The organism is Mycobacterium intracellulare ATCC 13950 (genome assembly GCF_000277125.1).
Lineage (GTDB): Bacteria > Actinomycetota > Actinomycetes > Mycobacteriales > Mycobacteriaceae > Mycobacterium > Mycobacterium intracellulare.
This window is the reverse complement of the sequence record NC_016946.1, coordinates 1,878,945-2,340,317: the sequence shown is the minus strand read 5'-3', so window position 1 is coordinate 2,340,317 and position 461,373 is coordinate 1,878,945. Positions and strand designations below refer to the sequence as shown.

At 67.3% G+C, this 461,373-nt stretch carries 415 protein-coding genes, 3 tRNA genes, 1 other RNA gene and 3 pseudogenes (2 of these 422 running past the window's edge); 209 read left to right on the top strand and 213 right to left on the bottom strand.

Going from position 1 to position 461,373, the window contains the following annotated elements; translation table 11 throughout:
- Positions 1–341, bottom strand: the 5' portion of a protein-coding gene (gcvT, locus tag OCU_RS35955; protein ID WP_014379950.1) for a glycine cleavage system aminomethyltransferase GcvT. It extends 763 nt beyond the left edge of the window; the window shows 341 of its 1,104 coding nt (coding positions 1–341); it begins with the start codon at positions 339–341; the stop codon falls past the left edge of the window.
- Between the two features lie 50 nt (positions 342–391).
- Between gcvT and OCU_RS35950 the strand changes: the two genes are divergently transcribed.
- Entirely contained in the window at positions 392–1,939 is a 1,548-nt protein-coding gene (locus tag OCU_RS35950) for a leucyl aminopeptidase (protein ID WP_036455196.1), read from the top strand.
- Positions 1,940–1,947: 8 nt separating this feature from the next.
- Here the strand turns inward: OCU_RS35950 and OCU_RS35945 are convergent, their stop codons facing one another.
- Together OCU_RS35945 and OCU_RS35940 are read right to left on the bottom strand one after the other, a co-directional pair.
- A complete protein-coding gene (locus OCU_RS35945; protein WP_014379948.1) occupies positions 1,948–3,543 on the bottom strand; it encodes a phytoene desaturase family protein in 1,596 nt (531 codons plus the stop codon).
- Positions 3,540–3,989 (bottom strand): SRPBCC family protein, encoded by a 450-nt coding sequence (locus tag OCU_RS35940; protein WP_008256037.1) that lies wholly within the window; start codon positions 3,987–3,989, stop codon positions 3,540–3,542. The genes OCU_RS35945 and OCU_RS35940 overlap by 4 nt, the downstream gene beginning before the upstream one ends.
- A 141-nt stretch (positions 3,990–4,130) precedes the next feature.
- Between OCU_RS35940 and OCU_RS35935 the strand changes: the two genes are divergently transcribed.
- Positions 4,131–4,472 (top strand): hypothetical protein, encoded by a 342-nt coding sequence (locus OCU_RS35935; RefSeq protein WP_008256029.1) that lies wholly within the window; start codon positions 4,131–4,133, stop codon positions 4,470–4,472.
- A gap of 5 nt (positions 4,473–4,477) precedes the next feature.
- Here the strand turns inward: OCU_RS35935 and OCU_RS35930 are convergent, their stop codons facing one another.
- Positions 4,478–6,256 (bottom strand): SDR family oxidoreductase, encoded by a 1,779-nt coding sequence (locus OCU_RS35930; protein WP_014379946.1) that lies wholly within the window; start codon positions 6,254–6,256, stop codon positions 4,478–4,480.
- Positions 6,257–6,451: 195 nt separating this feature from the next.
- Here OCU_RS35930 and sucB point away from each other — a divergent pair, with 195 nt between their 5' ends.
- Genes sucB through OCU_RS35905 form a run of 5 tightly spaced genes read left to right on the top strand, consistent with a single transcriptional unit; the run spans position 6,452 to position 11,640 of the window.
- Entirely contained in the window at positions 6,452–8,245 is a 1,794-nt protein-coding gene (gene sucB, locus OCU_RS35925) for a 2-oxoglutarate dehydrogenase, E2 component, dihydrolipoamide succinyltransferase (protein ID WP_008256027.1), read from the top strand.
- A gap of 8 nt (positions 8,246–8,253) precedes the next feature.
- Complete coding sequence (locus tag OCU_RS35920) at positions 8,254–9,171, top strand: TIGR01777 family oxidoreductase (RefSeq protein ID WP_008256026.1); 918 nt, start codon at positions 8,254–8,256, stop codon at positions 9,169–9,171.
- A gap of 48 nt (positions 9,172–9,219) precedes the next feature.
- A complete protein-coding gene (gene lipB, locus OCU_RS35915) occupies positions 9,220–9,921 on the top strand; it encodes a lipoyl(octanoyl) transferase LipB (protein ID WP_008256025.1) in 702 nt (233 codons plus the stop codon).
- A complete protein-coding gene (gene lipA / locus OCU_RS35910) occupies positions 9,918–10,859 on the top strand; it encodes a lipoyl synthase (RefSeq protein WP_008256024.1) in 942 nt (313 codons plus the stop codon). Before lipB ends, lipA begins: the two co-directional genes overlap by 4 nt.
- Positions 10,860–10,887: 28 nt before the next feature.
- Positions 10,888–11,640, top strand: a complete 753-nt coding sequence (locus tag OCU_RS35905; RefSeq protein WP_008256022.1) for a DUF4191 domain-containing protein — start codon at positions 10,888–10,890, stop codon at positions 11,638–11,640.
- Between the two features lie 23 nt (positions 11,641–11,663).
- On the opposite strand, the gene OCU_RS35900 is transcribed toward OCU_RS35905, so the two are convergent.
- A complete protein-coding gene (locus OCU_RS35900) occupies positions 11,664–12,086 on the bottom strand; it encodes an RDD family protein (RefSeq protein WP_008256021.1) in 423 nt (140 codons plus the stop codon).
- Positions 12,087–12,330: 244 nt separating this feature from the next.
- On the opposite strand from OCU_RS35900, the gene glnA (OCU_RS35895) reads away from it, so the two are divergent.
- Entirely contained in the window at positions 12,331–13,767 is a 1,437-nt protein-coding gene (gene glnA / locus OCU_RS35895; protein WP_008256020.1) for a type I glutamate--ammonia ligase, read from the top strand.
- A gap of 130 nt (positions 13,768–13,897) precedes the next feature.
- On the opposite strand, the gene OCU_RS51775 is transcribed toward glnA (OCU_RS35895), so the two are convergent.
- Together OCU_RS51775 and OCU_RS50015 are read right to left on the bottom strand one after the other, a co-directional pair.
- The gene (locus tag OCU_RS51775) at positions 13,898–14,116 is read right to left on the bottom strand and encodes an NAD(P)-dependent oxidoreductase (protein WP_236590656.1); all 219 of its coding nucleotides are present in this window, start codon (positions 14,114–14,116) and stop codon (positions 13,898–13,900) included.
- Positions 14,100–14,531: an NAD(P)-dependent oxidoreductase gene (locus OCU_RS50015; RefSeq protein ID WP_014379944.1), complete on the bottom strand. Its 432-nt coding sequence runs from the start codon at positions 14,529–14,531 to the stop codon at positions 14,100–14,102. Before OCU_RS50015 ends, OCU_RS51775 begins: the two co-directional genes overlap by 17 nt.
- A gap of 340 nt (positions 14,532–14,871) precedes the next feature.
- Between OCU_RS50015 and OCU_RS35885 the strand changes: the two genes are divergently transcribed.
- Positions 14,872–15,315, top strand: coding sequence for a MarR family winged helix-turn-helix transcriptional regulator (locus OCU_RS35885; RefSeq protein ID WP_008255975.1), 444 nt, complete (start codon positions 14,872–14,874; stop codon positions 15,313–15,315).
- A 23-nt stretch (positions 15,316–15,338) separates the two neighbouring features.
- On the opposite strand, the gene OCU_RS35880 is transcribed toward OCU_RS35885, so the two are convergent.
- The 6 genes from OCU_RS35880 to OCU_RS35855 all read right to left on the bottom strand — a co-directional run bounded on the left by OCU_RS35880 (position 15,339) and on the right by OCU_RS35855 (position 24,561).
- Entirely contained in the window at positions 15,339–16,199 is an 861-nt protein-coding gene (locus tag OCU_RS35880; RefSeq protein ID WP_014379943.1) for a TIGR03619 family F420-dependent LLM class oxidoreductase, read from the bottom strand.
- Complete coding sequence (locus OCU_RS35875; protein ID WP_008255971.1) at positions 16,196–16,840, bottom strand: PaaI family thioesterase; 645 nt, start codon at positions 16,838–16,840, stop codon at positions 16,196–16,198. The genes OCU_RS35880 and OCU_RS35875 overlap by 4 nt, the downstream gene beginning before the upstream one ends.
- Positions 16,837–19,821 (bottom strand): bifunctional [glutamine synthetase] adenylyltransferase/[glutamine synthetase]-adenylyl-L-tyrosine phosphorylase, encoded by a 2,985-nt coding sequence (locus OCU_RS35870; protein WP_014379942.1) that lies wholly within the window; start codon positions 19,819–19,821, stop codon positions 16,837–16,839. Before OCU_RS35870 ends, OCU_RS35875 begins: the two co-directional genes overlap by 4 nt.
- Positions 19,822–19,871: 50 nt before the next feature.
- Complete coding sequence (gene glnA, locus OCU_RS35865; protein ID WP_009954926.1) at positions 19,872–21,212, bottom strand: type I glutamate--ammonia ligase; 1,341 nt, start codon at positions 21,210–21,212, stop codon at positions 19,872–19,874.
- Positions 21,213–21,304: 92 nt separating this feature from the next.
- Complete coding sequence (locus tag OCU_RS35860; protein ID WP_085981086.1) at positions 21,305–22,867, bottom strand: alpha/beta hydrolase; 1,563 nt, start codon at positions 22,865–22,867, stop codon at positions 21,305–21,307.
- Positions 22,868–23,004: 137 nt separating this feature from the next.
- Positions 23,005–24,561 (bottom strand): alpha/beta hydrolase, encoded by a 1,557-nt coding sequence (locus OCU_RS35855; protein ID WP_008255962.1) that lies wholly within the window; start codon positions 24,559–24,561, stop codon positions 23,005–23,007.
- 189 nt (positions 24,562–24,750) lie between these two features.
- Between OCU_RS35855 and panB the strand changes: the two genes are divergently transcribed.
- Both panB and OCU_RS35845 read left to right on the top strand, forming a co-directional pair.
- Complete coding sequence (panB, locus tag OCU_RS35850) at positions 24,751–25,596, top strand: 3-methyl-2-oxobutanoate hydroxymethyltransferase (RefSeq protein ID WP_026071570.1); 846 nt, start codon at positions 24,751–24,753, stop codon at positions 25,594–25,596.
- Between the two features lie 187 nt (positions 25,597–25,783).
- Positions 25,784–26,992 carry a glycoside hydrolase 5 family protein gene (locus OCU_RS35845; RefSeq protein WP_197538614.1) on the top strand — a complete coding sequence of 403 codons (1,209 nt, stop codon included), beginning with the start codon at positions 25,784–25,786 and terminating at the stop codon, positions 26,990–26,992.
- Between the two features lie 10 nt (positions 26,993–27,002).
- Here OCU_RS35845 and OCU_RS35840 read toward each other — a convergent pair whose 3' ends face one another.
- Positions 27,003–27,383 carry a heme-binding protein gene (locus OCU_RS35840; protein WP_026071569.1) on the bottom strand — a complete coding sequence of 127 codons (381 nt, stop codon included), beginning with the start codon at positions 27,381–27,383 and terminating at the stop codon, positions 27,003–27,005.
- A 128-nt stretch (positions 27,384–27,511) separates the two neighbouring features.
- Between OCU_RS35840 and OCU_RS35835 the strand changes: the two genes are divergently transcribed.
- The 3 genes from OCU_RS35835 (at position 27,512) to OCU_RS35825 (ending at position 30,737) form a co-directional block, all read left to right on the top strand.
- Positions 27,512–28,723 (top strand): FAD-dependent oxidoreductase, encoded by a 1,212-nt coding sequence (locus tag OCU_RS35835; RefSeq protein ID WP_026071568.1) that lies wholly within the window; start codon positions 27,512–27,514, stop codon positions 28,721–28,723.
- Positions 28,724–28,828: 105 nt separating this feature from the next.
- Positions 28,829–29,083 carry a hypothetical protein gene (locus tag OCU_RS35830; protein ID WP_026071567.1) on the top strand — a complete coding sequence of 85 codons (255 nt, stop codon included), beginning with the start codon at positions 28,829–28,831 and terminating at the stop codon, positions 29,081–29,083.
- Positions 29,084–29,174: 91 nt separating this feature from the next.
- Complete coding sequence (locus OCU_RS35825) at positions 29,175–30,737, top strand: CYTH and CHAD domain-containing protein (RefSeq protein ID WP_014379936.1); 1,563 nt, start codon at positions 29,175–29,177, stop codon at positions 30,735–30,737.
- A 19-nt stretch (positions 30,738–30,756) separates the two neighbouring features.
- Here the strand turns inward: OCU_RS35825 and rnpB are convergent.
- An RNA gene (gene rnpB / locus OCU_RS50025) (RNase P RNA component class A) lies at positions 30,757–31,158 on the bottom strand.
- Positions 31,159–31,245: 87 nt separating this feature from the next.
- On the opposite strand from rnpB, the gene OCU_RS35820 reads away from it, so the two are divergent.
- Positions 31,246–31,956 (top strand): 2OG-Fe(II) oxygenase, encoded by a 711-nt coding sequence (locus OCU_RS35820; RefSeq protein WP_014379935.1) that lies wholly within the window; start codon positions 31,246–31,248, stop codon positions 31,954–31,956.
- A 3-nt stretch (positions 31,957–31,959) separates the two neighbouring features.
- Here the strand turns inward: OCU_RS35820 and OCU_RS35815 are convergent, their stop codons facing one another.
- The gene (locus OCU_RS35815) at positions 31,960–32,589 is read right to left on the bottom strand and encodes a class I SAM-dependent methyltransferase (protein ID WP_009953561.1); all 630 of its coding nucleotides are present in this window, start codon (positions 32,587–32,589) and stop codon (positions 31,960–31,962) included.
- 46 nt (positions 32,590–32,635) lie between these two features.
- On the opposite strand from OCU_RS35815, the gene OCU_RS35810 reads away from it, so the two are divergent.
- The 3 genes from OCU_RS35810 to OCU_RS35800 all read left to right on the top strand — a co-directional run bounded on the left by OCU_RS35810 (position 32,636) and on the right by OCU_RS35800 (position 34,493).
- Entirely contained in the window at positions 32,636–33,208 is a 573-nt protein-coding gene (locus OCU_RS35810) for a helix-turn-helix domain-containing protein (protein ID WP_014379934.1), read from the top strand.
- Between the two features lie 84 nt (positions 33,209–33,292).
- Positions 33,293–34,135 carry a helix-turn-helix domain-containing protein gene (locus tag OCU_RS35805; RefSeq protein WP_014379933.1) on the top strand — a complete coding sequence of 281 codons (843 nt, stop codon included), beginning with the start codon at positions 33,293–33,295 and terminating at the stop codon, positions 34,133–34,135.
- On the top strand, positions 34,089–34,493 hold the full coding sequence (locus OCU_RS35800) for a VOC family protein (RefSeq protein ID WP_014379932.1): 405 nt from the start codon (positions 34,089–34,091) through the stop codon (positions 34,491–34,493). Before OCU_RS35805 ends, OCU_RS35800 begins: the two co-directional genes overlap by 47 nt.
- Here the strand turns inward: OCU_RS35800 and OCU_RS35795 are convergent.
- From OCU_RS35795 to cobC, 4 genes are read right to left on the bottom strand one after another with little or no spacing between them, the layout of a single operon-like run.
- On the bottom strand, positions 34,482–35,621 hold the full coding sequence (locus tag OCU_RS35795; protein WP_014379931.1) for a bifunctional RNase H/acid phosphatase: 1,140 nt from the start codon (positions 35,619–35,621) through the stop codon (positions 34,482–34,484). The genes OCU_RS35800 and OCU_RS35795 overlap by 12 nt on opposite strands.
- On the bottom strand, positions 35,618–36,355 hold the full coding sequence (locus tag OCU_RS35790) for a zinc ribbon domain-containing protein (protein WP_009957046.1): 738 nt from the start codon (positions 36,353–36,355) through the stop codon (positions 35,618–35,620). The genes OCU_RS35795 and OCU_RS35790 overlap by 4 nt, the downstream gene beginning before the upstream one ends.
- Positions 36,352–37,500 carry a Nif3-like dinuclear metal center hexameric protein gene (locus OCU_RS35785; protein ID WP_041787049.1) on the bottom strand — a complete coding sequence of 383 codons (1,149 nt, stop codon included), beginning with the start codon at positions 37,498–37,500 and terminating at the stop codon, positions 36,352–36,354. Before OCU_RS35785 ends, OCU_RS35790 begins: the two co-directional genes overlap by 4 nt.
- On the bottom strand, positions 37,497–38,525 hold the full coding sequence (gene cobC, locus OCU_RS35780; protein WP_014379929.1) for an Rv2231c family pyridoxal phosphate-dependent protein CobC: 1,029 nt from the start codon (positions 38,523–38,525) through the stop codon (positions 37,497–37,499). The genes OCU_RS35785 and cobC overlap by 4 nt, the downstream gene beginning before the upstream one ends.
- 90 nt (positions 38,526–38,615) lie before the next feature.
- Here cobC and OCU_RS35775 point away from each other — a divergent pair, with 90 nt between their 5' ends.
- From OCU_RS35775 to OCU_RS35765, 3 genes are read left to right on the top strand one after another with little or no spacing between them, the layout of a single operon-like run.
- Positions 38,616–39,281, top strand: a complete 666-nt coding sequence (locus OCU_RS35775) for an HAD-IA family hydrolase (protein WP_026071565.1) — start codon at positions 38,616–38,618, stop codon at positions 39,279–39,281.
- 55 nt (positions 39,282–39,336) lie between these two features.
- Positions 39,337–39,771 (top strand): low molecular weight protein-tyrosine-phosphatase, encoded by a 435-nt coding sequence (locus tag OCU_RS35770; protein WP_232525343.1) that lies wholly within the window; start codon positions 39,337–39,339, stop codon positions 39,769–39,771.
- Positions 39,771–40,601 (top strand): SURF1 family cytochrome oxidase biogenesis protein, encoded by an 831-nt coding sequence (locus tag OCU_RS35765; protein ID WP_026071564.1) that lies wholly within the window; start codon positions 39,771–39,773, stop codon positions 40,599–40,601. Before OCU_RS35770 ends, OCU_RS35765 begins: the two co-directional genes overlap by 1 nt.
- Here the strand turns inward: OCU_RS35765 and OCU_RS35760 are convergent.
- Positions 40,583–41,527, bottom strand: a complete 945-nt coding sequence (locus OCU_RS35760) for a cobalamin biosynthesis protein (protein WP_014379926.1) — start codon at positions 41,525–41,527, stop codon at positions 40,583–40,585. The genes OCU_RS35765 and OCU_RS35760 overlap by 19 nt on opposite strands.
- Positions 41,528–41,666: 139 nt before the next feature.
- Here OCU_RS35760 and OCU_RS35755 point away from each other — a divergent pair, with 139 nt between their 5' ends.
- A complete protein-coding gene (locus OCU_RS35755) occupies positions 41,667–42,062 on the top strand; it encodes a VOC family protein (protein ID WP_014379925.1) in 396 nt (131 codons plus the stop codon).
- A gap of 5 nt (positions 42,063–42,067) precedes the next feature.
- Here the strand turns inward: OCU_RS35755 and OCU_RS35750 are convergent, their stop codons facing one another.
- The gene (locus OCU_RS35750; RefSeq protein ID WP_014379924.1) at positions 42,068–43,195 is read right to left on the bottom strand and encodes an epoxide hydrolase family protein; all 1,128 of its coding nucleotides are present in this window, start codon (positions 43,193–43,195) and stop codon (positions 42,068–42,070) included.
- An 84-nt stretch (positions 43,196–43,279) separates the two neighbouring features.
- On the opposite strand from OCU_RS35750, the gene OCU_RS35745 reads away from it, so the two are divergent.
- Complete coding sequence (locus OCU_RS35745; protein WP_008255917.1) at positions 43,280–43,993, top strand: adenosylcobinamide amidohydrolase; 714 nt, start codon at positions 43,280–43,282, stop codon at positions 43,991–43,993.
- 65 nt (positions 43,994–44,058) lie between these two features.
- Here OCU_RS35745 and OCU_RS35740 read toward each other — a convergent pair.
- From OCU_RS35740 to OCU_RS35725, 4 genes are all read right to left on the bottom strand, one after another.
- A tRNA-Val gene (locus tag OCU_RS35740) sits at positions 44,059–44,130 on the bottom strand.
- Between the two features lie 44 nt (positions 44,131–44,174).
- Positions 44,175–44,636 carry a peroxiredoxin gene (locus OCU_RS35735; RefSeq protein WP_008255915.1) on the bottom strand — a complete coding sequence of 154 codons (462 nt, stop codon included), beginning with the start codon at positions 44,634–44,636 and terminating at the stop codon, positions 44,175–44,177.
- The gene (locus tag OCU_RS35730; RefSeq protein ID WP_008255913.1) at positions 44,636–45,058 is read right to left on the bottom strand and encodes a DUF3052 domain-containing protein; all 423 of its coding nucleotides are present in this window, start codon (positions 45,056–45,058) and stop codon (positions 44,636–44,638) included. Before OCU_RS35730 ends, OCU_RS35735 begins: the two co-directional genes overlap by 1 nt.
- A gap of 84 nt (positions 45,059–45,142) precedes the next feature.
- A complete protein-coding gene (locus OCU_RS35725; protein ID WP_036390648.1) occupies positions 45,143–45,730 on the bottom strand; it encodes a hypothetical protein in 588 nt (195 codons plus the stop codon).
- Positions 45,731–45,913: 183 nt separating this feature from the next.
- On the opposite strand from OCU_RS35725, the gene aceE reads away from it, so the two are divergent.
- From aceE to OCU_RS35690, 7 genes are all read left to right on the top strand, one after another.
- Positions 45,914–48,703, top strand: coding sequence for a pyruvate dehydrogenase (acetyl-transferring), homodimeric type (gene aceE / locus OCU_RS35720; RefSeq protein ID WP_008255911.1), 2,790 nt, complete (start codon positions 45,914–45,916; stop codon positions 48,701–48,703).
- Positions 48,704–48,920: 217 nt separating this feature from the next.
- Positions 48,921–50,243, top strand: a complete 1,323-nt coding sequence (locus OCU_RS35715; protein WP_014379921.1) for a PucR family transcriptional regulator — start codon at positions 48,921–48,923, stop codon at positions 50,241–50,243.
- Between the two features lie 143 nt (positions 50,244–50,386).
- Positions 50,387–51,295, top strand: coding sequence for an ACP S-malonyltransferase (locus OCU_RS35710; protein ID WP_009952717.1), 909 nt, complete (start codon positions 50,387–50,389; stop codon positions 51,293–51,295).
- Between the two features lie 75 nt (positions 51,296–51,370).
- Positions 51,371–51,718 carry a meromycolate extension acyl carrier protein AcpM gene (gene acpM / locus OCU_RS35705; RefSeq protein ID WP_008255908.1) on the top strand — a complete coding sequence of 116 codons (348 nt, stop codon included), beginning with the start codon at positions 51,371–51,373 and terminating at the stop codon, positions 51,716–51,718.
- Positions 51,715–52,965 carry a 3-oxoacyl-ACP synthase KasA gene (gene kasA / locus OCU_RS35700; protein WP_008255907.1) on the top strand — a complete coding sequence of 417 codons (1,251 nt, stop codon included), beginning with the start codon at positions 51,715–51,717 and terminating at the stop codon, positions 52,963–52,965. Before acpM ends, kasA begins: the two co-directional genes overlap by 4 nt.
- Positions 52,966–53,100: 135 nt before the next feature.
- On the top strand, positions 53,101–54,360 hold the full coding sequence (gene kasB, locus OCU_RS35695; RefSeq protein WP_020188878.1) for a 3-oxoacyl-ACP synthase KasB: 1,260 nt from the start codon (positions 53,101–53,103) through the stop codon (positions 54,358–54,360).
- A 32-nt stretch (positions 54,361–54,392) separates the two neighbouring features.
- Positions 54,393–55,814, top strand: coding sequence for an acyl-CoA carboxylase subunit beta (locus OCU_RS35690; protein WP_008255905.1), 1,422 nt, complete (start codon positions 54,393–54,395; stop codon positions 55,812–55,814).
- 73 nt (positions 55,815–55,887) lie between these two features.
- Here the strand turns inward: OCU_RS35690 and OCU_RS35685 are convergent.
- A pseudogene (locus OCU_RS35685) lies at positions 55,888–56,295 on the bottom strand (FAD-dependent monooxygenase); the annotation flags it as partial.
- Positions 56,296–56,395: 100 nt separating this feature from the next.
- On the opposite strand from OCU_RS35685, the gene OCU_RS35680 reads away from it, so the two are divergent.
- On the top strand, positions 56,396–56,827 hold the full coding sequence (locus OCU_RS35680; protein WP_014379918.1) for a nucleoside deaminase: 432 nt from the start codon (positions 56,396–56,398) through the stop codon (positions 56,825–56,827).
- Here OCU_RS35680 and OCU_RS35675 read toward each other — a convergent pair.
- Together OCU_RS35675 and OCU_RS35670 are read right to left on the bottom strand one after the other, a co-directional pair.
- Entirely contained in the window at positions 56,824–58,365 is a 1,542-nt protein-coding gene (locus OCU_RS35675; RefSeq protein WP_014379917.1) for a glycerol-3-phosphate dehydrogenase/oxidase, read from the bottom strand. The genes OCU_RS35680 and OCU_RS35675 overlap by 4 nt on opposite strands.
- A complete protein-coding gene (locus OCU_RS35670) occupies positions 58,362–58,928 on the bottom strand; it encodes a TetR/AcrR family transcriptional regulator (protein ID WP_009957851.1) in 567 nt (188 codons plus the stop codon). Before OCU_RS35670 ends, OCU_RS35675 begins: the two co-directional genes overlap by 4 nt.
- 47 nt (positions 58,929–58,975) lie before the next feature.
- On the opposite strand from OCU_RS35670, the gene OCU_RS35665 reads away from it, so the two are divergent.
- Both OCU_RS35665 and OCU_RS35660 read left to right on the top strand, forming a co-directional pair.
- Positions 58,976–60,556, top strand: coding sequence for an FAD-binding oxidoreductase (locus OCU_RS35665; protein WP_085981103.1), 1,581 nt, complete (start codon positions 58,976–58,978; stop codon positions 60,554–60,556).
- Positions 60,553–61,473: a diacylglycerol kinase gene (locus OCU_RS35660; protein ID WP_014379915.1), complete on the top strand. Its 921-nt coding sequence runs from the start codon at positions 60,553–60,555 to the stop codon at positions 61,471–61,473. Before OCU_RS35665 ends, OCU_RS35660 begins: the two co-directional genes overlap by 4 nt.
- 13 nt (positions 61,474–61,486) lie before the next feature.
- On the opposite strand, the gene OCU_RS35655 is transcribed toward OCU_RS35660, so the two are convergent.
- Complete coding sequence (locus OCU_RS35655) at positions 61,487–61,780, bottom strand: hypothetical protein (RefSeq protein WP_009957848.1); 294 nt, start codon at positions 61,778–61,780, stop codon at positions 61,487–61,489.
- Between the two features lie 167 nt (positions 61,781–61,947).
- Here OCU_RS35655 and OCU_RS35650 point away from each other — a divergent pair, with 167 nt between their 5' ends.
- Positions 61,948–62,433: a nitroreductase family deazaflavin-dependent oxidoreductase gene (locus tag OCU_RS35650; RefSeq protein WP_009957846.1), complete on the top strand. Its 486-nt coding sequence runs from the start codon at positions 61,948–61,950 to the stop codon at positions 62,431–62,433.
- Positions 62,434–62,529: 96 nt separating this feature from the next.
- On the opposite strand, the gene OCU_RS35645 is transcribed toward OCU_RS35650, so the two are convergent.
- The 3 genes from OCU_RS35645 to OCU_RS35635 form a co-directional block, all read right to left on the bottom strand.
- Entirely contained in the window at positions 62,530–63,042 is a 513-nt protein-coding gene (locus tag OCU_RS35645) for a DUF3145 domain-containing protein (protein WP_008255895.1), read from the bottom strand.
- Positions 63,043–63,194: 152 nt separating this feature from the next.
- Positions 63,195–64,013: a serine hydrolase domain-containing protein gene (locus OCU_RS35640; RefSeq protein ID WP_014379914.1), complete on the bottom strand. Its 819-nt coding sequence runs from the start codon at positions 64,011–64,013 to the stop codon at positions 63,195–63,197.
- Positions 64,013–65,071: a class I SAM-dependent methyltransferase gene (locus tag OCU_RS35635; RefSeq protein WP_008255885.1), complete on the bottom strand. Its 1,059-nt coding sequence runs from the start codon at positions 65,069–65,071 to the stop codon at positions 64,013–64,015. The genes OCU_RS35640 and OCU_RS35635 overlap by 1 nt, the downstream gene beginning before the upstream one ends.
- 78 nt (positions 65,072–65,149) lie before the next feature.
- Here OCU_RS35635 and OCU_RS35630 point away from each other — a divergent pair, with 78 nt between their 5' ends.
- The 4 genes from OCU_RS35630 to OCU_RS35615 all read left to right on the top strand — a co-directional run bounded on the left by OCU_RS35630 (position 65,150) and on the right by OCU_RS35615 (position 68,456).
- Positions 65,150–66,235, top strand: a complete 1,086-nt coding sequence (locus OCU_RS35630; RefSeq protein ID WP_041787048.1) for an S-(hydroxymethyl)mycothiol dehydrogenase — start codon at positions 65,150–65,152, stop codon at positions 66,233–66,235.
- Positions 66,235–66,858 (top strand): MBL fold metallo-hydrolase, encoded by a 624-nt coding sequence (locus OCU_RS35625; protein WP_014379912.1) that lies wholly within the window; start codon positions 66,235–66,237, stop codon positions 66,856–66,858. The genes OCU_RS35630 and OCU_RS35625 overlap by 1 nt, the downstream gene beginning before the upstream one ends.
- Positions 66,859–66,918: 60 nt before the next feature.
- Positions 66,919–68,013: a class I SAM-dependent methyltransferase gene (locus tag OCU_RS35620; protein ID WP_008255876.1), complete on the top strand. Its 1,095-nt coding sequence runs from the start codon at positions 66,919–66,921 to the stop codon at positions 68,011–68,013.
- 74 nt (positions 68,014–68,087) lie between these two features.
- Positions 68,088–68,456, top strand: a complete 369-nt coding sequence (locus OCU_RS35615; protein ID WP_008255874.1) for a hypothetical protein — start codon at positions 68,088–68,090, stop codon at positions 68,454–68,456.
- A gap of 36 nt (positions 68,457–68,492) precedes the next feature.
- On the opposite strand, the gene OCU_RS35610 is transcribed toward OCU_RS35615, so the two are convergent.
- Complete coding sequence (locus tag OCU_RS35610; RefSeq protein WP_014379911.1) at positions 68,493–70,205, bottom strand: Hsp70 family protein; 1,713 nt, start codon at positions 70,203–70,205, stop codon at positions 68,493–68,495.
- Between the two features lie 109 nt (positions 70,206–70,314).
- Positions 70,315–71,400 carry an NAD(P)H-dependent amine dehydrogenase family protein gene (locus tag OCU_RS35605; RefSeq protein ID WP_041787047.1) on the bottom strand — a complete coding sequence of 362 codons (1,086 nt, stop codon included), beginning with the start codon at positions 71,398–71,400 and terminating at the stop codon, positions 70,315–70,317.
- Positions 71,401–71,490: 90 nt separating this feature from the next.
- Here OCU_RS35605 and OCU_RS35600 point away from each other — a divergent pair, with 90 nt between their 5' ends.
- The 4 genes from OCU_RS35600 to OCU_RS35585 all read left to right on the top strand — a co-directional run bounded on the left by OCU_RS35600 (position 71,491) and on the right by OCU_RS35585 (position 74,246).
- Positions 71,491–71,838, top strand: a complete 348-nt coding sequence (locus tag OCU_RS35600; protein WP_026071561.1) for an MmpS family transport accessory protein — start codon at positions 71,491–71,493, stop codon at positions 71,836–71,838.
- Between the two features lie 34 nt (positions 71,839–71,872).
- Positions 71,873–73,180: a cytochrome P450 gene (locus OCU_RS35595; protein WP_014379909.1), complete on the top strand. Its 1,308-nt coding sequence runs from the start codon at positions 71,873–71,875 to the stop codon at positions 73,178–73,180.
- Positions 73,181–73,220: 40 nt separating this feature from the next.
- Positions 73,221–73,763 carry an ester cyclase gene (locus OCU_RS35590; protein ID WP_014379908.1) on the top strand — a complete coding sequence of 181 codons (543 nt, stop codon included), beginning with the start codon at positions 73,221–73,223 and terminating at the stop codon, positions 73,761–73,763.
- Between the two features lie 78 nt (positions 73,764–73,841).
- Entirely contained in the window at positions 73,842–74,246 is a 405-nt protein-coding gene (locus OCU_RS35585; RefSeq protein ID WP_225337581.1) for a septum formation family protein, read from the top strand.
- A gap of 4 nt (positions 74,247–74,250) precedes the next feature.
- On the opposite strand, the gene OCU_RS35580 is transcribed toward OCU_RS35585, so the two are convergent.
- Complete coding sequence (locus OCU_RS35580; RefSeq protein ID WP_014379906.1) at positions 74,251–75,738, bottom strand: flavin-containing monooxygenase; 1,488 nt, start codon at positions 75,736–75,738, stop codon at positions 74,251–74,253.
- A 66-nt stretch (positions 75,739–75,804) separates the two neighbouring features.
- Entirely contained in the window at positions 75,805–76,071 is a 267-nt protein-coding gene (locus OCU_RS50405) for a hypothetical protein (protein WP_014379905.1), read from the bottom strand.
- A 220-nt stretch (positions 76,072–76,291) separates the two neighbouring features.
- Here OCU_RS50405 and OCU_RS35575 point away from each other — a divergent pair, with 220 nt between their 5' ends.
- Positions 76,292–77,050, top strand: coding sequence for a cutinase family protein (locus OCU_RS35575; protein ID WP_014379904.1), 759 nt, complete (start codon positions 76,292–76,294; stop codon positions 77,048–77,050).
- A 1-nt stretch (position 77,051) separates the two neighbouring features.
- Here OCU_RS35575 and OCU_RS35570 read toward each other — a convergent pair whose 3' ends face one another.
- On the bottom strand, positions 77,052–77,798 hold the full coding sequence (locus OCU_RS35570; RefSeq protein ID WP_014379903.1) for an Rv3717 family N-acetylmuramoyl-L-alanine amidase: 747 nt from the start codon (positions 77,796–77,798) through the stop codon (positions 77,052–77,054).
- 79 nt (positions 77,799–77,877) lie between these two features.
- Between OCU_RS35570 and OCU_RS35565 the strand changes: the two genes are divergently transcribed.
- On the top strand, positions 77,878–79,047 hold the full coding sequence (locus OCU_RS35565) for an acyl-CoA dehydrogenase family protein (protein WP_014379902.1): 1,170 nt from the start codon (positions 77,878–77,880) through the stop codon (positions 79,045–79,047).
- Here the strand turns inward: OCU_RS35565 and OCU_RS35560 are convergent.
- From OCU_RS35560 to OCU_RS35550, 3 genes are all read right to left on the bottom strand, one after another.
- Positions 79,027–79,569 carry a TetR/AcrR family transcriptional regulator gene (locus OCU_RS35560; RefSeq protein WP_172417570.1) on the bottom strand — a complete coding sequence of 181 codons (543 nt, stop codon included), beginning with the start codon at positions 79,567–79,569 and terminating at the stop codon, positions 79,027–79,029. The two genes, OCU_RS35565 and OCU_RS35560, sit on opposite strands and share 21 nt — an antisense overlap.
- Positions 79,570–79,682: 113 nt before the next feature.
- Positions 79,683–80,228 carry a carboxymuconolactone decarboxylase family protein gene (locus OCU_RS35555; RefSeq protein WP_014379901.1) on the bottom strand — a complete coding sequence of 182 codons (546 nt, stop codon included), beginning with the start codon at positions 80,226–80,228 and terminating at the stop codon, positions 79,683–79,685.
- The gene (locus tag OCU_RS35550; protein WP_225337596.1) at positions 80,225–80,746 is read right to left on the bottom strand and encodes a carboxymuconolactone decarboxylase family protein; all 522 of its coding nucleotides are present in this window, start codon (positions 80,744–80,746) and stop codon (positions 80,225–80,227) included. The genes OCU_RS35555 and OCU_RS35550 overlap by 4 nt, the downstream gene beginning before the upstream one ends.
- A 492-nt stretch (positions 80,747–81,238) precedes the next feature.
- Here OCU_RS35550 and OCU_RS35545 point away from each other — a divergent pair, with 492 nt between their 5' ends.
- Positions 81,239–82,804, top strand: coding sequence for a serine/threonine-protein kinase (locus OCU_RS35545; protein ID WP_014379899.1), 1,566 nt, complete (start codon positions 81,239–81,241; stop codon positions 82,802–82,804).
- Positions 82,805–82,864: 60 nt separating this feature from the next.
- Here OCU_RS35545 and OCU_RS35540 read toward each other — a convergent pair whose 3' ends face one another.
- The 4 genes from OCU_RS35540 to OCU_RS35530 all read right to left on the bottom strand — a co-directional run bounded on the left by OCU_RS35540 (position 82,865) and on the right by OCU_RS35530 (position 87,703).
- Positions 82,865–85,966, bottom strand: coding sequence for a DUF3427 domain-containing protein (locus OCU_RS35540; RefSeq protein WP_014379898.1), 3,102 nt, complete (start codon positions 85,964–85,966; stop codon positions 82,865–82,867).
- A gap of 177 nt (positions 85,967–86,143) precedes the next feature.
- Positions 86,144–86,551, bottom strand: coding sequence for a type II toxin-antitoxin system VapC family toxin (locus OCU_RS35535; RefSeq protein ID WP_014379897.1), 408 nt, complete (start codon positions 86,549–86,551; stop codon positions 86,144–86,146).
- Positions 86,548–86,808, bottom strand: a complete 261-nt coding sequence (locus tag OCU_RS50400) for a type II toxin-antitoxin system Phd/YefM family antitoxin (RefSeq protein ID WP_009954496.1) — start codon at positions 86,806–86,808, stop codon at positions 86,548–86,550. Before OCU_RS50400 ends, OCU_RS35535 begins: the two co-directional genes overlap by 4 nt.
- 442 nt (positions 86,809–87,250) lie before the next feature.
- A complete protein-coding gene (locus OCU_RS35530; RefSeq protein ID WP_014379896.1) occupies positions 87,251–87,703 on the bottom strand; it encodes a VOC family protein in 453 nt (150 codons plus the stop codon).
- Between the two features lie 157 nt (positions 87,704–87,860).
- On the opposite strand from OCU_RS35530, the gene OCU_RS35525 reads away from it, so the two are divergent.
- Complete coding sequence (locus OCU_RS35525; RefSeq protein ID WP_014379895.1) at positions 87,861–89,129, top strand: cytochrome P450; 1,269 nt, start codon at positions 87,861–87,863, stop codon at positions 89,127–89,129.
- Between the two features lie 4 nt (positions 89,130–89,133).
- Here the strand turns inward: OCU_RS35525 and OCU_RS35520 are convergent, their stop codons facing one another.
- Entirely contained in the window at positions 89,134–89,730 is a 597-nt protein-coding gene (locus OCU_RS35520) for a TetR/AcrR family transcriptional regulator (protein ID WP_009954492.1), read from the bottom strand.
- A gap of 69 nt (positions 89,731–89,799) precedes the next feature.
- Between OCU_RS35520 and OCU_RS35515 the strand changes: the two genes are divergently transcribed.
- Positions 89,800–90,291, top strand: coding sequence for a DUF1707 domain-containing protein (locus tag OCU_RS35515; RefSeq protein WP_014379893.1), 492 nt, complete (start codon positions 89,800–89,802; stop codon positions 90,289–90,291).
- A 73-nt stretch (positions 90,292–90,364) separates the two neighbouring features.
- Here OCU_RS35515 and OCU_RS35510 read toward each other — a convergent pair whose 3' ends face one another.
- Positions 90,365–91,846, bottom strand: a complete 1,482-nt coding sequence (locus OCU_RS35510) for a serine/threonine-protein kinase (RefSeq protein WP_009952243.1) — start codon at positions 91,844–91,846, stop codon at positions 90,365–90,367.
- A 187-nt stretch (positions 91,847–92,033) separates the two neighbouring features.
- On the opposite strand from OCU_RS35510, the gene OCU_RS35505 reads away from it, so the two are divergent.
- Positions 92,034–93,419, top strand: a complete 1,386-nt coding sequence (locus OCU_RS35505) for an FAD-binding oxidoreductase (protein WP_009952242.1) — start codon at positions 92,034–92,036, stop codon at positions 93,417–93,419.
- 13 nt (positions 93,420–93,432) lie between these two features.
- On the opposite strand, the gene OCU_RS35500 is transcribed toward OCU_RS35505, so the two are convergent.
- Both OCU_RS35500 and OCU_RS35495 read right to left on the bottom strand, forming a co-directional pair.
- Complete coding sequence (locus OCU_RS35500) at positions 93,433–94,086, bottom strand: carboxymuconolactone decarboxylase family protein (protein ID WP_014379892.1); 654 nt, start codon at positions 94,084–94,086, stop codon at positions 93,433–93,435.
- 2 nt (positions 94,087–94,088) lie between these two features.
- Positions 94,089–94,490 carry a nitroreductase family deazaflavin-dependent oxidoreductase gene (locus OCU_RS35495; protein WP_009952240.1) on the bottom strand — a complete coding sequence of 134 codons (402 nt, stop codon included), beginning with the start codon at positions 94,488–94,490 and terminating at the stop codon, positions 94,089–94,091.
- 85 nt (positions 94,491–94,575) lie between these two features.
- Between OCU_RS35495 and OCU_RS35490 the strand changes: the two genes are divergently transcribed.
- On the top strand, positions 94,576–95,160 hold the full coding sequence (locus OCU_RS35490; RefSeq protein WP_041787046.1) for a TetR/AcrR family transcriptional regulator: 585 nt from the start codon (positions 94,576–94,578) through the stop codon (positions 95,158–95,160).
- Between the two features lie 259 nt (positions 95,161–95,419).
- Here OCU_RS35490 and OCU_RS35485 read toward each other — a convergent pair whose 3' ends face one another.
- Positions 95,420–96,085, bottom strand: a complete 666-nt coding sequence (locus OCU_RS35485; RefSeq protein WP_014379890.1) for a TetR/AcrR family transcriptional regulator — start codon at positions 96,083–96,085, stop codon at positions 95,420–95,422.
- Between the two features lie 120 nt (positions 96,086–96,205).
- Between OCU_RS35485 and OCU_RS35480 the strand changes: the two genes are divergently transcribed.
- Entirely contained in the window at positions 96,206–97,516 is a 1,311-nt protein-coding gene (locus OCU_RS35480; RefSeq protein WP_041787045.1) for a cytochrome P450, read from the top strand.
- Positions 97,517–97,519: 3 nt separating this feature from the next.
- Here OCU_RS35480 and trxB read toward each other — a convergent pair whose 3' ends face one another.
- The gene (gene trxB, locus OCU_RS35475; protein WP_014379888.1) at positions 97,520–98,512 is read right to left on the bottom strand and encodes a thioredoxin-disulfide reductase; all 993 of its coding nucleotides are present in this window, start codon (positions 98,510–98,512) and stop codon (positions 97,520–97,522) included.
- A 291-nt stretch (positions 98,513–98,803) separates the two neighbouring features.
- Here trxB and OCU_RS35470 point away from each other — a divergent pair, with 291 nt between their 5' ends.
- On the top strand, positions 98,804–100,471 hold the full coding sequence (locus tag OCU_RS35470; protein ID WP_014379887.1) for a nitrite/sulfite reductase: 1,668 nt from the start codon (positions 98,804–98,806) through the stop codon (positions 100,469–100,471).
- The gene (locus tag OCU_RS35465; RefSeq protein ID WP_014379886.1) at positions 100,468–101,184 is read left to right on the top strand and encodes a sirohydrochlorin chelatase; all 717 of its coding nucleotides are present in this window, start codon (positions 100,468–100,470) and stop codon (positions 101,182–101,184) included. Before OCU_RS35470 ends, OCU_RS35465 begins: the two co-directional genes overlap by 4 nt.
- A gap of 102 nt (positions 101,185–101,286) precedes the next feature.
- Here the strand turns inward: OCU_RS35465 and OCU_RS35460 are convergent, their stop codons facing one another.
- A complete protein-coding gene (locus tag OCU_RS35460) occupies positions 101,287–102,228 on the bottom strand; it encodes a LysR family transcriptional regulator (RefSeq protein ID WP_014379885.1) in 942 nt (313 codons plus the stop codon).
- Between the two features lie 224 nt (positions 102,229–102,452).
- Between OCU_RS35460 and fdxA (OCU_RS35455) the strand changes: the two genes are divergently transcribed.
- Positions 102,453–102,779 (top strand): ferredoxin, encoded by a 327-nt coding sequence (gene fdxA, locus OCU_RS35455; RefSeq protein WP_008255784.1) that lies wholly within the window; start codon positions 102,453–102,455, stop codon positions 102,777–102,779.
- A 44-nt stretch (positions 102,780–102,823) separates the two neighbouring features.
- Entirely contained in the window at positions 102,824–104,098 is a 1,275-nt protein-coding gene (locus tag OCU_RS35450) for an alpha/beta hydrolase (protein WP_014379884.1), read from the top strand.
- A 19-nt stretch (positions 104,099–104,117) separates the two neighbouring features.
- Here OCU_RS35450 and OCU_RS35445 read toward each other — a convergent pair whose 3' ends face one another.
- A complete protein-coding gene (locus tag OCU_RS35445; protein ID WP_020415603.1) occupies positions 104,118–104,552 on the bottom strand; it encodes a protease inhibitor I42 family protein in 435 nt (144 codons plus the stop codon).
- Positions 104,553–104,699: 147 nt separating this feature from the next.
- Here OCU_RS35445 and OCU_RS35440 point away from each other — a divergent pair, with 147 nt between their 5' ends.
- The 6 genes from OCU_RS35440 (at position 104,700) to OCU_RS35415 (ending at position 112,013) form a co-directional block, all read left to right on the top strand.
- The gene (locus tag OCU_RS35440; protein WP_014379881.1) at positions 104,700–106,304 is read left to right on the top strand and encodes a Na+/H+ antiporter; all 1,605 of its coding nucleotides are present in this window, start codon (positions 104,700–104,702) and stop codon (positions 106,302–106,304) included.
- Positions 106,305–106,337: 33 nt separating this feature from the next.
- Positions 106,338–107,516, top strand: coding sequence for an AAA family ATPase (locus tag OCU_RS35435; protein ID WP_009952259.1), 1,179 nt, complete (start codon positions 106,338–106,340; stop codon positions 107,514–107,516).
- 209 nt (positions 107,517–107,725) lie between these two features.
- Positions 107,726–108,358, top strand: coding sequence for a TetR/AcrR family transcriptional regulator (locus tag OCU_RS35430; protein WP_009952261.1), 633 nt, complete (start codon positions 107,726–107,728; stop codon positions 108,356–108,358).
- Positions 108,351–109,877: an FAD-dependent monooxygenase gene (locus OCU_RS35425; protein ID WP_009952262.1), complete on the top strand. Its 1,527-nt coding sequence runs from the start codon at positions 108,351–108,353 to the stop codon at positions 109,875–109,877. The genes OCU_RS35430 and OCU_RS35425 overlap by 8 nt, the downstream gene beginning before the upstream one ends.
- Before the next feature lie 89 nt (positions 109,878–109,966).
- A complete protein-coding gene (locus tag OCU_RS35420) occupies positions 109,967–111,106 on the top strand; it encodes a glycosyltransferase (RefSeq protein WP_009952263.1) in 1,140 nt (379 codons plus the stop codon).
- Between the two features lie 58 nt (positions 111,107–111,164).
- Positions 111,165–112,013 (top strand): sulfurtransferase, encoded by an 849-nt coding sequence (locus OCU_RS35415; RefSeq protein ID WP_009952265.1) that lies wholly within the window; start codon positions 111,165–111,167, stop codon positions 112,011–112,013.
- A 1-nt stretch (position 112,014) separates the two neighbouring features.
- Here the strand turns inward: OCU_RS35415 and OCU_RS35410 are convergent, their stop codons facing one another.
- Both OCU_RS35410 and OCU_RS35405 read right to left on the bottom strand, forming a co-directional pair.
- The gene (locus OCU_RS35410) at positions 112,015–113,271 is read right to left on the bottom strand and encodes a cytochrome P450 (protein ID WP_014379880.1); all 1,257 of its coding nucleotides are present in this window, start codon (positions 113,269–113,271) and stop codon (positions 112,015–112,017) included.
- Entirely contained in the window at positions 113,268–113,840 is a 573-nt protein-coding gene (locus tag OCU_RS35405) for a TetR/AcrR family transcriptional regulator C-terminal domain-containing protein (protein ID WP_008255757.1), read from the bottom strand. Before OCU_RS35405 ends, OCU_RS35410 begins: the two co-directional genes overlap by 4 nt.
- 134 nt (positions 113,841–113,974) lie before the next feature.
- On the opposite strand from OCU_RS35405, the gene OCU_RS35400 reads away from it, so the two are divergent.
- Both OCU_RS35400 and OCU_RS35395 read left to right on the top strand, forming a co-directional pair.
- On the top strand, positions 113,975–114,853 hold the full coding sequence (locus OCU_RS35400; RefSeq protein WP_009952267.1) for an LLM class F420-dependent oxidoreductase: 879 nt from the start codon (positions 113,975–113,977) through the stop codon (positions 114,851–114,853).
- Entirely contained in the window at positions 114,853–115,581 is a 729-nt protein-coding gene (locus OCU_RS35395) for a hypothetical protein (protein WP_009952268.1), read from the top strand. The genes OCU_RS35400 and OCU_RS35395 overlap by 1 nt, the downstream gene beginning before the upstream one ends.
- Here the strand turns inward: OCU_RS35395 and OCU_RS35390 are convergent, their stop codons facing one another.
- Genes OCU_RS35390 through OCU_RS35380 form a run of 3 tightly spaced genes read right to left on the bottom strand, consistent with a single transcriptional unit; the run spans position 115,582 to position 117,849 of the window.
- Positions 115,582–115,995 (bottom strand): ArsI/CadI family heavy metal resistance metalloenzyme, encoded by a 414-nt coding sequence (locus OCU_RS35390; RefSeq protein WP_009952269.1) that lies wholly within the window; start codon positions 115,993–115,995, stop codon positions 115,582–115,584. It abuts the gene before it with no gap.
- A 1-nt stretch (position 115,996) separates the two neighbouring features.
- Positions 115,997–117,505, bottom strand: a complete 1,509-nt coding sequence (arsB, locus tag OCU_RS35385; protein ID WP_009952270.1) for an ACR3 family arsenite efflux transporter — start codon at positions 117,503–117,505, stop codon at positions 115,997–115,999.
- Positions 117,493–117,849, bottom strand: a complete 357-nt coding sequence (locus OCU_RS35380) for an ArsR/SmtB family transcription factor (RefSeq protein WP_009952272.1) — start codon at positions 117,847–117,849, stop codon at positions 117,493–117,495. The genes arsB and OCU_RS35380 overlap by 13 nt, the downstream gene beginning before the upstream one ends.
- Positions 117,850–117,923: 74 nt before the next feature.
- On the opposite strand from OCU_RS35380, the gene OCU_RS35375 reads away from it, so the two are divergent.
- Positions 117,924–118,436, top strand: a complete 513-nt coding sequence (locus tag OCU_RS35375; protein WP_014379878.1) for a lipoprotein LpqH — start codon at positions 117,924–117,926, stop codon at positions 118,434–118,436.
- A gap of 44 nt (positions 118,437–118,480) precedes the next feature.
- Positions 118,481–119,470, top strand: a complete 990-nt coding sequence (locus OCU_RS35370; RefSeq protein WP_014379877.1) for an alpha/beta fold hydrolase — start codon at positions 118,481–118,483, stop codon at positions 119,468–119,470.
- Positions 119,471–119,482: 12 nt separating this feature from the next.
- On the opposite strand, the gene OCU_RS35365 is transcribed toward OCU_RS35370, so the two are convergent.
- A complete protein-coding gene (locus tag OCU_RS35365; protein WP_009952278.1) occupies positions 119,483–120,688 on the bottom strand; it encodes a cytochrome P450 in 1,206 nt (401 codons plus the stop codon).
- Between the two features lie 37 nt (positions 120,689–120,725).
- Positions 120,726–121,388: a TetR/AcrR family transcriptional regulator gene (locus OCU_RS35360; RefSeq protein ID WP_009952280.1), complete on the bottom strand. Its 663-nt coding sequence runs from the start codon at positions 121,386–121,388 to the stop codon at positions 120,726–120,728.
- Positions 121,389–121,584: 196 nt separating this feature from the next.
- On the opposite strand from OCU_RS35360, the gene OCU_RS35355 reads away from it, so the two are divergent.
- The gene (locus OCU_RS35355; protein WP_009952281.1) at positions 121,585–122,373 is read left to right on the top strand and encodes a spirocyclase AveC family protein; all 789 of its coding nucleotides are present in this window, start codon (positions 121,585–121,587) and stop codon (positions 122,371–122,373) included.
- A gap of 76 nt (positions 122,374–122,449) precedes the next feature.
- The gene (locus OCU_RS35350) at positions 122,450–123,562 is read left to right on the top strand and encodes an ABC transporter substrate-binding protein (protein ID WP_036458671.1); all 1,113 of its coding nucleotides are present in this window, start codon (positions 122,450–122,452) and stop codon (positions 123,560–123,562) included.
- Between the two features lie 72 nt (positions 123,563–123,634).
- On the opposite strand, the gene OCU_RS35345 is transcribed toward OCU_RS35350, so the two are convergent.
- Genes OCU_RS35345 through OCU_RS35335 form a run of 3 tightly spaced genes read right to left on the bottom strand, consistent with a single transcriptional unit; the run spans position 123,635 to position 126,080 of the window.
- Positions 123,635–124,609, bottom strand: a complete 975-nt coding sequence (locus tag OCU_RS35345) for an LLM class flavin-dependent oxidoreductase (protein ID WP_014379874.1) — start codon at positions 124,607–124,609, stop codon at positions 123,635–123,637.
- Positions 124,610–124,654: 45 nt separating this feature from the next.
- Positions 124,655–125,734 (bottom strand): NAD(P)H-dependent amine dehydrogenase family protein, encoded by a 1,080-nt coding sequence (locus tag OCU_RS35340; RefSeq protein ID WP_014379873.1) that lies wholly within the window; start codon positions 125,732–125,734, stop codon positions 124,655–124,657.
- A gap of 13 nt (positions 125,735–125,747) precedes the next feature.
- Positions 125,748–126,080, bottom strand: coding sequence for a hypothetical protein (locus OCU_RS35335; RefSeq protein WP_014379872.1), 333 nt, complete (start codon positions 126,078–126,080; stop codon positions 125,748–125,750).
- A gap of 153 nt (positions 126,081–126,233) precedes the next feature.
- Between OCU_RS35335 and OCU_RS35330 the strand changes: the two genes are divergently transcribed.
- Entirely contained in the window at positions 126,234–127,328 is a 1,095-nt protein-coding gene (locus OCU_RS35330) for an NAD(P)H-dependent amine dehydrogenase family protein (protein WP_009952288.1), read from the top strand.
- Positions 127,329–127,394: 66 nt separating this feature from the next.
- Complete coding sequence (locus tag OCU_RS35325; RefSeq protein WP_373368552.1) at positions 127,395–128,534, top strand: MalY/PatB family protein; 1,140 nt, start codon at positions 127,395–127,397, stop codon at positions 128,532–128,534.
- A gap of 11 nt (positions 128,535–128,545) precedes the next feature.
- Here the strand turns inward: OCU_RS35325 and OCU_RS35320 are convergent, their stop codons facing one another.
- Positions 128,546–129,274 carry a DUF2652 domain-containing protein gene (locus OCU_RS35320; RefSeq protein ID WP_008255737.1) on the bottom strand — a complete coding sequence of 243 codons (729 nt, stop codon included), beginning with the start codon at positions 129,272–129,274 and terminating at the stop codon, positions 128,546–128,548.
- Positions 129,275–129,385: 111 nt separating this feature from the next.
- On the opposite strand from OCU_RS35320, the gene OCU_RS35315 reads away from it, so the two are divergent.
- The 6 genes from OCU_RS35315 to OCU_RS35285 all read left to right on the top strand — a co-directional run bounded on the left by OCU_RS35315 (position 129,386) and on the right by OCU_RS35285 (position 134,186).
- A complete protein-coding gene (locus OCU_RS35315) occupies positions 129,386–130,291 on the top strand; it encodes a haloalkane dehalogenase (protein WP_008255736.1) in 906 nt (301 codons plus the stop codon).
- A gap of 139 nt (positions 130,292–130,430) precedes the next feature.
- Entirely contained in the window at positions 130,431–130,916 is a 486-nt protein-coding gene (locus tag OCU_RS50380) for a MarR family winged helix-turn-helix transcriptional regulator (RefSeq protein ID WP_080587927.1), read from the top strand.
- 202 nt (positions 130,917–131,118) lie between these two features.
- Entirely contained in the window at positions 131,119–131,835 is a 717-nt protein-coding gene (locus tag OCU_RS35300; protein ID WP_014379867.1) for an NAD(P)-dependent oxidoreductase, read from the top strand.
- Positions 131,836–131,854: 19 nt separating this feature from the next.
- Positions 131,855–132,223 carry a DoxX family protein gene (locus OCU_RS35295; protein ID WP_014379866.1) on the top strand — a complete coding sequence of 123 codons (369 nt, stop codon included), beginning with the start codon at positions 131,855–131,857 and terminating at the stop codon, positions 132,221–132,223.
- Positions 132,220–132,645 carry a hypothetical protein gene (locus OCU_RS35290; RefSeq protein ID WP_014379865.1) on the top strand — a complete coding sequence of 142 codons (426 nt, stop codon included), beginning with the start codon at positions 132,220–132,222 and terminating at the stop codon, positions 132,643–132,645. Before OCU_RS35295 ends, OCU_RS35290 begins: the two co-directional genes overlap by 4 nt.
- Entirely contained in the window at positions 132,642–134,186 is a 1,545-nt protein-coding gene (locus OCU_RS35285) for a multicopper oxidase family protein (protein WP_014379864.1), read from the top strand. Before OCU_RS35290 ends, OCU_RS35285 begins: the two co-directional genes overlap by 4 nt.
- Positions 134,187–134,226: 40 nt before the next feature.
- On the opposite strand, the gene OCU_RS35280 is transcribed toward OCU_RS35285, so the two are convergent.
- A complete protein-coding gene (locus OCU_RS35280; RefSeq protein ID WP_041787044.1) occupies positions 134,227–134,955 on the bottom strand; it encodes a 3'(2'),5'-bisphosphate nucleotidase CysQ in 729 nt (242 codons plus the stop codon).
- A gap of 146 nt (positions 134,956–135,101) precedes the next feature.
- Between OCU_RS35280 and OCU_RS35275 the strand changes: the two genes are divergently transcribed.
- Complete coding sequence (locus OCU_RS35275) at positions 135,102–135,689, top strand: hypothetical protein (RefSeq protein ID WP_041787043.1); 588 nt, start codon at positions 135,102–135,104, stop codon at positions 135,687–135,689.
- A 51-nt stretch (positions 135,690–135,740) separates the two neighbouring features.
- On the opposite strand, the gene OCU_RS35270 is transcribed toward OCU_RS35275, so the two are convergent.
- Positions 135,741–136,916, bottom strand: coding sequence for a thiolase family protein (locus OCU_RS35270; protein WP_009952300.1), 1,176 nt, complete (start codon positions 136,914–136,916; stop codon positions 135,741–135,743).
- Between the two features lie 151 nt (positions 136,917–137,067).
- Between OCU_RS35270 and OCU_RS35265 the strand changes: the two genes are divergently transcribed.
- The gene (locus tag OCU_RS35265) at positions 137,068–138,198 is read left to right on the top strand and encodes an NDMA-dependent alcohol dehydrogenase (protein WP_014379861.1); all 1,131 of its coding nucleotides are present in this window, start codon (positions 137,068–137,070) and stop codon (positions 138,196–138,198) included.
- 29 nt (positions 138,199–138,227) lie between these two features.
- The gene (locus tag OCU_RS35260) at positions 138,228–138,620 is read left to right on the top strand and encodes a DoxX family protein (protein WP_014379860.1); all 393 of its coding nucleotides are present in this window, start codon (positions 138,228–138,230) and stop codon (positions 138,618–138,620) included.
- 252 nt (positions 138,621–138,872) lie between these two features.
- Here the strand turns inward: OCU_RS35260 and OCU_RS35255 are convergent, their stop codons facing one another.
- Complete coding sequence (locus OCU_RS35255) at positions 138,873–139,232, bottom strand: bleomycin resistance protein (protein ID WP_014711398.1); 360 nt, start codon at positions 139,230–139,232, stop codon at positions 138,873–138,875.
- A gap of 119 nt (positions 139,233–139,351) precedes the next feature.
- Between OCU_RS35255 and OCU_RS35250 the strand changes: the two genes are divergently transcribed.
- A complete protein-coding gene (locus OCU_RS35250; protein WP_014379859.1) occupies positions 139,352–140,095 on the top strand; it encodes a sensor domain-containing protein in 744 nt (247 codons plus the stop codon).
- Between the two features lie 44 nt (positions 140,096–140,139).
- Here OCU_RS35250 and OCU_RS35245 read toward each other — a convergent pair whose 3' ends face one another.
- From OCU_RS35245 to htpG, 3 genes are all read right to left on the bottom strand, one after another.
- Positions 140,140–141,159: a TIGR03617 family F420-dependent LLM class oxidoreductase gene (locus OCU_RS35245; protein WP_014379858.1), complete on the bottom strand. Its 1,020-nt coding sequence runs from the start codon at positions 141,157–141,159 to the stop codon at positions 140,140–140,142.
- A gap of 42 nt (positions 141,160–141,201) precedes the next feature.
- Complete coding sequence (locus tag OCU_RS35240) at positions 141,202–141,417, bottom strand: hypothetical protein (RefSeq protein ID WP_008255723.1); 216 nt, start codon at positions 141,415–141,417, stop codon at positions 141,202–141,204.
- Positions 141,418–141,486: 69 nt separating this feature from the next.
- Positions 141,487–143,421 (bottom strand): molecular chaperone HtpG, encoded by a 1,935-nt coding sequence (gene htpG, locus OCU_RS35235; protein ID WP_008255722.1) that lies wholly within the window; start codon positions 143,419–143,421, stop codon positions 141,487–141,489.
- Between the two features lie 115 nt (positions 143,422–143,536).
- On the opposite strand from htpG, the gene OCU_RS35230 reads away from it, so the two are divergent.
- A complete protein-coding gene (locus tag OCU_RS35230) occupies positions 143,537–144,157 on the top strand; it encodes a TIGR03085 family metal-binding protein (protein WP_009952304.1) in 621 nt (206 codons plus the stop codon).
- Between the two features lie 81 nt (positions 144,158–144,238).
- On the opposite strand, the gene OCU_RS35225 is transcribed toward OCU_RS35230, so the two are convergent.
- From OCU_RS35225 to OCU_RS35215, 3 genes are all read right to left on the bottom strand, one after another.
- Positions 144,239–145,780: a class I adenylate-forming enzyme family protein gene (locus OCU_RS35225; protein ID WP_014379857.1), complete on the bottom strand. Its 1,542-nt coding sequence runs from the start codon at positions 145,778–145,780 to the stop codon at positions 144,239–144,241.
- Positions 145,781–145,782: 2 nt separating this feature from the next.
- On the bottom strand, positions 145,783–146,625 hold the full coding sequence (locus OCU_RS35220) for a thioesterase family protein (RefSeq protein ID WP_014379856.1): 843 nt from the start codon (positions 146,623–146,625) through the stop codon (positions 145,783–145,785).
- Positions 146,626–146,725: 100 nt separating this feature from the next.
- Positions 146,726–147,439 carry a VIT1/CCC1 transporter family protein gene (locus OCU_RS35215; protein ID WP_014379855.1) on the bottom strand — a complete coding sequence of 238 codons (714 nt, stop codon included), beginning with the start codon at positions 147,437–147,439 and terminating at the stop codon, positions 146,726–146,728.
- Positions 147,440–147,641: 202 nt separating this feature from the next.
- On the opposite strand from OCU_RS35215, the gene OCU_RS51655 reads away from it, so the two are divergent.
- On the top strand, positions 147,642–148,274 hold the full coding sequence (locus OCU_RS51655; RefSeq protein WP_014379854.1) for a hypothetical protein: 633 nt from the start codon (positions 147,642–147,644) through the stop codon (positions 148,272–148,274).
- A gap of 96 nt (positions 148,275–148,370) precedes the next feature.
- Here the strand turns inward: OCU_RS51655 and OCU_RS35205 are convergent, their stop codons facing one another.
- The 5 genes from OCU_RS35205 to OCU_RS35185 all read right to left on the bottom strand — a co-directional run bounded on the left by OCU_RS35205 (position 148,371) and on the right by OCU_RS35185 (position 153,906).
- Positions 148,371–149,006 (bottom strand): class I SAM-dependent methyltransferase, encoded by a 636-nt coding sequence (locus tag OCU_RS35205; RefSeq protein WP_009957746.1) that lies wholly within the window; start codon positions 149,004–149,006, stop codon positions 148,371–148,373.
- Positions 149,003–149,935: an SAM-dependent methyltransferase gene (locus OCU_RS35200; RefSeq protein WP_014379853.1), complete on the bottom strand. Its 933-nt coding sequence runs from the start codon at positions 149,933–149,935 to the stop codon at positions 149,003–149,005. The genes OCU_RS35205 and OCU_RS35200 overlap by 4 nt, the downstream gene beginning before the upstream one ends.
- A 564-nt stretch (positions 149,936–150,499) precedes the next feature.
- On the bottom strand, positions 150,500–150,931 hold the full coding sequence (locus tag OCU_RS35195) for a nitroreductase family deazaflavin-dependent oxidoreductase (protein ID WP_009957744.1): 432 nt from the start codon (positions 150,929–150,931) through the stop codon (positions 150,500–150,502).
- Positions 150,932–151,018: 87 nt separating this feature from the next.
- Positions 151,019–151,336 carry an STAS domain-containing protein gene (locus OCU_RS35190; RefSeq protein WP_008255707.1) on the bottom strand — a complete coding sequence of 106 codons (318 nt, stop codon included), beginning with the start codon at positions 151,334–151,336 and terminating at the stop codon, positions 151,019–151,021.
- Complete coding sequence (locus tag OCU_RS35185; RefSeq protein ID WP_008255701.1) at positions 151,336–153,906, bottom strand: SpoIIE family protein phosphatase; 2,571 nt, start codon at positions 153,904–153,906, stop codon at positions 151,336–151,338. The genes OCU_RS35190 and OCU_RS35185 overlap by 1 nt, the downstream gene beginning before the upstream one ends.
- Positions 153,907–154,022: 116 nt before the next feature.
- Here OCU_RS35185 and OCU_RS35180 point away from each other — a divergent pair, with 116 nt between their 5' ends.
- From OCU_RS35180 to OCU_RS35170, 3 genes are read left to right on the top strand one after another with little or no spacing between them, the layout of a single operon-like run.
- A complete protein-coding gene (locus tag OCU_RS35180; RefSeq protein WP_225337386.1) occupies positions 154,023–161,528 on the top strand; it encodes a BTAD domain-containing putative transcriptional regulator in 7,506 nt (2,501 codons plus the stop codon).
- Complete coding sequence (locus OCU_RS35175) at positions 161,525–162,214, top strand: Type 1 glutamine amidotransferase-like domain-containing protein (protein WP_014379851.1); 690 nt, start codon at positions 161,525–161,527, stop codon at positions 162,212–162,214. The genes OCU_RS35180 and OCU_RS35175 overlap by 4 nt, the downstream gene beginning before the upstream one ends.
- 46 nt (positions 162,215–162,260) lie before the next feature.
- Positions 162,261–163,862, top strand: a complete 1,602-nt coding sequence (locus OCU_RS35170; protein ID WP_014379850.1) for a bifunctional aminoglycoside phosphotransferase/ATP-binding protein — start codon at positions 162,261–162,263, stop codon at positions 163,860–163,862.
- Here the strand turns inward: OCU_RS35170 and OCU_RS35165 are convergent.
- The gene (locus OCU_RS35165) at positions 163,859–164,743 is read right to left on the bottom strand and encodes a TPM domain-containing protein (RefSeq protein ID WP_014379849.1); all 885 of its coding nucleotides are present in this window, start codon (positions 164,741–164,743) and stop codon (positions 163,859–163,861) included. The genes OCU_RS35170 and OCU_RS35165 overlap by 4 nt on opposite strands.
- A 216-nt stretch (positions 164,744–164,959) precedes the next feature.
- Between OCU_RS35165 and OCU_RS35160 the strand changes: the two genes are divergently transcribed.
- Positions 164,960–166,366: an aldehyde dehydrogenase family protein gene (locus OCU_RS35160; protein ID WP_014379848.1), complete on the top strand. Its 1,407-nt coding sequence runs from the start codon at positions 164,960–164,962 to the stop codon at positions 166,364–166,366.
- A gap of 109 nt (positions 166,367–166,475) precedes the next feature.
- On the opposite strand, the gene OCU_RS35155 is transcribed toward OCU_RS35160, so the two are convergent.
- From OCU_RS35155 to OCU_RS35145, 3 genes are all read right to left on the bottom strand, one after another.
- Positions 166,476–166,763 (bottom strand): hypothetical protein, encoded by a 288-nt coding sequence (locus OCU_RS35155; protein WP_014941705.1) that lies wholly within the window; start codon positions 166,761–166,763, stop codon positions 166,476–166,478.
- A 74-nt stretch (positions 166,764–166,837) separates the two neighbouring features.
- Positions 166,838–167,377: a hypothetical protein gene (locus OCU_RS35150; RefSeq protein ID WP_020188863.1), complete on the bottom strand. Its 540-nt coding sequence runs from the start codon at positions 167,375–167,377 to the stop codon at positions 166,838–166,840.
- A gap of 15 nt (positions 167,378–167,392) precedes the next feature.
- Complete coding sequence (locus OCU_RS35145) at positions 167,393–168,865, bottom strand: putative alpha/beta hydrolase (RefSeq protein WP_014379845.1); 1,473 nt, start codon at positions 168,863–168,865, stop codon at positions 167,393–167,395.
- A 173-nt stretch (positions 168,866–169,038) separates the two neighbouring features.
- Here OCU_RS35145 and OCU_RS35140 point away from each other — a divergent pair, with 173 nt between their 5' ends.
- Positions 169,039–169,212, top strand: coding sequence for a 5'-phosphate oxidase (locus OCU_RS35140; RefSeq protein ID WP_225331400.1), 174 nt, complete (start codon positions 169,039–169,041; stop codon positions 169,210–169,212).
- Between the two features lie 160 nt (positions 169,213–169,372).
- On the opposite strand, the gene OCU_RS35135 is transcribed toward OCU_RS35140, so the two are convergent.
- A complete protein-coding gene (locus OCU_RS35135; RefSeq protein ID WP_014379843.1) occupies positions 169,373–171,919 on the bottom strand; it encodes an excinuclease ABC subunit UvrA in 2,547 nt (848 codons plus the stop codon).
- 120 nt (positions 171,920–172,039) lie between these two features.
- Here OCU_RS35135 and OCU_RS35130 point away from each other — a divergent pair, with 120 nt between their 5' ends.
- From OCU_RS35130 to OCU_RS51050, 3 genes are all read left to right on the top strand, one after another.
- Positions 172,040–173,191 (top strand): alpha/beta fold hydrolase, encoded by a 1,152-nt coding sequence (locus OCU_RS35130; protein WP_020188862.1) that lies wholly within the window; start codon positions 172,040–172,042, stop codon positions 173,189–173,191.
- A gap of 327 nt (positions 173,192–173,518) precedes the next feature.
- Positions 173,519–174,085, top strand: coding sequence for a DUF4365 domain-containing protein (locus OCU_RS50005; RefSeq protein WP_052315300.1), 567 nt, complete (start codon positions 173,519–173,521; stop codon positions 174,083–174,085).
- On the top strand, positions 174,082–175,290 hold the full coding sequence (locus tag OCU_RS51050; RefSeq protein ID WP_148278272.1) for a hypothetical protein: 1,209 nt from the start codon (positions 174,082–174,084) through the stop codon (positions 175,288–175,290). The genes OCU_RS50005 and OCU_RS51050 overlap by 4 nt, the downstream gene beginning before the upstream one ends.
- On the opposite strand, the gene OCU_RS35120 is transcribed toward OCU_RS51050, so the two are convergent.
- The 8 genes from OCU_RS35120 to OCU_RS35095 all read right to left on the bottom strand — a co-directional run bounded on the left by OCU_RS35120 (position 175,287) and on the right by OCU_RS35095 (position 181,943).
- Positions 175,287–176,696: a tyrosine-type recombinase/integrase gene (locus tag OCU_RS35120; RefSeq protein ID WP_014379840.1), complete on the bottom strand. Its 1,410-nt coding sequence runs from the start codon at positions 176,694–176,696 to the stop codon at positions 175,287–175,289. The genes OCU_RS51050 and OCU_RS35120 overlap by 4 nt on opposite strands.
- Positions 176,696–177,379, bottom strand: a complete 684-nt coding sequence (locus OCU_RS35115) for a recombinase family protein (protein WP_231119586.1) — start codon at positions 177,377–177,379, stop codon at positions 176,696–176,698. The genes OCU_RS35120 and OCU_RS35115 overlap by 1 nt, the downstream gene beginning before the upstream one ends.
- Positions 177,380–177,509: 130 nt before the next feature.
- Positions 177,510–178,349 (bottom strand): hypothetical protein, encoded by an 840-nt coding sequence (locus tag OCU_RS50365; RefSeq protein WP_014379838.1) that lies wholly within the window; start codon positions 178,347–178,349, stop codon positions 177,510–177,512.
- A gap of 232 nt (positions 178,350–178,581) precedes the next feature.
- A complete protein-coding gene (locus tag OCU_RS35110; RefSeq protein WP_052315299.1) occupies positions 178,582–179,727 on the bottom strand; it encodes an AAA family ATPase in 1,146 nt (381 codons plus the stop codon).
- Positions 179,728–179,829: 102 nt separating this feature from the next.
- The gene (locus OCU_RS35105) at positions 179,830–180,717 is read right to left on the bottom strand and encodes a bifunctional DNA primase/polymerase (RefSeq protein ID WP_231119587.1); all 888 of its coding nucleotides are present in this window, start codon (positions 180,715–180,717) and stop codon (positions 179,830–179,832) included.
- 32 nt (positions 180,718–180,749) lie between these two features.
- Positions 180,750–181,466: a hypothetical protein gene (locus tag OCU_RS35100; RefSeq protein WP_014379835.1), complete on the bottom strand. Its 717-nt coding sequence runs from the start codon at positions 181,464–181,466 to the stop codon at positions 180,750–180,752.
- 10 nt (positions 181,467–181,476) lie between these two features.
- On the bottom strand, positions 181,477–181,740 hold the full coding sequence (locus OCU_RS51045; protein WP_148278270.1) for a hypothetical protein: 264 nt from the start codon (positions 181,738–181,740) through the stop codon (positions 181,477–181,479).
- Positions 181,740–181,943 carry a hypothetical protein gene (locus tag OCU_RS35095; RefSeq protein ID WP_014379833.1) on the bottom strand — a complete coding sequence of 68 codons (204 nt, stop codon included), beginning with the start codon at positions 181,941–181,943 and terminating at the stop codon, positions 181,740–181,742. Before OCU_RS35095 ends, OCU_RS51045 begins: the two co-directional genes overlap by 1 nt.
- A gap of 282 nt (positions 181,944–182,225) precedes the next feature.
- Between OCU_RS35095 and OCU_RS35090 the strand changes: the two genes are divergently transcribed.
- Together OCU_RS35090 and OCU_RS51650 are read left to right on the top strand one after the other, a co-directional pair.
- Positions 182,226–183,401 (top strand): hypothetical protein, encoded by a 1,176-nt coding sequence (locus OCU_RS35090; protein ID WP_041787042.1) that lies wholly within the window; start codon positions 182,226–182,228, stop codon positions 183,399–183,401.
- Positions 183,402–183,730: 329 nt separating this feature from the next.
- Positions 183,731–184,189 (top strand): hypothetical protein, encoded by a 459-nt coding sequence (locus tag OCU_RS51650; protein WP_231119588.1) that lies wholly within the window; start codon positions 183,731–183,733, stop codon positions 184,187–184,189.
- Between the two features lie 163 nt (positions 184,190–184,352).
- Here the strand turns inward: OCU_RS51650 and OCU_RS51270 are convergent, their stop codons facing one another.
- Both OCU_RS51270 and OCU_RS35080 read right to left on the bottom strand, forming a co-directional pair.
- Entirely contained in the window at positions 184,353–184,502 is a 150-nt protein-coding gene (locus tag OCU_RS51270) for a hypothetical protein (RefSeq protein WP_014379830.1), read from the bottom strand.
- Positions 184,502–184,891, bottom strand: a complete 390-nt coding sequence (locus OCU_RS35080; RefSeq protein WP_041787041.1) for a hypothetical protein — start codon at positions 184,889–184,891, stop codon at positions 184,502–184,504. Before OCU_RS35080 ends, OCU_RS51270 begins: the two co-directional genes overlap by 1 nt.
- 377 nt (positions 184,892–185,268) lie before the next feature.
- Between OCU_RS35080 and OCU_RS35075 the strand changes: the two genes are divergently transcribed.
- Positions 185,269–186,636 carry a hypothetical protein gene (locus OCU_RS35075; protein WP_014379828.1) on the top strand — a complete coding sequence of 456 codons (1,368 nt, stop codon included), beginning with the start codon at positions 185,269–185,271 and terminating at the stop codon, positions 186,634–186,636.
- A gap of 121 nt (positions 186,637–186,757) precedes the next feature.
- On the opposite strand, the gene OCU_RS35070 is transcribed toward OCU_RS35075, so the two are convergent.
- The 6 genes from OCU_RS35070 to OCU_RS35045 form a co-directional block, all read right to left on the bottom strand.
- A tRNA-Ile gene (locus tag OCU_RS35070) sits at positions 186,758–186,834 on the bottom strand.
- Positions 186,835–186,964: 130 nt separating this feature from the next.
- Positions 186,965–187,384 carry a DUF732 domain-containing protein gene (locus tag OCU_RS35065; protein WP_014382319.1) on the bottom strand — a complete coding sequence of 140 codons (420 nt, stop codon included), beginning with the start codon at positions 187,382–187,384 and terminating at the stop codon, positions 186,965–186,967.
- 325 nt (positions 187,385–187,709) lie between these two features.
- Positions 187,710–188,108: a hypothetical protein gene (locus tag OCU_RS35060; protein WP_009953104.1), complete on the bottom strand. Its 399-nt coding sequence runs from the start codon at positions 188,106–188,108 to the stop codon at positions 187,710–187,712.
- 438 nt (positions 188,109–188,546) lie between these two features.
- On the bottom strand, positions 188,547–189,413 hold the full coding sequence (locus OCU_RS35055; RefSeq protein ID WP_014379826.1) for a carboxymuconolactone decarboxylase family protein: 867 nt from the start codon (positions 189,411–189,413) through the stop codon (positions 188,547–188,549).
- A 41-nt stretch (positions 189,414–189,454) separates the two neighbouring features.
- Entirely contained in the window at positions 189,455–190,828 is a 1,374-nt protein-coding gene (locus OCU_RS35050) for a TldD/PmbA family protein (RefSeq protein WP_014379825.1), read from the bottom strand.
- Complete coding sequence (locus OCU_RS35045; protein WP_014379824.1) at positions 190,825–192,342, bottom strand: TldD/PmbA family protein; 1,518 nt, start codon at positions 192,340–192,342, stop codon at positions 190,825–190,827. The genes OCU_RS35050 and OCU_RS35045 overlap by 4 nt, the downstream gene beginning before the upstream one ends.
- A 58-nt stretch (positions 192,343–192,400) precedes the next feature.
- Here OCU_RS35045 and OCU_RS35040 point away from each other — a divergent pair, with 58 nt between their 5' ends.
- From OCU_RS35040 to OCU_RS35030, 3 genes are read left to right on the top strand one after another with little or no spacing between them, the layout of a single operon-like run.
- A complete protein-coding gene (locus OCU_RS35040; RefSeq protein WP_008255663.1) occupies positions 192,401–193,285 on the top strand; it encodes a carbohydrate ABC transporter permease in 885 nt (294 codons plus the stop codon).
- Complete coding sequence (locus OCU_RS35035) at positions 193,272–194,096, top strand: carbohydrate ABC transporter permease (protein ID WP_014379823.1); 825 nt, start codon at positions 193,272–193,274, stop codon at positions 194,094–194,096. Before OCU_RS35040 ends, OCU_RS35035 begins: the two co-directional genes overlap by 14 nt.
- A complete protein-coding gene (locus OCU_RS35030) occupies positions 194,093–195,433 on the top strand; it encodes an extracellular solute-binding protein (RefSeq protein WP_014379822.1) in 1,341 nt (446 codons plus the stop codon). Before OCU_RS35035 ends, OCU_RS35030 begins: the two co-directional genes overlap by 4 nt.
- An 8-nt stretch (positions 195,434–195,441) precedes the next feature.
- Here the strand turns inward: OCU_RS35030 and OCU_RS35025 are convergent, their stop codons facing one another.
- From OCU_RS35025 to OCU_RS35015, 4 genes and pseudogenes are all read right to left on the bottom strand, one after another.
- Complete coding sequence (locus OCU_RS35025; protein ID WP_014379821.1) at positions 195,442–196,896, bottom strand: amino acid permease; 1,455 nt, start codon at positions 196,894–196,896, stop codon at positions 195,442–195,444.
- Between the two features lie 42 nt (positions 196,897–196,938).
- A pseudogene (locus tag OCU_RS51895) lies at positions 196,939–197,013 on the bottom strand (hypothetical protein); the annotation flags it as partial.
- Positions 197,014–197,023: 10 nt separating this feature from the next.
- Complete coding sequence (locus tag OCU_RS35020) at positions 197,024–197,878, bottom strand: CbiQ family ECF transporter T component (RefSeq protein ID WP_008255659.1); 855 nt, start codon at positions 197,876–197,878, stop codon at positions 197,024–197,026.
- Positions 197,875–199,911 (bottom strand): ATP-binding cassette domain-containing protein, encoded by a 2,037-nt coding sequence (locus tag OCU_RS35015; RefSeq protein ID WP_225331931.1) that lies wholly within the window; start codon positions 199,909–199,911, stop codon positions 197,875–197,877. Before OCU_RS35015 ends, OCU_RS35020 begins: the two co-directional genes overlap by 4 nt.
- A 109-nt stretch (positions 199,912–200,020) precedes the next feature.
- Between OCU_RS35015 and OCU_RS35010 the strand changes: the two genes are divergently transcribed.
- The 3 genes from OCU_RS35010 (at position 200,021) to OCU_RS35000 (ending at position 204,959) form a co-directional block, all read left to right on the top strand.
- Positions 200,021–200,509, top strand: coding sequence for a MarR family winged helix-turn-helix transcriptional regulator (locus OCU_RS35010; RefSeq protein ID WP_009954612.1), 489 nt, complete (start codon positions 200,021–200,023; stop codon positions 200,507–200,509).
- Positions 200,510–200,623: 114 nt separating this feature from the next.
- On the top strand, positions 200,624–202,957 hold the full coding sequence (locus tag OCU_RS35005; RefSeq protein WP_041787185.1) for an ATP-binding cassette domain-containing protein: 2,334 nt from the start codon (positions 200,624–200,626) through the stop codon (positions 202,955–202,957).
- A gap of 49 nt (positions 202,958–203,006) precedes the next feature.
- Positions 203,007–204,959 carry an acyl-CoA dehydrogenase family protein gene (locus tag OCU_RS35000; RefSeq protein ID WP_014379818.1) on the top strand — a complete coding sequence of 651 codons (1,953 nt, stop codon included), beginning with the start codon at positions 203,007–203,009 and terminating at the stop codon, positions 204,957–204,959.
- A 44-nt stretch (positions 204,960–205,003) separates the two neighbouring features.
- Here the strand turns inward: OCU_RS35000 and OCU_RS34995 are convergent, their stop codons facing one another.
- Positions 205,004–205,471 carry an LppP/LprE family lipoprotein gene (locus OCU_RS34995; RefSeq protein WP_008255654.1) on the bottom strand — a complete coding sequence of 156 codons (468 nt, stop codon included), beginning with the start codon at positions 205,469–205,471 and terminating at the stop codon, positions 205,004–205,006.
- A gap of 329 nt (positions 205,472–205,800) precedes the next feature.
- Between OCU_RS34995 and OCU_RS34990 the strand changes: the two genes are divergently transcribed.
- From OCU_RS34990 to OCU_RS34950, 10 genes are all read left to right on the top strand, one after another.
- Positions 205,801–210,042: a bifunctional nitrate reductase/sulfite reductase flavoprotein subunit alpha gene (locus OCU_RS34990; protein ID WP_014379817.1), complete on the top strand. Its 4,242-nt coding sequence runs from the start codon at positions 205,801–205,803 to the stop codon at positions 210,040–210,042.
- A gap of 117 nt (positions 210,043–210,159) precedes the next feature.
- Positions 210,160–210,417, top strand: a complete 258-nt coding sequence (locus OCU_RS34985) for a hypothetical protein (RefSeq protein ID WP_369798898.1) — start codon at positions 210,160–210,162, stop codon at positions 210,415–210,417.
- Positions 210,418–210,565: 148 nt separating this feature from the next.
- Entirely contained in the window at positions 210,566–211,369 is an 804-nt protein-coding gene (stf0, locus tag OCU_RS34980; RefSeq protein WP_008255650.1) for a trehalose 2-sulfotransferase, read from the top strand.
- A gap of 140 nt (positions 211,370–211,509) precedes the next feature.
- The gene (locus tag OCU_RS51320) at positions 211,510–211,662 is read left to right on the top strand and encodes a hypothetical protein (protein ID WP_162130882.1); all 153 of its coding nucleotides are present in this window, start codon (positions 211,510–211,512) and stop codon (positions 211,660–211,662) included.
- Complete coding sequence (locus tag OCU_RS34975) at positions 211,656–212,786, top strand: YeiH family protein (protein WP_008255648.1); 1,131 nt, start codon at positions 211,656–211,658, stop codon at positions 212,784–212,786. The genes OCU_RS51320 and OCU_RS34975 overlap by 7 nt, the downstream gene beginning before the upstream one ends.
- 485 nt (positions 212,787–213,271) lie before the next feature.
- A complete protein-coding gene (gene cysK / locus OCU_RS34970; protein WP_008255646.1) occupies positions 213,272–214,204 on the top strand; it encodes a cysteine synthase A in 933 nt (310 codons plus the stop codon).
- 2 nt (positions 214,205–214,206) lie between these two features.
- Positions 214,207–214,890, top strand: coding sequence for a serine O-acetyltransferase (gene cysE, locus OCU_RS34965; RefSeq protein WP_008255645.1), 684 nt, complete (start codon positions 214,207–214,209; stop codon positions 214,888–214,890).
- 142 nt (positions 214,891–215,032) lie between these two features.
- Positions 215,033–216,154, top strand: a complete 1,122-nt coding sequence (locus OCU_RS34960) for an LLM class flavin-dependent oxidoreductase (protein ID WP_009953067.1) — start codon at positions 215,033–215,035, stop codon at positions 216,152–216,154.
- Complete coding sequence (locus OCU_RS34955) at positions 216,151–217,272, top strand: LLM class flavin-dependent oxidoreductase (RefSeq protein WP_008255641.1); 1,122 nt, start codon at positions 216,151–216,153, stop codon at positions 217,270–217,272. Before OCU_RS34960 ends, OCU_RS34955 begins: the two co-directional genes overlap by 4 nt.
- Complete coding sequence (locus tag OCU_RS34950; RefSeq protein ID WP_008255635.1) at positions 217,269–218,654, top strand: NtaA/DmoA family FMN-dependent monooxygenase; 1,386 nt, start codon at positions 217,269–217,271, stop codon at positions 218,652–218,654. The genes OCU_RS34955 and OCU_RS34950 overlap by 4 nt, the downstream gene beginning before the upstream one ends.
- A 28-nt stretch (positions 218,655–218,682) precedes the next feature.
- Here the strand turns inward: OCU_RS34950 and OCU_RS34945 are convergent.
- Positions 218,683–218,755 (bottom strand) — tRNA-Asn (locus tag OCU_RS34945).
- 142 nt (positions 218,756–218,897) lie between these two features.
- On the opposite strand from OCU_RS34945, the gene OCU_RS34940 reads away from it, so the two are divergent.
- Complete coding sequence (locus OCU_RS34940) at positions 218,898–219,176, top strand: hypothetical protein (protein ID WP_009953068.1); 279 nt, start codon at positions 218,898–218,900, stop codon at positions 219,174–219,176.
- Here OCU_RS34940 and dnaG read toward each other — a convergent pair.
- From dnaG to OCU_RS34925, 3 genes are all read right to left on the bottom strand, one after another.
- Positions 219,160–221,112 carry a DNA primase gene (dnaG, locus tag OCU_RS34935; protein WP_014379813.1) on the bottom strand — a complete coding sequence of 651 codons (1,953 nt, stop codon included), beginning with the start codon at positions 221,110–221,112 and terminating at the stop codon, positions 219,160–219,162. The two genes, OCU_RS34940 and dnaG, sit on opposite strands and share 17 nt — an antisense overlap.
- A 30-nt stretch (positions 221,113–221,142) precedes the next feature.
- A complete protein-coding gene (sodC, locus tag OCU_RS34930) occupies positions 221,143–221,760 on the bottom strand; it encodes a superoxide dismutase[Cu-Zn] (protein ID WP_008255630.1) in 618 nt (205 codons plus the stop codon).
- Positions 221,761–221,827: 67 nt separating this feature from the next.
- Positions 221,828–223,105, bottom strand: coding sequence for a deoxyguanosinetriphosphate triphosphohydrolase (locus tag OCU_RS34925; RefSeq protein WP_014379811.1), 1,278 nt, complete (start codon positions 223,103–223,105; stop codon positions 221,828–221,830).
- 87 nt (positions 223,106–223,192) lie between these two features.
- Here OCU_RS34925 and OCU_RS34920 point away from each other — a divergent pair, with 87 nt between their 5' ends.
- A complete protein-coding gene (locus OCU_RS34920; protein ID WP_014379810.1) occupies positions 223,193–225,169 on the top strand; it encodes a TPM domain-containing protein in 1,977 nt (658 codons plus the stop codon).
- Between the two features lie 52 nt (positions 225,170–225,221).
- Here OCU_RS34920 and OCU_RS51890 read toward each other — a convergent pair whose 3' ends face one another.
- The 3 genes from OCU_RS51890 to OCU_RS34905 form a co-directional block, all read right to left on the bottom strand.
- Positions 225,222–225,509 carry a hypothetical protein gene (locus tag OCU_RS51890; RefSeq protein WP_029384279.1) on the bottom strand — a complete coding sequence of 96 codons (288 nt, stop codon included), beginning with the start codon at positions 225,507–225,509 and terminating at the stop codon, positions 225,222–225,224.
- A 503-nt stretch (positions 225,510–226,012) separates the two neighbouring features.
- Positions 226,013–227,236 carry a PPE family protein gene (locus OCU_RS34910; RefSeq protein ID WP_014379809.1) on the bottom strand — a complete coding sequence of 408 codons (1,224 nt, stop codon included), beginning with the start codon at positions 227,234–227,236 and terminating at the stop codon, positions 226,013–226,015.
- Positions 227,237–227,487: 251 nt separating this feature from the next.
- The gene (locus tag OCU_RS34905) at positions 227,488–228,879 is read right to left on the bottom strand and encodes a glycine--tRNA ligase (protein WP_008255621.1); all 1,392 of its coding nucleotides are present in this window, start codon (positions 228,877–228,879) and stop codon (positions 227,488–227,490) included.
- A 183-nt stretch (positions 228,880–229,062) separates the two neighbouring features.
- On the opposite strand from OCU_RS34905, the gene OCU_RS34900 reads away from it, so the two are divergent.
- Positions 229,063–229,488, top strand: a complete 426-nt coding sequence (locus OCU_RS34900) for an ArsR/SmtB family transcription factor (protein WP_192579485.1) — start codon at positions 229,063–229,065, stop codon at positions 229,486–229,488.
- Entirely contained in the window at positions 229,485–229,880 is a 396-nt protein-coding gene (locus OCU_RS34895; RefSeq protein WP_008255605.1) for a Fur family transcriptional regulator, read from the top strand. Before OCU_RS34900 ends, OCU_RS34895 begins: the two co-directional genes overlap by 4 nt.
- Before the next feature lie 3 nt (positions 229,881–229,883).
- On the opposite strand, the gene OCU_RS34890 is transcribed toward OCU_RS34895, so the two are convergent.
- The 3 genes from OCU_RS34890 to recO all read right to left on the bottom strand — a co-directional run bounded on the left by OCU_RS34890 (position 229,884) and on the right by recO (position 232,144).
- A complete protein-coding gene (locus tag OCU_RS34890; RefSeq protein WP_008255604.1) occupies positions 229,884–230,312 on the bottom strand; it encodes a hypothetical protein in 429 nt (142 codons plus the stop codon).
- A complete protein-coding gene (locus OCU_RS34885; protein WP_009953080.1) occupies positions 230,312–231,181 on the bottom strand; it encodes a decaprenyl diphosphate synthase in 870 nt (289 codons plus the stop codon). The genes OCU_RS34890 and OCU_RS34885 overlap by 1 nt, the downstream gene beginning before the upstream one ends.
- Positions 231,182–231,346: 165 nt before the next feature.
- Positions 231,347–232,144 carry a DNA repair protein RecO gene (gene recO, locus OCU_RS34880; protein WP_008255600.1) on the bottom strand — a complete coding sequence of 266 codons (798 nt, stop codon included), beginning with the start codon at positions 232,142–232,144 and terminating at the stop codon, positions 231,347–231,349.
- 62 nt (positions 232,145–232,206) lie between these two features.
- On the opposite strand from recO, the gene OCU_RS34875 reads away from it, so the two are divergent.
- Positions 232,207–233,697 (top strand): amidase, encoded by a 1,491-nt coding sequence (locus OCU_RS34875; RefSeq protein ID WP_014379806.1) that lies wholly within the window; start codon positions 232,207–232,209, stop codon positions 233,695–233,697.
- 33 nt (positions 233,698–233,730) lie between these two features.
- Entirely contained in the window at positions 233,731–235,203 is a 1,473-nt protein-coding gene (locus OCU_RS34870; RefSeq protein ID WP_014379805.1) for an aminotransferase class I/II-fold pyridoxal phosphate-dependent enzyme, read from the top strand.
- Here the strand turns inward: OCU_RS34870 and era are convergent.
- The 8 genes from era to hrcA form a co-directional block, all read right to left on the bottom strand.
- Positions 235,200–236,099, bottom strand: coding sequence for a GTPase Era (era, locus tag OCU_RS34865; RefSeq protein WP_014382301.1), 900 nt, complete (start codon positions 236,097–236,099; stop codon positions 235,200–235,202). The genes OCU_RS34870 and era overlap by 4 nt on opposite strands.
- Positions 236,092–237,402, bottom strand: coding sequence for a hemolysin family protein (locus OCU_RS34860; RefSeq protein WP_014379803.1), 1,311 nt, complete (start codon positions 237,400–237,402; stop codon positions 236,092–236,094). The genes era and OCU_RS34860 overlap by 8 nt, the downstream gene beginning before the upstream one ends.
- A 38-nt stretch (positions 237,403–237,440) precedes the next feature.
- Positions 237,441–238,661 carry a hypothetical protein gene (locus OCU_RS34855; RefSeq protein ID WP_371286270.1) on the bottom strand — a complete coding sequence of 407 codons (1,221 nt, stop codon included), beginning with the start codon at positions 238,659–238,661 and terminating at the stop codon, positions 237,441–237,443.
- 50 nt (positions 238,662–238,711) lie between these two features.
- Positions 238,712–239,245 carry an rRNA maturation RNase YbeY gene (gene ybeY / locus OCU_RS34850; protein WP_009953085.1) on the bottom strand — a complete coding sequence of 178 codons (534 nt, stop codon included), beginning with the start codon at positions 239,243–239,245 and terminating at the stop codon, positions 238,712–238,714.
- 20 nt (positions 239,246–239,265) lie between these two features.
- Positions 239,266–240,324 carry a PhoH family protein gene (locus tag OCU_RS34845; protein ID WP_029384281.1) on the bottom strand — a complete coding sequence of 353 codons (1,059 nt, stop codon included), beginning with the start codon at positions 240,322–240,324 and terminating at the stop codon, positions 239,266–239,268.
- A 113-nt stretch (positions 240,325–240,437) separates the two neighbouring features.
- On the bottom strand, positions 240,438–241,199 hold the full coding sequence (locus tag OCU_RS34840; protein ID WP_014379801.1) for a 16S rRNA (uracil(1498)-N(3))-methyltransferase: 762 nt from the start codon (positions 241,197–241,199) through the stop codon (positions 240,438–240,440).
- Positions 241,200–241,212: 13 nt separating this feature from the next.
- Positions 241,213–242,361, bottom strand: coding sequence for a molecular chaperone DnaJ (gene dnaJ / locus OCU_RS34835; RefSeq protein WP_008255583.1), 1,149 nt, complete (start codon positions 242,359–242,361; stop codon positions 241,213–241,215).
- A 56-nt stretch (positions 242,362–242,417) separates the two neighbouring features.
- Positions 242,418–243,449, bottom strand: coding sequence for a heat-inducible transcriptional repressor HrcA (gene hrcA, locus OCU_RS34830; protein WP_009953090.1), 1,032 nt, complete (start codon positions 243,447–243,449; stop codon positions 242,418–242,420).
- 171 nt (positions 243,450–243,620) lie between these two features.
- On the opposite strand from hrcA, the gene OCU_RS34825 reads away from it, so the two are divergent.
- From OCU_RS34825 to OCU_RS34815, 3 genes are all read left to right on the top strand, one after another.
- Positions 243,621–243,935 carry a type II toxin-antitoxin system VapB family antitoxin gene (locus OCU_RS34825; RefSeq protein ID WP_008255581.1) on the top strand — a complete coding sequence of 105 codons (315 nt, stop codon included), beginning with the start codon at positions 243,621–243,623 and terminating at the stop codon, positions 243,933–243,935.
- Between the two features lie 83 nt (positions 243,936–244,018).
- Entirely contained in the window at positions 244,019–244,615 is a 597-nt protein-coding gene (locus tag OCU_RS34820; RefSeq protein WP_014379800.1) for a carboxymuconolactone decarboxylase family protein, read from the top strand.
- Complete coding sequence (locus OCU_RS34815) at positions 244,612–245,523, top strand: sigma-70 family RNA polymerase sigma factor (protein ID WP_014379799.1); 912 nt, start codon at positions 244,612–244,614, stop codon at positions 245,521–245,523. Before OCU_RS34820 ends, OCU_RS34815 begins: the two co-directional genes overlap by 4 nt.
- Here the strand turns inward: OCU_RS34815 and OCU_RS34810 are convergent.
- From OCU_RS34810 to OCU_RS34765, 10 genes are all read right to left on the bottom strand, one after another.
- Positions 245,517–246,035 (bottom strand): hypothetical protein, encoded by a 519-nt coding sequence (locus OCU_RS34810; protein ID WP_014379798.1) that lies wholly within the window; start codon positions 246,033–246,035, stop codon positions 245,517–245,519. The two genes, OCU_RS34815 and OCU_RS34810, sit on opposite strands and share 7 nt — an antisense overlap.
- Positions 246,036–246,316: 281 nt before the next feature.
- Positions 246,317–246,853, bottom strand: a complete 537-nt coding sequence (locus OCU_RS34805; RefSeq protein WP_009976241.1) for a hypothetical protein — start codon at positions 246,851–246,853, stop codon at positions 246,317–246,319.
- 249 nt (positions 246,854–247,102) lie between these two features.
- Complete coding sequence (locus OCU_RS34800; protein ID WP_008255573.1) at positions 247,103–247,318, bottom strand: MbtH family protein; 216 nt, start codon at positions 247,316–247,318, stop codon at positions 247,103–247,105.
- Positions 247,299–248,585, bottom strand: a complete 1,287-nt coding sequence (gene mbtG / locus OCU_RS34795) for an NADPH-dependent L-lysine N(6)-monooxygenase MbtG (protein ID WP_008255571.1) — start codon at positions 248,583–248,585, stop codon at positions 247,299–247,301. Before mbtG ends, OCU_RS34800 begins: the two co-directional genes overlap by 20 nt.
- Positions 248,582–253,021: a non-ribosomal peptide synthetase gene (locus OCU_RS34790; RefSeq protein ID WP_014379796.1), complete on the bottom strand. Its 4,440-nt coding sequence runs from the start codon at positions 253,019–253,021 to the stop codon at positions 248,582–248,584. Before OCU_RS34790 ends, mbtG begins: the two co-directional genes overlap by 4 nt.
- Positions 253,018–259,593, bottom strand: coding sequence for a non-ribosomal peptide synthetase (locus tag OCU_RS34785; RefSeq protein WP_014379795.1), 6,576 nt, complete (start codon positions 259,591–259,593; stop codon positions 253,018–253,020). Before OCU_RS34785 ends, OCU_RS34790 begins: the two co-directional genes overlap by 4 nt.
- 1 nt (position 259,594) lies before the next feature.
- Positions 259,595–262,642 carry a mycobactin polyketide synthase MbtD gene (mbtD, locus tag OCU_RS34780; protein ID WP_014379794.1) on the bottom strand — a complete coding sequence of 1,016 codons (3,048 nt, stop codon included), beginning with the start codon at positions 262,640–262,642 and terminating at the stop codon, positions 259,595–259,597.
- Entirely contained in the window at positions 262,642–263,961 is a 1,320-nt protein-coding gene (locus OCU_RS34775; RefSeq protein ID WP_050782800.1) for a beta-ketoacyl [acyl carrier protein] synthase domain-containing protein, read from the bottom strand. Before OCU_RS34775 ends, mbtD begins: the two co-directional genes overlap by 1 nt.
- A gap of 5 nt (positions 263,962–263,966) precedes the next feature.
- Entirely contained in the window at positions 263,967–264,737 is a 771-nt protein-coding gene (locus OCU_RS34770; RefSeq protein WP_009955701.1) for a thioesterase II family protein, read from the bottom strand.
- A gap of 8 nt (positions 264,738–264,745) precedes the next feature.
- Positions 264,746–268,249 carry a non-ribosomal peptide synthetase gene (locus tag OCU_RS34765; RefSeq protein ID WP_014379793.1) on the bottom strand — a complete coding sequence of 1,168 codons (3,504 nt, stop codon included), beginning with the start codon at positions 268,247–268,249 and terminating at the stop codon, positions 264,746–264,748.
- A gap of 95 nt (positions 268,250–268,344) precedes the next feature.
- Between OCU_RS34765 and OCU_RS34760 the strand changes: the two genes are divergently transcribed.
- The gene (locus OCU_RS34760) at positions 268,345–269,982 is read left to right on the top strand and encodes a (2,3-dihydroxybenzoyl)adenylate synthase (protein WP_014379792.1); all 1,638 of its coding nucleotides are present in this window, start codon (positions 268,345–268,347) and stop codon (positions 269,980–269,982) included.
- A 139-nt stretch (positions 269,983–270,121) separates the two neighbouring features.
- Here OCU_RS34760 and OCU_RS34755 read toward each other — a convergent pair whose 3' ends face one another.
- Positions 270,122–271,189 (bottom strand): 3-deoxy-7-phosphoheptulonate synthase, encoded by a 1,068-nt coding sequence (locus tag OCU_RS34755; protein ID WP_014379791.1) that lies wholly within the window; start codon positions 271,187–271,189, stop codon positions 270,122–270,124.
- Between the two features lie 307 nt (positions 271,190–271,496).
- Positions 271,497–272,357, bottom strand: coding sequence for a LysR family transcriptional regulator (locus OCU_RS34750; protein ID WP_014379790.1), 861 nt, complete (start codon positions 272,355–272,357; stop codon positions 271,497–271,499).
- Positions 272,358–272,462: 105 nt separating this feature from the next.
- Between OCU_RS34750 and OCU_RS34745 the strand changes: the two genes are divergently transcribed.
- Together OCU_RS34745 and OCU_RS34740 are read left to right on the top strand one after the other, a co-directional pair.
- Positions 272,463–273,173: an SDR family oxidoreductase gene (locus OCU_RS34745; protein WP_009976223.1), complete on the top strand. Its 711-nt coding sequence runs from the start codon at positions 272,463–272,465 to the stop codon at positions 273,171–273,173.
- A 41-nt stretch (positions 273,174–273,214) separates the two neighbouring features.
- Positions 273,215–273,580 carry a cupin domain-containing protein gene (locus OCU_RS34740; protein WP_014379789.1) on the top strand — a complete coding sequence of 122 codons (366 nt, stop codon included), beginning with the start codon at positions 273,215–273,217 and terminating at the stop codon, positions 273,578–273,580.
- On the opposite strand, the gene OCU_RS34735 is transcribed toward OCU_RS34740, so the two are convergent.
- The 3 genes from OCU_RS34735 to OCU_RS34725 form a co-directional block, all read right to left on the bottom strand.
- Positions 273,577–274,194 carry a TetR/AcrR family transcriptional regulator gene (locus OCU_RS34735; RefSeq protein WP_009955693.1) on the bottom strand — a complete coding sequence of 206 codons (618 nt, stop codon included), beginning with the start codon at positions 274,192–274,194 and terminating at the stop codon, positions 273,577–273,579. The genes OCU_RS34740 and OCU_RS34735 overlap by 4 nt on opposite strands.
- A 95-nt stretch (positions 274,195–274,289) precedes the next feature.
- Positions 274,290–274,973: a maleylpyruvate isomerase family mycothiol-dependent enzyme gene (locus OCU_RS34730; RefSeq protein ID WP_014379788.1), complete on the bottom strand. Its 684-nt coding sequence runs from the start codon at positions 274,971–274,973 to the stop codon at positions 274,290–274,292.
- A gap of 195 nt (positions 274,974–275,168) precedes the next feature.
- Entirely contained in the window at positions 275,169–275,960 is a 792-nt protein-coding gene (locus OCU_RS34725; protein WP_009955689.1) for a hypothetical protein, read from the bottom strand.
- Positions 275,961–276,069: 109 nt separating this feature from the next.
- On the opposite strand from OCU_RS34725, the gene OCU_RS34720 reads away from it, so the two are divergent.
- Positions 276,070–277,698, top strand: a complete 1,629-nt coding sequence (locus OCU_RS34720; protein ID WP_009955688.1) for a diflavin oxidoreductase — start codon at positions 276,070–276,072, stop codon at positions 277,696–277,698.
- 10 nt (positions 277,699–277,708) lie between these two features.
- Here OCU_RS34720 and OCU_RS34715 read toward each other — a convergent pair whose 3' ends face one another.
- Positions 277,709–279,367, bottom strand: a complete 1,659-nt coding sequence (locus OCU_RS34715; RefSeq protein ID WP_014379786.1) for an NAD-dependent malic enzyme — start codon at positions 279,365–279,367, stop codon at positions 277,709–277,711.
- A 906-nt stretch (positions 279,368–280,273) separates the two neighbouring features.
- Here OCU_RS34715 and OCU_RS34710 point away from each other — a divergent pair.
- The 10 genes from OCU_RS34710 to OCU_RS34670 all read left to right on the top strand — a co-directional run bounded on the left by OCU_RS34710 (position 280,274) and on the right by OCU_RS34670 (position 292,990).
- Entirely contained in the window at positions 280,274–281,665 is a 1,392-nt protein-coding gene (locus tag OCU_RS34710) for a condensation domain-containing protein (RefSeq protein ID WP_014379785.1), read from the top strand.
- A 33-nt stretch (positions 281,666–281,698) separates the two neighbouring features.
- A complete protein-coding gene (locus OCU_RS34705; RefSeq protein ID WP_014379784.1) occupies positions 281,699–283,345 on the top strand; it encodes an ABC transporter permease in 1,647 nt (548 codons plus the stop codon).
- The gene (locus OCU_RS34700; protein WP_041787040.1) at positions 283,345–284,691 is read left to right on the top strand and encodes a condensation domain-containing protein; all 1,347 of its coding nucleotides are present in this window, start codon (positions 283,345–283,347) and stop codon (positions 284,689–284,691) included. The genes OCU_RS34705 and OCU_RS34700 overlap by 1 nt, the downstream gene beginning before the upstream one ends.
- Positions 284,688–285,941, top strand: a complete 1,254-nt coding sequence (locus OCU_RS34695; RefSeq protein ID WP_014379782.1) for a hypothetical protein — start codon at positions 284,688–284,690, stop codon at positions 285,939–285,941. The genes OCU_RS34700 and OCU_RS34695 overlap by 4 nt, the downstream gene beginning before the upstream one ends.
- Before the next feature lie 195 nt (positions 285,942–286,136).
- Complete coding sequence (locus tag OCU_RS50355) at positions 286,137–286,466, top strand: hypothetical protein (RefSeq protein WP_014379781.1); 330 nt, start codon at positions 286,137–286,139, stop codon at positions 286,464–286,466.
- A gap of 354 nt (positions 286,467–286,820) precedes the next feature.
- Positions 286,821–288,212, top strand: coding sequence for a PPE family protein (locus tag OCU_RS34690; protein ID WP_014379780.1), 1,392 nt, complete (start codon positions 286,821–286,823; stop codon positions 288,210–288,212).
- Between the two features lie 443 nt (positions 288,213–288,655).
- On the top strand, positions 288,656–289,141 hold the full coding sequence (locus tag OCU_RS34685) for a hemerythrin domain-containing protein (RefSeq protein WP_014379778.1): 486 nt from the start codon (positions 288,656–288,658) through the stop codon (positions 289,139–289,141).
- A 128-nt stretch (positions 289,142–289,269) separates the two neighbouring features.
- A complete protein-coding gene (locus tag OCU_RS34680; protein ID WP_014379777.1) occupies positions 289,270–291,594 on the top strand; it encodes a nitric-oxide reductase large subunit in 2,325 nt (774 codons plus the stop codon).
- A gap of 2 nt (positions 291,595–291,596) precedes the next feature.
- Positions 291,597–292,223: a hypothetical protein gene (locus OCU_RS34675; protein ID WP_008255516.1), complete on the top strand. Its 627-nt coding sequence runs from the start codon at positions 291,597–291,599 to the stop codon at positions 292,221–292,223.
- The gene (locus OCU_RS34670; RefSeq protein ID WP_009976204.1) at positions 292,220–292,990 is read left to right on the top strand and encodes a slipin family protein; all 771 of its coding nucleotides are present in this window, start codon (positions 292,220–292,222) and stop codon (positions 292,988–292,990) included. The genes OCU_RS34675 and OCU_RS34670 overlap by 4 nt, the downstream gene beginning before the upstream one ends.
- Positions 292,991–293,024: 34 nt before the next feature.
- Here the strand turns inward: OCU_RS34670 and OCU_RS34665 are convergent, their stop codons facing one another.
- Positions 293,025–294,122: a 3-keto-5-aminohexanoate cleavage protein gene (locus OCU_RS34665; RefSeq protein WP_009976203.1), complete on the bottom strand. Its 1,098-nt coding sequence runs from the start codon at positions 294,120–294,122 to the stop codon at positions 293,025–293,027.
- Positions 294,123–294,452: 330 nt separating this feature from the next.
- On the opposite strand from OCU_RS34665, the gene OCU_RS34660 reads away from it, so the two are divergent.
- The 4 genes from OCU_RS34660 (at position 294,453) to OCU_RS34645 (ending at position 298,744) form a co-directional block, all read left to right on the top strand.
- On the top strand, positions 294,453–295,976 hold the full coding sequence (locus tag OCU_RS34660) for a PucR family transcriptional regulator (protein WP_014379774.1): 1,524 nt from the start codon (positions 294,453–294,455) through the stop codon (positions 295,974–295,976).
- A gap of 180 nt (positions 295,977–296,156) precedes the next feature.
- Positions 296,157–296,777 carry an Rv1733c family protein gene (locus tag OCU_RS34655; protein WP_052315298.1) on the top strand — a complete coding sequence of 207 codons (621 nt, stop codon included), beginning with the start codon at positions 296,157–296,159 and terminating at the stop codon, positions 296,775–296,777.
- Positions 296,778–296,912: 135 nt separating this feature from the next.
- Positions 296,913–298,190, top strand: a complete 1,278-nt coding sequence (locus tag OCU_RS34650) for an NAD(P)/FAD-dependent oxidoreductase (RefSeq protein ID WP_036458620.1) — start codon at positions 296,913–296,915, stop codon at positions 298,188–298,190.
- 86 nt (positions 298,191–298,276) lie between these two features.
- A complete protein-coding gene (locus OCU_RS34645; protein ID WP_009976198.1) occupies positions 298,277–298,744 on the top strand; it encodes a GreA/GreB family elongation factor in 468 nt (155 codons plus the stop codon).
- Positions 298,745–298,919: 175 nt separating this feature from the next.
- Here the strand turns inward: OCU_RS34645 and OCU_RS34640 are convergent, their stop codons facing one another.
- From OCU_RS34640 to OCU_RS34625, 4 genes are all read right to left on the bottom strand, one after another.
- Positions 298,920–299,348, bottom strand: a complete 429-nt coding sequence (locus tag OCU_RS34640) for a hypothetical protein (RefSeq protein ID WP_014379770.1) — start codon at positions 299,346–299,348, stop codon at positions 298,920–298,922.
- Positions 299,349–299,403: 55 nt separating this feature from the next.
- Positions 299,404–299,757: a ferredoxin gene (fdxA, locus tag OCU_RS34635; protein WP_036458618.1), complete on the bottom strand. Its 354-nt coding sequence runs from the start codon at positions 299,755–299,757 to the stop codon at positions 299,404–299,406.
- 132 nt (positions 299,758–299,889) lie between these two features.
- Positions 299,890–300,327, bottom strand: a complete 438-nt coding sequence (locus OCU_RS34630) for a group III truncated hemoglobin (protein ID WP_036458617.1) — start codon at positions 300,325–300,327, stop codon at positions 299,890–299,892.
- Positions 300,320–301,054: a helix-turn-helix transcriptional regulator gene (locus tag OCU_RS34625; RefSeq protein ID WP_014379767.1), complete on the bottom strand. Its 735-nt coding sequence runs from the start codon at positions 301,052–301,054 to the stop codon at positions 300,320–300,322. The genes OCU_RS34630 and OCU_RS34625 overlap by 8 nt, the downstream gene beginning before the upstream one ends.
- Positions 301,055–301,184: 130 nt before the next feature.
- Here OCU_RS34625 and OCU_RS34620 point away from each other — a divergent pair, with 130 nt between their 5' ends.
- The 4 genes from OCU_RS34620 to OCU_RS34605 all read left to right on the top strand — a co-directional run bounded on the left by OCU_RS34620 (position 301,185) and on the right by OCU_RS34605 (position 303,539).
- Positions 301,185–302,165: an Acg family FMN-binding oxidoreductase gene (locus OCU_RS34620; protein ID WP_014379766.1), complete on the top strand. Its 981-nt coding sequence runs from the start codon at positions 301,185–301,187 to the stop codon at positions 302,163–302,165.
- A 198-nt stretch (positions 302,166–302,363) separates the two neighbouring features.
- Positions 302,364–302,804, top strand: a complete 441-nt coding sequence (locus OCU_RS34615; RefSeq protein ID WP_009976189.1) for an OsmC family peroxiredoxin — start codon at positions 302,364–302,366, stop codon at positions 302,802–302,804.
- A gap of 32 nt (positions 302,805–302,836) precedes the next feature.
- The gene (locus OCU_RS34610; RefSeq protein WP_014379765.1) at positions 302,837–303,310 is read left to right on the top strand and encodes a hemerythrin domain-containing protein; all 474 of its coding nucleotides are present in this window, start codon (positions 302,837–302,839) and stop codon (positions 303,308–303,310) included.
- 37 nt (positions 303,311–303,347) lie between these two features.
- The gene (locus OCU_RS34605) at positions 303,348–303,539 is read left to right on the top strand and encodes a ferredoxin (protein ID WP_009976187.1); all 192 of its coding nucleotides are present in this window, start codon (positions 303,348–303,350) and stop codon (positions 303,537–303,539) included.
- A gap of 29 nt (positions 303,540–303,568) precedes the next feature.
- Here the strand turns inward: OCU_RS34605 and OCU_RS34600 are convergent, their stop codons facing one another.
- Complete coding sequence (locus OCU_RS34600) at positions 303,569–304,336, bottom strand: DUF2249 domain-containing protein (RefSeq protein ID WP_009976185.1); 768 nt, start codon at positions 304,334–304,336, stop codon at positions 303,569–303,571.
- A 92-nt stretch (positions 304,337–304,428) separates the two neighbouring features.
- Here OCU_RS34600 and OCU_RS34595 point away from each other — a divergent pair, with 92 nt between their 5' ends.
- On the top strand, positions 304,429–305,154 hold the full coding sequence (locus OCU_RS34595; protein WP_014379763.1) for a helix-turn-helix transcriptional regulator: 726 nt from the start codon (positions 304,429–304,431) through the stop codon (positions 305,152–305,154).
- A gap of 353 nt (positions 305,155–305,507) precedes the next feature.
- Here the strand turns inward: OCU_RS34595 and OCU_RS34590 are convergent, their stop codons facing one another.
- The 3 genes from OCU_RS34590 to OCU_RS34580 form a co-directional block, all read right to left on the bottom strand.
- On the bottom strand, positions 305,508–306,704 hold the full coding sequence (locus OCU_RS34590) for a cytochrome P450 (protein ID WP_009976182.1): 1,197 nt from the start codon (positions 306,702–306,704) through the stop codon (positions 305,508–305,510).
- Between the two features lie 385 nt (positions 306,705–307,089).
- Complete coding sequence (locus tag OCU_RS34585) at positions 307,090–307,701, bottom strand: nitroreductase family protein (RefSeq protein ID WP_033715450.1); 612 nt, start codon at positions 307,699–307,701, stop codon at positions 307,090–307,092.
- A gap of 44 nt (positions 307,702–307,745) precedes the next feature.
- Positions 307,746–308,831 carry an NAD(P)H-dependent amine dehydrogenase family protein gene (locus OCU_RS34580; RefSeq protein ID WP_014379760.1) on the bottom strand — a complete coding sequence of 362 codons (1,086 nt, stop codon included), beginning with the start codon at positions 308,829–308,831 and terminating at the stop codon, positions 307,746–307,748.
- Between the two features lie 123 nt (positions 308,832–308,954).
- On the opposite strand from OCU_RS34580, the gene OCU_RS34575 reads away from it, so the two are divergent.
- On the top strand, positions 308,955–309,863 hold the full coding sequence (locus tag OCU_RS34575; protein ID WP_009956460.1) for an enoyl-CoA hydratase: 909 nt from the start codon (positions 308,955–308,957) through the stop codon (positions 309,861–309,863).
- A 43-nt stretch (positions 309,864–309,906) separates the two neighbouring features.
- On the top strand, positions 309,907–310,323 hold the full coding sequence (locus OCU_RS34570; protein ID WP_009956461.1) for a PaaI family thioesterase: 417 nt from the start codon (positions 309,907–309,909) through the stop codon (positions 310,321–310,323).
- Here the strand turns inward: OCU_RS34570 and OCU_RS34565 are convergent.
- Complete coding sequence (locus OCU_RS34565) at positions 310,302–311,321, bottom strand: acyl-CoA dehydrogenase (RefSeq protein WP_009956462.1); 1,020 nt, start codon at positions 311,319–311,321, stop codon at positions 310,302–310,304. The genes OCU_RS34570 and OCU_RS34565 overlap by 22 nt on opposite strands.
- A gap of 104 nt (positions 311,322–311,425) precedes the next feature.
- Between OCU_RS34565 and OCU_RS34560 the strand changes: the two genes are divergently transcribed.
- Positions 311,426–312,586, top strand: coding sequence for an acyl-CoA dehydrogenase family protein (locus tag OCU_RS34560; protein ID WP_009956463.1), 1,161 nt, complete (start codon positions 311,426–311,428; stop codon positions 312,584–312,586).
- Here OCU_RS34560 and OCU_RS34555 read toward each other — a convergent pair.
- Positions 312,575–313,369, bottom strand: coding sequence for a TetR/AcrR family transcriptional regulator (locus OCU_RS34555; protein WP_009956465.1), 795 nt, complete (start codon positions 313,367–313,369; stop codon positions 312,575–312,577). The genes OCU_RS34560 and OCU_RS34555 overlap by 12 nt on opposite strands.
- A 299-nt stretch (positions 313,370–313,668) precedes the next feature.
- On the opposite strand from OCU_RS34555, the gene OCU_RS34550 reads away from it, so the two are divergent.
- Complete coding sequence (locus OCU_RS34550) at positions 313,669–314,856, top strand: amidohydrolase family protein (RefSeq protein WP_009956467.1); 1,188 nt, start codon at positions 313,669–313,671, stop codon at positions 314,854–314,856.
- A gap of 16 nt (positions 314,857–314,872) precedes the next feature.
- Here OCU_RS34550 and OCU_RS34545 read toward each other — a convergent pair whose 3' ends face one another.
- The 4 genes from OCU_RS34545 to OCU_RS34530 are packed head-to-tail and all read right to left on the bottom strand — an operon-like array spanning position 314,873 to position 318,838.
- Positions 314,873–315,700 (bottom strand): enoyl-CoA hydratase/isomerase family protein, encoded by an 828-nt coding sequence (locus OCU_RS34545; RefSeq protein WP_009956468.1) that lies wholly within the window; start codon positions 315,698–315,700, stop codon positions 314,873–314,875.
- Positions 315,701–315,741: 41 nt separating this feature from the next.
- On the bottom strand, positions 315,742–316,821 hold the full coding sequence (locus tag OCU_RS34540) for a hydroxyacid dehydrogenase (RefSeq protein WP_008255445.1): 1,080 nt from the start codon (positions 316,819–316,821) through the stop codon (positions 315,742–315,744).
- Positions 316,822–316,837: 16 nt separating this feature from the next.
- Entirely contained in the window at positions 316,838–317,953 is a 1,116-nt protein-coding gene (locus OCU_RS34535) for a TauD/TfdA family dioxygenase (RefSeq protein WP_009956469.1), read from the bottom strand.
- 42 nt (positions 317,954–317,995) lie between these two features.
- Entirely contained in the window at positions 317,996–318,838 is an 843-nt protein-coding gene (locus tag OCU_RS34530) for an HpcH/HpaI aldolase family protein (RefSeq protein WP_009956470.1), read from the bottom strand.
- Positions 318,839–318,873: 35 nt separating this feature from the next.
- Between OCU_RS34530 and OCU_RS34525 the strand changes: the two genes are divergently transcribed.
- Together OCU_RS34525 and OCU_RS34520 are read left to right on the top strand one after the other, a co-directional pair.
- A complete protein-coding gene (locus OCU_RS34525; RefSeq protein WP_009956472.1) occupies positions 318,874–320,016 on the top strand; it encodes an acetyl-CoA acetyltransferase in 1,143 nt (380 codons plus the stop codon).
- A 2-nt stretch (positions 320,017–320,018) separates the two neighbouring features.
- Complete coding sequence (locus tag OCU_RS34520) at positions 320,019–320,423, top strand: Zn-ribbon domain-containing OB-fold protein (RefSeq protein ID WP_009956474.1); 405 nt, start codon at positions 320,019–320,021, stop codon at positions 320,421–320,423.
- Between the two features lie 18 nt (positions 320,424–320,441).
- Here OCU_RS34520 and OCU_RS34515 read toward each other — a convergent pair whose 3' ends face one another.
- Positions 320,442–321,965, bottom strand: coding sequence for a class I adenylate-forming enzyme family protein (locus OCU_RS34515; RefSeq protein WP_009956475.1), 1,524 nt, complete (start codon positions 321,963–321,965; stop codon positions 320,442–320,444).
- A 116-nt stretch (positions 321,966–322,081) separates the two neighbouring features.
- Between OCU_RS34515 and OCU_RS34510 the strand changes: the two genes are divergently transcribed.
- The gene (locus OCU_RS34510) at positions 322,082–322,948 is read left to right on the top strand and encodes an SDR family NAD(P)-dependent oxidoreductase (RefSeq protein ID WP_009956476.1); all 867 of its coding nucleotides are present in this window, start codon (positions 322,082–322,084) and stop codon (positions 322,946–322,948) included.
- A gap of 9 nt (positions 322,949–322,957) precedes the next feature.
- Here the strand turns inward: OCU_RS34510 and OCU_RS34505 are convergent, their stop codons facing one another.
- Entirely contained in the window at positions 322,958–323,791 is an 834-nt protein-coding gene (locus OCU_RS34505; RefSeq protein ID WP_014379757.1) for an enoyl-CoA hydratase/isomerase family protein, read from the bottom strand.
- A 92-nt stretch (positions 323,792–323,883) separates the two neighbouring features.
- Between OCU_RS34505 and OCU_RS34500 the strand changes: the two genes are divergently transcribed.
- The 11 genes from OCU_RS34500 (at position 323,884) to OCU_RS34445 (ending at position 334,351) form a co-directional block, all read left to right on the top strand.
- Positions 323,884–325,134 carry a hotdog family protein gene (locus OCU_RS34500; protein WP_014379756.1) on the top strand — a complete coding sequence of 417 codons (1,251 nt, stop codon included), beginning with the start codon at positions 323,884–323,886 and terminating at the stop codon, positions 325,132–325,134.
- 4 nt (positions 325,135–325,138) lie between these two features.
- Complete coding sequence (locus OCU_RS34495) at positions 325,139–325,945, top strand: enoyl-CoA hydratase/isomerase family protein (protein WP_014379755.1); 807 nt, start codon at positions 325,139–325,141, stop codon at positions 325,943–325,945.
- 13 nt (positions 325,946–325,958) lie between these two features.
- On the top strand, positions 325,959–327,206 hold the full coding sequence (locus OCU_RS34490; RefSeq protein ID WP_014379754.1) for an acyl-CoA dehydrogenase family protein: 1,248 nt from the start codon (positions 325,959–325,961) through the stop codon (positions 327,204–327,206).
- Positions 327,203–328,018 carry an enoyl-CoA hydratase/isomerase family protein gene (locus tag OCU_RS34485; RefSeq protein ID WP_008255430.1) on the top strand — a complete coding sequence of 272 codons (816 nt, stop codon included), beginning with the start codon at positions 327,203–327,205 and terminating at the stop codon, positions 328,016–328,018. Before OCU_RS34490 ends, OCU_RS34485 begins: the two co-directional genes overlap by 4 nt.
- Positions 328,015–328,815, top strand: a complete 801-nt coding sequence (locus OCU_RS34480) for an enoyl-CoA hydratase/isomerase family protein (protein WP_009956482.1) — start codon at positions 328,015–328,017, stop codon at positions 328,813–328,815. The genes OCU_RS34485 and OCU_RS34480 overlap by 4 nt, the downstream gene beginning before the upstream one ends.
- Positions 328,812–330,275, top strand: a complete 1,464-nt coding sequence (locus tag OCU_RS34475; RefSeq protein WP_009956483.1) for a class I adenylate-forming enzyme family protein — start codon at positions 328,812–328,814, stop codon at positions 330,273–330,275. Before OCU_RS34480 ends, OCU_RS34475 begins: the two co-directional genes overlap by 4 nt.
- A gap of 365 nt (positions 330,276–330,640) precedes the next feature.
- A complete protein-coding gene (locus OCU_RS34465; protein WP_009956485.1) occupies positions 330,641–331,300 on the top strand; it encodes a hypothetical protein in 660 nt (219 codons plus the stop codon).
- 34 nt (positions 331,301–331,334) lie between these two features.
- Positions 331,335–331,739: a hypothetical protein gene (locus tag OCU_RS34460; RefSeq protein WP_009956486.1), complete on the top strand. Its 405-nt coding sequence runs from the start codon at positions 331,335–331,337 to the stop codon at positions 331,737–331,739.
- Position 331,740: 1 nt separating this feature from the next.
- A complete protein-coding gene (locus OCU_RS34455; RefSeq protein ID WP_009956488.1) occupies positions 331,741–332,346 on the top strand; it encodes an SDR family oxidoreductase in 606 nt (201 codons plus the stop codon).
- Complete coding sequence (locus OCU_RS34450; RefSeq protein ID WP_014379751.1) at positions 332,343–333,101, top strand: SDR family NAD(P)-dependent oxidoreductase; 759 nt, start codon at positions 332,343–332,345, stop codon at positions 333,099–333,101. Before OCU_RS34455 ends, OCU_RS34450 begins: the two co-directional genes overlap by 4 nt.
- Positions 333,102–333,166: 65 nt before the next feature.
- The gene (locus OCU_RS34445; RefSeq protein ID WP_014379750.1) at positions 333,167–334,351 is read left to right on the top strand and encodes an amidohydrolase family protein; all 1,185 of its coding nucleotides are present in this window, start codon (positions 333,167–333,169) and stop codon (positions 334,349–334,351) included.
- A gap of 19 nt (positions 334,352–334,370) precedes the next feature.
- On the opposite strand, the gene OCU_RS34440 is transcribed toward OCU_RS34445, so the two are convergent.
- Genes OCU_RS34440 through OCU_RS34425 form a run of 4 tightly spaced genes read right to left on the bottom strand, consistent with a single transcriptional unit; the run spans position 334,371 to position 339,292 of the window.
- The gene (locus OCU_RS34440) at positions 334,371–335,933 is read right to left on the bottom strand and encodes a class I adenylate-forming enzyme family protein (protein ID WP_009956493.1); all 1,563 of its coding nucleotides are present in this window, start codon (positions 335,931–335,933) and stop codon (positions 334,371–334,373) included.
- Positions 335,930–337,132 carry an acyl-CoA dehydrogenase family protein gene (locus tag OCU_RS34435; RefSeq protein WP_014379749.1) on the bottom strand — a complete coding sequence of 401 codons (1,203 nt, stop codon included), beginning with the start codon at positions 337,130–337,132 and terminating at the stop codon, positions 335,930–335,932. The genes OCU_RS34440 and OCU_RS34435 overlap by 4 nt, the downstream gene beginning before the upstream one ends.
- On the bottom strand, positions 337,129–338,088 hold the full coding sequence (locus OCU_RS34430; RefSeq protein ID WP_008255411.1) for an acyl-CoA dehydrogenase family protein: 960 nt from the start codon (positions 338,086–338,088) through the stop codon (positions 337,129–337,131). Before OCU_RS34430 ends, OCU_RS34435 begins: the two co-directional genes overlap by 4 nt.
- Before the next feature lie 7 nt (positions 338,089–338,095).
- Positions 338,096–339,292 (bottom strand): amidohydrolase family protein, encoded by a 1,197-nt coding sequence (locus tag OCU_RS34425; RefSeq protein WP_014379748.1) that lies wholly within the window; start codon positions 339,290–339,292, stop codon positions 338,096–338,098.
- Between the two features lie 268 nt (positions 339,293–339,560).
- On the opposite strand from OCU_RS34425, the gene OCU_RS34420 reads away from it, so the two are divergent.
- Together OCU_RS34420 and OCU_RS34415 are read left to right on the top strand one after the other, a co-directional pair.
- Entirely contained in the window at positions 339,561–340,661 is a 1,101-nt protein-coding gene (locus tag OCU_RS34420; protein WP_014379746.1) for an acyl-CoA dehydrogenase family protein, read from the top strand.
- 10 nt (positions 340,662–340,671) lie between these two features.
- On the top strand, positions 340,672–341,574 hold the full coding sequence (locus tag OCU_RS34415; RefSeq protein ID WP_014379745.1) for a TIGR03619 family F420-dependent LLM class oxidoreductase: 903 nt from the start codon (positions 340,672–340,674) through the stop codon (positions 341,572–341,574).
- Between the two features lie 3 nt (positions 341,575–341,577).
- Here OCU_RS34415 and OCU_RS34410 read toward each other — a convergent pair whose 3' ends face one another.
- On the bottom strand, positions 341,578–342,024 hold the full coding sequence (locus OCU_RS34410) for a nuclear transport factor 2 family protein (RefSeq protein WP_008255405.1): 447 nt from the start codon (positions 342,022–342,024) through the stop codon (positions 341,578–341,580).
- Between the two features lie 74 nt (positions 342,025–342,098).
- Here OCU_RS34410 and OCU_RS34405 point away from each other — a divergent pair, with 74 nt between their 5' ends.
- The 3 genes from OCU_RS34405 to OCU_RS34395 all read left to right on the top strand — a co-directional run bounded on the left by OCU_RS34405 (position 342,099) and on the right by OCU_RS34395 (position 344,467).
- On the top strand, positions 342,099–342,710 hold the full coding sequence (locus OCU_RS34405) for an isochorismatase family protein (RefSeq protein ID WP_009956502.1): 612 nt from the start codon (positions 342,099–342,101) through the stop codon (positions 342,708–342,710).
- Positions 342,711–342,800: 90 nt separating this feature from the next.
- A complete protein-coding gene (locus OCU_RS34400; RefSeq protein WP_008255403.1) occupies positions 342,801–343,994 on the top strand; it encodes an amidohydrolase family protein in 1,194 nt (397 codons plus the stop codon).
- Positions 343,991–344,467, top strand: a complete 477-nt coding sequence (locus tag OCU_RS34395; protein WP_008255402.1) for a MaoC family dehydratase — start codon at positions 343,991–343,993, stop codon at positions 344,465–344,467. The genes OCU_RS34400 and OCU_RS34395 overlap by 4 nt, the downstream gene beginning before the upstream one ends.
- 22 nt (positions 344,468–344,489) lie before the next feature.
- Here the strand turns inward: OCU_RS34395 and OCU_RS34390 are convergent, their stop codons facing one another.
- Complete coding sequence (locus OCU_RS34390; protein ID WP_014941651.1) at positions 344,490–346,889, bottom strand: CaiB/BaiF CoA transferase family protein; 2,400 nt, start codon at positions 346,887–346,889, stop codon at positions 344,490–344,492.
- Positions 346,886–348,346 (bottom strand): aldehyde dehydrogenase family protein, encoded by a 1,461-nt coding sequence (locus tag OCU_RS34385; RefSeq protein WP_008255400.1) that lies wholly within the window; start codon positions 348,344–348,346, stop codon positions 346,886–346,888. Before OCU_RS34385 ends, OCU_RS34390 begins: the two co-directional genes overlap by 4 nt.
- Before the next feature lie 257 nt (positions 348,347–348,603).
- Between OCU_RS34385 and OCU_RS34380 the strand changes: the two genes are divergently transcribed.
- The 8 genes from OCU_RS34380 to OCU_RS34345 are packed head-to-tail and all read left to right on the top strand — an operon-like array spanning position 348,604 to position 355,314.
- Positions 348,604–349,776, top strand: coding sequence for a cytochrome P450 (locus tag OCU_RS34380; protein WP_008255399.1), 1,173 nt, complete (start codon positions 348,604–348,606; stop codon positions 349,774–349,776).
- Entirely contained in the window at positions 349,776–350,975 is a 1,200-nt protein-coding gene (locus tag OCU_RS34375; protein ID WP_008255398.1) for an acyl-CoA dehydrogenase family protein, read from the top strand. The genes OCU_RS34380 and OCU_RS34375 overlap by 1 nt, the downstream gene beginning before the upstream one ends.
- Entirely contained in the window at positions 350,972–351,523 is a 552-nt protein-coding gene (locus OCU_RS34370) for an FAS1-like dehydratase domain-containing protein (RefSeq protein ID WP_009956508.1), read from the top strand. Before OCU_RS34375 ends, OCU_RS34370 begins: the two co-directional genes overlap by 4 nt.
- Positions 351,523–351,936 carry a Zn-ribbon domain-containing OB-fold protein gene (locus tag OCU_RS34365; protein ID WP_014379741.1) on the top strand — a complete coding sequence of 138 codons (414 nt, stop codon included), beginning with the start codon at positions 351,523–351,525 and terminating at the stop codon, positions 351,934–351,936. The genes OCU_RS34370 and OCU_RS34365 overlap by 1 nt, the downstream gene beginning before the upstream one ends.
- 20 nt (positions 351,937–351,956) lie before the next feature.
- A complete protein-coding gene (locus OCU_RS34360; protein WP_014379740.1) occupies positions 351,957–353,066 on the top strand; it encodes an acyl-CoA dehydrogenase family protein in 1,110 nt (369 codons plus the stop codon).
- Positions 353,063–353,515: a MaoC family dehydratase gene (locus OCU_RS34355; RefSeq protein WP_009956512.1), complete on the top strand. Its 453-nt coding sequence runs from the start codon at positions 353,063–353,065 to the stop codon at positions 353,513–353,515. The genes OCU_RS34360 and OCU_RS34355 overlap by 4 nt, the downstream gene beginning before the upstream one ends.
- Complete coding sequence (locus tag OCU_RS34350) at positions 353,512–354,690, top strand: lipid-transfer protein (RefSeq protein WP_009956513.1); 1,179 nt, start codon at positions 353,512–353,514, stop codon at positions 354,688–354,690. The genes OCU_RS34355 and OCU_RS34350 overlap by 4 nt, the downstream gene beginning before the upstream one ends.
- Before the next feature lie 21 nt (positions 354,691–354,711).
- The gene (locus OCU_RS34345) at positions 354,712–355,314 is read left to right on the top strand and encodes a TetR/AcrR family transcriptional regulator (protein WP_009956515.1); all 603 of its coding nucleotides are present in this window, start codon (positions 354,712–354,714) and stop codon (positions 355,312–355,314) included.
- Here OCU_RS34345 and OCU_RS34340 read toward each other — a convergent pair.
- The 3 genes from OCU_RS34340 to OCU_RS34330 all read right to left on the bottom strand — a co-directional run bounded on the left by OCU_RS34340 (position 355,311) and on the right by OCU_RS34330 (position 358,386).
- Positions 355,311–356,546 carry a cytochrome P450 gene (locus OCU_RS34340; protein ID WP_009956517.1) on the bottom strand — a complete coding sequence of 412 codons (1,236 nt, stop codon included), beginning with the start codon at positions 356,544–356,546 and terminating at the stop codon, positions 355,311–355,313. The two genes, OCU_RS34345 and OCU_RS34340, sit on opposite strands and share 4 nt — an antisense overlap.
- Positions 356,543–357,775: a CaiB/BaiF CoA transferase family protein gene (locus tag OCU_RS34335; RefSeq protein ID WP_014379739.1), complete on the bottom strand. Its 1,233-nt coding sequence runs from the start codon at positions 357,773–357,775 to the stop codon at positions 356,543–356,545. Before OCU_RS34335 ends, OCU_RS34340 begins: the two co-directional genes overlap by 4 nt.
- A 134-nt stretch (positions 357,776–357,909) precedes the next feature.
- A complete protein-coding gene (locus tag OCU_RS34330; RefSeq protein WP_322786259.1) occupies positions 357,910–358,386 on the bottom strand; it encodes a nuclear transport factor 2 family protein in 477 nt (158 codons plus the stop codon).
- Between the two features lie 168 nt (positions 358,387–358,554).
- On the opposite strand from OCU_RS34330, the gene OCU_RS34325 reads away from it, so the two are divergent.
- Positions 358,555–360,174, top strand: a complete 1,620-nt coding sequence (locus tag OCU_RS34325) for a class I adenylate-forming enzyme family protein (protein ID WP_014379737.1) — start codon at positions 358,555–358,557, stop codon at positions 360,172–360,174.
- Here the strand turns inward: OCU_RS34325 and OCU_RS34320 are convergent.
- Complete coding sequence (locus tag OCU_RS34320; RefSeq protein WP_009956522.1) at positions 360,164–360,598, bottom strand: hypothetical protein; 435 nt, start codon at positions 360,596–360,598, stop codon at positions 360,164–360,166. The two genes, OCU_RS34325 and OCU_RS34320, sit on opposite strands and share 11 nt — an antisense overlap.
- A gap of 110 nt (positions 360,599–360,708) precedes the next feature.
- Between OCU_RS34320 and OCU_RS34315 the strand changes: the two genes are divergently transcribed.
- On the top strand, positions 360,709–361,497 hold the full coding sequence (locus tag OCU_RS34315) for an SDR family NAD(P)-dependent oxidoreductase (RefSeq protein ID WP_014379736.1): 789 nt from the start codon (positions 360,709–360,711) through the stop codon (positions 361,495–361,497).
- Positions 361,498–361,573: 76 nt separating this feature from the next.
- Positions 361,574–362,614 (top strand): NAD(P)H-dependent amine dehydrogenase family protein, encoded by a 1,041-nt coding sequence (locus OCU_RS34310; protein WP_014379735.1) that lies wholly within the window; start codon positions 361,574–361,576, stop codon positions 362,612–362,614.
- A gap of 128 nt (positions 362,615–362,742) precedes the next feature.
- On the opposite strand, the gene OCU_RS34305 is transcribed toward OCU_RS34310, so the two are convergent.
- The 4 genes from OCU_RS34305 to OCU_RS34290 all read right to left on the bottom strand — a co-directional run bounded on the left by OCU_RS34305 (position 362,743) and on the right by OCU_RS34290 (position 365,955).
- Positions 362,743–363,468 (bottom strand): alpha/beta fold hydrolase, encoded by a 726-nt coding sequence (locus OCU_RS34305; RefSeq protein ID WP_014379734.1) that lies wholly within the window; start codon positions 363,466–363,468, stop codon positions 362,743–362,745.
- Entirely contained in the window at positions 363,465–364,388 is a 924-nt protein-coding gene (locus OCU_RS34300; RefSeq protein WP_014379733.1) for a dihydrodipicolinate reductase, read from the bottom strand. Before OCU_RS34300 ends, OCU_RS34305 begins: the two co-directional genes overlap by 4 nt.
- A gap of 252 nt (positions 364,389–364,640) precedes the next feature.
- Positions 364,641–365,705 carry a spirocyclase AveC family protein gene (locus OCU_RS34295; RefSeq protein ID WP_014379732.1) on the bottom strand — a complete coding sequence of 355 codons (1,065 nt, stop codon included), beginning with the start codon at positions 365,703–365,705 and terminating at the stop codon, positions 364,641–364,643.
- A gap of 1 nt (position 365,706) precedes the next feature.
- Positions 365,707–365,955 carry a hypothetical protein gene (locus tag OCU_RS34290; protein WP_014379731.1) on the bottom strand — a complete coding sequence of 83 codons (249 nt, stop codon included), beginning with the start codon at positions 365,953–365,955 and terminating at the stop codon, positions 365,707–365,709.
- 339 nt (positions 365,956–366,294) lie between these two features.
- Here OCU_RS34290 and OCU_RS34285 point away from each other — a divergent pair, with 339 nt between their 5' ends.
- Positions 366,295–367,053 carry an SDR family oxidoreductase gene (locus OCU_RS34285; RefSeq protein ID WP_009976099.1) on the top strand — a complete coding sequence of 253 codons (759 nt, stop codon included), beginning with the start codon at positions 366,295–366,297 and terminating at the stop codon, positions 367,051–367,053.
- A 29-nt stretch (positions 367,054–367,082) separates the two neighbouring features.
- On the top strand, positions 367,083–367,886 hold the full coding sequence (locus tag OCU_RS34280) for an SDR family NAD(P)-dependent oxidoreductase (protein WP_014379730.1): 804 nt from the start codon (positions 367,083–367,085) through the stop codon (positions 367,884–367,886).
- 7 nt (positions 367,887–367,893) lie between these two features.
- On the opposite strand, the gene OCU_RS34275 is transcribed toward OCU_RS34280, so the two are convergent.
- The 3 genes from OCU_RS34275 to OCU_RS34265 are packed head-to-tail and all read right to left on the bottom strand — an operon-like array spanning position 367,894 to position 371,242.
- A complete protein-coding gene (locus OCU_RS34275) occupies positions 367,894–368,889 on the bottom strand; it encodes a hypothetical protein (RefSeq protein ID WP_014379729.1) in 996 nt (331 codons plus the stop codon).
- Between the two features lie 34 nt (positions 368,890–368,923).
- Entirely contained in the window at positions 368,924–369,988 is a 1,065-nt protein-coding gene (locus OCU_RS34270) for an NAD(P)H-dependent amine dehydrogenase family protein (protein ID WP_031351582.1), read from the bottom strand.
- Between the two features lie 15 nt (positions 369,989–370,003).
- Positions 370,004–371,242: a cytochrome P450 gene (locus tag OCU_RS34265; RefSeq protein WP_014379727.1), complete on the bottom strand. Its 1,239-nt coding sequence runs from the start codon at positions 371,240–371,242 to the stop codon at positions 370,004–370,006.
- A 131-nt stretch (positions 371,243–371,373) separates the two neighbouring features.
- On the opposite strand from OCU_RS34265, the gene OCU_RS34260 reads away from it, so the two are divergent.
- Positions 371,374–372,432: an NAD(P)H-dependent amine dehydrogenase family protein gene (locus OCU_RS34260; protein WP_014379726.1), complete on the top strand. Its 1,059-nt coding sequence runs from the start codon at positions 371,374–371,376 to the stop codon at positions 372,430–372,432.
- Here the strand turns inward: OCU_RS34260 and OCU_RS34255 are convergent.
- The gene (locus tag OCU_RS34255; RefSeq protein ID WP_009976088.1) at positions 372,424–373,566 is read right to left on the bottom strand and encodes an ABC transporter substrate-binding protein; all 1,143 of its coding nucleotides are present in this window, start codon (positions 373,564–373,566) and stop codon (positions 372,424–372,426) included. The genes OCU_RS34260 and OCU_RS34255 overlap by 9 nt on opposite strands.
- A 145-nt stretch (positions 373,567–373,711) precedes the next feature.
- Here OCU_RS34255 and OCU_RS34250 point away from each other — a divergent pair, with 145 nt between their 5' ends.
- The 5 genes from OCU_RS34250 to OCU_RS34230 all read left to right on the top strand — a co-directional run bounded on the left by OCU_RS34250 (position 373,712) and on the right by OCU_RS34230 (position 378,896).
- Positions 373,712–374,836, top strand: coding sequence for an NAD(P)H-dependent amine dehydrogenase family protein (locus tag OCU_RS34250; RefSeq protein WP_009956540.1), 1,125 nt, complete (start codon positions 373,712–373,714; stop codon positions 374,834–374,836).
- 55 nt (positions 374,837–374,891) lie between these two features.
- The gene (locus OCU_RS34245) at positions 374,892–375,524 is read left to right on the top strand and encodes a TetR/AcrR family transcriptional regulator (protein ID WP_009956541.1); all 633 of its coding nucleotides are present in this window, start codon (positions 374,892–374,894) and stop codon (positions 375,522–375,524) included.
- Between the two features lie 118 nt (positions 375,525–375,642).
- Positions 375,643–376,923 (top strand): amidohydrolase family protein, encoded by a 1,281-nt coding sequence (locus tag OCU_RS34240; protein WP_009956542.1) that lies wholly within the window; start codon positions 375,643–375,645, stop codon positions 376,921–376,923.
- Positions 376,924–376,939: 16 nt separating this feature from the next.
- A complete protein-coding gene (locus OCU_RS34235) occupies positions 376,940–377,710 on the top strand; it encodes an SDR family oxidoreductase (protein ID WP_009956543.1) in 771 nt (256 codons plus the stop codon).
- 22 nt (positions 377,711–377,732) lie between these two features.
- The gene (locus OCU_RS34230) at positions 377,733–378,896 is read left to right on the top strand and encodes an NDMA-dependent alcohol dehydrogenase (RefSeq protein WP_009956544.1); all 1,164 of its coding nucleotides are present in this window, start codon (positions 377,733–377,735) and stop codon (positions 378,894–378,896) included.
- A gap of 10 nt (positions 378,897–378,906) precedes the next feature.
- Here OCU_RS34230 and OCU_RS34225 read toward each other — a convergent pair whose 3' ends face one another.
- Positions 378,907–380,526 carry a thiolase C-terminal domain-containing protein gene (locus OCU_RS34225; protein ID WP_036458584.1) on the bottom strand — a complete coding sequence of 540 codons (1,620 nt, stop codon included), beginning with the start codon at positions 380,524–380,526 and terminating at the stop codon, positions 378,907–378,909.
- A 205-nt stretch (positions 380,527–380,731) separates the two neighbouring features.
- Here OCU_RS34225 and OCU_RS51550 point away from each other — a divergent pair, with 205 nt between their 5' ends.
- A complete protein-coding gene (locus OCU_RS51550) occupies positions 380,732–380,938 on the top strand; it encodes a helix-turn-helix domain-containing protein (RefSeq protein ID WP_009956547.1) in 207 nt (68 codons plus the stop codon).
- Between the two features lie 106 nt (positions 380,939–381,044).
- Positions 381,045–381,296: a hypothetical protein gene (locus OCU_RS51545; RefSeq protein WP_014379720.1), complete on the top strand. Its 252-nt coding sequence runs from the start codon at positions 381,045–381,047 to the stop codon at positions 381,294–381,296.
- Here the strand turns inward: OCU_RS51545 and OCU_RS34215 are convergent.
- From OCU_RS34215 to OCU_RS34190, 6 genes are all read right to left on the bottom strand, one after another.
- Positions 381,274–382,827, bottom strand: a complete 1,554-nt coding sequence (locus OCU_RS34215; RefSeq protein ID WP_014379719.1) for a GMC family oxidoreductase — start codon at positions 382,825–382,827, stop codon at positions 381,274–381,276. The two genes, OCU_RS51545 and OCU_RS34215, sit on opposite strands and share 23 nt — an antisense overlap.
- Before the next feature lie 34 nt (positions 382,828–382,861).
- Positions 382,862–383,344 carry a cupin domain-containing protein gene (locus OCU_RS34210; RefSeq protein WP_009956550.1) on the bottom strand — a complete coding sequence of 161 codons (483 nt, stop codon included), beginning with the start codon at positions 383,342–383,344 and terminating at the stop codon, positions 382,862–382,864.
- A gap of 10 nt (positions 383,345–383,354) precedes the next feature.
- Complete coding sequence (locus OCU_RS34205) at positions 383,355–384,779, bottom strand: FAD-dependent oxidoreductase (protein WP_179300631.1); 1,425 nt, start codon at positions 384,777–384,779, stop codon at positions 383,355–383,357.
- Between the two features lie 75 nt (positions 384,780–384,854).
- Positions 384,855–385,562, bottom strand: a complete 708-nt coding sequence (locus OCU_RS34200; RefSeq protein WP_225331937.1) for an alpha/beta fold hydrolase — start codon at positions 385,560–385,562, stop codon at positions 384,855–384,857.
- A gap of 178 nt (positions 385,563–385,740) precedes the next feature.
- Positions 385,741–386,403: a class I SAM-dependent methyltransferase gene (locus OCU_RS34195; RefSeq protein ID WP_014379716.1), complete on the bottom strand. Its 663-nt coding sequence runs from the start codon at positions 386,401–386,403 to the stop codon at positions 385,741–385,743.
- A gap of 247 nt (positions 386,404–386,650) precedes the next feature.
- Positions 386,651–387,478, bottom strand: coding sequence for a helix-turn-helix transcriptional regulator (locus OCU_RS34190; RefSeq protein WP_014379715.1), 828 nt, complete (start codon positions 387,476–387,478; stop codon positions 386,651–386,653).
- A gap of 58 nt (positions 387,479–387,536) precedes the next feature.
- On the opposite strand from OCU_RS34190, the pseudogene OCU_RS51635 reads away from it, so the two are divergent.
- Positions 387,537–387,824: pseudogene (locus OCU_RS51635) on the top strand (oxidoreductase); the annotation flags it as partial.
- A 64-nt stretch (positions 387,825–387,888) separates the two neighbouring features.
- Here OCU_RS51635 and OCU_RS34185 read toward each other — a convergent pair.
- Positions 387,889–388,785: a cyclopropane mycolic acid synthase family methyltransferase gene (locus tag OCU_RS34185; protein ID WP_014379714.1), complete on the bottom strand. Its 897-nt coding sequence runs from the start codon at positions 388,783–388,785 to the stop codon at positions 387,889–387,891.
- A gap of 251 nt (positions 388,786–389,036) precedes the next feature.
- The gene (gene mmaA2, locus OCU_RS34180; protein WP_009956558.1) at positions 389,037–389,900 is read right to left on the bottom strand and encodes a cyclopropane mycolic acid synthase MmaA2; all 864 of its coding nucleotides are present in this window, start codon (positions 389,898–389,900) and stop codon (positions 389,037–389,039) included.
- A gap of 345 nt (positions 389,901–390,245) precedes the next feature.
- On the opposite strand from mmaA2, the gene OCU_RS34175 reads away from it, so the two are divergent.
- The 5 genes from OCU_RS34175 to OCU_RS34155 are packed head-to-tail and all read left to right on the top strand — an operon-like array spanning position 390,246 to position 395,469.
- Positions 390,246–391,250 carry an alpha/beta hydrolase gene (locus OCU_RS34175; RefSeq protein WP_014379713.1) on the top strand — a complete coding sequence of 335 codons (1,005 nt, stop codon included), beginning with the start codon at positions 390,246–390,248 and terminating at the stop codon, positions 391,248–391,250.
- A 2-nt stretch (positions 391,251–391,252) separates the two neighbouring features.
- On the top strand, positions 391,253–392,092 hold the full coding sequence (locus OCU_RS34170) for an SDR family NAD(P)-dependent oxidoreductase (protein ID WP_009956562.1): 840 nt from the start codon (positions 391,253–391,255) through the stop codon (positions 392,090–392,092).
- Between the two features lie 25 nt (positions 392,093–392,117).
- Positions 392,118–393,038, top strand: a complete 921-nt coding sequence (locus OCU_RS34165) for a hypothetical protein (RefSeq protein ID WP_009956563.1) — start codon at positions 392,118–392,120, stop codon at positions 393,036–393,038.
- Positions 393,035–394,537, top strand: a complete 1,503-nt coding sequence (locus OCU_RS34160) for a flavin-containing monooxygenase (protein WP_009956564.1) — start codon at positions 393,035–393,037, stop codon at positions 394,535–394,537. Before OCU_RS34165 ends, OCU_RS34160 begins: the two co-directional genes overlap by 4 nt.
- 14 nt (positions 394,538–394,551) lie before the next feature.
- Positions 394,552–395,469, top strand: coding sequence for a MerR family transcriptional regulator (locus OCU_RS34155; protein ID WP_014379712.1), 918 nt, complete (start codon positions 394,552–394,554; stop codon positions 395,467–395,469).
- A 443-nt stretch (positions 395,470–395,912) separates the two neighbouring features.
- On the opposite strand, the gene OCU_RS34150 is transcribed toward OCU_RS34155, so the two are convergent.
- Positions 395,913–397,265, bottom strand: a complete 1,353-nt coding sequence (locus OCU_RS34150; protein WP_014379711.1) for a salicylate synthase — start codon at positions 397,263–397,265, stop codon at positions 395,913–395,915.
- A 346-nt stretch (positions 397,266–397,611) separates the two neighbouring features.
- Between OCU_RS34150 and OCU_RS34145 the strand changes: the two genes are divergently transcribed.
- Both OCU_RS34145 and OCU_RS34140 read left to right on the top strand, forming a co-directional pair.
- Positions 397,612–397,812: a hypothetical protein gene (locus tag OCU_RS34145; protein WP_014379709.1), complete on the top strand. Its 201-nt coding sequence runs from the start codon at positions 397,612–397,614 to the stop codon at positions 397,810–397,812.
- Positions 397,813–398,094: 282 nt separating this feature from the next.
- The gene (locus OCU_RS34140; protein WP_014379708.1) at positions 398,095–399,306 is read left to right on the top strand and encodes a sodium-dependent bicarbonate transport family permease; all 1,212 of its coding nucleotides are present in this window, start codon (positions 398,095–398,097) and stop codon (positions 399,304–399,306) included.
- A gap of 8 nt (positions 399,307–399,314) precedes the next feature.
- On the opposite strand, the gene hemW is transcribed toward OCU_RS34140, so the two are convergent.
- Positions 399,315–400,487 (bottom strand): radical SAM family heme chaperone HemW, encoded by a 1,173-nt coding sequence (gene hemW, locus OCU_RS34135; RefSeq protein WP_009956572.1) that lies wholly within the window; start codon positions 400,485–400,487, stop codon positions 399,315–399,317.
- Between the two features lie 252 nt (positions 400,488–400,739).
- Here hemW and OCU_RS51885 point away from each other — a divergent pair, with 252 nt between their 5' ends.
- From OCU_RS51885 to OCU_RS34125, 3 genes are all read left to right on the top strand, one after another.
- Positions 400,740–400,832: an Ms4527A family Cys-rich leader peptide gene (locus tag OCU_RS51885; RefSeq protein ID WP_350494745.1), complete on the top strand. Its 93-nt coding sequence runs from the start codon at positions 400,740–400,742 to the stop codon at positions 400,830–400,832.
- A gap of 112 nt (positions 400,833–400,944) precedes the next feature.
- Positions 400,945–402,612 carry a nitrite/sulfite reductase gene (locus tag OCU_RS34130; protein WP_008255305.1) on the top strand — a complete coding sequence of 556 codons (1,668 nt, stop codon included), beginning with the start codon at positions 400,945–400,947 and terminating at the stop codon, positions 402,610–402,612.
- Complete coding sequence (locus tag OCU_RS34125; protein WP_009952314.1) at positions 402,609–403,352, top strand: phosphoadenylyl-sulfate reductase; 744 nt, start codon at positions 402,609–402,611, stop codon at positions 403,350–403,352. The genes OCU_RS34130 and OCU_RS34125 overlap by 4 nt, the downstream gene beginning before the upstream one ends.
- A 4-nt stretch (positions 403,353–403,356) precedes the next feature.
- Here the strand turns inward: OCU_RS34125 and OCU_RS34120 are convergent, their stop codons facing one another.
- From OCU_RS34120 to OCU_RS34100, 5 genes are all read right to left on the bottom strand, one after another.
- A complete protein-coding gene (locus tag OCU_RS34120) occupies positions 403,357–404,439 on the bottom strand; it encodes a sulfate/molybdate ABC transporter ATP-binding protein (RefSeq protein ID WP_009952315.1) in 1,083 nt (360 codons plus the stop codon).
- 13 nt (positions 404,440–404,452) lie between these two features.
- Positions 404,453–405,271 (bottom strand): sulfate ABC transporter permease subunit CysW, encoded by an 819-nt coding sequence (cysW, locus tag OCU_RS34115; RefSeq protein WP_008255299.1) that lies wholly within the window; start codon positions 405,269–405,271, stop codon positions 404,453–404,455.
- Positions 405,268–406,140: a sulfate ABC transporter permease subunit CysT gene (cysT, locus tag OCU_RS34110; RefSeq protein ID WP_009952316.1), complete on the bottom strand. Its 873-nt coding sequence runs from the start codon at positions 406,138–406,140 to the stop codon at positions 405,268–405,270. Before cysT ends, cysW begins: the two co-directional genes overlap by 4 nt.
- On the bottom strand, positions 406,137–407,177 hold the full coding sequence (locus tag OCU_RS34105; protein WP_026071545.1) for a sulfate ABC transporter substrate-binding protein: 1,041 nt from the start codon (positions 407,175–407,177) through the stop codon (positions 406,137–406,139). Before OCU_RS34105 ends, cysT begins: the two co-directional genes overlap by 4 nt.
- Positions 407,178–407,512: 335 nt before the next feature.
- Entirely contained in the window at positions 407,513–407,707 is a 195-nt protein-coding gene (locus OCU_RS34100; protein ID WP_009952319.1) for a hypothetical protein, read from the bottom strand.
- A gap of 217 nt (positions 407,708–407,924) precedes the next feature.
- Here OCU_RS34100 and OCU_RS34095 point away from each other — a divergent pair, with 217 nt between their 5' ends.
- A complete protein-coding gene (locus OCU_RS34095; RefSeq protein ID WP_172417567.1) occupies positions 407,925–409,883 on the top strand; it encodes a glycoside hydrolase family 15 protein in 1,959 nt (652 codons plus the stop codon).
- A gap of 17 nt (positions 409,884–409,900) precedes the next feature.
- Here the strand turns inward: OCU_RS34095 and OCU_RS34090 are convergent, their stop codons facing one another.
- The 3 genes from OCU_RS34090 to lepA are packed head-to-tail and all read right to left on the bottom strand — an operon-like array spanning position 409,901 to position 413,293.
- Complete coding sequence (locus tag OCU_RS34090; protein WP_009952322.1) at positions 409,901–410,614, bottom strand: sensor domain-containing protein; 714 nt, start codon at positions 410,612–410,614, stop codon at positions 409,901–409,903.
- 46 nt (positions 410,615–410,660) lie between these two features.
- Positions 410,661–411,419, bottom strand: coding sequence for a sensor domain-containing protein (locus OCU_RS34085; RefSeq protein ID WP_009952323.1), 759 nt, complete (start codon positions 411,417–411,419; stop codon positions 410,661–410,663).
- Positions 411,420–411,421: 2 nt separating this feature from the next.
- Positions 411,422–413,293, bottom strand: coding sequence for a translation elongation factor 4 (gene lepA / locus OCU_RS34080; RefSeq protein ID WP_080587926.1), 1,872 nt, complete (start codon positions 413,291–413,293; stop codon positions 411,422–411,424).
- Positions 413,294–413,410: 117 nt separating this feature from the next.
- Between lepA and OCU_RS34075 the strand changes: the two genes are divergently transcribed.
- Entirely contained in the window at positions 413,411–414,013 is a 603-nt protein-coding gene (locus tag OCU_RS34075) for a type II toxin-antitoxin system PemK/MazF family toxin (RefSeq protein WP_008255287.1), read from the top strand.
- Positions 414,014–414,139: 126 nt separating this feature from the next.
- Here the strand turns inward: OCU_RS34075 and OCU_RS34070 are convergent, their stop codons facing one another.
- Complete coding sequence (locus tag OCU_RS34070) at positions 414,140–414,568, bottom strand: CBS domain-containing protein (RefSeq protein WP_008255284.1); 429 nt, start codon at positions 414,566–414,568, stop codon at positions 414,140–414,142.
- A 168-nt stretch (positions 414,569–414,736) separates the two neighbouring features.
- On the opposite strand from OCU_RS34070, the gene OCU_RS34065 reads away from it, so the two are divergent.
- On the top strand, positions 414,737–415,579 hold the full coding sequence (locus tag OCU_RS34065) for a ribonuclease Z (RefSeq protein WP_009952327.1): 843 nt from the start codon (positions 414,737–414,739) through the stop codon (positions 415,577–415,579).
- A 4-nt stretch (positions 415,580–415,583) separates the two neighbouring features.
- On the opposite strand, the gene OCU_RS34060 is transcribed toward OCU_RS34065, so the two are convergent.
- Positions 415,584–416,282 (bottom strand): hypothetical protein, encoded by a 699-nt coding sequence (locus tag OCU_RS34060; RefSeq protein ID WP_014379701.1) that lies wholly within the window; start codon positions 416,280–416,282, stop codon positions 415,584–415,586.
- A gap of 96 nt (positions 416,283–416,378) precedes the next feature.
- Positions 416,379–416,759 carry a DoxX family protein gene (locus OCU_RS34055; RefSeq protein ID WP_009953609.1) on the bottom strand — a complete coding sequence of 127 codons (381 nt, stop codon included), beginning with the start codon at positions 416,757–416,759 and terminating at the stop codon, positions 416,379–416,381.
- Between the two features lie 93 nt (positions 416,760–416,852).
- Between OCU_RS34055 and OCU_RS34050 the strand changes: the two genes are divergently transcribed.
- Positions 416,853–417,212, top strand: coding sequence for a winged helix-turn-helix transcriptional regulator (locus OCU_RS34050; protein WP_009953607.1), 360 nt, complete (start codon positions 416,853–416,855; stop codon positions 417,210–417,212).
- A gap of 16 nt (positions 417,213–417,228) precedes the next feature.
- On the opposite strand, the gene OCU_RS34045 is transcribed toward OCU_RS34050, so the two are convergent.
- From OCU_RS34045 to OCU_RS34035, 3 genes are read right to left on the bottom strand one after another with little or no spacing between them, the layout of a single operon-like run.
- Entirely contained in the window at positions 417,229–418,068 is an 840-nt protein-coding gene (locus OCU_RS34045) for a transglutaminase family protein (protein WP_009953606.1), read from the bottom strand.
- Complete coding sequence (locus OCU_RS34040) at positions 418,068–419,045, bottom strand: alpha-E domain-containing protein (RefSeq protein WP_009953605.1); 978 nt, start codon at positions 419,043–419,045, stop codon at positions 418,068–418,070. The genes OCU_RS34045 and OCU_RS34040 overlap by 1 nt, the downstream gene beginning before the upstream one ends.
- Positions 419,032–420,720, bottom strand: a complete 1,689-nt coding sequence (locus tag OCU_RS34035; protein ID WP_014379700.1) for a circularly permuted type 2 ATP-grasp protein — start codon at positions 420,718–420,720, stop codon at positions 419,032–419,034. Before OCU_RS34035 ends, OCU_RS34040 begins: the two co-directional genes overlap by 14 nt.
- A gap of 144 nt (positions 420,721–420,864) precedes the next feature.
- On the opposite strand from OCU_RS34035, the gene rpsT reads away from it, so the two are divergent.
- On the top strand, positions 420,865–421,125 hold the full coding sequence (gene rpsT, locus OCU_RS34030) for a 30S ribosomal protein S20 (RefSeq protein WP_008255272.1): 261 nt from the start codon (positions 420,865–420,867) through the stop codon (positions 421,123–421,125).
- A gap of 9 nt (positions 421,126–421,134) precedes the next feature.
- Here the strand turns inward: rpsT and holA are convergent, their stop codons facing one another.
- From holA to OCU_RS34015, 3 genes are read right to left on the bottom strand one after another with little or no spacing between them, the layout of a single operon-like run.
- Positions 421,135–422,088, bottom strand: coding sequence for a DNA polymerase III subunit delta (gene holA, locus OCU_RS34025; protein ID WP_085977676.1), 954 nt, complete (start codon positions 422,086–422,088; stop codon positions 421,135–421,137).
- A 30-nt stretch (positions 422,089–422,118) separates the two neighbouring features.
- Positions 422,119–423,624, bottom strand: a complete 1,506-nt coding sequence (locus OCU_RS34020) for a ComEC/Rec2 family competence protein (protein ID WP_014379699.1) — start codon at positions 423,622–423,624, stop codon at positions 422,119–422,121.
- Positions 423,625–423,671: 47 nt separating this feature from the next.
- Positions 423,672–424,535, bottom strand: coding sequence for a ComEA family DNA-binding protein (locus OCU_RS34015; protein WP_014379698.1), 864 nt, complete (start codon positions 424,533–424,535; stop codon positions 423,672–423,674).
- Between the two features lie 200 nt (positions 424,536–424,735).
- On the opposite strand from OCU_RS34015, the gene OCU_RS34010 reads away from it, so the two are divergent.
- From OCU_RS34010 to OCU_RS34000, 3 genes are read left to right on the top strand one after another with little or no spacing between them, the layout of a single operon-like run.
- Positions 424,736–425,896, top strand: a complete 1,161-nt coding sequence (locus OCU_RS34010) for an acyl-CoA dehydrogenase family protein (RefSeq protein ID WP_008255257.1) — start codon at positions 424,736–424,738, stop codon at positions 425,894–425,896.
- A 7-nt stretch (positions 425,897–425,903) separates the two neighbouring features.
- A complete protein-coding gene (locus OCU_RS34005; RefSeq protein ID WP_014379697.1) occupies positions 425,904–427,019 on the top strand; it encodes an acyl-CoA dehydrogenase family protein in 1,116 nt (371 codons plus the stop codon).
- A 3-nt stretch (positions 427,020–427,022) separates the two neighbouring features.
- A complete protein-coding gene (locus OCU_RS34000; protein ID WP_008255252.1) occupies positions 427,023–427,445 on the top strand; it encodes a PPOX class F420-dependent oxidoreductase in 423 nt (140 codons plus the stop codon).
- A gap of 93 nt (positions 427,446–427,538) precedes the next feature.
- Here OCU_RS34000 and OCU_RS33995 read toward each other — a convergent pair whose 3' ends face one another.
- Positions 427,539–438,563: a type I polyketide synthase gene (locus OCU_RS33995; protein WP_014379696.1), complete on the bottom strand. Its 11,025-nt coding sequence runs from the start codon at positions 438,561–438,563 to the stop codon at positions 427,539–427,541.
- 320 nt (positions 438,564–438,883) lie between these two features.
- Here OCU_RS33995 and OCU_RS33990 point away from each other — a divergent pair, with 320 nt between their 5' ends.
- The 7 genes from OCU_RS33990 (at position 438,884) to OCU_RS33960 (ending at position 451,050) form a co-directional block, all read left to right on the top strand.
- Positions 438,884–440,305 carry a condensation domain-containing protein gene (locus OCU_RS33990; protein WP_014379694.1) on the top strand — a complete coding sequence of 474 codons (1,422 nt, stop codon included), beginning with the start codon at positions 438,884–438,886 and terminating at the stop codon, positions 440,303–440,305.
- Positions 440,306–440,402: 97 nt separating this feature from the next.
- Entirely contained in the window at positions 440,403–443,411 is a 3,009-nt protein-coding gene (locus tag OCU_RS33985) for an MMPL/RND family transporter (RefSeq protein ID WP_044059208.1), read from the top strand.
- A 57-nt stretch (positions 443,412–443,468) separates the two neighbouring features.
- The gene (gene pe / locus OCU_RS33980; RefSeq protein ID WP_009953593.1) at positions 443,469–444,596 is read left to right on the top strand and encodes an acyltransferase PE; all 1,128 of its coding nucleotides are present in this window, start codon (positions 443,469–443,471) and stop codon (positions 444,594–444,596) included.
- An 8-nt stretch (positions 444,597–444,604) separates the two neighbouring features.
- Complete coding sequence (locus tag OCU_RS33975; protein ID WP_009953592.1) at positions 444,605–446,371, top strand: AMP-binding protein; 1,767 nt, start codon at positions 444,605–444,607, stop codon at positions 446,369–446,371.
- 82 nt (positions 446,372–446,453) lie between these two features.
- A complete protein-coding gene (locus OCU_RS33970; protein ID WP_009953591.1) occupies positions 446,454–447,512 on the top strand; it encodes an NAD(P)H-dependent amine dehydrogenase family protein in 1,059 nt (352 codons plus the stop codon).
- A gap of 164 nt (positions 447,513–447,676) precedes the next feature.
- Entirely contained in the window at positions 447,677–448,141 is a 465-nt protein-coding gene (locus OCU_RS33965; RefSeq protein WP_172417500.1) for an MmpS family transport accessory protein, read from the top strand.
- Complete coding sequence (locus OCU_RS33960) at positions 448,138–451,050, top strand: MMPL/RND family transporter (protein WP_009953589.1); 2,913 nt, start codon at positions 448,138–448,140, stop codon at positions 451,048–451,050. The genes OCU_RS33965 and OCU_RS33960 overlap by 4 nt, the downstream gene beginning before the upstream one ends.
- A gap of 51 nt (positions 451,051–451,101) precedes the next feature.
- Here OCU_RS33960 and OCU_RS33955 read toward each other — a convergent pair whose 3' ends face one another.
- The 10 genes from OCU_RS33955 to OCU_RS33910 all read right to left on the bottom strand — a co-directional run.
- Complete coding sequence (locus OCU_RS33955; protein WP_036458559.1) at positions 451,102–451,935, bottom strand: DegV family protein; 834 nt, start codon at positions 451,933–451,935, stop codon at positions 451,102–451,104.
- A gap of 5 nt (positions 451,936–451,940) precedes the next feature.
- Entirely contained in the window at positions 451,941–452,678 is a 738-nt protein-coding gene (octT, locus tag OCU_RS33950) for a diglucosylglycerate octanoyltransferase (protein ID WP_014379689.1), read from the bottom strand.
- Positions 452,668–453,342, bottom strand: a complete 675-nt coding sequence (gene gpgP, locus OCU_RS33945; protein ID WP_008255240.1) for a glucosyl-3-phosphoglycerate phosphatase — start codon at positions 453,340–453,342, stop codon at positions 452,668–452,670. Before gpgP ends, octT begins: the two co-directional genes overlap by 11 nt.
- Positions 453,339–453,734 (bottom strand): ribosome silencing factor, encoded by a 396-nt coding sequence (gene rsfS / locus OCU_RS33940; RefSeq protein WP_008255239.1) that lies wholly within the window; start codon positions 453,732–453,734, stop codon positions 453,339–453,341. The genes gpgP and rsfS overlap by 4 nt, the downstream gene beginning before the upstream one ends.
- On the bottom strand, positions 453,731–454,333 hold the full coding sequence (gene nadD, locus OCU_RS33935; RefSeq protein WP_008255237.1) for a nicotinate-nucleotide adenylyltransferase: 603 nt from the start codon (positions 454,331–454,333) through the stop codon (positions 453,731–453,733). The genes rsfS and nadD overlap by 4 nt, the downstream gene beginning before the upstream one ends.
- A gap of 282 nt (positions 454,334–454,615) precedes the next feature.
- Complete coding sequence (locus OCU_RS33930; RefSeq protein ID WP_009953585.1) at positions 454,616–456,064, bottom strand: vWA domain-containing protein; 1,449 nt, start codon at positions 456,062–456,064, stop codon at positions 454,616–454,618.
- 10 nt (positions 456,065–456,074) lie between these two features.
- Positions 456,075–456,950, bottom strand: coding sequence for an AAA family ATPase (locus OCU_RS33925; RefSeq protein WP_008255233.1), 876 nt, complete (start codon positions 456,948–456,950; stop codon positions 456,075–456,077).
- Positions 456,951–456,986: 36 nt separating this feature from the next.
- On the bottom strand, positions 456,987–458,270 hold the full coding sequence (locus tag OCU_RS33920) for a glutamate-5-semialdehyde dehydrogenase (protein ID WP_026071540.1): 1,284 nt from the start codon (positions 458,268–458,270) through the stop codon (positions 456,987–456,989).
- A 46-nt stretch (positions 458,271–458,316) separates the two neighbouring features.
- Positions 458,317–459,720: a mechanosensitive ion channel domain-containing protein gene (locus OCU_RS33915; protein ID WP_009953582.1), complete on the bottom strand. Its 1,404-nt coding sequence runs from the start codon at positions 459,718–459,720 to the stop codon at positions 458,317–458,319.
- On the bottom strand, positions 459,720–461,373 hold the 3' portion of the coding sequence (locus OCU_RS33910; protein ID WP_008255227.1) for an adenylate/guanylate cyclase domain-containing protein. The gene runs 536 nt beyond the window's last position; 1,654 of the gene's 2,190 nt are visible here — the last part of the coding sequence; its start codon lies off the right edge, out of view; it ends in the stop codon at positions 459,720–459,722. The genes OCU_RS33915 and OCU_RS33910 overlap by 1 nt, the downstream gene beginning before the upstream one ends.

The following is a 461,373-nucleotide window of genomic DNA, read 5'->3' as shown; positions in this document are numbered from 1 at the left end:
AAGATCTCGTCGTCGTCGACGTAGTAGGCGATCAAATCGTCGACGACCCCGCCGGATTCGGTGCAGCACAGGGTGTATTGCGCCTTGCCGGGCCCGATCCGGTTCAGGTCGTTGGTGAGCGCGGCGTTGACGAACCGCGCGGCGCCCGGCCCGCGCACCAACGCCTTGCCCAGGTGGCTGACGTCGAACAGGCCGACCGCGTTGCGCGTCGCGTTGTGCTCGCTGACCGTGCCCGCATACGACACCGGCATCAACCAGCCGCCGAACTCGGCGAAGCTGGCACCCAGGTCGCGGTGACGGTCTTCTAACGGTCCGTGCAGAAGGTCGGCTTCGTTGCTCACGACTCTTCACCCTAAGGGGCCGCGACGGGCGGCCCGTTAGGGTGATGCGGATGAGCACAGAACCCGGTTACGCCTCCCCCGCTGTCACTGTCGCCTCCTCGCTGCCCCGGCGCGCCGCCGCGTCCACCGTGCTGATCGTGCCCGTCGTCTCGACCGGCGACGACGACAAGCCGGGCGCGGCCGTCACCGAGGCCGGGCCGTTCCTGTCCTCGGATGCGGTCGCCGAGATCGAGTCCGGGCTGCGCGCGCTGGAGGCCACCGGCGGCGCCGACCAGGTGCACCGGCTGGTGGTGGGTTCGCTGCCGGTGTCCAGCGTGCTGACGATCGGCCTGGGCAAGCCGCGGCCGGAGTGGCCGGCCGACACGGTCCGCCGCGCCGCCGGGGTGGCCGCGCGGTCGCTGGGCAGCACCGCGGCCGTGATCACCACGCTGGGCGAGCTGCCCGGTGACGGCGTCGTCTCGGCCGCCGTCGAGGGCCTGATCCTGGGCAGCTACCGGTTCACCGACTTCCGCAGCCCCAAGTCCGCACCCAAAGACAAAGGGCTGGGCAAGATCACGGTGCTCGCCACCGCCAAGGACGCCAAGAAGGACGCCGCGCACGGTGCGGCCGTCGCGACCGCGGTCGCCACCGCCCGCGACTTCGTCAACACCCCGCCGAGCCACCTGTTCCCTGACGAATTCGCCAAGCGCGCAAGGGCTTTGGGCGAGTCGGTGGGGCTCGAGGTCGAGGTGCTCGACGACAAGGCGCTGCGCAAGGGCGGTTACGGCGGGATCATCGGCGTCGGCCAGGGGTCGTCGCGGCCGCCGCGGCTGGTGCGGCTGACCCACCGGGGCGCGAAGCTGGCCAAGCGGTCCAAGCAGGCGAAGCGAGTCGCCCTGGTGGGCAAGGGCGTCACGTTCGACACCGGCGGCATCTCGATCAAGCCGGCAGCCGGGATGCACCACATGACCTCGGATATGGGCGGGGCCGCGGCGGTCATCGCGACGGTCACGCTGGCCGCGCAGCTGCAGCTGCCCATCGACGTGATCGCCACCGTGCCGATGGCCGAGAACATGCCGTCGGCGACGGCGCAGCGCCCGGGTGACGTGCTGACGCAGTACGGCGGCATCACCGTCGAGGTGCAGAACACCGACGCCGAGGGCCGGCTGATCCTGGCCGACGCCATCGTGCGCGCCTGCGAGGACAACCCGGACTACCTGATCGAGACGTCCACGCTGACCGGCGCGCAGACGGTGGCGCTGGGCAGCCGGATCCCCGGGGTGATGGGCAGCGACGAGTTCCGCGACCGGGTGGCCGCGATCTCGCAGCGGGTCGGCGAAAACGGTTGGCCGATGCCGCTGCCCGACGAACTCAAGGAGGACCTGAAGTCCACGGTGGCCGACCTGTCGAACATCAGCGGGCAGCGCTTCGCCGGCATGCTGGTGGCGGGCGTGTTCCTGCGCGAGTTCGTCGCCGACGGCGTGGGCTGGGCGCACATCGACGTGGCCGGCCCGGCCTACAACACCGGCGGGCCGTGGGGGTATTCGCCCAAGGGCGCCACCGGCGTTCCGGTCCGCACCATGTTCGCGGTCCTCGAGGACATCGCCGAAAACGGCTGACGCACAGACTATTTCGTCAGCAGCGACATCGCGGCGCGGGTCAGCCTGCGCCGCGGCCAGCCGCTGACCCCGCCCGCGGCCAGCGCCGCGTTGGCCGCGTTGCGCCCGCAGGCGCCGTGCACCGAACCGCCCGGGGTGGCCGACGCGCTGCCCAGATACAGCCCGTCGACCGGGGTTTCGGCCCGGCCCATCCCGGCCGCCGGTCGAAAGATCAGCATCTGCTGAAGCTGCGCGGTGCCGCCGTTGAGCGCGCCCAGGTGCAGGTTGGCGTCGCTGGCCTCCAGGTCCGACGGCCGCTGCACGAACCGGTCGATCACCGCCGCGCCGAAGCCGGGCGCATGCTCCTCGATGACCCGGTCAACCGAGCCGGCGAGGCGCTCGGCAGAGGAGTCGTCGGCGACATTGCGGGGCAAATGCGTGTACGCCCACACACTTTCGGTGCCCGGCGGCGACCGGGTGGGGTCGGCGGTGGTGGTCTGCCCCAGCAACATGAACGGATGATCGGGCACCGTCTTGGTGTTCAGGTCGGCCATCCAGCGCACCAGCCCGTCGCCGTCGGCCCCGAGGTGCACGGTGCCCACCCCGCGCAGCCGTTGCGCCCGCCACGGAACCGGCTCGCGCAGCGCATAATTCACCTTGACCACCGGCGGATCCCACGCGAAGTGCTCGAGGTCGCGCCGCACCTTGGGCGGCACCGCGTCGGCGGGCAGCATGTCGCAGAACAGTCGCGGCGCCGTCACGTCGGCCACCACCGCCCGACGCGCCCGCACCGTGCGCCCTCCGGCCGTCGTCACCGCGACCGCCCGGCCGCCCCGCACCTCGATGCGAGAAACGTTCTCGTTGCACTCGATTCGCGCGCCGGCGGAGCGGGCACGGCTGACCAGCGCGGCCGTTAGCTGACCCGACCCGCCGACCGGCACCGGCCAGCCGCAGTCCTGGGCCAGCATCGTCATCACAAAGCCCATGGCGCCACTGATCGGCGCATCGGGCGGGGCGTCGGCGTGCATGGCGTTGCCCAACAACAAGACTCGCGGTGCCTCCCCGGCGAACAGCTCGCTCGCCATGGTGTTGGCCGGCTGCACCAGCAGGCGCGCGACCCGGATCGCTTCCGACGTACCGAGTTCGGCCAGCAGCCGCAGCAGCGGGCGCACAGGTGGGAACGGCGCCAGCATGGCGTCGAGCAGGGGCGCCTTGATGCGCTCCCACAACTTCACGACGCGCCACCAGTTTTCGCCGTCGGCGGGCTCGCGGCGCGCGAATTCCGCGGCGGTGCGAGCCGGGTCGCGGTAGATGATGGGCGGGTCGTCGTCGGCGGCGCCGCGGGGGTGGCCCACCACCGCGGGCGCGTGTGACCATCGCAGGCCGTGGTCCTCGAGCCGCAGCGCGGCGATCGCGGGCGAGGCCACCGTCATCGGGTAGTACGAGCTGAACAGGTCGGTGATGTAGCCCGGGGTCAACTCGGCGCTGCGCACCGCGCCGCCGGGCTCCGGCTGGGCCTCCAGCACCAGCACGTCCCACCCCGCGTCGGCCAGCATCGCGGCGGCAACCAGCCCGTGGTGCCCGGCACCGATGACGACCGCGTCGGCAGCGTCGTGCACGGTCACTTCACCTGGCTCGGCTCCAGACGTTCCGCTAGTGCCGCCAGCCGCAACAGGCACTCCTTGTTACGCGGGTAGGCCGCGGCCAACGCGACCGAATCGGGAACGAGGCTCATCGGTCCCTCGACCGGCACCTCGATCATTTCGATCCGGCACCCCTGCGGAATCTCGTGCAGCAGCATCGTGATCCGCGCGGCGCCCATCGGCCCCAGGCGGGCGCACAACACCAGCCTGTGCGGCGGTTCGCTTTCCTCCACGATGGTGGCGTCGTCGATCACCAGCGGCCAGATCCCGATGGAATGCCTGATCGAGGAGCCGGCCTCCGGCCAGTTCGGATCCACGGCGCGCATGCGGCTGTTGCCGACCACCCACTGGGTGTAGGTCCAGCCCTGCGCAAGCACCTCCCACACCCGCTCGCACGGGACGGGCACCTCTCGCGTCGCAGTGATCACCGCACATCCTTTCCGCTCGTGACTACTGCGGCGGGATACCCACCCACGGGCGCTGTATCCGTCCGGGTTTATCGGCGCTTCGCTCCGGTTAATCTGCAAGCGGTCGTAATCCCCGGCAGGAAATGGCGAGAAAGGCGGACCATGACGGCGCGGCGGTTGATCATCGGTGTGGGCGCGGTGCTGTTGCTGGCCGGGGTCATCGGTTTGTTGGCGCCGGTGTCGGTCACCGACAGCAATGGCCACTCGGTGGGGTGCGGCAACGCCGTCGCGACGGATCTCTCCGAGGCCAGAAGCGCGAACAACAGCAATGGCGCGAATATCCCGATCCTCAACCAGATCGTCCCGCACACCGACTTTGTCGCGCAGTGCCAGTCGTCGGTGGGTGGCCGCCGGGCGTGGGCCATCCCGCTGGCCGTGCTCGGCGTCATCGCGATCGGCGCCACCCTGCTGACCGGGCGCCGCGGCGCGGCCACGGGCCCGTAATCGCCTCAGATCACCCGCATCCGCGCGGCGTTGCGCAGACCCTGCGGCGCCACCCGCGAAAGTCCGTACAGCGCATAGGCTTCCGGCGCGACCGGGCGGATCGGTTTCTTCTTCCTGACCGACGACAGGATCGCGTTGGCGACCTTGTCGGGGCCGTAGCGCCGCAGCGCGAACATCGTGCCCAGCTGCCCGCGGCGCCCGTCGACGGCCTCGGCCAGCTTTCCCGCGGGCGCGTCGAAGCGGGTGGTCTTGATGATGTTCGTGTCGATGACGCCGGGACAGATCGTGGTCAGGCCGACGCCGGCGGTGTCGAGTTCGGCGCGCAGGCAGTCCGAGAACATGTAGGTGGCCGCCTTCGACGTGCAGTACGCGCTCAGCGACTGCAGCGGGGCGTAGGCGGCCATCGACGACACGTTGACGATGTGGCCGCCGGTGCCGCGCTCCACCATCCGCCGCCCGAACGAGCGGCAGCCATTGACCACCCCGCCGAGGTTGACGTCGAGCACCCGGTCGAACTGCTCGGCCGGGGTGTCCAGGAACCCGCCCGCCTGCCCGATGCCGGCGTTGTTGACCACGATGTCGGGTACGCCGTGCTCGGCGCTGACCCGCTCGGCGAACGCCTCCACCGCCTGCGCGTCGGACACGTCGAGCACGTAGGCGTGCGCGACGCCGCCGCGGGTGGCGATCTCGGCGGCGGTGGCCTTGACGGCCGCCTCGTCGATGTCGCTGATCACCACCTCGGCGCCCTCGCGCGCGAACGCGAACGCGGTCTCGCGCCCGATGCCGCTGCCGGCGCCGGTGACCGACACCAGGGTGTCGCCGAACGATCCGCGCGGGCGCCCGATTTGCGCGCGCAACAGGGCGCGGCTGGGCTGCTTGCCCTCGGTCAGGTCGGCGAAGTCGTGCACCGCCGCCGCCATCACCTGCGGGTGCGACATCGGGGAGAAGTGACCGGCCCGGATGTCGCGGCGCCACAGCCGCGGCACGAAGCGCGGGGTGTGGTCGTACCCGTACGGCCGCACGTACTTGTCCCTGGTGTTGACGATCAGCTGCACCGGCACGTCGATGACCGCGACGCCGCCCTTGCGACCGGAGAACGAGCGAAAGTAGTTGGCGGGATAGGTTTTCACGGACTGGGCGGCGTCGCGCGCGAGCTTGTCGGAATGATGGATCTGCTCGACGGGAATGTTGTCGACCGCGTTGCGGCGCAGCGCCGGCACCGACAGCGTCAGCCGCAGGAACAACGGCGCCAGCACCGGGATCGAGAACAGCAGCATGTACGTGAACCGCAGCGCCTGGCTGAGCGCCCGGAGGAAAGTACGCGGACGCCACGGCGCGCGCAGGCCCGTGAAGATGTAGTCGACCAGTTGGTCCTGAGCGGGTCCGGACACCGACGTGAACGTGGCCACCCGGTCACCCGCGCCGGGGCGCTTGAGGTAGTGCCACACCCCCACCGAGCCCCAGTCGTGGGCCAGCACATGCACGGGCGCGCCCGGGCTCAGCTCGCCGGTCACCGCCGCGAAGTCGTCGGCGAAGCGATCCATGCTGTAGGCGGATACCGGCTTGGGCACCGAGGACAGGCCGACGCCGCGGTTGTCGTAGCGGATGATCCGGAACCGCTCGGCCAGCAGCGGCACGACCCCGTCCCACAGCACGTGCGAGTCGGGAAAGCCGTGCACCAGCACCGCGGTGGGGCCCTCGCGGTTGCCCTCTTCGTAGACGGCGATGCGCGCGCCGTCCGCGCTGTCGACGAAATGCCGGGGTAGTTGTTGTGATGGCGGCATCGGACCTCCCGCTCTGGCTGCCGTGGCCACACGGTAGCAAGCGTGATCGGGGTCACCCGGCCAGCGCGCGGTATCTGCCCTGGCTGCGTGCCGGCGCGGCCGCAGTGACAGGATAGTTTTGGATTGCTACTTCGCCTTCCACAAGCGAGCTGCACGACCCGCCCCGACCCACGAGCGATCGAGGAGTCAGAAAAGATGGCCTTCTCCGTCCAGATGCCGGCACTCGGTGAGAGCGTCACCGAGGGGACGGTCACCCGCTGGCTCAAGCAGGAAGGCGACACGGTCGAACTCGACGAGCCGCTCGTCGAGGTGTCGACCGACAAGGTCGACACCGAAATCCCGTCGCCGGCCGCGGGTGTGCTGACCAAGATCGTCGCCCAGGAAGACGACACCGTCGAGGTCGGCGGCGAGCTGGCCGTGATCGGCGACGAGGACGGCGGATCCCAGGCGCCGAGCCAGCAAGAGCCGCAGGCGCAGTCGGCGCCCCCCGCCCAGCCCGAGGCGCAACCCGAGCCCGAGCCGCAGCCCCAGGCCCAGCCCGAGCCGCAGCCGGCCCAGCAGAGCTCCGGCGGCGGCGACGCCACCCCGGTGCTGATGCCCGAACTGGGTGAGTCGGTGACCGAGGGCACCGTGACCCGCTGGCTCAAGAAGGTCGGCGATTCGGTCCAGGTCGACGACGCGCTTGTCGAGGTGTCCACCGACAAGGTGGACACCGAGATCCCGTCGCCGGTGGCCGGTGTGCTGATCAGCATCACCGCCGAGGAAGACGCCACCGTGCCCGTCGGCGGCGAGCTGGCCCGCATCGGCAGCGGTTCCGAGGCCGCCGCCCCCGCCGCGCCGCAGCCGCCGCCCGCGCCCAAGGCCGAACCCAAGCCGGAACCCGCGCCACAACCGCAACCACAACCACAGCCCCAGCCCCAGGCGCAGCCGAAGCCCGAACCGACGCCGGCCCCCGCACCGCAACCGAAGGCGGCACCCGAGCCGAAAGCCCAACCCGCACAGGCCCAGCCGGCGGACGCGAGCGGCGACGGCACCCCCTACGTGACGCCGCTGGTGCGAAAACTGGCCGCCGAGAACAACATCGACCTCAGTTCGGTCACCGGCACCGGAGTGGGCGGCCGCATCCGCAAGCAAGACGTGCTGGCGGCCGCCGAGCGCAAGCAGCAGGCCGACAAGGCGCCCGCCGCCGCTGCTGCTCCCACCCCCGCTGCCGGCGAGGCCCGCAAGGCCGCTCCCGCGCCCACCCCGGCGCCGGCGCTGGCGCACCTGCGCGGCACCACCCAGAAGGCCAGCCGGATCCGTCAGATCACCGCCAACAAGACGCGCGAATCCCTGCAGGCCACAGCCCAACTCACCCAGACCCACGAGGTCGACATGACCAGGCTGGTCGGGTTGCGGGCCAGGGCCAAGGCGGCGTTCGCCGAACGCGAAGGCGTCAACCTGACCTTCCTGCCGTTCATCGCCCGCGCGGTGATCGACGCCCTCAAGATCCACCCGAACGTGAACGCGAGCTACAACGAGGAAACCAAGGAGATCACCTACTTCGACGCCGAGCACCTCGGCTTCGCGGTCGACACCGAACAGGGTCTGCTCTCCCCCGTCGTGCACAACGCCGGCGACCTGTCGCTGGCCGGGCTGGCCAGGGCGATCGCCGACATCGCCGCGCGCGCCCGCTCGGGCAACCTGAAACCCGACGAGCTCTCGGGCGGCACGTTCACGATCACCAACATCGGCAGCCAGGGGGCGCTGTTCGACACCCCGATCCTGGTCCCGCCGCAGGCCGCGATGCTGGGCACCGGCGCCATCGTCAAACGCCCCCGGGTGATCGTCGACGAATTCGGCAACGAATCGATCGGTGTCCGATCGATCTGCTACCTGCCGCTGACCTATGACCACCGGCTGATCGACGGCGCGGATGCCGGGCGGTTCCTGACCACCATCAAGCACCGGCTCGAAGAGGGAGCGTTCGAGGCCGACCTCGGGCTCTGAGCGCGAACGTGGCTGGTCAAAAGTTCGTCGTCGCGGTCGCAGGGTCGTCCGGCCTGATCGGCTCCGCCCTCACCGCGGCCCTGCGGGCCGCCGACCACCGCGTGCTGCGCATCGTACGTCGCGCGCCGAGCAACGCCGACGAGGTGCACTGGAACCCCGAGAGCGGCGACCTCGACCCCGACACGCTGGGCGACGTCGACGCCGTCGTCAACCTGTGCGGCGTCAACATCGGCAAGCGCCGCTGGTCGGGCGCCTTCAAGCAGAGCCTGCGCGACAGCCGCATCGCCCCCACCGAAGTCCTGGCGCACGCGGTCGCCGACGCCGGGGTGGCGACCCTGGTCAACGCCAGCGCGGTGGGTTTCTACGGAAACACCAAGGACCGCGTGGTCGACGAAAACGACCGTGCCGGAAGCGGTTTCCTGGCCCGGCTGTGCGAGGACTGGGAGGCCGCCACGCTGCCGGCCCAATACGGCGGCGCCCGCGTGGTGCTGGCCCGCACCGGGCTGGTGTTCTCCCCCGCCGGTGGCGCGCTGGGGCGGTTGCGGCCGCTGTTCCGCACGGGCCTCGGGGCCCGGCTGGGCAGTGGTCGGCAGTACATGTCGTGGATCACGCTGGAGGACGAAGTGCGCGCGCTGCTGTTCGCGATATCGAACACCGCGCTGTCGGGGCCGGTGAACATGACCGGGCCCGCGCCGGTCACCAACGCCGAGTTCACCACCGCGTTCGGGCGGGCGGTCAACCGTCCGACGCCGTTGATGCTGCCCGGGTTCGCGGTGCGGGCCGCGCTCGGGGAGTTCGCCGACGAAGGCCTGCTGACGGGCCAGCGGGCCATCCCGTCGGCGCTCGAGCGCGCCGGTTTTCTGTTCCACCACAACACGATTGGTGAGGCGCTCGGCTACGCCACCGCCCGGCGAGACCACGACTAGCGGCACGTGCGTCGCCCTCGCGCGGGCGGGCCGAGTACCGTCGCGAAGGTGATCGATTCCATCCGGTCCAGCCGGTCCCTGATCGACGTCCGCCAGCTCGGAACCGTCGACTACCGCGTGGCCTGGCAGCAGCAGCGCGACCTGGCCGACGCCCGCGCCGCGGGCGGCGCCGACACCCTGCTGTTGCTCGAGCACCCGGCGGTCTACACCGCGGGACGGCGCACCGAGCCGCACGAACGACCGGCCGACGGCACCCCCGTCGTCGACACCGATCGCGGCGGCAAGATCACCTGGCACGGTCCCGGTCAGCTGGTCGGGTATCCGATCATCGGCCTGATCGAACCGCTCGACGTGGTCAACTACGTGCGGCGGCTGGAGGAAGCGCTGATCAAGGTGTGCGCCGACCTGGGCCTGGACACGGTCCGCGTCCCGGGCCGGTCCGGGGTGTGGGTGCCGGGCACCGACGGCCGGCCCGACCGCAAGGTCGCGGCGATCGGCGTGCGGGTGTCGCGCGCCACCACCCTGCACGGGTTCGCGCTCAACTGCGACTGCGACCTGGGCGCCTTCAACGCCATCGTGCCGTGCGGCATCAGCGACGCCGGGGTGACGTCGTTGTCGGCCGAACTGCGCCGCCCGGTGACCGTCGACGACATCCGCACGAGCGTCGCCGACGCCGTCTGCGACGCCCTGGACGGGGTGCTGCCGGTGCGCGAGCACGACAGCGCCGCGCGCGTAGCATCAGCGATGTGACTGTCGCACCCGAGGGACGCAAACTGCTGCGCCTGGAGGTGCGCAACGCCGAAACCCCGATCGAGCGCAAACCGCCGTGGATCAGGGTGCGGGCCAAGATGGGCCCGGAATACACCGAGCTCAAGAGCCTGGTCCGGCGCGAGGGCCTGCACACGGTCTGCGAAGAGGCCGGGTGTCCCAACATCTTCGAATGCTGGGAGGACCGCGAGGCGACCTTCCTGATCGGCGGTGACCAGTGCACCCGTCGCTGCGACTTCTGCCAGATCGACACCGGCAAGCCAGCCGAGCTGGACCGCGACGAGCCCCGGCGGGTGGCCGACAGCGTGCGCACGATGGGGCTGCGCTACGCCACGGTCACCGGCGTGGCCCGCGACGACCTGCCCGACGGCGGCGCGTGGCTCTACGCCGAGACGGTGCGCGCCATCAAGGAACTCAACCCGTCGACCGGCGTCGAGCTGTTGATCCCCGACTTCAACGGCGAGCCCGCCCGCCTGGCCGAGGTGTTCGAGTCGCGCCCGGAAGTGTTGGCGCACAACGTCGAAACCGTGCCGCGGATCTTCAAGCGCATCCGGCCGGCCTTCACCTACCAGCGCAGCCTGGACGTGCTCACCGCGGCGCGTGACGCCGGGCTGGTCACCAAGAGCAACCTCATCCTCGGCCTCGGCGAGACCCCCGACGAGGTGCGCACCGCCCTGGCCGACCTGCGTCACGCCGGCTGCGACATCATCACCATCACCCAGTACCTGCGGCCCTCGGCGCGGCATCACCCCGTCGAGCGGTGGGTGAAGCCGGAGGAATTCGTCGAGTTCGCGCAGCACGCCGAGCAGCTGGGGTTCTCCGGGGTGCTGTCGGGGCCGCTGGTGCGCTCGTCGTATCGCGCGGGGCGGCTGTATCAGCAAGCGGCCGCCGCCCGCGCCTCGGACGCCGCGGCACGGTGACCGTCGGGGCGCTACGTATTCTTTGACTATGGCTAAATCCCGCACTGCCGCTGAGAACAAGGCCGCCCGAGCGCAGGCGCAGGCCGCCCGCAAGGCCGCCGCGCGGGAGCGCCGCACCCAGTTGTGGCAGGCGTTCAACCTGCAACGCCAGGAGGACAAGCGCCTGCTGCCGTACATGATCGGCGCCTTCGTGCTGATCGTGGGCGTCTCGGTGGGCGTCGGGCTCTGGGCCGGCGGGCTGACGATGATCACCTTGATCCCGCTCGGCGTGGTGCTGGGCGCGCTGGTCGCGTTCATCGTCTTCGGGCGCCGCGCCCAGAAGTCCGTCTACCGCAAGGCCGAAGGCCAAACCGGGGCGGCCGCATGGGCATTGGACAACCTGCGCGGCAAGTGGCGGGTGACCCCCGGCGTGGCCGCGACCGGCCACTTGGACGCCGTGCACCGCGTCATCGGCCGTCCCGGCGTGATCCTGGTCGGCGAGGGCTCGGCGACCCGGGTGCGCCCACTGCTGGCGCAGGAGAAGAAGCGCACCGCCCGCCTGATCGGGGACGTGCCGATCTACGACATCATCGTCGGCAACGGCGAGGACGAGGTGCCCCTGGCCAAGCTGGAGCGCCATCTCACCCGGTTGCCGGCCAACATCACCGTCAAGCAGATGGACACGCTGGAGTCCCGGTTGGCCGCGCTGGGGACGCGGGCCGGGGCCGCCGTCATGCCCAAGGGTCCGCTGCCCAACGCCGGCAAGATGCGCGGCGTGCAGCGCACGGTGCGCCGCAAGTAATCGCAGCGGGTCGAACTCGGCGCTCAGCGCCTCACCACGGCCGTCGCGGTCAGCCGATCCTGCAGCCCGCGGCCGTCCCAGTCGGTGAACAGCGCCGGGACCACGGTGCCGACGAGGAGGCCGCGCACCACCGCGCGGCCCGTGCCGACCAGCCCGCGCCCGTCCACCGTCACCACCTGCAGACCCAGCGCCAGCTGGCCGGGCGTGAAGCCGAACAGTCGCACCGAGACCACGCCCAGCACGAACCAGACGACCAGCTCGGCGGTCGCCAGCGCCCCTTCGGGTAACCACCCGAGTCGCATGGCCAGCGCCGCCAGGCCCAACGCGATGAGCCAGTCGATGGTCAGCGCGCCCAGCCGTCGTCCCATCCGCGCCAGCGAGCCCGGCCCGCTCTCGGGCAATCCCAGCTTTTCACCGGGGTAGGCGGATCGCGATTCCGGCATCATCGCCGCGGACCGGGGTCCGAATAATCCGACGGCCGGGTCCGGAACGGTGGGCGGACGGTGCGCTCTGCCACCAGAAAAGATACGATCTTGCGATCCATGGCCCCACAATAGAACCCGCCGCCAAAGCGGCCACTTTTTGCGTGTGGCATGGTCACGTAACGTGCGCGCAACATCGGGTTGACTGACGGGCAACATCTGCTCCCTAGCGTCAGGCCGCGGATCTCACCAAGTAAAGGAGCACTCTGTGACGGAAAAGACGCCCGACGACGTCTTCAAACTCGCGAAGGACGAAAACGTCGAGTTTGTCGACGTGCGGTTCTGTGATTTGCCCGGCATCATGCAGCACTTCACCATTCCGATTTCGTTTTTCGACGAGAGCGTTTTTGAGGACGGCTTGGCATTCGACGGCTCGTCCATTCGCGGATTCCAGTCCATTCACGAATCGGACATGTTGCTCCTGCCCGACCCCGCGACGGCGCAGATCGACCTGTTCCGCGAAGCCAAGACCCTGAACCTGAACTTCTTCGTGCACGACCCCTTCACCCTCGAGCCGTACTCGCGCGACCCCCGCAACATCGCCCGTAAGGCCGAGAACTACCTGATCAGCACCGGCGTTGCCGACACCGCGTACTTCGGCGCCGAGGCCGAGTTCTACATCTTCGACTCGGTGAGCTTCGATTCGCGCACCAACGGCTCGTTCTACGAGATCGACGCGATCTCGGGCTGGTGGAACACCGGCTCGCCCAACGAGCTCGACGGCAGCCCCAACCGCGGCTACAAGGTCCGCCCCAAGGGTGGCTACTTCCCCGTCGCCCCCGTCGACCACTACGTCGACCTGCGCGACAAGATGCTGTCCAACCTGATCACCGCCGGCTTCAGCCTGGAAAAGGGTCACCACGAGGTGGGCACCGGCGGCCAGGCCGAGATCAACTACAAGTTCAACACGCTGCTGCACGCGGCCGACGACATGATGCTCTACAAGTACATCGTCAAGAACACGGCCTGGCAGCACGGCAAGACCGTCACGTTCATGCCCAAGCCGCTGTTCGGTGACAACGGCTCCGGCATGCACACCCACCAGTCGCTGTGGAAGGACGGCAGCCCGCTGATGTACGACGAGACCGGTTACGCCGGCCTGTCGGACACCGCCCGCCACTACATCGGAGGCCTGCTGCACCACGCCCCGTCGCTGCTGGCGTTCACCAACCCCACGGTGAACTCCTACAAGCGGCTGGTGCCCGGCTACGAGGCCCCGATCAACCTGGTCTACAGCCAGCGCAACCGCTCGGCCTGTGTCCGAATCCCGATCACCGGCACCAACCCGAAGGCCAAGCGCCTCGAGTTCCGTTGCCCCGACTCCTCGGGCAACCCGTACCTGGCGTTCTCGGCCATGCTGATGGCCGGCCTGGACGGCATCAAGAACAAGATCGAGCCGCAGGCCCCGGTCGACAAGGACCTCTACGAGCTGCCGCCCGAAGAGGCCGCCAACATCCCGCAGGCGCCCACGCAGCTGTCCGCGGTGATCGACCGGCTGGAAGAAGACCACGAATACCTCACCGAGGGCGGCGTTTTCACGCCCGACCTCATCGAGACGTGGATCAACTTCAAGCGCGAGAACGAGATCCTGCCGGTCCAGATCCGGCCGCACCCCTACGAATTCGCGCTGTACTACGACGTTTAAGGACGCTTGACGAAACCACCCGCGCGGTTCGGTTGCCGCGCGGGTGGTTTCGTTTTCGGCCGCCGCGACTGCATCCGCGGCGAGTTCCGCCGCCGAAACCTGCCCCTTGGGCAGCTCCCGCTGCGGCGACCTATTTGGCGTCGGTGACGACGACGACCTGACGGATGAACGTGTCCTCTAAGGCGGAGTGGAGGAGAAAGTCGGCGACGTTTCCGCGAGAGGTTGAGGGGAGCATCGGCAACGTCGTGACGTCATCGAGCGCCCTCGCGGTGTAACGGCCGCCGACCCCGTCGTTCAATGCCCCGGGGTATTCGAGGGTCCATTTCAGCCCGCTAGCTTTCAAGAGCACTTCGGACGCAGCTTTTGTCTTCGTACTTCTTGCGCAGCGCCGTGCGAAATATCAGGCCGGCGAGAAACGATGCCTTGGCCAGGGAGTCGCCGACTCCGAATGCGGACACGATCACAAACCGGTCAACACCCGATGTTTTGGCGGACGCGATGACGGCGCGGACAGTGTCCGTGATCAGCGTCGGGGTTTGGCGGACGTTTTTGACTCCGAGTGCGCTGATGACCGCGTCGTGCCCTCGGGCTGCTGTTGCCATGACGGCGGCGTCGGTGACGTCGCCGCCGACGACGTGGGCGCGCGGGTCAACGGTGGCGTCGGCCCGCCGAACGAGGGCGGTGACCTGGTGACCCTGGTCGAGCGCCTTCGTGACGAAGAGACGGCCGGTGCGGCCGGTTGCTCCAAGGACAAGAAACTTCACAATATTTCGCTTTCTCTAGAACGGATGAAACGGATGAGAGGGCGTGATGGTGAGCGGGGCCCGCATCGCGGTAGCCACCCCTCCATCGCCGGGTAAATCGTCAGGAACATTGACTACTATCGTCCATGCTTTCGGCTAATGTCAAGATTCCATAACAGATTAGGACCAAGCCGACGTCTATGGTGGTCAATGATATTTACTAATCTGATGGTCGGAGGCCATGCCCGCAACAGCGGCATGTAGCAAGTCACCCAGGTGATGCAGGGCCGCCGAGCGCAGTAGCGGTGGACGTAGGGTGTGAATTTCGTTGGACCACGTGGGCGATGGAGCCGAGGGCAGCATGAACGACGAGCAGCGGATTGATCTAGGGGTGTCGTTGTTCATCCCGTACCGGTACACCGAAGACCGGATTTTCCGGGCGCTCCAGGATGCCGGATTCGACGACTGGACCCTTGCCCAGTGCCGCGTGTTCCAGCGCATCGCCCCGGACGGTTCGCGCCTCACAGACCTCGCTGAACAGGCGCAAATGAGCAAGCAGAGCGCGGGCGTCCTGGTCGATCAACTCGAACGCTTGGGCTATGTCCGCCGGGTCCCCGACCCCGCGGATGGCCGCGCCCGATTGATCGTCATCGAGCAACGTGGCCGGCGCGCGGTCGCGGTAGCCACGGCAACTCTCGACGAGATCCACTCGGAGTGGAAGGCCTACCTGGGTACCCGCAACTTCACACTGCTGCAGCAGATCTTGGATCAGCTCCGCGAGATCACCGACCCCTACGCACGGTAAACCCGCCGCAAAGCAGGTGTCTCCTACCCGTCGAGTGACAGGTCCTTCCGGAAGCGCTGCATGCCGTCGATCTTGTCGTCGAGGCTGGCATCGGGCCCGGCGTAGAACATCCACGGCATCGTGATGATCCCGGTGATGCCGCCGGCCTCCGCGCGCCGATAGTCGGCGGTGGTGAACGCGTCGGTCAGCGGGGTCAACACAGTGAAATCGTCCATGGACAAACCCTTTTCGGCCCGCATCTCCCGCAGCCGGCCGATGGCATCGAGCGCCCGCTCGGTGTTGATCAGATCCCCGATCCAGCCGTCGTTGCGGGCGGCACGGCGCAGCGCGATCTCGCTGAGTCCCCCGACGTACACCGGGATCGGCGGCGGGGTGGGCTGCATCTCGAGGCGCGGCGCGGTATAGAACTCACCCTCGAACTCCGTCCAGCCCGGCGACCACAGCGCCCGCATCAGCTCGATCATTTCGTCGGTGCGTTTGCCACGGGCCTCGAATCGCTCACCCATCAACGCGAATTCCTCGCGGCACCAGCCCACGCCGATGCCCAGCTCCACCCGGCCCGACGCCAAAACCGCCGCGGTGCCAATGGCTTTCGCCGCCGAATACGGGTTGCGCATCGCGGGAATGTAGACGGTGTTGACGAAGCGCAACCGCGTGGTGACCTGGGCGAGCGCGCCGACGAGCACCCACGGGTCGGGCCAGTCGGTGAACGGCTGCCAGCGCCGTTCCCCATCCTTGGTGTACGGGTACGGCGTGTCCAGCGTCTCGAGGTTGACGACGTGGTCGGGAATGCCGATCCCGTCGTAGCCGAGTTCGTCGGCGGCCTTGGCCAGCTCGATGATTTCGCGGGTGTTCAAAAAGGCGCTGCTGATGTAGAACTTCACTGCTCCTCCGCCGCCCACGCCGGCTCGATGAAGACGCCGTCGGCCTCGACGGTGACGCCATTGGAATCCGAAATGGTGCCGCGCGCAAAGACTTTGCGGCCCTCCTTGCCGTCGACCCACGCCTCACAACGAAGCGGGCCCAGCGGCGTGCCGCGCAGATACTTCACGGTGATGGTCCCGGTGAACCGCGCCTTGGACAGGCCCTCGCTGGCCGCCTCGCCGAGCATGTGGTCGAGCACCAGGGCGCTGACGCCCCCGTGCACCAGCTTGGGCGGGCCCTCGTAGGCCGAGCCGAGAACGAACTCGCTCCAGCAGCGCCCGTCGCCCTCGTGGTGCACGACGATCGGCGGGGCGATGGGGTTGCACACGCCAATCGCGGCGTTGCCCAACGGCAGCGGGCGGCCGTCGACGCGGTAGCTCACCCCGATCGGGCGGGTGCGTTCCCGCAGCGATGCGGTGACGGCCTCGATCGCGCGCCGGGCCTCGGCGACGACGTCGTCGTCGGCCTCGGTGCGGATGGTCGCGTCGACGAGCTCGCGGACCGCATCGGCCAACGGTGCATACAGCGCGGTCACGCGATCGGCTTCCGTCGCGCTGAGCACCTCGAATATGGCGTCCAACGCGCCGGCCTCCTGACTCAACTTCCAAACACCTTGCGCACGACGGCCTTTGCGCGTCGCGTCACCCGTAAATAGTTGTCCAAGAATTCGCCGCCCTCGTCGGTCGGCCAGCCCGCGGCCACGGCGACCGCGTTCAGCTGGCGTCCGTGGCCCGGCAGCTGGTCGGTGGGCTTACCCCGGACCAGCACCAGCGCGTTGCGGGCCCGGGTGGCCGTCAGCCAGGCCTGCCGCAGCAGCTCCACCTCGTCGGCGGGCACCAGGTCGGCCTCGGCGATCGCGTCCAGGCACGCCAGCGTCGACGTGGTGTGCAGCGCGGGGATCTCGTGGGCGTGCCGCAGCTGCAGCAGCTGCACGGTCCATTCGATGTCGGCCAGTCCCCCGCGGCCCAGCTTGGTATGCGTGTTCGGGTCGGCGCCGCGCGGCAGCCGCTCGGCGTCGACGCGGGCCTTGATGCGGCGGATCTCGCGCATCGCCTCCGACGACATCCCGTCGGGTGGATAGCGCGTCTTGTCGGCCATCAGCAGGAACCGCTGCCCCAGCTCCGCGTCGCCGGCGACTGCGTGCGCGCGCAGCAGCGCCTGAACCTCCCACGGCTGCGCCCACTGCCCGTAGTAGGCGGCGTAGGAGGCCAGGGTGCGCACCAGCGGACCGTTGCGGCCCTCGGGCCGCAGGTTGGCGTCGACCTCCAGCGGTGGGTCGACGCTGGGCGTTCCCAGCAGCGTCCGGACCTGCTCGGCGACCGTCGTCGCCCAGCGCACGGCGACGGAATCCTCGACGCCAGAAGCCGGTTCGCACACGAACATCACGTCGGCGTCCGAGCCGTAGCCCAGTTCGGCGCCGCCCAGCCGGCCCATGCCGATGACGGCGATGGCCGCCGGCGCCTTACCGTCCGCGGGAAGGTTCGTCCGGATCATCGCGTCCAGCGCGGCCTGCAGCACGGCCACCCACACCGAGGTCAGCGCCTTGCACACGTCGACGACCTCGAGCATGCCGAGCAGGTCGGCCGACGCCACCCGGGCCAGCTCGCGGCGCCGCAGGGTGCGCGCCCCGGCGATCGCCCGCACCGGGTCGGAATAGCGGGCGGCCGAGGCCACCAGCGCGCGGGCCACCGCGGCGGGCTCGGTTTCCAGCAGGTGCGGGCCGCTCGGCCCGTCGCCGTAGTCCTGGATGACCCGGGGCGCGCGCATCAACAGGTCCGGCACGTACGCCGAGGTCCCCAGCACGTGCATGAGCCGGCGGGCCACGGCGGGCTTGTCGCGCAGGGTGGCCAGATACCAGCTTTCCCCGGACAGCGCCTCGGACAGCCGCCGGTAGGCCAGCAGGCCGCCGTCGGGGTCGGGCGTGTACGACATCCAGTTCAGCAGCCTGGGCAGCAGCACCGACTGCACCCGGCCGCGCCGCCCGCTCATGTTGACCAGCGCCGACATGTGCTTCAAAGCGGACTGCGGGCCCTCGTAGCCCAGGGCGGCCAGCTGACGCTCGGCGGCCTCGGAGGTCATGCCGTGCGCGATCTCCAGCCCGGCCGGGCCGATCGATTCCAGCAGCGGTTGGTAGAAGAGCTTCGCGTGCAGCTGCGACACCCGCAGGTTCTGGTGCCGCAGCTCCTCGCGCAGCACCCCGGCCGCGTCGTGGCGGCCGTCGGGCCGGACATGGGCGGCCCGCGCCAGCCAGCGCACCGCCTCCTCGTCGTCGGGCTCGGGCAGCAGGTGGGTGCGCTTGAGCCGCTGCAGCTGCAGCCGGTGCTCGAGCAGGCGGAGGAACTCGTAGGAGGCGGTGAGGTTCGCGGCGTCCTCGCGCCCGATGTAGCCGCCCTGGCCGAGCGCGGTCAGCGCGTCCACCGTCGACGCCACGTGCAGCGACTCGTCGCTGCGCCCGTGCACCAGCTGCAGGAGCTGCACGGCGAATTCGACGTCGCGCAGCCCGCCGCTGCCGAGCTTGATCTCGCGGCCGCGGACCTCGGCGGGCACCAGCTGCTCGACCCGCCGCCGCATCGCCTGCACCTCGACCACGAAGTCCTCGCGCTCGCAGGCGACCCAGACCATCGGCATCAGCGCGTCCAGGTAGCGCTGTCCGAGCTCTGCGTCGCCCACCGCCGCGCGCGCCTTCAGCAGCGCCTGGAACTCCCAGGTTTTCGCCCACCGCTGGTAGTAGGCGATGTGCGACTCGACGGTGCGGACCAGCTCGCCGCTGCGGCCCTCCGGCCGCAGCCCGGCGTCGACCTGGAAGAACGCCTCGGAGGCCAGCCGCATCATCTCGCTGGCCACCCGCGTGGTGAGGGTGTCGGCGTGCTCGGCGACGAAGATGACGTCGACGTCGCTGACGTAGTTCAGTTCGCGGGCACCGCATTTGCCCATCGCGATGACGGCCAGCCGGGGCGGCGTCTTGTCGCCGCACACGGTGCTCTCGGCCACCCGCAACGCGGCGGCCAGCGCGGCGTCGGCCAGGTCCGACAGGTGGGCGGCCACCACGGTGAACGGCACCACCGGCTCGTCCTCGACGGTGGCGGCCAGGTCCAGCCCGGCCAGCACCAGCAGCTGATCGCGATACAGGGTGCGCAGGCGCACCATCGCCGAACCGGGGTCGGCCAGCGCCTCCTCGACGCACTCGGTGAACTTCGTGCACAGCTGGTCGCGGGTGGGCAGGGTGACGTTGCCGCGCAAGAGTTTCCAGGACTGCGGCTGGGCGATCAGGTGATCCCCGAGGGCCAGCGACGCGCCGAGCACACCGAACAGCCGCCCGCGCAGGGGGCGCTCGGTGAGCAGGGCGGCGTTGAGCTCGTCCCACCCGGCGTCCGGGTTCTCGGCCAGCCGCACCAGGGCGAGCAGGGCGGCGTCGGGGTCCGCGGCGCGCGACAGCGACCACAGCAGGTCGACGTGGGCCTGGTCGTCGTGGTCGTGCCAGCCCAGTTGCGCTATGCGTTCGGCCGCTTGCGGATCGACCAACCCGAGCCGGCCCACGCTGGGCAGCCGGGGGCGCTGCGTCGCGGGTTTGGTCACGACCACGACGGTATCGCAACCCGGCGATCTTCAGGCGCGGGCGGCGCATGAAACCGCTACAGCGACAGGTAGGTGCTCAGTTCGTACGGGGTGACGTGGCTGCGGTAGTTCGCCCACTCGGTGCGCTTGTTGCGCAGGAAGAAGTCAAAGACGTGCTCCCCCAAGGTTTCCGCGACCAGCTCGGAGGACTCCATGGCACGCAGCGCGCTGTCCAGGCTGGTGGGCAGCTCGCGGTATCCCATCGCCTGGCGCTCGGCGGGGGTCAGGTCCCACACGTTGTCCTCGGCCTGCGGCCCCAGCACGTAGCCCTTCTCGACCCCGCGCAGCCCGGCGGCCAGCAGCACGGCGAACGTCAGGTACGGGTTGCAGGCCGAATCGGGGCTGCGGACCTCGACGCGCCGCGACGACGTCTTGTGCGGGGTGTACATGGGCACCCGCACCAGCGCGGAGCGGTTGGCCGCGCCCCAGGACGCGGCGGTCGGCGCCTCGCCGCCACCCACCAGTCGCTTGTAGGAGTTGACCCATTGGTTGGTGACGGCGCTGATCTCCGAGGCGTGCTCGAGGACCCCGGCGATGAAGGACTTGCCCACATCGGAGAGCTGCAGCGGGTCGTCGGGGCTGTGGAACGCGTTGACGTCGCCCTCGAACAGGCTCATGTGGGTGTGCATCGCGGAGCCGGGGTGCTGCCCGAACGGCTTGGGCATGAAGGACGCGCGGGCGCCGTTCTCGATCGCCACTTCCTTGATGACGTAGCGGAACGTCATCACGTTGTCGGCCATCGACAGCGCGTCGGCGAAGCGCAGGTCGATCTCCTGCTGTCCGGGCGCGCCCTCGTGGTGGCTGAATTCCACCGAGATGCCCATGAACTCCAGCGCCTCGATCGCGTGGCGGCGGAAGTTCGAGGCGGAGTCGTGGATCGCCTGGTCGAAGTAGCCGGCGTTGTCGACCGGGATCGGCGGCGTCCCGTCGTCGGCGCCGGCCTTGAGCAGGAAGAATTCGATCTCGGGATGCACGTAGCAGGAAAATCCCAGGTCGTTGGCCTTCTGCAGCTGGCGGCGCAGCACGTGCCGCGGGTCCGCCCAGGACGGCGAGCCGTCCGGCATCGTGATGTCGCAGAACATCCGCGCCGAGTGGTGGTGACCGTTGGGCGACGCCCACGGCAGCACCTGGAAGGTGGACGGGTCGGGGTTGGCCACGGTGTCGGACTCCGAGACCCGCGAGAAGCCCTCGATCGAGGATCCGTCGAAGCCGATGCCCTCCTCGAAGGCGCCCTCGAGTTCGGCCGGGGCGATGGCGACCGACTTGAGGAAGCCGAGCACATCGGTGAACCACAGCCGAACGAAGCGGATGTCTCGTTCCTCGAGCGTGCGCAGCACGAATTCCTTCTGACGATCCATAACTCGAACAGTATGCAACGGCTGTTAATTCTGTGTTACCGATGCCCGCTCAGAACCGTTGCGATGGCCGCGGTGGGGCCGTCGGTCGCTGGTCAGGACCGGCAGGTGTAGGCGGCCGGCGGCGGCGTGCCCGCGACCAGGTAGCGCACCACGGCGTTGTCCACGCATTGGTCGCCGTTGAACACCGCGGTGTGCTGCGTGCCGTCGTAGGTGATCAGCGGGCCACCCAGCTGGCGCGCCAGGTTCACCCCGGCCTGATACGGGGTCGCCGGGTCGTGCGTGGTGGAGACGACGACGACCTTGCCCGGCGCCATGGCCGGCGCGGCGTGCGGCGCCGACGTCGGCGGCACCGGCCAGAGCGCGCACAAATCGCGGGGAGCGTTTCCGGTGAACGGCCCGTAGCTGAGGAAGGGCGCGGCCTGGCGGATCCGCTGATCCGCGGTCACCCAGCTGGCCTGGTCCGTCGGGTTCGGGGCATCGACGCAGCGGATCGCGTTGAACGCGTCCTGGTCGTTGGAGTAGTGCCCGTCGCGGCCGCGTCCCTGATAGTCGTCGGCGAGCAGCAGCAGGTCGCCGGCGTCGGTGCCGTGCGCCAGGCCGAGCAGGCCGCTGGTCAGGTATTTCCAGTGCGTCGGCGTGTAGAGCGCGTTGATGGTGCCGGTGGTCGCGTCGGCGTAGCTCAGCCCGCGGGGGTCCGCGGTGCGGGCGGGCTTGGTGGCCAGCGGGTCGACCAGGGCGTGGTAGCGGGCGACGAATTGGGACGGGTCGGTGCCCAGCGGGCAGCCAGGCGAGCGGGCACAGTCGGTGGCGTAGTCGTTGAAAGCCGTTTGGAATCCGGCCATTTGGTTGACGTTCTCGTCGATGGGGCCGACGGTCGGGTCGATGGCGCCGTCGAGCACCATCGCCCGCACGTGGTTGCCGAACTTCTCCAGGTAGGCGGTGCCCAGCTCGGTGCCGTAGCTGTATCCCAGGTAGTTGATCTGTTCGTCGCCCAGCGCCTGGCGCACCGCGTCCATGTCACGCGCGACGGACGCGGTGCCGGCGTTGGCCAGAAACGCGCTGCCCATCCGGTTGACGCATTGCTGGGCCAGCTGCCGGTAAAGCTGCTCGATGTGCGCGACACCGGCCGGGCTGTAGTCGACCATCGGTTCGCGCCGGTACGCGTCGAACTCGGCGTCGGTGCGGCAGCGCAGCGACGGAGTGGAGTGGCCCACCCCGCGCGGGTCGAAGCCGACCAGGTCGAAGTTGCGCCGGACGGGCGAGTTCTCCAGGTCCGGCGCCATCGCGGCCACCATGTCGACCGCCGAGCCGCCGGGACCGCCGGGATTGACCAGCAACGACCCCATCCGTTGTCCGGTCGCGGGCACGCGGATGACCGCCAGTTTGGCCTGGGCGCCCCCGGGGCTGTTGTAGTCGATCGGGACCGACACCGTGGTGCATCGCGCGGCGGGGATATCGCTTGTGTCCGAGACGAATTGGCCGCAGCTCCCCCAGCCCTGCGGCACCGCGGCCGCCGGCGGGTTCGGCGCCGGGGTCTGCCCGGCGCCGGGCTCGGGCGTGGCGCCGGCCACCGGCAGCGCGGCGGAACCACCGAGCACCAGACCGAACGAAAGCAGCGCCGAGCTCAAGGGTCTCAGGCGCGACATGGCAGTCATCGTTGCAGCCGCGGGTACCCGTGGCAGCGCGAAACGATTACGCCTTGGTCTCGGCTCTCAACCGGATCGCGTCGCCACCGAGCGTGCACGCACGGCGACGAATCGACGAAAATCCCGCCGGGAGTGCACCTTCGGCGTCAGCACTTGGCGCCGCTGGGCGGCGTGGTGCCGCCGACCAGATAGGCCGTCACGTAGTTGTCGATGCAGCTGTCGCCCTGGAAGACGACGGTGTGCTGGGTTCCGTCGTAGGTCAGCAGCGAGCTGCGCAGCTGGTCGGCCAGGTCCACGCCAGCCTTGTAGGGGGTCGCCGGGTCGTGCGTGGTCGACACCACCACCGTGGGCGCCAGGCCGGGCGCGGAAATGGTGTGCGGCTTGCTCGTCGGCGGTACCGGCCAGAACGCGCAGGTGCCCAGCGGCGCGTTGCCGGTGAACTGCCCGTAACTCATGAACGGTGCGATCTCCCGGGAGCGGCGGTCTTCGTCAATCACCTTGGCGCGGTCGGTGATCGGCGGCTGGTCGACGCAGTTGACCGCCACCCGCGCGTCGGTGGCGTTGGTGTAGTGGCCGTGGGCGTCGCGGCGCATGTACATGTCGGCCAGGGCGAGCAGGGTGTCGCCGTGGTGGTCGACGAGTTCGGACAGGCCGTCGGTCAGGTGGTGCCACAGGTTCGGTGAGTACAGCGCCATGATGGTGCCGACGATGGCGTCGCTGTAGCTCAGCCCGCGCGGGTCGTTGGTCGGGACCGGCCGGCCGATCATGGGGTTGTTGGGGTCGACCATCGGGTCGACCAGGCTGTGGTAGACGTCGACGGCCTTGGCCGGGTCGGTGCCCAGCGGGCAGCTCGGTTGCTTCGCGCAGTCGGCGGCGTAGTTGTTGAACGCGTCCTGGAATCCCTTGGCCTGCCGCAGGTCGGCCTCGATGGGATCGGCGTTGGGGTCGACGGCCCCGTCGAGGATCATCGCCCGCACCTTATTCGGGAACGCCTCGGCGTACGCCGAGCCGATCCGGGTGCCATAGGAGTAGCCGAGGTAGGTCAGCTTGTCGTCGCCAAGCGCGGCCCGGATGGCGTCGAGGTCCCTGGCGACGTTGACCGTCCCGATGTTGGCCAGAAAGCCCTTGCCCATCTTGTCGACGCAACGGCCGACGAACTGCTTGGTCTCGTCCTCGATGTGGGCCACGCCGGCCGGGCTGTAGTCGACGTTGGGCTCGGTGCGCAGCCGGTCGTTGTCGGCGTCGGAGTTGCACCAGACCGCGGGGCGCGACGCGCCCACCCCGCGGGGATCGAAGCCGACCAAATCGAACCGTTCGCGGACCCGCTTCGGCAGCGACTGGACGACGCCCAACGCCGCTTCAATGCCGGACTCCCCCGGCCCGCCGGGGTTGATCACCAACGAACCGATCTTGTCGCCGGTCGCGGGAAAACGGATCATCGCCAGCGTGGCGTCGTCGCCGTCGAGGTTGTCGTAGTCGACCGGAACCGCGAGCTTGCCGCACAACGCGCCGGCCGGCAGCTTGACCTTCGGGTTCGCGGCCCGGCACGGCGTCCACTCCACCGCCTGGCCCAGCTTGGGTTCGGACATGACGGCGCGCCCCACCACCACGCGCGCGCAGCCCGCCACCAGCAGCGCGACGGCAGCGACCGACGTCCAGATCAGCAGCGTGCGCGCGCGCGTGCCTCGGCGAGTCAAACCCATGCCAACATATGCTGCCAGAGGAAACCTGAGATCCTGATCAGCGGCACCGCCGCGCGCGGAGCATGGCCTGTCTCACACTGTCGCGCCGTTTCAACCGCGCCGAAGAAATGGCAGAATGACACCGTCAGACGAACCCGGGGACCCGCTTTGGGCCACGAGGATCGACCCGACCACCCACTAGGGACAATGATGTCTGAGCACAACGTTTACGGTGCCAACTCGCCTGCGCCCGCGCAGCCGCTCACCAAGATCCGCACCCACCACCTGCAGAAGTGGAAGGCCGAGGGGCACAAGTGGGCGATGCTCACGGCCTACGACTATTCGACCGCCCGCATTTTCGACGAGGCGGGCATCCCGGTCCTGCTGGTCGGCGACTCGGCGGCCAACGTCGTCTACGGCTACGACACCACCGTGCCGGTGTCGGTCGACGAACTGATCCCGTTGGTCCGCGGCGTGGCGCGCGGCGCCCAGCACGCCATGGTCGTCGCGGACCTGCCGTTCGGCAGCTACGAGTCCGGGCCCGCCGCCGCGCTGGCCGCCGCCACGCGGTTCATGAAGGAGGGCGGCGCGCACGCGGTGAAGCTCGAGGGCGGCGAGCGGGTCGCCGAGCAGATCGCCTGCCTGACCGCCGCCGGCATCCCCGTGATGGCGCACATCGGGTTCACCCCGCAGAGCGTGAACAGCCTCGGCGGCTTCCGGGTCCAGGGCCGCGGCGACGCGGCCGAACAGACCGTCGCCGACGCGATCGCCGTCGCCGAGGCCGGGGCGTTCTCCGTGGTGATGGAGATGGTGCCGGCCGAGCTGGCCACCCAGATCACCGGCAAGCTGACCATTCCGACTGTCGGGATCGGGGCCGGACCGAACTGCGACGGCCAGGTCCTGGTCTGGCAGGACATGGCCGGCATGAGCAGCGGCAAGGCCGCCCGCTTCGTCAAGCGCTTCGCCGACATCGGCGGGGAATTGCGCCGCGCCGCAACGCAATATGCGCAAGAGGTGGCCGGTGGGGTTTTCCCCGCCGACGAACACTGCTTCTGATCCGGCGCGCCACCGCACGATTCACGGCACGTCCTGCTGCGCGCCGGGACCACCGCGCTGAGGGTCCCGCCTCGTTGACCACCACGTTACCCCGGTCACAACGAAAGTGCCGAAAAACGTTGTGTGGCAGGCATGTACGATCGTTGTTAAGAGACGATCCGGACTCAAAAGAGCAGAGGTGGACCACATCGACCGGGGGGACCGTGGTGGCTTCGTACACCGTCGAACGGTGCTGAAGTTCCCGCTGCTAGTGGCAGGAGGCATCGTTTTGGCCCGCACACCGCACGCGTCCGCGCAGCCGCCGCGCACCTCGCCGCAGGCAAGCCGATGGTCACCCGAGCGAGCCAACCGCTGGTATCAAGCGCAGGGCTGGCCGGTGGGCGCCAACTACATCACGTCCAATGCCATCAACCAGCTGGAGATGTTCCAGGCCGATACCTTCGATCCCGGGCGCATCGACACCGAACTGGGCTGGGCCCAGTCCAACGGGTTCAACGCGGTGCGGGTCTTTTTGCACGATCTGCTCTGGGCGCAGGACCACCGCGGGTTCCAGGGCCGGCTCGCGCGGTTTGTCGACATCGCGGCCCGCCACGGCATCAAACCCCTGTTCGTGCTGTTCGATTCGTGTTGGGATCCGTTCCCGCGCCCGGGTCCGCAGCCCGCGCCGCGGCCCGGCATCCACAACTCCGGCTGGGTGCAGAGCCCGGGCGCCGAGCGCCTCGGCGACCGCGGCTACGTCCGCACCCTGCGCGGTTATGTCACCGGGGTCCTGACCCAATTCCGCAATGACGACCGCATTTTGGGCTGGGACCTGTGGAACGAGCCGGACAACCCCGCGGACACCTACGCCTCAGTGGAGCGCAAGGACAAGCTCGACCTGGTCGCCAACCTGCTCCCCCAGGTGTTCGAGTGGGCGCGGTTGGTCGATCCCCGCCAGCCCTTGACGAGCGGCGTGTGGCACGGCGAGTGGGCCGACCCGGCGCGCCGCAGCGTCATCGCCGGGATCCAGCTCGACAACTCCGACGTCATCACCTTCCACTGCTACGGCGAGCCGGCGGCGTTCGAGAGGCGCATCGCCGAGCTCGTCCCGCTGGGCCGTCCGATCCTGTGCACCGAGTACATGGCCCGGCCGCTGGGCAGCACGGTGCAAAACATCCTGCCGATCGCGAAGCGCACCGGCGTCGGCGCGTTCAACTGGGGATTCGTCGCCGGCAAAACCCAGACGTACTTTCCCTGGGACTCCTGGGACCACCCGAACCCGGATCCGGCGATGCCGCAGGAATGGTTTCACGACTTGCTCGGTCCCGACGGACGGCCGTTCCGCGACACCGAGATTGAGACGATCCTCGAGTTGAGCGACCTGGCGATGCATCTGCGGCCGCCGCCGGCCGGCTGACCCGCAGGCGTCAGCGGCACCGATTCTGGAAGTCGGTCAGCGGCTGGCGAATGCCCTCGAGGTCGGCGTGGGTCTGCGGGTTGGCGTCCATGTACTGCTTCAACTGATCACGCATGTCGCTGCGCGGCTGGCCCTTCAAGCTGGTGAAGTAGTCGTTGACGTCGGGGTGGGTGAACAGGTACGCCGACGTGGCCGCGGCGACGCCCGAGGACACCTGGGCCAGGTCGGCCGCCGTGCAATTGGGTTGCGACGCGGGCGCCGGCTCCGGCTCGTCGGCCGGCACGTCCGCGGCGGCCCAACCCGCCGTCGCGAAAAGCATTGCCACAGTGGCCGCGCAGGCCGCCATCCCGCCGGCAACGGCCCGGGCCGCCGGGCGAACAAAAGACCCCATGCAAACGCTCCTTCGTCGACCATCGCCCAAGGCGAGCGGTATTCGTACCGCAAACCATAAGGGGTTTGCCCGCCGCGCACGCGCGAATCAGGCGGCAAACAAGTGCGCGACCGCGGTAGGGTCGGGCCGTGGCGGAAGTGCTTCAGACCCAGGTTTGCGTAGCCGGTGGGGGCCCCGCCGGTCTCGTTCACGCGCTCTTGCTCGCCCGCGCGGGGATCCGGGTTGTCGTCTTGGAGAAGCACAATGACTTCCTGCGCGACTTCCGCGGCGACACGGTGCACCCGAGCACCCTGCGGATCATGGACGAGCTCGGCCTGGTCGATGAGCTTCTGCGCCTGCCGCACACCAAAGTCGACCGTGTCGCGTTCGACACCGACGGGACGATCCGCACCTTCGGCAACTTCGGCGTGCTCAAACGGTTGGGTTTCAAACAGCCGTACATCGCGTTGATGCCGCAGTGGGACTTCCTCGACTTCCTCGCCGAAAAGGCCTCTGCCTACCCGGAATTCACGCTGATCCGCAACGCCGAAGTCAAGGACCTGATCTTTGACGGCGATCGGGTGATCGGCGCGCGCACGCCCGAAGTGGAGGTGCGCGCCGACCTGGTAGTCGGCGCGGACGGGCGCAAGTCCGCGGTGCGGGCGGCGGCCGGCCTAAGGACCGCCGCCGCGCACTCCCCGATGGACGTGTTGTGGTTTCGGCTCAACTGGCGACCCGGCGATCCGCAGGAGCTGTACGGGGTGGCCCGTCGGGGCCTCACCATGGCGCTGATCTACCGGGGCGACTATTGGCAGATCGCGTATCTGATGCCCAAGGGGTCCGACCCCCGCGACGGGTCGCTGGAGGCGTTCAAAGAGCGCATCGTGGCGGCGCGGCCGCAGCTGCGCGAACACGTCGACGACCTTCGTTCCTGGGACCAGACCAGTCAGCTCGACGTGCGGGTGGACCGGCTCGAGACGTGGTGGCGCACCGGCCTGCTGTGCATCGGGGACGCGGCCCACGCCATGTCGCCGATCGGTGGCGTCGGCATCAATCTGGCCGTCGCCGATGCGGTGGCGGCGGCCAACATCCTGTGCGCCCCACTGCGCGACGGACGTCTGCGCGACGCGGACCTCGCCAAGGTGCAGCGCCGCCGAGAGCTGCCCGCCCGGGTCATCCAGGCGATCCAGGTGTTCGCACAGGACCGGGTGATCGCGCCCAATCTGAACGGCGGTGACCTGTCACCCATCCCGATCCCCGCGATCGTGGGACGGGGCCCGCTGCGCTCCATCCCGCCGATCGCCTTCGGGCGCGGCCTTCGTCCCGAACACGTCCGCACCCCGAACGTGCACACCGCTTAACTCTTTTCGGCGGCGGCGTCGGCGGCGGCGTCGATATTCAGATTCCGGACCCGCCCGCCGCGCTGTGACGGCACAATGCACTGAGGGGTCGGAAGGAGAGTGCAGATGAATCGCCGCCGCGGGCTTGCCGCATTGCTGGTGTTCTCGGGCGTGGGGTCCGTCCCCGCGATTCTCACCGCGGCGCCATCCGCCGATCGGGTCGAAGCGACCGTGTGCGTGGGCGCGGGCCGACGCATCTCGGTAAGCGGCTGCACCAACATCGCCGACAACATCGCCCGCTATGCCCCTCCACCCGCGGTCTATGCGCCGCTGCCGGAGGACGAGACGACGGCTCCGCCCCCTCCTCCGCCGCCGCCATAACGTCGTCACCTCCGTATGGCAGGCTATGGGTCTCATCCCCACCGTCCACCACGTTCAAGGCCGCGGCGACGCGCCCTCAACGGAGCCGAAGATGCCTGCAAAAGCGCCGCAGACCTCGCGTCACCTGGAGGTAGAGCGCAAATTCGACGTCGGCGAGTCCACCGTGTCGCCGTCGTTCGAAGGGATCGCCGCGGTCGCCCACGTCGAGAAGGCGCCGACGCAAACCCTGGATGCGACGTACTTCGACACGCCCGCACATGACCTCGCACGCAACAAGATCACCCTGCGCCGCCGCACCGGTGGCTCCGACGCCGGGTGGCACCTGAAGCTGCCGGCCGGGCCCGACGCGCGCACCGAGGTCCGCGCGCCGCTGGACGCGTCCGGACCCGACGGCAACAACACCGTGCCCGCCGAGTTGGCCGACGTCGTGCTGGCGATCGTCCGTGACCGTCCGCTGCAGCCGGTCGCGCGCATCACCACCGAGCGCGAGAGCCAGGTGTTGTACGACGCCGCGGGCGTCGCGCTGGCCGAGTTCAGCAACGACTCCGTCACCGCATGGTCGACGCGGGGGCCCGATGACAGCTCCGATGAATCCGGTGCGCCGCCCACCGAGCTCGAATGGCGGGAGTGGGAATTGGAGCTCCTCGAAGCGGGCGGCCACTTTAACGGCGCGGCCGGCACCGAACTGCTGAACCGGTTGAGCAACCGGCTGCTGGACGCCGGCGCCGCGCCCGCCGGACACGGCTCCAAGCTGGCGCGGGTGCTCGGCACCCCGCCACCGCCCAACGGCGCGCAGCCGAGCGAGGATCCGTTGCAGCGCGCCATCGCCGAGCAAGTCCGCGAGCTGCTGGTGTGGGATCGCGCCGTGCGCGCCGACGCATACGACTCCATCCACCAGATGCGGGTGACCACCCGCAAGCTGCGCAGCCTGCTGCGCGACTACCAGGATTCGTTCGGCTTGCCCGACGAGGGATGGGTCCTGGACGAGCTGCGTGAGCTCGCCGGGATTTTGGGGATGGCGCGCGACGCGGAGGTGCTCGCCGAGCGCTACGAGCGTGACTTGGACGGCCTCGCACCGGAATTGGTGCGCGGTCCGGTGCGCGAACGGCTGGTCGGGGGCGCGCAGCGCCGCTACCAGACCGGCCTGCGCCGCTCGTTGATCGCGATGCGCTCGCAACGCTACTTCCGGTTGCTCGACTCCCTGGAGGCGATCGCGGCCGCGTCCCCGGGCGCCGCCGCGGCCGAGGAGCAGGCCCCGGTCACCATCGAGGCCGCCTACAAGAAGGTCCGCAAGGCCGCCAAGGTCGCCGCCCAGGTCGATCGGGAGAACCCCGGCGACCACCACCGCGACGAAGCGATACATCGAATCCGCAAGCGCGCCAAGCGACTTCGATACACCGCGGCCGCCACCGGGGAAGCCAAGGTGTCCGAGCGGGCCAAGGCCGTGCAGTCGCTGCTCGGTGATCATCAAGACAGCGTGGTCAGCCGGGAACACCTGCGCCAGGAGGCGGACGTCGCGCACGCCGCCGGCGAGGACACCTTCACCTACGGCCTGCTGTATCAGCGGGAGGCCGACCTGGCGCAGCGGTGCCGCCGCGAACTCGACGGCACGCTGCGCAAGCTCGCCAAGGCGGTGCGCAAGGCCGGGCACTAGTCGCCGAAGGGGCTGAAGGCGGACGAGTTGGCCTGTAAGCCGGATTCTGTTCCCCACCGCCGCGCGTGAGCAACGGCGGTGCGGCGGCGACCATCCATCTGGACACACCGTCACCGGGTGCCTCGAGCGGCCTACCCGCAGGCTCGGGCGAGCAGCCCTCGAACGCCTGCGCGGCCGCACCAGCGGTGCGGCCTTCTTGGCCTTGCTTCGGGTGGGGTTTGCCGAGCCACCCCGGTCACCCGGGATGCTGGTGCGCTCTTACCGCACCGTTTCACCCTTACCACCGCGAGGGTGGCGGTCTGTTTTCTGTGGCACTTTCCCGCGAGTCACCTCGGATTGCCGTTAGCAATCACCCTGCTCTGTGAAGTCCGGACTTTCCTCGAACCGCCTTGCGACGGCCCGCGGCCGCCCGGCCAACTCGTCCGCGACGATAAACGGTACCCGCTGCACCGGGCCGGGGCCAGCAACCGTTTACCGTGGACTCGGATCACGAATGGGAAGGCCCGCGATGTCCCGGTGGAAAAGGCGTGTCGATTCAGGCGATTGGGACGCGATCGCCGCCGCGGTCGACGAGTACGGCGGGGCGCTGCTGCCGCGACTGATCACGCCCAGCGAGGCGGCGCGGCTGCGCGCGCTCTACGCCGACGACGCCCTGTTCCGCTCCACGATCGACATGGCGCCCAAGCGGTACGGGTCCGGGCAGTACCGCTATTTCCACGCGCCCTACCCCGCGCCGATCGAGGAACTCAAACAGGCGCTGTACCCCCGGCTTCTGCCGATCGCCCGCGACTGGTGGGCCAAGCTCGGCCGGGACGCGCCCTGGCCGGACCGCCTCGACGATTGGCTGGCGGCCTGCCACGCCGCCGGCCAGACCCGATCCACCGCCCTGATGCTGAAATACGGTGCGGGCGACTGGAATGCGCTGCACCGGGACCTCTACGGGGACCTGGTGTTCCCCCTGCAGGTGGTGATCAACCTCAGCGATCCGGCCACCGATTACACCGGCGGGGAGTTCCTGCTGGTCGAGCAGCGACTGCGGGCGCAATCCCGGGGCACGGCAACACAATTGCCGCAGGGACACGGCTACGTCTTCACCACGCGGGAGCGGCCGGTGCCCTCGGCCCGCGGTTGGTCCGCGGCGCCGGTGCGCCACGGCGTGTCCGTGGTTCGCACCGGGCAGCGCTACGCCATGGGACTGATTTTTCACGACGCGGCATGAGGGTTATCGGTCTCGCCGCAACGCGATCACGTGGTCGGGCACCCTGGCCGTTTCCCCGTTGACGGTCATTTCGCGCTCGACGGCCTCGGCCCGCAGCCGCGTCCAGGCGGTCGAATCCAGCCGCAACGAGGCGATCACCTCCTCGATGCCGAGGAAGGAGTGATCGTGGTGCTGCGCCCACGGCGGCACCGCCCCGTGGTCCACGATCAGCAGCACGCCACCGGGATTCACCCGTTCGGCGGCGTGCCGCAGCACGTCTTCGCGGTCCAGGCGGGCCGGCGAATGAAAATACTGGGCGGAGATCAGGTCGAACATCCCTTGCGGGAACGTCTCGTTGAGGTTGTGCCTCTCAAAGTCGATGCGGGAGGCCATATTCCGCGCCGATGCGGCCGCGCGGGCGCGTTGCAGCGCGGTGTCCGAGACGTCGACGGCCACCACCTGCCAGCCGCGGTCGGCCAGCCACAGGGCGTCGGCTCCCTCCCCGCAGCCCAGGTCCAGGGCGCGGCCCGGCGGCAGGTCGGCGACCACCTCGGCGAGCCGGGGGTTGACCCGGCCGCTCCACACCCGCTCGGTCGAACGGTAGCGGTCTTCCCAGAATTGCTGGGCATCATCGGGTTTGCACGAACTGTCCATACCGCGAGCTTGCCGATTCCGCCCCGACTTGCCAAGCTGAATTGCCATGCAGGCAAAAACCCCCGATATCGACCTGGTGGTGCGGCGCAGACTGCGGGAGCTGCGCGCGCAGCGCGGCATGACGCTGCAGGAGGTCGGCGAGCGGGCGGGCATCGACGTCTCGACGCTGAGCCGCCTGGAGTCCGGCAAACGGCGCCTGGCGCTGGATCATCTGCCGCGGCTGGCCCGGGCCCTGTCGGTGAGCACCGACGAGCTGCTGCAGACCTCGTCGGCGCCGGACCCGCGGGTGCGCGGCGCCGCGCACACCCACCACGGCGTCACCTACTGGCCGCTGACCCGTCAGGGTCCCGCCGGTGGCCTGCACGCGTTCAAGGTTCGGGTCAGCGCCCGGCGGCGCAATCCGCCCGCCGAGCTGCCCGTGCATGAGGGCCAGGACTGGATGTACGTGCTCTCCGGCCGGATGCGCCTCATCCTCGGCGACCGCGACTTCACCATCGACCCGGGCCAGGCCGTCGAATTCTCGACGTGGACGCCGCACTGGTTCGGCGTGGTGGACGGGCCGGTGGAGGCGATCGTGATCTTCGGCCCGCACGGCGAGCGGCTGCACCTGCACAGCTGACCGGTGCGGCGTTAGCGTGGAGCGATGGACCGGGGCTCGGAATACCACTTGGCGCCGCCGCACAGTGCGCCGGGCGTGACGTCCATGGTCGGATACCGCACGCTCGACGTTCCCGAGACCGTGCACCGCGGCATGCCATCCGCGATGTTGACGTTCATCGTCAGCCTCGACGACGGGGTGGAAGCCGGCGACAGCGCCGACGCGCTGGCCGTCGCGCGCCCCAACCCGCTGCTGCTGAGCGGGCTGCACGTGCAGGCCAGCCACGTGCGTCAGCGCCGGGGCCAGGCCGGCGTGCAGCTGGCGGTGCATCCGCTCGCATCGCGCGCGCTGTTCGGCGTGCCGACCGCCGAGCTTCCCGTCGCCGAGTACGACGCGACCGCCGTGCTGGATCGCGGCGGCCGCGAATTGCACGATCGGGTGACCGAGGCGCACGGCTGGCCGGACGTGTTCGCCCTGGTGGCCCGCTACCTCGTCGAGGCGCGGCGGCGCCGCGAGAGCGCGAGCGTGCGTCCCGAGGTCGCGCATGCCTGGCACCTGCTGGAGCGCAGCCGGGGCCGGATACCGGTGGCCGTGGTGGCGGAGACGGTCGGCGTGACCACCCGGCACCTGACGACGCTGTTCGGCCAGGAGGTCGGCCGCTCGCCCAAGACGGTGGCGATGCTGATGCGCTTCCAGCACGCGACGGCGCGCATCGCCGCGTCGGCGCGCCGGCACGGACGCGTCGACCTCGCGGGGGTCGCGGCCGCCACGGGGTACAGCGACCAGGCCCACCTGACCCGCGAATTCGTCCGGTTCGTCGGAGTGCCGCCGCGAAGGTGGCTGGCCGACGAGTTCCGAAACATTCAAGACGGCGGCCACTCGTTCGGCGCACAGTGGGACCATGACCGCTTCGAATCCGACCGTCTGGTTGACATTGCAGGCCCATGACGCCCCCACGCTGATCGATTACTACGTCGAGACATTCGGCTTCGTCCTCACGGCGCGCTACGGCCAGGGCGAGACCGTCGATCACGCGCAACTGAACTGGCCGTACGGCTGCGGAGGGATCATGCTGGGCAGCCACAAGCCCGACGCGCAGTGGTGCCGCGAACCGGGCACCGCCGGCGGCTACGTCGTCACCGCCGATCCCGACGCGCTCTACGAACGGGTGCTGCGGCACAAGGCCGAGGTGGTGCGGCCGCTGGCCGAAACCGACTACGGCGCACGCGAATTCACCGTCCGCGATCCCGAAGGCAACCTGTGGTCCTTCGGCGACTACGGCGGCGCGTCGCCCTCAGCCGGCTAGGTACGCCGTCTGGTTCACCAATCGCACCGAAGAGGCTCCGTCGGAATAGAACTCGGCGATGCTCAGCGACGCCAGATCGAGGTGCAGCCGGTACAAGATGCCCGGCCCGGCGTCCAGCGCCTCCCGCAGCAGCATCTTGATCGGCGTCACGTGGGACACCACCAGCACCGTCGTGCCTTGCTGGGTGGCGAGGACGCGGTCACGGATCCGTGACACCCGGTCGTGCACCGCGTCGAAGCTCTCGCCGCCCGGCGGGGCGGTGCTGGTGTCGCGCAGCCAACGACGGTGCAGTTCCGGGTCGCGCTCGGCGGCCTCGGCGAACGTCAGCCCCTCCCAGGCCCCGAAATCGGTCTCGATCAGGTCGTCGTCGACGGTCACATCGAGGCCCAGGGCCTTGGCCGCCGCCGCCGCGGTGTCGTAGGCCCGCTGCAGCGGGGAGGAGAAGACCGCCGAAACCCCGCCGCGCTGAGCCAGATACCGCGCCGCCGCGTCGGCCTGCCGCCGCCCCACCTCGGTGAGCGCCGGGTTGCCGCGCCCCGAATAGCGGCGCTGCACCGACAGCTCCGTCTGCCCGTGGCGCAGCAGCAGCAGCCGGGTGGGGGTGCCGCGCGCGCCGGTCCAGCCCGGCGCCGTCGGCGACGGTGCCGCAACGGTTTTCGCCGCCTCGGCGCCGGGGGGCTCGGGCTTTTCGGCCGGCTCGGGCGTCTCCGCCGCACCGTTGGCCCGGGCCGCGGCGTCCATCGCCTCGTTGGCCAACCGATCGGCGTGCGAATTGCGCTCCCGCGGAATCCACGAGTAGCTGATCCTGTCGAACCGCGCCGCCAGCGCTCGGGCCTGGGCATGCAGCTCGATCAGGTCGGGGTGCTTGACCTTCCACCGCCCGGACATCTGCTCCACCAGCAGCTTGGAATCCAGATACACCGCGGCCTCGCTGGCGCCCAGCTTCAGGGCGTCGTCCAAACCGGCTATCAGGCCGCGGTATTCGGCGACGTTGTTGGTGGCCCGGCCGATGGCCTGCTTGTTCTCGACGAGGACGGTCGCGCGGTCCTCGGTCCACACCACCGCGCCGTAGCCGGCCGGCCCGGGGTTGCCGCGTGATCCGCCGTCGGCTTCGATGACGACCTTCACTGATCGAATCCCTTGACCCGCAGCAGGATCGCGCCGCATTCCGGGCATCGCACCACGTCGTCTTCGGCGGCGGCCGAGATGCGGGCCAGCTCCCCGCGGTCGATCTCGAGCCGGCAGGCCCCGCACCGCTTTCCCAGCAGCTGCGCGGCGCCCGGCCCTCCCCCGGCGCGCTGCCGTTCGTAGAGCGCGGACAGGGCCGGGTCCAGCGCGGCGCTCAGCGAGTCGCGTTGTGACGAATGCAACTCGCGGGCTTCGGTGAGCTCGGCCAGCGCGGCGTCGAGCGCCTGCCGGGCACCGGCCATTTCGGCCTCCAGGGTTTCGAGGGCCTTCTGCTCGGTGTCCAGCTGGGACTGCAGCTCCTCCCGACGTTCCATCACCTCGAGGAGGGAATCCTCCAGGCTGGTCTGGCGACGTTGCAGGGTCTCCAGCTCGTGCTGCAGGTCCGCCAGTTGTTTGGCGTCGGTCGCTCCCGACTGCAGCAGCGCCCGGTCACGGTCTTCGCGCTGGCGCACCGCGTCGATCTCCGATTCGAGCCGCTTGACGTGGGCGTCGATGTCTTCCAGGGCGATCCGCACCGCACCGATGCGGTCGCCGGCGGCGTCGTATTCCTCCTGCATGCGCCGGCAGGCCTCTTGCTCCGGCAGATGGGCCGCCCGGTGCGTGAGGCGGGACAGCTCGGCATCCAGTTTCGACAACTCGAGCAGCGAACGTTGCTGTGCCACTTCGGCTTTCATGACCCTTCTCCCCCGGACTCGTTGTCACCGCGCTCGACATTCCAGGGGTCGGTGCGAATCGCGCTCACCCGCACCGCAAGCTCCGCACCGAAACGCGACCGCAGCAGGTCGGCGGCCTGTTCGCACCACGGGAATTCACTTGCCCAATGTGCCACATCGATCAGGGCAACGTCCGAGGCGCGGCGGTGCTCGTCGGCGGGGTGGTGCCGCAGATCGGCCGTGACGTAGGCCTGCACCCCCGCGCCGGCCGCGGCGGCCAGCAGCGAATCTCCTGCGCCGCCGCAGACGGCGACCCGCGAAACCGGCATGTCGGGGTCACCCGCGGCCCGCACCCCCCAGGACGTCCGCGGCAACGCGGCGTGCACGCGGGAGACGAAGTCGCGCAACGGTTCCGGTCGGGCCAGCGTGCCGACGCGGCCCAGCCCGGCGTCGCCGGGTGGGGGGACCATCGCGAAGATGTCGAACGCGGGCTCCTCGTAGGGGTGGGCGGCGCGCAGGGCCGCCAGCACCGCGGCCCGGACCCGCGCGGGCGCGACGACCTCGAACCGGTCCTCGGGGACCCGCTCGACGTTGCCGACGCTGCCCACCGCGGGCGAGGCCCCCTCGTGCGGCAGGAACTGCCCGATGCCGGTGACGGTCCAGCTGCAATGCGAGTAGTCGCCGATGTGGCCGGCCCCGGCGTCAAACACTGCCGCCTGCACCGCTTCCGCGTTCTCGTTGGGCACGTAGATGACCCACTTGTCGAGGCCGGGCGCACCCGTCGCCGGCTCCAGCGCGGCCTCGACATCGAGCCCGAGGGCGGCCGCTAGAGCGTCGGACACCCCCGGGTTGGCCGAGTCGGCGTTGGTGTGCGCGGTGAACAGCGAACGCCCGGTCCGGATCATCCGGTGCACGAGCGCGCCCTTGGGCGTGCTGGCCGCCACGGTGTCCACCCCCCGCAACAGCAGCGGGTGATGGGCCAGCAGCAGGCCGGCATCGGGAACCTCGTCGACGACCGCGGGCGTCGCGTCGACCGCGACGGTCACCGACTCCAGCTTGTCGTCGGGGTCACCGCATACCAGGCCCACCGAATCCCATGCCTCAGCAAGCCGAGGCGGGTACGCCTCATCGAGCACCGCGATGACGTCGGCCAGCTTCACGCTCACCGGCGCACCTCCGAAATCGCCTGCACCAGCAGCGGCCACTCCCGGCGCACCGCGGCCCGCAGGTACTGCTCGTCCAAGCCGACGAACGTATCACAGCGACGGATGGCAATTCCCCTGTCATGCAGTCGTTTTCGCAATGCAACGGCCTCCGGCATGCGGAACAGCACGAACGGCGCCCGGCCGTCGACCACGTCGGCGCCCACCGACGCCAGCCCGGCCACCATCTCGGCGCGCAGCCGCCCCAGTCGCGCCGCCCCGGCCGCCGCGTCGGCAACCGCCTGCGGGGCGCAACACGCCGCGATGGCCGCCAGCTGCAGCGTGCCCACCGGCCAGTGCGCCCGCGTGGCGGTCAACCGCGCCAATACGTCCGGCGACCCCAGCGCGTAGCCCACCCGCAGCCCGGCCAGCGCCCACGTCTTCGTCAAGCTGCGCAGCACCAGTACGTCGGGCAGCGCGTCACCGGCCAGCGATTCGGGCTCCCCGGGTATCGAGTCTGCGAAGGCCTCGTCGACCACCAGGATCCGGCCGGGCCGGCGCAACGCGAGCAGCTCCTCGCGGCGGTGCAGCACCGAGGTGGGATTGGTGGGATTGCCCACGACGACAAGGTCGGCGTCCTCGGGGACCACCGCGCCCGCGAGGTCGAACGGCGGCCGCAGCACCACGTGGTGCACCGGCACTCCGGCGGCACGCAGCGCCGCCTCCGGCTCGGTGAATGCCGGCGCGATGATCGCCGCCCGCGCCGGGCGCAGGTTGCCCAGCAGCGCGAAGGCCTCCGCCGCCCCGGCCAGCGGCAGCACCTCGTCGCGGGCCCGGCCGTGCCGCTGGGCGGCCGCGTCCTGCGCCGCGCGGACGTCGTCGACGCTCGGGTAGCGCGCCAGGTCGGGCAGCCGCGCGGCCAGCCGCCCCAGCAGCCAGTCGGGCGGTTGGCCGTGACGGACGTTGACGGCGAAGTCCAGCATCCCGGGCGCGACGGCCTGATCGCCGTGATAGCGCGCCGCAGGCGGGCTCAGGTTCAGACTCGCCATCCGTGAAACACTAGTGCGCCGCGCGGGCCGGCCGGACGAACACCGGCAACACCGTCGTACCCGTCCGCGCCCATCGAGGACAATGGTGAGGTGACAGGCGCAACGTCCACCGATCGCCAAGCCCCAGGGGCGCAGCTGGTGATCTTCGATCTCGACGGCACGCTGACCGACTCCGCGGAGGGCATCGTGGCCAGCTTCCTGCATGCGCTCGATCACATCGGCGCACCGGTGCCCCCGGGCGACCTCGTCGCCCAGATCGTGGGGCCGCCGATGGACGACACGTTCCGGTCCATGGAGCTCGGCGACGCCGCTGAGGAGGCGATCGCGGCCTTCCGCGCGGAGTACGGCGCCCGGGGGTGGGCGATGAACGCGCTCTTCGACGGCATCGAGGCGCTGCTGGTCGATCTGCGCGCCGCCGGCGTCCGGCTGGCCGTGGCCACCTCCAAGCTGGAACCCACCGCGCGGCGCATCCTCGCCCATTTCGGGCTCGACCACCATTTCGAGGTCATCGCCGGGGCGAGCCCCGACGGCTCCCGCAAAGCCAAGGTCGAGGTGCTCGCCCATGCGCTTTCGCAGCTGGAGCCGCTGCCCGAGCGGGTGCTGATGGTCGGCGACCGCAGCCACGACGTGCACGGCGCCGCCGCGCACGGCATCGACACGGTGGTGGTCGGCTGGGGGTACGGCCGCGCCGACACGTTCAGCGGGGTGACGCACGCCGCGACCGTCGACGAGCTACGGAGGGCCCTGGGTGTCTGAGCGCGAGCCGCTGCACATCACGTTCGTGTGCACCGGCAACATCTGCCGGTCGGTGATGGCCGAGAAGATGTTCGCCGACCAATTGCGCCGCCGGGGTCTGGGCGACGCGGTGCGGGTGAGCAGCGCCGGCACCGGCAACTGGCACGTCGGCGAGTGCGCCGACGAGCGGGCCGCCGGCGTGCTGCGCGCCCACGGCTACCCGACCGAGCACCGCGCCGCGCAGGTCGACGCCGAGCACCTGGCGGCCGATCTGGTGGTGGCCCTGGACCGCAACCACGCCCGGATGCTGCGGCACCTGGGCGCCGACGAGGACCGCGTCAAGATGCTGCGGTCTTTCGATCCGCGCACCGGCGCGCACACCCCCGACGTCGACGACCCCTACTACGGCGACACCAGCGACTTCGAACGCGTCTACACCGTCATCAAGGCCGCGCTGCCCGGCCTGCACGACTGGGTCGATGAACGCCTCGCGCAGAACGGGTCGGGGTGATGCGCAGGTTGGCGTTCGTGCTGCGCCCGGGCTGGATCGTGCTGGCGCTGGTGGTCATCGCGTTCGCCTATCTGTGCTTCACGGTGCTCGCGCCGTGGCAGCTGGGCAAGCACAACAGGACCTCGCGTGAGAACCACCAAATCGAGCACTCCCTGAACACCGCGCCCGTCCCGGTGAAAACCCTGCTGCCGCAGCAGAACTCGGCCGCCCCCGGCGATCAGTGGCGTCAGGTCACCGCGACCGGGCATTACCTGCCCGACGTCCAGGTGCTGGCCCGGCTGCGGGTGATCGACTCCAAACCGGCCTTCGAGGTGCTGGCGCCCTTCGTCGTCGACGGCGGCCCCACCGTGCTGGTCGACCGCGGTTACGTGCGTCCGTTGGAGGGATCTCGCGTTCCGCCGATCCCCCGCCCGCCCGCCGACACGGTGACCGTCACGGCGCGGCTGCGCAACTCGGAGCCCCCCGTGGCGGGCAAGGATCCATTCGTGGGAGACGGTGTGCAGCAGGTGTATTCGATCGACACCGGGCAGATCGCCGTGCTGACCAAGGTCCCGCTGGCCGGGTCCTATCTGCAATTGGTCGACGGTCAGCCCGGCGGCCTCGGGGTGGTCGGCGTGCCGCAGCTGGACGCCGGCCCGTTCCTGTCCTATGGCATCCAGTGGATCGCGTTCGGCATTCTCGTCCCGATCGGGTTGGGCTACTTCGCCTATTCCGAGATCCGGGCCCGTCGCCAGGAAAAGCAGTCACCCGCCGCCGCGTCGGCGCCCGCCCCCGAGGCGCCGCAGACGGTGGAGGACAAACTCGCCGACCGTTACGGCCGACGCCGGTAACCGGCCAGCAGCCCGGCCAGCAGCGCGGCGCCCGCTTGCACCAGCGACGACAGCGCGACCGCCCGCCGCAGGTCGGCCACGGTGGGTTCCCGGCCGTCACCGAGCGTCGGCCGGATCTGTAGCTCGTGACGGTATTGGGTGGGCCCGCCCAGGCGCACACCCAGCGCCCCGGCGAACGCCGCCTCGACGGCGCCGGCGTTGGGGCTGGGATGGCGGCCGGCGTCGCGCCGCCACGCCCGCGCCGCCCCCGACGCTGAGCCGCCGACCAGGGGCGCGGACAGCACCGCCAGCGACGCCGTCACCCGCGCGGCAATGTAGTTGGCGACGTCGTCCAATCTCGCTGCGGCCCAACCGAATCGGAGGTAGCGCGGCGACCGGTAGCCGACCATGGCGTCCAGGGTGTTGATGCCGCGGTAGGCCAGCACCGCGGGCGCCCCGCCGGCCGCCGCGTAGAGGAGCGGCGCCACCTGGGCGTCGGAGGTGTTCTCGGCGACCGATTCCAGTGACGCCCGGGTCAGGCCTACGCCGTCCAGGGACGCGGGGTCGCGCCCGCACAGCGACGGCAGCAGCCCGCGCGCGCCCTCGACGTCGCCGCGCTCCAGCAGCTCCGCCATGGCCAGCCCGGTGCGCGCCAACGACGTTCCGCCCAGGCAGACCCAGGTGGCCGCGGCGGTCACCGCGATCGAGCACGGCCAGCCGCCGCGCCCGGCGCCCCGTTGCGACGCCGCCCCCAGCAGTCCCAACGACCCGATCAGCAGGCCGACGTGGACGGCGCCGGCGGCCCTGCTCTCGCGGTAGGTCAGGCTCTCCAGCGCGGCGGCGGCGGTGCCGAACGCGGCGACGGGGTGGCAGCGTCGCGGGTCGCCCAGCGCGCGATCGGCCAGGTAACCGACCAGCACGCCGGCCGTGCGGGGCGTCGCAAACACCCCGGCAGCGTCTCACACCGGAGGTGACCGTCCCCACGAGGCGCCCGGCGCGGTACCCGGGTCGTATCACTTTGCCTGTGGGGCAGTAGATCTCGGGCACGCCGGGCCTACCGGGGCGTCCGGGGCTAGAGTCGACACCATGGCTTTCCCAGCGCTCAACCACGTGGCGGTCACCGTGCGCGACATCGAGGTCAGCGGCCCCTGGTATCGCAACCTGCTCGGCACCGACCCGATGCTCGACGAGCACACCGACGCCGGCTTCCGGCACCAGGTGTGGATGCTCGACGGCGGCACCGTCTTCGGAATTCACCAGCACGACCGCGCGGCCCCCGACGAACGATTCAGCGAACACCGCGTGGGCCTGGACCACGTCGGCTTCGGCTGCGCCGGGCGCGCCGAGCTGGAGAACTGGGTCACCCGGCTGGGCGAACTGGGCATCGAGCACGGCGGCATCGTGGACGCCCCCTACGGCTCGGGCCTCAGTTTCCGCGACCCCGACGGCATCGCGCTCGAGTTCTTCGCCCCGCCGGGCTGATTCGTTCAGCGCACCGTCGCGAAAAACGCGCGCAGATCCTCGACGAACAGCTCCGGTTCCTCGAACGCCGCGAAGTGCCCGCCGCGCGGCATGTCGGTCCAGTGGGTGATGTTGTAGACCGGCTCGCACCAGCTGCGCGGCGCCTTGAGCAGTTCGCCGGGGAAAGCCGCGACGCCCGTGGGCAATTCGACGCGGTCTCCCCTACCCCAGACCGCGAAGCTCTCCCAGTACAGGCGGGCCGAGGACGCGGCGGTGTTGGTCACCCAGTAGACCATCACGTTGTCGAGCAGCTCGTCGCGGCTGACCGCTTTCTCGGGATGCCCGTCGCAATCCGCCCAGTCCCAGAACTTTTCGACGATCCACGCCAGCTGGCCCACCGGCGAATCGGCCAACCCGTAGCCCAGCGTTTGCGGCCGGGTGGACTGTTGCTTGGAGTAGCCGGTGCCCCATTTGCGGTGATTGGCCAACCCGGCCATGGCTTGCCGCTCCTCCTCGGTGGGATTCGACAGCGCTTCCTTGGTGGGCCTGCCGACCGGCATGTTGAGGTGGATGGCCGCGCAGTGGCCCCGGTTGCGGCCGATCTGGGTGGTGACCGCGGCGCCCCAGTCGCCGCCCTGGGCGCCGTAGCGCTCGTAGCCCAGGCGCACCATCAGCGTTTCCCACGCCTCGGCGATCTTTTCCACGCCCCAGCCCGCGCCGTTGGGCTTGCCGGAGAACCCGTAGCCCGGCAGCGACGGGCACACGACGTGGAAGGCGTCCTCGGCGCGACCCGACGCGGGGTTGGTCAGCGGCTCGATCACCTTGTGAAACTCCACGATCGAGCCCGGCCAGCCGTGGGTGATCACCAACGGGAAGGCGCCCTCGTGCGGCGAGCGCTGGTGGATGAAATGGATGTCGAGCCCGTCGATCTCGGTGATGAAGTGGTCGAAGCGATTGAGCGCGGCCTCCCGCGCCCGCCAGTCGTAGTCGTTGGCCCAATAGTCGGCCAGCTCGCGGGTGTAGGCCAGCGGCATGCCCTGGCTCCAGTCGTCGACGCATTCGGCCTCGGGCCAACGGGTTCGGGCCAGCCGCGCGCGCAGATCGTCGAGAACCTCGTCGGAAACGTCGATGCGGAACGGTTTCACGCGCTTCATAGTGCCGCCGTCGGTGACACCGGCGACGCGCGGGGTGGGTCGGCACGCGAGGATGTGACCATGGATCCCAGGTTGACCACGCGAGTGGAACACAGTCGGTCGATCCCGTTGCTCGTCTGGCAATTCCGCGAGCCCCGGCTGTGCATCGCGTCGGGCCCGCTCGGCGGCGGCGTCGGCGCCCGCGACTGGTTGGTCAACGCGACGGTCCCCCTGGATTACCACCGGACCGACCCGGACCGCCACCTGACCGAGATCGGCGCCGCGCTGGGTCTCGCCGGCACCGGCTGCGGGCTGCTCACCGCGGTCGACGTGACCCGTTACCACCTCGCCGCCGACGGCGGTGTGCACGCCACCGCGACGGTCGGGCTGTCCAGCCCCGCCTGGGCGGCTGCGCCCGACCGGCACTTCCGCCGGGAGGTGCCGGCCGGCCTGCGCACGACCGCGTTCACCGACTACGAGATCGTCGAGTACCGGCCGCTCACCGATGGCGACGGGTACCGGGTGGGGACCATCAACATCGTGGTCGCGGTGCCGGTGCGGCTGTCCGGGGCGGCGCTGGTCAACGCCGTGGCCACCGCCACGGAGGCCAAGGCGCAGGCGTTGCACGAGGTCGGGGTGCGCGCCACCGGAACCGCGTCGGACGCGGTCGTCGTGCACTGCCCGACGGACGGGGCCGAGGAGACCTATGGCGGGCCGCGCTCGGTGTTCGGCGCCCGGATCGCCCGGGCGGTGCACGCCGCGGTGCTCGCCGGCGCCCGGGCCTGGATTTCGGGGCCCGAGTACCGGCCCTCCGGATAGGGCCGCGCACGTAACATCGGCGCCCAAAGTCGCCGCACGTTACGGCCGCGAACCGCCAAAAGGAGTGGGCGCGGACGGTATCGAACCGCCGACCGCTGGTGTGTAAAACCAGAGCTCTACCACTGAGCTACGCGCCCGTTGCTGCGGGCAGGCTACCCGCCCGCCGGCCAAGTCCCCAAAATCAGGCCCTCAAGGCCGCCAGGGCGTCGGTCCACAACCGTTGATCGCGCGACTCCCCGGGCTGTTTCATCTCGGCGAATCGAATGAGCCCGGCCCGGTCAACGACGAACGTCCCGCGGTTGGAGTAGCCGGCGTCCTCGTTGAACACGCCGTAGCTCTGGCTGACCGCGCCGTGCGGCCAGAAATCCGACAGCACCGGGAAGGTGAAGCCGCTGTCCAACGCCCAGACCCGGTGCGTGGGCGGCGGGCCCACCGAGATGGCCAGCACCGCGCTGTCGTCGTTCTCGAAGTCGGGCAGATGATCCCGCAGCTGGTCCAGCTCGCCCTGGCAGATCCCGGTGAACGCCAGCGGGAAGAACACCAGCAGAACGTTCTTGGCGCCGCGGTAGGAGCTCAACGTGACGCGTTGTTGATTCTGGTCGCGCAGAGTGAAGTCCGGGGCGGCGGTGCCGACCGACAGCATCAACGCTTCCCGGCCCGGGACTTGGGCTGCACCAGACGGCTGGCGGCCCAATCCCCCAGGTTGACCGACGAGGTCGGCATCAGACCGGCGGTGGGGGCCGCCTCGGCGATCTCGGCCGGCAGCACGTGTCCCGGTTTTCCGGTCTTGGGGGTCAGCACCCAGATCACGCCGTCCTCGGCGAGCGGGCCGATCGCGTCCATCAGCGTGTCCACCAGGTCGCCGTCGCCGTCGCGCCACCAGAGCAGCACGACGTCGACTACCTCGTCGGTGTCCTCGTCGAGCAGCTCGCTGCCGCAGGCTTCCTCGACCGCCGCGCGGATCTCATCGTCGGTGTCTTCGTCCCAGCCCCACTCCTGGACAACATGGTCGGGTTGGATGCCCAGTTTGCGAGCGTAGCTCGGGGCGTGATCCGCCGCGACCACCGTGGAGCCTCCTTCAATTCCCTCGCGATGTGCGCTTCGGGATTATCGTCGCACAGCGCGGATCCCGTTCACACTTCCGCCTCATTACGTTGCCAAGCAGAGTTTGATCGCCTTCTTTTTCGTGTCGTTGAGCTGATCGACGCGTTTGTTGAATTCCGACGTCCCCGCGTGTGTGCCAATGGCGTTGGCCACCGAGTGCGCGGCGTCGATGTACGCGTTGAACGCGTCCTTGATCTGCTGCGACATCGCGTCATTGAAGCTGTTGGCCACCGTGGTGGCGCTGTCGTTGAGGGCGTCGATCGCCGGGCCCTCGGTGGGGCCGGTGCCGCGGCCCGAATTGAACGCCTGGACGAATTCGTTGGTCTTGTCGATCGCGTTCTTGCTGGTGGTGATCAGCGAGGCGCAGGCGGTGCGCACCGCCTTGGTGGTCAGCGACTGCTGGCGCTGGGACTCCCGGACGCTCGACGTCGCCGACGAGGCCGACACCGACGCGGACACCGACTGGCGGTAGGCGGGGGCGACTTTGGTGTCCGGGGTCGCCGTTCCGTTGGTGACGGAGGTACATCCCACGATGCCCATCAGCGCGGCCGCGACACAGCCCAGGGCCAGCGCGCCACGCCGGGGGAAAGCCCCCACCTGCCTCGGGGGGACGGCACGCCACCGGATGAGCACAGGCCTGACGTTACCGGGTGGCTTGTGCACCCGCCCCATACACGCCGAGTTGACGCGCACCGGGTGAGCCTTTGACGGCTACCAGATGGCGGCTGCCCGCCTGAAACACCCGTGCGGCACGATGGTGGAGAGGGCGCGACCCGCCCTCACGTCACACATCCCGCCAATTACAGGAGTAGTGGGTTGACAACCGAATTCGTGCGCCACGATCTGGCCACAAGTCCCAACAGCGCAACCGAACCCGACCGCGTCCGGGTGATCCGCGAGGGGGTGGCTTCCTACCTCCCCGACATCGATCCCGAAGAGACCTCGGAGTGGTTGGAGTCCTTCGATGAACTGCTGGCGCGCTCCGGCCCGTCGCGGGCGCGCTATCTGATGTTGCGGCTGCTGGAGCGGGCGGGCGAGCAGCGCGTCGCCATTCCGTCGCTGACGTCCACCGACTACGTCAACACCATTCCCACCGAATTGGAGCCGTGGTTTCCCGGCGACGAGGACGTCGAACGGCGCTACCGGGCGTGGATCCGCTGGAACGCCGCGATCATGGTGCACCGCGCCCAGCGCCCGGGAGTTGGTGTGGGCGGCCACATTTCGACCTACGCGTCGTCCGCGGCGCTCTACGAGGTCGGCTTCAACCACTTCTTCCGGGGCAAGTCGCATCCCGGCGGCGGGGACCAGGTGTTCATCCAGGGCCACGCCTCCCCCGGCATCTACGCGCGGGCGTTCCTGGAGGGCCGGCTGACGACCGACCAACTCGACGGCTTCCGCCAGGAGCACAGCCATCCCGGCGGCGGCCTGCCGTCCTACCCCCACCCGCGGCTGATGCCCGACTTCTGGGAATTCCCCACGGTGTCGATGGGTCTGGGCCCGATGAACGCGATCTATCAGGCCCGGTTCAACCACTACCTGCACGACCGCGGCATCAAGGACACCTCCGACCAGCACGTGTGGTGCTTCCTGGGCGACGGCGAGATGGACGAGCCGGAAAGCCGCGGCCTGCTGCACGTCGGCGCGCTCGAGGGCCTGGACAACCTGACGTTCGTGATCAACTGCAACCTGCAGCGCCTCGACGGCCCGGTGCGCGGCAACGGCAAGATCATTCAGGAACTCGAGTCGTTCTTCCGCGGCGCCGGCTGGAACGTCATCAAGGTGGTCTGGGGCCGCGAGTGGGACGCCCTGCTGCACGCCGACCGCGACGGCGCGCTGGTGAACCTGATGAACACCACGCCCGACGGGGACTACCAGACCTACAAGGCCAACGACGGCGCCTACGTGCGCGACCACTTCTTCGGGCGCGACCCGCGCACCAAGGCACTCGTCGCGAACATGAGCGATTCCGAGATCTGGAATCTCAAGCGCGGCGGCCACGACTACCGCAAGGTCTACGCCGCCTACCGGGCCGCCGTCGACCACAAGGGGCAGCCCACGGTGATCCTGGCGAAGACCATCAAGGGCTACTCGCTGGGCGCGCACTTCCAGGGCCGCAACGCCACGCACCAGATGAAAAAGCTTGCGCTGCAAGACCTCAAGGACTTTCGCGACGCCATGCGGATACCGATCAACGACGCTCAGCTGGAAGAGGATCCGTACCTGCCGCCCTACTTCCACCCCGGCTCCGACGCCCCGGAGATCCGTTACATGATCGACCGCCGGCGCACCCTCGGGGGCTACCTTCCCGAGCGTCGGACGAAGGCCAAGGCGTTGCGGCTGCCCAGCCGCGACATCTACGCCGCGCTGAAGAAGGGCTCGGGCACCCAGGAGGTCGCCACCACCATGGCGACGGTGCGCACCTTCAAGGAAGTGTTGCGGGACAAGGAAGTTGGCCCGCGCATCGTGCCGATCATTCCCGACGAGGCGCGCACGTTCGGCATGGACTCGTGGTTCCCGTCGCTGAAGATCTACAACCGCAACGGCCAGCTGTACACCGCCGTGGACGCCGATCTGATGTTGGCCTACAAGGAAAGCGAAGTCGGCCACATCCTGCACGAGGGCATCAACGAGGCCGGGTCGGTGGGGTCGTTCATCGCGGCCGGCACCTCGTATGCGACGCACAACGAGCCGATGATCCCGATCTACATCTTCTATTCGATGTTCGGGTTCCAGCGCACCGGCGACGGCCTGTGGGCGGCCGCCGACCAGATGACGCGCGGCTTCTTGCTGGGGGCCACCGCGGGACGCACCACGCTCACCGGCGAGGGCCTGCAGCACGCCGACGGGCATTCGCTGCTGCTGGCGAGCACCAACCCGGCGGTGGTCGCCTACGACCCGGCGTTCGCCTACGAGATCGCCTACATCGTGGAAAGCGGGCTGGCCCGGATGTTCGGGCAGGACCCCGAGAACGTGTTCTTCTACATCACCGTCTACAACGAGCCGTACGTGCAGCCGCCCGAGCCGGACAACTTCGATCCCGAGGGCGTGTTGCGGGGCCTGTACCGCTACCACGTCGCCACCGAACAGCGCGCGAACAAGGCACAGATCCTGGCGTCGGGGGTGGCGATGCCGGCGGCGCTGGACGCCGCGAAGATGCTGGCCGCCGAATGGGACGTCGCCGCCGACGTGTGGTCGGTGACCAGCTGGGGCGAATTGAACCGCGACGGCGTCGCGGTGGACAGGGCGAGGCTGCGCTACCCGGACCGGCAGGCGGGCGTCCCGTACGTCACCCAGGCGCTGTCGGACGCCGTCGGCCCGGTGGTCGCCGTCTCGGACTGGATGCGCGCCGTTCCCGAGCAGATCCGGCCGTGGGTGCCCGGCACCTACGTCACCCTGGGGACCGACGGGTTCGGCTTCTCCGACACCCGGCCCGCGGCGCGGCGGTACTTCAACACCGACGCTGAGTCGCAGGTGGTGGCCGTGCTCGAGGCGCTGGCCCGCGACGGCGAGATCGACCCCTCGGTGCCGGTGGCCGCCGCCCGCCAGTACCGGATCGACGACGTGCAGGCCGCGCCGGAGCAGACGTCGGACCCCGGCGTGGCCTAAGGGCTGGCATAACGGCTGGCATAAGGGCTGGCGCGTGACTCCCCGGCTCGCCGAGCGCCCGGCCAGCCGGGGGCTGGGCATGGAGCGCCCGGCGAGCCGGGCGCTCCAGCCCTCCACCGGCCGCCGCTCGCCGAGCGTGCGCCCAGCCGCACGTTCGAGCACGGCGCCACGCGCCTCTTTGGCGGAAACTTCTAGAAAAGTCGCGTACGTTTTAGGCGTGAGTGACAATCCCTTCGCCGGCCCGTTCGCCAAGCATCCCCGGTCGCCGCTGGAAACGCTGGATTCGGTCCCCGAATCCGTGCTGCGCCGGCTCAAGCAGCACTCCGGGCGGCTGGCCACCGAGGCGGTCAACGCCATGCAGGACCGGTTGCCGTTCTTCGCCGAGCTGGAGGCGTCCCAACGGGCCAGCGTCGCGCTGGTGGTGCAGACGGCCGTCGTGAACTTCGTCGAATGGATGCAAGACCCACACAGCAACGTCAGCTACACCGCGCAGGCCTTCGAGCTGGTGCCCCAGGAGCTGCAGCGCCGGATCGCGTTGCGTCACAGCGTCGACATGGTCCGCGTCACCATGGACATCTTCGAGGAGGTCGTCCCGCTGCTGGCCCGCTCCGAGGAGCAGCTGACCGCGCTGACCGTGGGCATCCTGAAGTACACCCGCGACCTGGCGTTCACCGCGGCGGGGGCGTACGCCGACGCGGCCGAGGCGCGCGGCACCTGGGACAGCCGGATGGAGGCCAGCGTGGTCGACGCGGTGGTCCGCGGCGACACCGGCCCGGAACTGCTGTCCCGCGCGGCCGCCCTGAACTGGGACACCACCGAGCCCGCGACGGTGGTGGTCGGAACCCCGGCGCCCGGGCGCGACGGGTCGACCGGCCCCGGCGACAGTGAGCGCGCGAGTCAGCACGTCCGCGACATCGCCGCGCAGCACGGCCGTGCGGCCCTCACCGACGTGCACGGCACCTGGCTGGTCGCCATCGTGTCCGGGCAGTTGTCGCCGACCGACAAGTTCCTCGGGGAGCTGCTGGCCGCGTTCGCCGACGGCCCCGTGGTCGTCGGGCCGACGGCGCCCATGCTGACCGCGGCCTACCACAGCGCCAGCGAGGCGATATCCGGGATGAACGCCGTCGGTGGCTGGCGCGGGGCGCCGCGCCCCGTGCTGGCGCGCGAGCTCCTGCCGGAACGGGCCCTGATGGGCGACGCGTCGGCGATCGTGGCGCTGCACACCGACGTGATGGGGCCGTTGGCAGACGCCGGCCCGACGCTCATCGAAACTCTTGACGCTTACTTAGATTGTGGCGGCGCGATTGAAGCCTGTGCCAGAAAGTTGTTCGTTCATCCAAACACGGTGCGCTACCGACTCAAGCGGATCACCGACTTCACCGGGCGCGATCCCATGCAGCCGCGTGACGCATATGTCCTGCGAGTGGCGGCGACGGTGGGCCAGCTCAACTATCCGACGCATCCCGGCAGCGCCGCCAAGAACGCCATGCCCGTCGTTCCGCTGCCGGTCAAAGGGGCTGCGGTGGGCCAGATCGGGTGATAGTGACCCAGACGACAGGTCGCGGGACGATATCAAACCCGTAGCTTACGGAGCCGTTTTGTAGGGTGTACACAAAAACCTAAGACGAGGTTCATAATCTGTTACACCCGCCAAAACCGTTTCCACAGTGTTCTCTTAAACACGTGATTGCATTGCTTGCGCCCGGACAGGGTTCGCAGACCGAGGGGATGCTCTCGCCGTGGCTGGAGCTCGCCGGCGCCGCCGACCAGTTGGCGCTGTGGTCCAAGGCCAGCGGCCTCGACCTCGTGCGCCTGGGCACCACCGCATCGACCGACGAGATCACCGACACCGCGGTCACCCAGCCGCTGGTCGTCGCGGCCACGCTGCTCGCACACCAGGAGCTGACCAAGCGCGGCCTGCTCGCCGGTGAAGACCTGGTCGTGGCCGGTCACTCCGTCGGTGAGATCGCCGCCTACGCGATCGCCGGCGTGATGGCCGCGGACGACGCCGTCGCCCTGGCCGCCACCCGGGGCGCCGAGATGGCCAAGGCGTGCGCCGTCGAGCCCACCGGCATGTCCGCGGTGCTCGGCGGTGACGAGGCCGAGGTCCTCGCCCGCCTCGAGCAGCTCGACCTGTTCCCCGCCAACCGCAACGCCGCCGGGCAGATCGTCGCCGCCGGCTCGCTGGACGCGTTGGAGAAGCTCGCCGAAGACCCGCCGGCCAAGGCCCGCGTGCGCGCGCTGGGGGTGGCCGGTGCGTTCCACACCAAGTACATGGCGTCGGCGCTCGACGGTTATGCCGCCGCGGCCGCCGCCGTCCAGACGTCCGAGCCCACCGCGACGCTGCTGTCGAACCGTGACGGCAAGCCCGTCGCCTCGGCCCCCGCGGCGATGGAGGCGTTGGTCGCCCAGCTGACCCGGCCGGTGCGCTGGGACCTGTGCACCGCGACGCTGCGCGAGCTGGAAGTCGGTGCGGCCGTGGAGTTCCCGCCCGCGGGCACGCTCACCGGTATCGCCAAACGAGAACTTCGGGGAGTTACGGCTCGCGCCGTCAAGTCGCCCGCAGACCTGGACGCTTTGGCCGAGCTCTAAGTCGGCCGCATCCAGTACAACCACATAGCACGTCAGTTCGACTATCTCACAACACATTACGAAGGGAAGCACGCTGTGGCTGTCAGCCAGGAAGAAATCATCGCCGGTATCGCCGAGATCATCGAAGAGGTCACCGGTATCGAGCCCTCCGAGGTCACCCCGGAGAAGTCCTTCGTCGACGACCTGGACATCGACTCGCTGTCGATGGTCGAGATCGCCGTGCAGACCGAGGACAAGTACGGCGTCAAGATCCCGGACGAGGACCTCGCCGGTCTGCGTACCGTCGGTGACGTCGTCTCCTACATCCAGAAGCTCGAGGAAGAGAACCCCGAGGCTGCCGAGGCGCTGCGCGCCAAGCTGGAGACCGAGAACCCCGACGCGGTCGCCAACGTCAAGGCAAGGCTGGAAGCGGACACCAAGTGAGTAAGCCTTCCACTGCTAACGGCGGTTACCCCAGCGTTGTGGTAACCGCCGTCACGGCGACGACGTCGATCGCGCCGGACGTCGAGAGCACGTGGAAGGGTTTGTTGGCCGGCGAAAGCGGCATCCACGTCCTCGAAGACGACTACATCACCAAGTGGGACCTGCCCGTCCGGATCGGTGGACACCTCAAGGAGCCCATCGACGAGCAGATGAGCAGGCTCGACATGCGACGTATGTCGTACGTCCAACGGCTGGCCAAGCTGCTCAGCACCCAGCTGTGGGAGAGCGCCGGCAACCCGGAGCTCGATCCCGACCGGTTCTCGGTCGTGGTCGGCACCGGCCTCGGTGGCGCCGAAAGGATCGTGGAGAGCTACGACCTGATGAACGAGGGCGGCCCCCGCAAGGTGTCGCCGCTGGCCGTCCAGATGATCATGCCCAACGGCGCCGCCGCCGTGGTGGGCCTGCAGCTCGGCGCCCGCGCCGGGGTGATCACCCCGGTGTCGGCGTGTTCGTCGGGCTCCGAAGCGATCGCCCACGCCTGGCGTCAGATCGTCATGGGTGACGCGGACGTCGCCGTGTGCGGTGGCGTCGAGGGCCCCATCGAGGCGCTGCCGATCGCGGCGTTTTCGATGATGCGGGCCATGTCGACTCGCAACGATGAGCCCGAGCGCGCATCGCGGCCGTTCGACAAGGACCGCGACGGCTTCGTGTTCGGCGAGGCCGGTGCGCTGATGCTCATCGAGACCGAGGAGCACGCCAAGGCCCGCGGCGCCAAGCCGCTGGCCCGGTTGATGGGTGCCGGCATCACCTCGGACGCGTTCCACATGGTGGCCCCGGCGGCCGACGGTGTGCGTGCGGGTCGGGCGATGACGCGGTCGCTCGAGCTGGCGGGGTTGTCCCCCAAGGACGTTGACCACGTCAACGCGCACGGGACCGCCACGCCGATCGGTGACACCGCGGAGGCCAACGCCATCCGCGTCGCCGGTTGCCAGCAGGCCGCGGTCTACGCGCCGAAGTCGGCGCTGGGCCACTCGATCGGTGCGGTCGGGGCGCTGGAGTCGGTGCTCACGGTGCTGAGCCTGCGCGACGGCGTCATTCCACCCACCCTCAATTACGAAACCCCCGACCCCGAGATCGACCTGGATGTTGTTGCGGGCGAACCTCGCTACGGCGATTTCCGTTACGCGATCAACAACTCGTTCGGCTTCGGTGGCCACAACGTGGCACTCGCCTTCGGGCGTTACTAGAGCTGGCGTCCGGCGACGACGCGGGCCGCAAACGGCCCGAGGAGGAGCCGGACACCACGGAAGGTGGCGACCCGCGTCCCAGCCCCGCCGGGTTCGCGGTCACCACTTAGCAGGAAAGGAACGTTCGCAAGACCCATGACAGAGCTGGTTACCGGGAAGACCCTCCCGAACGTGGTCGTCACTGGCGTTGCCATGACGACCGCACTGGCGACTGACGCCGAGACCACCTGGAAGCTGTTGCTGGACAGCCAAAGTGGTATCCGCAAACTCGAGGACCCGTTCGTCGAGGAGTTTGACCTGCCGGTACGCATCGGCGGTCATCTGTTAGAGGAATTCGACAGCCAGCTGACCCGCGTCGAGCTGCGCCGGTCGGGCTACCTGCAACGGATGTCGACGATCTTGGGCCGGCGGGTCTGGGAGAACGCCGGCTCGCCCGAGGTCGACAGCGACCGCTTGCTGGTGTCGATCGGTACCGGTTTGGGCTCGTCGGAAGAGATGGTCTTCAGCTACGACGACATGCGCGCCCGTGGCATGAAGGCGGTCTCCCCCCTCGGTGTGCAGAAGTACATGCCCAACGGCGCGTCGGCGGCGGTGGGTCTGGAACGGCACGCCAAGGCCGGGGTCCTCACGCCCATATCGGCGTGCGCGTCGGGCTCCGAGGGCATCGCCCAGGCGTGGCGCAACATCGTCTTCGGCGAAGCCGACATCGCGATCTGCGGTGGCGTCGAAACGAAGATCGAAGCGGTGCCGATTGCGGCGTTCGCCCAGATGCGGATCGTGATGTCGACCAAGAACGACGACCCCGTCGGCGCGTGCCGCCCGTTCGACCGCGACCGGACCGGCTTCGTGTTCGGCGAGGCCGGCGCGCTCATGGTGATCGAGACCGAGGAGCACGCCAAGGCCCGCGGGGCCAACATCTTGGCCCGCATCATGGGGGCGAGCATCACCTCCGACGGCTACCACATGGTGGCCCCCGACCCCAACGGCGAACGCGCCGGGCACGCCATGAGCCGCGCCATCCAGCTCGCCGGGCTCTCCCCCAGCGACATCCACCACGTCAACGCCCACGCCACCGGCACCTCGGTCGGCGACGTCGCCGAGGGCAGGGCCATCAACAACGCCCTGGGCCCCCACGGCGGCAACGCCGCCGTCTACGCCCCCAAGGCCGCCCTGGGCCACTCCGTGGGCGCCGTGGGCGCCGTCGAATCGATCCTGACCGTGCTCGCGCTGCGCGACCAAGTCGTGCCGCCCACGCTGAACCTGGAAAACCTCGACCCCGAGATCGACCTGGACGTGGTGGCCGGCAAACCCCGCCCCGGCAACTACGAGTACGCGATCAACAACTCGTTCGGCTTCGGCGGACACAACGTGGCCATCGCCTTCGGGCGGTACTAAACCGAGCAACACCGGAATATCAGGAGACTGCGATGACTATCACGGCCCCCGAGGCGGTCGGCGAGTCGCTCGACCCCCGCGACCCGCTGTTGCGCTTGAGCAATTTCTTCGACGACGACAGCGTCGAACTCCTGCACGAGCGTGACCGCTCCGGCGTGCTTGCGGCCGCCGGGACCGTGAACGGTGTGCGCACCATCGCGTTCTGCACCGACGGCACCGTGATGGGCGGCGCCATGGGCATCGAGGGCTGCACGCACATCGTCGACGCCTACGACACCGCCATCGAGGAGCAGAGCCCGATCGTGGGCATCTGGCACTCCGGTGGCGCCCGGCTGGCCGAGGGTGTGAAGGCGCTGCACGCGGTGGGCCTGGTGTTCGAGGCGATGATCCGCGCCTCGGGCTATGTCCCGCAGATCTCGGTGGTCGTCGGCTTCGCGGCCGGCGGCGCCGCCTACGGGCCGGCGCTGACCGACGTCGTCGTGATGGCGCCGGAGAGCCGGGTGTTCGTCACGGGCCCGGACGTGGTGCGCAGCGTCACCGGCGAGGACGTCGACATGGCCTCGCTCGGTGGCCCCGAGACCCACCACAAGAAGTCCGGGGTGTGCCACATCGTCGCCGACGACGAGCTCGACGCCTACGAGCGCGGCCGCCGGCTGGTCGGATTGTTCTGCCAGCAGGGCCATTTCGACCGCACCAAGGCCGAGGCCGGCGACACCGACATCCACGCGCTGCTGCCCGAGTCGGCGCGGCGGGCCTACGACGTGCGCCCGATCGTGACCGCGATCCTCGACGACGAGACGCCGTTCGACGAGTTCCAGGCCAACTGGGCGCCGTCGATGGTGATCGGGCTGGGCCGGCTGTCGGGCCGCACGGTCGGCGTGCTGGCCAACAACCCACTGCGCCTCGGCGGCTGCCTGAACTCCGAAAGCGCCGAGAAGGCAGCGCGTTTCGTGCGTCTGTGTGACGCGTTCGGCATTCCGCTGGTGGTGGTCGTCGACGTGCCGGGTTATCTGCCCGGTGTCGACCAGGAGTGGGGCGGCGTGGTGCGCCGCGGCGCCAAGCTGCTGCACGCGTTCGGCGAGTGCACGGTTCCGCGCGTCACGCTGGTCACCCGAAAGACCTACGGCGGGGCCTACATTGCGATGAACTCCCGCTCGCTCAACGCGACCAAGGTGTACGCCTGGCCGGACGCCGAGGTCGCGGTGATGGGCGCCAAGGCCGCCGTGGGCATTCTGCACAAGAAGAAGCTGGCCGCCGCGCCCGAGCACGAGCGCGAGGCGCTGCACGACGAGCTGGCCGCCGAGCACGAGCGGATCGCGGGCGGCGTGGACAGCGCCATCGAGATCGGCGTGGTCGACGAGAAGATCGACCCGTCGCACACCCGCAGCAAGCTCACCGAGGCGCTGGCGCAGGCGCCCGCGCGCCGCGGCCGCCACAAGAACATCCCGCTGTAAGTCACCTACTTACCGCGGACGTAACGCCACGGCGAAAATCGCGACAGAAGTCGCCGCCACGTTACGCCCGCGGCTCCGTTCCGTAGCGGACCTCGCTTCCTCGCCGGCGGGTGTCGGCCAGCAGCATCGGCTCCAGCTTGCTCTGCGGACAATACTGCGCGGGAGGTTCCGGGCTGAGTCCCACGAACGGCGCGAAGATGGCGTCGATGTCCATGGCGGGCGCTTGGTCCACGCTGTTCAGCGTCGGCTTGACCACCATGCCGGAAACCCCATCGGCGACCGCGTGCACCTGATCGCTCAACCCCAGACCGCGCAGAATCTCCAGGCTGCGAAAGCTCAGGTTGCGGGCTTTCGGATAGATGAAGACTTCGCGACGCTTCTCGATCAGCATCGACCGGACCCCATACTTGGCCAGCAGCGCGGAGGTGGCGAGCCCGGCCGCGCCGGCACCGACGATGAGCACGGGAACCCGCGACGCCATCTCGCCCCCTTCCGATGCGACGGATCCCATGTATCGAGATCGCCTATCCCTGCGCTGCAGCGTAGTGGAGGATGAACGCGTGAGCCTCTCAGCACCGGCAATGCTGGACGTCGCGTTCGAGGAAGCGCGGTCCGGGCTGGCCGAGGGCGGCATCCCCATCGGCGCCGCCCTGTTCACCGCCGACGGCGTCCTGCTCGGGCGCGGCCGCAATCGCCGTGTGCAACAAGGTGATCCGTCGTTGCACGCCGAGGTCGACGCGTTTCGCGCCGCCGGCAGACAGCGCGACTACCGCTCCACGGTGATGGTGACGACGCTGTCGCCGTGCTGGTATTGCAGCGGCCTGGTGCGCCAGTTCAACATCGGCGCGCTGGTGGTGGGCGAATCCCGCACGTTCACCGGCGGGCACGAATGGCTGGCGCAGCACGGCGTGACGGTCACCGTGGTCGATGACCCGCGCTGCACACAAATGATGTCCGCCTTCGTCGCCGAGCACCCCGAGCTGTGGCACGAGGACATCGGGCGGGCGCCCTAACCGAACCGCGCCAGAAACTCCTCGGCCACCGCGACGGCCCGCTCCCGATCGCGCGACACCAGGCCGATCCTCGTCCGCCGGTCGAGCAGGTCGGAGACGTCCAGCGCGCCCTCGTGGGTGATCGCGTACTCGAATTCGGCTCGGGTCACGTCGATTCCCTCGACGGCTGGCTCGCTCGGCCGCTCGCAGGCGGCGCCGGCGACGACCTTGGCAGCCTCGGCGCCGTAGCGCGACACCAGCGACTCGGGCAGCCCGGCGTCCGGCGCCGCGATGATCCCCGGGTTGGCCGGCGCCCCGATCAGCGGCAAGTTGCGGGTCTGGCATTTCGCGGCGCGCAGTCGCCGCGCCCGGACGGCGCGATCCAGCACGTCTTCTGCCATGTAACGGTATTCGGTCAGCTTGCCGCCGATCACGCTGATCACCCCGGACGCCGACTCGACGACGGCGTGCTCGCGGGAGACGTCGGCGGTGCGGCCCTCGCCGGTGTCGATCAGCGGCCGCAGCCCGGCGTAGGCACCGATCACGTCGGTGGCGGTGAGGCCCGTCCCCAACGCGGTGTTCACCGTGTCGAGCAGGAACGTGATCTCGTCGACCGATGGCTCGGGCACATCCGGGATCGGGCCGGGCGCCGCCTCGTCGGTCAGGCCCAGGTAGACCCGGCCCAGCTGCTCGGGCATGGCGAAGACGAAGCGGTTGAGCTCGCCCGGAATCGGAATCGTCAGCGCCGCAGTCGGATTGCCGAACATGGCGGCGTCGAACACCAGGTGCGTCCCGCGGCTGGGTCGCAACTTCAACGAGCCGTCGATCTCGCCCGCCCACACCCCGGCCGCGTTGACGACGGCGCGAGCCGAGACGTCGAAGGACTCGCCCGTGCGCGCATCGGTCAACCGCACCGAGGTGCCGGTGGCCCGTGACGCCGACACATGGGTGAGGATCCGGGCGCCGTGCTGCGCCGCGGTGCGCGCGACGGCGGTGACCAGCCGGGCGTCGTCGATCAATTGCCCGTCGTAGGCCAACAACCCACCGTCGAGGCCGTCGCGCCGCACGGTGGGAGCCATTTCCACGACGCGGCGCGCCGAAATCCGGCGCGACCGAGGCAAAGTCGAGGCCGGCGTGCCCGCCAGCGCCCGCAAAAGGTCACCGGCCAGGAACCCACCCCGCACCAGCGCCCGCTTGCCCGGGCTCATCGACGGCAACAGCGGCACCAGCTGCGGCATCGCCCGAACGAGGTGGGGCGCGTTGCGGGTTATCAAGATTCCGCGCTCGATGGCGCTGCGGCGGGCGATGCCCACGTTGCCGGTCGCCAGGTAGCGCAGGCCGCCGTGGACGAGTTTGGAACTCCAGCGGCTGGTGCCGAACGCCAGGTCGTGCTTTTCCACCAGCGCGACGCGCAGCCCGCGCGCCGCGGCGTCCAGCGCGATCCCTGCGCCGGTGATGCCGCCGCCGATCACCACGACGTCCAGCGGCTCGCCCTCGGCGAGCGCGGTCAGGTCGGCGGCGCGCCGCGCGGCGTTCAAGGCGGTGGGGTCAGGAATCACGACAGGTATCCGTTCAGCGAGTGGGCCAGCTCGGCGGCCAGCGCGTCGGCGTCGAGCATCGGTGCGACGATGCGCGCCGACTGGATGGTCGACTGCGCGATCAGCAACACCATGGTGGCCATCTGGACCGGGTCGCCGCTGCGGACGCTGCCGTGGCGCTGGGCGACTCGCAGGCGGGCGGCCAGGGCGTCGATCAACATGCGCTGGCTGGTCCCGAGGCGCTCGGTGATGTAGGTGGTCGCGAGCTCCGAGTGCAGGACCGACATCACCAGCGGGTCCTGGCGCAGCAGGTCGGCCACTGTAACGATCTGTCGCACAAGCGATTCCCGGTCGTCGCCGAGCAGCGGCGCGTCGCTCATCACCTCGGTGACGTGCCGGGTCAAGAGCGCCGCGACGACCGAGTGGGTGTCCGGCCAGCGCCGGTAGACCGTCGGCCTGCTGACTCCCGCGCGTCGGGCAATCTCGGCGAGGGTCACCCGGTCCACGCCGAAGTCGACCACACAACTGGCGGCCGCCGCGAGGATCCGCTCCCCGACATCCAGCTCGTTACGGATTGACAACATATGTAATACTGTAACGCATGACGCATCCCGAGGGGCTCCTGCCGCCCATGAAATGGAACGCGTGGGGAGATCCCGCCGCGGCCAAGCCCCTCTCGGAAGGGATCCGGTCGTTGCTGCAGCAGGCCGTGGGGGTCGAGGGGTCCCCCGCGGCCGAACTGCAACCCGACCAGGTGGAGCTGCGGCCGTCGGCGTTGTCGCCGACCGATCGGGAGGCGCTGGCCGCCATCGTCGGCGCCGACTACTGCCGCACGGCGGACTCCGACCGGTTGCTGCACGCGGGCGGCAAGTCCACCGTCGACCTGCTCAACCGCAAACAACGCGGGCCGCAGGACGCGCCCGACGCCGTCTTGCTGCCGGCCGACGAGGACGCCGTCGCCGCGATCCTGCGCCACTGCAGCGAGCACCGCATCGCCGTCGTGCCCTTCGGCGGGGGCACCAGCGTGGTCGGCGGGCTGGACCCGCAACGCGCCCAGTTCGGCGCCGTCGTCTCGCTCGACCTCCGTCGCCTCGATCGGCTGATCTCGCTCGACGAGGTGTCCGGCCAGGCCGTCTTGGAGGCGGGCGTCACCGGGCCCGGCGCCGAAAGACTCCTTGGCGCACACGGCTTTTCGCTCGGCCATTTCCCGCAGAGCTTCGAGTACGCCACCATCGGCGGCTTCGCCGCGACCCGCTCGTCCGGGCAGGACTCGGCGGGCTACGGCCGGTTCAACGACATGGTCCGCGGGCTGCGGGTGATCACCCCGGTGGGCACCCTGGACCTGGGCCGCGCACCGGAATCGGCCGCGGGCCCCGATCTGCGTCAGCTGCTGATCGGCTCGGAAGGAACCCTGGGCGTCATCACCCGGGTGCGGCTGCGGGTCCACCGTGCCCCGGCGGCCGTGCGCTACGAGGCCTGGTCGTTCCCCGATTTCGAGACCGGCGCCGCTGCCCTGCGGGCCGTCACCCAAAATGCCACCGGCCCCACCGTCGTTCGGCTTTCCGACGAGGCCGAGACGGGGGTCAACCTGGCCACCACCGAGGCGATCGGCGAATCCCAGATCACCGGCGGATGCCTGGCCATCACCATGTTCGAGGGCACCGAGGAGCACGTCGAGAGCCGGCACGCGGAAACCAGCGCGCTGCTCGCGGCCCGCGGCGGCACCTCGCTGGGCGAGGGGCCCGCGCGGGCGTGGGAGCGTGGCCGGTTCGGCGCGCCCTACCTGCGCGACTCGCTGCTCGCGGCCGGTGCGCTGTGCGAGACGCTGGAGACCGCCACCGACTGGTCGAACATCACCGCGCTGAAAACCGCTGTCACCCAGGCACTCACCGACTCCCTCGCCGAAACCGGCACCCCGGCGCTGGTGATGTGTCACATTTCGCACGTCTACGCATGCGGCGCCTCGTTGTACTTCACCGTCGTCGCGGGCCAGCGCGGCAACCCGATCGAACAATGGAAGACCGCGAAAAGGGCGGCGTCGGATGCGATCATGGCCACCGGCGGGACCATCACCCACCACCACGCGGTCGGCGCCGATCACCGGCCGTGGATGCGCGACGAGATCGGCGAGTTGGGAGTGCAGGTGTTGCGCGCGGTCAAGGCGACCCTGGATCCGGCCGGAATCCTCAATCCCGGCAAGCTGATTCCGTGACTCCGCTGCGCCGGCGCGAGGTCGGCAAGGTGATCGCGCTGACCAACCCGATCTCGGGGCACGGCACCGCCGTGCGCGCCGCGCAGGTCGCGATCGCCAGGCTGCACAAGCGGGGGGTGGAGGTCGTCGAGATCATCGGCGACGACGCCGACGACGCGCGGCACCTGGTCGGCGCGGCGCTGGACAAGGGCGCCGACGCGGTCATGGTGACCGGCGGCGACGGCGTCGTCTCCAACGCGCTGCAGGTGTTGGCGGGCACCGACATTCCCGTCGGCATCGTTCCCGCGGGAACCGGCAACGACCATGCCCGCGCATTCGGCATCCCCACCCAGGACCCCGAGGCGGCCGCGGACCTCGTCGTCGACGGCTGGACCGAAACCATTGACCTGGGCCGGATTACGGACAGCGAAGGGGTGAGCAAGTGGTTCGGCACCGTGGCGGCCACGGGCTTCGATTCGCTGGTCACCGATCGCGCCAACCGGATGCGCTGGCCGCACGGTCGGCTGCGCTACTACCTCGCGATGCTCGCCGAGCTGTCGCAGTTGCGGCTCTTACCCTTTCGCTTGGTGCTCGACGGCACCACGGAGATCGACGCCGACATCACGCTGGCCGCCTTCGGCAACACCCGCAGCTACGGCGGCGGCATGCGGATCTGTCCCGCCGCCGATTACACCGACGGCCTGCTCGACATCACCATGGTGCACTCGGCATCCCGCACCAAGCTGGTCCGCCTGTTCCCCACCGTGATGAAGGGCACGCACGTCGACCTCGACGAGGTGAGCACCGCGCGCGCCCGATCGATCCACGTCGAGTGCCCCGGCATCAACGTCTACGCCGACGGCGACTTCGCGTGCGCGTTGCCGGCCGAGATCTCCGTGGTGCCAGGCGCTCTGCAGATTTTGCGCCCGGCCCGGTAGCCATGCGCACCGTTCACCGCAGGTTGCCGATTTCGTTACGGACGTCATCGAGGTAATCGTCGTAAGCGGCGATGACGTCGTCGAGGTCCAGTTGCGGTGGTAGATCGTCGGGGCGCTGACGCACCGTCAGATAGGCCATGGTCGCGGCGATGACGCGCGCTTCGTCGGCCTCGGGTCCGGCAATGCGCGCGACGACCTCGGGCGTAGCCCGCACCCGGATGGTCACACGTTCCTCGTCCTGGCCGACACGCACGAGGTAATCGTGATCACCGAGCGCTTCGATTACGGGGGTTTCGATATCTTTCATGGCCGCTTCTTACTTCCCGGATGGCTCGTCGCCTGTTTTCCGCCATGGCTGACTGACCCGTAGCGTTGCCGTCCCGATGTGTGCACCTGCACAAAGTCTATTTTAACGATTATAATCCTTTAAAAGAAGACCTGCCGAGCGCGCGACCCGAACAAGGAACAGAAACAATGTGGCGTTGGCCGGCTAACACCCGCAGGGTCGACGCCAAGCGGCCCCCCGTCCTCATTTCGGTTCTGGCTCCGCGACTCCTGAAATGGGTTTCCAAGGCGAACGTGGCTATTTATCGCGCCACCGACGGCCGCCTTGCCGGCCACGAGTTGGGACTCGCACTGTGCCTGTTGACCACGACCGGCCGCAAGAGCGGGTTATCCCGCACCACTCCACTGATATTCATGGCCGACGACGCGCGACTGGTCCTGGTGGCGTCACAGGGCGGTCTGCCCACACACCCAATGTGGTTTCTGAACCTCCGCGCCAACCCCGATGTGCGCGTCCAGATCCGAGCGCAGACTCGCAGCATGCGTGCCCGCGTCGCCGACGAGACGGAACGCACACAACTGTGGCCGCGACTCACCGCGCACAACCCGCGGTGGGCCAGATACCAATCCTGGACCGACCGGGTGATTCCGGTGGTGATCTGCGAACCGACCTAGCCGTCCGCGGGTTCCGTAGTCGGCCCGGCCTTTTCGCTAGACCGGTCAGCGCCGTTCACTCGGCGCGAAGGCTCTTGCGTCCCACCGCCGGGAAAACTAACCGACCCCCCGGCTCAGCCAGCTCACCTCGCCGCCGTCGCCGCCGTCGCGATACGCCTCGAGCGCCTCGTCCCAGGCCGTTCCCAGCACGGAATCCAGTTCGGCGGCCAGGGTGTCGGCGCCCTGGGCCATCATCGCCCGCAGCCGCATCTCCCCGACCATGACGTCGCCGTTGGCGCTCATCGCCCCGCTCCACAGGCCGAGTTGCGGGGTGTGGCTGAACCGATGGCCGTCGACTCCGGGGCTGGGGTCCTCGGTGACCTCGAACCGCAGCACGGACCAGGAGCGCAGCGCGTTGGCCAACTTGGCGCCGGTGCCGACGGGACCGACCCAGTTGGTGACCGCGCGCAGTTGACCGGGCATCGCCGGCTGGGGCGTCCAGTTCAGGTTCGCCTTGGCGCCCAGGGTCGACGACAACGCCCACTCGACATGCGGGCACACCGCCGCCGGCGAAGCGTGCACGTACACCACGCCAGTCGTCACGTCGGCGAATTGATTCGACGCTCGCATTTCCTGCTCCTTCGGTTCCACCAGGGACGTCTTCCCCAACGACCTGTGGACCCGGCAAGCAGGGCAGCTTGCGCGAAATCTTCGATTATTTGTGTGTCGTGCGTGTCTATTGTGCCTTGTGATACCCGTGTTGCGCTAGTGTGCAGTCCGAATTAGCTGTACTCGGCTATCACCGCGTCGGAAATCTCCGGCCACGGCCGCAGCGCCCACTCCCCGAATTCGCGGTCGGTCAGCACCACCAGCGCGAGCTCGATTTCCGGATCTGCCCAGATAAACCCGCCCGCCTGGCCGAAATGGCCGTACGTTCGCGCCGAGTTCCGCGCGCCGGTCCAGTGCGGCGATTTCGCGTCCCGAAGCTCGAATCCGAGCCCCCAGTCATTGGGCCGCTGCACCCCATATCCGGGCAGCACGCCGTCCAGGCCGGGGAACTGCACGGTCGTGGCCTCGGCGTGCAGGCCTGCCGAGACCGTCACCGGGCGCAGCAGGTCCCCGGCGAACGCGGCCAGGTCCGCCACGGTCGACGTCGCGCCGAACCCGGCGGCCACCGCGCCCGCCTCGAGGCGGGTCGCCGCCATGCCCAGCGGCTCGCACACCGCCTCGGCCAGGTAGCGGGCGAAGTCGATGCCGGTCTCGCGTTCGACGGTCTGGCCCAGCACGGTGAAGCCCTGGTTGGAGTAAATGCGGCGGGCGCCGGGCGCGGCCAGCACCTTCTCGGAGTGCATCGACAGGCCCGAGGTGTGCGCCAGCAGGTGGCGGACGGTGGAACCGGGCGGCCCGGCGGGCGTGTCGAGGTCGACGGCGCCCTCCTCGAGGGCGACGTGCACGGCCCGGGCCGCCAGCGGCTTGGTCACCGAGGCCAGCTCGAACACCCGCCCGGGGTCGCCGTGGCCGGCCAGCACGCCGCCCGGCCCGACGACGGCGGCGGCCGCGGCCCCGACCGGCCAGTCGGCCAGCACATCGAGGGGCGCCATCACTTTCGGGCGATGTAGTAGTTGTTGATCGGGTCCGCCTCGATCCCGGCGACCCGCACATCGTCGAACCCGGCGTCGCCGAGCATCGCGACGGCCAGCTGCGTTCCCCACGCGGTGCCCAGCCCGGCGCCGTCGAGCGCGAGCGACACCGTCATGCAGTGCATCAGCGACGTCGTGTACAGGTAGGTGCTCATCGGCACGCCGACGTTCTCCTCCAGCCGGCTCGACGCCTTGATGTCGGCCATCAGCAGGACGCCCCCGGGCCGCAGCGCCCGGTAGATGTTCTCGAGCACCCGCGCCGGCCGGGCCTGATCGTGAATGGCGTCGAACACGGTGATGACGTCGTAGGCTTCGGGCTTGTCCAACTCGGACAGATCGTGGCTTTCGAACGTGGCATTCGTCAGGCCACGGTCGGCGGCCTCGCGGATGCCGGTGGCGATGGCCTGCTCGGAGAAGTCGATCCCGGTGAAGCGGCTCGCCGGAAACGCCTGTGCCATCACGTTGACGGCGTGGCCGCTGCCGCAGCCGAAGTCGGCCACGTCGGCGCCGGCGCGCAGCCGCTCGACGAGGCCGTCCACCAACGGCAGCACGACGTCGACGAGCGAGGCGTCGTACATCGCGCCGCTCTCCTCGGCCATCAGCTGGTGGAAGCGCGGGAATTCGCTGTAGGGCAGGCCGCCGCCCGCGCGGAAGCAGCCGATGATCTTCTGCTCGACCTCGCCGAGCAGCGGCAGGAATTGGGCCACCACGGCGAGGTTTTGGGGCCCGGCGGCGCGGGTCAGCACGCCGGCGCGGTGCGCGGGCAGCGAGTAGGTGGCGGTGTCGGCGTCGTACTCCACCACGCGCCCGGTGGTCATGCCGCCCAGCCACTCGCGGACGTAGCGCTCGTCGAGCCCGGCGGCGTCGGCGATCTGCGCGCTGGTCGACGGCGGCAGGCCGGCCATGGTGTCGAGCAGGCCGGTCTGGTGCCCGATGCTCAACAGGATTGTGAGGCTGGCACCGTCGAGGGTCGCGGCGATGCGTTCGGTGAATTCTTCGGTGGTCTCCCTGGCCGTCACGCCCTGCGACGCTACACCGGCCCGATGGGCGGACGGCCCGCCGCGAGATGTATGGCGGCGATCAGTAGGTTGGAGCCCATGAGTCAGACAGTGCGCGGCGTGATTTCACGCGAGAAGGGCGAGCCCGTCGAGTTGGTCGACATCGTCGTCCCGGACCCCGGGCCGGGTGAGGCTCTCGTCGACGTGATCGCCTGCGGGGTGTGCCACACCGACCTGACCTACCGCGAGGGCGGCATCAACGACGAGTACCCGTTTTTGCTCGGCCACGAGGCCGCCGGCCGGGTCGAGGCCGTCGGGCCGGACGTGACCGCCGTGGCGCCGGGCGACTTCGTGATCCTGAATTGGCGCGCGGTGTGCGGGCAGTGCCGGGCCTGCAAGCGCGGGCGACCGCACCTGTGCTTCGACACCTTCAACGCCACCCAGAAGATGACGCTGACCGACGGCACCGAGCTGACGCCCGCGCTGGGCATCGGGGCGTTCGCCGACAAGACGCTGGTGGCCGCCGGCCAGTGCACCAAGGTCAATCCCGAGGCCGACCCCGCGGTCGCGGGTCTGCTGGGCTGCGGCGTGATGGCCGGACTGGGCGCGGCGATCAACACCGGCGCCGTCACCCGGGACGACACCGTCGCGGTGATCGGCTGCGGCGGGGTGGGCGATGCCGCGATCGCCGGGGCGGCGCTGGTGGGCGCGCGGCGCATCATCGCCGTGGACACCGACAACACCAAGCTGGACTGGGCCCGCAAGTTCGGCGCCACGCACACCGTCAACGCCCGCGAACTCGATGTGGTCACCACCATCGCCGACCTCACCGACGGGTTCGGCGCGAACGTGGTGATCGACGCGGTGGGCCGCCCCGAAACCTACAAGCAGGCCTTCTACGCGCGCGATCTCGCCGGAACCGTTGTGCTGGTGGGTGTTCCGACCCCCGACATGACGCTGGAAATGCCCTTGGTGGACTTCTTCAGCCACGGCGGCTCGCTGAAGTCGTCGTGGTACGGCGACTGCCTGCCCGAACGCGACTTCCCCACGCTGATCGACCTGTACCTGCAGGGCCGGCTCCCGCTCGAGCAGTTCGTCTCCGAACGCATCGGGCTCGGCGACATCGAGGAGGCGTTCCACAAGATGCACCGCGGCGAAGTGCTGCGCTCGGTGGTGGTGCTCTGATGGCGGCGATCGAACGCCTGGTCACCCACGGAACGTTCGAACTCGACGGCGGCAGTTGGGAAGTCGACAACAACATCTGGATCGTCGGCGACGACTCCGACGTCGTGGTGTTCGACGCCGCGCACGCCGCCGAGCCCATCCTGGCCGCGGTCGGTCAGCGCAACGTCGTCGCGGTGGTCTGCACCCACGGGCACAACGACCACGTCACGGTGGCCCCCGAACTCGGCGCGGCCCTGGACGCGCCGGTCCTGCTGCACCCCGGCGACGACGTGTTGTGGCGAATGACCCACCCGGACAAGGACTTCCGCACGATCGCCGACGGCGACACGATCGACATCGCCGGCACCGAGCTGCTGGCTCTGCACACGCCGGGGCACTCCCCCGGCTCGGTGTGCTGGTTCGCCCCCGAGCTCGGTGTGGTGTTCAGCGGGGACACCCTGTTCTCCGGCGGGCCGGGCGCCACGGGGCGTTCCTATTCGGATTTCCCGACCATCCTGCAGTCGATCTCCGGGCGGCTGGGCACCCTGCCCGGCGATACCGTGGTGCACACCGGCCACGGCGACAGCACCACCATCGGTGACGAGATCGTGCACTACGAGGAATGGGTGGCGCGCGGCCACTGACATCGCCCGGCCCGCTCGCCACGCCGAACTGACCACCAGCCCAACCACTATCGTTGCCCTATGCAGCCTGAACCGCCGATGCCCGAATCGAGCATTGTGGTCCGCCCCGAGCCGACCTTCAGCGAGGCGTCGCGGCTGCGGGCGGCCGGGTTGGCGAAGGCGATCGCGGTGTTCGAGCGGGCCGCCGAACAGGTTGCGCTGCCCCGGTCTCCACAGCCGATGGTCCTCGCCGACTACGGCGCCGCCAACGGCCACAATTCGCTGCGGCCGCTGTCGGCGGCCATCGCGGTGTTGCGCCGGCGCACCAGCCACGACCACGCAATCCTGGTGGCGCACACCGACGTACCGCGCAACGACTTCACGGCGCTGTTCGGCACGGTGGCCGACGACCCCGAAAGCTACCTGCACCTCGACGGGGCCACGTTCACCTCGGCGATCGGCCGGTCCTTCTACAACCAGATCGTCCCGTCCAAGACCGTCAACCTGGGCTGGACGTCCTGGGCGACGCAGTGGCTGAGCCGAACGCCCTGCGAGGTGCCCGATCACGTGCACGTCTCGTGCACCGCCGACGACGCGGTGCGATCCGCCTATTCCGACCAGGCCGCCCTGGACTGGCACAACTTCGTGGCGTTCCGCGGGCGCGAATTGGCGCCCGAGGGCCGGCTGGTGGCGCTGACGCTGGCGGCCGACGAGGACGAGACGGCGGGCTTCGCGCCGCTGCTCGACGCGATCGTCGGCGCGCTGGACGAGCAGCGACGCGACGGCCTGCTGAGCCCAGATGAGCTGCGGCGCATGACAATTCCCACCTTTGCCCGCACCGAGAAGGATTTTCGCGCGCCGTTCGCGCCCAAGGGGCGGTTCGAAGGGCTGATGATCGAGCACCTCGAGATCTTCAACGCCGAGGATCGATTCTGGGCCCGCTTCCAGTCCGACCACGACGCCCACGCCTTCGGCGCCCAGTGGGCCGCCTTCGCGCGGTCCGCGCTGTTCCCCGCCCTGGTGCGCGCGCTCGACGGCGGCATCCACGACCCACGGGCCGGGCAGTTCGTCGAGCAGCTGCAGGCCGCGGTCGCCGAGCGGCTGTCCAGCGCACCCGAGCCGATGCGGATCCCGCAGGCCCTGGTTGTGCTGGTCAAGGGCGACGGGGCGCGCTGAGGAGAGTTTCGGCACAGCCGCGCAACGGGTAATCCCCCGCCATCGTCGAATCTGCGATGCAAGGGGGTAGATGCATGAGCGTGCAGGACGACAAATCGTCCGGTCAGGACGACGAGCAACGACTGACCGAGAAGCCGGAGCCGGACGAGGACGACAAAGAAGAGGCCGCCAAGATGATGGAGGCCTACAAGGACAAGCCCACGATCGTGCTGCCCGGCACCGGCGGGAGCGTGTCCGGCACCGCCGTCAACGAATGGTTGGACGAGGACGGTAACCCGAAGCATGAAGTCGCCGAGGGCACGGACTCCCAGGCCAAGGACGACGACGGCCGCGAGCAGAAGGATCTGCAGGACCAGATCGAGAAGGACAAGGCCCTCAACGAGGTGCTGAGGGAAGCCGCCACCGCGGAGAACAAAGGCGAAAAACGTATCACCGAAAGGTAATTCGTGTACCGGCCCCCGGTGGCGGGTAAGGGTCGTTCAGCGGGCGGGTAACGGCCCGAGTGCGTTGACGCCCAGGCCGCCCTGGATCTCCTGAAGGATCTGGTTGACCCGGTCGAGCCCGGGGATGGGCTCGTTGAGCCCGGGAATCGGTGGAATGGGCGGGACGGCCACGCGGCGCGGAGCTGCCGGGCGCGGGGGCGGGGCCGCCTGGGGAGTCGCCCGCGGCGTCGTGGTCATCGGCGTCTCGGTCTCGGCCGGCGGGTTGGTGTCGGAGGTCGACGGCACCGGGACGTCCACGGGCCCGGGTTGCGCGGTCGCGCTCGCGGGCGCCGGCGGCGTGCTTGTCACCGCCGGGGCGGGTGTCGTCGCCGATTTGTCCGGCGGGTTCAGCCCGACCGCCAGCGCGGCCCCCACCAGCAGCACCGCCGCGGCGGTGACCAGGACGGCGGCCGCCGGCAGCAGGCGCCACCGGGCGAACAGCCCCTTGCGCCGCGCGGCCGGGGCGGCGATCCGGGTGGTCGGTGCCTCCGCGTCACCGGCCGGCATGACGCGCGACTGGTGGGCCGTGGCCGACCAGGCCCGGATCGGCATCGGCGTTGGGCCCGCGGGCGGCAGTTGGGTTGTCGCGGTGCGGTCGGGCCTCGCCGCCCGAGCCGTCGCGGTCGCGGGGGCGGCGGGCACGGCGGGCGCCGCGGACGTCGCATCGCCGGCGCCGCGCGCCACCCGCAGCGCGGCGCCGACCGCCGCGGTGAGTTGGGGCCGCGGCGTGGTGGCGACCGGGACACGGAGATGCCGCGCCAGCGTGGTCGTGATGGCCGGGAGGTTCGCCCCGCCCCCCGACGACACCACCGCGACGAGGTCGCGGATTCCGTTGCGCGCCAACGTTTCATCCAGCCGCGCGAGGAAGCCGGTCAGCGCCGGTCGGATCGCGTCGTCGAGTTCGTGTCGGGCGAGCCGGATTTCACCTTGCGCCCCGGTCAGCCCATTGGTCAGCGTCGTCGCGGCGCTCGAGGACAGCTGTTCCTTGGCGATCCGGCACCCGGTGCGCAGCCGGCTCAGCGAGCCGATCGCCGCCGTGCCCGTCGGGAACGCGCCGGTGGTCGGCATGTTGGCCACCACGACGCCCAGCAGCGCCTGGTCGATCAGGTCGCCGGAGAAGTCGCGGTGCCGCACGGTCGGCGCCACCGCCCGGTAGTCACCGTCGGCGTCCATCAACGTGATGCTGGTGCCGCTGCCGCCGAAATCGCACACCGCGACGGTCCCGCGCGCCGGTATGCCCGGGTTGGTCCGCACGGCGAGCAGCGTCGCGGCCGCGTCGGGAATCAACAGGATCGGGCGCGCGCGCCCCGACCATTCGGGGATTTCGCCCAGGGCGGCGCCCAGGGCCTCCACCGCCGGCGACTCCCAATGGGCCGGGTAGGTGACCGCGACGTCGTCGGGCAGCGGGCGTCCGCCGGTCGCGGCGTAGGCCAGCGCCCGCAACCCGTCGGCGAGCAACACCTCGCCGCGGTGCACCGAGCCGTCGGGGGCCACGACGCCGCGCGGGTCGCCGACGCGGTTCACGAAGCCGGTGAGCACCACGCCCGGCCCCTGCAGGCGGGGGTTTTCGGCGGGGATGCCGATCTCGGCGGGCCGGTCCGGATACAGGGTCAGGACGGGTTTGCGGGTGATGGCGTTATCGGAGGTCGCGGCCGCCAGGTTGGTGACACCGATCGATAGGCCCAGTGCGGTCCCAGCTCCATTGGCCATAGTTCCATCCCCGTTGTTCGCAGCACCAATTCGCATCCGGCTAGCCGCTATTGTGCCGCCAAATCCTGTATCGCGTGTCGGTGGCGGCTATGTGACGGCTGTGCGCCGGTCAGCGAATGTTGCCGGCCCCGGCGATGAGTGGCAGGTCGAGCGGGGTGACCCAGCCCGGCCGCAGGTCGTTGACCGCCGGCACGGCGTTGAGGGCCCGCAACCCGGTGGCCAGGCAGCCGGCCGCGGCGGCGTCGCGGCCGGAGCCGTCGGTGAACCGGAACGCGGTCTCCTGGAAGATGCTCGGGGTCCCCTCGATGTCCACGCGGTAGACGTCGTTGTCGTGGCCCCGCGGCCAGTCCGGGGCGGCGTCGAGTCCGATGCGGTTGACGTGTTCGAGCTGGATGCGGGTCTCGCCCTGGTAGACGCCGTTGATGGTGAACCGGACGGCGGCGACGTGGCCGGGCTTGATGACGCCGCGGGCCGAGTTGCGCTCCGTCGGTGTCACCCACTTGTCCCAGGTGGTGGTGATCTCGTCGAGCATGATGCCGGCGGCGTGGGCGATCATCGGGACGGTGGCGCCCCACGCGAAGATCAGCATGTCGCGGTCCTGCAGCATCGGCGTGAATTCGGGCTCGCGACCGATGCCCATCTCGAATTCGTAGTCACCCTCGTAGTTGGTGTAGTCCAGCAGTTCGGACGCGCGCACCCGCCGCACCTCCGACGTCAGGCCCATCAACGTCATCGGGAAGAGGTCGTTGGCGAATCCGGGGTCGATGCCGGTGGTGAAGCAGGACGACTCACCCAGTTCGCAGGCCTCGGTGATCGGCTCGATCCAGTTCGGCGGGTTCAGGTGCATCGTCGGCCACACCCACGGGGTCATCGCCGTCGAGCACACGTCGATGCCGGCCCGCAGGAACCGGGTGATCAGCCCGATGTTCTCTTTGGCGTGCATGGCCGTCGGGCCGTAATGCACCAGCGCATCGGGCTTCAGGGCGATCAGGGCGTCGATGTCGTCGGTCGCGAGAATGCCCACCTTCTCGCCCATTCCGCAGATCTCGCCGACGTCGCGGCCGACCTTGTTCGGGTTGCTGACGCCGACGCCCACCAACTCGAACGAGGCGTGTTTGACGATCTCGGGGATCACCATCTTGCCGACGAAGCCGGTGCCGAACACCACCACGCGCTTTGAGCCGTGTCCCGCCATGCCTTTACGCCACCTTTCCACTCACCAGCCCCCGCTTGGAACTTCACATTAAGCTTCCCTACCGTCGCCCGTGGTGACACGATGCAATTCATGACGAAGCACCTCACCGGACCTGCGATCGTGTTGGCCGTCGGTTTAGGGTTCGCGAATGCCGGCGGCGTGGCCCACGCGCTGCCCCAGATGCCGCAGATCCGCTACGAGGTCAACGGGCCCGCGGTCGCCGAATTCATCTACTACCAAACCGACACCGGGCAGCTGCATCAGGTGAATGCGCCGCTGCCGTGGTCGACGGAGTTCACCGGGTTCGGTGGCGAGGTGTTCACGATCAGCGCGCAGGGGCCCGGCCCCATCTCCTGCAAGATCTTGGTCGACGGCAACGTGGTCAGCGCGGCGACGGCCACGGTCGGCACGCCCGCCCGAACGGTCTGCACCCACTGACCGTGCCGCCCCCGCACGACACGAGGAGGTCTAGGTGAGCCTCAAGACGGGTCCCAAAAAGGGCCTGGCGGCGCAGACGAACGGGGCGCCGCCGCCCGAGATCCCGCTGGCCGACATCCACCTCGAGTCGCTGGACTTCTGGGCGCTCGACGACGACGTCCGCGACGGCACCTTCGCCACCCTGCGCCGCGAGGCGCCGATCTCGTTCTGGCCCGCGGTCGAGTACGAGGGGTTCGAGCCGGGCAACGGGCACTGGGCGCTGACCAAGCATGACGATGTGTATTTCGCGAGCCGTCATCCGGACATCTTCAGCTCCAGCCCCAACATCACGATCAACGACAACACCCCGGAGATCAGCGAGTACTTCGGCTCGATGATCGTGCTCGACGATCCGCGGCACCAGCGGCTGCGCTCGATCGTCAGTCGCGCGTTCACCCCGAAAGTGGTGGCGCGCATCGAGGCGTCGGTCCGCGAGCGGGCCCGGCGGCTGGTCGCCTCGCTGATCGCGAACCATCCCGACGGGGAGGCCGAGCTGGTCGGCGAGCTCGCCGGTCCGCTGCCGCTGCAGGTCATCTGCGACATGATGGGCATCCCGGAGGAGGACCATCAGCGAATCTTCCACTGGACCAACGTGATTCTCGGGTTCGGCGACCCCGACCTGGCCACGGACTTCGGGGAGTTCCTTCAGGTGTCGATGGACATCGGCGCCTACGCCAGCGCGCTCGCCGAGGACCGGCGTTCGAATCACCACGACGACCTGACCACCAGCCTGGTGGAGGCCGAGGTCGACGGGGAACGGCTCACGTCGGCCGAGATCGCGTCGTTCTTCATCCTGTTGGTGGTGGCCGGCAACGAGACGACGCGCAATGCGATCAGCCACGGCGTGCTGGCGCTGTCGCGCTACCCCGCCGAGCGGGACAAGTGGTGGTCCAACTTCGACCGCCTGACGCCCACCGCCGTCGAGGAGATCGTGCGCTGGGCGTCCCCGGTGATCTACATGCGCCGCACGCTGACCCGGGACTTCAAGCTGTCCGGCACCAAGATGAAGGCCGGCGACAAGGTCACGCTGTGGTACAACTCGGCCAATCGCGACGAGTCGACGTTCGACAATCCCTGGCTTTTCGACGTCGCGCGCACCCCCAATCCCCATTTCGGCTTCGGCGGCGGGGGCGCGCATTTCTGCCTGGGCGCCAACCTGGCTCGTCGCGAAATCCGGGTGGTCTTCGACGAATTGCGCCGCGAGATCCCCGACATCGTCGCGACGGACGAGCCCGCGCGGCTGCTGTCGCAGTTCATTCACGGCATCAAGACCCTGCCGGTCGCCTGGACTCCCCCGCGGTAGGTCGCCTCTAATCGCGAGGTCGTGGGCTTACGCTGACCACGTGACCATCCCCGCGTTCCCGCCGCCCGAGGTGCTGGCCGCGCGCCAGAAGCTCGTGCTCGACCACTTTCATGACGAGGTCCGCCAGGCGTGGGACGACGTCTTGGCGACGTTCCCGCATCCGCGCTACGAGTTGATCCCCCAGATGCTCGTGCACGACGGCGATGCGGCGGTGCGCGGCTACTACGCCGAGACCCGCACGGCGTTTCCCGACCAGGATCACGAAATCATCGCGCTGCGGCACAGCGCCGACGCGGTGATCGTCGAATTCTGGCTGATGGGCACCCACCGCGGCTACCTGGGCAAGGTCCCGCCGACCGGCAGCCGATTCCGTGTCCGCATGACCGCCTACTTCGTCTTCGACGACACCGAAACCCTTGTCTGCGAACGCATTTACTTCGACAGCCTGACCATGGTCAAACAGCTCCTGGGCGGGCTGGACATGAGGAAACCGGTGAACTGGTGGCTGGCCGCGCGCTGCGTGCGCGGGTTCCTATCGATGTCGTCGGCAAAACCGGACCCGGCGCTGACCAACACCTCCTAAACTCCACCGCTAAGAGCAACGGAGGCTGCGATGCGCACTTCACCCCTTCACCCGGTGGGCGTCCTCGTCGTCGCGGCCATGTTGGGCCCCTGCGCCGCCGCCATCGCCGCTCCGCTGCCGCCCGGCTCGCACACCGAGAAATGGATCGACCTGCGGGCCGGTGAGTGCGTGGCCGACCTGCCGCCGGCCGACGGCAGCCGCGTCGACGTCACCGTCGTCGACTGCGCGACAGCGCATTTGGCCGAGGTGTATCTGCGTGCCCCGATGGCAGTCGACACCGCCATCGCCGCCGTCGCCACCAAGGACTGCGCCGCCGGACTCGCCCCCTACACCGGGCAATCCGTTGACGCCGGCCGGTTTTCGATCACCTATCTGATCGACTCGAACCAGGACCGCACCGGCGCCAACCCCACCCCGAGCACCGTCATCTGCTTGCTGCAGTCCGCCAACGGGCAACCGTTGACCGGATCCGCGCGCCGCTGAGGCGCTAGGCGATCACGTAGTCGCTGAGCGGGAAGGTCTGCGCTTCGCGCACCGAATTGAGCGTCGACGTGGGCCGCAGCAGCGACGCCTCACCGCTGGGGCTGAAGTAGTACGACCGCGACGTGGCGCAGTCGCCGCTGTAGAACACCGAACTGTCCAGCAGTTTGGTCATGCGCTCCATGAACCGGTCGTTGGCTTCCTCGGTCACCTCGAACGTCGTCGCGCCCCGGCGCTTGACCTCGCCGAGCAGCCGGTCCATGTGCCGCATCTGGTATTCGATGGTGTGGAAGAAGGACAGTCCGGAGAAGGCGAACGGGCTCGCCAGGCCCAGATAGTTCGGGAAGTACGGCACGGAGACGCCCTGGTAGGCCTGGAACCTGGTCTCGCGCCACCACTTACCGAGATTGCGGCCCTTGCGGCCGATCACCTCGATGGCCGGGAAGTTGGCCTCCCACAGGTCGAAACCGGTCGCCAGGACCAGGGTGTCGATGACGGTCTTGCGCCCGTCGGTGGTGACGATGCCGTCCGGCTCGATCCGCTCGATCGAGTTGGTCTCCAGGCGCACGTGCGGCTTGGCGAACGCGGGATAAAAGCTGTTGGACAGGGTGGGCCGTTTGCAGCCGCAGTCGTAGTCCGGGGTGAACTTGGCCCGCAGATCCTTGTCCCGGATCCACCGGAATCGGTTGATCTTGGCCAGGTCGGCGGCCGAGATGTTGCCGCGCCCCCGCGATTCCCGATAGTGCAGCGCCCCGACGACCATGATGATTTCCAGGATGATGTCGGTGACCCACCGCAGCGCGCGCTGCGAGGCCGGCAGCCGGGCGAACAGGCGTCGCACCGCCTGCGGGAACTCGAAGTCGGGCTTGGGCATGATGTGGGTCGCGGTGCGCTGGTAGACGGTCAGCTCGCCGGCCTGCTTGGCAAGCTCGGGAATGAGCTGAACCGCCGAGGCGCCGGTCCCGATGACCGCGATGCGGCGGCCCGTGTAGTCGTAGTCGTGGTCCCAGGCCGTGGTGTGGACGATCTTGCCCTCGAAGCCGGTGATGCCGGGGATGTCCGGCAGGCGCGGCTGGGACAGGAAGCCGGTCGCGGTGATCAGGAAGCGGGTGGTCAGGTTTTCGCCGCCGGCCAGCGTCACCCGCCAGACCGCGGCGTCCTCGTCCCACTCGGCGCCTTCGACGGTGGTGTTGAACCGCATGTGGCGGCGCACGTCGTACTTGTCGGCGACGTCGGCCGCATAGGCCTTGACCTCGGCGCCCGGCGCAAACAACCGTGACCACCCGGGATTGGGCTCGAACCAGTACGAGTACGTGGTGGAGGGGATGTCGACGGCGATGCCCGGGTAGTGATTGACATGCCAGGTGCCACCCAGGTCATCCTCTCGGTCGAGGATGACGAAGTTCTCAAAACCGAGGCGCTTGAGCTGAATTGCGGCGCCGATGCCGCCGAAACCTGCGCCTATGATGATCGCGTCGAAACGGTCCGTTTTCACAGCCTTGCTCCGTGCTACCTGTTTCCATACTTAACGAATCATAAGCTTTCCCTAAGATACGTCACTCTAATAGGGCGCCACGCCGAGCGCACCTGAGCGTTGCCCGTATGTGACCATGCCGACACCTGTGCGCCCGCTCAGCATTTTCGGCTCACGCGGAAACCAATTCGCCGCACCGGCGTCCTCATCGCGGGGCCGGAGGCAATCCCATTCGGTCCCGCGCGGGTTGCGTCGCGCGCGCGGGTCGTCGTCGCGGCCCGATATCACCGAGTGGTGTTGAACGGAAAAGAGATCGAAGGTTACACCGCCGAAACCCGTTTCGCCCGTTGCCATGTCGCCGCCCCTCTGATTGGCAGAGTCCCGCGATCTGCGGCTACCCTCGACAGACGAAATCAAACGACGGCTTAAAGTGTTTTTTGGTAACCAGATGCGCACTGGCCGCGTCGGTCCGATGGAGGCGACGGAGCCGCTATCCACCGCAAGCCGGCGCGCGCCGGTATACAGGAAAACATCACGAAATGGTCGGCAAGTTGACAGTTTGGGAGGGGCTCGCATGGGCACGTTGGACGGCATGATCGTGCGTCGCATTGTTCGTTCTTTTGGTCCAGCAGTAGTTATCGCCGCATCGGGCATGGCCGCCTCGGCCGTCTCCGGTTCCCTCATCCCCACCGCCGCCGCCCAATGTCCCGACGTGCAAGTGGTCTTCGCCCGCGGCACCGGCGAAGAACCCGGCGTCGGCCCCACCGGCCAAGCCTTCGTCGACGCCCTGCACCAACGCGTCGGCGACCGCTCCTTCGACGTCTACCCCGTCAACTACCCCGCCACCGACCAATGGGACACCGGCATCGACGGCATCCGCGACGCCGGCGCCCACGTCGTATCCATGGCCCATGACTGCCCCAACACCAAAATGGTCCTCGGCGGCTACTCCCAAGGCGCCGCCGTCATGGGCTTTGTCACCTCCGCCGCCGTCCCCGAAGGCATCGACCCCGCCACCGTCCCCAAACCCCTGTCCCCCGACGTCGCCAACCACGTCTCCTCAGTCGTGCTCTTCGGCATGCCCAACGTGCGCGCCATGAACTTCCTCGGCGAACCCCCCGTCGTCATCGGACCCGCCTACCAAGACAAAACCCTCAAAGTCTGCGCCACCGAAGACCCCGTCTGCTCCGACGGCATGAACTTCGCCGCCCACAACACCTACGCCGACGACGGCTCCATCATCGACAAAGGCGTCGCCTTCGCCTCCAGCCACCTCGGCCTCGGTGGCCCCGCCCCGGCGCCGCCACCCGCGAGCGGAGGCTTCGGCAGCTGAGTCAGCCGGCCTTGGCGCTGAGGAAGGCGACGATCCCCCGGGTGACCGCGGCGGCGTAGGCCGCCCGGCCGTCCGCGCTTTCCATCCGCGCGGCGTCGCCCGCGTTTTTCATGTTGCCGAGTTCGACCAGCACCGCCGGGTATTGGGCCAGGTTCAGCCCGGCGAGGTCGTCGCGGCCGTACAGGCCGTCGGAGCCGATGTAGTTCGCCGGCTGTAACCCCGACTGGGCCAAGGCATCCCGCATCGCGTGGGCCAGCTGCACGGCGGGCCCGGCCTGAACATCGCCCAGTGGCGGGCTGGAGTAGTTGACGTGGAATCCGCTGCCCGACGGCGGTCCCCCGTCGGCGTGGATGCTCACGATCGCGTCCGGGCGCATGGCGTTGGCCGCGGCCGCGCGTTGGTCGATGCACGGGCCGACGCCGGCGTCTCCGTCGCGCGAGAGCTGGGTGCGAACGCCCATCTGGTTCAACTGGTCGGCGATCAGCCCCACCACCGCCCAGGTGAACGCGTGCTCGGGATAGCCGTCGCCGGCCGCGGCGCCCGAGGTCTGGCACGGCTTGGTGCCGCCGCGACCGTTGGGCACCTGCTGGTTGATCGAGGCGTCGTTGACGGCGTTGTGGCCGGGATCGAGGAAGACCGACATCCCGGCGACGCCGGCGGCCGCGCGCGGGGCGGGCAGGACGGCGGCGGCGCCGAGGATCGCCGGCAGGACACCGGCGATCTTCAGGACGTCGCGGCGTGATCGCATCCCTCCCGGGCGATCGCTCACCGGGCGATGGTAACAACCGGCGCCGCTACATACTAAAAAGTATGTTACGGTCGTCGGCATGTCCGTGGTCGACAGCCGTCCCCTGCACGGCATCACCGACGAATTCGTGGCGCGGCTGGCCGATCGCGCCGAGGAGGCCGAGCGGTTGCGGCGCCTCCCCGCGGCGACGGTGAGCGATTTCCGGCAGACCGAGCTGTTCCGCCTGTTGCTGCCGGCGCGGTTCGGCGGCCGGCAGGCCTCGTTTCCTGAACTGCTGCAACCGATTCGGCGGATGGCGCACGGCTGCGCCTCGAGCGCCTGGACGCTGGGTTTCTACGCGCTGCACAACTGGATGCTGTCGTTGTTCGATCCGCGGGCGCAGGAGGAGGTGTTCGCGTCCGGACCGGTGCTGGCGCCGGCGCCCCTGGCCCCGACCGGCCGCGGCGTCCCGGCCGACGGCGGGGTGCGGGTGACCGGCAGGTGGGCGTGGGCGACGGGGGCGATGGACGCCGATTGGATGATCGTCGGCGCGCTGATCGAGCGCGCGGACGGGATCGACCCGGTGCTCGTCGTGCTGCCCGCCGACCGGGTCGAGGTCGTCGACACCTGGCACACGGCCGGCATGCGCGGCACCGGTTCGCATGATCTGGTCGTCGACGACGTGTTCGTCCCCGAGCATCGGTTGGTCGCGGTGGCCGACATCTACGGCGGCACCGCACCCGGCGCGCTGGCGCACGGGGTGCCGACGTACCGGTGGCCGATGGTGCCCGCGCTGGCGCTGACGGCGTCGATGCCCGTGCTCGGGGCGGCCGAACGGGTGACCGAGCTGTTCGCCGAGCGCCTCGGCGGGCGGGTGCTGGCATACAGCGGGGTGGCGCAAAAGGATCAGCCCGCCGCGCAGATCCGGCTCGGCGAGGCGCGGGTGCGGCTGAGCGCGCTGCGGGCGTTGATCGCGGCGACCGCCGACGAGATCGAGGCGGTCGTGGTGAGCGGCGGGCGGGTGAGCCGGTCGGTGCGCGCCGATGCCCGGCTGGCGGCCGCGCGCACGGTGCACGAGTGCCGGGCGATCATCGCCGATCTGTTGGAGGCGGCCGGCGCCAGCGCTCATTTCCTGTCGAGCCCGTTGCAGCGCGCCAAGCGTGATGTGGACATCGCCGCGGGGCATGTGGTGTTCGACTACGACACGAGCCGAGAGTTTGCCGGGGCGTTGGCGATTGGCGCAATGATCTCACCCATCGCCATGATCTGAGCCGGCGGTTCCCGCCTCGCCCAGCATCACGGCCAGGAATCGTTCTCGCTGGGACAGCGATTGGGCCTGCTCGGCCGAGCTGGTGAGGTGCAGCAGTCCGATTCCCGCGGCGAAGGTCAACTCCGCGCGCAGTTTGGCGTCCTCGAAGCTGAACCCGTAGTCGCAGTAGGCCTTCACCACGGTGCGCAGCAGGAGCCGGTCGGCCGCGCGGATGTTTTCGGCCGCGACCGGGTCCAGGCGGGCCCATTCGCGCATCGCCCGCTCGAGCATCCAGTACTGGGGGCTGACCAGCGTGCGCGTCAGGGCCAACAGGCGCTCCCGGGGTGGCAGCTCGTCGAGCTTGGACAGCGCCTGGCGGTCGCGTTCGAGGAATTTGTTCCAGGATTCGACGAGCGCGGCCCGGTAGTGGTCGATGTCCTCGAAGTGCCAGTAGAAGCTGCCGCGGGTGACGCCGGCCTGCTGGCAGAGGCGTTCGACTTTGAGTGCGCGCACACCCTCTTCGGCGAGCACGGTGTAGCCCACCTCGAGCCAGTCCTCGGCCGACAGGCGGGTCGACGGCTGCTTGCGCACCACCACATCGTGGAGATTACGGGAAGGCCGATTGGCCGGTGGGGGAACCGCGGGTTACCGTCGCCTCATCGCGTCGGCGGCACGGGAAGCCGGGCGGTCTCGTCGAGATCCACCTCGAGCGCGTTGAGCATCAGGGCCAGGCCCGCGTATCGGTTGATGACCATCAACGCCTCCATGGTGGCCTCCGAGCCGAGGGCTTGGTGGACCTGGGCGAAAAGCTCGGGCGCGACGCGGCGGGTGGTGACCAGGTCGGTGGTCAGGTGCAGCACGGCCAGCTCGGTGGGGTCGAAATCGCCTTTTTGCCAATCGGATTCGGAGGTCAGCGCGGCGATGGTATCGCTGTCGATCCCGACCGTTTGTGCGACGTCTTTGTGTTGGCCGAGTTCGTAGGTGCAGTCCATGAGATAGGCGGTGCGCAGGACGATGAGTTCGCGCAGCCTTCTCGGCAGCACCGGGCTGGTCAGGGCGGCGTCGCCGGCCACCATCCAGCTGGTGAACACCCTCTCGGCGTTGGCCAGCGCGCGGTAGACGTTGAGATTGCCGCGCTGCGCGGTCAATTCGCGGGCAAGCTCGGGCATGTCCTCGGGTTCGCGGTACGGGATGCGGGTCATGCGGGGGCGTCGATGTCGAGGTCGACGGCGTTGAGCACCAGCGCCAGGCCGTAGTAGCAGCTGACGATCATCAGCAGTTCGGTGAGCGCCTCGTCGCCGAGCAGGGCGTGGGCCTTGGTGAAAGAGCCGTCGGACAGGCGGCGGGTGGTAGACAGCTCGGTGACGGTGTCGATGACGAGGCGTTCGTCGGCGCTGAATCCGGCGTCGTCGAGGTCCGCTTGGTTCTGGAGGGCGTCGATCTGTTGGTCGGTGAGGCCTGCCTTTCGGGCGAAGACTACGTGCTGGGCGAGCTCGTAGGGCGACTCCTGCAGGTGGCCCACCCGCAGGATGATCACTTCGCGCATCCGCGGGGTGAACGTCGGGCTGTCGAAGAGCTGCCCGGCCATCTGCGCCCATTCTTCGAATACGTTGGGGGCGTTGGCGATCAGGCGTAGGACGTCGAGGGTGCCGGGGCGTTCGAGGAGCTGGCGGATGTGTTCGGGTTGCTCGTCTGCGTTGGCGAGCGGCATTCGGGTCACGCGTTCTCCTTTGGCGGGCGTATCTCGAGCTTAGTTACCAGTCCGGCCAGTCAGCTGGACACCGCATTCTCGGGACGCATCACCGGCTTCCGCGGCGGATCGCGTGTTATCCGGCATCGATGGAGACCGTGACTCACCCATCGAGCGTGAGCTTTGTTGCCGCGCAGCGGCCTTGCTGTCCCGTCAGGCGCTACGGTCGGTTCGCGAAATCTGTAGCTCAAGTTCTATCGCATCCGGAATATGCCTGCGGCACGGCTCTAACGAACTCGCTGCCTTTCAATTGAACGGCGAACCACCAAGCGTTAGGCCGCAGGTTCGACCCACCCACGCGGGCGCAAATTGTGTGTGGTCGATTGAATTCAGTCGCGAAAGCGGCGGGTCGCCACAAGGACCATCCCGGCGCGCATCCCATAAATTCAAACGTTCCTGGGAATACTCCTGCGCGAGCTATCCGCTCGCCGGATACTGGCCGGAGAACAAAGGAGGGGCGCGATGAAGTCGCTGGTCGGTACGGCGTTCGGCCATTATGAGATCAGGCGGCTGATCGGCACGGGTGGCATGGGTGAGGTGTACGAGGCGTACGACACCAACAAAGGCAGAATCGTTGCCCTGAAGGTGCTCACCGATAGGTATTCCGATGATGAAACGTTCCGTACACGGTTTCTGCGAGAGTCTCGCGCCGCTGCAATTTTGCAGGAGCCGCATGTTATCCCCATCCACGACTGGGGCGAGATCAACGACGTTCTGTACATCGATATGCGGCTGGTCCAGGGCCAGACATTGCACGAAATCCTCAAGGGGGGTGCCCTCGAGGCGCAACGCGCAAGTGACATCATCCGACAGATCGCATCCGCGTTAGACGCTGCCCATGCTGCAGGACTGATTCACCGTGACGTAAAGCCGCAGAACATCATTGTCACGCCAGACGATTTCGCATATCTGGTCGACTTTGGCATCGCCGAAGCCAGAGGTGACACCCACCTGACTATGGCGGGATATACGGTGGGCAGCTTCGACTATATGGCTCCCGAACGATTCGGAGACGACGAAGCAACGTCAGCTGTGGATGTCTACTCGCTAGCATGCGTCCTTTACGAGGCGCTCACGGGCGCCAAGCCGTTTCCGGTTCACAGCGCAGAGCAGGCCATCCGCGCTCACGTGTCGTCGCCGCCTCCGCGGCCAAGCGCCGTGAATGCGCGCGTTCCGCGGTCCTTTGACGACGTCATTGCCCGCGGCATGGCAAAACATCCTGATGACCGCTACGGCAGCGCCGGAGCACTGGGGCGCGCGGCAATCCGTGCACTCGCACCCGATCAGGCTGACTCGCTCAGCACAGACACTCTGCTTGCGCCGCAATACATCAGTGCGCCCCCCAGCTATCCGCCGTTCAATGCCCAATATCCTTATCCCGCAACAGGTTCGGCAGGACCCGTCGGCGCCGAACGAGGCACTTCGAAAAAGTTGTTGATCCTGACCGTTGTAGGCATCATTGTGGCGCTGTTTGTGGGCGGTGCAGCGCTTGCCGTCGGCCTTCTCGGCCACGACAATTCAAACGACTCGGAGCCCTCCGCGGCACCCCCTGTCACTTACACCAATCCTGTTACGACGCCTCAGACGGAGTTACCGTCCTCCGCTACCCAGTCGGTTCGAGCGCCCAACGCATCGCCATCTGCACCGCTAGACCCCGTGCAACGGCTACGCCAAATTGCAAACGACGATCGGGCGTACGTGAGCACGCAACTCGCCGACCACTGGGTCCCGCAGCTCAGCTCCAAGCGTCCCGGCGTCTTCGACAACGGCGCTGTGTGGGACAACGCAATGACGCTACGAGAACATCTGCAGCTGAGACAGAGCTATCCCAACGTGAGATTGCTTTGGTCAGGTGATTGGTCCACGTTCTCCGGACCGGACTTTTGGGTTACCGTCGCGGGCATAACCTTCGCCGACCCCGCCGGCCCGCTCGCCTGGTGCCGGTCCCAAGGGTTTGACCGAGACCACTGCGCAGCCAAGCTCATCAGCACGACGCATCCCGAACCGGGAAGTACGGCATACAACTGAATAGTTGAATCGCCGAAGGAATCCCGGAACGTCCGACCGAACCAGGCGATCCAGAGGTGATTATGCCACCGCTGCCCGGGATGCCATGAATACTTCAGTGGGCATCGCCTGTCGCAACCGCCAAGTGATCGCCATGGGCCGGTCACCCTCATGCGAGACATAATCGGCTGGACCGAGAAACACATAGGGCGACGTCCCTAACGCGTTGGTCTTTGACTCGCGAACGAATAACAGGATGTGCGAACCGCGTTGGCGATGGTGGATATAACGCTGACCGGTTGGCGATGTCGAGGATGTCGTCGATTGCGATTCCCAGTGGAACAGCGTTGGGCTCAGTGCAAAGTCGCGGTACATCGTAGTCGGCGAATAGTCCGTCTCAGTCTTCTTCAGAGTGATCAGAAAGGCATCGGAATTGGCTGATTCGCACCAAGCAACGCCTTCTCGCATGGTGCTCGGGGTGCGTTGGAGCGACGCGAATCCGAGAGCAGTCAGGATCTCCTCGCGCGAGTAACTGGCATGTACCGCCAGCGGCACATCGCTCAGCTCGAGGATGCGCTCGCCCAAGGGGTAGGTACTGCGCCGCGCGCTGTCGAAGGCGATGTCGATGACCTGACGCATCTCGTCGGCCACCGGTTCGCCTTTTATTGCCGCGAGTCCTGCTGCGGTGCTATCGAATCCACCTCCATCGGGAAACAGCGAGAAGAAAAGCATTTGGGCCAGCCGCTCGTCGCTAGCAGTTGCAGGACGAGCCGTCCCGTTCAGGATGCCGAGGTAAGCAGCACGGCGTCGTTGGTCATCAACATGCGCGAGAGTGCGAACGCGTTTGACAAGAGCGTCCTCTCGTGGACCAGGAGATCCAGCAGCCTTCCCGGCGTCACGGCACAACGTTGTCCACGACCGGCCGGTGCGTAGAACGTCTTCCAGGCCGCGGCCATAATCATCGAGGTAGGAGCTGAGACTGTCGTTGGGGTGCGCGCGAACTTCGGAGACCAATGCCGCCCACCGCGGCGTCAGCTGCTGACGGATGTTTTCCAGTATGAGTTTGCGTGAGACCGAGTCCAGCACGATCTGGCTTCCGGACGGAAGGAACGGGAAGCCCCGATCGAGCTGTCGCATCAGCTGCTTGCGGCTGAGCCCCGTCAGCGCACGGAAGCGTTGATCGAAGCGGAACTCGCGGCGTTGGTGCCCAACGAAATCCAAGGCGGTGAGCACTGTCTTACCGGCCGTTAGCCGCAGACCGCGCCCGAGCTGCTGCAAGAAAACAGTGGCGCTCTCGGTCGGCCGCAGGAACAACACGGTGTCGACCTCAGGAATATCGAGTCCTTCGTTGAAAAGGTCGACCGCAAACAAGATGTTGATTTCCCTGTCGCGCAGCGCTTTAAGGGCTGCCGCGCGCTCGGCAACAAGAGTATCCGCCGACACCGCACGCGCGGGAACGCCTCCGCTGTTGAAACGATCCGCCATGTAGCGGGCGTGCTCGATGCTCACGCAAAACCCCAGGCCGCGCATTGCGGCTACGTCAGCAACCTTGTCGCGCAGTTCCTTGAGCACAATCCGCGTGCGCGCGTCGTTGCCGGTGTATAGGGCGCTTAGTGCCGACGAATCGTATCCGCCGCGCTTCCATTGCAAGTCACCGAGATCGACTGCGTCGTGGACCCCGAAGTAGTGGAACGGGCACAACAGGTGCTGCTCGAGCGCTTCCCACAGTCGCAGCTCGGCGGCTACCCTTCCATCGAAGAATTCCCGGACATCTACGCCGTCGCCACGCTCAGGCGTCGCGGTTAGGCCCAGGAGTTCCATGGGCCGCACATGCTGCAGCAGCCGCCGATACGACGCAGCCTCGGCGTGGTGAAACTCGTCGATCACTACCACATCGAAATAGTCGGCTTCGATCGTGGCGAGACGTCCCGCGGAGAGCGACTGAATGCTCGCGAAGACGTGCCGCCATTTGGTCGGCTGGTCGCCACCGATGAGTAACTCCCCGAACGTCGGCTCGGTCAGCACTTCCTGATACATGCGTCGTGCCTGCATCAGAATTTCCTTGCGGTGCGCCACGAACAGCAACTTCAGGTCACGTCCATGTCTTTCGCGCACCAAGCGGCGATAATCAAGCGCGGCGACCACTGTCTTCCCGGTGCCGGTAGCCGCAACAATCAGGTTGCGATGCCGGTCGTGCAGCACGCGCTCTGCGTCGAGCTCCTCAAGCATCTCCTCTTGGAACGGTTTGGGATGCACCTCTAGACCTGACAGCGTGATCGTCACGCCGTCCCGACGACGTCCACCAGCGGCCACGTCCAACGCCGCCCGTAGCCGGTTTCCGTCGGTCGATGGCAAATAGGGCTCGAATTCGCGGTTTTCCCAGTATGACTCGAAGGTTGCGCGGAATTTCTCTAGCAGATGCGGCGTCGACACTGCGGAGAGCCGCACGTTCCATTCCAGCCCGTCGACGAGGGCAGCGTGCGAAAGATTGCTCGATCCCACATATGCGGTGTGAAAGCCGGTGTTGCGCCGCAATAACCATGCTTTGGCGTGCAAGCGTGTGCGGTTGGTTTCGTAGTTGACCCGCACCTGCGCGCCGAACTCATCAACTAATGCGTCAAGCGCGCGCGCATCGGTGGCACCGAGATAGGTCGTCGTAATGACTCGCAGCGGCACGTTGCGTTGTCGCAGTTCCCGGAGTTGGTCTTCTAGCAACCGCAAACCCTGCCACTTGACGAATGCGCACAGCAAATCCACTTGGTCCGCGCTAGCGAGCTCGGCGCGCAATTCGGCAGCCAATGTCGGCTCGTTGTGCGCATTGGTCATGAGCGCCGCGTCCGACAGCGGCGTAGCGGGGCGAGGCAAACGGGTAATACCGAGCCGATCTGCCTCCATGACCTCGTCGAGCTGCTCGACTTTTCCCGGCTCGCGTTCATGCAAAGCCTCGGCTAGGGCATCGGGATGGGGCAGCACGGCTAGGATTCGGCGCACCAGGTCGATACGTTCTTGCGATGTCGACGCCGCGCGAAGCGAGCGCTCGATTAGCGGCGTGAGGTGACGCGCGAGCACCAGCGGCTGTTCGCCCTCATCGACCAGCTCGATCCTGGGGCGCAAGTCCGTGCTTTCAGCCAGCGCCTGGTACAACCGTTCAGTTAACAGCGATTCGTAGAGTCCCTGCCACACGCCCGGCAGCGTAGCCGACCGGTCCGACAGGAAAGGTGAAAACGGGCGAGCGCGGCGAAGAAATGGCTCGAAACCCACTTCCCTTACGCAGCAATCACATCCATAACCGTGACGCACGGACCCTGGTCGGCCGGTTCCGAGTTCGCATTCAGCTCATTGGTGCGGTTCAATACGAATTCAGACGCGGATAACGGTCAAATTGGCCGCACCATCCAAGACGGCAAAGTCATCGTCCTGCGTGACAACGGGTAGCCCTCGGGACGCCGCGATGGCCGCGATCCACAGATCGTTGATCCGGACGCGTTGACCGGTCTCGGCGAGATGGATCCGCAGCCGGGCCCACATCCGGGCCGCATCGTCATCGATCGGCAGCGCTTCGATATCCGCAATGGATTCCAATGTCGCGAGGCGCTGCGCTCTAATATCGGAAGTCGACGCGGCCAACACACCAACGTGCAGTTCCGCGAGGGTAACAACCGTCGTGCCAACTTGATCAGGGATCAGCGCCGCGTCGAGAGGCCGACCACTTTCGGTCGCGATGAACACCGAAGTGTCGAGCACTCCGGCCACCTGCGGGTTGCTCATCGGATCGGGCCCAGCTCCTCGGTAGTGTCGCCGGCGAGTGCGTGAAGGTCCTCGCGTAATCCCGGATCCGCTTGAACGCGGGGCAAGCGCGACAGCAACTCCGTCTTGCTCAGCCAACGCCTGCGCTGAGGGACAACTGCGGTAAGAACTGCGACCGGTCGGCCACTGACAGTGATGGTGACGTCCTCTCCATCCCGAACCCGCCGCAGCACCCCAGCCGTATCGTTGCGCAGCTCACGAGATGCCACTTCAGACATGCCTACAAATGTAGCACAATCGTAGCCGTTGGCGGAGTAGCTAGGTTGGCGCAGCAAAGGGTCCTTCCGGGAGAGCGAGTTTGATGACTTGCGACCACACAGCCACAGCGGGCCCCAAGCGGTCATGGCGCTGGAACGTATTGTTCGCACCGGTACGTAGCCGGGTTGCACATCACCGGAAGGTTCGTCCAGCCTCCATAGGCGCCGGGGGCATCCAGGTGGGCATCAGCGGACCATCGTCGTATGGGTTTGGCATGTACTGGCAGGTGTTGATCCGCGCGCATGGCGGATCGGCCTGTGCCGGGGCCGCTGCCAGGAGACCCATCGCGGCACCAGCTAACACCATGGCACCAAACAGTTTCACTGCGATCGTCTTCATGGCGACACCATCTCATCCGGCACTGACAACATCGCCCTGTCGCCACCCGCAGCCAAACCGCAATTACGGCCGCGCTGGCAACGCCTTCAACCACCCGTCCGAAAGCAACTCCAACAACTGCCCATCCGGATCCCGAATCATCGCCGCCCCGGCCGACACTGACGAATCGACCACCGCTCCCCCGAACTCGGCCACCCGAGCCAACACACCCGGAAGATCGGACACCGAGAACGAGATGTGCGTCAGGCCGATCTGGTCCATCACCCGCTCCGAGCCCGCATGAACCTGACGCTTCGAGTAGTCCATGAGCTCGAGCACGAACCCGTCCCGCACCAGATAGGTCGCGTGCACGCCAAGCGGCTCGGGCAGCCCCACCAGCTGGGATGTTGCCTCGTCGGGCGGGTCGAGCTCCCACCAGAACTGAAATCCCAGCAGTCCCTCGTAGAAGCGGCGTGACCGCTCGCGATCCGTGACGCACAACCCAACGTGATTGAAAACCGTTCGATGACTACTCAACCCAACCTCCGCAGCAAGTCAGACCCCTGACGAATGCAATCGCTACCGGCCTTTAACCAAGCTTCTCCACGGGGCTCTAAAGCGTAATAATGCAAAGATAAACCAATAAGCGCCCGTCACCGCCAACTAAGCAGACCGCTTCCGTGGGAGAGCTTCGATGGTCACACGCCCGAAGGTCCGGCCCGACGCCACCGTCGACTTCGACCATCACTCCGACGCGTTCAACCTCAACGAGCTGGCCGTCAATGCCGAACTGCGGCAACGCTGTCCGGTCGCGTGGAACGAGAACTACGACGGCTTCTGGTACCTCAGCAGCTACGACGCCGTCAGCCACACCGCCCGCGACGGCGACACCTTCGCCCACAAATACGAACCCAACGCCCCCGACGGCGTCGACTACCAGGGCGAGATGGGCGTCCCGCGCCCCGACGGCCAACCGGCCCTGGGCATCGGCGAGGTCGACGGCCCCTACCACCAAGCCCTCCGCCACGCGCTGGCCCCGTTCTTCTCCCCCGGCGCCGTCGAGAAACTCAAGCCGTTCATGGAGCAGTCCGCGCACTGGTTCCTCGACCAACACATCACAACTGGACAGATGGACCTGGTGCTCGACTACGCCAGCCCGGTCCCGGCCATCCTGACCATGAAGCTGATGGGCCTGCCCTACGACAATTGGCACTTGTACGCCAACCTCTTTCACTCCGTCATGGCCGTCCCCCAAGACAGCGACGAGTACGCCGACGCGATCGCCAAAGTCCCCGCCATGATGCAAGAAGTCATCGAATTCGCCACGGCCAGACGCAGCAACCCCGAAGACGACCTGACCAGCTTCCTGCTGCAATTCGAATTCGACGGCCATCGCCTCACCGACGAGCAGCTGCTCAACATCCTGTGGAACCTCATCGGCGGCGGCGTCGACACCACCACCTCACAAACCGCACTGACCTTAAGGCACCTGGGCACCCACCCCGACCTCAGACAGCAACTCATCGACCATCCCGAGCTCTACCGCACCGCCACCGACGAATTCCTGCGCTACTTCTCGGTCAACCAAACCCTCAGCCGCACAGTCACTCACGACGTCGTCCTCGGCGGCCAATGCCTGAGAAAGAACGACCGGGTCGTCCTCAGCTGGCTCTCGGCCAACCACGACGAAACCGAGTTCGACCGGCCCGACGAGATCATCCTCGACCGCGCACCCAACTGCCACGTCGCGTTCGGGCTGGGCCCGCACCGCTGCATCGGATCGCATCTCGCCCGGCTGATGTCGGCAGTGATGGTCAAGGCCGTCCTCGACCGCATCCCCGACTATGAGGTCGACGTCGAAAACGTCCACCAATACCTGGGCAACCCGAGCATGACCGGGCTGGGCAAGCTCCCGGTCACCTTCACCCCGGGACCCAGCCGGGACACGTCACGCCCGTGGTGACAGCTCAAAGCGCTTGAGCGACAACACCGTCCACCAGTTCCTCGGGAGCCTGGGCAATGCCCACAGCGCGCAGGTGGCCGCCGATCGCCAGCGACGCGATGCCATGCACCAGCGACCAGAGCGGCCCGGCCACCTCGCGGGGATCCTGAGTCGCGACCATCCCGGCCTCCTGGCACCGGGTGATCGCGTCGAGCAGGTCCCCGAACGCCTGCTCGCCGGCCACCGCAACGCCCTGCTCGGCCTTCAGCGACGCCCCGAACATCACCTGATAGTGATCGGGATGGGCGATGGCCCACCGCACGTAGGCGCGGCCGAGCTCCGTCACCCGTTCCTTCGGATCCGACACGCGATCGGCTGCCGCGGCCAACTCGGCGTGCAATTCGCGGAATCCCTGTTCGGCGACGGAGGCCAGCAACTCGGCCTTGTCGGCGAAGTGCCGGTATGGCGCCGCGGCGCTGACCCCGGCGCGGCGCGCCGCCTCCGTGAGGGTGAACCCTTTCGGCCCCTTCTCGGCCACCAGCGACAGCGCCGCGCTGGTCAGCGCACGCTTGAGATCACCGTGGTGATAGCTCTCCCGCCGGCGCACGGTCGACCGCTTCACAGCCATGTTGACGACATTAACATTGAGGACTATGTTAATGGCATTCACATCGGCGACCAAGGAGACGACATGACGAATCTGCTTGACACCACATCCACGCTCGCCGGCACACGCGACCGGGAAAAGACGGCCGACCTGCTCGGTCAGGCCCTCGCCCAGGGCTACCTGCAGATCGACGAGTACGACCGACGGCTACAAGCCGCTTTCCAGACGCAGACCGACCACGAACGCCGCGAACTGCTCGCCGACCTGCCGGTCGATCGCATCCGGCGCCACGATCCCCGCCGGCGCGCCGCTCGCGTCGCCGCGGCCCGTCGCGGCGTGCGCGCCCACCTCGCCGCGTACCTCGCCATGGTCGTCGTCGTGCTCAGCGTCTGGACGGCCGTCGCACTGACGACCGACGCCACCTACTTCTGGCCGATCTGGCCCATCCTGGGTGCGGGCATCGGACTCGCCAGCCACGCCGTGTCGATACCGCGGCTCAAGCAAAGCCGTTGGCAACCAATGCTTTCGGCCGTGCTTGCACCTGGATCGTGCGCAATCCGCTATCACATCCGCTAGCGCGTTCGAAAGACATGTGGCTTCCGCCGCGTTGGCATGGCCGGGTATGCCGAAGACGTTGCCTTCCCAGTGATTACGACGCCGTCGCGTACTGCAGGACGGGTTCCGACGAATCGACGTGCCCGTAGCTAATGATCCGCAGCCGGTGCGGGCGGACCTCGTAGACGACGCCGTCGACCGGATTGGTGACGTCGAATCCGTCCTCGACGGGCTTGGCGTTGGAAAGCTCGATGTGGGCGCCATCGCGGATCCGCTCGCCGCGATAATAGTAAGTCCCGCTGAGGTTTTGACACACCACCGCCAGCGACTTGGCCGTGCGCACCACGGCGGCCGGCGGGTTGCCGGGGTCGCAGCGGGCCGTCTCGCCGACGAACCCCAGCCCGTCGGCGCCCTTCACCGGACGCGACAACGTCGGCGTCAGCGGCGGCGGTGAGCTCGACGGCGCGGGAGGTGCAGCCGCTCGCGCTGACGACGGCCCCGGGGAGGCCGAATTGTTGTGATGCGTGCCGACAACGGATTTCACCGACAACACCAGGCCGACGATCAGCAGGACCGTTGCCACCGCGGTCACCACGAGCGGCGCGTGGCCTACCATCAGCCGGCGCGCCGGCCGCGGCGACGCAGGGGGCGGCTCGGGTGCGTCGTCGCCCGGGCCGGTATCCGGAAGCGCGACCGCCGGGAACGGACGGGTGCGCGGAAGCGGGAGCTGGCCGGCCCCAACGGAAACCGGCTCGTACGCCGCGAACACCGCTTCGCTGGCGGCCCGGGCCAGTGAACCGGCCGAGTCAAATCGCGCCGTGCGCTGTTTGGCCATGCCGCGGGTGATGATGTCGTCGTAGTCCCGGCCGACGCCGCGGCGCATGATGCTGGGCCTCGGCGCCGGCGACAGCAGGTGCGCGCTCTTCAGCTCCCCGGCGTCCTCGGTCTCGAAGGGCGGCTGCCCGGTGAGGCACTCGTAGAGCACACATGCCAAGGAGTAGACGTCGGTCTGCGACCCGATGCGTCCGGTGGTGAATCGCTCGGGCGCCATGTAGGTCCGCGAAAGGGACTCGTCCCCGGCGGCTTCGGCGATGCCGAAGTCGGCCAGGTAGGTGAAGTGGTCGTGGGTGAGCAGGATGTTTTCGGGTTTGACGTCGAGGTGCACCAGCCCGGCGGCGTGGGCGGCGTCCAACGCGCGCGCCACCTGGGCAGTGATCGATGCCGCGCGCGAGGGCTCCAGCGCGCCCTGCTCGCGCAGCAGGTCCTTGAGGCTGCCCCCGTCGTCAACCAGGTGCATATCGATGAACGGCACCCCGTCAATCTCGCCGAAGTCATGCAGCGGCAGGACGTGGGGCTCCTGCAGGCGCGTCACCTTGCGGCATTCGCGCCAAAGTCGTTGCTGGAAGCCAGGGTCCGCTGCCGTCTCGCCACGTAATAGCTTGAGCGCGACCATCCGGTCCTTAACCGTGTCGTAGGCCCGATAGACCTCGCCCAGTCCCCCGGCGCCGATCAGTGATCGCAGCTCGTACGGCCCGAACCGGGTACCGAGCCGCGAACCGCGGGACGAGGAGGCCACTGTGCAATCCTTTCGCAACGTCGAAGACAGTCCAGCCCGCGTGTTCCCGAATCGGGCGTCGACATAACGTGCGCAGGCTCACGCGTGTCGCAACCGCACAGCAGCGCCGCCCGCAACTACGGTGCGCCGCCGTCCCCCACACCCCGATACAGTGAGTGGCTGTCCGACGGGAGAAGGTGGGCCTTCGATGACCGACATGACAACGCGGTTCGCGACGATCGTCGGCGCGCACCACATCCTAACGGGCGACGCCATCTCCGACGACTACGCACACGACGAGGTGCTGACCAAGCGCCCGCAACGACCCGCGTACCTGGCCAAGCCCGCGACCGCCGACGAGGTGGCACAACTGCTCAAGGCCGCCACGGAAAACCACGTGCCGGTGACGGCCCGCGGCTCGGGAACCGGCCTGTCGGGCGCGGCGATCCCCCGCGCCGACGGCCTGCTGATCTCGTTCGAGCGCATGAACGCCGTGCTCGAGGTCGACGTCACCAACCAGGTCGCCGTCGTCCAGCCCGGCGTGACGCTCACCGCACTGGACGCCGCGACCGCCGGCACGGGGCTGCGGTACATGGTCCACCCCGGCGAGCTGTCCTCCAGCGTCGGCGGCAACGTCGGCACCAACGCCGGCGGCATGCGCGCGGTCAAGTACGGCATCGCCCGCCACAACGTGCTCGGCTTGCAGGCGGCGCTGCCCACCGGGGAGATCATCCGCACCGGCGGCAAGATCGCCAAGGTCTCCACCGGCTACGACCTGACCCAGCTCATCGTCGGCTCCGAGGGCACCCTGGCGCTGGCCACCGAGGTGATCGTCAAGCTGCATCCGCGCCTGGACCACAGCGCCACCGTGCTCGCGCCGTTCGCCGACTTCGACCAGGTCATGCAGGCGGTGCCGAAGATCCTCGCCAGCGGCCTGGCGCCCTACATCCTGGAATACATCGACAACGTGACGATGGCCGCGCTGGTCCATACCCAGAACCTGGAGCTCGGTGTTCCCGACGACGTCCGCGACAGCTGCCAGGCCTATCTCGTTGTGGCGCTTGAGAACCGGACCGTGGATCGGCTGGACGAGGATGTCGAGACGACAGGTGAGCTGCTCGCCGAGCTGGGTGCCGTCGACGCCTATGTGCTCGACGGCGGCGCGGCGCGCAAGCTGATCGAGGCCCGCGAGAAGGCGTTTTGGACGCTCAAGGCGCTCAACGCCGACGACCTCATCGACGCCGTCGTGCCGCGCGGCGCGATGCCGAAGTTCCTGTCCGCCGCGCGCGAATTGGCGACGGGGGCCGGCGGCGCCGCGGCGGGCTGCGGGCACGCCGGCGACGGCAACGTGCACCTGGCCATCTTCTGCCCGGACCCCGCGACGCGGAAGAAGCTGTTGACCGACATCTTCGCGCTGGCAATGGAATTGGGTGGAGCGATCTCCGGCGAGCACGGACTCGGCCGCGCCAAGGCCCCGTATTTCGTCGAACTCGAGGATCCCGTGAAGGTGGACCTGATGCGCCGCATCAAGGCCGGCTTCGACCCGGCCGGGATCCTCAACCCCGACGTCGTGTTCGCTTCGGGCGACGCGTAATCCGCCAGACGCCCTAGCCGACTAGCACGTCGTCAAGCGCCCGCAGGGCGGCCGCGGCGCGCCCGATGCCGTACTCGGCGCAGAAGCGAATCACGTCACGGACGTCGTCGGCGCTGAGACCGGCGTCGAGCGCGAGTTCGACGTGGCGGCGCATCGACTCGTCGATATCCTGCTGGCCGACATCGGAGGTCAGCGCCATGATGACGCGCTCGCGCCCGCTCAACAGGTCCTCCGACCACGCCCGGGACAGCTGCCAGTCGACGAATTCGGCGGTCCATTCGTCGGCGATATCGAGGCGCCCCGCGGCGTCGTTCACCGCGCCGGGCTCCGGCTGTTCGCCGAGATCGCTTGTGTCCAATCCGATCTCGGCCGCGATCTCGGTGAGACGGGCCAGCGCGTCCGCCGCCGCGGGATAACCCGAGTACGGGGCGACGAACCGGATCGCGGCCAACAATTCGGCGTAGGTAACACCGTGCATCGTGGCCGCCGTGACGTGCATCCGGAAGGCCAGTCCCAGATGGGCGCGGCAGATGTCGAGCGTCACGGTCTGCAGCAGCTTTTCGCGAACGCTCGTCCCCGGCAGCCCGAACGTGAACGCGGCCACCTCGAGTCCGAGCTTCTCGAATTGCGGATCCAGCTCCCCCAGCGGGCTGCTCGGCAGGTCCATCGTCAACGCGCCGTTGCTAATTGGCTCACGATGTCGAGGCGGAGGAACTCCGGCGCCTTGATCACCTTGCGCAGCATGAACCGGATGAACGCCGGCATGTCGGTCGCGTCCTCGTCGCGGAACACGACCGGGGCGCCGAGCTGATACCGCCGGCGCCGGGTCTGCAGTTCGCAGCCCCCCGCGGCGAGAACGTTGCGCACCCAATCGGTTTCGGGACCGTAAGTCAGCGCGATCACAAATCCGTTGCGGCGGCGGAAAGCCCACAGCGGGGTGCGGAAGGTGCGCCCCGATTTACGTCCGCGATGGACGACGATTGCCCATCCCGGCGCCCACGGGGCGATGTACTTGGTGAACCGATTGAGGCCGATCTTGTTGGCCCGGGCAACCCATCGCGGTGCTGGCATCTCCTTAACTCCTCACTTGGGGAATTTATGGATCCAGGCTAACGCTGCAGCATCCGGAAGTCAACGGCTGTAGAATTTCTGGATTGTGCCCCCCATTGGACGACGCCCGGGCAACCCCGACACCCGGAACGACATCGTGGCGACCGCTCGACGGCTGTTCGCCGAGTCGGGATACGACAAGACCTCGGTCCGCGATATCGCCGCCGGCGCCGGCGTCGACCCGGCGCTGATCCGGCACTATTTCGGCAGCAAGGCCGAGCTGTTCCGGTCCACTATGGGGTGGCCGTTCGACCCGGCCGAGGTCAACGCGCGCATCGCCGGCGGCGATCGCGAGGAAATCGGCGCGCGCCTGACGCGGGTGTTCTTCGAAGCATGGGAGCAGCCGGACTCGCGCGCTTCCCTACTGGGGATCCTGCGGGGCGCCGCGACCCACGACGAGTCGGCCGCCCTGGTGCGTCAGTTCATTCAGGGCCAGCTGTATCCGCAGATGGCCAAACTGCTGACGGGATCGGATGCGCAACTGCGTGTCGATCTGGCCATGGGCCAACTCCTGGGCATCGCCTACTTGCGCCACGTCCTGCAGGTCGAACCGATCGCGTCCGCTCCGGTGGACGAACTCATCGCGCGGGTCACCCCGATCGTCACCGCCCATCTCACGCCGCGGGGTTAGACGGCGCTCGGGGCGTCGGGGGCCGGTGATCCGGGGCCGACGCGGGGCGGTATTCCGGTGCGACGCCGGGCGGTATTCCGGTGCGACGCCGGGCGGTATTCCGGTGCCACCGCGGTCCGGACGCCCATACGAAGTGCCCACCTCCGAGCGACAACACACTGCCGCGCATCGCGTTTGTCGCTCGGAGGTGGGCAAAAGATATGCCGTCTCTCGGAGAGACGAAAGTGGCCATGTGACTCCCCAGGCCACCGACAGCCGACTAGCTCGGCCCGGTGACCATCGGCATCAGGTAGTTGCGCACGTAGGTGCGGGTGTCGTCGATGGTGGCCAGGTTGATGCCGGTGTGCGGGGTGACGATGAATGACAGCGTCAGCCGGGTGTGCAGTTCGGCGACGGTGCGCAGGTGGCGCTCCTGAGCCGCCGTGGTTTTCGACGTGCCGTAGAGCGCGGCGCGCAGCAGCCCCATGGCGTGCGCGGTGGCGAAGTCGAGAATGGCGCCCGCGTCGATGGTCAGGCTGGGCAGAATCGTTTCGGGCTCGGTGCGGAGCAGCTTCTTGAGCAAGGCGTGTTCGCGCATGAACGTCACCGAGAACAGCGTGCTGTAGACCATGCGCTCTTCGAGTGTCGTGCCACGCGCCCAGGCCTGCGCGTCGCCCTCGAGGAAGCGGCGCGCCTCGGCCAGCACGACGGCATCGACGAGCGCCGCCTTGGTCGGGAACCGCCGATACAGGGTGGCGCGCCCGACGCCGCTGCGCCGCGCGACATCTTCCATGGTGGTCCGGCGCATCCCCACCAGCTCGGCCTGTTCGGCGGTGGCGGCCAGGATGCGGGCGGTGATCTCGTCGGGGTTGTCGACCTGCGCAAGCACGACGGGATCGGGCTCGGTGAGTCGCCGCACGAACTCCGCCGTTCGCGTCGAGGTCACGCATCCCTCCTTGCCCGCTCGTCGCGGTCGTCGTATCGTAGCGATCGGAACAGGCGAGACATTTAGGGTCTCATTGTATCGCAGGGTGCAAGCGGAGTTGAGGTTCCGGGAGGGATCCGTATGCGTGTCGGACTCAGGGCCCGGTGGGCGGCCATGCACGGCGTGCCGCGGGCGTACTTCGCCGTTCAGGCCCGCCGCGGCGACCCCCTGGCGCGGCTGCTGCGCAGCGGAACGGCCGATGACCGCTATGCCCTGATGGAGCAGATCCGGGCGCGCGGACCCGTGGTGCGCTCCCCGTACGTGTGGGCCAGTGTCGACCATGCCGTGTGTCGACAAATTCTGCGGGACAAGCGCTTTGGTGTCACCGCGCCCAGCGAGATGGAATTGCCCCGCCCGCTGAAGGCGCTCATCGCCAAAACCGACCCCGGCGTGGCCAACCCGGTCGAACCACCCGCGATGGTGATCGTGAATCCGCCCGATCACACCCGCTACCGGCAACTGGTGGCACAAAGCTTCACCCCGCGCGCGATCGACTCACTGGACACCCGGGTCGCCGAAGTGACGATGGAGTTGATCGAGCGCATCGCCGCCACACCGCCGCCCGATTTGATCGCCGACTTCGCGATGCAACTGCCGGTCGCTATTATCGCCGAAATCCTTGACCTGCCGCCTGATTCGTATCCGCGCATGCTGGGGTGGGGCCGCAGCGGTTCCCCGTTGCTGGATATCGGGATCGACTGGAAGACCTACCGCGACGCCATCGACGGGCTGCGCGGCGCCGACGATTACCTGCTCGAGCACCTCCACAGACTGCGCGCCGGCCAGAAGAGCGACAATCCGTTCGGCCGCATGGCCGCCGACGGCTCGCTGACCGATCGCGAACTCACCGCCAACGCCGCGCTGATCGTCGGCGCGGGCTTCGAGACGACGGTGAACCTGATCGGCAACGGCATCGTGCTGTTGCTGCAGCACCCCGAGCAGTTGGCGCTGCTGCACGACAATCCGGACCTTTGGCCCTCCGCGGTCGAGGAGATCCTGCGGTTCGCCAGTCCGGTTCAGATGACCGCGCGCACCCCGAACTGCGACGTCGAAATCGCCGGGGCCCACATCGCGTCGGGCGACATGGTCGGACTGTTCCTCGGCGGCGCCAACCGCGACCCGAAGGTGTTCATCGATCCAACGACTTTCGATATCACCCGGGCCAACGCGCGCGACCACCTCGCGTTCGCGTCCGGCATCCACGCCTGCCTCGGTGCCGCCCTGGCCCGCATCGAGGGAACGACCGCCCTGCGCGCACTATTCGAGAGTTTTCCCGATCTGCGCCTGACGGCTCCCCCACAACCGCGAAGGCTGATCAACTTGCACGGATACACCAGGCTGCCGGCCCAACTCGGCGGTCGCAGAACGACTTCCGCCAAACTTCCCGTCTAAACCTCAGTTACGCAACGGTTCTCGACCGATAGCCGGCGTCACGGACGCGTCCACGTCGGTTTCCTCGTGGTCGGCGAGCCAGCGTTCGGCGTCGATGGCGGCCGAACAGCCGCTGCCGGCGGCGGTCACGGCTTGGCGGTAGGTGCGATCCACCAGATCCCCGGCGGCGAACACCCCCTCGATCGAGGTACTGGTGGTGCGGCCACGCACCAACACATACCCGTCCGCGTCGGTCTCGAGCACCTCGCGCACCAACTCCGAACGCGGGTCATGCCCGATCGCCACGAACACCCCGCTCACCGCCAACGTCGACTCCGCACCGCTCACCGTGTCACGCAACCGCAACCCCGTCACCGTCTCGGCACCCTCGACCGCCTCAACCGCCTTATTGGTCAGGAAGGTGATCTTGTCGTTGGCCCGGGCCCGCTCCAACATGATCCGCGACGCCCGGAACTCCTCACGGCGATGCACCAACGTCACACTGCGGGCAAACCGGGTCAAAAACGTGGCCTCCTCCATCGCCGAATCCCCACCACCGATCACCGCGATGTCTTGATCCTTGAAAAAGAACCCATCACAGGTCGCACACGAGCTCACCCCACGCCCCAGCAACTCCTGCTCCCCGGGCACCCCCAAATACCGGGCCGCCGCACCCATCGCCAAAATCACCGCCCGTCCGCGCACGGTGTCCCCCTCGCTGGTGGTCACCGACTTCACCGCACCCTCCAGCGACACCGATTCGACGTCTTCCATCCGCAGATCAGCACCAAACCGCAACGCCTGCTCACGCATCTGATCCATCAACTCCGGACCCATGATCCCGTCGCGAAAACCCGGGTAGTTCTCCACCTCGGTCGTCGTCATCAACGCCCCACCAAACGACGTCCCCTCAAACACCACCGGCGCCAACTGCGCCCGCGCCGCATACAACGCCGCGGTATACCCAGCAGGACCCGAACCAATAATGATCACGTCATGGATGTCGGAGGAGCTCATAAGCGGCCACACTACTGTGAGTCCGGCCAATCCCTCTGGCCGTCAACGCAACGCCGTGAAGCGGCGCACACAACGCGAGGTTGTGCCCTCACAACATGTGACCTCTACTGACGCCGGCGCGACTCGTGCACTATGGAAATCGCGCCCCGTGGGTCCAATGACGAACCTGCGGGTGCCCACAGACCCAACATCATCGCGAATGCCCGGTAGCCGAGAAGGCCCGCAGCCCGCCTCCGGCCGCACGCCGCCAATCTGAGCCGCCGCGACGAAGTTCGCGAAGGAGCAACGCATATGACCACCGCACGTCCCGTCAAGACCCGCAACGAGGGTCAGTGGGCGCTGGGGGATCGCGAACCCCTCAACGACACCGAGAAGATCAAGAACGACGACGGTCCGCTGAACGTCCGCGACCGCATCATCAACGTCTACTCCAAGCAGGGCTTCGACAGCATCGACAAGTCCGACCTGCGCGGACGGTTCCGCTGGATGGGCCTCTACACCCAGCGCGAGCAGGGCTACGACGGCAGCTGGACCGGCGACGAGAACACCGACAAGATCGAAGCCAAGTACTTCATGATGCGGGTCCGCTCGGACGGCAAGGCGATGACGGCGCACACGATGCGCACGCTGGGCCAGATTTCGACCGAATTCGCCCGCGACACCGCCGACATCAGCGACCGCGAAAACCTCCAACTGCACTGGGTCCGCATCGAGGACGTCCCCGAGATCTGGCGGCGCCTCGACTCCGTCGGGCTGCAGACCACCGAGGCCTGCGGCGACTGCCCGCGCGGCATCCACGGTTCGCCGCTGGCCGGCGACTCGCTCGACGAGGTGCTCGACCCGTCGGCCGCGATCGACGAGATCGTCCGCCGCTCGCTGAACAACCCCGAGTACGCCAACCTGCCGCGCAAGTACAAGACCGCGGTCTCCGGTCTGCAGGACGTCTCCCACGAAACGCACGACATCGCGTTCGTCGGCGTCCACCACCCCGAACACGGCCCCGGCCTGGACCTGTGGGTGGGCGGCGGCCTGTCGACCAACCCGATGCTGGCCCAGCGGCTCGGCGTCTGGGTTCCGCTGAACGAGGTGCCCGACGTCTGGGAGGCCGTCACCCAGCTGTTCCGCGACTACGGCTACCGCCGGCTGCGCGCCAAGGCCCGGTTGAAGTTCTTGGTCAAGGACTGGGGCGTCGAGAAATTCCGCGAAGTCCTCGAAGAGGAATACCTCAACCGCCGGCTAATCGACGGCCCGGCCCCCACGCCCGTCAAGCACACCATCGACCACGTCGGCGTGCAGCGAATCAAGAACGGCCTCAACGCCGTTGGCGTCGCGCCGATCGCCGGACGCGTGTCGGGCAGCACCCTGTCGGCCGTGGCCGACCTGATGGAAAAGGCCGGCTCCGACCGGGCGCGATGGACCCCGTTCCAAAAGCTGGTCATCCTCGACGTCGCCGACGACAAGGTCGACGAACTGGTGGCGGGGCTGGACGCGCTCGGGTTGCCGTCGCGGCCGTCGTCGTGGCGCAAGAACACCATGGCGTGCACCGGGATTGAGTACTGCAAGCTGTCGTTCGCCGAAACCCGGGTCCGCACCCAGACTTTGGTGCCCGAGCTCGAGCAGCGCCTGGCCGACGTCGAGTCGCGGCTGGACGCGCCGATCAGCGTGCACCTCAACGGCTGCCCGAACTCGTGCGCCCGAATCCAGGTCGCCGACATCGGGTTCAAGGGCCAGTGGATCGACGACGGTGACGGCAATTCGGTCGAGGGCTTCCAGGTGCACCTGGGCGGCGGCCTGGGTGAGCAGAGCGGCTTCGGCCGAAAACTGCGCCAGCACAAGGTCACCAGCGCCGAGCTGGGCGACTACATCGACCGGGTGACCCGCAAGTACCTCGAAAAGCGTGACAGCGGTGAGGCTTTCGCGTCCTGGGCGCTGCGCGCCGAGGAGGACGACCTGCGGTGAGCACGCTCGTCCTCACCGCGCACGGCAGCCGCGACCCCCGGTCGGGTGCCAACGCCGAAGCCGTGGCCGACCGCCTGAGGCGGATGCGGCCGGGCCTCGACGTGCGGCTGGCGTTCCTCGAGCTCAACGCCCCGAACTTCGTCGACGTGCTGGCCGGCCTGCCCGACAGCCGCCGCGCCGTCGTGGCCCCGTTGCTGCTGGCCAGCGCTTATCACGCGCGCCTGGACATCCCCGAACAGATCGCCCACGCCGGCGCTCAGGGCATCCGGCAGGCCGACGTGCTCGGCGAGGACGACCGACTGGTCACCGTCCTGCGCGAGCGTCTGACCGAGATCGGCGTGTCGCCCCTCGACGACGACCTCGGGGTGCTGGTCGTCGCGATCGGCTCGTCGAACCTGGCCGCCAATGCCCGCACCGCGAAGGTGGCGTCGCGGCTGGCCGCCGGCACCCGATGGGCCGGCGCCGCAACGGCGTTCGCCACCCGGCCCGAGGCGTCGGTGGCCCGGGCCGCCGACCAGTTGCGCCGCCGCGGCGCGCGCCGGCTGGTGATCGCGCCGTGGTTCTTGGCGCCGGGATTCATCACCGACGGCGTGTCAACCTTCGCCCGCGACAACGGCATTCGGATGGCCTCCCCGCTGGGCGCGCACCCGCTGGTTGCCGAGACCGTCCTCGACCGCTACGACGAGGCGCTGGCCGCCGACGCCGCGGCCTGAGCTTTTCCCGCCCGCGCCGCCCCTTCCCTTCCCGCCGAACGTCGAGTTGTTGCGGCAAAACGCCCGGAGACGCCGCAACAACTCCACGCTCGGCCAAGCGTCCTACGCCGTCGTGCGGTTGATGATGTGACTCAACAGGTCGCGGATCGCCCCGGCCGGCGGAGTACGCCCGCCGACCCAGATGGCCCGAAACTTGCGGCGCAGATCCAGCTTTGGGATGTGGACCGCGTACAGACGCCCGACCGCCAGGTCGTCGGCCACCGCCAGCCGGCTCATCGCCGCCGGGCCCGCGCCGGCCAGGACGGCGGCGCGCATCGCCGCCGACGAGGTCAACTCCAGCACGGGTGCGGCTTGCTGCATGTCCTCCCCGAGCACCTGGCGCAGCGCCGCCGCCAGCGAATCGCGGATGCCGGAATGGAGTTCGCGGGACACCAACGGCGTCTGCGCGAGTTCGCGCGCGGTCACGATCCGCGACCGTCGGGCCCACTTATGGTCCGGCGGGACGACGATCACCAGCTCGTCCTCCCCCACCACGCAGCTGCCCAAACCCTTTGGTGTACCGGGGTTTTCGACGAACCCGAGGTCGGCGGAGCCGTCGCGCACCGAGGCGATCGCGTGGTCACTGTTGGTGGCGGTCAGGATGACCTGCGGCGCGGTGTCGCCGCGCCGCGCCGCATCGGCCTGCAGGGACAGCAACCAGTGCGGCATGAGTTGCTCGGAGATCGTCTGGCTGGCCGACACCCGGATGCGTTCGCGGCCTTCCTTGCGCAGCGAGCCCAGCCCGGCGTCGACCTCGTGGGCGACGTCGAGCAGGCGAGTCGCCCAGTCCGCGACGATCAGGCCCGCGGGTGTCAGTTGCGAGCCGCGCGTGGTCCGGACGGCCAGGGTGACGCCGATCTGGGCCTCCATGGTGGCCAGGCGCCGGGAGATCGCCTGCTGGGTCAGCCCCAGCTCGCGCGCGGCCCGGCCGAGGCTGCCCGTCTCGGCGATCGCCAAAAACGCCTCGAACGAGGCCAGTTCGGGCAGCCGCGGGCTGAGTGGCATGGTGCAGCGCTCACAATCAAATCGTGTGACCACAACTATAGCTTGTGACACCACAACGCCAAACCTCTACTCACGCCCCGCGCGGGCCGGAAGCATGGGAAACATTGCCGCCCGAAAGGGCCGGTGAGCCGCGCGGATGCCGCCGCGCTAAATTAGCCAGCCTGACCGAGTTGCTGCGGCCCGCAGCCGGCTGACCCCGCTAGCCAGACGGAAGGACAACATTCGTGGCCTACGTGATCGCCGAACCCTGCGTCGACATCAAAGACAAGGCATGCATCGAGGAATGCCCCGTCGACTGCATCTACGAGGGCGCCCGGATGCTCTACATCCACCCCGACGAGTGCGTGGACTGCGGCGCCTGCGAGCCGGTGTGCCCGGTCGAGTCGATCTTCTACGAGGACGACCTGCCCGACGAGCACAGCGGATACCTGCAGATCAACGCCGACTTCTTCGCCGAGCTCGGCTCGCCCGGCGGAGCCGCGAAGGTCGGGCTGACCGAGAACGACCCCGCCCCGGTGAAGAACCTCGAGAGCAGGGCAGAGGCGTCGTAGCCTGCTAATCCGAGACGAATCCACCCGTTTCGTAAGGTGAGGCAATGCGGACAGCTCGAATCATCCACCTCACCCGGCAAGTCGGGTCGCTAGCGGTCACCGTGGTGACCGCGGCGTCCACACTCAACGCCTACCGCCCCCTGGCGCGCGGCGGCTACCCGTCGCTGTACTCGTGGATGGTCGGGCTCATCGTCACCGAGTTGCCGCTGCAGACGCTGGTCAGCCAGCTCGGCGGGCTGGCCCTGACGGCACGGCGCCTGACGCGGCCCGTGCGCATCACGGCATGGTTGGTCGCCGGGCTCTCGGCGCTCGGCCTGCTCAACCTGAGCCGCGCCGGCCATCGCGCCAACGTGCCGCTGACCGAGGCGTTGGACAGCGGGCTGGGAGCCGACCGGCTCACCGAGTCGGCGAGCCTGTGGCGCCGGCCGAGCGGCAGCGGCACCGCCAAGACGCCCGGACTCCTACGGATGCTGCGGATCTACCGCGACTACGCCCACGACTCCAACATCAGCTACGGCGAATTCGGCGGCGCCAACCGCCTGGACATCTGGCGGCGCCCCGACCTCGATCCGGCCGGCAAGGCCCCGGTGCTGTTCCAGATCCCCGGCGGCGCCTGGACGACGGGAAACAAACGCGGACAAGCGCATCCGCTGATGAGCCACCTCGCCGAACTCGGCTGGATCTGCGTGGCGATCAACTACCGGCACAGCCCGCGCAATACCTGGCCCGACCACATCGTCGACGTCAAGCGCGCCCTCGCCTGGGTCAAGCAACACATCGCCGAGTACGGCGGCGACCCCGACTTCATCGCCATCACCGGCGGCTCGGCCGGCGGCCATTTGTCGTCGCTGGCCGCGCTCACCCCAAACGACCCGCAATTCCAGCCGGGCTTCGAAGACGTCGACACCCGCGTGCAGGCGGCCGTGCCGTTCTACGGCATCTACGACTTCACCCGGTTCGACAAGTCGCTGCACCCGATGATGCCCGGACTGCTGATCAAGTCGATCATCAAACAAAAGCCCGCGACCCACCGACAGACGTTCGAAACCGCGTCGCCGGTCAACCACATCCATGCCGACGCCCCGCCGTTCTTCGTCCTGCACGGCCGCAACGACTCGCTGGCCTACGTCGAACAGGCGCGCACCTTCGTCGAAAAGCTGCGTCAAACCAGCGCGCAGCCGGTGCTCTACGCCGAATTACCTTTCACCCAACACGCTTTCGACATCTTCGGCTCGGTGCGCGCCGCGCACACCGCGGTGGCCGTCGAGCAATTCCTCGCCGAGATCTACGCCCGACAGCGCCAGGTCGCCGTCGCGTAACCGCTGACGCCACAAGGACTTATCGCACGGTCACGGTCAGCGTATAGACGCACCCCGGCTTGGCGTCCTTCTCCACAAAGCTGTTGTACGTCGCGACGATGGTGGTGGTCCCCGGCCTCATGGCCGCGAACGTCCACGTCTCGGTGCCCGGCGCCCCCAAGGCATCGGAGGCCGGCGGCACGAACTCGTGACTGAGCTGCCTGATGATCGCCGAGTCGCCGATCTTGGTGTCGGGCGTCCACCGGTAGGGCGTGGTGTAGTTCGAACCCAATTCCACGACCAACGTGTTGCCGACGTCGAGGGTGATGCTCTGGTTGATCTCGCTCTGGGTCAGCACTTTGGTCATCGGGACCTGGAGGGTCTTGGTCGACGGCGGATTCCTGGACGCGAAGTGGCAGCCCACCACCGACGACAACATGAGCACGGCGACTGTTGCCAGCAGCCTCACCTTCACCAGATCCCCCTTCAATTCCGCTCCGGAGCCTATCGGTCTGATCCAGACCGAAGATAGGCGCCGACGCCATCGTGCGTGACCCGGCGGGCCGTCAGACGTCGGGCGGCCCGCGCAGCCACCGACCGTGTCATCCGGCAGGATGGGCTGGTGTTTGGCCTCGAACTGATCGTCGCCCTGGTGTCCACCGTCATCGTGGGGACGGTCATCGGGCGGCGCTATCGCGTGGGTCCCCCGGTGCTGCTCATCTTGATGGGCGTGCTGCTGGGTCTGGTCCCCCATTTCGGTCATGTGCGGGTCAACGGCGAAATCGTGTTGCTGCTGTTTCTTCCCGCGATCCTGTACTGGGAGGGCCTGAACACCAGCTTCCGCGAGATCCGGGCCAACGCGCGCATCATCGTGTTCCTCAGCGTCGCCCTGGTGATCGCGACCGCGGTCGCGGTGTCGTGGACGGCGCGGGCGCTGGGCATGAATCCGCACGCGGCGGGCGTCCTGGGCGCGGTGCTCTCGCCCACCGACGCGGCCGCGGTCGCCGGCCTCGCGAAGAAGCTGCCACGCCGGGCGCTGACCGTGCTGAAGGCCGAGAGTCTTATCAATGACGGCACCGCCCTGGTCTTGTTCGCCGTCAGCGTCCACGTCGCGATCGGCGGGGCCGCGATCAGCCCACCCGAGGTGACGGCCCGGTTCATCGGCTCCTACCTCGGCGGCATCGCCGCCGGACTGCTCGTCGGCGGCGCGGTCACGCTGCTGCGCAAGCGAATCGACGCGCCCCAGGAGGAGGGGGCGCTGAGCCTGGTGACGCCGTTCGCGGCGTTCTTGCTCGCGCAATCGATGGAGTGCAGCGGGGTGGTCGCGGTGATGGTCTCCGCGCTCGTCCTGGCCTACGCCGGACCCGTGGTCATCCGGGCCCGCTCGCGACTGCAATCCTCGGCCTTCTGGGACATCGCGACCTTCCTGCTCAACGGCTCGCTCTGGGTGTTCGTCGGCGTCCAGATCCCCGGCGCGCTGCGCGGCATCGCCGGCGTCGACGGCGGAATTCGCCACGCGTTGTTCGTCGCGCTGGTGGTCACCGCCGTCGTGATCGTGTCGCGCATCTTCTGGGGCGAGATCACCACGCTGCTGATCCGGCTGATCGACCGGCGTCAGGTCCAACGCGAACGTCGGGTCAACTGGCGCCAGCGCTTCGTCACCGTCTGGGCGGGGTTCCGTGGGGCCGTATCGCTGGCCGCCGCGGTCGCCGTGCCGATGACGACGCTGAGCGGCGCGCCCTTCCCGGACCGCAGCCTGTTGATCTTCATCGTGACCGTCGTCATCTTGGTGACCGTCCTGGTCCAGGGCAGCACCCTGCCGGCCGTGGTCCGATGGGCGAAAATGCCCGAGGACGCCACCCACGCCGAGGAACTGCAACTGGCTCGTTGTCGGGGGTCCCAGGCCGCGCTCGCCGCGCTGCCGACGGTCGCCGACGAGGTCGGCATCAGCGACGACCTGCGCCGGCGGCTGCAAACCGAATACGAGGAAAAGGCCGCGCTGGTGCTGGCCACCGAGGACGGGTCGACCGACCACCGCATCCTCAAGGGCCGCGAGAAGGTCCGCCAGGTGCGCCTGGGCGTGCTCGAGCACAAGCGCCGGGAAATCACCGCGCTGCGCAACCAAAATCTCATCGACGACATCGTGCTGCGCGAGCTGCAGAACGAGATGGATCTCGAGGAGGTACAGCTCCTCGCCGCCGCGGCCGACGAGGACGAGGGCGACTAGGGCCAGTCGGTGGCCGACCGTACAGTCGGCCGCATGCTGCAGACCGTCGCGATCCGCGGATATCGCTCGCTGCGCGAGGTGATCCTGCCGCTGGGCCGGCTGTCGGTGATCACCGGCGCCAACGGATCCGGCAAGTCGTCGCTGTATCGCGCGCTGCGGCTGCTGGCCGACTGCGGGCGCGGCGAGGTGATCGGGTCGCTCGCCCGAGAGGGCGGGCTGCAGTCGGTGCTGTGGGCCGGCCCCGAGCAGGTGGCCGGGACCCGACGCACCGGCAAGACCGAGGGCACGGTGCGCACCCGGCCCGTGTCGCTCGAAATGGGCTTCGCCGCGGACGATTTCGGATATCTGGTGGACCTGGGCATCCCGCAGTCCGCCGGAAAGTCGGTGTTCGCCCGCGATCCGGAGATCAAACGGGAAGTGTTGTTCGCCGGCCCGGTGCTGCGGCCAAGTACGACGCTGGTGCGCCGGTCGCGGGTGTTCGCCGAGGCCCGCGCGGACTCGGGCGGCGGTTTCGACGAGCTGTCGCGATCGCTGCCGTCGTATCACAGCGTGCTGGCCGAATACGCCCACCCGCACGCGCTTCCCGAGCTCGCGGCCGTGCGAGAACGGCTGCGCGGGTGGCGGTTCTACGACGGCTTCCGCGTCGACGGCGGGGCGCCCGCGCGGCACCCGCAGGTCGGCACCCGCACCCCGGTGCTCTCCGACGACGGCAGCGACCTCGCGGCCGCGATCCAGACCATCCTCGAAGCGGGGTTCGACGATCTGGGCCGCGCCGTCGCCGAGGCGTTCGACGGCGCCACCCTCTCGGTGGCCATCCACGACGGGCTGTTCGACCTTCAGCTGCGACAGCGCGGCATGCTGCGCGCGTTGCGCGCCGCCGAGTTATCCGATGGCACACTGCGTTTCCTGCTGTGGGCCGCCGCGCTGCTGAGCCCGCAACCGCCCTCGCTGATGGTGCTCAACGAGCCGGAGACCTCGCTGCACCCGGACCTGGTGGCGCCGCTGGCGTCGCTGATCCGTACCACCGCCGCCAAGACCCAGGTTGTGGTGGTCACGCATTCGCGCGTCCTGCTGGAATTTCTGGACGCGGCGCCGATGGCCGAAGGCTCCGACGGTGCCATCGAGATCGAGCTGTACAAGGACTGGGGTGAAACGCGCATCGGCGGCCAGACCCTGATCACGACCCCGCGGTGGGATTGGGGCGCGCGCTAAGCGCGCTTGGCTTGGCGTGCTCTCTCTGCGGCGTTCGCCCCGTCTTCGCGCCGAGTGTGAATCCTGGGCGTTGCGGGTTAAACCTGGGCGGGCTTCACCGGCGTGTCGCCGCCGTGGCTTCACTCCGAAAGCCCTCAGTGCACACTCGACGAAAAACTGCCTACCGGGCAATATTGCCTACTGGGCATCTTTTGCGTACGGTGGCCGCTATGTCCGGACTGCGCGAACGCAAAAAGGCCGACACCCGGCGCGCGCTCAGCGATGCCGCGCTGCGCCTTGCTTTCGAGCGCGGGCTGGACAACGTGACGCGCGAAGACGTCGCCAACATGGCGGGCGTCTCACTGCGCACGTTCAACAACTACTTCAGCGGCAAATACGAGGCGCTGGCCTACCGGCAAGCCGAACGCCTGCGTCGCAGCGTCGCATTGCTCCGGGAGCGTCCCGCCGACGAGCCGCTCTGGACGGCGATCGCCCACGCCGTGCTGGAGCCCTTGGAGGACGACTTCGGCGACGTCTACGGCGACGAGAACCGGGCACCCAGCCGCCAGGAACTCGTCGAGGTGCGAAAGCTGCTCATGCAGCCGCAAGTTCGAAACTCGGTGCCGCAGAACCTGTTCGACGAGTTCCTCAGCGTAGTCGCCGAACGCACCGGCACCGACCCGAAGCATGACCTGTACCCCCGACTGGTCATGTCCGTCGTGCGGGCCGTCGGCGACGCCGCGGCCGACGCCTATGCATGGGCCGACCCCCCGGTGGCGATCACCACGTTGATCCGCTCGGGCTTCGCCGCCGTCGAGGCGGGGCTACCGGAACCCACCAGAAAGAAGGCAGCCCATGGCTGACGAACACGCCGACGTCGTCGTCGCCGGCGCCGGCCCCAACGGGCTGATGCTGGCCTGCGAGCTGGCGCTGGCCGGCATCAGGCCCGTCGTGCTGGACGCCCTGCCCGGCCCCAGCCCCGAGCCGAAGGCCAACGGCCTTGTCGGACAGGTCGTTCGGATGCTCGACATGCGCGGGATGTATCGGGACTTCACCGGTGACGAGTGCCCACCGCGGCCCAGCCCGGGATGGATGTTCGCGGCGATGCCGCTGATCTTCCCCGAGGGCCGCGACAACCCGATGTACGCGATGCTCATGCCCCAGCCCCGGCTCGTGCGGCTGCTGGAGAAGCGCGCCCGCGACCTCGGCGTGGATGTGCGCTGGGGCCACGAACTCGTCGGGATCGTGCCGGGGGCCGAGTCCGTCGCGCTGAGCGTCGCGTCGCAAGAACGCGACTACGCCATCGCCGCCGGTTACGCGGTCGGCGCGGACGGCGGGCGCAGCCTGGTGCGCAAGTCCCTGGGCATCGACTTTCCCGGCACCACCTCACCGATGGTCGCTCGGCTGGCCCACGTGCACATTCCCGACCAGTACCGCCGCCCGGAGATCGCCAGCATCGAGGTTCCGGGATTCGGTCCGCTTCGCTTCGGGCACAGCCGCTTCGACCGGGGCGGAATGATCTATGCCGAATTCGAGCCGGGCCGCGCGCTGCTCGGGACCATCGAATTCGGCCCGCCGGTGGACGAGGTGCCGATGAGTCTGGCCGAGTTGCGCGAGAGCGCACGCCGGGTGCTGGGTGTCGACGTTCCGTTCGAGGAGCCGAAAGGCCCCGGGCCCCACGCGCTTCGGCGCATCAACGGACAAAACACCCGGCATGCCGAACGCTACCGCGTCGGCCGCGTCCTGCTGCTCGGCGACGCCGCGCACGTGCACAGCGCGATGGGCGGCCCGGGCCTGAACCTGGGGTTGCAGGACACCATGAACCTGGGCTGGAAGCTGGCCGCCGAGATCAACGGAACGGCGCCGGCCGGACTGCTCGACACCTACCAGTCCGAGCGCCATCCGGTCGGCCAGCGCGTCATGATGCACTCGCTGTCCCAGATCGCGCTGATGGCGCCGGGACCCGAAGTCGCCGCGCTGCGAACGCTGTTGGGCGAGCTGTTCACCTTCCCGGACGCACAAAGGCACATGGCGGCGCTGCTGGCGGGCTCCGACGTGCGCTACGACGTGGGCGACGAGCACCCGCTGTCGGGCCACTTGGTGCCCGACCTGAGTCTCGATGACGGCCGACGGGTGGCCGACGTACTCCACGATGGCCGTCCGGTCGTGCTCGACCTCGGCGGCGCCGTCGCGAACGCGGCGCAAGGCTGGGCCGCGCGGGTCGACGTCGTCACCGCAAGTACCGCCAAGCGCCCCGCCGCGGCGATGTTGATTCGGCCGGACGGCTATGTGGCCTGGGCGGCCGACGAATTCGGCAGCACTCACCAAGAGGCGCTGCGCGCGGCGTTGCGGCGCTGGTTCGGGCCGCCGGCCAACGGATAGCGGCACCCGCGAGCGAAATTCATACAGTGTTCAGGCGCGCGTCGGTTCGGCATTGATGTGCGCACACGCGCACCGCGTGTCCTCGCGTTATGCGCGTTGTACAGGTCGCCAATTTCTACGGCCCTCGCTCCGGCGGCCTTCGCACCGCGATCGACCGGCTGGGCGCCGAATACTGCGCGGGCGGTCACGAGGTCTTCTTGATCGTTCCCGGACGGCGCGCCGGGCACGTCCAGCTCTACACCGGCGTGGTCCGAATCACCCTGCCCGCCAGGCTGATTCCCTTCACCGGCGGCTACCGCGCGGTGATGCCGGGTCCCGTCAAGGCCCTCCTGGCGGCGTTGCGGCCCGACGCGCTGGAGGTGTCGGACCGGCTCACGCTGCGATCGCTGGGCCGGTGGGGCCGCGACCACGGTGTCACCACGCTGATGATCTCCCATGAGCGCCTGGATCGCCTTGTGGGCCAGGTGCTTCCGCGCCGGGCCGCGCGGAAGTTCGCCGATGTGGCCAACGCACGCACCGCCGCGAACTACGACACCGTGGTGTGCACCACCGCTTTCGCCCGCGAGGAGTTCGACCGGATCGACGCCGGCAATACCGTCACAATCCCGCTGGGCGTGGATCTGCAGACGTTCCATCCGAGCCGCCACTCGCATCTGGTGCGCCGGCGCTGGGCGGCGCCGACGCAGCTGCTGCTGGTCCATTGCGGTCGGCTCTCGGTGGAAAAACGTGTCGACCGCAGCATCGACGCGCTCGGCGCCTTGCGCCACGCGGGCGTCGACGCGCGGCTCGTGGTCGTGGGCGAGGGCCCGTTGCGGTCCCGGCTGCAGCGCCAGGCCGCGCGCCTACCGATCGACTTCACCGGTTTCGTCTCCGATCGCGAGGTCGTGGCGCAGCTGCTGGCCTCGGCCGACGTGACGCTGGCCCCGGGCCCGCATGAGACCTTCGGGCTGGCCGCGCTGGAGTCGCTGGCGTGCGGAACACCGGCCGTGGTCTCTCGCACGTCCGCGCTGACCGAGATCATCACGCCCGACAGCGGCGCGGCGGCCGACAACGACCCGGCCGCCATCGCGGCCGCGGTCAGCTCCATCGTGGGCCGACCCGAACACCAGCGCCGCGTCGCCGCGCGGCGCCGCGCCGAGGATTTCACCTGGCACCGGGCGGCGGCCGGGATGCTCGCGTCGATGGGCGCGCCCACCTCTACCGGCGGCGCCTCCGAACGGACCGCATAGCCGCTCACACCGTGCCATTCGCCTGGCTAGTCTCGATGCAGACGACAAGGAGGGGCCAGTGCAAGCACGCGATCGGGTGTTGATCAGCGCCACCGAGTTAGCCGGCGTCATCGACGCCGGCGATCCGGTGAGCGTCCTGGACGTGCGGTGGAGGATCGACGAAACCGACGGGCGCGCGGCGTACCTGGAGGGGCACATACCGGGCGCGGTGTACGTCTCGCTCGAGGACGAACTCAGCGACCACTCGATTTCCGGGCGGGGCCGTCACCCCCTGCCGTCGGGCCGCGACCTGGAGGTCGCCGCGCGCCGCTGGGGAGTCCGGCAGGACGCGCTGGTGGTGACCTACGACGACTGGAATCGGGCCGGTTCCGCGCGCGCATGGTGGGTGCTGACCGCGGCCGGACTGGACAACGTCCGCATCCTCGACGGCGGTTTGGCCGCGTGGCGCGCGGCCGGCTACCGCCTCGAGACCGGCCCCGTCGAACCGGCGCCCGGCAATGTGGCTGTGCCGCACGATGATCTGTATGCCGGAAGCCTTCCGACTCTGACGGTCGAGCGGGTGGCCGAGGGCTCGGTGCCGCTACTCGATGCGCGAGCGCCGGAGCGCTACCGCGGCGACGTGGAACCCCTCGACGCCGCCGCGGGCCACATTCCCGGCGCCAAGAACCTTCCCAGTGTCGCCGTCTTGGCGGCCGACGGCACCTTCCTCGACGACGACTCGGTCGCCCGATTGTTGTGCGATCAAGGGATCGAGCGTCACGACACGGTGGGGGCCTACTGCGGCTCGGGCGTCACCGCCACGGTCGCGATCGCGGCGCTCGCCGCGCTGGGCCGAGAGGCCGCCTTGTATCCCGGGTCGTGGTCGGAGTGGAGTTCGGATCCGTCCCGCCCGGTGGAACGCGGCTGAATCACGTTGTGCACGGCAGTCTTTTGATGCCGTGGAAGAACGACGAGCGCAGCCGGTCCGGCGGTCCGGTGACGGCCAGGCCGGGCACGTTCGCATAGAGTTCTTCGAGCATGACGCGCAGTTCGAGCCGGGCCAGTTGTGCGCCGAGGCAGAAGTGCACTCCCCCGCCCCCGAACGCGGCGTGGCCGGCGTCGGGGCGGGTGACGTCGAACTGGTCCGGCCGGTCGAAGACCTCCTCGTCGCGGTTGGCGGACAGGTAGTGCATCAGCACCCAGTCGCCACAAGGGATTCGCTGCCCGCGGATCTCGACGTCGCGGACCACGGTGCGCCGGAAGTGCATCACCGGGGTCGCCCAGCGCAACAGCTCTTCCACCGCGGGCTTGATCGCCGCGGGATCGCGGGCGAGCTGCGCCTGTTGCTCGGGGTGCTCGGCGAGCGCCAAGATGCCGTGGCTCAACGTGTTGCGGGTCGTTTCGTTGCCGGCGATGGCCAGCAGTAGGAAGAACTCGTTGAGTTGGTCGCGGTTGAGCTTTTCGCCGTCGACCTCCGCGGCGAGCAGCGCCGACAAGATGTCGTCGGTGAGGCCGTGCTTGCGGCGATGCTCCACCAATTCCCCGCAGTAGGCGAACATTTCGGCCGCGGCCTGGCCCAGTGCTTCCGGCGTGGGGGCGTAGTCGGGATCTTCGATGCCCAGGCTTCCGATGGCGTTGCTCCAGCGGAAGACGTTCATCCGGTCCTCGGCGGGAACGCCGAGCACGTCGGCGATCACCTGCAGCGACATCTCGGCGGAAATGTCTGTCACGGCGTCGAATTCGCCCTTGTCGATGATGGTGTCGACGATGTCGCGGGTTACGAGCCGCATCCGCGGCTCCAGCCGCTGCACGTTGCGGACGGTGAAGCCCTGGTTGATCAGCTTGCGGAAGTGGACGTGACGGGGCGGATCGATGCCGGGCAGCATCGCCGAGTTCGGCCCGGCCTCGGCCTCCACCAGTGTGTTGCCCTTGCTGCTGGTGAAGGTGTCGGTGTCGCGGCTGACCAGGCGCACGTCGGCGTGTTTGGTCAACAGCCACGACCTGGGCAGCCCGGGCAGCTGCACCGGGTGCACCGGCGAGGTGGCGCGCAGCCTCGTCATCGCGTCGTACGGTGCGCCGGTGACGAAGGTGTCGGGATCGAGCACGGCGGCCGCGTCGCGGTCGGCGGCGGTGTCCAGGTTCTGCGGGACCAGGGATTTCACCAGCGTGGGTTTGGCAATGCTCACGACGGCGCCGATCCGTCCGGTCGCGAGGCCCCGATCCCGGCGATGATCACCTCGAGGCCGGCGCGAAAGTGGTTGGCGGCCTGACGCTTGCCGCGGTGGGCGGGCCGCGTCTCCTGCAGGCTCACCGAACCCAGCAGGTAGGTGTACAGCACCGAGTGGGCCGCCGCCGCAACCGGTTTGGTGAGGCCCGCCTCGGCGAGCAACGTACGGCTGAGCTTGTCGAGCCGACGGGCGGAGTCGCCTCCGCCGCCCGCTTGCAGGACGCCCGCGATGCCCGGCACCGACAGGATCACTTCACGGGCCGCGCAATAGAGTTCGGCCAGCCGGGTGTCCCAGGACCCGGTCTCGACGACGGGGATCTCGGCCAGCACGGATTCGGCGAGCAGGTCCAGGGCCGCCTGCTTGCCCGGCACGTGGTAGTAGACCGAGGGCACCGCGGCGCCGAGTTCGGCGGCCAGCTCGCGCATCGTCACGCCCTGCACACCGACGCGGCGGGCCAGGTCGCGCAGTGAGGTCACCACGCGGGCGCGGTCGAGTTCGCCATAGGGCCGGCGCACCGCGGCCGTCATCGCGGCACCCGCTTACCCACGGCGGCGGTTCGACTCCCGCCAGATTCGAGCACTGTTAGAATCTACCCCCGCATGAATCATCCTGGGAAGACCACGTTATGCATCCCCGTCGACGCCGGAGGATGCGTGCACCGATGAGCGGTCACGCCAAACTGTCGGTCGCCACCCCGGTCGTGACGATGTTCCCTCACAGCGCCGGCGACTGGGAGAAGGACGCCACCATCGAGGACCTGGCGCGGATCGCCGAGGCCGCCGACGGGCTCGGCTACCACCACCTGACCTGCAGCGAGCACGTCGCCCTGCCAGCGACCGAGACGGGCCGCCGCGGCACCCGCTACTGGGACCCGCTGGCGACCTTCGGCTACCTGGCCGCGCACACGCGACGAATTCGGTTGGCCACCAACGTGCTGGTGCTCGGCTACCACCATCCGCTCGAGATCGCCAAACGCTACGGCACCCTGGACCGGATCAGCGGCGGCAGGCTGATCCTCGGGGTCGGCGTCGGCAGCCTCAAAGAAGAATTCGACCTGCTCGGCGCGCCCTACGACGACCGCGGCCGGCGCGCCGACGACGCGCTGCGGGCCCTGCGCGCCGCGCTGTCAACGCCCGAACCCGAATACCACGGCGAGTTCTACTCCTTCGCCGGCATGGTCGTCGACCCGTGCGCGGTCCAAGACCGCGTCCCCCTCTGGATCGGTGGGCAAACGCTGCTCTCACTGCGCCGGGCCGCAACGCTGGCCGACGGCTGGGCGCCGTTCAACGTGAGCCTGCGCCAGGCGCGAGACTGGCTGAGCCGCTTCGACCTCGGCCCTGGTTTCGACGTCATCCTGCCCACGCCCTCACTGCTGGACCCGATCGGTGCACCGGAACGGACCCGCGATCTCGTGGCCGAAACCGCCGCGCACGGCGCCACCATTGTCAGCGCCGTGTTCCGGCACACCTCGCTGCCCCATTACCTGGAGAACCTGCAGGCCCTCGCCGAACTTCATCCCCCGTCCGGCGGTGCCACGTAATGCGCGTCAAGGCAGGCATATTCAGCCTCACCGCCGCGGCGCCGCCCGACGATGACGGCAGCTACCTGCGTTGGCACCTGCTGGATCACATGCCCGAGCAATTTCAGCTGCCGGGCATCGTGCATGGATTGCGCTGGATCGCCGACGGCGACTACGCCGACCATCGCCTCGCCGCCCACGGACCGTTGGGCGAAATCGGCAACGCGGTGCACTATTTGGTCACCGACCCGGTCGAAGAGACCTTCGACGAATTCGTCACCCTCGGCCGCGCGTTGCGCGACAACGGCCGCTTTCGCGTCGTGCGGCCGTCGCTGCAAGTGGCCGGCTTGCGCCTGCTGCAGTGGCGGTCCTCGCCGCACGCGCTGATCTCGCCCGAGGTGGTGCCGTTTCGGCCGCACCGCGGCATCGTGCTGATCGTCGAGGAACCCAGCGACGGCCGCCCGGACGAATGGCTGCAATGGCTGCACGCCGAGCACTATCCGGCGCTGCTCGCCACCCCGGGCACGGCCGGCGCGTGGACATTCGGATCCAGCGCCGGGTGGAGCCACTTGCCCCGGGGGTGGCGCACCGACCACCAGTACATCAGCGTCGTCTATCTCGACGAGGATCCGCTCGCCACCGTCGAAGTCTTGGCTCCGCTCATCGAAGAACGTTGGCGCTCAACGGCTGTGCGGCCGGTGTTCGCCGGGCCGCTGCGCAGCATGATCGCCTGGGAGGCCTGGCCGTAGCTACGAGGCGCAGCAGGTGGACTGCGATTCGTCGGCCGGCCCGAACGTCTCGGAATCGGCCTTGACCGTGTAGATCTCCCAGCGTTCACCGCCCGGGCCGCTCACCCACACCTTGTCCTGGGTGGCGTAGCAACAGGTCGAGTCGATCTCTTCGTCGGTGAGCAGACCCGCCTGCGCGAGCCGGCTGTTTTCGGTGAGCACGGCGTCGCTGGTGGGAACCTCGACGCCGAGATGGTTGAGGGTCCCGCCCTGGCCGGCGGTTTCCAGCAGCACCAGTTTGAGCGGCGGGTCGGCGACGACGAAGTTCGCGTAGCCGGGTTTGACCTTGGCCGGCTCCACGTCAAAGAGTCTGGTGTAGAACGTGATCGCCTCGTCGAGGTTGTCGACGTTGAGAGCGAGTTGGATGCGCGACATATCACTGTCCTTTCGTGGCGGGCACATCGATCGTCATCGTGATCCCGAGCAGCTCCCGGATGAGGGCATAGACATGCTCGGCGATGTCCTCGCGGATTTCCCGCACCGTCTCGACCGGCTGACCGGCGGGGTCGCGCAGGGGCCAATCGCGGTACGAGACGCCCGGGAAGAACGGGCAGGTATCACCGCAGCCCATGGTGATGACGACGTCGCTCGTCCGCACCACGTCGGCGTCGAGTGCTTTCGGGACGTCGGTGATATCGATGCCCCATTCGGCCATCGCGGCCACCGCCGCGGGATTGATCTGATCGGCGGGTTCCGTTCCGGCGGAACGGACGTCGATGCGGTCGCCGGCCAGGTGGCGCAGCAGCGCGGCGGCCATCTGGGAACGACCGGCGTTATGCACGCAGACGAACAGGACGCTGGGCCTGTCGGCGCTCGACCGCGAACCGTCGGCCGCACCAAAGAGCCGGGGCCGCAAGGCCAGGGAAACGTAAACCAATGCGACCAGGATCGGCACTTCGATCAGGGGTCCCACGACGCCGGCCAGCGCCTGACCCGAGGCGGCGCCGTAGGTCGCGATCGCCACGGCTATCGCGAGCTCGAAGTTGTTGCCGGCGGCGGTGAACGCCAGGGTGGTGGTGCGCGCATAGCCGAGCCGCAGCAGCACCCCCAGCGCGTATCCGCCGGCCCACATGATCGCGAAGTACGCCAGCAGCGGCAGCGCGATCCGGGCGACATCCCAAGGACGGGACGTGATTTGGTGGCCTTGCAGCGCGAAGAGGATGACGATGGTGAACAGCAACCCATACAACGCCCAGGGCCCGATCCGGGGCAGGAAGCGATTTTCGTACCAGCCGCGGCCCCTGGCGCGTTCGCCGAGGTGGCGCGACAGGTACCCGGCCAGCAGGGGCAGCCCGAGGAAGATGAGCACCGATTTGGCTATCTGCCAAGCGGATACGTCGATGCCGGTCGTGCTCAGTCCCAGCCACCCCGGGAGCACGGACAGATAGAACCAGCCCAGGGCGGCGAACATGACGACCTGGAAGATCGAATTCAGCGCGACCAGGACCGCCGCGGCCTCGCGGTCCCCGCGGGCGAGGTCGTTCCAGATGATGACCATGGCGATGCAACGCGCCAGCCCCACGATGATCAGCCCGGTGCGGTACTCCGGTAGATCCGGCAGCAGGAGCCAGGCCAGCGCGAACATGACGGCGGGTCCGACCAACCAGTTCAACGCCAGCGACGTCGCCATCAGTTTGCGGTCCGCGGTCACGGTATCGAGCTGGTCGTACCGAACTTTGGCCAGGACCGGATACATCATCACCAGCAGCCCGATCGCGATGGGCAGCGAGATCCCGTCCACCTGAACTGCGCTCACCGCCCCTCCCAGGCCCGGGACAAGCCGGCCCAGCAGCAGGCCGGCGACCATCGCCATTGCGATCCATCCGGGCAGGAATCGATCCAGCGTCGAAAGCCGCGCGCTCACCGCCTCGTTCATGAGCCGCATCCCGCGCCCGACAGGGCGTCGACGTGCAACACCGATGAAAGCTGTTGTAGCGCTTCGGGAACCACCCAGTAGTACACCCACGTGCCGCGCCGTTCGCAATCCAAGAGCCCCGCCGACCGCAGCGTTTTCAGGTGATGGGAGATCGTCGGCTGCGACACGTCGAACGTCGGGGAGATCTCGCAAACACAGGCCTGACCGCCCGGGTGGCTGGCGACCAGGCTCAACAGCCGCAACCGCACCGGATCGCTGAGCGCCTTGAACATCGCCGCCAGTTCCGCGGCCTGCGGCTCGGCCAGCGCGGCCGCCCCCAGCGCCGGGCAACACGCCGTGGTTTGATTCGACATGCATCTATATAAACGCATATCTAATCAGAAGGCAAGGTTCTATAGTCCTCATGACCGTCTAGCGGAGGACCGATATGACACACCCTCGGCCGTGGATCGTTCGTGCGGGTTCCGCGCTCGGCGCGCTGGCGCTGGGGGCGAGCCTGCCGGCCTGTTCGGGCAAGGAGAGTGACCCGGCGAGTCCCCCCAGTTCGACACCGGCATTGACGAGCACGACCGTGATGATCGATGGGAACAAGCACACGCTCATCGCCGCGGTCGACTGCACGAGCTCGGCGGCCCAGCCGAATGCGTCGCCGCCGGAATCGGGGGATCTCACGACCCGCATCAGCGTGCACGACGACGCGGCGTCGGTGTCGCTGGCCGTCTCGGACGAACGGCCCCCCACCGTCGACGGGTTCGCGATTTCACTCAAGCTGCCCAACGGCCAATATCAGCTGCCCTATCAGGGCACCAATTCGCCGACGCAGGTGCAGGCGACCAAGGACGGCAAGGGCTACACGATCACCGGAACGGGCCAGGCGACCACGCCCGGGCAAAGCGGCGTGCGCGACGTGAGGTTCGGGATCCACGTGACGTGCCCCTAGCCGCCGTGGTTGTCTGCCGCGGCCCCCTCTGAGAGGCTGACAGCTTGGACATCTTCGCGCAGTGGCAAAACGGCGGCACCCAACTTCGTTGGCGGTCGACCACCGCGGCCAACGAGGCCCGAGAAGTCACGATCTTCAGCCGCCGTTGCGGCACGCCCGGCGCGCCCGCGCTGGTGCTGGTGCACGGCTTTCCGACGTCGAGCATCGACTACTTCGCCCTGGCGGCCGAACTGCGCGCGGAGTTCGACATCTACCTGCTCGACTTTCCCGGCTACGGCCTGTCCGCCAAACCGCCCGAGCCGTATGTGTACTCGCTGTACGACGACGCGCGGCTGCTGGTCTACGCCATCACCGAGGCGTGGCAGCTCACCGACTACCGCATGCTCACCCACGACCGCGGCAGCAGCGTGGGGATGATCGCGCTGGGCATGCTGGCGGCCCTTGATCCGCCGTCGCTGCCCGCCGACCTGATCGTGACGAATGCCAATATCTACCTTCCCCTTTCGAACCTCACCGCGTTCCAGACCGCGCTGCTCGATCCCGGGACCGGGCGCGCCACCGCGGCGGCGACGACGCCGGAGATGCTGGCGGCCGGTTTGGGCGCCAGCACGTTCATGCCGCGGCGGACATTGGACGATCCGGAGATCGCCGCGCTGGCCAAGTGTTTTGCCCACAATGACGGAATCCGCGTGCTGCCCGATACCATTCAATACCTCCACGAGCGCGCCGCCGACGAAACCGGTTGGCTGGAGGCGCTTTCCACCAGCGAAGTCAACACCACGGTGGTGTGGGGCCTCCACGACAACGTGGCCCCGTTGCGGGTTCCCAACCACGTCTGGCAGACCTATCTGAAGAACAAGCCGGGCCGCAATCGCTACTGGGTGGTGCCGGGCGCCGACCATTATCTCCAGTGCGACGCCCCAGGACAGCTCGCGCAGATCGTGCGCCTCACCGCCGAAGGCGGGGACATCCCGCTGCAGACGCTGGGAAACCGGCCCGACGGCGCGGTGTTGGTGGACCGGAGTGAGCCCTAGCGGTGCCGCGGCTCAGCGAGTGGCCACCGGCAGGCGCGCCCATCCGCGCACGCTCGCGGTGTGCGCACGCTCGGCGTTGGCGTAGTCGACCTCCCAGTCCGGCCAGCGCTTGAGCACCTCCTCGAAGGCCACCCGCGCCTCCATCCGGGCCAGCGCCGAGCCCAGGCAGAAGTGCAGGCCCTGCCCGAAGCTGAGGTGGCCGCCCGCCTGCCGGTGGATGTCGTAGCGGTCCGGATCGGCGAACCGCCGGGGGTCGCGGTTGGCGGAACCGTTGAGCAGCAACATGAATGAACCCTCGGGGACGACGCGGCCGTACTGCTCGGCGTCCTGGGCCACGTAGCGCGCCTGCACCGGCGACGGGGGTTCGAAGCGCAGCGTCTCCTCGATCGCCCCGGGAATGAGGGACGGGTCGGCGACGAGCTCGCGGCGCTGCTCGGGATGGTCCGACAGCAGCTGTCCCATGAAACCGATGAGCCGGGCGGTCGTCTCGTTGCCGGCGCCGGCGATCATGGCGGTGTAGGCCAGCACCTCGGTGCGCGACAGCGGGCGCCGGGTGCCGTCGGGCTCGTCGATCTCGGCCCGCAGCAGCTCGGTCATCAGGTCGTCGGAGGGATGACTGGCCCGCCACTCGATGTACTCGGCGAACAGGGCAATGGAGTTCGCGAAGATGTTCGCGTCGACCGCGGCCGGGTCGCTGTCCGTGGACAGTTCGATGTTGGCGACGCTGCGGTCGCGGATCTTTTCCTGGTCGGCCTCGGGGATGCCCAACAGGTAGCCGATGGTCCGCATCGGCATCATCGCCCCGAGGTCGGCGATGAAGTCGAAGCCGCCGGCGCCGACGAGCGGGTCAAGCTCGCGGACGCAGAACCCACGCACCAGGTCTTCGACGGCCAGCATGCGCCGGGGCGTGAAAACACGCGAGAGCAGGCGGCGGTGCAGGTCGTGCAGCGGGGGGTCTTCGAACAGCAGAATGCCGGGCGGCACTTCGATATTGGCGAACAGGATGTCGGCGGTGGTGCCCCGGCCGGATCGGTAGGTCTGCCAGTTGGGCAGTTCGCGCGCCACGTCTTCGTAGCGGCTCAGCGCGTAGAAGTTGTACTTCTCGTTGTAGTACAGCGGCGCTTCTTCGCGCATCCGCTTCCACACCGGATAGGGGTCGTCGTCGATGACGGAGTCGAAGGGGTCGTAGTACAACTCGATCGCGCTGGTGTCTGTCATGAACCAATTCCTCTGAGTAGAGCGGTCTTTCGAAAGCTCAGCCGTTCCTGTGCAGGAAGCCGTGCAAGATGGCCTGGATGAGTTCGTCGACGATGGTCTCCCTCGACGGCGGCTCGGTCCCGAAGTAGGTCGACCGCAACGCCGCCATGCCGGCGATCATCGCCACCGTCGAGTGGGCGGGCAGGTCGGGATGGTCCGAGCGCAGCCCGCGCAGGTGCATGCCCTCGGCGCTGATCTGCCCGAGCGCCGTGACGGCCTGCCGGATCTCGGCGATGCCGGCGTCGGCCTTTTCCTCCTCGGACAGCGCCTCGGATGCCATCAGGGTCAACAGCAGGCCCTGATGCTCGACGAACACGTCGTAGAGCTGCCCGACGAACCGGCGCGCCAACTCCTCCTCGTCGGTCTCCTCCGGGACGACCGACTGCCAGGTCTGGCGGAACTCCTCGACGAAATCGGTGAAGGGCAGGACGAGCGCCTCACGGAACAACGCCGCCTTGGAGCCGAAGTGGCGAAACAACAGATGCTCGGTAACGCCTGCGGCCTGGGCGATTTCGCGCGTCGTCGTGCTGCGGTAGTCCTGGCGGGCGAAGCGGGCCCGGGCGGTGTCGAGCAGCAGCTTGCGCGGGGCGCCGCGGGGCCGGCGCACCGAGGCCGACGCCTCCGCCGCGCCGCGTTTCGTGCCGGACGACCGCTGGGCCACGTCACTGCCTCCTCACCCGATGGTTGACTCCCTTTAGGATAGTAGGCACTATCTAATCAGTCGAGCTCGAATCGGAAGGGATTGCGACTGTGGGCGCTGTCATCATGCTGGGCACGCTGTTCGGCTTGATCGTTGTGATCTTCGGGCTGGTGCTGCGCTTCGACCCGCAGGCACGCCGGAGTCAAGGGGCCGACCGGTGAGCTCCCAGATGACGCCGGTGATGCAGGCGGCCAGCGATTTCGCGCTCGTCGGCGGCATCACGTTCACCGCCCTCGGGATCTATCTGAGCGTGCGCCAGCGGCGCGTGCACCCCCTTCTGCTGCTGTGCATCTCGGCGATGTCGTTCTCGTGGATCGAGGCCCCCTACGACTGGGCGATGTACGCGCAGTTCCCGCCGGCCATCCCCCGGATGCCGTCGTGGTGGCCGCTGGACATGACGTGGGGCGGGCTGCCGCTGTTCGTTCCCGTCGGCTACATCTCCTACTTCGTGTTGCCGGCCGTGACCGGCGCGGCCCTGGGCCGATGGGTGGCGGCCAGGTTCAACTGGCGCAGACCACAGACGCTGTTGGTGGTCGGTCTGATCGTCGGCTTCTGCTGGGCACTGTTCTTCAACGGGTTCCTGGGCGCCAAGCTCGGCGTGTTCTACTACGGCCGCGTGATTCCCGGGCTCGCGATCCGCGAGGGGACCCTGCACCAGTACCCGCTCTACGACTCGCTGGCGATGGGCATCCAGATGATGCTCTTCACCTACCTGCTGGGCCGGACCGACGACCAGGGACGCAACGTCATCGAGATGTGGGCGCAGAACAGGTCGAAGAACCGCGTCACCACCTCGATCCTGTCCGTCGTCGCCGTGATCGTCATCGGAAACGTCCTCTACGGCGCTGTTTTCGCGCCCCACCTGGCAACCAAGCTGGGCGGCTGGGTGACCACCGAGCCGCCGGCGGGCGAGCTGTTCCCGGGCGTCCCGAACCAACCGCGCTAGCGACGAACGTGGAGTTGTGGCGCGGAATCGCGACCATTTCGCGCAACAACTCCACGCTCGGCACCAAGGAGTTCAGATGAGCTACGAAAGCAAGGCCGAGCCGATCAAAATCGGCTACCTGATGGACTTTCGGCTGCCCGAGGGCTTTCCCACAACGTATTTCGAGGACCTGACGCAGCCGTTCGACCTGGTCTTCGGCAAGGGCGTCGAGCAGGGGCTGATCGATCGCCCGATCGAGATCGTCTACCGCGAGGTGGAGGGGTTGCCTAAGGGATCGGTCAAAGCGGTCATCGACGCCTACGGCGAATTGTGCGACGTGGGCTGCCTGGCCGTCTTCGGCCCCAACATCGGCGACAACGCGATCCCGACGCGAGAGGCCATCGAGGAGCGCTTCAAGGTTCCCTGCATCAGCGTCACCGGGTCCGACGTCGCGCTCGGCGAATGGTTCTTCGCGTTCCCGATGGGCTCGCACACCGACGAGCCGATCTTCTGGTCCGACCTGCTGGCCAAGGGCGGCCACACCGAGATCGGCGTGCTCGTCGAGCAATCCCTGGTCGGCGAGGCCTACCTGAAGAACCTCCGTGATGCCTGCCGCCGCAAGGACATTCGCATCGTCGCCGAGGCGCCCATCGCGCAGACCGCTGGGGACGTGACGGCCGCCGTGCGGTCGCTGCACGAGGCGAAGGCCCAGGCCATCGTGCACTGCGGGTTCGGCTTCGGGATCGTGTTCGTCAACCCGGCGCTCGACGCGCTGGGTTGGGATCCGCCCCGGTTCTGCGGGACCGCCTTCCAGAACGCGTGGCTCAACCCGGTGATGTGGAACGCGTTCATGGGCTGGACCGGGGTCGACCAGTACGACGAGGGCAACGTCGTCGGGCAGAAATTCCTGGACGAATACCAGCAGGCCTTCGGGCGGCGCCCGGAATGGTGTGTGCCGGTGGTGAATCGCGACGTGGCGTTCACCCTGTTGCGGGCGCTCGCGGACGCGCACCCGTTGAGCCCGCGGGGGGTCAAGGAGGCGCTCGAGCGCGTCAAGATGATGCCGGCCGCGTCCGGTGCCCCGGGGACGCGGGTGTCGTTCGGCAACTGGTCGCGGCGCGCCTGGGTGGGCGCGGGGTATCTGGTGGCGCGGCGACTCGACGCCGACGGCGTCAATTCACACCTGGTCGATCGCTTCGGCGAGGAGTAGCCGCCGAGCGTCGAGTTGTTGCGCGAAATCGCGAGCATTTCACGCAACAACTCCACGTTCGGCACGGAAAAATTACGACAGGGCCTCCGGCAGCACGACCTCGCCCACCCGCTTGAGATAGGGCCACGCGATCTCCGGTGGCAACCCGCCGCACAGCGGCGACAGGTTGAGCACCTGCCCGGCCTTCACCCACGAAACCGCCTCGGGAACAGAGATAATCACGTGTGACGTTCCGGTCTCGCGTAGCTCGTCGACGGTGTTCACGTGCGAGAAGCCGGCCGTCGTCTCGTCGCCGGGGTTCCACGCGGCGTAGGTCCGCACGTCGTGGAGCAGGTGGTCGCCGATCTCTTTCCACGCCCGATCGACGTCGTCGGCGACGAACACGACCGACGGGGTGTTGCGGTCGGGAAACATGGTGGGGCCCGGCGTGTGGCCGTGCTCGCGGCAGGCCTCCTCATAGGCCTCCCGGATGCCCGGGGCGTTGGCGTTGCCCAGCATGCCCAGGCCGTACCTGCCGGCCCGGCGGGCCGCCGCCAACGTTCCCCCACCCCACATCAGCCCCGGGCCGCCGGGGGTCAGCGGGCGCGGCGTCACGGTGATCCGCCGCCCGTCCTCGATCACGGTTTCACCGGCGAGCAATCGCCGCAGCAACGCGAGTTTCTCGTCGCAGACGCGACCGCGCTTCTTGATCGGCACGCCGAAGTGCTCGAACTCCTCGGGCCGGTAGCCCAGGGCCAGAATGTACGACGCCCGACCATTGCTGATGATGTCCAGCACCGCCATGTCCTCGGCGAGGCGCACGGTCTCGTAGAACGGCAGGATCAGGATCAGGCTCAGCGCCAGGCGCTGCGTGCGCGCCGCCACCGCCGAGGCCAGCAAGAACGGTGACGGCAAATACCCGTCCTCGGAGCCGTGGTGCTCACACAGCACGGCGGCAAGACCGCCGTGCTCCTCGGCCCAGGCCGACATTTCGGGCGCCGCGGCGTACAGATCGGTTGGGGCCGCGGCCCATTCGGGATCGCGCATGTCGAAGCGCAGTGTGTACACGGCAAACTCCTAGGTGGCCTAATCTTGGTGATGCACGTTACACCTTCAGTCGAAGACGTAAAGCGGCAGCGTCATCGGAATGTCCAGCGAGCTCAGCAGGCCGGCGGGTGCGGTGACCACATACGGGATCGCGTTGACCACCCGCATCGCCGTCGACGCCATGGCGGCGTGCCCCGCGCCGTGGCCTTCGGCCTCCCCCATCCTCATCTCGCAGTGGACGTCGGGATCGCCGTCGATGTCGACCCGATAGGTGGCGTCGGACTCCGAGGTCGGCCAATCGGGCGCGACGTCGCGGGCCATCCGGATGACGTGTTCGATCACGATTGCCTCGCGACCGTTCACCACGCCCGCCGCCCGGGTCCGCACGGCGCCGCAGGTGCCCGCCTTGATGGTGCCGAATGCCACCTCGATGTCGCGGTCGGCCAACCGTCGGTCCAGGGAGCCACGCACCTCTTCCACCTCGACCCCCAGGCCGCCGGCGATCAGGTATATCGGTGCCTGCCAAGCCATTTCGATGAAGCCGGGCGTGGCGAGCATCGGCTGAAACTCCAGCGGGTGGCCGAATCCCATCCCGTTCATCATCACGTCGGCCACCGGGTAGTGGTCGTTGAGCGCGACCTCGCTGGCCGTGATGGTCCGGATGCGCTTCGACTGCGTCGTCATCAGCAGCGCGAGCTGATCGGAGGCGAAGCCGGGAAAGATGCCCGACGCGTAGAACGAGGCGCCGCCTGCGGTGGCCGCCGCCTCGAGCTGGTCGCGCCAGTCCGGGGCGAAATACGACGGCGGATGCACCAGGCTGGTCGACGACGTCGACACGACGTTGATGCCGGCCGCCAGCAGCCGCAGATAATCGGGCACCGCCGCCCCGTCGCGCTCGGGACCGCTGGCCGCATACACCACGCAGTCCGGCTTGCACGCGATCAGGGCCTCGGCGTCGTCGGTGGCCGCCACCCCGAGCGGGTCGCCACCGGCCAGCTCCCCCGCGTCCCGGCCGACCTTGTCCGCCGAATGTACCCATACCCCAACGAGTTCCAGGTTTGGGCGCCGGTTGACGGCGTCGATCGCGACCTTGCCGACGCCGCCGGTGGACCACACGACGACACGCAGGGGCTGTTGGATCGACACCGGTGCTCTCCTTTTATTGGGTGGCGGCGCGCGCGGCGCGTTCTAGGTAGGGCCAGGCGACGTCGGGGGCGCTGCCGCCGCACAGCGGGTGCAGCGGCAGCGGCCAGCCGCCACGGACGTACTCGGTTGCCTCGGCGGTGGTGAAGATGCGGTAGGGGCCGCCCTCCGCGCGCAGTGCGTCCACGCCGTCGGCCCGGGTGATGCTGGCCACCGAGTCGTCATGGGGGCGGTAGGACGCGGCCATCACCGCGTCGTGCACCAGGTGCGGGCCCAACTCGTCCCAGGCCCGGCCCACGTCGTCGGCCACGACGCCCGGAGGCGCGAAAAACTCGGATTCGGCCCTCACCGCTGCAGACTAACCTAAAATTTGTTCGTTAAGATAGTGCCTGCTTTCTTAAACCTGACCGCTCGAACCGGCCGCGCGCGTCGCGAACATACGAAAACCGCGGCGGCCGTTGGTCTTAGACCAGCGGCTGATATGGACTTGAGGAGGAACGAAATGACGACTCATCGCGTGGTGGTGTGGGCGACCGGCGGCATCGGCTCGATCGCCATCCGCGCCCTCGCCCGGCGCCCGAATCTGGACCTGGCCGGCGTCTGGGTGCACTCGGACGACAAGGTCGGCAAGGACGCGGGCGAACTGGCCGGCGGGGAGCCGATCGGCGTGGCAGCCACCAACGACGCCGACGCGCTGATCGCGTTGAAGCCCGACTGCGTCATCTACGCGGCCAGCGGCCCGGAGCGCGACGCGCTGGCCATCCCGGACTACGTCAAGCTGCTCGAAGCCGGGATCAACGTCGTGACGACCAGCACGACGCGGCTGGTCAACCCGCACGCCTACGAACCGGCGGAGTGGCGCGACCAACTGGTCGCCGCCGCCAAGCGGGGCCAGGCATCGCTGTACGCGTCCGGGATCGAGCCGGGCTTCGCCGCCGACTACCTGCCGCTGGTGCTGTCGACCCAGTCGTCGGTCATCGAAAAGATCCACTCGTTCGAGATCGGCCTCTACGACGATTACGGGGTTCCCGACATCATGAGCGACGCGCTGGGTTTCGGCCGCCCGCTCGACTACCAACCCTGGATCAGCTTTCCCGGCGCGATCGCCGGCGAATGGCAGGGCCAGATCCGGTTGATCGCCGACGCCCTCGGGGTCGAAGTCCAGGAAGTCCGCGAGGGTTTCGATCGCGCGGTCACCAACGGGACGCTGGAAGTCGCGATGGGCACCGTCGAGGCCGGAACCTGTGGCGCGCTGCGGATGCAGGCGATCGGGGTGGTCGACGGCCGCGAGGCCATCGTCATCGAACACGTCACCCGGCTCGCCCACGACGTCGCGCCCGACTGGCCCATCGGGATCGGCGACCTGTCCTATCGCGTCGTGATCACCGGCGACCCCGACCTCGACTGCACCCTGGCGGCGACGCTGCGGGATCCCGGCCGGGCCGGGATCGCGGGCATGACCTCGGGGGCCGGCGCGATGGTCGCCACCGCGATGCGCGTCGTCAACGCGGTGCCGTATGTCGTTGCCGCGAAGCCGGGATTGCTCAGCTCGGTCGACCTGCCGTTGACGATTCCGAAGCACGCGTTCGCCACATAATCTGCCCGAGTGACTTTTAATCCCTTCGAGGAGCTCACGCTCGAGCAGTTGCGGCTTCGCACCAGCATGAAATGGCGGGCGCATCCCGCCGACGTCCTGCCGCTGTGGGTCGCCGAGATGGACGTGCACCTGCCGCCGACGGTGGCCGAGGCGCTGCGCAGGGCCGTCGACGACGGCGACACCGGATACCCGTGCGGCACGGCGCTGGCGGAGGCGGTCAGCGAATTCGCGGCGCGGCGCTGGGACTGGGACGACTTGGAGGTGGGCCGCACCGCGCTCGTTCCCGACGTCATGCTCGGCATCGTCGAGGTGTTGCGTCTGGTCACCGATCGCGGTGACGCCGTCGTCGTCAATCCCCCTGTGTACGCACCGTTTTACGCGTTCGTGGCGCACGACGGCCGCCGCGTGATCGAAGCGCCGCTCGCCGAGGGGCGCATCGATCTGGGCGCGTTAGCGGAGGCCTTTTCCCGGGCCCGCGCGACGCACGGGAACGTGGCCTACCTGTTGTGCAATCCGCACAACCCGACCGGCACGGTGCACACGCCCGAGGAGCTGCGCACGGTGGCCGAACTCGCGCGCGGATACGGCGTCCGCGTGGTGTCCGACGAGATCCACGCGCCCGTCATCCTGCCGGGATCGCGGTTCACCCCCTTCCTGACCGTCCCCGGAGCGGAGAACGCCTTCGCCCTGACGTCGGCGTCCAAGGCCTGGAATTTGTCCGGGCTGAAGGCGGCGGTGGCGATCGCCGGGCCGGAGGCGGCCGCCGACCTGGACCGGATGCCGGAGGAGGTCAGCCACGGGGCCAGCCATCTCGGCGTCATCGCGCACGCCGAGGCGTTCCGCAGCGGCGCCGACTGGCTCGACGCGACGCTGTCCGGCCTCGACGCGAACCGGAAGCTGCTGGGCGAGTTGGTCGCCGAGCAGCTGCCCAGCGTGAAATATCAATGGCCACAAGGCACTTACCTGGCGTGGCTGGACTGCCGGGCACTCGGTATCGACGAAGAGGAAAGCGATGGCCTCGCGGTGGTCGCCGACCTGTCCGGACCCGCCCGCTGGTTCCTCGAGCACGCCCGGGTGGCGCTCAGCTCCGGCCATGTGTTCGGCACCGGCGGAGCCGGGCACGTGCGGCTGAACTTCGCCACCTCACGCGCCATCCTCACCGAGGCCCTGTCGCGCATGGGCCGCGCCCTCGCCGGCGCTCAGTAGCGGCGCGGGGGCTACGCGGAGATTTCTTCGGTCCCGCGCCCCAAGTTGCGGAACCCCTCGGCGGGCTCCCGCATGCCCAGGGTGAACGGCAGGGTGTTGAACTCCAACTTCATCGTCGCGCCAAGCCGGCGCAAGAAACTGCGCTCGGACTCCACGGCGGGAACCTGCAACGACGCGAGGTCGATGTAGTGCGTCGACGTTTCGCCGATGCCGTCGAACACGTGCAGCATGGGTGTGCACAGCCCACGCATCGACTCGTCGAGGCATTCCGCGACGGGATCGGTCATGAGCACGTATTCGGCTACCGGCACCATGTTTTTCAGCATTCGGTGCACCAGGATTACATCGAAGCCGGCCAGCTCGACATGGCGCTTCACCTTCTGATCCGCCACCTCGCCCACGTGCACGACGAACTTGAGCGACAGCTTCTCCAGCTGCGCGCAACTCGCGCACTGGCAGGCGATGTCGTTTTTCATCCGCTCCCGTCGCTCCAGGAACGACGTGCGCATCCGTGACAGCCGCTCGCACACCACCACTTTGGCGTTGGTGTCCGGTGCCCAGAAGAATGCGGCGTCGCCCTCGAGCTTGGCCAGCTTCAGCCCCTTGGCGGCGTTGATGACCGACTCCAGCAGGCCCGCGACCGTCAGCTGGGCGTGGGCAAGGTGCGTCCGGTTCCACTGCATGTAGTGCGTGTAACCGCCGATGTCGGCTATGAGCAGAACCGCGCGCCGAATTGCCATGAATAAGCCAGTTTAATGGCCGGCGCGGCCCAGCTCAATGAATCTCCCACTAGACGAATGCGCCTCGGCGAGAGAGGCTAGCAGAGGTGCCGGTTCACCGGAGGAGCTGATATGCATGTGCTGCGAACCCCGGACTCCCGTTTCGAAAACCTGGAGGGCTACCCGTTCGTAGCGCATTATCTCGACGTCACGGCAAGCGACACCCGGCCGCTGCGCATGCACTACCTCGACGAGGGGCCGATCGAAGGGCCGCCGATCGTCCTGCTGCATGGCGAGCCCACGTGGAGCTATCTGTACCGCTCCATGATCACGCCCCTGACCGACGCCGGGAACCGCGTGCTGGCACCCGACCTGATCGGTTTCGGCCGGTCGGACAAGCCCAGCCGCATCGAGGATTACACCTACCAGCGGCACGTGGAATGGGTGGTCTCGTGGTTCGAGCACCTCAATCTGTGGGATGTCACGTTGCTCGTGCAGGACTGGGGATCGTTGATCGGGCTGCGCATCGCCGCCGAGCAGCCCGACCGCGTCGGGAGGCTGGTGGTGGCCAACGGTTTCCTGCCCACGGCGCAGCGGCGCACCCCGCCCGCCTTCCATGCCTGGCGCGCCTTTGCGCGCTACTCCCCCGTGCTGCCGGCGGGACGCATCGTGGGCGCCGGGACCGTCCGCCGGGTGTCGTCGAAGGTGCGGGCCGGGTATGACGCCCCCTTCCCGGACAAGACATATCAGGCCGGGGCCCGCGCGTTCCCCCAGTTGGTCCCCACCTCGCCCAGCGATCCGGCGATTCCGGCCAACAGGAGGGCGTGGGAGGCGCTCGGGCGCTGGGAGAAGCCGTTCCTGGCCATCTTCGGTGCGCGCGACCCCATCCTCGGGCAAGCGGACACCCCGCTGATCAAGCACATCCCCGGCGCCGCGGGCCAGCCGCACGCCCGCATCAACGCCAGCCACTTCATCCAGGAGGACCGCGGACCCGAACTGGCCGCACGCGTCCTGTCGTGGCAGCAGGCCCTGCTCTGAGACGGCGGGAGTACGCGCGGCCGGATGCCGAGAAACTGTACCGGCCGATGACGATCTTGTAGGATGATAATCCCTGCACTGGCAACGCTTCTACTTAAAGCGTTGCGGCGCAAACAGTCCAGTACCCGAGGAGCCGACGTTGGCCAAGCCGCCGAGTGAACGTCACTCCGGCATTGCTGAACTCGACGAACGAATCCCGTTTCTCCTCGCGCAACTCGGCGCCCATATCAGCAGCGACTTCCAGCGCCGGCTTTCGTCGATAGGGGCCGACCCCCGCACGTACGCAGTTCTGCTGGCACTCGCTAGTGCCGACGGCCAATCCCAGCGTCAGCTCTCCGAACGCCTCGGGATCCACCGCAATGCCATGGTTGTGGTCATCGACCAGCTTGAACAGCGAGGACTCGCAAAGCGGTTACCGCGCCCCGAAGATCGGCGCGCGGTCGCTGTCACGCTTACCGCCAAGGCCCGCCGCCTGCTGCCCGCGCTGCATGAGCAGGGCCGCGACCTCGAAAACGAAATAGCCGCGCCCCTGTCTGCGAAAGAACGCGACACGCTGCGCCGCCTTCTTCAGCGCGTCGCCGCGGGGGCGGGGCTCATTCCCGGAGTTCATCCCCAACTGGCGTGATCGCCGGTCATTGACCAATCGGCCGGCGCGACGAGGCAACGCGCTCGTCGGCCGCATTCCCTAAGCCATACGGCGCGAAGTCACGACACCGTGCTGCCGGCGCCGGGCAGCGCGGCTTCAGTCTCCCTACATTCGGTCTGGCACCGTGCATAATCGTCATGTACCGTGATAATCACTAATCGTGACAAATTGGGAGCGAACGATGAAGACGGTCATCTTCGGAGCCAACGGGCCAACGGGTCGACTCGCCGTCAGATGCGCGCTGACCGCCGGGCACGCCGTGGTCGCCGTGACCCGACATCCACGCGAATTCCCCATCACGCACCCGCAATTGAGGGTTGTGGCGGCCGACGTGCGGAACGACTCCGCCGTCCGTGCAGCAATCGCAGGGGCCGATGCCGTGGTCTCGGCGCTCGGGGTGCCCTTCGCCCGCCGCCGGGTCGACACCTATTCGACCGGAACGACCAACATCGTCAACGCCATGCGTGCGTCGGGGACGCGCCGCCTCATCGTCGTGAGCTCCACGTCGGTACATCCCACGCGACGCCTGCACGCCCCGCGCTTGCTGCGTCTGATCGACCCCATCATCAGGACGACGATCGGTAAGACGGTGTACGACGACATGCGCCGCATGGAAACCATCGTGTGCGGCAGCGGCCTCGACTGGACGATCGTTCGGCCCTCCGGCCTGTTCGACCTGCCCGAGCCGACCGACTACATCAGCGGACCCATCGAGCCGGTGGGCGCATTCACCGCACGTATCGACTTGGCCGACTATCTGATTTCCCTCGTCACCGAATCGGCTTCCCTCGGGCGCATCGTGGTCATCTCGACGACCCAGTCCACCCCGACCCTCTGGCAGATGGTACGTCGAGAGGCGCTGTCGGCCAAAGACTCTGACTCGATACCGACGAGATGAATTCCCCGAGGAGGACACGGTGCACACCGCATATTTGATCGTGACATTCACTGCGATCGCCTTCGATGGATTCTCGGGTATCGCGGCGCTGGTTCACTTCGCGCCGATTCTGCCCGGGATGGCGAGCGCGGGCGTGCCGGTGTCGTGGTTGAGGTTTCCTATCGGCACCCTGAAGACATTGGGAACCGTGGGACTCATCGTGGGCCTGTGGATACCGGCAATAGGCATTGCCGCCACTGCGGGGTTGGTCATATTTTTTGTGTGCGCCGTGTACACCCATGTGCTGGCCCACGACATCACGGGCCAGATGATGTTCGGCGGATTCCTGCTGGCACTCAACTGCGCCGCCCTCGGCGTGGCGATTGCAGCACACCCGGCGGTCCTGTGAACGCCGGTGGCCGACGCGGCCCGACCACACGGGGACCGCTGCTGTTGGCGCGTGCCAGCACCGCATCGATGGTGGTGCTCGCGCTCGCGCAGGCCGCTTTGGCGGGCAATTTTCTCGGCGGCCAGTACGACGCGCTGATGCTGCACTCGCTCGGGGCGAAAGCGATCACCCTCACCTCTGCGGTGCAAATCGCTATCCTCGCCTGGATCTGGCGTCTCGGCGGCCCGCGGGGCGCGTTCTTGGGCGGCGTGGCGCAGACGTTGTTGCTCGTCGCCGAGTTCGCCGCAGGCGAACTGCGACTGACTGCCGTACACGTTCCGCTGGGCGTATTGCTCGTCGTCGGGATTGTCCAAGTGGCGGCGGTGATTTGGCGCACCCCGCTGCCGGCCCGGCGCGCCGTCGACGGCGAGGTGGCGCCGTGAAGCGGCGCACGCTGCTGCGCGCCGGCTTGCTCACGGCGGGCGTCGGTGTCGCAGGAGCGGGATGGCCCGCGGCGCAGCTGGCGCTGGGTCCCGCCGAGCCCGGCAAGCTGCTGCGCAGCCAGGTACCATTGCCGCCGCTCTACCGGACGCGGTTGCCGATACCAACACAGCTGGCCCCCGTCGCCAGCGACGCCGCAAGCGATTACTACGAAATCACCCAGCGCGCCGCCGACCTTCCGATACTGCCCGGCCTCACGACGCACGCCTGGACCTATAGCGGAACCTTTCCCGGTCCCACAATCGTCTCCCGGTCGGGACGGCGCACCGTGATCCGCCACCGCAACGCGTTGCCCGTTCCCGTTGCTGTGCACCTTCATGGCGGCCATACCCCGCCCGACAGTGACGGTTATCCGCTCGACCTGATCGAACCACAGGGCCCAAAGGTCACTCCCGGTGACGGCGGCATGGCGGCGGGAATGTCACGCAATTCCGTTGTCGGGCAACGCGAATACGTCTACCCCATGCAGCAACGCGCGGCGACGCTGTGGTATCACGACCACCGAATGGGCTACACCGGCCAAGCCGTCTGGCGTGGGCTCGCGGGATTTCACCTCGTGCACGACGATGAAGAGCTGGCCTTGCCGCTGCCCAAGGGTGATCGCGACATCGCGCTGATGATCACCGATCGATCGTTTGCCGCGGACGGATCGTTCCAGTACCCGCTCGCCGACGGCGGTGAGGTCGCCGGCCCCTTTATGAACGGCGTGCTCGGCGACGTCGTACTGGTCAACGGCGCGCCATGGCCCGTGCTCGACACCGATCCCGCACGGTATCGATTCCGAGTACTCAACGCCTCCAACGCCCGCCGCTACCGATTGCGGCTCGACCCGCCACCACCCGAGGTACCGCCGTTCACCCAGATCGGAAGCGACGGTGGCCTTCTGAGCAGTCCGATCACGCATGACGCGATCGACATCGCGCCGGCCGAACGCTTCGACGTCGTCGTCGACTTCTCCCGCTACCGTCGCGGCACCCGGGTACGGCTCGTCAACACCCTTGGCGCACAGTCCACTACGGAGGTCATGCGCTTCGACGTCCTCGGCACCGACCGCTCAGACGAATCAAGCATTCCCGAACGGCTCAGCGAAAGCGTTGCACCCCTGGACCGGAGGCGTGCCACGACCACCCGCACCTTTCTGTTCGGACAAGGCCGGGCCGGTCTGTGGACGATCAACAACAAGCCCTACAAGCCCGGCACTCCGATTGCGACGCCGCGCATAGGCGATGTCGAAGTCTGGCGCTTCATCACCGACATCCGGCATCCAATCCACGTCCATCTCAACCCGTTTCAAGTCCTGTCGCGCAACAACAAGCCGCCCGGGCGCTTCGATCACGGTTGGAAAGACACCGTCGACGTGGCCCCGTCCGAAGCCGTGGAAGTGATCGTGCGGTTCACCGACTATCGCGGAACCTATCTGGTCCACTGTCACAACCTCGAGCACGAGGACATGGCCATGATGGCGGACTTCGTCACGGTCTAGCGGTCCCTGGACGTAGGCCGGCGCAGGCCGGCGCGGCCGATCAGCCGGTAACCGCGAGTACGGCTTCCGCGAGCTCGGGACGGCACACCACGAGGTCCGGCAGCTTCGGGTCCGGCTGGTTGTAGGCCAGGGCGGACCCGTCGATGCGGGAGGTGTGCAGCCCCGCGGCGCGCGCCACCGCCACCGGGGCGGCGGAGTCCCATTCGTACTGCCCGCCGGCGTGCACGTACACATCGGACAAGCCCTGGACGATCGACGCCACCTTGGCGCCGGCCGAACCCATTTCGACCAGAACGCCGTCCAGGGCGTCCCGGACGTTCAGCGCGATGGCGGGCGGGCGGGTGCGCGAGACCACGATCCGCGGCTTGCCCGGCGCCGCCGGAGGCGACGCGATGTCGGGCGTGGCGAACGTGATGCCCTGCGCCGGCAGCGCCACGGCGCCGGCAACCAGCTCGCCGGCCTCCCATAACGCGACGTGCACCGCCCAGTCGTCGCGCCCGAGCTCGGAGAACTCCCGCGTCCCGTCCAGCGGATCGACGATCCAGACGCGCTCCGCGCGCAACCGCACCGGGTTGTCGGCGCCCTCCTCGGACAGCACCGCGTCGCCGGGGCGCTGCGCGGCGAGCGCAGCCATCAGAAAGTCGTGGGATCGCTTGTCCCCCGCGGCTTTCCGTTCGCTCGCTTCCGCGTCGGCGAACTCCTGCCGGACCCCGAGCAGCAGCTGGCCCGCGTCGGTGGCCAACCGCGCGGCCAGGTCATGGTCATTCATCGGCGCCTCCACGGAATCCTCAATAAGTTGGCAGCGATGACCAACTTTACCCTGAGAAGCCATCGCGGGTTGCCACCCCCGACCAGAAACTGGTCCGTAATCTGGTGGTTGTGAGCGGCAACGCCAACGTCCCTACATCGAGGCGGTTGCGGCACATCTCGCGGGGGCGTTTGATCGCGATCGGCATCGCGGCGGTCGTGCTGGTCGGGGTTTTGGCCGTCGTGGGGGTGCGCGTAACCGAAGGCAACCACAGCGCGACGGGTCCCACCACCAGCCCACCGCCGTCGGCACCGGAGAGCTTCGCCATCCCCGGCTGCTACAACCCGTCCGTCCCTCCGGTCGCGCGTCCCAAGAAGCTCAACGTTCTGGGGTGCGCCAGCGTGGCGGTTGCGCTGCAGGACATGTCGTGGAGCTCCTGGGGACCGCAGGGCGCCGACGGGACCGGCACGGCCGTGTTCAAGCTCTGCGACCCGAATTGCGCCACGGGATCTCAGCTGACCGAGCCGGTGGTGGTGCACGCGTGGAATCCACAGCCCCCCCGGCGCGAAGCCATCTGCCAGGCCGGCCTGGAGATCTTCGCCGACATGATCCTGGCCTTCCCCAAAGACGTCCCGCCACCGTCCGTGCAGCAGATGAACACGCAGTACGACGGAAAACCGGCCGTGCACTTCGCCAACTACGCCAGCGGCGACACGCGCGGCACCCAGTTCATCGGCTACACGTTCTGTAACTGACGCCCCTAGACCTGATGGCGGCGACCCGCTGTGCCGCCCTCGCGATCGCCGCTAGACCTCGATGACGACAGCGCCGCCCTGGCCGCCGCCGGCGCACATCGCCGCGACGCCGATGCCGCCGCCGCGGCGGGCCAGCTCGTAGGCCAGCGTGGTCACCATGCGCGCGCCGGAGGCCGCGATCGGGTGGCCCAGGCTGCAGCCGCTACCGGAGAAGTTCACCTTCTCCTCGTCGAGGCCGTATTCCCGGCACGCCGCGATCGGCACGGACGCGAACGCCTCGTTGATCTCCCACAGCGCCACGTCGCCGGGCGACAACCCGGCGCGCTGCAACACCTTTCCGATGACCTTGACCGCACCCAGGCCGCAGTCCCGTGGCGGCACGCCCGCGGCGGCCCACGCCCTGACCGTGCCCATCACGTTGAGCTTCTCCGCGTCGGCGTACTCGCGGTCGACCAGGGCGACCGCGGCCGCGGCGTCGTTGGTGCCGCTGCTGTTGCCCGCCGTGATCGAGAAGCCCTCGATCTCGGGGTGCAATACCTTGAGGCCGGCCAGCTTTTCGACGGTGGTGTCACGGCGGGGGTGTTCGTCGACGGCGAACTCGATGACCGAACCGTCCGCCTGCGAAATCTTCAGGGGCAGGATCTCATCGACGAACTTGCCCGCGTCCTGGGCCGCGACGGCGCGCTGGTGCGAGCGGGCCGCCCACGCGTCCATCTCTTCGCGCGTGATGCCGACGGTCTGGGCGGTGTTCCAGCCGACCGTGATCGACATGTCCTTGGCCGGCGCGTCGGGCGTCTCGACGTGCGTCGGCGGCATCCACCGCTCCTCGAACTTCAGCTCGGGTCCGGGGATGCGCCAGTTGGTCAGCGGCGTCATCGACAGCGACTGCACGCCGCCGGCGATCAGCACCCGCTCCATGCCGGAACCGATCTGCGCCGCCGCGTTGCCGATCGCGGTGAGGCTGCCCGCGCAATGCCGGTTGACCGATTGACCGGGGACATGCTCGAGGCCGGTCGCGGTGGCCGCATACCGCGCGAGATCGCCGCCCCCGTAATGGGATTCGGCGAAAATGATGTCATCGATGGCGGCCGGGTCCACACCGGACCGGCGCACCACCTCGGGAAGCACCGCGGTGATCAGCGTCTCGGGCGGCGTGTTGACCAGCGTCCCCTTGAAGGAACGGCCGATCGCCGTTCGGACGGCTCCAACGATGACGGGTGTACCCATGTTTTCAACCTCGAGCGGTCTGGCGGCGTTCAGTCGCGGCGAATCGTTTCAAATACTGTATAGACAATAGTATTGGTCTAAGTTCGGTGGGGGCCGGTCTGTGACCGCGCTAACAATTAAGCGGTTAGTACACGTTCAGGAGGCCTCCCCGTTGAAAACCAAAGGCGCCCTGATCTGGGATCTCAACGAACCCTGGGTGATCGACGAGATCGAGATCGGCGATCCCCGCCCCGGCGAGGTGACGGTCCAGTTGGAGACGGCCGGGTTGTGCCACTCCGACCACCACCTGCTGACCGGTGACTTCCCCATCCCCTGCTTCCCGGTGCTCGGCGGGCACGAGGGCGCCGGGATCATCACCGAGGTCGGCGACGGCGTCGAGCACCTAGCCGTCGGCGACCACGTGGTCATGTCGTTCATCCCCTCCTGCGGCAAGTGCACGCCGTGCCAGACCGGGCTGCGCAACCTGTGCGACCTGGGCATGGGATTGCTGTCGGGTCAATCGGTGTTCGACGGATCGTTTCGGGTCACCGCGCGGGGCCGCGACGTCATCCCGATGTCACTGCTGGGGACGTTCGCGCCGTACGCGGTGGTGCACCAGACCTCGGTGGTCAAAATCGATCCCGCGATCCCGTTCGACGTGGCCTGCCTGGTGGGCTGCGGGGTGACCACCGGCTACGGCTCGGCGGTGCGCAGCGCGGCGGTCGCACCGGGTGAGGACGTCGCTGTCATCGGCATCGGCGGCGTCGGCGTCGCGGCGCTGCAGGGCGCCCGCATCGCCGGGGCCCGACGGATATTCGCCGTCGATCCCTACGAATGGAAGCGCGAGCAGGCGCTCAAGTTCGGCGCCACAGCGGCTTTCGCGGACGTGGGCAACGCCGCGGCCGGCATTGCCGAGGCGACGCGAGGCATGATGTGCCGCAAGGTAATCGTCACCGTGGGCCACGTGGAGGGCAAAGACGTCGAGTCGTGGATGGGGCTGACGGCCAAGGGCGGAGTATGTTGCCTCACCGGCATGGCCAGCGTGATGGCCAACGATGTCACCCTCAACCTCGCCGGGCTCTCGCTGCTGCAGAAGAGCTTGCAGGGCAGCATTTTTGGTGGCGGCAATCCCCAGTACGACATCCCGGCGATCCTCGAGTTGTACAAGCTAGGGCAGCTCAATCTCGACGACATGGTCACGCGCGAGTACACCCTCGAGCATATCAACGACGGCTATCGCGACATGCTCGAGGGGCGCAACATTCGCGGCATCATCCGCTACACCGACGCCGACCGCGCGTAGGCAGTGGCCGCCATGGGCACAATGTCTCCATGACAACGAGACCCCTCGCCGGCCCTGACGCCACCCAGCAACTCGCCTTCCGCGTCGCGGCGATGCTGCTCGGCATCGGCACCCTGCACTTCGTGGCGCCCAAACCGTTCGACTCGATCATCCCCGTCGAACTGCCCGGCAGCCCGCGGCTGTACACCTACGGGTCGGGAGTGGCCGAGCTGGCGATCGGGGCGCTGCTGGTGCCGCGACGCACCCGGCGAACCGCCGCGCTGGCCGCCGTCGCCCTGTTCGTCGGGGTCTTCCCGGGCAACGTCAACATGGTCCGGTTGTGGTGGGACAAGCCGTGGGCGATGCGGATCGTCGCCCTGGCCCGGCTGCCGCTGCAGATTCCCATGATCACCACCGCGCTCAGGATCCGGCGCGAGAGCTGACGCGCGCGTCTCGGCATCACCGCTTGTTGACCACGGCCGTCACGTAGGGAGCTTTGGCGCCGCCCGGGGAGGATGACCGCAAATGCCCACCTCCGAGCGACAACCGCGCGGGGTGGTCCGGTGTTGGGCCGGTGTCCCGCCGCTCCCGCTCGGATTGTCGCTCGGAGGTGGGCATTTCGTCTGTCGCCCGGCGGAGGGACGCGTGTTGCGCCTGTGACCACTGCGCCACGAAGCCGGCGCGACGGCCAAAGATCAGGTCAGGGGCGAGCCGACCCGGTGGGCGGTGCCGTCGGGATCGACATAGGCGAACTCCCGCAATCCGTAGGGCGTGTCCTGCGGCGCGATCAAGCGGCCCTCGAGATTCTCCAGCGCGGACCACTCGGCGTGCAGCGCGTCGGCGTCGCTGACGTAGAAGTACACGCTCGCGGCGGTGCGCAACGGGTCGTGTTCGTCCCACTCGGTGAGGTGCAGCGACACCGACCCGCGGTCGACGAAGCCGTAGCGGTCCGGGCCGTCGTATGCGCGGGCGTCGAACCCGAGCCGCCGGTAGCGGTCCAGGGCGACATCGAGATTCCGAACGGGGACGATCGGCGCGACGGACGCGAAGTTCACTGCGGACACCCCGCGAAGATAGCGCTTCGCGCCGAACCGGCGCGCCGCGGCCAGTGCTGTCGTATGCTCCACCGCAAACGACCCCTGAGGAGTCGGCTCAAGCAGGAAGGGCACCCACCATGCGCCAGCTAACTGCCGCCGTCGCCGTCGCCGGGCTACTGGTCGCCGGGTGCGGTGACAGCAGCGCAGGCGACACCGCGGCGTCGTCGAGCACGACCACCACGGCGTCGCCCAAGACTCCCCTCGCGAAGGCCGCGCTGCCCGACCTGATGCTCAGCCCCGACGACATCGACAGCGCGCTGGGCACCCGGGGAACGACGAGCGACCCGCCGTTCACCAACCTCGGCGAGGACCCGGTGCACCGCACCGACTACACCTTTCCGCCCGAATGCAAGTACACGATCCATGCCGGGTTGGTGTCCGAATACGCCGACAGCGGAAGCACCGGCGTGTACGGCTACCACGACATTGCACCGACGCCTCCCCGCGGCAACCAATTGGAAAGCCCCGACGTCTACCAGTTCGTGGTGTTGTATCCCTCCCCCGAGCAGGCGAACGCCTTCTTCTCCACGTCATCTCAGCGCTGGCCCGCCTGCGCCAACCGCCAGGACACCGTCCCCGCCGACGGCACCCACCCCGAGCTTCAGTGGAAGGTGGGGCAGGTGTCCAACGCCAATGGGGTGCTGAGCACGTCGGTGATCGTGACCGTCAACGGGGACGGCACGAACGTCACGATGCCCTGTCAGCGGGCGCTGACCGCCCGCCGCAACGTCGTCATCGACGTCGACGTGTGCCGCAAGGATGTCGGGGACCTCGGCGTCAACATCGCCAATCAGATCGCCGCGAAGGTCGACAAACAGTAGCGGATTCCGCTGCTCGGCGGCCCCGATAGCCTTCCGCCGTAACGCTATTGGCGGTGCCGTATCCGCCGCGCCACCTCGCCGTAGCGCTCGAAGCGGTCCTGGTCGGCCACGGAGTTGTACATCACCAAACGCGTTGCCATGCCGGCGTATTTGTCGGTCAACGCGTCGGCCAGGCCGTCCCAGCTGGACTCGGTGGCGAAGACGGCGATGTGGTCGTCGCTGACCTGGGCGGCCATGCCGGCGAAGTCTCCGGCCTTTTGTTTCTCCCGGATCCGGGCGGTCGTGCCCTCGAAACCGGCCTCGTCCCAGATGAACGCGTAGTTGGGCGTGCTTCCGTAGAACGCCATGCTGGCGCGCACGACTTCGCGCTGCTTGTCGCGCTCCTCGTCGCTGTCACCGACGATCGTCATGACGGGCACGATGATCGCGAGGTCCGACACCGAACGCCCGGCCTTGGCCGCCCCTTCGGCGACCGTCGGCAGGACGTGGCGGGCCAGGTATCCCGGTTCGCCGATCGGGTGGACGTGCACCCCGTCGGCCACCTCGCCGGCCATCCGCAGCATCCACGGATTCACCGCCGCGATATCGACTTTCGGGTCGGGAGCGCCGATGGGTCCCGGGCTCCACTGCGGGGTGATGAAGTCGAGATCGTAGAAGTCGCCGTGGTGGTCGAGCGTCCCGGAGCGAAAGGCCGCGAAACACGCCTTCACGGCGAGCAGGTAGTCACGCAGCCGCGGCCCGGGCCGTTCGAAGGCCGTGCCGTAGCGCCGCACGACGTGGGTGCGCACCTGAGTTCCCAAACCCAGCCGGAACTTTCCCTCGGTCGCTTCCTGCAGTTCCCACGCCGCGGCGGCGGTGACGAAGGGGCTGCGCGGGAACGCCACCGCGACACCCGTGGACAGCTCGAGACCGGGCGCGGCCTGCGACGCGACCGCAGCGTTCAGGTAGGCGGTGCGGCCCGTCTCGGTGAACAACAAACCGGAGAAGCCGGCGGATTGGGTCCGGCGGGCAAGTTCGCCGATTTGAGCGAGCGGCTGGGGCGTCGTCATCGCGTCGACATGCATGGTGGGAGCCTACGTGGCCGACCGCGCGCGACGATCGTTGATTCAGCGCTTCGTCGGCCGTCGGCTCACCGGGGCGGTAAAGCCTTCGGTGTCATCGAAGAAGGCCCACTGCCCGTCGTCGTTGACCTCCATGCGCCAGCCCAGCTCGGTGTTGCCGCCGACCGAGTGGACGAACCATGCGTGCGCGGCCTCGGCGTTGGCGAAATTCTTCGTCGCGACCACCCGCCCATGCGGGTCGATGACGCGGAACTCAGCCATGGGACCTAATTATCCCCACCCGCGGCGTTTCAATCCGAAAAACTTCGGCATCCGCCGCCCAAGCCCGGCCTACACCGTGCGGGCCAACCGATCGGCCAGCATCTCGGCAAACCGCGCCGGATCGTCGAGCGCGCCGCCCTCGGCGAGAAGCGCTGTGCCGTAGAGCAATTCGGCGGTCTCGGCGATGGACGGGTCGTCGCTGCGGTCCTGGTGTGCCTGGCGAAGGCCCGTGACCAGCGGGTGGTTCGGATTGAGTTCGAGGATCCGCTTGCCCACCGGGATGTCCTGCCCCGAGGCGCGGTAGAGGCGCGCGAGCGCGGGCGTGATCCCGAACGCGTCGGTGATCAGGCAGGCGGGCGAGTCGGTGAGCCGAGTGGAGAGCCGAACCTCCTTGACGTGATCGGCGAGGGTGTCCTTCATCCAGGCGAGCAAATCGGCGAATTCCTTCTGCTGCTCTTCGCGCTCGGCCTCGCTCTCGTCGCCCTCGGCGCTCAGGTCCACCTCGCCCTTGGCGATCGACTGCAGCGGCTTGCCGTCGAATTCGGTCACCGTTCCCACCCAGACCTCGTCGACCGGGTCGGTGAGCAGCAGCACCTCGTAGCCCTTGGCTTTGAACGCCTCGAGGTGCGGCGACTTCAGGATCTGCTGACGCGTCTCCCCCGTGGCGTAGAAGATCTGCGTCTGGCCGTCCTTCATGCGCTCCACGTACTGGGCGAGCGTGGTGGCTTCCTCCTCGCTGTGCGTCGAGGCGAACGAGGAGATCTGCAGCAGCGTCTCCTGGTTGTCGAAGTCCGACAGCAGACCTTCCTTGACGACCCGGCCGAATTGGGTCCAGAAGGTCCGATAGTCGTCGGGGCGCTCGGACTGCAGATCCTTGATGGTGGACAGGACCTTCTTCGTCAACCGTCGCCGGATGGCTTTGATCTGCCGATCCTGTTGCAGGATCTCGCGAGAAACGTTGAGCGACATGTCCTGCGCGTCGACCACACCCTTGACGAAGCGCAGGTATTCGGGCATGAGCTGATCGCAGTCGCCCATGATGAACACGCGCTTGACGTAGAGCTGGATGCCGGTCTGGGCGTCGCGGTTGAACAGATCGAACGGCGCGTGCGACGGAATGAACAGCAGCGCCTGGTATTCGAAGGTGCCTTCGGCCTTCATCGCAATGACCTCGAGCGGGTCGTCCCAGGCGTGCGCGATGTGCTTGTAGAACTCCTTGTATTCCTCCTCGGAGACCTCGTCTTTGGGCCTGGCCCACAGGGCCTTCATCGAGTTGAGGGTCTCGGTCTCGATGGTGACGGTCTCCTCGCCGCCCTCCTCGCTGGCCGGTTCCCGGCGCTCGACCTGCATGCGGATGGGCCAGGCGATGAAGTCGGAGTACTTCTTGACCAGACCCCGGAGCTTGAACTCCGAGGTGTAGTCGTGCAGCTCGTCCTCGGCGTCTTCGGGCTTGAGGTGCAGGATGACCGACGTCCCCTGCGGCGCATCGTCGATCGATTCGATCGTGTACGTGCCCTCGCCGCTCGATTCCCATTTGGTGGCGTCGCTCTCGCCGGCCTTACGGGTCAGCAGCTCGACCTTGTCGGCCACCATGAAGCTCGAATAGAAGCCGATGCCGAACTGGCCGATGAGTTCCTCCGACGCGGCCTCGTTCTTGGCGTTCTTGGCCTCGCGGAGTTGCTGGCGCAGCTCGGCGGTGCCCGACTTGGCCAGCGTCCCGATCAGGTCGACCACTTCGGCGCGGGTCATGCCGATGCCGTTGTCGCGGATGGTCAGGGTGCGCGCCTGGTGGTCGACGTCGATCTCGATGTGCAGGTCGGAGGTGTCGACGTCGAGGTCCTTGTTGCGGAACGCTTCGAGCCGCAGCTTGTCCAACGCGTCGGAGGCGTTGGAGATCAGCTCCCGCAGGAACGAGTCCTTGTTGGAGTAGACGGAGTGGACCATCAGATCCAGCAGTTGCCGAGCCTCTGCCTGAAACTCCAACTGCTCGACGCGCGCGTTCATGACTTCTCCTATATCTCCTTTCCAGGGCCGGACGGTCTCAAATTTACCGAGCCGCCGGCCGTCGGTGTGTGGTGGACCCGTCCTCTTCGGGGGTGACCGGCTCTACGCTGAACCCATGTCTGTTGCTCAACGCGAACGCGCCGCCCTGGTGGACACCATGCGCGAGGTCGGTCCGGACGCTCCCACCCTGTGCGAGGGCTGGACGACGCGGGACCTGGCCGCCCACCTGATGATCCGGGAGTATCGGCCCGACGCCGCCCCGGGCATCCTGATCCCGTTCTTCGCCTCCCACACCGCCAAGGTGCAAAACCAGGTGAGCGAGCGAAACGAGTGGGACGAGCTGGTCGGCAAGGTCGCCGCCGGCCCGCCGGTCTACTCCCCGCTCAAGCTGCTCGACCCGGTCGCCAACGTCGCCGAGATGTTCATCCATCACGAGGACGTGCGCCGCGCGCAGCCGGGCTGGCAGCCGCGCGCGCTGGAGCCCGCGCTGAGCACGATGCTGCGCCGCACCCTGCCGCTGATGGCCCGGATGACGCTCGCCAAGGTGCCCGCCCGGGTGGCGCTGCGCACCCCGGAGGGCAAGACGTTGCTCACCGCCGGTCAGGGTCCGGCGGTCACGGTGACCGGCGCGCCCGCCGAGCTGTTGCTGTTCTCCGTCGGGCGCGCGGCGCAGGTCGAGTTCGACGGCGACGCCGCGGCGGTGCAGGCGGTTCGCGACGCGCCCAAGGGGTTATAGCATCGCGCCGCGGGCGTAACGCCACGGCGAAAAATTCAGCGGAATCTCGCCGTGGCGTTACACGTGCGCGAATAGGGAAGGTCACCCAAACGCCGCGCGCAGGTCCTTTTTGATCACCTTGCCGAATTGATTGCGCGGGAGCGTGTCGACGACCACGAGATGTTCGGGGTGCTTGTAACGGCTCAGCCCCCGCGATTGGCAGTGTTGCACAAGGGATTCCAGCGTCACACCGTCGGCGGTGGCGGGCACCACGACGGCGCAGACGCGTTCGCCGGTGCGCGGGTCGGGGATCCCGATGACGGCGACGTCGGCGACGGCGGGATGGGTCGCGAGCGCATTCTCGATCTCGAGGGCGGAGATGTTCTCCGCGTTTCGGATGATCGCGTCTTTGGTGCGACCGGTGACGCGGACGTTGCCGTCCGCATCGATCAGGCCGAGATCGCCTGTGCGCAGCCACCCGTCGTTGTCGAAAGCCTCGGCGTCCAGCGAAGGATCGGCGTAACCGAGGAAACATTGGGGGCCCTTGAGTCGCAGCTCCCCCTCCTGGCCGGCGCCCAGTTCGACCTCGTAGTTGTCGACCACGCGAACCTTGACCCCGGGCACCGGCGGGCCGACGGTGTGGTCGAGCACCTCCGGCGGGGCGGTCAGGGGCGGCGAAGTCGCACACGGAAACTCGGTCATCCCCCACGCGTTGGCGATCCCGGCGATGCCGAAGGTCTCCCGGACCTGCCGTCCGAGTTCGGCGGTGATGGGCGCGCCTCCCGCCAGGCCACCCCGCACGGACGGAAACAACGGCCGATCACCGTGGGCGCGTTGGGCTTCCAGGAACGCCACGAAGAACGGGGTGGCGGTGCCCAGGAACGTCGGGTTGTGGGCGGCGATGGCCAGCGGCGTCGTCGCGGGGTCGAACGACGCGAACAGCGCCAGCCGCATGCCGGTCAGCAGGGCCGTCGCCAGCATCGCCGCCCCGCCGATGTGAGCGATCGGGAAGGCGATGGGGTCCACGTCGCTGCTCGTGGCCCCGACCATGCCCACCACCCCCGCCGAGCCGGCGATGACCGAGGTATCGGTGTGGCGGATCCCTTTGGGGTCCGCGGTGGTCCCGGAGGAGTAGTAGACCCAGCGGGCGTCGTCGGCCGATCGTGGGGGCGCGGGCAGGGATCCGTGGTGGGCGCCGGGCAGCCGCAGCCCGCCGGACGGAGGCGTTTCCAGGTCGAGGGTGATGACCTCAAAACCCTTGTCCCGCGCCAACTCGCGGGCCAGGCCGCCATGGTCGAAGCCGCGCCAAACATCTGGTGCCACAAGGAATTCGGTGTTCAACTGGCCGGTGATGAAGCCGACTTCGCTCTCGCGCAGCAACGGGATGATCGGGTTTTGCACCGCGCCCAGCCGGGCCAGCGCGGACATCACCACCAGGGTTTCCAGGGTGGTGGGCAGCTGCCAGGACACCACGGTCCCCGCGCGGACACCCCGTTCGGCGAAGGCGGCGGCAGTGGCGCACGCGGCGTCGTGGAGCTGGCGTGCGGTCAGGCTGCGACCGTGCTCGTCGGCGAGAAGCGGCCGGTTCGATCCACGTTGCGCCGCATCGGCAATCAACGCCCAGAACGTGCCGGCGCCAGCCAACGTCAGCGCACCGTCGGGTCGGTGGAGGGCGGGCGAAATCCCGAGTGCGCGACGGCGACCGACACACCGGTGCCGATCGGGCCCTTCTCGTCGACAAGTACCGCGGAGCCGCTGGCCACCCCGTCGTGGCTGTGATGCATGAGGGAAGCCAGCCCGATGTGCGGTCCCTCGGGCAGCCGGGTCAGCGTCAGCGTGTAGTCGACGTTGATGAATTCCAGGGAGTTGGTGCCCCAGTTGGCGATCGAGGCCGTGATGTCGCCCGCCATCGCGGCGCGGGTGAAGGCGGACAGCGGTTCGTCGTCGATCAACGGGCGGTTCTCGTGCAACCAGGTGTATTTCGGGCCATCGGTCTGGGGCCAATCCGGCTCGGGGTTCTGCACCTCCGAGCCCCAGCCGTAGGTGCGCATGAAAAGCGTCGGGGAAGTCTCACCCAGCGGCATCGGCGGCATCTGTACCGGCGGTGACCAGATGTGTCCGTCGGGCTGGGGACCGCGCCGCACGAACAGCGCGCTGGCCTGTGCCACGGGGGCGCCGTCCTGGATGATGACGGCCTCGACCAGCCGCAAACGCCGCCGGTCCTGGCGCACCTCGGTGTGCACCTCGAGCGGTTTGAGCGCCGTCGGCCGGGGCAGGTCGACGGTGAGCCGCGCGGGTTGCAGGTGCGCGTCCGGCGCGGCCCGCTCGACCGCCCACGCCAAGAGTCCGCCGACGACGTGGCCGCTGAGCGATGGGCCCCAGCCGCCGCGCGCGATTTGTGTTGGTACGAAATGTTTTTCGTCGCGCACGAAATACGGCGCCGGTTCCGCCCATTGGGCTTCATCCGGAACGAAATTGGGTTCGGCCACTGCATGACCCTTCGCGTGAGGGGATCGCGGAACCCTGCTGAGATCCGCAACGGTGAATGTTACAGTTGCGCTTCCAGTCGCTGGATGCGCACCGTGCCGGTCAGTCGATGGCGGCGCCCACCAGGTGACCGATCACGTAGGTGACCGTCAGTGCGAGGCTGCCCCCGATGGCGTTGCGCAGCACCGCGCGAAGCTTTGGCGCCCCGCCCAGGCCGGCCGAGACCGCTCCGGTGACCACCAGCGCCATCAGCACCGCCACCATGGTGACGGGGATCCGCCACGTGGTCGGCGGGGCCAGAATGGCGATCAACGGCAGCAGGGCGCCGATCGCGAAGGACAGGGCCGACGACGATGCCGCCTGCCACGGATTCGTCAGCTCCTCGGGATTGATGCCGAGTTCGACCTCGGCATGGGCCAGCAACGGATTCTGATCGGTGAGTTCCTCTGCCACGGTGCGCGCGGTGGCGGCCGTGAGGCCTTTCGCTTCATAGAGTTCGGCGAGCTCGTCCAGTTCGGCGGCCGGATCGTCGCGCAATTCGCGACGCTCCTGGCGCAGCAACGCACTTTCCGTGTCGCGTTGGGTGCTGACGGATACGTATTCGCCGAGGGCCATCGACACCGCTCCGGCGACCAGCGCGGCGCTTCCGGCGGTCAAGATCGGCGCTCGCAGGGTCGTTGCCGCCGCAACCCCGACGACGATGCCCGCGGTGGAGACGATCCCGTCGTTGGCGCCCAGCACGCCCGCGCGCAGCCAATTCAGCTTCGAGGACACCGATCCGACATGCGGTTCGGCCGGATGTGACGTAGTCGACACGGCGGCAACGATATAGAGGAAAACCCTGGCCGACTAGCCAACCTAGCCTTGCCAAACCGGTGCGTTTCGATGCCCCGCCCAAGCATTGCATGGGCCAGACACAGCTAGTCCATAGGGAAGCTATCTAGCGTCTGGGTTGTGTAGGGGGAGGTTCCGAGCACATCCCTAGTTGAAGAAGTCCCTAGTGGATAGGTGAAGCACCATGAAGTTGAAGCAGCTTGTCGGAGGGGTGACCATCGCCGGCGCGCTCAGCGCTGCGGCCCTGGGAATGGGCGCCGGGTTTGCCAACGCCGCGCCGGGCGGTCCGCCGCCCGGTCCCGGTGGTCATGGCGCACCGCAACCCGGGGGCTTCCACGCCCCGACCGGGCCCAACGATCCCGGCGGACCCGGTGGTCCTGGCGGTCCCGGTGGTCCTGGTGGTCCGCCCGGGGGCCCGGGTGGACCCGGTAATCCCGGTGGGCCTGGCGGGCCTGGCGGGCCGGGTGGACCCGGCGGTCCCGGTCCCGATCACCCCGGCGGTCCGGGCGGTCCCGGCGGCCCCGGTCCCGATCACCCGGGTGGACCCGGTGGTCCGGGCGGACCCGGTGGCCCGGGTGGCCCGTGGCACGGCGATGACCAGCGCGGCTACTTCCACGGCGCCCCGTGGGGCGACGGGCCCGGCCCGTGGGGCCCGGGCGCGCCGCCGCGGCCGGCGTGGGATCGACCGCTCCCCCCGCCCGGCGGTCACTGGGTTTACGGCCCGATCGACTACTGGGGCTACCAGGAAACGCCGTACTGGAACCCTCGTTTCAACCAGTGGGGATTCGACTTCTTCGGGGTCTGGATTCCGCTGTAAAGATCGCTGAACGCGATGCCCGCCTCGCCGATCGGCGAGGCGGGCATCGTCGTTTAATGCGTTGGCGGCGAACGCTTCCGCGGTTCGACGCGAGTTTCAGCGTTTGGTGCCGACGGTCAACAGGTCGGACACGAGGCGGGTCCAGACCGGCCGCGGGATCCGGTGCTGATCGCTGATCACGAACCCGGCGTCTTCGAACAGCGCCCGCATCTCGGGCGCCGACGTGTTGTGTTGCGGCTTCCACCGGTTCTGCGCGGAAGACTGCAGCCGCGGTTGCCGCGTGCTCAGGGCCGACACGGCCACCAGGCCGCCGGGCGCGAGCACGCGATGGAATTCGCGCAGCGCCGCGGGCTGATCGAAGAAGTGGAACGCCGAGGTCGTCACGACCGCGTCGAGCGCACCGTCGTCGAAGGGAAGCTGTTCGGCCGGGCCGCGCAACCACTGCACCCGATCCGATTTGGCCCGGGCCTGGTTGAGCATGCCGTCGGACATGTCGACGCCATAGATCACGTCGGGATTCAGTTCACGCTGGATCCGGTCACTGAGAATCCCTGTGCCGCAGGCGATATCAGCGATCTTTCGCGCCCCGTGATTGCGCAGCTGCGCGATCACCTCATTGTGCGGCGGCCGGTATACCCACTGCTGCAGGAACGGCAGGTCGTAGGCCGGCGCGAGGAAGGTCCACATCCGGGTGACGGCTTCGTTGAGCCCGCGGCGCTGCGGTGCGGTCACTTGGCCAGCACCGAGCTGAAGTAGACGGTGTCGGCCACCGAGACCGAGTCGTTGGTCTGCGGGATCGAGTCCAGGCCGAAGTCCGCCAGCAGCTCACTCATCTGGACGCCGACCGAGCGCCAGCCCAGGTTGTCGAGGTACGCGGCGACGTCGCTGCGCTCGCCCTGGTAGCCGAGATCACCGAATTCCAGGTCGAAGCCGTGCTCACGCCATTTCGCGGTGGCCCTGCGCATCATTTCCTGAGCCTTCTCGGTGTCTACCTCGGACATGTCCGGAATAGCTTCGCACGCCAGCCGGCTGCCCTCGGCGCTGAGTGCGGTGATGTTGTCCAGCAGGCGGTCCTGCGCCTCGGGCGGCAGATAACCGAAGAGCCCTTCCGCAATCCACGCCGTGGGCCGGCTCTTGTCGAATCCCGCGTCCGCCAAGGCTTTTGGCCAATCGCTGCGCAGATCGACGGGGACCGTGCGCAGCTCGGCCTGCGGGGCGGCGCCCAGCTCTGCCAGGGTGGCGGCCTTGAATTCGATCACCTGCGGCTGGTCGATCTCGAACACCGTCATGTCGGCGGGCCAGGGCAGCCGGTAGGCGCGTGCGTCCAGGCCGGACGCCAAAATCACCGCCTGCCGGATCCCGGCCTGCGTCGCGGCCTGGAAGAACGAGTCGAAGAAGCGGGTGCGGGCGGCCATCGCGGCGGGCATGTGTTCGAGCTTCCAGCCGGACTCGTGGTCGTCGACATCGGCGGCGACCAGGTCGCCGGAGACCCAGCGCGTGAAGAAGTCCACGCCGACGGCACGGACCAGGGGCTCGGCGAATCGGTCCTCGATCAGCGGGTTGTCGGCGTTGGTCGCGATCGCCCGGGCGGCCGCCACCATCGTGGCGGTCGCACCCACACTGGTCGCAAGGTCCCAGGTGTCGTCGTCTGTGCGTGGCATGCGGCTGTTGTCCCCCTCGGAATCGGATTACTTAGCCGGTATAACGACCGGCGGGCGGGTGGAGTTCCCGCGCGCCGACCATCCGGCGATGTCGCCGATTCCAGGCGGGCGTTGCCGCAGCTAAGCGGGCCTTTAGTGCGCTCCTGGATGGCCGGGCGCCCCGGGTCCCCCGGGGCCTCCCGGCCCACCCGGTCCACCAGGACCGCCGGGCCCGCCCGGTCCACCGGGCCCCCCGGGGCCTCCCGGGCCATTTGCGGCCGGAAGCAAGAACACGCACTCATTCAGCTCGACGCTCCAGCCCCAGCCCGGGGCGCATTCACCGTCGGCGCGGGCGATCGCGGACGTCCTGAGCACCGTCACCGGCAACCCCGCCAGCGCGAGGGCGAACACGCCGATCAGGGAGCGCCGCAGATACCGTCTCATCGCCGACCTCACTTCGTCCTTGGGGCAGGGCGCGCGGCGTTGGCCGTCGCATCAGGCCGGACCCGCGCACATCATTGTGCGGCAATCGACGCGTTAGCGTGCCGAATCGGCGGACCTGAATGTTGTTGGCGGCTCGCGCCTTCAGTCGGTCATCAATTCGAAGACCGGGATGACGCGATCGGTGCGTTGCTGGTATTCGCCGAAGCCGGGAGCGCGCTCGACGATGACGGGATAGATCAAATCCCTTTCCTCGCGCGGCAATTCGCGCGCGGTCACCGACTTGGGAGCGTCGGAGCCGATCTCGACGGTCACGTCGGGGACGGCGCGGATGTTGTGCACCCACGCGGGATGGTTGTCCCGGCCCGCCGCCGAGCCGACGATATAGATTTTGCCGTCGATGTCGAAGTAGGCGACCGGGTTGACGCGTTGGGCGCCGCTGCGCGCACCCTCTGACGTCAGCAACAACAGCGGGAAGCCCTCGAACTGTCCGCCGACCTTGCCACCATTGCGGCGAAACTCTTCGATGTTGTGCTCGTTGAATTCCCGTTCCGAGCTCAGCGCGTCCTCACCCATTACGCCATCGTGGCACGCAGGAGGCACATGGGCCATCCATAACAGGTTATATGTTGCGCCGCAAGGATATTCAACGCCGAGAAAGTGTCAGCGCTTCTCGGTCGGCGGCGCGGGGACGATGGCGGTGAGCTCGGTCAGGCCGCTGACCTTGAGGACGGGCATCAGGATCGGGTGCGCGACCAGCTCAATGCGGTCGGCGTGGGCGGCCAGGGCATTGATGGCGGCGCTGTCGAGGTACTCCACGGCGCTGAGATCGACAAGCACCGCCCCGTCGCTGCCGGTGGCGGCGGTGGACAGGGCCAAGGTGAAGGCGTCGACATTGGTCAGGTCGATTTCCCCCGATGCGACCAGCACGAGTTTCCCGTCGCGCCCGCGCGCGGTGTCGAGCGTGAGCGGCGTGGTCATCAGGTGATCCGCGCCGATAGGTGAACGGTGGTTCCGTCGTGCGCCGGTCGGATGTCGACGTCGTGCATCAGGCTTCGCATCAGCGGGATGCCCCGGCCACGACGATGATGGGAGGCCGGCTGCGGAGCCTTCCACGAACCGGTGTCCGTGATCGTCAACTTCACCTCATCGCCCACCGCGACCGCGCCGAGCCGAATGAGGCCCTCCGGTCTGTGCCGGTGGCCGTGCTCGATCGCGTTGGCGACCGCTTCCCCGGCGGCAACCAGCACGTTCAAGGCCTCCTCGGGGCCCACCCGGACGCGGGCCAACCACTTACGCAAGGCGTTGCGGGTGGGCGCGAGCTGGCTGACATCGGCGGGGAAGTTCAGCTCCAACGGCGCCGGATGACGGTAGAGCAACAGGACGACGTCGTCCTGGTACCCGCCCGGCGGCGCGACGCGGGTCATGACCTGGTTGGCCAGATCTTCCAGTCCCAGCGTTCGGGCGTCCTGCGCGACGTCGGCGACGCGAAATATGCCCCGATCCAGTGGACTGCGGCGACGCTCGACCAGCCCGTCGGTGTAGAGCAGCAGGGTCGTGCGCGCCGGTATGGTCACGCGGGCCTCCGGGCGCGACCAGTCCCCCCGTATTCCCAAAGCAATGGTGTGGCCGTCGTCGAGCAATTGGGTGCTGCCGTCGCCGTGCACCAGGATGGGCGGCGGGTGCCCGGCGCTGGAGTAGACCAGTTCACCGGTGTCGGGGGTCAGGACCGCGCACACCGCGGTGGTGCATTGCGCGCCGGGCAGCCGCGCGGCGAAGCGATCCAACCCCGCGAGAGCTGCAGCGGGGCTTGGGTTTTCGAACAATAGCGCACGACAGGCGCTGCGCACCTGACCCATCACCGCGGCAGCGGCGAGGCCATGGCCGACGCAGTCGCCGACAACCAACGCGATGCGCCCGTCCTCGAGGTCGACGATGTCGTACCAATCGCCGCCCACTTGCAACGGCCTCGTGGCGGCCTGATAGCGCACCGCGAATCCGCTGGGCAGATCGGCCGGGCCGAGGATCGCGTGCTGCAGGGCCAGAGCGGTTTCGCGCTGCTGGTCGACTTGGTGCACCCGCTGCAGACCCTGGCCGAGGCGGCCGGCCAGCACGGTGAGCAAGGTCTGGTCCTCCAGGGTGAACGGGCGTTGCTCGGCCAGGTCGATCCAGACGACGAGCACGCCCTCGGGGTGCTGCAGCGCGATGCCCGCCGTCCCCGGCTGCGTCGTCGTCGGGGTGAGTAAGTCGCCGTCCCGCAACGAGCTGAGCGCCCCTTGGGTGTCGGACGGCAGGTCGGCCCACTGCGCGGGCTCGCCCACCGACACCACCTGCGGCGCGCCGAAGGCCGTCTCCGTAGACGAGCCGTACGCCGGAAAGGTGACGGCCAGGACCCGGCGCGCCCGCCACAGCCGGCGCAGCTCTTCGGCGGCGGTGTGGACCGCTTCCTCGACCGTATCGGCTTGGGCCAGTTCCTGATTGAGCGCGTGTTCGCGGCCCGCCGCCAGCGCCAACGCGATCGCGGCGTGCCGGGCGAAGTCGCTGACGAGGTCGAGGTAGTCGTTGCCGAACGGGGGCTGGCGCGGGTCGCGCGCGACGGCGATGACACCGAGCACCGCGCCGTCCGCGATGAGCGGGATGACTATCGCCGGGCGTTCACCGACATCGGTGAAGCCCTCGATCGGGTATTGGAAGGAATCGGTGATCAGCGGCAGACCGCGTCGCGCCACACCGCCCGTGGTCGAGCCCTCCATCGGTACCTGCCGACCGATCACTTCCGACGAATAGCGGCCCGCCGTTGCGGCCACCACCAGCGTGTCGGCCTCGTCGGCGACCGAGTCCGGCTCCCGGGGCACCAGCAAGATCGCCTGCTCGGCCCCGGCCAACTCCAGCGCCCGGTTCACGATGAGCTGCAGCGGCCCCGTCTGCGGGTCGCCGGACAGCAGCGCGGTCGTGATCTCACGACTGGCCGTCGTCCATTTCGCCGTTTCACGCTCGCGCTCGAAAAGTCGTGCGTTGTCGATGGCGGCGGCGGCCGCCGTGGCCATCGCTCGTACGGCACCCTCTTGCGAGTCGGTGAAGACGCGCCCGGGCCGGTCGTCGGCCAGGTAGAGGTTGCCGAAGTTGGCCGCCCGCACGGTGATCGGGATTCCCAGAAACGCCCGCAACGGTGGGTCCTGTGCGGGCAGCCCGGCGGTCTGCGGATCGGCGCTCAGATCGTCGACGCGCAGCCCGTCGCCGACCGGAAGGTCGCCGAGCCGTCGCGCTGCGTCGCCGTCGATGCCCGCGTGCACGAAGGACACGAGGCTGCCGTCGGGGGCGCGGATGCCCAGGGCGGCGTAGCGGGCGCCGGTCAGCTCCATCGCCGCTTTGAGGACCCGGTGCAGCGTCACGTCCAGGTCCAGATCGGAGCCCAGTTCGACGATGACCTGCACCAGTTGTTCCATCTGGTCGCGCGCCGCCACCAGCTCGTCGAGCTGGTCGTGCATCTGGCCCACCAGTTCGCGCCGGCCCTGCCAGGTGAAGGCGGAGTCACTCCGGTCGCTGTCCATAGGCACCAAGGTAGTGCGTGGGGTTGCCGGCACGCGGGCGCAGCGGCCTTTACTGAATCTTGACCGGGTATTGAATTGCCCCGCCGACGATAGGCAAGGTGAGTACCCTTTTAGCGGTGGAACTGGGGGTTTTAGGCCCTCTCCAGGTCCGGCGAGGCGGAGCGGCCGTCGGTATCCCGGGCGCGAAACCTCGCGCCATCCTCACCATGCTCGGACTGCACGACGGTTCCGTCGTGCCGGCCGACACCCTCGTCGAGTTGCTGTGGGGCGAGGATCCGCCGCGCACCGCTGACAAAGCCCTGCAGACCCACATCTCCGCGCTGCGCCGCACGCTCGGTGACGGCTTCGTCCTGACACAGGGCGCGGGTTGGGTCCTCGCCGACAGCGAGGTCGATGCCTCGCAATACAAGACGGCCACCCGCCTGGGACGCGCTGCCGCCGCCGCCGGCGACACGAGCCAAGCGGTGGCCCGGTTCGACGAGGCCCTCGCGCTGTGGCGCGGAATCCCCGAACTTCCCGATGGCCGGCGCGGCACGTCCGAAAAAACGCGGTGGATGGAGGGCCACGCCGCGCTGGTGGAGGATCGAGCCGACGCGTTGCTGGCGACGGGCCGCGCCGCGGAAGTCATCGGCGATCTGGAGGCCGCGATTGCCGACGCTCCGCTGCGCGAAAGGCGGTGGGGCCAGCTGATGCTCGCCCTCTACCGCGCCGGCCGGCAAGGCGAAGCCCTCGGCGCGTACCAACGCGCAAGGGCGCTGCTTGCCGACGAGCTCGGCGTCGATCCCGGACCGGAACTTCGCCGGCTCGAGGCCGCGATCGTCGCGCAGGACTCGTCCCTGGACATTGCTGTGGCACAACATGTTCCGTCGGTGACCCGCGCGGTGACGTTCCTTCTCACCGATATCGAGGGGTCGACGGCCGCCTGGGAGGCCGAGGCCGGGGCCATGGCGGCGGCCCTCGCCCGACACGACGAGCTGATCGAACACGTGGTCACGTCGCGTGGCGGTCGGCTGATCAAGACGCGCGGCGAGGGCGATGCCACCTTCTCGGTTTTCGAACGGCCTTCTGCGGCGGCCTCGGCAGCGGTCGAGTTGCAGGACGCGATCGCTCATGAACCCTGGGCGCTGCGGCAACCCATCCGCGTCCGGGTGGCGCTGCATACCGGCGAGGTCGAGCTTCGCGACGGCGACTACTTCGGCCGGGCCGTCAACCGGGTCGCGCGGCTGCGGTCGCTGGCCGAGGGTGGCCAGATCCTGTGCTCGGGCGCGACCGCCGAGCTCGTCATCGACTCGCTCGCCGACGACGTGGTGCTCACCGACCTGGGGATGCGCCAGTTGCGGAATCTCGCACGGCCCGAGCACGTTTTCGAGTTGCGACTGGAAACCGCTGAGCGGCGTCCGCAGCAGGCGGCGGCCGAAACCCCGATGGAGCGCCCCGGGCTTCCGGCGGTGCTCGTCGGCCCCGGGCCGTTCGTCGGGCGGGGCCGCGAACTCGAAGGCCTGCTGTCGGCGTGGCAGGGTGCACTGACGGGGGGCGTGCGCACGGTGCTGATCGCCGGCGAACCCGGCGTCGGCAAGACCCGCCTGGCCGGTGAGTGGTCGCAGCGGGCCTATGAAATGGGCGCGGTCGTGCTGTACGGCCGGTGCGACGAGGACCTCGGAGCGCCCTATCAACCGTTCGCGGAAGCGCTGCGTGCGCTCGTGCCGTGTATGGGCGCTGAGCGGCTGCGGGGACTGCGTGGCGTCGAAGCGTTGCTGCCGCTCGCGCCCGGGCTGGCCGATGTGGTGCCCGACCTCGCTCCCCCGGCGCACGCGGATCCCGACACCGAGCGATACGCACTCTTCGATGCCGCCGTTGCCCTGCTCGAAATCGCCTCCGCGAGCGCACCGGTGCTCTTGATCCTCGACGACCTGCACTGGGCGGCCAAGCCGACGCTGCTCCTGCTGCGGCACCTGCTGCGCTTCGGCGACCACGCCCGCGTGCAGATCGTCGGCACCTACCGCAGCACCGACCTCGACCGCTCCCACCCCTTGGCGGCGATGCTCGCCGACCTGCACCGCGACGGCACGGCCAACCGGCTCAACCTCGGCGGCCTCGACGAGGACGATGTGACCACTTATGTCACCGAAGCCGGCTACGACGACGAGGAACTCGCGCACGCGCTGGCGTCGGTCACCGGCGGTAACCCCTTCTTCCTCATCGAGGCCTTGCGCCACGTCGACGAGAGCGGCGGCGTGTGGGACCAGAGCACCCTTCCTCAGGGCGTACGAGAAGCCGTGAGCCGCAGGCTTTCCCGGCTACCGACCGAGACGAACAAAGCCCTCGCCACGGCGGCGGTTGTCGGCAGCCGGTTCGCCCTGGAGCTGGTCGAGCAGGTGGTCGGCGACGACCTCGTCGACGCGTTCGACGAAGCGCGCCGGGCGGGCATCGTCATCGAAGAACCCGGTGGCAACTACCGGTTCAACCACGCGATTGTCCGGCAATCGCTGCTCGCCGAGCTGGCGTCGGTGCGGCGCATGCGATTACACCAGCGCATCGCCGCAACGCTCGAGACGCTGCCCGGCGCCGACGACGAGTTGCTCGCCGAGCTTGCTCACCACTATTTCGAATGCGCCTGGGCCGGAAACGCCGCCAAGGCGGTTTTCTATTGTCGGCGCGCGGCCGACCAGGCGATGTCACGTCTCGCCTACGAGGGCGCGGCCGACCTGTACCACCGCGCCCTGCACGCGCTGGAAGAACTTGACGACGAGCTGCCCGACCGCGACGACCAGACCGCCGAGCTGTTGGTCGCGCGCTGCGAGGCTTTGTTGGCCGCCGGCGATGTGTCCTCGGCGGCGGGTGCGGTCACCCAACTGCAGGCAAGCACAGTCGAGTCGGCCCGGTTGGCGGCATGGGCGACATGCTTCGACGGGCAGCTGTCGATGCTGATCCACCCCGAACGGTTGGACGAGGTCGAAGCCGCGTTGGCCGCGGCTGCCGCCAAACTCGCCGAACAAGACGACGCCGCCGGAGAAGCCACGGCGCACACCGTCCGCGCTGGGTGCCTCGCCCGTCTCGGGCGGATCGCCGACTGCGAGGGCGCCCTCGACGACGCGCTGAACGCGGCGCGTCGCGCGCGCGAACACCGCCGCGTGAACGCGGTTTTGGCGGGTGCTCCCCTCGCGGCGCTGTGGGGCCCCAACCCGGTGCCCCGTGCGGGCGGGCGGTGCCTGGACGTGGTGCGGCTGCTGCGGATCACGACCGACTCCCCCGCCGTCGAAGCCACCTCGACACGATGCCAGGCCGTGTTGGAGGCCTTTCGCGGCCGCGCCGCGGCGGCCCGTCGGATGATCGACTCGGCCCGGCGCACGGTGAGCGAGCTCGGCTTGCGTCATGCGCTATTGGAAGTTGAGCAGTTCGCCGGGATCGTCGAGCTCATCGTCGACGATCCGGCCGCAGCCGAGTCGCATCTGCGCAAGGCTTACAACGGCTTTCGTCGCATGGGCCTGGACGCCGACACTGCCGAGACCGCCGCGTTGTTGGGCCGCGCATACCTTGCACTCGGGCGCGAATCCGAGGCAGACGAATTGTGTTCGGAGAGCGAGCGTCTCGCTGGGCACGCGCTGAAGGCGTCGATCGCGTGGCGTACCCTGCGTGCGCACTTGCTGGCGCGGGGCAACGACCACGACGGGGCCCGGCGGATCGCCTCAGAGGCGGTCGCTCTGGCCGAGCGCACGGACGCCCTGGTCGATCACGGCGACGCATGTTTTACGCTGGCAACGGTGTTGGGGGCCGCAGGCGACGTGGCCGGGGCCCGGGCCGCCGCCGAGCAAGCGGTCGAACTGTATGAGCGCAAAGGCGCTGCGGCGCTTGCGGAGAGGGCGCGGGAAGTCCTCGGCAGGCGTGAGGTGCCTACCCCACCGATAGCGCCCGCACCTGAAGCGCCACGCGTCGAACTCGACAACGCCTGCGTGCGAGCGATTCGCCAGATAGACGCCGCCTACGATCGCGAAGCCTGGGACGAGATCGGGCAGCACGTCGCAGCCGTCGTCACCTGTGAAAGCCGCCGGAAGATAGTTGGCCTCGGCCGTCATGATCTTCCTTATGACGAATGGGAATGCGAAGCCAGACGTCTCCGCGAATTATTGGCCCCAGTGCGGTACCACCACGTGGTTGTCGCCGTGCGTGGCGAGCGCCTGGCTCTCACCCGGTTAGAGGTAGGTCCTGCAGACCAGAGCCCTGGGGCACCGCGGGACGAGTGGCTTCAGCTATACGGCCTCGACCAGGAAGGTCGAATTGCGCTGCATGTGTTTTTCGACGTCGAAGATGTCGACATAGCCGTCGCCGAGCTCGATGCCACGCAGGCCCGATTCGAGACAGAACATCCTCGGGCGCGGCTCGAGAACGCCGCGACGCGGGTATACGAACGCTTCTGGTCGCACTTCGCCGCCCGCGACTGGGCTGCCGTAGGAACCATTGTCTCCGAAAGCCTTTCCGGCGCCGATCACCGACGGGTCGTGAATGCCGGGGACCGAGGCAGCCGAGAATCCGTGATCGAGGATCTGCAGGTGGCCGCCGACCTCGGGTTCACGATCGGGATGGCCGACGTCGTGGCGATCCGCGGCGAGCGCCTCGCCCTCACACGGGTGCGGGCGGCCGGCCGCGACCCGGAAACGATTCAAAACGATGCGATCAATGTCGTCGAGATCGACGCCGACGAGCGACTCACGTTGATCGTCGTCTACGACCTGGACGACTTCGACGGTGCCATAGACGAACTCGACGCTCGCTATCTTGCCGACGAGGCAGCACCGTACGCAGACGCATGGTCGGCCATCACGCAGGGCTACGGCGCCTTCAACCGGCGCGAAGGGATTGCGACGACGCCGGATTGGGTCAACATCGACCACCGGCGGGCTGTAGCCGTCGCCCCCGGCGAGTTGACTGACTACGTCCATGCCGCATGGGACCTCGAACAAGATGTCAGCATCTATATCGAGGCCGTGCATCGGCTAACCAACCGTGGGGCGGTCATCAGCCATGCGACGCGTGCCACCTCGCGGGAAGGCTTCGATGCCGAGTGGCGGATGGTACTTCTGGTGGCGGTGGACGGCGTGGTCAACCACTGCGAAGTCTTCGATGAGGGAGACCTCGACGTCGCGCTAGCGAGATTCGATCACCTCAACAGACCGGCACAGCGGCTGGAAAATGCTGCGAGCCAGATAGCGGAGCGCTTCTTTGCGTACTTCGCAGCCTGCGATTGGGACTCCTTGGCGACGACACTGGCCGACAATGTCTCGCACGACGATCGCCGGCACGTGGTTAACGCTGGGGTCCTACACGGTCGAGATACGCAAATTGCGAACCTGCAAGCTATCGCTGAGGTCGGTATCACGGATTTTTCGTCGACAGTCATTGCGACCCGCGGCGCGTGTCTCGCCCTCGTCCAAACCCGTTCGTCGGGACCAGACCAAGCCTTCGACGGCGTCCTCACTGAGGAACTCGGAGTCGTCGAGATCAACTCCGACAACCAGATGGCAGCCTACGTCACGTTCGACCCCGGCGACTTCGACTCCGCCGTCGCCGAACTCGACGCCCGCTATCTCGCGGGCGAAGCCGCTCCTTACGCGCGAACGTGGTCGTTCATCACGCGAGCCTATGCCGCGGTCAATCGAAACGAACTGCCCGCAATGACACCGGATTCAGAGTTCATAGACCATCGAGCGGTCTTAACAGCCGAGCGGGAGGATCTGACGGGCTATCTTCCCGCCCTGTGGGACCTCACGCCAGACGTCAAAGTCTACGTCGAAGCGGTGCATCGGCTGAATGAGCTGGGAGCGGTCATGACCCATACTGCGCGCGGCACTTCGGAGGAGGGCTTTGATGCCGAGTGGCGGACAGTCGTCGTTGGCGTAACCGACGGCGATCTCTACCGCCGCGTCGAGGTCTTCGACGAGCCCGACCTCGACGCCGCGCTCGCCAGGTTCGATGAGCTGCACCGGCAGGCACCGCGGCTGCACAATGTGGCCAGCCAAGTCAGCGACCGCTTCCTGGCGCACTTCGCGGCGCGCGACTGGGGTGCGATGGCCGAGATGACGGCCGACGACTTTTCGAGTGACGATCGTCGTCGCGTAGTGGGCGCGGGAGTCCAACTAGGCCGGGATGTCGATATCGACAATATGAGGGCGTGGGCCGACGTCGGGATTGCGAGCATGACATCACACGTCATCGCGACCCGGGGCGACCGCCTTTTCCTTGGCCGCACCCGTTTCTTCGGCCCTGAGCAAGGGCCCGACACGTTCCACAGCGAGGTGCTCGGCCTCGTCGAGATCGACACCGAAAACCGAGTCGTCGCGCGGGTCGTATTCGACGCGGACGAACTCGACGCGGCCATCGCCGAACTCGATGCGCGATACCTCGCCGGGGAGGCCTCCACCCGCTCCCACACCTGGACGCTGGTGACGGAAGCCTTTGTGGCGCTGAACCAGCGGAAAATCCCTGCGACGACATCAGATTGGGTAAACATTGATCACCGACGACTGGTGCCGATCGGCACGGGTGATCTGGCGGCATATCTCTCCGTCGCGTGGGAACTTTCGCCGCAGTCCTACCTCTACGTTGCCGCCGTGCACCGCCTGAGCAGCCTTGGCGCGGTGATCACTCATGTCGCGGCTGGGGCTTCGCCCGAAGGGCTCGACGCCGAGTGGCAGGTAATCGACGTCATGACTTTCGAAGGCGATCGGATCAACCGCTGTGAGCTTTTCGACGAGTCAGACCTAGACACCGCGCTCGCCAGGTTCGATGAGCTGCACGGCCAGACGCGGAAGCTGGAGAACGCGGCAAGCCGCGCAGAACACCGACTCTTTGACCGCTCGAGCACCCACGATTGGGCGGCGATAGCCGAAATCTTGGCGCCGGACAGTTTCGTCGACGATCGACGTCGAGTGGTGAATGTCGGCTTCTGGGACGGTCGCGATGCCGTGATGGCAAATATGCGAGCACTGGCCGAGGGCCTTGCGCAGGTGTCCTTGACGGTGATCGCGACTCGTGGAAAGCGCCTCTCGCTCGCCCGCGTCCGCTCGTTCAATCCCGACTCCCGGCGGGAGGGATTTGCGGTAGAGCTGCTGGGAATCGCCGAAATTGACACCGACGGGCGGATCGCCTCCCACGTCTTTTTCGACGCCGACGATATCGATGCTGCCTTCGAGGAACTCGATGCGCGTTACCTCGCCGGCGAAGCGGCCGCGTACGCGCACACTTGGTCGGTGACTTCAAGGGCTAACGCCAAATTCAATCGTCACGAGCTTCCCGCGACGACGCCGGATCCGGTTTACATCGATCATCGATCGCTCGTATCGATCGCGGGGGTTGATCTGGCCACATCCGTCGGTGCCCTGTGGGACCTCACTTCGGATACCAGCGCCTACATCGAAGCCGTGCATCAGCTCACCGAATACGGAACCGTCACTACTCAAGTGCTGAAAATGACCTCGCAAGATGGTTTTGACGCGGAATTGCGGTTGACCTACGTGATCGTGGTCGAGGGAAACCTCCTTAGCCGCATCGAAGTCTTTGACGGGGAAGATCTCGAGGTGGCCCTTGCGTACTTCGATCAGGTTAATTGCAGAGACCAGCCGAAGTGACAGCGCCACAACGCCAACCGCTTTATCTGCTAGCGGATAGTCAGCTGCTGTTCTGGAAGCGCGACGGCCGCCCGCTACTGGAAACGGCGCTCGACGGATTGGCTCGAGACAAACCGTTGAGCGCCGCCTACATCGGGGCCTCCAATGGCGACCGGCCGGAGTTCTACGAAATCTTCGAGGCGGCCGTGGACGCCGTCGGGATCACCGACCGTCGCATGATCCATTCGTCGTTCGGCCGGGCCGACCGCGCCTTCCTTGAAGGCGCCCAGGTGATCGTCCTCGCGGGCGGCGATGTCCGCCTTGGCTGGAACACCTTCGAGAAAACCGGCATGAAGGAGACGATCCTGAACCGCTACGCCAAAGGCACTGTCCTCGTGGGCATTTCGGCCGGCGCGGTCCAGCTCGGACGCTATGGAATCCTTGAGCTCCCAGGCACCGAACTGCTCGACGTGTTCGGCCTCGTCCCCATGGTGATCGACGTGCACGACGAACGCGCCGAGTGGGCGCGGCTGACGCGGACAATCCAATCGCTGCACGGAGAAGCGACCGGGCTCGGCATCCCCACGGGCGGCGGAGTCGTCGTCCACGCGGATGCCAGCATCGAACCCCTGCGCCATCCTGCGCACATAGTCGCTTATGACGGCACCGCCGTCACGCACTCACTGTCGCGACCGGCGCGAACCTGACGTTCCTTGACGGCCACCCAGCCCACCTGTAATCGTCGGCGGGAGCATGACACACGCCTTCGACCCGAGCGGACCCGACGGCCACCCGCGCATCGTCGCCGACTTGCTACGGCCCGACGCGTACGACCCGCCGGCCCACGACGTGCGTCTCCATGAGACGCACAGCTCGTGGGTCCTGCTCGCCGGCCCCTATGCCTACAAGCTCAAGAAGCCGGTGGACCTCGGGTTTCTCGACTTCACCAGTATCGAGCGGCGCCGCGCCGACTGTGACGAGGAGCTGCGCCTCAATCGGCGGTTCAGTCCCCAGATGTACTTGGGCGTCGTCGAAGTCACCGAGCAGGACGGCCACTACCGCATCGGCGGCAAGTCCGGGTCGGGCGAGCCGGCGGTGTGGATGCGGCGCCTGCCGGAGGAGGGCATGCTGCCGGCCAAGCTCGCGCGCGGCGAGGTCGACCTTCGACTCGCGCGACGAATCGGCCGCACCCTGGCCAAGCTTCACGGCAGGACCGAAACCGGCCCCGACATCGATGCGTACGGCAGCCCGTCCAGCGTGGCCGCGAACTGGCAGGAGAACTTCGATCAGATGGGCCCGTTCGTCGGCCGGACCATCTCAAGCGACGTCAACGACCACATCCGACGCTACGTCGCCGAGTTCCTGCGAACGCGGGCGCCGGTGCTCGAGCGACGGGTGGCCGACGGGCACGTGCGCGATGGCCATGGCGACCTGCACGCCGCCAGCATCTGCATCGACGACGGCCAGATTCTGCTGTTCGACAGCCTGCAATTCGCGCCGCGTTATCGTTGCGCCGACCTCGCCTCCGAAGTCGCCTTTCTGGCAATGGATCTCGAATACCACGGTCGCGCGGATGTGGCGTGGGCGTTCGTCGATTCCTACGTGCGGGCCAGCGGCGACGCCGGTCTGCTCGACCTGCTCGATTTCTACGCCTGCTACCGGGCCTACGTTCGCGGCAAGGTCCGCAGCCTGCGCCTGGCCCAGACGGAACAGGCGTCCGGTGGTGACAACCGTGAGCTCATCGCCGAGTCGCGCGCGTACTTCGACCTGGCCTGGGCGCACGGGGGTGGGCTGCCCCGCCCCCCGATGGTGGTCACCATGGGTCTGCCGGCCAGCGGCAAGACCACCCTGGCGCGCGCGCTCGCCGGCCGACTCGGGCTGGTGCATCTCTCGTCCGATGTGGCGCGCAAGCGGATGGCGGGCATCGAGCCCACCCAGCGCGGCGGCGACGAATTCGGTTCGGGGCTCTACGATCCGGCGATGACGCGCAGCACGTATGCCGCCCTGCGCCGTGATGCCGCGCGCTGGTTGCGTCGCGGCCGGGGCGTAGCCGTCGATGCGACGTTCGGCAATCCGCGCGAGCGCGCCCAGATGCGGCAACTGGCGCACCGCCTCGGGGCCGACCTCCGCGTCGTGCTGTGCGACGCCGACGACGCCACCCTGATCGCGCGACTCGAGCGGCGCGCCACGGAGAAGGGCGTTGTCTCGGATGCGCGGATCGAGCTGTGGCCCGAGCTGCGCGCCGCATTCACGCCCCCCGACGAGCAACCGTCCGTTTTGCGGGTCGATGCGACGCGCGACAGCGAGGAGACCGTCGAGCAGGCGCTGGCGCTGCTGCGCGCTTCCTACCGCTAACGGCGCCGTCGCGTGCCATGGTGTCCTAGCACGTCGGCGTTGGCCAGCGTCTGCGCCTGAGCGGCCAGCGTCGACGCCCTGTTGGCGTGCGCGAGCGCCTCGGCGTCGTTAGTGGATTCCTTGCCGCGCGCCGCCGCCAAATGCCGCTGGGCCTCGTCGAGCCGGGCCTGGGCCTCGGCGCCGACGCTGTCGCGATGCCGGGCCACATAATCCGAGATTTGGCGCACCCGCGCATCCGCGGTGGACAGCGCCTGCGGCAACGAATCACCGTGCCCCGCAACGCTGCCCGGCGCGCGCCGGCGCCGACGTGCGCGATAGAGCACGAACAGCAACAGCAGAACCACGACGACGATGACGCCGATCGCGACCAGCGGCCAGATCGGCTTCGACGAGCTCGCCGGCTTGGCCGAACTCGCCAATTTATCCAACCCGTCGGCCGCGGCGACCGCCGCTCCGCTCCAGTCCTTGGCGCCCAGCACGGGTTCAATCTGGTTGCGCCGCAGGCTATCCAGCCCGGCAGCGGTCGGCCCCTGCACCTGCGGCGGCACGGTGAACGAGTACGCCTTGGTGTTCGTGGCTATGGCCAGCAGCGCATCCTGGCCGCCCAGCCCGCTGGCGCTGCGGGTGCGATCGGCCCAGTTGTCGGGCTTGAAGCGAGAGAAGTTGTCGGTGTAGACCACCCACAGTTGGATGTGACGATCGCGGTACAGCCGATCGATCGCCTCGCTGACCGCCGCGCGACCGGAATCGGTCAACACCCCCGTGCTGTCGGTGATGTGATCCGCGAGCTTCGACGGCGGCTGCGCGGCGGCGGGGCTTGCCAGCAGCAAGCCCGCGGTGAGGATCGTCAGGACGGCACCGAACAGGCGAATAACCCGCATACAGGTAACTTAGCCGCCAATTCGCGTTGGGTCAGGAGGGCGCCGCATCCGCGGCCAACGGGGCCCGAATCGCTCTGCGCACGTCTGCGACCAGCAGAATCCGCCCAGAACCCCCGCCCACCACGACCCCCGCATGCACTGGACACCCACTGGTTACGCGCGTAACCTCTGTCGCGCAACGACAGCATTCTCGCGAGCGAAAGGCCACTGAGAACCGTGAGTAACGCCATTAAGGTCTTCAACCCGTCCACCGAGGAGCTGATCACCGAGGTCCCCGACTCCGACCAGGCGGCCGTCGACGCGGCGGTGGCCCGCGCGCGTGAGACCTTCGAGTCGGGCGTGTGGCGCAAGGCGCCGGCGTCGCACCGGGCCAACGTCCTCTTCCGCGCGGCGCGCATCATCGAGGAACGCACCGACGAGCTCGCCGCGCTCGAGGGCCAAGACAACGGCATGAACCTGACGGCCGCCCGGCACATCATCCCGGTGTCGGTCGACATGCTGAAGTACTACGCCGGCTGGGTCGGCAAGATCCACGGCGAGTCGGCCAACCTGGTGAGCGACGGCCTGCTGGGCACCTGGGAGACCTACCACACCTTCACCCAGCTCGAGCCGGTCGGCGTCGTCGGCCTCATCATCCCTTGGAACGGACCGTTTTTCGTCGCGATGCTCAAGGTCGCGCCCGCCCTCGCGGCCGGCTGCAGCGCCGTCCTCAAGCCCGCCGAGGAGACGCCGCTGACCGCGCTGAAGCTCGAGGAGATCTTCCGCGAGGCGGGCCTGCCCGACGGCGTCCTGAACGTCATCACCGGCTACGGCGAGACCACGGGCGCCGCGCTCACCGCGCACCCCGACGTCGACAAGATCTCCTTCACGGGGTCGACGGAGGTCGGGCGGCTGATCGTTAAGGCGGCCGCCGGCAACCTCAAGCGGCTGACGCTCGAGCTCGGCGGCAAGTCCCCGCTGATCATGTTCGACGACGCCAACCTCGACAAGGCGATCTTGGGGGCGGGCATGGGCCTGCTCGCCGGTTCGGGTCAGAACTGTTCGTGCACGTCGCGCATCTACGTCCAGCGGGGCATCTACGACGACGTCGTGCAGCGGCTGGCGGAGTTCGCCCAGATGCTGCCGATGGGCGGCAGCGAGGATCCCGACTCAGTGTTGGGCCCGCTGATCAGCGACAAGCAGCGCAAACGAGTGGAAGGCATCGTCAACGACGGCGTGGCCGGCGGCGCGCAAATCATCACCGGCGGCAAGCCGATGGACCGCAAGGGCTACTTCTACGAGGCGACGATCATCACCAACACCACGCCCGACATGCGGCTCATCAAGGAGGAGATTTTCGGGCCGGTCGGCTGTGTGATCCCGTTCGACGACGAGGACGAGGTAATCGCCGCCGCGAACGACACGCACTACGGGCTGGCCGGGTCCATCTGGACCGAGAACCTCTCCCGCGCCCACCGGATGGTGAATGAGCTTCGGGCGGGCCAGGTTTGGGTGAACTCCTCACTCGCGGCCGACCCGTCGATGCCGATCAGCGGCCACAAGCAGTCCGGGTGGGGCGGCGAGCGCGGCCGCAAGGGCATCGAGGCCTACTTCAACACCAAGGCGGTCTACATCGGTCTGTAACCTGCTGCCCCGGGCGGCCGCGCGCGTAACGCCACGGTGGAACTATTGCCGATTTTTCGCCGTGGCGTTACGCCCGGGCCATCCCGGAGACTTTGGGCTACAGCGGCTTTCAGTGGGACGCTACGAGGGCACGGCCCTCGTCGGTGCATCCGGCAATGAAGTCAGGCGCCGAGTCCACTTGAGCGATCTTCCCGCTTTTCAGATCGCTCTGAAGGACCCTCTGGCAGTACTGGTTCCAATCGGTGTCAGCATTCAGCTGCACGTGATAGTGCTGAATCTGCTCATCGATGGCCTGTTTGCCTTGGTTGTACGAGGGCGACCCGGGGTCGGCGCCCGCGCCGGACGCGAACACAACGGCGGCGGCACTAAGCACCGCTGCCAACGTCAACCCGCGCATGCGACTCACGCCGACAATCTTACGTGGATTTTGCTGCCAGCACATCCGCCTCGATTGCGGGGGGCGGCGGCGGGTTAGAACGTCCACGAGCCGGCGGACTGAAGTACGAAGCCACGGTTGAGGATTGGATCGATGCAGGCGGTCAGGCGGTCAGCGCCCACGATGCATGTGATGTCGCCTTTGGTGAGCTTTTGGCCGACGTTGAGCAGCGGCGAGGTGATGATCGGGCAGCCGGTGCCCTTTTGAAAGCTGTACGGGTTGAGGTCCGTCGGAAGCGATGACGGCGAGGCGACCACCGAGCAGCCGTCGCTGCCGACGGGGGCGTTGTCCGGCAGACCAGGCAGTGGCCCATCGCAGCTGGCGCTGACGTGATCGCCCGGCTTGGGCGGGTTGGGGAGGATGCACTGCAGCCCATCGGGTGTCGCGAAATAGGCCGCGCCGCCGGCGCGGGCCGCGGCGGTATAGGGCGCGGCGTCGACCGCTTGAAATGCGTTCAGATCGGGAAATTTCGGCGGCGGCGTGGCCGTCGCGACGCCGGGGGCGTTGCGGGAACATGCCAGGCTCAGGACCGCAACGCTCGCGGTGATCACCGCTAGGGTCACCCTGCTCAGCATGTGGTGTCCCCCTTCCTAGTGTTGGACGCCGAAGGTTGTCGTCCACGTGTTGGGATCATAGGTCGGCCCGGGCGGCCAGGTGCTCACTCGAAGCTGAATCGTCTCAAGGCCGGTCGCGGGGTCGAGCGTCGTGCCCGTGATGGTGGGGCCGTAGACGGTCGGAAGCTGGTTGGGGGCCACCAGCGTTTGGGGTGTCGCCCCCATCAGGCCTTGCGGTGTGGCGGCGGTGATGCCCTGCACGGGGCCGCCGTTGGTCGCGCCGACGAGCATGAATCCACCACCTTTGAGCGAGACCAGTTGGCTTTCACGATCGCCTGGGAGGCTGACGGTGCCGACGCGCTGCAAGTTGTTGATCCAGCTGTTGGGTTTGGCCGGATCGATGGGTCCCGACACCCACATGCCGCGGGTGGTGTCGCCTACCCGGTTGCTGGTGTTGCCGACGATCACCATCTGGTTGGTGGCAGGATCGTAAACGCCGCTGGCCTGGTAAATCCCCGGCAGCTCACCGACTTTCACGGGATGGGTGGGATCGGTGTAATCCCAGACCGACCCGTTGGTCGCGAATTCGTTGAACCCGGGCGTCACGGACCCATCCGGGTGGCTGAAAAACGCGTAGCGATGACCGTCGGGCCCCAGCGCGGTCCCCGTCGGCAGCGGGCGGGTGCCCGGCGGCCCTTGCGCGAGCTCCGATGCCGGGCTGCGCGGAAAGCCGTCTCGGGGGTCGCCGCCAAAGGTGGGGCCCTGGCCGTCTTGGAACTGGTCTTGCAGGTCGTAGGTGTTTTGCTCGTGTTGGGGCGGGCCGGCCGGTCCGGTGATCCTGGGGTCGCTGGGTGGAGCGTCTTGCCCGTCCCCGAAGCCCGCTGGCTTGAACTCGGCGACCGCGGCAGCATCTTGCGGGGTGAGGTGTCCGTTCGCCTGTGCTTCACGCAGCGATTTCGTGTAGGTGTCGCGGATCGAGTTCATCTGCTTGAGGGCGTCCCGCGTGTCATCGGCGGCGTCGGCTTTGGCGTCCTTGATCAAGGTCTCGAGCGCCCGGCGGCTCTTCGCATCGAGGGTGGGGTCTTGCAGATCCTTGGTGGCCGCGCCGATCAGTTTGTCCAGCAACTGCAGTTGTCGTTCCAGCGTGGCGATCTCCGCGGAGCCCTCTTTTTGCGCGGCGGCCAGCATGGCGGCGATGTTTTCCAGGTCCGCGGCGATCTTGGGCAACTGGTCGGTCTGCAGGCGAAGCGATTTGGTCAGCCGCTGCACTTCTTCTGAGCCGTTGATCGGATGGTCGCCGTGCTGGTGGTTCCAGGCCTGATCGAAGCGCTTGCGGGCCTGCTCGAACTCCTCTTGGGCGGCGGTGGAGCACCGGCCCGCCGCGTGGAAGGCCTCCGCCAATTGGGAGATCTGAAAGGGGTTGCCGGCCTGCAAACTGCGGTTGACCGCCCAGGGATCGCCGCCGGCCTGGGCGATCAGATCGGCAACGCTCAACCAGTTCAGCTGCATTGCCCCGCCCATTTGCGCTTTTGACCAGCTTTGACGCTACCTCCGCTGGTTCCCCTGTCCCCCTATTCCACCCGAAAAGGCGCTGAAATTCACTTCAGTGCGCTCGGCGCGGAGCTAATCGGGGACACGTGGCGAGGGGCGCGCTTCAATAGCATTGCGACCAGGAGGACATGATGGCGCGCTTCAAAACCGAAATGGAAGTCTGCCCGCACTGCCGGCGCTCGGCGGAGGCCACGGTCGAATACAGCTACGACAACGACGGCAAAGTCACCGGCAGGCGGGTGCGGGACGTCAACTGCCGGTATGCGGACTGCCCGGGTAGCGAGGTGCCGCCGCACTGGGGCTAGGCGATGTCGGTCGCCCGCTGCTTCGTGTCGGACTCCTTGTCGGAGAGAAGATCCCCTTCTTGGGGCATTCAAAGTTTGGCGACGCCGCCGATTCCACGCTCAACTCGCTACGGGCGTCCAGGATCACCCGCCGCGCCGAGCCCGCGGTGAGACAACGTCTTCACTGGGTGCCAGACGGCGCCAACCGCTTCGCCAGGTACGGCGCCGTGCGGCTCTGTTTGGCCCGTGCCACCTGCTCAGGTGGCCCCGCCGCGACGACCCGGCCGCCATCGCTGCCGGCTCCCGGTCCCAAGTCGATCACCCAATCTGCACCCGCGACCATCCGCATGTAGTGCTCGGCCACCACCACGGTGTTGCCCGCGTCGACCAGGCGGTGCAGTTGACGATCGAGCAGAGCCACATCGGCAGGGTGCAGCCCGGTGGCCGGCTCGTCGAGGACGTAGAGGGTGTGCCCTCGCCGGGGTCTCTGCAGTTCGGCGGCGAGCTTGATCCGCTGTGCCTCGCCGCCCGACAGCTCGGTGGCGGGCTGTCCGAGACGGAGGTATCCGAGCCCGACCTCTTGCAGCGTGGTCAGGCTGCGCGCCGCGCTGGCGACGTCGGCAAGAAACTCCGAAGCCTCATCGACGGTCATCGCGAGGACATCGGCGATCGTACGGTCGCGATAGCGAACCTCGAGTGTCTCGTCGGAGTACCGCGCTCCTTGACACGCCGGGCAGGTGGCGTATGTGCCTGGCAGGAACAATAATTCGACCGACACGAAACCCTCCCCCTGACAGGTGGGGCAGCGACCGTCGGCCACGTTGAACGAGAACCTGCCCGCCGTCCAACCGCGGCGGCGCGCCTTCGGGGTCGCAGCGAATTCACGGCGCACGGCGTCAAACAAGCCGGTGTAGGTCGCCAGCGTCGAGCGCGGCGTGCGTCCGATCGCACGCTGGTCGACCGATACCAGCCGGTTGATGTTTTCGGCCCCCTCTGCCGTCACACCGATACTCGCGTCATGATCGAGATCGACTATCCCGCTGTCGGTTTCGTCGTCGTCGGGTTCGGCAGGCTCGACCGCTCGTCCGGTGCCGAGCTGGCTGTGGACGACATCGCCGAGGACCTTGACGACGAGTGTCGACTTTCCGGAACCGGACACCCCGGTGACCGCGGTGTACACGCCGAGGGGCAGGTCCACGTCGAGGTCTTTCAAATTATGGAAGCAGATCCCGCGCAGCCGCAGCTGCCCGGACGGCGTACGTGGTTGTCGACGCGGCGGCCGGGCACCGTCGAAAAGGTAGTGACGAGTGACGGACCCCTCGATGTCGGCGAGGCCGGGCACCGGCCCGCTGTAGAGCACGCCCCCACCGAGTTCTCCGGCCCCGGGCCCAACGTCGACGATCCAGTCGGCACGGCGCACGACGTCCATGTCGTGCTCGACCACGAATAACGAATTGCCCGCGCGCCGCAGGCGATCGAGCACCTCGAGCAGCGGCTCGGCGTCGGCCGGGTGCAGGCCGGCCGACGGTTCGTCTAACACGTAGAGCACGCCGAACAAGCCGGCGCGCAGTTGGGTGGCCAGCCGCAACCGCTGCAGTTCGCCGGGTGACACGGTCGGGGTCCGGCGACTGAGCGTGAGATAGCCGAGGCCGAGATCAATGAGTACCTGCAGGCGTGCGACCAGGTCGGCGGCGATCATGGTCGCCACTTCCGTCAGCTCGCCGGATGTCATGGACTCGTACGCGGCGGCGGCGTCGGTCCGAGAAGCCGTCGGGCGCAACGTGTCCGCGAGGTCGCCCAGTGGCATGGCCGTGTAGTCGGCGATGGTGCGGCCGGCGAAGGTCACCCGCAACGCCTCCGGCCGCAACCCAGAGCCGTCGCATACCGGGCATTCGACGGTGTCGACGAATTGCAGTACGCGGCGGCGCATCATCGCGCTATGGGAGTTGGCCAACGTGTGGCGGACATGGCGTTCGGCGCTGGAAAACGTGCCGTTGTAGTAATAATCGGCTTGCACGGGGTGCTGGCTCGGATCGATTTCGACGGTCGGCTGCTCCTCGGTGAACAGAATCCAATTGCGTTGCCGCTTAGGCAGTTTCCGCCATGGCTTGTCGATGTCGTAGCCCAGCGTGACGAGGATGTCGCGGAGGTTTTGGCCCTGCCACGCGCCGGGCCATGCGGCGACGGCGCCTTCGCGGATGGTCAGCGAGGGGTCTGGCACCAGTGTCTCTTCGGTCACCCGATGGATTCGTCCCAGCCCGTGACATTCGGGGCACGCCCCCACCGCGGTATTCGGCGAGAACGCATCGGAGTCCAGTCGTTCCGTAGCCCCCCGCGGGTAGGTCCCGGCGCGGGAGAACAGCATCCTCAACAAGTTCGACAGGGTGGTGACGGTGCCGACCGTCGACCGCGATGTCGCCGAACCCCGGCGCTGCTGCAGTGCAACGGCAGGCGGTAGCCCGGTGATGTCATCGACCTTTGGCGCGCCGGTTGGCAATAGCAGGCGACGGGCGTACGGAGCGACCGATTCGAAGTAGCGGCGCTGGGCCTCGGCATAGATGGTCCCGAAGGCTAGCGACGATTTGCCGGATCCGGAGATTCCGGTGAACGCGACCAGCGCGTCACGCGGCGCTACGACGTCGACACCCCGCAGATTGTGCACCCGCGCCCCGTAAACGCGCACAGAAGGATCGATTTCGTCGGTGCGTCGATACGGGATTTGCGTCATCTTGCTCAGCCGAGTACCCCCGGTTGCGGCCGCACAAGCCTGCGCTCCCCGGCAGCGACCAGCGAGGGCCTGTCGGCAATCCGTTTTGACGCCCCGCCGGCCGGGAATTCCGCCGTGGCCATGACGGAAACATCACCAAGCCGGATCCGCCTGAGCCATCACGTCGTGGAACTCGATGACGGGCGGCGGATCGGGCTTTCAGTCGGCGGCCGCGGAGTGCCGTTGTTGTTCATGCACGGGCTCCTGCTGAGTCGGAAGGCCTATCTGCGGATGCTCAGCCGGATCGCCGGAATGGGATTCCTGGTCGTCGCCGTCGATGCCGCCGGTCACGGAGATACCGGGCGACTGCCCAGCGACGCGTGCGGCTTCACCGATCGCGCCGATTCGGTGTTGCGCACGCTGGACGCCCTTGGCATCGGGCAGGCGTTGTTCGTCGGCCATTCGATGGGCGGGCGAATGACCATCCAGCTGGCCGCACGCGCGCCTGAGCGGGTACTCGCCGCCGTGCTGTTCGACCCGGCGGCCGGAGCGCGGTTCGACACGACCATCCCGAAATTGGTGAGGTCCCCAACCAAGGCGTTGGGCGCGGCCTACACCGCTGTCCGCGACACACTGGGCGACCCGACGCAGCTCTCACCCAGCGAGCAACTCGGATACTTCCGGGTGCTGGCCGCGGTGGCGGTGCCCAACCTGCGTGATCCACTCGCAGCCGTCCGGACGATCAGGGCCATCGTCGAGTCCGGTGATTACACGCCGATGCTGCACACCATGCGCGACGAGGGGATGCCCACGATGGTGGTGCACGCCGAAAAAGACATGATCGTGCCGTTCCCGCACGCGCGCGAAATCGCCAACGAGGCCGACGCGACGCTGTACAGGGTGCCGGACGCGTATCACTCGTGGATGATCGCCAATCCGCGCCAGGGCGCCGATGCGTTTCGTCAACTGCTCGACGGCGAATTGGGCGAGGTGCTTCGCGACGCCGCCGACACGATGGGCATCGCCGACCTCGACGACCACGAGGCGTGGGAGCGCGAACTGCTGGACCCCGATGCGCTGGTGTTGCAGTTCATCCACGGTCGCGACCGATTAGAAATCGGGCCCGAGGAGCTTGACCATGTCGACCTAGAGCTGGTGCGCCGTACTGAGCGCTCGCAGGAACGGATGTCCTGGGCTCGACGGACATATCGCCGGTGGGCGGGTAAGCACCTGCATCAGGCGCGATCGCTGATCCGGCACAACATCCGGATCGAGCCCGAGCACCACGAATAGCTAAGGGTGAAAAGCGCGTGGTGGGGCGGGCGGGGCTCGAACCCGCGACCAACGGATTATGAGTCCCCAGGTCAAGCGCTATAGCAAACTCTGCTGGGTCCGGTAATCGCCCGGCGAGAGCTCCTATCCCCTAGATTGCCAGCGCTTCTGTTCAGAAATCGCGCCTAGCAGCAGCTGCTAGCACACCACGGCAAATCAGCAGGTAAGTCTGCAAATATGGACGCGGTGTGGACGCGCCTTGGTCCGGGCGGCTGCATCGGGGCGCAGCTGACTTGTCAGTGCCCTATACGACGATGGGATCATGCGAGACAGTCGTAGAATCCGCGGATGGCGGCAGCGCAGGAAGGCGAGGACGTATTGCCTGCCGTGGTCCGCGGTTCGCCAAGCCGTATAGACGAGATGATGGAAGCCTTCCAGGAGGCCTATGTCCGCGGCGTCGCTGCGGCTGCTGGTTGCGTCGTGGGGGCTCCGGAAATCGATGAAGGGGTTGATGTAACACTCACCCACACGTCGGACATCCATCTGAGGGACGACAAGAAGGCCCATCTGGAGGTCCAGATGAAATCGAGCGCCTATGGCCCGATTGAAAATGGCCAATTTGTTAGTACAAGTTTGAAGCGTGCTCGATATGACGAGTTCCGCGCTGTTGATGTTGCCGTTCATAAGATAATTGTCATTCTTCATATGCCGGTGTTGCAGGAAGATTGGCTGACGGTGGGGGCTGACGCTCTACATCTCCACCATCGTGCGTACTGGGTAAGTATCCGCGGAATGCCGCCAATCCCGAACGCTCAGCAAGCCTCATTCACAGTGCGAGCACCCACAGTACAAGTGTTCGACGACATCACCCTCTGTCACATCATGCAACGTATTGGGCAGAAGGGTGCACCGTGACCTCCAACCTGTCCTACGAACAAGATCCAGCGTTGATCTTGGAGCTACTTCAACGTTTTGATTGGGTCTTGTCGACTCGGTCAACCGAAGACCCCTATGAGGTCTGGCGGAATGATCTCGTCAGTCCTCGCGAGATTCTCTTCCCGACGGACCCCTCCAAAGCCGATTATCAACAATTGTTAAGGCGCGCCTACCGTACCTTGACATACGAACATGGCACCGAGGTCGAGCACGCAGCGAGTATTCTTGCCCTACAACGGCGTTCCATGCTTGACGTCGTGCGGTGGTCGAAAGAAACATCGATAGCCACGGGGATGATCCAATGGGATCTGGGGCAGGAGCTGCATGTTGTCGCACGTGTCAGCTTGTCGGTAGCTGCGAAAGCTGCGCACAAACCGCGACGGTACTACGGAAATTCCTCGGCATATATATCAAAGAAGTTCATCGAGGCTACTCTGATGGGGCCGAGCGAACAGGGCAGCTACGTCGTGACCGCCTACACGCCTTCGGGTGACCGGTTCTACGTAAGCCGCTCAAGCGAAGAAGCAAGCGCCTCCAAACTTGTAGATGTGGAGAGTAAGTCCGGAGCGGAGATCATCGATAAGCTCGACGACATCGTCCGCTCGGCCAGGGAAAAGTTAGATGAGTACCGAGGCGATCCTCGGACGGCCATATTTGACGAGATCACCCCTGTTGGATTTTCCTATGAAGTGGCGAACGCGTTAGCGACCCTGGCGGCAGACGGAAACGGCACCGTGCGCATTACACGCACTAGTGCTCGCGAAGGCCGAGAGACCTCTAGAGACTACGAATTTCACTCGACGGAATCACCTGTTCTCGAGCGTGTAAGTGAATCGCTCCGGCAAGCAGCTGAACCCGAACCAGTCACGTTGGTTGGAGAAGTGACTCTGCTTGAACATGTCTCGAATCTAGACACTCACACTGTACGACTGCACGTGGCTAACCAACCTCGATTACGCACCGTAAGGATGAACCTGACACCGGAACAATACGAGGCGGCTATCGAAGCACATCGCAGTGATAGCCCGCTGCGGGTCCGAGGAATTGTTGCAAGGCAGGGAACTTATAACTGGCTAACGGATCCCACAAATGTGCAGATCCTGACCCAATTCAGCAACGATGAAGAAATTCCAGAGGATGCGATCACCGACGAGGACGATCAGGATCAAGAGCCGTTGTTCTAGCCGACTGTGCGCTCTAGCGACACAACCTTTCGCGGCGTCTTAGCCACCGGCCGGACAAAATTCGGTGCTGCGGTGTCGCCCTCACGGATGTAGTCGGCGTAGGTGGTTAGCGTCAGCACGAAACTGGAGTGCCCTAACCACTTCGACACCTGCATGTAGTGTTCCCCCGCAGACAGCGCAAGCGTCGCGAAGGTATGCCGCAGGTCGTAAAAGCGAACTCTCCCAAGGCCTAACGCCTTGCAGGCAGGCTGGAAGTAGTTGTGGTACACGTTGTCCACCACGATCGGCTTCGCCCAATCGAAGTCTTCCACCGACACCGCCGTCTTACCGGCGCGGGTGCGCTTGCCGGGAAACAGCGGCGCGTGCCCAATCCGCCTCTTGCCGGCAAACGGGTGGACTCGGGTCAAGTAGTCCCTCATGTCGTCGGCCAACCATGGCGCAAGCGGGACTGTGCGATCAGTTGAGGCATCACTTTTCGGCGTGCCTTCCTGCCACTCAAGCGGTGTATTCTCCTCGGCGCCAGTTGGCCTGGCCTTCTTCTTCGTCCGCGCAATGCGTACTGCACCTACGGTTCCCGGGATATCCGACAAGGTGACGTCTTGCACCTGCAAACCTTGCAGCTCTGCCACCCGAACGCCCGTATAGGCGGCGAACACCACAGCCAGCGCGTACACGGGGTTACCGCGCTCGGTGGCGATGTAATCGTGTAGCGCTGCTACCTCACTGGATGCCAGCGGCCGGTGTTTGAACGGTGCCTTGCCGCCTGCGAGAGCGCGCCGCTTCGTAGTGTGCCGCCTACCGGCGACCACAGGATTACTCGGTATGGCCTGATCGTCTACCGCCACATCAAGAATCCGCTTCAAGGTGCCGACAATGTGCTTGACCGTCTTGGGGCTGCGGGTGACCAGGCCGGTGCCGGGGGTGGTTGTGGGTTTGCGCCTAGCCTTACCGCGAGTGACAAAGCTGCGCTGCGGATGCGGTGCAAGCAGACTGGCTCGAAAGCGCGCCACGTCTGCCGTCGTGATCGCCGCTACTGGCTTACTACCGAACACGGCGGCAATATGACGGCGGTAGATCTTGGCATAGTCCTCGATAGTGGAGGGATCGACGGTCCCCACGAGACCGTCCAGGTATTGCTTGGCGTACTCCCCGAGCGGCCGATTGGCCTTCGCCTTGGCGGAGGAAGGGTCTACTCCCCTAGCGTCTTCAAGCTGGTTCTCCACCTTGCGCATGTGCGCCTTAGCTTTACGCTCAGTCGGAAACGTCTCGCTGGTCTGCTTGAACTTGCCGGTAGGTGCGCCGAACTCGTCGCGTACCGGTTCAAGCCACCGAACCTGATAGCTGACTACGGGATTGCCAAATTTGTCCAGCTGCTTGGTGGTGCGCTTGCGAATCGTCGCGGCCATCAGGCCACACCTTCTTGGCCAGAGGTAGCGCTGGCGTAGATCCTGCGCACCGTGGACGGCTGCCATATCAGTTTGCCTAGCGGGCTTTGAATTTTCGCGTCTGTGAGCGTTTGCGCGATGGCGTCATACGACATTCCGGCATTGCGTGCCTGAACGATTCGTCGAACAACGGTTGGCTTAACAGCCCTAGGCCTTCCGATACGTTCGCCTCTGCGCTTCTTCGCGGCCAAAGCGGCCTTCGTACGCTCGCTAATCAACTCGCGTTCGTACTGCGCGAAGTTGACCAGGTTCATGGCCATCATCCGACCTGCCGCTGTGGTGAGATCCACGCCAAGGTCCAGGATCACCAGCGACCAGCCCTGTGCCTGTGCTGCCTCGATGATGTTGGCAGCGTTGACGATTGATCGGCTCAGGCGGTCCAGCTTTGCGACCACCAAGCCGTCTGCTTGTCCAGAAGCCAACAGTTGCAAAACTTCCGCAAGCTTCCGGCCGATGGTCTTGCCCGATACGCCTTCGTCTGCGAAGTGTTCTACGGTCCAGCCGCGCCGAGCGGCCTGGCTGTCGATAGTTTCGCGTTGGGCCTCGAGTCCGTTGCGCCTATCGGCCTGCTCGTCAGTACTCACCCGTGTGTAGCCAAACATCAACGGTTGCATTGGTTCTCGCATGTCTGCCTTTGCCGGCATCTTGTGTGTTCCTTCCGGTTGGGGCGTAACCGAGCGGTTGCGCCTTACGCCCTACTTTCTAGCCGACTGACACAACGGTGGCTACAATGCCTGAGCTGGGCAAACATGCGCTGGGCGGCGGCTTCGTGGCCTATGGCCTGCGGTAGCGCCTGTGCGGCGATTCGATGGCCCGTTGCGCCTCGAACACGCCAGCTTGCCGGTTTGCTTCGTTCGCCAGGCGCATGGCGGTCTCGCCGGTGATGTGCGCCTCGCGCGGCCGCTGGCGCGTCTGGCGGTCGAACTCGCGCGGCCCACCCTGTCCTAGCGGCCCTCCGTCCCAAGACGGCTGGGGCTGCTCGTCAGCTGGCGATCGGACACCGTCGTACCCGGTATCGCCGTACGGAGCGTGCGCTGCCCCGGCCTCTGCCTTCGCACCGTTTCCGTACTCGCCGTAGGCCGGTGCCGGGGGGGCTTTGAGGCCGGCTGAACCATAACCGTTACTAGCTTCTAGCGATTCGCCAGGAGTACCGCCGATGCTGTCGAACACCGTCTCGTACGGCTTTGCTTCGCACTGCGCTAGTACAACTTCCGATGGCGGCTTTAGGCCAGCGCGGTCCAAGCTGTTTTGGATGGCCTTCAGTTGCACATCGGGCGGCTTCGTGTCGTCAAAGGCAAACTCAATCAGTTTTCCCATCAAGCGGTTTGAAGCGTTCTCCACACGGATGCGCGCAGCCTCCTTGACCCTCTTGGTAGCGCCGCCATGCGTTCGACACACCGTCGCGCCGTATATCGCGAACTTGCGGCACCGTTCTCCGCGGCTATTTGTTGCAACGCAACGTCTTTCCGGATTGTCAGCCAGCAGCGTATCTTGCCGATTAGGCAGTTCGATGGCCTCGGAGTTTGATGCATTTGCGTCAATCACCGCCGGAAGGTTATCGCTGGCTTCGATTTCCACCGCTTCAACGTCGATAATCTCATTACTGTCACTCATTCGAGTCTCCAATGTTGCTGTCCTGCTGGCATTTCCGCAGGTCGCGCCGACCCATCGGTCACCCAGGGAATTGATGTCTAGTGTTGTCTAGTGGTAACTAGTGACACCCATGCAGGTCAGGGCCAGATACCACTAGATGCCATTGATTTCGGGAGGTTAGGGCGAGTGGCATCTAGGCTGGTCAGAGCGTTTTCCCAGGTCGCCGTCGCGCGCGATGCGGGCACACGCAGATTCAGAATTCGACATCGTCCGCTTCTTTCACCCTTTGCAGGCCAGGCGGCAACTCCCACGTCCAATGCGAGATCACGCCGTCGTCGCCGTAATGCGAAAGCTTGATGACTGCTAAATCTTTCGAGGCAGCTTGCACCGTTCCCTTACCGGCTCCGGTGGCCTGCTGAACCTGGTCAATCACTTCATCAGGTCGCATAGGTCCGGCCGAGAGCAGTTGCTTGAGAGCCTGTTTCGCGGCATCTCGCATTGGTGCTGTCTTGCGAGCATCGGCCACCTTGGCACCGTCCGCGCCGACCAGCTGGTCAGCCGTCAAATCGACCGTGCCGCGCCAGGCAACAACCGGCACTTCTTCGTTGTCAGGTGAGCTTTCAAGGGAGTAGCCGATTGAGTCTGGACTCTTGGACAGGTTGCCGATGGCTCGCGCCAGGGCGTACTTCGCGCCCTCTTCGGACTCTCGCACTAACGGTGCAGCCGAGATCACCGAGCGCACCAGCGCCGAATACGCCACGCTGCCTCCGCCCCGGTGCTTGGCGCTCATTCCGGCGGCCTTATTGAAGTGCCGGACCAACAAGATGGCACAGCCAGTCTCGCGCGCTAGATCAACCAGGTGCATAAGAACGCGGCGAATCGACGTATCCACACCATGTTTGACGTTCTCAGGCATGCAGGCCGAGATGGGATCAATGACTACGAGTTTGGCATTCGTCTCCGAGATGCCCTGCCGCAACCAATCAATGTCGTCGGGAATGGTGAACGGCTTTGCTTCGCCCCACGCGTCTACCGGCCTATTGAGCGTTGCAATTCTTTCCAGGTCCGCTCCGGCCGCGATCAAGCGCGGCACGATGGTGTCGTCTTCGTCGTCCTCGATTCCTACAAGGATTACGTCGGCAGGATCCGCTATGGAGTCAACGCGCTTTACGCCAACGACGGTGGTAGGCCAGGGTTTCCCCTGCGACACAATCGCGGCCATTGCCAGGGTCACGGTGGACTTGCCGACGTCGGAGTCACCCTCCAGAATTGAAACCTTGCCCAGGGGTAACCATCCATACCAGAGCCACTCCACTGCTCTGGGGGCCACGCCGCTGAGGCGACGCACCACGCTGACATCGTCACCGATGCCGCCCGTAGGGTCATCTGCTATGCTCACTTGTACTTTCACTTTCTGGTGGCGTCATCCGTTGTCTTGCAAACGAATCGGGTGGCGCCACTTTCATGTCCTAGGCTTCACCGCCTTTGTGGGTTGCCAGTCTTAACGGTCCGAAAATTGATCCTTGACGCCTCCATATTCGCGGGAATCGGTGCCAGGACACCGATCGCTTTTGAGTTGCAACTGGTCGATGTTGCTGCGTTCTGCTACGTCTATGGCCCACTGCACGAGGCGCGAAAACTCTGCCCGGTCGCGGTCCCAGTACTCCCTTAGCGTGGTTATGACGGTCTTGGCCGGCACATAACCAATGCGGGCCTCCGCAAGGCCAACCCTGAGGGCTTCTCGCATGACATCGTGCGGGCTGCGTCCCCGCTTTAGCAGCACGGTGTGCAGCTTGACCAACGCGGTGATCTTGTGTGGTCTGGCGTTACCCGCGTACCGGGCGCAGAACTGCCCAACGGTGAGTGTCGAGCCGCCAACCCTCACCCCCGCCCCTGCCTGAACCACATGTGTTGCTAGGTAGCTGGTCAGTTCTTCCGGCATAGCCGGCGGTGGTCCTGCACGTACAACGCGTCGGTCGCCGTAGGGAGGCAGCACGATACCGCCTCCAACGCAGCGGACCTCGCCGAAGGCCAGTGTTGGGTTACCGAGCCGCAAGCCTTTCGGTAGGGCAAACCAGTAGTGTCCGCGGTTGGCGCTCTCATCGGGACGGGTGTTGACGTATACAGCAGCGGCCAGGTGCTTCCGCAGGTGCCGGGGAGTGGAGCACGGCCGATCAACATCGATGACCACGCAGCCGTATTCGCCGGGGCTGGTAGCAAGGGCCTTGAAGGGGCCGAACTGTTCTCGCCACCGCAGCAGCTGCGCGGCGTCAGTAGTGATGTCTCGGTAGCCGACTAGGTTCCAACAGCTTTTGCCCCTGCCCTTTGACGGGTCAAACGGTGCCACCGGGATACCGTTGGCCGCATACTCCACCGCTGCGTCGAACACGTTCAGGCCGCTAGTGTCAGGAAACGAGTACATTACAGCTCCGGCGCTTCACGGTTGTTGCCTTCATCGATCCACTTGTCCACCGGACCCGAGTAGGCGGGGTGGCCATAGCTGATCCAACTCAGGGCATCCCGGCACTCGTTGCAAGTTTTGAATGCGTACAAGATCTCCCCGCGCTTGTAGACCAGGGTGTATACAACCGGGGTTGCTTGGTGGTCCCAGCAGCGGTGCAGCAGGTGAACGTCACACTTGGTTTGCCTGGCAAGTGTTTCGCGCAGATACGCTTGCCAGTCGTACGGAATCTCCAGCGGTACGAGGTACCGGTACCGATATGTCAAGACGTAGAGCCGGTTTGCGGTCAACGGGTCCGTTTCGTCATAGCTAGGTGCGTGGCGCGGATCGATTAGCCGTTCCTGCTCGGCATCGCAGTCCTCTAGATACTGCCTGTATCGTTCAGCGCACAGCATCTGCAGAATCATGTCGCCCTGCGGCGCAAGCCTTCCCGTGTCTGGGTTCCTGAGATTGCTTGTGTCGTATGCCGCGAATTCGTCGTACTCGCCGTCCTTGTTGAGAATCCCCCAGATGTGCATGGCCGAAACCGCTGCCATGGCCTCCCCGTAGGCCTTAGCTTCCCGCGCCTGGACATCGGTAAACGGTTGCCAGCGTACGCCTGACGCTTGCGCACCTGCCTGCATAGCTGCGTTCAACCGCTGTTCCAGGTCGGGGTCGAGCTCGTCGTGGTCGATCACTGCCGTACCTCTATTCAATCCAGTTGTTTTCGTACTCGTGCATGGCGTTGTCGTTGATGTCGTCGTGGTTGCTTGCCTGCAAGCTGTGCGCCTTCACGTGGTATTGCCGTATATCGGCACCAGTCGAACACGGCGCGTTCACCGTGAATCTGGCTGCAGCGTTTAGCCACTGATGGTGGTGGATCGCACTGCAATACGGGCACAGCACGTCCAGTCGAGTGATCCCTGGCTCGCGGTCGACAGAAAGCACCTGCGCCACGGGTAGTTTCGTCATCACAGCGCATGCACCAACGCATCCAGCGATTCCCGACTCCAATGCGCCTTTCGTCCAAGGATCTTCGGACGGGGCAGCTTGCCGGTGTAGTAGGCGTGGTATTTTACCGTTTCGACGGTGGCCGCAGTAAAGCCGAGGGAGTTTAGGTACCTGACGGCCTCTTGCAGGTCGAGGTACTGAGCGAAGGACGCGGTGCGTGTCATGGCTGTAATGTGCTCTCTGGTAATACTTTACGAAATCGACTGCGGCACTTGGCCGCTGGCGCCCATGATAGCCCACGCCAGCCCGCGCGTCCCGCCCGAAATTGAGTGGTGCGCGCCGAATCACGTTGCGCTATAACTGATTCCATCGGGCGGCGGCATGGACCGCGTAAGTTCCTGTACGGCGTGAGTCGGCACCTAGCGCAGGCGCGGCTGAGAGTCCTTTCAGTCCGGGCCGCGCTTGCGAGCCTGGTGTTTCAGAACAACTTTGGAAAGGCTCGAACAATGAGTGCTCTTACGACTCCCCGAATCAACCTCGATGTCTTGCAGTCGCTTTTGCATCTGTCGCCGTTTGGCGCAGAGGGCGGTTACGCCACCGAAGGCGATGTGCTGGTCAATACCACCGCGGACGGCGTAGACCTGAATGTCATCTGGGACGAGGTCGCGGCGGTGGTTAGGGCTTGGAATGCCGAACGTAGCGCCCTGACAAGCCTTCTGACGTTCAACACGACCAATACCGCCGACGCCATCCCGCAGAGCAGGTCCAGCGATAGCTTCGAGGAAGCATCTGAGTTCGGCGAACCCGAATCTATCCGACCGCCAGCCGATTACGCGCTCATGGGCTACACCTGGAATGACTACGACAAGGCCAGCCGCTGGACGTGGAAGTACCTGAGAGACTCTACGGCCGAGCAAGTCCGCGCGGTGGCCAACTATGCGTTGGAAGCCGACAACAAGCTGACCACCGGCACCATCTTGCAGCGCCTGTTTGACCCCGCGCAGACTTCAAACGAATGGGGCCACACGGTTTACGGTCTCTACAGCGGCGATTCGATGGTGCCGCCTGCGTACTTGGGAAAGGATTTCGCCACAGCTCACCAGCACTACCTGGTGTCTGGTAGCGACACTATCGACTCCGGCGACCTAGAAACCGCTATCCGCCAGGTCACCGAGCACGGCTACGGAACCGAACCCAACTCAAAGCTTTTGGCGTTGATGAACCCGGCCCAGGCCGAAGTAGTGGCGTCGTTCAAAGCTGGCGAGCAGAACGCGCCGGACATCATCGCCAAACACGATTACATTCCCAGCGCGGGCGCTCCGGCCTACTTCTCGCCTGACGAGATCGTTGGCCAGGTAGCACCGGAGTCTTACAACGGCCTCAAGGTTCAAGGCTCCTACGGCCCGGTATGGGTGATCCAATCCGACTTCATCCCTGAGGACTACATCGCCGTAGTCGCCACCTACGGAGCCAACAGCCCTGACAACGCCATCGGCTTCCGCGAGCACGTGCAGACCCAGTACCGAGGCCTGCGAACCATTTCCGGCCGCGTCCCTGGCTACCCGATCCAAGATGCGTTTTTCCAGCGCAGCTTTGGTGTGGGTGTGCGCCGTCGCGGCCAGGCGGCGGTGACGCAAATCAAGGCCACGGGCAGCTATGACGTGCCGGTGATCCCGCGATGACGCCCTCAGACTGGCTGCAAGCCAACCTATCCGCAGTCATCGTCGCCGTGGCCACCGCAAACGCAGTCCTAGCCGGCGTTGAGAACCGTAGTGCTAGTACAACTGCGCCTCAGGAGAGTGCGCACGATGCCGGGAGTATCTGACTACAACCCTCGGCACGCGATGGACATGGAGGCGCTTGACGCTGAGGCATCGGAGTTTTCGTGGGGATCGGGTCTGGAGCCCAAGAGGCTACGAGGCGCCCCGCCGTCGGAAGGTGGCCGGTATCGCGGTACCAGTCCGCCGTGCGAGAACCGGATCGGTTAATGCCTTCGCGGTTTATGTCGTTGATGCCCTCCACCTGGGCCATGGCTGGCGGCGATCACTACCCACTTGACTTGCTAGGTGTTACGCATGGCTGGCGGTGGTATCGGGTGGAGAGCGGCAAGCTGCATTCGCCACTGCAAGGCTATCCACTACAGCTACCGCGCGACGGCCATTTGCCCGGTGCCTATTTCATTCCCAGTGCGGTTCGTATGTGGCCGATGGTGCTCATGCTGCGCGACAAGCGTTGGTACGACTTCGCTTTGACGTTCGGCACCGTGTCCGGCCCTTTCATGCGCGATTTCCAGATGCCGCGCGTGGGGTCCATGTCAGCCAGCGAGTATCAAGCTCAGGCGATCCTGTCGGACGGCAACGTTGATATCGATGATGAGAGGTATGACCTTCCCGTTTTCCATCAGGAAATCGAGCTAGGCATGCTCAAGCGCGTCGAAAGCGCCGTGCTGAACTTGGCCGATACCTCGTAACGACCGCCAGCGCGCGGGATGTGGCGAAGGCAGATGCCGGGGGGTGGATTCACTGTGAAGTTGTCAAGGTGCTGCCTATGCGATAGGCGTGCTGTGCCAGTCGCGGAATCGAACCGCGATTCGGGCAGCAGCAGGAGCCCGAAGACCGTTCTGGCTCTATTGGTCAGGTCGCTACTTCTCGCCAGCGAAACTGGGCGTTCTCCGGCGCTTCCTCATCGAGGTGAACTTCGTAGGTCACGCCGACCTTCAGCGAGAGAAGCTTGCGAAAGTCCTCTCGCGACCCTGTTTGATAGCCGCTGCTCGTGCAGGCCATCAGCTCTCCACCTTCTTCGCGGCCATCTTCAGCAGCTTGGCCCAAAGACGCGCATCGTCGCTGGCGATTCTTACGCGCGCTTCGCCGCCGCCTTCCACGCACAGGTGGAGACAAACAGCACCCGGATCGCGGTCTGTGGGTCCTTCCATGCTGAGGAACATGGACACCTCGCCGCCACTATCGGCTGGGCCTCGCGCGTATCCATAGCCCTCCGGCCAGAAGCCAATGTCAGCACTGGACCTCCACCACCACGCCCCAGCGCTCACGTTGAAGTGATAGACGGGCCTTTGGCCGGTCACGGCTTCCATCAAGTCGGCGGTGTCGACGTATTCTTTCGGAACTTCCGGACGCTGAGTGAACTCAATCGATGTGTCGCTATAGATAGTCACTGTTATCCCTTCAGTGCGAACGGCACCTTGCACTGGTCGGTGAAAGGTGGACCGCGTTCTGCGGCCATCTCAACGGTAAGCAAGTTGCACTTTGCTGAGCAAGTGGTTTGCCTCGGAGCGCTAGCCTATTGAGCTGCTATTACCTGCGGAACCGCATTACCATAGTTAGTAGCTGTTCTATGGCAGTTGCGGCAGATTAGCAGCTGTACCGGACGCAGAGGAGCTGCAGCTGCTGCAGCGACGGTCACCGCTGCTGACCGCAGGCACGACATGCCCCGTGCAGTTGCGTGCGCTTGTCCGACCTGTATGCGACTCTGTAGGGCTGCCCACGGGAAGGGAGCCACACGCGATGTGACAGTACGAAGAAAGGCACGGACATGGAGGACGACGAGCACGAAGCCCGAGATCACGTGCGCGACTGGATCTCCCGGCTCAAAGCGTTCGCGTCGACACTGGAAGACATCGAGGCGGAGACCGCGACCGAATTCGTGGACAAGGCCGACGACGCATTGCGCGTCATCGTCAACCCGACTTTTGCATCCCCAGCCCGCACGCCAGAGTTTTTGCTTGTGATGCAAACCCTGGCCGCCGCATCGCGGGTCACGGCGACCGTGGTTAACGACTGGGCGAACACACCCGACGTCCGCGACCGTTACACGCGCGAGTCTGCGCAAAAGTTATTTAAGGACTCCCTGGACGACGTGTTGTCCGATAGCGAGCGTTGCCTTTCCGAAGGCCTCCCGTCGAAAGAGCAGATCCAGCAAGCTCTTCGGGCCGTGTTTGCCGGCGTTCAGCAGGCCGGAGAAACGGTTACCAAAATCATTGCCAAGCTTGAGGCTCAGGATGTCGAAGCCGACAACGATCCGTACGGATTGATGCTTGGATACCCGAATCCAAACGCGGACGCGGCCTTGGTTTTCGAACCCCTGTGTTCGATCACTGAAGACGAGTACACGCGCTATCGAGAAGCGCACGAACGCCTTCGGAAAATGTTGGACCGTGAGTTGTACAGACACATCTCCGATGAAAACGCAGTATTGTGTGATGTCCTGATCGGCATCTTGCAGGATTTGCAACCAAATCGTATTTCCGTGATGGACGAGGATGCCTGGGACGAGCGCATCCGCAAACTGCGCTCGGCGCTGATCTCCTTCACCACTGCATTGCAGATCCACCAGGACCAAACCGTCAACTCTGCTAGGAAGCTGTTTGGCGCAAATACGCAGCAAGCCACGGCGGTCAAAGAGCTGTTCAATGACCTAAAGAAAACATCATTCGACTATCAATGGCTGGAAGAATTACGTGACGCACTACTGCACGGCGATATCAACGCTTTCAAGTTTGCAATGACGGCGCGTCTCCACGGTGAGCCGGAAGTCAAACTAGACATGGACCGCGAATTCATGCTGGAGTTCACTAAAGGCACTAGAAAAAAGTGGGTCAACCGTAACTGGCTGGAACAGAGGACTACTGATCCCAGCGTGCTGGACATGATCAACGCCATCCAGCCGCTCATGAACGAGCTTCAAGACAAGCTGGACAAGATCATCTACCCCAACGTGGCTGACGATGTTGCCACGATCAAGGAACTCGTCGGCCGGTTCAACGGCAGGCAGGGCAAGTACTACCTGAAAACCGGTCCCGGGGGAACGCGGCGTAACCCACTCCCGCCCCTTCATGGTCTCAAACCGCGCGTACTCCACTTCGCCGCTACCTACCAGGACGAGGCCGAATCGGGTAGCTGACGAAGCAGTCGGCTGAAGGCCCTGCGACGAATGTGGACGCGATGTGGACGTGCCGCCGATTTTCGGCTGTCGAAGCTGTCGCAGATGCACTGATTTGATGGCCTCTAGCTGCACAAACACTTGGTGGGGCGGGCGGGGCTCGAACCCGCGACCAACGGATTATGAGTCCGCGGCTCTAACCAACTGAGCTACCGCCCCCGACGGGGTAGTTCCGTAGGAAACCGTAGCCGAAGACCGGAATCAGTGTCCGTCGGGCGGCAGGCGCCCACATGGCAGGTCACACAGCGATGGGCGCCACGTCGCGGTGGCGCCCATCGACAAAACGCACTCAGGCGGGCGACGACGCCTGTGCCGCCTGTCCCTTGATCGCGGGGATCATTTCCGGCGCGTAGACGAAGATCGCGGACTCGACCTCCCACTCAGCCTGCTCCGGCTTCAGCGGGGTCGTGTTGGTCACCATGTTCACGAGCCGTTTCCCGGCGGCCAACGGATTGTCAGCGCTGCGGACCTGGTCGGCGAACCAGCGGCCCTCGGCGGTCATGTTGCAGTCGTTGAACTCGGCGGAGTGGATCATCTTGTTCTGCGCAAGCAGGTTGATGTACTGGTCGTCCTTCGGGGTCATATTGCAGGCGGCCGCTGCCTGCGGCGCCGACAGCAGCGCTCCGCCCAGCATCGACGTCGCCACGACGGCGCCGGCCGCCCCCAACGCCAGCAGCTGCCCGCGCGAGCGTGTACGTCTGATGGTCATCTTTCGAACTCCTTCGCGTAGATATTTGCTGATCCACCTGTCGCACACCAATGGGTACACGGACAGAGAGCACGACAAACGGCGGGAGTACAAACAATGGATGAACAAAGAAGGTTGAAAACACTAGCGCGAGAAGCTATTTGAGCGACCGCTCCGCTCAGGGATCGACGAGCTTCTCCACCGGCACGGCGGCTTCCGGCATCGCCGTCAGCGGTTTAATGTGCCGCTATTCAATTAGCTGACAACATCAAATACAGCGGATGAAATTCAAAGCCGTTGCGGCCGTTCGATATTCGTTAGGCAGGGCAGACGCGGGCCCGGGGGATCAAGACTCCGTCGGCCAGTTTTGCTTGGCGGCCTGGTCCTTGATCTTCGGGATCACTTCCGGCGCGTACACATAGATCGCCGACTCGACTTCCCACTCGGCTTTGTCGGCCTTGAGCGGCGTCGTGTTGGTCACCATGTTGACGAGTTCTTTGGCCCGACCGAACGGATCGGACGAGCTCTTCACCTGGTTGGCGAACCACCGGCCCTCGGCGGCCTCATGACAGTCGCTGTACTCGGCGGTGTGCACCATGTTGTTCTGCGCGAGCAGGTTGATGTATTGGTCATCCGCAGGGCTCAAGTCGCACGTCGCCGAAGCCACGGGCGCTGAAAGCACCGCTCCGCCGAACATCGAGGCCCCCAGCGCGACACCGGCAGCCCAGACCGACGACACCCGCATGCGCGAGCGGGTACGGGTGCTTGTCATGTTCGAACCTCCCTCTGCGCAGGAACTCGATTGGCTCCGACGCAAACCCAAGCTACGAATGCTGCAAACAACGAACCGGGAAATCCATCGGCATGACGGCTCATGACGTACGTCCCATGGCCACCCGGCTGGGGCCACGCTGCCATTTCGCTACCGTCACGTCTCAGTGGTCATTTCAGTGTCGGCGACGGGGCTTAAGTTATCCAACGACCCCCGCACACAGCGAAAACGCACGCTTGCGCGTCGATGTACGAATGGTTAACATTTCGTGCCCTCGCGCCCGGATGAGCTCCTGGCTCACCCGCCGGCCACGTCGCGGCGCAAACGTCGCAGAGCCCTGCCGCCGGGCGTCGCGGTGCCCGCAGCTAAACGGCGGGCGGCAATCGACTACCGGGTTAACACCGGCCGCGGTCAGCTAAATACCGTGCGCCCCTCGGCGTCGATCAGATACCGCTCGGTGCCGCTCTCGACGCGTGGGGCGTCGGCGCCCAATGACACGGCGACTTTGTTGCTGGCATTGCGCATGATGTCGAAGGTGAGCTCGACGGATTCCGCCTCGGAGAAGCGGGAGCGCACCTCGGCGGCATCGTCGGCGGCGAGGTGCGCAGGGGTCCAAATTAACCCATCCGCATAGCGCAGCGCTGCTTTTGCGCGGTCGTCGAGCAAACCCGACGATTCGAACCGCTCGATCTCCTCGTACAGCGTTTCCGAACCGCCGGCGTCGAGCGCGCCGCCCTCGCGTAGCGAGTTGCACAGCCGGCAATTGTGTTGCGCCGCGCCCCGCAACCGCACCAGTTCGGAGGTGACCGGGTCCAGCGCACGCATTCGCGCCACGACGATTAAAAAGTCGTTGAACACCAGATCCGACGGGTCGGTGGTGTGATCCCAATTGATCGGTCCGGCCGCCCAGCCCAGGTACTGCGAGCCGACCCCGAGCGCTTCCAGCCCGGCCCGCACCCGCGGGACGAAGTCGGCGATGTACATCTGCACGACGACCCCAAAGGTGCGGTCCCCGAGGTGTTTCGACAACCGGGACCGTTGCTCGGCGGTGATCGCCGCGACGTCGGCGCTGAATTGTTCGGCGAAGTCGACGACGGCCGCCTCGGCGTCGGATTCCGGCTCGCCCACCTCGACGGCCGACGGCAGCGGCGGCAGGGACACCGTCTGCGCGCACACCCGCCGGATCAACGCCGCGATGCGCGCGTCGGCGGGCGCCGCGGGAAACAGCGCCACCAGGCGCGTGAGCTGATCTTCTCGAACCGAAACCGGGGCCGCCATTCGTCACACGCTAGAGCGCGTGTCGCCCGGCGGCAATCGAACTATTGGGCCTGGCTCACCGAGGACATGTGGAAGTCCGGGATCCGCAGCGACGGCATCGCGGCGCGGGTCGCCCAATCCCCCCATTCGCGCGGCAGCGTCTTCTCGCTCGCACCGGCCTCGGTGGCCCGTCGCAGCAGGTCCAGCGGGCTTTCGTTGAACCGGAAATTGTTGACGGCGGCGGTCACGCGTCCGTCTTCGATGAGGTAGACGCCGTCGCGGGTGAGTCCGGTGAACAACAGGGTGGTGGGGTCGACGACCCGGATGTACCACAGCGTGGTCAACAGCAGGCCTCGCTCGGTGGCCGCGATCATCTCGTCCTGGGTGGCCGTCCCCCCGGTCATCACCAGGTTGTCGGCGGCGACGGCGACCGGGGCGTCGTACTTCTCGGCGGTGGCCCGCGGGTAGGCCAGCGCGTTGATCACGCCGTCGCGGATCCAGTCCACCTGGGTGATCTCCATGCCGTTGTCGAACACCGACAGCGTCTCCGAGGAGCTGCTCGCCGCGACGAACGGCGTGCAGGCAAGGCCGGGCGCCATCGGATCGGAGAACAGGGTGATCGGCAGATCGGTGAGCCGCTCCCCCACCCGGGTTCCACCGCCGGGCGCCGAGAACGCGGTCCGACCCTCCTGCGCGCCGCGGCCGGCCATCGACCACGCCATATAGATCATCATGTCGGCCACGGTCGACGGCGGCATGACCGTCTCGTAGCGCCCCGCCGGCAGTTCGACGCTGCGCTGCGCCCAGCCCAGCCTGGTCGACAGCTGATCGAGCAGCGAATCGATTGGCACATCGACGAAATCGGGCGTCCCGACGCCCGCCCACGCGCTGGCGTCGCCGCGTTTGGCGTTGATCTCCACCGCTCCGGTGGGTTGGCTGAAACGCCGCCGCAATCCGGTAGACGATGCCAGGAACGTCGTCGAAACGCTATGGTGCGCAAAGCCGTAAAGCCGATCCGCGCCCTTGAAGCCGCGGCTCAGGGAGTCGGCCGCGTCGGCGAAGACCAGCGGCCCGGTCCCGGGTACCGGCGCGTCCCAGTCGGCGGGCACCCCGCTATCGGCGAGCAGCGGCGCGGCATCGCCGGCCTCCGGCGCCGAGCCCGCCGCCTCCTGCGAGGCCGCCACCAGTCCGGGGAGCACCCGCGGATCCGCCTCGGCGGACACGACCGTGCCGATGCGCGCGCCGCCGCCCCGGCGCACCACGGAGATCACCGACACGCTGCGGCTCACCGAAACCCCGTTGGTGGTCATCGAATTGCCCGCCCAGCGCAGGGTCGCCTCGACCTTGTCGGTGACCAGCACCATCGTCTCGTCGGCGCCGCCCAGCTTGGCCGCCTCGTCGAGCACGATGTTGACGACGTGCTGCGGGCGGATCATCGCCCGCCCTCCGTGCGGGTGTTCAGCACGTTGACGCCGCGGAACAGCGCCGAGGGACAGCCGTGGCTTACCGCCGCGATCTGCCCCGGCTGGGCCTTGCCGCAGTTGAACGCCCCACCCAGGCGCCAGGTGGACCGGCCCCCCACGGCCTCCATCGAATTCCAGAAGTCGGTCGTGGTGGCCTGATAGGCGACGTCGCGCAATTGCCCGTCGAGGCGGCCGTCGCGAATGCGGAAGAACCGTTGGCCGGTGAACTGGAAGTTGTAGCGCTGCATGTCGATCGACCAGGACTTGTCGCCGACGATGTAGATGCCGTCTTCGACCCGGCCGATGAGCTCGTCGGTGCTGATGTCCTCGGGGGCGGGCTGCAGCGACACGTTGGCCATGCGTTGGATCGGCACGTGGTGCGGCGAGTCGGCGTACGAGCAGCCGTTGGAGCGCTCATGCCCCAGGCGCCGCGCGAACACCCGGTCGAGCTGATAGCCGGTGAAGATCCCGTCGCGCACCAGATCCCAACTCTGCGCGGCAACTCCTTCGTCGTCGTAACCGATTGTGGCCAAACCGAATTCGTCCGTCCGGTCCGCGGTCACGTTCATCACCGGCGACCCGTACCGCATGGTGCCCAGTTTGTCCGGTGTGGCGAACGACGTTCCGGCGTAGGCGGCCTCGTAGCCGATCGCGCGGTCGTATTCGGTTGCGTGACCGATGGATTCGTGAATCGTCAACCACAGGTTGGTCGGGTCGATCACCAGGTCTGTGGGACCCGGGACAACGGTGGGCGCCTTCACCTTCTCGGCCAGCAATGCCGGCAGCTGCGCCAGCTCGTCGGTCCAGTTCCAGACCTCGTCGCCAGTTAGGACCTCCCAACCCCGGCCCATCGGCGGGATCAGCGTGCGCATCGAATCGAAGCTGCCCGCACCGGGGTCGACGGTCACCGCCTCCAGGGTGGGCTGGATGCGGACGCGCTGCTGGGTGATCGAGGATCCGAACGTGTCGGCGTAGAACGTCTGCTCCTTGACCGCGGTCAGCACGGCTGAGACGTGATCGATGCCGTCGGCGCTGAGCAGCCGCCCCGAGTACTCCTCGAGCACGGCGATCTTGTCGGTGGTGGAGACGTCGAACGGGTCGATGCGGTAGTTCGACACCCAGGTCGCGTCGGTGTAGACGGGTTCGGGCGCCAGCTCGACGCGCTCGTTGCTCAGCATCGCCAGCGTGGTGGCGACCTGCACCGCGTGCCGCGCGGTCTCGGCGGCGACCGACGGCACCAACTCGGCGTGCGAGGCGAATCCCCAGGTGCCGTCGACGATCACCCGCACCGCCAGACCGACCTCGCGGTTGATCACCGACGTCTCGAGCGCGCCGTCACGCAGCTGGATGATCTCGGTGGTGATGCGATGAACCCGCAGGTCGGCGTGCGTGGCCCCGGCCGCGGTGGCCGCTGCAAGCGCGGCGTCGGCCAGTTCGTGGCGCGGCAGGTCGAGGAAGTCGGCATCGATCCCCCGGTTCGGTGTCACGGCTCCACCGTAACGGCCGCTCACCCCAAACCGCGGCAGCGCCCGCTTTAATTACCCCATGGCCGGCGCCGCCCGCAGGATTCGTCCTCGATCGACCGCGCTGGGCTATGCGCTGCTGGCGCCGAGCCTGTTCGGTGTCCTCGCCTTTCTGCTACTGCCCATCCTGGTCGTGATCTGGCTGAGCCTGTGCCGGTGGGATCTGCTGGGACCGCTGCGCTTTGTGGGCCTGTCCAATTGGCGGTCGGTGCTGACCGACGGCACATTCGGTAATTCGCTGATCGTCACGGCGATCTTCGTGGCGATCGTGGTGCCGGCGCAGACGGCGCTGGGATTGCTGGCCGCGTCGATGCTGGCCCGCCAGCTTCGTGGCACCGGCCTGTTTCGCACCGTGTTTGTGCTGCCATGGATTTGCGCCCCACTGGCGATTGCGGTGTTGTGGCGGTGGATCCTGGCTCCCACCGACGGCGCCGTGAGCACCGTGTTGGGACACAGCATCGAATGGCTTTCCGATCCCAGCTTCGCGCTGCCGCTCGTATCGGCCGTCGTGGTGTGGACCAACGTCGGATACGTCTCGCTGTCGTTCCTGGCGGGCCTGCTGGCCATCCCCGACGAGGTCCACGCCGCCGCACGCACCGACGGCGCCAACGCGTGGCAGCGGTTCTGGCGCATCACCATACCCATGTTGCGGCCGACGACCTTCTTTGTACTGGTGACCGGGATCGTCAGCACCGCACAGGTTTTCGACACGGTGTACGCCCTGACCGGCGGCGGGCCGGCGGGCAGCACCGACCTGGTGGCCCACCGCATCTACGCCGAGGCGTTCGGTTCGGCGGCGATCGGCCGGGCGTCGGTCATGGCGGTGGTGCTGTTCGTGATCCTGATCGGCGTCACGTTGCTTCAACATCTGTATTTTCGGCGACGGATCAGCTATGACCTCACCTAGCCGCGCCAGCACCGCGCTGATCTATTCCGGGCTGACCCTGGGCGCGTTGATCACGTTGGCGCCGTTCACCCTTGGCTTGATGACCGCGTTCACCTCGGCGCACCAATTCGTCACGGGTACGCCGCTGCAGCTGCCGCGGCCACCGACGCTCGCCAACTTCACCGACCTCGCTGGCGCCGGGTTCGGCCGCGCGGCGGCGGTCACCGCGTTGATGACGGCGGTGATTCTGGTGGGCCAGTTGACATTTTCCGTGCTGGCTGCGTACGCCTTCGCGCGCTTGCAGTTTCCCGGGCGCGACGCGCTGTTCTGGGTGTACATCGCGACGCTGATGGTGCCGGCGACGGTCACGATCGTGCCGATGTATCTCATGATGGCCCAGCTAGGCCTGCGCAACACGTTCTGGGCGCTGGTGCTGCCGTTCATGTTCGGCTCGCCCTACGCGATCTTCTTGCTGCGCGAGCACTTTCGCATGATCCCGAACGACTTGGTCAACGCCGCCCGCCTGGACGGCGCCAACACGCTGGACGAGATCGTGCACGTGGTGATCCCGTCGAGCCGGCCTGTCCTGGCCGCCCTGGCGCTGATCACCGTGGTCTCGCAGTGGAACAACTTCATGTGGCCGTTGGTGATCACGAGCGGCCACAAGTGGCGGGTGCTCACCGTGGCGACCGCCGACCTGCAGTCGCGGTTCAACTCCCAATGGACGCTGGTGATGGCGGCCACCACCATTGCCATCGCCCCGCTCATCGTGCTGTTCGTGGCCTTCCAGCGCCACATCGTCGCCTCGATCGTCGTCTCGGGGCTCAAGTGACCCGGCCCCGGTTTTCCACGCTGGTCGCCGGAGCGCTCGGGGCGGTTGCGGTGTTGCTGGCGGCGACGGCGGTGCTGCTGGGTTACTCGGGCCAGCCCCATGGCGGCAAGACCATTGTGACGGTGCGTATCTGGGGCGATCAGATCGCCGCGGCCTATCGGCAATCGTTCCAGGAGTTCAGTCGCGCCCATCCCGACATCGAAGTGCACGTCAACTTGGTGGCGTATTCGACCTACTTCAATACCCTGCGCACCGACGTGGCGGGCGGCAGCGCCGATGACATCTTCTGGCTGTCCAACGCCTACCTCGCGGCTTACGCCGACAGCGGCCGGTTGCTGGATATCGGTGCGGCGCTGGGCCCCACCGCCGCGTCGGACTGGGAGCGACCGGTCGTCGAGCAGTTCACCCGCAACGGCACGCTTTGGGGCGTGCCGCAGCTGACCGACGCCGGGATCGCGTTGTACTACAACGCCGACCTGCTGGGCGCGGCCGGCGTCGACCCCGCCCAGTTGAGCACCTTGCGGTGGGGTCCCGACGAGCCGGACACGCTGCGACCCGTCCTCGCCCGGCTGACCGTCGATGCCGACGGAAACCGCGGCGATAGCAAGGGATTCGACGCCGGGCGGGTGCGGCAGTGGGGATACAACGCGGCCAATGACCCCCAGGGGATCTACCTGAACTACATCGGGTCGGCCGGCGGTGTGTTTCAGCGTGGCGACGAGTTCGCGTTCGACAATCCCGGGGCCGTGACCGCGTTTCAATATCTGGTCGACCTGATCAACCGCGACCACGTCGCGCCTCCCGCCGCCGACACCAATGACAACGGCGACTTTTCCCGCAACCAGTTCCTGGCCGGCCGGATGGCGCTGTTCCAGTCCGGTACCTACAACTTGGCCCCGGTGGCCCGCGACGCCCGCTTCCGTTGGGGTGTGGCGCTAATGCCATCGGGCCCGGCGGGCCGGGTCAGCGTCACCAACGGCATTGCCGCGGCGGGCAATGCGGCATCACGGCATCCCGACGCGGTGCGCCGGGTGCTGGCCTGGATGGGCAGCAGGCAGGGCAACGAATACCTGGGCCGCTACGGTGCGGCGATCCCCGCGGTGTCGTCGGCCCAGCCGGTCTACTTTCACTACTGGGCCACCCGGGGCGTCGATGTCACGCCCTTCTTCACCGTGCTGAACGGCCCGCGCATCGCGGCGCCCGGCGGCGCGGGGTTTGCCGCGGGCAATGACGCCCTGCAGCCGTATTTCGACGAAATGTTCCTGGGCCGCGGCGATGTCGCGTCGACGTTACGGCGCGCTCAGGCGGCGGCCAACGCCGCCGCGGCGCGTCAGTGAGCGCCTGATCACGGCGAGCCGCTCGAAACCTCGCCGACCGTCTCGTCGTTGAGCGCGCTGTGGTGGCGGCCCCAGACGAAATAGAAAACCAACGCCAGCACGACCCAGCCGCTGAACGCGACCCAGGTGTACCAGTGCAGGCTGGCGAGGATGTACCCGCAGGCCGCCACCGAAAGGACCGGCGTGACAGGGTAACCCGGGACCTTGAAGCCCCGCGGCAAGTCGGGCTCGCGCACCCGTAAGACGATCACTCCGACAGAAACCACCACGAACGCGGTCAGCGTGCCGATCGACACCATGTCCGCGAGCTTTTGCAGCGGGACGAAGGCGGCCAACGTCGAGGCCGCGAGCGCGACGATCACCGTGTTGTTCACCGGGGTCATGGTGCGCGGGTTCACCTTTGCGAACCTTGCGGGCAGCAGGCCGTCCCGCCCCATGGCGAACAGGATGCGCGTCAGGCCGTACATGGTGACCAGCGTGACGCTGAAGATCGAAATGACCGCGCCCGCAGCGAGGATCGAGCCGGCCCAGCTGCCGTGGGTGACGTTCTCGAGAATCGTTGCCAGCCCGGCCTCCTGCTGTCCGGCGAAAGCTTGCCAGGGCTGCGCGCCCAGTGCGGCCACCGCAACCAATACGTAGACGCCGGTGACGGTCAGCAGAGCGGCGATCAGCGCGCGCGGCATGGTCTTCTGCGGGTTGTTCACCTCGTCACCCGCGGTGGACACGGCGTCGAGGCCGATGTAGGAGAAGAAGATGGTGCCCGCGGCCGACCCGATGCCCGCGACGCCGAACGGCGCGAAGTCCCGCAGGTGGTGCGCGTCGAACGCGGTGAAGGCGACGATCGCGAACACGACGAGCACGCCGAGCTTGATCATCACCATGATGGCGTTGACCTTCGCCGATTCGCTGGCGCCGCGGATGAGCAGCAACGCGCACATCCCGATCAGCGCGATCGCCGGCACGTTCAAATAGCCGGGCTGCGCGTCCCACGGCGCGGCCGACAAGGCATGTGGCAGTTGAAATCCCACCACATTGCTCAGCAGCCTGTTGAGGTAGCCGCTCCAGTTGACCGCGACCGCGGCGGTGGCCACCCCGTATTCCAGCAGCAGGCAGGCCGCCACACCCATCGCCACCACCTCCCCGAGCGTGGTGTACGCGTACGAGTACGACGACCCCGAAACCGGCACCGCCGAGGCCAATTCGGCGTAGCACACGGCCGCGAGGCCGGCGGCGAGGCCCGCCAGCAGGAAGGAGACGATGACTCCCGGCCCGGCCTCGGGCACGGCCACGGACATGACGAAGAAGATGCCGGTGCCGATGGTCGAGCCGACCCCGAACATGGTCAGCTGAAAGGTGCCGATGCCGCGCTTGAGGCCCTCCGCGGCACCGGGCGCGACGTGCGCGCCCACCACGGGGCGGCGCCGCAGCAGCTGCTCCTTCAGGCCAACCGACGTGGCTGCCAATTGCGCCTCCTGTTTCCGGTTCGGCGATCAGCGCCGGCGAAGCCCTCCGGGCCCGTCGGCCGCCAGGTGGCGCACCCCGGGCTCGGTCCAGGTGCCCGGATCGTCGAAGGCGCGCACGGCTTCGCGCCTAGTGAAGCTGGAGGATCGAGTCGACGACCACGCCGGCGGCGCCGGCCGCGGCGGTGATCGCCAGTGTCACCCAGTCCGCGAGCTTCGGACGTCCGGGAGCGGCCGAGAGCTGACCGATTCCGCCACGGGCGGTGATCGCATCGCCCATTTCGTCGGCGCGCCGCAACGTCACAACGATTGCCGCGGTGAGCAAGTCGATCATGTCCCGCGCCTGCTGGCGCCGGCGCGCCCGGCGGCTGCGCGGAGTCTCGTTGGGACGCAGGCGCCGGGCGGCGTAGAGCACCTGGAACTCTTCGATCAACATCGGGAAGGCGCGCAGCGCGAGCGCCAGGGCAACCGCCCATTCGTCGCTCGGGATCCGCAACCACCGCAAGGGCCGGCCCAAAGCGGCCAGCGCCGGCCCCATTTCGGCGACGTTGGTGGTCCAGGACAGCATCGCCCCCAACCCGATCAACACGATCGACAGCGCGGTGACCCGCACGAAGTGCAACGTGCCGCCCAGCCCGATATGCACGCCGGCAATCGAGACCACGGGGCTTCCGGCGCCGAGAGCGGCGGTGATGCCGCCCACCGCGAGGACGATCCATATCCAGCGCCGCGGCGAGGGCAGCGCGCCGCGGGGAATGTGCGCGAGCCGGGCCGCCGTGATCAGCAACACCAACATCAGCCCGACGCTCGCCCAACCCGGGTAGAAGGTCAGCAGTATCGAGACGCCCAGCACCACCAACAGTTTGGTGCCGGCCCACAGTTCGTGAATTTTCGACGTTCCGGGCACCGGCACCAGCAGGACGACCGGCCGGGGAGTGCGCCGTGTTTTTCCCTTCGCCGACTTGGCGTCCGCGGGCGCGGTCATGGCATGCCCCCCGCCGCCGTCGACGCCGTCTCGAGCACGCCGTTGCGCAGATACAGGGATCGCGGGCAGAGCTCCTCCAGCCCGACGATGTCGTGGGAGATGACCACCAGCGTCAAACCTCGTTCCCTGCGCAGGTTTTCCAGCAGCCGCAGCAGGCCCCGCTGACTGCCGACGTCCAATCCCGCCAGTGGTTCGTCGAGGACGAGCGCCCGCGGGGAACGGGCCAGCAGCCCGGCCAGCACGACACGGCGCATCTGGCCGCCACTGAGTTGATCGATGCGCCGCGTGCCCATCGCCGGGTCCAGGCCGACCGATATCAGCGCCTCGGCCACCCGATCTTTGTCATGATGCGAAAAGCCCGCTGCGGAAGCGACTTCGGCGTCGACGTGGTCGCGCATCAGCTGCAACCGGGCCGACTGGAACGAGAGCGCGACCTCCCCGACGTGCTCGTGGGTGGGCTCGCCGTCGATCAGGCAGGTACCGCTGGTCGGAGTCGTCAACCCCGCCATGATCCACGCCAAGGTCGATTTGCCCGACCCGTTGCCGCCGTGGATCAACACCCCGTCACCCTGCTCGACCACGAAGCTGACATCGCGCAGGGCGACCTTGGCCCACGGTGTGCCGCTGGCGTATTCGTGGCTGACGTCGACAAGCTCGAGCACCGGCGTGCGCGACGGGGCCGCGACGTGAGGCGTCTGGGCGTGGGTGGCCGGGGTCTCGGCCTTGGCGGTGTTATCCGGTGAATCGCTGAGCCTGATGATGCGGTCGGCGGAGGCGGCCTCGTTGTCGTAGTGGGTGATGTGCACCAAGGCGCTCTGGTGGCGTTTCGCAAGACCAGAGAGCACGCCCAGCAACGCATCTCGCCCCTGCTGGTCGACCATCGTGGTGACCTCGTCGGCGATGAGCAACGCCGGATCGCGCGCCAGCGCCGCCGCGAGCGCAAGGCGCTGCAGCTCTCCGCCGGACAGGCTGCCGGTGTCGCGCTCGGCAAGTCCCTCGAGCCCGACCTCGCGCAGCAATCCGCCCACATCGATCTCCGCCCCCGGCGGCAAACCCCACACCACGTCGTCGGCGACGCGCGTGCCCAGAACTTGACTTTTGGGGTGCTGCAAGACAATTGCGGTGCCGCCCATTTCGCCCAGCCCCACCGCGCCGGGGCGGTCGATGGTTCCCGACGTCGGCTCCCGGCCGGCCAGCATCAACATCAACGTGGTCTTGCCCGAACCGTTGGCCCCGGTCACGGCGATGTGTTCGCCGGCCTGGACGGCGAGGCTGATCTCGCGCAGCGCGTCCCGGTCGGCGCCGGGATACCGGAACGACACCTTGTCAAGCCGCACGGGGACCGGCCCCACCGGAGCACTGCCAGCACCCTCGGAGACGTCCAACTTGTGCACGTCGGGAATCTTGCGCATTCGCTCCAGGAGGCGAGACAGCGCCGACCAGCTGATGAACGAAACGATGACGACCAACAAGACCATGTACGGGAAAATCAGTAGCTGCCAGTGGTGTATCCCGTTGGCGACGTATCGCTTCAAAGCGTCGCCCACGCCCGGCAGGTGTACCCAATTCAGGAATGCCGCGACCCCGTTGGCATTGGCGGTGATGACGTCGAAGAACAGCTGCCGCAGCCGCGTCAGCACCGCCAGGACCGCGACCCACCCGGCGCCCCACAGGACTCCGGCGATCAACGACAAGAAGGCGACCGTCGGCGTGCCCCGGCCCTTGCGCTTGACGATTCCGCACAGTCCGCCGACCCAGGCGCAGTCGACGAGCATGAACAGGCTGCCCAGTCCGGCGATCAAAAAGGCGATCACCCCGCCGGCTACGGTCGCGGCCATCAGGGCGCGGGGGCGGTAGCGGTAGGCCAGCAATCCCATGGGCACGGTGCCCAGCACGCCCAACCCCTGCGCGAATGGGATTACCGCGGCGAGGATCTCGATCGCCGCGCAGAGGGCCCCCATGACCGCGGCCTGTGCCAACTCATTCGGACGCAGGGCCCCTTCCCCGGGTTGCCGAATACGCAGCAAGGTCACTTGGGCGATTCTGCCAGTCCCGCGAGGGGGTGTCCGCTGAAGAAGGGTTTTGGCGCGGCACGCCTGGTCGCTTAGCCCTCGCTTAGCAAAGCTATGCAACCATGGGTACATGGACAATGTCGTCGACACCGCAAAGCTCGAGGGAGCGCAGGGGCTGGGGGCCGATCTGCTCGCCGTGGTCGCGCGGCTCAACCGCCTCGCCACCCAGCGCATCCAGATGCCGCTGCCGGCCGCGCAGGCAAGGCTGCTGGCCACCATCGAAGTTCACGGCGAAGCCCGAATCGGTGACCTCGCCGCCGTCGATCACTGTTCGCAACCGACGATGACAACGCAGGTGCGTCGCCTCGAGGAAGCGGGTCTGGTGACCCGCATGGTCGACCCGGGAGACGCGCGCGCCGTCCGCATCCGCATCACCGCCGAGGGCAGGCGCACCCTCAACGCGGTCCGGGCCGACCGCGCCGCCGCGATCGAACCCCAATTGGCGCTGCTCGACGCCGGTGACCGCCAGGTGTTGATGCAAGCGGTCGACGTGTTGCGCCGCCTGCTCGACGATGCCTCCCTGGCCACCTCGCTCGCGGGCCGCCGTACCTCGCTGTGAACGTCACAATGCTGGAGAGCGGACCGCGAGCGCGGGTAGACACGTAACCGAACGGGCGACCGGCGCCTGACGGCGAGACCCAATCGAGCTGACCGGTGACGAAAGGTGGCGGCCATGCCGACCGAGGCTTCGGCCGTTCCGGCCTCCCCGCTGACCGTGTGGGCCGGACCGAGCAGGTATGTCTTTTCGCCGGGACGCGACGTGCTCGTCGGCTATGGCCCGGGCTGCGACATCCCGCTGGAGCGCATCGGAAGTCCCGCGCCGCCACCCGCGCCCCATCCGGATGTGGTGCTCCGGTTCACCGGGGCCCAGTGGGTGGCCATCGATCTGAGCCACCGCGGCATCTTCCTCGACGGATTTCGCGTGCCGACGGTCGAGATCCGCGACGGCCTGGGGATCACCATCGGCGATCCCCAGCACGGCCCGCGGCTGATTTTCCAGCTCGCGCCCGCCCCCGCCGCACCGGGACACCCGCCGCCCGGCGGGCCCGATCCGCGGGTCCCCACCCAAAGCGCCACCCAGCGCATGCCCGTGGTGGCGCCCCCACCGACGCCGGCGCCCCCACCCCCGCCAGTAACGCCGCATCCCGCGGCGCCCCCTCCCTTTCAGCCTCCGGTCGCACCGACGCACCCGCCCGTCGCACCGCCCGAACAACCAAAAGGCCCGGGCCTGATCGAGCGGGTGATCACCTCGAAGCTGCGCGCCCAGCGCCCCTCCATTCGCAGCGACGAGGCCAACTCCACCTTCCGTCTGCCGCTGCGAACCGCGGCCCGCACCACCGGGGTGACTGCGTACCAGCTGGGCCTTGCCGTCGACGGGCGGCAGATCCTGTCGGACATCTCGTTCGCGGCACGTCCCGGCACCATGACCGCCGTCATCGGGCCCTCCGCCGCGCGCAATTCCGCGCTGCTGGCCGTGCTGGCCGGCACCAGGGCACCCAGCTCCGGGCGCGCCACCGTCGATGGACACGACGTGCACGCCGAACTGCAAGCCATGCGCAGCCGCATCGGGATCGTCGCGCGTGACGACCGGCTGCACCGCCAGCTCACGGTCGAACAGGCCGTGCAGTACGCCGCCGAACTCCGGCTGCCACCGGAGGCCTCGGCCGAGCAGCGCGAGCGGGTGGTCGGCCAGGTGCTCGACGAGCTCGACCTGACGCCGCACCGCACCACCCGGATCCGCAAGCTCGCCCCCGAGGTGCGCCGGTGCGCCGCCCTGGCGATCGAGCTGATCACGCGGCCGAGCCTGCTCGTGGTCGACGAACCCACCGCCGGGCTGGACCCGGCGCAACAGCGCCACGTCATGGCGGTGCTGCGGCGCCAGGCCAATATCGGCTGTGTCGTTGTCGTCGCGATCTCGGCGCGCGCGCTCACCGACGTCGACACGTGCGATCAGGTGCTGGTACTCACCGGGGCGGGCAAGGTCGCGTACCTGGGCACCCCCCTCGACGCCGGATCCGCCATGGGCACCACCGACTGGTCGCAACTCCTCGCCCGGGTGAGCGCCGATCCCGACGGAACGCACGCCGCGTTCCGCGCGCGGCCGCAGCCGTTGACCGCCCCGCCCGAGGTCGCCGCACCGTGGACGCCGCCGGCCGGGCTGCCCCGGCGCCGCCAGATCCGGTTGCTGGCCCGACGGGAGGTCCGCCTGCTCCTGGCCCATCGCAGCTACTTCGCGTTCCTGGCGATCCTGCCGTTCGTGCTGGCGGGGCTGACGCTGCTGATCCCGGGCGACGCAGGCCTGACGCGTCCCGGGCCGGGCGGCGCCAACGGGCACGAAGCCATCGAAATCCTCGCCGCCCTCAACGTCGGCGCGGTGATCCTGGGCACGGCCCTGACCATCCGCGCCCTGGTCCTCGAGCACCGCGTCTTCCGCCGGGAACAACAGGTAGGACTGTCCGCGCCGGCCTACCTGGCCGCCAAGCTCACGGTGTACGCGCTGGCCGCCGCCCTGTGGACCGCCGTCATGTTCGCGATCGTCGTCGCCGTGCGGGGCGGACCGGCGGGCGACGCCGCGTTGCTGCGCAACGCCACGGTCGAGCTCTACGTCACCGCGGCGGCCACCGCGATCGTGTCCGCGGTGATCGGCCTCACCCTCTCGGCGCTGGGCACCGCGCTCCGGCAAGTCCTACCGCTGGTGGTCCCGGTGATCCTGGCGTCCGCGCTCTTCAACGGGAGCCTGGTGCAGCTGGTGAGCCTGTGGGGATTGCAGCAGATCAGCTGGTTCGTCCCGGCCCAATGGGGTTTCGCGGCCTCGGCGTCCACGGTGAATCTGCGCAGGACCGACGCGCTGGCCGCCAACGTCTTGACGTGGACCCACTACAGCGGCTGGTGGGTCTTCGACATGGTGATGCTCGGCCTGTTCGGTGCCGTCGCGGCCGGGTTCACGCTCTACCGGCTGCGCTCGCCGCTGCCCGGCGAGCACCGCCCACCGGTCCGCGGCACCTGAACCGTCGTTCTTGTTCCCCGCGGCGCGAGCCGCGCATTACTGTCGGCTTATGGCGCCACAAAAGACAAGCACCGCAGAACATCTCCGCAACGCGCTGGACGGCCGGTGGCGTGACGTCAGAAACCGGATGCGGACGACGCTGACCGAGGACCTGTTCCGCCCGCACTACACCCCCAACACGGTGATCGCCCGCACCAAAGTGGCGGAGCAGATGAGGATCATGGCGGCGTTCGGCGCGGCCGCCGACAGCTTCCGCAAAGAACATGGCGGCACCGGCGACGTCGGCGCGGCGATCACGATGATCGAGATGCTGGCGATGTCGGACCTCTCGCTGATGGTGAAGGCCGGGGTGCAGTGGGGGCTGTTCGGCGGTGCCGTGGAGAACCTGGGCACCGAGCGCCACCACGAGACCTACGTGCCCAAGATCATCAGCCTGGAATTGCGCGGCTGTTTCGCGATGACCGAGACCGGGCACGGCAGCGACGTGCAGTCGCTGGAGACCACCGCGACCTACGACGCCGAGACGCAGGAGTTCGTCATCGACTCCCCCACCCCGTCGGCGCGCAAGGACTACATCGGGGGCGCGGCCGAAACCGCAACCATGGCAGCGGTTTTCGCGCAACTGATCACCACCGAGGACGGCAAGCCGGTCAATCACGGCGTGCACTGCGTGCTGGTCCCGATCCGCGACGAGGACGGCAACGACCTGCCCGGGATCACCACGTCGGACTGCGAATACAAGGGCGGGCTGCCCGGGGTGGACAACGGCCGCATCGTGTTCGACCACGTTCGCGTCCCGCGGGTGAACCTGTTGAACAAGTACGGCGATGTCGCCCCCGACGGCACCTACAGCTCGCCGATCGAGAACCCCAACCGCCGGTTCTTCACCATGCTGGGCACTTTGGTGCGCGGCCGGATCACCGTGGGCGGCAGCGCCGGCGCCGCCGGCCGGGTGGCGCTGGACATCGCGACCCGGTATGCGTTGCAGCGCAGGCAGTTCAGCGCCCCCGACGACGGTTCCGAGGTGCTGATCATGGACTACCTGGTGCACCAGCGGCGGCTGTTCCCGCTGATCGCGAAGTCCTACGCCCTGCAGTTCGCGCAGAACGAACTGGTCAGCAAATGTCATGACGTCCAGAGCGCCGACGCACCCGACGCCGACGAGCAACGCGAGCTCGAAGCCCGCGCGGCCGGGCTAAAGGCCGCCAACACCTGGCATGCCAGCCGCGCGATCCAGGAATCCCGCGAGGCGTGCGGCGGCGCGGGCTACATGGCCGAGAACAGGTTGATCGGGCTGCGCGGTGACACCGACGTCTTCACCACGTTCGAGGGCGACAATCACGTGCTGACCCAGCTGGTGGCCAAGGAACTGCTGACCGCGTACGCCGACGACATCAAGAGCATGAGCCCGGTCGAATGGGTGCGCTTTGCCGCCAACACCGTCGGTGAACGCGTCATCAAACGCACTGCGGCGGAAGCGATTATCCAAACGATCGTGGACTCCCGCCAGGACAGCGAGGAAGAGGGCAGCCTGTTCAATCGCGGCACGCAGATCAAGATGTTCGAAGACCGCGAGGAATACCTGCTGGCGTCGGTGGCGCGCCGGCTGCAGGCGAAATCCAAAGAGATGTCGGAATTCGACGCGTTCAACTCGGTGCAGGACCACGTGCTGCACGCGGCGAGCGCCCACATCGACCGCGTGGTGCTCGAAGCGTTCGTCGCCGGGATCGACGGCTGCGCGAACGAGGAGGCCCGCGAGCTGTTGGGGATCCTGTGCGACCTGTACGCGTTGTCGGTGATCGAGGACGACAAGGCGTGGTACATCGAGCACCGGTACCTGTCCACCGAGCGCGCCAAGGCCGTCACGCGGGGAATCAACGACCGCTGCCGGGCGCTGCGCCCGCACGCCGCGACACTGGTCGACGGCTTCGGGGTTCCCGAGCAACTGCGTTACGCCGAGATGCTGCACCCGGAGAACTTGGCGGACGCCGTCACAAGCTGACAGGCGAAGCCGATCGGCGTCGTCGAAGCCCTTGGCCCGACGGGTTATTGGTTGGGAACCTTGCCGACGGTTTGCAGCTTGCCGTCCGGGCCGATCCGGAACTTCACCGTCCCGATCCCGCTGGGACAGCACAGCTGATCATTTCCCTTCTGCCACTGGTACTGAACGGTCACGGTGTCATCCGAGGGAGGCAGCACGGTGATGTACGGCTTTGGGTTCGGGGTGGCGGTCCCGAGCGGCCTGTTGTGGTCGAAGAAGAGCAGCTGCTGGGGAGTCGACTCATTCGCGATCGTGGGGATGATCTGCACCCACGACAACCGGCAGTTGCGGGTATGGCCGCGCCCGATTTCAACCCAGATGGTGCCGGGGATCGCGATGGGGACCGCGGTGATCGCCTGGCGCACGGTGTCGGCGGTCGGCCCGTCGGAGGCCTTGCAGGTGTCGGGCTTGGCCTGCGGTGGCGTGGGCGCTTTGCCGCCGCAACCACAGGCCAGCAAAACCAGCACGATCACAGTGAGCCGACGCACGCGGTGAGCTTAGCGAAGACTGTGAATGTTCCGTCGGTTTGGTCGGAAAGCCCGTTCTGAGAAGCGTCGTGCGGGGTGCGCGACGTAACCTCGTGCGGGGCGGGTGGTCAACGGTGACCTGCGGTAACGCGATCCCCCGCCGCGAATTCCCCCGGCGATTTCACATTGGCGTGTCGGCCGGTGAGAGAAGAAAGTAAACGGGGGGAAATTTCGGGGAGCGGCGGCGAAACATGCCTGCTCCACAATGAACTCACTCGATACGGAGCTAACCCGTACGCACTCGACGGAGGGACGTGAGCGTGGCCACGGAGTCCATGGCGGAGGAGAACGCCGTGAACACCATGTGCGCGTATTGCGGCGTCGGTTGCGGCATGGTGTTGCAGATCACAACGGACCCGGAAACGGGTCGCGGTCACGTCACCAAGTCGGTTGGCAACAAAGAACATCCGGCCAACTTCGGCCGGCTGTGCACCAAGGGCGCCACCACCGCGGACATGCTGGGCGCCCCCGGCCGCATGGACTCGGCGTACGTGCGCACCGATCGCGGCGAACCGCTGCAGGCCATCGACACGGATCAGGCGATCACCCAGTGCGCGAGACGGTTACGGGCGATCATCGACGAACACGGCGCGGACGCGTTCGCGATGTACGTGTCCGGCCAGATGTCCATCGAGGCGCAGTACCTGGCGAACAAGCTGACCAAGGGGTTCATCGGCACCAACCAGATCGAGTCGAACTCGCGACTGTGCATGGCCAGTGCGGGTTCTGGCTACAAGCTTTCGCTGGGCGCCGACGGCCCCCCGGGTTCGTATCAGGACTTCGAACACGCCGACGTCTTCTTCGTCATCGGCGCCAACATGGCGGACTGCCACCCGATCCTTTTCCTGCGCATGATGGACCGCGTCAAGGCCGGCGCAAAACTGATCGTCGTCGACCCGCGCCGCACGGCGACCGCCGACAAGGCGGACCTCTTCCTGCAGATCGCCCCGGGGTCGGATCTGGCGCTGCTCAATGGCCTGCTGCACCTGATCGTCGAGAACGGCCACACCGACCCCGAATTCATCGCCGAGTTCACCGAGGGCTGGGAGGTGATGCCCAGCTTCCTGGCGCAGTACACCCCCGCCAAGGTCAGCGAAATATCCGGCATCCCCGAAGACGACATCCGCGCCGCGGCCCAGATGATCGGCGAGGCCGACAATTTCGTGAGCTGCTGGACGATGGGGCTCAACCAGAGCACCCACGGCACCTGGAACACCAACGCCATCTGCAACCTGCATCTGGCCACTGGGGCCATCTGCAAGCCCGGCAGCGGTCCCTTCTCCCTCACCGGGCAGCCCAACGCGATGGGTGGCCGCGAGATGGGTTACATGGGACCGGGCCTGCCGGGGCAGCGGTCGGTCGCCTCGGCCGAGGACCGCGAGTTCGTCGAAGACCTGTGGGGCGTCCCCCGCGGAACGCTGCGCACCGAGGTCGGCACCGGCACCATCGACATGTTCTCCCGAATGGCCGCCGGACAGATCAAGGCGTGCTGGATCGTCTGCACCAATCCCGTTGCCTCCGTTGCCAACCGCAAGACGGTGCTGGCCGGACTGGAGCGCGCCGAATTGGTGATGGTCCAGGACGCGTTCCTCGAGACGGAGACCACCGAATACGCCGACGTGTTATTGCCAGCGGCCCTGTGGGCGGAGTCTGAGGGGGTGATGGTCAATTCCGAGCGCAACATGACGCTGTTCCAGCCGGCGGTCCCCGCACCGAGTCACGCGATGCCGGACTGGCAAATCATCGCCCGGATCGCCTGCGAGATGGGCTTTTCGGAGGCGTTCAGTTACGACTCCGCCGAGGAGGTCTTCGAGGAAATCAAGCGGTTCTCGAACCCGAAGACCGGTTACGACCTGCGCGGGATCAGCTACGAGCGGTTGCGCCGGAGTCCGGTGCAGTGGCCGTGCGCGCCGGACAGCGAGGCCGATCGCAACCCGATCCGCTATCTGAACGACGGTGTCAGCCAATCACAGTTGGTCCGCGACGACGGCACGGTGCCGCGACTGGCCTTTCCGACCCCGAGCGGCCGTGCGGCGTTCTTCGCCCGCCCGCACCTGCTGCCCGAGGAGATGCCGGACGACGACTACCCGTTCCTGCTGAACACCGGCCGGCTGCCGCACCAATGGCACACCATGACCAAGACCGGCAAGGTCGCCAAGCTCAACAAGCTCAACCCCGGACCGTTCGTCGAGATCCACCCCGACGACGCCGCGAGGCTTGATATCGCCGACGACGATCCGATCGAAATCGCTTCTCGCCGCGGCCGCGCGGTGCTGCCCGCGGTCGTCAGCGATCGGGTGCGTCCGGGCAACTGCTTCGCGCCGTTCCACTGGAACGATGCCTTCGGCGAGTACCTGTCGATCAACGCCGTCACCAACGACGCCGTCGACCCGATCTCGAACCAGCCCGAATTCAAGGCGTGCGCCGTCACCTTGACGAAAGTAGCTGTCTCCCAACCCGATCCGGACACCACGACGACGGCGAACACCGACGCACCGGACGCCGCGGCCAGGGAGGTACGAGAAATCAGCGTGCCCCAACTCGACACCCTGGGCGAATTGCTCGGCGTCACAACACTGCCCAAGCCGGAATTCAACGAACTCGGCCGCGCCTACCTCGCCGGGATGCTGACCGGGCTCCGCTCGGACGCCGGCCGCCGCGCCGCCGGGGTGCCGACCTTGCCGCCGAGCGCGCCGTTCGATTCCGGCACCCGGTTGTGGGTGGACGGCCTACTGGCGGGATTGTTCTCGCGCGCCGACGGACCCAAGCCGGTGGCGCTGCCCGTGGCGCCCCCATCGGCTCCGGCGCCGGCCGTTGGGCAGCCGCCCGTCGCGCCGGCCGGCCCCCCACCCGCGCCCGAGCGCGCTCCCGTCGTGGTGCTGTGGGCGTCGCAGACGGGGACTGCGGAGGAGCTCGCCGCCGACATCGCCGCCCGACTGGCCGACGCCAAGCTGCCGGTCTCATTGCACAGCATGGACGACTTCCCGGTGGCCGAGCTGACGAAAACGCGGGAGCTATTGCTCATCACCAGCACCACCGGTGACGGCGACGCGCCCGACAACGGTGCCGGCCTGTGGCGGGCGCTGACGTCCGAGACCGCGCCGCGATTCACCGATACCCGCTACGCCGTGCTCGCGCTGGGCGACTCCAATTACGACGACTTCTGCGGCCACGGACGCAATCTCGACGCGCGGCTCGCCGAGCTGGGCGCGACCCGCCTCACCGGCCGGGTCGACTGCGAACCCGACTACGACGACTCCGCGGCGAAGTGGCTTGGCGACATCATCGACGCCCTGACCCGGACCCCCACCTCCGTCGGTGGCGACGGCAGGGCGGCGGCGCCGGCCCGCGCCTCCACGGTGGTGGCGCCGTCGCGCCCGGGCCCGCCCGCGCCGAGCACGTACAGCAAGAAGCATCCGCTGATCACCGGCATGGTCCGCAACACCGTGCTGAGTCGGCCGAAATCGGCAAAAGACGTGCGGCACTTGGTTTTCGACCTGCCGGAAGAAACCGTGACCTACGAGGCCGGTGACGCGCTCGGGGTGTGGCCGCGCAACAGCGACCAGCTGGTCGACGAATGGCTGTCCGTCACCGGGCTGGACGCGCAGACACCCGTCGAGGTCGGCGAGCACGGGCTGATGTCGTTGCGCTCGGCGCTGACCGAGCGCATCGAAATCGCCCACATCAGCCGGGACCTGGTGCGGTTCGTGCAGGAGCGCACGGGCGATGCGAAACTCGCGGAGCTGCTGAAGCCGGAAAACAAGCGCGCCCTGGCGGATTGGTCGTGGGGCCGGCAATCCATCGACCTGCTGGCGCAGCTGCCGGTCATCGCGTCGGCCCACGAGTGGCTGCGAGTGCTCAAACGCCTTCAGCCGCGGCTGTACTCGATCTCATCGAGCCCGAAAGAGTGCCCGGGCGAGGTTCACCTGACGGTCTCACCGGTGCGCTACAACTTCCAGGGCGTCCCGCGCCGCGGGGTGTGTTCGACCTACCTCGCCGACCGTTCCCCTGGCGATCGAGTCGCCGTGTACCTGCAGTCGTCGAGCAATTTCCGCCCGCCGAGCGACCCGGACACGCCGATGATCATGATCGGTCCGGGCACCGGCATCGCGCCCTTCCGCGGCTTTCTGCAGGAGCGGCGCGCGCTCGGCCACACCGGACCCAACTGGTTGTTCTTCGGCGAGCAACATGCCGCCACCGACTACTACTACCGCGACGAACTCGAACAGATGCGTGACGACGGCTTTCTCACCGAGTTGGACCTCGCGTTCTCCCGGGACCAGCAGCAAAAGGTCTACGTGCAGCACCTGATGCGCAACCGCGGCGCGCAGCTGTGGAGCTGGTTGCAGGACGGCGCCCAGCTCTACGTCTGCGGCACCGCCGACCCGATGGCCAAGGACGTCGACCGCGCGCTGTGCGACATCGCGGCCGAATTCGGCAACCTCGACCCGGACGCGGCGCAGGCGTACGTGCAAGGGCTCAGCGCCGACAAGCGCTACCACCGCGACGTCTACTAGCGCCGATCCGCCGCTGACATCGAACTTGTAATACGGCGGAAACATCGCGCATCCGCCGATGAAACATCCGCGTCGCACCATGCACTCAGAAGGTCGCGCACCTGAAGGGGTCGTCGTATGACTCGGGACTGTGATGGACCCGATCGGGTCCTCGAGAACGGCTGCCCGCTGCGATGCCGCCTACGACGCGTCGGCGTGACGGAGGAGCGGGTGGATTGGGCGGGGCTGCCCGTCAACCTGGACTTCGCGTTCTCGCGCGATCAGCGCGACAAGGTTTACGCCCAGCACCTGATGCGCAGGCGCTTGTGCGTCTGCGAGATCGCCGCCGAGCAGGCTCCTTTGGCTGCGACGAAACAAAACCTCGAATATTCCTGAATCCCTTGGGTTCACGAAACCGTGGCTTTGGCTGGCCGTCCGCGCCGGAGCTATAAGGGCAACATCGGGGCGACGCAAGGTTTTCATTCACGCCGACCCTAATCGTGCTTGACAGATTGGGATTTCAAATTCTGGTTAGACTCTGCGGGTGACAAACAGGCCGTCGTCATACCTGGTGTTGGCGTCGCAGCGCAGCGGCAGCACGCTGCTGGTCGAATCGCTGCGCGCGACCGGCGTGGCCGGCGAGCCGCAGGAGTTCTTTCAGTATTTGCCGGCCACCAGCCAGTCGCCACAGCCACGGGAGTGGTTCGCCGGCGTCGACGACGAGTCGATCCTGAATCTGCTTGACCCGCTGGACGCCGGGACCCCGGACCTCGCGCCGCCCGAGATCTGGCGCGCCTACATCCGTACGGTCGGACGGACGCCGAACGGGGTGTGGGGCGGCAAGCTGATGTGGAACCAGACACCGCTGCTGCTCGACCGCGCCAAGAACCTGCCGGACCGAAGCGGCGACGGCCTGCTCGCGGCCATCCGCGACGTGGTGGGCGAAGACCCGCTACTGATTCACGTCTACCGGCCCGACGTGATTTCGCAGGCGGTGTCCTTCTGGCGCGCGGTGCAGACCCGCGTCTGGCGGGGCAGGCCCGACCCGGCCCGCGACGCACGCGCCACCTACCACGCCGGGGCGATCGCTCACGTGGTCACCATGCTGCGCGCGCAAGAAGAGGGCTGGCGGAACTGGTTCGCCCAGGAGGGCATCACGCCCATGGAGATTCCGTATCCGGTGTTGTGGCGCAACCTCACCCAGGTGGTGGCCTCCATCCTCGAGGCGCTGGGTCTCGACCCGCAGCTGGCGCCGGAGCCGGTGCTCGAACGCCAGGCCGACCATCGCTCCGACGAGTGGGTGGACCGCTACCGTGCCGACGCCGAGAAGCGCGGCCTGCCAACCTGATCGACCGCCCCGGGCGAGCTAAATTCTGCCCGAGTCAATCACTTGGACGCGCCGGACCCACGGGCCACGATTCCCCTCAACGGGATGCGGCTGCGCAAGCCGCCACTGTCGCCCGGGGAGTCGCGTGAGGAGTGGCCATCGTGGGTGAGGGCGTGCCAGAGGACGACGCGCTGCGGGGACCGCGCTGGACCGCGAGGCTCGGCGCGATATCGGTGGACTGGTGGGCGACCGCGGTGGCCGGCGCCATCGTCGCGCTGGCGGTGGCCGACGTGCTTCCGAAGGTTCCGTGGTGACCGGCGTGAGCACGGTGCGCGTCGAGCCCGGCGAAGCATCTGCCGAAACCACGTTCACCAGTACCCGTCCGCTCGACTATGTCCCGGGCATCCTGCTGCTGATCGGCGTCGGGGTGCTGGGCAAGTACGCCCAGATCTGGTGGAACGCGCTGGCCAAACACGAGCACTGGACGGTGCCCGACATCGAATACGTGTTGTGGGCGATCGTGATTGGGCTGCTCATCACCAATACCGTTGGCCTGCACCCGATCTTTCGCTCCGGCGTGCTGACCTACGAATTCTGGCTCAAGGTCGGCATCGTGGCGCTCGGTTCGCGTTTCGTGCTGGGCGACATCGCCAAGCTCGGCGGGATCAGCCTGGTGCAGATCCTGGTGGACATGACGATCGCGGGGACGATCATCATCGTCGTGGCCCGCGCGTTCGGGTTGTCGGGCAAGCTCGGCTCGTTGTTGGCGATCGGCACGTCGATCTGCGGGGTGTCGGCGATCGTGGCGGCCAAGGGCGCGATCCGGGCCCGCAATTCCGATGTCAGCTACGCGATCGCGGCGATCCTGGCGCTGGGCGCGGTGTCACTGTTCGTGTTGCCGCCGCTGGGCCACGCGATCGGGCTCACCGATCACGAATTCGGTTTGTGGGCAGGGCTTTCCGTGGACAACACCGCCGAAACCACCGCCACGGGCTACCTGTACTCCGACCACGCCGGCAAGATCGCGGTGCTGGTGAAGTCGACCCGCAACGCGCTGATCGGTTTCGTCGTGCTGGGCTTCGCGCTGTATTGGGCCGCGCGCGGGCAGGCCGACGAGATCGCGCGGGGCGCCAATGCCAAGGCCGCGTTCGTCTGGAACAAATTCCCGAAATTCGTGCTCGGCTTCCTGGCGGTGTCGGCGATCGCCACCGCCGGCTGGCTGACCAAAGGCCAAACCGCCAACCTCGCCAACGTGTCGAAATGGGCGTTCCTGCTGACCTTTGCTGGCGTGGGCCTCAACACCGATATCCGTCAGATCGCGCGCACCGGCTGGCGCCCGCTGGTCGTCGCGGTCATCGGGCTGACGGTCGTCGCCACCGTCTCCCTCGGCATCGTGCTGCTGACGTCGCGGCTGCTCGGGTGGGGTGTCAGCGCCTAGGCACGGCGCCGACACATGCGGAGACCCTCGCGCCGAGCCGATCGAAGCGATGACCAGCCCAGACGGCGCGGATCCCGGCTGAGCCCAACGGGCGAAAACCTCGCCTGTCCTATAGTGGACGCATGCAACACTCCGTACAGCTGCGCTTTGTCCCGTCGCGCGTCGCGGACTGTTCGTGTCGCTGTTGTTGATCCGCACGCCTCTGACACTGTAGAAATCCGCGCGCTAGCCCATGTCAGGGCGGTTTCGGTGTATTTGTCCGGCGGCGTCAAGACGCGGGCTCACGGAGATTTTCAGGAAAATTAGCGACCGATGACCGTATCGTCCGAGCCGATTCACGCCCTGGCGGGAGCTAGCCGCAGCGGCCCTGATCAGGCTCGACTCGATTATGCGGCGCTAGCCATCCCGACCGAGATGAACATAGAGTTCGATATTAGCTGGCAGGCTGAGAGGCCTGGTCCTACATCGTTGGAGACAAAAGGTAGATGAGCATCGCCGAGAACGTCACGGAACTGATCGGAAACACCCCGCTGGTCCGGCTCAACAGGGTCACCGACGGTGCGGTCGCCGACGTCGTCGCCAAGCTGGAATTCTTCAACCCGGGAAACAGCGTCAAGGACCGCATCGGGGTCGCGATGATCGACGCGGCCGAAAAGGCGGGCGTGATCAAGCCGGACACGATCATTCTCGAACCGACGAGCGGGAACACCGGCATCGCGCTGGCGCTGGTGGCGGCCGCACGCGGCTACCGCTGCGTGTTGACCATGCCGGAGACGATGAGCGTCGAGCGGCGAATGTTGTTGCGCGCGTTGGGCGCCGAGATCGTCTTGACACCCGGTCCGGAGGGCATGCCGGGCGCCATCGCCAAGGCCGAGGAATTGGCCAAGAGCGACCAACGGTACTTCGTGCCGCAGCAGTTCGAGAACCCGGCCAACCCCGAAATCCACCGTAAGACAACGGCGGAGGAAGTCTGGCGCGACACCGACGGCAAGGTGGACATCTTCGTCGCCGGGGTCGGGACCGGCGGCACCCTCACCGGGGTGGCTCAGGTCATCAAAGAACGTAAGCCCTCCGCACAATTCATCGCCGTCGAGCCGGAGGGGTCCCCGGTGCTCTCCGGTGGACAGAAAGGGCCGCACCCCATCCAGGGCCTCGGCGCCGGTTTCGTCCCGCCGGTGCTGGCGATGGATCTGGTGGACGAGGTCATCACCGTCGGCAACGAAGAGTCGATGACGTTGGCCCGGCGGCTGGCCGCCGAAGAGGGACTGCTGGTCGGCATCTCCTCGGGGGCCGCGCTGGCGGCCGCGCTGAAGGTCGCCCGCCGCCCGGAAAACGCCGGAAAGCTCATCGTCGTCGTGCTGCCCGACTTCGGCGAGCGCTACCTGAGCACGCCGCTGTTCGCCGACCTGGCCGATTAGTCATGCTCGACGCCATTCGCACCGACATCCGGGCCGCCAGGGAGCGAGACCCCGCCGCCCCGACCACGCTGCAGGTGATCTTCGCCTATCCCGGGGTGCACGCCATCTGGCTTCACCGCATCAACCACTGGCTGTGGCTGCGCGGGGCGAGGCTGATCGCGCGCATCACCGCCGAGATCACCAGGATCCTGACCGGCGTCGAGATTCACCCCGGCGCCGTCCTGGGGCCCGGGCTGTTCATCGATCACGCCACCGGCGTGGTGATCGGCGAGACCGCCGAGGTCGGCGAGGACGTGACGATCTACCACGGCGTCACCCTCGGCGGCAGCGGCAGGGACACCGGCAAGCGCCATCCCACCATCGGCGACCGGGTGATCATCGGCGCGGGCGCAAAGGTCTTGGGCGCGATAAAAATCGGCGACGACAGCCGCATCGGCGCCAACGCCGTGGTGGTCAAAGAGGTTCCGTCCAGCGCGGTGGTCATCGGGGTGCCCGGACAGGTCATCAGCCGTAGCCGTCCCGGCAGTCCGGATGACTCGATGATGCCCGATCTCGTCGGTGTCAGCCTGCAGTCGCTGCTGACCCGGGTGACCAAACTCGAGGCCCGGGCGGACGGCGCGCAGACCAACCACGTCATCCGGCCCCCCGAAGCCGGAGTCTGGTACGGCGAGGACTTCTCCATCTGATTCTTCGGCGATGAACTCGGCAGAGTATTACTCACGCTGACGTTAACTCCGCCCCGGAATGCATTGCCGCGCTGAGCGTTGCACAGTGGGTTATGGACACGATGCACGACGGCGTCCCGACGGCAGATTCCGCGGCCCGGTCATGACCGAGCTGCATCTGGCCGTGGGGCTCGACGGCTACGGGTGGCACCCCCACGCGTGGCGATACGCCTTCGCGCACAACGCAACCGGCGGCGGGCAACTCAGCGGGCGATACTGGGCCGCGCTGGCCGCCACCGCCGAACGTGGCCTGCTGGACTTCCTGACCATCGACGACAGCCTGGATGCGCAGCCGGGCCGCCGGCCCGAGATCTCGCCGCGGCGCCTGGCGGGGCGCGCCGACGCCACGCTCGTGGCCGCGCGCATCGCGCCGGTCACCGCACACATCGGACTCATCCCCGTCGCGACGGTCACCCACACCGAGCCGTTCCATGTCTCGAAAGCGATTGCGACGCTTGACCATATTTCGCACGGCCGGGCCGGCTGGCAGGTGCGGGTGAGCGCGACGGCACACGAGGCGGCGCTGTTCGGCCGGCGATCCGCCCCCGACGGCGACGAACTTTTCCGCGAGGCCGCCGACGCCGTGGAGGTGGTGCGCCGCCTCTGGGACAGCTGGGAGGACGGCGCCGTCATCCGCGACGTGGCGACCGGCCGCTACATCGATCGCGACAAGCTGCACTACATCGACTTCGCCGGCGAGCACTTCTCGGTCAAGGGACCGTCCATCACCCCGCGCCCTCCCCAGGGCCAGCCGGTGGTGGCGGCGCTGGCGCACGCGCCGCGCGTCTACGAATTCGCCGCCGCCAGCGCCGACCTGGTGTTCGTCACCCCACGCGACGAGGAATCGCTGCGCGCGATCCTGGCCGAGGTCGGCCACGCGCAGCGTGCGGCGGGCCGCACGATCCAGGCCTACGCCGATCTGGTGGTGTCGCTGGGTGAGGATCCGCTGACGCCGGGCGCGGCCATCTCCTCCGACGCGCACGTGTTCCATGGCCGCGCAAGCGATTTGGCGGAGCTGCTGCTCGCCTGGCAGGACGCCGGGGTCGACGGGGTGCGGCTGCGGCCCGCGGTCAACGCGATCGACCTGCCCGCGATCGTCGACGACCTGGTGCCGCTGCTGCAGCGCGCCGGGCGGTTCCGCACCCGCTACCGCGAGGGCGAGACGCTGCGCGACCGCCTCGGCCTGGCGCCCGCCCCCAACCGCTACGCGACGGCGCCGTCATGAGCCTCACTCCCCTGTCGATCCTGGACCTGGCACCCATCAGCGCCGGCAGCGACGCCGCGACGGCGCTGCGCAACACCATCGACCTGGCCCAGCACGCCGAACAATGGGGCTACAAGCGTTACTGGCTCGCCGAGCACCACTTCGTCGCGGTGGCCAGCTCGTCACCGGTGACGCTGATCGGCCAGATCGCCGCGGCCACCGAACGCATTCACGTCGGATCGGCCGCCGTGCAGGTCGGCCACACGACGGCGCTTGCCGTGGTGGAGAGCTTCGGCATCCTCGACGCGTTGCATCCCGGCCGCATCGACATGGGCCTGGGCCGCTCCGGGCAGCGGCGGCAAGAGGCCGCGACCTCGCGCGCCCCCCAGCCCGACCGCGCGCCCGAGCCGTGGCGGGACGTCGACGGCCTGCTCGTCCCCACACCGTTCGACCAAACCCCGCTGATGAGATCCGAACGGATGCGGGCGCAGGCGTCGGTGCTCGCCCAACCGTGCGCGCAGCCGGCGGATTTCGCCGACCAGGTCGCCGACATCGAAGCGATGCTGGACGGCACCTACGCCGTCGACGGCCATCAGCTGCGGGCGGTTCCCGGCGAACACGCGCAGCTGACACCGTGGATCTTCGGCAGCACCAAGGGACAGAGCGCCGAGGTGGCCGGCGCCCGCGGGCTTCCGTTCGTCGCCAGTTACCACATCACCCCCGGCACCGCGCTCGACGCGATCACCGCGTACCGCAACGCCTTCCGCCCCTCCGCCCGACTGGCGCGGCCGTACGTGGTGGTGTCGGCCGACGTCGTGGTCGCCGAGGACAGCGCCACCGCGCGCTACCTCGCGTCCAGTTACGGCCACTGGGTGTATTCCATTCGTAGCGGCCGGGGCGCGATCCCCTACCCGGATCCCGACTTCTGCGAACCCCTGACCGAGGCCCAGCAGGCATTGGTGGCCGACCGCACTTCAACACAATTCGTCGGCAACCCCGATGAGGTCGCCGACCGGCTCGAGCTGCTGCGCCGGGTCACCGGTGCCGACGAACTTGTCATCACGTCCGTCACCCACCGGCACGCCGACCGGCTGCGCTCGCATGAACTGATCGCCAAACGGTGGGGGCTGACCGGATGACCGTTCGAGATGCGGGACAGCGCAAGCAGATACACCTGGGCGCCCACTTCCCCGGGGTGAACAACACGACGGTGTGGTCGGATCCGAGCGCGGGCAGCCAGATCGCGTTCGAATCGTTTGTGCACCTTGCCCAGACCGCCGAGCGGGGGCTGTTCGACTTCTTCTTCCTTGCCGAGGGGCTGCGGCTGCGCGAGCACCGCGGCAAAATCCACGATCTCGACGTCGTCGGCCGTCCCGACACGTTCACCGTGCTGGCCGCGCTCGCCGCGGTGACCGACCGACTCGGCCTGGCCGGCACCATCAACACCACCTTCAACGAACCCTTCGAGGTGGCAAGGCAATTCGCGACGCTGGACCACCTGTCCGACGGGCGTGCGGCGTGGAACATGGTCACCTCCTCCGACGCGTTCACCGGGGAGAACTTCCGCCGCGGCGGATTCCTCGCCCACGCCGACCGATACCACCGGGCCGAGGAGTTCATCCGCGTCGCGCGCAAGTTCTGGGACAGCTGGGCACCCGACGCCGTGATCGCCGACGTCGACGCCGGCACCTACGCCGACCCGACGCGCATCCACGTCGTCGACCATTTCGGTCCGCAGTTCGGCGTCCACGGCGTGGCCGCGCTGCCCGCCGGGCCGCAAGGCCACCCCGTGCTGTTGCAGGCCGGTGACTCCAGCGACGGCCGCGACTTCGGCGCCAGGCACGCCGACGCCCTGTTCACGCTGCACGGTTCGCTCGAGGCGGGGCAGCGCTACTACGCCGACGTGAAGGGCCGCGCCGCCGCCCACGGGCGCGACCCCGACCAGCTCAAGGTCCTGCCCGGCGCGACGTTCGCGCTGGGAGACACCCCCGACGAGGCGCAGGACAACGCGCGCCACATCCGCGAGCAGCAGGTCAGCGGTCCGACCGCGATCGCGTTTCTCGAGCAGGTGTGGGGCGTGGACCTGTCGGCCTACGATCCCGACGGACCCCTGCCCGACGTCGACCCCGTCGAGAACCCGAACATCACGAGGGGACGCGTCCGGCACGGCGATCCCACGACGGTCGCCCAAACCTGGCGGGCGCGAGCGGAGGCCGAAAACCTCTCGATCCGGGAGCTGATCATCGAGGTGACCAGCCGCCAGCAGTTCGTCGGAACGCCGCAGCAGGTGGCCGCCGAGATCGACCGCTACGTGCAGTCGGACGCCTGCGACGGCTTCATCCTGGTGCCGCACCTGACGCCGCACGGCCTCGACGAGTTCGTCGACAAGGTGGTCCCGCTGCTGCAGGAGCGCGGCAGCTTCCGCACCGAGTACCGCGGCCACACGCTGCGCGAGCATCTGGGTTTGTCGCCGACGCCGGGATGGGCGGGAAATCCGGCCGGTATCGCGAGCGGGCAGTGACGGCCGGGCGGCCCGCTGAATTTTGCTGCTCCCCCGCCTGGACTCGAACCAGGAACCCTTCGGTTAACAGCCGAATGCTCTGCCAATTGAGCTACAGGGGACTAACCCGATCGCGGGACGACTCTAGCGTACTGGCACGACCGCGCCCAACTGGCGCGGGTCGCCACCGTCTCACCCGGTCGACCGCGCACGCACCCCACCCGGTGAGGCAGGATGGAGCCATCGATAGTCGGGAGGAACGCTTTGATCCGGTATGTCGTGGTGCTGGGACTGGGTTACGTGCTGGGCTCGAAAGCCGGTCGTCGGCGATACGAGCAGATCGTCGGCACCTATCGAGCGCTGACCAGCAGCCCGGTGGCCAAGTCGATGATCGAGGGGGGACGCCGCAAGATCGCGAACCGGATCTCCCCGGACGCCGGCTTTGTCACGCTGGCGCAGATCGACGACCAAACCGCCATCATGGAACGCGACGTCGAGCCGCTGCCCGACGAGGAGCTCGAGACCTCTACTCGTCGCCGCTAGCCTGCTCCAGCAGGCTGCGCCGGTAGGCCTCCATCGCTACCAGGTCGCCGAACAACGCGTGATACTCGTCGCCCTGTTCGATCGGCGACATGCGCTGCAACTTCGACTTCACCTCGGCGATCTGCCGGCCCATCCACACCTCTTGCAGGCGGGCCAGCACGCCGGCGATGTAGCGCGGCATTTTCTCCTCGTCGACCTGGATGGCCTCGACGCCCAGCTCGCTGATCAGCGCGGCCGTCAAGGGCGACGACGCCCGATCGCGCACCACCTCGAGCCACTGCGCCCCGGTGACCCCGCTCGACGTGCCGCCTGCGGTCTCGATCGCCGCGCGGATGGCGGCGTAGCCGGGGTGGGTGAAGCTCTCGACGGTCAGCGTGTCGAAGACCGGGCCGGCCAGCGCCGGATACTGCAACGCCGACTTGAGTGCCTCCCGTTGGGGCCACAGGGTGGGGTCGCGGGGGTCGGGACGGCTGGCCGCGGCATGGGCCGCGGCGGCGGGTTGCTCCGCGCGCCGCGACGCCTTGGGTCCGGCGCCGCCGCGGGCCGGGATTTTGGCGTTCTTGGATTGGCCGCGCACCCGGTCGATGACCTGCGCGACGTCGTCCCAGCCGACCCACCCGGCGAGCTGGCGGGCGTACTCGTCGCGCAGCGTGGGGTCCTTGATCTGGCCCACCATGGGCACGCAGCGCCGCAGCGCGGCCACCCGGCCCTCGGCGCTGTCCAGGTCCATCTCGGCGAGCGCCGACCGGATTGCGAACTCGAACAACGGCGTTCGCCGGGCCACCAGGTCGCGCAGGGCGCCGTCGCCGGACTTCAGCCGGAGATCGCAGGGGTCCATGCCGTCCGGCGCGACGGCCACGAACGATTGACCCGCCAGGTTCTGCTCGCCGCCGAACGCCTTGAGGGCGGCGGCCCGCCCGGCCGCGTCGCCGTCGAACACGTAGATCAGCTCGCCGCGAAAGAAGCTGTCGTCCATCATCAGTCGGCGCAGCATCGCCAGGTGCTCGTCGCCGAACGCGGTGCCGCACGACGCCACGGCGGTGGTGACCCCGGCCAGATGCATCGCCATCACGTCGGTGTAGCCCTCAACGACGACGGCCTGATGACCCTTGGCGATGTCGCGTTTGGCCAAGTCGATGCCGAACATCACGTTCGACTTCTTGTACAGCAGCGTCTCCGGGGTGTTGATGTACTTGGCTTCCATCGGGTCGTCGTCGAAGAGCCGCCGGGCGCCGAAACCGATCACCTCGCCGGCCGAGGAACGGATGGGCCAGAGCAGGCGGCGGTGGAAGCGGTCCATCGGCCCGCGGCGCCCCTGCCGCGACAGGCCCGCCGCTTCCAGCTCTTTGAACTCGAAACCCTTGCGCACCAAGTGCTTTGTCAGTGAGTCCCAGCCCGACGGCGCGAACCCGCAACCGAAGCGACGGGCCGCCTCGGCATCGAAGTTGCGCTCGGTCAGATACTGCCGTGCCGGCGCCGCCTCGTCGGATTCCAGCGCCGCGGCGTAGAACTCCGCCGCGGCCGCGTTGGCCGCGACGAGCCGGCTTCGGCTGCCGCGGTCGCGCTGCACACTGGTCGCCGGGCCGGAGTAGGTGATGGTGTGACCGATCCGGTCGGCGAGCAGCTCGACCGCCTCGACGAAGCTGACGTGCTCGATCTTCTGGATGAAGGCGTACACGTCGCCACCCTCGCCGCAGCCGAAGCAGTGGAAGTGGCCGTGGTTGGGGCGGACGTGAAACGACGGCGACTTCTCGTCGTGAAACGGACACAGCCCCTTGAGCGAATCCGCGCCCGCGCGCCGCAACTGCACGTAATCGCCGACCACTTCGTCGATGCGCACCCGCTCGCGGATGGCGGCGATGTCGCGGTCCGGAATCCGGCCGCGGCCCCGGGCGCGCGCGTCGCCGTCGCTCCGTGAACTTGCCGGGCTTGACATCGGCTCAGTCTAAGCGCGCGGCGGCGAACGCTATCCCGTTCCGATGACGCCGCACGCGACGCGATCCATCGCGTTCTCGGTGTCCTGGGCGCCGTGCAGCATCAGCGCGGTCTTGGTACCGGCCAGCAGGTCGTCCCGGGTGAACGAATCGGTGGTGGTGACCAGGTAGGCCGCGCCGTCCTGGCGCACCTCGAGCGTCGCCAGGTCGCCGCTCTCGGGCTTGCCGGTGTGGCCGGGCGCCTGGTAGTGGCCGCCGGCGGACAAGAAGTTGCCCGGCGCACCGCCGGTGGGGGCCACCGAGTTCGGCTCGCACTTGCCGATCTCGTGGACGTGCAGGCCGTGCAGGCCGGGGGTCAGGATGCCGGTCGCCACCGTCTTGACGGTGACGGTCACATAGTTGCCGGTGAAGTCGAAGGTCGCGGTGGCCGCCGTCCGGCCGTCAGGTGTCTTCAACTCCGCGCTGAGCGAGCCGCCGGCGGGTGCCGGGGTCGTCGCCTCCCCGGAGGACGTCGGTGCGGCGGTTTTCACCGGCGGGGTGGTGCCCGGCTGGCTGCTCTCGTGCTGCGGTGAACTACAGGCGGTCATGGCGACGACGGGAAGCCCCATCAGAAGGGAGGCCATCAAAGGCGAGCCGCTGAATTTCTTCATGTCGGGCAGCCTAACTCGCGGCGGCCGCGCCGATCCCCGGGCCGCACGAGTTGCGCCCCACGACCCGCTACGGGCCGGCCTGGCGGGCGTCGATCCGTTCCAGCCGGCCCTCGGTGTAGGAGGCGATTTGATCGACGATGACCCGCCACCGGGCGCCGTCGTCGGCCGCGGTGTTGAAGGCCGCAGCGAAGACCGGGTCGAGGGTTCGGGGGGCTCCCGCGTACAGCCAGTGGGCCACCCGGTGGATGCGCTCACGCTGACCGGCCTGGGTTTCCTGATGCCGCGGATCGGACATGATGAACTGCAGCGCCAGGATTTTCAGCAGCGCGACCTCGGCCCGCACCAGATCGGGAACCTGCAGCTCGGCCCGGTAGCGCACCAACGGTCCGGGTCCGGCCGCCGCGCGGGTGGTGGCTATGGCGGCCGAGGCGAACCTCCCGACCAGCTCGCTGGTCAGCCGCTTGAGCGCGACCGACGCCGCGAGCGTGGCGTCGTACTTGCCCACGGCGGCGACCACCGGCAGCGCCGACAGCCGTCGCGCGGCCGCCATGAAATCGTCGGCGCGCACCCGGGAAAATTCGGTCTCGCCGAGTTTGGCCAGCGCGGCCGCCTCGTCGTCGTCGGCCAGCACCCGCAGGTCGATGCGTTGGGAGACGACGCCGTCCTCCACGTCGTGCACCGAATAGGCCACGTCGTCGGCCCAGTCCATCACCTGCGCCTCCAGGCACATCCGGCCCTCCGGGGCGCCCGCGCGCATCCAGGCCGCCGCCTCGCGGTCGGCGTCGTAGAACCCGAACTTGCGCGCCGCGCTCCCATGGCCTTCGCCGCGGAACCACGGGTATTTGGTGACCGCGTCCAGCGACGCGCGAGTCAGGTTCAGACCCGCGCTGTTGCCTTGGGCGTCAAGCACTTTGGGCTCGAGGCTGGTCAGGATTCGGAAATTCTGGGCGTTGCCCTCGAAGCCGCCATAGTTCGCCGCGACCTCGTCGAGGGCGCGCTCGCCGTTGTGGCCGTAGGGCGGGTGGCCGATGTCGTGGGCCAGGCCGGCCAGGTCGACCAGGTCGAGGTCGCAGCCCAGGCCGACGGCCATTCCCCGCCCGATCTGGGCGACCTCGAGGGAGTGCGTCAGCCGGGTGCGCGGCGTGTCCCCTTCCCGCGGCCCGACGACCTGGGTCTTGTCGGCCAGCCGGCGCAGGGCGGCGCTGTGCAGCACCCGGGCGCGGTCGCGGGCGAAGTCGGTGCGGTGCTGACCTTCGGTGCCCGGCAGACCCGCGGTCTTCGCGGCTTCGGTCACCCGTCGCTGACGGTCGAAGTCGTCGTAGGGGTCGCGCTGATTCCTGGTCACCGACGCACAGTCTGCCAGGGAATGCCCGCCCAAGTCCGGCTCGACTCGGGCCCGCTGGCGTGTGTCGGCCGGGGCTAGATTGGCCCTATGCGCACCGCTCGCCTGCTCGCCGTGCTCGCGACGCTCCTGACGGTCGGCCTCGGCGGCGGGCTGCTGTCGGCACCGGCCGCCGGCGCGCAACCATCATTCCGGTTGGCCGACTACGTCACCGACAACGCGGGGGCCCTGTCGGATTCCGGTCGCAGCACCGTCACCGCCGCCGTCAACAAGCTCTACACCGACCGCCACATCCGGCTCTGGGTGGTCTACGTCGACGACTTCTCCGGGCAGAGCCCGACCGGGTGGGCACAAGGCACCGTGCGCGCCAGCGACCTGGGCGGCTACGACGCGCTGCTGGCCGTCGCGACCACCAGCCGCGCCTACGCCTTCCTGGTGCCGTCCACCATCAAGAGCGTCAACGCCGGTCAGGTCGACAGCTTGCGGCGCAACAAGATCGAACCCGCCCTGCACAACGGTGACTGGAGCGGCGCCGCGGTGGCCGCGGCGAACGGGCTCGACGCGTCGCCCGGTTCGTCGGGGCGGGTGATCCTGCTGGCCACGCTGGCGGGCATTCTCATCGCCCTGGCCGGCCTGCTGCTGGTGATGCGTCATCGCGGGCAGCGCCGAAGGGCCGCGGCGTTGGCGGCCGCGCGGCGCGTCGACCCCACCGACGTCGACGCGCTCGCCGCGCTGCCGCTGCAGACGCTCGACGACCTGTCCCGCGCCCTGGTGGTGGACGTCGACAACGCGCTACGCACCAGCGCCAACGAATTGGACCTGGCGGTCGGCGAATTCGGCGAAGAGCGCACCCGACCCTTCACGAGCGCGGTGGCCAACGCCAAAGCGGCTCTGTCCCAAGCGTTCACGGTGCGCCAACAACTCGACGACTCCACACCGGAAACACCCGCCCAGCGGCGCGAACTGCTCACCCAGGTGATCGTCTCGGCGGCGCGGGCCGACCGCGAGCTGGAGTCACAGACCGAGGCGTTCGAGAAGCTGCGCGACCTCGTGATCAACGCCGCGTCGCGGCTGGATGCGCTGACGCAGCAGTACGTGGAACTCACCACCCGTCTGGCGCCGGCGGAGCAACGGCTGGCGGCGCTGCACCACGACTTCAGCGCTGCCGCACTGACTTCGGTGTCCGGCAATGTCACGACGGCCAAGGAGCGGCTGGCGTTCGCCGACCGCAACATCGGCACCGCCCGTGAGCTGGCCGCCCACGCCGTCACCGGTGGGCAGGCCGGCTTGGTCGACGCGGTCCGGGCCGCCGAGTCCGCCCTCGGGCAGGCGCGGGCGCTGCTCGACGCGGTGGACAACGCGGCCAGCGACATTCAGCACGCGATCGACGGGCTGCCGTCGGCCGTCGCCGACACCAAGGATGACATCGCACGCGCCAACGAACTGCTGCAGAAAAAACCCACGCGCAGCGGCGATTTGGTGGCGGCCCGCGACGCGGCCACCAGGGCCGTCGAGAGCGCCCGCGCCGGCGGATCCGAAGATCCGCTGGCCGCATTCGGACAGGTGACCAAGGCCGACGCCGCGCTCAACGGGCTGCTGGCCACCCTGGCCGAGGAACAGGCCACCGCCGAGCGACTCAACCGATCACTGGAACAGGCCTTGTTCACCGCGCAATCGCGGGTGCGCGCGGTGTCCGACTACATCGACACGCGCCGCGGCAGCGTCGGCCCCGACGCCCGCACCCGGCTGGCCGAAGCCAAGCGCCACCTGCAGGCCGCGCAGGACAAGGGCGCGACGAACCCGAACGAAGCGATCGCCCACGCCAATGCGGCGTCGACGCTGGCCGCTCACGCTCAGTCACTGGCGAACGACGACGTGCAGGCGATGCAGCGCGCCTACACGCGTGGCGGCGGCAGTGACATGGGCGCGATGCTCGGCGGCATCATCATCGGCGACCTGCTCAGCGGGGGGATGCGGGGCGGATTCGGCGGCTGGAGCCCGACGTCGTTCGGTGGCTCGCCGGGTTCTTCCGACGGCGGGTTCATGGGTGGCGGCGGCCGATTCTGACGCGCCGCGCGCGGGTGACCGCGGCGGCTTTCGGTTCTCTACCTACCGGTCTTCAGCCGGCGGCCGGGGAATGCGGGATCACGCCCACGGGCCGTGCCGCGGCTTCGCCTTCCCACCCGCTCCAGACGCCGTCGGCGACCGCCGTCGGGCGGGGAGCGTCGAGTGTCTCCTCCGTGGTGTCGGCGCTCGCGTCCGACTTCGGCGCCCAGTGGTCGTAGTCGTCGGGCGGAACGACCACCCCCCACTTGAGTGGGACCGATAAACCGCCGAGCACACCGCACTCACCGCGTACTGCCGCCACCGTGTCATCGGGTAACGGCGAACCGAGAGGCAAAAGCACCCCTGCCCCCTTCCACAGCCGATCTAAGCGTTCGGGCGCTGTGGCGAACCTATTTACACCAACCGGTGACATCGTAAGACAAACCGAAGAAAATATGCGGGAATTGCCAATTTTCCTTAATTTGAGCGTGTATCGGACCACGCGGGCCTCTCGCCGACCGGTAAGGGGACCGCCGCGCGGGCCACGCGGGCCGGCGACACCGGGGAACTCGGGCGCCATCCCGGACGATCGGCCGTCGATTTCTACGGACAAACTCCTTGCCGCACAGCACGTTAGGTTAAACCGTCGTGATCGGATCGAGCGGTCGGCCGCGGGTTCGCAGGGGGTCCGGCTCCGCGCTTCCCGCTCGGGGCAACGCATGCGAGCGCGCGTTGTTACGGGACGAATTATATGAATTCGCATATTGCGGTACGGCGTTGCTTGGCCGCCCCGGCCAACCTAGTCGGAATTTCCGGTTTCTCACGCAGTGCACTCCATGCACATCCGCAACAGCGGCACCGCGATTATCGGGTTCGCGGCACCACTTTGGGCCGTGACCGCACCACCTCCGCCTTGGTGCCGCGCTTGTCCCCCTCGGGCCCCTTGTCGCCCACCGGCATGGCCGTCATCGGCACGCCGTTACCCGACCCGGCCGCGGCCGACGTCGCCGCGGGCGCTCCGGTGGCCACACCCGACACCGCCGGTGCGGGCACGTACGCCGGCATCGACCCTTGCCACGCCGCGGGCACCGACATCGCCCCGACGAACCGCGCGGTCCCCAGGCCCGCCGACGCGACGCCCAGCGCGCCCAGCCCCCCGCCCGCCAACGGTTGCAGGTCGGACAGCACGCTATGGGCGCTGCGGGGGGCCTCGGCGGCCACGTTGGTGGCGCTGAGCAATATCGGCGCCGGCGCCGCCGGCGCCGCGGCCGCCACCGGGCCGGTGCTCTGGGCCAGCGCCACCATGGGCGGCATCAGCGCGCTGGCCGGGTACATGCCGGCCTGGGCCACCGTCGTCAAGGTCGCCACCGGCGTCGAGGTCATCAACGACGTCAGCGACGAGACCGCCGGGGAGAGCGCCATGAACACCGACTGCAGCTGCGACGCGAACGCGGTCCCCAGCGAGGACAAGCCCTGGAAAAACTGGGACGCGAGCGTCAGGGGCGCCGTCACCAGGTCGGCCAGGCCCGCCAGGCCCGCGGACGCCGCGCCGCCGCCGAGACCCGCGGGCGGCGGGGTGAACGCCGGCAACGTCTCCACCAGCGTTTGGGCCCCCGCGTGATAGCCCACCATCGCGGCCACATCCTGCGCCCACATCTCGACGTACTCCAGCTCGGTCTGCGCGATCGCCGCCGTGTTCTGGCCGAAGAAGTTGGTCGCGATCAGAATCAGCAACCGGGCACGATTCGCCAGCACCGCCGGCAGCGGCACCGTCGCGACCACCGCCCCCTCGAACGCCAGCGCCGCCAGCCGGGCGCGGATCGCGGCCACCTCCGCCTCCGCGGCGGCGATCAGCAGCCATTGCACGTAGGGCGCCGCGGCGGCCGTCATCGATGCCGACGAAGGACCCGTCCAGGGGCCCGCCGCCAGGTCCGTCACCACGGTGTTGAACGAGGCCGCCGAGGACGACAGCTCCGCCGCCAGTCCGTCCCACGCGGAGGCCGCCTCGAATAGAGGTCCAGCACCGGGGCCGCCGACTATCAAGGCCGAGTTGATTTCCGGAGGGAAGAACAAAAACGCGGGAATCATCCACACCCCAACCGACCGAGTCAACGGCTCCAGCGACAGACGCCCGACATCCGCCCATGGCTCAACTAGCTATCTACTTATGCCCCACGGCAGATCCTAGGGCACCGCCACCATCGCGGCCCGATTTTTAAGCAAACCTTATTTCGCAAATGCGAACCGGCGACCGCGCATCATTCACGGCGGCGCGAGTCGGCCAGACGCGCACCGACGCAACGGGACCCGATATGGCACCGCCGACGCCGGCCCGGTGATTAGCAGCCTTTGAGCCGTGCCGCCAGATAATCGGCCACGGTGTTCATCGCGACGCGTTCCTGGGTCATGTCGTCGCGCCGGCGCACCGTCACGGCGTTGTCCTCGAGTGAGTCGAAATCCACCGTCACACAGAACGGCGTGCCGATCTCGTCCTGGCGCCGATAGCGCCGCCCGATCGCGCCCGCATCGTCGAAATCGATATTCCAAAACTGGCGCAGTTCGGCCGCCAGATCGCGGGCCTTGGGGCTCAGGTCGGCGTGCCGGGACAGCGGCAGCACCGCCGCCTTGACCGGGGCCAGCCGCGGGTCCAGCCGCAGCACCGTGCGCTTTTCCATCTTGCCCTTGGCGTTCGGGGCCTCGTCCTCGACGTAGGCGTCGATCAGGAAGGCCATGAACGACCGCGTCAAACCCGCCGCGGGCTCGATGACATACGGGATGTAGCGTGCGTCGGTCGCCTGGTCGTAGAAGGACAGGTCGACGCCGGAATGCTTTGAATGCGTCGCCAAGTCGAAATCGGTGCGGTTGGCGACGCCCTCCAGCTCACCCCACGGGTTACCGGCGAAGCCGAATTTGTACTCGATGTCGACGGTGCGATCGGAGTAGTGCGACAGTTTGTCGGCCGGGTGTTCAAACAACCGCAGGTTCTCCGGATCGATACCCAACTCGACATACCATTGCAGCCGGGTGTCGATCCAATACTGATGCCATTCCTTCGCGGTCGAGGGCTCGACGAAGAACTCCATTTCCATTTGCTCGAACTCGCGCGTGCGGAAAATGAAGTTGCCCGGGGTGATCTCGTTGCGAAAGCTCTTGCCTATCTGGCCGATGCCGAAGGGCGGTTTCTTGCGCGCGGTCGTCACCACGTTGGCGAAGTTGACGAAGATGCCCTGCGCGGTCTCCGGACGCAGATAGTGCAAGCCCTCCTCGGTCTCGATCGGACCCAGGTAGGTCTTGAGCATCATGTTGAATTCGCGGGGCTCGGTCCACTGCCCGGGCTCGCCGGTGTCGGGGTCACGGATGTCGGCCAGTCCGTTGGGCGGCGGGTGGCCGTGCTTGGCCTCGTAGGCCTCGATGAGATGGTCGGCGCGGTAACGCTTATGGGTGATCAGCGACTCGACCAGCGGGTCATGGAAGACCTCGACGTGGCCCGAGGCCACCCACACCTGCCGCGGCAAGATGATCGACGAATCCAGGCCCACGACGTCGTCGCGCCCGCTGACCACCGCGCGCCACCACTGACGTTTGATGTTCTCTTTGAACTCCACACCCAACGGGCCGTAGTCCCACGCCGACCGGGTGCCACCGTAGATCTCTCCCGAGGGAAAAACGAAGCCGCGCCGCTTGGCCAGATTCACTACGGTGTCGATGACGGACGCCACGGGGTGGTGCACTCCCTTTCCGGGGTTGGGTGGGCGCGCCTGGCGGCCGACCGCCGTGCGCAGAGCATCAGTCATGGTAGCGATCGGCGCCGCGGTCTTTGACATGCGTCATCATGCATGTGACAGTGGAGGGCAGCCGATACGGCGGATACTTTCCCACTACCTGGCACTTCTCGAGGTGATGCCGCTCCCATGATGTCCCCCTCACGTTCTGCGTCGATGCCGTCCGCCACCGACGGCGACATGGGAACGGACCTGGACGCGGTCACCCACGACCACGGCGGACTCGGCGCCGGTGGGCACTCCGTACTGGCCGATTACCCCGTCCCACCCCCGCGGGAGATCCTCGACGCCGCCGGCGAGTTGTTGCGGGCGCTGGCGGCGCCGGTGCGCATCGCCATCGTCCTGCAGCTGCGCGAGTCGCATCGCTGCGTGCACGAGCTGGTGGACGCGCTCGGCGTGCCCCAGCCGCTCGTCAGCCAGCACCTGAAGATCCTCAAGGCGGCGGGCGTGGTTGCCGGCGAGCGGTCCGGGCGCGAGGTGCTGTACCGGCTCGCCGATCATCACCTCGCGCACATCGTGGTGGACGCCGTCGCGCACGCGAGCGAGGACGCCCCGTGACATCAGGAGCGAGCGTTCGCTCGACCCGTCAGCGCGCGGCGATCTCGACGCTGTTGGAGACACTCGACGAATTCCGCTCGGCGCAGGATCTGCACGACGAGCTACGCCGGCGCGGCGAGAACATCGGGCTGACCACCGTCTACCGGACGCTGCAGTCGATGGCCGCGGCGGGAATGATCGACACGCTGCGCACCGACACCGGCGAGTCGGTCTACCGCAGGTGTTCGGAACACCATCACCATCACTTGGTCTGCCGCAGTTGCGGATCCACGATCGAGGTGGGCGATCACGAGGTCGAGGAGTGGGCGACGGCCGTGGCCGCCAAGCACGGCTTCTCCGACGTCAGCCACACCATCGAGATCTTCGGCACCTGTTCGGAGTGCATGCCCTGACGGTTACGCCGTCAGCGTGCGGCGTACCTGGGCGCCGGTGTCGAGCACCAGCAGGATCAAGGTCCTCAGCGCATCGTCGGTGAGGCCGGCGCCGGGAAAGTTGTAGCGCAGCATCACATCGGCGTTCTTGGCCGCGCCCTTGCCCGAATTACGCTGCACGGCTTTGTCATTGACCTTCTCGATGAGGCTGACGCTGCCGAAGTTGCTGTCGCGCGCCTGCTTGGCCACCTGGTCGCTCAGCTTCTTGGTCAGCGGCAGATCCCACGCCAATATCTGGGTGAGCGATACCAGGTCGAGGCCCTCGGCGATGTTCACCACCCGCAACGAGGCGATGGTGCCGTCATGGTGAACAGTCAGCGCGCCGTCGGTCTCCTCCTGCAGCGCAAGGACATCGCGGAGGATCGACGCCAGACGCTCCTGTAGCGATGGCACTATGCGCTCCCGAATCGGCGGTTGCGCGAGGCGTATTCCTCGCAGGCGGCCCACAGGTCGCGACGGTCGTAGTCGGGCCACAATTTGTCCTGGAAGATGTACTCGGCGTATGCCGCCTGCCACAGCATGAAATTGCTGGACCGCTGCTCCCCCGAGGTCCGCAAGAACAGATCCACGTCGGGGATGTCGGGCCGCTGCAGGTGGTTCGCCACCGTCGACTCGGTGATGCGTTCCGGGTTCAGCCGTCCGGCCGCGGCCAGCCGTGCGATTTCCTTTGTGGCTTCGGCGATTTCGGCGCGGCCACCGTAGTTCACACAGTAGTTGACGGTGATGACGTCGTTGTCCTTCGTCATGTCTTCTGCGATCGCCAGCTCATTGATCACGCTGCGCCACAGGCGGGGCCGCGACCCGACCCACCGGATCTTGACCCCGATCGCATTCAGGTTCACCCGGCGCATCCGCACCACGTCGCGGTTGAAGCCCATCAGAAAGCGGACCTCTTCGGGCGAACGCTTCCAGTTCTCGGTCGAGAAGGCGTACAGGCTGAGCCACTTGATCCCGATTTCGATTGCACCACAGACGATGTCGATGACGACGGCCTCCCCGGCTCGGTGACCGTCGGTACGGGTCAGCCCCTGCTGGGTGGCCCAGCGGCCGTTGCCGTCCATGACGATGGCCACATGGTTGGGCAGCCGGTCGGCCTCGATCCTGGGCGCGGCCGCCTTGGAGGTGTGCTGCGGCGGCCGGCACGGGCCGCCGTCGGCGGACGGCGGCAGCTCCGGAAACACGACGGGCCAGGTCGACTTGTCGGGAAAGACCGGATAGTCGTGGGGCGCGGCGGGCAGCTGCGGGAAACCGCGGTGTGTCACCAGCGCCCCACTGGCCTCGGTCGCAGGGCGTGTGTCTTGTGCCCACCTCCGAGCGACACGTTCGGGTGACCCGCTTTTGTCGCTCGGAGGTGGGCACAACACATGCCGGCTGACGCGGATGCGGGTGTGACGGATGTGATCACCGCCCGCCCGCCGGCCCAGACTTTAGCCACAGTCCATATCCTGCCCGATCAGCGTCGCGCGCTGATCGGCGATGGTGCGGTCGACGTGATACGTCCGTTCGACGAGCGGCAACGTCTTGAGCTGCCGCTCCAAATGCCATTGCAGGTGCGCCGCCACCAGACCGCTGACGTAGTTGCGGTGCGACTGCGGCGTCTTCTCGGCGAAGTCCCAATCGCCGTCGTGCAGCGCCGACATCAGGTCCAGCACCCCCGGCGGCGGCGTCGTCGAACCGGCCGGGCGGCAGTGGGTGCAGACGCTGCCGCCCGCGCCGACATGAAACGCACGATGGGGACCGGGCGTGGCGCAACGGGCGCACTCGTTCAGCGCCGGCGCCCAACCGGCGATGCCCATCGCCCGCAGCAGGTAGGCGTCCAGCAGCAGGCCCCGGGACCGGCGGCCGTCGGCCACCGCCCGCAAGGCGCTCACCGTGAGCCCGTGCAGGGCCGGGGCGGGCGCCCGCTCCTCACCGGCGAGGCGTTCGGCGGTTTCCAGCATGGCGCACCCGCAGGTGTAGCGGCCGTAGTCGCTGACGATGTCGGTGGCGAACGCGTCGATCGAGACGACCTGGGTGACGATGTCGAGGTTGCGGCCGGGATGCAGTTGCGCGTCGATGTGCGCGAATGGCTCCAGCCGCGCACCGAATTTGCTGCGGGTACGACGAACGCCCTTGGCCACCGCGCGGACCAGCCCGTGATCACGGGTCAGCAGGGTGACGATCCGGTCGGCTTCGCCGAGCTTGTGCTGGCGCAGCACAACAGCTCGGTCTCGGTATAGCCGCATCCCCATAGTTTTGCACCCCGCCGCGACATTGCGGGTATCCGCGCCGTCTAGTCTCGTACCCCGTGATTGGCGCTTCGGGGTCGGGAGTCGGGTCCATTTCCGGGTCCGGCAACCAGCGCCTGCCCACGTTGACCGACCTGCTCTATCAGTTGGCCAGCCGCTCGGTGACGTCCACCACCCTGGTGGGTCGTTCGCTGCACGCCATCCACGCCAGCCAGCCCACGCTGAACGCCTTCCGGGTGGTGCTCACCGAGTCGGCGCTGGCCGACGCGGCCGAGGCCGACCGGCGGCGCGCGGCCGGGGACACCGCCCCGCTGCTGGGCATCCCGATCGCCGTCAAGGACGACGTCGACATCGCCGGCGTGCCCACCGCGTTCGGCACCGAGGGGACGGTTCCGCCGGCGATGCACGACGCCGAGGTGGTGCGCCGCCTCAAGGCCGCCGGCGCGGTGATCGTGGGCAAGACCAACACCTGTGAGCTCGGCCAGTGGCCGTTCACCAGCGGGCCCGGTTTCGGGCACACCCGCAACCCCTGGTCGCGGCGGCACACCCCCGGCGGGTCGTCGGGCGGCAGCGCCGCGGCGGTGGCCGCGGGCCTGGTCACGGCCGCCATCGGGTCCGACGGCGCCGGCAGTATCCGCATCCCCGCGGCATGGACGCACCTGGTGGGCATCAAGCCGCAGCGCGGACGGATCTCGACCTGGCCGCTGCCGGAGGCGTTCAACGGCATCACGGTCAACGGCGTGCTGGCCCGCACGGTCGCCGACGCGGCGCTGGTGCTCGACGCCGCGTCCGGCAACGTCGAGGGGGACCGTCACAAACCGCCCGCGATCACCGCCTCCGACTATGTGGGCAAGGCGCCCGGCCCGCTGAACATCGCGCTGTCAACCCGGTTTCCCTACACCGGTTTCCGGCCCAAGCTGCACCCGGAGATCCTGGCGGCGACGCGCGCCGTGGGTAACCAACTCGAACTGCTGGGCCACACCGTGGTGTCCGGCAACCCCGACTACGGCATGCGGTTGTCGTGGGACTTTCTCGCCCGGTCCACCGCGGGCCTGCGGGATTGGGAGGAGCGCTTGGGCGACGGCGTCGTGCTGGACCCCCGGACCCTGTCCAACCTGCGCATGGGCGCCGCGCTGGGGCAGGCGATCCTGCGCAGCGCCCGCCGCCACGAGGCGGCCGACCAGCGCCGGGTCGGTTCGATCTTCGACATCGTCGACGTGGTGTTGGCGCCGACCACCGCCCAGCCCCCGCCGCTGGCGCGGGCCTTCGACCGGTTGAGCGGCTTCGGCACCGACCGGGCCATGATCGCGGCCTGCCCGCTGACGTTCCCGTGGAACGTCCTGGGGTGGCCGTCCATCAACGTTCCGGCGGGCTTCACCTCCGAAGGCCTGCCGATCGGCGTGCAGCTGATGGGCCCGGCCAACAGCGAGGGCATGCTGATCTCGCTGGCCGCCGAGCTCGAAGCCGTGTGCGGATGGGCCAGCAAGCAGCCCCAACCCTGGTGGCACCAGAGCGCGGACACCCCTCCGGCGCCCGCGCCCAGCGGCTGAATTTCCTGCCGACGAGGCGGGTACACGTTCGCCATGGACCAATCCGACGCCCCACTGCTCGATGCGCTGGCCGACTATCGGGAAAAGAACCGATACGGGTTCACACCGCCCGGCCACCGGCAGGGCCGCGGCACCGACGAGCGGGTCCTCGCGGTCCTGGGCCGTGAACCCTTCCTCGACGACGTACTGGCCAGCGGCGGCCTGGATGACCGCCGGACCAGCAACAAGTACTTGAAGAACGCCGAAGACCTGATGGCCGAGGCAGTGGGCGCGGACACCGCGTGGTTCTCCACCTGCGGCAGTTCCCTGTCGGTGCGGGCGGCGATGATGGCGGTGGCCGGCGGCGAGGGCAGCCTGCTGGTCAGCCGCGACAGCCACAAGTCGATCGTGGCGGGGCTGATCTTCTCCGGCGTGCAGCCGCGCTGGATCACCCCACGCTGGGACGCCGCGCACCACTTCTCTCATCCGCCCTCGCCGGAGCAGGTCGAAGCGGCCTGGGACAAGCACCCCGAGGCCGCCGGTGCGCTCGTCGTCAGCCCCAGCCCCTACGGCACCTGCGCCGACATCGCCGGGATCGCCGAGGTGTGTCACCGGCGCGGAAAGCCGCTGATCCTCGACGAGGCGTGGGGCGCACACCTGCCGTTCCACGAGGACCTGCCGACCTGGGCGATGGACGCCGGCGCGGACGTCTGCGTGGTCAGCGTGCACAAGATGGGCGCCGGTTTCGAGCAGGGTTCGGTGTTTCACCTGCAGGGCGACCTGATCGATCGGGATCGCCTGTCCGCCTGCGCGGATCAGCTGATGACCACCAGTCCCAGCGTCCTGTTGTACGCCGCCATGGACGGCTGGCGCCGGCAGATGGTGCAGCACGGTCATGAATTGCTCGGTGCCGCACTCGATTTGACGCGACACGTGCGTGAGGAGATCGAACTCATCCCGGATGTGGAGGTCCTCGACGACGAGTTGCTCGGCGCGCAGGCGTCCCACGACCTGGACCGGATGCAGGTGCTGATCGACGTATCGGCAACGGGCACTTCGGGTTATCAGGCCGCCGACTGGCTGCGGGCGCACGCACACATCGACGTGGGGATGAGCGATCACCGCCGCATCCTGGCCACCCTGTCGATGGCCGACGACAAGGAGACCCTGGGGCGTCTCACCGACGCGCTGCGCGCGTGGCGCACCGCCGCCGACGACTTCGAGCCGCCGCCGAGCATCGCGCTGCCCTCGCCCGACGAGCTGCAACTGGAGTCCGTCGAGTTGCCGCGCGACGCGTTTTTCGGGCGGGTGGAAACGGTGTCCAGGGACAGCGCCGCGGGCCGCATCGCCGCCGAGCAGATCACCCCCTATCCCCCGGGCATCCCCGCCGTCGTGCCGGGTGAGCGTCTCAACGATGCCGTGCTGGACTATCTTTGCTCGGGCGTCAATGCCGGCATGAATCTGCCCGACGCGGCCGATCCGTCGCTGAACACCATCCGGGTGCTCGCCACGCAGAACGCCCGCTAAAAGCCCAGCCGGCCAAGCTGTTTGGGGTCGCTCTGCCAGTTCTTGGCGACCTTGACGCGCAGGTCGAGGTACACCTTGGTGCCCAGCAGCTTCTCGATCTGGGCGCGCGCGGCGGTGCCGACGTCGCGCAGCCGGGCCCCGCCCTTGCCGATGATGATGCCCTTCTGGCTGTCGCGTTCGACGTAGAGCAGCGCGTGCACGTCGATCAGGTCGTCGCGGTCCTCCCGCGGGCTGACCTCGTCGATGACCACGGCCAACGAGTGCGGCAGCTCGTCGCGCACCCCCTCGAGGGCCGCCTCACGGATGAGCTCGGCCATCAACACCTCTTCGGGTTCGTCGGTCAGTTCCCCGTCGGGGTAGTAGGCGGGCCCCGGCGGCAGCGCCGCGGCCAGCACGTCGATCAGGACGTCCATTTGCGTCCCGGCCACCGCCGACACCGGGACGATCTCGGCCTGCTCGCCGACCAGCGCGCTGACCGCGACCAACTGGGCGGCGACCCGGTCCCTGGGCGCCTTGTCGATCTTGGTGACGATGGCGACCAGTGTCGCCTTGGGCGCGGTCGCCCGAATCTGCTCGACGATCCACCGGTCGCCCGGGCCGATCGCCTCGTCGGCCGGGATGCACAGCCCGATCACGTCCACCTCGGCGTAGGTGTCGCGCACCAGGTCGTTGAGCCGCTTGCCCAGCAGGGTGCGCGGGCGGTGCAGACCCGGCGTGTCGACCAGGATGATCTGGAAGTCGTCCCGGTGCACGATCCCGCGGATGGTGTGCCGGGTCGTCTGTGGCCGTTTCGAGGTGATCGCGACCTTGGTCCCGACGAGCGCGTTCGTCAGGGTCGACTTCCCGGTGTTGGGCCGGCCGACCAAACATACGAAGCCGGAACGGAATTCAGTCATGCTGCGGGGGTTCCTCGCCGTCGGGTGAGCCGTCGGATTCGACGGGGCTGAGCAGGACGGTGCCGATGCGTACCCGCCCACGGTGATCGGTGCCGCCCTCGGCGTGCAGCCGCAAACCGTGGGAGATCACCTCGGCGCCCGGCAGCGGCACCCGGCCCAATTCCAGGGCCAGCAGCCCGCCGACGGTGTCGACGTCGAGGTCGTCGTCGAACTGCACGCCGTACAGTTCGCCGAGGTCCTCGATCGGCAGCCGCGCCGACACCCGAAAACGTCTGTCGCCCAGGTCTTCTATCGGCGCCGTCTCCGCCTGGTCGTACTCGTCGGCGATCTCGCCGACGATTTCTTCGAGCACGTCTTCGATGCTGACCAGGCCGGCGATCGCGCCGTACTCGTCGACGAGCAGCGCCATGTGGTTGCGGTCGCGCTGCATTTCGCGCAGCAGGGCGTCCAAGGGCTTGGAGTCCGGCACGAAGACCGCCGGCCGCATCACCTGCGCCACCGGGATGGTCCGCCCGCGGCCGCCCGACAAAAACGCCTGCTGGACAAGGTCTTTCAGGTACACGACGCCGACGATGTCGTCGACGTTCTCGCCGATCACCGGGATGCGGGAATGGCCGCTGCGCACCGCCAGGTTGATGGCCTGGCTGGCGAATTTGTCGCTTTCGATCCAGATCATCTCGGTGCGCGGGACCATGACCTCGCGGGCCGGGGTGTCGCCGAGTTCGAAGACCGACTGGATCATCCGGCGTTCCTCGGCGGCGACCACGCCACGCTGCTGAGCCAGGTCGACGACCTCGCGCAGCTCGATCTCCGAGGCGAACGGCCCGTTCCTCAACCCGCGCCCCGGGGTGACCGCGTTACCCAGCACCACCAGGAGCCGGCTGATCGGCATCAACAACCACGAGATCGCCTGCAGCGGAAGCACCGTCGTCAACGCGATGGAATAGGCGTGTTGGCGGCCGAGGGTGCGCGGGCCCACCCCCATGACGACGAAGCTGGTCACCACCATGATGGCCGCGGCGCCGAACAATCCCCACTTCAGCCCGAAGTTGTCATAGAGGAACACCACCAGCAGCACGGTCGCGGTGATCTCGCAGGTGATCCGCAGCAGCACAACGAGGTTGATGTAGCGGGGACGCTCCGACATCACCTTGGACAGCGCCACCGCGCCCGGCCGCTCGTCGCGCACCATTTCCTGAACACGGGCCAGCGACACCGTGCTGATGGCCGCATCGATCGCGGCGAAAAGCCCGCCCAGCGCGATCAACGCGACCGCGGCGAACAGCTCAGACCAGCCGGTCAACGGTCATCCCTCGACGTGGTCACTATTCCCCTGTGGCATCACGAGGACTCAGCGGCGTCGTCCTCGCTGCGGTTCCGGCGATTGAGCAGCCAGGCGACCAGGCCCACCACCACGGCGAACCCACCGAAGCGCAGCGCCATGGTCCACACGGATTGATGGGGTTGGCCGGGCTCCGGGTGGTGAACGGCGAGCAGCACCAAGAAGCCGCCGTCGTCGGTGAGGCCGACGCCCGGCGTCGGCTGGGTCTTGATCACCCGGATCTGGGCGGGCGCGCTGCTGGAGTTGTCGATCTGGCCCCAGGCCAGGGTGGAGTCGTCGAGCAGGAACGTGTCCTGGCTCCCCGGGGATTGGCTACCGTCGTGGCCCACCACCGCCACGTGGCCCACTTCCACGGTCTCGCCCTTGGCGGGAACGGACACGACGACGTTGTCGTACAGCTTCGGGGGCGCCGGCGGCTTGTAGTCCGGCGGCGGTGGCCCGTTGTATCCGTTGAGCGGTAGCGAGCCACCCCCGTAGAAGCTGCCCGAGGCCACATAGCTGTCGCCGACCGCGGTGAACGGGACGACGCCGACGGTCGCGGCGTCGAGCACCATCCGCGCTCCGCGCGGGAGGTACAGCTGCTGGTAGGCGCCGTTGTAGAAGTAACGGAACGTCATCGCCTGATTGAGCGGGTTGTAGAGGGTTGGGCGGCGGTAGGCATCGTCGTAGTCGACGTAGTCCCAGTGGCGCGGCCGCACGAACCGGTGCTCGTCGATCTTGAGGATGTCGACGTTTTGCCGGTGGGCATTCACCACGTTTTGCACCTGCTGGTTGAAGTCCACCTCGGTCGGCGGCTTCGGCGGGTTGGCGGGGTCGGCGCGGGCTACCGGCGCGGCCTTCGCCGCTGCGATCGCCACCGAGGGCGCATCCAGCCCTCGCGGCGGCGCGACCACCGGGGCGTTTCGCGGCGCATCGGGGCCGGGCGGATTGATCTCGAGCACCGGGACGGTGTTTTGGCCCGCGTTGGGCGGCGGCAGGACCACCGGTTGCTGCACCGGCGGCGGAAGCGGGGGCGGTTCGTACGCCGGGATGGGCACCTGCGGAACCGGTGTCGGCGCGTTGCTCGCGGGCCCCTGGACGCCGCGCTTGTCCTCGTTGCACACGTTCGCCGTGTGATAGGCGTTCACGTAGAACATGCAGCGCTGGCAGGACACGGGGTTCGAGCCCGCGCCGGCGCAGGGCGCCGCCTGCGCCACCGTGCCGGGGATGGCGACGATCATCGAGATCGGCGCGAACGCGATGGCTGCCGCCACCAGGATCCAGAGTCGGCTCAATTGTCGAAATACCTTGACTTGTCCAGCAATCGGCGGTCGCGCTCTTCCTGGCGGTCCTGGCGGTAGGCCTCGACCTGGTCGGCGACCCACTCCTCGAGCAACCGGTCCTGCAGCGCGAACATCTCCTTTTCCTCGTCCGGCTCGCCGTGGTCGTAGCCGATCAGGTGCAGCACACCGTGGATGGTCAGCAGCGCCAGCTCGTGCCCCAGGCTATGCCCCGCCGCGGCGGCCTGACCGGCCGCGAATTCCGGGCACAGCACGATGTCGCCCAGCATCGAGGGCCCGGGCTCGGGGGCGTCCGGGCGCCCGCCCGGTTCGAGCTCGTCCATTGGGAAGCTCATCACGTCGGTGGGCCCGGGCAGGTCCATCCAGCGCATGTGCAGGTCGGCCATCGCCGCGGTGTCCAACAGCACCATCGACAGCTCGGCCGCCGGATTGACGTCCATCTTGGCGATGACATGCCGCGCGACGCTGATCAACTCGGCCTCGGAGACGTCGATGCCCGACTCGTTGGATACCTCAATGCTCATGGAACCCGCTCACCGCACCATCATCGGCGACCGCGCGAGCCCGACGCCCGCCGGGCCGCCCGGTTCATCGTCAGGTCGGGCTCTTCGAACTTGGCGTAGGCGTCGACGATTTCCGAGACCAGCCGGTGGCGCACCACGTCCACGCTGGTCAGTTCCGCCACGTGGATGTCCTCGACGCTGTCGAGGATCTCTATCGCCGAACGCAGACCCGACCTGGCCCCGCCCGGAAGGTCGACCTGGGTGATGTCGCCGGTGACGACGATCTTGGATCCGAAGCCCAAGCGGGTGAGGAACATCTTCATCTGCTCGGCGGTGGTGTTCTGCGCCTCGTCGAGCACGATGAACGCGGAGTTCAACGTCCTACCACGCATGTACGCCAGCGGCGCCACCTCGATGACCCCCGCCGACATCAGCTTGGGGATCAGTTCGGCGTCCATCATGTCGTAGAGCGCGTCGTACAGCGGCCGCAGGTACGGGTCGATCTTCTCGCTGAGCGTGCCAGGCAAAAAGCCAAGGCGCTCACCGGCTTCCACGGCCGGGCGGGTCAGGATGATGCGGCTGACCTGTTTGGTCTGTAAAGCGTTGACCGCCTTGGCCATTGCCAGGTAAGTCTTGCCGGTGCCGGCCGGGCCCACCCCGAAGACGACGGTGTTGGCGTCGATGGCGTCGACGTAGCGCTTCTGGTTGAGCGTCTTGGGCCGAATCGTCTTGCCGCGCCGCGACAGGATGTCCAGCGTGAGCACTTCGGCCGGTGACTCGTTGTCGGTGCCGGCCAGCATGGCGACGCTGTGCCGGACCACCTCCGGGGTCAACGGCTGCCCACCGGCGACGATCGCGATCAGTTCGGAGATCACCCGTTCGGCGAGCGCGACGTCGGCGGGCTCACCGGAGATGGTGACGGTGTTGCCGCGCACGTGCAGATCCGCGTCCAGGGTGCGTTCCAGCGAGCGCAGGTTCTCGTCTGCCGAACCCAGCAGGCCCATGACGGAATGGGGCGGAACGTTGATGCTGCTGCGAACTTGAGCGTCGGCCTGGAGGGGTCCGGCTGCGTCAGCAGCGCTGGTCTCGCGGGGCGTCACGTGGTTTTCGATGCCTGCCTTGTGTGAAGTGCTCGCCGATTCCGGCGTTTTCTAGCGTTTTTATCCTACCGCCGGGTCGACGCTGGCCCCAATGTGCAGCGCGCGACGAGTCTTTACAGGCTCGACGGGTGGTCCCATCGTGGGGTCAGCACCCCCAGCGCACCGAGCGCCACGGCCGCGGCGGTCGACGTCCGCAACACCTGCGGACCTAGCCGCACCGCCGTCGCGCCCGCGTCGGACAACGCCGCCATCTCGTCGTCGGCGATCCCGCCCTCGGGGCCGACCACGAGGAACACCGATGTCGCTCCCGCGAGGTCGGCGTGGGCGAGCCGCTCGGTGGCCGACTCGTGCAAGGCCAGCACCGTCGCGCCGCCGGCCACCTCGTCGCGGATGCGCGAGGTCAGCGCCGGGGTGGACAGCACCCCGTCGACCGGCGGGATGTGCGCCCGGCGCGATTGCCGGGCCGCCGAACGGGCGACCGCACGCCAGCGGCGCAGACCTTTCTCGACCCGGGCGCCCTGCCAGTTGGCCACGCAGCGGGCGGCCCGCCAGGCCAGGAACCCGTCGGCCCCCGCCTCGGTGGCCAGCTCGATGGCCAGCTCCGATCGCTCCGACTTCGGCAGGGCCTGCACGACAGTCACCGGCGGGGTTCCGGGCGCGACGCTCCAGCGCTTGAGCACCCGCGCCCGCAGTCCGTCACGCCCGGCGTGCTCCACCTCGCAGCGCGCCAGGCCGCCGGCGCCGTCGCCGAGCACCAGTTGCTCGCCGGGGCGGATCCGCCGCACGCTGGCGGCATGAAACCCCTCGTCACCGCCCAGGACGGCCAGCGCGCCGGTCTCGGGCAGCTCGTCGGCGTAGAACAGGGTCGCGACCATCGGCGCGCCTTGGCTAGCGTCCGGTGAACGTCTCGCGGAGCCGGCTGAACAGGCCGCCGCCGGCGTGGGTCGAGCGCACCTCGGGGACGTCGCGGCTGCGCCGGGCCTTCAGTTCGCGCAGCAGTTCGGTGTCGCGGGCGTCCAGGCGGGCGGGGACCACCACCTCGACGTGGACATGCAGATCGCCGCGGGTGCCGGTGCGCAGGTGCGGCATCCCGTGGCCGCGCAGCGTGATGACCGAAGCCGGTTGGGTGCCCGGCGGAATGGTGATCTCGCTGACGCCGTCCAGGATGGCGTCGACGGTGACCGTGGCGCCCAGCGCCGCGTCGACCATCGGCACCGACACCGTGCAGTGCAGGTCGTCGCCTTCGCGGACGAAGACGTCGTGGCTCTGCTCGTGCACCTCGACGTACAGGTCACCGGCCGGCCCGCCGCCGGGTCCCACCTCGCCCTGGGCGGCCAGTCGCACGCGCATGCCGTCGCCGACACCGGCGGGGATCTTGACGCTGATCTCCCGGCGGGCGCGCACCCGGCCGTCACCCATGCACTGGTGGCACGGGTCGGGGATGACGACCCCGACGCCGCGGCAGGTCGGACACGGCCGCGACGTCATCACCTGCCCCAGCAGGGAGCGCTGCACGGTCTGGACCTCGCCGCGACCACCACACGTGTCGCACGGCACCGGAGCCGAGTCGCCATTGGTGCCCTTGCCCTGGCAGCGGTCACACAGCACGGCGGTGTCGACGGTGACCTGCTTGGTGACGCCGGTCGCGCACTCTTCGAGATCGAGCCGCATCCGCAGCAGCGAATCCGAGCCGGGCCGTACCCGCCCGATGGGACCTCGGGAGGTCGCGCCGCCACTGAAACCGCCGCCGAAGAAGGCCTCGAACACGTCGCCCAGGCCCCCGAAACCGCCGCCGAAACCGCCGCCGGCCGCGGCCGCGTTCTCCATCGGATCGCCACCCAGGTCGACGATCCGCCGCTTCTCGGGGTCGCTCAGCACCTCGTAGGCGACGCTGATTTCCTTGAACTTCGCCTGCGCGGCCTCATCGGGATTGACGTCGGGATGCAGTTCGCGCGCCAACTTGCGGTACGCGCGCTTGATCTCCGCGTCACCGGCGTTTCTGCTCACGCCGAGCAGCCCGTAATAATCGCGTGCCACGCCTGACTCTCCTATACCTGGTCTTCTCCGCGCCTACCCACACTGCGGGTGCGCGTTCATCGAGCACCCAGGACTTCGCCGATATATAGGGCAACCGCGGCAACGCTGGCGATAGTTCCCGGATAGTCCATCCGGGTGGGCCCCAGCACACCCATTCCCCCGTACACGGTGTCGGAGGTGCCGTAGGCGGTGGTCACCACGGAAGTGCCCAGTATCTGCTCGGCGGCCGTCTCGTGGCCGATGCGAACCGTCACCTTACCGGCTTCCTGCTGGGCGGCCAGCAACCGCAGCACCACCACCTGCTCCTCGAGCGCTTCCAGGATGGAGCGCAGCGAGCCGCCGAAATCGGCGGCGTTGCGGGTCAGGTTGGCGGTGCCGCCCATCAGCAGGCGTTCCTCGGTGTGCTCGACGAGTGACTCCAGCAACACCGTCGCCGATCGGCCCACGGCGTCGCCCAGCCCTTCCGGGCTGCTCAGCTGCCCGGCGAGGTCGGCCACCGCGACCGAGGCGGCCGACAGTTTCTTGCCCACCAGCGCCTGGCCGAGCATCTCCCGCAGCTGGGAGAGTTCGTGGTCGTCGATGACGTCGCCGAGTTCGACCACGCGCTGGTCCACCCGGCCGGAGTCGGTGATGACGACCATCAGCAGCCGCGCGGGCGTCAGGGCGATCACTTCGAGGTGGCGCACGGTCGACGACGACAGCGTCGGGTACTGCACGACGGCCACCTGCCGGGTCAGTTGCGCGAGCAGCCGCACGGCGCGGCGCAGGACGTCGTCGAGGTCGACACCGGACTCCAGGAATCCCTGGATCGCGCGCCGTTCGGCCGAGGACAGCGGCTTGACGTCGTCGAGCCGGTCGACGAATTCGCGGTAGCCCTTCTCGGTGGGCACCCGCCCGGAACTGGTGTGTGGCTGGGTGATGTAGCCCTCGGCCTCGAGCACCGCCATGTCGTTGCGGACGGTGGCCGACGAGACACCCAGGTTGTGGCGCTCCACCAGCGTCTTGGAACCGATCGGCTCTTTGGTGGCGACGAAATCAGCGACGATGGCCCGCAGCACCTCGAACCGTCGGTCATCGGCAGTTCCCACTGGTCGTCACCTCCTTCGATACCGCTTTGACCCGGTTCATTTTACGGTCTCGGGCGCCGTCGCCCGCACCGGTGGAGCGCAAGCGTCTGCTCGCCGGGACGGCCGGTGTCCGGCTAGCCTTTCCAGCATGAACCGGTCGGGCCACAGCTATGCGTCGGGGGAGATCGGCCAATGATTTTCAAGGGCGTGCGCGACGGCAAACCGTATCCCGAGCACAACCTGTCCTATCGGGATTGGTCCCAGATACCGCCGCAACAGATCCGGCTCGACGAATTGGTCACCACCACAACGGTGCTCGCGCTGGACCGCCTGCTCTCGGAGGACTCCACCTTCTACGGCGACCTGTTCCCGCACGCGGTGCGGTGGAAGGGCACCACCTATCTCGAGGACGGCCTGCACCGCGCGGTGCGCGCCGCGCTGCGGAACCGCACCGTGCTTCACGCCCGCGTGTTCGACATGGACATGCCCTTGGGCCAGCCCGGGTGAGTTAGTGGTCACGTTTGGGCCTTCCCGCGTGTCGACCTAGTGAGGACGTTGGTTCACGACCACAACTTGCCGGGAGGATCGTCATGCCACGGCTACAGGGAGTCTCCGACCGCGACGCCGGGTGGGGCGCCAAGATCGCCTTCTTCTTCACCAGGCGCAAGCTCGCGCAGATGACCGGGCTGGAAACCGCGGGAATGCTGGAACCGCTGCGGATGTATGCGCACATCCCCAGACTGCTCAACGCCTACGGCAAGTTGGAGCAGGCCGAATCGAAGCTGGACGTTCTCAGCCCGCGCCACCGAGCGCTGGCGGAGCTGAAATCGGCGACGACGGTGCGCTGCGAATACTGCATCGACCTCGGCTCGCAGATCGCCCGGCAATGGGGCATCACCGACGAAGAGCTGCTGGGGATGGCTAATTATCGGGACGCGCCGTGCTTTTCCGACGTCGACAAACTGATCCTCGAATACGCGACCGCGATCAGCCGCACCCCCGTCGAGGTGAGCGATGAGCTTTTCGAGGCGCTGCGCGCGCACTTCGACACCGCCCAACTGGTCGGCCTGACCCACGTCATCACGCTGGGCAATCTGCGCGCCCGCTTCAACATCGCGCTCGACATCGGGTCGTCGGGCTTTTCCGGCGACCGCGTGTGCGCCCTGCCGGAGACTGGTCGCCCGTGACCAATCCCGATGCGTCCGCGCCGTCATCGCCATCACTGCGGGCATTGACGGCGCGCTTCGAGGCGGCCCGGCCGCGGTTGGGCGCCCTCGCGTATCGCATGCTGGGCTCGTTCGAGGACGCCCAGGACGCCGTGCAGGAGGCCTGGCTGCGGTTGAGCGGCAGCTCCGGGGAGATCGTCAACCCCGACGCGTGGCTGACCACCGTGGTCGCCCGCATCTGCCTGAACATGTTGCGCGAGCGCCGAACTCACGGCGGCGAGGAGCTGAGCGTCCGCCTGCCCGACCCGATCGTGGAAGCCGACGAGGAATTCGATCCCGAACACCGCGCCATGCTGGCCGACGCGGTGGGGCTGGCGCTGTTCGTGGTGCTGGACACGCTGCCGCCGGCGGAGCGATTGGCCTTCGTGCTGCACGACGTCTTCAGCGTGCCGTTCGATCAGATCGCCACCATCGTCGATCGGACGCCGGAGTCGGCCCGCAAGCTGGCCAGCCGCGCGCGCCGGCGGATCGAGCGGGCCGATCCGGTTCCCGACGGCGACCTCGCCGCCCAACGCGAGGTGGTGGACGCCTTCTTCGCGGCGGGCCGCAGTGGTGACTTCGAGCGTTTGGTGTCGGTGCTGCATCCCGAGGTGGTGCTGCGGGGTGACTTCGGCCCGCCCGCGGCGGCGTTCCGGGCCGACGGTGCGGCCTCGGTGGCCAGGCTGGCCCGAAGCTACGCCGGGCCCGACCGCGAGGTGCGCGCCGCGACCGTCAACGGCGCCGCCGGCGCCGTCATCTTCGTCGCCGGACGCGCGGCGTCCGTCATGGGATTCGTGGTGCGGGGCGGCCGGATCCGGGCGATCGATGTGCTGGCGGATCCGGCACGCATCGCGAAATTAGGCCTGCGCGCGCCCGGCGCCGATCACTGACCGGCGGCCTGCAGCAGCTCCATCGCCGAGGCCCGGGACAGCACCCAGCCGCCCTGGTTGACGAAGGTGACGTTCTGGGTGACCGGGGACGTCAGCTTGGGACCGGAGACCGACACGTCGGCGGTCGCCGAGCCGGCGGCGGTGGGTTGGATGTTCGTCACGTCGAACGACAGCGGCAGGTCACCGTTTTTCGCGGCCTTCTGCAGCTTCTTGTCGGCGACGTGCGCCTCGATGCCGCTGATGCCGCCCTGCACCAGGTTGCTCTTGTTGCTGAACGACACGCTCGGGTCGGCCAGGCTGTTGAGCAGGCCGGTCAGCTGATCGGGCGTCGGGACATTAGCGCCCGCGATTGGCTGCGCCGGCGGCGGATCCTGCGGAAGCGGCGCGCCGATCGTGGCGAGCTGCACCCCCACCTGCGGGCTCGGCTCCGACATCGAGGTCAGGCCGGCGGCCGCGCCGCCGACGATCGCCAGAGCTGCCACGCTGGTGGCAAGGGTTTTGACAGTGTTCATGGTTCCCCCTTCGGTGGGCACGAATCTCGACGCTCGGGTGGTGTCAGCGTGCCCGTTGCGTCTCGTACTTCGTGTCTCGGCACCGATACGTTACGGCCGCCCGTTGTGCGAACGACATGAGCACCCTGTGCGCCGGCTGTGCGGGCGCCCTTGCCGGTGGCCGCAGATGCCAAACCCCATGCGCCGCCAGAAGGCGACGCATGGGGTGTCCTCGAGTATCGGAACGTCCGGCGAATGCGCCAGACCGGCTTCGGGTTTGCGCGGCAGGCACCGCGCGGTCATCAGTTGGTGGCGGTCGCGGCCTGTATCAGCGCGATCGCCGCGTCGTGCTGCAGGACCCAGTTCCCACCCTGGTTGACGAACGCGAGGTGCTTGGTGACCGGGCCGGCGAACTTCGGGCCCGTGATGGCGACGTCGGCCTGGGCCATGTTCGGACCCGCCGGCGCGATGTTCGTCACGTTGAACTGCTCGGGAAAGTTCCCGTTGCGGTAGGCCTTTCGCAGGTCATGGTCGGCCACCATGCCCTCGTTTTGGCTGACGCCGTTTTCAACGAAGTTGGCCTTCTCCCTGTAGTTGACGCCGGGGTCGGTTACCTGGTTGCACAGAGTGGCCAACTGATCGGCCGTCGGCAACTGGCCCGGCGCACCCGGCGGCGGGGGCGGAGGCGGTGGCGGGTCCTGCGGCAGTGGCGCGCCGACCGCAGCCAGTTGCACATGATCCAGACCCATCGGTGCTGCAATGGAAGCCACACCGGCGGCGGCGCCGCCAATGGCGGTCAGCGCCGCCACGCCCGTGGCAATGGACTTCACGGAATTCACAGGTCCCCCTTCGATACACATGGACCGTGGCGGAAATCTTGGGGATCGCCGCACACGGTCACACGTCTTCATGGTTGAAGATGGTGTAAGTGTGCCCTGTGACTCCGGAATTTGCGTCTCAACTTGGTCACGTTACGGCGACGCTACGGCGGCGACGCGGGACATACCTCGAATAGCCTTGTACCGCAGGCGTGCAGCGGCTGGGAAATCGTCCCTGCCTGCATAGTGCAAGGACCCCGCGGTGGGCCTTTACTCCCCCGCGAGCGCCTCAATCAGGCTCTTGGGGCGGATATCTGACCAGTTCTGCTCCACGTACTCCAGGCAGTCCGCGCGGCTTGCTTCACCGAAGACCACCCGCCAGCCGGACGGCGTGTCGGCGAAGGTCGGCCAGAGGCTGTGCTGGTTCTCGTCATTGGCCAGCACCACGAAGGTGGCGTTGTCGTCGTCAAAGGGGTTGGCGCTCATCATGTCTCCTTCTCAGGGGATACGCGGAGGGGCTGACGGTGGAACCCAACACCCGATCGGATAGCAGCCCCAGGCAGCTCAGGTTCGGGAATCCGGGGCCCTGGGTGAGTCCGGACAGGTTGGGCAGGAACAACTTAGGGGTGACGTCTGTGACCGACAGGTCATAACCTATCGCCTCCTGCAGCCGCTCCGAAGTCAGTGGCCCACCCAGACCGAGTTCGAGCAGATCAAGCGCGTCCTGGCTGAACAACGGTGCGAACCACAGCGAGTCGGCGCCGGAGCCGTCGATGACGAGATCAAACCCGTGGACCGTCTCGAGGTTCTCGCTTCCTCGGTTGGTGGACAACGTCAGCCGGATCTGCCCCTGCCTGCCCACCGCGTGGGCGACGCGGCCCCGCAGGTGGTGGATGCGGTCATCGGCCAGCAACGCCTCCTGCACGTTCGACGAAAACACCCCCCGGTCCGTGCGGGCCAAGGCATCTCGACGTTCGGCCAGCGTGAGGGCCGGCCAGTTGGTGGGATCGGAGAACAGCGAGTTCTCGAAATACCCCTCGCCGCGCGTGAACAGCGTCGCCTGCGGGGAGATGACGGTGATGCTCGAGACCCGGTGCCGGAACAGCTCATTGAGCATCGCGGCGGCCGTCTCACCGCCGCCGATCACCGCGACCCGCTCCGCGCTGATCCGGTCGTGATTGGCGGCGCGGTCCCAGAACTGGGCGATCGAGAGGACGCGCGGATTGCCCGGAAGCAAGGACTTTTCGGCCTGGCCGGGCCCGGTGATCATCAACGCGTCGGCGTGCACGGTGGTCTCATGGGTGTGGATCGCCCAGCGGTCCCCGGTGACGGCCAGCCGTTCGACCTCGCCGTGCACCACATTCATCCCCACGTGGTCGGCGACCCAGCTCAGATACTGGCTCCACCGCCGATGCGGCGGCGCCGGCCTGCCGCGGTCGATCCACTCGGCGAACGACGCCGTGGCGATCAGGTAGGACTGCCAGCTGTAGCGGGTCATCCGCTCGTCCAGCTCGGCGTTGCGGCGCGGCACCAGCGCCGAGCGGTAGGGAAAGCCGACGTCTTTTTCCGGGCTGGTGCCCAGCCGGTGCGCACCGTCCGTCCAGCCGCCGCTGGCCTGCCAGTTCGCCGCGACGCCGATGCGTTCCACGGCGACCACGTCCGGAACCTCGACGCCCATGTCGCGCAATACCGACGCCTTGGCGGCGACGGCCACCGCCTTGGCGCCGGCGCCCACGATCGCCAGTGTGCTCATTTCACCACCTCCCGCAGTGAATCGATCCAAAGTCCTTGCAGCGCGGTGATGTCCGCGTCCGTGAGAATGTCGGGCAGCGCGCGCCACTGGGCCGCCAGCACCCGCTCCCCGCCGTATGTCAGCACCATCGCCGCGATGGTGAGCTCGTGGCGCACCGCCAGATCGGGCTCGGGCACGGGCGACACCCCGGCGAGCAGCTCGCGCTCGAGCGTCAGCCCGGTGCCGCCGTCGGTGTGGGCGGCGCCAAGGTAATTCAGCAGCAGTTGCGGCGGCGGGAAGCCGGCGAGCCGCGCGGCGGTGTCGTCCCGCAGGTAGCGCAGCAACCCGAAGTCGAGGCCATCGCCGGGGATCGAGGCCAACTTCTCCGCCACCTTGTGCGGGTCGTCGGAGTCCAGCCGCACCGGGTAGATGGAGCTGAGCAGGCCGACCGTGTCGCCGGTGTCGATGGTGTGCGCGCCGGGCCCATCGACCAAAGTGTCCGCGCGGCCATGGGTTTCGAGCGCCAGCAGCGGAGGCGGGGTCGCCTGACCGCGTAGCCGGCGCCAGCTGGTCACCGTCGCCGCGGTGGCGGCGACCAACAGCGTGGGCAACGCCAGACCCGAATTCAGCAGCCGGCGAGTGAGGTCGGCGTCGGTCGCGACGTTGCGGACGATCAGATCGCGGGCCCGATCGCGGTCAGGGTCGAGCCGCCGGGCGCCGAGGTCGGGGTCGTCGCCGTCCAACTCCGACGCCCAGTACGGCGTGGTGTCCAGGCCGTGCGCCCGCGCGGTGAGCGCCTCGGCCCAGCGCCGATAGCTGGTGTGTTCCCGTACGGGGGCCGGTGAGTGACCGGTCGCCGCCGCAGTCAGGGCGGCACCGAGTTCACCGAGGATCACCCGCCACGACGCCGGGTCCAGCGCCACGACGTGCGCGGCCAGCAACAGCACGCTCTCGCCGGCCGGGGGCCGGAGCCACACCGCGGCCAGCAGCGTTCCCCGTTCGGGGTCCAACCGGTCGACGGCCCGGGCGACGTGGGCCGGCACCGCCGCGGCCAGCTCTGCGTCCACCTCAACTTCTTCGAGTGCCCCCAGGACGTCGGCGTCCGGCACCGGAACCAAGGTCATCGTGGAGCGGTCGACCCGGGTGCGCAGCACCTCGTGGCCGTTGATGATGCTTGCCAGCGCGGCGTCCAGCTGTTCGCGGCGCAGCGTCTCGGGCAGCCGGATGGCCTCGGTCTGGGCGAGCCGGCGCGGGTCGCCGTGCTCGTAGAGCCATCGGCCGTTGGGCAGCAACGGCATTGGCCCGCTTGCCTCGTCCACCTGCTGGGCCGCGGCGGTGGTTTCCGAGTCGATCGCTTCGGCCAGTTCGCGGATGTTGGTGCAGTCGAGGATGAGTCGGGCGCGCAGCGCCATTCCGCGCGCCCGGGCCGCCTGCACCACCGACAACGCCATGATGCTGTCCAGTCCCAGCTGCAAAAAGTCCGCGGTGACGTCGACGCTTGGGTGCCCGAGCAGTTCGGCGAGCAGGTCGGCCAGCGCGGATTCCGTGGCGGTCTCGGGTGTTGCCGCGCCGCCGGCTGATTCGGCGACGTCGGCGGCGGCCAACGCGGATTCGTCCAGTTTCCCGTTGGGGGTCAACGGGATTTCGTCGACCACAACGATGCGCTGCGGCACCATGTAGCGCGGCAACCGGGTGCCGAGCATGGCCCGCAGTTCGGTGGCCGTCGGCTTGGCCCCCGCGGTATCGGTGGTCGCCACGTACGCGGTCAGCCGCGGGGCTCCCCGGTGCTGATGTACCAGCACGCCGGCGTGCCGGACGGCGGGATGCGATTCGAGGGCGGCGGCGATCTCCCCGGGCTCGACGCGGTGGCCACGGATCTTCACCTGGGCGTCGGCGCGACCGATGTATTGCACTGTGCCGTCGGGCAATCGGCGCACCAGGTCGCCCGTGCGGTACATCCGCTGCGCGGGCGCGAAGGGGTCGGCGACAAAGCGCGCCGCGGTCTCCCCCGCGCGGCCGATGTAGCCGCGAGCCAGCTGGGCGCCGCCCAGGTACAGTTCGCCCGTCGCGCCGCACGGCACCGGGCGCAGCCCGGAATCCAGCACGTATCCGCGGGTGTGCCGGGTCGGTCGGCCGATGCAGGGCTCGTCGTGCTCGGCGATCGCGGCGACCACCGCCTCGACCGTGGTCTCGGTCGGCCCGTAGCAGTTGTACGCCGTCATCGACGTGGCGTTGCACGCCTCGCGGATTCGGTCCCAGGCGGCGCTGCCGAGCGCCTCTCCCCCGAGCGCCAACACCGTCAACGGCACGTCGGTCAGCAGGCCGAACGCCTGCAGCTGGGCGAACATCGACGGGGTGGTGTCGATCATGTCGATGCCGTGCTCGGCGATCAGCGCGACCAGCGCCTCGGCATCGGTCTGGGTCTGCTCGTCGACCACATGCACGCCATGGCCGTCGAGCAGGGCGACCAACGGCTGCCAGGCGGCGTCGAAGGCGAACGACCAAGCGTGGGCGATGCGCAGCGGTCTGCCCAGTCTTGCGGCCGCGGGCCGCAGCACGCGGTCCAGATGGTCATCGGCGTACGCCCCCACCGCGCCATGGGTTCCGATGACGCCCTTGGGTTCTCCCGTCGTGCCCGAGGTGAACACGACATACGCGGCCCGTTCGGGCGCGACGTCGACCGGCGTGAATTCGTCGTGCGGCCGGCCGGCCTCGAGGAGCTGCGCGGTCAGCTCGTCGTCCAGGACGATCGACGCGCCGGATTGGCGCAGGATCGAGGTGACCCGCTCCGGGGGCATCCCCGGCACCAGCGGCACGCACATGCCGCCGGCCTTGAGCACCGCGAGTATCGCGACGACGTACTGCGGATCGCGGAAAAGGCTTATGGCGACCGGTGTTTCGGGCGCGACGCCCTTGCGGACGAGCTGGGCGGCCAGCCGGGTGGACCGGTCATCCAGCTCGCGATAGCTCAGCGTGCCACCCGCCCAGCTGACCGCCGGGCTGTCGGGCGCGCTGGCCACGACGTCGGCGAACCGCGCGTGAATGCTCCGCGGTGACGTCGCGGCGGGCGCCCCGGCGGCACGCAGCGGGGCAACCTCGTCGTCGAAGAGGACGCTGATCTCGCGCAGCGGCCGCGCCCAATCCCGCAGCAGCCGCTCGGCGGTGGACAGCACCCGACGACCGAACGTGGCCGCGGGAATGGCGCCCAGCGCGCCGTCGATCACTTCGATCAGCACCACCAGCTCGCCGGCATCCATGTGGGCGGCGACGGCGATCGGGAAATGCGACAGGGTTTGCAGGGCGGATGGCCGGAAGGTCGCACCGCCGGCGGTCAATTCGCCACTGGAGGACAGCCCGTTCATCGGGAAGTTCTCGTAGACCAGCAGGGTGTCGAACATCTCCCCGACCCCGCCGAGGGCACGCAATTGGGCGTGCCCGAGATAGCTGTGCTCGCGCAGCAGGGCGGCGTCGCGCTGCACGGCGCGACATTGTTCGCCGGCGCTGGCGGCCGGGTCCAGCCGCACCCGCAGGGGCACGGTGTTGATGAACAGACCCACCATGGTCTCGACACCGGTCAGTTCGGGCGGCCTGCCGGACACCGTGACCCCGAAAACCACGTCGTCGGTGTCGGTGAGACGGGACAACACCAGCGCCCACGCCATCTGCATCAGGGTGTTGACGGTGATGCCACGCGAACGGGCCTCGTCGACCAACCGCGCGGTGGCCTCGGCCGGCAGCCGCAGTTCGGTGGTGCGCGGCAGCGCCGTCTGCCGTCCCTGCGTCGTCTCCACCAAGCCCAGGGCGGCGGCCAGCAGGGTGGGGCCGGGCAGACCGGCGAGGTGCCGGCGCCAGACCTGCTGGCTGGCCTCCGGGTCGCGACTGGCCAGCCAGCCGATGTAATCGCGGTACGGCCGCGGCGCCACGGGCAGCGCCGACAGGTCGCCGCCGGCCTGGTACAGGATCATCATCTCGTTGATGAACACCGGCATCGACCAGCCGTCGATCACGATGTGATGGGCGGTGAGCACCAAACGCCATTGCGCGCCCGGCAATTCGATCAGCAGGAAGCGGATGGCCGGCCCGTGTTCCAGGTCGAAGGGCCGGCGGCGTTCGCCGGTTTCCAGCGCCGGCACGTCCTCGCGCGCGGCGCTGACGGATCGCCACGGCAACTCGACACGGGACGGCACGATCTGCACCGGCCGCGGGATGCCGCGGCTGAAGAAGCTGGCCCGTAGGTTCGGGTGGCGCACCAACATCTTCTCCGCGCACTCGCGTAGCAGCGCGACGTCGAGTGCGCCGGAGATGTCGGCGGCCATGCCGATCACGTACGGGTCGTCCGCGGCTTCGCCGTCGGCGAACTCGGCGAGCGTGGTCAGCGAGTACAAGCCCTCCTGCAGGGGGCTCAGCGCCATCACGTCCTCGATGTCGGGCGCGACGTCGGTGTCGGCGGCCGTCATGTCGTGCCCTCACGTGACGACGACCAAAGTTGGGTCACCGCAGCCAGATCCGTGGACGAGAGGCCGGAGGTGCTCATCGGCTCGAAACGGACGTCGGCCGCCTGGTCGTCCCGCTCGGTGTCAGCCTGCCCGTTCCCCAGAGCGTCCACGGCGGCGGCCAGCTGCTGCACCGTCGGATTCTCGAAGATCATGCGCGGGCTCACGGCCAGGCCGACGGCGCGCGCCCGCGAGGCCAGCTGCACGGACAGGATGCTGTCGCCGCCGAGGGCGAAGAAGTCGTCGAAGCGCCCCACTTCGGGGGTCGAAAGCAGTTCGGCGAACACCTTGGCCAGCGCCCGTTCGGTGTCCGTGCGCGCCGGTTCGGTCAGGCCACCGGTGCTGACCGCCGGGAGCGGCAGCCCGGGCCGGTTCAACTTGCCGGACTCAGTCTTGGGCAGGACGTCGAGAACGGTCAGCGACGACGGCATCATGTAGCCCGGCAGGGTCGTGGCGATCGCGGCGCGCACCTCCCCCGCGAACGCCGCCTTGTCGACGTCATCGACGATGGGCCGTTGGGGCACAACATATCCGGCCAGCGACGTGCCGCCGTGCACCTCCCAGGTGCGCGCGGCCGCGGCGGCGACGCCGTCGGCCGCCGCGAGGGCCGCCTCGACCTCGGCCAACTCGACCCGGAAGCCGCGGACCTGCACCTGGTGGTCGGAGCGTCCGACGAATTCCAGTTGGCCGTCCTCGGTCCACCGGGCCAGGTCACCGCTGCGGTACAAGCGCGAACCGGGCTCCCCGCCATAGGGGTTGGCGACGAACCGCGTCGCGGTCAGGGCGGGCCGTTTCCAGTACCCGCGCGCCAGCTGGTCACCGGCGTAGTACAGCTCGCCCACCACGCCGACCGGCACCGGACGCAGCCCGTCGTCGAGGAGGTAGGCCTGCGCGCCCGGGACCGGCTTTCCGACAAGCGGATTCGGCAGGCCCAACGGCCCGCGGGAAACCGCGCCGGAGGTCTCGGTGGAACCGATGTTGTTCAGCAACTCGGTCGCACCGTCGTCGGCGCACACCGACACCAGCCGTTGCAGCAGCGACGTGCTGACCGGCTCGCCACCGCACACCAGCCGCGACAGCGCGCGCACGGCGTCGGGCCGGCTGTCCACCAACGCCGAGACCAGGCTGGGCACGGCGGTCACCTGGGCGACCGAATACCGGGTCATCAACTCCCCGAGGGCCTCGGGGTCGCGGTGCTCGTCGTCGTCGGCCAGGATCATGGTCGCGCCGGCGGCCAGGCCGGCCAGCATCTCCATCCCGCCTTCGAGGAAGGTGATCGACGCCTGCGCCAGCCGCACGTCCTCGGTCCTCGGCGGGTAGTGCCGCAGCTGCCAATCCAGCCGGGCGGCCATCGAACGATGGGTGCCCACCGCGCCTTTCGGCTTGCCGGTCGATCCGGAGGTGAACACCAGATACATCGGGTCGTCGGGGTGGGGCCGCGGCAAATCCCGCGACTGGGGATCGACGTCATCGCTGTCCACCAGGTCGCGCACGTGGGGATCGTCCAGCGAAATCAACTCGACTCCCGCAACGTGTGGCATGGTCGCCACCGCTTCGGTCGTTGCGACCACCACCGGCGGCGCGACGTCCTCGAGCATGAATTGCTTTCGCGCCAAGGGGTAACCGGGGTCGATGGGGAAGTAACCGGCGCCGGCCTTCATGATGGCCACCAGCGCCACGACCAGGTCGATGCTGCGGCGGGTCGACAGCCCGACCAACGCGCCCGGCCCCGCCCCGTTCTTGGCGAGCAGCGCGGCCAGGTTGTCCGAACGGCGGTGCAGCGCAGGGTAATCGATCCGCTCGTCCCCGCAGCGCACCGCGATCCGATCCGCGTCCCATGCCCGACTCGGTTCCAGCAGCTCGGGTATGGTGCGCGGCCTGTCGTGCGGTGCCGGCGCCCCGCGGCTCCAGTCCTGCAGGATGCGGTGCTGTTCTCCCGCATCGATCAGCGCAACGTCGCGCAGGCTCAAGTCGAGATCCTCGGCGAACACGGCGACCGCACGCGACAGCCATTGCGCCAACCGCTCGATGGTCGTTCTGGCGTAGAGCTCGGTACGGAAGATGACATTGCAGTTGTAGCCGACGTCGTCGGTGCCGTCGGTGCCGAAGAAGTTGACGCTGAGGTCGGCGTGGGCCATGTCGAAGATGGGGTCCAGCGACGTGCACACGGTGTCGCGTCCATCGCCGCCCGCGGGGGCGGTTTCGATGACCCGCGTGGCGGACAGGTGATCCCGGACGTGCACGACGACCTGGAACAGCGGGTTGCGCGACAGCGAGCGCACCGGGCTGACACTGTCGACCACCCGGTCGAACGGCAGGTCTTGGTGGGCGTAGGCGGCCAGGGCCGTCTCGCGGGCCCGTTTCAGCAGTTCGCGCAGCGTCGGATTGCCGTCCATGTCGTTGCGCAGCACCAGGATGTTGACGAAAAAGCCGATCAGTTGGTCCAATTCGGCCTCGGTGCGGCCGGCGACCGGGGTGCCCAACGGAATGTCCACGCCGCCACCGGCCTTGTGCAGCACCACTGCCACAGCCGTTTGCAGCAGCATGAATTCGGTGATGCCCAACTCGCGGCACAGCTCGCCGAGCTTGGCGCGGGTGGCCGAGTCGATCTGGAAGTCGACGGATTCGCCCTCCCCGCTGGGCACCGGCTGGCGGGGGAAGTCCGGGCGCAACCCGGTGTCCTCCGGCAGCCCGGCCAGCTTGCGGGTCCAGTACTCCCGCTGCTCGGCGGCGATAGCGGACTCCTGGCCGCTGGCGTCCCCCAAAAACGTGCGCTGCCATGCCGCGTAGTCGGCGTACTGCACGCGCAGCGGCGCCCAGGACGGCGCCTCGCCACCGCGTCGGGCCCGGTAGGCCGTCATCACGTCGGAGAACAGCACACCCGCCGACCAATGGTCAGAGGCGATGTGGTGCACGACCACCGACAGCACGTGCTCGTCCGCGTTCTCGGTGCGCAGCACCGCGACCCGGATCGGCAGTTCCGAGTCCAGCTCGAAGCAATGGCGCCGCTCGATGTCGAGCTGCTCTTGCAGCCACGCCTCGCCGACGCCCTCCGCGCGGCGCACCGGAACCTCGACCCCGGCCGGGCCCACAACCTGATAGGGCACGCCGTCCAGCTCGACGTAGCTGGTGCGCAGGATTTCGTGCCGCGCGAGGACATCGCCGACGGCGGCGATCAGCGCGTCGATGTCCCACGGACCGGTCAGCTTGGCCGCGAAGGGAATGTTGTTGACCGGGCTGGGCCCGTCCAGGCGATAGGCGAACCAGCTGCGCAGCTGCGACGCCGACAGCGGCATCGGTTCGTCGTGTGCGGTTGCGATCAGTCTGGGGCGCGACTGCGTCAGTTGGCCCGAGCTCAGCTGGTCGATCCGCTCCGCCAGCAGGCCCACGGTGGCGAGCTCGAACACGTCGCGGATGCCGAGTTCCACACCGCACTCCGCGCGGATCGCGGTGACCAGCTTGGTGGCGACCAGCGAGTGGCCGCCCAGATCGAAGAACGAGTCGTCGACGCCCACCCGTTCGTGTCCGAGCAGCCCCGAGAACAGTTGGGCGACCCGGATTTCGGTGGGGGTCGTCGGGTCGCGGTACTCGGTGCCGGCCGCCAGTTGCGGTTGCGGCAGCGCGGCGCGGTCGATCTTTTGATGGGCGGTGATGGGGATCTCGTCGAGCACCACGTAGGCGGCAGGGGTCATATAGTCCGGCAGCGCGGCGGCCACCCGGGCGCGGATGCGTTCGACGTCAACGGTTTCCGTGCCGGCGCCCTCGGCCGGAGTCACGTATCCCACCAGGCTCTTGCCCAACTGCGGCAGGTCCATGGCCAGGACGACGGCTTGCCCGACACTGGGGTCGACCGAGATGGCGGCGGCGATCTCGCCCAGCTCGATGCGGAAGCCGCGGATCTTTACCTGCTCGTCGGCGCGGCCGACGAACTCGATGTCGCCATTGGCGTTACGCCGGGCCAGGTCGCCGGAGCGGTACATCCGCCCGCCCGGGGTGAACGGGTCGGCGACAAAGCGCTCGGCCGTCAGCTGCGGCCTGCGGTGGTATCCGTGCGCGACATGCGTTCCGGCGATGTAGATCTCACCGATCACCCCGGCAGGGACGAGCCGCAGCGCGTTGTCGAGCAGGTACACCTGCGTGTTGATCTTGGGCCGGCCGATCGGCACTATGCGCGTGCCCTGGGCGCCTTCCACCGGGTAGCTGGTGCAGTTCACGACCGTCTCGGTCGGTCCGTAGAAGTTGTGCAGCGACGCGTCGAAGGTGGCGTGGAACTTGTCGGCGATCTCGCCGGGCAGGGCCTCCCCGCCGATCGGCACCCGCCGCAACGTGCGCCACTGGCTGACACCGGGCAACGACAGGAAGAGTCCCAGCAGCGACGGCACGAAGTGCATCGACGTAATGCCTTCGCGCGCCAGAAGATCGGTGAGGTAGCCGATGTCGCGCAGTCCGTCCGGGCGCGGAATCACCAGCCGGGCACCCATGATCAGGGTGCCGAAGATTTCGCCCATCGACACGTCGAAACTGGGCGACGCGACCTGCAGCAGCCGGTCGGTCTCGTCGATCCGGTACTCGTCGCCGAACCAGACGAAGTACTCGGCGATGGGCGCGTGGGGCACCGGCACGCCCTTGGGCAGTCCGGTCGAACCCGAGGTGTAGATCAGGTACGCGGTGTTCTGCGGGCTCAGCGGCCGCAGCAACGCGGTGGGCGCCGTGGTCGGATAGCCCTCCAATCCGGAAACCGGTTCGTGCAGCACCAGTTTGGCGTCCGCATCCCCGAGAATGAAGCTCAGCCGGTCCTCCGGGTAGGTGGGATCCACCGGAAGGTAGACGCCACCGGCTTTGAGCACACCCAGCGCGGTGATGACCAGTTCGGGTGACTTGTCCAGCAGGACCGCGACGCGATCCTCGGTGCCGATTCCTTGCTCGATGAGCCAGTGCGCCACGCGGTTCGACTCTTCATCGATTTCGCGGTAGGTGTAGGCGCGCCCTTCGTAGACGACCGCAACGGCGTCGGGCGTGCGCGCCGCTCGCCGGCTGACCAGCTCGGACAAGGTGCTGGCCGGGGTGACGAATTCTTCACCGGTCGACACGGACCGCAGCCACTCGGCGTCTTCGTCATTCATCAGCGCGCACGCCGACAGCGTCACGTCGGGGTCGGACAGCACGCTGTCCAGCAGGGCAGCGTAGTGGCGCAGCAGTTGCTGCACCAGCTGCTGATCCAGCACCTCGACGAGGTACTCGGCCTCGATGACGCCGCCGCCCAGGCCATCCGGCGTGCGGTTCAACTCGACCATCAGACTCAGCGGCAGCTGGTTGAAATGACCGCGCAACTCGGCGCGCTCGCAGCGCACGCCCGGCGGGCAAAAGCCGGCGCCGTCGGGCTCCCGCTGTCCGAAGCTGACCCGGGTCATCCGGTCCGCGCCGTGCCGGCGGTCCGGATTCGACTCACGCACCAGCCAATCCAGGTCGGCGCGCGAATGAGCGAAGGCGCCCACCGCGCCGTCCCGGGTCTGGGCCAGCAGTTCGCGGAACGTCTGGTGTGGCCGCGGCCGCAGCCGGACCACCACGGTGTTGCCGTGGTACCCGATGACATCCTCGGTTCCCACCCCGCGGTTCAGCACCGGGGCCGCGAACAGGAAGTCCGTCGACTGGGTGTAGCGGTGCACCAGGGCGCCGAACGCGGCCATCAACACCATGTAAGGCGTGGCGCCCGTCTCGCGGGCCAGCGCGGCCGCCCGGTCGACGACGTCCGCCGACAGCGGCGCGGTCGCGCGTTGCGCGCGCCAGGTGCTGGGCACCACCGACCCATTGGGGCCGGGAAGTTCCAGTGGCTCCGGGAGATCGGCCATCAGCGGCCGCCAGTAGTCCAGATCGGCCTGACGGATCGCGGTCGGGTCGGCGGCGAGATCCGGCAGCGCCGGCGCCGCGGCAAAGCCGTCCGGGTCGGTGTACGCACGGGTCAGGTCGGCGAAAAAGGGCGCCCACGAGCCGTCGTCCCAGGCGATGTGATGCGCGGTGATCAGCATTATCAGCTCGTCGGCACCCAGGTGCGCCACGGTGACGCGCAGGGGTGAATCCTTGCTCAGGTCGAACGGACGGCGAAAGTCCCGCTGCGCCAGCACATCCAGCCGCAACCGGCGGGCTTGATCGGCCAGCCCGGACAGGTCGTGCTCGGACCATTCGGGGTGTAGGTCGTCGCGGACGACGGGCCGCGGGTCGCCGTCACCGTCGGTGTCATACGTCGTATGCAGTGCGGGGTGACGCGCGGCGACGGCATCGACGGCGCGATGTAGCCGAGCGGCGTCCACGGCGCCGATGAGGCGATAGGAGACGCAGATGTTGAGCAGCGCGCTGTCGGGATCGACTGACTGCACGAACCACATCCGGTGCTGGCCGGCGGACATGCGCGGCTCGTCGTAGGTGGTCACGGAAGCCGCGCCCGTCGGCCTGGCCAGGCCGCGTTCAGCGAGCTTGCGGCGCAGCAGTTCCAAGCGTTCCTCGTCGAGACGGGTGCCGGCGCCGGTGGTGTCTGTCACGCTAGGAGTCCAACCTTTCGAGCATCGCGAGCGTTGAGTGGTGCGCACCGTTGGCGGCGCCGGTGCGCTCGATGGGCGGCGGCGTGGGGCCACCGGATGAGTCGGCGCGCAGCGCGTCGATCAGCTCGTTGACGGTGATGCCGCCGAGCATGCGGGCCACCGGAACCGAATTCCCGACCGTCCGCCGCAGCCGCTTACGCAAATCGAGGGCGAGTAACGAGTCCACCCCAAGGTCGATGAGGGAGGTGCCCGGGTCGATCGACAGCGAATCACCCAGATGCAGCGTCGCGGCCAATTCGGCCCGTACCACCTCGGCGAGCGGCTTCGCGACGGCGACGTCTTCTTTTGCGCCGCCGTCACCGCTGTGCGAAGCACTGAACGGCATTGGCATTCCCTGGCTTTCGAAGAACACCTGCAGCCGGTCGAAGTCGGCGTCAAAAATCAGCGGGTCGCCGTCGTAGCGGTGCAGGCTGGCCTCGATCGCCGCCTCCGGCTCCATCGCCACCAGGCCCGAGCGTTCGGTGCGGGTGATCTCGTTGCCGACCACCACCCCGGCGCCCTGCCACAGCCCCCACCGGATCGCCGTGCAGTCGCGGCCGTCGGCCCGCAGCTGGGCGGCCAGCACATCGAGCATCCGGTTGGACGCCGCGTAGGCCGCGTGGCCGTAGCCGCCCCAGGTCCCGAACACCGACGAGCAGGCGAGGATTCGGCAGTCCGGCCGCAGCGGCCAAACCTCGGCCATCAGCGCCAAACCGCGGACCTTGGCGTCGCACACGGCCGCGACATCGACACCGGTGAGGTCGGCGCGCGAGCGTGCCTGCGCGATGCCCGCGGTGTGGATCAGCAGCGACGCCCCCGAACCCGCGTGCGTCGCGGCCACGGAGGCCAGTGCGGCGCGGTCGGTGATATCGCATTGCGGGGCACGCACTTCGGCGCCGTGGCCGTCGGCGAGCTCGCGCAGCGCGGCCGGGTCCACGCCGGTGCGGCTCAACAGGGTGACGGTCCGCGCCCCGCGTTCGAGGCAGTACCGCGCGTACTGCAGGCCGATCGCCCCGCTGCCGCCGGTGATCACCACGTCGTCCAGGGCGGCGGCGTCGAGGGCCCGGCTGGTCGCCGATTCGCCGCATTCGCGGAATGTCCGGACGTGGCTTCGAACATGGCTCAGCGGCGGCTCGCCGCCCCGCAATGCCACCTCGGCCGCGTCGCCCGACAGCACGTCGGCGACGGCCCGCGCGGTCGCGGCGTCCACATCTGCCCGCTCGAGGTCGAGATGTCCGAAGGCCTGGTCGGGGAATTCGAACCCGACGCTGCGATGCATCGCCGCCAGGGCCGCCTGCGCCGGCGAGAGGTTGGTGTCGTCTCGATCGACCTGTTCGGCGCCGACGGTCAGTAGCCAGACGGCCCGGCATCGCGGCCCGATGAGCGCGGGGTAGTCGGGTAGGCCGGCATCGGGACGGGCGGCGATCTGCTCGATGGCGGCCGTGGCGTCGTGCTCGTCGAGACGCGGCGCCACGATTGCCAGGACCTCCGCCTCGTTCGGTGCCACCACGCGGCAGTCGCCTTGCGCCGCAACGGCATCGGCGAGCGAACGGGCGAGAGCGTCCGTACCGAAGAAGCCGATGTCGGGACGTGTCGCAACGGTGTGCGAGGTGGCGTGCTGCCAGTCCTCGACGGCCACGGTCGGCGCGGACGGTGAGGCCGCTTCGGTCACTCGTTCCGGCGCCGCCCAGAGGTGCACCGCGCGCATCGGCGCGTTCGGGAAGCCCCGCAGCGGAGGCTGATCAGCGTTCGGGACGGCATCGGCCCACCGGCAGCCGGGGTCGGCGGTCGCGACCGCGGCGATACTCGCCGAGAGCGACTCGGTGACCGGCCGCTCGCGGTGGCCCGAGCCGACGACAACCGACTCGTCGCCGACGATGTCGCCCAGCGGATAGAGCAGTGAGGGGTGCGCCGAGAGCTCCACGAACGTGTCGGCCCCGCAGGCGCGGGCGTACTGCACGGCAAGATCGAAGCGCACGGTGCCGCAGAGGTTTTCATACCAATAGTCCGAGAAATCGGTCCCTTCGCCCAACTCGGCACCGCGGGTGGAACCGACGAAGCGCACCGGCCCGTCCCGGAACGCCGACCGCGGCGTCAGCTCGGCCAGGCTGGCACGCAATGGCCGCAGCGCACTGGTGTGGCCCGGATAGTCGACGGACAGTTGATGGGTGAACACGTCGCGCTGTTGCGCCAGGCGCACCGCGGCGGCCACCGCGTCGTGATCGCCGGCGACCACGGTCGACGACGGGCCGTTGACCGCCGAGACCTCCACCCAGCCGGGCGCCTCGGCCAGCAGCGACTCGGCGACGTCGAGGCCGGCGCCCAGCACCGCCATCGCGTAGCGGCCCGTCAGCCGGCCGACCACGGTGGCGCGGGCGACCACGAGGGCGACGGCGTCGGGCAGCGAGATCGCCTCCGCCACATAGGCCGCCGCCACCTCGCCGAGGCTGTGGCCGATGGTGATATCGGGCAGCACACCGCAGCATCGCCATGCCTCGGCCAGGCTGACCGCGTGGGTGAACTGCGCTCCCTGAATTTCGGGACGTGACCAGCTACGCTCTTCCTCCCCCACCAGATATGGCAGCGGAGAGGCGAATCCGGCGACGACGAACTCTTCGGCGCACCGGTCGGCCGCCTCCCGGTAGGCGGGCAGCTCCCGGTAGGCGCCGGCGCCCATCGCCTGCCATTGATTTCCCTGGCCGGGGAACACGAACGCGATGCGCGGCGGCGTGGTCTTCGCGGAGTGCGTGACCAGCTCGTGTTCCTCGCCCCGCGCGATCGCCGCCAGCCCGGCGGCCAGCTCGGCGGCGTCGGCCGCGCGCAGCACGGCGCGGTGCCGGCGGGGGCGCCGCAGCCGCAGCAGGGTGGATGCGATCGCGGCGGTCGCGTTCGGCGAGTCGATGCGGCCCAGGTAATCGAGGATCGCCGCGGCGTCCCGGCGGATCAGCTCCGGGTCGTGGGAACTGAGCAGCACCGGGATGCGCCCGTCCGGCAGATGATGGGTGAGCATCAGGCGACCTCGGGAACGGAGACGATCAGATGCGCGTTGGTGCCGGCGATCCCGAATGCGGACGCCGCGGCGATGCGCTGCCCGTCGGTCGCGGGCCACGGTGTCAGGGTCTGCGCCAGCCGCAAACCCTGTTTGTCCCAGTCGATTTCGGGGCTTGCGTTGTCGGCGTGCAGCGTGGGCGGGACGGCCCCGTGTTCGGCGGAGACGAGCACCTTAGCCAGTCCCAGCGCGCCGGCGGCGGCCAACGAGTGGCCCACGTTGGACTTCACCGACCCCAGCAGCGCCCCGGCGCCGGCCTCGGTGTCGCCGTAGGTTTGTGCCAGCGAGCGCAATTCGGTGCGGTCGCCGAGCCGGGTGCCGGTGCCGTGCCCCTCGATCATGCCCACCTTGGCGGGCTTGATCCCGGCCAGGGTGATGGCCCGCTGGAAGAGGCGGACCTGGGCGTCGCCACTGGGGGCGCTGAGCCCGGCGCTGCGCCCGTCCTGGTTGATGGCGGTGGCGCGCACCTCGGCCAGGATCCGGCGGCCGGCGCGCACCGCGGCCGATTTGCGTTGCAGCACAAACATCGCCGCCCCCTCGGCCCACACGGTTCCGCTGGCCTGCGCGCTGTAGGGGCGGCAGTAGCCGTCATCGGAGAGGGCGTGTTGTTTGGAAAACTCGACGAAGAACCCCGGTGAGCCGAGCACATTGACCCCGCCCGCGATGGCCATGTCGCAGTCGTCGTTCTGCAGGGAACGCACCGCGACGTGGAAGGCCACCAGCGCGGACGCGCACGAGGAATCCAGGGTCAGTGCCGGGCCGGCCAATCCCAGCGTGTAGGCGATGCGGCCCGAGATGACGCTGAGGGCGGTCCCGGCGAGCAGATGGCCGCTGTGTTCGGAGAACCTGGCCATCTCGGGCCCGTAGCCCGTGGCGGAGGCGCCCACGAAGCACCCCACGTCGTGGCCGGCAAGGTCGTCGGGATTGATGCCGCTGTTTTCCAGGGCGCGCCAGGCCACGCGGAGCGACACCCGCTGCTGCGGGTCCATCACCACGGCCTCGCGGGGCGAGATGCCGAAGAATTCCGGGTCGAATGTGGTTGCCCCGCTGAGGAATCCACCGCGATCGTGAATCTCCTTGAAACCGCTGCGGCGCGAGCCGGCGAGCAGTTCGCGCACGGCCCACCCGCGGTCGGTGGGAAAGGGTCCCAGTGCCTCCCGGCCGTGCACCAGCAGATCCCAGTACCCTTCGGCGTTTTCGATGCCGCCGGGCGCCTCGACACCCATTCCCACGATCACCACGGGGTCGACGCTCTCGGCGTCATACGCATCGTTCGACATCGGTATCACCCGGCATTCACCTGCGCGGCGACCGCGTCGACATGGTCGTAGACGTAGAAGTGCCCGCCCTCATACAGCGACACGGCGAAGGATCCCGCGGTGTGTTTTTCCCACTGGCGCAGCACACCGGTCCCGATGCGGTGGTCGTCATGGCCACCCAACACGTGGATGTCGGCGCCGATGCGGACGTCGGGGCTCGGGTCGTAGCGATTGAAGGCCTCGTAGTCGGCGCGCACCGCGGTGGTCAGTAGTTCCGAGAACTCTTCGTCGGCAAGCAGTTCCGGGTCGGTGCCGCCCAGATCGGCGATGTCCGCCAGCAGCCCGTCGTCGCTGGTCGGCAGTTCGGGCATGTCGGCGACGACGCACGGCGGCGGACCCGCCGATACCCAGAGTTTGCGGACGGCCGCACCGTGCGTCTCGGCGACGCGGGCGAATTCGAAGGCGACGACGGCACCCATGCTGTGGCCGAACAACGTCAGCGGTGCGACGCTGGGCCATGGTGCGGCCTGGAAGAGGCCGGCGGCCAGGTCGTGCACGCTTTCGTGTGCGGGCTCGCTGAGGCGGTCGGCCCGCTGTGGATACTGCACGACGTAGGTGTCGCCGCCGGCGGCCAGCGCCGCCGCCAGCACCCGATAGCTCGCGGCGGCCGCACCGGCATGCGGGAATACCACCGTGGCGCCCGCACGGCGGTCCGCCGACCCGTCGTTGGGGCCCCGGGTCAGCTTGATCCAGGACGGGAACGTGGAAGACACGGTGATCAGATTATTCAATGTCATTGCACCGTTTACGATTTCGCGGGTTGCTGAGAGGCCGCCAGAACCGATTCGGCGTCCATGCCGATAACCTCCAGATATAGCTCGGCGACCTGGTCAAGCCGGCCGGGGTCGCGCTCACCGGCCCCGAGGACCGCGGCCAGCGCCGACACGGTTCGGTTGGCGAAGATGTCGGCGACCATGATGTCCGGCGCGTCCAGCCAGGCCCGAATTCGCGCCACCGCCTGTGTGGCCAGCACCGAGTCACCGCCGAGGGCGAAGAAGTCGTCGTCGATACCGATGTTCTGCCGGCCGAGCAGGTCGCCCACGATCGTGGCGAGCGCGGATTGAAGTGGCGTCGACGGCGCGCGGTGGCCCGGCCGCTGCGATTGCGAAACGGCGCTTTCCAATTCGCGCGCCACGGCGCGCCGGTCGAGCTTTCCGGCATCGGTGAAACCGATCCGCTCCACGACCGTGATGTGGCGCGGAATCATGTGCGCGGGAACGAGGTCGGCGAGAGCCTGCCGGATTCCCTCGGCGGTCACGGAGGCATCGTCAGCGCACACCTGCGCGGCCAGCACATCGGATTCGCCGGACACGGCGATCAACGCGGCCACCGCCGTGCGCACCCCCGGCACGCGCCGCAACGCGGTCTCGACCTCGCCGAGCTCGACGCGGTACCCGCTGATCTTGACGCGGTGGTCGGCGCGGCCGACGAATTCGAGGGTGCCGTCGGGCCAGTAGCGGACCAGATCGCCGGTGCGATACCAGATTCGGCCGTCGTGTTCGACGAAGCGTTCGGCGGTGAGATCGGGGCGTCCGCGGTAGCCGCGCGCGATACCGCGGCCGGACACCCAGTACTCGCCGGGCACCCAGTCGGGACAGTCGGCGCCGGTGTCGTCGACGACGCGGCAGGCGTTGTTGGGCAGCGGGACGCCGAAGGGCAGCGCCGTCCAGTCGTCGGGTATCGGCTCGGTCACCTCGAAAATGCTGTTGTGCACCGGGGTTTCGGTCGCACCCCCGAGTCCCGCGAAGCGCACGCCGGGGGCTTCGACCCGCAGCCGGCGCACCACCTCGGGGCGCACCCAGTCGCCTCCGGTGGGCACCACCCGCACCGAGGACAGCCGCCCGCGGCCGACCTCGACCAGCATCTCGAGCCAGCCGGGCATGAAATGCAGCACGGTGACCTGGTGGGCGTCGATGAGCCGGGCCCAGGCGTCGGGATCACGTCGCTGGACTTCGTCGACCACGACGATGGAGCCGCCGGTGCGCAGGGTGACGAACACGTCCATGACCGAGATGTCGCCCTCGAGGGTCGACAGGGCCAGGCATCGATCCGCGGGGCCGATGTCGAAGTGGCGGCCGATGAATTCCACGGTGTTCATCGCCGCGTCGTGGGTGACCTCGACGCCTTTGGGTTCGCCGGTGGAGCCGGAGGTGAACAACACGTAGGCGAGCGCGGCGGGATCGACTCTCGCTGAAGTGATCTCGGTGCTCGCGGGCGCGCCGCCGAGGATGTCGGCGAGCACCACCTCGGGCACCGGCATGGACAGGCGTTGTCCTCCGCACACCACGGCCAGGCTCACCCCGCCGGACTCGAGGATGCGCTCGGCGCGGTCGCGTGGCTGGTCGACGCCGATCGGCAGATAGACGGCACCGACGGACAGGATGCCCAGCAGCGCGGGAATCTGCTCGGCGGTTTTGGGGCCCATCACCGCGATGGTGTCCCCGGCGGTGACGCCGGCCGCACGCAGCGCGGCCGCCACGGCCAGCGCCTGGTCGCGTAGCTGCGCGTAGCTGAGGTCACCGGAACTGGCGAAGACCGCCGGCGCATCGGGTCGTTGCTCGGCTTGCCGAAAGAACCCGTCGTGCAAGGCTTCTCCGCTCGGTTCGGCGGTGCGGCCGTTGGCCGCCTCGCGCACCGCGCGCTGAGCCTCGGGCAGTGCCGGGGGGCCCGGCGCCTCCCAGGCTTCGTCGGCGGAGGCCAGCCGGAGCAGCTCGTCGATGTGATGCGCGAACATCGCGTCGATGACGCCGGCGGGGAAGACGCCTTCGCGCACATCCCAATTAACCAGGACGCCGCCGTCGAATTCGGTGACTTGCGCGTCCAGCAGCACCTGCGGCCCCTGGGAGATGATCCATCCCGGTGTGCCGAATTGGCCGGTCACGTCGGAGCTGAACAGCTCGCCGAGTCCGAGCGCGCTGGTGAAGACGACGGGCGCGAGCACCTGGGTGCCGCGATGACGGCTGAGGTCACGAAGGACCGCCAAACCGGGATAGGCCGAATGGGCGGCGGCGGTGCGCATCGCGTCCTGCACCACCTGGGCCCGTGCCGCCGCGGTGTTCGCGCGGGCGAGGTCGACGTCGAGCAGCAGCGAGGAGGTGAAGTCACCGACCAGGGAGTCGACGTCCGGGTGCAGCGCCTGGCGCCCGAACAGCGGGACGTTCAGCAGGAAGCGCGAGGTGGTCGACCAGCGCGCCAGCGTGTTGGCGAACCCCGCGGCCAGCGCCATCGCCGGGGTGAACCCGCGGGCCTGGGCGCGCGCGAAGAGCGCATCGCGGGTGTGCGGGTCCAGCCAGTGCCAGCGCCGGGTGCTTTGGTTCTCGGCGCGGCCCCCGGTGGTCGGCAGGGCGGGCGGGTCTGGCAGCTCGGGAAGGCGCCGCGCCCACCAGGCGCGGTCCGCGTCGCGGGCCGGTTGCGGCCGCGCGTCCTCGGCCTCGATGGCCTGGCGGTACTGCCGGTAGGTGTAGCCCAGTTCGGGCAGGTCGCGGCCGAGGTAGAGCGCCGCCAGGTCGGCCATCAGGGTGCGGTAGCTCATCGCGTCGGCGGCCTGCATGTCCAGGTCGACGTGCAGCCGCGACCGTTCGGCCGGCAGCAGCGTCACCGCGAGCTCGAACACCGCGCCGTCGAGCTGCTGGTTTGATTTGGCGGCGCGGATGGCGGCGAGCCGCCGGTCGGCCTCGCCGGTGCTCCGCTCGCGCAGGTCCTCGACGTGGACCGGGAAGGGGCCGAACTCGTCGGCCGGGGCGATGCGCTGGGTGCCGTCGGGCAGGAACCGCACCCGCAGCATCGGATGGCGCCGTGCCAGCGCGGTGGCCGCGGCGCGCAGGCGTTCCGGATCGATTCCTCTGCCGTCGAATTCGACGTAGAGGTGTCCCGCGACGCCGCCGAGCTGCTGGTTTTCCTGGCGGCCGACCCACATCGCGTGCTGCATCGGGGCCAGCGAAAAGGGCTCGTCCTCCCCGGACCGCGCAGCGTCCGCGGGTGCATCGGCGGGCTCGGCCGGCCGATCAGCGCTCGGCTTGCCGGCGTTGACCAATTCCGCCCAGGCCTCGACCGTCGGCGTTTCGGCGAGCGTGGCGAAGTCGACGGCGATGCCCTGGCGGCGCCAGCGCCCGGCCAGGGTCATGATCCGGATCGAGTCCAGGCCCTGACCGATGAGGTTGCTACCCGGCTGAACTGCATCGACGTCGACGCCGAGGAGTTCGGCCACCTCCGCCCGGATGTCCTCCGAGCGTGCCGGGGCGTGCACCACAGACCCTCCCTGAATTAGCACAGGCTGCCCTAATTTTTTGGTTACCCTATCCTTACTCCGTGCATCCCCGCTACTAAGCCCCCGTCTAAGGAGCCATGACCCCGAACACAACGCCGCCGGCCGGAGTCCTCAACGGGTTCGTGCCCTTCCCCGCTGATCGCGCCGCCGCCTACCGGGCGGCCGGCTATTGGGCGGGACGGACGCTGGACACGATCCTGACCGACGCGGCTCGGCAGTGGCCCGATCGAACCGCGGTGCGCGACGCCGTGGGCGGTACCGGCTTCAGTTATGCGGACCTCGACGACCAGGCTAACCGCGCGGCCGGCGGCCTGCGGGCACTGGGTATCGCGCCGGGCGACCGGGTGCTGCTGCAGTTGCCGAACAGCTGCCAGTTCGCGGTGGCCTTATTCGGGTTGCTGCGGGCGGGGGCGGTCCCGGTGATGTGCCTGCCGGGACACCGGGCCGCCGAGCTCGGGCATTTCGCCGCGGTCAGCGCGGCCACCGGTCTGTTGATCGCCGATACCGCGGCGGGTTTCGACTATCGCACGATGGCGCTCGGCCTCATCGAGGAACACCCCACGCTGCGGCACGTCATCGTCGACGGCGACCCGGGGCCGTTCACCTCGTGGGCGCAGTTGTGCGAGCAGGCGCCCGGCCCGCCGTCCTCGGCCGACCCGGGATCGCCTGCGCTGCTTCTGGTTTCCGGCGGGACCACGGGCACACCCAAGCTCATCCCCCGCACCCACGACGATTACGTGTTCAACGCGACGGCCAGCGCCGAACTCTGCCGGCTCACCTGCGATGACGTCTATCTGGCGGTGCTGTCGGCCGGACACAATTTTCCCCTCGCCTGTCCTGGCCTGCTCGGCGCGATGACGGTGGGCGCCACCACCGTCTTCGGCACCGATCCCAGCCCCGAGGCGGCCTTCGCCGCCATCGACCGCCACGGCGTCACGGTCACCGCCCTGGTGCCGGCCCTGGCCAAACTGTGGGCGCAGGCCTGCGAGTGGGAACCGGTGACTCCAAAAACCTTGCGGCTCTTACAAGTCGGTGGCGCCAAGCTGGAGCCCGAGGACGCCCGCCTGGTGCGCACCGCCTTGACGCCGGGCCTGCAGCAGGTGTTCGGGATGGCCGAGGGGCTGCTGAACTACACGCGCCCCGACGATCCGCCCGAACTCACCGAGCACACGCAGGGCCGGCCGTTGTCCGCCGCCGACGAACTGCGCGTCGTCAATGCGGCCGGCGAGCCCATGCCCCCCGGCGAGGAAGGCGAATTGCTGGTCCGCGGACCCTACACGTTCAACGGCTACTTTCGCGCCGAGCGCGACAACGAGCGCTGCTTTGACGCGCAAGGCTTCTTCCGCAGCGGTGACCTGGTCCGGATCACCGACGACGGCTACGTCGTGGTCACAGGCCGCGTCAAAGACGTCATCTGCCGCGGCGGCGAAACCATCTCCGCGGCGGACCTCGAGGAGCAGATGCACAGCCACCCGGCGATCTTCTCGGCGGCCGCGGTGGCGCTCCCCGACCCTTATCTGGGCGAGAAGATCTGTGCGGCAATAGTTTTCAACGGTCCTGAGCTATCGCTCGCGGAGCTTAACGGCTACCTCGACGGGCGTGGCGTGGCCGCGCACGCGCGTCCCGACGTCTTGGTTCCGATGACCACGCTGCCCACCACGCCGATCGGCAAGATCGACAAAAAGGCGATCGCCGGCCAGATTTCGGCGCGCTAGCACCACGACGTGCGTATGGTAGCCGCGATCACTAGTTGGTTTGCAAGGGCGCTGGGTTCACCGAGTGTATGGACGAAACATGAACCAAATCCGTACCTAGGCCCCACACTCGGCGCGGCCCTGTCCGCCTCAGGGCCACCTACCCGCGATCACCCATCGCCGCGTAAAGCTTCGCCAGCAATTCCGCCGTAGTCGCGAAGTCCATGCAGGCGTCGGTGACGGATTGGCCGTATGTCAGTTCGCCGCTGAGCGATTGGGCGCCGGCCACCAAAAAGCTCTCCAGCATCAGGCCGGCGATGCCGCGCTCGCCCACCGCGATGCGCGCGCTCACCTCGGCGGCGACCTCGGCCTGTCGCACGTGGTCTTTGGCGGAGTTGGCGTGTGAGCAGTCGATCATGACCAGCTCGGACAGCCCAACCTTGCGCAGCCGTTCGATGGCCGTGACCACCGAGGCCGCATCGTAATTCGGGCCGGCGGTACCGCCCCGCAGGATCACGTGGCAGTCGGGATTGCCCATGGTCTCGACGACGGCCGCGCGGCCCACGTCGTCGGTCCCGAAGAAATGGTGGGGCGCCGCCGCAGCTTTGACGCCGTCGATGGCGACTTGGATGTTGCCATCGGTGCCGTTCTTGAATCCGATCGGCATCGACAGCCCCGATGCCAACTGGCGGTGCACCTGCGACTCGGTGGTCCGCGCGCCGATGGCGCCCCAGGCGACGGCGTCGGCGATGTACTGCGGGCTGGTGGGCTCCAAGAATTCGCAGCCCACCGGGAGGCCGACGTCGATGATGTCGAGCAACAACCCTCGTGCGGTGCGGATCCCACGTTCCACGTCGAAGCTGCCGTCCATGGCGGGGTCGTTGATGAGCCCCTTCCACCCGACGGTGGTGCGCGGCTTTTCGAAGTAGACCCGCATCACGATCTTCAGCCGTTCGGCGTACCGGGTCGCAAGCGGGGCGAGCCTGTGTGCGTAGTCGAGCGCGGCGGCCGGATCGTGCACCGAGCACGGGCCGACCACGAGTAGCAGGCGGTCGTCGTGGCCGGCCAGGATTGCCGACATCTCGTCGCGGTCGCGCTGGACGGCCTCGGCGCGTGCGGGTGTCAGTGGCAGTTCGGTGCGAATCGCGGCCGGAGCCGAGAGTTCTCGGAACGAGACGATCCGATGGTCGGACGTGTCGACAGCTGTGGTGACGTCGGTGAGGGACATGGTGGGTGTGTCTTTCTGTGTTGGCTGCCAGGGCACGCCCGCTGGTTCCCGATGCCCTGAAAAGCGAAAAGCAGCGACCGTGTGGTCACTGCTGGGCTCCGGGTCTCAGTCGTGCGGGTGCGTCAACCAGACGCCTCACCGCCGGCTCCGCCCGGAGCCTCGATAAAGCGCCAATACGCGCGCACGCCGATGTTCACGACGGCGAACATACCACGTGGGGCTCGACCACTTGACAGCCCGTTACGGCATCCGAGGGCCACAGACAGGCGTGAAGCCATGTGCGACCGCAAAGCCGTTGTCACCGAGCCTAATCCAGATCGAGTGCGGCGATCTGGTCGAGAAAAGCCCGTGCGGGCGCCGACGCACTCGCGGACACCGCGATGCCCAGACGCCGTTCGGTCAGGGGCAACAGCGGCCGCACTACGACACCGGGCAGCTCGGGGAGGCCGGCGCTGGGCAGGATGCTCACGCCCAACCCGGCTCGCACGATTTCGAGCGTCGCCCCGATCTCGCGGGCTTCGAAGGCCAGGTCGAATTCGATGCCCTGCCGCCGCGCAATCGGCATGAACACATCGGCGCAGCCGCCGGTGCCGCGAACAAAAGGCTCCCTGGCCAGGTCGGCGTAGGTGACGATGTCCTTGGCCGCCAGCCGGCTGTTGGCCGGCACCACCGCGACCATTTCTTGCACGCCGAGTACCGCCGCGTCGAGGCCCTTGCTCGGCAAGCTGACCACACCGGCTTCGGCGGCGCCTTGGTCGAGCCAGTCCAAGATTTCTTCCTTGCTCCCCTCCAGCAGCCGAATGGTGACGGCCGGATGCCGCCGGGCGAAGGTCCTTAGTTGCGGCGCGATGAGCGTGGCGGTCGCTGTCGGCAGACTGGCCAGACTCAGCGTCCCGGTGATGTCGCCCGCCAATCCGGCGACTTCGGTGCGCATCAACGTCAACTGCCGCACCGCTTCCCGCGCATGCGTCAGCGCAACGGCTCCGGCTTCGGTCAACGCGAGGCCATCCCGGCGGCGCATGAACAGCGGCAACCCCAATTCTTTTTCGAGGGTGGCGACCGTGCGGCTGACGGCCGGCTGCGAGAGTCCCAGCCGTCGGCTCGCCGCCGTGAAGCCGCCCTGGTCGACCACCGCAATAAACGTCTTGAGCTGCGACAACGTCGTCATCGGTCCTCCATAAGGCCAAAGTCATCAGCCATATCAACAACGTTATGTCTGATTGGCTTTCCAAAACGTTTAAGTAATCATGAAATACGTGCCAAGGAGGACACCATGACCGCAAAGCGAGTGCTGATCACCGGGGCGTCGAAGGGAATCGGCCGGGCCGTCGCCGACCGTCTCGCGGTGTCGGGCGACATGCCGGTTGGCCTCGCGCGCGCCAGGCCGGACGACTTCCCGGGTGAGTTCTACGCGGTGGACCTCACCGACCGCGCCGCCACCGACGCGGTACTCGAGCGAGCCCTGCGGGATGGGCGCGTCGACGCCGTGGTCAACAACGTCGGCGTCGCGCGGTTCGGCCGGATCGGTTCGATCGAGTTGGATGACCTGTTCACCACCTACGACCTGAACGTGCGCACCGCGGTGCAGGTCGTGCAAGCGGTGCTGCCCGGGATGCTGTCGGCCGGGTGGGGCCGCATCGTCAATGTCACGAGCATGACGACACTGGGCACCGCGGAGCGCACGCCCTACGCCGCCACCAAAGGGGCGCTGGAAGCGTGCACGCGGATCTGGGCGGGAGAGCTCGCGCAGTCCGGCATCACGGTCAACGCGGTGGCGCCCGGGCCGATCGAAACCGAGATGTACCGCGAGCTCAGTCCGGCCGGATCCGAGCGCGAAGCGCGTCTCCTGCAAACCATTCCGCTGCGCCGGCTTGGCGCACCGCGCGAGATCGCGCACGCCATCTGCGCATTGCTGGACGAGGACGCCGGCTATATCACCGGTCAGATCATTCGCGCCGACGGCGGCGGCAGCATTGCCGCGTGACGATGCCGGGCACCAAGGCTTTCGCTGCGAAGGAGAATCCCATGAGCCACAACGTGTTACAGAATGTCATCGCACCCGAGGAGATCGTCTGGCACGAGACCGGTCTGGGACCGAGTTTCTGGGTCAGTGACGAGCTGGCCGGCGATAACTACTCCACACGTTTCAGTGCGCAGTTGACGAAGTTCGGCCCCGGCGGGGGATCCTCGCCGCATCATCACGATTACAACCATGCTTTCTGTTTCCTGCGCGGGGCCGGCCTCGTTCAGCTGGGCGAGCATTGCTGGGAGACCAAGGCGGGCACCTTCGTCAAGGTGCCCGCCTACGTCGTGCACAGTCTGAAAAACGTCGGTTCTGACGAACTCGTTTTCCTGGTCATCTACGACCCGCCGCACGTGGCGACAGATTAGCCAATCGCGTTGGTGCGCAACGCGCTAAGGAGTCTGTCCATCACCACGCCGGCGTCCGCCCGCGCCTGGTGGTAATCGTCCGCACGCGCGATGTAGAGCGTCGCTTCGCGCAGCGCCCCCATGATCGTCAGGGCCGTCGCCTCGATCGGCTGGCGCGGGATGCTGCCCGACTCAATGGCCTCGGTCAGCAGCGCCGTGACGAATCCGATGTTGTACCGGTGCCCGATGGCGCTCCAGCGTTCCCATCCCAGCACCGCCAGCGCCTCGAGCAAAACGATGCGTTGAATCTCGGGATCGGCGCACGCGTCCAACCACAGGGCGGCGCACAGCCGCATGATCTCGACGGGATCGCCGTGCCCCGCCGCCGCGACGGCGTCTCCCATTCGGGCGGCCATCTCCCCCTCCACCTGCTCGAACACCGCCGCGAATAGCTCTGTCTTGTCGGCGAAATGGTGATACAGGGCGCCGCGGGTCACCCCTGCGTTGCGAACGATCGTTTCCAGGGATGCGTCGGCAAACCCCAACGACGCAAACAACGGCCGGGCGGCAGCGACCAGCGCTTCACGCGTGCCGGCCGCGCGCTCTGCCTGTGTGCGACGACCGCCCTTCGCCATCAATCCCCGCCTCTCACGTGTGCATTCTCATACATACCGCGCGGAGGTCGTGGGATGTCCCGCCCGACGGCGTAGCGTCGAGGTCCGCGGTGGACTCAAAACACCCTGAGCCGGCGAATCACGTTCAGAGTCGATGGATCCCCTTCGGCTTGAACGCCCAAGCTTTCCCAGGTACCGCGCTGGGTAACCCACCGCACGAAGGCTTGCGAATCAGACGTGATGTGCGAGGCGACATCGTCGTGGTCGCCGATGCGGAGGGTCCGAGCGCACAGGCCGTCGAGGCGAAGCTCCACGCCTGTCTGTAACTCGTTGAGCAGACTCGTGTTCTGCTGCGGCAGGGCCGCTTCGATCCAATCGAGGGTGGGCGCGAGCCGTAGCTGGTCGACGGGCGGCGGTGCACCTTGCAGCGGCCCACCCGGAGAACAAAGGTCGTACCGGATGTGGACGAAGGCTTCGAAGACGAAGGTTGTCGGCACGACCGACGCCGGATAGGTGCCGACATCGCCTATCGGAATGTCGACGTCCTGACCTTCGATGGCGGCGAGCACCTCTAGACCCCGCGCGCTCACCGATTCGTAATCGGCCACGACCTCTTGGGGGGTCATCGAGCGTCGCGACTCGACATAGATGTCCGCCGCGCGCTCGGCCGGCAAATCGCCGGGATCGGGCAGGGCCGATGGGTCGACCGCCAACCAGAAGCTGCACGCCATATGGGACACGAGATCCTGCACCGACCAACCCGAACACCCACTGTCCTTGGCCCACATCGAATCCGGCATCTGCGAGCAAAGCTCCAAAACGGTCCTACGTTCTTCCGCTATGGCCTCGAGCACGGCACTCATGATCCCACCTCCGCATACATACAGTATGTATTAACATACACACGGTATGTATGTGATGCAAGGGGAACATCGAAGTTGGTATCGACCGGCCAAAGACGTCGGCCTTCCCGCATTCGTAGGGGGCCGCCCGTGTCAGATTGAGCCGGCGTGTGCGGCGACCAAAGGCGCTGTCGCGCGGCGTGATCGGCGTACCGGCAGCCCGAATCCGACCATCGCATCGAGGATGGCCTGGCTTCGGCGGGTGATCACATGGTCGTCCACGGGCGCCGGGCGCGGGATCTGGGCGGCCACCCCGATGATCGCCGACCCTACGATGTGCCACATCTCCGTGACCGCGACGGCGCCGTTGCTGATTGCGTGCACGGAGTCGAACAGCCGCGACAGACTTCGGTGGCAGCGATGCGCCACCCAAATCGCCAGTGCCGCTTCGTTCGGCAGCGTGAGCACGCCTTCTCGGCGCGGGCGCCGCCCGAAGGCATCGCCACTGCGCGCGGCCGCGCAGGGATCGTCGGGCAGCACGCGCAGCGTGGGGTCCACCACCGCGGCCCAATCGATTGCACCGTCGCGATCGCGGTGCAGCCAGAGATTCTCCAGGCCGACGTCCCAGGCTCTTCCTTCCAGCAGCACCAGCGGCAGCATCCGACCGATGATCTCGTGGATGAGGCTGGCCACCAGTTGCCGCGTGGCGGCGTGGGGACCGATGTTTTTCGCCGCATCGTCGAACATCGCCCGCAGCAACGCGTCGGTCCGCTGTGAATCGAGAGGCCACCAGCGCTGTCGCGAGACATCGTCGAGCACGGCGATGCCATACACCAAGGGACACCCGGGAAAGAGTGCGCGCAGGCGACGGCTGGACTCATGCACCGGAAGCTCCCGGCGGATGTCCATCCCCGATATCAGCGGATGGTGAATCGCGGTGCGCATGTGAGCAACCTCCGTGTCAGTTAGGTTAGGCTACCCTATCCTAGGTCTGGATCGGGCGGTGCTCCCGCCCGGTCAGCGACACAGGTCCGCGCACACAGAGGAAGCGACCATGACCGCCCAACCGAAGTTTTCACTGATCGTGGGCTACGGCACCGACATGGGTAACGCCGAAGACGCGGCCATGTCGTTCGCCGAGGCCGTCCAGGAAGCCATGGGCATCGAATCGGAAGCGGTGGAACTCAACCAGGTCGAAATCGCCGACCTGCAATCGGCGAGCCATTTCATCGTGGTCACCTCGACGTTCGGCGACGGCGAGTTCCCCGACAGCGCCGCGTTGTTCTGGGAGGCGATCAGCGCCGAAAGCGCCGACCAGCTCGACCATTTGAAGTTCGCCGTGCTGGCGCTCGGCGACAGCAGTTACGAACTGTTCTGCAATGCCGGCCGGCTCCTCGACGAGCGCCTGCAAGCGCTGGGAGCGGTCAGGCTGACCGCGCGTGTCGATGTGGACGGCGCCTACCAGCAACTCGCGACGGCGTGGACGGGCGACCTGGTCAAGCTGCTGGCCGCCGACCGCGCTCATGCGGGACCGCGTGTCGCGACGGTTGCCAAGGAGGCAACGGCCGCTCCTCCCCCGCCGAGCCGGGATCACCATCAACGTTTCGAGGCACCGATAGTCGTGAACCGGCTGCTCAGCGCGCCGGGTTCGGAGAAGGAGGTTCGTCACTACGAGTTGGACCTCACCGGCGCCGGAATCGCCTACAGCGCCGGCGATTCGATCGCGGTGCATGTCGCCAACGACCCCGACTTGGTCGACGCAGTGCTCGCCGAACTCGATGCGGGCCCCGACCATGCGGTGGCCGGCTACGACGAGCCGCTCGGCGTCCTGCTGACCCACCACCTGGATATTCGGGCTCCGTCGCGGGCGCTGCGGGCGCTGGTGGCATCCCGCGCCGGGGATGCCGACGCGGTCGCCGCCCTCGCCGGTGACGGAACCGCGAAGCCCGGCACGTGGTTGTACGGCAGGGACGTGCTCGACCTGATCAGGCTGGGCGAGCTGAGTGTGGACGAACTCGTGGACAACTTGCGTCCCTTGCAATTCCGTGACTATTCGATCGCGTCGAGCCCGGTGGTCCATCCCGATCGCGCGCATTTGACGGTGGCGACGGTGCGGTACACCGCCCGTGGGCGCCGGTATGGCGGGGTGGCCTCGACCTTCCTGGCCGACCGCAGCGAGACGGCACGCGTGCACCTGCGACCGAATCACACCTTCCGCCTGCCCGGCGCTGACGTCCCGATCATCATGGTCGGTCCGGGGACCGGCATTGCGCCGTTCCGCGGCTTTCTGCAGGAACGGCAGGCGACCGGGGCGCCGGGTCGGGCGTGGCTGTTCTTCGGCGCGCGGAATCGGGCGCTGGACTTCCTCTACGCCGACGAACTGCACGGCTTCCGGGAATCGGGCGTGCTCACGCGACTCGACCTGGCGTTCTCCCGCGACAACAAGGATGCCACGAAACAGTATGTGCAGCACCGCATGTGGGAGAACGCCGCGGAAATCTTCGGCTGGCTCGAAGAGGGTGCGCACGTGTACGTGTGTGGCGACGCCGAGCGAATGGCCAAGGACGTCGACGAGGCGTTGCGAGCGCTGGTGGCCCACGCCGGCGCGATGAAGGCCGAGGCCGCCCACGCCTATGTCAACGAGCTGATCAAGAATCACCGGTACGTGCGCGACGTCTACTGACGGCCGGTGTTCACTGACTCACGGCGGTGGGATATTCCGGGCGCCAACGCACCTCGGCGATACGGTCGGCGAGCTCCGCGTCGCCGCGCGTCGGGGCGACGCCGTCCACCACGGCCTGCATGGCGACCGCGTGCGCGATGCGGACGGCGACATCGGGCACGTCCGACCAAGCGGGCAGCAACGGCCGGTCGGGGTCCGCGAGGGCGGGCGACGCCTCGCCCAACGTCTCCGCGGCGACGCGCATCATCTCGTCGGTGACCCGGGTCGCCTGGGCAGCTGTGACGGCCAAACCCATCGCGGGGAAAATATAGACGTTATTGCATTGGGCGACAGGGCGTTCCACCCCGTCGCGGCGCAGCGGCGCGAACGGCGATCCGGTGGCGATCAGGGCACGCCCGTCGGTCCACCGATCCAACTCCGCCGGGTGCGCCTCGGCCCGGCTCGTCGGGTTGGACAGCGGGAAGATGATCGGTCGGTCAGTCTTGCCCGCGAGTTCCCGCACGATCGCTTCGGTGAACGCGCCCGCGGCGGTGGACAAGCCGAGCAGCACGCCGACGTCGACACGGTGGACGACATCGGCGAGCCGGGCGCGCCCGGACACGCCCCAGCCCGCCACCCGGGCGGCCGGCTGGGCAAACCCGCGCTGCGCGGCGGACAGATCGGTGCGGTCATCGGTGAGGAGCCCTTCCACGTCGACGACCCAGATGCGCTCCGAGGCAGCGCCTTCGGACAATCCCTCGTTCACCATTTGGCGGCGAATCATGTCGAGCACACCGATGCCGGCCGAGCCGGCGCCGAGCATGACAACCTGTTGCTGCGACAGGGGGCGTCCCGCGACCTTGGCGGCACCGTGCAGCGCCCCAACGGTGACGGCGGCGGTCCCCTGGATGTCGTCATTGAAGGTAAGGAGTTCGTCGCGGTAGCGAGCGAGGATCGGCTGCGCATGTGTGGACGCGAAGTCCTCCCATTGCAGCAGCACATGGGGTAGCTGCCTGCGTACCGCGGCGACGAACTTGTCGATGAACGCGTAGTAATCGTCGTCGTCGACGCGTCGGTGCCGCCATCCCAGGTACCGAGGGTCATCAAGCAGTTCGCTGTTGTCGGTTCCCACATCGAGCACGATCGGCAGTGTGCGAGCGGGGTCGATGCCGCCAATGAGGGTGTAGAGGGATAGCTTTCCGATCGGGATGCCCATGCCGCCGATGCCCTGATCGCCCAGGCCGAGGATCCGCTGCCCGTCGGTCACCACGATCACGTCGACCTCGCGCTGGGGCCGATTGTTGAGCACCTCGTCCAGGCAGTCCCCCTCGGCGTAGGACACGAATAATCCCCGCGGCCGGCGGTAGATCTCGCTGAAACGCTGACAGGCCTCCCCCACCGTGGGCGTGTAGACGATCGGCAGAGCCTCGGGGATGTGGTCGAGCAAAACCCGGTAGAACAACGTCTCGTTGCGGTCCTGCAACGCCCGCAGATAGATGTGTTTGTCGAGATCGTCGCGGCGCGTGGAGAATTCGTGCCAGCAGTGCTCGGCCTGTTGCTCGAGGGTCTTGACCGTCGTCGGCAGCAGACCCATCAGGCCCAATCGCCGTCGCTCGTCCTCGGTGAAGGCGGTGCCCTTGGTGGTCAGGGCATCGAACAGCCTGGCCGGCCCCCGGAGCTCATCGGGCATCGTCAACGTCCCTTCTGTACGAATCTCGCGGGAGGGGAACGAGGGAGTGTCCGAACCATCATCGATGATCCCGGGCTGTTTGTCTGCGCGTAACCCGGCGCCAAAGCCGTCAAAGTGTCAGTGCGCTGCCAAAACGACCTGGGCCTGGGCTCGTCGAATGCCTTGAGGGGCATAGGGGAACGATGCGTTCTCAGATGTGAGGAAGCCCTCGACGCTCCCTATTGACCGGATTCCCAGTTGGCCGCAGTTTGCTGCCGGAGTCGGGAATCGGCCCGAATCCCATGCGAGGCTTCGCATCAACGGGAGCATGTGATGCAGCGCCACGGAACTTATGCGGATCGTGTGATTGTTTGCCCGACTCACCGGTGCAAGAAAGGTTTTGCTGACACTATTCCAATACGGCCATACATCACGATATGGTAACCGAAGCGCCGTTTCGGCAGGCCCAGCATCGTCTCGGGTGGCCTCGCCGAGACAGCGCCGCTCTGTGGGTGGGAATCGACAGATTGGGTCATCGCGTCGAGAGAAATGCTTGTTCGGCCAACGGTTCTGTGTTAACCGCGCGATTTAATTCGGCTCCCTGTCGTTGACTACCTCACACGGGCACACCATGGGTTGTCAGAAGTTCCTGAGAGATTGCTCGGGCCCGAGAGGGGAATTCTATGATTGCGCCGCGGGTGCGCCGGCGGGTCATGACTTTGCGCCGCTTGACAACATGCGGGTCGCCAACTCACATCACGGTGAACTTATTCCCTCGCGCGCATTGGTCGACGCATCCGGCGGTGCGGCGATCGGGAGGCCCGCGTAACGGGGCTCCTCGGGTCCTCAACTTGTTCAGCAACTCATGCGCTGTGCCATTAAGGTCATCCGAACTGGCGTCACCAGCTGACGGACGAAAGGTAGCGCATGTTCTTGGGAACGGTTGAGGACTGGACGGCCGAGGGCACCGTCGTATCCTGGTACCCCACCGCGACCACCTACCGGCGTGTTGCCGAAGCGCAATACCATCCGGCGCCGGTGAGTTATCAGCAGTCGCAGCATCTTCGATACTACCGACGCCAGGTCAGCCGGGGTCGTGATATCCCACGGTTGTGCATTGGGGCCTGGGAAATCAGCGGTGTCTGTGATATCGATGCGATGACCTACGCGGTGAATGCGCACCTGCGGCGGCACGACACCTACCACGACCGGTTCGCCTTCGGTGACGACGACGAGGTCCTTCGCTACGTCATTGCCGAGCCGGAGGTCATCACTTTGGCGCCAACGGATCTCGGAAAGATGGGACCGCCGCAGATCCGCAAACTCCTGCTCGACACGCCCGATCCCCTGCAATGGGACTGCTTCACCTTCGGCGTCATCCAGGGTGATGACCGGTTCACGGTCCTGATCGCCGTCGACCACCTGCGCGCCGACGGTATGTCGGCCGGGGTGATCTTCCTCGACATCCAGACGATGTACTTCAGCGCGTTGCAGCAGGCACAGTGTCCGCTGGCACCCGCCGCCAGCCATCGCGAATACAGCGCGAATCAGCATGCGTACACCAGGGGCCTGACCGAAGAGTCACCCGAGATCCGTTCGTGGCGAGCCTTTCTCGCGGCGAACAACGGGGCGCTGCCGAAATTTCCGCTGGAACTTGGCGAGGCGGCCGCCGATACCCCGGGGGCCATCGACGTGTTCGACCTGATCGATGACGACCAGGGAGGGCGGTTCGAAGCGGCCTGCCGCGCCGCGGGCGCGCGTTTCAGCGGTGGCGTGTTCGCCTGCGCCGCCCTGACCGAGCACCGGTTGACGGGCGCCGCAACGTATTTCGGCCTCACCCCATTCGACAACCGGCGGGATCCCGCCCACGCCACCGCGGTCGGATGGTTGGCCAGTTTTGTCCCGTTGGCAATTCCGACCGCCGGCGCTTCGTTCGACGAGGTCGTCAGCGCCGCCCAGGCATCGTTCGATGCAAACACGGCTTTGGGTGCCGTGCCGTACTACCACTTGCTCGAGTCGCCTGACGAATCGTCAGGCCCCATCGAGGTTCCGGACCGTCCGGTCCCGATGCTGTCGTACATCGATATTCGCAAGTTGCCGTTCGGCGACTACTTCGACGGTCTGCGTGCCGGGGTGTGGGGCGATAACAGGCTGTCGGAGACGGTGTGCATGTGGGTCAATCGCATGCACGACAAAACGCAGCTGGTGGTCGCTTACCCCGGCACCGACGTCGCGCGTAGGTCGGTCTCCCGCTACGTCGAGACGATCCGCGCCGAGTTCACCCGGGTGGCCGACGCCGGGCTGAACACAGATGCGTGACGCGGAATTGTCTCCGCCGACCGAGGTCTCGGCATGAGTGCCTTGGCGGCACTCACCTTGCGCACACTATCCGGCTCCCGGCGCGATGCCGACCTGCTGTTCGCGGCGCTGGCGCCCGTGGGCTGCTTCCTGGGATTCACCTTGGTGTTGGGCAGCCTGATCCATCCCGGCTCGATGACCTATCCGCAATATGTCCTCCCGGTGGTCATCGTGCAGGCGATGCTGTTCGGGGCGATGACGACCGCGGACCGTGCCGCACGAGACCGGCTCTCCGGCTTCGGGTCTCGTCTCAAGACTTTGCCGGTTCCCGCGGCGGTGCCGCTGGCCGCGCGGATGCTCTATTGCTTGATACGCTCGGTCGTCGCGCTCGTCGCCGCTGTCGCCGTCGGGTGGTCGTTCGGCTTCCGGATGGCCGGCGGTCCGGGCGACACGGGCCTGTTCGTGATCATCGTCGTGGCGTTCGCGATGGCGGTGTGCCTCGGCGCCGACGCCCTCGGCTCGCGGGTCGGCTCCGTCGAATCGTCGAGCCAATTGCTGCTGCTGCCCCAGCTGGTGCTGGTCCTGTTGTCCACGGGTATCGCTCCCGCGGAGTCGTTTCCGGCCTGGCTGGGCCCGTTCGTCCGTCACCAGCCGGTCTCCCGGGTCACCGACACGTTGCGCGGACTGGCCGCCGGTCACGCAACGGGTAGGGATCTGGCGGCGGCATCGGCGTGGTGCCTGGGGCTGCTGGCGTTGTTCGGCGTTTTGGCGGTGCGGATGCAGCGACGCGTCGGCGGCGGACGCCCCCGCGCGCCCCGCACGGTCCGGATCCCGTCTCAGGGCGCTCGACAGGCGCGGGATGCGTCCGCGCCGCCGTCGCGGGGCGCAGTGGCTAGTTGTGCGACGCAACGGGTTTCGTATGCACCGTCACTGACGGCCTTCGTCAGCCACAGCGCTTCGGAGGCCGGCCGGCTCCTGCGCCGCTGGCGGCGCGACCCGATCGTCGCGGTGCAGGCCCTGTTGTTCCCGGCCTTCCTCCTCATCGTCTACAAATTGCTGATCGGCAAAGCCGTTCTGGCCGTCACCGGACACGACAGCCTGTACGGGCTGGTTCCAATGTGTGCGGTGGTGGGCGCCGTGTTCGGAACCCTTGGTGCCGGTTTGGCTTTGCCGGCGGAACGAGAGTCGGGCGTACTGACGAGGTTGTGGGTGCAGCCGGTGCATCGGGCCAGCACGGTGGCGGGCCGGCTGGTCGCCGAGGCCGCCCGCACCACCGCGTCCGCCGTTGTGCTCACCATCTTCGGTGTCGCCCTGGGGCTGCGATTCAGCTACGGCTGGATCGCGGCGCTGGCCTTTGTGCTGGTGCCCGTGGCGATTTCGGCCGGGATGGCGACGTTGGTGATCGCGATCGCCGCCCGCGCGGACGGCAAAGCCATGGTGACCTGGCTGGGTGCGGGATGCGTGCTGCTGCTGTTCCTCAACACCGGTGTCGCGCCCGCCGGGGTCTTTCCAGGCTGGCTGCAACCGGTGGTCCGTTTTTCGCCCATTTCGCCGACGATCGAGGCGATGCGCGCGCTCGCAGAGGGCGGGCCGGTGCTCTCGCCGCTGTGGCAGGCCGCCCTGTGGGCCGGCGTCCTGGTCGCGGTGTTCGCGCCGGTGGCGGTGCGCGGATATCGCGCCGCGGCCGAGGCGGGGTGCTAGTGACGAGGCTGGCACTGTTGGACCAGGCCGCGTTTCTGCGGCTGCGCGCCACCGGTCAAGGGAGCACGGTGCAATGCACATGGGTCTATGACCGCGCCGTCGATATCGACGAATTGCGGTCCTTCAGAGACAGTCTCGGTGCCGGTCTGCTCGGGCGCCGGATCGAGCGTTCGCCGCTGCCGTTCGGGCGCCATCGCTGGGTGGCCGACAGCCGCTCACCGGACATCGCGTGCGAACCGCCGCGCCCACGGAGCGAGATCGGCGCGTGGATCGAAAGGCGCGCGCGGGTGCGCGTCGACCCCGAGCACGGGCCGACATTTCACCTCGGCGTGCTGCCGTTGGACGACGGTGGGGCGGCGGTCACCCTGGTGGCGTCACACTGCGTTGTCGACGGTCTCGCGATGGCAGCGGCCGTCACCGAAGCGGTCAAGGGAGAACCGCTCAATCGCGGCTACCCACAGCCGAATTCGCGTGGCCGGTGGCGCGCGATTCGTGAGGACCTGTCCCACGCCGTTCTCAGCCTGCCGGCGGCCGTCCGGGCGCTGATCGCGACGCTGGCGATACTGGCCAAGGCCTCGGCGGATCGACAGGCCCAGCCGCAAACGCGCGCACCTCGGGCGTCCGGCCCAATGGGACAGCGCCAGAACGGATTCGGGTCGGTGACGATTCAAACCGATGCCGCGGCATGGGAGGCACGTGCGCGCAGCCTCGGCGGGAGCAGCAACACGCTGTGCGTCGCGTTCGCCGCTCGCCTGGCGCACCGGATGGGCAGGGTGCTCCCCGGCGAAAACTCCGTGACGGTGGTGCTTCCGGTCAGCGATCGCACCGCCGATGACGACCGCGCCAACGCGCTGACCTCGATCACGCTCACCGTCGACGCCCACACCGTGGCTGGCGACTTGAGCGGCGTGCGTGCGGATGTCAAAGAGCTGTTGGCGTCTTTGGCTCGCCAACCCAACGAGATGCTCGCCGGATTGCCACTCATTCCGTTCACGCCACGATGGCTGGTCCGTCGCGCCGAAGGCATCGCCATGTCGGCCGGCCAGCTGCCGGTGGGCTGCTCAAACCTCGGCAGCCTCGATGCCGCCGTCGGCCGCATCGACGGTGCGGACGCCACCGAGTTCTCGATGCGGCTGGCCGAGCAGGGCATCACCCGGTCGCGCATCGAGCAAACACACGGCCAATTGTTCTGCGGCACAGGAACGGTCAACGGCAGCCGGTTTCTCACCATCGTCGGCTACCACAGCGCCGCCCACCCCATCACCGCGGCCACGAGCGAGCTCGCATGCGACGCGCTGGCCGACCTGCGTTTGTCCGCCACCACGGTCTATGGGGACGGGTCGTGACGGTGGAGGACCTCGCCCTCGAGGCCGATCAACGCGCGCGTCGCATTCACGTGGGTGTCGCCGTCGCGATCGCGGCGTGGGCGGCGGCCGTGCTGTGGTTCGCGATCAAGGTCGTTCCCCTCGACGTGTACTGGATGTCGTATTACACGGCCGACTACACGCATGGCTTCGTCCGCCGCGGGCTCGCCGGTGAACTGGTCCGGCTGGCCCCGAACCACTACTTCGCGGCCACGCTCAGTCTGCGCTGGCTGTCCACGCTGGTCTATTTGGGCGGGCTGGCAACGGTTGCCGGTGTGGTGGTCTCGGGTCGCCATCGGTCTGAACGCAGACTGATGCTCGCGGCGGTGTTGCCGCTGTTGCCATTCGGTGTCCCGTTCGCGGCGTTCTCGGCTCGGCCGGACCTGTTCGGTGGGGCGGCCCTCGCGGCGTTCAGCTCGGCGTTGGCGCTCACACGATCCCGGCCCGTCGCGACTGTATGGTGCGCCGCCTACGGCGCCGTCATCGCCGCCTTGACGCTGGTGCACGAGGCGGTAGGGCTGCAGTTCGCATTGGGGGCATTCCTGGCAATCATCGTCCTCGGCGGGGCCCTGGAAACCACCTGGCGCCGTGGCATGCTCCTGGCCGTGCTGCCGGGAGTCCTCACCACGGCTGCCGTGGCGGCGTTCGGTCGCCACGACATCGCCCCTCAACTGTGCGCGGCGGTGCCACATCACCCGGTGCCCAACCCCTTTGCCACGGTCACATCGCCCGCGACGCTGATGCACTACGTGCTTGCGGGACAACCGAGCCAAACCGATTATCACGACTGGGTGTGCCGCAATGTGATGCCCAACTACGCCAACGGAATCGCGGACGCAATCCGAACCGTCGGCCACATCGGCGCACTCGGCCTCACCGTCTCACTGCTCTTCGGCGCCGGTGCCGCCGCGGTGACGGTGTGGGGTCTCAGCGCCCTTTCGGGCGTCCCGCTGCGCGCGTTCGTCGACGCCTTGCGCGGGCGAACTGCCTGGGTAATCGCCGGCCTGCTGCTGGTCATCCCGGTCTTTCTGACCGGGTTCGACTGGACCCGTTGGCTGACGATCGTAGCGTTCGACTTCGCGGTCGTCTTCCTCCTTTTCGCGGCGCGCAGGCCCGAGATCGATCGGCGACCTACACCAAAGACGGTGCGGCTGTTCATCCTTCTCGTCATCGCGCTGGCACTGATCCCGGTGGGCGCGGTTCCGGGTTTCGGCGGACCACGGATGGTCTGACGAGGGCGCCCGATCGGGTTTTGCTGGACGTGACGCGTTGCCTGTCGATGTATCGCGGCTGGTAGAGTGCATGGCACTGTGAATTTCGGAGTTGGACTGCTTTCACGGTGGCCGCGACGGCAACCCGCGTTGGCCATCGTTGCTGCGCTGGCGCTCGTTGCAGCTGTACTCGGTTGCGGGGCTTTGCGAGCCGAAATGGCCGCCAACGCCTCGCCGCCCGAGGCGGCCGCCTCGTCGGTCAGCCCGCTTTCCAACCCCGTGCACTCCGACCACGAGTCGGTTCCGGTACGTCGCCTCGGCGTCGGATCCACGGTGAACGACGACAAGGCGTTCAAGAGCGTCGCGTTAAAGCGTGATCGTGGAAGCACTTTCGCTCTTTCCACGCCTCGGCAATCCGGATCGTCCGCCCCACCCACCCTCGGCATAATTTGGTCCCAGCAGCGCGTCGATGCGCCGGCACGCGCGCCGGCGTCCAGCCCCGCCGGGCACAATATTTTGATTCAGTTCTGCGTCGCCCGTTGCTGATCGGGCGCGTCACCTCGCCGGCGCGCAATACCCGCCCGCGGCGGATCAGACACTAGCCGCGATCAGCTCCGGTGCCCCCGGCATCTGCTGATCGGCGCGTCTGGGCCGTTCAGCAGATGCGTTGTGGCCATCACACACACCCCGGTGCTGCCGGGAAACAGGTGTGCCAAATTCGCACAATGGCGAGGTCAATCCAACGAACCCGGGTAATGCGGGCTCACCAGGTCGCGTCGCGTGATGCGTTGGGGACTTGGGCTTTTCATCACCACATCGATTGCGTGACCGGATGTCGTGTGCGACCGCCGCGGCGTCAGGACGGTCCGCCCAGAGAACTGACAAGGGACAGAGATAGGCATGGATTTTGGCGCGTTACCACCGGAGATCAACTCTGGTCGGATGTATTTGGGGCCCGGTCCCGCAAGTTTGCTGGCCGCCGCGGCGGGATGGGAGACGCTGGCGGCCGAGCTGACTGATGCCGCCGGCAGCTACCAAGCCGTGATCGCCGTCCTCACCGACGAGTCCTGGTCGGGACCGGCGTCGATGTCGATGGTGGCCGCGGTCATGCCCTACATCGCGTGGATGACGGCGACCGCCGAGCAATGCCAGCAGGCCGCCGCCCAGGCCACGGCCGCCGCGGCGGCCTTCGAAACCGCATACGCGATGACGGTCCCCCCTCCGCTGGTCGCGGCCAATCGCATTCGGCTGCTGGCGCTGATCCAAACGAACATCTTTGGACAGAACACGCCGGCGATCATGGCGACCGAAGCCGAGTACAGCGAAATGTGGGCGCAAGACGCGACCGCGATGTACGGCTACGCCGCCAGTTCGGCGTCGGCCTCGGCGCTTTCGCCCGTGGCGTCGCCGCCGCCCCAAACGGCGACTTCGACCGCCGTCGCCGGCCACATCGGCGCCGTCACCCACGCGGCGCTGCAATCCGGCAGCACCGCCCACGCGACGGCGACACAGTGGGCCTCCTCGGTGCCGCAAACCCTGCAAGGCCTTTCGACACCCGGCTCGTCCTCGAGCACGGGGCTGTCGCAGGCGGCGATGGGCACGGGCGCTTCGCTGGGATCGTCGGGGGCCACCGCCCCGCTCAGCGCGCTGTCGGGTCTGACCAACGCCTCCGGCAAGGGCGCGACGAAGAGCGCGAGCACGGGCGCGGGCGCCGCGACGGGACTGGCCTCCACACTCGCCGCCGCGCCGGCGCTCGACGGCGGTACGGGCGCGCTGGCGGGAGAGGCGGCGGGTTTCGGCGCCGACGGCGCTGGCCTGATCGCCGACACCGGGGGAATCGGCATAGACCTCTACGGGCTCGATTTGGATTACCAGGGGCTCGGTTTGGACTACCAGGGGTTGGCGCTGGACTACGCGGGCGCCGGTTCCATTTTGGGGGCCGAGGGCGCCGGCGGCGTGGAGGGCATCAGCGGTATGGGCGCCGCCGCGGGTCTGGGCAATCTCCCGCCGGTCGCGGGATTGGGTCACGGAGTTGCGGCGGGCGTGGGCCAAGCCAGCTCGCTGAGCACGTTGTCCGTGCCCCCGAGTTGGGCCGCCACCGTTTCGTCGGTCACGCCGCTGCAGGCCCTCCACTCCAGCGCCATGCCGGGCGGATGGGCCGCGGCGCCGTCCCCCGGCCCGACCGTGTCCAAGCTGCCCCTGGGCGGCATGGTCGGTCGCGAGTCCGAGGGTGCGGTTCAGCGCGTCGGTTTGCGTGTCTCGCTCATCCCGCATTCGCCGGTGGCCGGATGATGCAGCGCCCCCGTCCGCAGCCCGTCACGGGAGGCGCAAGCTCGTCGAATCCGAAGGAAATCGCAATGGACACACCCACACCACACCGGTCTGCGCACCGGCCGCCGAACCGAAAACCTTTGGCGCTCCTGACAAACGCGGCGATGTGCGCCGCGGTCATCGTGGCGCTCGGGGCGTCGACGCCGATCCACGCCGGCGCCGACCCGGATCCGGGTGACGACGGCCCCAATCCCTTTGGCGGCCTCAGCTGCAGCTGCGCACAGACCAGCCCTGCCGGCGCCCCCGCCCAGCGACAGCAGCTCATCGGGGGCTTACAGCAGGGACTCGCTGTCGGGCAGCGGGAACCGAACCTTGCCTCGTCGCCGGCAACACCACCGGCTTGACCCGCCGCCTTCTAGGAACTGGCCCGCCCCGATCTGCACATTGACGTAGAGGAGCACGTGATGCCCGACCGGGTGTTATCCGCCGAACTCATGCGGCAACACCGCGAAATAGGCGCTGCGATCGAATGTTTCGTCGGAAAGCTCGACGGCGGCGATCGGCAACCCGAGCTACTGAGGGCGACGATGGACGCGCTGCGCCGGCACATCTACCTGGAGGAGACCTTCCTGTTCCCGCCGATCCGCAAGGCGGGGATCATGATGCCCGTCTTCGTGATGATGCGTGAACACGGCGAGCTATGGCGGACGATGGAAGCCCTGACGCGACTGCTCGCCGACCGGACAGGCGGTCCACTGCTCGACGCCACCTGCAACCAGCTGCTGGACCAACTGCACGGGCACAACTTCAAAGAGGAGCCGGTGGTGTATCTGCACGCCGACTACGATTTGCCGGCGCCGACGAGCGCGCAGCTCACCCGGTTCGTCGTCACGGGCCGCATACCCGATGGATGGGTTTGCCAGCAGGCGGGCACGAATCGCGGTCGCTAGCCGGCTAACCGGGGTTATGCGCCCGCACTCGGGCGTGATGCAGCTCATAGTGAATTTCTACAATCGCCATTGTGTAATTACCCGGACACGTTTCCCTCCCTCACTCAGCCCGAGGAGCGCACCGGCACATGGCAATCCGATCAGCACCGTCACGACCTTCCACACCGGCACCCGCCGCGTCGTTGATCGGCAAGGGCTGGGCTCAGGGCGTGGCGCTGGTGATGATCTTCGGGTTCTTGGTGATGGGCATCTTGGTGTACCGGACCTACACCGCCTCAATGCCGTTGCCGGCCAACGTTGTTAGTGAGTCGGGCAAGGTGCTGTTCACCGACACCCAGATCACCCGCGGCCAAGAGCTCTATCAGGCGCGCGGCCTGATGCAGTACGGGTCGGTGCTGGGGCATGGCGCTTACCTCGGTCCCGACTACACCGCGGAATATCTGCGCATGTCGACCAACGATGTGGCCGCGCAATGGCGGGCACAGGGGGCGGCTGACGCGAAGGAACGGGTGGTGGCCGAGTTTCGCACCAACCGCTACGACGCCGACACCAAGACGTTGGTGTTCACCGATAAGCAGGCGGCCGCCTTCGACCATCTCCAACAGCATTACGCGGATTACTTCGGCGAGAACTCCACCAAGTACGGGTTGCTGCCGCACATGATCACCAGCACGGCCGACATCCATGACCTCACCGCGTTTTTCGCGTGGACGGCGTGGGCGTCCGCGGCCGAGCGCCCGGGTCACAGTTACAGCTACACCAACAACTGGCCGGCCGAGCCGCGGGTCGACAATGGGCCCACCGCATCGATCGTGGTGTGGTCGGTGTTGTCGCTGGTCACGTTGCTGGGCGGGACCGGCATCATGTTCGCCGTGTACGGGCGGTGGAGCCAGAAGATCGGGTGGCACAGCGCGGAGGCATCCACGTTGTCGTTCCGCCAGCCCGGCGAGGTGGGACTGACCGCCTCGCAGCGCGCCGCGATCTGGATCTTCGCGATCGTCTCGGTGCTGTTCTTGGCGCAGACCCTGATGGGTGGCGCCGTCGAGCACTACCGCGCCGACCTGTCGGCGTTCTACGGGCTGGATCTGGCCAAGCTGTTGCCCTTCAACCTCGCCCGCACCTGGCACGTGCAGTTGTCGCTGTTTTGGACGGCGGCCGCGTTTCTGGCGGGGGGAATCTTCCTGGTGCCCTTCATCAGCCGCCGGGAACCGCGACGGCAGAGTTGGCTGGTGTACGGGCTGCTGGGCGCGCTCGTCTTGGTGGTGGGCGGCTCATTGATCTGCGAGGCCCTCTCGATCTACGGGGTGATTCCCGCGGGTGGCTTGTTCTCCCAGCAGTGGGAATTCCTCGACCTGCCGCGGCTGTGGCAGATCCTGCTGACCGTCGGCCTGTTCCTGTGGATCGCGATCATCTGGCGCGGCATCCGCGGCAAGCTCAAGGGCGAGTCGAAGATGAACCTGCCGTGGATGTTCTTCTTCACCGGCCTGGCGATCCCGGCCTTCTACGCCGTGGGCCTGTTGGCGAGCCACGACACCCACTACTCGGTGGCCGACTTCTGGCGGTTCTGGGTGGTCCACCTGTGGGTGGAGGACTTCCTCGAGCTGTTCACCACCGTGATGGTGGCCTACATCTTCGTCCTGCTCGGGGTGGTGCGCGAGCGGATCGCGCTCGGAGTGATCTTCCTCGACATCATCCTGTACTCCGCCGGCGGTGTGATCGGGACGATGCACCACCTGTATTTCTCCGGCACGCCCGTGGAACACATGGCGCTGGGCGCGTTCTTCTCCGCCGCCGAAGTGATCCCGCTGACCTTCCTGACCGTCGAGGCCTGGGCGTTCCTGCAGCTGGGATCTCGCCAACAAAGCCACGAAACACCGTTCCCGCATCGCTGGGCGGTCATGTTCCTGGTGGCGGTTGGATTCTGGAACTTCTTGGGCGCGGGCATCTTCGGGTTCCTGATCAACCTGCCCATCGTGTCCTACTACCAGATCGGCACCGCCCTGACCGCCAACCACGCCCATGGAGCGATGATGGGTGTGTACGGCATGCTCGCCGTCGGGCTGGCCATGTTCGCCTTCCGTTACGCGATCCCGGCCGACAAGTGGCCGGAGAAGTGGGCGCGGCTGTCCTTCTGGTGCATGAACATCGGGCTGGCGTGGATGGTGTTCGCCACCTTGCTGCCGCTGGGGGTGTTGCAGCTGTACCACTCCGTGAGCACGGGGTATTTCGAGGCGCGGTCGCTGGGCTACCTCACCCGTCCCGGCAACTCGCTGATCGAATGGCTGCGGCTGCCCGGCGATTTCGTCTTCATCCTCGGCGGTGTCTTGCCGTTCGTCTGGATCGCGTGGACCGCGATACGCAACGTCCGACGCGCGCCGACCAGCGACGAGCTGCACGAACATCCGCTCTACACCGAACTCGACCCGACTCCGGCTGCATCGCAGAAGGGTTGACGATGACATCCCCCACCGCCGCGGCATGGCTGGTTGCCGGGTACGCACTGGCACTGGTGGCCACCGCCTGGGGTGTCGACGCGATGGCACGGCGCGTGTCGCAGCGCGCCGCGCAGTGGCGTAGCGGCCAATTCCGTTACCACGCCGACCATGACGCGTGGGTGTGCCCGGAGGACCACTGGCTGTGGCCGAGTTCCTTCGATCCGAAGCACCGAGTGATGCGTTACCGGGCCAAGCCCAGCGTGTGCAACAGCTGCCCGGTCAAATCGACCTGTACGACTTCGGAGCACGGGCGCGAGATCAGCCGCGAAATCGACCCCTGGCCGCATTCCGAAGCCGGACGCTTTCACCGCGGCATCGCTTGCTGCGTAGCAGCTTTGGGGGTGGTGATGCCGCTGGTGATGCTTGCCAGGCTGCACTCCCCCGCCGACCTGCTGGTACTGATCGGCGTCATAGCCATCGCCCTGGCGGCGGGGACGCCGCTGGCGGGCCATTTGTGGCGTACCCCGTCCAACGCTCCCGGGCACGTGGCGCACCGCTCCGCGCTGGAAGACCAGGCGGCTCTCGCGGTCGACCGCTATTCGACCCGCTGGGGCGCGGGCCGACCGGAGAAGGACGCGGCGACGTGAGCGCGCTGCTGTGGGTGGCCGGGGTGACAATCGCGGTGCTGGTGGTCGTGCTGACATTTCTTTCGCTTGCGGTGGTGCGCGAGTACGAGCGTGGCGTGGTGTTCCGGATGGGCCATGCCCGCCCGTTGTACGGGCCGGGCCTGCGGTGGTTGATTCCGTTGGTGGACAAGATGATTCGGGTCGATCAGCGGGTGGTGACATTGACCATCCCGCCGCAGGAGGTGATCACCCGCGACAACGTGCCCGCCCGGGTCAATGCGGTGGTGATGTTTCAGGTGGTCGACCCGCTCAAAGCGATTCTCGCCGTGGAGAACTACGCGGTGGCCACCTCACAGATCGCGCAAACCACCCTGCGCTCGCTGCTGGGCCGCGCGGACCTCGACACCCTGCTGGCCCAACGCGAGGACCTCAACAACGATCTTCGGACCATCATCGAGGCGCAGACCCGGCCCTGGGGGATCGAGGTCCGGGTCGTGGAAATCAAGGACGTCGAGATCCCCGAATCCATGCAGCGGGCGATGGCCCGGGAGGCCGAAGCCGAGCGTGAACGCCGTGCCAAGGTCATCAACGCCCGCGGCGAACTACAGGCGTCCGACGAGCTGAGCCAGGCCGCCGAGACCCTGTCGAAGAATCCGGCCTCGCTTCAACTCCGGTACCTGCAAACACTTTTGGAGTTGGGCGCCGATCAGAATTCGACCGTGGTTTTCCCACTGCCCGTCGACATACTCACGCCTTTCCTGCAGCGCTCGGTGACACCCCCGCCGTGATCCTCGCTGGGCATCGTCCGGCCGCGAGGCGATGTCACACCTCGACGCGGATCGCCCGTTCCGGGCAGCTCGCCGCGCCCTCGAGGGCCTTCTCCAGCAGGCTGGGGTCGACGTGGGGCTTCACGACGACACAGTAGCCCTCGGCATCGGGTTGGTAGATCTCTGGCGCGTGCGAGTAGCAGACGCCCCATCCCATACACCGGTTCCGGTTGACGACGACCCTTACCAACTCGCTTTCATCCACCTCGGCCGCGGCGAAGCGGGCGCGTACGTCATCCTGCGTGGCGGGCGTGAGTTCCCGTTTGGTCACGAGGTTGACCGCGCGATCCACCAGCTGGGCGTTGGTGGTCGTCCGCGATATCGTCGGGCAATCCCCGATGCCCACCCGGATGCCGAGCCCGCGGTTGAGCGCATGTTCCCAAAGCTCTTGGCGCCGTTCGGCGGAGCTCATCGCATACGGAACGACAACGATCTCGTGGTCGATCCACTTCGGGATGCGCGAGACCAGGTAATCGAGGACATCGGGGTCGGGATCGTTATAGGAGACCCAGCGATCGGAAAAGAACAACTTGATGTTCAGCGGTTGCCGCAAGATCCCGATGCGGGCCGCCAGTATCACCCAGCGCAAGTCGACGTCGTTGAACACACCGATGCTGGGCACCAGGCCCAGCTTGGTGAACCGGTCGAGTTCGGGCGGGTAAGACGGCTGCGAACCGTTCGAATCGTCGAAACCGACCGTCTTGAACTGGTTTTCGTCCTCCTGCCACAGCACACGCTTGACGTGTTGGGCGGGGTCGAACGGCGCGAGCAGCAGTCCCGTACCGGCGGGTGGGTGCTCGGCCAGCGCCCAGATGTGGTCGAGGCTACCGGCGTAGCCCGGGTAGGCCAACGGGTCGACGTCGCGGGCCGCGGCAGCCAGGATGGTGCGGGAGACCTCGTCGTCGGCCCACGCCTGCCGGCCGTCGTCGTAGCGGGCATGGAATTGGACGGCGGTGGCTCCGCGCTGCATGCACTCGACCACGTCGCGCGCCGTCTCTTCGGCGCCGTAGGGCACATTCGGGTTTTCATCCTTGCTGGCGTCTTCGTTGACCCCGACTTCGAGGTACACCTTGCCGTCGTCGCGAAAACTCATTGCGCCGCTGCCCTTTCTTCGCAGATGCCCATCGCCGGCCGGTGGCTGATCGCGGCCCGCGCGGCACATGCCCGCCCTATGTTTTTACAAATGAAATTGTGAAAAGTCTAGACGTCGTCGGGCGCGTTGACCAGAACGGACCGCATGGGACGGCTGGCGCGGCGTAATGGCTTGCCTCACTGCGGCTGACCGCCTAGGGCGGTCCGGCCGAAACCCGCGGTAGACCGCTGCGAATTCCGACTCCGCAGCCACAATCGGCTTACCGCTCGCGATCCGGGGCACAATATAAGGCACCTACCTCTCGTTTCTGCACACCGTTGGAGCCGGCGCATGATCACACTGGACCGCCTGGTGAACGTCCTGGGTGGGTATGGCGTCCGGTTGCGTTGGTCGTCGGTGCCCCGCTCGACCGAGCTGCGCAGCGTGGTCGTCCACGAGCCGCCCACCGAACGGCCGGTCGTCGGCGACGTTTTGCTGGCCATCGGCGCCGGCTCCCACGACGAGGCGGTGCGCTGGGCGGCGTCGGCCCGCGCGATCGTGGTGGTGCTGCGCGACCGTGACGCACCGGTGACCTTTGACAGTGACGCCGGTGTCGGCGCGGTGATGGTCATCGACGAGGCGGTGTCATGGAGCGCGGTCGCGGCGGTGGTCTACGGCCTGGTGCTGGAAGGTCGCGAGACGGAATCCGGGCGCGGCCCAACCGATCTGTTCGCGCTGGCCGATAGTTTGGCAGACGCGATCGGTAGCGCCGTCGTCATCCACGACCGTCTGTTGCGGGTGTTGGCGTACTCGAGGCTGCAGCAACATGCAGACCCGGCACGGGTCGAGACGATCCTTGGACGGCAGACGCCGGAACCACTACGCGCGCTGTTCGAGGCGCGTGGGGTGCTGGCTCACCTGGCGGTCTCCGACGAGCCGCTGTTTATCGCCGAGGCCCCTGACCAGGGCCTGACCGGACGCATGGTGGTCGCGGTGCGATCCGGCGCGGAACTGATCGGGTCGGTGTGGGTGGCATGCCCGGCGCCGCTGGACGACGCGGCGCGCGGGGCCCTGGCCGATGGCGCGCACACCGTGGCCCTGCACCTGCTGCGGTCACGCGCGAGCGCCGACCTGGAGCGCCAGGTCGAGTCCGAACTGGTGATCCGGTTGCTGGAGGGCGCGGCCGACGCGTCCACGGTGGCGAGCAGGCTGGGCCTGGCGCACAACGGTTTGCGCGTGATCGCGGTGCAGGCGTTCGTCGGGGCCGACCGCGATGCGGCGTTGCTGTTGGCGTTCGAGCGCGCCACCACGGGGTTCGGCTGGTCACGGCCGGGGCGCAGCGCGTTGGCGGGCAATATCGTCTACACCGTGCTCCCCGGCGAGGACGCGGCGACGGCGCGGCGCTGGGTGACGACTTTGCACGCGGCCCTGCCCGAGCGGGTGACGGTGATCGCCGGGATCAGCGGTGTGGCCGAGCTGGCGGACCTCGCCGCCGCCCGCCAGGAGGCCGACGAATGCCTGGCATTGCACGAGATGTCGCCGACCGCCGCGCCGCCGGCCTACGACGAGTCGTGGGACGACATCCTGCTGCAGCGGCTGCGAGCCGCGGCACGCTCAGGGCGCGCCCCGACCCGCGGACCGGTGGCCGAACTGCGCCGCCACGACCAGGCCAACGGCACGGACTACGTGCTCACGCTGCGAGCGTGGCTACAGGCCCAGGGCGACCCGACCGAGGCCGGCGAACGCCTGGGAGTGCACGAGAACACCGTCCGTTACCGGCTGCGCAAAATGGCCGAGCTCACCAACCTGTCGTTGGACGACGCCAGAAAGCGGCTGGCGATGATGATCGAGCTCGCGGCAACCGACACCGACTGACCGACGGGGCTGTCGGGATCCGACAAAGCGCCGCGGCCCGGTTGTCTTGGCTCGGCAAACCCTGTGGCGATCATGCCCGCCATCATGAGGTTGTCACCCGTGGCCGGTTTCAGTGGCGGCGTGTTTCCGGCTGCCGTGTGCGATCAAAGCCCGCGCCGACCCGTCGATAGGAAACATCCGATGAGCACCCACCGTCCCGATCATCTTCGGCCCGCAGGCGACCCGGACGATGGCGCCGCCATGGAGAGCTTCACCGTGCCGTTGCCGCGGGGACTGTCCTCGCGGTTGTTCGGGCACAACCCGCTGATACGCGCCAGCGACCGGGTGGAGGCGCTGGTGTTGGTGTTGGCCGTCGCGATCTCGCTGCTGGGGGTTCCCATCGGGGCTGCCGTGGGCACCGCCGTCCACGAGTCCAGCAGCCGCGTTCACGCCGAGCAGGCTCGCCGGCAGGTGACCGCGACGTCCATCGGCGACAGCCACTCGCGCAGGGATCTCGAAAGCCCAACGGTGACGATGCCTGCACGATGGTCGGTCGACGGGATCGAGCACACCGGTGACGTTTCCGCGCCGTTGAACGTGAAGTCCGGTGACGCGTTTGAGATTTGGGTCGATGGCAAGGGCACCCCGGTGCGCCCAGCGGTGCGGACCGCTGTCGACGCGGGGGTGGCGTTCGCCGTGGCGACCTGGTCCACCGTGAGTTTGTTGGCGGCGGGCTTGTTCGGCGTCGTCCGTGTCGCCCTCGACCGGTCGCGCTACGCCCGATGGCAACGGGACTTCGACAGCCTAGTTGGGCATCGATGAGGTAACGGCAGCAACGGCGTTGTCGGTTCGGCACAACGGCCCAGTCCCGCATTGTCGGATTCCGGCAACCACCGCGGCACCCGTCCACACCACCATGGACTTCACCAGTCAGAAGATCAGTTGCGGAGGTGCGCGATGGGTGGCGTCGAATCTATTGACGGCGGGCCCAGATCCGTGATCGTCGTGGGCGCCGGCGTCGCCGGGTTGTCCACGGCGTGGTTCCTCCAGGAACGTGGTGTCGACGTCACGGTGGTCGACCGCGCGGGCGTTGCAGCGGGCGCGTCATGGGGCAATGCGGGATGGATCGCCCCGGCACTGACTTTTCCGCTCCAGCCCGCCGGCGTGCTGCGCGACGAATGGCAGGCCGTTCGCGAGCCGGCCATGCCGCCGCAGCTGCCGTCGACCCTCGGCGCGCACCTGGGGGCCATTTTCATCCAGCTGTCCGCGCCTCATCGGCGTGCGTCGTCGCAGCGGGCCCTGCGCGCCGGCGTGGCGCTCAACGAGGACTGCATCGAAGCCTTCGACGTGCTGATCGCCAACGGGGTCGACGCACCGGTCACCGACGCGCCGATCACCGCGCTGTTTCGCAGCACCAAAGAGGCGCAGCGCATGCTGGAATCGCTGCAGCAGCTCGAAAACGCCGGACAGCCAATGTATGTCACCGCGCTCTCCGGCGCGGCGCTGCGCGAGCAAGTGCCCCTGGCCTCCCCGGAAGTCACCGCGGGGCTGAACATCAATGGACAGCGGTTCGTCGACCCGCGACGGTTCGTCGAAGCCCTGGGCCGCTCGGTGATGGCCCGCGGGGCGGCGATGCACAGGCTGGAAGTCGACGACGTCCACGGCTGGAATCACGGGGCCGTGGTGCACCCGCGCCGCGGCGACCCGCTGACCGCCGATGCCGCGGTCATCGCCACCGGTGATCGGTTGTCGCGGCTGGCCGGCCGCTGGCTGCGCGTCCCCGTCCAGGCCCAGAGCGGCTACTCGTTCACCGTGCCGATGGACCGCCCGATACTGGCGCCGATCTACCTGCCGGACATTCGCGTCGCGTGCACGCCCTACAAAGGGGCGCTGCGTGTTTCAGGCGCCTTGGAACTCCGCCGACACCACCAGCCGCACCCACGCGAGCGGGTGGAGGCCATCGCCGCCGACGCCAGTTCCCTACTCGACGGGGTGGATTGGGCCGCGCGCAGCAATGTCTGGGCCGGTGCTTGCGCGGTCGCCGCCGATGGCCGCCCGCTGATCGGTGAGCTGGTACGTGGCGTGTATGTGGCCGGCGGGCACGGCATGTGGGGTTTGGCACACGGCCCGGTGACCGGGCGGCTGTTGGCCGAACAGATCACCACCGGCAAGCAGCCCCAGGCTCTCGCCGAATTCGACCCGCGGCACCGGACCCTGCGTCACGCCACCCGTTAACCCCGGAAAGCAAGCCTCCCGCGAATCCTCGCCCGCGAGCACGTTCTCGGGCGCGCTCCAACGCTGTCAGAAGAAAGGGAAAAGATATGACCAGCACTCAACCCGCATGGATTTCACCGCAGGCCTACGAGCGGCTTCAGCGGGAATTGGCGACGCTGCGGGAGTTGTGTGACACCAACGCCGTCGGTAGCGCCAATGACGAGAATTCGATCGCCGTCCAGCGTGCGTGGCAGGTGCGCATCCGACGGATCCATGAGTTGTTGGTCGATGCGGTCGTCGGTGAGGACCCGCCCGATGACGGGATCGCCGAGCCCGGAATGGTTTTGACCATCCGCTACGACGACACCGGCGAGGTCGAAACGTTCCTGTTCAGCGTGCGCGGCGCCGAATACGGTGGCATGGAGGTCTATTCGATCCGATCACCGCTGGGCGCCGCCATCGCCGGTGCGCGTCCCGGCGAGCAGCGCACCTATACGCTGCCCAGCGGTGTCGCGCTCACCGTCACACTGCTGAAGGCCGTCCCCTACGGCGTTCACCTAGCCGGCATCAGCTGATGGCGATTCCATGATTTTCGATGTGATCGACCCGTTGGCGACGATGTTTCTTCTGGTCGCGGGGATCTTCCTGTTGATGGCCGTCGCGTATGGGCGAATGTGATACTCGAGGAAGCACCCGGCCACGCGTGTTCGTGGGGCTTTTCAAAAGCACGCTCCGAGACGGGGATTCACGTCACGGGGTGGCGAGCAGCAGCACGCCCGCGACCACCAGCGCGATCACCTTGACCGCCTCCAGGCCCACATAGGCGTAGTGACCGCGTGAGCGCGGCGCATCAAGGCCGGCGAGAACCTTGGCGGAACGCCGGTTCAAAAATGGTCGCACGACCAGCAACTGCGCCGCGAGCGTCGCGAAGGCGGTCAGCAGTGCCGCGATGACGCCCGCCGGCGGAGGTTTGGCCAGAATCACCGCCACAAGGATGACGGCGAAGACGACCTCGACGCTGTTGAGCGCGCGAAAGACCAGGCGCCCGATCCCGAGCCCGATCCGCCTCGTCACATCGGGCGCGCGAAACTTCAACGGTGCTTCCAGAAATGAGATCGCCAACACCATTCCCAACCACACGAAGGTCAAGGCGACGGCAATCGATCCCTCGGCGTTCATCACGAGATTCCGCGTCGGTGGCCCACTGGTTCCTCGCGTGGCATCACGACCGTGTTCACGCCGGCTCGGGCTCCTGCTTGGGCAGGTTGGCCACCAACGGTGTGTCGACACCGAGCGGGCCGATCTTGGCGGCCCCGCCCGGCGACCCCAGCGGCTCGTCACGGCCCTGAAGCGTTTCGGAAAAGAACGCCGCGTTGTCCGCCAGGTACGGCTGCAACTCTTCGGGCAGGTCGTCCTCGTAGTAGATCGCCTCGACGGGGCAAACGGGTTCGCACGCCCCGCAATCCACGCACTCGTCGGGATGAATGTACAGCGCCCGGCCACCCTCGTAGATGCAGTCGACCGGGCACTCCTCCACGCAGGCCCGGTCCATCACGTCTACGCATGGCTTTCCTATCACGTATGCCATGACGTAGAGTTTACACAAGTCGGCTTGTATAAACCAGATGGACCTGGTTCCGATGACCGACACGCAACCACGAACCGTGAACGCGACCCGGACTGAAGGCACCTTGCCCCCCCCGGCGGCTGTGTCAGCGCTTCAGCGCGGCACCAGGATGTCTAGCTCCGGCGAGTCCGCGCCCGTCAGCCGTCGGTGCATCGCCCAGGCGATCCGGGCGCCCTGGATCTTCGCGCGCTCGGCGATCGGGCCCCGGAACATCTCGTCGACGGTGCCGTTCCACACGGTGAGCCACCGGACGAAGTGACTGCCGCCCAACGGGCTTCGTTGATTGACATGACGGTGGGCGTGCAGGGCGCTGCCGCGGTACAGTCCGGCGCGGAACAGCACGGTCTCCCAGAAGTCGGCCATCACCGGGATGTGCGACTCGAGGCCCTTGCTCCGCAACTCCGCGAACGGCTCGGCGAGAACGTCGTCGATCATCACCCGGCCGTAAAACCGGCGCAACAGTGCCTCGATGTCCGCGCGGGAGACCAGATCTGCGTCCGCTTGGCCCACCGGGGCGCACACCTCAGTCATGCGCGGTCACCGTGGCAAGACACAATTCGGGTTCGACGAACGGCTCCAGCTCGACGTGCATCCCCGGCTCCGAACCAACCGGCTTAGCCGGGCCCGCCAGGCCCTGCAGGAGGCCCCGGTGCAGCGCGCACGCCACCTCGGGGTGATCACGGGCCAGATCACGGACCGGGCAGCTGTGCAAACGAATTATCCGCCGGTTGCGGCGGGTCGATTTTTGGGCCGGAACCAGCTCGGGAGCGAATCCCATCCTGGCGAACACCGTCGTGATCATCGCCGAACGCTCCTCAGCATCCTCCGCCGGTGCCGCGTCGCGTGGAACATGGTGTCCCACAGGGTCTTCGTGCGGGACGTCGTCGGTGATCCGCTCGGCCCAGCGCCGGCCGGCGGCTTCGGCGCGGCGGCGCCTCTTGTCGGCGGTATCGCCGAGTTCCAATGCCAATATTTCGGCCAGGATTCGATAGTCCAGCCGCTCGCGCACCGCGCGGTAGCCGGTGCGGGGACGTCCCACACCGGTCCGCGTGATCCGAGTCCGCTCAACAAGTCCCTCGGCGCACAACGTGTCGAGGTGAAAACGCACGGTCGTCGTGTGCAGCCCAAGCCGTGCGGCGAGTTCGGTCGCATCGACCGGTCCGTCATGCTCACGCACCAGTTCAAGAACTCGTTGGCGCTGCCGGTTCTGTGCCGCGCGGTGCGGCCGTCCGGCCTCGGTCCCGGTGCGCTCGCCCACCCCATCCATCCTCTCGTCCGGTTGCCTTCCAGCAATTTGGAGGATAATATTCATTAATAGTAGCACTGGATGTCCGAGTCGTCCTCCCCAGCGAACGGCCTTGGGCCAGCGGAGAAGCCGGAGGTGCGTCGTGTTCGACACTATGGTGGAAACCAAGGTCATCGAGGATGCGGTCCGGTTGGCCTGCCGCGCCCCGTCGCTGTACAACACCCAACCGTGGCGATGGGTGGCCGACGGCGCTGGGCTGGACCTGCTGCTCGACACGAGCCGTGTCGTGCACGCGGATCGATCGATGCGCGAGGCCCACATCAGCTGCGGCGGTGCGCTCGAACACCTCCGGGCGGCGATGGCGGCCGCGGGTTGGACCGCCGAAGTCGAACGCTTTCCCGAGCCGGGCAACCCTAGGCACCTGGCCAGGGTGAGCTTCGCCCCGTCCGACGGCGTGACCGACCACCAGCGTCGCCGCGCCGACGCGATCCTGCAGCGTCGGACCGATCGGCTCCCGTTCCTCGCGCCGCTCGACTGGGAATCCTTCGAGGGCTTGCTCCGCGGCAGGATCGACGCGGGCGTGGTGCGCTTGGACGTACTGCCGGAGGAGATGCGTCCGCGCCTGGCCGAAGCGGCCGAGTTCACCGAGTCGCTGCGCCTGTATGACTCCTCGTATCATGTCGAACTCGATTGGTGGACAGCACCGTTCGAGGTATCGGAGGGGATCCCTTACAGCTCGTTGATCTCGGCCGCCGAAGCGGATCGGGTGGGCGTCAATCGCCACTTCCCCTTCACCCGCAACCCGGACCGGCGTGCCGGGGTGACGCGGGACTTCTCGAAGATCTTGATGCTGTCCACCGAAGATGACAGCCACGCCAACGCGTTTGCGTGCGGCGAAGTGCTATCGAGTGTCCTCCTGGAATGCACGATGGCCGGCTTGGCCACGTGTCCGGTGTCGCAGTTGACGGAACTGTCCGTCAGCCGTGAACTGCTGGCGGCGGTCACGGGTCACACCGACCTCCCCCAGGTCTTGATCCGGGTGGGTGTCGCGCCGGCGCTCGACGCAGCCCCGCCGCCCACGCCGCGGCGCGCGCTCGCCGACGTGTTGCGGCGGACACGTTGAGTCTTAGCCATGGTAGGGATTACCGCGCCGATCGCCGACGACCGCGCCGCAGTCATCGCGATGATCGAGACGGTTCCCCTGCGAATCCCGCTCCAGGCGGGCCATGACGATGCTGGCCAACGCGCACGGTGACGGGCTAGGGTTTGCACAAATAGCACTTGTATAAATGCCACGCAACGGAGAAAGGGATCGCGGACTATGAGCATCGCGGAACGGGCGGCGCGGACCACCTGGGAAGGCCCGCTGGCGTCGGGCGAAGGCAAACTGTCGCAGGGCAGCAGCGGAGCGCTGGACGGCCTGCCGCTGACCTGGGCCTCTCGCACCGAGCAGCCCGGAGGCAAGACGAGCCCCGAAGAACTCGCGGCGGCCGCACACTCGTCGTGCTTTTCGATGGCATTGGCCTTGAAATTGGGCGAGAACCACACTCCGCCACAGCGACTCGAGGTCACCGCCACCGTGACCCTGGATGCGGTCGATGGTGTTCCGACGATCACCACCTCGCAGCTGAAGGTCAAGGCCAGCGTCGCCGGCCTGGATGCCGAATCCTTTGCCGCCGTGGTGGACCAGGCCGCGGCACTGTGTCCGGTGTCGCGGTTGTTCGCCGGAGCGACGATCAGCGTCGACGCCGAACTCGACTAGAACAGAAGCCGCCCGACACAGAGGGGATGCGAATGACCAGCCCGACGCTATCTGCCGAGTTGACGCGAGAACACCGCGAAATCGATGACGCGATAGAGGCTTTCATCGAAAAGCTCGACTGCGGCGGCCTGCAGCGCGAACTATTGACCGACACCCTGGTAGCCCTGCGCCGGCACATCTACCTAGAGGAAATCTTCCTGTTCCCGCCGCTGCGGGAGGCCGGGATCGTGATGCCGATCTTCGTGATGATGCGCGAGCACGGTCAGCTCTGGCACACCATGAACACGCTGGAGGATCTGCTCGCCGACGGGAACGACGTTCCGCGACTGAGGGATACGTGCACGCAGCTGCTGGATCAACTCCACCAGCACAACTCCAAAGAGGAGCCGGTCATCTATCCGAACGCCGACACCGACCTGCCGCCGCAAACAAGCGCGGAGCTGACCCGGTTCATCGAGGCCGGACGCACGCCCGACGGGTGGGTGTGCCAGCAGGCGAACGCGTGAGGACGCAGCCCGCTGACGTATCGAAGGAGGATTCTCAATGCGCGTGCTAGTGGACCGTGATCGCTGTGAGGGCAACGCCTTCTGTGTGAACATCGCCCCCCAGGTGTTCGAGCTCGACGATGACGAATACGCCGTGGTCCTCACCGACCCCGTGCCCGCCGGGCAGGAGGCGCTCGCCGAGCAGGCCGTCGCGGCGTGTCCGCGCGCGGCGCTGTCCCGCGAAGACTAGACGCCCCGCGCGGTTTCGCGTATTGCCCCTTACCGCTTGATCAGCCGCAACCGCCAAGCCTCCGGACCGCGCTGCTCGTAGCGGATTTCGAGTCGCCCCGACGTCCGGTGGTCGAGCTGGCGCAGCAGCGGGATCGGGTCGTGGGGAGCGACCAGCACCAGGGCGCCGCCATCCGGAACCGCGTCGAACGCGCCGAACACGGTCGCGTGCCGGATCGAATGCGGCACGTCGCGGACGTCGAGCACGGGATCGTCGGCATCGGTTTCGCCGCAGCCGCAGTTGTGTGATGGCTCGGCGCCATTGGTGGTATGCGGGTGGCCGAGGAGTTCGTGCATGCCGTGGGTTACCTCCACCAGGGAGACGTCCGGGTCGGCGGCGACGATGGGCAGAATCCGCTCGTTCTCGTCGACCAGGTGCGCGTCGAACAGCACCCGCAGGGCTTGGGCGGAACCGGCCGCGCGCACCGGCGGTTCCGTGCGGATGCCGTCGACGAGGGAGCCGATGATGCGGTGCGCCGCGATCATCGATTCGATCAGGGGCCGCGCGCGCTGGGTGCGGGTCGCGGCCGGGTACAGGCGCTCCTCCTCAGCCGCCGCGTGCGGCAGCAACTCACCGGCCAGGAAGGCAAGGGCGGCAACGCGTGTCGGCTCGAAGTCCGCACCGCGCTCGACCGCCGACACCATCGCATCGGTAAGCACCGCCAGCTGCCCGGCGAGTTGCGCGTGGTGACTGGTGATGGCTTCGACCGCCTCGGCATCGGCAGCTGTGGACGCCACGATCACATCGTTGGCCGGCATTTTCGGTTCCTTTCCGTTGAGCTGACGCTCGCCGAGCGGGTGCGGCTCATTGCGCTAGGTGCATCGCCCAACAATTTACTACAATAAATTCCGTGAAAAAAGAGCCGGTCGTCCTGGGCCCCCGGCCGACGCCGGTGCTGGTGGCGCCCGTGGCGCTGTCCGGGCAGCGGCTGCGGGTGCTCGACTACGTGCGCGCACACTCCCCCGTCCGGGTCACTGACGCCGCCGCGGCTCTTGACCTGCACGCCAACACCGTTCGCGAACATCTCGACGCGGTCGTCGAGCTTGGGCTCGTCGAACGCTCCACCGCCAGGACACCCGGACGCGGACGTCCGGCCACGCTGTACCGGGCATCGGCCGCCGACCCCGCGGTGGCGACGCGTGACTACGCGGGTTTGGCGACCGCGCTGGCCGGACAGCTGGCTCGCACCAGCGCGCACCCGGAGCGCGACGCGCGTGCGGCCGGCGTCGAGTGGGGCCGCGAACTCATCAACGAGTGCGGCCGCACCGGCGACGATGCGCGGCAGTCCGTGCTCGACGCGTTGGCCCGCCTCGGCTTCGCGCCCGACGACGACCCCGACGCGCGGCGAGGCATCGCACTGCGCCGGTGTCCCCTGCTGAACGCGGCCCGTCGTTATCCGACGATCGTCTGTCAGGTCCACCTCGGGATTGTCGAGGGAATGCTGGAGCAGCTCGGCGCCACCGACGCGCCGGGCCTCGGTCTCATCCCGTTCGCCGAACCCGGATCCTGCAGGTTGTTCCTGCCCGATCCCGTTGTGCGGCATGATGACGCTGCGCCACGGCCGCGGTCCGGTTAGACGTTGGCGACCAGCGATGATCCCCGGCGACCGCGTGTTCGCTTGCGTTGCTTGCTGATCGCTACCAGGTGTGCCACCGCCGGCCCGATACCGCGGGCCAAAGCGTCGATGTCAGCGACGGCCTCGTAGTCGGCCAGGACACCTTGGCGACGACTGTCCCCGGGCCTCGTCAGCCACTGCGGCTCATGGGCCGACGGGTGCTCGAGCCGAGGCGGTCTCGCCCCGAATGCGCGGGGGCGCACGGCATGCCCGGCGCCTCAAAGGCGTGGTGGCGGCGTGGATTAACCGTTGACACTCTGCGGCAGCGCCTCAATGGTCAAGCAGGTAAGGGACGTTCGATCCCGGCGTTGACGTCAGGAACGTGAAACGAGTGTGGGCATGGCGGCCCAGCCGCGGACCGCGGCGGTCTCCGAGGGCACCGCGTTGGCCCAGTCGACCTCCCACGCCGGGAAACGCTTGAGGATCTCCTCCAACGCGATCCGACCCTCCAGGCGGGCCAGCGCGTTGCCCATGCAGAAATGCGTGCCCGCGCCAAAGGTCATGTGCGAACGCTGTTCCCGGTAGATGTCGAAGACGTCACCGTCCGGCGGGAACCGGCGGTGGTCGCGGTTGGCCGCGCCGACGAGCATCAGCATCGCCGAACCCTCCGGCACGGTCTGGCCGTAGTACTCGACATCGCGGGTGACGTAGCGGGCGATCTGGAGCGCCGGCGGTTCCCACCGCAGAATCTCCTCGATCGCCTGAGGAATCAGTCCCGGGTTCTCCACCAGATCACGGCGCTGATCCGGGTAGTCGGCCAGCGTCTTACCGGCCCAGCCGATCAGGCGGGTGGTGGTCTCGGAACCGGCCGTGGCGATAACCGTCAGGTACATCAACAGCTCGTCACGGCGCAGCTTGCGCACCGTGCCGGTCTCATCCTCGAACTCGGCGTTGAGAAGGTCGGTCATGATGTCGTCGGACGGGTGTTCGGCGCGCCAGTCGACGAACTCCGCGAACACCTCGCCGGTGGCCAGCGCGTCGACGGTCTTCCCCTGCAGGGTCTCCTCGCCGTGGTCGGTGATCTGCCGCTGCCGGTCTTCCGGGAGCCCCAGCAGCATGCCGATGACGCGCATGGGCATCTGCTCGCCGAGGTCGTTGACGAAGTCGAACCGACCCGACCCGACCAGCGGATCCAGGCACCGCGCGGTGAACTCGCGGATCTGCGGCTCGAGTGCGAGCACCTTGCGCGGAGTGAACACCCGCGACAGCAGGTTGCGGTGAATGTTGTGAATCGGCGGATCCTCGAAAATCAGTGTGCCCGGCGGTATTTCCATGCCCGACTTGATGATCTCGAGCAGGGCTCCGCGCCCGGAGATGAACGTCTCGTGGTCGATGACCGCCTTGTTGACGTCGTCGTAGCGGCTCAGCGCGTAGAAGTCGTGCTGTTCGTTGTAGTACAGGGGCGCCTCTTCCCGAATCCGGGCGAACACCGGATAGGGGTTCATGTTGAGGTCGATGTTGTAGGGGTCGTAGTACAGGTCGGATTCGGTGGGGGCGGTGGGCACGGTCATCAGAACTCCGTCGGGGCTGCAGGGCTGTTCAGCTGAATGGGACCGACGCCGTCGGCGGCGGGCTGCACGATTTCGATGTCGAATGTCGCGGTGTAAGCGAAGTGCTCATGACTTCGCCGACGTCGTTGTGGCTCCCTGCGGCGATCTCGGCAGGCATGACTTGCTCAGCGGTCATCAGTTTCCCGTCGGCCCGTTGCGACAACGCAGTTACACTAGCACAGGCAAATGTAACGCCAGCCGTGCTCACTCACCCCCCGCTAAGCAGTAGGTGGGCCGGCTCATCTCGCGTCCCGTCGACCGGGTGAGGCGCGTCAGACCACGCGGCCGCCCGCACATTGGCGACAGGAATGCTGTTGAAGCAGCGCGATTTCTACCGCTGGGTCCCTCACGCCATCCTCTTGCTCCAGGATTGATCCCAACGATCGATCGACGCCACCTCATCAAGCGGTTTGCGCCGCACCGCGTGGTGTCCCCCCTTGGGCCAGCCCACCGTGAGCAGAGTCGCGATGAGCCAGTCGTCAGGGATTGCGACCATGGACCGCAGCTGATCCTCGCAGGACCCGTGCCACAGGGTGATCGCCGCGCCCAGGCCTTGCGCCCGCGCCGCCAGCAGGAAGTTCTGGACGGCGGGAAAGATCGAGCCTCCCTGCTGTAGTTCGGTGGTTCCCCGCTGCGGCTGGACACAGAACAGCACCAGCACGGGCGCCGCGCCACCGACGCTCATGTGCTCAGCCATCGCGCGCAGCACGCGCGACTTGGGGTCGTCAGCCTCGTCCTCGGGCATCGAAAGCCGATAGAACTCGGTCATGACGTCCCATGTCTTGTGAGCCGCCGCCGTGACCACGTCGCGCAGAGCGCTCGATCTCAGCACCACAAACTTCCACGGCTGCTGGTTGCCGCCGGACGGAGCCCAACTCGCCGCACGCAGACAAGCGTCGACGGCCTCGTCGGAGACGGGTTCGTCGCGATAGCGCCGTACCGCCGACGCGGTCCGCATGATCTCCCATAGATCCACCGATGCGGGCGGGACCGGTTGTTCGCTCACAGCTTCGCCTTTGCGGGCAGCACGCCCCGCCAGGTTCCACCGCGCACGGGACCGGTGACCAACGGCAGATCGAGGGTGGACAGCAAACCAACTGGTGCGGCCATCACCGCGGGGATGGCATTGAGTTCGCGCATAACCGTCGCGTAGGTCAGGCCGCGCATGTTGTCCCCGCGGCCGTGCATCTCGATGTCGACGGTGTAGGTGGGCAGGCCGTCCACGATGACCCGGTAGCCACCGAGCGGTGATGGATGCCGCGGCCAATCCGGCGCGGCACCGTCGCCCATTCGGGTGATGTGTTCCAGCACAACGCGTTCCTCTCCACCGACCATTCCGGCGAGCTTGAATCGCATTCCTCCCATGGTTCCCGGTTCGATCCACCCCGACGCCACTTCGTAACGCTCTGTCGCCAACCATTTCTCGATCGTCGTCTCGACGCGATCGAGTGGCAGGCCAACACCATCCGCGACCAGATGCACGGTGGGTCCCCACAACGCGGCGAGGCGGTCGGGGTCGAAGAGCGGCGCCGGATGATCGGGGGTATGCCCGAACCCCATGAAGTCGAACATGATGTCGGGTTGACGGATCGGGCCGTAATCGAGCATCTCGAGCATGGTGATGCCGTCGACACGGCTGCTGAAGCCCGTCATCGTCAGCGCGATCACATCGTTGGCCCAGCCCGGATCGACACCGCTGTTGAAAAAGCTGGTCCCGCCCTCCGCGCAGGCCGCCTCGAGCAGTTCGACGGTTTCCTGGTCGGCAGCGGGCGGATAACACATGGGCACCAACGAGGTACACACCACGTGCTTGCCAGCGCGCAGGCAGCGCGCGATGTCCACCGCCGCGTCGTGGTAGCGATAGTCACCCGACGCGAAGTAGGCCACCACGTCGGCGTCCACCGATAGTGCGGCCCCGATGTCCCGCGTGGCGATGACGCCGGTCGCGGGCATCCCGCACAGGTCGCCGGCGTCCTTGCCGTCCTTGGCTTCCGCGTGCACCACGACGCCGGCCAGCTCCAGGCCGGGATGGGCGATGAGGGCACGCAACGCGCCGATGCCGACCTGACCAGGACCCCACAGGATCACTCGCGGCTTACCTCGACCGTCCGCCATCGGCACCCCTTCCGGTCGTCGCCCGCCGACCTGTGAGAACATATCTTCTCATATAGAGATAACACCATTACCGGATGCGGGACGAAGGGGCGAACGGTGAGCGATTACGAATTCTTGAAGTGGGAGACCTTCGACGACGGCATGATCGTTCGGATCTCGCTGAACCGCCCCGACCAGCGCAACGCCCAAAACCGCGGCATGCTGGTCGAACTCGACGAGGCGTTTGCCCGCGCCGAATCCGATGACAACGTCCGCGTCGTCGTCTTGGCCGGCGAGGGCCCGATGTTTTCGTCGGGCCACGATATCGGCTCCAAGCAGGCGCGTGCCGAGTTCGGCCCCGGGCCCGGCCAGCACCCCACCGTGACCATCAACGGCGGTACGCGCGATGGAGCGGAGCGGACCATGCTGCAGGAATGGCACTATTTCTTTCAAAACAACCTGCGCTGGCGCAACCTACGAAAGATCACCATCGCCCAGGTGCACGGCGACGTGTTCTCGGCGGGACTCATGCTGATCTGGGCCTGTGACCTCATCGTGGGCAGCGAAGAGGTGCGCTTCGCCGATGTGGTAGGCACGCGGCTGGGCATGTGCGGCATGGAATACTTCGGCCATCCCTGGGAATTCGGACCGCGGCGCACGAAGGAGCTCATGCTCACCGGTGACGCGATCGGGATCGAAGAGGCCTACCGGCTCGGCATGGTGAGCAAGATCTTCCGGCGCGACGAACTGGCCGAGCGCACTCTCGAGTTGGCGCGACGCATCGCGGAGGTGCCCACGATGGCGGCCCTGCTCATCAAAGAGTCGGTAAACCAATCAGTCGACAACATGGGTTTTTACAACGCGCTGCAGTCGTGTTTCGCGTTGCACCAATTGAATCACTCGCACTGGGCCCAGATCCGGGAGGACAAGCTCCCCACCGCCGGCGAGGCGCAAGGGGTGCCGAACTGGCGGAGCGCTCCCCCGGTTGTCTTGGCCGTGAAAGATCAGGTCCGGTCCAGCGTCTAACGTTGTGCCGGTGACCAATAACTCGCCCGCGGCGCCACGCCCTATGGACGTCACCGTTCCGGGACATCTTTTCGCCCAGCTGCCGTTCTACGACGTCGTCGACACCGATGACTCGGTCGTCGTTGACCTGCACAACCGAGGAGACCTGAGGAACATTCGCGGCGCGCTGCAGGGTGGGCTGGTAGCCACTCTCATCGATGTCGCCGCAGGGCGCCTTGCGGTCAAATATGCCGGCGACGGCGACGGCGCGGGAACCGCGGACATGTCCATCCATTTCCTGGCACCGATCGTCGATGGCCCCGCGCGTGCGGTCGCCACGTTGGTGCGCGCGGGAAAACGGATGATCGTTGTTGCCGTCGACGTCTTCGACGTTGGCCGCGACCGACTCGCGGCGCGTGCGACGCTGAGCTTCGCGATCCTTGCGCGTCGCGATTCTGTTCACTCCGCGGCGGCGCCATAGCGCGCATCGGCCACCCGGTCCAATGCGACCGCGGGTTCGCCGAAAACCATTGCCCATCCCCGAACCCGGCGATAGTAAAGCTGGATGTCGCCCTCCATGCCGAACCCGTATCCGCCCTGAATGTGCAGGCTGCGCCGAGTGGCGTCGCGCGCCGTCTCATAGGCGAATGCGAACGCCATCGCAGCCAGTTCGCGAACGCAATCCGGCTCGTCGGCGAATGCGCACGCGGCCTTGAGCCCGAGCAGCCGCGCCCCATCGGCGGCGGTGGCGCTGTCGGCCAGCGGGTGAGACACCGCCTGGAACGAGCCGATCGCGGTTCCGAACGCATGACGTTGCTGGGCGTAGTCGACGCCGATCTCCACGGCCCTCTTGGCCGCGCCCGCCAAAGCCGCGGCGGTCAGCGCGAGCCACAGGTCAAGGGCGCCATCGAATAGGCCGCGCGCCTGCGGCCCGTCCGCAAGGACGACGGGACCATCGTCAATCATGATGTCCGCCAGCGGCATTGACCCAAGGTTTTCCACTATGGTGCGGTTCTCGCCGATCGGCACCACCAGCAGCCGCCCCTGGGTCAGGGCGATGACGTGGTCTGCCACCGCCCCGCCGGGCACCAACCCCAACCGACCACCGCGACCGGTGCGGGGCGCGAACGTGACCAGCTGCTCACCGGCGAGGACCTCATTCAAAAGCCCGGTACCGGCCTCGCCGGACGCCGCCAGCAGCCGCGCGGCAACCTGCGCTTCGATGACGGGAGCGGACGCGACCGCGCGTCCGAACTGTTCGGCAATCAACGCGAGTTCCAGTTCGGGCGCGCCCCATCCGCCGGCCGCCTCGTCGACCGCCATCTCCACCGCCCCCGTCTCCAGCAGGGCCTTCCACAGCTTGAGGTCGAAGCCCAACGGCTCGGCCGCCCGGACTCGTTCGGATGTCGACTCGCGCGCAAACAGCGCGGCGAACGAATCCACCAACTGTCTCTGTTCGCCCGTCAGGCTCAGGTCCACGTTATCGCCCCGTCACGTGCGGATATGGTTACTCTCAAAATTGAGATTAACATTGCCATGCGTACCGTCCTGGGCCGCGTGCCACGACAGATTGGCGTGCATACATGCACTTTCAGCTCGATACGGAGACCGAGACCTACCGCGACGGACTCCGTGCCCACTTGCACGACGTGTTGACCCCCGAATTCGAGGAACGCATCTACCGCAGCGGGGTCGCACACGACGACGAGTTCGCCAAAAGTCTCGTCGACAAGGGCTATTTCGCTCCGGCCTGGCCCGTCGAGTTCGGCGGACAGAGCCGCAACGCATGGGACGATCAGGTCGTCAAAGAGGAACTGATGCGGTATGACGCGCCGGTGTACCTCTCCGAGACAACCAGGATGGTTGCGGCGATCATCCGTGAGATCGGCACCCCCTTCTTGAAGGACCGCATCCTCACCGGAGCCATCAACGGCGACATCACCATTGCGCTCGGCTTCACCGAACCCGAATGCGGGTCGGACGTCGCGGCGGCCGCCACCCGCGCCGTGCGCGACGGCGACGGGTGGGTGATCAACGGCTCCAAGATGTTCACCACCAACGGTCACCTCGCCGACTTCGTGTTCCTGCTTGCGCGCACGAACCCGGACAAGCCGAAACACAAAGGCCTGACGATGTTCCTGGTGCCGGGCGACTCTGATGGCTTTGCGGCACAAGCCGTATGGACGCTTTCCGGGGAACGCACCAACATCACCTTCTACAGCGACGTCCGGATCGGCGACGAGTGGCGCATCGGCGAAGTCGATGGCGGCTGGCAGGTGCTCAGCCTGTCGCTGCAAGACGAGCACGCGTCCGGATGGGGGCCCCACCTGATCCGGCTGCTGCACCATGCCGAGCATTGGGCAACCACCAGCGCGTCCGGCGACGGCTCACTGCCGATCGCCAATACCGACGTCCGGCGCCGGCTCGCCCGCGTCGCGATGGAGGCCGAGGTGTCGATGCTGCTGCAGCGCCGGTGCGTGTGGATGGTCGAGCAGGGCGACATACCGGTGGCCGAGGGGTCAATGTCCAAGGTGTTCAGCACCGAGGCGCTCGAGCGTGCCAGCCAGGACGTGTTCGAACTCGTCGGCCCGGACGGTCTACGCAGCTACCTCGAGCCGACCGCTCCCGAACGCGGGCGGTTTGACCACTCGCTGCGATTCTCCTTGGGCACGACGATCTATGCGGGTACCAGCGAGATCCAGCGCAGCATCATCGCCCAGCGCGGGCTCGGCCTACCCCGTTAGTTTCTTCGGCCGTCCGGCCCGTCCGCCGGCTGCGGCACGCGGCGCCTTGCGCGCCGGCTTGGCTTTGACGTCCGACGCGGGCGGCGTGACGGCCTGTTTGCACCACGCCCACAACTGGTCCTCCGTCAGCTTGGAACCCTTGCCGCCCAGATGAAAAACGCCGATTTGAGCGAGCGCGGTCAGCGTGGTGTTCAGCAACGTGGTCAGCTGCGCGGGGGTCAGATCCGTGCGTACCAATCCGGCCCGAGCACACGACGTGAGGATCTTCGTCAGCAGCTTCAGATGCGGCTCCCAGACCTTTGCGAAGTCGTCCGGCCGCTCGATCTCCAGGCTCAGGTTGTAGATCGTCATGACCCGGCCCCCGACGGCTTCCGACGACTCCGCGCGGGACAGAACGCCCCGGCAGAAAGCCTCGAGTTGCTCCATCGGACCGTCGGCGGCCGCGACATCGTGGCGAATGTCCTCGGTGAACTGACTCGTGACGTTCTCATAGAGCGCCAACATCAGTTCTTCTTTACCCGCGAAGTGTTGGTAGAACGCTCGCAGGCTGAGATTCGACCTGTCGATGAGGGTCTGGATCGTGAAATCGGCCTTGCCCGACTCCTCTACCAATTCCAGCGCGGTGGCCAGGAACCGCGAACTGCGCGCGAGTGCACGCGCTCTGGCAGAACTCAGACGCCGCTCGATCGTGCGTTGCTGCCACGAGCCGTGCAGCTCGACGTTGTTGTCGACCAATTCCAAGCCGGTTTCGGGATCGGGACCGGCGGGCTTCTTCGTAGGCATAATGCGGAAAGACTACCCGCCCGACGCGGAAAATGTGCGATCTACCTACACGTGCATGTTGATTCTCACTGCAGGTAAGTGATTACTGCCGGCATCGGCCCCGAAGGTTCGACGGCGGCCCGCACCGGGGCGGTTCTCCCAGAGCCGGTACGCCTCCGAGGAGCCTTGGTCCGACGGCAGTCCAGAGGTGCACCGGCGCGCCGGGCCGCCTGATGCGGTACCGTGGAAACGGTCATTCTCATTTCCGAATCCGTGTGCCACTCACTGAAGCCATGGGCCGTTTTCGAAGGAGTGCAGCGTTGAGCGCAGACATCCTCATCGTCTCGCCGGACGACCATCTGGTGGAGCCGGCCGATTTGTGGACCAGCCGGCTGCCCGAGCGCTATCGCGACATCGGCCCGCGGATCGTTCGCACGCGCGGGCGCATGGATCCATCCGTCACGTCCGATGTGGCTTTCGTCGAGGACGACGAGGGCCGCGACGCGGACATCTGGCACTACGAGGACGCCGTTATCCCGATCCCGCTCATCAGCGCGGCCGCCGGCTATGAAATCGACGAACTCACCACCGACCCCATCACCTATGACGAGATGCGCCCCGGCTGCTACCGTCCCGCGGATCGGCTCGCGGACATGGACATTGCCGGCATCGAAGCCTCGGCCTGCTTTCCCAACACCCTCGTACGCTTTTGCGGCCAACGCTTCCTGTACGGCAAGGACAAGGAGCTCGCCAGGCTCTGTGTCGAGGCCTACAACGACTTCCAGATCGACGAGTGGGGTGGCAGCTCGAACGGTCGGCTGATCCCGCTCGGCATCATCCCGCTCTGGGACGTCGAGCTCGCCGCGAAAGAGGTCGAAAGGGTGGCCGCCCGGGGGATGCGCGCGGTGTGCTTCTCCGAGCTGCCCTCTCGCCTGGACCTGCCGTCCATTCACAGCGGCTATTGGGACCCGTTCTTCGCCGCGTGCGAGCGAAACCAGGTGGGGATCATGCTCCACATCGGATCGAGTTCTTCGCTGACCAAGTCCTCTCCGGACTCCCCGCATGTCGTGACGAGCGCACTGATGGCCGTCAACTGCACCATCGCCATGGTCGACTGGCTGTTCTCCGGCAAGCTCATGCAGTTCCCCGGCCTCAAGCTCGCGTTCGCCGAGGCGCAAGCGGGCTGGATCCCCTACTACCTGCAGCGTGTCGACGAGGTCTGGGAGGACCGGCGCGCGTGGGGCGGCATACACCCCCTCTTGACCGAACCGCCCAGCAGCCAGGTGCCCGGACGAGTGTGGTTCTCCACCTTCGGCGATCCGGTCGCGTTCCGCATCCTGGATCTGGTCGGGCCGGACCAACTCATGTTCGAGACCGATTACCCGCACAACGACACGAACTGGCCGCGGAGTCTCGAGGTCGCAAACAAGGCGACGGAGGGCCTGGACGAGGAGACCAAGCGAAAGGTGCTGTCCACCAACGCAAAGAACTTCTTCGGGATGGTGTAACGCAGCCGGTCGAGCCCTACAGCGCCTTCCACTGCGGCTGGCGCTTCTCGAGGAAGGCGCGCGGCCCCTCGATGGCATCCTTCGTCAGCGCCACCTTCATCCGGTAATTCTCGGCGAGCAGTTCCGCCTCGTATATGGGCATCGTCAGACCTTTGCGCACGGCCATACGTGAACCACGCACCGCCAGCGGTGCATTCGAATTCACGATGTCGGCGATCTCCCAGGCGCGCGCCATGAGCTCATCGTGCGGGACCACTTCGGTGAAGACGCCCAAGTCATAAGCGCGCTGCGCGTTGAGCTTTTCGTGTTTGCCCATCAGGATCAGCCGCATCGCCACGGGCAGCGGGAGCACACGGGCGAGCCTGACCCCTTCGCGCCCGGATGTCACGCCGATGCTGACATGCGGGTCCATCAACGTCGCGCGCTCGGACGCGATGGTGATGTCCGCCGTGGTCACCAGGTCCATTCCCGCCCCACAGGCGATGCCGTTCACCGCGCAGATGATCGGCTTGGTCATCTGCAGCCACGGCGGTGTCGCCTCCTGCGGGGCGTCCCACTGCCGCATCGAGCTGAGGATGGGTTCGCCCTGGTTGTCGATGCCTGCCGCGTTCTCCATGTCGTGGTCGGCGGCCTTGTTGACGTCGGCTCCGACGCACAACGCACGGCCGGCACCCGTGATGATCACGGTCCAGATATCTTGCGAGCGTTCGATTTCCGCATAAGCCACGGCCAGTTCGGCGATCATCTCGTCGTTGATCGCGTTGAGCACCTCAGGACGGTTGAGGGTCACACAGGCGGCATGGCCCCTGACCTCGACCTCGATCGTGTCGTAGTGTGTCGCCAAGTCACGGTCCTTCTCTCACACTCGTTGGGGGGTAGTCGTTTTCACTCCGCCGCCGCGGGGACGCGCGCGGTCGGGTGAACACCAAGGATGTCGTGGAATCGTTCGCAATAGCGAGGCCAGACTTGCGGGTTCAACAAGCGAGGCGGCATGCGGCCTTCGAAGATCGTCTGCCACTGAGTCGCGGTGGCGACGGCGATGTCCCGCGCGGCCTCCACCGTGATGCCCGCTGTGTGCGGCGTCGCAACGACGTTGTCGAGTTGCAGCAGCGGGTTGTCCTGCCGGGGCGGCTCCTCGTGGAACACATCGAGGCCCGCGCCGGCGATTCCGCCGCTGACGAGCGCGTCGAGCAGCGCCGCCTCGTCATGGACAGGCCCGCGCGCCGTGGTGATGAAGAAGGCGGTCGGCTTCATCGCGGCGAATTGCGTTCTGCCGATGAGTCCGCGCGTTTCGCTCGTCAGAGGGCACGTAACCTGCACGAAGTCCGAACGTTCGACGAGCTCGGCGAGCGTCACTTGCTGCACACCGCGAGACCGCGCGGTCGTCTCGTCGAGGTACGGATCGAAGACCAGCACCTCCATGCCGAACGGCGCACACAACTCGACGAGGCGGCCCCCGATGGCACCGAGCCCGACGACACCAAGCGTCTTGCCGAACAGCTGAGTTCCCCGCAGGGCCAGCCGATCGCGAAGCGGACCGCTCCGTAGCGCGCGGTCGGAGACGGTGATCTTCTTGGCGAGGTCGAGCATGAATCCCAGGGCGTGCTCGGCCACCGCCTCCGCTCCCGGCCCAGAGTTGTTACACACCGCTATCCCCGCGCGGGTGCAGGCATCGACATCGATGACGTCATATCCGGCTCCTGCCGAGCAGACGGCCAGCAGGCACGGGCAGCGCGCGATCAATGCCTCACCGGCCAGCCACTGTGCGCCGTCGGCCACGGAGGCAACATCGGTTCGCGTGGCGACTTGGTAGCCGTGCGCGGACTCCAATGCCGCCCAGCCTGATTCGGCGGGTGCGGTCAGATCGAGTTTGACGATGTCGATGCCGGACAGTTCCAGGACGTCCGCCGCGGCGGGGTCAGTCCACCGCTCGACGACCAACCGCGGTCGTGGCGCGCCGGTCATCTTTGTCGTGCGCCTTTCATGGCCGTGCCTTGGGTTTGGCCTGTGCCGCCTTGAACATGTCGGCCAGCGCCGTGTCGACGTTGCGGTAGTCGTTGCGCGCGATCGCGCCGTCGCGCCCGGGCACCACGTCGTACCCGAGCCGCAGATCCTTGTTTTCCATGTGGAAGTACTCGCGACCGATCGGCAGCCGACGATCTTCGCGCGGGACCTCCATCCAGGCGCGCAGGAAGCAGCGGGCCTTCTTGGGGTCGTCGCTGCTGACGAAGTCCGACCGGGAGTGGCACATCGCGAAGTTGTTCGCCACGGCCGCTTCCCCGGACTCCAAACGGAATTCGACCTGTTGGTCGACGAGTATGTTGCGCAGCAGCTCGATGGCCTCCTCTTGCTTCGGGGTGAAGTCGCGCCCGAGCGTCTTCATGGCCGGCAGGATGCTGCTGTAGGTGAAGTTGATGCAGATTCGCCCGTTGATCTGGGAGAAGACCGGGACGTTGTAGGGCGTGACATCGGGCTGGTCATCGGGTTGTTCGCTGCGTCGGTGGTGCGGAAAGCCCTCGTAGAGCACGTCGAGCAGGTCGGGGCGTTCGGCCAGGATCCGATTGTGCGCGGCCGGGCCGCTGGCGAACTGGCTTTCGCCGCCTTGGGCCGCCGGGTAGACGCACAGCAGCGACAGGATGTCGGCGGCGTCGTTGTGCATCGCGAGTTCGGCACGAGACTTCGTACCGCGAGCGGGCTGCACGCCGCCCGGCAGGATCTCTTCCTGAACGCGCACCATGCGGTGACCAAAGGAGTTGTTCGACACCAGATAGCCGAGGTGCGTGCAGAACGCCCAGTAGATGCGCTCGAGGTCCTCAATCGAATGCTGCTCGACCGGGAAGCCGCGCACGCAGGCCAGGCCCTTGCCGAACATCAGATCGTGGTAGAGCCGCGCCAGATCGTCGTCGAGGTCGGGATGCCGAGCATCCTCTGGCGTGATGTCATCGCGGCCCTTGTTCGCCGTCTTGGCCAGGATCGATTCCAGCGCAGCCACATTGCGGGCGGACAGGTCGAAGGCGAAGTCTTCCTTGCTCGTGAAGTCCGCGCCGGTCCACGCCATTGGGTCGGTGACGCGTTCGGTGTAGATGGCTGTCGGCATCCGGTCCTCCTGGTGTGTGGGCGTCGCTTTCGGTTGTCGATGTCAGTCGTCGCGGTGGCTCTGCAGTCCGCGAAGCGCTTGCGCACGGGCTGAGGCCGCCTCGGTCATCATCCCGACATCGGTCCCCGCCGAGATGAATCGCAATCCCAATCCCAGGAATCGATTCAGCAGGTCAACCGACTTTATTCCGGCGATACCGAGCGCCACGCCGTGACTACGACAAGCCGCCGCGACCGATTCTACTGCACTGTGGAAATGCTCATTCTCATACTGTCCATGGATGCCCATTTCGGCGGTCAGATCGCTCGGTCCGATGAGAATCATGTCGACACCGTCGACGGCGGCGATGGAGTCGGCTGCCTCGACGGCTTCCGGGGTCTCGATCATCACGGCCACGACCGTGCGCCGTTCGAGCAGCTCCACCAATTGGGGCGCTGTTCGCGGTGCGTATCCGCTGACCGCGTTGGGACCCGAAATGGACCGGCTGCCGATCGGTGGAAATCGTGCGGCCTGCACGACTCCTTCGGCCTCTTGTTTCGAATTTATATGTGGCACAATAACTCCCACCGCGCCGGCGTCCAGGACGCGGGCGATGACACTGGGATCGTTGGACGGCACCCGCACCAGGCCGGAGATCCCCGCGCCGAGCGCGCTCGCACACAGCATCTGCGCGGTATCCAGGGACGTCGATGTGTGTTCGAGATCGACGTATACCGCGTCGTATCCACACGCCGCAGCGATCGCCGGAACGTCGGGCGTGCGCGCGTGGAGCAGCGCGAGGCACAACACCAGCGTCTCTGCCCGCAAGGCGTCCCGCAGCGCCGTCGTCATAGGCTCACGGTAGCCGACCGAGAATAACGTTTCCACAATATTGTCAACGGTCATTATCGGACGCCACGTCGATGTGATAACCATGAGCTATGTCATCGAACCGCGTCGCCATCGTCGGCGCAGCCTTGTCCGACTGCGGCCGGGTGCCCGACAAGACCGCCATGGCGCTGATGGCCCAGTCCTCGCGGCGGGCGGTCGCCGATGCGGGGCTCACGAAGGAGGACATCGACGGTTTCGGCGGGCACGGAACATTGCTTCCCCCCGTGGAAGTCAGCGAGTACCTCGGCCTGCGGCCTACCTGGGTCGATGCGACCAATGTCGGCGGATCCTCCTGGGAAGTGATGGCCGGCCATGCCGCCGCCGCGATCGCGGCCGGCGAAATCGAGGTCGCTCTGTTGACCTACGGATCGACCGCACGCTCCGACGTCAAGCGACAGCTGCGCGCGTCGGCTGCCGCGATGGCAACCGGCGGTGCCCTGCAGTACGAGGCGCCCTACGGCGCGACCCTCATCGCCAAGTACGCCATGGCAGCCCGGCGCCACATGATCCAATTCGGCACCACCGTCGACCAACTGGCCGAAGTCGCCGTCGCGGCCCACGAGTGGGCAGCCATGAACGACAACGCATTTGAGCGAGACCGCATCACCGTTGCCGACGTCGCAGCCGCGCCGCTACTGGCGGACCCGTTCACCTCCAAGCATGTGTGCCTGCGCACCGACGGTGGCGGCGCCGTCGTGCTCGCCAGCGAGCGCGTCGCCAGAGATTGCGCGAAGGATCCGGTGTGGATTCTTGGCACGGCCGACGCGGCGTCGCACGTCAGCATGGGCCAGTGGCCCGATTTCACGACGTCGCCGGCGGCGCGCTCGGGGCCACTCGCGTTCGCGCGGGCGGGGGTCAGCCCGGCCGACATCGATGTGTGTCAGCTCTACGACTCCTTCACGTCCACCGTCCTGCTGACCGTGGAGGACCTCGGCTTCTGCGCCAAGGGAGAAGGCGGCCCCTTCATAGAGTCCGGAGCGCTTCGCCCGGGCGGGTCGCTGCCGACCAACACCGATGGCGGGGGCCTGGCGTCGTGTCACCCGGGTATGCGAGGAATGTTCCTCATGGTGGAGGCGGTGCGGCAGTTGCGCGGTGAATGCGGAGCGCGTCAGGTCGCCGACGCCAGGTTGGCATGCGTCCACGCGATGGGGGGCTTTTTCACCCACAGCGCCACAATGATTCTCGGAAGGTAGCGATGACGGCTCCTGATCGCCCCACGATCGACGCCGATGGTCAGGCGTGGTGGTCAGCCACGCAGGACCGGCGGCTGTTGGTGAATGCCTGCCGGTCCTGCGGTCGCAAATCGTTGTACGCCAGGCCGTTCTGTCCGCATTGTTGGGCTGAGGACGTCGAGTTGGCGCCGGCAACCGGTCGCGCGCGGCTCTACACGTGGAGCGTCATCCACCAAAACGCCGCACCTTTCGACGTGCGCACGCCGTACGTGCTGGCGATGGTCGACCTCGAGGAGGGACCGCGGCTGATGACGGTCGTGGAGAATTGCCGCGTCGAAGATTTGCGCGCCGACCTGCAATTGGTGATCGCCTTCCGCGACGACGAAGACGGATTCGTCGTCCCGGTCTTCCGTCCCGCTGCCGACTAGGTTCGGCGGCGGGATCTCTCATCCGGTAGTGGCGAGACGGTCGGCGAGCAGCCGCTGCCGCCCGACCGACCGCGCTTCGAGTTTGGCGCGGTCGACTTTGCCGTTGGCGTTGACGGGCAGCGGCTCGTCCCAGAAGACAACTTCTTCGGGCAGTTTGTATTTCGGCAATCCCTCCGCGCCCAGGGTCCGGGCGATCTCGGCGAGCGAGATCTCGACGCCGGGTTCGAGCACGACCGCCATAGCCAATCGCTCACCGGTGGTGGGATCGGAAACGGAATAAGCGGCGCATTCGCGTATCCCACCGATCCTCGAGACCGCTTCCTCCACTTCGGCGGCCGGGATCTTCAGCCCGTTACGAATCACGATGTCCTTGATCCGGCCGACGATCCGAACCCGGCCGCCGACCACCTCCGCCACATCACCGGTTCGGAACCACTCCCCCTCGAACGCGTATTCGTCGTCCTCGGCGTCGGTGTAACCGAGAAACGTGTGCGGACCCTTGATGCAGCACTCGGTGGGTTCGGACTCGGATCCGACGCGCACGTCGACGTCGCCGAGCGCCACACCGTCGTCGGCATGGCGGATGTCTCGGGGTTCGGTCCGCAGACCGGACGTGCTGACCGGGGTCTCCGAGGATCCATAGGCGCGCATCACAACGATGCCGAACTCGTCTTCGATGCGTTCGACGATCCGCCGGTCCAGCATCGTGCCGCCCAGGTACACGGCGCGTAATGGGACGACGGCGCCGCGCGCCACGGCCTGGTCGAGCATCCGGTCGAGCAGCCGGTCCGGGCCCCCGTACCACGTCGCACCTGAGCTGACCAGGAGGTCGCAGGTCGCCGCCGGGTCCCAGCGATCTTCCAGAATCACTGGAGCCGCCAGCATCGGACCGATGAACAGCGCCTGCAACACCCCGGTGACCGACGCGAGCGGGCTGATCAAGAAGATGCGGTCGTCGGAACCCAGGCCCGCCGCCGCAATGTAATTCGCCGAAGCCTTGGCCAGCGTGCTCAGCGAATGAATCACGCCCTTGGGCCGCGCGGTTGTGCCCGAGGTGTAAAGCACAAGGCACGGATCATCGGCCGACCGCACCGGCCGCGGCGGCCGGGTGGTACCCGTTCGGCCATCGTCACCGAGTTCGATCCAATCGCAGAGACCGGACACCTCCGCGTCGGTGATCGTCGCCCAGTTCGGCGCTACGCCGAATCGTGCACCGGTGCGGGTGAGGATGTCGGCGATCTGCGTCGCCCCGGCACTGCGCGGCACGAGCAGAACCACCGCGTCCACCCGCAGCGCCGCGTGGACCGACACGACCGAGTCCACGTCGTTACCGACTACCACGACGATCGCGCCACCCGGAGCAAGGCCGGCGTCGACCATCGCTCGGGCGGCCGAGTCGATGCGCTTGTCCAGTTCGCCGTAGGTCAGTTCGGCGCCGCGATCCGCGACGGCAACCCGGGCAGGGTGCCGCGCCGCGGTGGGTCCCACCAGGTCGATCGGCTCCGCCGTCCAGAAACCGGCCGCTCGGTAGCGGGGCCGCAATTCTTCGGCTCTGCGGCGCGCATGTCGTAGCAACTCAGTCGGGCCAGTCATGAGCCTCCTCCGACGCCTCAGATGCAAATGGTTGTTCTCGGTTAGGTAAATGTAACCTCTCACCCATGCATTCAATGACTTTCGACAACCAGGTAGCCATCGTCACGGGGGCCGGCGGCGGACTGGGTCGCTGCCATGCACTCGAGCTCGCCCGCCGCGGCGCCCGGGTCGTGGTCAACGACCTGGGCAGTTCGGTGGACGGCGACGGGGCGTCGATATCGGCGGCCCAGGCCGTGGTCGACGAGATCACCGCGGCCGGGGGTACGGCGATCGCCAACGGTGACTCGGTGGCCACCGAGGAGGGCGGTGCGGCGATCGTGGCCGCCGCGCTGGAGGCCTTCGGGCAGGTCGATGTGCTGGTGAACAACGCGGGGATTCTGCGCGACGCGGCGTTCAAGAACATGACCGCCGAGCAGGTCGACGCCGTCATTGCCGTGCACCTCTCCGGCGCATTCAACGTCACGCGGGCGGTGTGGCCGATCATGCGGGCGCAGAATTACGGCCGAATCGTTCAGACGACCTCGGGCACCGGCCTTTTCGGAAATTTCGGTCAAGCCAACTACGGCGCCGCCAAGATGGGCCTGGTCGGCATGATGCACGTTCTCGCGATCGAGGGCGCCCGCAACGGCATCGCCGTCAACGCCATCGCCCCGATAGCGCGGACCCGGATGACGGAAAACATCATGGGTGACGCCGGCAAGGCCATGCATCCCGAGCTCGTCACGCCCGTCGTGGTCTATCTGTGTCATCGGTCGTGCGACCGCACCGCGCACATCTACTCGGTGGGCGCGGGCAAAGTGTCACGCGTGTTCATCGGTGTCACCAAGGGAATCGAGGACACGGCGCTGACCGCGGAGTCGGTGGCGTCGTCTATCGACGAGATCGACGATAGCGCCGCGTTCACCATTCGGGGCGGACCCATCGCGGGCTGACGCGGAAGGTCAGCGGCCGAGGAACTTGGGCTTCCGGCGTTCGGCGAACGACACCAGGCCTTCTTGCAGGTCCGCCGTGCGCGACACCACCTCCTGCGCCCAGGCCTCCTGCTCGAATGCGCGGTGCCGATCCGACTCCGACGAGACCGACAGCAGCCGCTTGGTCAGCGTCAGCATCACCGTCGGGCCCGCGGCCAACCGTCCGGCGAGTTCCTCGGCGACCGCGTCGGTGTCGTCCGGCGCGGTCACCCGATTGACCAGTCCCAGCCTTTCGCAGGCGGCCGCGTCGACCGGCTCACCGAGCATCAGTAATTCGGTCGCCTTGCGCAGGCCGACGATCCTCGTCAGGAGGTGGATGGCGCCGGAATCCGGCAGGATTCCACGATGCACAAACGCCTCGACAAGCTTTGCCTCCGTTGACATCACGACGAGATCGGAAGCCAGAACCAAGCTCGCGCCCGCCCCGGCGGCCGTGCCCTTGACCGCCGCGACCACCGGCTTGTCACAGTCGAGAATGGACGCGACCAGCCGCTGCCAGCCCTGCTGAAGCATCCGCGCGATGTCACCCGGACGCTTTTGCACCGGCTCGACGGCGGCCCCGGCGCCCGCCGGTTGCGGTGCGAGGCCGGCCCCGGCGCAGAAGTGCCGGGTGCCGCTGGCGCTCAACAGCACCGCGCGGACGGCGGGGTTGTCATTGGCCCGTACGAATGCTTCGGTTAGTGCGTCACGCGCCAACGGAGACAACGAGTTTCCCGTTTCCTGACGATCTATTGTCACCCGCGCGACGCCGTCGGCGCCGATCGCACACACGATTCCGGATGCTTGTTCTGACATCTCGTTCACCCCTGCGTTAACGGCGTTTCCGTTTTTCGGGTATCTTAATTTCCACCTTGTCCGGGCGACGACACGGGCCGCCACAACGAGGAGGCAATCCGATGGGGCAGACGGGGCGGATCACCGACGAGGGATTGGCCAGGTTGCGGGCTACCATCGGCATTGCCGTCCCGCACACGCAGCCACCGCACTACTACCGCCCCAACGAGGACACGTTTCGTCACGTCGCCGAAAGCTACGGTGACGCCAACCCGCTGTGGGCCGATCCCGAATACGCCGCGAAGTCTGTATGGGGAGAGTCTGTGGCCCCACCCGCCCTCGTTGGCGGCGACACGCTGATCGGGGAGGACGAAGTCACGACACTCTCGGACGAGGACCGCGCACTGACCAAGGGCGATCCACTGCGCGGGGTGCATGCCTTCTACGCCTCATCTGCTCGGGAATGGTGGGCGCCGCTGCGCGCCAACCACCGCGTCTTCAGGCGCAATGCCCTGGTGGCCGCGCTCGACAAGAGCAGTGAGTTTGCCGGCCGCGCCATCCACGAATGGTCCGCCCAGGTGTTCCGCGACGACGAGGGCACGATCTTGGGCGGCCAGTACCGCAACATGATTCGCACCGAGCGCAGCAAGGCGCGGGGCCGGAAGAAATACGAAGCCGTCCAACTCAAGACGTGGACCGCTGACGAGATAGCCGAGCTCGACGAACGCTACGGGCGCGAAAGCCCGCGCGGCGCCGAGCCGCGGTGGTGGGAAGACGTCGACGAAGGCGACGATTTGGGGTCGCTGACAAAGGGCCCGCTGACGGTCACCGACATGGTCTGCTGGCACGTCGGCATGGGTATGGGCATGTACGGTGTGCGTCCGTTGAGACTGGCGTGGCGGAACCGGCAGCGCATCCCCCGCTTCTACACGCCCAACGAGTACGGCGTCCCCGATGCCCAGCAACGCGTGCACTGGGAGCCCGACGCCGCGCGCAACGCGGGCAATCCCACCACGTTCGACTACGGGCGCATGCGCGAGACGTGGTTGATCCACTTGTGCACGGACTGGATGGGTGATGACGCCTGGCTGTGGAAGCTCGATTGCGAGTTTCGTCTGTTCAATTACGTCGGCGACGTCCACACCGTCACCGGTACCGTCGTCCGCAAGTACCTCGCCGACGGTGAACGCCCCGCCGTCGACCTCGAACTCGCGGCGACCAACCACCGCGGCCAGATCACCGCGCCGGGACACGCGACCGTCCTGCTGCCCAGCCGCGACCGAGGGCCCGTGCGCCTGCCTGACCCGCCGGGCGGCGCGACGAACCTCGGCGAATTGCTGACCGCCGTAACGGAACAGTTCGCCGAGCGCTGAGCACATGAGTTACCGCAGTGTTCCCGGCCTTCTGGCCGAACAGCAGGGCCCGACCCTGCGGCTGACCCTCGACCGCGCCGAACGCCGTAATGCCGTCAACGATGCGATGCTGGACGCGATGATCGGTCATCTGGTCGATGCCGGCACCGACGAATCGGTGCGGGTCATCAGGATCGACGCCACCGGACCGGATTTCTGCGCGGGCGCGGACCTGATCGCCAACAACGCAAAATCCGAACGGAAACCACGCGTGGGCAGCACGCAGCGCCGCCTACCGAACAAGGCAAATCGGCTGATTCCGTTGATGCTTCAGACGCAGGTGCCCGTTGTCGCCGTGGTCCGAGGTTGGGCGATCGGCCTGGGCTTCCACATCGCGCTGGCATCAGACTTCTGCGTCGCCGCCGACGACGCCCGGTTCTGGGAGCCGTTCATGGCGCGCGGCTTCACCCCCGACAGCGGCGCAGCCTGGTTACTGCCACGGCTCATCGGATTGGTACGCACCCGACAGCTGCTGATGCTCGGCCGGGAAATCGGAGGAACGTGCGCCGCCGAGTGGGGCATCATCCACGGCGCCTGCGCATCCGACGAATTGCCCTCGGTGGCCGAACAACTCGTCAGAGAACTGGGTGAAGCGCCCACGGTTTCGCTCGGACTCACCAAGTGGTTGCTGCACAGCGCCAACGGCCTCGACCTTGACCGCCATCTCCAGAACGAGGCATTGGCACTCGAATTGTCGAGTCGTAGTGAGGATTTCAAGGAAGGCTTGGCGGCCTTCCGCGACAAACGCGGTGCAGCATTCAAGGGCCGCTGAAGAGGTTGAGATCATGACGCAACTACCGATCCGCCCTGACACGCCGGTCGACGATGCGGTCGCGGCGGTGCGGCAGTGGATCGAGGCCGAGGTTCCGGCCGCCTGGCGCTCGGCCGCGGCCAAGGACGCCGCGACCATGCGGGCGGTCCGCAGCCCTGCGGATTACCAACAGTGGTATCCGACCTTCGCCGAATCCGGCCTAGTCGTACCCACGTGGGCGCGTGAACACGGCGGCCTGGGTGTTGGCAACGAAGTCGCGCGCGCGATCGACGAGGTGCTCCGCCCGCTTCGCCTGACGCGTCTGAATCCCTTGGGGCTCAACAATGCGGCGGCAGCATTGTTCAGCCACGGTACCGAGGATCAGCGGCTGCGCTTCCTGCCGCCGATCGTGCGCAACGAGGAGAAGTGGTGCCAGCTCTTCAGCGAGCCTGGCGCTGGCTCCGACCTCGCGTCGTTGGCCACCCGCGCAGTGCGCGACGGTGATTCCTGGGTGATCTCCGGTCAGAAGGTGTGGACCACGTGGGCCGATCAGGCGGATTTTGCGATCCTGTTGGCGCGGACGGATCCCGAACAGCCCAAGCACAAGGGCATCACGTACTTCCTGCTCGACATGCACCAGCCGGGCGTCGAGGTGCGACCGCTTCGCCAGATCACCGGCGAGGCCGAATTCAACGAGGTCTTCCTCGACGGAGCGCGGGTGCCCGACGTCCACCGCGTCGGCGCCGTCAACGACGGCTGGCGCGTGAGTGCGTCGACGCTGTCCAGCGAGCGACAGATGGTGTCGGGTTCGGGCTCGGGTGGGATGGGCCGCCTCGGCGGGTCGAGCGCCGAACGACTGATCATCCTCGCCAGGGAGACCGGACGCTGGGCAGATCCCGTGATCAGGAACAAGGTGATGCGCTTGTGGGCGCAAGAGCGGGTACGCGGCTGGACCAATGACCGCGTGCGCGCAGCGCTTTCGGCCGGCCAGTCCCCCGGCGCGGCCTCGTCGATCGGCAAGGTGCACCAGGCCACCATCAATCAGCAGATCCAGGACCTCATGGTCGATCTGCTGGGCACGGATGCGATCGCCTGGCCTGCCCACGACGATCCGGACGCTCTGCCGCGGGATGTGCAGGGCATGATGCGCAGCCTCGCCAACGGCACCGAGGGCGGCACCACCGACATCAACAAGAACATCCTCGGCGAACGCGTGCTCGGCTTGCCGAAGGAGCCGGACCCCTGGAAGGGCAAGCCCTGGAAGGACATGCCCCGTTCGTGAGCGCCTATGAACGCTTGATCGTGTCCAAGGCCGACGGGATCGGCTGGTTGATCCTCGACAGGCCCGAGGCGGGCAACGCCTTCGACGCGCTGATGCTCGACGAGCTCGAGGCCGCCTGGGCCGACCTCGATACCGATCCGGACGTCAAGGTGATCGTCAACGCCGCCAACGGCAGGGCGTTCTGTACCGGGATGGACGTGGTCCAGGTCGCGCGGGACAAGGCGGCCATGCGACGACACTCCCGCCGAACCAGGGATGCCGAGCTGAAGATCTCGTCCTGGCACTGCGACGTGTGGAAACCGGTGATCGCCGCGGTCAACGGGGTGTGCGCGGGAGGGGGCCTGCATCTGGTCGCAGACGCCGACATCGTCATCGCCGCCGAGCAGGCGTCCTTCACCGACCCCCACGTCTCCATCGGGCAGGCCGTCGCGTACGAGGCGATCACGCTGCTGCGCAAGTCGCCGATGGAGGCCGTTCTGCGAATGACACTGAGCGGCAAGGGTGAACGCATCTCGGCGCAGCGTGCCTACCAGTTGGGCATTGTGTCCGAGGTGGTGCCGGCCGATCAGCTCCGCGCGGCGGCGGGCCGTCTCGCGGCCGCGATCGCCACGAATTCGCCGACCGCGATACGCACCACGAAGAAGGCGCTCTGGCACAGTTTGGAAGTCGGAATGACGCAGGCGCGCAGCGACGCCGCCGAGGAGATCTGGCGGCTCCGCAATCACCCCGATCATGCCGAGGGTGTCCGGGCGTGGCGCGAGAAGCGTGCGCCGCAGTGGCAACCGCTGCCCGACGTAGCGGAGGTTCCATGACATACCACAGACTCATCGTTGAACGACGGGGTCCCGTCGGATGGATCATCAACGACCGCCCTGACCGTCTCAATGCCTACGACGCCGTGATGCGCGAGGAATTTCCCAGGGCGTGGGCGGAATTGAACGCCGATCCCGACGTCCGCGTCATCGTGCACACCGGGAACGGCCGGGCGTTTCAGGTGGGCGCCGATGTCGAGGACCTCGACGGCGAGGCCGTGCTGCAATTCCAGGAGACCATGCGCACACTGGATCTGAAGCTGAGCGCCTGGCACTGCAATGTCGAGAAGCCGGTCATCACTGCCGTCAATGGGGTGTGCGCGGGCGGCGGGCTGCACTGGGTGGCTGACGCCGACATCGTCATCGCGTCGTCGGATGCGACCTTCGTCGACCCCCACGTCTCGATCGGTCAGGTCAGCGCGCTGGAGACCATCGCACTGATGCGAAAGATGCCCGCCGAAGCGGTGTTACGGATGGCACTCGTCGGGAGTCACGAACGGCTCACCGCCCAGCGCGCGTACGAACTCGGCATGATCAGCCAGGTGATCGACCCGCCCGACAAGCTGCGTGACGCCGCCCAGGAGCTCGCCGAGAAGATCGCCAAGAATTCGCCCTCGGCGATGCGCGCCACCAAACGGGCACTATGGGGCGCGCTCGAATACGGCCTCACCGATGCGTGCCGCGAAGGTGCGAAACACCTGACATCGATGTGGGGCCATCCGGACCAGAACGAGGGCCCCCTGGCCTTCGCGGACAAGCGAACTCCGAACTGGGCTCCCCTGGAGGCTGATTCGTGAACCTCGCAACGCTGCTGGACGGTCTACCCGACGTCGCGGTGCACACGGTCGGCGCCGAGGTATCCCGTGACGAGCTGTCGGCCAGTGCCCAGCGACTCGGCAAGCTGCTCGCCGAGTCCGGGCTGGCGACGGGACAGGTCGTCGCCGCGATGCTGCCCAACGACGCCACCACCATCGCCGCGCTGTTCGGCACGTGGCACGCCGGCGGCGTGTACACACCGCTAAACCCCAGGGCGGCCGATCCCGAGATCCTCGCCCAGCTGGAAACGCTGCGCCCCGTTGCCATCATCACGACCCCCGCACTCGCACAACGTTTCTCGACTCATCACCTGCCCGTAATCACCGGCGAGGCGCTGTCGTGGACCAGGGTCGCGTCGTCAGGCCACTCGGCCGGCGAGCCGTGCTACGACGACGACGTCGCGCTGCTGCAGTTCACTTCCGGCACCACGGGACCGCCGAAGCCGGTGCCGCTTCGTCACAGCACGGTACTCGATCTGATCGACCGGCTGCTGGCCAAACTTCGCGGCACGAAACCTGGCTTGGAAAATGCGTCGGCCCCACCGAAGAGGCCCCCCATGCCGAACCTGGTGCCCTTGTCGTTGTCGCTGTGGGCCGGCATCTACCAGGTGCTGTTCGCGTTCCGGGCCGGTTCGGGCGTCGTGCTGATGGACCGGTTCTCCCCGACGGATTTCGCCGCGCTGGTCCGGCGCCACCAGCTGCGATCCACGGTGCTGCCGCCCGCGGCGCTGACCATGGTTCTGCACGACGACTCGGTGGCCGACCTCTCGCCACTGAAGATCGTGCGGTCGATCACCGCTCCCCTGTCGCCCGTGCAGGCGCGCCGGTTCCGGGACAAATTCGGGGTGATAGTGCTGAACTCCTACGGCCAGACCGAACTCGGGGGTGAGGTGGTGGGCTGGTCGGCCGCCGACGCCCGGGAGTGGGGCGAGACCAAACTGGGTTCGGTCGGCAGGCCGCTGCCCGGCATCGACGTCACAATCGCCGACGACGAGGTGATGGTCCGCACGCCCACGACGGCCGCCCGGAAGATCGATCCAGCCTTCCTGGACCGGCTGACCGACGACGGCTGGTTCCACACCGGCGACCTCGGGTGGTTCGACGACGACGGCTTTCTGTGGCTCGACGGCCGAGTATCGGACATGATCAATCGTGGTGGCCTCAAAGTGTTTCCCGGCACGGTAGAGGACGTCCTGCTGGCCGCCGATGGGGTGCGCGAAGCCGCCGTCGTCGGCGTTCCCGACGAGCGGCTCGGGGAGGTGCCGTGGGCGTTCGTCGTCAGAGGCGATGAGTCGGTCTCCGAGGCCGGCCTCGTGTCGTGGTGTCGAGAGCGTCTGACGCCCTACCGGGTTCCGGTACGCATCGTGTTCGTCGAACAGCTGCCCCGCAACGATGTCGGCAAGGTGGTCAAGCGCGACCTCGCTGCGCTCGCGGACGTGTGACCCTGTCCCTCCAACGCCTACGCGACGAAAACGATTGTTCTCATTTCTGAGAGTGATGTTAACGTTTGGTGGCAAGTTTCACCCCGCTAGGAGGGTCTCATGTGGCAGGAACTGGTCCGACTGGCTGTGACCTGGGCAGTGATGTGTGGCCTTGTCGCATTCTTCTACTGGATGCTGGCCAACATCGGCACCTTCTGATAGACGCAGGAGACACAGTGGACGAGCAGGATCGACGACGCAAACGTGGATTGATCGCGTTCCAGGTCTTCATCTACGGAGTGCTGATCGCGATGTTCGCGATCCAGCTCCAGATGTATCTCACGAGGGATTGGTGATCAATGACGAGTCCAACCCGATCGCCCGCCATGGACGAGCACGAGGCACAAACGCGTGAGATGCAACGGCGCGCGGATCGATGGTGCATCGCCGGCACCGCGCTCATGGGCACCCTCGTCCTCGGCATCGTCGGCCTGCCCATATTTTGCCGAGGGATCTATCTGTTGAGAAAGGCGCAGCGCGACGGGCTGTCGGTTCGGCCAATGATGGTCACGCTCATCGGATACGTCATCATCCTCGACGCCGCGCTCAACAGCATCGGCTGGGCGCTCGATTTATTCGCCAACCACGCCCTGATCACCCGCACGGTCTTCACCGCATGGGGCAACCTCATCGACGCCGGCTACTTCTGGCACTACAACGAACTCTGGATCGGCGGAGCCGCTGCGCCAGGCGAGAAGGCCTGGGTCATGGTCTGCGTGCTGATCGCGTTTCCCATGCGCATCGCCGCCGCCATCGGGCTGCTCCAAATGAGACGCTGGGGCCACCAGTGGACGATCGTGACGTGCTGGTTCGGAGTGATCGTGTGGACCGGCTACATCCTCAACATGACGATGTACGCCGACGTCCGCTATACGGCAGTCGGGCTACCGGTTCTCGGGTGGTGGGCATTCAACATCTTCTACGTCACGCCGTTCCTCGCGATCCCGTACCTGCACACCGTCAACCGAGAGATCTTTTCCGACTAGCACCGAAGGAGGGACCGCCGTGTCTAATTCCACTGTGGGGACCGAGGATTCGGTCGAGCCGTTGCCGGTCGGAACCACCCCGACGTGGGCGCGAATGCATAAATGGCTCAAACGCGGGCTGTACGTCTGCCTATTCGGGCTGGTCATCGAGGGCTCGTTGACCGTACCTGTGATGGCGGTCTGGTACGGCTGGCCGACGCTATCGCTGACCGAGATCTGCAGTGAGCTCATGAAGGTGCGCTTCTCCGACGACAGTCTCCAGTGCCAACAGCCCTATCCACTCGGCGGGCCCCCGTTCGGGGGAGCACCCGAAGCGGCCGGCCAGCACACCGCCCGCGACGACTGGGGCATCCAACCCAAACCCCGGTACGTACGTATCGGGTTCAGGGAGTTGGTGAAAATTCACGATGACCGCCTAGCGCGCCAGCCGAGTCGATGACGTGGCGTCGTCCACAGTCGTCTTGGGCGCGGCCGACGGTCTGGCGCGCGAGCTGGCAGACGGACTCGACGGCATCGTCGCGGTACCCGGACGTGGGCTGGCATCGGGCATCACCGGAGCGGTCGTAGTCGTCGGTACCGATCCGGCCCCGCGGCCGTCCGACGCGGCCGGCCTCAGTGGCGAGGAATGGGATCACATCGTCGACGGGATGATGTGGCCCGCCCTGGCTGCGCTCCAGCGGGCACGGTCCGCGTTAGCACCGCACGGGGGACGAATCGTCGTTGTCGTGCCGACAATCGGCATGGCGGGCGCGGCCCGACTGGTGGCGTACACCACCGCAGTGGAAGGCATCCGCGCGATGGCGAAATCCGCTGCGCGGCAATGGAAGCGCGAAGACGTGTCCGTCAACCTGGTCGCGGCCCCTCTGCGACTGTTCACGCCCGAGATGGACTCTTTTACCGCGCACCTCACCGCGGCTGTGGTCCACGACGATTCGACGCTTCTCCACACCGTCGTCGAGGCGGTGAAATTCCTCTTGCGGCCGGATATCGATCACCTCGTCGGCGAGACGATCGTCGCCGACGGAGGGGCGGTGATGCTGCCATGAGCCTGCACGGTCTCACCGCGCTGGTGACTGGTTCGGGCGCCGGGGTTGGCCGCGGCATCGCCATGGCTCTCGCCTCGGCCGGGGCGCACGTCGTCGTCGCCACCCGGTCCGAGACGGGGTTGGCCGTCGCCGAGGAAATCACCGCACGGGGCCACGATGCGACGTGGGCACGATGCGATGTGACCGACCCTGACGCAGTGGCGGGCGCGATACAGCTGTCCCTGGCGACCACCGGGCGGCTCGATGCCGTGGTGCACAACGCCACGAGCAACGCCTCGAGCCAGCCGCACCAACTGGCTGATGTCGATCGTTCCGTTTGGGGCGACCACTACTCGGTGTCACTTCGTGGAGCGCACTTCTGCGCCGTTTCAGCATTTCCCGCGCTGAAGAAGCGGGGCGGCACCTTCCTCGTCATGACCTCGCCCGCCGGCATCGAAGGCAGCGCGACCCTGCCGCTCTACGCCACAATGAAGGGCGCGTTGCGCGGTTTCGCCAAGAGCCTCGCGCGGGAATGGGCCCCTCACGGCATCACGGTGAATGTTGTTTCACCGCTGGCATATTCACCCGCGATGACCTTGGCGATAAGCGCCGAGCCGGCGATGGAGGAAAGGCTGGCACGCCGAATCCCGCTGGGACGCATCGGAGACCCCGAAATCGATATCGGCTCAGCCGTGGCATACCTTATCGGTCCCGCCGCTCGCTACGTCACCGGGCAAACCCTCGGTGTCGATGGCGGCCATTTCATGAACCTCTGAGCCCGTTCCCTGCAGATACCAACGTTCGCTATGATTGAGAATCAATATTCTCACGCCTGCTGGAGGTGCTGGTGAGCGACGACAAAGCGTTTGAGGTCTGGGACGCCGACAACCACATGTACGAGACCATCGACGCCTACACGCGGTATCTGCCGGAGAAATACGCCGAGGCGCTGAAGTTCATCGACGTCAACGGCCGCAAGAAGCTGCAGATCATGGGCACGGTCACGGAGTGCATCCCCAACCCGACATACGAGGTGATCCCCACACCCGGCGCCTGGTCCGATTACTTCCGGGGCATAAACCCAGAGGGCAAGACGTTGCGGGAGCTCGCCGAACCGATCCGCTGCCCCGATGAGTTCAGGCGGCCCGACCTACGCCTGGCGCTGATGGACCGGCAGGGCGTCTACGGCGCCGTGATGTTCCCGACGACAGCGGGCATGCTCGAAGAACGGACCAAATCCGACACCGAGCTCACCCACGCGGTCACGCATGCGTTCAATCGGTGGTTACTCGACGACTGGACATTCAACTACCAGGACCGGATCTTCCCCGTTCCTGCGATCTCGCTGAACGATCCCGCGCTGGGCGTGCAGGAACTCGAATGGTGCCTGAACAATGGCGCCCGGACGGTATTGATCCGGCCGGCACCCGTTCCGCGCGAGGACGGCACGTCGCGGTCACCGGCGCTGCCGGAGTTCGACGATTTCTGGCGACTGGTCGAGAATTCGGGTATCTCGGTGCAGATGCACAACTCGGACTCCGGCTATGAGCGCTACGTCGACGACTGGGAGGAAGCCACGGAGTTCAACGGATTCGCGCTGAGCAAGCTGCGTGGTTTCATCTACGAGGAGAGCCGAAACATCTTCGACACTCTTGCGGCGTTCATCGCGCACGGGGTGTTCGAGCGCTTCCCCGGGGTACGCATCGGCGTGGTCGAGAACGGCGGCTCGTGGGCACACCGCCTGTTGGACGTGTTCGACCGCGTATACCGCAAGAGGCCATACGACTTCAGCGAGCATCCCTGCGATGTCTTCCGCAGACACGTGTGGATCAATCCGTTCCACGAGGAGGACATGTCGCACCTCGTCGACATCCTGGGTGCGGATCGGGTGATGTTCGGCTCGGACTACCCGCACCCCGAGGGGCTGGCCGAGCCCGCGGATTTCGTCAAGGAACTCGAGGATCTTCCGGAGGACACCAGGGCACGAGTGATGGGCGGCAACCTCAAGGAGCTCATCGGCGTCTAGCCGGGCCCGATGAAGTGCTTCAGCCGAACCGCGCCCGCAGCTCGGTCTTGAGGACCTTGCCGGTGCTATTCCGGGGCAGCGCATCCACGATTTCGAGTCGTTCGGGCGTTTTGTGCTTGCTCAGTCCCCGCGCTTGACAGTGATCGAAGACCGACGAAAGCGTCACCGCCACACCCGGGCGCGCGACGACGACAGCGCAAACACGCTCGCCGGTCCGCTCATCCGGCACCCCGATGATCGCCACGTCGGCCACCGCCGGGTGGCTGGCCAGGACACCCTCGACCTCCAAGGCCGAGATGTTCTCCGCATTGCGGATGATCGCATCCTTGATCCGGCCGGTGACGACGACGTTGCCGTCGTCGTCGATGCGGCCCAGATCTCCTGTGCGAAACCATCCTTCGGCGTCGAACGCGTGGGCATCCAGAGTTGCGTCGACGTAGCCGAGGAAGCACTGCGGCCCCTTGAGCCGCAACTCCCCCTCCGTGCCACGCGACACCTGCTGTCCAGCTTCGTCGACGACCCGTACCGCAACGCCGGGCACCGGTTTGCCGACGGTGTGATCCAGCAGCTCCGCCGGACCGTTCGGCGCCTGAGAGGTGGCGACCGGAAATTCGGTCAAGCCCCACGCATTGGCCACGCCGTCGACCGAAAGCGTTTGTCGCACTTGGTGACCGAGCTCGGCGGTGATTGGCGCACCCCCTCCGACGCAGCCCCGCAGATCGGGGTAGAGCGGTTCGTCGCCATGCTTCGCCTGCGCCGCCATGAAGGCGACGAAGAAAGGCGTCGCGCTGCCCAGCAGAGTCGGGCGGTGCGCCGCGATGGCGACAGGGGTCTCGACGGGGTCGAAGGCGTCGAACAGCACCAGCTTCATCCCGGTGAGCAGGGCCGCGGCGAGCATCGCGGCGCCTCCGATGTGCGAAACCGGAAACGCGATGGGGTTGACGTCGCGACTGGACGCCCCGACGATCCCGATGACCCCTGCCGAACCGGCGATGACCGACCGGTCGCAGTGCCGCGCTCCTTTCGGTGCCGCCGTCGTGCCCGACGAATAGTAGATCCACCGCGGTTCCTCGCCGCCGCGCGGCGGTGGAGGCAGCTCTTTTGGTTCCCCCACCGGCAGCCGAAGCCCGCCGGTGACGGGTGCGTCGTGGTCGACGACCACGACGGACATGGGCCGCTCACCGGCACGTTCACGGGCGAGCTGATACGCGAGCGCGGTGTGGTCGAAGTCGCGCCACAATCCCGGGACGATGATGACTTCGGTCCCGAGTTGTGCTGTCACAAACCGCAGTTCGCTCTCCCGCCATATCGGCAGCACCGGGTTCTGCACCGCACCGAGGCGCGCCAGCGCCGTCATGACGACCATCGTCTCCAGCGTGGTCGGCAGTTGCCAGGACACCACCGTGCCCGCACCGATCCCCCGCTGCGCCAGCGCCGCCGCACAAGTCAGTGCGGAGTCCCGCAGCTGCGCGCACGACAGGCTGCGCCCATAGTCGTCCGCGAGGACAACCCAGTCGGGGTGCGCCCGCGCGGCGGTCTCCACCAGGGACCAGTAGGTCTGCGCCGCAGGACGTGAGGTCATCGGCTCGGCAGGTGCAGTCGGCGCTTGGCAAGAATGTTGCGCATCATCTCCGAACTGCCGCCCGAAATCGTGTAAGCGCGCGACCACAACCAGCATTCCCGCAACCGTTGTTTGGCGTTCTGCACCTCCGGGTCCGCGACCCCGGCGACGGTCGCGGACGCCGCCAACTGGGCGCCGTAAGCCGCGACGCGGTGGTATGTCTCCGCAAAACTCAACTTCGCGATCGAGCCGTCACCCGGTCGTTCGTCGCCCGATGTCAGCCGCTCCACGTGATCGTCGATGAACGCCTTGGCCACTTCGACCTCCACGGCCAACTCGGCGACCTTCTGGCGTATGTCGGCGGACTCCAGCGCGGGTGCGCCGTCGACCTGCGCGTGGCGGGCCACGACGACCAGATCATCGATCAACAGTTCCAGCAGAACGACGTTTCCACCGATGCCGAATCGTTCAAAGTCCAGGCCCGCCATGATGATTGACCAGCCGTCGCCCGCTGCGCCGATCAGGCTCTCGGCACCGACGCGGACTCCGGTGAGGAAGACCTCATTGACCTCGATCGCATCACCGATCGTGCGGATCGGACGAACCTCGACGCCGTCTGCCGAGAGCGGCACGGCGAAGACCGACAGGCCGTGGTGGCGCGACGACGCCGGGTCGGTGCGCATCAGAGCGAGGCCCATGTCGGCCCAGTGGCCGTCGGTGATCCAGGTCTTCTGCCCGTCGAGGCGCCAGCTGCCGTCGTCTTGCCGCGTACCGCGGCTGCGCACTCCGGCGATGTCGCTGCCGGCGTCGGGCTCGCTGAGCAACTGGCACCAGACATGTTCGCTGCGCCGAATCGATGGCAGCAGCATTCGTTTCTGCTCGTCGGACCCGAAGTGCAGAAGGACATGGGCGGCCAGGTTCACCTGGTCCACCGGGCGCGGCGCGCGGGCGCGCAGGATCTCCTCGCTCACGATGCGGTCGTGCAGCGGGTGGTAGTCGTCGCGACCGCCGTATTCGACCGGCCAGTCCGCACCGGCAAACCCCGCCTCGAACAAGCCGGCGAACCACGTGCGCAACAGGGCTTCCTGCTCGGCGGTCTCGGGCGCTCGGTGGCCTTCGCGCGCCTCGATCGCCGGTGCGTGTTCGGCGATGTGCGCCCTGACGCGATGCCTGAACTCGGTCAGCTGCGCCTCGGTGGGCCGGTCGACGAAAGCGCTCACCAGCCGGACACCTCCGCCAGCAGCGCGCGACTCGACCGCGCCGTGCCGATCAGATGAGAGTTGGTGAAGACGCGACGCAGTTCGTAGTGCAGCGGGTACTCCCAAGTGAATCCGATGCCGCCCGACAGTTGCATGCATTCGTCCACGGCGGCCGATGCTTTCGCCGCCACGAACGCGTGCGCGGCCGCCGCCAGGGCGGTCGCCCTTTCGTCGCCGGAGGCGATGGCGCGCGCCGCCTTCATGATGACGGCCCGGGCTTTGACCTCGAAGACCAGCAGCTCGACGAGCCGGTGCTGAATCGCTTGGAAGCTCGCGATCGGCGCCCCGAACGCCACGCGCTCCCGCAGGTATGCCGTCAGACGTTCAAGGGTCATCGAGGCGGCGCCCAAGGAGTCGGCGGAAACGAGCAGCCGAGCCACGGCCATCAGCTCTGTGGCCCTGCCGGGCGGCCCGATCAGGGTGCTGGGCGCGTCGGTGAGGTCGATACGCCAGACCGTTCTGGTGACGTCGAGCAAGTCGCCGTCCAGCACCGTCCGCGCGGGATCCGGGTCACGAATCAGGTGAATTCCGTTGCGTCCCAGAAGCACAATGATGTCGACTTCATTGCCGCGAATGATCCGTGCGGAGGCGTCCGCGGCGGCGAAGCCCGCTACCGTCGTGCCGGCGAGCAGACCGGGGAGCAACTGTTCCCTCACATCGGCGGGCGCCGAGGCAAGCGCGCCGGCCGACATTGTGGTACCGAACCATGCCGACCTGTCGTTCGCTCGTCCGAGTTCTTCGGCTATGACGCACGTTTCGACGGGACGCCAGCCTGCGCCACCCGCCTCCTCACCGACGAGCAGCGCGGTCCAGTCCATCGCGGCAAGGTCCTTGACGGATTCCTTTTCGCCGCGCTCGGCCAAAAACTCCCGCGCAGACCCGCGCAGCAGGTCGAGGTCGACGTCGTCGTCTGCCATCGGGCGGTTAGCTCCGGGAGAGCAACTGGTCGGCGTTGTCGCGCATGATCCGCCGCTTGGCGGCGTCGTCGAGCGGGTCGAGCAGCTTGGCAAATTCGGCCGGCACGGCCAGGCCTTCGGCGTGCGGGTAATCCGAGCCCATCACCAAGCAGTCGTCGTATCCCAGGCCCGCGACGATTCCTGGGATGTCGTCCTCGGGGTACGGCACGACACGGACATGACGGCGGAAGATCGCCGACGGCCGCTCCGTCAGCTTCCCACCAATCCAAGGCCCGTTGCGGCCCATCCCTCTGCTCTTGTCCATGTGTTTGACGAAGAACGGCACCCATTCCGCCCCGTGCTCGGCGACGAGGACGTTCAGGCCCGGGAAGCGGCCGAAGAGGTTGTCGAAGATGAGAGCGGACAACGTCTCCTCGATCGGGCGCTGGCCGTAGACATTCATCCACTGCCACGCCGACATGTGCCAAGAAGCCGGGTCGGAGTTTTGTCCCCAGGCGGGCGAGATCGCATTGAAGTACCAGAACGGCATGATGTGGAACACCAGGATGCAGCCGGCCTCCTGCAAGCGTGCATAAATCGGGTCGAAGTACGGGTCGCCGGGCGATCGACCGTAAGCCGGCCCGGTCGGCAGCAGCACGAACTTTGCGCCCTGCGCGATGATGGCCTCCGTCTCGGCGATCGCAGAATCCAAGTCGCGCAACGACATCAGCGCCGTGGCGAAAATCTTGTCTTCGTAGTTGAAACCCCACTCTTCGTCGAACCATCGGTTGAACGAGCGCAGGTTGGCGTACAGTGCCGCTGTGTCGTCGACGTAGTGTTCGGCGGCCAGGGCCATACCGCTGGGATAGATGACCATACGCTCGATGTTCTGCTCCGCCATGACGGCAAGGCGTGCACCGCGCTCGATGAATTCCGGTTGCATGGGTTGCGGCTCGTAGGACTCCTCGGGGTTGCCCGATCCCATCTGCTTGAGCATCTCCTTGAGCGAGCCCGGCCGATAAGCGACATCGAGGCCCAGTCCCCCTTCGCTGTTGAACGTGGCGACCCGATGTCCCGCAAGGATCACCTCGACGCCGTCCGCCCCGCGCACGGTGGTGATCGCCCGGTCCCGAAACTCCTCCGGCAGATAACGGGTGAACGCGTCCCGCGTCTCGTAGCAGTGGGTGTCGCAGTCAAAGATGCCGTAGTCGAGTTTCGTCGTCACCGCTTCGCTCCTTAAGCGCGAGAATGATTATTCTCTATTTTCACAAAACATACTATCCTGATCCGACAATGGCCATCTCGCGCGGGATGGCCAGGCGCCCGAGTGAGGGACGCCGGCGTCAGCCGCGATCGCGCAAAGGAAGACATGACTCCATCAAAACCGCTGTACGACAACATGATCGGGTGGGCACCGCTGAGCGTTCGGTCTGCCGCGTTGCGTATCCCAGATCCCGCAGCAGCCCGCGTGAGCCCGAGCCGGGAGGCCCGGCGTGCCGTCAAGTGAGGTCGACGAGCTTCGCAGCGTCGTCCGCGACTACTTGAGCGCGACATCGCCCAGCGAGACCGTTCGCAAGCTGATGGCGACGGACATCGGGTACGACGAGGCGTCGTGGCGCCAGATGGCGGGCGAGTTGGGACTGCAGGGCATCGTCGTGCCGGAACGATGGGGCGGGGCGGGTGCCGGTGTGGTCGAACTTGCGGTGGTGTTCGAGGAAATGGGACGCGCGCTGGTGTGCTCCCCCTTCTTCGCCACCGTGGCGCTGGCGACCCAGGCCATTCTCGCCAGCGAGGACGACGCGGCGGTGGAGCGGTTCGTTCCTGGGTTCGTCGACGGTTCCACCACCGCGACGCTGATCCTCAACGGCCAACTCGGCGCGTGGGACCCGGATGCCGTGACGTTGCGGGCCGACCGCCGGGGCGCCGGTTATCGGATCCGTGGTGAGGCGCCGCTCGTTATCGACGGTCACACCGCGGACGTCGTCTTGGCGCCGGCCATCACCGACGCGGGCGTGTCGTTGTTCGCGGTACGTGCCGGGCCAGAGGGGCTTTGTCGCACGCCGTTGGCCGGACTCGACCGCACCCGCAAGGTGGCGCGGGTGCAGTTCGACGGCGCACCGGCGGAGCTGATCGGAACAGACGGTGGTGCCGCGAAGTTCCTTGCCCGCACATCGGACCTCGCGCTCGTCGCGCTGACGGCCGAACAGGTCGGCGCGGCGCAACGGTGCCTCGATATGGCCGTCGACTACGCCAAGAATCGAATTCAGTTCGGTCGGCCGATCGGTAGTTTCCAAGCGGTGAAGCACCGGTGCGCGGACATGTTGGTTCAGGTGGAGGGCGCGCGATCGGCCCAATCGCATGCGGCCGCAGTGGCCGGCACCGATGATCTCCCGACCGCCGCGTCGGTCGCGAAGATGGTGTGTTCGGAAGCCTTCCTGCAGGTTGCGCTCGACAACATGCGCATCCACGGCGGAATCGGCTTCACCTGGGAACACGACGCCCATTTGTACGTCCGGCGCGCCAAGGCCAGTCAGCTGATTTTCGGCGACCCGGACTACCACGCGCAGCGCCTGGCCACGCTCGTCTCTGAATGAAAGGATCCTCGTGACCGTCTTCTTTTCCCTCGAACTGCCGACTCATCGTGTCGAAACGGTCGATGAGTTCGTAACCGCTGAAGCGATCGCCGAAATCGCGCGAGTGGCCGAGGAGAGCGGGTTCGCGGCCGTCCACGTCACCGATCACCCCGCACCCGATGCGAAGTGGCTCGACCACGGCGGCCACCACGCCCTTGATCCGTTCGTCGCGTTGGCTTTCGCGGCCGCCGCAACGACCGACATCAAGGTGCTGACCAATGTCTACATCGCCGCTTACCGCAATCCTTTTCTCGGCGCCAAATCGATTCAGAGCCTCGCCGCGTTGTCAAGGGGACGCCTCATCCTCGGAACTGCCGCCGGATATCTCAAGCCCGAATTCAAGGCCCTCGGAATCGATTTCGACAGCCGCGGCACGCTGCTCGACGAGGCACTGGACGTACTGGACAAGGTGCTCACCGGCGAGGACATCGCCTACCAGGGGACGTCATTCGCCGCCCGCGGTGTTCGGCTGCGCCCGCTGCCGACGACTCCCCCACCGGTATGGGTCGGCGGCAACAGCAAGCCGGCCGTGCGCCGGGCGGTATCGCGCGCTCAGGGGTGGGCGCCGTTCAACACGTTCGGCTACGCCGCCGCATCGCGCACCGCGGAGATCTCGACCATCGAGGATTTGGAGGTCGCGATCGGCTGGGCCAAGCAGTACGCGGCCCAAATCGGCCGCACCGCACCGCTGGACATCTGCTTCTCCGCGGGAAACCTCTTGGAGGACAGCAGATCGGCCGACGAACGTCACGCCATCATCGCGCGGCTCGCTGCCGCCGGGGTCACCTGGTTGACCATCGCCCCGTCCGGCTCCGACCGGAGCGAACTCATCGAACGTTCGCGCGCTTTCGCCAAGGAGTTCATCACGGCATGACCCTTAGGCCATCAGGCTGTCGGCCGCGAACGCGTCCACACTGATCCGGCGATGGGCGAACAGCCACCGACCATTCAGGGGCACAAGAACGTCGCGGTAGCGGCCCCAGTGGTCGAGTCCGATGTCGGTGTGGACCGCGAAGTAACTGCTGACCTCGACCCTGGTGTTTGCCACCGACCCGAACCGAATGCTGGAGACATGGTGGCGGACGTGGGTCGGAGCGCGCCGTGCCGGCTGGCCCGGTGTCGAAGGCCGGGTCACCGCGGCGCCGAGGCCGGCCTCGATTTGCGCGGGCCCCGTCAAGCGCTCGGCACCGCCGGTGAATTCCAGCACTCCCTCGTCGCAGAAACACGCCGCCAGCGCACGAAGATCGAATCGGTCGGTGGCGGCGGTGTAGTCGGCCAACGTCTGCCGTACCGACTCCCGCACTTCAAGCTCCCAAGCCTCCATCGGTCCTCCTCGTGGAAATTGAGTTCCAGCACACGATAACGTCTATTCTCATGCCACAACCCAGCCTTCAAGCCATGCTCGATCCCGCAACCACCGCGCTGGTGACCCAGGAGTGCCAGGGCGGGGTGATCGGGCCGCAGGCCGGCCTTCCATTGCTCGCCGAAGAGGCCCGGCGCGAAGCCATTCCCAACATCGCCAGGCTGCTCGGCGCCGCCAGGGCGGCCGGTGTCGCGGTCGTGCACTGCCTGATCGAGAAGCGCCCGGACAACCGGGGATCGAACAGCAATGCCCGGCTGTTCATGGCCGGAAAATCGTTCGCCGCCGACCTGACTCCCGGCAGCCCCGGCGCATCGGTCCTGCCCGAACTCGGTCCGGTACCCAGCGACCTCGTGCTGACCCGCACCCACGGCGTCGGACCGATGACGGGTACCGATCTTGACTCGGTGCTGCGGAACATGAACATCAAGACCATTGTGGGAGTGGGCGTTTCGGTCAACATCGCCATCCAGAACTTCGCGATGGACGCGGTGAACCGCAGCTATCAGTTCGTGTTGCCGCGTGACGCGGTGAGCGGGTATCCACGGGAGTACGCCGAGTCCATCATCGATAACACGCTGTCCCTGCTCGCCACGGTGACCACCACCGATGCCGTGATTGACGCGTGGAAAGGGATCCCGGCGTCCTGACCCCGTCTGGATGTTGAAAAGCCAAAGTGATAACGTCGTTCTCACTTATCGTAAACGATCATATTCGCTGCTCGGAGGAGGGATAGCCTCATGTCACCCCGGTCTCTGCCGTACCCGGTTTTCGACATCGACAACCACATGTACGAGACGACGGACGCGCTCACCAAGTACCTGCCGAAGGAGCACCGCGGAAAGGTCGGCTACGTCGAGGTCAACGGCCGACCCAAACTCGTCGTCAAGGACCACATCAGCCACATGATCCCCAACCCGACGTTCGAGCGAGTCGCCAGGCCGGGCAGCGCGGAGGACTATTTCCTGGGCAACAATCCCGAAGGCCTCAACTTCCGCGAATTCATCGGCGAGGCAATGGATGTCATCCCGGCATACCAGTCACCCGCGCCGCGACTGGAACTGATGGACGAACTCGGCATCGATCAGTGCGTCATGTATCCGACGCTCGCCAGTCTCATCGAGGAACGCACGACCGACGACGTCATCCTCACGCACGCGATCATTCATGCGCTCAACGAGTGGATGCACGAGCACTGGACGTTCAACTACCACGACCGGATCTTCGCCACCCCCGTGATCTGCCTGCCCCTGGTGGACGAAGCCATCAAGGAATTCCACTGGGGCCTCGAGCGCGGCATGAAGACATTCCTGGTGCGGCCCGCACCCGTGCCCAGCCGGTTCGGCGGTTCGCGCTCCATGGGCCTCCCCGAGTTCGACCCGTTCTGGGAAGAGGTCGTCAACGCCGGCATGCCGGTCACCATGCACGCCTCGGACAGCGGCTACCAAAAACACCTCATGGAGTGGGAAGGCGGCGACGAGTATCTGTCCTTCAAGCCGAGCGCGTTACGCGAAGTCGTGATGGGCCACCGCGCCATCGAGGACACCCTGGCCGCGATGATCTGCCACGGCGCGTTGTCGCGCTTCCCCGATCTGAAGATCTTCTGCGTCGAGAACGGCAGCGGGTGGGTCCGCAATCTGCTCGAGCAGCTCAACACCGCGTACAAGATCATGCCCAAGGAGTTCGACGAGCACCCGGTCGAGGTGTTCAAGCGAAACATCTACATCCATCCGTTCCTCGAGGACGACCTCAAGGGGATTATCGACATCATGGGCGAGGATCACGTGATGTTCGGCTCCGATTTCCCGCACCCCGAGGGCATCGGTGATCCGCTGAGCTTTGTCGACCGGCTCGACGGTGTCTCCGAGGCCGCCAAGGCGAAGATCATGGGAGGCAACGCTATCGAGCAGTTGGGGCTCAAGGTTCCGGCATGACCCGGGCGCGCACATCCCCGAAGGTTTACGACGGAATCGCCGACTTCGAGGCTCACGTCGGCGAGCACCTTGGTTTCAGCGACTGGCGCCAGGTCACGCAGAAGGAAATCGACTTGTTCGCCGAGGCGACCGGTGACCATCAATGGATCCATGTCGACCCTGAGAAGGCGGCCGCCGGTCCCTACGGCAAGACCATCGCCCACGGCTATCTGACCTTGTCGCTGGTACCCATTCTCGTGCAACAGATCTACCGGGTAACCGGCTTGGCGATGCAAGTCAATTACGGAAGCGACAAGCTGCGCTTCCCCGCCCCGGTACCGGTCGATTCCCGCATCAGGGCTGGCGCCGAACTGCTCAAGGTTGAGCGCAACGACAAAGGCGGCCGGGCCACGGTTCGCGTCACCGTCGAAGTGGAGGGCAGCGATCGCCCGGCGTGCGTCGTCGACACGATCGCCGCGATGATCGACGCCTGACCGAACGGGCCGAGTTCATCGACTATGCGTTGAGAACGCGTTCCCCGATCACTCGTTGCTCCCGCAACGCGGCAATCTCCTGAGCGGAAAGTCCAAGCGCTCCAAGCACCTCGGCGTTGTGCTGCCCGAGTGTCGGCGCGGCGGCCCTGTGCTGGTGTATGGGTCCCGGCGAGATGCGAAAAGGCCAGCCGGGAAACCTCTGTCGGCCGGTGATCGAATGGTCCAGGTCCTGATAGAAGCCGCGCGCGTCGAGTTGCTCGACGTCATACATCCGATCGGCCGTCAACAGTCGCTCGGCGGGCACACCATGCCGGCCAAACGTCGCCACGACCTCCTCCGCGGTTCGCTCGCACGTCCAATTCGCCAGTACCTCGTCGAATTCGTCGTGGTGTTCCCGGCGCGCTGCAGCGGAGGCGAATCTCGGGTCGTCGCGCAGGTCGGGGCGGTCAATGGCGTCCAGCACCGCTCGCCAGTCATCGTCATGACGCACCGAGAGCGCGACCCACTCGTCGACATTGCCGGTCGAATAGACGCCCTGCGCGTATTCGCGGTGGCGGTTTCCCTCACGCGGGCGCACCGATCCCGTCAACGAGTATTCGATGACGGGTTCGGCTGTCACCGCCGCGCCGACCTCGATTTGCGCCGCCTCGATCAGCTGCCCCTCGCCGGTGGACCGCCTGTGCTCGAGGGCGGCCAGCAGCGCGACGCAGGCGTGTACGCCGGCGATCGGGTCGGCGGGCCCCTGCAGATTGCACGGCGGGCCGTCCGCATAACCGGTCGCGGCCGACATGCCTGACACCTGTTCGATGTTCAGCGCCCAGCCCACGTAGTCGCGCCACGGCCCCTGGAGCCCGAACCCGGGCATCCGCACCATGATCACGCCGGGATTGACCCGCGCGATGGAGTCGTAATCCAGTCCGAATTGTTCGACGACGCGCGGCGAGAAGTTCTCCACCACCACGTCGGCCTCCGCAGCCAGTCGCAGCGCCAACTCTCGACCGGTGGCAGAGGTGAGATCCAGCGTGATGTCGCGCTTGTTGAGATTGGTTCCCTGCCACAGCGGCCCGCGCTCGTACCAGTCGTCGCCCTCGCGCAGCAGCGAGCCCGAGTAGCGGTGTCCGTCGGGCCGCTGAATGGATTCGACCTTGATCACGTCCGCCCCGAACGCACCGAGGTAGCACGTCAGATACGCGCCCGCCCAGAAAGTGCTCAAGTCGAAGACCTTCAACCCGGCGAACGGCAAAGAGACGTCGGCGACGTCACCCGTCGGGCGCGGTGCGTCGCGCTTGCTCCACTTGGCCTGCGCTCCGTTTGTTCGGAGGGCGGGAGCGGGCAATGGCGGCGGTACCGGGGTCTTCGAGAGCCGGAACGGCGCGCCTGGCCTGGTGAATCGCCATCCGTCGGTGGCCGCGTCGACGAAAAACCCTCGCTCCGCATACTGCGGGCAGCCCAGGATCGTGTCGCCGTCGGTGATCGGCGCCGCGGGTATGCGCATGGCCTGGCTCAATTCGACCAGATCGGCGACGGACATCGATTCCAGGAACGGCTGGGCCTTGGCGAAGAACTCGTCGCGCTCGGGCCCGCCGAGCATGATCGCGAGCTGGTGGTCGCCGAACTCGGGCAACCCGACCATCGCGCAGACGTCCAGCCAATGCTGACCGGTCAGGCAGTTGATCCCGATCCAGCCGTCGGAGGCACGCACAATACCCAGCATCGGCGCGGCTTTGGAATTCGTCGGCAAGCCAAGGCTTTTCAAGCGGGCGGCCATCAGCATGGGATAGGGCAGCGTCGCCAACAGCGACTCGAACATCGACACGTCCACCTCGACCGGCCGGTGCGTTTCGGCCGTGGCGACGCGTAGGGCCGTCAGCGCGCCGAGGGCCGCGTATCCGCCCGCGATGTATTCCGGGATGCGGGCGCCGGCCTGTAGCGGCGCCCGGCCGGGCTCGCGCACGTTGATCCAACCCGCCGCCGCCTGCAGGGTCAGCGGAGTCGTCACCCGGTCACGCAGTGGCCCCTCCTGGCCGAAGCTGGAGATCCGGACCACGACGAGATCCGGGTTGACCCGGGCCAGGGTTTGCGCGTCCAGACCCCACGCCCGGCGCTCAGGTGCGCCCCCCGGTAAGTCTTCGACCAGGACATCCGCCTGCGAGATCATCTCGCGCAGGACCTCAAGGCCACGTTCCTGCGCGAAATCAACCGTGGCGCCGCACTTTCCGGCGTTCAGGTACTCGAACAGCCCGCTTCGCTCCGGATGAGGGCCCTCTGGGGGAAAGGGACCCCAACGGCGCAGTGGGTCACCTGACGGGGGCTCGACCTTGCGCACGTCGGCGCCCAGGTCCACCAGCAGCTTCGCGCAATAGGGACCCGCGATCTCGGAGGCCAACTCGACGACGCGCAAGCCCGCCAGGGGTCGGTTCACGCGGGTATCCCGATGGCCTTGGGCTCCATATAGGCCCGCAGTCCCATCACGCCGCCCTCCCGACCGATGCCGCTCTGCTTGAAGCCTCCGAACGGCGCGTCTCCGGGGATTGTGCCGTTGACCGATACCTGTCCGGTCCTCATCCGCCGGGCGATGGCCACCGCGCGGTCGATGTCGCTTCCCCACACCGCGCCGCCGAGGCCATAAGACGAATTGTTGGCGATGGTCACCGCGTCATCGTCGTCGCGATACCGCAAGACGGTCAGCACGGGACCGAACACCTCCTCCTGCGCGATATACGAATCGGCGGCGGCATCGGTGAGTATCGTTGGCTCGAAATAGAAACCGCTGTTCAGATCCTTCGGGCGGGCTCCCCCGGCCACGACGGTCGCACCGTCGGCTTCGGCGCGTTTGACGAAGCCCTCGACACGGTCGAGGTGCTCGCGGCTGATCAACGGACCCATGGTGACCGCCGGATCGACGGGATCGCCGATCACGACTTCGCGGGACAGTGCGGCGAGCCGGTCCACCACCTCGTCGTGGATCGCCTCGGGCAGCAGCAACCTGCTGTTGAGAATGCAGGCTTGACCAGCATGCATCGTGCATCCCTCGAACAACAGCCGTTCCAACAGGTCGTCGGTGACGTCGACGTCGGGCAGCAGGATGGTCGCCGACTTGCCCCCGCATTCCAGCAGAACGCGCTTCATGGTGGTCGCCGCTCCCGCCATCACGTCGCGGCCGACGACAGAGCTACCGGTGAAGCTCACCATGTCGACCCTGGGATCCAGGGTCAGGCTCCTGCTGGCCTCGACGCTGGTCGGCGTCACCACGTTGACGACGCCAGGGGGAATGTCCGTGTCCTCGTCGATGATTCGCGCCAACGCCAGCCCGGCCAGCGGTGTCAGCGGGGAAGGCTTGAGCACCAGCGTATTTCCCGCCGCCAGTGCCGCGCCCAACTTCATGACGTTGAGGGTGTGCGGGAAGTTCCACGGCGTCATGGCCGCCACCACACCGAGGGGTTCGTAGCGCAGCAGTGTGGTGCCCGCGGCCCCCCAGGCATCCATCGGTGCCTCGGCGGGCTCCGCCGCGAGCTCGGCGGCATGGCCGACCATGAATGCCGGTCCGTCGACGTGAATCAGCCGTTCGTTCGCGGAACAACCCCACTCGGCCAGCGCGAGTGCGTAGATCTCCTCGCTCCTGGCCATCAGCGCATCGCTGAGTTGTTGCAGGCAGCGGGCCCGTTCCGCGGGCTCTGCCGCGGGCCACGGGCCCGTGTCGAAGGCGGACCTGGCCGCTGCGACCGCCTGCCGGACCTGCGCCACGCTCGCATCGGGCGCCGTTTGGATCACCACCTCGGTGGCGGGATTGACGACGTCGTAGCGTCCGCAGTCCGGGTCGGTCCACTGGCCGTCAATGTAGTGACCGTAGGCCTCGAGGAGCGAACCCGACCCAGCCATCCTGCCTGCCTTCCTGACTGCACGATCGTGAAGCAGCGCGGGCGACGCCACCGAGATAACTTACATACTCAACCTGTGTGTACACGCCGACCGCGACGCCGTCAACGGCTAATTTGAGCCATTTTTAGCCTAATATGCGGCGATTGACAGATGATCCGGCTCTCCTGTAGACAGCATGGAAACGGACATTCTTGCGTTATCTGTCCGGCCAGCCCAGTGTCCAAGGAAGGCATGCGGTGCCCACTACTACTGTTCCCTTGCACTCTCCGGACTTCTACGCCGGCGATCCCTACCCGGTCTACCGGGAACTCCGCAACACGACGCCAGTGGTGTGGAACGACGTCACCAACTTCTGGGCGCTGTTGAAGTACGAGGACGTCCGCTACGTTTCGGGCCACCCACTGACCTTCTCGTCGACGAAGGGCATCACGATTCCGGATCCCAGCCAGCCTGAACCCGTTCAGGAAGGCAACCTCATTTTCACCGACCCTCCCCGCCACCGGCAGCTCCGCAAGCTCATCAACTCCGGCTTTTCCCGCCGGCAGGTGCAGTTGCTCGAGCCCAAGGTGCGCCAGATCGTGAAGGGCATCGTGGACAGTGTCGAGCCGTCGCGAGAGTACGAGTTCGCCGAGGAGATCGCCGCGCCCCTTCCCACCCGGATGATCGCCGAGATGCTCGGTGCCCCACCCGAAGACTGGGAGCAGTTCCGCGCGTGGTCGGACGCGGCGGTCGGCACCGCCGACCCGGACATCGAACTGGACTCGATCGTCGCCCTCGGTGAGCTGTACGAATACTTCACCAAGCTCATCGCCGCGCGGCGCTCCGGCGAGGTCAGCGGGCAGGACGACCTGCTGAGCATCCTGGCCGCAGCCGAGGTCGACGGCGAGCGGCTCACCGACGCGGATCTGCTCAACTTCTCCTTCCTGCTGTTGGTCGCCGGCAACGAAACCACGCGCAACCTGATCGCGTTGGGCACGTTGGCGCTGATCGACCACCCCGACCAGTTCGCGCTGCTGCGATCGGACCCGTCGCTGCTGCCCAGCGCGGTCGAGGAGATGCTGCGATTCACCAGCCCGGTCACCCACATGGCCCGCCGCGCGACCGAGGACGTCGAGATCCGCGGCCAGCAGATCAGGGCGGGCGACACAGTGGTCATGCTCTACGGCTCCGCCAACCGCGACGAAGAGATCTTTGGGCCCACCTGCGAAGAGTTCGACATCACCCGTAATCCCAACCCGCACATCGCGTTCGGGGCCGGGGAGCACGCGTGCCTTGGCGCCCAGCTCGCGCGCCTGGAAGCCAGGGTGATGTTTGAGGTGCTACTGGGCGCCTTTCCCACGATCGAGCTCACCGGTGACGTGACCCGGCTGCGCGCAACCATGGTGCCGGGCGTGAAACGCATGCCAATCCGACTGGGGGCGGGCAACTGATGGACTTCGACTACACGCCCGAACAGGAGCAGCTCCGAAAGGACTACCGGACGCGCCTGGAGGCGGTGATGACCCCGGAGCGCCGCGCCGCCGTCGCCAACCTCACCGAGGGGGGCGCCGCGATGACCGAGTGCCGGCGGGCGCTCGGCGATGCCGGGTTGCTCGGCGTCGCCTGGCCGGTCGAATACGGTGGCGGCGGGCTGACCGCGTTGGAGCAGTACATTTTCTCGGAGGAAGCGCGCAGGGTCAACGCACCGTTGCCGTTTGTCACCCTGAACACTGTGGGCCCCACGCTCATTCAGTACGGCACCGAGGAGCAGAAGGCCAAGTTCCTCCCGGCGATCCTCAAGGGCACCGTTGATTTCGCGATCGGTTACTCGGAGCCCGGCGCCGGGAGCGACCTCGCCTCGCTGCGGACCACCGCGGTCAGGGACGGCGACGAGTTCGTCATCAATGGTTCAAAGATGTTCACCAGCGGCGCGGAGTTCGCCGACTACATCTGGCTGGCGGCGCGCACCGACCCAACCGTCAAGAAACACAAGGGAATCACCCTGTTCATCGTGCCGACGGACTCGCCCGGGTTCTCCTGGAAGCCGCTACACACCATGCCGGGGGTGTCCACGTACTACACGTTCTACGATGACGTCCGGGTACCCGAGAGCGCCATCGTGCTCGGCGAAAACCAGGGTTGGACACTGGTGACGAACCAGCTCAACCTCGAACGCGCCGCCCTGGGCAACCTCGGTGCCCTGGAGCCGCTCTTCGCCAAGACGCTCAAGTGGGCGTCGACGACACCGCTCGACGACGGCATGGTCATCGATCAGCCCTGGGTGCAGCAGGCCCTGGCCCGGGTGGAAGCGCAGGTCGCCGCCTACCGGCTGCTGAACCTGCGCGTGAACGCGACGATGAGCTCGGGTGCCCTCGGTATGGGCGAGGCCTCGGCGGCAAAGGTTTTCGGCACCGAGCTCACTCAACAGGTCGCCCGCGAGCTGCTCGAAGTCGTCGGGCAGGCGGGTGTCCGCAAGGACTCGGCGGCTCCGCTCAAGGGCGAGCTGGAGAGCGCCTACAGGCTGGCGGTCATCAACACATTCGGCGGCGGAGCCAACGAACTTCAACGCGACATCATCGCTATGGCCGGCCTCGGGATGCCCCGCGCACCCCGAGACGTGCGGGCCTCCGGAAAGGAGAAATCCACGTGACAGAGCTAGCCAAAGACGACCTGCGCGAGCGCCTCGACGCGTTGATCGGGACGCCCACCGACGGAGTCGGCAGACCCTCCCGCGCCCCCGATCCGGTGAACGCCGCGATGATCCGGCACTGGGCGTACGCGTTGGACGACATGAATCCCGCCTACCTTGATCCCGAGTTCGCGGAGAATTCCCGCTACGGTGGCCTGGTTTCCCCGCCGGTGATGCTGCAGAGCTGGACGATGCCGCCGCCCAAGCTCGCCGGCATCCATGAGCGCGGCGGCGTGCCGATCGAGGTCAAGACCAACCCGCTGCAATTCCTCTCCGACGCGGGCTACACGGGCATCATCGCGACGAACTCGGAGTTTGAGATCGAACGCTATCCCCGCGTCGGCGACGAGATCACCGGTGAGACGGTGTTCGACTCGATCTCCGACGAGAAGACGACCGCGATGGGCAAAGGATTCTTCGTCACGTGGGTGACCACGTACCGCGATCAGAACGGCGAAGTCATCGGCCGCCAATGGTTCCGCACGCTGCGATTCAAGACGGGAAGCTGATGGCGACCAGACTTGCTCCGTCGATCAGCCCGGACACCGAATTCTTCTGGTCGGGCCTCAAGGACCACAAGCTGCTGATCCAGCGCTGCGCCGACTGCAAGACGTTGCGGGTGCCGCCCCGCCCGATGTGCGGAAATTGCCAGTCGCTCAACTGGGATTCCATCGAATCAACCGGGCGCGGAACGGTTTACAGCTTCGTGATGCCGCAATACCCGCCGCTCCCCTTCCTTCAATACCCCTATGTCGTGGCACTGATCGAGCTCGACGAAGGTGTGCGCATCGTGTCGAACCTGTGCGATATCGAACCGGCGGCCATCGACGTCGGTATGCCCGTCGAGGTCTTCTACGAGAAGTTCGAAGCAATCCCGACCGGGGACGAGCTGGTGCTGCACCAGTTCCGGCCCGCCCGCTGAACACGAGGCACCAGGCGAACATGGATTTTTCCTTCACCGAAGAACAAGAGACCGTCGGCAAGGTGGCCCGCCAGCTCTTCGAGCACCGCGCCACCACCGAGCACCTCACCGAGTTGGAATCGGGCGAGATTCGTTTCGACCCCGCACTGTGGTGTGAGCTGGCGGCGTCGGACTTGCTGGGCATCGCGCTACCCGAATCGGTTGGCGGCAGCGGTGGCAGCTTCCTCGACCTCGGCGTGCTGCTCGCGGAAGTGGGCTGGAGTGTTGCGCCGGTGCCGGTCTATGCGACCCTGGTGCTCGGCGCGGATACGATTGCGCGGCACGGTGACTCGACCACTCAGCGACGGTACCTACCGAAGGTGGTGGACGGAAGCACGATACTGACCGCCGCGCTCGCCGAACCGGGAAGCTCCGACCCGGCCGCCCCACGCACCACCGCCCGGCCCGATGGCGACGCCTGGATCTTGGACGGCGTCAAGGAACTCGTGCCCGCCGCGCAGCTTGCCGACGCCATCGTGGTTTCGGCACGCGCGGACGACGGACCGGGCCTGTTCGTCGTCGAGACGGCCACCGAGGGCGTCGTCGTCACACCGGCCGAAACCACTAATGGTGAGCCCTACGCCGACGTCGAGTTCGCTGGGGCCGTCGCGCACCGACTCAACGAGGCCGGTGGCCGGGATGCCGTCGACTCGCTGTACACCAGGGCGCTCGTCGGGCTGTGCGCCATGCAGGTCGGGGTGACCGAGCGCGCGTTGAAGATCGCGGCGTCCTACACCGGCGAGCGCGAGCAGTTCGGCAGGCCGATCGGCTCATTTCAGGCCGTGCAGCAGCGGTTGGCCGATGCATTCATCGACGTCGAGGCGATTCGGTGGACCACCTGGCACGCGGCGTGGCTGATCGCGGAAGGCCGACCCGCCGCCCGCGAGGCCGCCATCGCCAAATTCTGGGCCGCCGAGGCGGGTGCACGGGTCGTCGCATCAGCCCAACAGGTCCACGGCGGCATGGGCATCGACGTCACCTACCCGCTTCATCGCTATTTCCTGTGGGCCAAGCAGATCGAGCTCTCGCTCGGCTCTGCCCCCCAACAACTCGCCCGGCTCGGCGCGACATACCCGGAAGGAAACGCATGACCTCCACCGTCGACCGCACCACCACGCGCGCATGGAACTCCATCAACGTGGGCGAGGAAGTCACCCCGATGGACGTCCCGGTGACCACCACACTGATCGTCGCCGGGGCCATCGCGTCCCGCGACTACATGCCCGTGCACCATGACCGCGACTTTGCGAATTCCCAGGGATCCAAAGACATTTTCTTGAACATCCTGACGACCAATGGGCTTTGCGTGAAGTTCCTTCATGACTGGGCGGGCCCCGAGGCGATGATCAAAAAGTTGTCCATTCGCCTCGGCGTCCCGGCCTACCCGAATGATCCGATGCGCTTCACCGGATCGGTCACGGACAAATCGTCGGCCGACGGCGAAGGATTCATCGAGGTCACGTTCAGGGGCGCCAACAGCCTCGGCGACCACGTCTCGGGAACCGCGGTGCTCAGCCTGCTCGAAGGCGTGGATGCATGAACAGGGGCTCCTGCGGGATTGGCGGCAAGGCGGCGCTCGTCGGGATCGGGCAAACCGAGTTCTCCAAGGAATCGGGCCGCAGCGAGATGCAACTGGCCTGCGAGGCAGTCAAAGCCGCCATAGGCGACGCCGGTCTTCGTCCGGCCGACATCGACGGCATGGTCACCTTCAGCGTCGACGACAACGAGGAGATCGAGGTCGCCCGCAATGTCGGGATCCGGGACCTGACGTTCTTCACCAGGGTCCCCCACGGCGGTGGCGCCGCCGCGGGAACGGTGATGCAGGCCGCGATGGCGGTCGCGACGGGCGTGGCATCAGCGGTGGTGTGCTACCGAGCGTTCAACGAGCGCTCCGGGTTCCGCTTCGGTGGCGCCGGCCGTCAGCCGGGAGTGACGCCGCTGTGGATGGCTCCCTATGCGCCGTTCGGGTTCATGACGCCGGCCGCCTGGGTCGCGTTACACGCGCAGCGCTATATGACCACATACGGCGTCACCAACGCCGATTTCGGGAAGATCTCGGTTATCGACCGCAAGCACGCCGCGAACAACCCCGACGCCTGGTTCTACCAGAAGCCGATAACCCTTGAGCAGCACCAACAATCGCGGTGGATCATCGAGCCCGTGCTGAGGCTGCTCGACTGTTGTCAGGAAAGCGACGGGGGTGTCGCCATGGTGGTGACGAGCGTCGAGCGCGCCCGCGACCTGGCCAAGCCGCCCGCCGTCATCACGGCCGCCGCGCAAGGAGCCGCCTACGACGGCGAGGTGATGACCAGCTACTACCGCGAGGAGATCACCGGCCTGCCCGAAATGGGAGTCGTTGGCGACAAGCTGTGGCGGGATTCCGGTCTTAAACCGCAAGATATTTCGACGGCTTTCCTCTACGACCACTTCACGCCTTTCGTCTTCACTCAACTCGAGGAGCTCGGATTCTGCGGCCGCGGGGAAGCCAAGGACTTCGTCTCGGTCGAAGAACTGTCACTGGGCGGCCGGATGCCGATCAACACCAACGGCGGGTTGCTCGGCGAGGCTTACATTCACGGCATGAACGGCATCACCGAGGGCGTCCGACAGGTGCGCGGCACGTCCCACAATCAGGTGGACAACGTCGAACACGTGCTGGTCACGTCGGGTACAGGCGTTCCGACGAGCGGACTGATCCTCGCACCCGATCGCTGAGCGGGGAAGCCGGGAATCGAGATGACGTACGCGACGGCGGTCGACACCCGCGAGGTGCTCATCTCGGCTGCGTTCGCCTGTTTCCGCACGCACGGGTTGCGGAAGACGACGATCGTCGACATCGCACGTGTCGCGGATGTGTCCAGGAGCACGTTCTACGAGTACTTCCGGGACAAGGAGACGATCGTCGAAAGCTGTGCGGAGGCGGCGTCCCAGCGCTTCTATCGCAGGCTGGCCACGGCGATCGATCGGCACGGCGGCAGCACGCTGGAGGAAAAGCTAACGCGTGCAGGCGTTTTCGTCGCTCAGGCGCGCCGAGTCGTGGAGCCCGAATCGTATTTCGACCAGGACGAGGTCAGCTTGATGTTGACCAAGAATGCGTCGACCCTCCTGCGGGAATGCAGCGAGTTTCTCGCACCGTATGTCTCCGCGGCGCGGCTGACCGGCGAGGTCCGCGGTGACCTTGACATCCGGTCGGCGACCGAGTGGTTCGCGCGGATGTTGTTCTCGTTGTTCACCACCCCGTCGCCCTATCTCGACATGGGCGACGACGACGTGGTCGCCGACTTCGTCCGTGCCCACGTCGTGCGGGGATTCCTGAGTGACGGACTCAAGAGGCGCTAGCCCGCCCGCCGTGCGACGGGGACATTGGACCACCCGCAAACATTGGACATTGCCACCCGCCGCAACCCGCTGCGATCGACTTCGTACTCGGGGAGGAGATCGAGCAGCGCGCCTAGGGCGATGCGGCTCTCCATCCTCGCCAACGCGGCCCCCAAACAACTGTGTATGCCGTAGCCAAAGGCGAGATTGAAGCCCATTTTGCGCTCCCTGTCGATGTCCAATCGGTCAGGATCAGGGAACATCCGCTCATCGCGCGTCGCTGAACCCGTGACGAGCAGGACGGCGCTACCCTCGGGAATTGTCTTGCCGTGCAACGTCACATCGCGGGTAGCGGTGCGGACCTGGTACTGTGACGGCGCTTCGTAGCGCAGCAACTCTTCGATCGCGGCCGGAATCTTGCTACGGTCCTTCTGCAACTTCTGCCACTGGTCGGGAAAGTCGGCGAAGGCGACCATGGCATTGCCGATGAGCTTGGTGACGGTCTCCGCGCCCGCTCCCCCGAGCATGGTCGCGAAGCCGGTGATATCCACATCGGTGAGCTTCTCGACCTGCCCGTCTCGCTCGATCTCGGTCTCGATGAGCCGGCTGATCATGTCGTCGCAGGGTTCGGCACGGCGCTTCTGCACCAGGTTGTAGTAATAGATCCCCGTCTTCGTCGAGGCCTCGAAACCCTCTGCGGTGGTGGCGATCTCACCGGGGCGCCGTTCAAGCAGCAGATCGAGCCAGAGACGAATCTGGTCGCGGTCCTGCTTCGGCACTCCCAGCATGGTGGTGATGACCTCGTTCGGAAACAGGGCCGAGAAGTCGGCTACCACGTCGAAGGAGGACGGGTCGAGCGCATGAATGCGCTCGTAGACCTTCTCGCGCACCATGTCTTCCAGCGCGGCGATGGCGCGGGGGGTGAACACGTTGCTCACCAGCCGGCGCATCTTCTGATGTTCGGGCGGGTCCATCGAGATGATCACTTTGGGCACCGGCAGCGCATCGTCGTGCGCCTGCACCATGTCCAGCGTGGCGCCCTTGGCAGACGAGAAGGTTTCGTAGTCTTTGGTAGCGGGCGCCACGTCGTCGTAACGGGTCAAGGCCCAGAAGTCCCACTTTGCGTTGTAATAAACGGGAGCCTCGTCGCGCAGCCGACGGTACGTGTCGAACGCTCCATTGAAGAAGTCGTCCGAGAACGGGTCGAAATCAACAGGATTCTCAGAAGCGATCTGCGATGGCGTTGCACTCATAGGATCGCCCCGGTTTCCTTGTAGGTCGCGATGGTGTCCCAGTCCAAGCCTGCCTCCATCAAGACCTCTTCGGTGTGCTGGCCGTGTTCGGGTGCGCCCGGCGGGACAACGGCCCGTTCGTCGAACTGGACGGGGTTTGTGGGCAACGAGTATGGCGAGCCGTTCATCGTGGCGGTGTTCGCGACATAGCCGTTGGCGGTCACCGCCGGGTCATCACAGAGTTCTCCGGGGGTTTGGACAACCCCCCAGGCGCCAGAGAGTTCGGCCAGCTGTTCGCGCCATTGCGCGAGTGTGCGTTTTGCGAACACCTCGTCCATGAGCGAGATGAGTTCCGTGCGGTTGGCGAAACGTGCTGCGGGACTGGCAAACCGCTCATCCTCGACCAATTCGGGCAGGCCGATGGCGCGCATCGCTTCCGGGTAGAACTTGTCGAGTTGCAGCATCATCAGCTGGACGTAGCGGTCGTCCTTGGTGCGGTAGGTCCCCACCAGAGGGTTGGGTGCGTCGGCGTGGCTGTACTTCGGGATCGAGCTGCCACCGTGAATCTGGCTCACCGCGACGTCGGGGCTGAGGTTCCACGCGGCCAGCCCGAGCAGGGAGACATCCACCACCGAACCCTGGCCGGTGGTCGCCTTCCTGTACAGAGCGGCCGCGATCCCGCCGGCGATCGCCATGCCCCCGAGGAGATCTCCGAAGGCGGGCCGCGACCGCACCAACTCGTCGCCGTCTTCGGTGAGCATGGCGGCGATGCCGCCGCGCGCCCAGTAGGAGACGCCGTCGTAGCCAGGCTTGTCCGAATCGGGACCCTTCGGGCCGTGGCCTGACCCGCGCACGTACACGATGCCGGGATTCGCTGCCCTGATGTCGTCGACGTCGATGCCCATCTTCTTGCGGCGAGTCGGCAGATAGCTGGTGAGGAATACGTCGCACGTGGCAGCGAGCTTACGGATGACGTCCTGGCCGCCGGGTGTGCTCAGATCGACGCCTATCGACTTCTTCCCCCGATTCGGTATCTCGATCATGTAGTTGACCGTGCCGCCGCCCTCGTCCACGATGCCCATCGTGACCAGGCCACGCTGTGGATCACCGCCCTCGCGGGGCTCGACCTTGATAACCTCGGCGCCCCACTCGGCGAGCACGGCGCCGGCCGACGGGACGAAGGTCCACGCCGCGACCTCCAACACGCGGACGCCGCTGAGCACTTTGTCGTCGGAAATGACGGCCTCCATTGGTCTCAGTGGTACGGGTGCGAGCGCACCGGCAGGCTTGCAACGGCGAAAACGCACGATTGCATTATGTGAGAATGTCAGTTTCGAACGGATTTGTAAACCGCGTCGGCGCGTGAGGCAACCGGCGCCGGAGGCTATGGGCGCGCCGATAACCGCTCGGGCAGCGCGGGATCTCCGTCGGCCCAGAAGGCCCGCCACGTCGGCATGCGCTGGGGCATGGCCGCACGCAACCGAACGTCGGTCGGCCAGCGCATGAATTCCGGACCCGGGCGCTCCGTCACGTCGACCGAGTACCAAGGATGCTCCCGCCGCTTGACGAAGCACCACTGGCCGCCGCGGCGCTCGTAGACGTCGTCGTAACGCATCGTGATCACAAACCACCCGTCGCCGTCCTCGTGTTCGGCGCGGCAATACACCGATCCGGTCGCGTGGTCAGGGTCGATGAAATCGAACTGGTGGCCGCAGATCAGGTGGATGCTGCGGTAGAACCGCCGAAGTACCCGGTCGGACCAACGCTTCAGCGCATCCCTGCCGTGGCCCTCCGCGCCGGCGTCGACGTCGTCGACGAACAACGCCACCAGCGCGTTGAGATCCCGGGCGTCGAGGGCCATCGCGTATCTACTGGGCAGCTGGCTGATCGCGAGACTCGATTCGACCCGGTCCAAACGATCGCCAGTGGACCGACGCCCCGCTTCTGCGGCCATGGCGGAATTGTAGGCCGAAAGCAACGAATGAGAACCTTTGTTCTCGTTTTCTGCAAAGGCTACTATCCTGCGCTCATGCCCTTCCCGAAGATCTTGCCCACGATTCCCGCTCTGGTGAGATCCTGCGCGGCACGTTTCGGGGACAAGCCGTTCCTCATCGCCGATGGTCAGGAATTGACCTATATCGACCTCGACCGGCGCTCGGCTGCGCTGGCGATCGCCCTGCTGGCGGAGGGTATAAGCAAGGGCGATCACGTCGGAATCTTGATGCCGAACAGCGTCGATTGGGCCCTGGCCTGGTTCGCCACCACACGCATCGGCGCGGTCGCGGTGCCGCTCAACACCTTTTACCAGGCGTCCGAACTCGCCTGGACCGCACGCCATGCCGACCTGCACGCGATCCTGACGTGGTCGCGGTTCCGCAATCACGACTTCCTCGCCCGCCTCCGGGAGGCGCTGCCGGGGCTGTCGGATCAGCGCGAGCCGGGCCGCATCGCCGTACCCAAAGCGCCGTTCCTGCGGACCGTTGCCGTGTGGGGGCCATCCGATCAGGCCTGGACGACAACGATCGACGGCGATGGCAACATGTCGGCCAGCGACACCGACTTCCTGGTCGATGTGGAACTGTGCGTAACGCCGGCCGACGACGCGACGATCATCTACACCTCGGGCAGTACCGGAGACCCGAAGGGTCCCGTCCACACCCACGGCGCGCTGGTGCGGCATACCTACAACCTCACGTTCACCTATGGGGTCACCCACGACGACGTGATGTTCACCGCCATGCCCTTCTTCTGGGTGGGAGGTCTGATCACCGGATTGCATGCCGTGATCCACCACGGCGCAACGCTGGTCACCCAGCCCGCGTTCGACGCGGCCGAGGCCCTGGAACTCATGGAGCGCCACCGGGCGACGATCACGCTGGGCTGGCCCCAGCAGGGCAAGACTCTGGCCGAGCATCCCAATTTTCCTGGACGCGATCTGAGCTCGGTGCAACGGACCAGCATGCCCGCGATGGTGCCGCCCGCGCGTCGACCCAAGGGACCTAACGCGCTGGGGATGACGGAACTGTGCGGCAACCACATTGGGGTCGACCCCTATGTGCCGCAGCCGCCCGAGCGGTCCGAAACCGGTGGCGTATCCATCGAAGGGCTGCACCATCTGATCGTCGACCCTGACACGGGGCGGCCGGTGCCCGTCGGCGCGCCGGGCGAAATCTGGGTTCGCGGATACTCGTTGATGCAACGCCTGCACAAACGTGAGCGCGAAGAGGTGTTCACTCCAGACGGCTACTACCGGACGGGCGACTGCGGCGTCGAGTACAACGACGGTTGGATCAGGTTCACCGGTCGGTTGGGCGATCTGATCAAGACGGGTGGCGGCACCAACATCACACCCAGCGAGGTCGAGCGGGCGCTGGCCGACTGCGACGGCGTGCTGGAGGCATACGTGGTGGGCGCCGAGAGCGAGGAGCACGGCACGGTGGTCGCGGCGGCGGTGGTACCGCGCGGCGACTCGGCGCTCGACGGCGAGTCCTTGCGGGCGCAACTGCGTGGCCGGTTGTCGGCGTACAAGGTTCCGAAGTTCATCTGGGTCACCGCGAAGCAAGAACTCCCTTTCACCGCGAGCGGAAAGGTCAAGAAGTCGGAGCTGGCGCAACAGCTCAGCGAACTGTTGGCGCACCCTAAGGGGTGACCGGCTGCTCGTCTGCCATATTCGTGGTCATCAGTGTCAACGGAATGCCGAACAACGGCTCCAGCTTGACTTCGGTCAGCTCGAAGCCGTCACCTTCGTGCCGCTGCCGGAAGTCGGGCTTGACGCCGTATCGCGCGGCGATGTGTTCGCCAGCATCACAATCCGCGGTACGGATCACGACAGAGAACAGGCCGTCGCCGTTGCGGGACAAGAACTCCGCCGCGGTGCCCGCGTCCGTCGGTGCAGCCGCGGTGGGAGCGATGAGCTCGAAACCGCGGTCCCAGTCGAGTCGGATTTGCAGGCCGAGGTGCTCGAGCTCGAAAGCCTCGAACTGAAAGCCCAATGCGCTCAGGTACTCCGCAGCGCGGTCGAGCCGCTCGAGGCCGATCGCGAACACGACGTGGTGCAACAGTGGCTGCGGCATACGAACGACTCTACGACACCCTAAAGGGCGCTTTCCGATAACCGGAAATATTGATTCTCATTACGGTAGATTCGCCGCTGCGAACCCAAAACCCGTGCGGAGAGGCGCTCATGGCACTCGAACAATTCAAGCTGGAAGGTCAGGTGGCGATAGTCACCGGCGCCGGACGCGGCGTCGGCGAAGGCATCGCCAAGGTACTCGCAGAAGCGGGCGCCACCATCGTTGGCACGGCACGAACTTCGTCCGAGGTGGAAGCGACGGTCAAGGATATCGAACTAGCCGGCGGTACAGGCCTCGCGCTCACTGCCGATGCACTCAAACGTTCGGACAGCGAACGCGTGGTGCAAACCGCCGTCGACAAGTTCGGCCGAATCGACATCCTTGTCAACAACGTTGGTTTCGCAACGTATGGCCCATTTCTGAGCCTCACCGACGACAACCTTCGGCAGACGTTCGACTACTGCGTCACTTCTGCCTTCATCATGAGCCAGCTCGCGGTGCCCCACATGTTGAAGGTGGGACGGGGCTCCATCGTAAACATCTCCTCCGGTGCAGGTCGATTCGGAATCCGTGGATTGTTGCCCTATTCCGTGGCCAAGGGCGGGCTCGAAGCTCTGACCCGAGCCATGGCGCAGGAGCTCGCCCCCAAGATCCGGGTAAATGCCATCGCCCTGGGCGCCTTTATGACGACCGGACTGCAGTCAAGCTTCGACCTCATGCCGGGCTCCGAGGAGAAGCTGAAGGAGCTGACGCCCCTGCATCGTATCGGCGACGTCGCGGACCTCGGCCGACTGACGCTATATCTGTCCACCCGCGATTGCTATGCCACCAATTCGACCTTCATCGTCGACGGTGGCCTCCAGGGGCCGAATTCGTCCCTGCCAATTCCCGACCTGTAGCGCAAAAGCACCCTACGAAGGAGCAATTGACGTGGTAGACCAAATCTTACGCGTCGCAGTCATATCCACCGGTGGAGTGGGCAGCATCGCCTTGCGCGCGATCAACCGCCGCGCACACCTCGACCTGGTCGGCGTATGGGTGCACAGTCCCGAGAAGGCGGGCCGCGACGCCGGTGAGGTGGTCGGGGTCGGCCCAATCGGCGTCACGACCACCGCCGATCTCGACGACATCATCAAGCTCAAGCCCGACTGCGTGGTGTATGCGGCCATGAGCGACGAAATGGATGCGGCCGCGGTGCGCGACTATCTCCGCATTTTGAGGGCCGGCATCAATGTGGTCACGACCAACACGCCCGGAATGATGTTTCCCGACCGGTGGATTCCCAACCTGGCCGATCAGGTGCGGGCCGCGGCGCTCGCCGGCGGCGCCACGATATACACGTCCGGTATCGAACCCGGCTTCGCCGGCGACCAGTTCGCCGTCATACTGTCCACCCTGTCTAACACGATCCGCTCGGTCCGTGCACAAGAGATCTTTGACTACTCGGCCTATCCCAACGAGTACCTGATGTTCGACGCCATGGGTTTCGGTCGCCCACTGGATTTCAAACCGATGCTCGAACTCGAGGGCGCACAGCGGTTCGCCTGGGGACCACCGATCGGTCTCGTCGCCCGCGCCCTCGACGTCGAACTCGACGAGATCACCGAACGCTACGAGCGCGTGATCACGCCACGCGACCTACACGTGGCGTGCGGCTTGATTCCGGCCGGCACCTGCGGAGCAGTGAGGGCCGAGACCACCGGGGTAGTCGCCGGCCATCCGGTGATCACCATCGAGCACATCAACCGCATGGCTCCCGACCTGGCGCCGCAGTGGGCGTCGGCGCCACACGGCACTTACCGCATCGTGATCGAGGGTGAACCGCACATCCACTGTGACCTTCGCTTCGGTACCGAAGGCACCGCGGCATCGGCGAATGACAACGCCATGGAGGCGACGGCCATGCGCGTTGTCAACGCCATCCCGTACGTCATCGATGCGGCTCCCGGCATCGCCACATCACTGGATCTGCCGATCACCGCGCCCCGCAACGCGCTGGATTTCGCTAGACGGTGAACATCGGACCGCGCCGTTACCCTCATCCACAATACGGCTTCACCAAGCAACTGCTGCCTACGCGGTGACGATGCCCGCGGACGTCGCGAACGCGGTTGCGTGGCTGGCATCAGATGAGTCGAAGTTTGTTACCGCAGCTGCAATTTCAGCATGTCGGGGTCGTCCAGGCTTAGCAGCACCGCACTCAGCTCGGCCGGACGGGCAAAGAACGGCGAGTGGCCGCCGTCCAATTCGACGACCCGTGCCCCGATCCTGCCGATCGCGTTGCGCCGAGCCCACGACTCCCCCACGGCGCGGTCGTCCCGCATGAGCACGTAGATCGACGGCGTATCGGGCCAGCGGCTGATCGGGCAACGCTCCGTGAACACGGTGAACGCCTGGTGCCGTAGTTCGCTGAACGCATGACGTGCCATCGATTCCGGGCAATCATGGTAAAAGCCTTCCCGCACCGATTCCCAGGTAAGACCGAACGGTCCGGTACCTTGTTCTTGCGGCTCGGGAAATGTGATCGCATCGGGGTTGGCGGCCAGGTGTTCGACGAACGAGTGGCCCGGGACGGGCAGGAGGCCACCGACAAACACCATTCGGCGCACCGGGTACAGCGTGGCGATGACGGGTGCGCAAAGTCCCGAAATCGAGTGCGCGACAACGACAACGTCGTCGGATGCGCCATCAGCTTCTCGCTCAATCGCAGCGATCGCCACTTGCGCCCACTCCAGCGCCCCGGCCGAGTCGTCATCGACCGGGAGATCAGGTGCGATCACGCGATGGCCTCGCCGCGCCAGCTCCATGGTGACCGCATCCCAGCAGGAGCCGTAATGCAGCCCGCCGTGTAACAGCGCGAATAGGGTCATCGTCCGGTGCGGGAGAGCCGAGTAACGATTTCGGGTCCGGCCAGGGGCCATTCGATGACGCCAGGCGCTGCGGCCACCACGCGAGGAATGGCATTCACCGCGGCCATCGCGGTGGCCGTGATTCCCGGATTGACGTGATTTTCCTTGGACGGTTCGAGGTACAGTTCCAGGCTCATGCTGGGATTGCCTTCGACACGAAAGACCATTCCGCCCTGTTCCACGCGCGAGGGCTTCGGCCAGTGTTCGGGCCACGGTGTCGAACTCACCGTCGCGAAATATTGGACTGCCACTACTGGCCGGTCGTTGGCGACTCCGGAAAGCTGCCAGCGATGCCCGCAGATCGTTCCCGACGGCACCACGCCCACAGCAGTTGGTAGATCAACGGGAGCGAGCAGGGTCTCCCAGTCGAGTTCCACACGGTCGAGTTCGATCCCAAGTACGTCCGCAAGGTAACGCACGACCGCCTCCCAGTCGTGATTCACCTTGCCCGAAGCTATCCGGGCGGGTACGTGGCCATCCGGCTTGCCGAAACCCATTGACTCGTGCAACACATCCCAGATCGGATAGGACTTGTCCAAGTCCACCGCGTACTCGTCCATCCGATACGAATCGACGGTGCCCGCGCCGGCGAGCAGGGCGGTCGGAAGGTTGAGGCTTATGAATCCGGGTTCGCTACCCGTAGCGTAAAGGGTCGAATTGCCCTTCTTCGCAGCCGAATCGAGCGCGGTACGCCAGTGTTTCGGCGCAGCCGGCGGGTAGACCATCGGGATGGTCGAGATTGTAACGACGTTGATCCCTGATTCCAGCAGCGCGGCAATATCCGCGATCGCGTCCTCCTCCCGCCGCACCGCCGTCGCACAGTAGGACACGCAATCGGGCTTTAGCGCAATGATCTCCGCCATGTCGTCGGTGGCCGTCACTCCCACGTCCGCGACCCCGCAGAGCCGACCCGCATCTGCGCCGACCTTGCTCGGTGTCGACACCTTTATCCCGACAAGGTCCAGTGCCGGGTCGAGAATCGTGGCCCGCAACGCTTCTCTTCCCGTGAGACCCGTACCGATGTGGACGACTCGATGGCGGCCGAAACCGTGGTCAGTCATCACCGCTGCCTCCGATCAACGAAATTGCGATTATCGATCCGACCCGCTGGTGGGGGACCCTTCGGATCGGGCTCATGTGTAGAAGGGCCCCGGCTTGCCCGATTCCTCGAGATGCCCATACGGGTCGTATACCTTGACATTCGGATACGGGTTCTGCTCATATGCGGGTGCGGACAGCCCCGCGACCCGTAGCCCGGACAACACCGCCAGCGGTACCCCGAACGATACGAGGCCCACCGAAGCCGAAACGAGGAGCTGGCGCGTCAGCGTGACCTTGTTGCGGGCCGACCGCGCCGGAAGCCGGCGGGCGATCCGGTTGATCAGCACCAGCTCGCCCCCTTGGTCGCGGACACACATGACGGCAACCATCGCGAAGATGAACGAGTCGTACACCGCCATGATGAGCGGGAAATGGATGTGGCCGATCCGCAGCGTCGGGCCCACCGCCTCGGAGTAGTAGAAGATACCGAACCTCAACCAGCTGAACTGGACGAACCCGTTGAGCGGTATGGCGATGACGAACGCACCGAAGAAAACCGCGGCAAGCCGATGGCGCGCAAGCCAACTGGTTCTCCGGACCATAGGATCCAAGAAGCTGTCGTGCAGTTGCAGGATTCCCAGCCCATTGAGTAGGTAATAGGCCGCGTAACCCCCCAGGAATGACAACGCGGGCTCCAGGTTGGGCGAGATGTTCATATACGGCCATGACCGCGGGAAGTGCAGCATGCGCGGGTCGAACATCGCGAACGTCGCCCAGTTAGCCAACGGATCCAGTGCGCCGGTGATCAGGCCTGCGAACGCGATTACCACCGCCCAATGCAGCCTGCGCTGTCGCACCGAGAGCCACACCAACGATCCGATCAGGCCGAGCGCCATCGGAATGGAACTGAAGGCGACTACCAGCGGCCAGTTATCGAACCCGAGGAAGGGCGGATATGGCACGGGGCCCGGGGTGGGATTGGTGGTGCGGGGATCCCCGTGAGTGCCCGTTTGAACGGTCGCGACGGTCAACACCGCGAAGGCCAGGTAAGCGACGGTGAAAAGCCCCCACCCGGCCCTGGTCAGCAGCGTTGACGCGCTGGCATCAACCGGTTCGACGGAGCCCGTAGCAGTGTTGGAGTCAACGGTATTCGCCACGTCATGACCTCGCAGGGAGGGAGGCCTTGAGGATGACTTCGATGATGGTGCCCTTGCCCGAGCGGTAGTCGTCGCAACTGGTGAGCTCGCGCGCGACGCCCTCGGATCGGCTCAGCGCACAGAATCCATACTTCTCGTGGTGGTAGAGGGGCAGGGCATCACGCATGCGCTGCCACACCGGATACGGGGTGTCGTCGATCTCGAAGTCGGACGGGTGGAAGTACGGCTGGCCGCCCACGGTTTGCGTCACGCGGTCGTCCTTCCTTACCCGCCGAGCAGGTCGTCTCGTCGAGAGTATGCGTTATCGCAAATCGCAAACAAGCCTTCTGCCCAGTTTGGTCAGACTTTGCCCGTGACCTCCGCGGGTTTGCCGGCGGTTTCTATTGCTGACGGACACGCGTCCCGTTCGTCGCACCGCCCATGTCAGCGCCGATCGACGAAAGGCAGCACAGCTGCCCTGGAACCGGCCGTTTTGCCCGAGTCGAGCGCGGCCGATCCGGCCCGCCTGAGAATAATGATTCTCATATGCGAGAATCAAGGTAGTGTCGGCGCAGCCGTCAATCATGAAAACATCCGAAGGAAGCAGGCAATGAGCGACCGGCACTCCAGCATCGCGGGGACGCGGATGTTGATCATCGGGGCATCGTCCGGCATCGGGCAGGCGTTGGCCCTTGCCGCCCACTCCAGGGGTGCTGCGGTGGCCCTCGCCGCACGGCGGGTAGACCGCCTTTCGGAACTAGCTGATCGGCTCGGTGGAACGGCCCACGAACTCGACGTGTCCGATCCGCGCGCCATCGAATCCGTCATCAGCGCCGTTGCCGCCAACTTCGGGAAGCTCGACGCAGTGGTTTTCACCAGTGCCGTGGTGCCGTTCGCGCTGATCGAAGAGACCGATGTGGAGACCTGGCTGCACGCGTACGCCGTCAACGCCGTAGGGGCCTCCCACGTACTGCGGACGGCCCTCCCCCACTTGACCGACAGCGCGACGGTCGTCATCGCGTCGAGCCACGATGTAGGCCGCCCCCGCGCGGGTGTAGCCGCGTATCACGCGAGCAAGGCCGCGCTCGACGAGATCTTGCGCTCCTGGCGGGCCGAACATCCCGAGATCGCCGTGATCCGGGTCAGCGTCGGCCCCACTTGTGACACCGAGATCCTGCGCGGAGCCGACCGGGACCTGCTGGCCGATCTATACCGCGCCTGGGCGCACGGGGGTCAGATCCCGGACGAGATGTCTACGGTGGAGGACGTGGCCAACGCAATGCTTTCCCTGATCGCGATGTCGCGCGCCAACCCGACAGTGGTCAGCGAGATCGTTCACCTGGCGCCCCGAATCATCAAGGGCCAGTAGCCCTTCACAGCACCTCAGAGGACGGCTCAATGGACCTGGGCTTCGACGGCGCCACCGCGGTTGTCACCGGAGGCAGCAAGGGAATGGGGCTGGCGATCGCCGAGGGGCTCGCCGCCGAGGGCGCTTCCGTGGCGATCATGGCGCGCGGCCAGGCCGCCTTGGACTCGGCTGCGAGGCAAATCCGCAGTGCGGGAGCTCCCGAAGTGCTGACGATCAGCGTCGACATGTCCGACACCGAATCCATCGCATCGGCGTTCGCGTCCGTTGGTCATGCCTGGGACAGCCTGAACGTCCTGGTGCACACCGTCGGACCGAACGCCGGCGCATTCGAGGATCTCGATGACGACGACTGGCACGCCGCGTTCGAACTGGGAACGCTCTCCGCTGTGCGCTCGGTGCGGGCCGCACTGCCGATGTTGCGAGCCGCCGAGTGGGCCCGCATCGTCACCCTCTCGGCGCACTCGATCCAGCGCCAGAGCCCGCGCCTGGTGGCTTACACGGCCACCAAATCAGCCCTGTCCAGTCTCACCAAGAACCTGTCTAAAAGCCTTGGCGCCGAGGGTATCCTGGTCAACTGCGTCTGTCCCGGAACCATTGTGACTGCTAGTTTCACCGAGACGCTGAGGGAAGTGCTTGCCGCAGAGGGGTTGGACTCATCGGATCCCAAGCATGTGATGACGTGGGTCGAGCGGACGTATGGCCATCCCTGCGACGTCGGTCGTGCCGGTTTGCCCGAAGAGGTCGCATCCGTCACCGCCTATCTGGCGTCACGACGAAACGGCTACGTGACAGGGGCCACCGTCAACGTCGACGGCGGGTCCGACTTCATCTGATCCGTCGTCAGCCGAGTCCGCGCGCCAGCGCGAACACGGCGGTGGCCGCGTCGAGAAGTTCCGGTGTCAGCATGTTTCCGGCGTACTCGACCCAGCACCAGCTTCGCGCCGGCCGCGCACCCGACGAGATTGCGGTCACGGAACCGAAGACGTGCAGCGGGCTACCGCTGGATTCGAAGGTGAAGGTGTAAGAATCGGCGCCGATGGTCGCCTCGAGCGCGGACATCCTCCCAGCCTGGTTGAAAGTCGGCTTCGCAACGATGTCCGTATGCACCGTGGTGACACCGTCTTTCAGCTGATAGCCCGGCCCGAAAGCCACGCCGTCGCGCCCCTGCCAGAAGCTGCCGCCGCCCAACTGCCCATCGTCGAACTCATGCAGCCAAGACACCCACATGCCTTGCAGGTGACGGGCGATCGGGAGTTCGGTGTACACCTTTTTCGGCGGACCGTACGCGAAGTCCTGGTGTGCGTAGCCGGACACCTCGACACCGTCGACCCTGCCGGTGGCGTACATCAGCTCATGGCGGTAATAGACATCGTCGTCGATGCCGCCCTGGGCGGGCACGTGGGTGAGGACGATGTCGCTGACCGTACGACCGTGGATCTCCCATCGATTGCTGGCGTCATACCAGTGAAACTCGTTGGCGTCGCGTTCGATTCGCCCGCTCGGATACGATAGCCGCACCGCCTTACCATCGTCGACGTACTGCAGCGGCTCGAACCAGTCGAGCGTCGAGTACTCCGAATAGAGGTGGGGCGCCTCGGCGCTAAGGTCTTTCGGAAGCGAGCGAAATCCGCACACCGGAGACACGACGTGGGTCATTCCGGTGAGGAAGTCGTCGCATCCCCGCACCCCCCAGTAGTTCTGACCGGATGCGTCGGCGACGACTGCGCCGAGCCAGATTCCCGACAGTCCCATGCCGGGACTCGGGACCCATTCGCGCCGGTAATGGGTCAGGGACGGTGCCTCGCGAAGGACCTGGAAATCAATCGATTTGAGCACTCAACTCTCCTCGCATAGTTGTAGGTGTGGGCGCCTACGTCGCGGGCACGACGCCGCGCTCAGTCCAGTGCGCGACGAACGGGGTGATCGTCGACAAGTCGTAGAGCCCCGGCTCAGCCGCGATCACGGCGGGGATGGCGTTGATGGCGTGCATGGCGGTGGCCAGACAGCCCTGCTCGGCATGATCCTCCCCGTGGGAGCCGATCACGAGTTGAAAAGTCATGTTGGGCTTGCCCTCGAAGGTCACCGCATAACCGATCTCCGTCGGCCAGTCGGGGGCCAGGTCGTCGGCCATCCTGGTGAGGTGTTCGACGGCGAGGGTGGTCTCGCCGCAGTCGACCACCACTCCGAAGCGCATGGCGCCCACGGTTCCTGCCGGAATCTCCCCGGCGGCCACCGTCAGCGCCCTCGGCGTCGTCACGACCTCGCGGAACCCCTCGACGGACCGGATATGGAGTCCGAGCGCCTGCGCAAGGACCGTCGCGCTGCCGATCCATGCGCTCGCGGCATAGTCGGTGTTGGTCAGCAACGGGGCGGGATCATCCGGCGCATGACCGAAGCCCATCGCATTGAAGATCAGGTCGTGGCTGGCATAGGTCGAGTAGTTCAGCACCTCCCGCACACTGATCCGGTTGGTGCGCTCGGTCAGCCGGGACAGGATCGGCGCGAGCGACTCACCGACGAAGCCCGGATACAGGCCTAGCCCCAGAAACGACGAACCGCCGGTGCGGCAAGCTTTTTCGATGGCGTCGGCCAGCGATTCGTGCAGTGAGCGGGGATGAACAAACCGACTGCCGGTGGCTACGACATTTTTGCCCGACGCCAAGAGATCACAGACATCGGCGAAGCAGCCCGGCGTGTCGGTCTCGACTTTTCCCATGTAGAGCACCACGTCGGCATCGGTTCCGATGATGGTGTCGCGATCGGCGGTCGTCAACACTCCCGCTTCGGGGACCCCGCACAGCGCGCCCGCGTCGACCCCGGCTTTGCCCGCGTCGTAGACCCGCACGCCGACCAGTTCCAGGTCCGGCCGGCTCAAGACGTGACGCAAGGACATCGTTCCGGTCACCCCGGTGGCCCACTGGATCACGCGAGTCATGTCAGGCGGCTTCCTCTAGTCCCATACCACGTCGAGGCGCGACGGTGATCGAAACATGGTGCCGGTCACGTAGGGCGGCGGGGCGTCGGGGTCCAGCCGCAGCCCCGGGAGTTCGTCGAGCAAGGCGTCGAAGATCTTGGTGCTCTCCAACCGCGCCAGGTGCATTCCCAGGCACACGTGCGCGCCATGACCGAACCCGATGTGCGGCTTGCGCTCCCGGAAAATGTCGAAGGACTCGGCGTCCTCCCATCGCGTCTCGTCATGGTTGGCACTGCCGAGGTTGACCATCATCGTCGAACCCTTCGGGATATGGAGCCCGAAAAAGTCGATGTCGGCAGTGACCTCTCGGATGAAGTTGAGCAGCGGCGTCTCCCACCGGATGCCCTCCTCGATCGCCTGCGGCAACAGGCTGCGATCGGCGCGCAGCGCATCGAGCTGGTCGGTGTGGGTCAACAGACCCAGCGCGAGGCTGGCCGTCGAGCGCGACGTGGTCTCTGCTCCCGCGGGCAAGAGATTGCGCATGAATCCGTAGATTTGTTCATCGGACATTTTGACGCCGTCGATCTCGGCCCGAGACAGGATGGTCACCATGTCGTCCTTCGGCGACTTGCGCCGGTCGGCGAGGACTCCGACGAAATACTCCTTCATCTGAGCCGAGGCCTTCATCGCCGTTTCCATGTCGGCACGAAAGCCCAGCAGGTCGATGGCCAGCCGGTGAAACTCGCCGACATCGGATTCGGGCAAGCCGAGCAGGGCGGCGATGATCCGGACCGGGATCGGCATGAACACCGCATTGACCACGTCGGCGCGCTTGTTGTCGCGGAACTTCGCGATCGTGCGGTCCACTAGGGGCCCAACGAGTTCGGTGTCCCAGCGTTTCATCGAGGACCTGGCGAACGCGAATTCGTGCAATCTGCGATACGTCGCGTGTTCGGGTTCCTGCATTTCCAGGATCGTCGGGCCTTGCAGCGGTCGCACCATGTCCTCGTAGATCCGGGTGCTGAACGTGATGTTGTCGGTGAAGACGGCCTTGACCGCGTCGAACGAGTACGCCGTGAATGTCTTCGTGCCGTCCGGTCCGTTCTCGGGGACGCCCATCTCCGGCCAGCCGGGGTGAACGGCCGCCTTCCGCCGCAACTCGCGCAGCAGCGGGTAGGGGGTCGCGGCGCCGTCGGCGCCCATTCCGGCGTTGAACTTCTCCTGCGCATCACGGATGCGCTGCTCGATGTCGCCAGCAACCGCAGGCTCCGTCACGTGCCCACCTCCCGTACGACCGTTCAACCTACACCTTGTCGGTTGCAAACCTACATCATGTAGGTTGAACCAACCAGAACTCGGGGAAGTCCGAAAGAGCAACCTGGAGCGTTCGATTGGTTATTCGAGTCGTGCAATGGGCGACCGGCGCCGTCGGCCGGGCCGCACTGCAGGAGCTTATTGAAAACCCGCGTTATCAGTTAGTGGGCGTGCTCGTGTACGACCCGGCGAAGGCCGGCCTCGACGCGGGTGTGCTCTGCGGGCGGCCACCGACGACGGGTGTGATCGCCACGACGGACAAGGACGAGATCATCGCCCTGGGCGCCGATGTCGTCGTGCACGCGGCCAGCAAGGCCCACGCCGTCGAGACGAACGCTGCGGACATCTGCCGCCTGCTCGCGGCGGGTAGCACCGTCATCACCACCACGTCGTACAACCACCTACCCACCTACGGCGAAGAGACCGAGGCAATGTTCGCCAGGGCGTGCCGAGCGGGCGGGTCACGCTTTCACGCGGCGGGTGAGAACCCCGGTTTCATGTTCGAGCGGCTCGTCGCGACGGTGACGGGGCTGAGTAAGTCCATCGACCGCATCGACCTCTACGAGGCCACCGACGTCTCCGCCGTGGACAGTCGGCCGATGCTCGTCGACCTGATGGGCATGGGCAGACCGCCGGAAGACGTCAGCATTGACTCCCCGATCATCAAGAAGCTCGACATGGCCTACCGCCAGGCCCTCAATGCGACGGCCGACGTCCTCGGGATCACCCTGTCCCACATCGACGTGGCGGTCGACGCCACCACACTGCCCCACGACATCGACGTCCTGGCCGGCACGATCGAGGCGGGAACGGTTGTCGGGCAGCGATTCTCGTGGGTCGGCCACTGGTCGGGACGCCCGTTGCTGGCCATTCACGAGGAGTGGGTGCTCACCCGCGACCTTCCACAATGGGGCATGGCTCCATTGGCGCCCGGCGAAAAGGCGCCGCTGATCCGCGCGGTCATCAAAGGTGAGCCCAGCTTTGAACTCCAGCTCGACGTGGCATTCGACGGCGCGCCATCGACGGGCCAGCACGCCATGCCAGGTCACCTGATGATCGCGATGAGCGCGGTTCGCGCCATACCGTACGTGCTGGCCCGGCCACCCGGTGTCGTGACAGCACCGGTGTTCGGCGCGATCCAACTAGCCTGAGGCACCACCGACCGCGCGGGCGATGTGGTCGCTGGGCGCCGCATGGAAAACGTGCGCGCTGCCGTCGGGCAAAACCCTTCGGGCCACGAGATAATCGGAACCCATCCACCCCTGTCGGATGAACCGGCCGAATCGCAGGAACGTTCCCGGCGCGCCGCTGGCCGACGGGACGAGCTTCACCTGCTCCATCCCGTTCTTCACACCCTCCCCGGTCAACGGCCGTGCCGCGGCGAGACCACGCACGATCACGGTGGCCGCGTCGTGCGACAGGCCCGGCATCGAGTGTCCGGGCCGGCGACCGTATCGCGCCTCGAAGCGGTCGAGGAAGGCCTGTCCGACCGTGTTGCGCTCGTCGTAGCTGTCCAGGCCGATCCATCCGGATAGGTGCCGCCTCCACTCCGCGCTGATGTGTGCCATTTCGAACGCCGTCGTCGTGTATCGCGGCGGATCCCAGCCCGCGGCGCGCAGCGCATCCGTGAAGCCCCACAGCCCGTGCCCGAACCCGACGTGCACCAGCGCGTCGGGTTCCGCCGCACGCAACGCAGTGACCGTCTCGGACTTGTCGGCTTCGACCTGGGGAATCGCCACGGTCGCAACGACCTTCAAACCCGCGGCGTCGTAGGCTCTCTCGGCGAAGGCGAGGTACTCCTTACCGATGAGCGATGCCTCGTAGGCAATGGCGATGCGCGATCGACCGTCGCCGATCATCACCGCGGCCAGCATCACCGGCTCCTCGGGCATCGAGCCGTTGTTCAGTGCGAAGCACCAGTCGCCGAGCGCTCCCTCCGATCCCGACAGAGTGACGATCGGAACCCGCGCGGTGGCCTCGACGTGGGAACGCAGCGGCACCACGTTATCCGACACCCACGGCCCGAAGATCGCCAGGCAACCCTCCGCGACGAGCTCGTCGAAGGCCCGCTCGACCACTTGGTAGGTCCCGTTGGGCAGGCCCACCACATTGCGGGTGACGAGTTCGATCGGCCGGTCGATCAGTCCCGAGGAAAGGGCTTCATCCATCACCAGCCGCAGCGCGGCGACGCTGTCGTTGTCGGTGTCGCCGGACGTCGGATAGTCGTTGAGCAAGCCGACTTTCAGGGGAGCGACCGAACCGTATGCGCGAACCTCGTCTGCCATAGCGGCAACATACAGTATGGAGGTTGAGGCCCACCGCGCCACCGCAAACTCGCACCCGCCGAAAATGGTGGTTTACGAAAAGTGCAAAGCGAACTTTCGGCATGTTAGTTTTTCCGAGCGGGGGATCACATCCGGAGGAGACGGAATGACGCTCACATCGACGCAGGAGTCCCACGCGCCGTCCATCCAGAAGAAGTACCGCGTGATCCAGTGGGGCATGGGTAATGTCGGCACGATCGCACTGCGCCACTTCGCACACAACCCTCTCTACGAAGTGGTCGGAGTGCTTTGTAATCGCCCGGAGAAGGTCGGTAGGGACGCTGGTGAGCTCGTCGGGGTAGGACCGATCGGGGTACACGCAACCACCGACAAGGCCACCTTGGAGGCACTCGACGCCGATTGCGTGTTCTACGCGCCGCTCTGGTCGGACGTCGACGAGATCTGCCGGCTGCTCCGCGGAGGAAAGAGCGTCGTTGCCTCGGGTGGTGCGTGGTGGCATCGGACCGAAACCAACAGCGCGGACATCGACAAGATCGAAGCGGCGTGCCAAGAAGGCGGTACTTCGTTCCACGGAGGTGGCATCCACCCCGGCTACGCCGCGGACCTTCTCGTTCTGACGCTAGCCCGGATCGTCGGCAAGACCGACCACATCCATATCTACGAGGCGGTGAACTTCAATAAGGACACCCTGAAGTACTTGGACGAGATGGGGTTCGGAAAAACCCCGGTCGAATTTGCGAAGGGAAATCTCTTCCAAGACGCGTGGTCGTTGTTCGCACAGTCGCTGACGATGGTTGTCGAAGGACTGGGTAAAACCGTGGAGAAGTTCACGACAGACGTGCAGCTCGGCACGGCCACCCGCGATATCCCGTACGAGGGATCCCCGGACATGGACATGCCCGGCCTCAAAGGTGTGATCAAGACGGGCACCGTCGCGTCCCAGCATCATCTCTGGACGGCGTGGGTGGACGGCAGGCCATTCATCACGTTGCACGAGCTCTACTCGTTTGTTGAACACGACGCCATCGAGCCGAAACCTGATTGGGAGCCCTACTACCACTACCGCGTGGTGATTGACGGCGACCCGGGAACCGAGCTGATCCTGCGGGGCAGCGAAGATGCACGAGACCACGCGAAGCCCGGCTATATCGGTTACGCCTGGACCGCGATGGAACCAGTGAACGCCATCCCCGCCATCTGTGATGGCCCGCCGGGTTTCAAGTCCCACGCCGACCTTGGGCTCATGACTGTTCGGGGGATCGTGCGCTGATAACACCTGGGCACGCCCCTCAACATGCAGACTGAATGTTGCTACGATCATCGGCATGGCGCAGCGCGGTGGTGCGGACGATGAACGGCGTGCCCGTGGCGAGCAGACTCGCCGCGACCTGATCGAGGCGGGCCGGGAACTGTTCGTGGAGCACGGATTCTTCAACACGAGCATCGGTGACCTCGTGGCGAAGTCGGGCGTCGGCACGCGCGGTGCCTTCTACCACCACTTCAAGGACAAGGCCGAGCTGTTTCGGGCCGTATTCGAAGACGTTGAGAACGACCTTACGCTGCGGTCCATCGCCACTCCCCCGCCCGGCACGGACCCGTGGGAACGGCTCACGAGCGGTCTGCACGGATTTCTCGAAGCCGCAACGGAGCCCGCCGTGCAGAGGGTGATACTCGTCGACGGTCCGGTGGTACTGGGCTGGCAGACCCTGCGCGAAATCCAGGAGGGCAACAGCATCGCCCTCATCAACGAGTTGGTCCGCGAGGCGATCGCAGAGGGCATCATCGACGACCAACCCGTCGGGGAGCTGACGCACATGCTCGTCGCGGCGCTCGAGGAGGCTTCACGTCTGGTCGCGCACGCCGCAAATCCCGCCAGGGCACGCCGCCGAGCCGCCAAGGTGCTCGACCGGCTGTTGCTCTCGTTCGCCGTAGCTCCCCGAAAAGTGTTGCGGCGGTAGCGTTTCCGGATTTGCTGACGGTCAAACGCTACCGTTCTGAAAATGTACATTTCCGTAATTGAATATAGTTCCTCTACAACCTGATAGTCTCGCTCTCAACCTCTGCACAAGGAGTCCCATGCAGCCCGAAGAGATGATCCTGGTGAGCGTCGACGACCATCTGGTGGAACCACCGAACCTGTTCGAGGGCAGGGTTGTGAACAAGTACGCCGACGAGACGCCCCGGGTGATCCGGCAGTCCGACGGCTCGGAGGTCTGGACGTTCAACGGCGCGATCATCCCCAACATCGGCCTCAACGCCGTGGCGGGCCGCCCGCGCGAGGAGTACGGCATCGAACCCACTGCCTTCGACGAGATGCGCCCGGGGTGCTACGACATCCACGAGCGAATCAAGGACATGGACGCGGGCGGTGTGCTCGCGTCGATGTGCTTCCCGTCCTTTCCCGGCTTCGCGGGCCGGCTGTTCGCCACCCACCCCGATAAGGACCTCGCGCTCGCCGTCACCCAGGCGTACAACGACTGGCACATCGACGAGTGGTGTGGGTCGTATCCCGGACGCTTCCTGCCCATGGGATTACCCATACTTTGGGATCCGGAGTTGTGCGCCAAGGAGATCCGTCGCAATGCCGAGAAGGGTTGTCACTCAGTGACCTTCACCGAGAACCCCGCCACCCTCGGCTTCCCGAGCATCCACGACGACTATTGGGATCCGATGTGGCGGGCGCTGTCGGACACCAACACGGTGCTCTCGGTCCACCTGGGCTCGTCGGGCAAGATCACGATGACCGCCGACAACGCGCCCATCGACGTGATGATCACGCTGCAGCCGATGAATGTCTGCTCGGCGGCCGCAGACCTGTTGTGGTCGCGAGTCATCAAGCAATTCCCCGACGTACGGTTCGCACTCTCGGAGGGCGGCACCGGGTGGATCCCGTATTTCGTCGACCGGCTCGACCGCACGTACGAAATGCATCACCTGTGGACGGGCCAGGACTTCGGCGACAGACTGCCCAGTGAGGTCTTCCGGGAGCGCTTCCTGACCTGCTTCATCGCCGATCCGATCGGGGTCAAGCTGCGCCACGACGTCGGCATCGACAACATCGCCTGGGAGTGCGACTACCCGCATTCCGACTCGTCGTGGCCCGCGGCGGCCGAGGAACTCGCCCTCGTCATGGCCGGGCTGCCCGACGACGAGATCAACAAGATCACCTACGAGAATGCGTGTCGGTGGTATTCGTTCGACCCGTTCGAACACCGCACCCGAGACCAATGCACGGTGGGCGCCCTGCGTGCCGGTGCCGGTGACCACGACGTCGAGATCCGCAGCTTCGACCACGGTCGGTTCGAACGCACCGCGGGCTCGACCCTCGGCTCCGTGAGTGCCAAGCTCGATGTCTGACAACGGAAATCAACCGATGCGGGTCGCCGTCGTCGGCGCCTCCGCGGGCCTCGGCCGATGCATCGGCACCGGGCTCGCCCAACGCGGTGCGCACGTCGCGCTACTGGCGCGTCGATACGACCGGCTGGTCGAGGCCGCCAAGGATGCCGGCAACGGCGCGGTCGCCATCGCGTGCGACGTCACCGTCACCGACAGCTGCAAAAAGGCGATCTCCGAGGTTGTCGGCGCGCTCGGCGGTCTTGACGCCTTGGTGTACACGACCGGCATGGGTGTGTTGGCTCCACTGCGCGAGGTGACCGCGGAACAATGGGCACAGTTGTTCGCGACCAATGTCACCGGCGCCGCGCTCGTCACCGCGGCCGCCGCCCCGCATTTGGCGGCGACGGCCGGCTCTGCCGTATACCTGTCCTCACTGAGTGCGTCCTACACGACGCCGTGGCCGCTGCTCGGGGCCTACTCGGTTACCAAGAGCGCCTTAGACAAGCTCGTTGAGGCCTGGCGTATCGAACATCCGGAGATCGGCTTTACCCGTCTCGCCGTGGGCGACAGCCTCGGCGGCGCCGGCGACGCGCAGACCGAGTTCAACAAAAGCTGGGACCCCGACGCTCTGGAAGCGGCCATCAGGTACTGGATGGAGAACAAGTACATGGTGGGCGGCCTCGTTGACGCGGAACACCTGACCGAGGTCGTCCATTCCGTGATCCACTGCGGCAACAGCAGTTTCATCCCTTACCTGACACTGGCCCCGCGCGCCTCCGACGCGGTGAAGGAACTCCGCCAATGGTGAAACCCCTAACGAAAGAGACGCAATGAAGTCCAAAGCAGCGGTGTTGCGCGGTGTCGGTGTGGATTGGGAAGTCACCGAAGTGGAGCTCGATCCGCCGCACGCGGGCGAAGTGCTGGTCAAGATGGCCTATGCGGGCATCTGTCACTCCGACGAACACTTCTATACCGGCGACAGTGTGCCGACCGCGGAGATGGAAGAGATGATGCGGGCGTCTGGCCTTCCGGTGCCCGAATGGTTCCCCATGCTCGGAGGACACGAGGGCTCCGGTGTGGTCGAAGCGGTCGGGGCCGGGGTGACATCACTGAAGCCCGGTGACCATGTGGCCATTTCGTTTCTGCCCGCCTGCGGCAATTGCCGATGGTGCGCCAGTGGCTACACCTACCTGTGCGACGTGGGCGCCGACATCTACAGCAAGGCGATGACCACCGACGGCACCCGCCGTCGCCATCTCGGCAACGAAGACCTCATGGCGATGATGCAGGTCGGCACCTTCTCCGAATACGTGGTGGCCTCCGAGCGCTCGCTCGTCAAAGTCCACGACTGGATCCCCCTAGAGGCCGCCTCGCTGGTGTCCTGCGGGGTGACAACAGGATTCGGGTCGGGATCGGTCGCGGCGGGTACCCAAGCCGGCGATACCGTCGTCGTGGTCGGTGTCGGCGGAATCGGCATGAACGCCGTGCAGGGCGCGAAAGTCGCCGGCGCCAAGCACATCGTCGCCGTGGACCCCAACGAGTTCAAACGCGAGATCGCGCCGACGTTCGGGGCCACCCACGCCGCTGCCGACATCGGTGCCGCGCTGGCACTGGTCAAGGAGATCACCTGGGGGGTGATGGCCGACCGGGTCGTTCTCACGCCCGGGGTCGTGCCGGCGGACATGATAATGACGGCGATGATGTTGTTGCGCAAGGGCGGAACCTGCGTGCTGACCGGGATGCCGAAGATCACCGACCTGATGGTGCCGATCGTCCTCACTGACATGGTCAGTTCGTGCAAGACGTTCAAGGGGGTGCTCTACGGCGAGATGAACCCCCGCGAGGCCATGCCGAAACTATTGGCGATGTATGAGGCGGGGCTGATCAAGCTCGATGAGCTGGTCACGCAGAAGTACAAGCTCGATGACATCAACGAGGCCATGAAAGACCTGCGCGCGGGCAAGAACATCCGGGGCGTCATCGCCTTCGAATAGCGTCGCGACGTCACGTCGCGCGGTGCAACAGCATGACGCCGGATGGAACTCCCCCACCGGTACTGACGACGGCGGTGCGTGCGTCTTTGACTTGGCGGTTACCGGCCTGGTGGCGCAATTGCAGCACCGCTTCGTAGAGGAAGCCGAATCCGTGCAGGCGTCCCTCGGACAGCTGGCCGCCGTGGGTGTTGAGTGGAAGCTCGCCGTCCAGCGCGATGCGCCGGCCGCCATCCAGCCATCCCTGGGCCTCGCCGAAGCCGCAGAAGCCCAGGGCCTCGAGCCACGACACGCAGTTGAACGTAAAGCCGTCGTACAGCAGGGCAAGGTCGACGTCCTCGGGCCGCAGATCAGTTCTGCTCCACAAATGCGCGGCCTGGCCGATGACCTGGGGCTCGTGAGTGAGCGTCCCCTGATCCCACGAGATACGTTCGGCCACTTGCGTTCCGACGGCGTCGCAGCGTATGGCCGGTCGCGGCAGATCACCGCCGATCGACGCGTCGGACACCACCACCGCGATCGAGCCGTCACAGGGAACGTCGCAGTCGTAGAGGCCGAACGGTGACGTGATGGGCCGCGCGGCGAGGTAGTCGTCCATGGTCATCGGTTCGCGGTAGATGGCCGACGGGTTGAGCGCGGCATTGCGCCGCGCGTTCACGGCGATCATGCCGAAGAGTTCCCGATTCGCACCGTATCGATGCAGATACTGGTTGGCATTCACACCGATCCAATTGGCCGCCGAGGCGGCGCCAAACGGCAACGACCATTGCTGGGGCCCCGATACCCGTCCGCCGCCCCCGTGTAGTCGAAGCGCGGCATACGTCGATTCCCACACCGTCCGAAAGCACAGGACGTGTCGGCAAAGGCCCGCGGCCACCGCCATCATCGCGGCTATGATCGCGCCACCCTGGCCGGGTAGATCCATGCCGCCGTTGATCCACGTGGGATGTATGCGCAAAGCCTCCTCGACGGCAGCGATGCCGCCTTCGCTCATACCCATGCCCACGGGTCCCGGGTACGTCGAAAGACCGTCAATATCAGACAGTTCCAAACCGGCATCGGCAACCGCGGCAAGACATGCGTCCATCGTGAGCGACAACGGATCGACCATCAGCCGGCGGCCGGTGGCTGACCGGCCGATGCCCGATATCACGGATCGATGCTCAAACCGCTCCGCCGTTACCGGCTGACGCGGAACGGGAGAAGCGGGCGGCCCCAGTAGGTCCCGCTCATCGGTGCCATCCGTGGGTTCGAACAGCGGGAACCACACGTCGTCAATGTTGTCGAAACGCACGGAGACGCGCTGGCCGACGTGCACCTCCTCGGGTGAGCAGCCGACGATGTTGGTCGTCAGGCGCACCTCGGCGCACTCGTCGAGTGCGACCACCGCGATGACGTAGGGCGGCTCGAATCCGGGAAGCCATGGATGCTCGTTGACCGTGTAGCCCACCACCGTCGCACGACCGGAAACCACGGCGGGTTTGGCCGTTGTCACCCGGCATGATGGACAGATCGGCACCGGAGGGTGCACGTACGTATCGCACTCGCTGCAGTGTTGGATGCGTAGATGGCCATCCTGGCCGGACGTCCAGAACCATTGATTCCACGGTGTGAGCTGCGGCAGCGGTCTCATGCCTTGCCCCCGGGCGCACGCCGGTCGCGAAGGCCGTCAATGCCCGTAGGATGCCGCCGCGTTATGGAAAGCATCCGCGCCTGGTAGCTGCGAATATACGGCTTCTCATATATGCAATTGCCCATTGTCGCCATAGTCTCATATCGGTCGGCTTAGCTACCGGCCGGCCTGGCCGATGCGCATCAGCTCGAGGTTGTCGTCGTCCATGGTCACGAATGATCAACGACGGCGGTTCTACCGCGACGGCATCCACGCCACGGGGGTGGACCAGCTCGCCGATCACGCCCGTGTGTCCAAGCGGATGCTGTACAAACACTTTTCAAGCAAGGCCGAGATCGTCCAGGCCTGCCTCCGTGATATGGGCGCGACGCGCGCGGTGCCACCAGAACGGGCGCTCAACGGACCGGCCTAGCGCCACGGGACCGGTTGTTGGCTATCTTCGAGCGCGGGAAAACAGAGCGCGTGCGCGGGTGCCCCTTCCATAACGCCGCTGTCGGGCGGCCGGAAAACTGCCGGAAGTGCACTGCATCGTCTGCGCGCACAAAGAAGCGTTTATCGCTCGATTGGCGGACACGTGCGACGAACTCGGTGTCGGTGACCCAGACGAACTTGGTCATCAACTCGCGGTGCTGTTCGAAGGAGCGGTCGCGCTAGCGACCACACTCAACAACACCTCGCCGATGGTTTACGCGCGATCGGCCGCCGCGATTTTGATCGATGAAAGCCGCGAGAACGGCAGTCTGAGCGTCACAACCCGTGCTCGGCTTTGAGGAGGTCGCCGGCACGCTCGCCGATGACTACGCAGGGCGCCATGGTGTTGCCGGCGGTGATGCGCGGCATGATTGAGCCGTCGGCGATCCGAAGACCGTCCACCCCATAAACTTTGAGAGTTCCGTCCACCACTGACATAGCGTCGCGGCCCATTTTCGCCGTGCCGGATTGATGCCAGAAGGTTTCAGTTCCGTCGCGGATGAACCGCTCGAGTTGCTGGCCGGCGAGGTTGCCGGGCATGACCTCACGCTTGTTGAAGCGTTCCACCGGGACCGAGTTGCCGATTTCGCGGCACAGCTCGACGGCGGCGAGTGCGGCCTTGAAGTCCTCGTCGTGGGCCAGCCTGTTGTCCTCGATCGCGACCGGGTGGGCCGGATCGGGCCCGGTTAGGCGGACCCGGCCGCGGCTCTTCGGTCGGAGCACGCCAACACACGCGGTCCAACCGTGCTCCGGTAGTCCATAGACGGCGGCGTTTTCCGCACTGGACAACGGCAACTCCGCGACGCATATCTGTAGGTCGGGCGCCTCCAGGAGCGCATCACTCTTCCAGAGCACCATCGCTTCTGCCCCGTTGTTGCGCGGCTCAAGCGGCTGGCGATACTCCCATACGCAGTCGATACGCGGATGGTCTTGGTAGTTGTGTCCGACGCCCGGTAGATGCGACACCAGGGGTATTCCGAACTGGCGCAGCTCGTCAGCATCGCCGATGCCCGACTGCATCAATACCTTTGGCGTGTTGATCGCCCCGAGAGAAACGACCACCTCGCTCGTCGCGGCAACGCTGTGGTTCGTCCCGCGGCACGAAAACTCTACGGCGGTGACCCGGTTCGCCTTGGAAATCAGCCGCGTCACCGTCGCGCCGGTGAGAATGGTCAGGTTCGATCGCCGCAGGAGCGGGCGCATGTAGCTGCCAAACATCGACTGCCGGAATCCATTGCGTACCCGGAGATCGATGAGAGACGCGCCGCCGCCGGCCACCATCATGGCGCTGTTGTTGCTCGGGTAGCTAGGGATTCCCACCGAGCGTGCGCCCTCAATGATGGCTGCGGCCAGCGGATTGGGTTCGCTACCGGGTGCGACGAACACCGGGCCGCCGGCGCCGCGGTCGGGGTCGGCGGGCCCGTGCCAGTCTTCGATCCGACGATAGATTTCGAGCACCGACTGATAGCCCCAGGATTCGTCGCCCGCCTCGGCGGCAAAGTAGTCCCAGTCGCTGCGATGGCCCCGTGCCCATGCCATCACGTTGATGCTGGACCCCCCACCGAGCACTTTGCCCATGGAGAGCGAGATCGATCTCCCATTGAGGTGAGCAATCGGCTGCGAGACGAACCCCCAGTCGCGCTCGCTGCCCAGGTTGAGCGGCCACTGCGATGGATCTTGGACGGCCGGCACGTTATCGGTGTCGCCCGCTTCCACCAATAGCACGGTGACATGCGGGTTTTCGGCTATTCGCCCCGCCACCACCGATCCCGACGAGCCGGACCCACACACGACAAAGTCGTAGTGTGGTGCAATCTCCGATGGCAGCATGGGTGTTCTCCGGCTCGCGGGGCTCGTCCTGCGTTCAGGCGGGAAGTGTGATCCCGACCGCTGCGTTTTCCTCCGGTGTCGCCAGAAGGTAGCCGTAACGTCCCGCTATCTCGACGAAGCGAGCCACCTCCTGGGCAGTCGGCGCCGGGGACCCCGCGAGTCGGCCGACCTCACGGAAGAACTTGCCCATGCGGGCGGTCGTGATCATCAAATCGATGGCGGGTTCTCCCGAGAGGTTGCGAAGGGCATGTGGGACATCGGCCGGCACCCGAACGTAATCCCCAGCATGGACGTCACGCCATTGCGGGCCATCGTCGCCGTGGACGAGGACTTGGTGCCCGCCGGCCAGGATGTAGAAGTCCTCGAAATCGTCGTGGCTGTGCAGCGGCACCGTGACCCCGGGAGGAATGACCGCGCGCACGACGCACACCTGCTCGTCCCCTTCCGGCGTCAGGAACTCCACGATGGGCCCGAAGACGTCCAACTTTCCTGGGACGTTGGCTGTTCCGACGGTCATGTTTCCCTTTCTATTGGTAATCAAGTCCAGCGTTGCCACGAATGCCGCACTGTTGCGGATGCGCACTCCCGTTGATTGGCCGAGGATTTCGGCCACGAGTCATGCCTGCCTTCGCCATGCGGCGAAGTAGGTGGGGGCGGAACAGCGCGGAGGGACCGTCCAGCATCTGCACCACTCGGAAGAATTGCTGCGCTACAAGCGGATCCGTCTCGGCGGCGGTGAGAACCCGGTCCATGTACGAGTTCATTGCCCGAACGAACAGCGGCCGCCGGCCGGGGACCTGCGGGAGCATCAGATCAGAGCCGACCGCCGTGCGCCAAGCCACGCGAATCTTGTTGGCCGACTTGCCGTAAAACCGTCGCGGCAGGTTGCGATCTCCCACGCAAAGACAGTCCCGCAGCACCTCGGCTTCGATCGCGGCGACGGTCATGCCTTGGCCGTAAATGGGGTTGAATGAACAGATTGAATCGCCGAACACGATTAGCCCCGCTGGTAGGCGGGCCAGCTTGTCATAGCGCCGCCACCGGTTGGACGGAATTCGATACTGCGCGAGGTCGCCCAGGATCTCAGCCGACTGCAGCGCCGCGGTGACGTGGGAAGGGGCAAGTGTGGCGGCGAGGTCGACCAATTCGGCAACGTCGGCCGGCGGAGCTTGACCGCCGACGCCGCCGCCGAGCACCAGATACATATCGTTCTCGCACGCGAACATGGCAAACATCGTCGGGCGGGACGGGATGGGATAGTTGGTCACCACGAGTTCGTGTAGCGTTCCGCGCGGAATGCGCACGGGCACGGTGGCGTAGGCGATTCGTACCTCGATCTCGTCGTCCCGAGGTCGGGGATATCCGAGCTCTTCCAGGAATAGCGGTGTGCGCGACCCTCGTCCGGTCGCGTCGATGACGAGATCCGCGGTGATTACGGTTTCGTCTGTGCCGCCACGTTTTTGGACGCGCGTGCCGGTGATACGGGCATGATCGGTGTCGGCGGTCAAACCCACGAAGTCATGTTCCTCGAGGAACTCGATGTTCGGTATTTTGCGCACTGCACGGCGTACTGCGTGCTCGAGAAGCGGTCGGCTCAGGTGATAGTCGGTCAGCGATGCGGGGTCGGGTATTGACGAGCGCACCATCAGATGGCCCGCGAACTTCGACCAGAATCTCGACATGTCGCCGTCGTCCCACTTGATGGCGCCATCGGATCTCAGCTGATCGAAGATGCCGGGAAACAGGTCGCCGATTATTTCCACGGCTTTGCCCAGGAGCGCGTGCGGATGTCGTCCCTGCGGCACGCCGCGCCGGTTTAGCGGAACGTCGGGTAGGAGGTCACGTTCGACCACGGTGACCTTTTGGTAGAAGTCGGCCAGAACTCGTGCAGCCAGCAAGCCGCCCATACTTGCCCCCAAAACGACGGCGCTGTTCGGTTGCCCGGATGCCATCGACCCTCCTAGTCCCCCGCGATCTTTTTCGAACGGCTGGCGCGCGAGCCGCGTCAGTCCTTGGGCCGCAAGCATTTAGGCGGCCATGATTGCTTTGGCCACCTCGTCTGGGTGGGTCAGCATGCTCAGGTGGGTCCCCGGCACGTAGACGGGTTCGACGCCGAGTCGGGATGCGAATTCCGCCGCCGGCCATTGGGGTGCGCAATCGCTGTCGCTGGCGATGTATGCGGTAGCAACACCGAGATCTGCTGGATCGACATTCAAGGCGTCGAGGAAGTAACCACCGGGCTGCGGCGCCAGGAGGTCGGCTACCATCCGCTGCATTTCCGGCGCCGCGTCTTGCATAAACAGCTCTTCAACATATGCCAAGCTCGGCGCGACCGCGCCATCAGGCGACTCGTTGATCAACCTCAATAGCAAGTCGCGGCCGGCTGGTGGGTGATCGTCCACCAGCGACCTGCCGCGCACCGGCACCAGCGCGTTGAAGTAGATGACCTTCCTGACCTTGTCCGTCAGGATTTCCGCCGCGCCGGTAGCGGGATAGCCGCCCCAACTGTGCGCAACCAGAATCACGTCGAGTTGCAGCCCGCGTACTTGGCTGACGACGTAATCCACAGCGTCCGTGAGCCGATAACCCGACGGGTCGTCGCCATCGTCGAGGCCCGGTAGGGTCAACGCGATCGCGTGATGGCCTGCCGCGCGAAGCCGCTTGGCCACCGGCCACCAGCACCACGCTGCATGCCAGCCGCCTGGGATCAGCACGTACGTCGAGACAGGTGTCACGTTATCTCCTAACAGAGTCGTGCAGCTGCGAAAGAGTTATCCGCGTCCAGCCGGCCGACTTCCAAGTCGCTGCCGTCGCCCGAGGAACGAATTCGTCTTTGCGGGTGATGGTTTCGGCGGGGACACACGCTGATGGCCATCGCGACCACCTCGTCAGACATCACCGCCGCTTGTTTCGTCACGGCCGGTGAGCGGTCAGAAGAAACGCAGGCAGCTTTTCGCGACCGTCGGCGTCCACATCGAACTTGCGACCTGAACGGGTTTGGGGCGCGTGCGCATGAATGAACGCCGGGCGGATCTCATCGATGGTCCAATGTCTGCTAACTGCTTCGCGCAGTTCGTTTCTCGTTACCACATTGGGAATCGGATATCCCGGATCTTCGGGGAACGCATCCTGGGTGAACGTCAGGATGTACAGCGACGCGCCAGGCGCCGCCGCCAGCTGTATCGAATGCAAGTAGTCGTCGCGTCGCGTTACCGGGAGTGCGTGAAACAACGCGCTGTCGACGACGGTCGCAAACCGGCCTTCGTAACCGGTAAGGGAGGTGATGTCGGACGCCACGAACCTTGCGTTGGGCAGCCGTCGGCGGCGGCGCTCCGCGACCGCCTCGGCTATCGCGATCACGCTTCGGTCGACTCCGACGACGGTGTAGCCCAATGCTGCTAATACAAGCGACGTTTCACCGTATCCGCAGCCGGCGTCGAGCACATCGCTTCGAAAAGCGCCTTGCCTGATGAGGTCGGCGATTTGTGGCTGTGGTCGACCGATGCCCCATGGTGGGTGGCCGCTGAAGATCCCGTCCTCGTGGTAGGCGTCGTCCCAATCCAATAGTTCTGTCATCAAAACCTCCTAGGCGTGCCGCTGCCCACGGGGCGGGCGACGAATGCTCACGGCCCATGTTGGCGCGGCACCGGGCCGGTATCCAGAGTCAAGTTTTCCTGGTATTGGCAGTCACAGGCTCCACGCGCGGCCGCTGAAGCCGCGCTGAGCCAACCTAATTCGAGTGGATGACTGCGGACGCCCCGCGCCCCAACGAGCCGCCTCGAATCAGCGGTGTGATGACAACCAAGCGAAACCGGGTGACGGCCTACGGCGAATGCACGAGGCTGGAGAGCTCTCGCAGGCGTTCCTCCGAAGGCGTGCCAGGTTCGGCGTAGTAGGCAATCATCGTCTGCTTCGTGTCGGGCAGCATGAATACCCGATAGCACAGCGCGAGCGGCCCAACTCTGGGGTTTTGGAATGGAGCCGGTCCGCTCGTCTTCTGCTTGACCTCTTGGCGTGCCCACAAAGTGCGGAATTGCTGGCTCGCGTCGCTGAGCTCGTCGATGAGAGCTTGAAATTCGGGATCGGCGGGGCTGTCTTCGGCAATGTTGAACCGAAGCCACGATACGAGCATGTCGGTGACCTCGTCCCAGTTGTCCACCCAGGCGGGAAAGTCCGGGTCCAGGAACGCTGTCCGCAGCTGGTTGAATCCCGGTGCGAAATAAGGCAGCAGCGCCTGGGCCATTGAGTTGGCGGCCAAAACGTTCATATGCCGGTCCTGCACATACGCGGGAATCAGCTGCCAGTTGTCGATCAACGTCCGCAGGCCGAGATCAACGTCCTCGGCCGACGCAGGGACCCTGGATCGGCGTGTGAGAGCGGGGCGAGCCAAGTTGCGCATGTACTCGGTCGCGTCATCGCTGAGTTGTAACGCGCTGGCTAAAGCCGCGAGCACCTGATCAGAGGGCTGACTCGTTCGGCCTTGCTCGAGTCGCAGGTAATAGTCGGCGCTAATGCCGGCAAGCATCGCGACTTCCTCACGGCGCAAACCCGCCACCCGGCGACGCCCGCCCTCGGCAAGGCCTACATCAGCCGGTTTCAACCGTTCTCGACGGGCCCGAAGAAACGCCGCCAGCGGTTGGCGATCAGGCATGAAACGACAATAGCGCCGTCACGCGACGCGCACGATCAACCCCCACTGCCAAGACCACCACCCGGTGTGGATGATGAATGCTATCGCCGATTTGACCTTCACCATGCTAGCCGACGGATCCCGCGGCGGTACCGCCCGATGGAAAAAACCTTCGACCAGTTACTCGGCGCCGCGGAGACCGATCCCGTTCTGGCCGAATGGATTACGCCGGTTCTCTGTGGTGGACAGCCTTGACACGATCGCGTCGGCGAGGTTGATCGCCCGCACGATTCGGCACAACACGCGGCTGTGGTTCGCCGAGCGCCGCCAGATGTGGCGCGACGGGGGCCGCGCTCGAGCAGGTTAAATTCGAGGCGGCGACGCGTACCCCGTACGGTGTGGCTTTCTGAGGAAGACGCAGCGGTAGCGGGCTACGCGGCCCGCTTTTCCATGGTGAACTGACAAACGTCCGTGTAGCCGTCCCGGAACAGCTCGCGGCAGCCGGTCAGATATTTCATGAACGTCTCATACATCTGCTGGCCCTTGAGCTCAATCGCCTCGTCCTTATGCGCTTCCAGACCCTTCGCCCAAGTGTCCAACGTGCGCACGTAATTCGACCCGATCCGGTGGTGACGAGTGATCTGGAAACCCGCCCCGGTCGCGTATTCATCGACCACCGAAATCATCGGCAAGCGACCCCCCGGGTAGATCTCTTTACGGATGAAGCTGATGAACCGCATCAGCGACATCGTCCGCTTCAGCCCGAGCTGCTCGGCCTCCTCAGCGCTGGGCAACACGATGCTGTGCAGCAGCATGACGCCGTCCTCGGGCAGCACGTTGTAACACATCTTGAAGAAGTCGGCGTAGCGCTCGTAGGTGCCGATGCCATCGGCGAAGTGCTCGAACGCCCCCAGTGACACGATGCGGTCCACCGGCTCGTCGAAATCCTCCCAGCCGTGCAGCCGCACCTCTTTGAAGCGCGGGCTGTCCATTTCGTCGAACTTTTGCCGGCAGTGCGCCAATTGGTTCTCGCTCAATGTCAATCCGATGACATTGACGTCGTACTTTTCGACCGCGCGCCGCATGGTCGAGCCCCAGCCGCAACCGATGTCGAGCAGCGTCATCCCGGGCCGCAGGCCCAGCTTGCCCAACGCCAAGTCGATCTTGGCGCGCTGCGCCTCTTCCAGCGTCATGTCGTCGCGCTCGAAGTAGGCGCAGCTGTAGGTCATGCTCGGATCGAGCCAAAGCCGAAAAAACTCGTTGGACCAGTCGTAGTGCGACTGGATATGATCGACATTCGGCTTGAGTTCTGAGTGGCCGTGCGTCATAGCCGCCGACCATATACTTCGGCTCCGCTACCTGCAATCCCTTCTGCGGCCGCGTCCCAGCGACCATCAACCGCGGTGAAGCGGCGACGCACCGAGACGGCGCCACAGCCTCCCGGCTCTGCATACGGAGCGGCGGCCCGAGCGCGTTCCTCCCGCCGCCGTTATCGCGGCAACGGCGGATCGCCAATTTTCCTAAGCGTCTATATTCGGCTGAGCCGACTTGCGAGTCCGGCGTCTGGCAATGCCAGAGGCTACTTTGCCAGGGTGAATTGGTTGACGTCGATGTAGCCGACCCGAAATCCGTTGGCGCAGCCTGTCAAGTAGCGCATGTAGCGCTCGTAGACCTCTTCGGACTGGATCTCGATGGCTTTGTCCTTATTGGCCTCGAGCGCCGCCGCCCACAAATCGAGGGTGCGGGCGTAGTGCGGCTGCAGCGACTGGCGGCGAGTCAGTGTGAAACCCGCCCTCGACGAGTGCTCCTCCACCTTCTCGATCGACGGCAGCCGGCCGCCCGGAAAGATCTCGGTGACCATGAACTTGATGAAACGGGCCAGCTCGAAGGTCAGCGGCATGCCGCGCTCCACGATCTGCGGACCGGTCAACGCCGTGATGGTATGCAGCAGCATCACACCGTCGTCGGGCAGCACGTCGTGGGCCATCTTGAAGAAGTCGTCGTAGCGTTCGTGGCCGAAATGCTCGAACGCGCCGATCGACACGATCCTGTCGACGGGCTCGTCCCACTGTTCCCACCCCTGCAGCAGCACCCGGCGGCTGCGCTGCGTGTCCATCTCGTCGAATGTCTTCTGCACGTGGGCGACTTGGTTCTTGCTCAACGTCAGGCCGACGACGGAGACATCGTATTTCTCGATCGCCCGGCGCATCGTGGCACCCCAGCCGCAGCCCACGTCGAGCAGTGTCATACCCGGCTGCAGGCCCAGCTTGCCCAGCGCCAGGTCGATCTTGGCGATCTGCGCCTCTTCCAGCGTCATGTCCTCACGCTCGAAGTAGGCGCAGCTGTAGGTCTGTGTCGGGTCAAGGAAAAGACGGAAGAAGTCGTCAGACAGGTCGTAATGAGCCTGCACGTCTTCGAAATGAGGTCGTAGTTTTTGCGTCATCCATCTGGCCTTTCTGAGGTGTAGAGGCTTCACAGCCGTTCAGAACATTGTCCGAAACGAGAGCTGTGCTACCCGATGCGTTTTTGCCGGATGCTAGCCGCTCTCGATTATGAGGTCACAGCTGCAATTGGCCGCCGAGGCTTGTGAGGCCGAGCGCCCTACGTGTCGCGGCTCGATGAGGAAATCGTGGCAACCCGGCGCACGATGGCCGATCTGCACTCGGGCCAGTTAGACATCAGCGTCTCAAGTTCGTGTCATAACTGACATCCATATGACATCTCAACTGAGAACGTGACACCCAAGCTGCCATTGACGAATGTCACCATTTGGTATTGACTGCGTTGTATGACGGACGGTGTTCCGGCTCGCGGGTCGCTGCGATCCCGCGGGGCGGCAGCGGTAAGTGCCTACACCCTGCGGCCGATCACCAGCGTGATCCCGCCCGAGCGGGCTTGGGGGCTATGGCTCTCGCGCCAGATCATCGCCAGGATCATGGGCACCTTTGGACCCTCGCTCGCGGGCACCCGCGTCGAACCGGTCGACACCAGGCTGCCCGACGGCCGCCGCGTCAAAGGGGAATGGGTCTACGGGCCGCGCACCCCCACCAGCGAAACCGAGCGCTCATCGACCACCGCCGGAGCCATCTACTACGTGCACGGCAGCGGGTACGCCGTGTGTTCGCCCAAGACGCACCGCCGGTTGACATCCTGGCTTTCGTCCTTGACCGGCCTTCCGGTGTTCTGCATCGACTACCGACTCGCCCCAAAGCATCGCTTCCCCACCGCGGCCGACGATGTCCGCGCGGGCTGGGACTGGCTGGTCGACACGTGCGGCCTACCGCCGAAACACATTGTGATCGCCGGAGATTCGGCGGGCGGTCACCTGTCCGTCGATCTGCTGCTACAACCCGGGGTCGAGCACCCCGCCGCCATGGTGCTGTTCTCGCCGCTGTACGACCTCTCGTTCGAATTGGCGCTCGCCCGTGAGCGGATTCGCCCCGATCCCGCCACCAGCGCCGCGAACGCGGTGCGGTTGGTCGGCCTCTACCACAGCGGCGTCGACCTCACCCATCAACGGCTGACGCTCGACGTCGCCGGCGGCCCCGCGCTTCCACCCACCCTGATCCAGGCCGGTGGCGCCGAGATGCTGCAAGAAGACGCGCGCCAACTCGCCGCCGACATCCGAACTGCCGGTGGCAGATGCGAACTGCAGATCTGGCCCCATCAGGTGCACGCCTTTCAGGCGCTGCCACGCATGACACCCGAAGCCGCCAAGGCGATGGCCTATGTCGCGCGCTTCATCGCGCACGCCCTGCAGGATGCGCACGCCGTTACCGAAGGGGCCCGCTGACGATGTTCGGACTCAATAAGCCCAAAATCAGCCGCGGCGCTTCGGCGGTGGTGACCGGTGCCGGAAGCGGCATCGGCGCCGCCTTCGCCGTCGAACTCGGCCGTCGCGGCGGCGCGGTCGTGTGCAGTGATATCGACCAAACCGCGGCGCAAAAGACCGCCGACGCGATCACCGAGCAGGGCGGCAAGGCGATCGCGATCCGTTGCGACGTATCGCGATTCGACGAGGTGCAGGCGTTGGCCGAGCAATCGCAGGCGTGGTTCCCGGCGGCACCCACGTTGGTGATCAACAACGCCGGTGTCGGTGCCGGCGGCGCCGCGATCGGCGATGCGCCGCTCGACGATTGGGCGTGGACGTTGGGGATCAACCTCTGGGGCCCCATTCACGGCTGCCATGTGTTCACCCCGATCCTGCGCGACGCCGAGTCGCGTGCGCCGCGGGGCATCATCAACGTGGCCTCCGCGGCGGCGTTCGGCGCCGCCCCGGGTATGGCCGCCTATAACGTCAGTAAGGCCGGCGTCCTTTCACTCTCGGAAACCCTGGCCGCCGAACTCGCCGGAACCCCGGTGCGGGTCACCGTGCTGTGCCCGACCTTCGTAAAGACCAACATTCTCGAGTCCGGCCGCATCAGCGAACAATCCAGCGAACTCGCCACCAAATTGATGCGCTGGACCGGATTGTCCGCGGAGAAGGTCGCGCGAACCTGCCTGGACGCACACGACCGCGGCGAGCTCTACTGCATGCCGCAGTTCGACGCCAAGGTCGGCTGGAACATCAAACGCCTGGCCCCGCAGGCCTATACGCGCACGGCCGGCTTGCTCTCCCGCATCAACCTGCCCTGAACACGTCGACGCAAAGGAGTTCCCGATGGCCATCGACATGGAAGTCATGCTCGCCAAGATCAAAGACCGGCAGTGGGCACTCGCCGATATCGACTGGGACGCCCCCGGCGCCGACATGATCAGTGACGAACAGCGGCCCCAGCTCAAGGCGTTCATGGCCGACCTGTGCTGGATCGAGAACATCGGCGCCAGAGGCTTTGCGGCACTGGCGAAGAAGGCCCCCACACCGACCATCGCCGAGATCTACCGCTACTTCCACGCCGAGGAGCAGCGCCACGCCAACGCCGAACTGGCGCTGATGAAGCGCTGGGGCATGCTCACCGACGGTGAGATTCCCGAGCCGAACGTGAACATCCGACTGGCCATCGACTGGCTGGACCGCTGGGCCGACGACATGCCGCTGTCTCTGCTCGGCACCGTCATCCCGATGCTCGAAGTCGCGCTGGACGGCGCCCTGTTGAAATTCCTCCTCGACGAGGTGCACGATCCCGTTTGTCACCAGGTCTTCGAGAAGATCAACAACGACGAATCGCGCCACCTGGTCGTCGATTTCGAAGTTCTCGACATGATCGGGCACGCGAAGATCCGGCGGTTGCTGATCGACTTCGTCGGTCACAATGCCACTCCGGGTCTCATCATCGGTGCGATCATGGGTGCACCGCTGATCAACAGGATCCGCAACGAGATCATCGCCATGGGTATGGAGCCCGAGCGGCTTTACCGGGCCGTGAAACGCTTTAGAGAGCTTGGCGACCGCGGCGATCGCACCAGCCGGGTACCGACTTACCGGTTCCTAAGGCGCTACGCCGGAGTGGTCACGAATCCACGCCACCCGTACCACCTGCTGGCGAATTCGATGGTATGGCTTTCCGACCGGTATCCGCGGCCGCTGCTACCGTCGGTACCGACGTGGGTCAGAGAACTCACCCACGAGCCGGCGGCATGAGCATGGCGAACAACAACGGCGCCCATGCGGCGCTCATCATCGGAGCCGGCTTCACCGGACTGGGCGCGGCAATCCGGTTGGCCGAAGCCGGAGTCGATGACATCGTGATACTCGAGCGCGCGGACCGCGTCGGCGGAACCTGGCGCGACACAACATATCCGGGTGCCAGCTGCGACGTCCCGTCGCTGCTGTACTCCTACTCATTCGTCAAAAATCCGACCTGGTCGCGAACCTACTCCCCCGCCCCGGAAATCTATCGCCACCTCGAGGACATGGCGGACCGCTTCGACATCCGCAACCGCATCAGGTTCGGCCACGAGGTCAAGGGCTTGTCCTTCGACGAGGACGCCGGCGTCTGGACCGCCACCACCAAGAACCGCAAGAAATTTCGCGCCCGCACCGTCGTGCTGGCTTCCGGTCCCCTGTCCGACGTCAGCTTCCCCGACATCCGCGGCCTCGACAGCTACCAGGGGCACAAGATCCACAGCGCCCGCTGGGATCACGATTACGACTTCGCGGGCAAGCGCGTCGCGGTCATCGGGACCGGTGCCAGCGCCATCCAGATCATCCCCGAGCTGGTCAAACGCGCCGAATTCGTCAAGGTTTTCCAGCGCACCCCATGCTGGGTGCTGCCGCGCTTGGACGTCGCCACCCCACCTGCCGTGCAAGCCTTGTTCGCCAAAGTTCCTGCCACCCAACAGCTTGCGCGCCAGACGCTGTACTGGGGGCATGAAGCCAGCGCCACGGCGCTGGTGTGGGACACGCCGCTGACGTCGTTGGTCGCCCGGCTGGGGCGGGCCCACCTGCGCGCTCAGGTGAAGGATCCGTGGCTGCGGCGCCAGCTGACGCCCGACTTCAGGCCGGGGTGCAAGCGCATGCTGGTCTCCAGCGACTACTACCCGGCGCTGCAACGGGACAACTGCAAGCTCATCGACTGGCCGATCGCCACGTTGAGCCCGGCGGGCATCCGCACCAGTGATGGCATCGAGCACCGCCTCGATTGCATCGTGTTCGCCACCGGCTACGACGTGCATCTGACCGGTCCGCCTTTCGCCGTGACCGGACTCGGTGGGCGCTCGCTGGCCGCCGAATGGGCCGACGGCGCACAGGCTTACAAGAGCATCAACGTGCACGGGTATCCGAACCTGTTCGTCATGACCGGCCCCAACTCCGGGCCGGGGCACAACTCGCTGCTGGTCTACATCGAGGGCCAGCTGGACTACGTGGTACGCGGCATCACCACCATCCTCGACGAGGACCTGCGCTATCTCGATGTCCGCGAACAGGTCCAGCGGCGCCACAACGAGGATCTCCAGCGCCGGCTGACCAGGACGACCTGGATGTCGGGATGCCGCAGTTGGTACCTCACCAAGGACGGATTCAACGGGTCGATGTATCCCGGATTCGCCACGCAGTATCTTCGCCAGATGAGGGATTTTCGGTATGAGGACTATCAGGCGGTGGCGCACGCCCGGGCGCGCGCCAGCCGATCCGCCTGAGATCGCGCCCTGACATGGCAACCGAGCGTGCGTCGCGGCCCGAACCCGGCACCATCGCCAGCGTGCTGCACAACGTGCGCCGCGCCCCCAAACGCGTGCGGCGCCAATCGCGGGAATATCGACAACTCATCGAAACGGCGGTGTCCCAGCTGTTCGACGCGGCGGTCCGACACCCGCACGGCGCCGCGAACTCCGGGGAGTACCGCATCGACGACCTGGCCCGGCTGGCCGGCACCACCACCCGCAACATCCGCGTCTACCGCGACCGCGGGCTGTTGCCGCCCCCGCTGCGCGTCGGGCGCATCGCGCTGTTCAACGACACCCACCTGACCCGGTTGCGGCTCATCACCTCGATGCTCGACCGCGGCTACACCATCGCGCACGTACGAGAAATGCTCAGCGCGTGGGAGGAAGGCAAGAACCTCGGTGACGTGCTGGGCCTCGAAACCGCCATCGCGGGCCCGTGGACGACCGAGAAGCCGGAAACCATGCCGCTCGCCGACGCCCAGCGACTCGTCGACGACCCGCAAGCCTTCGAGCGGCTCGTCGCGCTTCAAGTGATTCGGATTGACGGGTCCAACGCGACGATCACCCGCCCGAAACTGATCGCGGCGTTCAATGAAATCCGCGGCTACGGTGTCGAATTCGACAAGCTCATCGACCTGCACGAGCAGATCGTGCCCGAGATCGACAAGATCAGCGACATGCTCGTGCGCGCCGGCGCCGAACACGTGCTGGACCGCATCAGGCCCGGCGAGCCGCTCCCGGCCGACGCCGAGATCGCCGAGCTGATCACCATGCTCGTGCGCTTTCGGACTCAAGCCGTGGCCACGGTCACCGCGACGCTCGCGTCCTCGATCGAATCCAATATCGAGTCGCTCGTGAGCCGCATTCTGGCGGACTATCTCGCCGAGTCGAGCTCTTCGGCCTGAGCGGCGGTGGCTTTCGGGATTGTCCTCGGCCGCCTCATGCCGTGAGCGCGCGACCTAACGGTGGAGCGCTAAAAAGGGACGACAGTGCAGGTTGGGCACGTAAAAGTGCCCGTGCAGGCCGCTGCCGTGGGAAAAGTGAGCGCCAGCATGACGGCAAGAACGACTTTCGACTTGAGACCAGCCACGAATACTCCATCCCGTTGAAGTTGGGACAGATGCTAAACGCAACACCGCGAAAAAACTTGAGAATGACGGATATTCGCTGTCAACCCTTTACCGGCCGTTGAGAATTCACCCGTCGCGCGGCCATAGCCGCCGCTTGCGCTGCATATCACGTTAATCAGTGTCAGTGTTCCTTCTGTTTGAAGGACTTTGCTGGCGGTGATCTTCTCGGCCCTTCGCGCCTCACCTTCGGAGGCGCTTGGACTCGTCGAATTCCTCGCCTAGGCGCGCGCAATCAGATAGGGCGCGAGCGTGGACAGCTTCTCGCACGTCTCTTCGAATTCGCGTTCGGGCGTGGACTCTTCGATGATGCCGGCACCGGCCCGCAACCAGGTCCTGCCGTCACGTTCGTAGGCCGCGCGCAGCGTCAGCGCCGCGTCCAGCCCGCCGTCAGCCGAAATCATCACGACCGCACCCGAATAGAGGCCACGGGGTCCTTCGTCGAGGCGCATGATCGCTTCGACACCGCCCGCTTTCGGGATGCCCGAGGCGGTGACCGCAGGGAACAACGCTTCGAGCGCGTCCATCCGGTCGTTCGACGTGCCCAGGCGCCCGCTGACCGTGGACCCGAGGTGCTGGACACTCCCCCGCTCGCGCACCGTCATGAAATCGGTGACGACCGCAGTGCCGGGCTCGGCGATCTCGGTCATCTCCTGCAGCGAGCTTCGCACCGAAATCGCGTGCTCGACAATCTCTTTGGAGTTCGACTCCAGGTCATCTCGCGCCTCGCGGTCACGCGCCTCGCCACGACCGAGCGCCCGGGTGCCCGCCAGCGGCTCGGTCACCACGACACCGTCGCGATGGACCGCCGCGACCAGTTCGGGGCTGTAGCCCACGGCACGAATCCCACCCAGCGACAACAGAAACGATCGCACCGGGGTGTTGTGCCGGCGCGCCAGCCGGTACGTGGACGGGAAATCGAGCGCGAAAGGCACTTCGAGAGAACGGGAAAGGATCACCTTGTGGTAGCGGCCCGCCGCGATCTCCGCCACGGCCGACGCGACACGATTGCGGTAGTCGGAGGTGTCGGCGATGACGTCGATCGCGGAGGCCTCGCGCAGCCCGGAGACGCCGTCGCCGAGCACAGCCAGCACTACGTCGCGGTGGTCGGCCGACGCGTCGAACAGACGAATCGCCTCCCGGGACACCACGATGCGGCCCCGCGGCCAAAACACCCGCGCCAGCGGGGTTCCCGGCGCCAGGCGCTGTTGCAGCCCGTAGCGATAGACCCCGAATTCGAAGGCGATCCAGCCGAAGAGTTGGTCTGTTTCCAGCAGCAGCCGGTCGATGGCCTCGCCCAGCGCCGGCCCGGGTCGCCCCGACCACTGCTGGCGCTGCGTGACCCCATCGCGGATCACCCGCAGCTCGTCGCTGTCCAACTCGATCATGGCGTGCACACCGGTGGCCAGCACCCATTCCCCGCTGCGCTCGTAGAGCAGATACTCTTCCCCGACGCGTTCGGAGAGCACCACGGCCAACTCGGCCGCCAGGTCCGCCGGGTCGATATGGGCGGGAAGCGGGATCGATGGCGACGCAGAACCGGCGGAACTTGTCTCGACGCTGACCTCGGTCACGGTTAGTAAATGTAGCCTAACCTATGTAGCTGTGCGCAACCGATCCCATCGAGTTGGCCCCCGGGGGGCGCCTTCGGCTAAAACTCCCTCGGAGTTAAAGCCCGGCTCCGCCCGAGGCTACCCGCCGGAACGCGCCGATTCGTCGCTCCAGCCGTTCCGTTCGCGCAGCTAGGTCGGGGTCGCCGCCGGCGCGGAAGGTCAGGCGCCGCCGATCCGGTGTGAGGCTCGCCACCTGGAACGTTTTCCCACCGTTTACGTCGTGGTCGCGCACCGAACGGCGTGGGCCGCGAGACTCGTCCTAGTGGCACTGGCCCGTCCGCCCGGATTCGCTGATTGGAGGAACGACGTGTTCAGCATTCGCCTCAGCAGTGGCGAGGAGGTCCAGGCGAGCGCAGGCGACGAGCTCGAAATCAATCAAGAGACCGGTGTGCTTTCGGTGTCCCGGATCGACGGCTTCGAGGAAATCACGACGCACTACTCGCCCTCGGCCTGGCTGTCGGTGACCCACCGGCAAAAGGGAGCCGGGGTCAGGCCGTCGCCCAACTGACTCAGATTTTGACTACACAGTAAATAGACAGCATCTTCACACCAATCTCACGGCTGATGGGGCGCCTGCCGGCACCGGATTTCGTTCCGCCAGATCGGGCCTGACCAGCGCATTTGCGGCGCGAGGCGGGTCTGGAAGGCCCGTCCTTCCCGCCGTGCTTTCGAGTGGCAGGTCGACCGCCACGGGGATAAATTTCTGACGGTCGTCGGGATGTTTCGTGGTTGCTCCGCGTTTGCGGACGGTGCTTCCCCCTGATCGCGGGTCTACTCAACGGAGGCATCGATGCTGCAAGAGTTTTGGCACAACTTCACCCACAACCTCTTCAAGCCGCTCTTGCTGTTTTTCTACTTCGGCTTTCTGATCCCCATCCTGAAGGTGCGCTTCGAATTCCCCTATGTCATCTATCAGGGGTTGACCATGTATCTGCTGCTGGCCATCGGCTGGCACGGCGGCGAAGAGCTCGCGAAGATCAGCGCCTCGAGTGTCGGCGCCATCGTCGGATTCATGGTCCTGGGCTTCGTGTTGAACTGTGCCATCGGCGGTTTGGCCTACGTGGGCCTGAGCCGACTGAAAACGCTGCGGAAGGTGGACCGCGCGACGATCGCGGGCTATTACGGGTCGGACTCGGCCGGGACCTTTGCCACCTGTGTGGCCGTGCTGGCCGCCGTGAACATCGCCTTCAACGCTTACATGCCGGTGATGCTGGCCGTGATGGAGATCCCGGGCTGCCTGGTCGCGCTGTACTTCGTGGCCCGACTGCGCCACCGGGGCATGGACTCCGGCGGATACATGCCCGACGAGCCCGGCTACACACCGCCCGTCAAGGTCGGGGTCGGTCCCGGCAGTGCCGCGCGGCCCCCGCAGGGCCAGAGCCTCGAGAGGCAGGAAGCAAGCCTGGAGCACGAGTTGGAGGACTGGGAGCCCGAGCAGAGCCCGGACGACGCCAAGGCCAAGCGGATGCCGATCCTCTCCCGCGAGCTGTTTCAGGAGGTGTTCCTCAATCCGGGGCTGGTCCTGCTGATGGGCGGCATCATCATCGGTCTCGTCAGCGGGCTGCAGGGCCAGAAGGTCGTCGCCGACGACGACAAGTTCTTCGTGCTGGCGTTCCAGGGCGTGCTGTGCCTGTTCCTGCTCGAAATGGGCATGACGGCGTCGCGCAAGCTGAAAGACCTGCGCACGGCGGGCCCCGGATTCATCGTCTTCGGTCTCGTGGCGCCGAATGTCTTTGCGACGCTGGGCATCTTCGTCGCCTGCAGCTACGCCTCGCTGACCCACACCGACTTCAAGACGGGCACCTATGTGCTGTTCGCGGTCCTGTGCGGCGCGGCGTCCTACATCGCCGTCCCGGCGGTGCAGCGGCTCGCCATCCCCGAGGCGAGCCCGACGTTGCCGCTGGCCGCCTCGCTGGGTCTGACGTTCTCCTACAACGTCACCGTCGGAATCCCGCTCTACATCGAGATCGCCCGGGTCTTCGAGCAATGGTTCGGGGTCTGACCGGGCCGCTACCCCAATAGCGTCCGCACCACGGCGTCGGCCAGCAGCCGTCCCCGATCCGTCAGGACGAGCCTGTCACCGGTTGTCACCAGCAACCCGTCGGCGACGACGCCCGCGGCGCGTTCACGCTCTTCGGAATTCAACAGGCCAACCGGAAGGCCTTGGCGCAGGCGGACTTTCAACAGCACGTCTTCGGTGTGCAACGTGTCGGCGTCGAGCCGCTCGAATCCCGCGACCGGCAGCGCGGCCGCGCCCAGCCTCTCGGCATATGCGTTGGGATGCTTGACATTCCACCAGCGCGTGGTGCCGACGTATCCGTGCGCGCCCGGTCCCGCGCCCCACCACTGGCCGCCGTCCCAGTAGCCCAGGTTGTGCCGGCATTCACCCCCTGGCCGCGACCAGTTGGACACCTCGTACCACGACATGCCCGCCTCGCTCAGGCGCGCGTCGACCAATTCGTAGCGGTGGGCCAGCACGTCGTCGTCAGGAGCGGCCAGTTCGCCGCGACGCACCCGCCGGGCCAGGGCGGTGCCTTCCTCGACCACCAGCGCATAGGCCGAGACGTGATCGACGCCGGTCTCGATCGCGGTGTCGACCGATCGCAGCAGGTCGTCGTCGGACTCCCCCGGGGTTCCATAGATCAGATCGAGGCTGACGTGTTCGAAGCCCGCGGCCAGCGCCTCGCGGGCGGCATCGGCCGATCGGTTCGGCGTGTGAATGCGGTCGAGGACACCCAGCACCCGTGGCGCCACCGATTGCATCCCCAGGGACACCCGGGTGTAGCCGGCCGCGCGGATGGCATCGAAGAGGTCCGGCCACGCCGACTCGGGGTTGGCCTCGGTGGTGATCTCGGCATCCGCTGCCAGCGGAAAGTGCTCGCGCACCATGTCCAGCAGCGTCACCAGGCGCGCACCGCCGAGCAACGAGGGCGTCCCACCACCGACAAACACGGTGCTCACCGGCGGCGCTTGCAGTCGCGCGGCCGCCAGTTCCAATTCGGCCCGCAGCGCACCCAACCAGGCGTCTGGATTGACGCCCCCTAGCTCCGCTGGGGTATAGGTGTTGAAATCGCAATAGCCGCAACGCGTTACGCAGAACGGGACATGCACGTAGATGCCAAACGGCTGCCCGGCGGTCACCCGCACGTCGGGCAGGTCGACCAGCTCCTCGCGAATGGCCATGCCAAATGATCCCACGCAGACGCCCGGCGCCGGCGCCGTCGATCCCGGCTGCCGGGGGCTGCCCGTGCGCCGAGCGTGCGCCGGCTGCGACATTCCGGCCGGATTTTCGCGCTGGGTGCACGCTCGGCGTTGCCGCGCGGTGGATCCCCCGGACTTGATGCCGCGGTGGCCCGTCAGCGGCACTTTTAATCATCGTGAGCCCAGATTTGACCTGCTCGCACGGCCCCCCGGCATCCATGGCACAATGGGGGCGTGACTGTCGCCCAGCCCAGCCCGCACATTGTGCTCGTGGCGCGACGGCACATCGATCTCAAGCGCGTTTGCAGCTGTATCTGTCTGCCTTGACTTGGTAGACCCAGCCCACTGTGTCTCCAGCAGGCCGACGGTTTCGTGCCGCCCATAAGTGCCGGTGAACTGTGCTGGCCGCGCTGGCGATCTTTTTGAAGGAGAACTTCCGATGACCACCGCCCGACCCGCGAAGGCCCGTAACGAGGGCCAATGGGCACTGGGGAATCGTGAGCCGCTGAACCCGAACGAAGAGATGAAGCAGGCCGGCGCCCCACTGGACGTGCGCGAGCGCATCGAGACCATCTACGCCAAGAACGGCTTCGACAGCATCGACAAGAGCGACCTGCGTGGGCGCTTCCGCTGGTGGGGCCTGTACACCCAGCGTGAGCAGGGCTACGACGGCACCTTCACCGGCGACGACAACGCCGAGCTGCTCGAGGCCAGGTACTTCATGATGCGGGTGCGCTGCGACGGCGGTGCGCTGTCGACGGCCGCACTGCGCACCGTCGGCCAGATCTCCACCGAGTTCGGACGCGACACCGCCGACATCACCGACCGGGAAAACATCCAGTACCACTGGATCGAGATCGAGAACGTCCCCGAAATCTGGCGGCGGCTGGCCGACGTCGGATTGCAGACCGCCGAGGCGTGCGGCGACTGCCCCCGCGTGATCCTGGGATCACCGCTGGCCGGCGAGTCGCTCGACGAGGTGCTCGACCCGACCTGGGCGATCGACGAGATCGCCCGCCGCTACATCGGCCAGCCCGACTTCGCCGACCTGCCGCGCAAGTACAAGACCGCCATCTCGGGCCTGCAGGACGTGGTGCACGAGGTCAATGACATCGCGTTCATCGGCGTCAACCACCCCGAGCACGGCCCCGGGCTGGACCTGTGGGTGGGCGGCGGCCTGTCGACCAACCCGATGCTGGCCCAACGGCTGGGTGCCTGGGTGCCGCTCGAGGAAGTGCCCGAGGTTTGGCACGCGGTCACCTCGATCTTCCGCGACTACGGGTACCGGCGGCTGCGCTCCAAGGCGCGGCTGAAGTTCCTGGTCAAGGACTGGGGCGTCGAGAAGTTCCGTGAAGTCCTCGAAACCGAGTACCTCAAGCGTCCGCTGATCGACGGACCGGCACCGGAGCCGGTCCCGCGTCCGATCGACCACGTCGGTGTGCAACGGCTCAAGAACGGGCTCAACGCCGTGGGTGTCGCCTCGATCGCGGGACGGGTCTCGGGCACCACCCTGTCCGCGGTGGCCGACCTCGCCGAGGCGGCCGGCTCGAACCGGATCCGTTTGACCCCCTACCAAAAGCTGGTGATCCTCGACGTCCCCGACGACAAGCTCGAGGAGCTGATCGCCGGTTTGGAGGCGCTCGGCCTGCAGTCCCAACCGTCACACTGGCGCCGGAATGTGATGGCCTGCACGGGAATTGAATTCTGTAAGCTGTCATTCGCCGAAACACGAGTCAAGGCGCAGTCTTTGGTGCCCGAGCTGGAAAGTCGGCTCGCGGACATCAACCTGCAGCTCGATGTTCCGATCACCGTCAACCTCAACGGCTGCCCCAATTCGTGCGCACGCATTCAGGTCGCCGACATCGGGTTGAAAGGCCAGATGGTCGACGACGGAAACGGTGGCTCGGTCGAGGCTTTCCAGGTACACCTGGGCGGCAGCCTGGGTCAAGACAGCGGCTTCGGCCGAAAACTGCGTCAGCACAAGGTCACCAGCGACGAGCTCGGCGACTACATCGAGCGGGTCGCACGCAACTTCCTGAAATATCGCGGCGAGGGTGAACGTTTCGCACAGTGGGCCATGAGGGCAGACGAGGACGATTTGCGATGAGCGAACGAACAACCAGACATTCCGAGGCCGAGCTGCGCGAACTCGCCGCCCGGGGGGCGGCCGAGCTCGAGGGCGCCAGCGCCAGCGACGTATTGCGTTGGACCGACGAGACGTTCGGCGGCGTCAACGGACCGCGCGGATGGGCGACCTGCAACTACGTGGTGGCCTCCAGCATGCAAGAGGCGGTGTTGATCGATCTGGCCGCCAAGGTGCGCCCGGGTGTGCCGGTGGTGTTCCTGGACACCGGCTACCACTTCGTGGAGACCATCGGTACACGCGACGCCATCGAGTCCGTTTACGACATCCGGGTGCTCAACGTCACGCCCGAGCAGACCGTCGCCGAGCAGGACAAACTGCTGGGCAAGGACCTGTTCGCGCGTGATCCCGGTGAATGCTGCCGGCTGCGCAAGGTCGCCCCGCTGGGCAAGGCGCTGCGCGGCTATTCGGCCTGGGTGACCGGGCTGCGCCGGGGCGAAACCGCCGCACGCGCCAACGCCCCGGTGGTCGGCTTCGACGAGGGCTTCAAGTTGGTGAAGGTCAACCCGATGGCGACCTGGTCCGACGACGACGTGCAGAACTACATCGACGAGCACAGCGTGCTGGTCAATCCGCTTATCTACGACGGCTATTCGTCGATCGGCTGCGCCCCGTGCACGGCCAGGCCGCTGGCGGGCGCCGACCCGCGCAGTGGGCGCTGGCAGGGGCTGTCCAAGACGGAGTGCGGTCTGCACGCCTCGTGACGAATCACGCTGAGGTCAGCGTGTTCTCATCCTCGGCCGCTTTGTGACCGGGCTCCGCCGCAGTCGGGGCGATCGGTGGGACCCGGGTGGCACGCACGTAGACGGTGTCGCCGTCGCGTAATGCCAGGGCCTCGGCGTCGCCGCGTGTGATCTGCGCCGTGAAGAAGCCACCGGTGGCGGCGCTGGTCAATTCGACCCGCACCTCGAAACCCAGCGCCACCACCCGGTCAACGGTGGCCCGCACCACCCCGATCGACTCCGCGGTGCCGTCGCCGCCGGCGATCGCCATCTCGGGGTTGCGACCCACCCGGATGTCGTGCGGACGCACCAGGGCGCCGTTGAGGGTGGACACCGCGCCGAGGAACGACATCACGAACGCGTTCGCCGGGGCGTCATAGACGTCGGTCGGGGATCCGATCTGCTCGATGCGACCGTGATTGAGCACCGCAATCCGGTCGGCGACATCCAATGCCTCCGCCTGATCGTGGGTGACCAGCACCGTGGTCACGTGCACCTCGTCGTGCAGGCGGCGCAACCACGCCCGCAAATCCTCACGCACCTTGGCGTCCAGCGCACCGAACGGCTCGTCGAGCAGCAGCACCTGCGGGTCGACCGCCAGCGCTCGAGCCAGCGCCATCCGCTGTCGCTGACCACCGGAGAGCTGATTGGGATAGCGGCTCTGAAAACCGCTGAGCCCCACCACTTCCAGCAGGTTGTCGACCTTGGCTTTGATTTCGGCTTTGGGCCGCTTGCGAACCTTGAGCCCGTAGGCCACGTTGTCGCGGACGGTCAGGTGCTTGAATGCCGCGTAGTGCTGGAAGACGAACCCGATGCCGCGGCGCTGCGGTGGCACCCGGGTCACGTCGCGACCGTAGATCGTGACGGTTCCGCTGTCGGGCTGGTCGAGACCGGCGATGGTGCGCAGCAGCGTCGATTTGCCCGAACCGCTGGGACCCAACAACGCCGTCAGCGACCCGGTCGGCACGACGAAGTCCACGTGGTCCAGCGCGACGAAGTCGCCATAGTGCTTGTAGGCGTCGCGCACGATGATGGCGAGGTCGTCCCGGCCGGTACCGGTGTCTGTCACGTCATCCTCCTCGTCAGGCCTGCTTCGCCGCTCGGGCGCGGCGGGCGTCGAGAACCACCTGGAAAATCAGCACCAGCACCGCAACCCCCATCAGCAAGGTCGACAGCGCATAGGCGCCGTACTCGACGCCGCGGTTGTATCGGTCCGAAACAAGCAATGTCAGTGTTTGCGACTTTCCCGGCAGGTTCGACGACACGATGAGCACCGCACCGTATTCCCCCAGGGTACGTGCGATTGTCAACACGATGCCGTAGGTCAGGCCCCACCGGATGGACGGCAGCGTGATCCGCCAAAACGTCTGCCACCAGCCCGAACCCAGCGTCGCCGCCGCCTCCTCCTGGTCGGTTCCCAGCTCGTGCAGCACCGGCTCCACCTCACGCACCACGAACGGCAGGGTGACGAAGATGCTGGCGAGCACGATGCCCGGCAGGCCGAAGATGATTTTGAACCCGAGGTCGTTTTCGACGAATCCCAGCGCACCGGCCGAGCCCCACAACACGATCAACGCCACGCCCACGATGACGGGTGAGACCGCGAACGGCAGGTCGATGATCGCCTGCAGCACGCCCTTGCCGCGAAACCTGTTGCGCGCGAGCACCAATGCCGTCGGGATGCCGAAGATTACGTTGAGCGGCACCACGATGGCCACCACCAGCAGGGTCAGGTTCAGCGCCGATATCGCCGCGGGAGTGCTGACCCAGGCGTAGAACTGGCCGAACCCGGGCCGAAACGTCCTCCACAGGATCAACGACACCGGCACGACCAGCAACACGAAGATGTATCCGAGCGCCACGAATCGCAGGGAATAGCGGACTCCGGCGGACGACGTCATGCGGCCAGCTCCTCGCGTTTGGCCGCGTGCCCACCCACGATCCGCAAGATGAGCAGGACCACGAACGAAATCGCCAACAGCACAATGGATATCGCGGCGGCGCCGGTGCGGTCGTCGTTTTCGATCAGGGTCCGTATCCACTGCGATGACACTTCGGTTTTGCCCGGCACCGCGCCGCCGATCAGCACCACCGACCCGAACTCGCCGATCGCGCGTGAGAACGCCAGGCCCGCACCGGACAACAGCGCGGGCAGCAGCGCCGGCAGCACCACCGAGGTGAAGATCTTCGGGCCGCTGGCGCCCAGCGACGCCGCCGCCTCCTCGACTTCGCGATCCAACTCCAGCAGCACCGGCTGAACCGCGCGGACCACGAACGGCAGCGTCACGAACGCCAACGCCACCGTCACACCCCACGCGGTGTGCTGCAGGTGCAGACCCACCGGGCTGTTGTTGCCGTACAACGCCAGCATGACCAGGCTGGCGACGATGGTGGGCAGCGCGAACGGCAGGTCGATGATCGCGTCGACCAGTCGCTTCCCGACGAAGTCGTCGCGCACCAGCACCCACGCGATCACCAGACCAAAAATCAGGTTGAGCACAGTCACCCCGGCCGAGATCGTCAGGGTCACCCGGAAGGATTCCAGCGCGGCATTGGAGGTGACCGCGAGCCAGAACGCGTGCCAGCCGCCGCCGGCGGACTGCCAGGCGATCGCCGCCAGCGGCAGCAACACGATCACCGAAAGCCACACCGTTGCCGCCCCGACCCGCAGGGCGGTGGTCCCGCGGCCACGCCCGGGCAGCGGCCCGTGCCCGGGGTCGCCGCTGAGTTCGGGCCGGATTGCCAGCGGGTCCGGCGTGATGGCCGTCATCCGGTGGCCTGCGTGTAGATCTTGGTGATGCTGCCGGTGCTCTTGTCGAACAGCTGCGGATCCGCCGCGCTCCAGCCGCCGAGGTCGGCGATGGTCCACAGCTTCGTCGGCACCGGATATTGGGCGCGGAAGTCGGCGGCGACCGACGGGTCGACCGGCCGGAAACCGGCCTGCGCCCAAACCTTTTGGGCCGCGGCCGTGTACTGGAAGTTCTTGAACGCGACGGCGGCCTGCAGGTGGGGGCTGGTGTTGACGACGGCGACCGGATTGTCGATCTTGAAGGTCTGCGGCAGGTTGACGTGGTCGACGGGCTTGCCCGCCCGTTCGGTCGCGATGGCCTCGTTCTCGTAGCTGATCAGCACGTCACCGCTGCCCTGGATGAAGACGTCGGTGGCTTCGCGTCCCGATCCGGGACGGAGTTTGACGTGCTCGGTCACCAGCTTCTTGATGAAATCCACGCCGGCGGCGCTGTTGGCGCCGCCTTCGCTCTTGACGGCGTACGGCGCCAGCAGATTCCACTTGGCCGACCCCGAACTGAGCGGGCTGGGCGTGATGACCTCAACGCCGGGCCGCAGTAGGTCATCCCAGTCCTTGATGTGCTTCGGATTGCCCTTGCGCACCACCAGCGTGACCACCGAGCCGAACGGGATCCCCTTGGTGGCGTCGGTGTTCCAGTCTTTGGAAACCTTGCCGGCCTTGACCAGTCGCGCGATGTCGGGTTCGACGGAGAAGTTCACGACGTCGGCCGGCTTGCCGTCGACGACACCGCGGGATTGGTCACCGGAGGCCCCATACGAGGTCACCACCTGCACGCCCTTGCCTTCTTCGGAGGCATTGAACGCCGGAATTATCTTGCTCCACCCGGGTTCTGGGACCGAATAGGCGACCAGCGTGATGGAAGTGCGTGCGCCGGCCAGCCCGCCGCCGCCGACGGCATCGCTGGCGCCCCCGTGGCAGCCGGCGATACTTGCGGCCACGCCGGCTGTCGAAACCAGGGCGAGTACAGGCCGCCAACGCAATGCGGTCCTGATGTCCATCGAAGGCCTTCCGGTGGGGGACTTATCGGATCTCGGTCCCGTCTCAGCGGAAAGGCAACTAGAACTTCAGGAGGATTCGAGAACTCCAGAACCAGACCGCACACGGGTTTGGGAGTCAGCGACAACAGTGCACGAAGGCATAGCACCCCGGGATGCCAATCGCCACGCGCATGGCGGGAAGCCTAACAGGAATTGACGGTGCCGCCACCGCAGCCGGCGCCAGCCACCGCGGCGGGCGCCTCACCGGTGCATCAGGTGCGTGACCAGCCACGTGCCGATCACCAGCGCCACCAAGATGAGGAGAACCAGCGTCACGTGTGACCGAGGCATGCGCGTCACCCGGAGGTCTCACCGACATGGCGGGCACGGCGCATCAACTCGATGCCCTTGCCGAGGAGGCCGTCGAGCAGGGCCCCCGTCACGTAGGCCACCGCCAGCACGACCGGCATCACCACCATGGCCTGCAGCACGAAAGGGAGCCCCGAAAGCCACAGCTCGTTGCCGTCCCACCAGTTGAGGAACGCGTTCACGGAGCTCACCCTATGCGGCGCCGCCACACAAAACCAATGCGTGAACATCGGCGCTTGGGTAGGGGTGCGCCACGCCGCGTCGGCGAAACGTTGGACGCCGGGCCGCCGTGCGGTCGATGATGTCCAGATGGTTCTGCATGTTCAGCCCGACGACCAACCGGCCCAGCCGGACGAAGACATGCCCGAGGAAGCGTTTCCAGCGGCGTCCGCCACGTCGATGTCGTCGTCCATCGACCTGCGCACTCCCGGGCCCCTCGCTCCCAGCGCGGCCCTGCGTAACCCGTTTCCGCCGATCGCCGATTACGCGTTCCTGTCGGACTGGGAAACCACCTGCCTGATCTCGCCGGCCGGGTCGGTGGAATGGCTGTGTGTGCCGCGGCCGGACTCGCCGAGCGTGTTCGGGGCGATCCTGGACCGCAGCGCCGGCCATTTCCGGCTGGGCCCCTACGGCGTCTCGGTGCCCTCGGCCCGCCGGTATCTGCCGGGCAGCCTCATCATGGAGACCACCTGGCAGACGCACACCGGATGGCTGATCGTGCGTGACGCGCTGGTCATGGGGCCCTGGCACGACCTGGACCGCCGGTCGCGGACGCATCGCCGCACCCCGATGGACTGGGACGCCGAGCACATCCTGCTGCGCACCGTGCGCTGCGTCAGCGGCACCGTCGAACTGATGATGAGCTGCGAGCCGGCGTTCGACTACCACCGCGTCGGGGCCACCTGGGAATACTCCGCCAACGCGTACGGCGAGGCCATCGCGCGCGCCACCAGGCAGCCCGACGCCCACCCCACGCTGCGACTCACCACCAACCTGCGGATCGGGCTGGAAGGCCGCGAAGCGCGCGCACGCACCCGGATGAAGGAGGGCGACGACGTGTTCGTGGCCCTGAGCTGGACCAAGCACCCGGCGCCGCAGACCTACCAAGAGGCCGCCGACAAGATGTGGCAGACCACCGAGTGCTGGCGGCAGTGGATCAACATCGGTAACTTCCCCGACCACCCGTGGCGGGCCTACCTGCAGCGCAGCGCGCTCACGCTGAAGGGGTTGACCTACTCGCCCACCGGCGCGCTACTGGCGGCCAGCACCACGTCGCTGCCGGAAACACCGCAGGGCGAACGCAACTGGGACTACCGCTACGCCTGGGTGCGCGACTCCACGTTCGCGTTGTGGGGCCTGTACACGCTCGGGCTCGACCGCGAGGCCGACGACTTCTTCGCGTTCATCGCCGACGTCTCGGGGGCCAACAACAACGAGCGGCACCCGCTGCAGGTGATGTACGGCGTGGGCGGGGAGCGCAGCCTCGTCGAGGAGGAATTGCATCACCTGTCCGGCTATGACCAGGCCCGGCCGGTGCGCATCGGCAACGGCGCCTTCGACCAGGTCCAGCACGACATCTGGGGCTCCATCCTCGACTCCTTCTACCTGCACGCCAAGTCGCGCGAACAGGTCCCGGAGACGTTGTGGCCGGTGCTGAAGAAGCAGGTGGAAGAAGCGATCAAGCACTGGCGCGAGCCCGACCGCGGAATCTGGGAGGTGCGCGGGGAGCCGCAGCACTTCACGTCGTCGAAGGTCATGTGCTGGGTGGCGCTCGACCGCGGGGCGAAGCTGGCCGAACGGCAGGGCGAGAAGAGCTACGCCCAGCAGTGGCGGGCCATCGCCGAGGAGATCAAGGCCGACATCCTGGCGCACGGCGTGGATTCCCGCGGGGTCTTCACCCAGCGCTACGGCAGCGACGCGCTGGACGCCTCGCTGCTGCTGGTGGTGCTGACACGGTTCCTGCCGCCGGACGACCCGCGGGTGCGCAACACCGTCCTGGCGATCGCCGACGAACTCACCCAGGAGGGCCTGGTGCTGCGCTACCGGGTCGAGGAGACCGACGACGGGCTGTCCGGCGAGGAGGGCACGTTCACGATTTGCTCGTTCTGGCTGGTGTCGGCGCTGGTCGAGATCGGGGAGGTGCGCCGCGCCAAACGCCTGTGCGAGCGGTTGCTGTCGTACGCCAGCCCGCTGCACCTGTATGCGGAGGAGATCGAGCCGCGCACCGGCCGCCAGCTGGGCAACTTCCCGCAGGCGTTCACCCACCTGGCGCTGATCAACGCGGTGGTGCACGTCATCCGGGCCGAGGAGGAGGCCGACGGCTCCGGGATGTTCCAGCCCGCCAACGCGCCGATGTAGCCGGAAGGGAGCCCGCGTCAGCTGCGGGCGCCGAGTTTGTCCATGAGCGCGTGGGCGAGGTCGATGGCGGTGGTGTTGATGTTGCCGTTGCCCTGATCTCCCGGACCATAAATGGGAATGAAGTCGACCCTCACCTCGACAACGTAAGGCCCCTTGACGCCGAGGGCCCGGGCCACTGGTGTTGCGTTCAAAACCGAGTACGGGGCGGACCCCATCGAAACCGTAGCCGCGACAACCGAATTCAGGACGCGCACGTCGGAGATGGCGTCCGTACCGTAGATATCGGTCGGCGGCGCTATCAGCGTGGTCCCGTCGCACTTCTGCCACTGCGCGACGAACCTGGCGAAGAGCGCGTCGGCGTCCGCGGCCGTCTGCAACGCGACGATGCCTTGCTGGACAATGTCGATCTTCACCGAATCCCTTTTGCCCACCCACATTTCGGCGGCCGTTTCTAGTATCGGCGCCGAGCCATACGGGCCCCGCTGCATCAAATGGACGACGCCGATGCACTCGGCGGGCTTCGCCTTATCCCACGCGGTTCCCAATTTGTCGCCGCCCCCGAACTCCGAGTAATGCGGGTACGGCTGGAACGGCTGGTCGAGCAGCTTCGCCAGCGCGGTACCGTCGAACAAGGCCCGCTTGATGGCCGGCACCCGACCCGCGTTCGGCGCCAGAGTGCCTGTGCCGGAGATGGTTTGGGTGCACCCGCTCACCAGCAGCACCGCGACCACAGCGGCCACCGAGCGCCAGGTGCTTTTCACTTCACCCCTCCCGACCTCAGCTCAGCGCGTTGACCCTGTCCATCATGGCTCGCGCGATGTCGAGCGCGCTGCTGTTGACGTTGGCCGATCCCGGGTCGGTGGATCGCCGCCCGCCGAAGAAGACCACCTCGACCTCCACGAGGCAGTTCGACCGGATACCGATGGCCCGCGCCTGGGGGGTGGGCCGCAAGGCGGGCATGTTGGGCAGCACCGAGGTGGCGGTTTTGGTCGCCGCGATGGTGGTAGCGGTGCCGCGGACATCGCTGATGACGTTCGTCGTGCTGATCGGGCCAGTCTGTTCCGAGGTCGTCATGCCGTTGCATTGCTGCCACTGCTGCGAGAACTGCGCGAACAACGCCTGAGCCTGCGCGGCCGAGGGCAGCGTGACCACGCCCTCCATCACGGTGATCACCTGTGCCGGTTCGCCGTTGTTCCACCACGACACCGAGGCGACGTCCTGGACCTGGGCTGAGCGGTACACGCTCTTTTGCAGCATCGCCGTCACGCCCAGGCAACCGGCCTGCGACGTCGACCGCTTGACCTGGTAGAGCTTTTCGGGGCCGCCGACTTGCGCCGGCTCGCGGGAGATCAGCGTCTGGTCGAGCATCCGCGACAGCATCGCGCCGTCGAGCAGCACCTTGCTGACCGTCGCGCCGCTCAGCGGACGCAGCTTCAGGTTCGGTGCCGGCTTCGCCGTTCCGTTCACGACCGCGCCGCATCCCGTCACCAGCGTGGCCAGCGCTGCGAGCGTCGCCGCCGCTTTGAGTATCCGCATGGCTACTTCTTGCCCTTGTCCCCCGCCGCGTCCGCGGACAGCGCCGCGACGAACGCCTCCTGCGGTACGTCGACCCGCCCGATGGTCTTCATCCGCTTCTTGCCTTCCTTCTGCTTTTCCAGAAGTTTGCGCTTGCGGGTGATGTCACCGCCGTAACATTTGGATAGCACGTCCTTGCGGATGGCTCGGATGTTTTCGCGCGCAATGATTTTCGATCCGATCGCCGCCTGGACCGGCACCTCGAACTGCTGGCGTGGGATCAGCTCTTTGAGCTTGGTGGTCATCTTGTTGCCGTAGGCCGAGGCGCCGTCCTTGTGCACGATCGCGCTGAACGCGTCGACCGCCTCGCCCTGCAACAGGATGTCGACCTTGACCAGCTGGGCCTCTTGCTCGCCGGCCTCCTCGTAGTCGAGGCTGGCGTAGCCGCGGGTGCGTGACTTCAGGGAGTCGAAGAAGTCGAAGATGATCTCGCCCAGCGGCATGGTGTAGCGCAGCTCCACGCGTTCGGGTGACAGGTAGTCCATCCCGCCGAGCTCGCCGCGGCGCGACTGGCACAGTTCCATGATGGTGCCGATGAATTCGCTGGGCGCGATGATGGTGGTCTTCACCACCGGCTCGTAGACGGTGCGGACCTTGCCTTCGGGCCAGTCCGACGGGTTGGTCACGACGACTTCGGTGTTGTCCTCTTTGACCACGCGATAGACGACGTTGGGCGACGTCGAGATCAGGTCCAGGTCGAACTCTCGCTCCAGGCGCTCCCGGGTGATCTCCATGTGCAGCAAACCCAAGAAGCCACAACGGAATCCGAAGCCCAGCGCCACCGACGTCTCCGGCTCGTAGGTCAGGGCCGCGTCGTTGAGTTGCAGCCTGTCCAGCGCGTCGCGCAGAACCGGATAGTCCGAACCGTCCACGGGATACAGCCCCGAGTAGACCATCGGCCTGGGCTCGCGGTATCCGGTCAGCGCTTCGGCGGCGCCGCGCTTGGCCGTCGTCACGGTGTCACCCACCTTGGACTGGCGGACGTCCTTGACCCCGGTGATCAGGTAACCCACCTCGCCCACGCCCAGGCCCTCGCTGGCCTTCGGCTCGGGCGAGACGATGCCGACCTCGAGCAGTTCGTGCGTGGCGCCCGTGGACATCATCGCGATGCGTTCGCGCGGGGTGATCTTGCCGTCGACCACCCGGACGTAGGTCACCACGCCGCGGTAGATGTCGTAGACCGAGTCGAAGATCATCGCCCGCAGGGGCGCGTCGGCCTTGCCCTGCGGGGGCGGCACCTGGCGCACCACCTCGTCGAGCAGCTCGGCCACTCCCTCGCCGGTTTTGCCGGACACCCGCAGCACGTCTTCGGGCTCGCAGCCGATGATGTGGGCGAGCTCTCCGGCGTAGCGGTCCGGGTCGGCCGCCGGCAGGTCGATCTTGTTGAGCACCGGGATGATGGTCAGGTCACGGTCCAGCGCCAGGTAGAGGTTGGCCAGGGTCTGCGCCTCGATGCCCTGGGCGGCGTCGACCAACAGCACCGCGCCCTCGCAGGCCTCCAGCGCGCGCGACACCTCGTAGGTGAAGTCGACGTGGCCCGGGGTGTCGATCAGGTGCAGGACATGGTCTTCGTCGTCGACTTTCCACGGGAGCCGGACGTTCTGCGCCTTGATGGTGATGCCGCGCTCGCGCTCGATGTCCATCCGGTCCAGGTACTGGGCGCGCATCGAGCGCTCATCGACGACGCCGGTGAGCTGCAGCATCCGGTCGGCCAGCGTCGACTTGCCGTGATCGATGTGGGCGATGATGCAGAAATTCCGAATCTGCGCCGGCGCGGTGAAGGTCTTGTCGGCGAAACTGCTGATGGGAATCTCCTGGTCTACTTCAAACGTGATGGGCGCGGCGCGGCCGTTTTACTGGCGGTTCGCGGGCATGTCCAGCGTATCTATGCAGCGTCGCCCGGACCTACTTGGACACAGTCGCGCCCGGTTGGTCGCGTCTATGCTGCGAATATGGCGTCTGCCCGGAAATCGCAGTGGAAGACGTTCCAGCGGTTTGCCGAGAATCTGGTGTTCAACGGGGCCCCGCGGCTGGCCCGGCACGTCCAGAATTCCCAGACCGTCCTGCGCGAGTTGCAACAGGCCGTGCGGATCACCGCGAACGTCATCGCCGCCGCGGCGCCGCCACCGTCCGACACGACGGTCGCGGGCCGGCCGGTGACCAGCAACAGCCGGCCCACCGCGCAGCGGGCCCGCAAACTCGTGTACGCGCCGAGCCTGGACGGCCGGGCCGATCCCGGCGAGATCGTCTGGACGTGGGTGGTTTACGAGGACGATCCCAGCCGGGGCAAGGACCGGCCCGTGCTGGTCGTCGGACGCGACCGCGGCACCCTGCTGGGCTTGATGGTCTCCAGCCAGGAGCGCCACGCCGCCGATCCGGAGTGGGTTGGAATCGGCTCGGGCAGTTGGGATTACGAGGGACGATCCAGTTGGGTTCGGCTGGACCGCGTGCTCGACGTGCCCGAAGAGGGCATCCGCCGCGAGGGCGCGATCCTGGACCGCGAGATCTTCGACGTGGTGGCGGCGCGGCTGCGCGCCGACTACTCCTGGCGCTGAGTCGGCCGTTCCGCCGAGCCCTGGCACTTCGCCGAGCGTGCACTCACGGCGAGAAAACCGCCGAATTTTCGCCCTGATTGCACGTTCGGCGAGCGGGGCCGGCGGGTTGAGCAAGCCCCCGCCGAGTCAGCCCTGGGTGATGTAGGACTGCAGCTGCTGCTGCTCGGCCTCGAGTTCTTCCATCCGGGTCTTCACCACGTCACCAATGCTGACGATGCCGATCAGCTTCTTCCCGTCCAGCACCGGCACGTGACGCACCCGGTTCTTGGTCATCAGCACGCTGATCGCATCGACGGTGTCGGCCTTCGTGCACGTGGCCAGCATGCTGGTCATGATCTTGGAGACCGGGCGTGACAGCACGCTGGCGCCATGAGTGTGGAGCTGGCGCACGACGTCGCGCTCCGACACGATGCCGACGACCCCCTCGTCGCCGACCACCACCATGGCGCCGATGTTCTGCTCGGTCAGACCCGCCAGCAGCTCACGAACCGTCGCGTCCGGGTTGATGGTCACCACCGCCGCGCCCTTGTTCCGCAAGACGTCCGCAATCCGCATTAAGGCCTCCAGCCGGGTTTGTGATCCGCTTCACATCAGGCTACGGCTAACTCGCGCGGCGGAAAAGCCACCACGAGAACCTGCACACAGATCGTGTCCAAGCGCCGCCGGCCGGCCGGATCGTTCGATCGGGCCACCGCAAACCGAGGGGACCTGCAAGATAGGGCCATGATCGAGGTCACTCTGCTGGGCACCGGAAGTCCGATCCCCGACCCGAACCGGGCCGGGCCGTCGACCCTCGTGCGGGCCGGCGGGCAGGTGTTTTTGGCGGACTGCGGGCGCGGGGTGCTGCAGCGGGCGGCGGCGGTCGGGGTGGGTGCGGCCGGCTTGTCGGCGCTGCTCCTCACCCACCTTCACAGCGATCACGTCGGCGACCTCGGCGACGTCCTCATTACGCGGTGGATCAGCACCTTCACCCCCGATCCCGCGCCGCTGCCCATCATCGGGCCGCCCGGCACCGCGGAACTGGTGGAGGCGACGCTGAAGGCGTTTCACCACGACATCGGCTACCGCATCGCCCATCACGCCGATCTGAATGCGCCGCCGGCCGTCGAGGTCCACGAATACACCGACGGTCCGGTGTGGGACCGCGACGGCGTATCGATCCGGGTCGGCGCCACCGATCATCGGCCGGTGGCCCCGACCATCGGGTTCCGCATCGAATACGAGGGGGCATCGGTGGTGCTGGCCGGCGACACCGTGCCGTGCGCGAGCCTGGACGAGCTCGCGGCCGGGGCCGGCGCCCTGGTGCACACCGTGATCCGCAAGGACATCGTCGCCGCCATCCCGCAGCAGCGGCTCGTCGACATCTGCGATTACCACTCCTCGGTGGAAGAGGCGGCGGCGACCGCCGCCCGCGCGGGCGTCGGCACCCTGGTCATGACGCACTACGTGCCCGCGCTGGTGCCCGGCCAGGAAGAGCAGTGGCGGGCGCTGGCCGCCGAGCAGTTCGGTGGGCGCATCGAGCTCGGCTACGACCTGCACCGGGTTCAGGTCGACGCGCTCACCTGACGCCCTACCGGGACGACGAATCGCGTTGCGCCGCATGGGTAATCGCGACACCCGCCACCACCAGCCAGGTCAGCGCCACCACCCGGGCGACCGGCAACAGCACCCCCAGCGCGGGCCAGATCAAAACGCCGGCCGCCGATTCGGCGAGGACGGCGGTCGCCAGGCCGGCCCGGGCGAGCGGGCCGGGCAGCACCCCCCTGGGCGCCGCCATCGCGGCCACCAACAGGCCCAACGCCACGATGTGGGCCGGGCCGCCGGTGAGAAAGACGAGCAAGTACAGCGCTCTCGCCACGGCGGTGTCGGCGCTGACTTCCGGCCACGACATCGCCCAACCCAGCACGCCGGCCAAGCCGAGCGCGCCGGCGGCCAAGGCGCCGGCCGTAAGCGCGATCGCGGCCGCCGCGCGGCCGGCGCCGAGTTGCCTCAGCCGCGCGGCGGCCGTCGCCGCGTAGATCGCCAGCGGGACGGCCGACGCGAACGTCGCAACGGCCATGACGCGCAGGGCGGTTGGCTGGGCCCGCACGTACGCGGCCACCGCGCCGACGGGGCCGTACGGCAACGGCATGACACCGCCGATCCCGACGCCGATCGCGATCCCCCCGAAGAGCAGCCCGACGCACAGCAGGGACAGCGGCGTCAGGGGCGGCCCGCGGTGGGGGCCGTTCGCCTCGGAGTGGGCCCCGGTTTCGCGGATACCGTTCATTGCCAAACGGTATCGCGCACCCGTTCGCCGTTGGCGCCTCTGCGTCGGGCTACCGAGCGCGTCGGGCGAGAGGACAGCGGCACCCTCGCGGAGGGCTCAACTCACGGATCGGCCGACGGCGACGAAAGCCGCGAGCAGCAGGAGAATCACGTTGATGGGCAAAGGTTCTCGCTCGTTACGCGTCAGGTGCACGCGCATCGCGCCGATCTGCACGATGACCAGACCCACCGCAGCGATCGGGGTCAGGATGCGGGCGATGCCGGTGGCCTCGGGCAGGATCACGCCGAGCGCGCCGACGATCTCGACCGCGCCGACGGCCTTGACCGCGGCGTCCGAGTGGTCCTTCATCCAGTCGAGCCGGCCCGACGCTACGAGTTGTTCGCGCGGCCGAAGGACTTTGAGCCCGCCCGCGACGAGATAGACGAATGCGAGTAGACCCTGCACGGCCCACAGTGCAATGTTCACGATGATCCCCAATCCTTACCATTTGTGCGTAGCCACATCGTGTGTCAGCGCTGGGGCGGCCGCATAAGGCACATCGGTGTATGTATCCAGGACGGAGACCTCGCTATGACCAACGTCACACGAAAGACGCCACGGATACCCGAGGGCGGGGCGGTCCGGGAGGTCCTGGATCGCATCGGCGACAAGTGGAGCCTGCTGGTAATCGGCACGTTGCGTGACGGGCCAATGCGGTTCGGTGCGCTGGAGGCGGCCGTGGAAGGCATCTCGCAGCGGATGCTCACCCTGACGCTCAAGCATCTTGTCGAGGATGGCCTGGTCGACCGCACGGCCTACGCCGAGGTGCCACCGCGAGTCGAGTACGAATTGACCGAACTGGGGCGGACATTGCTACCGCTGGTGATCTCGTTGGCCCAATGGGCCATGGCGCACCACGAGGAGATCAACGCCAACCGCACGTCACGGTAGCGGTGCATACCGGCCCCTAGGCGAGCCGGGTCACCTCCACGATCACGTCGAGATCGGTGGCGCCCTCCCCGGAGTAGATGCCCTTCAATGGGGAAACATCGGCGTAGTCGCGACCCGCACCCACGCCGACGTACTGCTCGGTGATCTCGGTGTCGTTGGTGGGGTCATAACTCCACCAGGCCCCCGTCCACGCCTCGATCCAGGCGTGACTGCGCCCTTCCACGGTGTCCCCGACGACGGCGTCGCGTTTGGGATGCAGGTATCCCGAAACGTAGTGCGCGGGAATCCCCATGCCGCGCAACAACATCAGCGTCAGGTGTACGAAGTCCTGGCAGACACCCTTGCCCGCCTTGAGCGCGTCCAGCCCCGACGAGTGCACGCTGGTTGTTCCCGGCAGGTAGTCCAGTTCGTCGCGCACCCAATGGGCCGCGGCGACAACGGCTTCGGCCGGCGCGTGGGTTTTGCTGATCTTCTTGCCCACCGAGGCGACCCGCTTGCTGGCCGGGGTGTGCCCGGTGGGGCGGAGCAGGTCGTCGAAGCGATCGATCACGGCATCCGAGCGCAGGTCGTCCCAGCCCGCCTCGGTGGCCGGCCCCTCGGCGCGTTCGGTCTCCACGACCGAAGAGGACATCACCGTCAGATCGGTGTGCGGCGCGTGCAAATCGAACGCCGTCACCGCGGTACCCCAATAGTCGATGTAGCGGTAGGACCGGGTTGCCGGGATGGTTTCGACGCGGTTGAGGATGACGTTCTGGCGGTTGTTCGACCGCGGCGTCAGCCGGGCTTCGTTGTAGGAGGCGGTCACCGGTGACTGGTAGGCGTACCCCGTGGTGTGCACCACCCGCAGCCGCCACATCAGCTGTCCTCTTTCCTGCTGACCAGTCGGGGGCGCTGACCGGCGTCCGACCACGCCACCCACGGCGCGATGTGAAAGTACTGCAGCGCCAAGGCTTCCCCGACGTCGCGGCAGGTGCGCTGCAGGCCCGCCAGCCGGCCCTCCAGCGTCTCGAGCAGCACCCCCGGCTGGACGAACTCCAACTCGCTGCGGGCCTGCCCCAGCAACCGCTGGGCCTCGGCGGTCGCCCCGATCCGGCTCTGCCGATTGCGGACCAGTTCATCGAGGTTGTGTTCGGCCAGCCGCAGCGAGTAGAACACCGAACGCGGAAACAGCCGGTCGAGCAACATGAACTCGACCACCCGCCCCGCGTCGAGCACACCGCGATACGTGCGCAGATAGGTGTCGTGCGCGCCCGCCGACCGCAGCAGCGTCACCCAGGCCGGGGACGAGGCGCTGTCTCCGACCCGCGACAGCAACAGGCGCACCGTCATGTCGACGCGCTCGATCGCCCGACCCAAGACCATGAAGCGATACCCGTCGTCGCGCGACAGCGTGGAGTCGGCCAGCCCGGCGAACATCGCCGCCCGCCGCTCCACGAACGACAGGAAGTCATGCGGCCCAAGGCGTTTGGCGGCGCGCTCGCGTTCGGGCAGGGCGTGGTAGGTGGTGTTGAGGCACTCCCAGATCTCGCTGGACGTCACCTCCCGCGCCGACTTCGCGTTTTCGCGGGCCGCGGTGATGGCGTCGACGATCGAGCAGCCGCCCTGGGCGTTTTTGCTGTAGGCCACCAAATCGGTCAACGACCACACGTCGAGTTCATGATCCGGTGGATCGATGCCGAGCACCCGCAGCAGCAGGCGCGAAGCCTGATCGGGGTCGACGCTGGAATCCTCGAGCAACTGGTGCAGGACAACGTCCAGAATCCGCGCGGTGTCGTCGGCGCGTTCGACGTAGCGCCCGATCCAGTAGAGCGCCTCGGCGTTACGTGCCAGCATCGAACACCGCCCGTTGTTGCTGCTGCTGTTCGAGCTGTTCGCGCACGGGCCGTTCGGTGGGTTGCGGCTGTTGCGAGGCCAACCGCGGCGAGTCGTCCAGCATGGGGTCGGGCATGGAGGTCGGCAGCGCCCGCACCACCTCCGCCGCCTCGAGCTCGTGGTCGCCGGCCGATGCCCGCGACGCCAATACCCAGGTGTCCTTCGAGCCGCCACCCTGGCTGGAGTTGACCACCCGTGACCCCTCGACCAGCGCCGTCCGGGTCAGGCCACCGGGCAGCACCCAGACGTCGTTGCCGTCGTTGACCGCGAACGGACGCAAGTCGACGTAGCGGGGGGCAAGCGCGCTGCCGACCTGTGTCGGCACCGTCGAAAGCTCCATCATCGGCTGGGCGATCCAGCTGCGCGGATCGTCGCGGATCTTTTTGGCGACGGCGGCCAACTCCTTCTCGGAGGCCTCCGGGCCGAACACGATGCCGTAGCCGCCGGATCCCTCGACCGGCTTGAGGACCAACTCGTCGATCCGGTCGAGCACCTCTTCGCGTTCGTCGTCGAGCCAGCAGCGCAGCGTCTCGACGTTGGCCAGCAGCGGCTTCTCGCCCAGGTAGTACTCGATCATGGTGGGCACGTAGGTGTAGACGAGTTTGTCGTCGCCGACGCCGTTGCCGATCGCGCTGGAGATGACGACGTTTCCGGCGCGGGCGGCGTTGACCAGGCCGGCCACCCCCAGCACCGAGTCGGCGCGGAACTGCAGCGGGTCCAGGAAGGCGTCGTCGATGCGCCGGTAGATGACGTCGACCTGGCGCTCCCCTTCGGTGGTGCGCATGTACACCTGGTTGTCGCGACAGAACATGTCGCGCCCTTCGACCAGCTCGACACCCATCTGACGGGCCAGCAGCGAATGCTCGAAATACGCCGAGTTGTAGACGCCCGGGGTCAGCACCACCACCGTCGGGTCGGCCTCGTTGGTGGCCGCGGAGTTGCGCAGCGCCCGCAGCAGGTGGGAGGCGTAGTCGTCGACGGAACGCACGCGATGCGTGGCGAACAGGTTCGGGAAGACGCGGGCCATGGTGCGGCGGTTCTCCATTACATAGGAGACGCCCGACGGCGAGCGCAGATTGTCCTCAAGGACCCGGAAATTGCCCTTTTCGTCGCGGATCAGATCGATGCCGGCGACGTGGATCCGGACGCCGTTGGGCGGGACGATGCCCATCGCCTGGCGGTGGAAATGCTCGCACGAGGTGACCAACCGGCGCGGGATCACCCCGTCGTTGAGGATTTCCTGGTCGCCGTAGATGTCGTCGAGGTACATCTCGAGCGCCTTGACCCGCTGGGTGATGCCGCGTTCGAGCCGGGCCCACTCGGCGGCCGAGATGACCCGCGGCACCAAGTCCAGCGGAAAGGGCCGCTCCTGGCCCGACAAAGAGAAGGTGATGCCCTGGTCGAGGAACGCGCGCGAGAGCGCTTCGGCGCGAGCCTTGAGCTCCGAGGCGTCCGACGGCGCAAGTTCGGCGTAGATGCCCTTGTAGGGGCCACGAACGGCGCCCTGGGCGTCGAACATCTCGTCGAAGGCCATGTCGTAGGCGTCCGAGGATGTGTTGTATCCACCGAAAATCCGCTCAGAACGCGCAGCGCGAAAACCCCGCCTGGTCTCCTCAAGCTGGTTCGTCAGACTCACTGTTCAGATGCTGCCTCAAATCGATGTTCTGGCAGCCGACGTGTTCCCGTTTTGGGAGAAAACGTAACTCACTGATAACCTGGGCAATCGCTGTGGTGATTTCCGGCGCCCAACCAAACGTCTGATCGAAGAAGGAACTCGAGCGTGGCCAACATCAAGTCGCAGCAGAAGCGCAACAAGACGAACGAGCGCGCTCGCCTGCGCAACAAGTCGGTGAAGTCGTCGCTGCGCACCGCCGTCCGCGCGTTCCGCGAGGCCACCAGCGCCGGCGACAAGGAGAAGGCCGCCGAGTTGCTGGTGTCGACCAACCGCAAGCTGGATAAGGCCGCCAGCAAGGGCGTGATTCACAAGAACCAGGCCGCCAACAAGAAGTCGGCGCTGGCCCAGGCCCTCAACAAGCTCTGAGGCCCGGCCTCAGCGGCTGCGCTGGGCGGCTAGCTCGGCAACCTGCCTGACCGCGGATTCCAGGGCGTAGTCGGCGTCCGCCACCGCCCCCTTGACGTTCGCGTTGAGCGCCGCGACAACCTGCATCGCCGCGGCCACCGTGTCGCGCGACCAATGCCGGGCCTGTTTCTGGGCCTTCTGCACGCGCCAGGGCGGCATGCCCAGCTGCGACGCCATCCGGTAGGGATCGCCCGACAGCGGTCCGACGCGGCCGATGGTGTGGATCGCCTCGGCCAGGGCGTCCGCCAGCACCACGAGGGGCTCGCCTCGCATCATCGCCCAGCGCAGCGCCTCGGCTGCTCCCTCGATGTCGCCGGCCACCGCCTTGTCGGCGATGTCGAAGCCTTTCACCTCGGCCTTGCCGCTGTGATAGCGCCGCACCGCGGCGGCGTCGACGGCGCCGCCGGTGTCGGCGACCAATTGGGAGCAGGCGGACGCCAACTCGCGCAGGTCGGAGCCGACCGCGTCCAGCATCGCGGTCACGGTCTGCTCGTCGGCCTTGACGCGCAGGGCGCGGAACTCCTTGCGAACGAAGTCGATGCGTTCGCTGAGCTTGGTGATCCGCGCGCACGGGTGCACCTGGGCGCCGAGCTTCTGCAGGTCGGTGGCCAGCGCCTTGGCCCGCCCGCCGCCCGAGTGCACCACCACCAGCACGACGCCCGCCGGCATGTCGGTCGCGGCCGAAACAATCACTGCGGCAGCGTCTTTGCCCGCTTCGCCGGCGGCCTCCAGCACGACGATGCGTTCGTCGGCGAACAGCGAGGGGCTCAGCAGCTCGGCGAGCTCGTAGGTGCTGACGTCACCCGCTCGCATCCGGTTGACCGGAATGTCCGCGTCGTTGCCGGCCCGTTTCCGCGCCGACCGCAGCACGTCGGCCACCGCCCGCTCGACCAGCAGCTCCTCATCTCCCAGCACCAGGTGCAACGGCGAAACCTCGCTCACCCCATGATGGTGTCACGGCCGACCGACGATCCCGGACAGCGCCCAGGCCAGCCCGGCCAGCGCGGCCACCCCCGAGACGAGGCGGAACGGGCGCCACCGCCACAGCACGATCGCCAGCACGGTCACACCACCGACGAGCATCGTGCCGGGCGTGCCCTCCGGGACCGGCACCGTCGCCCCGGGCAGGCCGGCCGCCCAGCGGGCCACGCCGGCCACCCACCACAACTCGGGGCCGGTGAAGCGAATGAGCAACCGCGCGGCGGCCGGCCATAGCGGGCAGAGTGCCGCGGCCGCGGTGCCCAACACCGTGATCGGCGCGATCACGGCCGCCACGACGAGGTTGGCGGCGGCGGCGACCACGCTGAACCGGCCGGAGATCGCCGCGACCAGCGGCGCGGTCACGATCTGCGCGGCCCAGGCTACGGCCAGCGCATCGGCCAGCGGCTTGGGGCAACCTCGGGCCGTCAGCCGCCGCGACCAGACCGGTGCGACGACGATCAGCGCGGCCGTGGCGAGCGCCGACAGCGCGAACCCGACGTCGACGGCCAGCTGCGGGGCGACGGCAAACAACAGCAGCACCGCGGCGGCAAGGGCCGGAATGGCTTGGCGCCGACGCGAAGACAGCATTCCCGCCAACGCGATGGCGCCCATCACCGCGGCCCGCAACACGCTGGCGGTCGGTTGCACGACGATGACGAAGGCCACCAAAGCCAGCGCGGCAAGGACGACGGCCGTCCGGGGGCCGACCAATCGGGCCGAGAACAGCACGGCGGCACACACGATCGTCACGTTGGCCCCCGACACCGCCATCAGGTGCGTCATGCCGGCCGCGCGGAAGTCACGGCCCGTGTCGCTGGACACCGCCGAGGTGTCGCCGAGCACCAGCGCGGGCAGCAGCGCGGCCTGCTCGCCGGGCAACGCCTCGCGGACCGCCCCGGAGAACCGGCTGCGCACGCCGTGCGCCACCCGTTGCACGGCGCCCGCGGCGCCCATGGTCGGCCGGCCCGACGCGTTGAGCACCGCGACCGTCAAATCGCGCCGCATCGGACGGCCGATGCGCGCGCTGAACCGCAGCGGTTGTCCCACCATCAGCCCACCGAAATCCGCGGCGCGCGCGAAAACGACCACCCGCCCGGAGATCTCGTCGTCCCGCAGGCGTTGCAGGGTGGCCCGAAACATCAACCGGGCGCTACCCAACGACACCGGGCTCTCGGTGGGGGTGACCGTGACCGCGGCGGTCATGCCGTACACCGCGGCGATCGGGTGGCGATCGACCGCGTCGGCGCGCAACGCGATCGCGAACCCGAAACCCGCCCCCACGACGCCGATCGCCGCGAGCGCCGCGCTGATCGCCCGTAACCGCGCCCCTGCAGCGGGACGGTCTCGCGCGCGCCACGCCAGCGCCGCCGAGGCGCCGATCAACACGACGCAGCACCAGGCGAGGGCGCGCCCGATCGGCCACCAGATCCCGCCGGCGGTGACCGCCCAGCAGGTCAGCGCCGCCGGCACCAGGCGCACGTCGACTCGGGCGCCGGGCGGGGCACCCAACCCGGGGTGATGCACCCTCAGACACGGACCAGGGCGCGTAGCTTCTCCAGCCGCGCCGGCCCGATGCCCTCGACATCGGCGAGCTGGTCAACGCTGGTGAACCTGCCGTTGGCCTGCCGCCACGCCACGATCGCGGCGGCGGTGACCGGCCCGACGCCCGGCAGCGCGTCGAGTTCCTGGACGGTCGCGGTGTTGAGGTTGACCGCCTCGCCCGCTTTCGGCTTGGCCGACCCTGGCCCCGACCCTGGCCGAGGGGGCGGCGCTTTGGACGTGGGCGGCGATCCGGAGGCCACCGAACTGCCCAGCGCCGTCGGCTGTCCCGGAGCGGGAGCGAGACCGACCACAATCTGCTCACCGTCGCCGAGCGGTCGGGCCATGTTCAGTCCGATGGTGTCGGCGCCGTTCACCGCGCCGCCGGCGGCCTGCAGCGCGTCGGCGATGCGGGCGCCGGGCGCGAGCGTCACCAGCCCAGGGGTGTGCACCAGGCCGACGACGCTGACCACCACCGGGTGGTCCGGTTCGGCGGCGGGGCTCGCCGAGGAGCGCGGGCTCGCCGTCGCCACCTTCTCGACCGGCGGCAGCTTGGCCGACATCACCGGCGCCGGCCGGTCGCGCACCAACGTGAACACCGTGACCAGCACCGCCAGCGCCGCCACGATCGCCAGCCCGATGGCGCCCGCGCGTCCCGGGTCGGCGCGCACCTTCGCCACCCAGCCCCGATCGTCGGACGCGTCGGGCAGCCAGCGCGGCAGCAGCGAGTTCTGGTCGTCGTTCGCGGAGTCCTCGGCCGACGTCGTCCCGGAATCCCCGGCGGCCGCATCGGCATCCGGTTCGGCGCGGAGCCGCCGCTGCAGGCGCTCGGCCGGAAGTTCTGTTCGCATGGGCCGACCGTAGGTCCGCCCGCCGCCGCAACCGGCCCGGCGCAGGACGCCTCGGGGCCGATCTGTGGATTAACCCGAGGCTGTGCACAGCGCCCGCAGGGAATGGGTCAAGATGGAGGTTGAGCGAACGACCAGCATCGCCAGAAATCGGCTCTGGGTGATGGGTCGCCACGGTCACCCCGACACGACAGGAGGCTGCCATGCAACTGGCGCTCACACCCGAGGAAGCCGCGTTCCGCGACGAACTCCGCAGCATCTACACGACCAAGATCCCCCAGGAGTTGCGCGACCGGGTGCGCCAGGGCTCGGCGGAAGTGAACCGCGACGACATCGTCACCAGCCACAAAATCTTGCACGAACACGGGTTGGCGGTACCGAACTGGCCGGTCGAGTGGGGCGGCAAGGACTGGACGCCGACCCAGCACCAGATCTGGGCCGACGAGATGCAGCTGGCGTGCGTCCCGGAGCCGCTGAACTTCAACACCAAGATGGTGGGCCCGGTGATCGCCGAATTCGGTTCGGAGGAAGTCAAACAACGCTTTCTGCCCCCGACGGCCAGCCTCGACATCTGGTGGTGCCAAGGGTTTTCCGAGCCGGAGGCCGGGTCGGACCTGGCGTCGCTGCGCACCACCGCGGTCCGCGACGGCGACAGCTACGTCGTCAACGGCCAGAAGACCTGGACCACCCTCGGCCAGTACGCGGATTGGATCTTCTGCCTGGTCCGCACCGACCCCCAGGCGCCCAAGCGCCAGGCGGGCATCTCGTTCCTGCTGTTCGACATGAAGACGCCGGGCATCACGCTGCGGCCCATCAAGACGATCGACGGCGGCCACGAGATCAACGAGGTGTTTTTCGAAGACGTCCGCGTGCCGGCCAATCAGCTTGTCGGAGAAGAGAACAAGGGCTGGACGTACGCGAAATTCCTGCTGGGCAACGAGCGCACCGGCATCGCCGGCGTGGGCCGGACCAAGGTGCGCCTCGCCGAGGTGAAGAAGCACGCCGCGGCCACCGGGGTGCTCGACGATCCGTTGTTCGCGGCGCGGCTGGCCGAAGCCGAAAACGAGCTGCTCGCACTGGAACTCACGCAGTCGCGTGTAGTCACCGACTCCGCCAACGGGCAGCCCAACCCGGCCTCGTCGGTGCTCAAACTGCGCGGCAGCCAGTTGCAGCAGATCGCCACCGAACTGCTCGTCGAGGTCGCCGGGCCGGATGCGCTACCGGCCAACGGCGAAGACATCTCGTCGCCGTCCTGGGCGCAGCACAGTGCGCCGCACTACCTCAACTACCGCAAGACGTCGATCTACGGCGGCAGCAGCGAAGTGCAACGCAACATCATCGCGTCCACCATTCTGGGATTGTGAGGCAGCCATGGACTTTCAGTTGAGCGACGAGCAGTCCCTGCTCCGAGACACCACCCGCGACCTACTGGCGCGCACCTATGACCCGGAAAGCCGCAACAAGGTCATCGGCTCCGATCTGGGCTGGAGCCGCGAGGTCTGGAGCCAGCTCGCCGACACCGGGATCCTCGGGCTGGGATTCGAGCCCGACGAGTCCGGCCAGATCGAGATCGCGGTGGTGCTGACCGAGATCGGGCGCCGGCTGGCCCCCGAACCCGTCCTGCACGCCGCGCTGGGACCCGGCGCGCTGGTCGCCGAGCTGGGCAGCCAGGAACAGAAGCAGCTGCTCGACGAGGTCGCGTCCGGGCAGCGGCTGTTGGCCTTCGCCCACCTCGAACCGGGCCAACGCAGGCCGTCCGCCGCGTTGACCACCAAGGCTGCGCAGCAAGGTGATTCGTGGACGGTGAGCGGCCGTAAGAACCCGGTGCTCGCCGGGGACTGCGCCGACACCCTGGTGGTCAGCGCCGCCCTGCCCGACGGCGGCACGGGCCTGTTCCTGGTCGACGCGAGCGTCGAAAAGACTGTGACACGGCACCCGTACCGCACCTTCGACGGGCAGCGCGGCGCCCAGATCGACCTCGACTCCGCCGCCGCCGAACCTCTGGGTGAGGCGGCCGACGCGTCGGGCGCCATCCGCAACGCCATCATCCGCATCCAGTCGGCGCTGTGCGCCGAGGCGCTCGGGGCGATGGAGGAATCGCTGCGCCTGACGACCGATTACCTCAAGACCCGCAAGCAGTTCGGTGTCACGCTCAACAAATTCCAGGCGCTGACACAGCGGGCCGCCGACATGTACGTGTCGCTGGAACTGGCCCGCAGCATGAGCCTGTACGCGGCGATGTCGATCGCCGACGGCAACCTCGATCCGGTGATCGCCTCGCGGGCCAAGCTGCAGATCGGCCGCTCGGGCCGGCACATCGCGCAGGAGTCGATCCAGATGCACGGCGGCATCGGCGTCACCGCGGAATATCCGATCAGCCACTACGCCGCCCGGCTCACCGCCATCGAGCACACCCTGGGCACCTCCGGCGAGCACCTGCACAACCTGATCGACCGGCTCGGCGACTACGAGCTGGTCCGCCTCTGACCCATGGCCGAGCTGTCGGACAGGGTCATCGAGTTTCTGTCGGCCGGCACCCGCACCGGGATGCTGGGGTACGTCGCCGCCGACGGCCGGCCGCTGGTCACCCCGGTGTGGTTCGTCGTCGACGAGGGTCAGCTGGCCTTCAACACCGGCCGTGACACGTCGAAAGGGCGTGCGATAGCGCGTGATTCACGCGTCGTGATCTGCGTCGACGACCCGCACCCGCCCTACTCGTTCGTCCAGGTGCAGGGCGTGGCGACGGTGAGCGAAGACCCCGCGGACGTGCTGGACATCGCCACCCGAACCGGCGCCCGGTACATGGGCGCCGAGCGCGCCGAGGAGTTCGGCCGGCGCAACTCCTCGCCCGGCGAGCTCGTGGTGCGGGTGCGACCGACCAAGATCAACGCGGGATTCGACATCAGCGACTGAGCGCGTAACCGGCCGAACGTCGAGTTGTTGGGCCGACACGCCGGCTTTCCGCGCCACAAGTCCACGTTCGCGCCGGCGCGCCGGCGCCGGATGTTACGACGCCTCCTCGACCGGTTCCGGTTCCGCATCGGGCAGCTGGGCCACGAGATATTCGGCGAGCCCCCCGATGGTCGGATAGTCGAAGACCGCCGTCGCGTTGATGGTGAACTTGCCGCCGAACTGGCTGTGCAGCCGGTTGCGGAGCTCGATGGCCATGAGCGAATCCGTGCCCAGGTCCAAGAACCGGCTGCTCGCGGCGGGCGGCGACGCGAGCCGCAGGAAGTTCTGCACCTCGCGCTGCAGGAATTCGGTCACGAAACCGGCACGCTGGGGCACCGGAATCTCCATCAGCTGCTTGAGCAACTCGCTGTCACCGGTCACCTCCCCGGCGGCACTGGGCAACACCAGATCGAGGATCGGCGGACGCGAACTGCCCAGCACCTTCGCGGCACGCTGCCAGTTGGCCTTGAGGACGGTGGCCTGACCGGTGCCGTTCGCCACGACCTCGGCGAGGGCGCCGAGCGCGGCCGACGGTTCCAGCGGAATCAGGCCCTGCGCACTGATATTGGCGGTCGCGGCGTCCGAAGACGCCATGCCCCCTTGGGCCCAGGGACCGAAGTTGACCCCCGTGGCGGGCAAGCCTTGCGCCCTGCGCTGCGCGACCAGACCGTCGAGCAGCGCGTTGGCAGTCGCGTAGTTGGACTGGCCGGGCGAACCGAACAAACTCGACACCGACGACGACACGATGAAGAAGTCCAGCTCGTCGGCCTTCGTCAGCCTGTCGAGGTGGTAGGCGCCGATCGCCTTGGGCAACAGCGTCGTTCGGAATCGCTCCACGGTCTGCTGCGACAGCAGCGCATCGTCGAGCACGCCCGCCAGGTGCACCACACCGGCCAGCGGCGGCAACTCCGACCGGATGCGCTCCAGCAGACCCGCCACCGCGGACTCGTCGCCGACGTCGGTGGCGAAGACGTGGACGCGGCACTTGTAGCGCTCGGTGATCTCCTCGATCAGCCGTTGCGCGTCCGCACCGGGCTCGCGCCGGCTGGTCAGCACGATGTCTCCGGCACCGAGTTGGGCCAGATGCGACGCTGTGTGCAGACCGATCGCGCCAAGCCCGCCGGTGATCAGGTAGCTCCGATCGGGCCGCGGCTGCAGCGGATTCGGTATCTGGACCACGATCTTCCCGATGTGCCGCGCCTGCTGCATGCGGCGGAACGCGGCCCTCGCCTCGGTCAGGGGATAGATCTCGGCGGGCAGCGGCGTCCACTCGCCGTCGGCCAAGCCTTGCGACACCTCGGTGAGCAAGTCGCGAATGCGATCGGGTTCGGTGAACATCACCGTGTCCAATGCCACGATCTCGTAGGCGATATCGGGACGCGCCTCGGCCATCTGCTCGGGTGTCCAGATGTCGCGCTTGGCGATCTCGGCGAAGCGGCCGTTCTGGGCGGTGGCCTTCAGCGTCGCCTCGATGAACCCCTCGCTGGTCAGGGAGTTGAGGACCACGTCCACGCCGGCACCGCCGGTGTCCGCCAGGATCTGATCGGCGAAATCCGTTGTCCGCGAGTCGTAGACGCGCTTCACGCCGAGCTTGCGCAGCGTCGCACGCTTGAAGGTGCTCGCCGTGGCGAACACTTCGGCACCGAACCGCTGCGCCATTTGCACCGCCGCCAGGCCCACACCGCCGCTCGCGGCGTGGATGAGGACCTTGTCACCAGGTTTCAGCTGCGCCCAGTCGAAGGACAGCCGCACCGTCAGCGCCGCGGCGGGAATGGTGGCCGCCTCGACCGCGCTCACCCCGTCGGGGATCGGCGCCAGGAACTGGGCTGGCACATTGAACCGGCTGGAGAACGCGCCCTGCATGGAGCCGTAGACACGTTGTCCCACTTCGACTCCGGTGACGCCGGCGCCCAATTGGGTGACGACGCCGGCGAAGTCGCCGCCGATCGGTCCGGGATCGCCCGGGTAGAGGCCGAGGACGTTGAGCACGTCGCGGAAGTTGAGGCCCGCGGCCTCGACCCGGACCTGCACGTAGCCCTCGTCCGGCGCGGGCACCTCCGCCTCGGTCAGCCGCAGGTTGTCGATCGCGCCGCGTTCGGTGGGCGCCAGGGCAAAGTCGCGCCCGCGTGGCACCGTGAGATGACCGCTGCGCGCCCACGGCAACAACCGCGAGGCCAGCAGCTTTCCTTGCCGCACGGCCAGTTCCGGTTCGTCGACCGGGGTGCCAAGCAGCGCGGCCAGCGCGTGCACGGCCTCGGGTGAGCCGTCGCAATCGACGAGCTTGGCGCGCAGCGCCGGTTCCTCGTTGATCGTGGTGCGGCCGAAGCCCCACAGCGCCGCCTGCACCGGTTCGACGGGCTCGCCGGATTCGGTGGCCACCGCACGCTCGGTGACGATCCACAATCCGCCGGGCAGCTTCACCTCCCCGCGTTGCACGGTGTGCACGGCGCTGAGCAGATTGGCGATCTCGGTCTCGAGGCGCGCCGTGACGTCCGCGCTCGTCTCTTCCCCGTTCGGCGCCGTGCTGCGCCAGACGACACCGGAGAATGGCAACCCGCGCTCGTGGGCTTCAGTCAGCACCTGCCCCAACGGATCCGGATCGTTGGCGCGGTCGAGCGGGATGCACCCGGGGACCTTGGCGGCCAGTTCGTCGAAGCCGGCGATCAGCCAGGTACCGGCGGGCTCGCCGGCTTCTTCGCTCGCCGGTGGCGGCACCTCGTGCCAGCCGAGGGTGTAGAGCAGCCGGGTGGCGTCCCCACCCAGGCCCCGCAGCAACGCCTCGCGCGGTGCGCGCTTGACCGTGAATTCGCGAATTCCGCCCAGGTGACGGCCATCCCGGTCCACGAAATCGAGGTCGAAGACCTGGGTTTCGCTGTTGAGCTCGCTGCTGTGCCACCTCGCGTGGCAGTAGAACCGCCGAGGCATCTTCTCCCGCAACGCCACTTGGCCGTAGCGCAGCGGCAGGAACAGATCGTTGACGCCCTGTTCGGCCGCGAGCAGCGCGGGGAAGGCCGGGAATGCGACACCGGTGCACAGGTCCATCAGCACCGGATGCATCGGTTCGCTGCCGAGTTGTTCGGCGAGTTCTTCGCCGACGAGGATGTCGCCGATCGCCTCACCCTCGCCGAGCCACAGCGACTTCAGCGACCCCGACCAGGTCGGCCCCCACGCCAGCTCCAGGTCGGCGAAGGTCTCGAACAATTCCTGCGGGCGCATGCGGTTCAGGCGCTCGATCGTTTCGTCGATCGGATCACCCTCGGATACCGGCTCGTCATCCGCGCCGGTGCCGACGGTGCCCTCGGCGTTCAGCGACCATTCGGCGCCGCGTTCACCGTACGGGCGGCTGTGCACTTGGAACGTGGACCCACCGCCGTCCTGCAGCGGGTGCAGGGTGAGCTGCACCTCGCGAGAGCTCTTCTCGGGCAGGATGATCGGCTCGTAGAAGAAGACGTCCTTCACCCGCGCCGGGGCGCCGACCGCGGCGAGGGCCATCGCCGCGTAGGTAGCCCCAGGGACGACGACGGTCCCGTAGATGACGTGATCGGACAGCCACGGCTGCGATTTGACGGACAGCCTGCTGGTGTAGACCGAGTCGCCGGAGGCGAGGTCCTTCGCGTTGCCGAGGATGCCCGAGGACGAACCGGCCCCTCCGTCGACGGCGATGCCGGACGTCTTGGGCCAGAAGCGGCGGCGCTGGAAGGGATAGGTGGGCAGCTCGAGCCTGCGACGCGGCTGACCCTGCAGCGCAGCGAAATCGGGGCGAAGCCCGCCGACGTAGGCCGCGGCCAGCGCGTCGGCGATCTGGCGCCGATCGCCAATACCCTTGCGCAGCGAGACGATCGCGCGCGGCGCGGACAGGTGCTCCGGCCAGACCTGCACCGCGGCGCCCGTCAGTACGGGTTGCGGCCCGATCTCCATCAGCACCGAGCAACCCAGGGCCGCCACCGTGCGCACACTTTCGGCGAACTGCACCGGCTGCCGGGAATGCCGACGCCAGTACTGCGCGTCCAGCGGCGTCTGGGTCGTCAGCACGGCGCCGGTGCGGTTGCACACCAGCGGCATCGTCGGGGCGGCGAACCGGAATTGCGCCGCGTACGACTCGAATTCGTCGAGCACCGGATCCAACAGTTCCGAGTGGAAGGCGTGGCTGGTCTGCAGCCACGTGCAGCGGATCCCCTCGTCACCGCACTTGGCGACGATCTGCTCGAGGTCCTCGCCCGGCCCAGACAGCACGGTGTTGGGTCCGTTGTATGCCCCGACCGACACTCGCGGGAATTCGCCGGCGGCCTGCTCGACGTGCTTGGCGTCGGCGAACACCGCCACCATGCGCCCACCTTCGGGCAGGCTGCCGAACATCCGGCCGCGCTCGGCCATCAGCCGGGCGCCGTCCTCGAGGCTGAACACGCCAGCCACACATGCCGCCGCGTACTGGCCCACGCTGTGCCCCAGCACCACATCGGGTTGGATCCCCCACGACTGCCAGAGCCGGGCCAGGCCCATCTCGACGGCGAACAGCGCCGGCTGCGCAAAGGACGTGTGCCGCAGCCTTTCTCCGGCTTCGCCTCCCGTTTCGCGATCGGTGGCGAACAGCACCTCCAGCAACGGATGCGGCAGGATCTCGCCGACCGCGTCGGCACAACGTGTCACGGTGTCGGCGAAAACCGGCTCGGTGTCGAACAATTCACGCGCCATCCCCGGGTACTGGCTGCCCTGGCCGGTGAACAACCAGGCCGTCGTCGGGTGGTGGGTGTGCTCGCCCCGCACGACGCCGGGTCGCAGGCGGTTCTCGGCCAATTCGGCCAGCGCCTCGCGCGCACCCTCGACCGAGTCCACGACCAGCGCGGCGCGGTGTTCAAAGTGCGAGCGGCCCGTTCCGGCGGTGAGGCACACCTCGGCGAGATCCGCGTCCGGGTGGGTGGTCAGCCACTTCTGGTAGCGCCGCGTCAACGCCACCAGCGCTTCCGGTGACCGCGCGGACAGCGCCAGCACGCTCGGCTGTCCATCCCGGGCCCGGTCCGTCGACTCCGTCGCGTCGTCGTCGACAGGGTGCCGGTCGGCGGAGGCGGCTCTCGCCGGCGCCTCCTCGACCAGCACGTGCGCGTTGGTGCCCGTGAACCCGAAGGAACTCACCCCGGCGCGCCGCGGTCTGCCGTTGGCCCGCCACGGCATCGCCGTGTCCACGACCCGCACCGGCAGCGAATCCCACGGGATGTGCGGCGACGGCTCGTCGAAGTGCAGGCTTTGCGGCAGGACCTCGTGCTGCAGCGACAACACGACCTTGATCAAACCGGCTGCGCCGGAAGCCGATTCGGTGTGCCCGATGTTGGTCTTCACCGAGCCCATCAACAGCGGCCGGTCCGCGTCGCGGGCATCCCCGTAGGCGGCCGCGGCCGCCTGTACCTCGATCGGATCACCGAGCGGGGTGCCCGTCCCGTGCGCCTCGAGATAGTCGACGTCCCCGCCCGTCAGGCCGGCGCGAGCCAGCACCGAGCCGATAAGCCGTTGCTGCGCACCGCCATTGGGCACCGTCAGGCCGCTGGACGCCCCGTCCTGGTTGACCGCGCTGGCGGGGATGACCGCGCATATCCGGTCGCCATCGCGCTCCGCGTCGCTCAGCCTCTTCAGTACGAGAATCCCGCAGCCCTCGCTGCGCACGTAACCGTCGGCGGAGGCGTCGAAGGTCTTGCAGCGCCCGACGGGCGAAAGCATCCGCGCGCGGGAGGCCGCGACGACCGTCACCGGACTCAGCAACACGTTCACGCCGCCGGCCAGCGCCATGTCGCAGTCACCGGAATGCAGCGCCTGGCAGGCCTGGTGGACGGCGACCAACGCCGAGCTGCATGCGGTGTCGATCGCCACCGCCGGTCCTTCCAATCCCAGCGCGAAGGCGACCCGGCCGGAGATGGCGTTGAGCGCGTTGCCGGTGATGAAGTGGGGTTCGATCTTGTCGATCGACTCCGAGGACAACAGGTGCGCATATTCGTTGGCCGCCACGCCCACGAAAATCCCGGTTGGGCTGCCGCGCAAGGCGGCCGGCGCGTACCCCGCCCTTTCGAGGCCCTCCCACACCGTTTCGAGCATCAGCCGCTGCTGCGGCTCGATCCAGACGGCCTCGCGGGGTGAGATGCCGAAGAATTCGGGATCGAACCCGTCGATTTCGTCGAGGAAGCCGCCGAACCGCGTGTAGGTCTTGCCCGCTGCGTCCGGATCGGGGTCGTAGAACTCGTCGATGTCGAAGCGGTCCTCGGGGACCTCGCGGATCGCATCGACCCCGTCGGACAGCAACTCCCAGAACGCTTCCGGGTCGGGTGCGCCGGGGAAGCGGCAGGACACCGCGACGATCGCGATCGGTTCATCCGTGCGCGTCGTCACGACCGATGCCGGCTGCGGTCTCGGTTTCGGCGACCCCGGGTCGCCGAGTTCGAGCACGTCGCGCAGCAGGTAGTCGGCCACGTCGGACAGCCGTGGGTGGTCCATCGCCAGGGTGGCCGGGATCTCCTTGCCCACGCCCTGTTCGATGCGGCGCCGCAATTCGACGGCCATCAGCGAATCCATGCCGAGATCGAAAAAGCCTGCGTCCTCCCGGATCTCCGCGGCATCGACGCGCGTCACCTCCGCCACCGCGTCCCGCAGGTAGTCGGTCAGAAGTTTCTTGCGCTGCTGCACCGGGGCGCCGGTGAGCCGCTCCACCAACGGGGTCTTCCCCGCGACGATCGCGGACGGCCCCGCCGTACTCGTCAGCCCGGGCACCTCGCGTTCCAACTCCGCCAGGAACGCCCGCCTGCCCGCCTGCTGATAGAGCGGCAAGAAGCGGGCCCAGTCGATGCGGGCCACCACACCCTGCACGAGGCCCTGCCCCGCCGCAGCGGCCACGGCATCGGCCAGACCCGCGAGCGCATCGGCGGGAGACAACGTCCGGACTCCGCGCTGATCGAGTCGGGCGCGGGATTCCGCGTCGGCCATGCCCGCCGACCACGGCCCGAAGTTGACGCTGACGGCGAAGATGCCCTGCCCGCGCAGGCGCCAGGCCAGCGCGTCGAGGAAGGCGTTCGCGGCGCCGTAGGCGGTCTGGCCGAATCCGCCCCACACCGAGGCGATCGAGGAGGTGCTGATGAAGAAGTCGAGATCGAGGTCGGCCGCCGCCTCGCTCAGATGCCAAGCGCCCCAAACCTTGCCGGCGAAGACGCGATCGATCTCGGCGTCCTGCAGCGCGCTCAGCGGCGTGGTGCCGATCTCGCCCGCGGCGTGCACGATGCCGGCCAGCGGTGGCAGCTCGGCCTGAACGCTTGCCAGCAGGCGTGCCACGTCGTGCGCGTCGGCGACATCGGCGGCCACGACGCGGATTTGGCAGCCGTGCTGTTCGCCCAGGGCGTTGATGCGCTGTTGCGTGGCATCGCTGGGATCGCGCCGGCTGGTCAGAACCAGATGCCGGGCGCCATTCGCGGCCAGGTGGCCGGCGATCTCCAGTCCGATCGCGCCCAGCCCGCCGGTCACCAGATATGTTGCGTCGCCGCGCAGGTGCAGCGGTGTCCCGCTCGGCGGCGCAGAGCGCCGCGCCAACCGGGGTGTGTAGACGGCCCGATCACGCAGCGCGAGCTGGTCTTCCCGGACGGCCGAGCCGTGCGGCGCGGCGATCCGGTCGACGAGCGCAGACCATTCGTCGGCCGCGTTGTCGCCGCCCTCTGACAGGTCCGCGAGTCCGCCCCACACGTGCGGGAGTTCCAGCGAGGCGGCTCGGCCGAATCCCCACAGGCAACTCTGATGCGGCGCCACCGTGTCCGTGTCGGCGACGCGCTGCGCGCCGCGGGTCACGATCCAGATGGGGCCGCGCAGTTCGGCGGCCACCGCCGCCCGAAAGACCCGCCGCGTTCCGCCCAGGATCCGGTGTTGCATCCGCAACAGTGACCGCATCGACGGTGTGGCCCCGGCTTCCAGGGCCGCGACATGCACGATGCGTAACGTCGCATCCTCGGTTGCCGCAGCGCGCAACGTTTCCGCGAGCCGTTCCTCGTCGGCGTCGGACGCCGGCAACCCGACCACTTGGTGCGGTTCGTTGCGCGCGGCCAGCAGGTCGACCAACGGCGGGACCGCGTCGGCATCGTCGGAGACGACGATCCAGCTGCCTGCCTGGTCCACGTCGGCACCGGAGAGCGGAGAGGTTGACCTGTCCCAGCGGATCTCGTAGCGGTCGTCCGCGATGGACCGGGTCGTGCGCTGTTGATTGTGTTGCGCCGCAAGCTTGGTGAGCACCTGCAGGGTGTGCTGGTCGTCGCTCGCACCGCCGAGCAGGGCGGCGAGTTCCTCGATTCGGCCGTCCTCGAGCAGGCGGACGGCTTCGGTTCGCGGTCCGCCGGTGTCCCGGGGTTGCTCGGGGCGCTCGCGAGCGTCCCGGAACCAGTATTGACGGCGCTCGAACGGATAGGTGGGCAGGTCGAGCTTTCGCGCGTGCGGCCGCCGCAAGGCGGCGAAATCGGGCAGGTGGCCCAGCACATACGCGTCGGCGACCGCTTCGGTGATCTGGCGGTGGTCAGCGGTATTGCGCCGCAGCGACGTGATCACCCGGGGCGCGGTGGCCGGGTCGGGCCACGCGCCGAGGGCCGCGGCGGTAAGGACCGGTCGCGGGCCGATCTCGAGCAGCAGTTTGCAGTTCATCTCGGCAAGCGTGCGCACGCTCTTGGCGAATTGCACCGGCTGGCGCGCGTGCCGGCGCCAGTAGGCACCGTCGAGCTTCACGCTGCGACCCAGCGCGGTTCCGGTGCGGTTGTCGATCAAAATCCGTTGCGGCGCAGCGAAGTCGAATCCTCCCGCATACGCCTCGAATTCGTCGAGGATGGGGTCCAGGAGCGCCGAGTGGAACGCGTGACTGGTGTCGAGCCAGTCGCACCGGACACCATCGGCCGACAATGCGGCCACCGCGCGTTCCAAATCGGCTGCCGGACCGGACAATACGGTGTTGGCGCCGTTGTAGGCGGCCACCGACAGGCTGGGAGACTCGTCGGTCAGCCGCTCGACCCGCTCGGCCGCGGTGAACACCGCGACCATCCGGCCACCGGAAGGCAAGCTGCCGAACAGACGGCCGCGTTCGGCCATCAACAGCGCGCCGTCCTCGAGGCTGAGCACGCCCGCGACGCAGGCCGCAGAGTACTGGCCGACGCTGTGGCCCAGCACCACGTCGGGCTCGAAGCCCCACGACTGCCACAGCCGGGCCAGGCCCAGCTCCACGGCGAACAAGGCCGGCTGCGCGTAGGAGGTCTGCTGCAGCGTCGCTTCGCTGTCCGGGCTGTCCACATCGAAAACGACGTCCAGCAACGGCTTTTCGAGAATGTCGGCGACGGCAGCGGCGCAACGATTCAGCGTCTCGGCGAACACCGGCTCGGTGTCGAACAACTCCCGGGCCATGCCGGGGTATTGGCTGCCCTGACCGGTGAACAGCCACGCCGTCTTCGGTGTGTCATGGGATTCTCCGCGATACAAACCGGGCGCCGGGCGCTCCTCGGCGAGCGCGCCCAGCAGCTCCATGGCGGATTCGCGCGAATTGACCACCAACGCGGCCCGGTGCTCCAGGTGCGCCCGCCCCGCCCCGGCGGTAAAGCACACGTCCGCCAGGGTGGCCTCCGGGTTCGCGCCCAGCCAGGCGCGGTATTCATCGGCGAGCCGCATCAATGCGGCGGGCGTTCGGGCCGACAGCGGAAGGATGCTGAACCGCCGGCCCCCGGGCGCATCGACCGGGGCCGGTACCGCGGGGGCCGATACCGCCTGTTCGGGCGCTTCCTCGACAATGACGTGAGCGTTCGTCCCGGCGAAGCCGAATGAGCTGATCCCCGCAATGCGCCGTTGTCCGTTGCGTTTCCAGGGCGTGGCCTCCTTGACGACTTCCACCGCCAGCCGATCCCAGGGGATGTGGGGCGACGGGTTCTGAAAGTGGAGGTGCTGGGGCAGCAGCTCGTTCTCCAGGGACAGGATCACCTTGATCACGCCCGCGATGCCCGCGGCCGCTTCCAGGTGTCCGATGTTGGTCTTCACCGACCCCATCAGCAGGGGCTGGTCGGGTTCGCGCCCGGCCCCCAGCACCGCTCCCGCGGCCTGGGCCTCGATGGGGTCGCCGAGCGATGTCCCGGTGCCGTGCGCTTCCAGGTAGCCGACATCGCGGGGCTCGAGGTCGGCACGCTTGAGCGCGTCGGCGATGACCCGTTGCTGGGCAACCCCGTTCGGAACCGTCAACCCACCCGAAGCGCCATCCTGGTTGATCGCGCTGCCGCGGATCACCGCCCGAATCCGGTCCCCGTCGCGCAACGCGTCCTCGAGGCGCTTGATCACGATGACGCCACATCCCTCGCCGCGCACGTAGCCGTCGGCGGCCGCATCGAATGTCTTGCACCGACCGTCGGGCGCGAGCATGTGCGCGCTGGAGAACGTGATCATGGTGGCCGGGGTGAGCAGGACGTTGGCGCCGCCGGCCAGCGCGAGGTCACATTCGCCGAGGCGCAGGGCCTGGCACGCCTGATGGATGGCCACCAGCGACGAGCTGCACGCGGTGTCGACGGCGACAGAGGGACCCTGCAGCCCCAACCGATAGCTGATCCGCCCGGCCGCGGCGGCGTTGGACGTCCCGATGGCCATGTAGGCCTCGATCTCGGGATAGGTCAGCTCGTCGGAGGCCATTCCGAGGTAGTCGTGCGTGGCCAAACCGACGAAGACACCGGTGTTGCTGTCAGCGAGATCCGTTGGTGCGTAGCCCGAATGCTCGACCGCGCGCCACGCCGTTTCCAGCAAGATCCGGTGCTGCGGGTCCATCAACCTGACCTCGCGCGTCGACAAGCCGAAGAACGGGGCGTCAAACCCCGTTACGTCGTCGACGAAGCCCGCACGACGGGTGACGACCTTGCCCGGCGCACCCGGCTCGGGGTCGAAGAATTCATCGGCATCCCACCTGTCCTGCGGCACTTCGGATATCGCATCCCGGCCGTGCCGCAAGACGTCCCAGAACTCATCCGCGTCGGCGGCGCCCGGAAATCGAGCCGCATAACCCACGATCGCAAAACCCGATGCCGATTCCCCCAGACCTTCGACGGATGCCATGCGCTTGTCCTCTCTTGGCCGGTCAAGATCGATCCGCGCGGGGGCCCAGTTGCACTCGGAGAATCATGTCCTTTAGGCCAGCACCGCGTGTGCAGCGCCGCACTGCGCAGCGACAGCCGGCGCGGCCGCCGCCCTGCGTCCCCGCCCGGCCGCACGATCGCCACAACTCGATCGCCGCAACTCGGTCGCCAAAGACCGGTCGGATCCGTGAGCGAGTGTAGGCGGTGGCCCGCGCACGGCTGCGACGGCGATCACTTCGAGGGTTATCTTGGTCGCGACGCCAGCGTGCCGCGGCAGTTCAAACCGAGGAGGACGAAGTTTTGCGCATCGGGAAGATAACGATCGGCTCACTCGATGATTGGACGCTGACGCCGGGCTCGGTCACCTCATGGCACCCGACCGCCGCGGCCGCCGAAAAGGCACGACAAGCCCCGGTCAGCTCGGTGCCGGTCAGTTACATGCAGGGCCAACACCTTCGCAACTACCGCGACCGCACCGCCGCCGGACTGAATTTCTCACGGCAGATCATCGCCACCTGTGAGGTCGCCGGGACGTGCGACATCGCCGCCATGAACCACGCCGTCAACACGTACCTGCGCCGGCACGACACCTTCCGCAGTTGGTTCGAGGACACCGGTGACGGGGAGTTCATCAGGCACACCATCGGCGATCCCGCCGACATCGAATTCGCGCCGGTCGAGCACGGCGAGATGACGGCTGAGGAAATTCATGCTCACGTGGTGGCCATACCGAATCCGCTGGAATGGGGCTGCTTCACCTTCGGAATTATCCAGAGCGAGAACCATTTCACGTTCTTTGCGGCCATGGATCATGTCCACGGGGACGCGACATTGATCGGCACCACCATGATGGAGGCCAACGGCATGTACACGGCGTTGAGCGGGGGCGGTGAGGCCCTTACTCTTCCCGATGCCGGCAGCTTCGACGATTTCTGCATCCGCGAACGCGAATACACGTCGGCGTTGACTCTTGATTCGCCTGAGGTGCGCGCGTGGATTGACTTCGCCGAGAACAATAATGGGGGCTTTCCCGAATTCCCGCTGCCGCTGGGTAACCCGCAGGAATCCAGTAGGAGCGACATGACGTCCGAACTGTTGATGGACGACGCGCAGACGGAGCGATTCGAATCGGCCTGCGCGGCGGCCGGCGCGCGCTTTGTCGGGGGCCTGTTCGCCTGCCTCGCCCTGGTGGAGCACGAATTCACCGGCGCCCTGACGTATTACGGTCTCACTCCCCGGGATTCACGCAAAGCCACCGACAATTTCATGACGCAGGGTTGGTTTACCGGCTTGATTCCGATCACCGTGCCGATAGCCGCCGCCTCTTTCGGCGACGCCGCATGGGCGGCGCAGGCTTCTTTCGATAACAGCCTGGACATGGCAAAGGTGCCCTACTACCGCGTGTTGGAACTGGCGCCGTGGCTGAGCTGGCCGCAGCCAAACTTTCCGGTGTCGAACTTCTTTCACGGCGGCGCCGCCCCCCTCAACGCCATTCTTGCCGCCGCCGACCTGGGACTCGCAAACAATATCGGGATCTACCCGGACGGCCGGTATTCACATCAGCTGACCATTTACATATTCCGGTACGGCGAGGGCACGGTCATGGCGATTATGCATCCCGACAACCCGGTCGCCCGGAAATCGGTTGTCCGCTATATGGAAGCGATGAAGTCGGTCTGTGTGCGGGTCGCCGGCAGCGGGAGCTGGGGGCGCGTCGCGTAGCGTGGAGCACTTCGATGGCACGTGATGCGAAATCGCGTGGTTTGACCGGGCCCGGTCGAGGGCGGCTGAGTTGCCGCCGACCGGGGGTGAGGGCGGTATGCGACGGCTAGCCGATTTTGTGGTGCGGTGGCCCTGGGCAGTGATCGGGATCTGGGTCGCGATTGCGGTCGCGCTGCCGCTGACCTTCCCATCGCTCGGCGAGATGGCCGAGAAGCACCCGCTCGCCATCCTGCCCAGCGACGCGCCATCGAGCGTCACGGCCCGAAAGATGACCGAGGCGTTTCACGAGGCGGGCTCGGAAAACCTCCTGCTGGTGGTCCTGACCAACGACAAGGGTCTGGGCCCCGCCGACGAAGCCACCTACCGCACACTGGTGGACACGCTGCGGCAGGACACGCGAGATGTGTTGATGCTGCAGGATTTCGTCAGCACACCGGCCCTGCGCTCGGCCGTGACCAGCAAAGACCACAAGGCCTGGGTGCTCCCGGTCGGCGTTGCGGGCGAGCTGGGCACTCCCAGCTCGTATGCCGCGTTCAACCGGATCGACGGCATCGTCCAACGCGTCGTCAGCGGCACGCCGCTGACGGTCAACCTGACCGGCCCCGCGGCGACCGTCGCCGACCTCACGGTCGCCGGCGCTCGGGATCGGATGCCCATCGAGCTGGCGATCGCGGTTCTGGTGCTCGTCGTCCTGCTGGTGATCTACCGTAGCGCGGTCACCATGCTGCTGCCGTTGCTGAGCATCGGCACATCCCTGGTCATCGCCCAGGCGGTGGTAGCGGGCTACTCCCAACTGACCGGGTCGGGCGTCTCAAACCAGTCCGTCGTCTTCCTCAGCGCCATAATGGCCGGCGCCGGAACGGATTACGCGGTCTTCCTCATCAGCCGGTATCACGACTATTTGCGGTCGGGTGCGAATTCCGATGAGGCGGTACAGCGTGCGCTGTTCTCGATCGGCAAAGTGATCGCCGCATCCGCCGCCACCGTCGGCATCACGTTTCTCCTCATCAGCTTCGCCCGGATGGGCGTGTTCAAAACGGTCGGGGCGTCGGCGGCGATCGGGATCGGTGTGGCATTCCTCGCCGCGGTGACGTTACTGCCGGCGATCCTGGTGCTTGCGGGGCGACGCGGCTGGGTCAAACCCCGGCGCGAACTGACCACACGATTCTGGCGGCGTTCGGGCATCCGCATCGTGCGCCGACCGAAGGTCAATCTGATTGCCAGTGTGCTGGTGTTGATCGTCCTGGCCAGCTGCGCCGGCCTGGTGCGCTACAACTACGACGATCGCAAGGCCCTGCGGACTTCGGCGCCGAGCTCCATCGGGTACGCCGCGCTGGATCGCCATTTCCCGGTGAATCAGTCCATTCCGCAATACATCCTGGTCCAATCGCCGCATGACCTGCGCACGCCCAAGGCCCTCGCGGACCTGGAACAGATGGCGGACCGGGTCAGCCAACTGCCGAATGTTGCTGCCGTCAGCGGCATCACGCGCCCGACCGGCAATGTGCCGGAACAATTCCGGGCGACGTATCAGGCCGGTGCCATCGGCACCCTGCTGGCGGACGGGTCCACCCTGATCAAAGATCACACAGGCGACCTCAACCGGTTGGTCGCCGGCGCGGGCACGCTGGCCGACAACCTCGGCAACGTGCGAGGCCAGGTCGTCCAGCTCGCCGCGAGTGTGCAGGAACTGGAGAGCGCCTTCGCGTCGGCGAAGAACCAGTACAGCGGCGACGCGCTGGTGAAACAGGTCGACCTCACGGCCCAGCTCGTCGACCATGTCAACGCGATCAGCAATTCCATGGGTTGGAACTTCTCGGCGGCCAAGAACGTCTTCGCCTGGATAGGCCCGGTGCTGGCGGCGCTGCAGGGCAACCCGCGATGCGATGCCGATCCGTCGTGCAGCGACACCCGCGGGGCGTTCGAGCAACTGGTCGGCCCGCAAAACCAAGCGGACCTCGATGCGATCAACGAGTTGGCCCATCGACTGCAGGAGTCCCCGGACAAACGGACGCTCAAGGCGTCGACCGACCGCGTGCGCGCCTCGCTGGCCAAGCTCACCAAGGTGTTGCACTCCATGGGGTTGGACAAACCCGGTGGCATGCAAACGAATCTGAACACTGTGCAAGACGGCGCGAACCGATTGGCCGGTGGCAGCCGCCAGGTGGCCGACGCCGTTGCTCAACTCGTCGACCAACTCAAGCAGCTCGGTAGCGGACTCAACGAGTCGGCGGCGTTTCTGTTGTCACTGAAACGCGATGCGGCACATCCGGCAATGGCCGGGTTCAATATCCCGCCCCAGCTGCTGCAATTGGAGCAGTTTCAGAAGGCGGCCAAGGTCTTCATTTCGCCGGACGGCCACTCGGTGCGGTATTTGGTTCAAACCAAACTGAATCCGTTCAGCACGGAAGCCATGGATCAGGTCAACGCGATCATCGCGGCGGCTCGTGGAGCGCAGCCGAATACCGCGTTGGCGGACGCCACCGTGTCGATGGCCGGATATACCGTCGCGCTGAAGGACACGCGTGACTACTACCAGCACGATATCCGGTTCATCATCGCGGTGACGCTCATCGTCGTCCTTTTAACCTTGATCGCCCTGCTGCGCGCGGTTGTCGCGCCGCTGTATCTGGTTGCTTCCGTGGTCATTTCGTATTTGTCGGCGGTGGGCATCGGCGTGCTGGTATTTCAATATCTATTGGGCCAGCAATTGCATTGGAGTGTGCCCCCGCTGGCATTCGTGGTGTTGGTCGCGGTGGGGGCCGACTACAACATGCTGCTCGTCTCGCGAATGCGCGAGGAGTCTGGACACAGCATGCGTTACGGCATCATCCGGACGCTGGGCTCGACGGGCGGCGTGATCACCGCGGCGGGTCTGATCTTTGCGGCCTCGATGTGTGGCCTTTTGTTCTCCAGCATCAGCACCGTGGTCCAGGGCGGTTTCGTGATCGGGGTGGGCATATTGCTGGACACCTTCTTGGTGCGCACCATCACCGTTCCCGCCATCGCCGCGCTGGTCGGACGGGCGAACTGGTGGCCGTCACAGGGGGGCGTGCCGTCGCCAAAACCGTCACTGGATGGACGCGCCGAGCCGCGGCCCGGTTAGCACCTGCACATGATGTATGTGAGACTACGAGGCGAATTCGAGCGGTCAGGAGTAGGGATGAAGAAACTACTCGCGGGAGTGACGGCGCTGGTAACCGTCGGTGCCACAGGGTGTTTCGGCGTCAATACCGCGACCGCCGACGAGTCGCCCATCGGCGGTCCGCCGACTCCGGGGGCCCCGGGCGACCAGACTGCGTTCGCGCTCGGCGGCGCTCACGTTCTGGGCATCCCCTACGACGAGTACATCCGTCAGGAGGGCGCCCAATGGTTCCCCGGTCAGAAGCGCGAAATCGTCCGTTACCCGGCGGGCCAGGTTCAGGGGCACGTGCTGGAGCGGCTCTTCCCGGGCATCGGCAAGCTCGATGAGCAGTTCCCGGGGCTGGGCGCGGACGGCCCCAGCGTCGGCGAGTCGGTGGACGTGGGAATCGACAACCTCGATGCGGCGATCCGCACCGGCCGCCCGGGTACGGCGATCGGCTTGTCGGAGGGCGCGTTCGTGGTCGACGGCGTGCAGGCTCGGCTGGCGAACGACCCGACCGCTCCCCCGCCCGACAAGCTCAACTTCGCCACGTTCGGCGATCCGATCGGGCGTCACGCCTTCGGTCAGAGTTTCCTGACCGCCATGTTCCCGGTCGGCAGCGTCGTCCCCGCGCTCGACTACACCATGCCGCCGCCGTATGAGAGCCAGTACGACACAAACAGGTTCGTGGCCGCGTACGACTCGATCGCGGACTTCCCCGACCGGCCGGACAACATGTTCGCGCTCGCCAACACGCTGCTCGGCCTCGCCACCGGTCACACGGCGGTGGCCTTCACGAACCCGAGCATGGTGCCGCCGCAGAACATCAGGACGACGATCAACTCCAGGGGCGCGAAAGACACGACGATCATGGTTCCGGAAAAGCACCTTCCGCTGGTCATGCCGCTGAAATACGTCGGGATTGACGAGGACACGCTGAACAAGCTCGACGCGATCCTGATTCCCCGCGTGAATGCGGGCTACTCGCGAAACGACGACCCGTCGACCGCCCCGGTTCAGGTGGACCCGGTGCACGGCTTCGACCCGGCGGAGGTCACCGCGCCGGCCAACCAGGCGACCTTCGGCGGCGACGCCGACCCGCTCTCGCAGATCCTCGCCGGTGCCACGTCCGTGTTCTCGCACGGCGCAAGCGAAGTTACCGACTGAGCGCGCCTATGTCTCAGTCGTCGATCCTCGCCATGCTGCACGGACGCGCCAGCCTGCGGCCCCACGACGTTGCCTACACGTTCACCGACTACCAGCACGACTGGGACGGTGTGCGCGAGACGCTCACGTGGTCGCAAGTCTCGCGCCGCACACTCAATGTGGCACGGGACCTCGGCCCGCACGGGTCGGTCGGCGACAGGGCGGTGATCCTGGCGCCCCAGGGCCTGGATTACATCGCGGCGTTCCTGGGGTCCATGCAGGCCGGGCTCATCGCCGTGCCGCTGCCGCTGCCGCATCGCGGTTCCAGTGATGCGCGGGTCAGCGCGGTCCTCGCCGACACGTCGCCGTCGGTGGTTCTCACGACGTCCGACGTCGCGGAGGATGTCGCCGAATACGTCGACCGGGCACGCATGGACGATGTCCCCAAGATCGTCGAAATCGATTCGATGAACCTCGATGTCGAGGGCGAAGCAAACGTTCCGACGGATGATTTGCCGACCGTCGCGTATTTGCAGTACAGCTCGGGTTCGACCCGAACGCCGACCGGGGTGATGATTTCGCATCGAAACCTCGAGGCCAATTTCGAACAGCTGATGCGCAGCTTCTTCGTGGACTTCGGAACCAAGTTTCCGACCGAGGCCACGATCGTGTCGTGGTTGCCCTTCTACCACGACATGGGTCTGGTGCTGGGCGTCTGCGCGCCCATCCTGAGCGGCCACCGCGCCGAGCTGACGAGTCCGGTCGCGTTCTTGGAGAGGCCGGCCAGGTGGATGCGAACGCTGGCCGAACATCCGCACACCTGGTCGTCGGCGCCCAACTTCGCCTTCGACCTGGCCGCCCGCAAGACCACCGACAAAGACCTGGCCGGCCTGGACCTCGGCGACGTGCTGGGCATCATCAGCGGCGCGGAGCGTGTCGAGGCGGCCACCCTGCACCGCTTCGTGGATCGGTTCGCGCACTTCAATTTCCGGGACCACATGATGCGTCCCTCATACGGCTTGGCCGAGGCGACCGTCTTCGTGGCGACCGGCACCTGGAGTGAATCCGCGCCGGCGGGCCACTTCGACGCCGAAGAGCTCGGGGCGGGCCGCGTTCGGCCGTGCGCACCCGGAAGGGGAACGGCGACCGCGAAAGCGACGGCGCTCGTCAAGTACCGGGTGCCGCAGTCGCCCATGCTCCGGATCGTCGACAGCGAGACGAGCCGCGAATGCCCGCCCGACGCGGTCGGCGAGATCTGGGTGCATGGCGAGAACGTCGCCGACGGATACTGGCGCAAAACGCCGGCCGAGCAGCGATGCTTCGGCGCCACGCTCGTCGACCCGTCACCGGGGACGCCCGACGGTCCCTGGCTGAGGACCGGCGACCTGGGTTTCATCCACTCCGGCGAGCTGTTCATTGTCGGCCGCATGAAGGACCTGCTGATCATCCGCGGGCGCAACCACTATCCCGAGGACATCGAGGCGACGGTCCAAGAGATCACGGGTGGTCGGGTCGCGGCGATCTCGGTGCCGGTGAACAGCACCGAGAAGCTGGTCACGGTCATCGAGCTGAAGAAGCGTGGCGATTCCAGCGGGGAGACCCACGACGTCAGGCACTGGCTCACCTCCATCAAAACCGACGTCACCTCGGCGATTTCCAATAACCACGGCGTGAATGTCGGGGACCTCGTCCTGGTACCGCCCGGGTCCATTCCGACCACGACAAGTGGCAAGATCCGGCGCGCCGCCTGCGTGGAGCAGTACAGCCAACACCAATTCGCCCGTTTGGACGCCTGAGCCCGCCCGGTGGACGCGCGCGCGCCGGCCGGTAGCGCGCTTCGCATAATGGTTCCACCCCCGCAGCGGCAAAGGAGCCACGATGAGCGCAACCAGCACTGACCGTCCCCTACGCGTCATCCAGTGGACGACCGGGAACATCGGGCGGCGCTCGCTGCACGCCATCATCGGGCGGCCCGACATGGAACTCGTCGGCGTGTACGCCCACGGCGAGGAGAAGGTCGGGGTCGACGCCGCCGAATTGGCGGGCTGGCCGGAGCCGACCGGGGTGCAGGCCACCAACGACATCGACGCGCTGATCGCCCTGGGCGCCGACGCGTGTTGCTACAACCCGTTGTGGCCCGACATCGACGAGCTGGTGCGGCTGCTGGAATCGGGGGTCAACGTGTGCACCAGCGCGGCCTGGATCACCGGCGGCAAGCAGACGCCGCAGGACCGCAAGCGAATCGAAGACGCCTGCCGACGCGGCAATTCGACGATCTTCGGCAGCGGCGCGCACCCGGGCATGACCAACATGGTCGGCATGGTGCTGTCCGCCTCGTGCGAGCGCGTCGACGAGATTCGCATCACCGAGTCGGTGGACTGCTCGACCTACGAATCGGCCGAAACCCAAACCGCCATGGGGTTCTCGCAAGACCCCGACACCCCGGGGCTGGCCGACAGTGTGCGCCGGGAGAGCGAGGTCTTCGCCGAGTCGGCCGCGATGATGGCCGACGAGATCGGCGCGAAGCTGGACAAGATGACCTTCGACGTCACGTTCACCGCGGCGACCGGCGACTCGGATCTGGGGTTCATGAAGATTCCCGCCGGAACCGTCGGCAGCGTCTACGGCTACCACCGCGGCTGGGTCGGCGATCGCAACGTCGTCAGCGTCGGGTTCAACTGGACCATGGGCAACCATGTCGTCCCGCCCAAACCACTCGAGCACGGGCACGTCATTCAGGTGTTCGGCCTGCCCAACATGCGCACGGTTCTGCACTGCCTGCCGCCCAAGGACTGGACGGAGCCCGGGTTCATGGGATTGGGAATGATCTACACCGCGATGCCGGTGACCAACGCCGTCCCGGCGGTGGTGGCGGCCAGGCCGGGCATCGTGACGCTGGCGGATTTGCCGCCGGTCACCGGCCGGCTCGCCCGATAGGGCCTATGCCGTTCGCCACAGCCGGCCGCCCCAGGAGGAACGCTTGCGTGCACTATGGTTAGGATGCGTAGCTGAGCAAATTTTCCGTTGACATCGATGTCGTCGGCGATGGTTGGTGAGCTTTGCGGCGAGGCCCGAAGCGGTGGGCGAAAGGCGGTCGGGTGATGGCTGATCCGAAATCAAGTCCTCGCCCCGGTGTCTTGACCCGCGTGCTGCAAAAGGCGTGGATCCCGCTGCTGCTGGTGGTCGTTTTGGCTTTGTCTGCACTCGTGGTGTCACGGCTGCACAAGCTCTTCGGCTCGGAAGATCTCAACGCGAACGCCGGCAAGGGGATCGAAATCGTGCAGTTCAACCCGAAGGTCGTCGTCTACGAGATTTCCGGCGCCCCGGGCACCACGGCAAACATCAACTATTGGGACGAGAACGCCAACACGCATCAGGTCGACAACGCGCCGCTGCCGTGGTCGACGACGATCTCGACCACGTTGCCCTCGGTGAGCGCCAACATCATGGCGCAAAGCAACGGCCCCACGATCAACTGCAAGATCACCGTGGACGGCGTCGTCCGCGACAACCAGAACTCCGACGGCCATAACGCCCAGACCTTCTGCCTGGTGAAGTCCGCATGAGCAATGTGAACAACGAGACCGATTCCGGCGCCAGAAGCGCCGAAGACGACGCAGCCACCGGCCCGATCAGCACTCGCGGCCTGTCGAAGGCCGAGCGCGGCCACCGCCCCTACCTCCCCCACGCGATCCGCATCTTTGCGATCCCGATCATCCTGGGCTGGTTAGTGATCACCGTCTTGGTGAACGTCCTGGTCCCCTCCCTGGAAGTGGTCGGCGAGGCGCATTCGGCGCCGATGACTCCCCTGGACGCGCCGTCGATGAAGGCGATGATGCGGCTGGGCAGTAACTTCCACGAATTCAACTCGAACAGCACCGTGATGATCGTCCTGGAGGGTCAGCAGCCGCTGGGCCCGGACGCGCACAAGTACTACGACAAGCTGATCCGAGACCTGCGCAAGGATCCCGCGCACATCCAGCACATCCAGGACTTCTGGGGCGACCGCCTGACCGCTGCGGGAGCGCAGAGCGCCGACGCCAAGGGCGCGTACGTGCAGGTGAACCTCGCCGGTAATCAGGGCACCACGCAGGCCAACGACTCCGTGGACGCCGTCCGCAAGGTGATCGATGAGAACAAGGCGCCACCCGGCGTGAAGGCCTATGTCACCGGCCCCGCGGCGCTATCCGACGACATGCACATCATCGGTAACGCCAGCCTGGCCAAGATCACGCTGTTCACTCTGGGCGCGATCGCGATCATGCTGCTGCTGGTCTACCGGTCGATCGTCACGACGCTGATCCAGCTTTTCATGACCTTCGTGGCGCTGGCGTGTGCGCGGGGCGTCGTCGCGGTTCTGGCCTATAACAACGCATTCGGGCTCACCACGTTCGCCGCCAACATCCTCACCATGCTGGCGATCGCCGCGGGAACTGACTACGGCATCTTCCTCGTCGGGCGATATCAAGAAGCGTTGGCCGCCGGTGAGGACCGAGAAACGGCTTACTACACCACATTCAAGGGCGTCGCCCCGGTCGTCCTGGGCTCCGGACTGACGATCGCGGGAGCGACCTACTGCCTGAGTTTTACCCGCCTGCCCTGGTTCAACACCATGGGCGCGCCGGTGGCGATCGGCATGCTGGTCGTGGTGCTCGCCGGGCTTTCCCTCGGCCCCGCGGTCGTCTTCGTCGGCAGTCGCTTCCACTTCTTCGAAAGGCAGGCGAAGCGAGGGCGACTGTGGCGCCGGGTGGGCACCGCGGTAGTGCGTTGGCCCGCACCGATTTTGGCCGTCAGCGCCGCCATCGTCCTGGTCGGCATGGTGGCACTGCCGGGCTTCAAGCCCAGCTACAACGACCGTCACTACCTGCCGTTGTCAGCCCCCGCCAATCAAGGGCAAGAAGCCGCGAATCGGCACTTCTCCGAGGCCCGGATGAACCCCGACTTGTTGATGGTCGAATCCAACCATGACATGCGAAACCCGGCCGACATGCTGGTATTGGACCGGGTGGCGAAAAACGAGATGCGCACGCTCGGCATCGCCATGGTTCAGGACATCACCAGGCCGCTGGGCATCCCGATTCAGCACAGCTCGATTCCGTTCCAGAACAGCGTCCAGAGCCAGACGACGATGCAGAACATGGGCTTTCTCAAGGAGCGCATGAACGACATCCTCAAAATGGCTGATGACTTGCAGACCCAAATCGACACCACGCAGCGCCAGTACGAGGTGTCGCTCGATTTGGCCAACGCCGCCGACGACAGCGCCAAGACCACGCAGGTGACGTCGCAGATCACCGACAGCCTGCGCGACCACATCGCCGATTTCGACGACACGTTCCGGCCGGTCCGCACGTACTTCTACTGGGAGAAGCACTGCTACGACATTCCCGTGTGCATCGGGCTGCGATCTTTGTTCGACACGTTCGACGGGTTCGACCAATTGGCCGAGCAGTTCCACTATTTGACGACCGACATCACGCACACCGCCAAAGCGTCACGCGACCTGACCGAGCTGTTTCCCACGCTGATCGCCACTTTGAAAACGACCAGAGGCATCACGCTGACGCTCTATCAGACGTTCAAGGCGATGATCGACCAGATGGAGGCGATGAGCAACACCGGGATCGTCATGGGTCAGAGCTTTGATCAGTCGAAGAACGACGACTTCTTCTACCTGCCACCAGAAGCCTTTGACAACCCCGACTTCCAGACGGGTCTGCGCATGTTCTTGTCGCCGGACGGTAAGTCGGCGCGATTCTTCATCACCCACCAGGACGATCCGATGACGCCGGAGGGAATCGAACGGGTGGCGGCCGAACGCACCGCCGCGCAGGAGGCGCTGAAGCAATCCTCGCTGGCCGACGCCAAGGTGTATCTCGGCGGAACCGCCGCGACGTTCAAGGACATGGCTGACGGTGAGAAGTACGACCTGATGATCGCCGTCATCGCGTCACTGACGCTGATCTTCATGATCATGCTGCTGCTGACCCGAAGCGTGGTGGCCGCGCTGGTCATCGTCGGCACCGCTGCCAGCTCGATCGCGGCGTCTTTCGGTCTGTCCGTGCTGATTTGGCAGGATTTGTTCGGCATCAATATCCACTGGATCGTGATGGCGCTGGCGGTCATCATCCTGTTGGCCGTGGGATCCGACTACAACCTGCTGCTGGTGTCCCGGTTCAGGGAAGAGATCCATCACGGCCTCAAGACCGGGATCATTCGGTCGATGGCCGGGACCGGTGGGGTGGTGACGGCCGCGGGTCTGGTGTTCGCGTTCACCATGGCGTCCATGCTGGGGAGCGATCTGCGCGTGCTCGGTCAGTTCGGGTCGACGGTCTGCATCGGTCTGCTGCTCGACACGCTGATCGTGCGCACACTGCTGATGCCGTCGATCGCTACCCTGCTCGGGCGGTGGTTCTGGTGGCCGCAGGTTGTTCACCCGCGCGGCGACAACGCGCGACGGCCGGTCAGCGCCTAGGCCGATGGTGGCGACCCGCAGCGCCCGGCTACGCCGCGCTTGCGATCGCCACTAAGCTTCGGCGAGTTGGACGCTCACCGCGACCGCGCCCGCGCCGACGTGCAGCGCCAGCACCGGTCCCAGCTCGGTGACGATCGCGGGCTCACACGCCGGTAGCCGCTTGCCCAGCGCCGTCGCCACCTCGGTGGCGCCGTCCGGGTTGTTGACGTGGTGCACCGCCAGGGCTGCGGTGCCGTCGCCGACGACCTGGCAGACCCGGTCGATCATCGCCTCCGTCGCGTGACTGATAGTCCGGACCCGTTGGGCCAGAATGAGTTTCCCGTCATCGATACGCAACAACGGTTTGAGCGCCAACGCGGTGCCCAGCCAGGCCTTGGCGCCCCCGATGCGGCCGCTGCGGCGCAGGTTGTCCAGCCGGTGCACCACGATGAAGGCGTGTCCGCGGGCCACGGCCTCGCGGGCAGCATCCGCGACGGTGTTCAGGTCACCGCCCGTGGCCGCCGCCCGGGCGGCGGCCAGGGCAACGAATCCGGTGCCCATCGCCGCCGATTTGGAGTCGATGACCCGCACGTTGGGGTCCAGGTCGGCCGCGGTGCGCTCGGCGGCCCGGCAGGTTCCCGACAGCGCCGACGAAATGTGCACGGCCACCACACCATCGGCGCCGCTGTCGGCCAGCGCCTGTTGGTACGCGTCGGCGAGTTCGGCCGGGGTCGCCGCCGCGGTGGTCGCCGCCAGCTTGTGGATGTCACCCGGAATGTCGTCCACGCCGTCACGCAGGTCGGTGCCGTCGAGCAGGATGTGCAGGGGCACAACACGTATCCCCCACTTGTCGAGCAGGTCGGCCGGCAGACGGGCCGACGAGTCGGTCACCACCACGACAGTCACGAGCGCTACCCGCGGGGTTTCTCGTTCGAGATGCCGGCCTCGGCGAGCGCCTTGAGCATCAGCTCCGCGACCGCCTGGTGGGCCTCGAAATTCCAATGGATTCCGTCGGGGTTTCCCCGTCCGTTCATCACGTGTTCTGCGACAGCGGCTTTGAGATCGACCAGGGGTACATCGTGGCTTTGCGCCCACGCGGTGATGGCGGCCACGGTCCCCGCCCGACCGTGGTGGGCCCGGCCGTAGGTGTCGGCGATGTGCACCGACGGCAGCGAGGCCACGATCGGGATCCCGGGGCGGTTGAAATCGATTGCCCCACGGGTCTGTTCGAGATAGTCGGCGCTCAGGTGCGGCGGCAGGGCGGGCCTGGCCACCGGGGAGAGCCTGGGCTGCAGCCACCCGTAGCCGTCGCGCACCCACCGTCGCAGCCACGGCGGTCGCACGTAGCGGATCAGCTCACGCAGCGCGGTGGGCAGCACCGACGGCAGCGAATCCATGCCGCCGGTGGCGAAGATGACGGCTCCCGCGCGCGGTAGCGCCGCCCACGCCCGCGGGTCCTGGGTTGCCGCCCACCAGACGTCCCGACACGTCCAGCCGATGCGACCGATCAGCTCCACATCCCAATCCAATTGGGCGGCAACGATGTTCGGCCAGATGCGGGGATCGTCGGCTGGTAGGCCGCCGGTGGGGCCATAGTAGGCCAGCGAGTCGGCGAAGATCAGCAGTGTGGGACGTGATTCAGAGGACATCGTTGGACACCTGTGCCGAGGCGTTCCATACGTCCAGACGCCAGCGGATGCTCTCGAATTCGTCGTCCTCGTCGCCGGAATGGCCGGAAAGCTGAACCCAGCTGGCGTTGCCCATGCCACCCAGAACCGGCCAGTTGCCGACGGGAAGCTTCAACAACGCGGCCGACAGCGCGGCGATCAGCCCGCCGTGGGCCACCAGCACCACCGGGCGGTCCGGCCCGTCGGGATCACCCCATTCCGGCTCGGCGGCGGCCAGTTCGGCGACCAACGGCACGCTGCGCGCCGCGACGTCCACCCGGCTTTCGCCGCCATGCGGGGCCCAGGTGGCGTCTTCGCGCCAGGCCAATCGGGCGCCGGGGGCCTGCGCGTCGACCTCGGTATGGGTCAATCCCTGCCAGTCACCCAGATGCGTCTCCCGCAGCCGCTGATCCACCCGGATCGCCAAGCCGGTCACCTCCCCCAGCCTGACCGCGGTGTCGTAGGCGCGATGCAGGTCCGACGACACGATCAGCAACGGCTGCACCTTGCCCAGCACCTCGGCGGCGGCGATGGCCTGCGCCCGTCCGAGTTCGCTGAGTTCGGAATCGAGCTGGCCCTGCATCCGGCTGCCGGCGTTGAACTCGGTTTGCCCGTGCCGCAACATGATCAGCCGACGAATCTTCATTGCGCGCTCGAGTCTTCGGAGTCCCCGCCGCGCTCGTCCAGGTCCACCGGCACCACCGGGCAGTCGCTCCACAACCGGTCCAGGGCATAGAAGTCGCGGTCGTCCTGGTGCTGAATGTGGACGACGATGTCGCGATAGTCCAGCAGCGTCCAGCGGCCTTCGCGGGTGCCCTCGCGCCGCGCGGGTTTGTAGCCCGCCTTGCGCATTTTCTCCTCGACCTCGTCGACGATGGCGTTGACCTGTCGCTCGTTGGACGCCGAGGCGATCACGAAGCAGTCGGTGATGGCGAGCTGGGCGGAGACGTCGATGACGACGACGTCGTCGGCGAGCTTCGCGGCGGCGGCGCCGGCGGCCACCGTCGCCATGTCGATGGCTTCCCGCGTGGCGCTCACGTGGACTCCTCGCCGCCCGGCTTGCTGTAGAGCCGCCGCTTGGAGACGTACTGCACGACGCCGTCGGGCATGAGGTACCACAGCGGACGGTGCTCCTCGGCGCGGCGGCGGCAGTCGGTCGACGAAATCGCCAGCGCCGGAATCTCGACGAGCGTCAACGCGTCATCGGCGAGCTCGCCCAGGACGCCGGTGATGTGGTCGTGGCTCAACTCGTAGCCGGGGCGGCTGACGCCGACGAACCGGGCCAGGTCGAACAGTTCCTCCCAACCCTGCCAGGACAGGATGGATTCCAGCGCGTCGGCGCCGGTGATGAAGAACAGCTGGGAATCCGGGTTCAGCGCGCGCAGGTCGCGCAGCGTGTCCTTGGTATAGGTGGGGCCGGCGCGGTCGATGTCGACCCGGCTCACCGAGAACCGGGGATTGGACGCCGTGGCGATCACCGTCATCAGATAGCGGTCCTCGGCGGCGGAGACGTCGCGGTCCTTCTGCCAGGGCTGGCCGCTGGGCACGAACACGACTTGGTCGAGGTCGAACAGGTCGGCGACCTCACTGGCGGCAACCAGGTGGCCGTAATGGATGGGGTCGAACGTCCCACCCATCACTCCTAACCTGCGAAGCTGCTTTTGCACGATGTGCCAGCTTACTTGAGGCGTGATCAGGGCCTGTCCGAGCTGTCGTCACATGCGCCCCATCAGTCCCCGCTCGGGGTCGCATGCCTTGTGCCCACCTCCGAGCGACAACACCGGAGGCGGGCCGGCTTGTCGCTCGGAGGTGGGCGCAAGCAGTGTCGTCTCGGACGGAGACTGCCGTGACTGGTGTGACAAGAGGTGCGGCCAGGACCTCCCACGGGCAGCCGTGGCCTCACACGGGCAGCAGCGACCTCACACGGGCAGCAGCTGGTCGATCACCGCGGCCAACTGCTTGGCGGACCGGCATTCGTGCATGGCGATGACCTCTTGATAGCGCGGCACCGCCGAGTCGCCGCTTCCCCACAGATGCTTGGGCTCGGGGTTCAGCCAGTGTGCGTGCCGGCTGGCGGTCACCATGTGCGACAGCAGCTCGGTTTCCGGGTTGCGGTAGTTGGTGCGGCCATCCCCCAGCACCAACAGCGAGGTGCGCGGGGAGAGCACGTTCGGGAACGCCTGCACGAAAGACGCAAACGCGTTGCCGTAGTCGGAATGGCCGTCGCGGCTGTAGACGCCCGACTCGCGGGTGATCCGCTGGATGGCCACGGCCAGGTCGGCCTCGGGCCCGAACATGTGGGTCACTTCGTCGGTGGTGTCGATGAACGCGAACACGCGAACGCGCGAGAACTGTTGGCGCAGAGCGTGTACCAGAAGCAGGGTGAAGTGACTGAAGCCGGCGACCGAGCCGGAGACGTCGCACAGCACCACCAGTTCGGGCCGGGCGGGGCGCGGCTTGGCCAGCACCACGTCGATCGGCACCCCGCCCGTGGACATCGACTTGCGCAGCGTCTTGCGGAGATCGATCGACCCGGCGCGGCTGCGCCGCCGGCGCGCGGCCAGCCGGGTCGCCAGGGTCCGCGCCAACGGCGCGACCACCCGGCGCATCTGGCGCAGCTGCTCGCCGGAGGCGCGCAGGAATTCGACGTTCTCGGAAAGCTGGGGTATGCCGTACATCTGGACGTGATCGCGGCCCAGTTGCTCCGCGGTCCGCCGCTTGGTCTCAGCGTCGACCATCTTGCGCAGCTGGGTGATCCGCTGCGCCGCAAGGGCTTTGGCGATCTCCTCCTGTGTGGGTGTGGGTTCGTCGCCGTAGGAGGCGAGCAGCCCGGCCAGCAGCTTGCCCTCGAGTTCGTCCAGGGCCATCGCCTTGAGCGCCTGGTAGGACGAGAAGGACGGGCCCCGGCTGGAACTGTATTTCCCGTAGGCCTCTACGATGCGGGCGATCATCGCCACCAGGCGCTCGTCCATGTCGGCCAGATCGGGGTTGTCGGCCAGCAGATCCAGCAGCATCTGGCGCATCGCCTCGACGTCGTCGGGTGGCAACGCGTTGTCGTCTGGGGTGTCGTCGGCCTCGTCCTCGGCGACCACCGCGCGCGCGCCCAGCGCCGCCGGGAACCACAGGTCGAACATGGCGTCATACGTTTCGCGATGATCCGACCGGCGCAACACCGCGCACGCGATCCCCTCGCGCAGCACCTCGCGGTTGCCCAGACCGAGGGTGGCCATCACCCGGCCGGCGTCCACCGTCTCCGACGGGCCGACCGAAATCCCCGCTGCCCGAAGCGCTTCCACGAAGCCGACCAGGTGCCCGGGCAGCCCGTGCGGGGCGAGCGGCCGGGAGGGGCGTATGCGGCGGGCGGCCATGGCGGTGTTCCTAGTTGAGCCGCAGCTCGCCGGCCGCGCGCTGTTGGTCGGATTGATGCTTGAGCACCACGCCCAGTGTGGCGGCGACGACCGCGTCGTCGATGGTGTCCAGGCCCAGCGCGAGCAGCGTGCGGCCCCAGTCGATGGTCTCGGCGATGGACGGCACCTTCTTGAGTTGCATCCCGCGCAGCACGCCGATGATGCGCACCAGCTCCTCGGCCAGGTGTGCGGGCAGCTCGGGAACGCGGGACAACAGGATGCGGCGTTCCAAATCGGGGCTGGGAAAGTCGATGTGCAGGAACAGGCAGCGACGCTTGAGCGCCTCGGACAGTTCGCGGGTCGCGTTGGAGGTCAGCACCACCAGGGGCGTGCGCTCGGCGGTGATCGTGCCCAGTTCGGGCACGGTCACGGCGAAGTCGGACAACACCTCCAGCAGCAGGCCCTCGATCTCGATGTCGGCCTTGTCGGTCTCGTCGATGAGCAGCACCGTGGGCTCGGTGCGCCGAATGGCGGTCAGCAGCGGACGCTGCAGCAGGAACTCCTCGCTGAACACGTCGTCCTTGGTCTGGTCCCAGTCCCCGGAGCCGGCCTGGATGCGCAAAATCTGCTTGGCGTGGTTCCATTCGTAGAGCGCGCGGGCCTCGTCGACCCCCTCGTAGCACTGCAGGCGCACCAGGCCCGACCCCGTGGCCTGGGCCACGGCGCGGGCCAATTCGGTCTTGCCCACGCCGGCCGGGCCCTCCACCAACAACGGCTTGCCGAGGCGGTCGGCCAGGAACACGGCCGTCGCGGTGGCGGTGTCGGGCAGGTAGCCGGTCTCGGCCAACCGCCGCGAGACGTCGTCGATGTCCTCGAACAGCGGCTTTGACCGGGCGGGCACACTCACAATCGGTTCTCCTAAAACGCTTTCTGCACGGGGATCTCAGGCCGGACGCGTCTGTCCGTCTCCCCACGCGATCCATTTGGTCGAGGTCAGTTCGGGCAGCCCCATGGGACCGCGGGCGTGCAATTTCTGGGTGGAGATGCCGATTTCGGCTCCGAAACCGAATTGCTCCCCGTCGGTGAACGCCGTGGACGCGTTCACCATCACCGCCGCGGCGTCGATAGCGTCGGTAAACCGTTGCGCCGCAGCCATATTGGTGGTCACGATGGCCTCGGTGTGGCCGGTGCCGTACTCGTTGATGTGGGCGATCGCGGCGTCGATACCGTCGACCACCGCCACCGCGATGTCCATCGACAAGTACTCGCGCCGCAGATCGTCCTCGTGTGCGTCCTGGGAAAAGCCCCCATGCACGGTCACGCCGGCGTCTTGCAGGGCGGTCACCAGACGCGGCAACGCCTCCTCGGCGATCGTGGCGTCGACGAGCAGCGTCTCCGCGGCGTTGCAGACGCTCGGCCGACGCGTCTTGGAATTCAGCAGGATCCGCTCCGCGACGTCCAGATCGGCGCCCTCGTGGACGTATACGTGACAGTTGCCGACCCCGGTTTCGATCGTGGGCACCTGCGCGTCGCGGACCACCGCGTTGATCAGGTTGGCTCCGCCGCGCGGGATCACCACGTCGACCAGGCCACGCGCCTGGATCAGATGCGTCACCGTGGCGCGGTCGTCGGACGAAAGCAGCTGCACCGCATCGGCCGGCAGGTCCTCGCTGACCAGCGACGCCCGCAACACCTGCACCAGCGCCTGGTTGGACCGGGTCGCCGACGAGCTGCCGCGTAACAGCACGGCGTTGCCGGACTTCAACGCCAAGCCGAACGCGTCGACGGTCACGTTGGGTCGGCCCTCGTAGATCATTCCGACGACGCCGAGCGGGACCCGCTGCTGGCGCAGCTGCAGCCCGTTCGGCAGCGTGTAGCCGCGCAACACCTCCCCGACGGGATCGGGGAGCCCGGCGACCTGACGCAGGCCCGCCGCGATGCCCTCAACTCGCTTGGTATCCAAGGCCAGTCGGTCGAGCATCGCGGTCGGCGTTCCGGCGGCGCGGGCGGCCTCGACGTCTTCGGCGTTGGCGGACAGGATCAATTCCGCGTGGGCGGTGACGGCGTCGGCCGCCGAGCGCAGCGCTTGGTCTTTGGCGACGGTCGGCAACAATGCCAGCACACGGGAGGCGACGCGGGCGCGGCGGGCGGCGTCGTGCACCTCCCGGCGCAAATCAGGCTCCCGCTGTTGGGCCGCTCCGCTGCGCAATGGTGCCTGCAGACTCATTGAACCAGGGTATCCGGCCGCAAAAGCCCGGGTGACGCGGGCCGATCTACCCGACGCGCTCGCCGCGCCGGGCGGTGCGCACCTTGCTGCGCCGCTCCTCGAGGATGGTGCCGAAGTTCTGCAGCAGCGCCGGTGCGCGCATCACGAGATGCTCGATGTGTTCTCGGTCGATTTCAAGCGCCGTGACCTCTTCGACCGCATACGCGCTGGCCAGGTTGGGTTGGCGGGTCAACGCCGTCAGTCCGAGGAACGCCCCCTCGGACAGGGTGCTGATGGGCACGACCGTCCCGTCGTCGGCGGTGGCGGTGAGCTGCACCCGGCCGGCCACCAGGAACGTCATCGCCGTGGGCACCTGTCCGGCGTCCTCCACGAGCTCGTCGGTGCCGTATCGGACGATTCGCGCCGAGGAGCGCAATGACCGCTGTTCTTCGGTGCTGAGCCGCAGCGCCGGCGCCACCACCTCGTGCAGCGCGTGCTCCACGCGTTCGACCGTCGAGAAGTCGTCATCGGCGTCGTCGAGGTGCAGATTCTCCCGTCGGGCGGCGTACCAGGCCCACCGCAGGAACGTGGCCGTCGCGGCGCCGGCGTCGGCGGGTGAGTCCAACCCGATCGTCGTGCGATACTCGCCGGCGCCCACGGGCACCGAGCGAGGCACGCTGCCGGGCTTGAGCTGTGGCAGCGCCCGGGCCACCCGCGACAGCACCGCGCACACCCGGTCGGGCGCGTCGGCGGCGGAGAAGGTCGTCGTGATCGCCACTTTGTGCGGCCCGGGCGGGCGACTGAGGTTGGTGAACGACGTGGTGGCCAGCGCCGCGTTCGGCATGATCCGGATTCCGCTGCCGGTGTCGATGTGTACGGCGCGCCAGTTCACCTCGACGACGCGTCCGCGCGCGGTGCCGGTGTCGAGCCAGTCGTCGATCCGGAACGGTTGCTCGAACAGCATGAACAGGCCCGAGACGATCTGCCCGACCGAGTTCTGCAGCATCAGACCGATGACGACCGACGTGACGCCCAACGCGGTGAACACCCCGCCGATCCGCACACCCCAGATGTACGACGACATCACCGCCAGGCCGACGCAGATCAGCGCTATGCGGGCCACGTCGATGAAGATGGTGGGAAGCCTTTTGCGCCAGCTCTTTTCGGGAGCCCGCTCGAACACGGTCGCGTTGAGCCCGGACAACAGCAGCACCACCACCAGCAGGCCGAACACGGTGGTGAGGATGCGCACCGGGATGTCGCCGGCCGGAATCCCCGAGGCCTGAACCAGGAGCAACAACAGCGCGGCGAGCGGCAGCAGGTAGTTGCGCAGCAATCCGACCTGCCGGGCCAGGGGGCTTTGCCTGCGCAGCAGCGCATCGTGTAGTTCGGTCAGCAGGATCATCCCGACCGGCAATCCGATCGCGATACCGACCGCCCAGTAGAACCATGACGAGCCGAAGATGTTCATCACCGCTCCAGCAACCGGTAGATGGCCTGATCGGTCCCGCCGACCGAAATCGTGCCCGCCGCAGTGAACTGCCGGACATCACGCATCGCTTCGTACACCTGCGAGCTGACATAAATGCCGGCCTGCGGTGCGCCGCTGTGCATTTGGTAGGCCAGACTCACCGCGCCGCCCCACATGTCGTAGACCAGGCCGGAGCGGCCTACCAATCCGCTGACCACGTTGCCGGTGTTGACGCCGACGCGAAGGCCCAGCTGATGGCGGCTTTGGCTGTTGAACCGATCGATGATGCGGCCGATTTCGAGGGCGAAGTCCACGGCACGGTGGATGCTGTCCAGTCGCGGGGTGACGACCCCACAGCTGGCGAGATAACCGTTGTGGAACGTGCGGATCCGTTCGACACCAAGGGATTCTGCGGCCGAATCGAACTGCCGGAAAAGTTCGTCGACGGTGCCCACCAATTCGTCTTCCGGCATCTCGGTGAACATTTCGTCGAGGCCGACGATGTCGGCGTAGATGATGGCGACGTCCTGATGTTTTTGGGCGATGGTCTCCTCGCCCTCGCGATAACGCTGCAGCACCGACTCGGGCATCAGGGCCAGCATCAGGCGATCGTTCTCGCGGCGCTGCTCGTTGAGCAGCTCCTCCTTGATCGCGAGGTTGCGGCTCATCTCGTTGAAAGCCGCCGTGAGATCGCCGATTTCGTCGCGGGTGCGCACCGGGATGTTGATGTCGTAGTCGCCGGAGCTGATCTTTCGGGTTCCCTCCTCGAGGCGCCGGACCGGGCGCACCGCCGCCTGGGCGACGAACATCGAGGCCACACAGATGGCGAAAATCATTGCCGTGACTGCGATCACGAGGTTCTTGCTGAACCGGCCCAGCCGCGCAAAAGCGTCGGAGTTGTCGCGGGTCGCCAGGATCGACCAGTGCAGATCGGAGTTGGGGATGTCCAGCGGCGCGTAGGCTTCCAACTCTCGATTGCCCGTGTAGTCGGTGGCGCTCATGACGCCGGTTTCCCCGCGCTGCGCGGCGCGAAGACCCGCGGTCGGCACCGGCTGGACCAACGTGGTGCCCCCCAGCCGCAGGGCCCGGTCCACGACGTCGGGCGGGGTGCCGGCCTCGATGGCCTCGTGCCGGTATTGTTTCGGGTCTTCGATGAATACCCTTGAGTCGGAACGCATCAGGTCGTCGGGGCCGGCCAGGTAGGTCTCGGTGGCCGGACCCATCCCCGCGGCTTCCCAATGCTTGTTGGCGGTCATGATCGTGTTGATCTTCCCGATCGGCACCGGCAGGGCCATGACCCCTTCGAATTTGCCGTTCATGCCGACCGGCGACACCACCCACGCGGTGGGGGTGTCCAGTTGCGGCTGATACTGCTGAAAGTCGGTGATCCAGACGAAGTCGACATCGTTGGACGCCACGGCTTTTTGGTAGGCGCCACGCAGGTTGGATCCGCGATAGGGACCGGTGAGAATGTTGGTCCCCAGATCCGGACCCTTCATGACGCTGTAGACGACGTTGCCCTGCATGTCCAGCAGGAGCGCATCCCGGTAATCGAAACGCGTGACGATGCCGCGCAGGAAAAAGTCGAAGCGGGCGTTGGCGGCCGACCACGCGCTGCCGTCGCCGGCGTCCTCGGCGGGCGGCGAGTCGGCC

Excerpts from the sequence above, each read along its gene's own strand:
- OCU_RS35950 (WP_036455196.1), top strand. The coding sequence starts at position 392 with ATGAGCACAGAACCCGGTTACGCCTCCCCCGCTGTCACTGTCGCCTCC.
- OCU_RS35935 (WP_008256029.1), top strand. The coding sequence starts at position 4,131 with ATGACGGCGCGGCGGTTGATCATCGGTGTGGGCGCGGTGCTGTTGCTG.
- OCU_RS35930 (WP_014379946.1), bottom strand. The coding sequence starts at position 6,256 with ATGCCGCCATCACAACAACTACCCCGGCATTTCGTCGACAGCGCGGAC.
- sucB (WP_008256027.1), top strand. The coding sequence starts at position 6,452 with ATGGCCTTCTCCGTCCAGATGCCGGCACTCGGTGAGAGCGTCACCGAG.
- OCU_RS35905 (WP_008256022.1), top strand. The coding sequence starts at position 10,888 with ATGGCTAAATCCCGCACTGCCGCTGAGAACAAGGCCGCCCGAGCGCAG.
- OCU_RS35900 (WP_008256021.1), bottom strand. The coding sequence starts at position 12,086 with ATGATGCCGGAATCGCGATCCGCCTACCCCGGTGAAAAGCTGGGATTG.
- OCU_RS35885 (WP_008255975.1), top strand. The coding sequence starts at position 14,872 with ATGAACGACGAGCAGCGGATTGATCTAGGGGTGTCGTTGTTCATCCCG.
- glnA (WP_009954926.1), bottom strand. The coding sequence starts at position 21,212 with ATGGATCGTCAGAAGGAATTCGTGCTGCGCACGCTCGAGGAACGAGAC.
- OCU_RS35860 (WP_085981086.1), bottom strand. The coding sequence starts at position 22,867 with ATGACTGCCATGTCGCGCCTGAGACCCTTGAGCTCGGCGCTGCTTTCG.
- OCU_RS35855 (WP_008255962.1), bottom strand. The coding sequence starts at position 24,561 with ATGGGTTTGACTCGCCGAGGCACGCGCGCGCGCACGCTGCTGATCTGG.
- panB (WP_026071570.1), top strand. The coding sequence starts at position 24,751 with ATGTCTGAGCACAACGTTTACGGTGCCAACTCGCCTGCGCCCGCGCAG.
- OCU_RS35840 (WP_026071569.1), bottom strand. The coding sequence starts at position 27,383 with ATGGGGTCTTTTGTTCGCCCGGCGGCCCGGGCCGTTGCCGGCGGGATG.
- OCU_RS35830 (WP_026071567.1), top strand. The coding sequence starts at position 28,829 with ATGAATCGCCGCCGCGGGCTTGCCGCATTGCTGGTGTTCTCGGGCGTG.
- OCU_RS35825 (WP_014379936.1), top strand. The coding sequence starts at position 29,175 with ATGCCTGCAAAAGCGCCGCAGACCTCGCGTCACCTGGAGGTAGAGCGC.
- OCU_RS35820 (WP_014379935.1), top strand. The coding sequence starts at position 31,246 with ATGTCCCGGTGGAAAAGGCGTGTCGATTCAGGCGATTGGGACGCGATC.
- OCU_RS35815 (WP_009953561.1), bottom strand. The coding sequence starts at position 32,589 with ATGGACAGTTCGTGCAAACCCGATGATGCCCAGCAATTCTGGGAAGAC.
- OCU_RS35810 (WP_014379934.1), top strand. The coding sequence starts at position 32,636 with ATGCAGGCAAAAACCCCCGATATCGACCTGGTGGTGCGGCGCAGACTG.
- OCU_RS35805 (WP_014379933.1), top strand. The coding sequence starts at position 33,293 with ATGGTCGGATACCGCACGCTCGACGTTCCCGAGACCGTGCACCGCGGC.
- OCU_RS35800 (WP_014379932.1), top strand. The coding sequence starts at position 34,089 with ATGACCGCTTCGAATCCGACCGTCTGGTTGACATTGCAGGCCCATGAC.
- OCU_RS35790 (WP_009957046.1), bottom strand. The coding sequence starts at position 36,355 with ATGAAAGCCGAAGTGGCACAGCAACGTTCGCTGCTCGAGTTGTCGAAA.
- cobC (WP_014379929.1), bottom strand. The coding sequence starts at position 38,525 with ATGGCGAGTCTGAACCTGAGCCCGCCTGCGGCGCGCTATCACGGCGAT.
- OCU_RS35770 (WP_232525343.1), top strand. The coding sequence starts at position 39,337 with ATGGCCGAGAAGATGTTCGCCGACCAATTGCGCCGCCGGGGTCTGGGC.
- OCU_RS35765 (WP_026071564.1), top strand. The coding sequence starts at position 39,771 with ATGCGCAGGTTGGCGTTCGTGCTGCGCCCGGGCTGGATCGTGCTGGCG.
- OCU_RS35755 (WP_014379925.1), top strand. The coding sequence starts at position 41,667 with ATGGCTTTCCCAGCGCTCAACCACGTGGCGGTCACCGTGCGCGACATC.
- OCU_RS35750 (WP_014379924.1), bottom strand. The coding sequence starts at position 43,195 with ATGAAGCGCGTGAAACCGTTCCGCATCGACGTTTCCGACGAGGTTCTC.
- OCU_RS35735 (WP_008255915.1), bottom strand. The coding sequence starts at position 44,636 with ATGCTGTCGGTCGGCACCGCCGCCCCGGACTTCACTCTGCGCGACCAG.
- kasB (WP_020188878.1), top strand. The coding sequence starts at position 53,101 with ATGACAGAGCTGGTTACCGGGAAGACCCTCCCGAACGTGGTCGTCACT.
- OCU_RS35690 (WP_008255905.1), top strand. The coding sequence starts at position 54,393 with ATGACTATCACGGCCCCCGAGGCGGTCGGCGAGTCGCTCGACCCCCGC.
- OCU_RS35680 (WP_014379918.1), top strand. The coding sequence starts at position 56,396 with ATGCTGGACGTCGCGTTCGAGGAAGCGCGGTCCGGGCTGGCCGAGGGC.
- OCU_RS35670 (WP_009957851.1), bottom strand. The coding sequence starts at position 58,928 with ATGTTGTCAATCCGTAACGAGCTGGATGTCGGGGAGCGGATCCTCGCG.
- OCU_RS35665 (WP_085981103.1), top strand. The coding sequence starts at position 58,976 with ATGAAATGGAACGCGTGGGGAGATCCCGCCGCGGCCAAGCCCCTCTCG.
- OCU_RS35655 (WP_009957848.1), bottom strand. The coding sequence starts at position 61,780 with ATGAAAGATATCGAAACCCCCGTAATCGAAGCGCTCGGTGATCACGAT.
- OCU_RS35650 (WP_009957846.1), top strand. The coding sequence starts at position 61,948 with ATGTGGCGTTGGCCGGCTAACACCCGCAGGGTCGACGCCAAGCGGCCC.
- OCU_RS35645 (WP_008255895.1), bottom strand. The coding sequence starts at position 63,042 with ATGCGAGCGTCGAATCAATTCGCCGACGTGACGACTGGCGTGGTGTAC.
- OCU_RS35640 (WP_014379914.1), bottom strand. The coding sequence starts at position 64,013 with ATGGCGCCCCTCGATGTGCTGGCCGACTGGCCGGTCGGGGCCGCGGCC.
- OCU_RS35630 (WP_041787048.1), top strand. The coding sequence starts at position 65,150 with ATGAGTCAGACAGTGCGCGGCGTGATTTCACGCGAGAAGGGCGAGCCC.
- OCU_RS35625 (WP_014379912.1), top strand. The coding sequence starts at position 66,235 with ATGGCGGCGATCGAACGCCTGGTCACCCACGGAACGTTCGAACTCGAC.
- OCU_RS35620 (WP_008255876.1), top strand. The coding sequence starts at position 66,919 with ATGCAGCCTGAACCGCCGATGCCCGAATCGAGCATTGTGGTCCGCCCC.
- OCU_RS35615 (WP_008255874.1), top strand. The coding sequence starts at position 68,088 with ATGAGCGTGCAGGACGACAAATCGTCCGGTCAGGACGACGAGCAACGA.
- OCU_RS35610 (WP_014379911.1), bottom strand. The coding sequence starts at position 70,205 with ATGGCCAATGGAGCTGGGACCGCACTGGGCCTATCGATCGGTGTCACC.
- OCU_RS35605 (WP_041787047.1), bottom strand. The coding sequence starts at position 71,400 with ATGGCGGGACACGGCTCAAAGCGCGTGGTGGTGTTCGGCACCGGCTTC.
- OCU_RS35600 (WP_026071561.1), top strand. The coding sequence starts at position 71,491 with ATGACGAAGCACCTCACCGGACCTGCGATCGTGTTGGCCGTCGGTTTA.
- OCU_RS35585 (WP_225337581.1), top strand. The coding sequence starts at position 73,842 with ATGTTGGGCCCCTGCGCCGCCGCCATCGCCGCTCCGCTGCCGCCCGGC.
- OCU_RS50405 (WP_014379905.1), bottom strand. The coding sequence starts at position 76,071 with ATGGCAACGGGCGAAACGGGTTTCGGCGGTGTAACCTTCGATCTCTTT.
- OCU_RS35575 (WP_014379904.1), top strand. The coding sequence starts at position 76,292 with ATGGGCACGTTGGACGGCATGATCGTGCGTCGCATTGTTCGTTCTTTT.
- OCU_RS35570 (WP_014379903.1), bottom strand. The coding sequence starts at position 77,798 with ATGCGATCACGCCGCGACGTCCTGAAGATCGCCGGTGTCCTGCCGGCG.
- OCU_RS35565 (WP_014379902.1), top strand. The coding sequence starts at position 77,878 with ATGTCCGTGGTCGACAGCCGTCCCCTGCACGGCATCACCGACGAATTC.
- OCU_RS35555 (WP_014379901.1), bottom strand. The coding sequence starts at position 80,228 with ATGACCCGCATCCCGTACCGCGAACCCGAGGACATGCCCGAGCTTGCC.
- OCU_RS35545 (WP_014379899.1), top strand. The coding sequence starts at position 81,239 with ATGAAGTCGCTGGTCGGTACGGCGTTCGGCCATTATGAGATCAGGCGG.
- OCU_RS35535 (WP_014379897.1), bottom strand. The coding sequence starts at position 86,551 with ATGAGCAACCCGCAGGTGGCCGGAGTGCTCGACACTTCGGTGTTCATC.
- OCU_RS50400 (WP_009954496.1), bottom strand. The coding sequence starts at position 86,808 with ATGTCTGAAGTGGCATCTCGTGAGCTGCGCAACGATACGGCTGGGGTG.
- OCU_RS35525 (WP_014379895.1), top strand. The coding sequence starts at position 87,861 with ATGGTCACACGCCCGAAGGTCCGGCCCGACGCCACCGTCGACTTCGAC.
- OCU_RS35515 (WP_014379893.1), top strand. The coding sequence starts at position 89,800 with ATGACGAATCTGCTTGACACCACATCCACGCTCGCCGGCACACGCGAC.
- OCU_RS35505 (WP_009952242.1), top strand. The coding sequence starts at position 92,034 with ATGACCGACATGACAACGCGGTTCGCGACGATCGTCGGCGCGCACCAC.
- OCU_RS35500 (WP_014379892.1), bottom strand. The coding sequence starts at position 94,086 with ATGGACCTGCCGAGCAGCCCGCTGGGGGAGCTGGATCCGCAATTCGAG.
- OCU_RS35495 (WP_009952240.1), bottom strand. The coding sequence starts at position 94,490 with ATGCCAGCACCGCGATGGGTTGCCCGGGCCAACAAGATCGGCCTCAAT.
- OCU_RS35480 (WP_041787045.1), top strand. The coding sequence starts at position 96,206 with ATGCGTGTCGGACTCAGGGCCCGGTGGGCGGCCATGCACGGCGTGCCG.
- trxB (WP_014379888.1), bottom strand. The coding sequence starts at position 98,512 with ATGAGCTCCTCCGACATCCATGACGTGATCATTATTGGTTCGGGTCCT.
- OCU_RS35470 (WP_014379887.1), top strand. The coding sequence starts at position 98,804 with ATGACCACCGCACGTCCCGTCAAGACCCGCAACGAGGGTCAGTGGGCG.
- OCU_RS35460 (WP_014379885.1), bottom strand. The coding sequence starts at position 102,228 with ATGCCACTCAGCCCGCGGCTGCCCGAACTGGCCTCGTTCGAGGCGTTT.
- OCU_RS35450 (WP_014379884.1), top strand. The coding sequence starts at position 102,824 with ATGCGGACAGCTCGAATCATCCACCTCACCCGGCAAGTCGGGTCGCTA.
- OCU_RS35435 (WP_009952259.1), top strand. The coding sequence starts at position 106,338 with ATGCTGCAGACCGTCGCGATCCGCGGATATCGCTCGCTGCGCGAGGTG.
- OCU_RS35430 (WP_009952261.1), top strand. The coding sequence starts at position 107,726 with ATGTCCGGACTGCGCGAACGCAAAAAGGCCGACACCCGGCGCGCGCTC.
- OCU_RS35425 (WP_009952262.1), top strand. The coding sequence starts at position 108,351 with ATGGCTGACGAACACGCCGACGTCGTCGTCGCCGGCGCCGGCCCCAAC.
- OCU_RS35420 (WP_009952263.1), top strand. The coding sequence starts at position 109,967 with ATGCGCGTTGTACAGGTCGCCAATTTCTACGGCCCTCGCTCCGGCGGC.
- OCU_RS35405 (WP_008255757.1), bottom strand. The coding sequence starts at position 113,840 with ATGACGGCCGCGGTGCGCCGGCCCTATGGCGAACTCGACCGCGCCCGC.
- OCU_RS35400 (WP_009952267.1), top strand. The coding sequence starts at position 113,975 with ATGAGCGGTCACGCCAAACTGTCGGTCGCCACCCCGGTCGTGACGATG.
- OCU_RS35395 (WP_009952268.1), top strand. The coding sequence starts at position 114,853 with ATGCGCGTCAAGGCAGGCATATTCAGCCTCACCGCCGCGGCGCCGCCC.
- OCU_RS35390 (WP_009952269.1), bottom strand. The coding sequence starts at position 115,995 with ATGTCGCGCATCCAACTCGCTCTCAACGTCGACAACCTCGACGAGGCG.
- arsB (WP_009952270.1), bottom strand. The coding sequence starts at position 117,505 with ATGCGGCTCATGAACGAGGCGGTGAGCGCGCGGCTTTCGACGCTGGAT.
- OCU_RS35380 (WP_009952272.1), bottom strand. The coding sequence starts at position 117,849 with ATGTCGAATCAAACCACGGCGTGTTGCCCGGCGCTGGGGGCGGCCGCG.
- OCU_RS35375 (WP_014379878.1), top strand. The coding sequence starts at position 117,924 with ATGACACACCCTCGGCCGTGGATCGTTCGTGCGGGTTCCGCGCTCGGC.
- OCU_RS35365 (WP_009952278.1), bottom strand. The coding sequence starts at position 120,688 with ATGACAGACACCAGCGCGATCGAGTTGTACTACGACCCCTTCGACTCC.
- OCU_RS35350 (WP_036458671.1), top strand. The coding sequence starts at position 122,450 with ATGAGCTACGAAAGCAAGGCCGAGCCGATCAAAATCGGCTACCTGATG.
- OCU_RS35330 (WP_009952288.1), top strand. The coding sequence starts at position 126,234 with ATGACGACTCATCGCGTGGTGGTGTGGGCGACCGGCGGCATCGGCTCG.
- OCU_RS35325 (WP_373368552.1), top strand. The coding sequence starts at position 127,395 with ATGAAATGGCGGGCGCATCCCGCCGACGTCCTGCCGCTGTGGGTCGCC.
- OCU_RS35320 (WP_008255737.1), bottom strand. The coding sequence starts at position 129,274 with ATGGCAATTCGGCGCGCGGTTCTGCTCATAGCCGACATCGGCGGTTAC.
- OCU_RS35315 (WP_008255736.1), top strand. The coding sequence starts at position 129,386 with ATGCATGTGCTGCGAACCCCGGACTCCCGTTTCGAAAACCTGGAGGGC.
- OCU_RS35300 (WP_014379867.1), top strand. The coding sequence starts at position 131,119 with ATGAAGACGGTCATCTTCGGAGCCAACGGGCCAACGGGTCGACTCGCC.
- OCU_RS35280 (WP_041787044.1), bottom strand. The coding sequence starts at position 134,955 with ATGAATGACCATGACCTGGCCGCGCGGTTGGCCACCGACGCGGGCCAG.
- OCU_RS35270 (WP_009952300.1), bottom strand. The coding sequence starts at position 136,916 with ATGGGTACACCCGTCATCGTTGGAGCCGTCCGAACGGCGATCGGCCGT.
- OCU_RS35260 (WP_014379860.1), top strand. The coding sequence starts at position 138,228 with ATGACAACGAGACCCCTCGCCGGCCCTGACGCCACCCAGCAACTCGCC.
- OCU_RS35250 (WP_014379859.1), top strand. The coding sequence starts at position 139,352 with ATGCGCCAGCTAACTGCCGCCGTCGCCGTCGCCGGGCTACTGGTCGCC.
- OCU_RS35245 (WP_014379858.1), bottom strand. The coding sequence starts at position 141,159 with ATGCATGTCGACGCGATGACGACGCCCCAGCCGCTCGCTCAAATCGGC.
- OCU_RS35240 (WP_008255723.1), bottom strand. The coding sequence starts at position 141,417 with ATGGCTGAGTTCCGCGTCATCGACCCGCATGGGCGGGTGGTCGCGACG.
- htpG (WP_008255722.1), bottom strand. The coding sequence starts at position 143,421 with ATGAACGCGCGCGTCGAGCAGTTGGAGTTTCAGGCAGAGGCTCGGCAA.
- OCU_RS35230 (WP_009952304.1), top strand. The coding sequence starts at position 143,537 with ATGTCTGTTGCTCAACGCGAACGCGCCGCCCTGGTGGACACCATGCGC.
- OCU_RS51655 (WP_014379854.1), top strand. The coding sequence starts at position 147,642 with ATGAAGTTGAAGCAGCTTGTCGGAGGGGTGACCATCGCCGGCGCGCTC.
- OCU_RS35200 (WP_014379853.1), bottom strand. The coding sequence starts at position 149,935 with ATGCCACGCACAGACGACGACACCTGGGACCTTGCGACCAGTGTGGGT.
- OCU_RS35195 (WP_009957744.1), bottom strand. The coding sequence starts at position 150,931 with ATGGGTGAGGACGCGCTGAGCTCGGAACGGGAATTCAACGAGCACAAC.
- OCU_RS35190 (WP_008255707.1), bottom strand. The coding sequence starts at position 151,336 with ATGACCACGCCGCTCACGCTCGACACCGCGCGCGGGCGCGACGGGAAA.
- OCU_RS35185 (WP_008255701.1), bottom strand. The coding sequence starts at position 153,906 with ATGGACAGCGACCGGAGTGACTCCGCCTTCACCTGGCAGGGCCGGCGC.
- OCU_RS35170 (WP_014379850.1), top strand. The coding sequence starts at position 162,261 with ATGACACACGCCTTCGACCCGAGCGGACCCGACGGCCACCCGCGCATC.
- OCU_RS35165 (WP_014379849.1), bottom strand. The coding sequence starts at position 164,743 with ATGCGGGTTATTCGCCTGTTCGGTGCCGTCCTGACGATCCTCACCGCG.
- OCU_RS35155 (WP_014941705.1), bottom strand. The coding sequence starts at position 166,763 with ATGCGCGGGTTGACGTTGGCAGCGGTGCTTAGTGCCGCCGCCGTTGTG.
- OCU_RS35150 (WP_020188863.1), bottom strand. The coding sequence starts at position 167,377 with ATGCTGAGCAGGGTGACCCTAGCGGTGATCACCGCGAGCGTTGCGGTC.
- OCU_RS35145 (WP_014379845.1), bottom strand. The coding sequence starts at position 168,865 with ATGCAGCTGAACTGGTTGAGCGTTGCCGATCTGATCGCCCAGGCCGGC.
- OCU_RS35140 (WP_225331400.1), top strand. The coding sequence starts at position 169,039 with ATGGCGCGCTTCAAAACCGAAATGGAAGTCTGCCCGCACTGCCGGCGC.
- OCU_RS35135 (WP_014379843.1), bottom strand. The coding sequence starts at position 171,919 with ATGACGCAAATCCCGTATCGACGCACCGACGAAATCGATCCTTCTGTG.
- OCU_RS35130 (WP_020188862.1), top strand. The coding sequence starts at position 172,040 with ATGACGGAAACATCACCAAGCCGGATCCGCCTGAGCCATCACGTCGTG.
- OCU_RS50005 (WP_052315300.1), top strand. The coding sequence starts at position 173,519 with ATGGCGGCAGCGCAGGAAGGCGAGGACGTATTGCCTGCCGTGGTCCGC.
- OCU_RS35120 (WP_014379840.1), bottom strand. The coding sequence starts at position 176,696 with ATGGCCGCGACGATTCGCAAGCGCACCACCAAGCAGCTGGACAAATTT.
- OCU_RS35115 (WP_231119586.1), bottom strand. The coding sequence starts at position 177,379 with ATGCCGGCAAAGGCAGACATGCGAGAACCAATGCAACCGTTGATGTTT.
- OCU_RS50365 (WP_014379838.1), bottom strand. The coding sequence starts at position 178,349 with ATGAGTGACAGTAATGAGATTATCGACGTTGAAGCGGTGGAAATCGAA.
- OCU_RS51045 (WP_148278270.1), bottom strand. The coding sequence starts at position 181,740 with ATGACGAAACTACCCGTGGCGCAGGTGCTTTCTGTCGACCGCGAGCCA.
- OCU_RS35095 (WP_014379833.1), bottom strand. The coding sequence starts at position 181,943 with ATGACACGCACCGCGTCCTTCGCTCAGTACCTCGACCTGCAAGAGGCC.
- OCU_RS35090 (WP_041787042.1), top strand. The coding sequence starts at position 182,226 with ATGAGTGCTCTTACGACTCCCCGAATCAACCTCGATGTCTTGCAGTCG.
- OCU_RS51650 (WP_231119588.1), top strand. The coding sequence starts at position 183,731 with ATGCCCTCCACCTGGGCCATGGCTGGCGGCGATCACTACCCACTTGAC.
- OCU_RS51270 (WP_014379830.1), bottom strand. The coding sequence starts at position 184,502 with ATGGCCTGCACGAGCAGCGGCTATCAAACAGGGTCGCGAGAGGACTTT.
- OCU_RS35075 (WP_014379828.1), top strand. The coding sequence starts at position 185,269 with ATGGAGGACGACGAGCACGAAGCCCGAGATCACGTGCGCGACTGGATC.
- OCU_RS35065 (WP_014382319.1), bottom strand. The coding sequence starts at position 187,384 with ATGACCATCAGACGTACACGCTCGCGCGGGCAGCTGCTGGCGTTGGGG.
- OCU_RS35060 (WP_009953104.1), bottom strand. The coding sequence starts at position 188,108 with ATGCGGGTGTCGTCGGTCTGGGCTGCCGGTGTCGCGCTGGGGGCCTCG.
- OCU_RS35055 (WP_014379826.1), bottom strand. The coding sequence starts at position 189,413 with ATGGCGGCCCCGGTTTCGGTTCGAGAAGATCAGCTCACGCGCCTGGTG.
- OCU_RS35050 (WP_014379825.1), bottom strand. The coding sequence starts at position 190,828 with ATGATCCGCCCGCAGCACGTCGTCAACATCGTGCTCGACGAGGCGGCC.
- OCU_RS35040 (WP_008255663.1), top strand. The coding sequence starts at position 192,401 with ATGGCCGGCGCCGCCCGCAGGATTCGTCCTCGATCGACCGCGCTGGGC.
- OCU_RS35035 (WP_014379823.1), top strand. The coding sequence starts at position 193,272 with ATGACCTCACCTAGCCGCGCCAGCACCGCGCTGATCTATTCCGGGCTG.
- OCU_RS35020 (WP_008255659.1), bottom strand. The coding sequence starts at position 197,878 with ATGACCGCGCCCGCGGACGCCAAGTCGGCGAAGGGAAAAACACGGCGC.
- OCU_RS35010 (WP_009954612.1), top strand. The coding sequence starts at position 200,021 with ATGGACAATGTCGTCGACACCGCAAAGCTCGAGGGAGCGCAGGGGCTG.
- OCU_RS35005 (WP_041787185.1), top strand. The coding sequence starts at position 200,624 with ATGCCGACCGAGGCTTCGGCCGTTCCGGCCTCCCCGCTGACCGTGTGG.
- OCU_RS35000 (WP_014379818.1), top strand. The coding sequence starts at position 203,007 with ATGGCGCCACAAAAGACAAGCACCGCAGAACATCTCCGCAACGCGCTG.
- OCU_RS34990 (WP_014379817.1), top strand. The coding sequence starts at position 205,801 with ATGGCGGAGGAGAACGCCGTGAACACCATGTGCGCGTATTGCGGCGTC.
- OCU_RS34985 (WP_369798898.1), top strand. The coding sequence starts at position 210,160 with ATGACTCGGGACTGTGATGGACCCGATCGGGTCCTCGAGAACGGCTGC.
- cysK (WP_008255646.1), top strand. The coding sequence starts at position 213,272 with ATGAGCATCGCCGAGAACGTCACGGAACTGATCGGAAACACCCCGCTG.
- cysE (WP_008255645.1), top strand. The coding sequence starts at position 214,207 with ATGCTCGACGCCATTCGCACCGACATCCGGGCCGCCAGGGAGCGAGAC.
- OCU_RS34960 (WP_009953067.1), top strand. The coding sequence starts at position 215,033 with ATGACCGAGCTGCATCTGGCCGTGGGGCTCGACGGCTACGGGTGGCAC.
- OCU_RS34955 (WP_008255641.1), top strand. The coding sequence starts at position 216,151 with ATGAGCCTCACTCCCCTGTCGATCCTGGACCTGGCACCCATCAGCGCC.
- OCU_RS34950 (WP_008255635.1), top strand. The coding sequence starts at position 217,269 with ATGACCGTTCGAGATGCGGGACAGCGCAAGCAGATACACCTGGGCGCC.
- dnaG (WP_014379813.1), bottom strand. The coding sequence starts at position 221,112 with ATGTCAAGCCCGGCAAGTTCACGGAGCGACGGCGACGCGCGCGCCCGG.
- sodC (WP_008255630.1), bottom strand. The coding sequence starts at position 221,760 with ATGAAGAAATTCAGCGGCTCGCCTTTGATGGCCTCCCTTCTGATGGGG.
- OCU_RS34920 (WP_014379810.1), top strand. The coding sequence starts at position 223,193 with ATGCGCACCGCTCGCCTGCTCGCCGTGCTCGCGACGCTCCTGACGGTC.
- OCU_RS34910 (WP_014379809.1), bottom strand. The coding sequence starts at position 227,236 with ATGATTCCCGCGTTTTTGTTCTTCCCTCCGGAAATCAACTCGGCCTTG.
- OCU_RS34900 (WP_192579485.1), top strand. The coding sequence starts at position 229,063 with ATGTCCCCCTCACGTTCTGCGTCGATGCCGTCCGCCACCGACGGCGAC.
- recO (WP_008255600.1), bottom strand. The coding sequence starts at position 232,144 with ATGCGGCTATACCGAGACCGAGCTGTTGTGCTGCGCCAGCACAAGCTC.
- OCU_RS34870 (WP_014379805.1), top strand. The coding sequence starts at position 233,731 with ATGGACCAATCCGACGCCCCACTGCTCGATGCGCTGGCCGACTATCGG.
- era (WP_014382301.1), bottom strand. The coding sequence starts at position 236,099 with ATGACTGAATTCCGTTCCGGCTTCGTATGTTTGGTCGGCCGGCCCAAC.
- OCU_RS34855 (WP_371286270.1), bottom strand. The coding sequence starts at position 238,661 with ATGATCGTCGCCATCCCCGGCACGGTGGCGCAGGCGGCGCCCTGCGCC.
- ybeY (WP_009953085.1), bottom strand. The coding sequence starts at position 239,245 with ATGAGCATTGAGGTATCCAACGAGTCGGGCATCGACGTCTCCGAGGCC.
- OCU_RS34840 (WP_014379801.1), bottom strand. The coding sequence starts at position 241,199 with ATGGTCGCGACCCTGTTCTACGCCGACGAGCTGCCCGAGACCGGCGCG.
- OCU_RS34825 (WP_008255581.1), top strand. The coding sequence starts at position 243,621 with ATGATTTTCAAGGGCGTGCGCGACGGCAAACCGTATCCCGAGCACAAC.
- OCU_RS34820 (WP_014379800.1), top strand. The coding sequence starts at position 244,019 with ATGCCACGGCTACAGGGAGTCTCCGACCGCGACGCCGGGTGGGGCGCC.
- OCU_RS34810 (WP_014379798.1), bottom strand. The coding sequence starts at position 246,035 with ATGAACACTGTCAAAACCCTTGCCACCAGCGTGGCAGCTCTGGCGATC.
- OCU_RS34800 (WP_008255573.1), bottom strand. The coding sequence starts at position 247,318 with ATGAGCGCCAACCCCTTTGACGACGACAACGCCACCTTCGTGGTGCTG.
- mbtG (WP_008255571.1), bottom strand. The coding sequence starts at position 248,585 with ATGAGCACACTGGCGATCGTGGGCGCCGGCGCCAAGGCGGTGGCCGTC.
- OCU_RS34790 (WP_014379796.1), bottom strand. The coding sequence starts at position 253,021 with ATGACGGCCGCCGACACCGACGTCGCGCCCGACATCGAGGACGTGATG.
- mbtD (WP_014379794.1), bottom strand. The coding sequence starts at position 262,642 with ATGCTCACCCATCATCTGCCGGACGGGCGCATCCCGGTGCTGCTCAGT.
- OCU_RS34775 (WP_050782800.1), bottom strand. The coding sequence starts at position 263,961 with ATGTCGAACGATGCGTATGACGCCGAGAGCGTCGACCCCGTGGTGATC.
- OCU_RS34770 (WP_009955701.1), bottom strand. The coding sequence starts at position 264,737 with ATGACATTGAATAATCTGATCACCGTGTCTTCCACGTTCCCGTCCTGG.
- OCU_RS34760 (WP_014379792.1), top strand. The coding sequence starts at position 268,345 with ATGACCCCGAACACAACGCCGCCGGCCGGAGTCCTCAACGGGTTCGTG.
- OCU_RS34755 (WP_014379791.1), bottom strand. The coding sequence starts at position 271,189 with ATGTCCCTCACCGACGTCACCACAGCTGTCGACACGTCCGACCATCGG.
- OCU_RS34750 (WP_014379790.1), bottom strand. The coding sequence starts at position 272,357 with ATGACGACGTTGTCGCAGCTCAAGACGTTTATTGCGGTGGTCGACCAG.
- OCU_RS34745 (WP_009976223.1), top strand. The coding sequence starts at position 272,463 with ATGACCGCAAAGCGAGTGCTGATCACCGGGGCGTCGAAGGGAATCGGC.
- OCU_RS34740 (WP_014379789.1), top strand. The coding sequence starts at position 273,215 with ATGAGCCACAACGTGTTACAGAATGTCATCGCACCCGAGGAGATCGTC.
- OCU_RS34735 (WP_009955693.1), bottom strand. The coding sequence starts at position 274,194 with ATGGCGAAGGGCGGTCGTCGCACACAGGCAGAGCGCGCGGCCGGCACG.
- OCU_RS34730 (WP_014379788.1), bottom strand. The coding sequence starts at position 274,973 with ATGCCGGATTCGATGTGGGCCAAGGACAGTGGGTGTTCGGGTTGGTCG.
- OCU_RS34725 (WP_009955689.1), bottom strand. The coding sequence starts at position 275,960 with ATGCGCACCGCGATTCACCATCCGCTGATATCGGGGATGGACATCCGC.
- OCU_RS34720 (WP_009955688.1), top strand. The coding sequence starts at position 276,070 with ATGACCGCCCAACCGAAGTTTTCACTGATCGTGGGCTACGGCACCGAC.
- OCU_RS34715 (WP_014379786.1), bottom strand. The coding sequence starts at position 279,367 with ATGCCCGATGAGCTCCGGGGGCCGGCCAGGCTGTTCGATGCCCTGACC.
- OCU_RS34710 (WP_014379785.1), top strand. The coding sequence starts at position 280,274 with ATGTTCTTGGGAACGGTTGAGGACTGGACGGCCGAGGGCACCGTCGTA.
- OCU_RS34705 (WP_014379784.1), top strand. The coding sequence starts at position 281,699 with ATGAGTGCCTTGGCGGCACTCACCTTGCGCACACTATCCGGCTCCCGG.
- OCU_RS50355 (WP_014379781.1), top strand. The coding sequence starts at position 286,137 with ATGGCCGCCAACGCCTCGCCGCCCGAGGCGGCCGCCTCGTCGGTCAGC.
- OCU_RS34690 (WP_014379780.1), top strand. The coding sequence starts at position 286,821 with ATGGATTTTGGCGCGTTACCACCGGAGATCAACTCTGGTCGGATGTAT.
- OCU_RS34685 (WP_014379778.1), top strand. The coding sequence starts at position 288,656 with ATGCCCGACCGGGTGTTATCCGCCGAACTCATGCGGCAACACCGCGAA.
- OCU_RS34680 (WP_014379777.1), top strand. The coding sequence starts at position 289,270 with ATGGCAATCCGATCAGCACCGTCACGACCTTCCACACCGGCACCCGCC.
- OCU_RS34675 (WP_008255516.1), top strand. The coding sequence starts at position 291,597 with ATGACATCCCCCACCGCCGCGGCATGGCTGGTTGCCGGGTACGCACTG.
- OCU_RS34665 (WP_009976203.1), bottom strand. The coding sequence starts at position 294,122 with ATGAGTTTTCGCGACGACGGCAAGGTGTACCTCGAAGTCGGGGTCAAC.
- OCU_RS34660 (WP_014379774.1), top strand. The coding sequence starts at position 294,453 with ATGATCACACTGGACCGCCTGGTGAACGTCCTGGGTGGGTATGGCGTC.
- OCU_RS34655 (WP_052315298.1), top strand. The coding sequence starts at position 296,157 with ATGAGCACCCACCGTCCCGATCATCTTCGGCCCGCAGGCGACCCGGAC.
- OCU_RS34650 (WP_036458620.1), top strand. The coding sequence starts at position 296,913 with ATGGGTGGCGTCGAATCTATTGACGGCGGGCCCAGATCCGTGATCGTC.
- OCU_RS34645 (WP_009976198.1), top strand. The coding sequence starts at position 298,277 with ATGACCAGCACTCAACCCGCATGGATTTCACCGCAGGCCTACGAGCGG.
- OCU_RS34640 (WP_014379770.1), bottom strand. The coding sequence starts at position 299,348 with ATGAACGCCGAGGGATCGATTGCCGTCGCCTTGACCTTCGTGTGGTTG.
- fdxA (WP_036458618.1), bottom strand. The coding sequence starts at position 299,757 with ATGGCATACGTGATAGGAAAGCCATGCGTAGACGTGATGGACCGGGCC.
- OCU_RS34630 (WP_036458617.1), bottom strand. The coding sequence starts at position 300,327 with ATGACTGAGGTGTGCGCCCCGGTGGGCCAAGCGGACGCAGATCTGGTC.
- OCU_RS34615 (WP_009976189.1), top strand. The coding sequence starts at position 302,364 with ATGAGCATCGCGGAACGGGCGGCGCGGACCACCTGGGAAGGCCCGCTG.
- OCU_RS34610 (WP_014379765.1), top strand. The coding sequence starts at position 302,837 with ATGACCAGCCCGACGCTATCTGCCGAGTTGACGCGAGAACACCGCGAA.
- OCU_RS34605 (WP_009976187.1), top strand. The coding sequence starts at position 303,348 with ATGCGCGTGCTAGTGGACCGTGATCGCTGTGAGGGCAACGCCTTCTGT.
- OCU_RS34600 (WP_009976185.1), bottom strand. The coding sequence starts at position 304,336 with ATGCCGGCCAACGATGTGATCGTGGCGTCCACAGCTGCCGATGCCGAG.
- OCU_RS34590 (WP_009976182.1), bottom strand. The coding sequence starts at position 306,704 with ATGACCGTGCCCACCGCCCCCACCGAATCCGACCTGTACTACGACCCC.
- OCU_RS34585 (WP_033715450.1), bottom strand. The coding sequence starts at position 307,701 with ATGCGGACCGCGTCGGCGGTACGGCGCTATCGCGACGAACCCGTCTCC.
- OCU_RS34570 (WP_009956461.1), top strand. The coding sequence starts at position 309,907 with ATGGACGTCACCGTTCCGGGACATCTTTTCGCCCAGCTGCCGTTCTAC.
- OCU_RS34560 (WP_009956463.1), top strand. The coding sequence starts at position 311,426 with ATGCACTTTCAGCTCGATACGGAGACCGAGACCTACCGCGACGGACTC.
- OCU_RS34555 (WP_009956465.1), bottom strand. The coding sequence starts at position 313,369 with ATGCCTACGAAGAAGCCCGCCGGTCCCGATCCCGAAACCGGCTTGGAA.
- OCU_RS34540 (WP_008255445.1), bottom strand. The coding sequence starts at position 316,821 with ATGACCGGCGCGCCACGACCGCGGTTGGTCGTCGAGCGGTGGACTGAC.
- OCU_RS34535 (WP_009956469.1), bottom strand. The coding sequence starts at position 317,953 with ATGCCGACAGCCATCTACACCGAACGCGTCACCGACCCAATGGCGTGG.
- OCU_RS34530 (WP_009956470.1), bottom strand. The coding sequence starts at position 318,838 with ATGACCGTTGACAATATTGTGGAAACGTTATTCTCGGTCGGCTACCGT.
- OCU_RS34525 (WP_009956472.1), top strand. The coding sequence starts at position 318,874 with ATGTCATCGAACCGCGTCGCCATCGTCGGCGCAGCCTTGTCCGACTGC.
- OCU_RS34520 (WP_009956474.1), top strand. The coding sequence starts at position 320,019 with ATGACGGCTCCTGATCGCCCCACGATCGACGCCGATGGTCAGGCGTGG.
- OCU_RS34510 (WP_009956476.1), top strand. The coding sequence starts at position 322,082 with ATGCATTCAATGACTTTCGACAACCAGGTAGCCATCGTCACGGGGGCC.
- OCU_RS34500 (WP_014379756.1), top strand. The coding sequence starts at position 323,884 with ATGGGGCAGACGGGGCGGATCACCGACGAGGGATTGGCCAGGTTGCGG.
- OCU_RS34495 (WP_014379755.1), top strand. The coding sequence starts at position 325,139 with ATGAGTTACCGCAGTGTTCCCGGCCTTCTGGCCGAACAGCAGGGCCCG.
- OCU_RS34490 (WP_014379754.1), top strand. The coding sequence starts at position 325,959 with ATGACGCAACTACCGATCCGCCCTGACACGCCGGTCGACGATGCGGTC.
- OCU_RS34480 (WP_009956482.1), top strand. The coding sequence starts at position 328,015 with ATGACATACCACAGACTCATCGTTGAACGACGGGGTCCCGTCGGATGG.
- OCU_RS34465 (WP_009956485.1), top strand. The coding sequence starts at position 330,641 with ATGGACGAGCACGAGGCACAAACGCGTGAGATGCAACGGCGCGCGGAT.
- OCU_RS34450 (WP_014379751.1), top strand. The coding sequence starts at position 332,343 with ATGAGCCTGCACGGTCTCACCGCGCTGGTGACTGGTTCGGGCGCCGGG.
- OCU_RS34440 (WP_009956493.1), bottom strand. The coding sequence starts at position 335,933 with ATGACCTCACGTCCTGCGGCGCAGACCTACTGGTCCCTGGTGGAGACC.
- OCU_RS34430 (WP_008255411.1), bottom strand. The coding sequence starts at position 338,088 with ATGGCAGACGACGACGTCGACCTCGACCTGCTGCGCGGGTCTGCGCGG.
- OCU_RS34410 (WP_008255405.1), bottom strand. The coding sequence starts at position 342,024 with ATGGAGGCTTGGGAGCTTGAAGTGCGGGAGTCGGTACGGCAGACGTTG.
- OCU_RS34405 (WP_009956502.1), top strand. The coding sequence starts at position 342,099 with ATGCTCGATCCCGCAACCACCGCGCTGGTGACCCAGGAGTGCCAGGGC.
- OCU_RS34400 (WP_008255403.1), top strand. The coding sequence starts at position 342,801 with ATGTCACCCCGGTCTCTGCCGTACCCGGTTTTCGACATCGACAACCAC.
- OCU_RS34395 (WP_008255402.1), top strand. The coding sequence starts at position 343,991 with ATGACCCGGGCGCGCACATCCCCGAAGGTTTACGACGGAATCGCCGAC.
- OCU_RS34385 (WP_008255400.1), bottom strand. The coding sequence starts at position 348,346 with ATGGCTGGGTCGGGTTCGCTCCTCGAGGCCTACGGTCACTACATTGAC.
- OCU_RS34375 (WP_008255398.1), top strand. The coding sequence starts at position 349,776 with ATGGACTTCGACTACACGCCCGAACAGGAGCAGCTCCGAAAGGACTAC.
- OCU_RS34365 (WP_014379741.1), top strand. The coding sequence starts at position 351,523 with ATGGCGACCAGACTTGCTCCGTCGATCAGCCCGGACACCGAATTCTTC.
- OCU_RS34360 (WP_014379740.1), top strand. The coding sequence starts at position 351,957 with ATGGATTTTTCCTTCACCGAAGAACAAGAGACCGTCGGCAAGGTGGCC.
- OCU_RS34355 (WP_009956512.1), top strand. The coding sequence starts at position 353,063 with ATGACCTCCACCGTCGACCGCACCACCACGCGCGCATGGAACTCCATC.
- OCU_RS34350 (WP_009956513.1), top strand. The coding sequence starts at position 353,512 with ATGAACAGGGGCTCCTGCGGGATTGGCGGCAAGGCGGCGCTCGTCGGG.
- OCU_RS34345 (WP_009956515.1), top strand. The coding sequence starts at position 354,712 with ATGACGTACGCGACGGCGGTCGACACCCGCGAGGTGCTCATCTCGGCT.
- OCU_RS34340 (WP_009956517.1), bottom strand. The coding sequence starts at position 356,546 with ATGAGTGCAACGCCATCGCAGATCGCTTCTGAGAATCCTGTTGATTTC.
- OCU_RS34335 (WP_014379739.1), bottom strand. The coding sequence starts at position 357,775 with ATGGAGGCCGTCATTTCCGACGACAAAGTGCTCAGCGGCGTCCGCGTG.
- OCU_RS34330 (WP_322786259.1), bottom strand. The coding sequence starts at position 358,386 with ATGGCCCTCGACGCCCGGGATCTCAACGCGCTGGTGGCGTTGTTCGTC.
- OCU_RS34325 (WP_014379737.1), top strand. The coding sequence starts at position 358,555 with ATGCCCTTCCCGAAGATCTTGCCCACGATTCCCGCTCTGGTGAGATCC.
- OCU_RS34320 (WP_009956522.1), bottom strand. The coding sequence starts at position 360,598 with ATGCCGCAGCCACTGTTGCACCACGTCGTGTTCGCGATCGGCCTCGAG.
- OCU_RS34315 (WP_014379736.1), top strand. The coding sequence starts at position 360,709 with ATGGCACTCGAACAATTCAAGCTGGAAGGTCAGGTGGCGATAGTCACC.
- OCU_RS34305 (WP_014379734.1), bottom strand. The coding sequence starts at position 363,468 with ATGACCCTATTCGCGCTGTTACACGGCGGGCTGCATTACGGCTCCTGC.
- OCU_RS34285 (WP_009976099.1), top strand. The coding sequence starts at position 366,295 with ATGAGCGACCGGCACTCCAGCATCGCGGGGACGCGGATGTTGATCATC.
- OCU_RS34280 (WP_014379730.1), top strand. The coding sequence starts at position 367,083 with ATGGACCTGGGCTTCGACGGCGCCACCGCGGTTGTCACCGGAGGCAGC.
- OCU_RS34270 (WP_031351582.1), bottom strand. The coding sequence starts at position 369,988 with ATGACTCGCGTGATCCAGTGGGCCACCGGGGTGACCGGAACGATGTCC.
- OCU_RS34255 (WP_009976088.1), bottom strand. The coding sequence starts at position 373,566 with ATGGCAGACGAGGTTCGCGCATACGGTTCGGTCGCTCCCCTGAAAGTC.
- OCU_RS34250 (WP_009956540.1), top strand. The coding sequence starts at position 373,712 with ATGACGCTCACATCGACGCAGGAGTCCCACGCGCCGTCCATCCAGAAG.
- OCU_RS34245 (WP_009956541.1), top strand. The coding sequence starts at position 374,892 with ATGGCGCAGCGCGGTGGTGCGGACGATGAACGGCGTGCCCGTGGCGAG.
- OCU_RS34240 (WP_009956542.1), top strand. The coding sequence starts at position 375,643 with ATGCAGCCCGAAGAGATGATCCTGGTGAGCGTCGACGACCATCTGGTG.
- OCU_RS34235 (WP_009956543.1), top strand. The coding sequence starts at position 376,940 with ATGCGGGTCGCCGTCGTCGGCGCCTCCGCGGGCCTCGGCCGATGCATC.
- OCU_RS34230 (WP_009956544.1), top strand. The coding sequence starts at position 377,733 with ATGAAGTCCAAAGCAGCGGTGTTGCGCGGTGTCGGTGTGGATTGGGAA.
- OCU_RS34225 (WP_036458584.1), bottom strand. The coding sequence starts at position 380,526 with ATGAGACCGCTGCCGCAGCTCACACCGTGGAATCAATGGTTCTGGACG.
- OCU_RS51550 (WP_009956547.1), top strand. The coding sequence starts at position 380,732 with ATGGTCACGAATGATCAACGACGGCGGTTCTACCGCGACGGCATCCAC.
- OCU_RS34215 (WP_014379719.1), bottom strand. The coding sequence starts at position 382,827 with ATGCTGCCATCGGAGATTGCACCACACTACGACTTTGTCGTGTGTGGG.
- OCU_RS34210 (WP_009956550.1), bottom strand. The coding sequence starts at position 383,344 with ATGACCGTCGGAACAGCCAACGTCCCAGGAAAGTTGGACGTCTTCGGG.
- OCU_RS34205 (WP_179300631.1), bottom strand. The coding sequence starts at position 384,779 with ATGGCATCCGGGCAACCGAACAGCGCCGTCGTTTTGGGGGCAAGTATG.
- OCU_RS34195 (WP_014379716.1), bottom strand. The coding sequence starts at position 386,403 with ATGACAGAACTATTGGATTGGGACGACGCCTACCACGAGGACGGGATC.
- OCU_RS34190 (WP_014379715.1), bottom strand. The coding sequence starts at position 387,478 with ATGCCTGATCGCCAACCGCTGGCGGCGTTTCTTCGGGCCCGTCGAGAA.
- OCU_RS34185 (WP_014379714.1), bottom strand. The coding sequence starts at position 388,785 with ATGACGCACGGCCACTCAGAACTCAAGCCGAATGTCGATCATATCCAG.
- mmaA2 (WP_009956558.1), bottom strand. The coding sequence starts at position 389,900 with ATGACGCAAAAACTACGACCTCATTTCGAAGACGTGCAGGCTCATTAC.
- OCU_RS34175 (WP_014379713.1), top strand. The coding sequence starts at position 390,246 with ATGACGGACGGTGTTCCGGCTCGCGGGTCGCTGCGATCCCGCGGGGCG.
- OCU_RS34170 (WP_009956562.1), top strand. The coding sequence starts at position 391,253 with ATGTTCGGACTCAATAAGCCCAAAATCAGCCGCGGCGCTTCGGCGGTG.
- OCU_RS34165 (WP_009956563.1), top strand. The coding sequence starts at position 392,118 with ATGGCCATCGACATGGAAGTCATGCTCGCCAAGATCAAAGACCGGCAG.
- OCU_RS34160 (WP_009956564.1), top strand. The coding sequence starts at position 393,035 with ATGAGCATGGCGAACAACAACGGCGCCCATGCGGCGCTCATCATCGGA.
- OCU_RS34155 (WP_014379712.1), top strand. The coding sequence starts at position 394,552 with ATGGCAACCGAGCGTGCGTCGCGGCCCGAACCCGGCACCATCGCCAGC.
- OCU_RS34140 (WP_014379708.1), top strand. The coding sequence starts at position 398,095 with ATGCTGCAAGAGTTTTGGCACAACTTCACCCACAACCTCTTCAAGCCG.
- hemW (WP_009956572.1), bottom strand. The coding sequence starts at position 400,487 with ATGGCCATTCGCGAGGAGCTGGTCGACCTGCCCGACGTGCGGGTGACC.
- OCU_RS34130 (WP_008255305.1), top strand. The coding sequence starts at position 400,945 with ATGACCACCGCCCGACCCGCGAAGGCCCGTAACGAGGGCCAATGGGCA.
- OCU_RS34125 (WP_009952314.1), top strand. The coding sequence starts at position 402,609 with ATGAGCGAACGAACAACCAGACATTCCGAGGCCGAGCTGCGCGAACTC.
- cysW (WP_008255299.1), bottom strand. The coding sequence starts at position 405,271 with ATGACGTCGTCCGCCGGAGTCCGCTATTCCCTGCGATTCGTGGCGCTC.
- cysT (WP_009952316.1), bottom strand. The coding sequence starts at position 406,140 with ATGACGGCCATCACGCCGGACCCGCTGGCAATCCGGCCCGAACTCAGC.
- OCU_RS34105 (WP_026071545.1), bottom strand. The coding sequence starts at position 407,177 with ATGGACATCAGGACCGCATTGCGTTGGCGGCCTGTACTCGCCCTGGTT.
- OCU_RS34095 (WP_172417567.1), top strand. The coding sequence starts at position 407,925 with ATGTCGTCGTCCATCGACCTGCGCACTCCCGGGCCCCTCGCTCCCAGC.
- OCU_RS34085 (WP_009952323.1), bottom strand. The coding sequence starts at position 411,419 with ATGCGGATACTCAAAGCGGCGGCGACGCTCGCAGCGCTGGCCACGCTG.
- OCU_RS34075 (WP_008255287.1), top strand. The coding sequence starts at position 413,411 with ATGGCGTCTGCCCGGAAATCGCAGTGGAAGACGTTCCAGCGGTTTGCC.
- OCU_RS34070 (WP_008255284.1), bottom strand. The coding sequence starts at position 414,568 with ATGCGGATTGCGGACGTCTTGCGGAACAAGGGCGCGGCGGTGGTGACC.
- OCU_RS34065 (WP_009952327.1), top strand. The coding sequence starts at position 414,737 with ATGATCGAGGTCACTCTGCTGGGCACCGGAAGTCCGATCCCCGACCCG.
- OCU_RS34060 (WP_014379701.1), bottom strand. The coding sequence starts at position 416,282 with ATGAACGGTATCCGCGAAACCGGGGCCCACTCCGAGGCGAACGGCCCC.
- OCU_RS34050 (WP_009953607.1), top strand. The coding sequence starts at position 416,853 with ATGACCAACGTCACACGAAAGACGCCACGGATACCCGAGGGCGGGGCG.
- OCU_RS34045 (WP_009953606.1), bottom strand. The coding sequence starts at position 418,068 with ATGTGGCGGCTGCGGGTGGTGCACACCACGGGGTACGCCTACCAGTCA.
- OCU_RS34040 (WP_009953605.1), bottom strand. The coding sequence starts at position 419,045 with ATGCTGGCACGTAACGCCGAGGCGCTCTACTGGATCGGGCGCTACGTC.
- OCU_RS34015 (WP_014379698.1), bottom strand. The coding sequence starts at position 424,535 with ATGCGAACAGAACTTCCGGCCGAGCGCCTGCAGCGGCGGCTCCGCGCC.
- OCU_RS34010 (WP_008255257.1), top strand. The coding sequence starts at position 424,736 with ATGCAACTGGCGCTCACACCCGAGGAAGCCGCGTTCCGCGACGAACTC.
- OCU_RS34005 (WP_014379697.1), top strand. The coding sequence starts at position 425,904 with ATGGACTTTCAGTTGAGCGACGAGCAGTCCCTGCTCCGAGACACCACC.
- OCU_RS34000 (WP_008255252.1), top strand. The coding sequence starts at position 427,023 with ATGGCCGAGCTGTCGGACAGGGTCATCGAGTTTCTGTCGGCCGGCACC.
- OCU_RS33995 (WP_014379696.1), bottom strand. The coding sequence starts at position 438,563 with ATGGCATCCGTCGAAGGTCTGGGGGAATCGGCATCGGGTTTTGCGATC.
- OCU_RS33985 (WP_044059208.1), top strand. The coding sequence starts at position 440,403 with ATGCGACGGCTAGCCGATTTTGTGGTGCGGTGGCCCTGGGCAGTGATC.
- pe (WP_009953593.1), top strand. The coding sequence starts at position 443,469 with ATGAAGAAACTACTCGCGGGAGTGACGGCGCTGGTAACCGTCGGTGCC.
- OCU_RS33975 (WP_009953592.1), top strand. The coding sequence starts at position 444,605 with ATGTCTCAGTCGTCGATCCTCGCCATGCTGCACGGACGCGCCAGCCTG.
- OCU_RS33970 (WP_009953591.1), top strand. The coding sequence starts at position 446,454 with ATGAGCGCAACCAGCACTGACCGTCCCCTACGCGTCATCCAGTGGACG.
- OCU_RS33965 (WP_172417500.1), top strand. The coding sequence starts at position 447,677 with ATGGCTGATCCGAAATCAAGTCCTCGCCCCGGTGTCTTGACCCGCGTG.
- OCU_RS33960 (WP_009953589.1), top strand. The coding sequence starts at position 448,138 with ATGAGCAATGTGAACAACGAGACCGATTCCGGCGCCAGAAGCGCCGAA.
- octT (WP_014379689.1), bottom strand. The coding sequence starts at position 452,678 with ATGTCCTCTGAATCACGTCCCACACTGCTGATCTTCGCCGACTCGCTG.
- gpgP (WP_008255240.1), bottom strand. The coding sequence starts at position 453,342 with ATGAAGATTCGTCGGCTGATCATGTTGCGGCACGGGCAAACCGAGTTC.
- nadD (WP_008255237.1), bottom strand. The coding sequence starts at position 454,333 with ATGGGTGGGACGTTCGACCCCATCCATTACGGCCACCTGGTTGCCGCC.
- OCU_RS33930 (WP_009953585.1), bottom strand. The coding sequence starts at position 456,064 with ATGGCCGCCCGCCGCATACGCCCCTCCCGGCCGCTCGCCCCGCACGGG.
- OCU_RS33920 (WP_026071540.1), bottom strand. The coding sequence starts at position 458,270 with ATGAGTCTGCAGGCACCATTGCGCAGCGGAGCGGCCCAACAGCGGGAG.
- OCU_RS33915 (WP_009953582.1), bottom strand. The coding sequence starts at position 459,720 with ATGAACATCTTCGGCTCGTCATGGTTCTACTGGGCGGTCGGTATCGCG.